The sequence below is a fragment of the Pontibacter sp. T17 genome, from assembly GCF_057219875.1.
In genome coordinates, this window is record NZ_JBXVVW010000001.1 from 1 (window position 1) to 457,000 (window position 457,000).

Sequence of the window (457,000 nt, forward strand, 5' to 3'; positions counted from 1 at the left end):
ACGCGTTACGCACCCGTCCGCCACTAGGGTATTGCTACCCCCGTTCGACTTGCATGTGTTAGGCCTGCCGCTAGCGTTCATCCTGAGCCAGGATCAAACTCTCCATTGTATAGAAAGTGTTGATCTTGACAATTTCTTTTTGTGCGAATTGACAGAGGACTTGGAACCTTACCCCAAGTGCTCTCTTCAACCTAAAAAACTCACAAATTCAAAGAACGTGTATCACGAGGCTTTGCAGCTCTCAGAGTTCATCATTCTCGACCTTTCGACTTGCGCCGTCCGACCTTCGTTTCAAAAGCGGATGCAAAGTTACAACCGCATTTCGCTTTGTCAAGCGCTACTCGAAAAATTTTTCATTTTTTTCTTTCGCTGTCATCGCTGCACGGTTTTACCCGCTTTGCGTTCTGCCTGACAACTTTTATTTCAAACCCTCGCGTCTCCGGGATTTTACTCCCGTTTTCGCGCTTCGTTTCGGCGTGTGTTCCGTCCGAAGTGGGATGCAAAGATGTGCGGTTGCCCCTTTATCTTCCAAATCCTCTCGCGAAAAATCTGTGGAGGACGGCCTACAACTGCTGATAATCAGCCACAAAAAAATGGCGCTTTTCCTCTCGGTACTTGCCCATTTCACCCTCTCCTGGCTACTTGACACCCATCTGCACCCTGCCGATTTGCGATTCGACATGCTTACCGGACCTTTCACCTGTCTGTCTGCCGCACACATACAGTGTCAATAGAAACGCTGTACATGCAATGCCGAAACAGCTGGTGCCGCCAGATGAAGCCCAACCCACGCACCCATCCGTGTGCGGTTGTGCTAAGGGCCATAGCCGCTCGATCTAACTTCGGCCAGCCCGTCAGGCGAAAACTCCTGACGCTGCTGTCCCCATATCTGCCTTCTTTCTTGTTTGACGTACACAAGATACCACTGGCCCTGCACCTCTGTCCAGCTTTTTCTACCTGATTTTCAGACATGTTCTCCACCCTCTTTCCACTTTTTTCAAAAAACCTTTGCCTTGAAATCTCCCCCCGCTATATTTGCACTCCCGTTACGCGAAAGCGCAGCGGCAATTGGTCCGGTAGTTCAGTTGGTTAGAATGCCAGCCTGTCACGTTGGAGGTCGCGGGTTCGAGCCCCGTCCGGACCGCAAATAGTAAAGCCCCTCACTGAGGGGCTTTTTCATTTTCAGGGGGACCTCCAACGCCTCACATCCCCATCAGCCGCAAGGCGTCTTCATTGCCCTGCATCCGGGCGTGGTCGGCAGGAGTAAGGCCCCGGCTGTCGGGCAGCTTGGCATTCGCACCATACTTCAGCAGCAGTGCCGCAATATCGTTCGAGCCAAAACTTACAGCGAAGGTCAGCGCCGTGGCGCCATTCCGGTTCTGCTGGTCTACGGCAGCGCCCCGCGCCAACAGCAGCTTGGCCACAGCTGTCAGCCGACGGAAGCTAGCGCCCATCAAGGCGGTATTTCCCGCCGGATCTGCCGCGTTGGCGTTGGCGCCATGCCGCAGCAGCCAGTCGGTTGCTTCCATATTGCCATTGTAACTGGCTACAATCAGCGGCGTACTGCCTCGGCCATCCACGGCGTCGATGGCCACCCCCTGCTGCACCAGCTGCGCCAGCGCCAGCGTGTCGTTGCTGCGGGCCGCTTGGTGAATATCGGTCTGGGCCCAGGCCCCTACCCCCCACATCCACAGCACCAGCATCATTGCCAACTGCTTTGTATACATAATGATGTCAGGAAAAAAGCGGAGACGCCAGCGGGGATAGCCCCGCCAGCGTTTCCTCGTATTGTTTGTCTGTCTTGTTGAAGAAGGGCATCAGGGGCGCGAGGGCGTCAGGGCACGCTCCACTTCCTCCCGGCTCAGTTTCAGGGCAGCAGACAGGCGCATGCCGTAGTCGCGGTCGGCCATGTAGAAGTAGCCCACCATGCGGGCCAGCGCCGCACGATTGGTCACCGTCGACAGGTCGCCCACCAGGTTGTTGATGAGGTGCTGCTTCTCGGCTTCGGGCAGCGAGCGGTAAAACTCACCTGCCTGTTTAAAGTCATTGGTCTTGGCAATCTTCTGCTGGGCGGTGGTCACGTTGCCGGTGTAGCTCGTGACCGAGTAGCGGTACTCGGGCGAGTCGCTCCAGCCGTTGGTGCTGGCACTGGGCTGGTAGTTGACTTCACCGTTCGGGATGCGGCCCGTAAACACGCCATCCTGATTCGTGGTGCGCACTGGCACCTTGGGGGCATTCACCGAGATTTGCTGGAAGTTGCTGCCCAGACGGTAGCGCTGGGTGTCGAAGTACGAGAACAGACGGCCCTGCAGCAGCTTGTCTTCCGAGGCCTCGATGCCGGGCACCAGCGTACCGGGCGAAAACGCAGCCTGCTCCACATCCTGAAAGAAGTTGTCGGGCACGCGGTTCAGCGTCATGGTGCCTACCAGCACATAAGGGGCAACGCTCTCGGGCCAGAACTTGGTGGCGTCCAGCGGGTAGAAGTCCAGCTTGTCGAAGTCGGCTGCGCGGATGATCTGCACGTAGAGGTCCCACTGCGGAAACTTGCCCGCGCGGATCGCCTCGTACAGGTCAACGGTAGCGTGCTGGAAGTCCTTGGCCTGCTGGGCTGCTGCCTCGGCGGCAGTGAAGTTGCGCTCGCCCTGACGGCTCTTCCACGTGTACTTCACGTATACCACTTCGCCCTTGGCGTTCACCCATTTGAAAGCATGCACGCTCGAGCCGTTCATCTCGCGGTAGTTGGCCGGTGTACCGAAGTTGGAGTACAGCCGGGTGAACATATGCGTGGCTTCAGGAATGTTGCTGAAGAAGTCTACAACGCGGTTGGCGTCCTGCTTGTTCGTGATGGGCGAAGGCTTCAGGGCATGTACCATATCGGGGAACTTCATCGCATCGCGGATGAAGAACACCGGCAGGTTGTTGCCCACGATGTCGTAGTTGCCTTGGTCGGTGTAGAATTTTGTCGCAAAGCCACGGGGGTCGCGCACCGTCTCAGGCGAGCCGTTGCCATGAATTACCGTAGAGAAGCGTACAAACACAGGCGTCTTCTTGCCTTTGGCCGAGAATAGGCTGGCGCGGGTGTAGGCGCTCATGTCGGCGGCGGCTACGAACTCGCCGAAGGCACCGGCCCCACGGGCGTGCACCACGCGCTCGGGAATGCGCTCGCGGTCAAAGGCCGCCAGTTTCTCTATCAGGTGAATGTCTTCCAGCAACACCTGCCCCGTGCTGCCCACGGTCTTGGAGTTCTGGTTGTCGCCCACCGGAGCCCCGGTGTTCGTCGTCATCGGTGCCTGGGCCAGCGCCAGCGTGGCGGTAGCACTCAGGGCCAGCGTTAAAAAAATCTGTCGCATAGGTCCTTTGGAGTTGGTGGATACCTGTCACAAAAGAACAGATCGCAAATGATAGATGAAAACGAATAAAATCGATGCCACAATCGTATCTGTCTATATGAACTTCCAGCAGCTCGAATACATCCTCGCCCTCGACAAGCACCGGCACTTCCAGCGGGCGTCCGAAGCCTGTTTCGTTACGCAGGCCACCCTCAGCGCCATGATCAAGCGACTGGAAGACGAGCTCGGCGTGGTGCTCTTCGACCGCAGCCGCCACCCCGTAACCCCCACGCCCGTCGGCGAAACCATTCTCCGGCAGGCACGCATCATTCTCCGCGAGCGCGACCTGCTCCAGGAAATCGTGTCTGAAAACCAGGGGCAGGTCTGCGGCGAAATCACCCTCGGCATCATCCCCACGCTGGCCCCCTTTCTCCTGCCCTGCTTCCTGCCCGCTTTCCTCGGCACCTACCCGGACGTCCGCCTCATCATCGCCGAGAAAACCACCGCCGACATCATACAGGGCCTGCGCGACAACACCCTGCAGGCCGGCATCCTTGCCACGCCCCTCGCCCAGGACGACCTCGCCGAAACACCCCTCTTTTACGAGGAATTCTATCACTTTGGCGCCATTCAGGGCCAGCCCGACGCCGAGGGCCGCATCTCGCCCAACCAGATAGACCCTACCCAGCTGCTGCTGGTGGAAGACGGCCATTGTCTGCGCAACCAGATTCTCAGCCTCTGCGACCTCCGCAATGCCGCCAGCCAGCAGCCCGTCCACCTCGACTTCCAGTCGGGCAGCGTGGAGGCGCTCGTCCGGCTCTCCGAACTGGGCCTGGGCTCCACCATTCTGCCCCAGTTGGCGCTCTCGCGGCTCTCGGACGACCAGCGCCAGCGCTTGCACCGCTTTCAGGCGCCTGTGCCGGTGCGCGAAATCAGTCTGGTAGCCTACCGCCACCACGGCCGCCGCCGCCTGTTGCAGGCCCTGGCCGACACCATCCGCACCCACCTGCCCCCCGCCATGACCCAGCCCGCCGAACCGCAACGCGTGCTGGAGGTGTGAGAATTGTATCTAAACTGCCGTCGCATACCACAGTACTATATGAATTACAAAAGCCACATTCTTACATTCTTTCTCCTCTTGAGTTTATCAGCCCACGCCCAGGAAAAGGCAAAAGACCACATAGATTGGCGGAAAATCCCTTTTGAATTAAAATCAACAGCCATGAAAATATCAATTTTAATAGAAAAAAATGATACAATACAAGCGCGCGAATATTTTTTAGCAATATTACAAAACAAAAAATTCTCACTTCACGACCGCACTATATTTCAACAAAATGTAGAATGGTCTAGTGTTGGTGCTTCTCTAGACTCTACGACATTGGGATTCCACCAAAACTTAATTCGTCAGGCAGCTTACCAGCTTTTAGCAGAGTGGAATACAGATACACTCGCGCTTGAAAATGAATTCCTGCTGTATACTAAAAGTGATAAACGCTTTTTATATTCAAAACTATTAGGTTCCATGTATTTCTTGCAAGAAACAGATAACTCCGAGCGACTGTTGGAACTGGCAGCATCAATAGACGCCTATCATCACCTGCGCAAAAAATTCGCTACGTCACATGAGAAAAAAGTACATTACCTTGCCGACTTCATCAGCCGATACAACATGGTCAATCTTAACTATATTGTCATATATCATGGCAAAGAAGTGATGCTCAACATTCTCAACAAAATACTAACGATAGAGTTACCAAAGAATCGCATGATAATACTGACATTCGCCGCCATTATAAAACAATCAGTTTTGTTTAATCATAATCATGCTGAACTCACTTCATTTCTCGAAAACAGTGACACTCTTTTCACTGGCTTACCATCTGCTAAAATGAAGGCAGCTTATTCGGTAACACCTATTGCCTATTCCATTGTGCTTAAAAATCCCCATCTAGTGCTGAAATACCTCACTAGCATAAAAGAGGAAGTACACAGAAGCAATGATACCACCAAATACCCTATAATTGACCAGACAGAAATTGAACTGCTGATAATGCAGGAGGCGTATGAGGCCGCTCTTGCCCGTATGGATCAATATCAGGAGACGTACCCAGTCAATACCGGCCAGCGTCCGAATATGTATCCGCTAATCCGGAAGGTCGAAGTATACCTGACTTTAGGCGATTACTCCCAAGCGGCAATGGCCATCCAGTATGCCGCGGATGTAATCCGTAAGGGGAAACACAAACAGCAGCTTTCCAGCCATAGCCTTAACCGCAGACTGATGGCGGCCGAGCTGGCACTTGCGCAGAAAACTGGCAATACGGAAGAAGCCGCTAGAATACAGCAGCTTATTTCCACTTCGGAATTACCCCCTTGCACCGATACCCTGCTGGATTTTTCCTACTGATTCCGCAGAGTATACAGGCGCAGCCCCCTTCCCCCCTCCACGTCATTTCGAAGGCCCGCCTGCGGGACTGAGAAATCTACCTGTAGGATGCGCAGCATCCTTCTAACCTGTGCCCATACAGTAGGGCTGCCAAGCAGCCCAAAAGTAGATTTCTCAGGAAGGCTCCGCCAACCTTCGAAATGACGCCCCCCATCGGCTGTCACTTCGCAGCAAGCTGAGAAATCGCCTCTTAGCGTCCACGCCCCCCTACTCGCCGCGCATCACTTCCGTGGGGGCGATGCGCAGCACCCGCACGGCCTGCCAGCCCACTACCGCCAGCAGCAGCGTGCCCAGTGCGCCAAAGGCCGTAAAGGCCACGCCCGCACCCAGTTCGGTGCGCAGGGCAAACTGCTCCAGCCAGCGGCCCATGCCCAGCCACGCCACCGGCAGCGCCAGCAGAAACGCGCCAACCGCCAGCCAGCCCAGCTGCGAAAACACCGCCCGTATCAGCTGCACCGGACTCGCGCCCAGCACTTTGCGTATGCCAATCTCGCGCTGGCGGCGCGTCACCTGGTAGCTGCACAGCGCCACCACCCCCACCAGCGACAGCACCAGCGCCACCCCGGTGAAGAGCGTCAGCAGGCGTTCGAGTACCCGCTCGTCCTTGTACACGTTCGTCATGCGGTCTTCCAGTGCGGCGGCGGTGTAGGGATACATGCCCGTGGTGGCCTTGATGGCCTGTTCCATCAACTGGGCGGCACGGCCTTCCTGGCCCGGCTGCATCCGCACCAGCAGGTGCCGGGTATAGTCGACCGGGGAATAGGCCAGCACCAGCGGCACGATGGCCTCCTGCATGGGGGCGAAATGGTAGTCTTTCACCACACCCAGTATCGGGGCATCGCCCATGAAGCTGATGACCTTGCCCACGGGCTGGTCAAAGCCCAGACGCTTGGCGGCCGCCTCATTAATGATGTAGCCTTGGGTGGGGAACATCTGGCGGCGCTCGAAGTTGCGGCCCTGCACCAGCGGCACGCCCACCGTAGCCAGATAATGCTCGTCTACCATAATGGTGCGCATGCCCAGCAGCTCATTCTTGCCGTTCTGGCCTATCTGAACGGCATTTTCGTCGGCACCCATGCCCGGCAGATACGAGGCCACGCTCACCGCGGCCACCTCCGAACGACCCTTGAGCCAGGCGGCCAGTTGCGGAATGGCCTTGCGGGCAGTGGTGTCGTTGGGCAGGTCCAGCGTGTAGAGGCCCTCGGTGCTGAAACCGCGATCGGCTTCGAGCATAAGCGTCATCTGGCGATTGGCCACAAGGGTAGCCACCAGCAGGCCGCTGGAAATGGCAATCTGCGTTACGACGGTGGTGTTGCGCAGCACGGCCGCCGCACTGTAGCGCCGCCACATGCCTGTGCCCTGTCCGCCGCCCTTTAGGGCCGCAGCCGGTTGCAGGCGGCTGAGCGCCCACGCCGGATAGCCTGTGCCCACCACCACCAGCAGCAGCACCAGACCCGCCAGCGCCAGTTGATACGGCAGCGAGGCCACAAACACCTGCACAGGGTCTACGCCTGCCAGTTCGGCGTAGGCGGTGCGCACCACTGGCAGTGCCCCCGCTACCAGCAGCAGGGCGGCCAGCATCTGCACCCCGTTCTGGGCCAGCAGTTGCAGCACCAGTTGGCCGCGGTCGGCCCCCAGCACCTTGCGCACGCCCACCTCGCGGTAGCGCCCCGTCAGCGACACCACCGACAGCAGCACATAGTTGGCCATGGCGGCCAGCAGCAGAATCAGCCCCACTGCCAGCAGAATCTGCACATAGAGGATGGAGCTGTCGGTAGGCATGTCGCGCGTCTGGCCCACGCCCAGGTGAATGGCGGTGAGGGGTTGCAGATACGCTTCGCACTTGAGGCCGTCGTCCTTGGGCAGGTGTTGGGCCAGCATTCGGCTGAGGGCGGCCTGGGCCTCGGCGGGGTCGGTGCCGGGGGCCAGGGTTACATAGCTTTCCGTGAGCAGGGTATATACCTGTGCATCCAGGTCTTTCAGCTCTTCGCCGCGGGCGGCAATGGGCATCAGCGTACGAAAGCGCAGGTGTGTGGGCGGCAGGTGCTCGTCCAGCACGCCGGTCACCTTGAACATGCCATAGTCGGTATCGATGGTCTGGCCCAGGGCGGCGGTGGGGCTTCCATACAGGCGGCTGGCGTCTTCGGCGCTCAGCACCATGCCGCTGCGGTCGGCCAGGGCCGTGGCGGGGTTACCCACCTGTAGGGGCAGGTCAAAGTACTGGAGGAAGTTGGGGTCTACGAAAGCGGCCTGTTTCAGGGCCTCGCGCTGCCCATTGATGCGGGCGGGGAACGCCTTGCCACCCCCCAGTGCCCGGGTAAAGTTGGTAAAGGGGTGTCCTCCTGCGGCCAGATACGGTGCCAGCGCCGTGCCCGTCGCCTTGAAGGGTTGTAGCTTGCCTTCATACTGCACCTCATAGATGAGGCGGTACTTGCTGTCGGCGTCGGCGTGGCTGCGGTCGTAACTCATCTGGTGCCAGAGATACACCGAGAGGAGCACAAAGCTGAGCAGACCCACGGCCAGACTGCCAGTCTGGAGCAGGGCTTCGCGGTCGCGGCGGAGCAGGCGGCGTAGGGCCTGCAGAAGGTAAACGGCCAGCATAAGGTAATAGGTGAGTGTGGTGAGTCTTTCCTTCTACCTCAAAGGATATGCCAGCAGGAAAAAAGCGCCTCTACGTGGGCATAAGGGGCGCTCCAGTGTCCGCCACCGCACACCCGGTGCCCGCCAGCGGACGGGGGCCAGTGGGCCTGCGGCGGGAACAGCGGCTGCCAGTAACCACCTGCAGGCCGCCACCACCTCAGAGACCCTGTACAACGCGCAGCAGCTCGGCGGGGCTGGGGCGCTGGCGGTAATCGGGATCGAAATGCACGTAGCGCACTACGCCTGCACGGTCTATTACGTAGGTGGCCGGTACGGGCAGGGTCTCGCCGTTTTCGGCATTGGCCGCAGCGAGGTCCACACCATAGTTTTTCAGCTTGGCTACGGCCGCGGCATCTAATTGCAGGCGCACACCATAGGCCTCCATGATGCGGCCGGCGTCGTCGTGCAGAACGGGAAAGCTGGCCCGCGCAAGGCGTACCGACTTGGCGACGTTCTCCACCGACTCCGGCGACACCGCCAGCACCTGCGCTCCTGCCGCCTGCAATGCCCCCAACTGACCTTCCAGCGCCTTCAGCTGGCGGTTGCAGAAGGGGCACCATTCGCCGCGGTAAAACACCAGAACCACCGGGCCGCGCGCCAGTTCGGCCGTAAGGGTAACGGAATTGCCCTCATGGGTGCGGGCGGTGAAGTCGGGGGCTTTGTCGCCCACCCGCAGGCCTGTGGGAGCCTGGGCAAACGCAGAAACTGCGGCTACGGAGAGCACGGCCAGTGCAGAAAACAGTCTGTGCATGGTTCAGTTGTTGAAGTGAATGCACAAACGTAGCGCCACTGGCAACCGGCGTTGGTCGGCCAGCGGACACTGCACTGCAATTGTTACAGCCCCAGCAGGGCCACAAGACGGGGAAGCTGCCTTTCAGTTTCTTCATCCTCCCACATCTCGACATAAGGCTCTAACTCGCCGGTTCCTTCATAGAAAGTGTTCACGTCATAATTCCGCTCTTCGGCGAGTCCATGAAAAGTTGCCTTCAGTCCTTCAAACTGAGGGTAGGGCATGTCGTGGGCTACATCCGCCACATACTCGGCCAGACTGTCCGGATTGGCAACTGCCTGTTCGTACACCGCCTGGCCCTGCAGTATCAGCCATTCGCGGAAATACTCGAAGCCATCGTCGGTCAGCGATCGGTTGAGTATGGCAGCCGCAGCAATGAGCCCCGCTGTATTGGCCTCCAGCATCCGGGCATGGGTGAAGCGATACGCCTGGCCGGCGGTGTCTTCAGATAGTTTGCCCAATACGTTGTTAAGTGCCTCCATCATGACCCCTGTATGGGAGCCAATCTGTCGGCGGTCTGTGATGCCTGCCGAACGAAACACTTCGTCCAGCAGTGACCAATACTGTTCAGCGGTCATCTAATTGCTTTTAAATCAGTTATTTATTTTGGCGCTCAGCAGGGGCAGCAGTGTGGCCAGTTGGTCCTCATCTTCCTCCCAGTCCAGGTCTATGGCAGGATAGGGCGGCATCAGGCCGTCGAAGCAGGTATTCATGTCCATTCCCTTCTGGTCGGCCGCTTCGAAAAAGGCACTCATCAGGCCCTCGAACTCAATGTCCATCGCCTGCCCACTGGCCAGAAAGTCGGCCAGAGAATCGGGGTCGGCCAAGGCTTTTTCATAAACCTCAGGCCCCTGCAAAATGAGCCACTCGCGGAAGTAATCGAAGCCGTCGTCGGAGCAGCCACCGTTGATGATGTAGGCCGCAGCCCACAGTTTCGAGGTGTATGACTGCCCAAGGAGCTGACAGTAATCGGCAAAAACCGCCTTAAGGTCGGTTTCCGACAACTGCGCAAGGGCTGGCACCAGCGCCTCAACAATTGCTTCGTATTGCTGGGCTGCCGCCAGACGGTCGGTAATGCCAGCCTTGGTCAAGGCCGTCTCCTGCAGGGGCCAGTACCGGTTATTGCTCATAAGGGCAAAACTACGGCACGCCCTTCCAGCATAGTCTGAATAGATGCAAAAGGCAAATTTTTCCTGCTTACCGTCAAGCGAACTGCCGTGTAAGGTTGGGCAGCAGCGACTCCAGCATATCGGGGTTGTCGAGCCAGAGGGGATAGATAACCGGGGGCTGGGGGCCCAGCAGCGCCTCCAGGGCAGGCCCATCCAGATGGTGCATCCGCAGCCCCTCGCGGGCGGCCGACAGCAGCACGTCGTTCTCGATGGTTCCACCTTCAATGTCTTCCAGATAGGCCGCCAGAGTATCAGGGTCGTGCGTCACCCGGCGAAACACCGCTTCGCCCTGCAATATCAGCCACTCGCGGAAATAGGTGAAGCCCACCGGATTGCAGCCAAAATTGATGACACAGGCCGCAGCCCAGAGTGGCAGTTTATACGCCTCGCGCAGAAGCAGCTGCGTATGCAGGTAGAAGTCCTTCATGTCTTCCGCTGTAAGTAGCCGCAGCCGTGCGACCAGCAGCTGGCCCAGCAGGCGCTCCTGCTCAAACACCTGACGACGATCAGCCAGGCCAGCCTGTGACGTCACCTCATCCAGCATGCGCCAGTAGTCTGCTCTGTCCATACCCTAAAATGCAGGACAAAACAGACATAAGGCAATCCAGCGCCTACAAGAAATGACCATTTGGTGAGCATGGCCCACAGAAACTGCCTAGCTAAACTTGACAAAAATCAGGCAATCCTAGAGGAAACCCGCAGCTACAACGCTTGCGAATGATTGTTACCAATGTGGAAGAGGCCCCCCTCCTCCCCCATTTGTGCCGCACCCGATGGCCGCACGATCAGTCGCGCTGGAAAGTGTACCAGGTACGGTAGACGGCTTCGCGGTCATCGAACATCGCGTAGAGCAGCAGGCCATTGAAGAAGAGTTCGCGGGGGCGCTCGCCATTGGCGCGGCGCACCTTGAAGTGGTCGCCCGTACTGTTCGTTTCCGGTTGGGGCTCTACGACCAGCCACTCCCAAGGGCCATTTTCGTCGCTGCGGCTGGCAATACGCACCAGCCCTTTCTCCAGCACGCAGAGGTACTGCACTTCATGCTCGGCGACGTTCATGCCCACCGGCGACCGCTCGAACTGGTACACCAGGCTGTCCTTCAACTCGGTGAGCAGCGGGCGCAGGGGGTCGTGGCGCCACATGGCGGTCTGGTAATCTTTGTCGCCAGCCCAGCGCAGCACAGCAGACTGGCCTTCGTGTTCGCTCACAATTGCCAGCAGATAGCGGCCATTCGGGGCGACCAGCAGGTGAGTGGTGCTGCTGCCCCAGTTGGGATCGGCTTCGGCGCTCTTGCCCAGCACCTTGAACTGTTGGGTTGTGCCCGCATCAGCATCCAGCCAGGCAATGGTGCCTCCTATGGCGGGGTTCCAGGGCATGCGCAGTTCCTTGCGATCAACGCCCCAGCCGTCGCGGTAGGTGAGTGTGTCGAAGGCTTCTTCGAAGGTCATTTCGAAACGTCCCAGCGTCAGCCCCAGTTCGGCAATGGTAACAGACTTGCCGTCGGCTGCGCGTGTCAGGTGCAGCTTTCGCCATTCCTGCGAGTCTTCGTCCACCGTCACGTTCACCTCTCGCATGGCCATTTCGGTGGCATTGGCATTGGCGTTGCCCATCTGCTGAAGAGACCAATAGATGTTTCCCGTACGCCTGAGGGTGCCTTTCACTTCTCCTTCAGGTGTTACTTCCAGCACGAGGTTCCAGTCGCCCGACACGTAGTTGCCCATCCAGGGAGCCAGCTGCGCGGGGTTGCCGGGGATGGGCGCAGGAACAGGAGCCGGGAAATGTGGCAGCGAGTCGATGGCACCGGACCCTGACAATGCGATGGCCGTGGTGGCAACGCTGTCGGTGGGCGCCTCGGCCGCTGTGCCGCCCTCGGGCGACTGACACGCCGTGAGGAGGAGTACACACCCTACAGCCAACAGCCCCAATCGGCTGGCAAACACCTTATTCTGCAACTTACTCATGAGACATCGGAAAGGTAGGCATACACTTGGGTGCCCAGCACCACATAATACTGCTGCCCGAAATGATGAACGACTGCAAACGTGTTGGTTCCTGGCCAGCGTAGCTTGAAGGTCATGCCGGGCTTCTGGGCCTCTGGCACATCTGCCAGCTCCACTCGGTGCCAGGGGTTATGTGTATTACGCGTATCGCGATAGGACACTGTCATGCGCCCATTTACCAGCTCCCACCGGAAAACGAACGGAGGCACCTGACCGGTAGACCATGCCTGCACGCGCTGGTAGTCGGCTATGCCACCATTCATCTTCAGCCATTCGACAGGTGTCTGGCACTCGGCAAACAACGGAGGCGACCGCTGGGGCTTCTGCATGGGCATCACTTGCAAGCCATTCTCTTTCAGATTTTTATTTATCAGAAACACGGTCAGGCGGCCGGGTTTCGCCTCGGCATACAGGAGGTGTGCCTTTCCGTTGATATCGTCGTTTGTGCTTACGGCAATCAGCGGAATCGTTTGTGGGGCAGCAGCACCCGGCGCGTAATGCAGCACATCTGCCGTCCAGGCATCGCGTATGCGCAATACGTAGCGTTCGGCATTGGCGGCGAAACCTCGCTGATACACCTTTTCGGTGCCCGCCGGAATGCCCGCAAAAGGGGGCTGCCCTACCAGCGGCGTACTCCTGATGGGCAACTCCAGCGTGCCGGTGCTGGGGTTGCGGCGCAGCATCATGCGTTCGGGCAGCGGCGGCTTAGTGGCTTCAAAACCCGGCCGCAAGGTCAACAGTATCGCCACCTCGTTTCCGCCTATCGGGCCTGCCTGCCGCAGCTCATAGCTGCTTTCCTCCTGGGCCAGAAAACCATACAGGTCGCCATGCGGGCCCATCATCAGCAGCAATTCGGTTGCGTCAGAGCCTTTGTAGTGGCCAACCCACTGCAAGGCCGGCGACTGACGCGCCCGCACCCGCAGCGAGTCATCGTCCTGCAACAACCTGTGCACGCCCGCCGGCTGGGCCAGTGCCGTACCGGACCAGCCGACTGCCAGCAGCAGCCCCAGCCAAAAGATGCATCTCATGGCACAAGTTTACACCTGAAGGCGATGCCCGACAGCAACCGACAACAAACTTTGTCCAGTTAACTGGCGCCTGTGGCCCAATTCCCGTCTGGCGACGGGCTATTGGTCTGTGGCAAAGGCAAACATGCGGCCATTGTCCTTCAGGTAGCAGTGCTGGCCCAGATGCCAGATCTCCACCTCCTTGGCACCGCCGGGCCACAGCAGGCGCAGGTACAGCTCATCATCAGCAAAGGCACGCTGCGCCAACACCTCCAGCGGCTTCCAGTCGGTATCTGTGAGGTAGCGCATGCTCACCCGCAGGTTCCCCTCCACCCACTCCATTCGCAGCAGGGCTTGGTGTCGTGTATCCATCCCCCTTATTGCAAGAGGTTTGTAGTCGGCCGCGCCAGCATTCCGCGTCAGCCACTGGCCTGGTGGCAGTGTTTCAAAAAAACGCTTCGCCCGCTCCCAGCCGACAGCCTCCATCGGCGGCAGGGTAAGGCCCACTTCGCTAAGCCGATTGCTGATGAGAAGCGGCCGGGCCAAGCCGGGCTTGGCTTCTACCAGCAGGTACAGGCCAGCTTTCGCCTTGTGGGTATCGACCACTGCAGCAAGCACTGGCAGCAACCGGCCCGTGTGGCCCCCAAGAGCGTAATAATGCACCTCGGCCCGCCGGGCATCCAGTATATGCAGTACATACCGTGCGGCGGTATCTCCCAGTCCCTGCTGAAAGGTCCGCTTGACGCCCGCGGCCACACCCTCAAAAGGAAGCAGGCGCGTAAACAGCTTTGCCTGCCCCAGCACCTCTACCTGCGAAGACGCCGCATGAAGGCGTACCCGCACTTTACCCGCCTCATTGGACTGGTATTCATATTCATACCGTTTCATCTCCAGTTCCGGCCCCTGCGGCTTGCCTGTCTGAACGAGCGAATAGCTTTTGCGGGAGGCAGCCTCGTAAAGGGTACCGCTCAGCTTGCCATTGCCGTCCAGCCGTAACAGCACCTCGTTGCTGCCATCGCTGTAGCGGCCAACCCAGTGTATCAGCGGCGACTGATGAAGCGCTGCCATGAGGCGCCGTTCTGCTTTGATGGCGTAAGCCGGAACAGTAGGCTCCTGTATACTGTAATGTTGAGAACTATTGATACAGCCGCAGCTGGAACCCAACAGCAGCAGCCAAAGCAGACGTCGCATGGCACAAGTTTACATTTCGAGCAAACACTGTTGGCGGCGATTGGCAACTTAGCCGGCATTCCGTACCCAACCAGTCGGCCTGCCGCCCCCCTTTGCCACGCCGATTTGTCCACCTGCGGCCTGTCGGGCAGTTTTGCCCCATGCCGCATACCCCCACCCTGCCCCAAGGCCGCATCGCAACGCTGGAAGACGTAAAGGCCGACTGCTACTGGAAGCTGACCCAACTGGCCGAGCTGCTGGATGAACAGCTGCGCAGCCTCGACGACGACCTGACCGGGAACGCCACCCAGCCCGCCAAACGCTTTGTGGGCGTCAACCGACTGACCAGCCTCTATGGCAGACTGGTGGGCACAGTGGCCTCGCTGGAAAAGAAAATGGCCCCGCCTGTGCGCAAAACCCCAGCCGCCACGACTGAAAAAACTGACAGGACCGATACGGCAGGACCCGCAACAGATGCCCTCACCCCAGCTGGGAAAGCTCCCCCCCAGCCCCTGGCGCAGGCGCCAGTCGTAGCAGCGGAGGCGGTTCGTCCGGTGCAGGAGCCACAGCCCCCTGCGCCTGCTGACGCTCACTCACACCAACTGCCGCCGCCGCTTTCCACTTACCAGAAAGCCTGGGATGAGCCCGAGCCGTTCTATCCCATTCATTACCCGACCTTTCTGCGGCTGAGCCATCCCCAGCCGGCGGTCTATCCCCATTATCTCGACTGCAAGCCGCCCTACAGCCTGCTGCTGTGCAAGGTCTGAGGGCTATTTACCGGGCCAGAAGTTGGGCGGGGCCGAGTTGATGGCGCTGACAATGTGAATGACATTGATGAGGATGAAGGCGGCCATCAGGATGGCTGCCGACCAGCGGTCGAGCTGCTTGTAACGCCGGGTATGGTTACGCTCGGCATAGTACAGGCTGGTGACAGAAATAGCGATGCACGAGATGACCGCCAGGAAGGTGTAGCTGTGCAGCGTGTCCACCATGTTGTCCTTGGTCATCTCGGGCAGGATGCTGTCGACGATGTATTTGTTACCGACGGTAGCAAAGAGGCCCCCCACCGACAGGCCAAAGCGGGGGTCTACCGCCCGGGGATTGATGAACAGGCTGAGCCAGGCAATGAGAAACGCCGCATACATGCCCGAGAACAGCTTGAAGAAAAGCGACCACCCATGCCGTTCTATCTTGAGTGTGGCCATGAACATGGAAATGGTGGTTTCGTTGCCATTGGCGACGGGCGTGCCGAAGTCGGTTTTGTAAGAGCGGGGCTCCACCTGCGTCCGGAAGTCGATGAGGTTCCAGCCCTCAGGGTGGTTGAACTCGTCGTAGACGCTATGACTCAGGGTATCGGGCAGCAACACAATGTTGCGGCTGTCGGCCCCCTCATACGCCATGCGGAAGCGCAACACCTGCTTGTCGAAGGGGAAGTTGGTGAGCTCCCATTTCTGGCGGATGGTAGCGGTGCAGTTCATCTGCATCCAGTAAACTCCGTTCTTCTCGTTGTGCACCACATGACTGTAAGAGAAGTCTTTGGCGTTGAACACGGCCATGAACTGGTCGGGCTTGAGGGCGGGGTTTTTGTAACGGAACCACACCCAGCACTTCACGCTGTAGCTGCCCTCGGGCAGGTTGAAGTCGTAGACCCAGACGAAGTATGTGCCTACGTAAATGGTATCAGGGTGGGCAGTGCCGTAGTCTGACGAACGGGCGTGGGCGGTGGTGGCCAGGGCCCCGGCCAGCAGGAAGATCAGGAAGGAGAGTCGCAGGAGGAGGCGCTTCATACCCTGAAAGTTACGGCGCCGGACTTCTAAACCGCTCACTGGAAATGGGGACGCCGCATGATGTCGGTTCTGTATAAATGCTGGGGAGCGGAGGCGTGGTAACTAGGGTTGCCAATGCGCCAGCAATGAGAATAGAGGTTACGGAAGACGCCCAGGAAGACCTGAAAGAGATAACAGTTTGGCTGCGAGCGCAGAAAGTGGAACTTGCGCAACGCTTTCTTCTCGCAATAGAGCACACACAAGATCTGCTTACCGCGAACCCTGTCCTTGGCTCGATCTACAGGCCAACAGGAGCCTTCCGTCAGTTAACTTTAACGCAAAAAGCCTTTAGAGGAAAGTTTAGTATTGTTTATCAATACTATGATAATGGCAAACTGATTGTCATTGTAGCTGTAAGAAGCCTGAAGAGAGACGAAAACGCCTTCTTGAAGAAACTCTACGAACGCAGAGATTCCAGAAAAGCCTGAATGTCACGGCGTGATTCCTCCAGCGTGTACAGTTTGACCGTGCCCTCCTTTACTGCCTTCAAGCGCCGCAGCAGCTCTTTCTCTTCGGCAGGGGTCAGGGGTGGCAGTTCGTCGGCGGCGTCCACGGCATACCCTTGCTCGGCTGCTTCAGGGGCCGTTTGTGTCAGTGGGCGGTGCTTCAGGGGCGGCATGGCAGGTGCAGACGGTAAAGGGACAGTGTGCAAAAGGTGCTTGCCCGTCTGCTCAAATAACGGGAAAGCCGCCGGCAAATCATATGGACAGTCTGCACTCGTCCACATTTGTCCGAAATACACATGGCGCCATCAGCCGTTCGCCTAACGAACCGTTGGTAGGCCGGGCGGTGTTTTCTTTCTTTGCACCCCTATTCAGTTTTCGGCTAAGCCCCTGACGCCTATGGCGCTGCAACTCATCGAAGTGACCACCCCTTCCCATCGCCGCGCGTTCCTCGAGTTCCCCGTGCGCCTCTTCCGCAACGACCCCAACTACATACGCCCCCTGGACAAGGACATCGAAGGCACCTTCGACCCGCGCGTCAACAAACTGATGGCCGAGGGCAAGGCCATCCGATGGCTGCTGCTGAACGAGCATGGCGAAACCATTGGAAAGGTGGCGGCTTTCGTCAACCCCAAAACCGCATACGCTGGCGATTATCCCGTTGGCGGCATGGGCTTTTTCGACTGCATAGACGACCAGGCAGCAGCCAATACCCTCTTCGACGCCTGTGTACAGTGGCTCAAGGCCCAGGGCATGGAAGCTATGGAAGGGCCCGTCAACTTCGGTGACCGCGACAAGTTCTGGGGCCTGCTCGTCGACAACTTCGGCCCGCCCACCTACGCAATCAACTACAATCCGCCCTACTACCAGCGCCTGTTCGAGGCCTATGGTTTCCGCGACTTCTTCCAGCAGTACACCTTCTATCGTCGCGTGGCCGACCCCCTCACGCCGGAGTACCAGGCCAAGGCCGATGCCATCCTCGCCGACCCCCGCTATTCCTTTCGCCACCTCGACCGCAAGGATCTCTACCGCTACGCCGACGACTTCCGCACTGTCTACAACGCGGCCTGGGCCCGCCACGAGGGCGTGAAGGAAATGACCCAGGAGACAGCCCGCAAAATCATGGACACCCTGAAGCCCGTGCTCGACGAGCAGCTGATCTGGTTTGCCTATTACGACGGCCTGCCCGTGGGCTTCTACATCAGCCTGCCCGAGCTGAACCAGCTGTTCCGCTATGTCAACGGCAAGCTGGACCTGCTGGGCAAACTCAAGTTTGTGTTCCACCGCTGGCGGGGCGCCGTCACCACCATGACGGGCATCGCCTTTGGCATTGCGCCCGAACACCAGCGCAAGGGCGTGGAGGCAGCAATGGTGGTGGAAGCAGCGAAAATCATACAGGACGCCCGCCGCGTGAAGTATCAGGACACGGTGATGAACTGGATTGGCGACTTCAACCCGAAGATGATTTCGGTGGTGGAGCAGATTGGCGCCCGCCACTGGAAGACGCACATCACCTACCGCTACCTCTTCGACCCTGCCCGCCCCTTTGAGCGGTGCAAGGTGCTGTAGCCCACACACGAACGGCCAAAAAGCAGACGGGCGGCCAACTTCAGGGCCGCCCGCGCTGTAGATCGAACCGGGGACATCAGCGTTTGTCGATGGCAAACACCACCAGCACGCCCTGGGCGTCGGAGTTCTCGGGCACCTCAAAGCCCACTTCGTTGCCGGCGGTCAGCTGCACGTTGGCCAGCTTCATGCCCGCCAGTGCATTGCGCAGCTTGGCCTCGTAGGTAGCGCCCGGCGCCTGCGACACGCGCTCGTTCACGGCTTTGAAGTCGATCTCCTCGCGGGTGAGCAGCACGGCCATGTAGTCGGTCGTGCCGATTTCGTCGGGCAGCAGCGAGTAGTCTTTCGGGAAGCGGCGCTTGCCCACGATACCACAATAGGCCGAATGCTTGGCCGTGTAGGGGAACAGCACATAACTGGTGCCATCGCTCTCCTGCCCAAACACATAGGTATAGCACTCTACGGTGTTGGTTACGTCGATCTTGAACTTGGTGCGCTTGGCCAGCGGCCGGATGGTGTGCACCACTGCGCCGCCCTGTACCTCAAGGGGAACGTAGCTGCCACTCTGGTTTTCCACCAGCCCCACGCTGGCTTTGAAGGCCGCTTTGGTGTCACCGCGGGTGGCGGCCTTCACCGGATAGAGGCCGTAGACCTCCGCGCCGAGGGTGTTGGTGAACTTCTCGAAGTCGCGGTAGCGCATCCAGAACGCGCCTTTGTCGCCCCAGCTTTCGCCCCAGGAGTTCATGATCTGGAAGGCACCGCCCTCCCTGCTGTCGTCATAGCCCACCACGCACAGGGCATGGCCGCCGAACTGGCCTTCCTCGCCATCGTTGACGATGCGGCCATTTCGGCTCTGCTCCATCAGCTCGTAGTCGCGGGGGGTGGGCACCCACAGGGCACGGCCCTGCAGCCGATAGAAACTGCCGCCCACCAGCATGCCCAGCACCACGGGGCTGCCCTGCGCCAGGTTCTGCTTCACGGCGTTGACGTCAACGGCGTAGTCGTCGTCGTCGCGGGTGAGGCGGTTGTAGCCCTTGATGCGGAACTGGCTGGCTTCCTGCACGAGGGTGCGGCTGGGCTGTGTGGCGCAGTCGCGGTCGTTGTAGGGGAACTCCGTGAAAGGGGCCGAGCCCTGCTGGCGCATGAGCTCCAGCGCCTGCCGGATGCTGGTGCCATCGCACTGGCCACGCACCATCTGGTTGTAAAGAAAGGCCGGGGAGAAGGTGAGGCGCGTGGGGTCCTGCCCAGTGGCGACAGCCTCTTGAATAGTGCGGGCGGCATAGGCGCAGGCCCAGGCCGTGCACGACCCCTGCTGGCCCTGGTCGCCGGCGGGTGCGGCAAATCGCACCAGACTGACGCTGGCGGGCAATGCGCCATTGGTGCTGGGGGCCAGTGGCTCGAATACCTGCGCCTGGTCAAACTCCTCGCGGGTGAGGTTGGCACCCAGTCCGCGGGTTTCGCCCGAGGTCTGGCCGTCGGGGGCGTAGTTGGGGTCGGTGCCACCGTCGCCGCCGCCCGAGCAGTAGTACAGCAGACCCAGAATCACCAGCAGGATGATGGCGAGCTTGGGGTTGCGGAAGAAGAGCATCAGCAGGCCGATGAGGGCTGCACCACCCAGGCCGCTGCCACCCCCACTGCCGCCGCCGTTGTTATCACCGCCCCCACCCTGGGGCTCGTCGTCCTTTTCAATCCGGATTGGCATGGTTAGAGGAAGTTGGAAGGTTCTGAACGGGAAGCTACTACGCACAGCGGCGCAGGGCAAGAGGGAGGGTGGACAAAAACAGAATCAGACAGCTTGAACTTCTTTCATGTTTACTTTATTATACTAACCTTGCATAACTACAGAAACGAAAACTAAGATGGCAAAGAAAAAGTCTAATGACCTGCACTTCACGCTTGAAGAAATCTCGCTAGCCTATCGTAAAGCTAAGGTTGATTTATTCTACTCAACAACCCCCTCGTTATTGAAAATAATGGCTTATGAGGAAAAGCTTAGAGAGAATTTAGAATCACTTCTTGCGAGATTAAATTCCAATGATGATCTAAGCCAAGATGAAAGTTTCATAGGCTCATGGACCACTATACTTAAAGAGCCTTCAATAAAAGCATCCGATAAGGAAATACTGATTCGTGGCATAAATTCAACTGAGCAGGTAGATGCAAAATTTAGGATTATGTCAGATGTAAGTATTAATCTACATATAGTTTCGACACTATGGATAATACATATTGGGCACAAATATGACAAAAAGCTAAGCGATGACTCATATGGAAATCGAGTTAGAAGAACTAAAGATAATAACATAAATTTATTTTCACTAGGTTCATTAAAGAGTTATATGAAACCATATAGAGAATGGAGAGATAAAGGGCTTAAGGTTATGATTGAAGCCCTAAAAGAAGAAAAAAGCATCATATCTATTAACGGTGATATTAATTCATTTTACCACGAAATAGATGTAAAATTCATGCTAAATGAAGAAAATTTAATCATGCTAACAGAAAAAGAAAAAAATTTACACAAAAAGTTTATAAAATATTTACAGAAATGGGGGGAATTGACCCCTAACGGCAAAGGGCTTCCTGTTGGATTACCAGCATCTGCCATAATAGCAAATTATTTATTATCAGAATTTGACAGTCGTATTCGAAAAGAGATTTCACCTTTATATTATGGCCGATACGTTGATGATATATACTTAATAATTGAAAATACAAATAATTTTGATACAGAATCAGATATATGGAATTGGATAATAAAAAGAATGCCAACTGGCAGCATGCTTCACGATGCCGAAGGCACAAAAATATTAGTACATAAATTCAATAATAGCACAACCAATAACACTCTATTATTAAAGAAAGAGAAAACAAAAATATTCTGCTTAAGGGGCGCAAATGGCCTAATGCTTATAGAGACAATTGCAATACAAGCGCAAGAGCAAGCAAGTGAATGGAGGCTATTACCGAATTTACCTGATTTAACACAAAACATCCAAGCAAATATTGTTAAAGTGGCAAAACGAAATGGAGATGTTACACAAAGTTTAAGAGAATCAGACAATCTAACACTACGAAAAGCTTCATTTGCAATAATGCTACGCGATGTAGAATCATACATGAGAGATTTAGAACCAAACCAATGGGAAGAGCAAAGGCATTCTTTCTTAAATACCATCACAGAAAGCATGAAAGATATTAATTCATTTTTTGAATTCAATAACTATTTACCACGAATTATTAAAATATCAACCAGGTGCAGTGACTGGGGGATATTACAAAAAATGGTAACGCAAATTTTAAAAAATATTGAATTGATTAAAAGCCAGGAAACGGATCAACTAAATAGATGGAGACAGAATATAAAAAACTCAATCTATGAGAGCGTTATTTCCTCTAACCCGCTTACTAATAACTCTAATATAGAAATAAATAAAATACTGGTACTATTGGGATACGAAAGAATTAACCCAGCCAATTTATCTAGGCTATATGCTTCTCTCTTCATTATGGATCTAGCAAGCACCCCATTCAGATATTATTTCCTCCCAAGAGAAATGGTGTCTAAGACCGGAATACCAGAACTAACACAAGAAATAGTAAAAGAACATGGCTCAAACTCACATGCTTATTTTTCAATATATAATGAATGTATAGAATTTTTATGCAACATTGATATATCTAAACTGCCAAAAAATGAAAATAGCAATGGCACTGATATACAAAATTTTTATAAGAACCGATTATATTACTCTACTCGGCCATACTCGCTATCCGAAATATTTATTATTAACAGAGGCCCCAATACAGAATCAAGTCTCATTAAGACTATGTTAGTTCTAAGAGGCTACGTATTACCAGAAGAAAGTATCCAATCAGATGACAGGAATATCAAAATTCAAGTGAAAAAGCCAACAAAAAAGCAAGCAATAGCAGTAACAAGTTGGTATACAGAAGAGAATAGTTGGACGGCCTCCGTCTCGCGTGAGCAGGATCCTGATAATAGGAGATACCATAGGCTTAATAAGCTATTAAACTCTCTGATAATCGATTCAAATAATGAAAAGTATTTAATATTTCCAGAATTATCGATACCTGCTCGTTGGTTTACACATATTGCACAAAGGCTCGCACTAAATAATATATCATTAATAACTGGAATTGAGTACTTACATTCAATAAATATTCATAATGTAATACACAATCAAGTATGGGCATCTCTAGTATGCAAATTTAATAACTTCAATTATGCTGTAATATACAGGCAAGACAAGAAAAACCCAGCACTCCATGAAGAAGAAAATATTCAACAAATTTCCAATGTAAGGTTAGCGCCTGAGGTGAATTGGGTACTCCCTCCAATTATATGCCATGCTGGATTCAGATTTGCAATTCTAATATGCAGCGAACTTACAAATATTGAATATCGTGCCCATTTGAGAGGAAAAGTAGACGCAGTATTTGTGCCCGAATGGAATCCAGACATTGAAACATTCAAGCCATTAGTTGAGTCAGCGGCACTCGATATACACGCCTATATAATACAATGTAATCATAGAAAATATGGGGATAGCCGAATTCGGGCTCCGTATAAAAAATCTTGGCAGCGTGATATAATTCAAGTAAAAGGCGGTGACGCGGATTACTTCGTTATTGGAACAATCGATATCGAAACATTAAGAAGATTTCAATCTGGTTACCGTTCCCCCGTTGGGCCCTTCAAGCCTGTCCCTGACGGATTTGAAATTGACGATAGCCGCAGAATGCTACCTCTATTGTAGAGTAAACCGTACTTACCGTCTCGCCAACGTCCTCTCCCCTAGCGCAGGTCGATGGTTTGGCTGACGGCGATGCGCAGCACGTGGTTGTTCTCCAGTGGGTTCTGCGGACGGGCGTCTACCAGCTGCCAGTTGTAGCCCACCTGAATGTTACCCGCCGGGTGGTACTGATAGCCGAGCATGGCCATGAAGCGGTTGCGGGTGAAGCCGTTGTTGGCGGGGCCTTCGTCGCTGAGGGTCAGCTTCACCTCGTTGGCAATCATGCCGAAGAAGGTGCCCTTCTCCATGCGTGGGCGGTTGAGGGGAATCATGGCGGTGAGGCGCAGGCGCAATCGGTTGAGATAGACCCACGTTGCCTGGTCGGCACCAGGCTCGTTGATGGGACGACCCACCCAGCGCTGCTCCAGCAGGAATTTCTGCTGCAACACCACGCGCCCCCAGTTGAAGGTAACGGTGGCGTCCTGCCAGGTTTCACGAATGGGTGTCCAACCGTAAATGCCGCCCTTCCAGGGATAATCCTGTATGTAGGAAGCGCCGAGAATGAAGGTCCAGCGGGGGTTGAGGTAGTAGATGACGGCGGGGCGCAGAATCAGCTGCTGCCAGTGCTGCGCCATACCCTCACGGCGTACATGGGCTTCGGCACGAACACCCCAACGGTCAGAAAAGCGGAAGTCGAGGTTTCCATTGACCCACAGGTGTTTGGACACCACCTGCGCCGACACACCCTGCGCGGCCAGCAATCCGACAAGGAGTGGCAATGCGCTCCGGACAAACGCTTTACCAACTGGTTGAAACATGCGGCAAAAATGCAGGAAATGCGTTAACCCAGAAAGAACTCTGGCACAACTTTACAGACGAGTGGGGCAAATCGCTCCAAGGGGGCCTCAAACTGGGCGCGGATGATGACCGGTATGGCTGCCAAAGGTGTGGTTGAGAATGATGCGGAGGGCATGATCGTGGTCGAGCGGCGATAGGGGGCGGGTGTCGTGCAGCTGCCACATGTACCCTACCTGAATGCTGCCCCTGGGGTGGTACTGGTAGCCCAGCAGCAGCATGAGGCGGTTGCGGGTAAAACCGCGCTCGGCAGGCTGGTGGCGGTCGGCCGAGAACTTGACCTCCTCGGAGAACTGCCCGAAGACGACACCCTCGTGGAGGTCGCGGGCGGTTAGCGGTAGCGTAAGGTTGAGCCGGAGGCGTAGATGCGTCTGGAAGTGGTATTGCAGCTGGTCGCTGCCTATGGCAACCGGACTGGCGACCCAGCGTTCTTCCAGCAGGATGCGCTGTTGCAGCCGCAGGCGGCCCAGGCGCTCGTGCAGCACGGCATCCTGCCAGGTTTCATACACTGGCATCCAGCGGAAGCCTTCGTCCAGGCACTCGCGCATCTGAGAGAGATACGACACACCGGCTGCCAGCGACAGGCGATGCGAGGGCATGAAGACGACCGCCGGACGGATGAGCAGCGCTTCCCAGCGATGAAGCCCGCCAGTGCGGCGCAGGTGCACCTCGGTGCGCAGAGCCCAGCGGGCATTAAGCTCGGCCTCCAGGTTGGCGTTGAACCAGAAGTGATTGGAGGAAGTAGCGGCCGCAGGAGCCTTCTGGGCAAACAGGGCTGTTGACAGCAGCAGCCACCCCAACAGAGACAAATGGAACGGAAAGCGGAACATAGGTAAAGGCAGCAGGGGGCTACCCTGCGGCAACAAAAATGCCCGGCGGAAGGCCGGGCATTCAGTAACCTGTGTTACGCAGCGGCAGATTACCGCTTCTTTTTCTTGCTTTTGGCGGGGGCGGGGGCACCACCTTTGGTTACAGGACGGCCCCGCGATACGTCTTCGGCCATGCGGACGGCATTGTAGAGGTTGACGATGGCGCCGGTGCGGCAGAGGTCGGTAAGGCGTACTTCGTCGCCTTCGTCATCGCCCTCGGCGGGGCGCTTCACGGGGGCGTCGGGGTACAGCTCGCCGCTGTCGAGGAGGATGTCGCGCACTTGCTGGGCGGTGAGGTTGGGGAAGTAGGACCACAGGGCCGCTGCTACGCCCGAGAACGCCGGAGCCGCCATGCTGGTACCGTCGTTGTTCTCATACTTGTTGTTCCACACGGTGGAGTAAATGCGCACACCAGGCGAGAAAATGTCGACGCCGGTGGGGCCATAGTTTGAGAACGTGCCGACGAAGTCAGCGTCTTTCCAGGAGGAAGCGCCGATCTCGATCCAGAGTGGTGAGCGGGCATTGTCGTCGGCGTAGTAGCCTGTGGGGTACGAAGGTTTCACGTCGATGTTCTGGGCATCGTTACCTGCGGCGTGCACCATAAGAACGCCCTTGCTGGCGGCATAGCGGACGGCTTCGTCCACGATGGGCTTGTGGGGCGAATAGGCTTTGCCAAACGACATATTGATGATCTGAGCACCGTTGTCTACCGCATAGCGGATGGCGTTGGCAATGTCCTTGTCGCGCTCATCGCCATCGGGCACCACACGCAGGGCCATGATACGCACGCTGTCGGCGATGCCACGCATGCCGAGGTTATTGTCGCGGATGGCAGCGATGATACCAGCGACGTGGGTGCCGTGATCAGCGCGGCGGCCACCGATGACATCGGCGTTGCCATAGAAGCGTTCGGCTGTGTCCTCGTAGTTGTCGCCTACGATGTTGCGGGGGTCAAAGTCGAGGTTCAGGCCATAGTCAAGGCGAATGGCGATGTCGCGCATGCCGTCGCGCAGCTTGGTGAGGGTGAGGTCCTGCTCGTAGGCATAGGCGAGAATACGCTGGTAGCGCTGCTCCATCTCGGTGCGGGGCGTGAAGTTTGCCACCTGCTCGGCGGTGAGGGTGTCAACGCCCATGCTGGCCTTCACGGCGTTGTAAGCCTGCGTCAGCGTAGAGAGGAACATGCGGTATTGGCCCAGCAGTTCGGTGTACTTCTTGCGCTCGGCTGAAAATTCATCCTTGATCTGCTGGAAGCGCTTGTACTCAGGGTCGCGCTTGGTGGCGTTGGAGATGGCCGGGTTGAACTTGTCGCGGAGGCGGCGGTACTCGCGGGTCACTTCGAAGTTGTCTTCCATGACACTGCCATTGGGACCACCGATGAAGCTCCAGCCATGGATGTCGTCGATGTAGCCATTGCCGTCATCGTCTTTGCCGTTGCCGGGGATCTCGCGGGGGTTTACCCAGATACGGCCTGCAAGGTCTGGGTGATTGACATCCACCCCGCCGTCAATGACCGCCACGACAATGGTGCGTGCGGGCTTGCGGCCCTTGAGGAGTTCCTGGTAGGCGCGCTCGGCGCTGACACCGCGGTAGCCGTCTTTCTGGGCGTCGAGCAGGTGCCAGTCCTGCGGGGGCTGTGCCTCGGCGCTCGACTGAGCCATCAGCGCCGACGTAGGCAGGGTCAGGAGGGCCAGAGCGCCCCCCAGTACAAGGTTACGTGCTTTCATCACTTACAAATGTATGATTCCTGTCCAAAGCGTCATCAGAATCTCCTGTTTTCACAACTGCGGGGCAGAATCGGTGCGTTATCTTTCGGGAATCTTGCCATGAAGCGTCGTCTGTTGTCTTTGGTTCTGCTGTTGCTGCCGCTGCTGTCGGTGGCCCAGGAGGGCCTGCGCCGTATCACGGCGTATGACGTGCGCGAACTGAAAGCCGGCACGCCCCTACAATTGGACAGCCGCTGGCGTTATCATGCAGGCGATGGTAATCGCTATGGACACCCATTGGTAGACGCCAGTACTTGGTCGCGGCTGCACCCGGCCCTAGATCTCGACACCCTGCAGGGCGACAACTGGAAGGGCGAGGGCTGGTTTGTGCTGACGCTGGAGTTTGTGCAGCCGACCGACTCGCTGCCCCCGCTGGGGCTGACTCTGAACCACCCTGGCGCTTCGGAAGTGTACTGGAACGGTGAGAAGGTAGCCCAGTTTGGTGTCGTGGGCGACAGCCTGCCCGCCGAGCAGACGCTGATGCCCCGCAACCAGCCGGTGCTGCTGCCACTGAGTGGCGGCCAGCGGTATGTGTTAGCGGTGCACTACAGCCACCACAAAGCAGCAACCTACTACGACACCTATGGCCGCTATGCGCGGTTTGCCGGCTTCCGGGCAGCGCTGGTACCTTATGTGACCGCCCAGACAACGTATGCTACCGAGGCGCCACAGACCGAGCTCCAGATGATTATGGGGGCATTTCTTACTCTCTGTGTGCTGCACCTGCTGCTGTTTCTCTTCAGCACACGCGAGGCGCTGCACCTGTGGTATTCGGTAGTAACGGGGGCAACATTCTACTACGCCTTCACGCGGTTCCAGCTGGTGGCGGCTACGCAGTTCGGGCCAGTGTACATCCTGCACCAGATTCTGAGTTCGGTGGCGCTGGCCACCTTCATGATGGCATTCATGGGTTTTCTGTACACGGCGTTTTACAACCGGGTGCTGCGGCAGTTCTACTACTTTGTGCCGCTGACACTGGTGCTGGCGCTGACGATGATCTACGACCAGCAGGGCGTGTCTATCGTACTGGCCATTGTGCTGTCCATCTTCATGCTGGCCGAGAGCTATCAGGCTATAGTGGTGCAGGGCAACCCCATGCAGAGGGGCAGTTTCTGGGCCATTGGCATCGGCATTCTGTTTCCCATTATCAGTGGGGTGGTGGTTCCGCTGGGGCTAGCAATGGTGTCGATGGTAATCACCATCTACAAAGGCGTATTTGGCGGGGGCATGGACTTCAACCTGAGCCTTGCCATCAATGACTTTTTCACGAAATGGCCGTATCTGTCGCTGCTGGCGCTGCCACTGAGCATGTCGGTGTTTCTGGCGCGCACCAACGCCGAGAAGAACCGCGAGCTGGAAACGCAGGTACAGGAGATCAAGGGGCTGAGCGACAAGGCACTGTCGGCAGAGAAAGAGAAGCAGCGGCTGGTGCGGCAGCAGAACCTGCTGCTGGAACAGCAGGTAGCGGAGCGGACGGCTGAAATCAGCCACCAGAAAGCCGAAATCGAGCGGATCAACGATATTCTGAGCGTGGCGGCAGAAGAGGTGCGGCAGAAAAACCGGCACCTGGAAGACACTATGCAGCAGTTGCGCATTACGCAGGAGCAGCAGCTGATACAACAGGAGAAAATGGCTGCGCTGGGGGCGCTGGTGGCGGGTGTGGCACACGAGATCAACACACCGCTGGGGGTAATCAATGGGGCGAACAAAGACCTGATGCATACGCTGCCGGAAGTGATGCGTCGGCTGCCGCAGTTTCTGAACTCGCTGTCGCCCGAGCTGCACGAGTGTTTCTTCCAGCTGATCTCGCGCGCCGAGACCCGCCGTCTGAACCTGAGCAGCCGCGAGGAACGCACCATCCGTACCACGCTGGTGAAAGAACTGCAGACATACAAGCTGGCGGCAGACGTGCAGCTGATCGCACGGGAGTTTGTGCGGATGAACATCGAGCGCGACGTGCGCGAGTTTCTGCCGCTGCTGCGCCTGCCCAACGTAGTGGAGGTGTTGCAGGTGGCCGCCGACTTTGTGTGGGCGCGCATTCACACCGACAACATAGACCTGGCGGTGTCGCGCACGCAGAAGATTGTGTACGCCCTGAAGAGCTATGCCCACCGCCCCATGACCGAAGAGGCCGTGGAAACCAGCGTGGTGGACAACCTGGAGGTGGTTCTGACCATTTACCACAACCAGCTGAAGCACGGCGTAGAAGTGGAGCGGCACTACAGCCCCAACCTGCCTCCTATTCTGGCTTATCCCGACGAACTGAACCAGGTGTGGACCAACCTGATACACAACGCGCTACAGGCCATGCAGTACAAGGGCAAGCTTGTGTTGGAAGCCGAACGCCAGAACGGGCACATCATCGTGAAGATTACTGACAACGGGCCCGGCATACCGGCCAAGGTGCTGCCCCGCATTTTCGAGCCGTTCTTCACCACCAAAGCACAAGGCGAGGGCACTGGCCTGGGACTTGGCATCTGCCAGAAGATCGTACAGAAACACAACGGCGATATTGCGGTGGATACCGAACCGGGACGTACGACGTTTATTGTAAAACTGCCCGTGCATGTCAACCAACCCGTCGCAGCCCATGCGTAAAGCCATCCTGTGCGTAGACGACGAGAAGAGCGTGCTGGATACGCTGATCCGCGAGCTCACGACCTCGCTGGGTGAGAAATACCACTACGAAACCGCCGAGAGCGTAGAGGAAGCCTGGGAGGTGATAGACCTGCTGGTGAACCAGGGCTATGACGTGGTGTTGGTCATCAGCGACTGGCTGATGCCTGGCACCAAAGGCGACGTGTTTCTGGTGGAGCTGCACCGGAATTTTCCCGAAACCGTAAAGATTCTGTTGACGGGCCAGGCCGACACCCTGGCCATAGAGAATGCCATGCGCAACGCCGAGCTGTATGCCTTTATCCAGAAACCGTGGAAGAAAGAGCAGCTGGTGTCGCTGATACACAATGCATTTGACGAAGCGGAACCGCCCGAAACCGGGAGTTGACGCTGGCGTCATCTGGAACACATACAAACAACCGAGCTTCGGGGGCGCAAGCCGCCGCGACAAACAAACATGCAAGGAACGACCGCAGACAGACCCGCTATTCTATGTGTTGACGACGAGAAATCGATACTGCTGACCCTGGAGCGACAGTTACAACGCCCCTTTGGAGAGCAGTTCGACCTGGAATTCGCGGAAAGTGGAGAAGAAGCCCTGGAAATACTGGAGCAGCTACAAGCTGAAGGGCGCGAGTTGGCGATGGTGATTTCAGACCAGATAATGCCCGGCCTGAAAGGCGACGAACTGCTGATAGAGGTACACCGCCGCCAGCCCGAAACGCTGAAGATCCTGATGACCGGTCAGGCCGGACTGGATGCCGTGCGCAACGCCATCAACCGGGCCGGGCTATACCGCTACATCCCAAAGCCGTGGGAGCCGGAAGACTTTGTGCTGACGGTGTCGGAGGCTGTGCGGAGCTACCAGCAGCAGCGCGACCTGCGCAGCCAGGCGGCGCATAACCACCTGCTGAAGCAGCTGACCAGCCACACCCAGCGCATCGCCAGCCAAACCGAGCCCGAGCAGATTTTTGACCTGCTGGTAGAATATGCCTGGCACTATACACGGGCGGAAGAGATTCTGGTGCTGTACGACCCCGAGGATGCTGCGCCACGCCTACAGCGTATCCGGTATCAGGACGAAGAGAAGGGCCGTGAGCTGAAGCTGTATGCCGTCGAAGAGCCCGAGGCCATTGCCCAGGCGCTGGTGCGGCGGGTGAGCCAGGCGCTGGAAGCGGGCGGCGACTGTGAAATCGCCATCGCCATCCAGAGCCAGGCTAAGCCCTACGGCTACCTGTTTCTGCGAAATCCCAGCGAAGAGGCCCCCTTTGAGGACAGCCAGCGCGAGATACTGACCATTCTGACACAGCAGGCCGGCATTGCGCTGGAAAACGCACGGCTGATTGGCCGGCTGGGCAAGGCGCATCAGTCGATCACCGACAGTCTGTTCTATGCCAAGAACATACAGCAGGCGCTGCTGCCCCAGACGGAAGACCTGCTGAAGGCCTTTCCGGAAGTTGTGGTGTATTACAAGCCGCGCGACATCGTATCGGGCGACTTCTACTGGCACATCCGGCGGGCGCAGTTTACCTATCTGGTGGTGGCCGACTGTACGGGCCACGGGGTGCCGGGGGCGCTGATGTCGGTGCTGGGGGCGTCGCTGCTGAACGAGATTTTCAGCCACCACACCGCGCCCGAGCCTGCCGAGGTGCTGGAGCGGCTGAACAGCCGCCTGCAACGCATGCTGCGCCACCAGCAGAGTGCCAACGTACAGGTGCTGGACGGCATGGACCTGGTGCTGGTAAAAGTAGACCCCCTGAAAAATGAAATTACGTTTGCCGATGCCAACCGGCCGCTGGCACTGGTGCAGAATGGACAACTGGAGTTTCATCTACTGAACCGCCGGGCCATCGGCTACAGCCTACAGGCACACGAGGTGGGCTTTCAGCAGAAGACAGTGCCCTATGAGCCTGGCGCGATGCTGTACCTGTTCACCGACGGGATGACAGACCAGACGGGACTGGGCGCGCGGTCGAAGCTGACGCGGCGGCGGCTGGCCGAGGTGCTGCTGGAGCTGTCGCCACTGCCCTGCGAGGTACAGGAGGCCAAACTGGGGGCTTTCATCACGCAATGGCGTGAGGGCCAGAAGCAACTGGACGACATGCTGCTGGTGGGCGTGCGACTGAGGTAACTTTTTTTGGCCGAAGTATTGCGTCGTACTGCCTGACCTCCTAATTTTGCCACTCCAATTCGGAATCAACCCCGAAGCGGAAAAGGCCCAAGCCTGAATAGCTCAGCTGGTTAGAGCATCTGACTGTTAATCAGAGGGTCCTTGGTTCGAGTCCAAGTTCAGGCGCACGAGAAGCCCCGACGAGAGTCGGGGTTTTTTCGTTTGTGGGGTGAGGGGAAGAAGTGAGCTGACGGGGTCTCCCATCCAATACAAAAACAAAACAGGGGCCAATGGCCCCTGTTTGCATATCGGGTATGTGCCCCGGTTACTTCTTCTTGGGGGCGGCTTTGGTGGTTTTGGCAGCGGGCTTGGCCGTTTTGCTGGCCGCAGCCTTCACGCCTGTGGCCGACCGCTTGCGCGTGGCTGATGCCGGGGTAGCCTTGGCCGTCTTCTTGGCAGCAGGGGCTTTGGCTGGCGACTTGGCTGTGGTCTTGGCGGCTGTCTTGCCGAAGCGGCCCTTCTTGGCCGACTTCACCGTGCCGGCCTCGGTCTGCTGGCGCACCAGTTCCTGAGCTTCGTCGAGGGTGAGGGCGGCAGGATCGGTGCCCTTGGGCAGCTTGTAGTTGTTGTCGCCGTCGGAGAGGTAGGCGCCCCAGCGGCCATTGAGCACCTGAAGTGGTGAGCCGGGGAACGCCTTGATGAGACGCTCGCGCTCGGCCTTACGCTTGGCCTCAATTGCCTCGATGGCCTGCTCCTCGGTGACGGTGAAGGGGTCCATGCCCTTGGGGAGGCTGTAGAACTTCTTCTCGTGGAGGACGTAGGGCCCAAAGCGGCCGATGTTGGCCTGAATATCGGCGCCTTCGTACTGGCCCACGCGGCGGGGCAGCTTGAAGAGCTCGAGCGCCTGCTCAAGGGTGACGCTTTCGAGGCGCTGGTCGGCACGGAGGGAGGCAAACTGCTTCTGCTCGTCGTCCTGGGCACCGAGCTGCACCAGCGGGCCAAAGCGGCCAAGACGGGCCGAGACGGGCTTGCCGGTAACGGGGTCGTGGCCAAGGAGCCGCTCGCCCTGCACACGGCCTGCACTCTGCTCGGTTTCGGCTACCTGCTTGTGGAAGGGCGGGTAGAAGGTTTCGAGCATGCGGGTCCAGCCGAGCTGGCCGCGGGCAATTTCGTCGAACTCCTCTTCCACGCGGGCGGTGAACTTGTAGTCCACGATGTTGGCGAAGTAGGAGACGAGGAAGTCGGTAACGAGCGAGCCGAGGTCGGTGGGGAAGAGCTTGGCCTTCTCGGCACCGGTATTCTCGGTAGCGGTTTTCTCGGAGAGCTTACCGGCCTTGAGGGTGAGGACGCGGTATTTACGCTCGATGCCGGGGCGGTCTTCGCGCACGACGTAGCCGCGCTTCTGGATGGTGGAGATGGTGGGGGCGTAGGTAGACGGGCGGCCAATGCCTTCCTCTTCCATCGCCTTAACGAGGCTGGCCTCGGTGTAGCGGGCGGCAGGGCGGGTGAAACGCTCAGTTGCGACGAGGGCGTCGAGGGTGAGGGCATCGCCGACGCTGAGGCTGGGCAGCAGGGCCGAGCCGGGCATGGCAGACTCCTCGTTCTCGTCGTCGTCGCGGCTTTCGAGGTAGAGCTTCAGGAAGCCGTCGAACCGGATGATTTCGCCGGTGGCCTCGAGGTTGGCGAGGGGCTTGGCGGCCTTAACCGCTATGCCTACTACGGTTTTCTCCAACTGGGCGTCGGCCATCTGCGAGGCGACGGCGCGCTTCCAGATGAGCTCGTAGAGGCGCTGCTCGGAGCGGTCCTGTGACACGACACGTGCACGGAAGTCGGTGGGGCGGATGGCCTCGTGCGCTTCCTGGGCGTTGGCAGTCTTGTTGGCGTAGGTACGGATCTGGTGGTACTGGTCGCCGTAGTCTGAGTGGATGACGTCGCGTGCAGCGCCGAGTGCCTCTTTGGAGAGGTTGACGCTGTCGGTACGCATGTAGGTGATGTGGCCCGACTCGTACAGGCCCTGGGCAATGCGCATGGTCTGCGCGACGCCGAAGCCCAGTTTGCGGCTGGCTTCCTGTTGCAGGGTACTGGTGGTGAAGGGGGGCGCGGGGCTGCGCTTGCCGGGCTTTTTCTCGAGCGAGGCGACGGAGAAGGCGGCGCCATTGGCGGCTTCGAGGTAGGCACGGGCGGCGGGCTCGCTGTCCAGACGCTTGGGCAGGGCTGCCTTGAAGGGCTCCCCCTTGGCGGTGCGCATTTCGGCAGCGATGTTGAAGAACGCGGTGGGGGTGAAGCCCTGTACCTCGCGTTCGCGCTCGACGATCATGCGGACGGCGACACTCTGCACGCGGCCGGCAGAGAGGCCGAACTTTACTTTCTTCCAGAGAATGGGGGACAACTCGAAGCCGACGAGACGGTCGAGCACGCGGCGGGCCTGCTGGGCATCGACGAGGTTCATGTCGATGGTGCGGGGCTGCTCGATGGCGCGGAGAATGGCGTTTTTGGTAATCTCGTGGAAGACGATGCGCTTGGTCTTCTGGAGGTCGAGGCCGAGGACCTCGGCGAGGTGCCAGGAGATGGCTTCCCCTTCACGGTCTTCGTCGGTCGCAAGCCAGACTGTTTCGGCTTCCTTGGCCAGCTTGCGAAGGGTTGCGACAACTTCGAGCTTGTCGGGCGACACTTCATAGACCGGCTTGAAGTTGTTCTCAACGATGACGGAGCGGTCGTCCTTGGGCAAATCGCGGATATGGCCAAAGGAGGCATGAACCTTGAAGTCCTTGCCCAGGTACTTTTCTATCGTCTTGGCTTTAGCCGGCGATTCGACAATCAGGAGATTTTTCGCCATGTGGGGAGGAGCGCGCCCTGAGGGGCTGGAAGTAGTTTCAGTTGGGAATCAGGGGGCAAAGTTGTGATTTTTCGCAGAACCCCGGTATGGAAAGCGCAATGCCCGGCTGAAAGTGCCGGGCATTGGTAAGAAATTGCCATTTATACCTGTGCTGGCGCCTGTACACCTTCGCCTGCGACGGCCTTGGTGCCGACCAGCAGCGGCTTGTAGCGGATGGACGGGCTCTCGATGAAGTCGCCGAGGGCGAGGGTGCCCCATTTGCGGTCAACGGCCTCGATGGTGGCATCGTCCATGACGAGGATGTTGGGCCAATCGCGGGTGAAGCCGTCGTGCTCAAGCGTTTTGCGGGTGCCGTCGAAGACCACGTGAGCAGTAGCCTCGGGGCTGTCGGCTTCGATGATGACGGCGTCGCGCTTGACGTCGGTGTTGTTGCAGAAGCGCCAGAAGGCATCGCCGACGTACTCGAGCGACATACCGGCGTCGAGAATCATGACCATTTTGACATGGGCGAATTCGGGGCGCTGGCAGAGGGCGCGGCCCAGAGCTTTCACCTGTCCCTTCTGCGTCTTGTGGATGCTGACGAGGACGAGGGAAATGCCTTCCTCGAGGAGCTGGGCGTTGATGGCGCTGACCTCTGGGTGGGCGGCGCGGATGGCCTCCAGCGAAAACTCGCTGCTGGAGGGAATCGGTACATGGGCGCTGGCCCCTGGGCGCAGTTCCTCGTCGAGTTTGCGGGTGCCGTCAATGCCGAGCTTGCCACCGAAGGCCATTTTGGAGCAGGAGTGGTCGAGCACGTCGATGGGGCCCTGCCCCATGACAAGATCCTGCTGGGGATCGAAGTTTTCGGTGACGTACCGGGCGAGGTCGCGGTAGTTCTTGAGGGTGGTACCCTTGTCTACTACGACCATCATTTTGGTGAACATCATCTGGCCGGCACCCCAGAGCGAGTTCATGACCTTGAGGCCCTGGCCGGGGAAGGTCTTGTCGATCTGGACGATGGCCATGTTGTGGAACACGCCCTCGATGGGAAGGTCCATGTCGAGGATTTCCGGCACCATGGTCATCTTGATGGGCGCGAGGAAGATGCGCTCGGTAGCTTTGCCAATCCAGGCATCTTCCTGCGGCGGGATTCCGACGATGGTAGAAGGATATACGGCGTCTTTGCGGTGGGTGATGGCCGTGACGTGGAAACGGGGATAGAGGTCCTGGAGGGAGTAATAGCCGGTGTGGTCGCCGAAGGGGCCTTCGACGATGAAATCCTCGGAGGTATCTACATATCCCTCGATGACGAAATCGGCATCGGCGGGCACTTCCATGTCGATGGTGAGGCACTTGACGAGATCTACGCGCTTCTTGCGGAGGAAACCAGCGAGGATGTATTCGTCGATGCCGTCGGGCAGGGGCGCGGTGGCAGCATAGGTGTAGACGGGGTCGCCACCGAGGGTGATGGCAACGGGCATGCGCTGGCCCAGCTTTTTATACTCTTCGAAGTGGCGGCGCGACACCTTGTGCAGCTGCCAGTGGATGGCGGTGTGCTGGTCGTCCATGACCTGAACGCGGTACATTCCGACATTGCGGGCGCCGGTGTGGGGGTCGCGGGTGTGGATGACGGGCAGGGTGATGTATCGGCCGCCATCCTCGGGCCAGCATTTCATGACAGGAATGCGGCTGAGGTCGGGCTTGGGCATGACCACCTGCTGGCACTCTCCCCTACCCGACACCTTCTTGGGCATCCAGGAGGCGACCTGACCTAGCTTGGGGAGCATCTTCAGTTTGTCGAGGATGGTATCCTTGGGCGAGGTCATGGTTTTGAAGAGGGCCTCGATTTCGTGTGAAACGTCGTCGAGGTCGTTGACGCCGAGGGCCATGCACATACGGCGGTACGAACCCATGGAGTTGATGAGAACGGGGAAATCGGTGCCAGTATTCTCGAAGAGAATAGCCTTGTTGCGGGTTTCGCCCGCCTTGGAGATGCGGTCGACGACCTCGGTCATTTCAAGGACGGGGTCGACAAACTGCTTGACACGCACAAGTTCGCCCGCCTGTTCGAGGGCGTCGATAAAATGCCGGAGGTTACGGAAAGCCATGCGCAAAGATATTTTCAATTCTCATTGAAAATAACCGCGGGGGTTGCGGAAAGGTTTTCCTGGGGGGAAGAAATATCAGGAATTGGCCGCGACAGTGCTACCAGCGAGGGGCAGCTCGACGAAGAATGTAGCGCCCTGGCCGGGGATACTCTCGAACCAGACGCGACCGCCCATGCGCTCGGTAAGGGTGCGGACGATGGAGAGGCCCAGCCCCGTGGAGCTTTCGCCCGCGGTGGGGCGGGTGGAGAGGCGGGCAAACTTCTTGAAGAGCATGTGCTCTTCCTGCTTGGGGATGCCAGGGCCAGAGTCCTCGATGACGAAACGGATGTGACCATCGCGGGCGGCAGCCCGAAGAGAGACCTCGCCGCCACGGGGCGAGAACTTGATGGCGTTGGAGACCAGATTGTCGAGCACCTGCATGAGGCGGCGGCCATCGGCGACGACGGCTGGCAGGGTTTGGCTGGCCTCGGCGTCAAGTGTAATCTGTTTGGTGGCCGCGCGGGGACGGTACTGCATGGCCAACTGCTCGATGAGGAGGGCGGGCTGGATGGGTTCGAGGCGGAGGTCGAGGGCGCCCTGTTCGATGCGGTTGATGTCGAGCAGATTGGAGACGATGTCCATCATCTGGTCGGCGGTGAGAGCGATTTTGGCGGCGAACTCTGAGATTTCGGCATCGGTGAAGCGACCGGGGTCGTCCTTGAGCATGCCGGAGAAGATGCGGATGGCGGCGATGGGGTTCTTGAGGTCGTGTGCGGCAATGCCGAGGAACTCGTCTTTCTCGCGGATGGCGGTTTCGATCTGTGCGCGCTGCTCTTCGACGGTTTCGACGTGGTGCTGGATCTCGATGTTGGCCTGTTCGAGGGCACGGTTGCGCTCAAAGAGCATGGCCTGGGTCTTCTCCTGCTGGCGGTAGCGCCATAAAAGAGCGAATGCCAGAAAGAGCACCAATGCAATGAGTGCAAGGAGGAGGTTTCGCCAGAGGGCATCGACCTTCTGGCGTTCTTCGAGGAGCTGGATGCGTGCCTGTTGCTTGGAGGCTTCATAGTCGGCCTGGAGGGCGGCAATCTGCCGGCTCTGGTCGGCGGAGAAGAGACTGTCAGAGACGCGGTCGTATTCGCGGTAGAAAGCGAGGGCCTGGGAATGATCGCCGAGGGTATCGGAGATCGCGGAGAGGGTAAGGAGTGTCTGAAGGCGAAGGGGTGCGGCGTTGATGCGCAGGCTGATGCGATTGGCCTCGCGGGTGAGGTCCAGGGCGCTTTCGAAGTTGCCGATGCGAAGACGTGTGCGGGCAAGTTCGATCATGGCGCGGGCCTGGGACAGGGGCACCTGCTGCTTGCGGGCCATTTCGAGGGCTGAAGCCAGGGCCCGCTCGGATACCGCCAGCTTGCCGATGTTGCGATAGGCGGTGCCGAGATTGATCATGGACCCGGTAATCATGAACGGGGAACCGAACTTCTCGAGGAGAGCAAGTTCGTTCTGGAGATAGGTAATGGCGCGGGTGTGCTGGCCCAGGGCATCGTATACCTGACCGAGATAGCCATACGCCCGGGCTACCCCAAGGCTGTCCTTCATCTGGCGCTTGGTTTCCTCGGCCTGATGGAGATAGTTAAGGGCTTTGTCGTAGTTCCGCTGGTCGGCGTAAAGGGAGCCCACGCTGAGCAAAATGCTGGCGGTGGCGTTGCTGTCGCCCTGCTGTTCCTTGATACGAAGCGCCTGGAGGTAGTTGGCCATGGCGTTATCGTAGTTTCCCAGACGCTGATGGGAGGAAGCGAGGCTGGAATAGCCTTCGGCCATGAGGCTGTAATCGGCCTGCCGCTCGGCGAGAGTAAGGCCCTGTTCGTATTCACTGATGGACTCGCCATACTGGCCATCGGCCCAGAACCAGATGCCGAGGAGATAGTGCGCCCGGATGCGGCCTGCCGTGTAGTTGAGCTGAGTGGCGAGCTCCAGCGCCTGGCGGGAGAGCTGTATGCCCTCGGCCATTTCCAGCGAAGTGGAGCGTGCGCGAGTGAGGAGCCGCTTGACGGCGTTGCTGTCGCGGCCAGTTTCGGGCTCGGCCGTAGTTCCCTTCTGGAGAGAAGTATTGCCCGAGGAGCTGGAAGGAGGTGGGGCCGGAACAGCCTGCGAGTCGCCCGCCTTTTTCGTGCCACTGGAGGTGCCGCCTTTGCCACCGGAATTGGCCCAAGCCACGCCCGCCAGGCCTAAAGAAAAGGCCAGCAAGCCTGTAAGGAGCCACAAAGGCAAACGCAGCAGGCGAATCACGGTATAAGATAGGAAAGGGGGCTGGAAACAGAAACGGAATGTGGAAAAAGGGGGGCCTGTTTCCGGTATTTACAGGTCATCTACGCAGGGCCTGACGGGAATTTCGTGAGGCAAGCCAGTCTTCGAGGCGCTCGTTGAGAGGCACTGCGAGGAAGGCCAGGACAATGCGGATGGTGAAACCCACAAGCGGCATCGCCAGCAGACCCAGATTCCATCGGTTTCCCATGCCATAGGCAATCATTGCCAGGGAAATGAACAGCAGCACAAGCAGCAGGGCGCGGGCAGGGCGGGAGACCGAGCGTCCAGAGACACGGGCACTGATAACCGTGACGGTGGTGACGAGCAGAAGCACCAGCAGCAGCTCTGCGAAGAGGTGAAGGAATGCCCTGCCAAGGCCATTGGAGATGGCAAACTCGACCTTATCGGCTTCGCTGATGCGGCCCATGGAATCGCGCGCGCGAACGAAGAGGATATAGCTGCCACTGGAGAGCTGGTGGAAAGTGAGGGTACTGCCCTGAAGGGTTTGCCAGCCCTGGTCGTTGAGGTTGTATTCAAAGACGACCTGCTGCTCGGAGACTGGCGCGGCGAGGTCGAACCGGACCTCATAGCCCTGGTGGTGTGGGAGCTCGAAAGCGGCAAGATTCTGGAGAGAGTCGGCGTAGGGTTCGGGACTGCCCGTAGGCTGCACAACAATACGGGTGACAACCGCTCTGAAAGGACGGGTGCGCACGGGAGGCCGGGGCATTGCCGTGGTGAGGTAGAGGCTTCGGCGGAACGAGAGCCACAGTTGCCGACCTGAAGTAAGGGCGCCGGGAGCTACCTGCTGCATCCCTGGGAGGATGCCCAGCATTCGGGAAGAATCGACTGGGAGGCCCTTTTCCAAGCGGTACATGGTGGTGCGCACCATGAGGTAGTCTTTGCCAGCCAGCTGCCAGAGCTCCACATCCTGGTTGGCGGCGCCCGCGAGAACAGCAGAAGTGCGGGGGTTGGTATTGAAACGATGGGCCAGTGAGTCCCAGACGAAAAAGCGGCCCGCGGCTACGGCGTAGAGTTGCTGCCCGAGAGCGTAGAGGCGCGTTTCGTGACGCAGGGAATCGGGGTAGTGTTTCTGCTGAAGTCTGACACCACGGCCGTCGGCGGCGGGCATGACCTCAAGAATGCCTGGACCACGAATACCTGCCCAGAGCGCTCCGCGGTTGTCCTGCACGAGACTGGTGACCGACTCTGACACGCCAACGAGGGGGCCGAGGTATTCCCACTTGCCATTCTGAAAGCGTACTGTACCGATACCCCGCTCGTGAGCCACATAAAGGGTACCGGCCTGCCTATCGGAGATGACGATATCGCGGGCCTGAATGGAAAGCACACGACTGGCAGTGCGTTCCTTCACATAATAAAGGCCATTGGCGCCCCCTACCAGAAGCCCTTCGCCCCATGGGCGCATACAGAAGAGTTTATCGATCGGCAGGCCGGGCACACGCAGAAACACATCGCTGGGGCTTTGGCCGCCAAGGAGGGTTTTCTCTACCAGTTGGACCCGCTCGCGGACAGTGAAGACTGGGTTGAGGGCGGGGGAAGCCGCAGCAGAGGGTGTTGCCGGGGCACCCGCTGGGGTTTGGGTGGGCCCAGACTCGGCGGTCTTTTTCCTACGGAGGAAGTCGAAAAGGCCCCATCCGGAGCGGCCACTGGCTTCAGACTCGGCTTTTTTTCGCTCGCGCTCGGCACGACGCTCGGCCTGGCGGCGCTCTTTGTCGGAAAGAGGCTGGGCAGGTGGTTGGGCCTCCTCGGGCTGTGGATCAGCGGTTGTGGCGGTGGCAGGTGCGGGAGCCGAGCGGGTAGGCTCCTGAACGGTGCGCACGTATTCGCGACGGCTGTTCTCTACGATGTACTCAGCAGGGTTCTCGATGGGGAGATAATAGAGGCCATCGTCGGTAGCGATGTAAAGACGACCGAGGGCATACTGAAGACCGTTGATGTGCGAACGCAGCTGCGGGAAGGTGGCCAACGGCATATCCAGCAGCGTGGACGAAAAGCTGTAGCTGTGGGCCAGCCAAACCCGACCACCGTCGGCGACGAGCAAGCCGTTGACATCGTTTTCGGGCAGGCCATTGAGGACATTGAGGGCTCCTGAGGCTACACCGGTAGCGGGGTCGAGAATGAGACAACCACTGAAGGGGGTGGCAAGAAGGACCTGTCCGGAAGCCAGAAGTGCAGCATCCTGGAGGTCGATGAGGGGGAGCGAGGAGGCAAACCGCTGCCACTGGCCGGGGTGGCCAATGAAGAGTTCGCCGCGCTGTGTGCCAATGAGTTGACGACCATCTTTGAGGCGAAGCCCGAAGACGACTATCTGACTGCGAAGGGTGTTCTGGTCTGCCTGCACGGTAAGCATTCCGGCCCCTTCCATAATGGCATGAATGCCGCCATTCTCGATGTTGAGGAAGAGGGTGTCGGCGGCACGCCAGATGCCGCGGAAGAAGTCGCTGCCCTGTGCCTGTAGAGCGAGTTCGAGGCGATCGGCGGCGGGGAGATACCGCAGGACGAACTCGTTACAGTAGAAGTAGACGCGGCCACCAATGACCTGAATGCTGGTGATTTCGTCGTAGGCTCTGGTGCGTGGAGGGAGCTTTGGGGTAAGGTCGCGGAAGCGGTAGGCGCCACGGGCATCGGCCTCGAGATAGCCAAAAGTGCGGCCCGCAGCGATATAGATGCGAAGGGAGTCGGTGGCGAGGGCCGTAATGGGGCCGGGGCTGGGCAGCAGGAGCGAGCGACTGCCGTCGAAACGGACGAGGCCACCGCTGAAGCCAATAAAGAGAAAGCCATTGGCATCCTGGGCCAGGAGAGCACGGCCCTCGGTTTCCTGCAGGTCGTCGGGATAGGGCTGGCTGCGGACAATAAAGGAACTCTGTTGGGCAGCCAGCGGCAGGAACAGGCAACAGCAGCAGAGGCAGAGCGCCAGAAGGCGGCTGCACAGGGTTGCTGAATCGGTGTTTCTTGTGTTCGTTTGCAACAGGCAGGCAGATGATGCCTTAAAATTGCACACAAACTTGGCCTGAATTGCGAATGCCCTCCCATAACGCTGAATTGCGCCCCTCTCTGCTGGTTATTGGCCGTCTGCTGATGGTATTTCTACTGCTGATGGGTGGGACCACAACGGCGGCACAACCCGCCGTGAAGAGCCAACCGGGCACCGCCAGCAGCCGTTTGATGCGCAGCCGGATGCTGACCCCCCGTGCAAGCCTGGAGCTCTTCAAAGACGTGCTGTACACCGAGCCTGTAGACCGCGACCGGGCTGCAGTGCTGATGTATCACCCTGAGCTGGACGCCAGTGTACGAGCCGAGCGGGCGGTAATGCTGCGCCAGCTACTGGACGGCATGGGACTGGCCCTGAAGCCCGAGCAGGCGCCGGATGAGGTGAATGGCAAGGACTCGACAGACGTCTACACGCCTTTCAATTCGCTGCCGCAGGTGCGCCTGGACCACGTGAACGGCCGCTGGGTGTTCAGCAAGGCCACTGTAGAGGCCATTCCAACGCTGCACAGCCGGGTATATCCGTTTGGCTACAACAACTGGACCCGCGACATGCCGCAGTTTCTGCGGGGCGAAACGCTGGGGCTGCTACGGTGGCAATACCTGGGGATCGGGCTGTTGGTGGCCGCACTGTGGATAATCTATGGCCTGTTGCGGCTGATACTGCGGCTGTTATCGAACCGGCTGACACGGCGCTTTGGGCTGGAGCCGACGGATGAAGAGGCCGTTGCAGCACGGCGGCGACTGGCGCTGTTTGTGTGCTGTGTTGTACTGGGCGTGCTGCTGCCAATGCTGCAACTGCCGGTGGGCCTGGCGCGCTACCTGATGCTGGGTGTGCGGATTGCCATGCCGCTGTATCTGATTCTGGCACTGTTCAAGGTGGTGAACCTGATAGCGAAAGTGACCATTCTGCGTGGAGCAGAGCAGGGCCACACGCTGAACGAGGCCCTGGCCCCTCTGCTATCCGGGTCGCTGAAGGTATTGCTGGGCATTACAGGCGGCATACTGGTGCTGCGCAACCTGGAGTTTGACGTGACGACACTGGTGGCGGGGCTGTCGGTGGGTGGTCTGGCGCTGGCCCTTGCCGCGCAGGATACAGTGAAGAACTTCCTGGGGTCGATTCTGATACTGCTGGACAAACCGTTCCAGATTGGTGACTACATCATTTTCGAAGGCAAGAGCGGCATCGTGCTGAATGTGGGGCTGCGCGCCACACGGGTGCGGACGTTCGACAACTCGATACTGTACGTGCCGAATGCCAAGCTGACCGACGCCGTCATCGAGAACATGGGGCTGCGGCAGTTTCAGCGCTACCTGTGTATTGTAGGGCTGACGTATGACACTCCTCCAGCTAAGATTGAGGAATTCTGCCAGCGGGTGCGCGACTACGTAATAACACACCCCCGCCTGCGAACCGACTTCCAGCAGGCGTTCTTCCACGAATACGCAGCCTCCTCACTGAACATCCGCATCAACGTGCACATGCAGGCACCGGAAGACGAGTTTGCCGTGCGGCACGAAGTGAACATGTTCCTGCTGAATCTGGCTAAGGAATTAGGTGTGCAGTACGCCTTCCCGACGCAAATGGTATATCTGGCGCCAGGGAGCAAAGAGGGCGCGGCCAGCTAGGAGGTTTTGCCGGGCTGGGTGTAGGCCATGCGGTTGAGCAGAGAGCGGCCGAGGGTGAGTTCGTCGGCAAACTCGAGCTCGGTTCCTACGGGAATACCGCGGGCGATATTGCTCATTCTCACGCCGGTGTGGCCCAAACGGCGGGCCAGGTAAAAGGCCGTGGTTTCGCCTTCCATGCTGCTGGGCAGGGCCAGGATTAGCTCTTCGAACTTACCGGCCTCGACGCGCTGGACGAGACGGTCGATGTTGAGGCGGTCGGGGCCAATGCCTTCGACAGGGGAGATGATGCCTCCGAGCACGTGGTAGCGGCCCTGGTACTGGCCGGTTTTCTCGATGGCGAGTAGATCGCGGGTTTCCTCAACAATGCAGAGCAGGCGGTCGTCGCGGCGGGGCGAGAGGCAGTAGTTGCAGGTGACGTCGTCGGAGAGGTTGCCGCAGGTGTCGCAGCGGCGGGTGTTTTTGCGGAGGTCAATGATGGCCTGCCCCAGCAGCTCGGCCTCGTGCTCGGGTGCCTTGAGGATGTGCAGTGCCAGGCGCAGGGCAGTTTTCTTGCCGATGCCCGGCAGGCGCGAGAAGCCCTCGACGGCGGCCTGTATGTACTTGCTGGGATATTCCATTTATGACGGGGCGCAGGCCTCAAAGGTACGTTACGGACGGCGGAAGTATGAGCCTAACGGTTGTACGGGGGAGCGGTATACGCTAGATTTGGCGGAACCAACCGCACAGCACATGCCTCCCTTTCATCAACTGGGCCAGGTGCCCCAGAAGCGCCACACCGTGTATCGCCGCCCCGACGGGCAACTGTACCATGAGGAACTGGTGAGCACGGAGGGTTTCTCGGAAGTGTACTCGCTTGTTTACCATCACTTTCCGCCGACGCGGGTGAAGCATGTGGGCGAGCCGAAAGACGTGACGCCGAAGATTGCGGTGGAGCGCAACCTGAAAATGCGCAGCCTTCGGGGCTTTCGGGTGGAGCCGAAAGACGACTATCTGGAAAGCCGTGTGGTGGTGCTGACCAACAGCGACGTGCAGGTGATACTGGCCGCGCCGCGCAAGAGCATGTCGTACTTCTTCAAGAACGCCGATGCCGACGAACTGCTGTTCATCCATGAAGGGATGGGCACGCTGCACACGGGCTTCGGCAAGCTGGCCTTCAAATACGGCGACTATGTGCACATACCGCGCGGGGTGATTTACCAGCTGACGTTTGACACGCCCGACAACCGGCTGTTCATCGTAGAGAGCGCCAGCGCCATCCGTTTCCCGAAGCGCTACATGAGCAAGAGCGGGCAGCTGCTGGAACACAGCCCCTTCACCGAGCGCGACCTGCGCCGCCCCGTAGACCTTGTGACCCACACCGACGAGGGCGACTTTGACGTGCGCATACAGAAGCAGCGCCTGCTGTGGCCCTACACCTATGCCAACCACCCGTTCGACTTCATCGGCTGGGATGGCTGCTTCTACCCGTACATTTTCTCGATACACGACTTTGAGCCCATCACGGGACGGGTGCACCAGCCACCGCCAGTGCACCAGACCTTTGAGGCGCACAACTTTGTGGTGTGCAGCTTTGTGCCGCGCATGTTCGACTACCACCCGCTGGCTGTTCCAGCGCCGTATCACCACAGCAACGTGGACAGCGACGAAGTGCTGTACTATGTAGACGGCGACTTCATGTCGCGGAAAAGCGTTGAGCGCGGGCAGATTACGCTGCACCCGGCGGGCATACCGCACGGGCCACACCCCGGCACCATCGAAAAGAGCATCGGGGCCAAGGAGACGAAGGAACTGGCCGTGATGGTAGACACCTTCCGCCCGCTGATGGTGACGGAAGCAGCAATGGGCATCGAAATGCCGGACTACCACCAGAGCTGGCTGTAATAACGGGCCAAGTACAGAAGTCAAAACGGGCGCCGATGGCGCCCGTTTTGACTTCGATGATTTTGAGACCTCAGCGGACTTCGGTGTTGCCGGCGGCTTCGGGCACCTCGGAGGTGAAACGGCCGTCGGGACCGATGGCGGTGGTGAGCTGCGACTGCGTGCGGCTGCTCTTCTGGGCCGAGCCCATGGCGTCGAGCTCAGAGCGGTTGCGGGCTACCTGTGTCTCGATGCGGATTTCTTCCATGCGCACCTGCAGGCTGGCATCGATGGAGGCCGTACGACGGTGGTCGAGGCCGATGGCGATGAGCTCAAATGCCACCTGGCGCTTGTCGATGAGCTTGCCCTCGGGGGTGACGGTGCAGAGCCAGTAATGCACACCGGTACCGTTCTCCTGCGTCACGACAACAAGACGGAAGGGCTTATCGCCAGTGGAGATGAACGTGTAGGGGATGTAGGAGTTATTGGGCACGTCGTCCATGAGGAGGCCCTTGCCCACGAGGAAATTCTTGGTGTAATCGATGGGAGCGGGGCTGAGGGAAGTAGCCTTGATGGCGGGATCGGGCAGGGTGACGGGCAGACGCTGGAGACGGAAGAGCTTGAAGAAGCCCTGTGCAGTGGGCTTGGGCAGGCTGTCGACAGCGGCAGCCTGTGCCTGCTGGGCGGTGTCGTCCTTGCAGGCGGAAGACAGAACAAGGAGCGCGCCGCACGTCAGGACGGCAAATGCACGGTAGAAGTTCATGGCGGGTGTAGAGAGGAGAGGGACCGTAGGCGTATGTGCCTGAGCGCAAATTAAAAAAACCCCGGCGCAGACGATTGGATGTATTGGCCCATCTCTACTTTTGCGGCATGATCGTCGCCGTAGTAGGAGCCACCGGCCTGGTGGGCCGCGAGATGCTCCGCGTACTGGAAGAATTCCAGTTCCCCGTCACCACCCTGCTGCCGGTAGCCAGTGCCGCCAGCGTAGGCCAGACCGTACCCTTCAAAGGACAGGACTGGACCATTGTGAGCATGGAAGACGCTGTAGCCCGAAAACCGACGATCGCGCTGTTTTCAGCGGGCGGGAGTGTAAGTCTGGAATGGGCACCCAAGTTTGCGGCCGTAGGCACACTGGTAATTGACAACAGCAGCGCGTGGCGCATGGACCCGACCGTGCCACTGGTGGTGCCGGAAGTGAACGCCGAAGCCCTGCGCAGTCACAAAGGCATTATCGCCAACCCCAACTGCTCGACCATCCAGATGGTGGTGGCGATGAAGCCACTGCATGAGGCATTTGGCCTGAAGCGCCTGGTGATCACGACCTTTCAGAGCGTGACGGGCACGGGCAAGAAAGCCTATGACCAGCTGATGGGCGAACGGTCAGGCACTGCCACGCTGGCTACCAGCCCTTACGCCCACCCCATCGACCTGAACTGTCTGCCGCACTGCGACGTGTTTCTGGACAACGACTACACCAAGGAGGAGATGAAGCTGGTGAACGAGACGCGGAAAATCATGGGGCTGCCGGGGCTGGCCGTGACGGCCACCTGCGTGCGGGTGCCTGTGGTAGGCGGCCACTCGGAAGCCGTGAACGCGGAGTTTGCCCGGCCAGTGAGTGCCGCTGAAGCGCGTGCCGTGCTGGAGAAAGCCGAGGGCGTGGTGGTGCAGGACAATCCGGCGGCGAAAGAATACCCGATGCCACGGCTGTCGCACGGGCGCAACGAGGTGTTTGTAGGGCGCATCCGGGTAGATGAGAGTCAGCCGAACAGCCTGAACCTGTTTGTCGTCGCCGACAACCTGCGCAAGGGCGCTGCCACCAACGCCGTGCAGATAGCACAAGCCCTGCTGAAGGCCCAGTTGGTGACAGCCTGAGTGTCCCAAATTAGCCCACAGGGAAGGGATGGCCCTTCCCTACCCCATTTTCTACCCCATGGATTTCATCACCCCCACCCCTGAAGAACTGGCCGCTCTGCCTGTATACAGCCGGAGCGAACTGGCCCTGCGCAACGGCCAGGACAAACCTGAAACGTGGGTGGCGTTCAAGGGGGTAGTGTATGATGTAACGGCCAGCCGACTGTGGCGGAACGGCAAGCACTACGAACATTTTGCCGGACAGGACCTGACACCGGAGATGCAGGACGCGCCACACACCGAGCGTGTGTTTGCAAAATTCAAGGCTGTGGGAAGATTAGGCTGAAGTGTCCAAGATTTGATACGGCATCTGTTCATAATTTTGAACGATGACCGAACAGACAGCCGAACACAAACTGAGCGCCGAAGAGGTGAGCCGTGCGCGGACGGAGCTGTTGCGCCGTTTGCAGGCTATGGAGCAGGCGAAGAAAGCCCTGGCGACCCCCAGTGAGGAAAGCGAACCCAGCCGCTCGGCGTCTTCTGATGAAGACACCGAGAAGCGTATGGGCAAAGCCTTCCGCAACATGGGTTGCTAGTACAGACACACGACAAAAGCACATTACGGCAGACAGGCTGTTTCCAAAGGGAGCAGCCTGTCTGCTTTTTAGAGCGCGCGTATCAGCGGGCAAGCCAGCCGGAGGCCAGCATGATGTCGAGAATGGCGAGACCCCCGAAGATGGCCGAGCCCAGGCCGTTGGCGGTGAAGAAGGCGGCGTTGATGCGGCTGAGGTCGCCGGGCTTAACGAGGAGGTGTTGGTAGACGAGGAACCCGCCGAAGAACACGGCGCCCACCCAGAATACCCAGCCCAGACTAAAGAGGACGCCCGCCACTACCATAGCGGCGAAGCTAACGACGTGCAGCGCCACCGAAGTGCGAATGGCCCCGACGGTGCCCAGCATCACGGGGATGGAGTTGAGGCCCTGCGAGCGGTCGAAGGCTTCGTCCTGCAGGGCATAGACGATATCAAAGCCAGCGACCCAGGCGAAGACGCCCACGCCCAGCACCACGATGCCAGTGACAAACTGCTCGGTGACGGCGATGTAGGCCCCGATGGGTGCCAGCGCCAGCCCCACACCCAGCACCAGATGACACAGGGGGGTGAAACGCTTGGTATAGCTGTAGCCCAGGACCACCGCCAGCGCCACCGGCGACAGATAGAAGCACAGACGATTGATGAACCAGGTGGAAACGACGAAGGCCACGCAGTTGAAGATGACGAAGGCGAGGGCCTGAGTGGGCGAGATGAGGCCAGCGGGGACCTCGCGGGTGGCGGTGCGGGCGTTGGCGGCGTCGAAACGGCGGTCGGCCCAGCGGTTGAAGCCCATAGCGGCGCTGCGGGCAAAGACCATGCAGAGCAGCACGTAAATGAGCTTCCAGCCATCGAAGCCGGCGGTGTCGCGGAAGCCGAGGGTGAGGCCCACCAGCGCGAACGGCAGCGCAAAAACCGTATGGCTGAATTTGATGAAGGACAGATAGCGGCTGAGCATGGCAGAAAATGGCCTCAAAGATAGGCGTAGTGGGAGGTTTCTCAATGAACAGACGGCCAAGGCATTGAGTTTACAGCGGGCATTTCGTACCTATGGGTGCACTTAGTGCACACTCATTTCTACACACATCCATCCACTTCACACATGCGCAACTTCAACGCCAGTTGGCTGGGCGCTGGGCTTCTGCTGCTGTCGGCCTGTACGGCTGTCGAAAACAGAGGCATCGGCTCGAAAGCCATTGATGTAGCCAACATTGACACAAGCATTGTTCCGTGCGACGACTTTGACGCCTATGCAAACGGCGGCTGGCAGAAAGGCCACCCGCTGCCTGCTACGGAAGCCAGCTATGGGGCGTTCAACGAACTGAACGACCGGAACGAGAAGATCCTGAAGGAAATGCTGGAGGCCGCTGCTGCCGCCAACGCAGCCAAAGGCACCAATACCCAACGTGTAGGCGACTTCTTCGCGACTGGCATGGACTCGGCCGCGATTGAAAAAGCGGGCCTGACGCCGATTCAGCCCCTGCTGACGAAAATTGACGGCGCCAAGAGCCCGGCAGAGTTTCTGGGCGTAGTGACCGAACTGGAGCGCCAGGGCATTGCCAACATGATTGGCGTGTACGTGGGCCAGGACGACAAGGACGTGAGCAAGTATGCCCTGAACCTGGGCCAGAGCGGCCTGGGCCTCGGCAACCCCGAATACTACACCGGCACCGGCGCCTATGAGCAGGACATCCGGAGTAAGTATCAGGCGTATGTGGAGCAGGTGCTGGGCCTGATGGGCTTGGACGCCGCCGCTGCCAAGAAAGGTGCTGCCGATATTCTGGCTCTGGAAGTGGCGCTGGCGAAGGTGTCGCGCAAGTATGTAGACCTGCGCAACCCGCAGCTGAACTACAACAAGATGACGATGGCCGAACTGGCCAAGCTGACGCCCGACATGGACTGGGCCGCCTATCTGAATGGCATTGGTGCCACCAAGGTTGACTACGTGATTGTAGGCCAGCCCGACTACTTCAAGGGCCTGAACGGCCTGCTGAAGAGCACACCGCTGGACACATGGAAGCTGTATCAGAAGTTCCACACGGTGCGGTCGCTGTCAAACTACCTGAGCATGCCGTTCGTGACGGCGTCGTTCGACTTCTTTGGCAAGACCCTGCGCGGGGCCAAGGAAATGCAGCCCCGCTGGAAGCGCGTGCTGCGCCAGACGAACAACTCGCTGGGCGAGGCCCTGGGTCAGGAGTACGTACAGCGGGCCTTTACACCTGAAGCGAAGGAGCGTTGCCTGGAAATGGTACGCAACATCCAGCAGGTGTTCAGCGAGCGGATTGCCGGGCTGGAGTGGATGAGCGACAGCACCAAGCTGAAAGCCCAGGAGAAGCTGCGCGCCATCGTGAACAAGATTGGCTACCCGGACAAGTGGAAAGACTATAGCAGCCTGAGCATCGGCCGCGAGAGCTATGTGCAGAACGTACTGGCCGCCAACGCCTTTGGCCACAACGAAAACATTGGCAAGCTGGGCAAGCCGATCGACCGCGGCGAGTGGCTGATGTCGCCCCCAACGGTGAATGCCTACTACAACCCGCCGATGAACGAGATCGTGTTCCCGGCTGGCATTCTGCAACCGCCGTTCTATGACCCCAACGCCGACGACGCCGTGAACTATGGTGGCATGGGCGCGGTAATAGGCCACGAACTGACCCACGGCTTTGATGACCAGGGTCGCCAGTTTGACGCCAGCGGCAACCTGCGCGAGTGGTGGACGCCCGAGGACGACAAGAAATTCCGCGAGCGTGCCGGCGTAGTGGTAGAGCAGTTCAACGCCTACACCGTGGTGAACGACTCTACGCACGTGAACGGACAGCTGACGCTGGGCGAGAACATCGCCGACCTTGGTGGCCTGACGATTGCCTACTACGCCTTCATGAAGACCGAGCAGGCCAAGAAAGGCGAGAAGATTGACGGCTTTACGCCCCAGCAGCGCTTCTTTCTGGGGTGGGCCCAGGTGTGGCGCAACAACGCCAGCAACGCCTACCTGCAGAACCAGGTGAAGAACGACCCGCACAGCCCGGCGAAATACCGGATCAACGGGCCACTGTCGAACATGCCAGAGTTCAAAGAAGCCTTCCAGTGCCAGGACGGCAGTAGGATGGTACGGCCTGCTGAAAAACAAGCCAGAATTTGGTAACTTAGGATATCCATTATCCCCTTACCGCGGCGCGCACCCCTCAAAAGGTGCGCGTCTGCGTTTGGGGGGGCGGGCAAAAGTGTTAGGTTTGAAAGCATTACCCAACCGAAAACCCAACTAAACCGAACCCCAACCATGGCAACACCCCGTACCGTATTGATTACCGGCAGCACCAGCGGCATAGGCCTTGGCATGGCCAAAGGCTTTGCGAAAGCAGGCTACAATGTAGTGCTGAATGGCCTGGAAGCCAACGGCGCCGATATCGCTGCCGAAGTGGGCAAGACCTATGGCGTGAAAACGCTGTTCTCGAATGCCAACATGATGAAGCCCGAGGAGATAGAGGCGATGATACGGCAGGCAGAACAGACGCTGGGCGGCGTAGACGTGCTGGTAAACAACGCGGGCATTCAGTTTGTATCGCCGGTGCATGAGTTTCCAGTGGCGAAGTGGGACGCCATCATCGCAATCAACCTGAGCTCGGCATTTCATACATCCCGGCTGGTGTGGCCACGGATGATGCAGCAGCAGTGGGGCCGCATCATCAACGTGGCAAGTGTGCACGGGCTGCGGGCCAGCGAGTTCAAGAGTGCGTACATCGCGGCAAAACATGGCGTGGTAGGCCTGACGAAAACACTGGCACTGGAAGGCGCCCCCCATGGCATCACGGCCAACGCCATCTGCCCCGGCTATGTGAAGACGCCGCTGGTGGAAGGGCAGATTGCCGATCAGGCCAAGGCCCACAACATGACGCCAGAAGAAGTGGTGGCCAAGGTGATGCTGAAGAAGCAGGCCATCAAGGACTTTGTGTCCATTGACACACTGACAGATCTGGCGCTGCTGCTGGCCTCAGACAACGGAGCGACGTTCACCGGAACGGCAATACCGGTAGACGGCGGCTGGTCGGCACAGTAATCGGCCCGGCTGTACAAAATGCAAACCCCCACCTGGAATCCAGGCGGGGGTTTATGCTTACAGGGCCCCTACGGGTTTACTCCACGTTCGTTTCGCTCGGAATGCCTTACCAGAGTATGGGGAGCGGAGTTGATCAGCGGCCACCGGCAGCTCCCTGACGGGCACGCAGCTGCTGAAGCAGGTAACGCTTGAAGCCACGTTCGGCCTTATAGACCATTGCAACCTTGCGGATAGGGAGAATCTGCTTGAAGCGGGCGAGATACTTGCGCTGGAGCTCCATTTCCTCCTGCTTGTAGGCAATCATCTGGTCGAGGGCGCGCTCGACTTCGGCGTCGGTCATGACGGCGAAATTTCGCTTTGCATCCATGGCGTCGAGGGCAGCCTCGCGGCGGCTCTCATCGGTTTCACGGAGGTATTCGTTGTAGACAGGCCAGAAGACCTGGCTTTCTTCGGGGGTGAGGTTAGCCTCGCGGGTGATATAGGCGACCCGCATGGCTTCGATCTGCTCGAGACGGTCTTGCAGAAAACCACCGCCCTGGGCGTAGAGGTCCATCGAAGAGATGGAGAGCAGGAGGAAAGCCACCATCGAGAGAAGTGCGCGGAAACGAAACATGGCGTGGCGATAAGAAGTGTAAGGATGGAAGAGGGTCAGTTCTGGTGGGTGTAGGCGTCGATGAGCTCCTGAGTGTCGAGGCTGTTGAGGATGTACTCATCCACCTGGCTGGCGGAGGCAGCTGCCTGCGCTGGGCCCTGTGGGAGGGTTTCTGCGGCAACCTCCATGAGGAGACGGGTATCGTAGGCGTCGATGTTGGCGTGGAGCGCCTGATAGAGGGTATCCTCGGGGTCGGATGTGGCAGGAAGCCCAATGCCGCCAGCCACCACCATGCCCATTACCAGCACCATGGGGAGCGCCAGCCGCAGCACACTCACGGCCCACTGGAAACGAAAGCCCTGACGCTGTTGCCGGGGGGCAATGCGCATCTGCATCCGATAGGGCAGATTATCGAAATACCCCTCGGGCGCGCGGAAGATGTCTTCCTTAAGGTGGGGGTTGTGTTCGAGGTCTAACATGGCTGCTGATGTAGAGAGTGGTCAATAAGCGGCGGGTGCACAGATGGTGAAGGTGAAACGCATGACGCGAGCAAAGGTTTAAGGCTCGGTCATGAATTTTTCAATTTTCTGCACGGCGTGGTGGTAGCTGGCCTTGAGGGCCCCTACGGTAACGCCGAGCACCTCGGCCATGTCTTCGTACTTCATTTCCTCGAAGTACTTGAGCTGGAAGACGACGCGCTGGCGCTCGGGCAGGCGGAGCATGGCCTTCTGGAGTTTCTTCTGGATGGCGTCGCCGTCGACGTAGGGCGTGGAGTCGAGTTTGGCGGCCAGTTCGCGCTCGACATCGCCCAGGGGCAGGAGGAAGCGGCGCTTCTTTTTGCGGAGCGCAGAGAGGGCCTCGTTGGTAGCGATTTTATACAGCCAGGTAGAGAGCTTGGCGTCGGCGCGGAAAGAGCCGAGGTTGTGCCAGACCTTTACCAGCACCTCCTGCAGGATGTCGTCGGCCTCGTCATGGTCAATGACGATACGGCGAATGACACGATACAACTGCTGCTGGTACTTTCGTACCAGCAGGTTGAACGCCCAGGAGGCCGTATCAGGGTTCCGGAATCGCTCGAGGAGTATCTCGTCGGTGATTTCGATGGTTCAGCAGAGGTTTGCCACAAGTATAACACCGGGGGCGTTATCTGGTGCGGCCATTGGCGAAGCGCCAGCTGAGGTTTGTCCAGACGTTGATGGGCGGGCCGGGCTCGAAGTAGCGGCCAGCAGCTGCATTGGGCACGACGCCACTGTACCAGCGCTGGTTGAGGAGATTGTTGACACCGCCTGTAAGGTCGACGCGGTGGCGGCCCCACTGCCAGGTCCAGCCAGCCTGCACGTCGAGCATGACGAGGCCAGGGTTTCGGGTGTCTGCATTGGACAGAGACGAGCCGGGCGGGGTGCCGTTGAAGTCGTTGAGGGGGAACCCGCTGGTGTAGCGGGCGTTGGCCATAACCGAGAGCGCGCGCCAGGGCCGCCACAGGGCCTGTACGGCCAGGTTGACGGGGGGTATGGCGGGCTGGCGCTTGCCCTTGAGGTCTACGCCCTGTAGTTCGTACTCAGTGAAGCGGGCCTCCTGCACGGTGAGGGCGCCGATGAACGTCCACTGGGGCGAGAACTGCCAGGTGAGGGCCGACTCGAGGCCGATGAGGTAGCTGCGCCCGGCGTTGCGGTAGTAGGTGATTTCCGAGCTGCCGGGATTCTGGAAGGGGAGAATCTGGTTGGTGATGAAGTTGGCGTACAGGGAAGATTGCCAGGCGAAGGCGCCTTCGGTGCCATTCCAGCCTACTTCCACGGCCCAGGTAGATTCGGTCTTGAGGTCGTAGTTGAGCCAACGGGAGGTGTCGGCGGCGGGCAGGTTGGTGAGTTCGACAAGGGTGGGCGCCTGAAAGCCGCGCGACACGTTGAAATACACCTGCTGAGTGGGCTTAACCTTCCACTTAAGGCCAACAAAGGGGGCGTTATTCGAATACAGGACAATCTGATTATCCTTTTTAAAGATGGGGAAGATGTTGAAGAACCAATTGCGTTCTTTAGGATCACGGCTGACCCAGGCCGAACGCGTCTCGGCGACGAAGCCCCCGGTGAGTGTCATTCTGGGGGTGAGGTCATATTGGAGCAGGAGATTCCATTGGTCAGCAAAGGCACTTTCCTCCTGATTTACCGTGATTGGCCCGCGCATGTCCGGGCTGTCCCAGGCGTCAGGGACGGACGAACCAGAGGGTACGCCGAGGTTCTGGTATTCCCGCCGCTGGTCGACGGTGGCACTCGTCTGGTAGCCGAGCTCCCAGCGGAGCTTGTTGTATCTGGTGGAGGTGAGATTGCCGTAGGAGGTTCGGATGCGCCAAGAGCGGCGCTCGGTGGTGATGAAAGCCCCTGGGATGGGATTGGTGAGGCCGCGGTCAAGCGTTACCATGCTGAAATGAAAGACGTTGTGGTAACGCTTCTGCCCCTCCTTTTCCCAGAGAAAGCTGGCAAAACCCTGCTTCACCGACTTGCCAGCGCCCTGCTGGATGACGAAGTCGCGTGTCTGGCGGGGGTCGGCTTGGGCATCGGCGAGGGTGAGGCTGGAGGGGTTGAGCCACCGCGGAACATTGAGGTTACCGACGGTGAACTGAATATAGCCCCCGCGCTTGCCGGTGTGTGCGATGCGGGTGTAGAGATACCGACTGTAAGCCTGGCTGTTGGGGCGGTAGCCACCGAACTGCTGGATGGAACCCTGCACCGAGAACTCCCAGCCCTTGACGCGGGAGCCGAGCGCGAGGAAGTGCCGCTGCTGGCCGAAGGAGCCGAAGAGCGTCTGTGCCTGGGCCTCGAAGGTGTTGGTGTGGCGCAGACTGGTGAACTGAAGTGCGCCCATTGCACCGTAGGCCAGCTGTGCGGCGGCAGGCCCTTTGATGACGGTAAGGTCCTGCATGCCTACCATTTCAATGCCCTGCAACTGCGCCTGACCGTCTGGGAAGGTGAGGGGAATGCCGTCGAGGGAGATGTAGGTGCCCCGGATGCCGAAGCTGGCGCGCGCGCCAGCTCCCCGCATGACCAGCCGCTCGCCCAGGCCACTGTTGTAGCGGGGGGTGAGCTGCAGGCCGGGGACGGTGCGGAGCATATCGGCAGTGGTGAGGTTGGGCATCTGCCGGACGCGGTCGTCGACGGAGATGACCGAGACAGCAGCTGGACCGTCGAGCAGCCAATGCTGTGGCCGGGCTGTCTGTACAATGATGGTGTCGATTACGGCTTTGGTGGAGTCCTGTGCGGAGGCTGCCAAGGGCACGCCGAAGATGGCCAGAACCACGCTCCTCTTAACCAGGCCTGATGCCTTGAGAGATGCAATCATGTTTCAATAATACGCGCAACTTTCAAATAAAAAAGGCAACCACGCAAGTGTGGTTGCCTTTTACCCGAAAGTGGGAATGCTTAACTGGCAATGCGGACGCCACGGAGGCGCTGCCAGTAGTCGGAATGGTGGTTCCAGCCGCGACGGCGGAGAAAGCGCTCAAAGCTTTCGCCCTCTTTGCGGGGGCTCATCTCGCACCAGAGCCTGATGTCGCGGACACAATCTTCCGCCGAAGCATAGCGAGCGTAGAAATGGTAGCGTCCCACCGCGGTGCTCTTGCGCTTACCGGCTTTGTGGAGCCCGAAGAAGTTGTTGGCGCGCTTGGCAACCCGGCTATCGAGTTGGGCACCTGCTTCGAGCTTGGCAACGCGAATCCATTCTTCGTCGATCATGTGCTTGCGCATGTAGTGGCGCAGCTCAGCTTCGCGGTTCAGGAATAGAATCGAGTCATTCCTGTTGCTCCCTGCACTACCAGCGAGGAACGGCCAGAAGGCCAGAAACAGCGCTGCGGACAGGGTGATCTTCAGAAAGCGATCCATGAAAAGGTTTTAGGTACAACAATCGCTGAGGCCACCGGTTGATCGGTATACAGCAGGAGGCCACAGCCCACGAACAAACCCTGCCAAGACCAAAGCGGTTTCCCTCTTTGGCTGGGCAGTGGGAATTGAACGGCAAGTATCGGGGGAATATTGGTGTGGGTGTCCAAAACCTTTTCCACTAGAGTGGACAGAATGTCCTTGCGAGGAGACACCCGTGTGCAAAAGCAGTTGGTGACCAATCGGTTACTGCTTATCCCCGGAGGTCACGCGGACGTTTGCGGCGCCATCTTTCAACCGAACGGTCAACAGCTGGTCATTAGCCAAAAGCTGGGAGGAAGTAACGCGGTTTCCTGCGGAATCCTCGACGAGGGCATACCCTCTTTGCAGGACTTCACGGACGTCGAGGCCAGCGAGGGTGGCCTGTGCCGTGGCGAGTTGAACCCGGGCGTGCGACAACTGCTGGCGCATGGCGGTGGCGAGTTGATAGTGCAGATGTTGATAATCCTGCCGGGCCTGAAAAAGGGGGCGCTGAAGTGCCTGCCCCAATTGGGTATGGAGGAGGTGGAGGTCGCGGCGGTGGTGTCGCAGGCCGGTGAGGAGGTAGTGACCGAGCTGCTGCTGGAGCTCGTCGAGGTACTGAAGCCAGGCGAGCTTTTCGGGCGCGAGGAGCTCGGCGGCGGCCGTGGGCGTGGAGGCGCGGAGGTCGGCGACGAAATCGAGGATGGTGAAGTCGGTTTCGTGGCCAATGGCCGAGACGACAGGGACATGAGAGGCCGCCACAGCGCGGGCCAGGGCTTCCTCATTGAAGCACCAGAGGTCTTCGATGGAGCCGCCGCCACGGGCAAAGACAACGGCCTCGACGCCAGGAATAGCCTGGGCCTGCTTCAGGGCACGCAGCAGCGTAGGCAGGGCCTCGACGCCCTGCACAGTGGCGGGCACCACTACGAGGTGGAGGGGCCACCCACGGCGCTGTAGCGTGCGGTGGATATCGTGCAGGACGGCACCAGACGCCGAGGTGATGAGCGCCACCTTACGAGGGAAAGAAGGCAGCGGACGTTTGCGGGCAGGGTCGAAGAGCCCCTCTTCGGCCAGCTGAGCCTTCAGGCGCTCGAAGCGGCGGTAGAGCTCGCCGAGCCCAGCGGGGGTCATCTTCTCGACGAGCAGCTGGTACTGTCCGCGGGCCTCGTACACCATGACACTGCCGTGCGCGACGACGAGGTCGCCTTCGCGAAAGTCCTGATAGGGATTGCGGGCTACCTGGGCGCGGAACATGACCGCCGAAATCTGGCTGACATCGTCCTTGAGGTTGAAGTACCAGTGGCCTGAGGTATGCTTCTTGAGGCTGCCGATTTCGCCTTTGACGCGGACACGCTGAAGATCGGGGGTTTCTTCGAGGAGGGCCTTGATTCGGCGGTTGAGACCGGTGACAGTGAGCGCCCCTTCACTTGCTGGCGGCTTGGGATCGAAGAGCATGGTCAGCGGCTGATTACCAAGCGCTTGGTACCAATGATTTTGCCGTCTACTTCGAGAGAGTAAAAGTAGATGCCGGGCTGCATGTTGTTGACATCGAGCAGGATGCTGGTGCCGTTCTTACGGAGGCTGAGCGACTTGACGGGCTTTCCGAGGAAGTCGTAGATGTGCAAAACGACCGTAGAACCCGTGCCTGCACTGTACTCGATTTTGACTTCGGCCGAGGCAGGATTGGGGAAGGGCGTGCCCAGGCGTGGCGAGCCCTTGCCGACGGAGTCGGGCAGCTGTTGAGTATAGCGGATCTCGGGGCCAGTGGATCCTTTGCTGCCAGTGCCTGTCTTTGGCCGAGCCTTACCGCCATCCTGCTGGGGTGCCTCGGGGCGAGTAGAAAAGGGGTTGGGCAAAAGGCCAAAGAAAAGACGACTTTGCCCCTCATTTGGATTAGGCTTACCGATTTCGACGGGCATGGGCCCGTTAACAACGGTACCTGTACGGCGCTTGGAGAGGAGCGAATCGTCTTCGGTGGGAGTGTTCCGGCGCTGGGCAGTCTGTTGCGAGAGGGCAGACAACGGCCCTGCCTGCAGCATGAGCGCTGCGAGCATCAGAAGCCAGATATGTCTTGCGCCTCGGGTAAACATCAGTGCATAGCGTACGCGAAATCGTGTGCGGCACAACCGTGAAGCAGATTTCGGTAGATAGACCTGCCATTTGGATGTACAAACCGGAAAAAGGTTTGCTCTCAGCCATAGGTAAGTGTGCCCCCAGAAATGCGCGCCAGCAGCGGTTGAACGGACTATTTCCAGCTAGCAAATTTCGCGCAAAAGCGGCCAACTTTTTATGGAAGGCCCAAACAAAATGGCGATTTCCTTTCGAACCAAATTCTGTCAGGCCAGCTTGAGGGCGACGAGGTCGACAGGAAGGACGCGCGAGACGCCCGTTTCTTCCATGGTGACGCCATAAATAACACTGGTGCGGGCCATGGTGCGCTTGTTGTGGGTGACGATGATGAACTGGCTGTCGCGCGAGAATTCGCGGATGATGTTGGTGAATTTATCGACGTTGGCGTCGTCGAGGGGCGCGTCCACTTCGTCGAAAATGCAGAAGGGGGCGGGCTTGATGAGATAGATAGCGAAGAGGAGCGAGGTGGCGGTGAGTGTTTTTTCGCCACCGGAGAGCTGGGTGATGGTGAGAGGCCGCTTGCCCTTGGGGCGGGCCATGATTTCGATGGGGCTCTCGAGGGGATCTTCGGGACGGACGAGGGTGAGGTCGCAGGTGTCCTCTTCTGTGAACAGTGTACGGAAGACGCGCTGGAAATTCTCGCGGATGGCAGCGAAGGTCTCGTTGAACTTGGCGAGAGCGGTTTCGTCCATCTCGCGCATGGTTTCGAGGAGGTTTTCGCGGGCCTTGAGGAGGTCGTCGCGCTGGGTGTTGATGAAGTCGAAGCGCTCCTTGATTTCCTGATAGGCCTCGATGGCGGTAGGGTTGACCTCGCCGAAGCGGTTGAGCTGCTCGCGGAAGCGCAGCATGGCGGCTTCGATGTCGGGTAGGCTGTAGCTCTCGAGGGGCTGGTCGAAGAGCTCGTCGGGCTTGAGGGCTGCGACTTCGATCTGGAACTCGACCTGCATGCGCTCCACCATCGCGTTTTCCTGGATGCGGATTTCGGTGAGGCGGTCTTTGAGCGCGGTATACCGCTCCTGCACGGTTTCGCGGCGGCGGCGCTCCTCGCGCAGGGTGTTTTCCTGCTGGAAGACAGCGTTTTTGATGAAGGCGACCTTCTCCTCGGCTTCCTGCACTTTGGTTGTCAGGGTGGCTTTGGTCTCGTAGAGTTCGAGGATGGTCTGGGTGTAGGAGCCGTCGGTTTGAGCGAGGGCGGAGAGGTCGGTGCGGATGCGGTCGAGCTCCTCGCGCTGCTTCTCGGCAGAGACGTCGAGGCCGGCGAGCTGGTCGCGCTGGAAGATGAAGTCTTTCTTGAGGGCTGCGACACGGTTTTTCAGTTCCACAAAGCGGATGTTCTCCTGGTTGTGGCGCTGGGTAAGCTCAGAAAGGCGGGCGCTGCGGGAGTCGAGCTCGCGGCGATGGGTGTCGAGCTGCTGGGTCAGCTGGTGGAGTTCGTCCTGGAGCTGTTCGCGGCGGGGCTGCTCGGCCTCGTTCTCGCGGGCGAGGCGCTGGATTTCGCCGTCTACATCGCCACTGCGGGCACGCATGCGCTCGAGGTAGGCCTGATACTCGTCGTCCTTGGCCTGAAGCACCGACAGCTGGCGCTGGGTCAGCTGCATTTCGCGGAGGTGGGCTTCGAGGCGCTGGGCGGGGTTTTCTGCGACCAACTGTTGCAGGGCTTCGGTTTCGGCTGCCAGCTGCTGCTGACGGTCTTCCACCTGCTCCTGCATGGACTTGATCTGCGGGCCCAGCTTCTCCAGTGTTTTGGCACGGCCGATGCGCTGGCCCTCAAAGAGGCCAATGCTTCCGCCGGAGAGCCCTACCCCACGGGTAAGAATGGCACCGGAGGTATCGACGACGGTGACGAAGGGGTCGAAGGCGGTGTCGGGGTTGAGGCCTTCGAGGAGCCAGGCGTTGCCGAGGAGGTACTGGACGAGGGGCTGGAGCTCGGGGCTGGCCTCGACGATGTCGGCCAGGCGGCGGGCACCGGCGGGCAGTTCGGGGGCGGGCTGGGTGTTGCGGGCCTGCCACAGGCGGATTTCCTCAAGGATGAAGAAATGGGCGCGGCCCTTGGAGCCATCGCGGAGGAGGCGGAGCCCGGCGGCAGCTTCGGCTCGGGTTTCCACCACGTAGTAGCTGAGCCAGGGTTCCAGCACGGCTTCGACGGCCAGCTTGTGGGCGTCGGGAGTGTAGAAGACCTCGGAAACCAGTGTGGCCTGACGGCTCCAGGAGGTGTTTTTCTTGAGGAACTTGACCGACTCGGAGAAGCCCTCGAGACTCTCGACAAGCCCCTTGGTGAGGGTGTACTCCTGCTGGCGCATGTCGAGGAGGCGCTGCTGCTGGTACAGCTCTTCGCGGAGCTGGTTGAGGCGGGCGGTGCGTTCGGCCACCTGCTGCTCGTGTGTGGCGCGGGCGGCGATGAGGCGCTGCTGCTCGGCTTCCATGCCCTGCATGTCGGCCTTGAGGCGGCGCAGGCGGGCGGCATAGTCCTCCATCTCCTCGACACGGGCGGCGGACTCTGACTGTGTGCGCTGAAGTTCGCGCTGGAGGCCCTGTATCTGAATGGTGCGGCGCTCGAACTCGCGCTGAAGGCCCTGCAACTGGCCCTCGCGGCTGCGCACCTGGCCCTGCGTTTCCTCGAACTGGCGCTGACGGTGGGTAATGGCCGTGCGCAGTTCTTCCAGCTCCTTTTCCAGCTCCACGAGCAGAAATTCCTGCTTATCGTAGGTTTCGTTGGCGTCGTCTATCTCGCCTTCGAGGCGGAGCATTGCGGCCTCGTACTCGGTGCGACGGTCTTTCTCGCCGGAAAGCTGGTCGGCCAATTGGGCTTCGCGCTGCACAAGGTACTTGCCGCGTTCCTGGCGCAGGGCCTGGTCGTTCTCGGCTTTCTGGATAGCCTGCTGGTGATCGGCGAGGATGCGGCGCTGGTCGGCGGCCTGCTCCTCTCGGCGGATGAGCTCAGCCTGGAGTTCCTGGATTTTGGCGTCGGCTTCGGCGATTCGGGCCTGCAACTGGGTGAGGCTGTCTACCAACTCCTGTTCTTCGGCCTCGACGGTCTGCTGGGTTTCGCGGAAGGCGCGGAGGCGGAGCAGGGCAAACTGGGAACTGAGCTGGCGATACGACTTCTTGACCTCGAGGTACTGCTCGGCGCGCTTGGCCTGCCGCTCGGTGGCGCGGAGGTTCTTCTCGATTTCGGTGAGGAGATCCTCGGCGCGGGTGAGGTGCGCCTGCGTCTCGTCCATTCGGGCGAGGGTTTCCTTCTTGCGAAGCTTGTATTTGCTGATACCTGCGGCCTCTTCGAAGAGCTGTCGGCGGGCGTTGTTCTTGTCGGTGAGGAGGTCTTCGACAGCGGAGAGCTCAATGATGGCATAGCTGTCGGCGCCGATGCCGGTATCCATCAGCAGGTTGCTGATGTCCTTGAGGCGGCAGGCCACGCCGTTGAGCAGGTACTCGCTGTCGCCGTCGCGGTAGAGGCGGCGGGTGATGGTGACGGTAGCGTACTCGGTAGGCAGGATGTTGCGGTTGTTCTCGAGGGTCATGGACACCTCAGCCATCGCGGCCCGCTTGCGCTTGTCGGTACCGTTGAAGATGACGTTCTCCATCTTGTCGGAGCGCAGGTTTCGGGTTTTCTGCTCGCCAAGCACCCATCGGATGGCATCGATGACGTTGGACTTACCGCACCCGTTAGGGCCCACAATGCCTGTAATACCGGCATCGAAGCGAAGCTTGACACGGTCGGCAAAGGATTTGAAGCCCTGGATTTCGAGTTCGGTAAGTTTCACGGTGAGGGGTAAGCGCGCCGCCTGCGCGGGATGGAAATACGGGAAAGCAAAGCTAGTGCGCGAAATGTGTAAGTTGGGGGTAGGAACAGGGCTTACCCACAGCTGTGGAAAATCCGCACCGCCATGGAATTATTCGACACACTCTTCATCCTATTCTTTATAGGAGTATTCATCTTCTCGTTGGTGCAGGCCATCAAGAAGGCCATTACCCAGGCGGGGGTAAACACGAACAGGGCTGAGGAGCTGAAGAAACTGATGAAGCAACAGCAGAATCAGCTGTCGCGGAGCAGTGGCCCTACCGAACGGGAGATGATTGCCCGGCAAAAGCAGTTGAAAAAACAACTACAGGAACGCCACTCGCTGAGTGCGCCATCGCTGGCGGACCAGAAGTCGCCGACAAGCAACCGGGAGCGCTGGCAGAGCCAAGTGGAAGCTGATGCCAGCGCGGTGATAGAGGGCGGAGTGACCGGCAGTCTAGAGCGACAGCTGCGTGGCTATGAGTCGATAGAGGAGTACCAAGAGGTGCGGTCGCTGGCAGAAGGACAGTCGTTACTGGTGGATGTAGAGGCTGCGGCAGCCGAAGACTTCCAGAATTTTGAGAAGAAAACCGACCCCAGCCCCGACAACAATACGCTGGCCGCCGAACTGCGGGCTGCAATGAAAGACCCGCGGAGCATCCGACAGGCCTTCATCCTTGGGGAAGTATTGCGCCGACCGGAATGATGAAACGCCTGATGCCGCTGGCCGTTACATCGGCCCTTTGCCTAACGCTGTTCGCAGGCCTGACACCGGCTCCCAAGCCCAAACTGGGCCTGATGCGGCTGGCGCCAGGGCTGTTCATGCACCAGAGTTACAAACTATTGAACGGCAAGTTTTTCCCGAGCAACGGACTGGTGGTGGTTACTGCCGACAGCGTGCTGCTGGTAGATACCCCGTGGGATGAACGCCAGACCGAGCAGCTGCTGCGGGAAGTACGCGAGCGGTTTGGCAAACCCATCAGGCAATGTATTGTGACCCACGCCCACGACGACCGCGTGGCGGGAGCCGAAGTGCTGCGCAAAGCCGGTGTGCGGGTAGTGAGCACGGCCCACACAGCCCGCCGATGTGCCCAGCAGGGTTTGCCTGTGCCCGATAGCAGTCTACAGGCAGGCGTGTACACCTTTGGGGCCTTCAGCTATGAGATATTGAGCCCTGGCCCCGCACATGCTCCTGATAACATCGCCATATGGCTGCCGATGCACAGCACGCTATTTGGCGGCTGCATGATACGTGCGGCGCATTTTGGGGACATGGGCAACACCGCAGACGGCGACCTGACCCACTGGAGCAAAGCCGTGGACTATGTGGAAGCGCATACACCGGGCGTGAAGATTGTGGTGCCGGGTCATGGCGCACCAGGCAGTGCTTTTCTCTACAACCACACGCGAGCCCTCCACAAGGCACACATGGATGGACTGAAAGCAGTGGGCCGTTAAGAAACCGTTGCATTTTCAGGGCCTATCTTTAACTTTTATTGGGGAATGGAGTGCGTGTAAGCCTCTAGTTTTGAGGCACTCACTACCACTCACCTATGTACACGCGATTATTGGCTTTTGTAACTGCCGCTGCACTGGCAAGCGCCTGCACAGAAGACAACCCGACCCCCACCACACTGCCGCCGCCAACACAGAACGGAAGCAAGACCCTGGCTGCCCTTGTGAACAGCCAGCCCTGGATAGCCAAAAGCGACAACTGGGCGGGTGTTCAAGCTGATCTGTCGAGCACCGGCACACTGGATATTTACGCCAAGCGGCACCATCTGAACGATTATAACGAAGACATTCAGATTACTGTGCTGGGAGTCAATGGCCCAGGGCGCTATGAACTACGGGCGGTAAACTATGGTGGCGACAGCCTGGTGCCATCAGTGGTGTTTGCCAACCGCCTAACCCGCTGTTTCAGTACGTCGGGCCAAAAGAGTGCTGGTTTTCTGGAGGTGACTTATCATGACCCTTCGCGGCAGATACTTGCCGGGCGCTTTGAACTGGAAATGGCCGGCAGCTGCGGCAACATTCGAGTAACCAAAGGCCAGTTTGACCTGCTGTACACCGCATACTGAGCAGGCGCAGATTGCTTACTTTTGAGGAGTGAAACAGGCACTCCTGATAGTTCTGGCATTGATTGTCCCGATACTGACGCGTGGGCAGATCAATGTATCGTCGCAGATGATGGATGCGGTGGGTAAGGGGCAGGACGTGGTGAACCGAGTGGACGGTGCTGTAGATACGATGGCGAAAGAGGCCCGCCGTGTGGGGGCCTTTCTCAGTCGGGACCTGAACCAGACCTTCCACAAGCTGACGCGGAACAAGTTCTCTGAATGGAAGATCACGCTGAACACCGCGCTGACGACCAACTCGTTTATAGGACCGGATGCAGGCGATCTGGTAACCGTGGCCGACTACAATGACCTGCGCACGCTGAACCCTTTCTGGCTGGTGTATACGCCGCAGGGCATGGGCTCTATTTCGGGTCTGCTGCTGATTGACAACTTCATGATTACCGGGCGGAAACTGCTGCATCCTGACCGCCGTAACTTCTATTCCTTTTCGCTGGGAGTGGGCTCCATCACAAAGAAATTCCGCTTCAGCGATCCCCTGATTTTCGACACCCAAGGCGGAAACCTGTCCATCTACCCTGATGAAGACCCTGCGCACGGGTATGCGACGTCGACAAAGCCGATTGTGCTCCCGTACTTCACGAACGACTTCTGGTCGAACCGGAAGTCGAAACTGACGCTGACATATCTGCGGGTATCGGCGGCGGCGGGGGCGCACCTGTGGAACGAGAAACTATCGGTGGAGCTTGGGACGCTGGTTGATATCTACCTGTTTGGCAAGCACAAGCGGATATTTGAGGAAAACGGGGAGCGGCAATATATCTACACACCTGGGAGTGACATGCCGATAGAGCCCGTTCAGTTGGGCTTTTTCCTGCGACTGGGCTACAAGCGGTGGTACATAGACTACCACCAGATGGTGACGCCGATGTTTGACGCCAACCGCGGCCCTGAAGTGTATGCGAGGGGTGTGACGCTTGGGCGGCGCATTTCGCTACAGAAGCGCAACCAGCGCACCACCAGTGAAGGCGTGAATGTGAACTGGAAGCGCCTGAAGTTCTGGCAGAAGCCCAACCCCGCTCCGAAGCCAGCCCAGCCCCAGCCGCGTCCTGCCGGAAAACGCTGATACCTGGTAACGGCAGCCAGCACATGCAACACACCCGTGCCTGTGCTGGTGTGGTACGCTGCCAGATGCCATCCTCCAGAAACAAGAACTGCCTGCCGGGAGAACCCAGCAGGCAGTGTGCAAGTTGAGAATCGAAGCAGCTGTCAGGCGTTGAGTGCCTCGGCGCCGCTGACGATTTCGATAAGCTCCTTGGTGATGGACGCCTGACGCGCCTTGTTGTACACCAGACGCAGCTGGATAAGCAGGTCGTTGGCGTTCTCTGTGGCGTTGTCCATGGCCATCATACGGGCAGCATGCTCGCCCAGATTGCTTTCCAGAATGGCGCGGTAGAAGCGGGTCTGGAGAATCATGGGGATGAGGCTGGTGAGGATTTCCTCGCGGCCGGGCTCGTAGATGTAGTCGGCAGGCTTGATGTCGGCCTCGGTGGGTACCTGCACGGGCAGGAACTGCTCGCTGACACGGTTCTGCGACATGACGTTCTTGAACTCGTTGAAAACGAGCTCAACGCGGTCCCACTCGCCCGCAAGGAAGCCGTTCATGACCATGTCAGTCACCTCGAGCACGGTGGCAGGGGTGAGGTTGGCATAGACATCGAAGTTGCGGTCTTCGACCATTTTGAAGCCGCGCTTCTTGAAGAAGTCGAAGGCGCGCTTACCAATGGCGAGAACCTCCAGCTTGCCCTGGGCATGATGGTCGGCAAACTTTTCCTGAATGGTGACGAGGCCCTGCTTGCAGATAGCGTTGTTGAACGCACCTGCCAAGCCGCGGTTAGAAGCCACCACTACCACCAGCACCTTGTTGACCACGGGGCGCTCCTCGGCGTAGGGGCTGCTGAACGCTGCACCCTCGAGGCTGGCAATCACGCGGAACATGAGCTCATTGAGCTTGGCTGCGTAGGGACGGAGGCGCATCAGGTTGTCCTGGGCCTTACGCATCTTGGCCGCCGAAACCATCTTCATGGCCTTGGTGGTCTTCTGCGTGGTCTGGATCGACTTGATCCGCGATTTAATATCCTTCAGGCTGGGCATACCTTATGGAAAAAAGGAGCCCCGGGTGGGGCTCCGGTTTTCAGAAGATTAGTTGGCGAAACGTGAAGCAGCTTCAGCAGCGGCAGCTTTCAGCACACCTTCGATGGCACCGTCGAACTTGCCCGCTTTGATGGCGTCGAGGGTGTCGCGGTGGCTGTTCTGCAGGATGGCGGTGTACTCCCTCTCCCAAGCCTTGACCTGGTTCAGGGGTACGCGGTCGAGCAGACCGTTAACGCCGGCATATACGACCGCCGTCTGGAATTCGACGGGCATGGGATCGTACTGGGCCTGCTTCAGAAGCTCTACGTTGCGCTGGCCCCGGCTGAGCTGACGCATGGTAGCAGCGTCGAGGTCGGAACCGAACTTAGCAAACGCTTCGAGGTTGCGGTACTGAGCGAGTTCGAGCTTCAGCGAGCCGGATACCTTCTTCATGGACTTGATCTGTGCGCTACCACCTACGCGGGATACGGAGATACCTACGTTGATAGCGGGGAGCACGCCCGAGTTGAAGAGATCCTTCTCGAGGAAGATCTGACCGTCGGTGATGGAGATAACGTTGGTCGGGATGTAGGCCGACACGTCACCTGCCTGCGTTTCGATAACGGGGAGCGCGGTGAGCGAACCGCCGCCCTTCACGAAAGATTTGAAGGAAGCGGGGAGGTCGTTCATCTGCGATGCGATGGCATCGTTCTCGATGATCTTGGCCGCGCGCTCGAGGAGACGGCTGTGCAGGTAGAATACGTCGCCAGGGTAGGCTTCGCGTCCGGGGGGACGGCGGAGGAGCAGCGACACTTCGCGGTAAGCAACTGCCTGCTTGGAGAGGTCATCATAAATAACCAGTGCGTGGAGGCCGTTGTCGCGGAAATATTCGCCGATGGCAGCACCGGAGAACGGAGCAAAGAACTGGAGCGGAGCGGGCGCCGAAGCAGGAGCAGCCACGATAACAGTGTACTCCATGCCACCCTTCTCTGACAGGGCGCGCTCGATCTGCTTGATGGTAGAAGCCTTCTGACCGCAGGCTACATAGATGCAGAATACGGGAGCGGCCTTCTTCATACCCTCTACATCGCCCTTGGCCTTGGCGGCTTTCCAGGCTTCGAAAGCAGCCTTCTGGTTGAGGATGGTGTCGATCAGAATGGCGGTTTTACCGGTCTGACGGTCACCGATCACGAGTTCGCGCTGGCCACGGCCGATGGGAATCATGGCGTCGATAGCCTTGATACCGGTCTGGAGGGGCTCAGCCACGGGCTGACGGTAGATAACACCGGGGGCTTTACGCTCAAGAGGGCTTTCTACAAGCTCGCCAGCAATGGGGCCCTTGCCGTCGACGGGTTCGCCGAGGGGGCTGATGACGCGGCCGAGCATACCCATGCCTACCTTGATCGAAGCGATGGTGCCGGAGCGGCGCACGGTGTCGCCTTCCTTGATGCCTTCGGACGAGCCGAAGAGTACGGCACCTACGTTGTCTTCTTCCAGGTTGAGCACCATGGCCTTCATGCCGCTTTCGAACTCGATGAGCTCACCGGCAGAAACACTGCTGAGGCCGTAGATGCGAGCGATACCGTCGCCCACCTGGAGGACGGTGCCAACCTCTTCGAGCTGCTGGGCGTTCTTGAAGCCCGAGAGCTGCTCGCGAAGTATGCTGGATACTTCGTCAGGACGTACTTCGATCATATTTTCTCGATGTAGGGGTTGTCAGAGAATTGCTTTTGGATGCGACGGAGGGCGCTTGCTACGCTGCCGTCAAAGAGTTTGTCGCCAACGCGGACGACGATGCCACCGATGAGCGCGGGGTCTACGACTTCGGAGAGGACGACGGTGGTCTTCATCTCCTTTTCGACCTTCTCAATGAGGGCTTTGCGGTGGTCGGCAGAGAGTGGCGTTACAGAACGGACTTCTACCGGAGTGCGGTTGTGGGCGGTGTTGTAGAGCTCCACATACTCGCGGGCAATCTGCCAGAGCACGCCTTCGCGGCCGCGGCGCACGATGGCATCGATGTACTGGGCAGTGAGGCCGTCTACCTTTCCACCGAGGGTTTTGGCCAGAATGGCGGCCTTGCGCTCGGGCGAGAGGAGGGGCATATTCAGAAAGCTGCGCAGCTCGGCGCTTTCCTTCAGCAGCTGCTGGAGCCCCTGAAAGTCAGACAGCAGGGCTTCGGCCTTGCCTTGTTCTTTCGCCAGTCCGTAGATGGACGAGGCGTACCGTTTGGCAATACGATCCTGCAGCACGGCCTTAGTTGAGTTTGAGGTCGTTGATAGACTGCTGGATGAGCTTCTGGTGCTCGCCGTCCTTGCTCAGCTCCTTCTGCACGAGCTTCTGGGCGATTTCCAGTGCCAGGTTTCCGGCAATGTTCTTGATTTCGGTGACGGCCGCCATCTTGGCATTGTAAACTGCCTGTTCGGCTTCCTGCACCTTGCGGGCATACTCCTTGCCAGCCTGCTCCTTGGCTTCGGCGAGGATACGGTCCTTCATGCGGTTTGCCTCAGCGAGAATCTCGGCGCGCTCATTGCGGGCCTCGAGGAGGAGTTGCTCGTTCTGGCTGGTGAGCTGTGCCATTTCGGCACGGGCCTTTTCTGCCTGGCTGAGCGCATCTTCAATCCCCTTCTCACGCTCTTTGAGGGCGGTGAGGATGGGGCCCCATGCGAACTTCTTCACGAGGAAGAAGAACGTCAGGAAGATGAGGACTGTCCAGAAAAACAGGCCAAAGGAGGGGGTTACGAGTTCCATATCAGGTCGCTAACGCGGGATGATGCTTTTTCTAGTTCCTGTAACGCTTGGGAGATTGCTGTACGGGGCCAGACCAACCGTCTGGCCCGTGCAGCAGTTTCGTTTGCGCCAACGCGCACCGCCTTACTTAACGGCGATGAGCAGACAAACTACTTCACCGAACAGGGCAACGCCCTCGATGAATACAGCCGTCAGGATGGCAACGCCGCGGATGTCACCAGCAGCTTCGGGTTGGCGGGCGATCGACTCGGCAGAGTTGCCAGCGATACGACCGATACCCATACCAGCGCCGAGGGCAACGATGCCAGCGCCGATAGCGGCACCCAGGTGGCCGATGCTGGTGGTAGCTTCGGCAGCAGCTTGAAGGAGCGTCATAGGAATATGAAAAAAGGATTGAAAACTAGGTTGGGGATGGTCAGTGGGCGTGTTCGTGACCGTGGTCGTGGTGGTGCTCTTCCAGCGCCATCCCGATGAAGATGGAGGTGAGGAGCGTGAACACATAGGCCTGAATGACTGCAACGAGCAGTTCGATGCCCATGATCATCAGGGTGAAGGCAATGCTAAGGGGTGCGATGCCAGCGGCAGCGAACACACCAAAGCCTGCATTCATTATGAAGATGAGGCCAACGAGGGCGAGGATCATGAAGTGACCACCGACGATGTTGGCGAAAAGACGCACCATCAGCGAGAAGGGCTTGGTGAAAAGCCCCACGAATTCGATGGGCAGGATGATGAACTTCATTGGTACGCTGACACCGGGATACCAGAAGATGTGAGCCCAGTAATCTTTGGTGCCGCTGAACTGTACGATGATGAAGGTGAGGACGGCCAGCGCGCAGGTAAAGTTGATGTTACCAGCGATGTTGCTGTTGAACGGCGTGAGGCCGAAGAGGTTGGAGAACCAGATGAAGAAGAACAGCGTGAGCAGGTAGGGCACGTATTTCTCGTGCTTACCGTGCATGTTGGGCTTGGCGATGTCGTCGCGAACGAAGACGATGATAGGCTCGAAAAGGCTCTGGATGCCTTTGGGAGCCTTTCCGGAGTTGCGCTCATAGCCGCGGCGCACTGCCAGCAGCACGATGAAGAGCACAATTGCCACGATGATCATCTGGAGCACCGACTTGGTGATGGAGAAGTCGATGGCAGACTCGTTCTGGTTGAGCGGCTTGACGTTTCCGTATTTGTCAATAGCATAGCCGTGCTCAGCAGCACTGGCAGTCTTTTCTTCCAGAGAGTGGCCGTGGATGGAGAACACCTCGAGACCCCGTACGCTGTGGTACATAATGTAGGGGAGGTGGATGGCCACGGGCGCAGGATGATGCCCGCCGGTCCAGGCGGCAGGGATGTCAGTAATGTGCCACTCGTGGCTGTCGAGGATGTGACCGAAGAGAAGCTCCTTGACGTCGAGCTTGCCCTCGCCGTGGGCTTCGGCATGTTGCAGATGCTCGGGTGCGGGCATCTGAATGGCTGCGGAGTCGGCGGCGGTCGGCGTATGGGATGCGCTTTCCTGAGCCTTTGCAGGAGTTATCAACACCGACAGCAGAAAAGCGAGAACTGCTGCGAAACGTGCGGAAATCTGCGTCTTGGCGGGGTTCATGAAGCTGGAAAACGCGGTTTTTTTGAAACGGCCCGCAAGTTATGAAGCAGTGTCCACACTTCAAAAACCGTAAAAAGAAGATAAGCGGAAAAGTAGCAAACGACGAATGGAATGGCGTATTCAATGTTCGTAAGGGCTATAATGCCCACGAAAGCGATACTTAAAAATAGTTTCAACAAACTGGCGCTGAGAATGGCGGTGGTAAACTGCCGGGGGTTTTTGGTGAGGGCGCGGTTGTTGAGGACGAAGGCCAGCCAAGTGAGTGCGGCGGCGTAGACCACCCCGATGAGGGAGATGGTGCGTGCCTGAATGGGGGCTGCCTTAATATATAGGTATCCAAACCAGACAGCAGCCAGGGCCACCGCAAGGAACAGCAGAAGCCAGAGGAGAAACTGGCGGGCGGTAATCATGGCGCAAAGGTAGGGGAAAGGGTGCAAGTGGGAATTACCGCAGGCGATTGGCTACTGCGACCAGCGCCAGCATGACAGGCACCTCGACAAGCGGGCCGATGACCGCTGCAAATGCAACCTGCGACGCAATGCCAAAAACTGCGACGGCAGCAGCAATTGCCAACTCAAAATTGTTGCTGGCAGCAGTGAAGGCCAGCGCCACAACCTGAGGACGGCCAAAATGCAGGCGGCGGCTGAGCCACCAACTGGCAGCAAACATGAGGACGAAGTACAGAAGGAGGGGTATGGCCACCCGAAGCGCCAGAAGGGGGACCTCAACCAAGTACTGCGCTTTCAGGCTGAACATCCATACGATGGTAAAAAGCAGTGCCCACAAGGTGATGGGTGCCAAAGGTGCCGCAATACGGCGCACATAGGCGGCATCTCCCAGCGCTTTCCTGCCAATAGCGCCTATGAGCAGGCCGGCGGCGAAAGGAATACCCAGGAAAACAGCGGTGGCCACGGCAATGGTCTGGAAAGTGACCGAGACCTGCAGGGCCTGCATGCCGAGAGTGGCGGGCAGCCATGTGGCAAACAGCCATGTAAAGAGACCGTAAACGACCAGCTGAAACAGACTGTTGAGCGCAACCAGCGCCGCCGCCAGGTTGTTATCGCCATTGGCGAGTTGTGTCCAAACGATCACCATCGCGATGCATCGTGCCATACCGATGAAAATGAGCCCTGTGTAAAGTTCTGGACTGTCGCCAACAAAGAGCATTGCGAGCGAGACCATCAGCAGTGGGCCCACCAGCCAGTTGAGAAAGAGACTGGTCAGGAGTATACGGCCGGAATGGAAAACAGAAGACAGTTCGGCAAAGCGAACCCTGAGGAAGGGCGGGAGCAGCATGAGCATGAGGCCCAGCGCCAGTGGGGCCTGTATGCCTGCAATGGTCCCAAATGGCAGATTGTGCAGTAACTTTGGGGCCATTAAGCCCAATACCAGACCAAGCGCCATTGCCAGGACAATCCAGAGCGACAGATAGCGGTCGGTAAAGGAAAGTCGATGCTGCATACCAGATGTCCTTTTTAAAAAAGCCCGGCACCACGAATGGCACCGGGCGGTGGAAATGGAAAGAAGAGACAGGTTACATGCCCGCGGCCACTTGCTCAATGACGTACATGAGTTCACCGGCAATCTGGCGCGTGCGGAGGTCGTAGGTCTGGGCCTCGTCGGGGGTACCGTCGGCGACCTTGGGGTCTACGAAGGGCAGGGCAATGCGTGCAAAGGCACCGGGCACCGCCGGGCAGGCGGCATCGGCCTCGGAGCAGACCATAACTGCGACAAAGGGCTTTCCGTCGGCTACGGCATCAGCGATGACCTTGCTGTACATCTGCTGTGGCGGCAGGCTTGGCAGTTGCAGCTGATAGACCGGGCCTCCGTTCTCGCGCTTGGTGTCAGTGGGCGCAACCGAGAAGCCCGCGCGGTTGAGTGCAGCCACCGCCCGCTCGTTGAAGGCTGTGGCTTCGGTTCCTGCACTGGCCGTAGAGATGCCGGATACCCTGTGATACTTCGCGGCCGCCAACATAAGCACCTCGGACAGCTGGCTTCGGCGCGAGTTGTGCGTACAGACAAACAGTACGCGGGCCTCCCCCCTCTCCTTGCTCAGGCGCAGGATATGACTGGCCAACAGGTCGAGGGACTGCTGCCGCTCGGGCGAGAGCGTAACAGACTTTCGGGCCTGTAGAAGCCACTGTGCCTGAGGCAGAGAATCGGCAGGGGGGGTAGCCAACATCAGTAGAGGGAAGAGAAGCGTCACCATATATATAAAGGTATGGGGGGGGTCAGCAGCAGCCAGAACCGGGAGCACACGCTTCGCCCTTCTTCCAACCCTTGACGGTAATACTGAGAATGGGCTCGGGTGTGGCAAAGTAGGCGTCAACCTGTGGCTTGGGCAGATACTGCTCGAGGATGTCGCGGGGCACTTCGATAACACGGCGCTTGACAACCTCGATGCGATCGAAGCCAACTTCGTGGAGCAGTGACAGGTAGTCCTTTTCCAGAATGGCACCCGAGACGCAGCCAGCGTAGAGCTCGGCTACCTGCTTCATTTCTTCGGGAAGCGGCGCGCCCAAGACGATATCGGAGACACAGAAGTGCGCGCCGGGCTTGAGGACCCGAAGCATCTCGGCGAAGGCCTGCCGCTTGTTAGGGACGAGGTTGAGGACGCAGTTGGACAAGATGACGTCGATGCGATTGGGGCCGATGGGCAGGGCCTCGATGTCGCCCTGGCGAAACTCGACGTTGTTGTAGCCCAGCTTCTCGGCATTGTCGCGGGCCTTGTCGATCATGGCAGGGGTGAAGTCCACGCCGATAACCTTGCCGGACTCACCGACGGTGCGGCGGGCCACGAAGGCGTCGTTGCCGGCACCGCTGCCGAGGTCAAGAACTGTCTGGCCGGGTTGCAGGCCCGCAAACTGGGTGGGTATGCCGCAGCCGAGCCCAAGGTCGGCGTCCTGCACATAGCCTTCCTGAGTGGTGTAGTCTTCGGCCATGATGTTGTAGACCTCGGTGGAGCAGCCAGTAGCGCCGCAGCAACTGGCCGCGTTGGCGTCTTTATCCTGCAGGGCAATCTGGCTGTACTTCTCGCGTACGATGTCTTTGAGGGCCTGGTCGGTGTTCATGGTGAGTGGAAATTGAGGTGAGTGAAAATGAGTGTGAGTGAGTGAGTGAGTGAGTGCGGTTGAATCAGCAGCAGGAGGCGTCTTTAGCGCTTTCTGCAGGAGTGCAGCAGGTCTGCATGAAGGGTGCGAGGGCCGACTGAAACGCAGCGAAAACCTCAGGATTGATGCAGTAGCAGGTGTTTTTGCCTTCTACGGTGCCTTGTACGAGGCCAGCATCCTTGAGGGCTTTGAGGTGCTGCGACACAGTGGCCTGTGCCAGCGGCAGCACTTCGACAATTTCGCCACAGACGCAGGCATTGCGCTTGGCCAGTTCCAGCAGGATGGCGATGCGTGCGGGATGGCCAAGGGCCTTGCACCAATCGGCCAGTTGCTGAGCTTCTGGGGTGAATGCTTCTTTCTTCGTGACTGCCATGCCACAAACATATATCGTTTATCGTAATTATACGATATGAAAGCGTAAAAAAGTAATAAAAAGCTGTATATCAACGATTTAAAAATCGAATTGGGCAATCTGGGTGCTGGCAAGGATATTGCGGCATGATGCGCATGCGCCTACTGACTGTCATTGCCCTGCTGGGGGCGGCCTCCCTGCTGAACATACCTTCTACCAGCGCCCAGCGTGGTGGGCCCATCCCCGTACGGTGGCAGACGGCGGCAGGCGGATCGGCGACAGACGTGGCCTACCACCTGCAAAACCTGCCGGGCAATCTGGTGATAACCGCTGGGGCTACACGCAGCAACGACGGTATGCTGCAGCACCGCGAGGGGCTGGACTTTGACGCCTGGCTGGTGAAGCTGAACCTGGACGGCGACGTGCTGTGGCACCGCACCTATGGCGGCAGCGACCATGATGTGGCAAAAGTAGTGCGTGTGCTGCCCGATGGCGGTTTTCTTTTCGCAGGCTATACCCAGAGCCCTGGCCTGACGCACGGGGGCCGCGACATATATGTGGTTCGCACAGATGCATTAGGCGAAATAAAGTGGGAGAAGGCCTTTGGCGGGCCTGGTAACGACGAAGCCAAAGTGCTGCTACTGCTGCCGGATGGCAACTTTCTGGTGGCGGGCGAAACAGGGTCGCTGGGGGGCGATGTGAAACGCAACAAAGGCGGAATAGACGCCTGGGTGCTGAAACTGGATCCGAATGGCAACCTGCTGTGGGACCGGACCTATGGCAGCCCCGGCAACGAAGCCATACAGGCCGCGGTGGCCCTGCCCGATGGCAAACTGGTGTTTGTGGCTACGGCGGATCAGTCGGGCGTGGAAGTGCCGAACCTGCACGGCAAAGTGGATGTATGGGCGTTTCAAACACAGCCAGACGGCAGCATCATATGGTCAGCGGCCTATGGCGGCAGTGGCAATGACGAGGCGCACAGCATAGCCCAGGGCCTGAATGGAAAGCTCTACATAGCAGGAACGACCTTCTCCATTGACGGCGATGTGAAAGGCGCACTGGGAGAAGGCGACCTTTGGGTGATACAGATAGAAACCACCGGGAAACTGACCTGGAGCCGGAACTATGGCGGCCGCGGCGACGAAGGCGCCAACGCCATCAGCGCAACCAAAGACGGGCACCTGCTAGTGACGGGCATGGCGCGCTCGCGCGACGGGCTACGCACGGAGTTCAAAGGCGTATTTGACGGCTGGCTGCTGAAGCTGGACCAGCAGGGCGGCGTAGTGTGGCAGAAGTCGATGGGAACGTTCCAGAACGACGAGTTTTTCAGTGTGCTGGAAGCGCCAGAAGGCCAGTACATTGTGGCAGGACAGGCCGGCGGCAACGACGTGGACCTGCTGGAAGTGACCACCTACGGCGGCAACGACCTGTGGGTAGCCTGCGCCACCGACCCCATAGACCCCAGCAAACCCAAGCCCGTGGTAACGCCCCCACCCACCGTGCTGCTGGGCTATGTGTCAGACAAGGCGACTGGCAAAACACTGGATGCCGAGATTACGCTGATGGACCAGGCGACGCACAACCCCATCCGGAGCGTGAAGATGAAAGCCGGGGGCGACCCGTACCAGTTTCTGCTGACGCGGTACAACGACCTGTCGGTGGCGGCTGTGGCGCGGGGCTTTATGCTGTATTCGCAGCCGTTGCGGTTTGCGCCCGACCAGCTGGGCACGCAGATACGGCTGGATATAGAACTGAGCCCGATCGCGAAGGACAGTTCGATAAACCTGTATGACCTGTACTTCGACGAGGGAAAGTCGGCGCTGAAGGCCGCCAGCACGCAATCGCTGAACCTGCTGCTGCTGTTTCTACAGGAAAACCCAAGCCTGCGGGTGGGCATCTACGGCCACACGGATGGCGTGGGCCAAGGCGACGCCGAGCTACAGCTGTCGCGGTACCGGGCGGAGGCAGTGAAGTCGTGGCTGCAACTGCACGGCATCAACCCCACCCGACTGGAGGCGAAGGGCTTTGGCGGGAGCAACCCCATTGCCGACCCCAGCACGGAAGAAGGGCGCCTGCTGAACCGCCGAGTGGAGATACGGATTCTGTAGGGCGCACAAGACACGCCCACAAATGAAAACGGGCTGCCAGTGGCAGCCCGTTTGGGTATGGCTATCCTGAAGGGGACTAGACTTCGTGTTCGAGGGCAAAGCCTTCGAGGTAGTCGGCGACGCGGCGAACGAAAGCGCCACCCAGCGAGCCGTCGATGACACGGTGGTCGTAGCTGTGGGAGAGGAACATCATGTGGCGCACGGCGATGACATCGCCCGAGGGGGTTTCGAGCACGGCAGGCTTCTTGCGGATGGCACCCACAGCGAGGATGGCGCACTGCGGCTGCAGAATGATGGGGGTACCCATCACGTTGCCGAAGGTGCCCACGTTGCTGAGGGTATAGGTACCGCCCTCGAGGTCGTCAGGGGTGAGCTTGTTGTTGCGGGCGCGGTTTGACAGGTCGTTGACGGCCTTGGCCAGCCCGGCGAGGTTCATGGAGTCGGCGCGCTTGATGACGGGCACGATGAGGTTGCCAGAAGGCAGGGCCACGGCCATGCCTACGTTGATGTCCTTGCGCACGAGAATGCGATCGCCATCAACAGCCACGTTCACCATGGGGTAGTCGCGGAGGGCACGGGCCACAGCCTCCATGAAGATGGGGGTGAAGGTGAGCTTCTCGCCGTACTTCTTTTCGAAAGCCGCTTTGTTGCGCTCGCGCCACAGGACGATATTGGTGACGTCGGCCTCGACGAAGGAGGTAACGTGGGGCGACACATGCTTGGAGTACACCATGTTCTCGGCGATCATCTTGCGCATGCGGTCCATTTCCACGACGTCGTATTCGCCGGAGATGCTGAAGGACTTGGGCTTGATGCCGGGAACAGAACCCGAAACACTGGTGGAAGCCGAAGCAGCAGCCTTGGGGGTTTCGACAGGGGCGCTGACGCTGGGCATGGGACGCTCCATGACGGGGGCCGAAACCGTAGCGGCAGGAGCAGACTGTGCCGCAGGGGCAGCTACCTTGCCCGACTTGACCTGGGCAACGTAGTCGAGGATGTCTTTCTTGGTAACACGGCCCTCGGAGCCAGTGCCGGGAATGCGGGAGAGGACATCCATGGAGATGCCTTCCTGCTGGGCGATGTTCAGGACAAGGGGACTGTAGAAACGGCCGCCCTGGGGCTCGCCCAGAATGGTAGCAGCCATGTTGCTCTGGTGAGAAGCCGAGAGGGCTTCGGCACGGCCGGTTTCGGCGGGTGCTGTAGCGGCAGGAGCCGAAACAGGGGCAGCAGCTGGGGCCGGTGTGCTGGCAGCAGGAGCAGCGCCAGTGGCAGCCTCGGTATCAATGACGGCAATGACCTCACCCACAGGCACCACGTCGCCTTCCTTGAAGCGGACTTCGGCCAGGACGCCGCTGGCAGGGGAGGGCACTTCGGAGTCAACCTTGTCAGTCGCGATCTCGAGCACGGTTTCGTCAGCCTGGATCCGGTCGCCCGGCTTCTTCACCCAGCGGATAATGGTCGCCTCCATGATGCTCTCGCCCATCTTGGGCATGATCAGGTCGATACGGGCCATTGCGTATGGTTGTTGAGGTTGAGGGGATTAAACAGGAAGTTGACCTGCGTGAGGCGCAAAAGTACGAAAGAATCCCTGCGGCTCGGAGGGGATTGGAGGGGTTGCCGTGGTTAGCGACTCCCAAGAGGGTGCTTCACGGCTATGAAACCGGTTTCCAGAAACAATCAGGGTGGCCATCAGGGTGAAAGGCAGGCGTGGTCAGGCCAATTTGCGGTACAGAAGGGCCAGGGCCGCCATGATGGAGCGTTGGAGATTGCGCTCGCGGCTGGTGGGGCCACTTTCAAAACGGAAGCTGCGGGCCAGAGTACCCTCTGGTGTATGTATTCCCACCCAGACCAGTCCCACAGGCTTTTCAGGAGTACCACCGTCGGGCCCGGCAATACCTGTGGTGGAGATACCAACATCGGTGGAAATCAATCGTGCAACACCCACGGCCATCTGCTCTGCGGTGGGCTGAGACACTGCCCCATGAGAAGCCAGCGTTTCGGCGGTGACACCCAACTGGGCCTGCTTCACTTCATTGGCATAGGCCACCACACCGCCTCTGTAATACGCAGAAGACCCGGGCACCGAGACAATGGCTGCCCCTACCCCGCCGCCTGTGCAGCTTTCGGCGGTAGCGATGGTCCACCCTTTCTGTTTCAGAAGCCTGCCCACTGCAAAGGCCAGGGTTTCGTCCTGTTCTCCATAGATGCCGTGTCCGAGGAGGTCGCGCATCTGCTGGAGAGTGCTGTGAAAGCGGGGCTCGAGCCTGGGCTGATCGGCGCGGGTGCAGCGGAGTGTCAGCCGAAGGTCAACATTGAGCAGCCCCGGGTTATATGCCAGGAACAGTTCGGGCGGGAGGCTGCGCTCAATGGCTTCGAGTTGAGTAGCGAGTTCGCTCTCGGGTATGGCGGCAGTGCGCAGGGTATGCTGGAGGATGCAGCCCATGTCGTACTGCTGTGCCAGAAACGGCAGTACGTGTACTTTCAGGAGATGCTGCTGCTCATACGGCACACCTGGGAAGGCAAAGACATGGCGCTCTATACCCTTCCAGCTGGTGGTGAAATGAAGGCCGGGAGCAGTGCCGACGTCATTGGAGAGGATGTTGGCGTTGTTGGGCTGAATGGCCTGACCGCGGTTTCGCTCGTTGAGGGTGCGGCCGCGTGCGGCGAGCAGAGCCTCAAGATGTGCGAGAGTGGGTTGGTGCAGCACGAGCGTGCCTCCGAAAAAGTCGGTGAGCACCGGCTTGGTGAAATCGTCGTCGGTGGGGCCCAGGCCGCCGCTGAACATAACGACTTCTGAACGATTGAGGGCGTCCTCAAGGGCCTGGCGCATAACAGAACGGTCGTCTGGCACAACGGAGACGCGTGCCAGGGGTATGCCCAGAGCTGTAAGCTGGCGACCCAGCCACTGGGCGTTGGTGTCGGCGATCCGGCCATTGAGGAGTTCGTTGCCTACGGAAATGAGTTCGGCCTGGGGCATAGTGCAGTTTAGCGAGGAACGCCAAAAAGGGCAAAAGGGTGCGGCAGCAGCAAGCAGAAAAGAGTCAAGATTTTATAAGTTCGCCTTATGAATATCAAGTTCGCCGTTCTAACTCTTCTCTCCTGTCTGCTACTCGTGGCCTGCGGCGATAGTGTATCGCCAGAAGCTACCCCAAAAGGGTTCGTGTATTGGACCGACATCCGTGGATATGTGTATCGTGTGTCGGAGAATGGAGGAAAGGTTGATACACTGCACAGCGGCTTGGATGGGCCAGAGCGGCTGGCGCTCGCAAGAGATAACCAACAGCTGTTGATTATGCATTCGCATGGGGCACCCCACTTTATTACACAAGCTTCACTGACGACAACTGACGACCACCGGCAGTTGATAGATGAATACAGCAGTCCCGCAGTAATAGGATTTCATTCCGGGATAACTGCGGGAAAAGAAGGCGACTTTTGGGTAACTTCCTACGCATCCAACGAAATGGAGCTTGGCGTTTATATCACAAAATATAACATAAAAAATACCAATCCTGTGAGAATATTAAATCCTGAGTATTTACCAGATGACAATATTCACGATGGAACATTAGTATCCAATTATGCAGGAACAAAACTATATTTTGCAAGTCGGCATAGATATAGTTCCATTCGGCAAAGAATTCATGAAATCAACAGTGATGGCAGTGGAACCTCGCGACTTGTCTGCGATATAATATATGATACAGACATAGTCTCCATGACAATAGATGAAGTAAACCAGCGATTGATATTTTTATCAAGAGACGAGATTATTTCCAGCATAAATATGGATGGCACTAATTTGCAGGAGATATTCAATACAGCAGGTATGGATATAAGGGATATTGCCTATGGGTCTGCCAAAAAAAGAATTTACATGACTTCAGGTTCAAGTGCAAAAGCGATACATTATATCGAAGCACTGCCGGGTGCTCAACTGGAAAGTTTAACACTGCCGGTTTACGGACGTTCATTAGGTATTGCCGTGTACTAAGCAGGGCGGAAACTTGCGCTCCAGAGCGTGAAGAAATCATAAGGGCAGTTTTCTACCAGACAAAAAAGCGCCGGTTTCAACATGTTCGTGGCATGAAACTGAAACTGACTTTACTGATGCTGGGCATGGGTCTGCTGATGGCTGGCTGTGAAAAAGATGAAGTAAAAGCCGACCCCACACCTGAGGGATATGTATACTGGACAGATGACTTCGGCCATGTATTCCGGGTATCGGAAAATGGCGGACGAGTAGACACCCTACAGTCTGGGATAGTCGACCCTGAAGGAATTGCCATGGATGCTGCCAGCAAAAAGCTGCTGGTGATAGAGAACCGAAACGACAGCCTATTTACGCTTCAGAGAACACCTGGCAATCGGCGGACACTCCTGTTAGCTAAAAGCACAAATCCAGAAATTGGCGCCATTGGTGGGGGCATTGTCTGCAATGGCAAAGGCAACTTCTGGATGTTATCCAACAGCAGTTGGATAACAAAAGGCACAGTTGGTAGCACGATAGTGGATACCATGCATCACATAGGGCTGAATCATGCCGGCTATGCGTTGGCCATTAACAGAGATGGCACAACCCTCTATTGGGCGACCTCAGATGGGAAAATCTGGAAAGGAAATGCCGATGGTACCGGGACACCTACTGTTATATTTTCCGATGCCAGTCTGGGCGAAATTTCAGCCATTGCCCTGGATGAAAAGAGAAAGCGAATTTATTTTGCAAATAATGGTACCGGAGTGCATAGTATGAATATGGATGGCACAGGGATGAATCTCTTGTCTGGTGAATTGCCTGCCAAGCACCTGTACTCACTTTTCTTGGACTCTGACAAAGAACGCCTTTATCTTGGCAGTCATAGAAGTAACGTTGCCATTTACTATTTAAAACCAGCACAAGGAACCGTTATTGACAGTATTACTACTAATCGATACAATCAGGTTTACGGTATTACTGTGTACTGAGTAGTATACTAGTGATTGAGCACAACAGCCATCTGAAAAGGGTGGCTGTTGTGCTTTTCTGATGTCAACAAATCTTAAGGACGGATTCGTACCAGACGAAAGCGATGCGGTTTCAACATGTTCGTGGCATGAAACTGAAACTGACTTTACTGATGCTGGGCATGGGCCTGCTGATGGCTGGCTGTGAAAAAGATGAAGTAAAAGCCGACCCCACGCCTGAGGGCTACGTCTACTGGACGGATGATGGTGGCAGGGTTTTCCGCATTTCAGAAAATGGCGGCAAAGTAGATACGCTGCAGACAGGCATGCAAGATCCGGAGGGGATTGCCCTCGATGCACTTAGCAAAAAACTGTTAGTCATTGGCAATACACGGGACAGTCTATTTACACTGGAAAGAACACCAGGCCACCATCGCACATTTATAATGAGCAAGAGCACTACTCCTCAAATAGGCAGCATAGCGGGTGGAATTGCTACTAATGGTAAAGGTGATTACTGGTTTCTGTCTTTTACTGAGACACAAGGATGGATTACAAAAGGAACTGTTGGCTCTACTACGGTAGACACCATGTTTACCATGTCACCATCGCATCCAGGATATGCCCTGGCAATTAACAGCGCGGGCAATACACTATACTGGGCAACCCCCGATGGCAAAATCTGGAAAGGAAATGCGGATGGATCGGGCACACCCCTTATGATCTCTACCGACACGAATCTGGATGAGATTTCCGCAATCGCACTGGATGAAGAAAACAAGGTTATCTACTTTGCCAATGACGGTAGTGGACTCTACCAAATAAACATGGACGGGACGTCCATGCGTCAGATAACAAATGCTCTGCCAGCCAAATATCTGTACTCGCTTGCTTTCGACCCCGACAAAAAACGGCTCTATCTGGGTAATTATAAAAGCAGCGTGGCCATTTACTACTTGAAAATACGTGAGGGCTCGACAATAGACAGCATTACCTCCAACAATTACAATCAGGTTTACGGTATTACCATTTATTAAGGGCAATATATCGCATACAAAACAGCCGCCTCATAAGGGCGGCTGTTTTGTATGACAGCGCGCTGTATCTTTGCGTCGCCTCCCCGGCTTCGTACAGTGGAAACCTTAACTGCTGCCTCACCGGCCCTCCTCTTCCCGGCCATCAGTCTGATTCTGCTGGCCTACACCAACCGCTATCTGGCCATTGCGCAGCTCATGCGCCATCTGCTGAGCCAGTATCGAGAGCACCATCGGAAGTTTCTGATGGTGCAGATCCATAACCTGCACCGGCGCCTGCTCATCATCCGCAGCATGCAACTGTTAGGCATATTGAGCTTCCTGCTGGCGGTAGCCGCCATGCTGATGCTGTATCAGGACCTGCAATGGCTGGGTGGCGTCACGTTTTTCGTGAGCACGCTGCTGCTGCTGGTATCGCTGGGGCTGTCGCTCTACGAAACGCAGATCTCGATTGTGGCACTGAAAGCGCAGATGGACGAGATTCTGTCGGAAGACGACCCGTCCATCCATATATGAGAAGCCAGATTATTCCAGCCCCATCGTCTTGAGGTCGAGCCCGAGCGACGACAGCCGCACCCGGTAGATATTCTCGTGAATAGGTTTGCGGGGGCCTTCGGTAGGCCACAATACTTCGGAAAAATAAAGCCAGCCGCGACGTTCGTCTACCATTGGGCAGAAGAGGCTTCCGCCTGTGGGGGCTTCAATCTTCACCTGTTCTGGGACTGACCATTGGCCATTTCGGCGATAGGAAATAAACAGCCGAGAAGGAGTGACACGATCGGTGATATCGGCGCGCCAGAAGAGAAGGTAGCGGCCATTGCTGCCGATGTAGGGATTTCCCTCGAAATGTCTGGAATTGACAACCGAGCCAAGGTTTTCGGGTTCGGCAAAGCCATTGGCCGTTTTCCGGGCGAAGTAAAGGTCGCTCTGGCCGAAGCTGCCGGGGCGGCTGGACTGGAAGTAGAGGTTGCCTTGGGCGTCAATAGACGGATAAACTTCAGAGGAATCTGTATTGATGGGGCCTGGAACAGGCTGAGGGTTCACCCAAGTATTGGAGGCCGCATCCCAGGAAGCCGCCCATATATCCACCTGCCTGCGACCATCTGCGAGAAGACGGCGGCGGTTGAAGAGCAGCGTCCTGCCATCAGGGGAAACGGAGGGATCGATGTCGCCATCGAGGGTCCAAGGCAGGCGAGTCGGCGCTGCCCATTGCTTGCCGTCCCAATTGGCGGTCCAGAGTTCCAGCGTACTGCGCTGGTTGGCCGCTTTGACGAAGATAAGTTGACTGCCGTCGGGGGTAAGGGCATTGCCAAAGACGTCGTTGGTGGAAACGATGCCCTGGCCAACCATTTCTGGTCTCTGAGCGGAAATATTTAGCGCAGCTACTACAAATGTGAGTGTGAGAGTGAGGCTCCGAAACATGGAAAACAGAAGTGAGTGAGTGCCCAAAAGTGCAGGAGAAAGGCAGATACGCTTGTTAACAAGGGGTCAATTCACAAACTGTTGATAGGTGTTCGGCCATGTTATTTCTCGGTAAAGGCGGTGAGACATAGGGGTTAATCCGCAGGAACCCATTAACTTTGCGCCCTGATTTTCAACTGCTGGGCCTGAGCCCAATTCATTGACCATGACGCCCATCCGTAACATTGCGATCATCGCACACGTAGACCACGGCAAAACCACGCTGGTGGACAAGATGCTGCACGCCGGCAACCTGTTCCGCGACAACCAAAGCGTAGGCGAGCTGATCATGGACAGTGGCGACCTGGAACGCGAGCGCGGGATTACCATCACCGCCAAGAACGCCGCTATTCTGTACAAGGGCGTCAAAATCAACATTCTGGATACGCCCGGCCACGCCGACTTCGGTGGCGAGGTAGAGCGCGTACTCCGTATGGCCGACGGCGTGGTACTGCTGGTGGATGCCTTCGAAGGCCCCATGCCACAGACCCGCTTCGTGACACAGAAAGCCATTCAGCTGGGCCTGCGCCCGATTGTGCTGATCAACAAGGTAGACAAGCCAAACTGCCGCCCCGATGAAACGCTGGACAAGGTACTGGACCTGCTGATTGCACTGGATGCCAACGAAGAACAGCTGGACTTCCCGGTGGTCTACGGTTCGGGCAAGCACGGCTGGATGTCGGACGACTACAACAAGAAGACGGAAGACATCACCTATCTGCTGGACGTGATTCTGCAGCACGTGCCGGAGTCGCCCTACGTGGACGGTGGCGTGCAAATGCAGGTGGCCTCGCTGGACTACTCGACCTACGTTGGCCGCATCGCTATCGGTCGGGTATATCGTGGCACCATCAAGGAAAACATGCCCGTTACGCTGATGAAGCGCGACGGCGTAACTGAAAAGCACCGCATCAAGGAGATTTACCTCTTTGACGGCATGGGCAAATACAAGGCAACCGAAGCCCGTGCCGGCGACATCTGCGCCGTAGTAGGCATTGACAGCTTTGAGATTGGCGACACCATTGCCGACGCCGAGAACCCCGAGGCTCTGCCCGCCATTTCGGTGGACGAGCCGACGATCTCGATGATGTTCACCATCAACAACTCGCCTTTCTTCGGTAAGGAAGGTAAGTATGTGACTTCGCGCCACCTGCGCGATCGTCTGTTCAAGGAGACGGAAAAGAACCTGGCCCTGCGCGTTCACGAAACCGACAGCGCCGACAGCTTTCTGGTATATGGCCGTGGCGTACTGCATATCGCCGTACTGATTGAGACCATGCGCCGCGAAGGCTACGAGTTTGCCGTAGGCCAGCCGCAGGTACTGTATAAAGAGATTGACGGGGTACTGTGCGAGCCGATTGAACACCTGGTGGTAGACGTGCCGGAAGAATCGGCAGGTTCGGTCATCCAGATGGTGTCAATCCGCAAAGGCGAACTGACGGTGATGGAGCCCAAGGGCGACCTTCAGCACCTGGAGTTCTTCGTGCCCTCGCGTGGCCTGATTGGTCTGCGTTCGGATGTACTGACCGCTACCAGCGGCGAGGCCATCATGGCTCACCGCTTCCACGAATACCAGCCGAAGAAAGGCGATATCCCCGGCCGTACACACGGTGTGCTCATCTCTAAGGGCACAGGCCCCTCAAGCGCCTACGCCATGTGGCAGTTGTCGGAGCGTGCCGAGTTCTTCATCGAAGCTGGCCCGGATGTATACGCTGGCCAGGTGATTGGCAAGACCAACCGCAGCGAGGACATGGTAGTAAACGTGCAGAAGACAAAGCAGCTGACGAACGTCCGCGCCTCGGGCTCTGACGAAGCCGTTACGCTGCCCCCGCCCATCCGCATGAGCCTGGAGCAGAATCTGGAATACATCGAGGGCGACGAGCTGGTAGAAGTAACACCGCTGTCGATCCGCCTGCGCAAGACGATTCTGGACGAGTCGGAGCGCAAGAAGTACAGCCGCAAGGGTTAATACTCTCTGCGTGTAGAAGAAGAAAGCGGCTCCCGGTGTGGAGCCGCTTCTGTTTTCAGCGGAGTTTGTCGATGCCCGGCACCAGTTTGCGGAGCTTGGCCTCGAAGTCGTCTGCGGGGAAATAGAGGTCCTGTTTGCCCTTTCGCTTGACCTGTAACAGCCCAGCCTCGGCCAGCGCCATGAGGTCAGTGCGGGCGGTTTGATAGACTACAGCCTGCATAGTGGCATACTCGCGGTAGCCGAGCCCGCCACGGTGCTTGTGGTCCAGGAGGTCGGCCAGGAGGGCCGTCTGGCGCAGGTTGAACTGCGTCTGGCGAATGAGCTGCCCATACTGCTCGCGCTCCTCGCGCTTGCGGTCGAGATAGGCCAGGAGCTCGCGGTAGGCCTGCTCTACAACATCGAGCTTGAAGAGACAGAAGTAAGTGAGGTCGTTCTGGTCAAATTCGGTATGAAGGTAGGCATCGCGGTACTGGCCCTTCTTGTTGAGAATGAGCCGGGAAATTGGCATGTACTCGATAAGCGGATAGCCATTGTGCAGCAGGCACCAATAGAACAGTGCCCGCGCCGTGCGGCCATTGCCATCCTGGAACGGGTGAATGTATCCAATGAAGAAATGGAGTACTGCAGCCCGCAGGAACGGGTGTAGAAAGCTTTCGGGGTTGTCGTAGCCTTCGTTGGCGAAAGCGATGAGCTGCTCCATCAGCTGTGGAAGCGCCTGAAAGTCTGGGGGCCGATGCACAACATCGCCTGTAACGGCATCCATTACGACGACCTCGTTTGAGGTGCGCAACCGTCCTGCCTGCACCGGCGGCAGGGTTTCGCGGGTAAGGATGCGGTGCAGCTCCATGATAGCCTTCAGCGTGAGTGGCTCATGACAGATGCTGACGATATAGTTCATCCCCAGATAGTTGTTCAGCACCATTCGTTCGCTCTCGTTTCGTGGCTTCCGGTTTGCCCGCAACAGTTCCTTGGCCTGCAGGCGGGTGGTAGTGGCACCTTCTATCTGGCTGGAGGCAATGGCCTCTTCCATAACGGCGTTGAGCTCCAGCTTGCGTGCATCGTGGTGCTGCCCCAGTGCATCAAGGCGGCCCAGGTTTCGGTCGAGCAAGTGAAGCCGCTGGGCCAGCTGTGGCAGACTGACCGATAGTCGAAAGTGCGTGGTATGGTTGCCTTCGTGCAGGGCATACTGCCACTGAGGCGACATCTCGCGCACCGCCTTCAGGCCCTGCCAGAGCTGTGCCGGCGTGAGCCCCCATTTCCGTGCATCGGCTTTGTACTTCTGCTTGAACTTGCTCCAGTATGGATAATCGTTGTTCAGAAAGGGGGCCGACTGCCGCAGTTCAGGCGTTTCCGACAGAATCTCCATACCCTGCTCCAGGCTGTAAAAAGGGGGGCGCTCGAAAGCCATCGTTATAAAATCTACTAATTGATATAAAATTAGTAGATAAGAACCGCGACTCCAAGGCCCTGCTTTATAAAAACTACTAATTGATATATAATTAGTAGTTTTGTGAGGCCTTAAAAGCCATTACAGGACGGTGGTGGCAAGAACCGATTGGAAGAAAAACTAAAACCTACTAATTCATATAAAATTAGTAGATACGCCAGACAAAAGAGGGAAGTGCCCAAAGCGTGGAAAAGGCGTTATCTTGTGGCTGAAACTCACACTAACTCTCCCGTTCATGCCCCCGATTTCGACAGAAGAGCTAGCCGCAGAAGCCATGGCACACTTCTTCCTGGGCCTGATGAAAGCAGACGGGGTGATTACAGCGGCAGAAGAAGAGAAGATGCTGTATCTGTCGCAGGAATACAAGGACGAGCTTCCTTGCAGTTTCACGCTGATTATCAGCCATCTGGAAGAGCTGCGCCGCGATGCCTCACTGCAAGACTGGCACCCCGACCAGCACATGGGGGAAGGCCTGCATCTGTTCGACCGTTTTCTGCAACGGGTACGTGTACGCCGCAGTCAGGTAACAAGCCTGATGGAGATGCTGGAAACCGTAATGGAAGAAGACGGCATTGATGCGTCAGAGAAGAAATATCTGGACGCAATGGACCGAGAGCTGACGAAACGATTTCTGGCGCTGATAGACTGATTTTCAGCACAAAGCGAAAAATCTCAGCGGCAGGCTTAAACCTGCGTGGCGGTGGGGCATCCTACTGGAAACAAACCAGAAGGAACCATGAAAACCTACCGAGCTCTCTTCGCCAGCCTTGCCCTGATACTGCTGGCCGCCGCTGCCCTCCCAGTTCAGGCACAACACTATGATCGCTATCCGGCAGGCCGTCGCGCACCGGTGGTAGTGGTGCACCATCCTCGCCCGGTCTACCATGGCCATCCCCGCCCGCATCGCAGGCCAGTAGTGGTAGTGGCGCCCCCCCGCCGCCATGTAGTGGTAGTGGCTCCGCCCCGCCGGGCAGTAGTAGTGGCTCCACGCCCTTACTGCGCCCCGCGCCGCTACGGCTACTACCGATAAGAAATGGATGTTAGGACGTGTGTGTGTGAACGCCCCGCCTGAGTGGGGCGTTTTTGTTTTACCCCGCGCGTAACTTAGCACCATGGCCACCGAAGCCCCGCTGATTCTATTGCTGGAAGACGAGACCGAAGCAGCCGAATTATTGGCTGAATACCTGCGACTGAATGGCTACCGGGTGACACATGCAGCCAATGGCCTACAGGCCGTGCAGCTGCTGCCACAGCTGGCAGGTCAGCTGGACCTGGCCATACTGGACATCATGGTGCCTGGGCTGGATGGCCGCCAAGTGCTGGGGCATATTCGCAGCAACCCTCATTCGGCAGACATCCCGGTGCTGTTCCTTACAGCGAAAGACCAGGAGCAGGACGAAATACAAGGACTCTCGGCAGGGGCCGACGACTACATAGCCAAGCCCGCGGGCCTGTCGCTGGTGCTGGCTCGGGTACGCAATCTGCTACGGCGCCGCACACCCCGCACCCCTGATGTGCTGACAGCCGGGAGTCTGCGGCTATATCCAGACAGCCACGAAGCCTGGGTCGGCGAACGACGCCTGGACCTCACGGCATCGGAATATCAACTGCTGCTGTGGCTGGCGCGACACCCAACACGCGTGTTCTCGCGAGCCGAACTGCTGGAAACCGCCCTACAGGACGACATCGGTGTACTGGAGCGAACTGTGGACGTGCATATCAAAAATCTGCGCCTGAAACTGGGCGAAGCGGCCGACCTCATCAGGACGGTGCGCGGCGTAGGGTATGGCCTTGACCCCAATCCGCAGTCATGAGTATCCGCGTACGCCTGAGCTGGACGTTCATCCTGCTGATTGTGGTGGGGGTGACGGCCATCAGCAGCTACAACATCCTCATCATCCGCAACTTTCTGATACGGGAAGGAAAGCGTGAAATGAAACGGGATGGGCAATTGCTGGCCCAGAGCTTTGTGGCACTGCCCAAGCTGGACAGCACTGCGATGCAGATGGAATTTCAGCGGCTGTACAGCGCCACGGAACGCTATCAGCTGGCGGTGCTGCGGAACGAAAAGCCTGTACTGGCAACCGACAACCAACCGCTGCCTGCCACCCTGCCCGACTCACTCCGCCGCCTGGCACCGTTTGACCCTGTGGAGATGGAGGCCAATGGATCGGTGTATGTGGCGCTGCAACTGCCCGCCAACGCCAACCACTTTGACACACTGGTAATACACCGGCCGGTGGAAGAGCTGTATGCCGTGATACGCACCATCCGGTGGATTATCTACTCGGGTATGTTTCTGAGTATTGCCATCGTAGTGGTAGTGAGCACCCAGGTGGCGCGGCGCCTGACCAAACCTATTATTGAACTTAGCACCACGGCCAAAGCCATTGCCGGCGGCGACCTGAAGCGGGAAATACACCTGAATCGGAAAGACGAGTTTGGCGAACTGGCGCAGAGCCTGAGCCAGATGGCGCGCACTCTACTGGCCGACAACGAGCGTCTGAGCCGGCTGAACGACGAACTGCGCCGGACCAACGACCGGCAGCGGCAGTTCTATGCAGACATTGCGCACGAGATACGCAACCCGCTGCACACCGTTCTGGCCAGTCTGGAGATGGTGCAGCTACCCGGTCTGGACGAAGAAAAGCGGGCGAGGCACCATGCCACGGCACAGGCCCAGCTTCAACGCATCAGCAGACTGTTCAACGACCTGATGACCCTGCAACGGGCCGATGCCGACCCGCTGTTTGTGCTGCGCAGGCTGGTAGACGCCAGGCAGGTGGCAGACCGTATAGTGCCCGTATATGCCGAGCTGGCGGCACGCAAAGGTCTGGTGCTGGAAGATACCGTAGCATCACACACCATTTTTGCCGACCCCCACAAACTGGAGCAGGTGCTGGACAACCTGCTGTCCAACGCGGTGAAGTACACCGAACGGGGGCGGATAACCCTGAAAGGATTTGCTGTAGAAGGGGGCTACCGGTTTGAAGTAGAAGACACCGGACTGGGCATTGCCGCAGACCACCTGCCCCGCATTACCGACCGCTTTTACCGGGCCGATACCGCCCGCGTGCGCGACCGCGATGGCATTGGAGGCACGGGGCTGGGGCTGGCCGTAGTAGACAGCATCCTGACGGCGCATGAGAGCCGGCTGGAAGTATGGAGCGAAGAAGGCACCGGCAGCGGCTTTGCCTTCACGCTGCCGGAGTCGAAGGTGGAGCAGAGTGAAGGGACTCAGTCGGCCTCTGGGAGCCGGTAAACAAGCACCGGGAGCCGGGCGCGTTCTACAACGTCTTCGGTTACTGAGCCGCCAAACAGCAGACTGAGGCCGGTACGACCATGCGTTGCCAGAACAATGAGGTCGGCCAGGTGGTCTTCGGCACAATGGACGATACCTTTGGCCAGTTCGTCGTCGTAGTAATTGATGCACTCGCCGAGGAGGGGCGAGAGTTCGGGGTCGGCGAGCATAACGGCCTCGCGGAACTCGCGTACGTCGGAGCGGAACTCGCGGGTAGTCTGGAAGCCGCGGCGGGTGCTTACGCGCGCCAAGGTGATGTCAGCGCCGAGACGACGGGCAATAGGAGCGAGGTCTACTACTACTGAAGCCGCTTCCTCGCCCAAATCGGTGGCGAAGAGGATGCGCTGGATACGCGGCACCTTGCCGGGGCTGACACAGAGGATGGGCACATTGACCTTGCGGATGATGCGCATGAGCTCGGTGCTTTCGAGAAAACGCTCGACGCCTGCACGGTGCTTGCTCAGTGCCAGCACGAGGTTAAAGCCTTCCTGGGCGGCGTAGATGGAGATCTGCTCGGCGAGGGAAGCACGAGTTTCGGGCAGGAGCCGCGTGGAACACTCCATCCCCTCAAGCAAGGGATGTGCAGCGCGATCGGCCATGGCGGCTTCGGCATTGTTCCGCAGGACGGAGACGGTGGCAGGGTCGAGCCCTGGCTCCATCGCCAGATTACCTGCGGCAAGACCCTCGGGCTGTACTACGTGGAGAAGCTGGACGGCAGTGGCGTCGGACTCGGAGAGAAAGAGGCGTGCGGCCCGGAAGAGCACTTCGTCGTGCTCGGAAAAATCGACGGGGATGAGGATGCGGAATGGCATGACTGATAACAGGTTATTGACCACCCTTGTATACGACACCGTCTTTCATGACGAAGGTGATACGACGCAGCACGGAGATATCGGCGAGGGGGTCGGAGGGGACGGCAACCAGATCGGCGAAGCGGCCAGGCTGCACTGTGCCCAGCAAGTCTTCTTTGCCCAGCAACTGAGCAGCATTGCGGGTGGCGCAGCGGATGGCATCAGCGGCAGGCATGCCTGCCTGCACCATGTAGATGAACTCCCAGGCATTTTCGCCGTGGCGAAACACCCCGGCATCTGTACCGAAAGCGATTTTCACCCCAGCTTTGTAGGCGCGGGCAAAGGACTCCATGCCACGGGGAGATATCTGGGCGATTTTGGCGGCGACGGCGGGATAGTAGTAGCCGGGAATGCGGGCGCTGTCGGCGGTGGAGCGGCCCGCGGTGAGGGTAGGTACCAGCCAGGTGCCATACTGCTTCATGAGGGCAATGGCTTCGTCGTCGAGCAGGGTGCCGTGTTCAATGCTGGCAACACCCGCCCGGATGGCGCGCTTCATGCCCTCGGCACCGTGGGCGTGAGCGGCTACACGCAGGCCGAAATCGCGGGCAGTGGCTACAATGACCTTGATTTCCTCTTCTGTAAACTGGGCGCCCGCCCCGTATTGGGTCTTGGAGAGAACGCCCGCTGTTGCGGTGATTTTGATTACGTCGGCGCCGCGTTTGATGGCAAGCAGGGCCGCCCGGCGGGCGGATTCCACGCCGTTGGTGACGCCTTCGGTTTCGGTAGGCACGTGGAGGATGTCTTCGCGGAAGGAGTTGGTGGGGTCGGCATGGCCACCGAGCACGGCCAGGCTTTTGCCTGCGACGAACATGCGAGGGCCGATGATATCACCGCGGTTGACAGCCTCGCGCAGGGAGAGGTCTACGCCCTCGCCAGCGCCAAGGTCGCGCACGGTGGTGAAGCCTGCCATTAGGGTAGTACGAAGGTATTTGAGCGACTTCAGGGCCTTGTCGGCGGGATAGTCGCGGAAGGCCGAGAGGTTCTCGCCGCGCTCGGTCTGGCTGGTGAGGTGGGTATGGCAGTCGATGAAGCCAGGCATGACCCAGCTGCCCTTTAGGTCAATGATGCGGTCGGACGGCTGGGCGGCAATGTAGCCACGCTCGATGGCGCTGAAACGGCCATTCTCGATGACGATGGTGACTTCGCGGCGAGGCGGGGCATCGGTACCATCAATGAGGGTGCCGGCATAGACAAGGGTACGCTGCGCCTGCGCGGAAAGCGCCAGCAGACAGCATGCCAGCAGGGCCAGCAGAGGGAAGCGGAAAGGATGGGGCATTCCTCAAGCTAGGAAGTGGCGGGCAGGGCTGCAAGTGCCGCTGTTACCACAGCTTCCAGTCGGCATGGCCGGACTCCCAGAGGGCTTCCAGCTCCTGACGGTCGCGGACGGTGTCCATGCATTTCCAGAAGCCGTTGTGCTTGTAGGCTGAGAGCTGACCTGCCTTGGCCAAAGCCTCGAGGGGGCGGCGCTCCCAGGGCTCGTCGTCGGCTTCGGTGGGGATGTAGTCGAAGATGGAGGGCTCCAGCACAAAGAAGCCGCCGTTGATCCAGGCACCGTCGTCGGCGGGCTTTTCACGGAAGGCGCTGATGCTGCCATTGGCCTGGACGTCCAGCACGCCGAATCGCGAGCCCGGCTGAATGGCCGTAAGGGTGGCAGCCTTGCCATGTGCCTTGTGATGGGCCAGCAGGGCCTTGAGGTCTACGTTGGCTACGCCATCGCCGTAGGTGAGGAAGAAGGGCTCGTTGCCGAGGTATTCGCGCACGCGCTTGAGGCGGCCAGCGGTCTGGGTTTCCAGGCCCGTATCGACGAGCGTTACCTTGAAGTTTTCGCTGCGGTTGCCGTGCACCTGCACCTGATTGGTGGCGAGGTCGACGGTGAGGTCGGCGGCGTGCAGGAAGTAGTTGATGAAGAACTCCTTGATCTGATAGCCTTTGTAGCCGAGGCAGACCACGAACTCGTTGAAGCCCTGTGCGGCGTAAATCTTCATGATATGCCAGAGAATAGGGTGCCCCCCAATCTCGATCATGGGCTTGGGGCGCAGGTGGCTTTCCTCGCTGATGCGGGTGCCTTTTCCTCCGGCGAACAGGACAACTTTCATGCGGGCGATTTTCCTGAAAAACAGCCCGAAACTACAGGAAAAAGGTGGAACGCGGTAGCGCGGCAGGCTGGGCTGCTAAATTGGGGCAATGGCACTCCCCTATCATCTCGAAACTGTAACGGCCCGTGGCCTGACGTTTGGCGTAGGGCACTGGCCGGGCGCCGGTCCCAAGGTATTTTGCCTGCACGGGCTGACGGCCAGCCACATCAGCTGGCTGAGCATCGCGGAAATGCTACAGGCCGAGGGGTACGACGTGTGGGGCATGGACCTGCGTGGCCGTGGCCGCAGCGACAAGCCCGAGGGTCCCTATGGCACCGAAGTACATGCCGACGATGCCGCTGCGGTAATAGACGCGCTGGAGCTGGGTCGGGTCCTGCTGTTGGGGCATTCGCTAGGGGCAGTGATAGCGATACGGCTGGCGGCGAAATACCCTGAAAAGGTGCAGAAAGTGGTGCTAGCCGATGGCGGCGGGGTGATTCGGTTCAGCCAGAGCGCAAAAGCCATACAGGCGATACGGCCTGCACTGGCCCGGCTGGATGTGGTGTTTCCGTCGGCTGAAGCGTACCTGAACCAGATGAAGCAGAACGTGGGTGGCCCGCAGAACTGGAACGAGGTGCTGGACCGGTATTACCGCTACGAAATGGAAGAACTGCCCGGCGGGCGTGTGCGCTGCTGTGTACCCAAGCGGGTGATAGAAGCAGAGTTTCAGGCGCAGGGCGGGTCCATCAATCCGTGGCGGGCGCTGTGGCGGCTGGCAGCAAAAAGCCGCTATGTGAAAGCGCGGCTGGCGTTTACCCGCCGCATGCCGTATGCCGATGTACAGGCGCCAGTGCTGATACTACAGGCCGGGCGGCACAATGTGCAACCGGGCGACGACATACTGCCCAACGAACTGGTGCGAGAGATGCAAGCAATGTTGCCGCAGTCGGAGGCCTTCAGGGTAGAGGGGGTGAACCACTACGGCGTGATACTGGCCCCCCACCCAGCGCGCGACACGCGCATCAAGGTGTTTCTGGCGGAGTGACCGTCAGGCGGCCCTCGAGCTGGGCTAGGCGGAAATTGAGGTCGAACTTGCCGCAGCGGTCGCAGCCGTGCACATAGTGGCCGTCGTGGAGCTGTTGGCGCAAGTGCTGCCAGGCGTCGTCGAACCACCAGTCGCTGAAGGGCTTTTCGCGGAGCGAACCTACCACGAGTTCGGGCGCGCTGTTACAGCAAAAGGCGACAGAGGCATCGGCCCGTACGCGGGCATAGAAATAGCCTGCATAGCAGCCTACGGCATCAATGGGGAAGGAAAAGCGGTCGGCGCCCTGGAGTTGCAGGGCAAAAGCGGCGAGGTTGGTGGGGACGCCCAGACTGGCGGCCTGCTGCTGAAGGGCTGGCAACTGCTGTTGCAAGGCAAGATGCTGGGCCGGGGTGACAGAAACCTGCTCGGTGCCCGGCGCGATGCTCATGAGTTTGAACTGAATGGAGGCCTTCCAGGCGCTGGCCTTCTGGATGAGCTGCGGGAGGAGATGGGCGTTGGTCTGGCAGACGACGCAGACGAGTTTGAGCTCGCTGGGTGTTTGGCTGAGGCGGGTAAGCAGCTGCTCGAGCTGATGGAAGTCGGCAGGTTTGCGGTTGGGATGAAACGCGAGGTAGCTGGCTTCGTCGGCGGCGGAGTAGTTGACCTGCAGTGTCTCGATGCCGAGGTCGAGGAAGGCTCCGGGGTCGCGGACGAGGGTGAGGTTGCTGATGAGCGTGACCTTGATGCCGCGCAGGTGCATGGCCCGCACCATCATGTCGAAATGGGGATAGACGAGGGGGTCGCCGCCGCCAGTGAGGATGAAGCGCCGCACGCGAAGGTCGGCGGCATCTTCGATGAGGCGCAGGACGATGTCGGGGTCTATCTGCTGGCGCTTCCACTGGATACCCGGCTGTGCCGCCAACAGGGGCGAGTAGCTCCAGCAGGTGATGCAGTTGAGGTTGCAGGCGTTTGTGAGCACGAGGCCGATACTCTCGGGGCCGACGGCAGGCTGCGACTGGTTGCGGTGGGCCTCGAGCCGTGAATTGCGGTCAGCGGTGGCGTTAGTCTTCTTCATCGGCGGGAACATCTACCGGGAAGAGACGTGTGTGCAGCTGCGAAAGCAGCACGCGGGCAGCCTCGCGGGCATGGTTTACAGGCACATAGTTGCGGGCACCCAGCGCCAGACTGTCGCGCAGGGAGGCATCGGAGAGGAGGCGCGCTACTTCCTGAGCCAGCTGCTGTGGGGCAGGTTGGCCGTCGGGTGCAGGTGGCACACACAGGGCAGCCCCGACAGCGGCTGCGCGGGCCGCACGGGCCAGCTGGTCGTCGTAGCCACGGGGCTGGGGCAGAAACAGTGTGGGTACGCCGTAGTGCAGCAGTTCGTGGAAGGAGTTGTAGCCCGCTGCGGAAATAGCCATGTCTACAGCAGGCAGCAGGCTGCTGGCCGGGAAGTCCTGAATGGCCTGACACCAGGCTGGGGGCGCCGTGCGGGCCAGTGGCCCCTGGGCAAACAGCACTTTGAGGCCAGGACGCTGGGCCAGCAGCGGTTGCAGGCTTTGCAACAGCGTAGCAATGGCGGGATCGCCACCGCCACCGAGGGTGAGCAGCAGGAGGTGGTCTGTGGGGGCGATGCCGAGACGAGCGCGGATGGCCTCGCGAGAGTCGGCGGGGGTATCATCCTGAAAAAAGAGCGGGCCGCTCCAGTACAGGGGCACGTCGAAGCCAACGGGCATGGGAATGAGCTCGCTGTCGCGGTAGTGGGGAGTGACTACTAGGTCGTAGAAACGCTGGGCCTGCACGGTACCCTGATCGTAGGCATCGGGCTTTCGGGCGCGGTGCACATACACCTTGAAGGCGTTGCCGAAGCGCAGGATATTGAGCAGATCGTGGAGCGAGCCGGTGACGAGGGTGTCTACCACCAGCATGTGGGGCTGCCACTGGTCATAGAGCGGGTTGACCAAGGCACTGTATAGCCGGCCCAATCGTCGATATGTAAGCAGTGTTCCGCCGGCAGCAGTCTTGCTGGGTAGGTGCACGTACGGTATTCCGTAGCGTGTGAGGAGGTTGTCGGCATCAGAGGTGGTGAGAAACAGGGGCTCCAGCTGTGGGCATTCGGCCCTGAGGGCCTGACACAGCGCCAACAGGCGCGTGAGATGGCCCAGCCCTACCCCATTCACTGCATAAAAGAGCACCCGCGGCCGCACCTGTCCCCAGCTGAAAGACGAAGGATCAGCTGCGTTCGGGAGCATACTCACTGTCGCGGTAAGAGCGGTCGCCCGTCATGCTGTCGACGATGATGAGGGTATCGCCCCCATCGTCATAGTCGCCAGTGCGGGCAGTGTCTTTGGGCTCGGTAGCAGGTTCAAAGCCAGTTTCCTGGGCCACAGGCCCCAGCACTTCTACCACAGCCTGGGGGATGGCGTCAGCTGGCGGGGGTATGTAGAACTCTGAAGAACCGACGAAAACTTCAGCGCATTTCTGCAGGTCTACGAAACGGGGTTCGCCATAGTACTGCAACTGCAGGGCGCGGTTGCGTTCGGCACTGCCGATGGGATCGAAGTAGTCGGGGTCGTTGCTCCAGTGGGTCCAGCGCTCTGCCACCTGATGCATGCGAACCTTGAGTTTAGCGCCCTGCTGGGCTTTTCGCAGCATCTGGGGAGTGGCCCACACGAGGCGCTCGTAGCCCCCGGGATGGCGCAGTTGTATCACGGCTGGGGGTTTGGCGTCGACATCGGCAGCAATGCCCTCGAAGAAGCAGAGCGGGCTGTGACGCTGAAAGCCCCAAAGCAGACTGCGATCTGAACCATAATGGCTATCGTCGAAAAAGCCCGACGCATCGGCCTTGAGCTTGAGGCCCAAGCCATAGAGATGCTCAGGCCGCTGGTTGGTATCCCCAGCAGACACCGCACTGACGGCACGTACCCAGAGTTCACGAAGCTGATCGGCAGACTGTGGGCCATGCGTTTTCCTCAGCTGATCCCAGAGGCTGTTGTCGGAACTGATGTCGCGGCAATGGCGCAGGTACTGCTCTTTGGTCTTGACCGTAAAAAACTGAATGCCGAAGGTATACAGCAGAAACCCCGCGATCAGACCAACCGGAATGGCCCCAAGGGTCGTCCAGATGAGATCGAAGGTAGAAGGCGCTTCAGGCAGTGCCTCGGCGTAGGTTTCGGCAGCATCCGGCACGCCCTCTGCCGCCTGATCAGCCGCCATGTTTACGTCCCGCACATCGGCCCAGGAGAGACCGCACTCTGAGAGCTTTTCCTCAAACTTGGAGAGCGACGAGGCCCCCCCTGTGGCGGGGTCAGCAGCGAAAGCCTGGCGGTAAAACCCGGCAGCACGGGTACAGTCTTTCAGCTTGGCAGCGGTGAGGCCCGCCTTGTAGGCCACAACCGCCGTTTTGTAGCCCCGGTAGCGGGCAAGCAGTTCCTCGTACTGGGTAAGCGCCGACGCATAGCTTTTGGCTGAATACTGGCTGTTGGCTGCGGAGAGCAGCTTCTCGGCGGCGGCTTTTTCGGCTTCAGTGAGCGGGGGCGCATCAACGGCACTGACCGCTGCTTCAGGCTTTACCGATGTGTTGTCGCCAGCAGCGCGCAGATCGGAGAGGGCGAGGCCGCTCTCGCGGATTTTGCCTGTGAATTTGGCCAGCGACGAAGCGCCGCCGGTAGCAGGGTCGGCCTGATAGGCTATGGTGTAGAACTCACGTGCCTTGGAGTGGTTCTTCTGTTTGGCGGCAGCCAGGCCAGCCTTGTAGGCTACCACTGCACGCTTGTAGTTGGGATACTGTGCAAGCAGGGCCTGATACTTCTCCTGCGCGGTGGAATAGGCTTTGGCCTCGTAGGCAGTGTTACCCGCTGTGAGGAGCTGTTCAGCTGCGGTTCTGTCGGCAGTAGAGAGGTCCTGGGCCTGAACAGTAAGCGCCATTAGCGGGAGGGCCAACCAAACGACTGCTCGCAGGAACTTCCCGGGGTTCTGTCGGATGCGGTCGAGGCGTTTGAGGAAATTGGTGATTTCCAGAAGTGGGGCAGCCGAGGTGAGTTGCCTGGCCTTCAGGTGGTTGAACTCGGCAATGAGCCTGGCGCGACGCTTGACGGCAACTTCTGCGTTGCCCTTTTTGGCGGCCTTCTTCCAGAAATCTTCGTTGGTGAGAAAGCGCCGCTGACCTTCGAGCGCAGCATGCTGGCGATGGGCCTCGGTGTTGACAAACGGGCGTGGCCTCGCCGACCACCATAACATGGCAGACAACCCCACGGCAATGACAGCGGCAACAATCCAGAAGAGCATGAGGGCAGGTCAGTTATCGGTGAATACGGCAGTGGGGCTGAGCTCCAGCTTGCGGATTTTCTCTTTAAGGTCGCGAATAGCGATGGCATCAGGGCTTTTGGTGAGGCCTGAGTACTCGAGTTGCCAGGAGAGTCTCACGCGCTCAACAGCGGCAGCATCATGCTTGGCGCTGTAGGTGGCCCAGAGTTCGTCATTGAAGAGAACGTCGTGAATGGTTCGCAGCTCACTCTCGAGATACTGTCGTCGGCTGGCTTCGTCGAGTAAAGCCTGTGCTTTCCGCTTTCGATTTCGCACGACCAGGGCGATCAGCAAAACAGCCAGCAGCCCCAGCCCAGGGCCGCTCCAGACCCAGGGTGACAGTGGGGCTTCGGGTGGTTGCACGGTATCGAGTGCGGCGGTAAGGGCGCGGTAGTTGACGGTACCGGAGGCATCGCGCTTAAGGCGGGCTGCACTGGCAGCCGACAGCGCCTGCGACAGGCCCTCTACCTGTTCGGACAGTGCGAGTACGCCTTCGCGCTCTACCAGCACTATGGGTTTGGGGTTGCCTGTGAGAGGGGCTGCGAGTTTCTGCGCCAGCTGCTGAAGGTCTTCAGCCGAAGATGCGGGCACGATGGCGAGGAGCAGAACCCGGTCGAGATACGTGCCCGCCTTCTGCAGGTGTGCCTGCAACTGCTCGCGCTCGCCGGGAGCCAACTGGCCCGACAGATCTACCACGGTGACGCCATTGGCCAGCTGCACCACATATTCCTGCAGAAAGACGTCGCCTGCCACCGCGGGCACCACCTGCGCATCGGCCGGGGTGGCGGCAATGCCCGCGTCGGCTACCTGCGCCAGCCCAGCGCGGGTCAGCTTACACTCGGCCAGCTTCTCATCGAACTTGGCAGCCGAACTGGCGCCGCCAGCATTGGGGTCGGCAGTCAGGGCTCTCTTAAAGTAAACCGCCGCTTTATCACAGCCGCCCTGCTTACGGTAGCAGAGCGCCAGCATGTAGTTACCCTTGGCGGCGTAGGCAGGGTCCTGCACCGCCTGCTGAAACAGGGGCATTGCCTGGCTGTACTGGCCGGCGTCATAGGCGGCCTTGCCCTGCGTGTAAGCGGCTTTGCCCTGCCGGGCATAACCCGAAACAGCGACTACTAACCATACCAGCGCGAGCAGCAGCAGGCGAGCAGTACGGAGATACTGGACGGAAGAGGCATGTAACACCCCACAAGATAGGAAGTTAGCCTCAGGTGGTACGCAAGGGTATATCCTAACAAAGTGAAAAAACCAGGGCTGGTTAATCCCGGCTACCCGCGATGATAAGAGGAGGGCGCACTCAAAGGACAGCGTCCCAGTTGAGCGGAGTGCCCGCCTTTAGGGCGCGAGGCGCCTTGCGGCCCAGGAGACGGTCGTAATACTTGGGGGGCATGCCGTCGCCGGGGCGAATGACGCGGATGTTCTCAGCAGTGAACAGCTCGCCTTCCGCAATGTCCTTCGTAACGTATACTGAGCGCTTGAAAATGAGGCTTTTCTCCTCGGCTTTCTGAACGCCAAACTGCACGCGGCCCAGCGCCAGAAAGGCACGCTCGGTTTCAGTAACGAGAGCTGCCATTTCCTCAGGTTCAAGAGAGAACGCACTATCAACGCCACCGTCGGCACGACGGAGGGTGAAGTGCTTCTCGATAACACGGGCGCCCAGCGCTACAGCAGCTACTGCCGCGCCAATCCCCATCGTGTGATCAGAGAGGCCAACGGTAGTGCCGAACGCCTGTGCCAGCACCGGGATGGTGCGCAGGTTGGTGTTTTCGGGTGTAGCCGGATAGGTGCTGGTAGTTTTGAGAAGCACCAGATTCTGGCAGCCAGCTTCGCGCAGCACGCGGACAGCTTCGTCGATATCAGAAAGTGAAGAGACGCCGGTAGAAAGGATGACAGGCTTCCCCGTGGCGGCAATCCGTCGCAGCATGGGATGGTGCGTGTTCTCGAAAGAAGCCACCTTGTATGCTGGCACATCCAGACTCTCCAGGAAATCGACCGAGGTTTCATCGAAGGGGGAGCTGAACGCTACCATGCCGAGTTCCTTGGCGCGGTCGAAAATAGGCTTATGCCATTCCCAAGGGGTGTAGGCTTCCTGATACAGCTGATACAGATTTTTGCCTGCCCACAGGGAATTGGGGTCACTGATTTCGAACCACCCGCCACGGGCATTCATGGTAATGGTGTCGGCGGTGTAGGTTTGCAGCTTGAGGGCATGCACACCTGCCTTGGCGGCAGCCTCCACAATGGCCAGGGCGCGGTCCAGGCTCTGGTTATGGTTACCCGACATTTCGGCGATGATGAAGGGCCGGTGGTCTGGGCTGATGGTATGGTGACCTATGTTGAACATGGGCGAAGGCAGTTAGAGATTCAAAGTAGCGATGCGATTCCGGAATTCGGCCAGCGTGATGTCATAGCCATACTGGTCTAAAATAGGCCGATATGGCTCCAAATGTGCCCGCCGATGATAGGTAGGTGTGCCAACCTGAGGCTGAGGCACAATTTCGCCAGACTTGATTGCACGCCAGTTTTCCATGAAGAGCGCCTGAATTTCTTCCTGGAGCGCCTTATAGGAACTGGCCAGCGTCTCACGCTCCAAGTCGAATGCAACCTTGCGTTGCAGCAGAATCATGCCAGTGTCCAAGCCCTTGTCAACCAGATGAATGGAAACACCAGCTGGTGTACCCTCGATGACACTCCAGAGATTGGGGTCGGCACCACGGTTGTATGGCAGAAAAGAGGTGTGAAGGTTGATGACCCGTTGGGGATAGGCATTCAACACCCATTCGCGGATCATGTGCTTGTAGTTGTATGAGATGATCCAGTCTGGCTGAAGGCCTGCCAGAAACTCTTCAGACAAAGGCTCTCCCCATACGGTAACTACGGGTCCTTCGGTCTGCACGAGCCATTCGGCCAGCCGGAGGGAAGCATTGTTGTTTGTCAGGAACAGGATTCTCATACCACGCCAGACAGGGTTTTAGCGACTCTCAGAGCTCCCAAGCCGTCAAAAACAGCCTCGGCCTTACGGCTGAGTGCCGCACGCGCCGCCTGCGATTCCAGGCTATCGAGCGCCTGGGAGAGATGCTCGAACAATGCGGGGTCCTGCCACCAGCCCCCGTAAACAACTGCACCTTCAGCGGCCAAGCCGTTAGCTATGTGCAGTTGATTGTCAACGATACCGACTGCGATAGTGGGAACGCCCATTTTTGAAAGCTCCTGAAGTGTCTGCCCGGCGGCGGAAATTGCCACATCACTGGCTTCCATCAGCTGGCGGACTTCCTGGGCTGAAACACCCAGCCGCAGTTGGGTATGGGCATCCGCGACTTCGCGTACCGAGGCAGATTTACTGAAGCCCGGCCCGGCGATAACAATCTTCCGGGCGTTGGGGTATTTCCTGTTGAGCAACTGGAGCGTGCCCGGAATCAGGCCACGGGGATCGTCGCCACCGAAAGTAACGAGAATCTGCTCGATCTGGCCAGACGTTGGATGCTGGTAGGCTGGCTGAAACTCGGGTCTGAAGAGCGTGTAGTCCTTGCCCAGCAGATAGTTCAGCTTGTCGTTCTGGGGATACGGAAGTTTATCAGCTCCGGGGGCGCCATTGATGACTGCACCACGCCCATAGTCCATCCGGATGGTGTCGTCCAGAAAAGCAATAGTCTCTACCTGCTGTGCCAGCTTCCGGAGGCTGTCATCGCTGACGAGGTAGCTATCCACTACCACGACAGGCGTATCCACGACTTCGGAAAGGCCATTATCCGACAGCCAGTTGCGGTGCACGATAAAGGCTTCGCCATTCTGCTCTTTGACAGCGTCATCGCTGTTGAGCCAAATCTGACAGCTGACGCCAATTGATTCAAAGGCAGCCTGCAGCGAACGGCAGCGGGCCAAATGGCCCAATCCGGTTTTTGAGGTAGCCTCAGTAAGGATAACGGCCTTTTTCATTTGCATAACCAGCTACACACTGGATGAGGGGTATTTGGAAAGACTACACCGACAACCGCCAGGGAGTCTTGCCCGATTGCTTTCTGAAAGAATGATTCCCAAGAAAAACGGCAGCCCTAGCGGCCTTGACTTACGAAAGCCAGCACCGTATCGATTACGTACTGCTGCTGCTCGTCGGTAAGGGCTGGATACATGGGCAGAGACAGACAGCGGGCGTAGTATGCCTCCGCATGGGGCATGTCGCCAGGCTTCCAGCCAAACTGCCGATAATAGGGTTGCAGATGCACGGGGATGTAATGGACCTGAGCGAAAATGCCATGCGCCTTCAGGTGGTCGTACAGCCCTTTACGGTCTGCTACCTGAATGACATACAGGTGGTATGCGTGCTGCACCCCCTTTACAACCCTGGGGGCCGCGATGGCTGCGTTCCCGGCAAAAGCCGCCGTATAGCGATCGGCTATCTGCTGACGTCGGGCAAGCCCTTCGTCAGCGCGGTTCAGTTGAGACAGACCCAGCGCACACTGCAGATCGGTGATACGGTAGTTGTAGCCCAGCGTCTGCATCTCATAGTACCAGCCTCCGTGGTTTTCCTCCAGAAGGTTGGGGTCCTTGGTGATGCCATGGGTACGCAGCAGTTGCAGCTTATCGTAGAGGTCTTTCCGCGCGGTGGTGATCATTCCACCCTCGCCCGTAGCAATGTGCTTGACCGGGTGAAAGGAGAAAATGGCCAGGTCGGCGTACTTACCATCGCCAGCTCGGTGCGACTGACTGACAGCTCCAGGGGCGTGGCAGGCATCCTCAATAATCCAGAGGCCAAACTCATCGGCCAGCTCGCGCCACTGCTTAAGGTCCACGGGGTAGCCCGCGAAGTCAACCGGGATGAGGCCGTGGTAGTGCCCCTTGGGAGCGGCTTCCAGTTTCTTGCGCACTGCCTTGATGTCCAGGCAGAACGTTTCCGGGTCGATATCGGCGAAATCCACCTCGCCCCCGCAATACCGAACACAGTTGGCACTGGCCACAAAGGTATTGGGCGTAGTGATGACGCGTGTACCCGGCTTGATATCCAGCGCCAGGGCACAGAGGTGGAGTGCCGCTGTTCCATTGGCCAAAGCCACCGCATAGGGCGCACCTACATACTCGGCAAATGCCTTCTCAAAAGCAGCAACACGTGGCCCCTGCGTCATGAAGTCTGACTGAAGGGCTTCCGTAACTGCTTCGATATCGGCCTGGGTGATGGTTTGCCGTCCGTAGGGGATGGGAGTGGCAATACTGGATACCGTAGTCATGTTCTGGTTCGGAAAGAGACGGTAGTATGCTTAGACGAGGGGCTGGAAGCTGGGATCGACGTGGAGGCGAATCTGCTCGCGGAGCTGCTCTACGGACAGCCAGTCGGTGTTGGTGCCGCTATTGTACTTGAACCCAAACGGTACTTCTTTGCCTTTGAACTCGCGCATGAGTTCTTCCTTGGACCAGAGCGAGGTGGTGGGGCAAATGACGTAATGCTTGTCGAACTCGACAGTATTGAGAGAGTCAGTTTCGGTAATCATCTCCTCGTGGAGTTTTTCGCCGGGACGGATACCGACAACCCGCTGCTCAACATTGGGCGCAATGGCAGTGGCCATGTCGGTTACCTTGTAACTGGGCAGTTTGGGTACATAGAGCTCGCCACCCCAGGCGTTATGCAGGGCATGCATCACGAGGTCGACCCCTTCATCGAGTGAGATGTTGAAGCGGGTCATATCAGCATGGGTAATAGGAAGCACACCCTCTTTGCGCTGCTTCAGGAAGAAGGGCACTACAGAACCGCGTGAGCCGATAACGTTGCCATAGCGCACAACGGAAAAGCTCATTTCGCGGTGGCCCTTGATGTTGTTGGCCGCAGTAAACAGCTTATCGGAACAGAGTTTGGTGGCACCGTAGAGGTTGATAGGCGCAGCAGCCTTGTCGGTGGAGAGTGCTACCACACGTTTCACATTCTGTTCGATTGCCGCCTCGATGATGTTCTGGGCACCCAGCACGTTGGTCTTGATGCACTCGAAAGGGTTGTATTCGGCAGCAGGGACCTGCTTCAGGGCTGCCGCATGGACAACATAATCGACACCCTCGAGCGCCCGGTACACCCGCTGAGCATCGCGGACGTCGCCAATGAAATACCGAATCTGGGGGTATTGAGAGGGCGAGAACACCTGCTGCATCTCGAACTGCTTGAGTTCGTCGCGGCTGAAGACGATGATCCGACGTACTTCGGGATGCTTCTGAAGGATGGTACCGATGAATTTCTTGCCGAAGGAGCCAGTGCCACCGGTAACGAGAATCGACTTGTTATCGAACATGTTAGTTAGGTTATACGCGAAGACGGCGTAAAGGTAGAGAGATTTTTTGGGAGGGGGCCTGCGCGACGGCGAAGTTTACCCTGCGCCTGCACAGACAAGGTACTGAAACGGCCCTGCCCCCTACCCTGGTGGAAGCAACACGAGAGACTGAAGGCGGATAAACGCTGACAGTACGATCGTTTTGAGCACTTTGCAGCAACACCATCATTGGAACTGGTGCGAAAGCCGTCGGGGCTGGCATACTGTTTCTTGGGGTCGATGGTCATCCAGCGGGCGATACGGCCATCGTACATGCGCAGCTCAAAGCTGTTCCACCCCATTTCGGGGTCTTTCTCCTGCCCCGCAGGCCCCCGAGGGTGCAGTGGGAGAATATAAATCGGAACCCAATTTCAACTTATCAAAAGATGAACAAGGAAAGTTAAGAACCCCGCCTTCACTCTACTTGCGTGGGTAAACAGAAATAGTACAGGAGTCCCCATCCGAGGTACTCACTGTCAGATATGCCGAAAGAATCTCAATCGTAGAAGTTGTAGATCGCAGTTTCTTGAAATAAATATAATATATAATTCCTTTATTACTTAATAGTGTGCTTTGCATAAAGCTATCCGTAAGTATTATTGTTTCTGACTTAGTTTCAATTATATTATTCTCTTTATATTGTAGCTGAAGATTGCTAATCAATAACGAATCACGGGCACCCGAAAAAAGTAAACGATAGTTTATAAGCGAGAGAGAACACTGAATTGAATCAAACTTTGATTCAATTTTTGATAAAGAATCAATCATTACATTCTGATTGCTTACCCATCCGACGCATTGAGGTTCTATCACTACTTGCTCACACAAACGGTTGTTATTACTCGTATCAAACGAAGTGATACCAACAAGAAGGAGCAAAAATATTGGTGAAACAAGTCTTTTCATTTACCGAGTACTTTGAAGGTGAATATACTGGGATTAACAAACTGCAAGTGGAAATGGCTTCTATGCTCCATAAATCTTACATTCGTTTCTGTGTTTAGGCCTGGAACCCAATTAGTACCAGAAAAAGCCGGGCCATTGAAGTCAACATTTTCTGTTAAAATTTTGTAAGCACCAAACCAGCCATATTCCGAAAATATATCAATAACTGCTTGCGAATTTTCCATATCGATAGTAGCTGAGCCTACACGACCTCCAATGTACTGAATATCAATACAACCATACAAAAATTGGTTTTCATCTTTACCAATAGCTTTAAGCGCTACATTAGAATGCTTCCCATCATTAGTATTAAACTGATTGATAAAAACAGTAAGTCCAAGGCGCCGATTTATTTCCCTAGTTGCGCCAAAGAACGCTGCGGCACTTCTAGGATCTAAGTAGTTCTTAGATAGTGCTTGGACTTGTTGATAGCCGGGCATTGATCTTGGCATCTCAATGAACCCATTAGGTTGTTTACAGAAGAAATCACCAATCCTCTCTAAAAACCCATCAGAATTTCTAAATAGGAAGATATCGTAGTCATGATCAGTCTTAAGTACTTCAACGCCTCCCTTTTCGTCAATAATGTAGATATCAGTGTCGCTACCCCCATCGGGATCTATCCTCAAGATAGGATTATTTCCCATGGCCAGATACGGGCTGGCGTACTGTTTCTTGGGGTCAATGGTCATCCAGCGGGCGGTGCGGCCATCGTACATGCGCAGCTCAAAGTTGTTCCAGCCTGTTTCGGGGTGCTCATTTAGTCTAGGCTACTCAGCAAATCCCTGTGAATCTATCATGCCCGCATCAAAACAGCAAGTTGAGCCCTATCATTTATTACGAGATATTCTGTTTTGATATATGTTACAGAAACTATCAGCTGAAAAAAAAGCAGTATCACCATTTTGTTTATAAATCATAAATAAAAATGATGAGTCCTTTTTCTCTACAGAATCAAGAGGATTAAAATGCAAATATCCATTTTCGCCTTCACGAAATGTTATTAAAAATGTCGACCTGTCATCGCCCATTGTAATATAAACGTTATGGCACATTATGCCATTTTTCCAGTTTTCGTATTTAACTGAATGTACTTTTCCATTTATTACAGGATAATAGTATTTGTTCCAGGTGTAATACTCACAGTTGATACATCCGTGGGATAAAAAAATTACAACAAGTGTAAATATAAATTTATAATAGTTCATTTTATTTGTGATGAGTTAGTTTTGGAAAATGAAAAGCTACCAATGAAGGGCGAAACACTAAATCCTATCCCTAAACCAATACCGTGAGAGTTTGGGATACCATTATCATCTATTCCCATAGAGTATTCTAAAGAGGCAAAACTATAACCTGCGCTCCAGTTATAGCCTGATCCCCCCATTATTTGGGCCCATACAGGTTTCGCAGCATCATTCACTGCTGCAAAGTTAGTAAATGATGTTGTCAAACCAATTGAATACATATCAAGTCCATAGCGTTCTTCTGTATTAACGAAAGTGGCCCATTCGCTACGTCTTGTGTTGAATGAAAATGAGATGCCGCCCGCTGTACTTATGCCAGATGGTATATATGGAGTGATATTGCTTAGCATGAAAGAGCCGCTTATGCCTACTGTGAATACGTCCGGAACATGTGCCGGAGGAAGATAGGGGATACGATTGTGTAGAGACCTCCGCCTTGGTATGCCATAATTGTCCTTGTAAAGTATTTACTACGCGCATCTGTTTGAGGATTATGTGAAGCTTTTCCAAACATTGCAGCATTTATATCATTGTTAGCATCGTGCCACTCTACAGAGAATTGTCCATTTCTATGAGCCATGACGGCTGTTGCCGGGTCTAGACCTTTACTTTCTGCAAATTTCCATGCTTCTCTTTGGGCTTTAGAGGCAAATAGTCTTGAAAAAATCCTGGCTTACCATCTTTGCCTCCGTCGGGGTCTATTATTGAAACAGGATTATTTCCCATGGCGAGGTAGGGGCTGGCGTATTGCTTCTTGGGGTCGAAGGTCATCCAGCGGGCGATGCGGCCATCGTACATGCGCAGCTCAAAGTTGTTCCAGCCCGTTTCGGGGTCTTTCTCCTGGCCCTGGTAGCCGTAGCGGTACAGCAGGCTGGCGTAGTCGCGGCCGGGCATGCCCCAGCCTAGTGGCAGCAACGTGAGAGGCCGGAGGCTGAAAGAAGTGTTCACGCGGGTAAAGGCTAACTTGGCAGGCCCTGCGGGTTATTAATTGTCCCACGGTGTGAACACCTTACCAGACATCATTGCAAATTTCGTAAATAAGGTTTCCAAGGGCTAGTCAAGCCCCAAAAATAGAGAATATAAACCACCATATTACGGATAGCCAATAAATGTTTTTACAAGATTATTACTCCGATCAATATATATAATTACATAAAATCTCTTTCGCTCATAGACCGTGAAATCGCAAAGATCTAGACGATCTAAGCTTTCCATTTTTAAATTATCAATCGAGTCCAACAACCATTTCTGAATGACAGCTTGCATATCATAGCTATTCAATCTCAAAAAATATCCATTTTCCCTATAATAGTAGAATGAATCTGATTTGATAATCAAGTTAAAATAAGTTGACTTAATTATTGGTCGATGAATTTCAATAATGAAAAAAGGCTTATTAAACATACTATCAGGAATCACCTGATAGTACTCTGCTCTCTTTTTCTTAATATGGGAGATAAATTTTATCAACCTTCGGCTTTCTTCACCGCATTCTATTAGCTCAAAACGCCTGGCATGTGCTATGGAATCAATGGATTCTTTTATTTTTGAAATGAAAAGAGGACTCGTTGCCAGTTGAGCGAAGCAACTATTAACAGAAATTATAAAAAGAAGGATGATTTTAAACATTTAATTCCCAACCTTTCTCAAAACCTTGTTGAAATAGTAAGACCAGCCTTCAAACAGCGAACGAGATCCGTCGGGGCCCTTCTTGTTTATGAGCATTTTTGGCCCTGCTCCATATCCATCGGCAGAAGCCGCATAATGACTTCGCAAAGGGTAACCTAATTCGGCCCTTACTCTATTCTCATAAGCTGTTGCATACCATTCGCGCCAACTGACACCACCACGGCTTTTATGTCTTTGTTTTCCATAAGAGATTCCATATTCATATTCAAAAGCATGAAAGAATTCATGAATAAGAGCCGCTAGACCTCTTTGCCACTTAAAGCTTTCGCTATTAAAGTCTCCTGGATTTAGTACTGGTATTGTCACTTCCACAGGTCCATTTTCACCCTCTGCAATTGATCGATCAGGATTCCACCATATTGTTCCTCCAAGCCTCCTAATTCCACCAATTTCGAGTGGCTGGAAACGGCTTCCTTCGCTCATTCTTAGTATTTCTGGTAACATCTTGAATTCATAAATAAATCTGGAAGATGCAACTAACTCAATTGCAATACTTGCTGTTGGGCTTTTCATGAGATCGTTCAACGCTGCAACTCCCATAATAATATCTGGATCATCGCCTTGATAAGACAGACTACCTCTACCAGTGTAAATAAGCGGTGGTCCAAAATTTCTGCCTGGCAGAATAAGGGTGCATGGGGTTGCGTATCCTCCATCTATGTATATCTTAAAGATAGGATTATTTCCCATGGCGAGGTAGGGGCTGGCGTACTGCTTCTTGGGGTCGATGGTCATCCACCGGGCGGTGCGGCCATCGTACATGCGCAGCTCAAAGTTGTTCCAGCCCGTTTCGGGGTCTTTCTCCTGCCCCTGGTAGCCGTAGCGGTAGAGCAGGCTGGCGAAGTCGCGGCCCGGCATACCCCAGCCGAAGGGGAAGTAGTCGGGGTGGTTCAGCGGTGCCAGAGGCGAATTATGGAACCATGCACCCTGAAGGACGCATATTTATGGCATTAGAGAAGTGCTCATCCTATTTTACATTGATTAATTAAAATTATAGTTTATTCAGCTCCTTATTTATTTGATCTAACAAAATTCGTAAAGTAAGCGGTGGTTCTGGGTATTTCTGGTCTTCAGGTATTTCTTTTGACTTTATTTCTACCTGTGTAAATAGAATATCAATGCTGAATTCATCAAGCAGATACAGGCGAAACGAAGTCGGTTCCAATTTGATTTTGTAAATCTTATTTAAGTGCAAAATCAAATTATATCCATCATCCGCCCATAAATCAAGATCATGATTTATCGCAATCTCTTCATGTAAGCAGGAAGTGTCAATACCAAGGTATCTTGCTATAACAGTTGCCAAATCTTTAATATCAACGTGTTTCATACTTTCTTATTACTTCCTCGTAATCGTATTGTGCCTTAAACAACGCTGTTCCAATTTGGTATGATATTTAAAGAGCTGAGGCAACTGGAATCGCGTGCAAAGAACCGCCCAACACTAGGGGTCCACCTTAGGCTTAGCTTTGATCCGGTAAAAATATCTCCAACTATGGAAGGAAAGCGAACTCCTTAATTGTAGTAGGACCAACATTTTCTTCCATTTTCTGAACAGCCCATGAGAGAATTGATGTGTAAGCGGCTGTTCCACCAAGTATTTTTGATTTATTTACCAGTTGCCCGCCATCAGCAAAAATACCCAATAGCTGCTATCAAGTCATTTATTCTAAGCTCTTCAGAAAGATGATGGACAAAAATCCCGGTAAATAATGAAAATTTGTCATCACAATAGAAACCTCGATAGGAATAAACTATAGGATCATCTGGGAACATGTAGTCATTTCCCAGTCTTATTCTAAACGAACTTAAATTTGCGTTAATTGCAACCTCGTCAAAAGTGGGTCCGTCGAATCCTCAGTCATCAAAAAAACCCTGCCTGCCTCCTTTCGATAGGTCTTCAACCTCTCCATCAAATCCCCCATCCGGATCTATCCTCAAGATAGGATTATTTCCCATAGCGAGGTAGGGGCTGGCGTACTGTTTCTTTGGGTCGATGGTCATCCAGCGGGCGGTGCGGCCATCGTACATGCGCAGTTCAAAGTTGTTCCAGCCGGTTTCGGGGGGCTCCTGATGGTGGTAGCCGTAGCGGTACAGCAGGCTGGCGTGGTCGCGGCCGGGCATGCCCCAGCCAAAGGGGTAGCAACGCGAGAGGCCTGAGGCTGAAAGGAGTGTTCACGAGGTAAAGGCTAGTTTGGCAGGCCCTGCGGGCTATCAATTGTCCCACAGGGTGAACACCTTACCAGACATCATTGAAAATTTCGTAAATAAGGCCTCCTTAGTGCTAGTCAAGCCCCAAAATAGAACATAAACCGCAACATTATGGATATCCAATAAATGTTTTTAAAATATTATTTTTCCGATCAAAATACATAATTACATAAAATCTCTTTCGTACAGAAAGGCTGAAGTCGCAGAGATTCAAATTATTCATTTTATTAAAAATTTGACTATCAACCAGTTTTATTACATATTCATTAATGATCAACTGGATTTCGTAACTACTAAACTTCACAATTTTATCATGGTATATAGAATAATAGAATGGATCTGGTTTAATAATTAAATCAAAGTATGGTGGTTTAATTTCCGTATAATGAACTTCAATAATGAAGACTGGCTTTTCAAACACACTATCCGGTATTAGCTGATAGTATGTTGCTCTTTGTTTTTTTAGACGTGCTATAGATTTTATCAGTCGACGACTTTTTGCACCGCATTCTTTTAGCTCCAAACGCCTGGCATGTGCTATGGAATCAATGGATTCTTTTATTTGTGAAATGAGAATAGGTTGTCTTACCAGTTGAGCAAAGCAACTATTGACAGGAATTAAAAAAAAGAAAAGAATTTTAAACATTTAATTCCCAACCTTTCTCAAAACTTTGTTGAAATAGTAAGACCAGCCTTCAAACAGCGAGCGAGATCCGTCGGGGCCCTTCTTGCTTTTGAGCATATTTGGCCCTGTTCCATATCCATCGACAGAAACCGCATAATGACTTCGCAAAGGATAACCCAATTCGGCCCTTACTCTATTCTCATAAGCTGTTGCATACCACTCCTGCCAACTGACACCACCCCGGCTTTTCCTTCTCTGTTTTCCAAAAGAGATTCCATACTTGTATTCAAATGCATGAACAAACTCATGAATAAGAGACGCTAGACCTCTTTGCCATTTAAAGCTTTCACTATTAAAGTCTCCGGGGTTAAGCAATGGTACTGTCACAGGCACAGCACGACCTTCAAATTTTCCAATTGAACGGTCTGGGTTCCACCATATTGTTCCGCCAAGTCTCTTAACTCCGTCAACATAAAGCTCATTGAAAGCGCTTCCTTCTTTCATTCTAGCGCCTTCTTGAATTATTGCAAATTGATAAGTGAATCTGGAAGAAGCAACTGCCTCAATTACCATACTTGCTGTTGGGCTTTTATGATATTGTTCAACGCTGCAACTCTCATAATAATATCTGGATCATCGCCTCGATAAGATAGGCTACCTCTACCAGCGTAAATAAGCGGTGATCTAAAATTTCTGCCAGGCAGAATAAAGGTTCATGGGGTTGCATATCCCCCTCTATGTCTTTCCTCAAGATAGGACTATTTCCCATGGCGAGGTAGGGGCTGGCGTACTGTTTCTTGGGGTCGATGGTCATCCAGCGGGCGGTGCGGCCTAAGCCCGATACAATGGAGCGGACGTTGCCGAGGTGGTCGGTCAGGGCATAGGCATACTGGTTGGTCTGGCGGTAGAACACGCCTTCGGGTATGTGCAGCTCGGTCTGCTGCACCACCCCGCTGATATTGGGCTGCAAAGACTTGCAACGCCCGGAAACGCAAAACCGCCGCTACGTTGCCGTAGGGGCGGTTTTGATGCGAGCGGGAAACGGGGCTCGAACCCGCGGCCTTCAGTTTGGGAAACTGATGCTCTACCAGCTGAGCTATTCCCGCAGTATCACAAAGATATGAGGCAGATGCCCCCGCACAACCACTGGCATAGTGTCAATAATTGACTTTCACGATTTGGCAGCTTTTGACGAACTTATAGCCACTCTTCCCGCTACCTCCGTATGGCTACTACCGCCCGCAAGACTGCCCCAAAAGCTGCCAAAGCAGCACAGGCTGCTGAAAATCAGCCAACTCACGAGCAGAATCCTGTTTCCAATGCCGCCGCTGAATATTACCGCAAAGCAGTAGACACCCTGCTGCCCCCCAAAGTGGAAGAAGCCGTAGACCATCAGTTGGCCCTACTAATGGATCTGCACGAAGCAGCCCAAAAGCTCTTGCCACAACCCATGCGGACCAAAGCCTACCAGCAGTCGTTGGCGGAAGCCTGGCGCCAGTTTGGCCGTACACTTACCCATCGCGGGCTCGAATGGATGCAATTTCAAACGCGCTGGCTCTTTGAATGGCAGAAGCTGGCACTGTACAGTGCTCAGCGTATGGCAGGGCAGGAACTCCCCCCGTTGGTAACCATGGGGCCTGGTGACCGCCGTTTTGCCCACGCGGCCTGGCGGCAGCGCCCTTGGGACGACCTGAACCACCAGGCCTACCTGCTCTCGTCGCGGATGTTGCAGGAAGCTGTCGAACAGTTTCCGCCGGAAGATCCGCATCTGGCACGGCTGCTGAAGTTCCACGTAGGCCAGGTAGTAGACGCCGTGAGCCCTGCCAACAGCATCCTCTCGAACCCCGAAGCACAGCAGAAAGCAGTGGAAACCAAAGGCGAATCGGTGCGGAAAGGCATCGCAAACCTGCTACGGGATGCGCAACTAGGCAGGCTGACCATGACCGACACCAAGGCTTTTGAGGTGGGGCGCAACATTGCTGTGACACCGGGTGCGGTGGTATACGAAAACCCGCTGTGCCAGCTGATCCAGTATAGCCCGACCACCGAGAAAGTGGCTGAAATGCCCCTGCTGGTTATTCCGCCGTGGATCAACAAATACTACATCCTGGACCTGACGCCGGAAACGTCGCTGATCCGGTACTTGGTAGACCAAGGCATTACGGTGTTTGTGGTATCGTGGAAAAATGTGCCTGCTGAAATGGGCGAAACCACCTGGGATGACTATGTGCAGCAGGGCGCGCTAAATCCGATGCAGACCGTGCTGGACATCTGTGGCACACCTAAGCTGAATGTCATAGGCTATTGTATAGGCGGCACGCTGCTGGCCAGCACGCTGGGCTACCTGAAGCAACAGAAGCGCGATATTGTGAACGCGGCCTCGTTCTTCACTGCGATGGTGGATTTTACCGATACGGGCGACATTTCGGTGTACGTTGATCCCCAACAGGTACGCGAGCGCGAGGAAGAATACCAGAAAGGGGGGGTTTTCAGCGGCAACGCCATGTCCAATGCCTTTGCATTCCTGCGCGCCAATGACCTTGTGTACAATTACGTCATCAACAACTATCTGCTGGGCCGCGACTACACGCCGTTTGACCTGCTATTCTGGAACAGCGACCCTACCAACCTGCCAGGCTGCATGTATGCCTATTACCTGCGAAACATGTACCTCGAGAACAACCTGCGCAAACCAGGTAAACTGCCAATACTGGGCAAACCCATTGACGTAACCAAAGTGGATGTGCCAGTGCTGGCTGTAGCCTGCCGCGAAGACCACATTGCCCCTTGGCCTACTGCTTACACCAGCGCGCAGTTGTTTTCAGGCGAAACCGAGTTTGTACTGGGTGCCAGTGGCCACATTGCCGGGGTAGTGAATCCCCCAGCCAAAATGAAGCGTGAATTTTGGTATGGCGGCAACCTGCAACAGGACAATGAAGGCTGGCTGGCCAGCGCCCAGAATGAGAAGGGTTCCTGGTGGACTTACTGGGTCAAGTGGTTCCAGAAGTACAACAGGAAACAGGTATCGGCACGCACTGCACTGGGCAGCAAAAAGCACCCTGTCATAGAACCTGCGCCTGGGCGCTATGTAAAAGAGCCGATTCCGCTGGGCTGATATCTGTGCGCTAGAAATCGAGATGGCAGTTAATCCAGCCCTTATCGAAGCGGGTCTGCATTTTTTCGTAAAAACGGATTGCAGGCTCGTTCCAGTCGAGTACCTGCCACATCATGCCTGTGGCGCCAGCCTCGCGGGCGGTTTCGATGGTTTTTTCAAACAGGACAGCCCCGATACCCAGGCCACGCTTGGGCAGTGTTACCACAATGTCCTCAAGGTACAGCCTCATGCCCTTCCAGGTACTGTAGCGCCAGTAATAGAGGGCCATTCCTACGATTGCCCCGTCCATTTCGGCCACCCAGGCCCCGTAACGAGGCGGCTGAACCACAAAGCCATCGTGGCGCAGCTGGTCTACCGTAAGCACCATCTGGTCTAGCGCGCGCTCGTACTCGGCCAGTTCGGCGATGAGGGCATGCATACCAGGCACATCGGCTTCAGTGGCTTTGCGAACAAGGAATGGAGCGGAAGTCATGCCCCGAAAATACAAGCGGCAGCAGGAAGTCGCTACTGCCGCATATCAAAGCCCTACAGTGAAAGCCTCAAGCGGACTTACGTGCTACAGCATGCCAGAAAGGAGGCCGTGGGGAAATGACCACGTTCTCCAGTCCGGCTTTATGCATCATATCGGTTATCTGCTGGCGGGTAAAACGCTGCTCCAACGGGGTTCCGAAACGGTCGAGTGCATCGTTGCGGATAACCTTCCAACTCTTGCCAACGTAGTAACTCAGGGGCACAGAATGATAGAGCCGACTGCCAGGAAGCAGCACTTTCAACAGCCAAGCCAGCAGCACAAATGGCATGTATAGGAACAAGGCAAGAACATCGCATGTGAAGTGTTTAATCGCTCGGGGCATTTTTGACACCAGCCAGCGAATGCTGTTGGATAAATGGAAAATGCCGCGAAACCAGGCGGGGCGGTTGTCTAGCGTGTAATAAAGATAAACGTACAGATAGCCTCCGGGTTTCACGTACCGGGCCAGTGTTGCCATTGCCTTGGCCGTATCCGGGATGTGGTGCAGCACTCCCACGCTCATGGCAAAATCAAAACTGGCAGGCGCAAAAGGGAGGTTATCTATGGCAGCCTGCGTCACACGCACATTCAGCTGGTCTTTCAGCAACTGCGCTGCGCTGATAACCGCCTGGCTGGGATCAACTGCTTCAACAAACCTAACCTTCGGCGCCAGATAGCGGCTCCATCTGCCTGTGCCACAACCGGCATCCAGCGCTACTGAATCGGCATTGACTATTTCAGGGCCGAGGATGTCGAAGTACTCGTCGCCAATCTGCTTGATCTCTGCTTCCGAAAAGTCATTGAATTTCAGCCATTCATCGCCAAAGGCCGCCACCGTTTCATGGTCAATGTTTTCTATCTGCTCCAGAGAAAAAGAAGCAATTCTGGCATTGCCGACGCTGAGTACCTCCCTTGCCTGCTGATTGTATGGAACCGGTGCTTCTGAATTGACCATTATTCAATATAAGCAAACAGCCAGAACCCGCAGGTTCTGGCTGTCTATCGGAAAACGCGTCCGGCCCTAACCCATGAAAGGATAGCGGTAGTCGCGGGGTGCGACGAACGTCTCCTTGATAGTACGTGGGCTTACCCACCGGATGAGGTTGAGTATGGAGCCAGCCTTGTCGTTGGTGCCACTGGCGCGGGCACCCCCAAACGGCTGCTGATTCACTACAGCACCTGTCGGTTTATCGTTGATGTAGAAATTACCAGCGGCATTTCTCAGCACCTTGGCGGCGTGCTCTACAGCATAGCGGTCATTGGCAAAAACTGCACCTGTAAGCGCATAGGGGCTGGTGCTGTCTACCAGCTTCAGGGCAGCATCCCACTCGGCATCTGGGTAGACGTATACAGTCACAACGGGGCCAAAGATTTCCTCGCACATGGTACGGGTATCCGGGGTCTTGCTGAGGATGACTGTAGGTTCGATAAAGTAGCCCTTGGTCTTGTCATAGCCGCCACCTCCGATGATTTCGGCATTGGGATCCTTGCGGGCGCCATCGATATAACCAGCGATCTTGTCAAAGGCCCGCTCATCGATAACGGCAGTGAAGAAGTTGGAGAAATCTTCTGGCTGGCCGGGCTTAATGGTGGCGAGGTCGGCTTTGACGCGGTCGAGTACCTGGTTTGCAAGACTCTGGGGCAGGTATACGCGGCTGGCAGCCGAGCATTTCTGGCCCTGAAACTCGAAAGCACCGCGAGTAATAGCCGTGGCTACGGCCATTGGCTCGGCCGACGGATGGGCGATGATGAAGTCCTTGCCGCCAGTCTCGCCTACAATACGGGGATAACTGCGATAGGTACCGAGGTTCTGGGCAATTTCCTGCCAGAGTTTGTTGAACACGGCGCTGCTGCCCGTAAAGTGCAGACCTGCAAACTGGGGGTGCTTGAAGATGACACTGCCCGCGGTGGGGCCATCGACATACACGAGGTTGATGACGCCGGGGGGCAGGCCCGCCTCCAGCAGCAGCTCCATCAGGAAGTGGGCACTGTAAATCTGGCTATCGGCTGGCTTCCAAACGACCGTGTTACCCATCAGCGCGGGGGCGCAGGGCAGGTTACCCGCAATAGAAGTGAAGTTGAAGGGCGTCAGTGCGAAGACAAAACCTTCGAGCGGGCGATACTCCAGCCGATTCCACATGCCAGGAGCGCTGTCAGGCTGAATGGCATAAAGCTGTGCCATGTACTGAACGTTGAAGCGCAGGAAGTCGGCAAACTCGCATACAGCGTCAATCTCACTCTGGTGGGCTGTTTTGCTTTGCGCCAACATGGTAGCGGCATTAAAGCGTGCGCGCCATGGTCCGGCGAGAAGATCGGCTGCACGGAGGAAAATGCTGGCGCGCTGCTCCCATGAGAGCGCTTCCCAGGCTGGCCGAGCGGCCAAAGCGGCATCTACCGCCTGTGAAACATGCGCAGCAGTGCCACGGCTGTAGTGGCCCAGAGTATGCTGATGATCGTGTGGGGGCGCCATGCGGCCTTTATCGGCGGTGGTGACCCGCTGAGCTCCAATGTACATAGGCACCTCCAGTTGGGTAGCTCGCAGGCGGGCAAGCTCGGCCTCAAGGGCCTTACGCTCGGCTGAACCAGGGGTGTATCCGTATACCGGCTCGTTGTGAGCAGGAGGGAGTTTGAAAAAACCTTGCATGAGGGTGGGATATTTGCACCGCCAATCTACGGAGAAGCAGCTCTTTGAGCCGCATCCTGCAAAAAGCCGCATGTTGACTTCCCGATTCTGTGTAGTTTAAAAGTGTGGAAAGCCCCAAGAACAACACGCTAACCGCGATTGACTTTGGCCTGCTGGCCGAGCTGGGCCGTGTGTCGTGCACGGAGCCCACGTTTGAGGCCGTCTGCCAGGTATTCTTTGAAAAGCTGCCCCAGCTGATGCCTTTCGACTTTTTCGGCGTGGACCTCTACCATTCCGAAGAGCGGCTGCTGGAATACATCTACAACATGGAGAACGGGGCCCGCCTGCCCAACCTTCGGATACCGATTACCCAGACATTCAACTACGGGGCGTGGTGCGTGACCCATGGCAAGTCGGTGTTTGTGAACGACTCGGAGAATGAGTATCTGAGATACCTGACACAGAAGGTATTCATCATCGGCGACCGGATGGAAAGCATTCTGTATGTACCGCTGTTTTTTGAAGACCGCGTATTGGGGACCTGCTCGGTGCAGACAAAGGCCAAGCACAGCTACACCGAACAGCACCTGCACCTGCTGGAAATGCTGGCACCCTATCTGGCGGCGGCGCTCATCCGCGACCAACTACATCAGTCTTCGAGTACGTTGAGCAGTGCCAATCAGGAATTGGAAGAGCGGATGGCCACGACCGAACAGCGCCTGCGCGAAACCCAGGCACAACTGGTGCAATCTGAAAAAATGGCTGGGCTTGGGCACATGCTGTCGGGGCTGGCCCATGAACTGTCGACGCCCCTGGCAGCCATCGCCAGTTTCACCCGCGTGAATGAGCAACTGGCCGAAACACTTTCCGAGCGGCTTGCCTCGCACCTGCGCAACCTGACAGAAGCCGAGTATGAGGTTTTTGGCATGCTGGTGCGAAAAGCTTCGTCAGCCGACCCCCAGGCCCGTACACGCTACGAGCGCTCTTTACGCAAGGGGCTGGAAACCACGCTGGTGAAGTATGGACTGGAAAATGTAGAGTTGATGGCCGACCGCCTTGCGGGCATGCAGATTTTCGAGATAGAAGAAGCCTGGCTGCCGCTGTTCCAACAGAAAGACTGGGCGCGCAGCCTGGCACTGGCCGATGCCTTTGCCCAGCTGGTGCTGAACAACAAACGGACTTCTCTGGCGGCAGAGCGCACCACGCGCATCCTGCAGGCGCTGCGGGTATATGCCCGGCCTGAAGACTCGGCGACGGTAGAGCCCATAGACGGCAGTTTGGTTCTGGACGACTCCTTGCTGCTGTTGAAGCCACTGCTGAGTGCTGATATCAAAGTTGAACGCCGGGGCACCTGGTCTCGTAAACCGATTGGGTCTCGCTCGGCGGTAACGCAGGCGCTGTCGGCGGTGCTGCACAATTCGGTGCAGGCGCTGCCACCCACCGGGGGCACCATCATACTGGAACTGGAGGCGCAGGCTGAAGCAGCAGTCATCCGGGTAATAGACAACGGCCTCGGCATTCCACTGGAGTTGCAGCCACGCCTGTTTGAGCCGTTTTTTACCACCAGACCAGGAGAAGGGCTTGGCCTTGGTCTGTACAATGCCCGGCGGACTCTGGGGCTTCGTGGCGCCAGTATTGAGCTGCGCAGCACTGCCGGACGAACGGTCTGCGAGCTACGGCTACCTTGGCAATAACCAGTTGATAGTGAACAAAATAAAAAGCCCCAGACCTCGTGATCTGGGACTTCCTCTGTGAACTACTACCAACTAAGTCCTAGCTACTGCGGTTGTCCGCTACTGGCTTGCACCAATGTGTAGCTCGTACTCAGAATGATAACGCATTACTTGTAGAAAATTGTTCCAGTAAAGAGAAAAATGTTTGCCCATCGGATTGCGAAGCTGCGCAGCGAAACCGGCATGGGGCGCTAGACTTGAAGCCAATATACCAACTTGACTATCAGACCTCTGGAGCGCACATTGAGCATGTTGTCGTAGCTGTCGTTATAGACGATGAAGAGGTCGGACATGGGGCGGAAGCGCCACTGAAAGCGGGTATTGAGGCCCAGGTTCTGTATGGAAGTGTTGTACTGCAGAAAGCTGTTGAGATACAGGTTGCGTGTGAGTGTGAGCTCCACTTCCTGACTGACAAGTGTAATCTGTCCACGCCCCTCGGGAATCTGGATATCGATGTGCTCCGCTTCGGTTGTGAGACGGAGATAGGGCTGAAAGCGATAGGAGACGGCCCCGCCTACGCGGTGGCGCTGTCCACCAAAATAGGAGCGCACGCCCCCGAACACCTCGAAGTTGAAAGGCTTGCGCTTATTGGACTCGAAGCGGGCGCCAAAGCCATGCGTGCGGAAGTTGCCAGGCATCACCAGCGTATCAGTCTCGAGCGACAGCTGAAAGGGTACTACCACGCGGTATTGGTCCTGATAGTACTCGAAGTAGAACATGGCCCCACTCTGGAAGGACACTTCCCAGAAAGGTGCGAAAGTCGATTCCAGCGTTTTGCCTTCGCGGTTGATGTAGGTGTTGCCATAGAGGCCAATAACGTGGTTGTTGATTTTGCCCTTGGCGGGGTAGAAACGCAACCCGGCCACTGGCTCGAAACGGGTGAAGCCCTGGCGAAGAATTTGGCCGGTGCGGGGATCGCGGAGGCGAGTGCGGGGCACAAAGCCCACTTCGGGATTGTAGTTTTCGCCTACAAGCTCATGGTTCCACTCGGCAAAAAAGCGCTGCACCTCATAGCGGAGGAATGTAGCGTGGGCATGCTGCTGCTTCTCTGCCCCTGGCGTAATGCTTTGGTGATAAAAGGTTTTGCCTTTCCACCGTCCATCCGGACTCTGTAGGTTGAAGTCGAGGCCCAGGACCCGATTGAAATTGCTTTGGAGAAAGCCGCTGTCGTAGGCCTGACGGTTGACCATGATGGCCCCAATGGAGGACGAGCCAAAGACCACACGCTGCACTGCTGCAACAGTGTAGTTCTGTGCCAGACGCTCGATTTCAGCTTTCCCTTCAGTCTGAACGGTCATAGCGCCTACGCGCCACAGATTCCCAATCTTGCCTGACACACGTGCCCCTGCGACAATGGGAATTCCAAGTCCAATACGGCGTGAGAAGAAAGGCCGAATGGTGGAGAAGCCGAAGGAGCCAAAGAGGTCGCTGTTCTCCAGAAAGAACTGGCGCCTCTCGGGAAAAAAGAGGTCATACTGGCTGAGGTTGATCTGCTGACGGTCTACCTCGGCCTGTGCAAAATCAGGATTGACGGTGAGGTCCAGGTTGAGGGCCGAGGTAAGCGCAACCTTTGCATCGCCCCCAAACTGCCGGGCATATTCCACGGGCGTACCCGCCTGATAGTCTTTTGCCAATGCGCCCAGTGCATAGGGAATGATGGCAATATTGGATTTTGGGGGCGTTGGCGGCTCGGGCCACTCCAGTGCACCCGCAAAAACCAATCCGCGGGGACTGTACATGCGGGGTACGGGCGCCCACACGGCCAGCTCGTTCAGCTTCAGCTCCTGCCTAGTAAACTGCACGCGCCAGAACTTGGCATTTTCAGTAAAGCGCAGGGTCTTGAAAGGGATAGCAACTTCGGCCACCCAGTATCCCTCATGACGAGTGACCTCGGCATACCATCGGTTATCCCAATCAACGGCGAGGCCAAACCCATTGGAGATGAGGCCCTCGCGCTGCACGCCGTAGGGTGTGACCGAGAACATGTAGCCGTTGGTCTGGTCGTTGTAGGGGTCAATCAGGATGGCAATGTTGTCGTTGAGTGGCCCCTCAAAGTCGCGGCGGAGGCTGGCAGCTACAAACGGCTTGCGAATGGTGTCGTACATGACGGCTCCGAAATAGACATACTGGTCGTCGTACAGTACAGACACTTCCATGGGGCTGATGGCCTTGCTGGTGTCGTAGGGAAAAAACTGAAGGAAATCGCGTGCAGGCACTGCTTGCCGCCATTCGGGTTCGTCAAGCACCCCATCCACCTTTATCGGCTGCTGTGCACGAATGGCGGTGATGTTATATCGGGCCATCCGCTGCTCCTGGGTAAGGGCGCTGTCAGGGGATTGCGCAAAAAGTGGCGCCATGCAGGCCCAGGACAGGATTGCCCACAGGAGGGATATCGATTTCATACAGATTGGAGCGGGAGTGCACGAAAATAGGCGTGGAGGCCCGCCACGAATCCAAATAACTGTTAAGATTTGCCGCATTTGCAGGACGTTAAGAAATGAACCTCACCACATTAAGCTTTAATAAGCCAAGGGCATAAGTACATTTGCCTAGCTTTATGGCCCGAAAACACTCGGTGTTTCGCTGGGTCAGCCTATCTCTTCTGCCTTGAAGCCTCTGTTTCGTATTGCCAGTGTCCGGCCACAGCCTGTTCTGTGGCTATTGCTGCTGCTGTCTGCCTGCACTGCAGACCTTAGCGCACAACAGCGTCCGAAGGCCCCTTTATACAACGTGACGGGGGTTGTGCAGGATGAAGAATCGGAGCAGCCGATGCCACTGATTCCTGTTTCGGTCATCGGCACGAATATCGGGGTGAACACCGGCCTGGATGGGGGTTTCAAGCTGCAGCTGGCAAATGGCACCTACAAGCTGCGATTCTCCTTTGTAGGCTACATAGACGATACGCTGACGGTAGTTGTGGCGGGAGGTGACGTAACCGGCCTTCAGGTAAAGCTGAAAAGCCGAGACTATCAGGTGGAGGGCGTTACCATCACCGAAAAGGACAATCCGGCCATACGAATCATGAAGGCTGTCATCCGAAACAAGAAGTTCAATCGGATGGACCGCTTCGATGCGTACGAGTATGAGTCGTACAGCAAGGTAACGGTGTCGCTGGACAACATCTCGAGCGAAGACCTGAACAACCCCTTTATACGAAACGCACGCGAGTTGATTCTGGAGAACGGCCTGGATTCGCTTGCCAGCAGCGACTCAGCGGGCAAGCGATATGTTCTGCCTCTGTTCTTCTCTGAAGCGGTGACGAAAGTATATTTCCGTCACCCTGACAAGAAGAAGGAAGTGATACAGGCGACCCGCCAGCGTGGTGCTGTAGACCGTGATATCTCGGTATTGAACAGCCTGCTGGGCGCGGTCAATATCTACAAAAACACCATCATGATTCTGGGCAAAGCCTTTGTGAGCCCAATTGCCGATGGTGCATTCATGAACTACGAGTTCTTTGTAGAGAAAATGGAGCGTACCAACCGCGACACTGTGTACACGATCGGCCTGTATCCGCTGAACAAGTATGACCGGGCCTTCCGAGGTTCACTGGTGGTGTCGAGCCGCGACTGGGCAGTGCAGGCCTGCGACCTGACGATGAATGTTGACCCGAACATCAACTTCGTGGAGGGTATCCGCATCCGGCAGCAGTTTGAGAATATCGAGGGGCAGTGGGTGTTTACTGTGTCGGACATTGAGGTGGACTTTGACAACCTGCTGGGCAATGGCAAGGGCGCCAAAGGGCGAAGCCAGGTGTACATGTATGAATACATCCTGAACCAGCCGCGGTCTGACCAGTTTTTTGCCAACGAGAGCATTGAAGTGCTGGATGGCGCAAACCTGAAAAACAACCAGTACTGGCTGGACCACCAGCGAACACCCCTTAGCAGTACCGAGCAGCTGACATTCCAGGTGATGGACACCCTGCGCAAACAAACCATCTGGAAGGTCTATAACACGGCCATTGACTTTCTGCTGGGCGGGGTCAAAACCTGGGGCCCAGTGGATATAGGCCCCTACAGCAAGATTGTATCGTTCAACCCGATAGAGGGTCTTCGGACACAATTGGGCGTATACACCAATGCGCGGTTCAGCAAGCGTCTCTTCCTTGGATTTCATGGTGCATATGGCTTCCGTGACAAGCGCTTCAAATACTCGGCCGACATCGCCTATCGCCTGTCGGTGAGGCCACGGGTAGAAGTTGGGTTCAACCGCACACAGGAAATAGAGCAGACTGGGTTCAAGAACTTTTCAACTGAAGGAACGGGCATTCTGAACTCGAGCCTGATGCGGGTGCCCCTGCGCCAGCTCAATTACTTTACACGCAACCAACTGCGCCTCTACTGGGATGTAACCAATGGTGTCGCACTGACCACTACCTTTGGGAACAAGTCGTTCACGCCTGCCTTTGACATCAGTTTTCAAGAACTGGGCAAGCCTGTTACCAATGTGTACACGACCACCGAACTGGGCGCGGTGCTGCGCCTGTCCATCAAGGAGAAGTACATCATGAAAAACGGGGAGAAGGTGTATCTGTACACACACTTCCCGCAGCTGTATCTGGAAGGCACCTGGGGGTTGAGTGGGGTGCTGAACGGCCAGTTTTACTACCAGCACTATTCTGCCACACTTACCAACTGGTACAAGCTGGGCCGTTTTGGCAAACTGCGCTTTATCCTGACAGCAGGTGAAATATTGGGGTCGGCCCCTTACCCGAGTCTGTACGTCTTCAAAGGTTCACAGAGTTTCGGGGTCGACCCAATTGGACGGCCTTCAGACGTAACTGCATCCATTGTGGGCCGGAACAACCGCACGGCGATGTACGACCCATTGGGCTTCAACCTGATGTACTTCTACGAGTTCGTAGCCGACCGCTATGCCGTGTTTGGCGTAGATCACCACCTGGAAGGCTGGTTCCTGAAGAAGATTCCGCTGATACGCCGGCTTGAACTGAAAGAGATTCTGACCTTCCGGGCGGGCATAGGCACGCTGTCAGCAGAAAACCGACGCCTGAACCGTGAAGGCCAGCAGGAGCTGCAGATTCAGGCACCCGATGGCATTCCGTATATGGAAGCCGGCTTCGGCATTGAGAATATTTTCAAGGTGGTGCGGGTGGACTTCATCTGGCGTCTGAGCTACCGCGACACCAAGCCCCCGCCATACCTGCAGGGCTACAACTACAACTTCGGCATCCGTTTCAACGCACGCATAAGCCTGTAAAACAGCCACTAACCTCAGTAGAAACAGCCAGCCCCACCACAGGCTGGCTGTTTCTTTGCCTAACTTGGGGACAAGAACCCTGGAACCATGAACTTCTACTTACGAACCATACTGTTGTTGGCCCTTCTGGTGCCACAACTGGCTTTCGCCCAGCTGGGTGGTATTCTGCAGCGGGCCAAGCAAGAGGGCAAGAAGGCCCTGCAGTCTTCGCTTGAGGACAAAGCAAAGGAAGAGCGGGAAAAGGCCGAGCAGGCCGAGCGCCAGTCGCTGCTGTATGCCCTAACCCTTGCCGATGATGCCGGCAGTTTCGAGACGCGGGAGAAAAACAACAAGCTGGCCAGCACCTTCTATTCGGTACTGGGCGCTGGCATTGGCAGTGGCTTCAACACCCGACAGATGGGGGAAAGCGCAGGCACGGCTGCCATAGGTGCTGCCGCAGAACCCGATTCAGCCCAGGGGAAACGCTTTAACAGCACGGGAGAATGGCTTTATCGTACTGGGCGCTACAAAATGGCGCGCAGTTCTTTCCAAACGGCTATTGACTACCTGCGTAAAGACAGTGTAGAAATGGTCGGGTACCTGTCGAGGGCCATCGGGAACCTCGGGCTGGCCAATCAGGCTCTGGGCCGTTATCCTGAGGCCGATTCTTGCCTGAAACTGGCGTTGAACCTGCGGGAAAAGACGGAAGGTGCCAGCACCCCCGGCTACTTCGCAGCTCTGAACAACTATGGTGTGCTGAACCAGCGCATGGGGCGATATGCCGAAGCCGAGCAAATGCTGGCTGGAGCGGCCAAAGGACTGTCGCAGACAGAACGTAAAGAACCCCACGCCATTGCCCTGAACAACGAGGCAATGCTGCTGTCTACGCTGGGGCGTTATGACGAGGCCGAAAACCTACTGCGCCGGGCACTCCAAGTGGCCGAAGAACTGGATGCCAAGGGCGTACTGCCCGTGCAGATACTGGGCAATCTGGCACTTACCTATCAGGGCAGTGGGCAACTGGCCCGCGCCGATTCGGTGTTCAAGACAGCAATTGCGCGGCAGGAAAAGCGCCTGGGTGGCAGAACACACCCCGATATTGCACGACTGCTGAATGGTCAGGCGGCCCTGTACATGCAGATGGGGCAGTTGGACAAGGTAGAGGGCTTATTGACACAGTCGCTGGGCATCTATCGCCGGAAATTTGGTGAGCAGCACCCTACAGTAGCCACCACGCTGCATAACCTGGGCTCGTATTACCGCATGGCGGGCAAACTGCCCGAGGCACAAAGCAACCTGGAGAAGGCACTGGCAATTCGCGAGGCTCAACTGGGCCGCAACCACCCCGACTGGCTGGAAACGCGCGAGGCTCTGGCTCTGACGGCGTGGCAGGCCAATAACTGGGGCAGTGCCACAGAGGGTCTGCGGCTGGTGAAAACGGCGAGTCTGGATGCGGTACGCCGTTTCTTTCCGGCCATGAGCGAAACCGAGAAAAGCCGCTACTGGGCACGCATTCGCCCACGGCTCGAGCGGTTTGGCAACTACGCCATAGCCGCCGCTGCACAGGACTCGTCCCTTCTCGACGAGTTCTATGACCTGCAGCTGGCTACCAAAGCCATTCTGTTGAACTCGGCCAGTCAGATGCGCGAGCGCATACTGGGTGGCAAAGACGAGAAACTGAAACAGCTGTATCGACGCTATCAGCAGGCTACAGAACAACTGGCGCTGGTATACAGCCAGACGAAAGAAGACCTGCAAGCCGCCGCCGTGAATGTAGACTCACTGGAGAGAGCGCAGAATGACCTGGAAAAGCAGTTGTCGCTGGCGTCGGCTGAGTTCGGGGCGGCACTTGGCGACCAAAGCCCCAAGTGGCAGGCCATCCAAAAAGCCCTGCCCGCCGACGGAGCTGCGGTAGAAATGGTGCGTCTGCGCACCTGGACCAAGCAGTTTGGCACTGACGTTACCTACGCAGCACTGGTGCTGGTGCCGGGAGCACAACACCCGCTGCTGGCCTACAGCACAAAGGGTGCAGAGCTGGAAGGCAAGGCACTGACCCGTTACCGCCGGCACATTCGCTCCAAGACTGATGACAACGACAGCTACGCTGCCTACTGGGAATGGGTACAGCCAGCATTGAAAGGCCGCAAAAACCTGTATGTGTCACTGGACGGCGTATACAATCAGGTGAACCTGCAATCGCTTCGGCTGAGCGACGGGAAGTACCTGCTGGAACAGCAGATTCAGCATTTGCTGGTGAGCACCCGTGAACTGCCCGCGCTGATGGCGGCCAAGCCTGCTGCCAGCAAAACTGCCATATTGCTGGGCAACCCAGCCTACGGCGCTGCGCCTGCTGGTACGCAAGCCAGTATTGCCGCACTGCCTGGCACTGCTACCGAGGTAAGCAAAATCAAGGCGTTGCTGGTGGCCAAAGGCTGGGCACCCAGCACCCTGCTGGTGGGCGATGCCAACGAGGCCAAGCTGAAAGCCGTGAACAGCCCACGCATTCTGCACATAGCCACGCACGGCTACTTCCTGCCTGATGTAAGTGACAGCGACGGAACGCTGGTGTTTGGGGTGCAGCCGGAGAAAGCCGCTGAAAACCCTCTTTTACGATCGGGTCTTCTGCTGGCCGGGGCAGAATCGACGGTACAGAACCTGCACTCGCAAGGCAATCGCACCACGGAAAACGGTATTCTCACCGCTTACGAAGCCCTGAACCTTAAGCTCCGTGGTACCGAACTGGTAGTTCTGAGCGCCTGTGAAACTGGCCTGGGCGATGTACAGGCAGGTGAAGGTGTGTTTGGTTTGCAGCGTGCCTTCCAGCTGGCGGGCGCCCGTGCGCTTATCCTGTCGCTGTGGCGGGTAGACGATGCTGCAAGTCAGGAATTGATGAGCAAATTCTACACCTATTGGCTGGCGGGCAAAAGCCTGAAAGCAGCTTTCCAGCAGGCCCAACTGGACCTGAAGGTCAAGTATCCGCAGCCCTATTACTGGAGCGCCTTTGTGCTGGTAGGCGCCTGATGCACTTCACAACTCACCAGAAAGCAGAAAGCCCAGGTTGTCCTGGGCTTTTCTCTTTATCTGTGCAGATCAGTGCGAAGTTGCCAGCGTGCGGCCGAAATCGGGAAAAAGGCCATTCCTGGCCAGCTTCAGGTGATCGAGGTGGTGTGAGGAAAAGACCAGATGACAGGCGGGTTGTCCTCCTATCACGAGGGAGAAGGGCTCGGATACGTGACGGAAAACCGCCCGCAGACGGTCGGCGTACAATGCCGCCACCACACCTTCAGCACTGATGTCCGCACGGTTTTCCTGTGCCTGCCACATTCTGATGTCCTGGATATCGGCAGCAAAAAGCTGACTGAGGGTCTGTGGGCGTGGGGACACTTCACGGGCCGGAATAACCAGTAGAAGATCCATCGCCAAGCCACGGAACTCCTCAATCACCTTCCAGTTAAGCTGTGTAGAAAGCGGATCTATGAATGCCAGTGAACGATAGAGCGGACTCAGGCGCATGAACTGCGCGATTTCCTGGAGCTTGTGGTTGGTATCAAAAGGTGCGCAGGAGACGCCACGAGTGGTGGTATGCTGCTGTGACAGCGTGGCTTGAAGGCGTTTGGCCACTGTATCGTCGGCAGTACGGATGTAGTGCATGTCAAAGCGGCGCAGCATCGGCAGACTCACTACCGCTTCCATTATATCGTCGGTCAGTGTTTCATCTTTGCTGAAGGCCGAGAATGACTCGAAATGAACCAGCCGGAGCCACGGGCTTCGGTTCATATGGTCGAGATATGCCTTGATGAAACGCGTAAGACAGTCGAGTCGTTTGACGGTCCAAAGCGGCTCCAGCGTAGAGAATGCCTGCATAGAGTTGGTAGTTTGAGCGTCCTACCAAATTGCTACGCGCGGATGACTTTTGTCTGGTAGTTATCCGTCTTTCCGCTTGGCGAGCTGCGCCTGCAGGTGGCCGATGATTTTCAGAAGATCTTCTGTAGGATACAGTGGTGGGTGCAGCGCCTGGGAGAAATGGCCTGCATAGCGCCATATCTCGCGCACTTGGTTAACGCCTACCGAATAGGTGTCATAGAGCGGATTGGCACTGCGCAGCAGCAGTTCGGGCCCCTGCAAGGTATTGTGCTGCACGGTCACATGCTTGAAGACAATGCCGTCGTCAATGGTTACGACAATGGCAGGCTCATCGGCCTTGAGGCTGGAGAAATCCTGGAGGTATGCGCCGATGACCCAGTCGCCCTCTGCCACCGGTGGCATGGAATCGCCGGTGATGGGGAACATTCTGTACTTCTTCTGGGCACTGAGAAAAGGCAACCGCAAGCGGGGCAAAGTGCGAATGAAATCGACATCGCCATAGCCACTGGCATAGCCAGCCGCTGCCTTGATGGGCACCATCTCGACATTTTCACGGCCTTCGTCATCCACCGTAGTGGCCAGCACCCGCAGCCCGGCTCCATGTAGGTGTGCCTCGGCTCCGGCACTGCGCAGCCGATTGAGACCTTCTGGATCGAGCGAAGTGAGGTCATGCCGGAGCAGCTGGTCGGTAGACACGCGGTAATGAGTCGCCAGCTTGAGCAACACTTCGAAGGAAGGCTCCGCCGCGCCACGCTCGTAGTCGTTGAGCGTACTGCGTTTGATGCCGAGAGCATCGGCGACAGCCTGTTGCGCCAGCTTTCGCCCGTCAGGCCCGGGGGTCTGTTCCCTGAGGTGCTTCAGGTTGAGGGCAAAGCGTGTCATGACAGTTGTCAGTGCGGTTCAGACGGCAAGTTAATCAACTGCCAGACGGAAAACAGCACGTATCTCAGGCCCGCGCGCCGCTAACCACCTGCACCCATTCGTCGACACGGAAATACTGCTGAGCCAACGCCTGCACATCTGCTGGGGTCATGGCTTTAACCTGTTCGAAGCCTGTCAGATGATCGGCGGCAGACAAGCCATTTGCAAGCTGGTTACGAACAATATCGGAAATCTGGAAGGGTGTTTCCTGCTCTGACAGCAGGTGGCCCAGCAGGTAATTACGGGCGGTCTCCAACTCGTCAGCCCCGACAGGTTCCTGTTGCAGACGCGCCATCTCCTTTCGGATTTCTTCCAGCGTAGGTTCTACATAAGCATTGCCCACGTCGGTGGCAATGACCAGGTGCCCCCCATGCTTCAGGGCAACCAGCGAACTGCCGATACCATAGGTATAGCCTTTGTCTTCGCGGATGTTCTTCATGAGACGGGAGCCAAAGAAGCCACCGAAGAGCGTAACGACCATGCGGAGGCGATGATAGTCGGGGTGCGTGCGGCCAATAAGTGGGAAGCCAACGCGGATGGAGCTTTGCGCCCCCCCTGGCACCTCGATATGCTGGGTAGCGAAACTGGTGATGGGCTTGCGGGTCACCGAATGGGACTCGCCTGCCCAGGGGCGGGGGGTAAGAATGCCGAACTGTCGCTCCAGCAGGTCCAGCATCTCCTGTTCGTCGTACTGGCCGCTAACCAGAATCTCACAGTTGGTGGGCACAAAAGTGCTGTGGTAATACTGCCGCATGTCTTCTACAGTAACGGCCAGCAATTCTTCCCGTCCACCGGCGTAGCCGTATGGATGGCCCTCGCCATACATCATCCTGCCAAAGGCGCGGCGAGCATGAAAGACGGTCTTCTTCTCTTCCACCGCCAGTTGTTGCAGGGTGCGGTCTTTCATGCTCTGCCACTCGGTGTCAGGGAAGGTGGCATGAATGGTAAGCTCCTGAAGGAGTGGCACAACCCTGGGCATGCGCTTGGCCAGTGCACTCACCGACAGACTGGTGACCTCGTAGCCGGGCTGGGCATTGAAGTACGCCCCTTCTGCGTCCAAGCGCTGAGCCAATTCCAGGGCATTGTAGTTCCAGGTGCCTTCGGTAAGCATTCGGCACATGAGGCCGTCGAGTCCGGGCTTGGGTTCGTAGGCATGACCTGCCCTGAACACCAGCTGTACTGAAGCTACCGGCTGTGTCCCGAAGCGGATGAGGTGCACCGGAATGCCATTTCCCAGCAGCGCTTTATGGTAAAAGGGCAGCGGCTTGGGGCGAAGAGATGCGAGTGCGGGTGGAATGGAACGGTCAAGCATGGGTGGGAGAAACAGAAAAACGCGGGAGCAGTTCGCGGCCCAGTGCCAGCGTATCGGCAATGAGGGCGTCGAAGTCGCTGCGGGATGATCGATGATTGGTGTTGGCAACACGGATGGCAAAGCGGCCCTTCAGCACCGTACTGGAAGGGGCGGCCAGCCCGCGCTCATGGAGTGTCATTAGGATTTCGCGGTTCAGCTGGTCGAGCAGAGACGCATCCGAAAGGTCTGCTGGCCGGTAGCGATAGCAGACAATGTTGAGTTCGGTGGGCGCGAGCAGTTCCAGGTCGGGTTGGGCAACAACCAATTCAGTAAGGTACTGGCATTGGCGTATGTTCTCCCGGATTGCGACGCGGAAGCGGTCGATACCAAACTCCTGAAAGGCAAACCAGGCCTTCAGGGCCTTGAAGCTGCGCGAGAGCTGTACGCTGAGGTTGGAGAAAGGCTCGGGCCCGGCAGCGAGGCCACGCTCGAAGTTGAGCAGGTAGCTGGGCTGGTAAGCAAATGCCTGACGGTGGGCATCGGCATTGCGGACAAGCACACAACCGATTTCATAGTTGAGATACAGCCACTTGTGCAGATCAAAGGCCAGACTGTCGGCCTTTGCCATTGCCTGTTGCAGGGGGGCGTATTCGGGCAGCATGGCGGCCAGCGCGCCGAAGGCACCATCGACATGCAGCCAGAGGTTGTATTTACGGGCTATGTCGGCGATAGCGTCTACCGGATCGATGGCACCGGTATTGACCGAACCCACCGTTGCCACCACACAGAGCGGCTGCAGGCCAGCGGCCAGATCTTCCTGTATCATTCGCTCGAGGTCGGTCGGCTGCATGCGATAGTCGTTGTCTACAGGCACCAGACGCAGGGCTTTGCTGCCCAGACCCATCAGTTCCAGCGACTTGCGGATACAGCTGTGGGCCTCGGCGGAGGCATAGTAGCGAATGGGCCGTGGAGCAGCAGCGACACCCTCGGCACGTACATCGAAGCCACACCGGGCCGTTAGAGCCACTTCCAACGCGGTGAGGTTGGCCGCAGTGGCCCCGGTTACCAGCACCCCAGACGCCTCAGGAGCATAGCCGAGCATCTGCTTGCACCAGTCCAATACCTGACGCTCCACGTATACAGGCGCATGATTGCCGATACCCATGTTGGGGTTCATGGCACTTGCCAGCATATCGGCGAGCATACCTGTTGGCAGCCCCGTGCCCTGCACCCAACTCCAGAAGCGCGGGTGGATGTTGCCCTTGTTGTATGGAAGAATGTGCGTGACAAAGCGCTGATAAACCGCCTCAAGGTCTGCAGGAGTTTCTGGGAGAGCGCGGTTGAGTTCAAGGCGCGTATTGTCCGGCGGGGCGGTCCAGACAGGCTGTTGACGTATGTCGCGGAGCCAGTTGACCATATCGTCCAGCATCTGGTGCCCAACCTTACGGAAAGCATCCCAGTCCTGGGGGTCGAGCAGGCCGTGAACGTGCTCTGACGGAGAGTACTGCATGAAAATGACTAGTTCTGGGGGAGGATGTCGGCAGACAGTCGGAGCGTGGTGTACTTAAGGTGGTCGTACACGGCGGGGAGTCGTCCGGCGAGATAAGACCGTCCCTCGGCATCGCGCCAACGGCCTGCCATTCGCCAATCACGCGAGATCTTCAGCCAAGCCCTGCGATTCTGAATGAGGCCTTTGGCTTCAGCTTTTGCCAGCAACTCGCGGTTATCGTTTACTTCTGGGAAATAGCCCAACAACAACATGATGGTGGAGCCATATGCCGCCTTGAAGAACCTGAGCAGCAGTTCGCCCTGAGGTTCTTTAGCAGCCAGATGCCCAGCAAACTCCAGCATCAACTCTTCATGACGGGCAAAAAGCCCGCGGAGGCTGTCTTCCATTACTCGGGCAGATAATAAAGTGTGGAGCAGTTGTCGGGGCGGAGGACCATCTTGGCCGTGGCATGCAGACGCTCAATGGTAACAGCCCGATAAGCCTCGACGTCGGTATTAATCAGACTGGGGTTGCCAATGCTGTCGCTGATAGCCAGTGCCATCGCACGGTTTGCGACAGCGGTTTTGTCGAAGGCGTCGCCACTTTCCATCTTGGTCTGATAGCGTGCCAGCTCCTGGGCGTCCACCTGATAGATCTCCTGCAAAGCCGCATCAAGAGCGGCTTCGTAGGCCTCTACTGAATGGCCTTCGGCCACCTGTCCATTTACGGAAATCATGGAGTCGTCGTACAGGCCCCAGCTGAAAGCCGAGACTGAGGTAGCCACTTTCTGCTCTTTCACCAGACGGTTGTAGAGCCGTGCGCCCTTGCCCCCGCCGAGCACATCGGTTAGCAGATCGGTGGCATAGAAGTCGGGGTGGTTACGGGGCGGCACACGATAAGCGCGGTAAACAGCCGTGTGTGGCACTTTGCCATGAACGGTGGCCTTGCGGGCTTCCTGCTGTGCGGGCTCCTGTGGCAGAGACTTTTTGGCCAGTGGCTGGGCTGGAATGTCGCCAAACCACTTCTTCACCAGTCGCTCTACCTCGGCGGCCTTTACATCGCCTGCTACAACGAGTGTTGCGTTGTTGGGGGCGTAATAGGAGGTGTAGAAAGCAAGTGCTTCCTCGCGCGTGACCGCCTCGATCTGCTCCAGGTTCTGGCCAATGGTCATCCACTGGTAGGGGTGTACTTTGTACACCAGAGGGCGGAGATGAAGATAAGCGTCGCCGAAAGGCTGGTTGAGGTAACGCTGCTTGAACTCTTCGCAGACGACGGACTTCTGTACATCTACGGCCTTCTGAGACAGGTCCAGGTAGGCCATGCGGTCGCTCTCAAGCCACAGCGCGAGCTCCAGCTGGCCACTGGGGAGCGTGATGTAATAGTTGGTGATATCGTTGTTTGTAAAGGCGTTGTTTTCGCCACCGGCACGTTGCACCCAGGTATCAAAATCAGGTGCATTGCGGCTGCCACCAAACATCAGGTGCTCGAAAAGGTGTGCCAGTCCTGTACGGCCAGGCTCTTCGTTGCGTGCGCCGACATGGTACACGACATCAACGGCCACCTTGGGCACATCGCGGTCTTCATGAACGTGTACCTTCAGGCCGTTGGCCAGCTCAAACGTTTCGAATCGAATCATGGTAGGGTAAAGCTACAACCCAAAGGCTGTGCCTGCATAACGCAATTCCTACCGTTGTTGTGCTACGAGGCCTTTGCGAAAAGCGTACACAACGAGGCCCACAGCATTTCGGCTATGGGTTTTCTGCAGGAGTTTAAGCCGGCAGCTGTGAATAGTGGCAACGCTGAGGTTCATGGCCTCGGCGATTTCCTTATCGGTCATCTGTTCGCAGATGTGCTGCAGAACGCGGCGCTCGCGGGGGTTGAAATCAACAGTCTCCGGGTCAGGCTGCTCGGCCGGGATATTGGTGAGCATGGTCCGAAGGCGGTCGGCCGTAAGGTGCTCATTAAAGAAATAGCCAACGTCCACCACTCTTCTGATTACCGACTCCAATTCGTTGTCGGTGGCGTTTTTCAACATGTAACTGGCGCAGCCAGCGGCAATCATCTTGCTGATAAGATGATCGTCATCGTACATGGTGAGGGCTATGACACGGGTCGCTGGGGCCAGTTCGTAGATTTTACGGGCGGCTTCAATGCCATTCAGCTTGGGCATCTCGATGTCTACCAGCGCGACATCGGGTTTATGATTCAATACCTGATCGATGAGCTGCTGACCATCAGCCGCTTCAAAAACAACATCCATGTCGAAGTCGCGAACAAGACCTGCGAGTCCTGTACGGAACAGGGCGTGATCGTCGGCGATGCCTACTCTGATGGGGTTTCTCTCAGACATTGGCCGGAAGATACACTTCTGCCGTCATTCCTGCACCCTTCATGCCTTCAATTCGCATTTCTCCCCCCAGCAGTTCGACACGCTGGTGCATACTGGTCATCCCCAGACCCCGATTGCCAGAGGCCACAGCGGAACCGTTGTCTGAATACAAGAGGTGCAGGTTGTTGCCTTGATAGTCGAGCCGGATAACAATGCTGGAGGCCTGCGCATGCTTCAGGGTGTTGTTGATCAGCTCTTTCAGAATGCGGTAGATAGTGACCGACACCTCCTCGCGGGGGTTACTCTGCACCTGACAGTCGAGCGACATGGTACCCTCAAACGACGGTTGGAGCTTGTGTACAAGTTCGGCGAGTGCGCCTGCCAGCCCCAAGTGCTTGAGTGTGATTGGATACAGATCGTGGCTGATGGAGCGGGCGTTCTCTACGGCACTGTTGATGAGGTCTCGGGAGTGTTGTGTCAATTCGGCCTGCTGCTCTGGGGTTTTGGCGCGGCTTACCCTCTCAAGCGACATTTTTGCAGCTGAGAGCAGCGGGCCCATCTCATCGTGCAGGTCCCGGGCGATGCGAAGTCGTTCGGCTTCCTGGGTTTCCACTGAAGCCTTGAGCAGGGCAACCTGGTGCTCGCGGCGCATATCGGCCTGTCGGCGATAGTAATACATGGTAAAGCCAATGATGGCCACTACCAGCAGAAACATCCCCAGCGTAGCTAGGAAGAAAATGAGGAGGGAGGGGTCTTGTGACTGCACTTAACTGCGTAGGCAAGGATCAACTGATACAGTATATAGAACACCGAGTGGATATGCCATGCAAGATTGAAAACTTCCAGCCCTTTTTTAGGAAGCAAGGCCTGAAAGAGATAGAGAATTGCGGTACTACCGAAGAAGATAATGCAGGCACTGCTGTAGAGAAAGCCGGGGTCTTTAAACAGGTTATCGACCTTCATTTCCCGCATGAGCTTGATGAAGTAGAACATTGCCAGGAGCACAATGGTGATGCCGGCAAAAAAAGCAGTGTAGTTGGTGTAGACGAGCCAGCCTTTGACATAGACTTCCAGCCCAACGCCTGCGGCAACCGAACCTATCAATGCCCAGCGGATATAACCTCCATGCCTAAGTTCAAGCAATTGAACCAGAATGGAGCAGCAGATGAAAAACTCTGCGACGCTATACACATTGATTAACGGCAGGTTGTAGTATCCCATGTGAATCATGAAAATGCCAACCGCGTCTACCAACGTAGATATCAGCGCACCAATGACGATGAAATGGAAAGGAGCTTTGGGAGCTCCCTTCCATAAAAACACAATAACCGGCAACAGGGCTGTTGCACCGGAGATATAACGAAGAAACGTAGAGAAGTCCAGGGTAACTCCGAGCGTTAAAGCAACACAGTACTAATTCAGGAATTCAAGTAGTTGGTGTCTGGGCAGTCTGGTGGGCAGACTCTGCTTCTGTCAGCAATCTCGGCATCTTCAGCGCCGAGTGCCTCAAAGCTTTGTGCTCCGGCCACCTTCTCCATGTACTTTCCGTTGCTGAAGTCAGCGGGGGTATGCTCCTGATTGGGCAGAATATCATTCCCTTGGGCATCGACTGCAACTGCAATAAGCGTTTTGGCACCGGAGGCCTGGTCAATGGCATTGTAGAACCGCACACCCGCAGCACCTTTGGTATTCAGCAGGCGCATCAGCACCCCCTTGCCAACCATGGTCGATTGCGGAAACTCAGGCGTGTACTTTTCGCGGAAGGCCTTGGTCATTGCGGCGGCTTCCTTGGGAGGAATCATCCCCCCGATTTCCAAAGTAGATTTTTCCATAGCAGGACACAGATGTAGATTGTGCCGACAAACTTGAACAGCCACAAATGCCCGCCCAAATGTCGCAAGTACAATTGTAACCATTTTGCTAATCCATTTTTAGCATTTCGGTAGCGGGTTCCTAAAAAAGCGACACCGATGTTTGTATAGTCATGAACACGTGGGTTCGCTTCTGTCTCGACCGCTTCCATGAACTGGAAGAAGCCAGTAACTACCTGTTACCGTCCAGCATGGTGGCCGATTTGCTGGCCATCAGCGAAACAGAGCTGGAGCGCCACCGCACCGAATTGATGTTGCCCTATCGGGAGTATCGATACAAAGACGGCCGAACCGTCGTTTGCTACCGCCGTTCCGAGATAGAAGAGTTGCGCAACCATTTGGTGGCGGAAGTCATAGATCATGAACCACAGGCGCCTGATGCCTCGCGCATCGCCTCCTGAAACATCATAGCAGGTCCCTGCCTGCGAAAGACGTCAAACCAGGGAAGTTTGATTCAGGCTGCAGAAAGCCCTCGGCAACGGGGGCTTCTGCCATTTCTGGGGCGTTGGTCGGCGGTTGAGCAGATTGGTCTACCCTTTTAGCCGGTTTATCTACTTTGCCCAGCCGCAGTTGGTTTGCGCACTTGTTTTGTAGCATGCCCTTTCAGGCAACGCAAACAGACATGCTTCTCTCTCGCTCTCTTCGTTTTGGTGCAGGATTTCTGCTCGTGATATGCCTTGCGGCCCTGCTGGGCAACATGGCATTTGCCCAGGCTCCGGCTGGTAGGCCAACGGGAGCCCCTGTGGGTGGGCAACAGCCACCCGCCAATTTCTCCGGCGAAATCAAGGGGATCGTACTGGATGAAACTACCAATGAAGGCATTGGTTTCTCGACCATTGAACTTCTGCGCGCCCGCGACAGCTCGGTGGTGGGTGGTGCCCTCACCGACAGTAGTGGCAGTTTCAGCATCAAGAAGGTGACAATGGGCGCCTATCGGCTGCGTATCCGCCTTGTAACGCGCACGCTGGTGTCCAAGGCGATGTATTTCGTCAGCCCCCGGCAGCCAGTAGCTGATGCGGGCACCATTCGCATTAACCCTTCTGCCACACAGCTGGCTGATGTAGTGATCGAAGCCCGCCGCGACGAAGTGCAGGTCACTGCCGACCGCAAGGTGTATTCACTGGAAGGCAACCTGGTGACTGTGGGCGGCAGTGCCACCGATGCATTGCAGAATATCCCCTCGGTAACAGTTGACGTGGATGGCAATGTGGCCCTGCGTGGCAGCGAGAACGTAACCATCTGGATAGACGGCAAACCCTCGGGGCTGTCGGGCGCCAACCGTGCGGCGATTCTTCAGCAGTTGCCCGCCAACCTGATTGATCGCATTGAGGTAATAACGAACCCTTCGGCCCGCTTTGATGCCGAAGGCGAGGCAGGCATCATCAATATCATTACCAAGAAAGGTGCACTGGTAGGTACCAGTGGAACCGTAACGGCTGGTGTTGGCACCAATAACAAGTACAATGGCTCGGTACTGCTGAACAAGCGTGGTGTGAAGTACAACTTCACGGCCAACTACAGCTTCCGGCGCGACGACCGCTGGTCTGACTCCAAAACCGATCAGCGCACCATACGGCCCGACACTTCTTTCTACTACAACACCGCCGGCAACGGCTTCAACCAGTCGCTCTTTCACAATATCCGACTGAGCCTGGACTACATGCCCACGAAGTATCAGACGTTTGGCATCTCGGGCTCTTATGGCGACCGCCGGGGCTTCCGCGGCGAAGACCTCAACTACGTGTACCGTGATGAGTTCTTCCAGCCGGTATCCAGTTTCTTCCGCCGTACAGGTTCCAGCGACCAGAACAACAACTGGGATTTTGCACTGGACTACAAGCGTACCTGGCCCGACTCGAAGCGAGAACTCAGTGCCAATGGCAATCTGTCCCGTAACCTTTCGGACGACAACAACCGATTTGATACCGGATTGAGCGACATATTGGTGAATCCCTTCCAGCGGAACACCAACCGAACCAATTTCACGACTGGCACCGCCCAGATAGACTATGTGCATCCGCTGGGTAAAAACAACATGAAGGTGGAAACCGGCTTGAAGTATACCCTTCGAATGAACGATCGGGCACAGAATGCGCAGGTATTCGCCGCCACTGATTATATACTTGACCCACGCAACACGGATCAATTCCGCTACACCGAACACGTAAGCGCTGCGTATGGCATCCTCTCTGGACAGTTCAACCCCAAGCTGGCGTACAACGTAGGCTTGCGGGCCGAGCAGACGAACACTGAGGCAGTGTCGCGCTCGATGAACAGCACCACCTATCGCAGCTACTTCAATGTATTTCCCAGTTTCTTCCTGCAGTACGTACCTACGGAGGGAACGTCCTGGAACATTTCATTCAGCCGTCGTATCAGCCGCCCGCGCATTCAGGCCCTCAACCCGTTCGTTGATTACTCTGACTCGCTGAACCTGCGTGTGGGCAACCCCTTCATCCAGCCCGAATTTACCAATGCGATGGAGCTGGGCTACAACAAGACTTTCTCCAAGTTCACGCTGAACTTCGGCACCTACTTCCGGATGACAGAAGACGTCACCAGCATGTTCCGCACGGTGGATCCGGCAACGGGCATCAGCGTGATGACGTTCCAGAACTTTGCCAAAAACCAGAGCCTGGGGCTGGAAAGCATGGTGCGGTATCGCCTGGGGCGCCTGTCAAACCTCATCTGGAGCTTCAATGGCTTCTGGACCAAAGTGGACGCCAGCAACGTTCAGGGTGGGCTGACAAACGAGACCTTCAGCTGGAACACGCGCCTTTCGGCCCAGCTGAACCTGGCGGCCAACACCAACCTGCAGCTCACTGGCATGTACATGGGTCCAATAGTGCTGGCCCAGGGCATCCTGCAGGGTTTCTCAGGGCTTGATGTTGCCCTTCGCCAGGACTTCATGAACAAGCGGCTGAACGTGACCTTCAACGTCAGCGACGTGTTCTTTACGCGCTTCTTCCGCAACAGCAGCGAAGGTGCCTTCTTCTCGCAGAGCAGCCAACGCCGCCGCGAGTCGCGCGTAGCCACCTTGACTCTCAGCTACCGTTTCGGCAGCTTCGAAAACAACCAGCAGCAGCGTCGTCGCCGGCCCGACATGGGCATGGAACAGGGCGGTGGCGATGGCGGCTTTGTTGACCAGTTCTGATATACCGCTCCCTGAAAATGGAAACGGCGCAACCTTTAGCCAAACCCACTTCCTGGCTCCGCGATACGCTTTCCCACCTTATTGGGTGGGGAGCGTATCTTCTTTTGCCTGTGTTGGTGGGCAGTACTTCGCTCGACAACCATCTGGAGTTTCTGGCGCGGCCGTTCCCTATTTATCACAACATCAGCAACATCATCCTTTTTTACCTCAACTACTACCTGCTGATATCTACGCTGCTGTATAAGCGGGGATGGTTGCCGTATGTAGGGGTGCTAATGGCTGTGGTGACGCTGTACACTCTGGTGGGCATGGAAATGCGTACTGCCCTGATACCCGCCAACGTAATGAAAACCAGCCCTGGCGGGTGGGCTCGGGTGGGCGTCATTACCTATCTGTTCACGCTGGCGGTGAGCACAAGCATCCGGCTGATCTCGGACCGGACGCGCGAGATGACCAAGACCCGCGATCGGGAAAACGAGACGCTGAAATCCGAACTGATGTTCCTGCGGTCGCAGATCAGCCCCCACTTCATGTTCAACATCCTGAACAGTGTGGTGGCGCTGGCCCGGAAGAAGTCGGACCTGTTGGAGCCCGTACTGCTGAAGCTCTCAAGCCTGCTGCGCTACATGCTCTACGACTCTGACCAGAACCTGATACCTGTTGACCGCGAAATCGAATATCTGAAAGCCTACGTGGAGCTTCAGCAGATGCGCCTGGGCGACACCGTACCCGTGACCCTGGAGCTGCCCGCTGTAACCGACCCCACCCTACAGATAGCTCCCATGCTGCTGATTCCGTTCGTAGAAAACGCTTTCAAACATGGCACAGGCTACTCGGTGAAAGACCCCGTATTGAACATCCGGCTGGAAACCCGCCAGAAGGAAATACGGTTTTCGGTGCGCAACCATAAGTCGGATAACCCGACTGAAGTGAAGGACGGACAGTCAGGCATAGGTCTGGCCAACGTAAAACGCCGCCTGGAGCTGCTTTACGGCGACCGCCACACACTCACCATACTGGATGGGCCAGACACCTACGACCTGAGCCTGACCCTGCGCCTGAACTGATTCGCCCCACTCTGCCTTAACTTCCCTGTATGAAGCTGCGCTGCATAGCCGTAGACGATGAGCCGCTTGCGCTGGAACTGCTGGAAGACAACATCCGGCAGATACCCAGCCTGCAGCTGGTAGCCTCGTGCCGGAATCCGCTGGAAGCGATGGAGGTATTGCAGCGCGAGCAGGTTGATCTTGTATTCCTCGACATCCAGATGCCAGCCCTGACGGGCTTTCAGTTTCTGGGTGCGCTGGCACACAGGCCCATGGTTATTATGGTAACGGCCTACGACCAGTATGCCAAGCAGGCCTATGACTTTGACGTCATTGACTACCTGACCAAGCCTGTTGCCTTTGACCGCTTTCTGCGGGCCGTGAACAAGGCGCTGGAGCTGCACCGTGCCAAGCATGCCAACGCTGCTGCCACCAGCACCCCATCCCAGCCAGACGAGCCCGCCGCCATCTTTCTGCAGGCCGACTATCAGCTGATGAAGGTGAACCTCGACGACATTCAGTATGTGCAGGGGCTCAAAGATTACGTGAAGGTCCACCTGGCCAGCAGCACCCGCCCCATTGTGACCAAAACGAGCATGAAGGCGCTGGAAGAAAAACTGCCTGCCCATCGCTTTGCCCGTATTCACAAGTCCTACATCGTAGGCTTACAGCACATAACCTCGCTGCAGAAAGCCTGTGTCTACATCGGCGACAACGAGCTGCCCATTGGCGACAGCTACCGCGCCGATTTTCTGCGGAAAGCCCGTATTGAGGAGTAGTTACTCCCCAGAATTGGCACTGGTTGTCTAATGAATTCAGTAACTTCCTGATAACTAAACTATCAGGAGCCATGCTGAAGGAAGTGCTGAAAAACCTCAACGACCACGAGATTCAGGTAATCGACAAGGTGTTGAACCTGATGAAAGAGGCCACCCGCGAGTACCAGACCGACGAAGCCCGCACGCTGGCCAAGAAGTATCAGGACCTGTGCGACTGGGTGATAACCCTGACGCTGCACCGGCACCTGGAAGACTGGGACAACCAGGAGTTTATCGACGAGTTCCGCGCCGAGTTTTTCCAGCGGATCCACGACGGCAAATTCTCGCAACGCTACGAGCACGAGATCTGAGCCCAGCTGCGACTTGTACAGACCGGAATTGTTGCCGTCCTTACAGGCAACAATTCCTACCCACATGCGCAGCATCCAGTTCGACAGCATCGGCGCGCCCGCCGACGTGCTGACCCTTCGTGAAGTGCCCGTCCCTGCCCCGGCACCGGGCGAAGTGCGGGTGCGCGTAACAGCCAGCGTCATCAATCCGTCGGACATTGCCTTCATACAGGGGCGCTATGGGTACCAGCCGCGCTTCCCGCAGGCGGCAGGCACCGAGGCCACAGGCGTGATAGATGCGCTGGGCGAAGGCGTAACCGGCTGGCAGACCGGACAGGCTGTGAGTTTCTATGGTTTCGGCGCCTGGGCCGACTACGCGTGCGTGCCCGTAACTCAGGTGATGCCCGCGCCCCCTGCTCTGCCTGCCGAACTGGCCTGTCAGATGTTCGTGAACCCACTGACGGCCTGGGCCCTGCTGCACGACAGCGGCCTGAAGGCTGGCGAATGGCTGCTGGTCACCGCGGGCGCCTCTACCCTGGGGCAGATGCTGCTGAAGCTGGCTCACAAACGGGGCATCAAGGTGCTGGCCACCGTGCGGCAGGCAGCCCAAGCCGACCACCTGCGCACCCTGGGGGTAGACGCCGTGGTAGACCTTAGCAGCGAAAGCCTACCCAAACGTGCCGCCGAACTGACCGGCAAGGCGGGCATCCGCTGGGCGATAGACTCGGTAGGTGGCGAAACGGGCGCACAGGCACTGGCGAGTCTGGGCCAGTATGGTACGCTCATCACCCTGGGGGCGCTGAGCGGTGAGGCCGTGCCGCTGAATCCGGGTCTGCTGATATTCAAGCACCTGACGATACGCGGCTTCTGGCTGGTGACATGGTTGCAGACCGTAGCACCTGAAGTGCGCGCCCAGCTGTACAGCGAACTGCCGGGGCTCTTCGCCGATGGTACCCTCCAAGGCACCGTGGAAGCCGTGTATCCGCTGGCCGACATCGCCAAGGCTGTAACCCACGCTACCACCCCCGGCAGACTGGGGAAAGTGGTGCTGAAAGGGTGAGGAGCACAACAAAAAACGGCAGACGCTGGGGAGCATCTGCCGTTGTAGTGGCGCGGGGGAGAGTCGAACCCCCGACCTTAGGGTTATGAATCCTACGCTCTAACCATCTGAGCTACCGCGCCGTAGGCTGCACTCACTGCACAGGAAGCAGCAAGACAGGCCGCAAAAATACGGATTTTTCATTCCGCGCAACCCCTGTCCCCAAGATTCTGGCGCGCCGAACTTTGTAGCTTTGCCTTGACGCCTGAACTTCTACCCATGCACGACGACGCACAGAACCCCAACGGCGCCCTCAACATCGAACTGAACGAAGACGTAGCCGAGGGTATCTACTCCAATCTGGTTATCATCGCCAACTCCAACGAGGAGTTCGTGATCGACTTCATCCGCATGCTGCCTGGCATCCCCAAGGCCCGCGTGAAGTCACGCATCTTGATGACGCCCCAGCACGCCAAACGCCTGATGTACGCCCTTCAGGACAACATTGGCAAGTACGAAGCAATGTTTGGCGAAATCCGCCTGACTGACCCAGAGCAGGGCCTGCCGCCCATTTCTTTCGGTGGTCCCACCGGCATGGCCTGATCCTTGCAAGCAGACGAACAAACATGCGCTTCCGCTTTTCCCTGTTCCTCTTTGTGGCGTTGAGTCTGCCCGTGTGGGTGCTGGCGCAGGCTGACACCAGCCGTTTCAGCAACAGCCGCGGCGTGGTAGACACAGCCATGTCGGCCTTTGCCGAAAAGCAGAAACAGATGATGGACCTGCTGGACCGGCAGATACCGCGCCTTATAGGCCTGCAACAGAAAGTAGCCGCCACCGAGGCTTCGGTGTACGGTATCGACTCGCTGTTCAAGCTGCCGAAGAACATACCCGCCGCCCGCGACTCGGCCATGAACGTGCTGGTGCGGGTGCGCAAAGCCAACGACAACAGCCGCAACCAGCTGCGCGAAATGCACTTCGCGTGGTTTGCCTACACGCTGGACGTAATGGCGGTATACACTCGATACGGCGAGTTGATGACCCTGCGCAAGGACGATGCCACACTCAAGCGTTTCTACGAACGCTTCCGGGAGCACTACCGCCTGATGGCCGACCTGCTGAAACGCACCGACGATGTGTACCAGACGTCGGAATATCTGCTAAATTCAAAACTGAACTGAACCTGACTGCTTTGCCCATGGGTGCGCCTCGTTTTCTTTTATTGGTACTGCTGGGCCTTATGCCCTCGCTGCTGGCTGCCCAGGCAAAGCCTGCTGCCAAGCCGGCAGCAAAACCAGCCGCCAAAACGGGCTTCAATCCGCGGACGGCACTTCCCCCAGCCCGCACTCCCGCCCAGAAAGCGGCCGAAGCCGCCCGCAACGCACCTCCAGCCGACACCAGTGCCGACAATGTAGTGTCGCGCAAAATCGAAGAGAAGCCGCTGGTACTGAAGGGGTCAGCGATGGAAGACGCGTTTGTGGTGATTACCTACGAGCTGCCCTACACCGGCATGGTGGAGCTGGAACTGTACGACGCCAAGAAGAAGCTGCTGTACTCTGACCGCTACATCTCGAACATCGGCGAGAACAAGATTCGGCTGAAAGCAGGCGCCTTTAAACCGGGCAATTATGAGTACGTACTGACGTTCAAGGGCAAGCCCACCAAGGGCTCGCTGACGTTCTGAGGCCTGGGCGCCTTAACCATTTAGGGGCTGGTGCGTCTGCCCAAGCCCAACTTGGGCTAACTTGCAGTATGATTCTCTCCATGACGGGGTTTGGGCAGGTGACGCTGCGCAACGATGGCTACGCCGTTACCGTAGAACTGAAGTCGGTGAACAGCAAGTACATCGAGATTGCCCTGAAATTGCCTCGCGGTTACTTTGAGCAGGAACTGGCGCTGAAAAACCTGCTGACCGCCAAGCTGCAGCGCGGCAAGGTGAGTGCATCCGTCACCGTGACCCAACTGCACGCCGGAGCAGAAGCCCCCCTCTCAGTAGGGCTGGACACCCAGCTGCTGAAAGCCTATCACGCCCAGCTGGCCGCTGTAAGCAGCGAGCTGGGCCTGACCACTGGTGTTTCGATGGATGCCCTACTGGCACTTCCCGGCGTGGTGCAGGAAGCCGAACGTACTGTGAGCGAAGAAGAATGGGACGCCGTACAGAAAGCTGTGGAGCAGGCCGCCGATGCCCTGACCCGCAGCCGGGCAACCGAGGGACAGACCCTTGCCAAAGACCTGCTGCTGCGATGCGATGCTCTCGACAGCCTGCTGACACAGGTGAAGCCGTTGGAAGCCGAGCGCATAGGCCAGGTGCGGCAGCGCCTGCAGAACGCCCTGAACGAACTGCAGCAAACAACAGGTGCCCAAGCCAACGCCGACCGCTTTGAGCAGGAGATCATCTTCTACCTCGAGAAGAACGACATAACCGAAGAGCAGGTGCGCCTGGCGGCCCACATTGCCCTGTTCCGCACCACGCTGAACGAGAAGGAAAGCCAGGGCCGCAAGCTGGGCTTCATCGCGCAGGAAATGGGCCGGGAAATCAACACCCTGGGTGCCAAAGCCTATCACGCGGGCATGCAGCAGGTGGTGGTACAGATGAAAGACGAGCTGGAGAAGATCAAGGAGCAGCTGAACAACATCCTGTGAGTCCACCTCCTCAGCCCGGTACGCTCTATCTGCTGCCCAACCATCTGGGCGAGGGCGGAGAGGATGTACTACCGGCCTACCTGGCAACCTACGCGCTGGAAATACAGTATTACCTGGCCGAAGAAGAGCGGGCCGCACGTGGGCTGCTGGCCAAGCTGTGGCGCTCAACCGGGCTTCATGGCAAGCCACTATCCGACAAGCAGAAAAGCATCCATCTGGAACTGCTGAATGAGCACACCACGCCCAACGAACTGACCGACCTGCTGCAACCCCTGTGGCGAGGCAACAGCATGGCCATTGTGTCGGAAGCAGGCATGCCAGCCATTGCCGACCCTGGCGCCGACGCCGTTCGGGCAGCCCACCGAATGGGCGCACGGGTGGTGCCGCTCGTGGGGCCCAACTCGCTGCTGCTGGCACTGGCAGGCAGTGGGCTGGGCGGCCAACGTTTTGCCTTCTGGGGCTATCTGCCCAAGAGCGGGCCAGAGGTGGTGAAAGAACTGAAGAAACTGGAGCTACGGGCGCTGGCCGAAAAAGCCCCCCAACTGTTTATAGAAGCCCCCTACCGCAACAAGCAGTTGCTGGAACTGCTGTTGAAGCACCTGCGCCCCGATACCCTGCTGACAGTGGCCACTGATCTGACGCTGCCCGGCGAGTTCCTCAAAACCCGTGCAGTGCGTGAGTGGCAGAAGAACCCGCCACCCGATATCCAACGCCGACCAACGGTGTTTATCGTAGGGAGTTGAGTGCACTACCGCACAGCATCTGCCGAAATGTTCTGTTTTTTACTTAGTTTCGGCCATTCCCGGCAATCTTGCTGGGAATTCAGCTCTTTTCCTCTTCCATGTCGTCGCGCCGAATCGTCTCACTGCTGCCTGCTGCTACCGAACTCGTTTGCGCCCTGGGGCTGGAGAAACAACTGGTAGGCCGGTCGCACGAGTGCGACTATCCATCTTCTGTAAAACGGCTACCCGTTCTTACACAAGCCCGTATCGACAGCATCGCCGACAGCGCCAGCATAGACCGCCAGTCGCAATCCCTGCTGACTCAGGCCCTGAGCCTCTATGAGGTGAACGCCTCGCTGCTACAGGAACTGAAACCCGATTATGTGCTGACACAGACACTCTGCAATGTGTGTGCTGTAAGCCCTGAAGATGTAAAAAAAGCTTTGGGCAGCTATATCGACAGTAAGCCCTCCCTGCTGTCGCTGGAGGCGGTGACACTGCCTGCCATTTTCAACGATATGCAGAAGGTGGCTGATGCCTTTGGCGTTGGCGACCGGGGCAAGAAACTGGTAGAAGGCATCAAGAACCGAATCACGCAGATTTCAGACCGCGCACGAAATGCCAATCATCGCCCACGCGTGCTGTGCATAGAGTGGTTGGATCCCCTGATGGCCTCCGGCAACTGGGTGCCGACACTGGTGGAACAGGCTGGCGCTATACCGCTGCTGGCCAAAGCCGGCAAAGAAAGCCCCACCATTACCTGGAATCAGGTGATAGAACAGCAGCCCGACAAGATCATTGTAATGGCCTGTGGTCTGGACATCGAACGCACAGCCCGTGAACTTGCACTTTTGACTGAGATGCCTGAAATGCGAACGCTGAAAGCCTATAAGAGCAAACAGGTGTACATCGCCGATGGCAACCAGTATTTCAACCGTCCGGGGCCGCGACTGCTGGACAGCCTGGAAATTCTGGCCGAGATCGTGCACCCCAGCCTGTTTGGCAGCAAACGCCTGGGTACAGGCTGGGTACCCTACACTTGATGCAATAATGCCTTAGGCGAGCACTTCACGAATGGCGTCAAGGAGTTCGCTGTCGTCGAAAGGCTTGGTGAGGTAGAGCTTGGCGCCGCCATGGATACCCTGCCGCACGGTGTCGGGCGAACGCACGGCGGTGAGGAAAATCAGGGGAGTTTCGGCTAGCTTGGTTCCGTTCTGCAACGCCTTGTGAATGTCCAGGCCCAGGGTATCGGGCAGCTGCATGTCGCATAGCACCACATCGGCTTTGTTGGTCTGCGCCCAGTCGATGGCACTGGTGCCATTGTCGAAATGGGTCACCTCAAAGCCTTCGCGCTGAAGGGTGACAGTAATGGCCCGGGCAGTGAGGGCATCGTCTTCAATAACAAGTATATGACGCGGCATGGCGGGAGGATTCGGTAGGAGTGAGTTACTTGGTTTTAACGTAGAGTTCTACGTCTACCGGAAAACGACCGCCCTCGGCGGCATGCCCCACCGTCACCTTGGCCAAGTGCCCCGGGAAGAGTGTTTGCTCCACGATAAAAGCATTCTCTGCGCCGCCTTCAAAGTGAATGCCCGCCTGGAACTTGCCATCAATGTAGAACTCGTTCAGCGAAGCCTCATAGGTCTTCCCGTCGGGTACACGTACTATCAGTTTCTGTCCACCGACCTTGCTGGCATAGTCGGTCTTTTTATCGTCACGGAGCAGGATGCAGTGGTTGTCCACTTCAAACTTGACAATGCGGTGCTCGAAGGTGGTGGTGCTCATACACGAAAGGATGGAAAGCGTATAAGGTACAATATCGTGAAAGGTGGCCGATAGGCCACTGCCCAAAAGGGGAAATCAGTCTTCAGCGCGGATGATTTTCTCCTCAATCTGGAAAGCCGTGTGTAAGGCATCATACGCCTGTTCTACGGTGACCGGCGGCTCGGTGTCGTTGATGATGGCCTGGGCGAAGAGCTTCAACTCCATCTCTATGGAGTTAACGGGTTCCAGTGGAGTGTTGATGAGCGTGAGGCGCTTCTTCTTGCCGTTGAGCTCAAACTCCAGACCACCCGACTCAGGCGTTGCAGGTCCCTCTTCCAGATGGAACACTTCGGCTTTCTTCTCAAAAAAGTCGAGGGCAATGTATTCGCCTGGCTGGAAAATGCGCATGCGACGCATGGTTTTGAAGCTGATGCGGCTGGCCGTCAGGTTGGCTACACAGCCGTTATGAAACTCAATGCGGGCATTGACGATGTCGGCAGAATCAGCAACGACAGGCGTGCCACTGGCTGAAATGCGCTTGATGGAGCTGCCGACGAGATACTGCACCAGTTCGATGTCGTGAATCATCACGTCCACCACTACCGACACATCCTTCGCACGCGGCGTCCAGGGCGCCAGGCGGTGCACTTCTATGAAAGCTGGCTGCAGCTTGCGTTCAGCGATTGCCAGAAATGCCGGGTTGAAGCGCTCAACGTGGCCGACCATCGCTTTGACGCCAGCCTCGCGAACGAGGCTCACCAGCTGTCGGGCCTCTTCCAGATTGGCAGTGATGGGCTTCTCGATAAACACGTGCTTCAGGCGTTTAACCGCGCGCGAAGCCATGTCGAAGTGCGTAATAGTAGGGGTTACAATATCAACGGCCTCTACCTCGGCCAGGAGGCTGTCGACACTGTCAAAAGCCCTGACATCGTACTCGGCGGCAGCCTTGGCCAGCGCTTCCGGATTGTGGTCGTAAATCCCGACAAGTTCCAGTTCGGGGATCTGCTTCAGAAGCTTCAGGTGGATTTTGCCGAGGTGTCCGACACCCAAAAGGCCAATTTTGATTGCCATTCGCTTTGTTTTAGACAATGCAAGATACAAAAGCAGGCCCACTCGCCACGCCTTGAACAAGAAAGGCAGCCCTGAGGGCTGCCTTTCGAAACTTACAGAGGCAGTACCTACTAGAGGAAGCTGCTGAGTACCATGAAGAAGCTTTCGAACTTCAGGGCGTTGTTGTCCTTCACGTCGTAAAGCTTTACGATGTGCTTGCCCTTGTTCAGGTCAATCTTCTTGCCTTTGACGTCGATAGTGATGCTCTTTACGTTGCCATCCATGGTGAATTCTTCAGCGTAAAGCTCCTGGCCCTTAGAGTCGATTACAACCACGCGCATGGGAATGGCACCGAGGTCAGGACCCACTTCAGGACGCTGAATAGCGATGTCGATGCGGAGGGTAGCAGCGTTGCTCTTGATGCGCTCGCGGCTGAACTCTTCGCCCGAGCTGCGGAAGCCTTTCACGTCGATGGCTTTTACGTAGTAGCTCTTGGCCTGGGCAGCTTCGTAGGCACGCAGCTTGGTTTCGGCGTCGATGGCACGTTGTTCGGCAGCAAAGGCCCGGGCTTCAGCGGCTTCAATCTTCTGGTTGAGGGTAGCAATCTGGGCTTTCAGCTGCTCATTTTCCTTGGCCAGCTTCTCGGCGCGGTCTTTCCACTGGGCCAGCTGGGCCATCAGCTCCTGGGTCTTGCGCTGGGCAGCTACGATGCCAGCATTGGCAGCCTTCAGTTTGTCAGCGTACTCGGTAGCCGAAGCCTTGGCAGCTTCCATCTGGGCCACAACGTTTTCCTTGTCACGGGCAGCGCTGTCCATCTGGGCTTCCAGTTGGTTCTTCTGCTGCTCGATCTGAGCGATTTCGGCGGTGAGTGCCTGAATCTGCTTCTCTTCTTCGCTGGGGCCGCAGGCCACTACGGCCAGGGCTACTGCAGCTACAGCCATACGGCTGATAACGGATTTGAACTGCATGGGTATGTTCACTTTAATGTTGGGCAAAAATAGAAAAAGCTGTCAAGGGGCCTAGCAAACGTGAGGCCAAAGCGTTAGGGTTTACGGTCGGGGCGGCCTTGACCACCACCGGCAGGAGCACCTCCCTGCTGGGCAGCACGCAGGCGGTCCTGGAGTTCGTCCAGCTGGCGCTGAAGCTGTGCATTCCGGGCCTGCAACTGCCCCATCTGCTGGTTCATGGCGCTCATGCTGCGATTCAGTTCGGCGTTCTGTCCATTTACCTGCTGCACCTGGCGGCTGAGATCGTTGGCGCGGCCGGTGGCCTCGTTGGCGCTGCGGGCCAGTTGGCCGTTGGCGTCAGAAAGCTCCTGCAACTTGCGGCCCAAGCCTTCCACCTGAGCGGCTATCTGGGCATTCTTATTGGCCAGTTCGGTAGCCTGGGCTACATTCTTCTGATTTTCGGCAGCCAGGCCATCAAAGCGCTGCTGCAGCTGACCATACTCGGCAGTGCGGGCCTTGTAGTCTTCCTGCAGACGGTTATCAGAGACCGTGAGGTTGTTGAACTTATTGGTCAGGTCGTTGAACTTGGCTGTAAGGGCAGCGTGGGCATTGTACAGCTCATCGTACTGCTTTTTCAGGCTGTTGGCATAGTTGGTAAGGTCGCCCTGGGTCATGCGCTCCACGGCAATCTCGTCCAGACGCTGCTTCTCCTTCTCCATCGACTCTGTCAGAGTACCGGCAAGGTTCTTCGCCTTCTGCACTTCACGCTGCCACAGATAGGCAAATGTGCCGGAGGTAGCCAGCAGCAGAACCATGACAATATCTTTCCAATGCGCTTTGAGCCAGTTCATGAGGCAAATCAGTTTGATGTTTTGCGAAAGTACGGAATGCGGCTGTACAAATTGAGGGCCAAGGTAGCGAAGCGGGGGAGAACGGACGGAATGATTCCAGATTCGGACATGGCCGCTGGAGGAATGGCCTTGCGGCTGGGAATGTGTAACTTTACCGTCCATCAACCCGCATTACCCATGCACACTGCCGTCAACCCGGCCGATCTGTTGGCCAATCCTGAAGCAGCGGCGGCGCCTAAGGCCCCCGTGCTGCCCTATACCCAGCCTGACTACTATCAGATGGACGAACTGCTGACGCCAGAGCAGCGTCTCATCCGCGACTCGGTGCGCTCCTTCATGGATGACAAGATCATGCCGCACATCGAGTATTGGGCCCAGAACAATCTTTGCCCTACCCACCTGACGCGCGACATGGGCGCCCAAGGCCTCTTCGGCCCCCACATTGGTGCGGAATATGGCGGCGGCGGGCTCGACCAGATCTCCTACGGCCTCATCATGCAGGAAATCGAGCGGGCCGACTCCGGCATCCGTTCGCTCTGCTCGGTGCAGTCGTCGCTGGTGATGTACCCTATCTACAAGTACGGCAGCGAAGAGCAGAAGCGTAAGTATCTGCCCAAGCTGGCCACTGGCGAGTGGATTGGCTGCTTTGGCCTCACCGAGCCCGACCACGGCTCGAACCCCGGCGGCATGGTGACCAACTTCCGCGACATGGGCGACCACTACCTGTTGAATGGCAGCAAGATGTGGATCAGCAACTCGCCGTTCTCACAGATTGCCGTTGTATGGGCCAAGAACGAAGAGGGCCGCATTCATGGTCTCATCGTAGAACGTGGCATGGAAGGCTTCTCCACCCCGGCCATTCACAACAAGTGGAGCCTGCGCGCCAGCACCACTGGCGAACTGGTGTTCCACAACGTGAAAGTGCCCAAAGAAAACCTGCTGCCTGGTATCAGTGGTCTGCGTGGCCCGCTCTCGTGCCTCGACAGCGCCCGCTACGGCATTGCCTGGGGTGCCATCGGTGCGGCCATGGCCTGCTACGATGTAGCCCTGCAATACTCCAAGCAGCGCGTGCAGTTCGACCGTCCTATTGGGGGCTTCCAGCTGCAACAGAAGAAATTGGCCGAAATGATCACCGAGATCACCAAAGCCCAGCTGCTGACCCTGCGCCTGGGTCAGTTGAAGAACGAAGACCGCGCAACTACTGCCCAGATTTCCATGGCCAAGCGCAACAACGTAGCCATGGCCCTGGACGTAGCCCGCGAAGCACGCCAGATGCTGGGCGGCATGGGCATCGTAGGCGACTACCCCATCATGCGCCACATGGCCAACCTGGAGTCGGTAGTGACCTACGAAGGCACCCACGACATTCACCTGCTCATTACAGGTATGGACGTAACGGGCCTGCAGGCTTTCCGCGGCTGATACCTTCGCTACCGAGTATACAGGCCCCCAACTTCGGGGGCTTTTTTGTTGCCCACTTGGAAACAAAAAGCCCGCATCCAGTAAAGGACACGGGCCTACGCTAACTACACTGAAAACTTATGCGTGGCTTGGAGACCGGGCGGCTCAGGAACAGCCCATGCTGGTGCCACAGTTGAGGCACTTGTAGCAGGTGCCATTGCGTACCGTAATATGGCCGCAGGTGGAGCAGGCCGGGGCATCGCCCATCAGGTTGGCCAGCACCTGGGTGGTAGCCGCCGGGTTGGCATCGGCCAGGGAATAGCCATTGCCGTTCGCATGCCCATTGCCGTTGCCGTGGTGGCTGTTCAGGTGGCCTGTGCCGTTAGTGGGCATGTCTTCCGGGTGCACCGGCTTGGGTTTGGCAGGCGCCGCGCCCTGCAACAGCGAAAGCTGGCTGCCAGCATCAGGCATTTCCACTTTGGCCTTTGTGCGGGGCACCTGCACCAGGTCTTCGCGGCCCAGATACTCCAGCGCCAGCAGGCGGAAGATGTAATCAATGATGGAGGTAGACGACTTGATGTTGGGGTGGTCTACCATGCCGGAGGGCTCGAAGCGGGTAAAGGTGAACTTGTCCACGAACTCCTCCAGCGGCACGCCGTGCTGAAGCCCCAGCGATACCGAAATGGCAAAGCAGTTCATGATGCTGCGCAGGGTAGCACCTTCCTTGGCCAGGTCTACGAAGATTTCGCCGATGCGCCCGTCTTCGTACTCGCCTGTGCGCACATACACCGTCTGACCGCCTACTTTGTTCTTCTGTGTCCAGCCGCGGCGCTTGTCGGGCATGTCCATGCGGTTGGCCTTGAACACGCGGAGCTGGTCTTTCAGCTGTACGGTCTGGGGGCTTTCCTCCTGCAGCACGCGCTTCACCTGATCCAGCAGCTGGTCCATCGACAGGTTGAGGGCCTGCTGGGCTTCGGCGGGCACTTCGGCTTCCTTCTTCTCCTCTTTCTTGGCGCTGAGCGGCTGCGACAGCTTGCTGCCATCCCGGTAGATGGAGATGGCCTTCAGGCCCATCGCGTGACTCATGTCGTGGCACTCGCGGATCTCTTCCCAGCTGGCTTCGTTGGGCAGGTTGATGGTCTTGGAGATAGCGCCGGAGATAAAGGGCTGGGCTGCTGCCATCATGCGGATGTGGCCGTGGGCATGGATGTAGCGGGTGCCTTTGTTGCCGCACTTGTTGGCGCAGTCAAACACCGGCAGGTGCTCGGGCCGCAGATAAGGCGCACCTTCCACCGTCATGGTTCCGCAGACGTATTCGTTGGCCGTCTCGATCTCGACGGGCGTGAAGCCGAGCGAGAAAAGCAGGTTGAAAGCAGGGTCGGTGTACTGCTCGGCCTTGAAGCCCAGGCGCTTCAGCGTGTCCTCGCCCAGCGTGTAGCTGTTGAATACATACTGGATGTCGAAGGTACCGGGCAGCTGCGCCTCTACCTTCTGAAGGTCGGCATCCGAGAAGCCTTTGGCCTTGAGACTGGCCTCGTTGATATGGGGCGCGCCCTTGAGGCTGCCGTGGCCTTTGGCGTAGGCAACGATGGCCTCGCTCTCGCGCTGGCTGTAGCCCAGGTTGCGCAGAGCGGCCGGAATAGCGTTGTTGATGATCTTGAAGTAACCGCCGCCGCTCAGCTTCTTGAACTTCACAAGCGCAAAGTCGGGCTCCACGCCAGTGGTGTCGCAGTCCATTACCAGACCGATGGTGCCCGTAGGGGCCAGAACGGTGGTCTGGGCGTTGCGGTAGCCGTGCTTCTCGCCCAGCTTCAGGGCGTCGTCCCACGACTGGTGGGCAGCTTTCAGCAGATACTGCGGGCAGGTCTTCTGGTCAATGGCCACGACATCGGTGTGCAGGCCCTCGTACGGCAGGCCATAGGCTGCGGCACGGTGGTTGCGCATGACGCGCAGCATGTCTTCGCGGTTGCGCTCATAGCCTTCGAAGGCACCCAGTACGCCCGCCATCTCGGCGCTGGCTGCATAGGCACTACCGGTCATGATGGCGGTGACACCACCGGCAATGGCACGGGCTTTGTCGCTGTCGTAGGGAATGCCCGATACCATGAGCATGGAGCCGAGGTTGGCATACCCAAGCCCCAGCGTGCGGTACTTATAGGACAGCTCGGCGATTTCCTTGCTGGGATAGTGGGCCATCAGCACCGAGATTTCCAGCACTACCGTCCAAAGGCGGCAGGCATGGCGGAAGCCCTCGACGTCGAGCGTGCAGGTATCTTCGTCGAAGAACTTACGCAGGTTGAGGCTGGCGAGGTTGCAGGCCGTGTTGTCGAGGAACATGTACTCGGAGCACGGGTTGCTGGCGCGGATGGGACCATCGGTGGGGCAGGTATGCCAGTCGTTGATGGTGGTGTGAAACTGCAAACCGGGGTCGGCGCAGGCCCACGACGCCTGTGCAATCTCGTCCCAGATTTCGCGGGCCTTGTAGGTCTTCATCACCTTGCCGTTGGTGCGGGCAGTGGTGCTCCAGTCGGCGTTGCTGGCAACGGCCTTCATGAAGGCGTCGTTCACGCGGACGGAGTTGTTGCTGTTCTGGCCCGAAACGGTGCGGTAGGCCTCGCCTTCGTAGTCAGAAGAATAGCCCGCCGCGATGAGCGCCGCTACCTTCTTCTCCTCTTCCACCTTCCAGCGGATGAACTCCATGATTTCGGGGTGGTCTACGTCCAGCACCACCATCTTGGCGGCACGGCGTGTGGTGCCACCGCTCTTGATGGCGCCCGCGGCACGGTCGCCCACCTTCAGGAAAGACATCAGCCCCGAGCTGGTGCCACCGCCACTCAGCTTTTCGCCTTCGCCACGCACGTTGGAGAAGTTGGTGCCGACACCTGAGCCATATTTGAAGATGCGGGCTTCGCGCACCCAGAGGTCCATGATGCCGTTCTCGCCTACGAGGTCGTCGTCAACGCCCAGAATGAAGCAGGCATGCGGCTGGGGGCGCTCGTAGGCGCTGGTGCTCTGCTTGGATTCGCCCGTACGCTCATCCACATACCAGTGGCCCTGAGCAGGGCCGGTCAGGCCGTAGCTTTCATAAAGGCCGGTATTGAACCACTGGGGCGAGTTGGGGGCGGCCATCTGGTCCAGCATCATGTGGGCCAGCTCATCGTAGAAGGCCTGTGCATCGGCCTTGGAGGCGAAGTAGCCGTAGCGTTCTCCCCACACACGCCAGCAGTTGACCAGGCGATGCACCACCTGCTTCACCGAGGTCTCTGACCCCGAGGTACCATCTTCACGGGGCACACCAGCCTTACGGAAGTATTTCTGCGCCAGAATATCGGTGGCCACCTGGCTCCAGCTGCTGGGCACTTCCACATTGTGCATTTCGAACACGGCATCGCCCGCAGGGTTGCGGATGACACTGCTGCGGAGGTCATAGTGAAAGCCGCCATATACGTCCTGCCCTGCCTTGGTGAAGTAACGGCCAATTTTCAGGCCCTTCTTGGCAGCAGCACGCGATACGCTTCCAGCGGCAGTTCCGGCGTGGGAAGAAGAGGTAGGAGTAGACTTTTTCATGACGGCAAAACGAAGTTCTGGGGCAGGGTCGGCCTCTGTACCAATAACGCTTTCTAGGCAGAAAACATTAGCAGCGAGAGGATTGTAGGATGGTTTGGAGGCAACGATGCCCTGCCACAGAAAAGCCTGAGCGGGGCGAAGTCGTTAATGCAATAATAGTTTGGCCCTAGGCGGAATGTCTTACCAAGTAACTCACAGCCCTGCCGGGTATGTGAATAGTTTAGGCTTGGATAATCCTCCGCCGACGGAAACTGACATTCGGACAATCCGGCAGGTCGTCGTAAGTTGCCACCTGAAATCAGACCCGCCTCTTCATGTCGGAAAAACAACCTGAAACGATGCTCGAACGGCTTGTCCGGGTGGTTGAGCTGCGCGTCGCTTTGGCAGTTGCCGAAACGAAGTACGGGTTTGCCGGGCTGCTATCCACACTTGCACCCCTGCTGCCCATTCTGCTGTGCCTATCCCTGTTTATAGTTTTCATCGGGGTAGCACTAAGCTTGGTCATCGGACAGTGGCTGGACAGCATCGCACTGGGCTTTCTGATAGGCGCGCTGTTGCAGGCACTCTTCGCGCTGCTCATCTGGAGCCAGCGCAGAAAGATAGAAACTACTGTACGCCAGCGCATTGAAGAGCGACTGCAACAGCTTTCTTCCGAACTTGAGCCCAAACTGCCCACGGGCCTGCAAGCGCGGATCGAGCACCTGAAAGCCCAGAGCCAGGCCGCAGACGCCAGCACCATCAAACCCTGACTGCCATGTCCACCCCTGATTCAAACGCCTCTTCCGGGTTGGCCCGCCAGATACAAACCCTTCGCACCGAGATGAACCAATACCAACAAAGCCTGAAAAACGACTTCGACCGCCTGAACGAGTACACCAGTGTAGAAGGTGTCTGGGGCAAGGTGAAGGACTTTGCCAAAAACCAGCTGACCAAGCCTCGCACGCTGCTCATCATCGGTGGCGTCGTAGTGGGCTACTTCGTGCTGAGCTCGCTGTTCAGTTCGGCCAGCGACGACCAGGAAGTGGAAAGCAGCGAAGGCGGCCGCCGGGTGATTGTTCGTAACGAACGTTCGTCATTTCTGGCTACGCTGGTGCGCACAGCCATGGAGACTTTCCTGCTGCACTACGCCCGCAAGCTGCTGGTAGAATATATCGACAAGCAGAAGGAAGCCCAGAGCAACTGAGCCGCCGTTCTTCCTCACTCACTTCTGCCCCTCCGCTGTGGCCAAACTGATAGACCAACTCTATGCCGCCAAAGCCAGTGGCAAAAAAGGCTTTGCGCTGCTGATAGACCCTGACCGGACCGAGCCAGCCCAGGCTGCACGCCTTGCCGAAGCAGCGGCGGTAGCCGGTGCACGGTATCTGCTGGTGGGTGGTAGCCTGGTGCGCCACAACGAACTGTCGCCGCTGGTGCGCGAACTCAAAGCCCGCACAGGACTGCCTGTATTGCTGTTCCCCGGCAACGTAGTACAGGTGGTGCCCGAGGCTGATGCCATTCTATTTCTCTCGCTCATCTCAGGCCGCAACCCCGAACTGTTGATAGGCCAGCAGGTGGTGGCCGCACCCCTGCTCCAGCGCATGGAGCTGGAAGTGATGCCCACCGGCTACATGCTGGTAGATGGTGGCAAACCCACCAGCGCCAGCTACATGAGCGCCACGCTGCCCTTACCCTATGACAAACCCGAGCTGGCTGCCTACACTGCGCTGGCCGGGCAGTATCTGGGTATGCGCCTGATGTATGCCGACGCGGGCAGCGGAGCTGAGCGGCCTATCTCACCGGAGATGATCCGTGCCATTTCGCAGACAGTGGAAACTCCGCTGATTATCGGTGGAGGTATACGCACGCCTGAGCAGGCCGCCCGCACCCTTAGTGCTGGCGCCGACATATTTGTTGTGGGCACTGTGCTGGAAGATACCGGCGCACCAGATGCCACCCTGCTGAACGAACTGGGCGCTGCCGCCCTTTCCAGCAGCCAGATAGCAGCCCGCTAAGGTCGGGTGCAGTCACTGTGCGCTAGTAGCTCTCCTTGTCGCTCGGGAAAGAGGCATTGCGCACATCGGTGCAGTAGTTCTCAAAGGCCTGCTTCATCTCGTCGTAGAGGTTGGCGTAGCGGCGCAGGAAGCGTGGCGAGAACTCGTTGTTGATGCCCAGCATATCGTGCGTCACCAGCACCTGCCCGTCGCAGTGCGGGCCCGCGCCAATGCCTATCACCGGAATCTGAAGCAGTGCGGATACCTCTTTGGCCAGCGTAGACGGGATTTTCTCCAGCACCAGTGCAAAGCAGCCAGCTTCCTGTAGCAGCAGGGCATCGCGCTTCAGCTGTTCGGCTTCTTCGTCGGCCGTAGCACGCACGGCATAGCCGCCGTACTTATAGATGCTCTGGGGCATGAGGCCGAGGTGACCCATCACGGGGATGCCTGCCGAAATGATGCGCTTGACGGAATCAAGCACAAACTCGCCGCCCTCGATTTTCACGCCGTGTGCACCCGACTCCTTCATGATGCGGATGGCGCTCTGAAGGGCGTTCTTGGAGTCGCCCTGGTAGGTACCGAATGGCATGTCGCACACCACGAGCGCACGGTCTACCCCACGCACCACGGCCGAAGCCAGAAAAATCATCTGGTCCAGCGTAATGGGCAGCGTGGTTTCATGGCCCGCGATGACGTTGCTGGCCGAGTCGCCCACCAGCAGCACATCCAGCCCGGCAGCATCGAGGATGCGCGCCATAGAGAAATCGTAGGCGGTGAGCATGGTGATACGCTCGCCACGCTCTTTCATCTCGCGCAGACTGCGGGTGGTGATTTTCTTGTTGGAGCTACTTTTATGTACTGACATGGGATGTGCAATGAGAGGAGGTGCTGCCAGCAAAGATGCAGGAATCCCTTTCACCACAACCAACCTATAGCAGAAAGAACAGAAGGAGGTTTAGCGCCATATCCGTAAATTCCTGAGGCACTAACGACACAAGAGAACAATCAATGACTGACGTATTCGTCCACCCGACAGCTGTGGTGGAGCAAGGGGCCCTTATGGGCGATGGCACCCGCGTATGGCACTATGCACATGTGATGGGCGGCGCCAGTGTTGGCGAGCGGTGCAGCATTGGCCATTATACGTTCATTGACGACGGCGTGACGCTAGGTCACAACGTGGTGGTGCAGAACAACGTAAGCATCTATGAAGGGGTAGTGTGTGAAGACGATGTGTTCCTGGGGCCCAGCATGGTGTTCACCAACATCTGGAACCCACGCTCGGCCAACATGCGGAAACATCAGCACAAGCCTACCTATGTGGGCCGTGGTGCCACCATTGGGGCCAATGCCACCATTCTCTGTGGGCTGACACTGGGTGAATACTGCTTTGTGGGCGCCGGCGCGGTGATTAACCGTGATGTACCACCCTATGCGCTAATGTTGGGGGTGCCTGCCCGACAGGCAGGTTGGATGAGCCGAGCTGGCCACCAGCTGACCTTCGACGAACACGGCCAGGCCCGCTGCCCGGAAAGCGGCGAACGCTACCGCCTGCACGACGACCAGGGCATCAAATGGCTTGAGTTTCTGGGTGACGGCGATCTGCTCTGAGTCCAGTATCTTTCCAGCGTAAAGCGAAAGCGCCCGCAGTCATTGCGGGCGCTTTCTGTATTGGGCGGCTCTCGATCAGTTCTGATCCTGAACAATCGAGTGCTCGGTCTTGATCTTTTCCTGAATGGTCATCAGGGCGTGAAGCACGGTTTCGGGGCGGGGCGGGCAGCCAGGGATGTAGACATCCACAGGCAGGAAATTGTCAATGCCCTGTACGACACCATATACACGGTGCATACCACCTGAACTGGCACAGGCACCCATGGCGATGCACCACTTGGGGTCGGACATCTGGTCCCACACACGCTTGATGGCATGCGACATTTTGTAGGTGCACCAACCGGCAACGATCATGACGTCGGCCTGACGGGGCGAGAAGCTGAAGCGCTCGGACCCGAAGCGGGCTACGTCGAACTTGGGACCGGCAAAGCTCATCATTTCGATGGCGCAGCAGGCCAGACCCATCGGTTGCGGCCAAAGCGAGTTGGCGCGGGCCCAGTTCGTAAGGGCGTCAACGGTGGTCAGAAGGTAGCCGTTTTGGGCAAGTGCTTTCTCAAGACCCATACTTCAAGCGAATTATAGACAAGGTGGAATCCCTGTTATCAAGACCCAAAATTAAGACAAAAGGGTTCCCAATTGCAGGCCCCCGGAAAAATCGAAGCATTCTCAATTAGCCTTCTGTTGGGCCAGATAGTAATAGAGCAGGCCGGTGGCAGGCGGAGTCAGCCCCAGCATACGCAGCACCACAATGACCTGCCCACCGTGAAACGACCCGTGGTCTACCAGATGCGGGATCATATCCGCAGGGGGTACGGTCAGTTCGCGGCCGTCGGTAGTTTCGAAGGTGATAGGCGTCAGCAGGGCCTCGGCGGGGGTTTTGTCCAGCCACTGCTGCATCTGCTCCACCGATGCCAGCCAAGCCGAAGTAATATCCTGAAATGAGGTGAAGGGTTCCAGGTTAACCGTAGCCCGGCGCACCCCCTGCACGCGTTGCATCCACAGGTGCTCTACGTACACCAGATGCTCCAACAGCTTGCGAAAGGTGGGAAAGCTGCCGGGAACGTCTTTCTCCAAGAGGGTATCGTCAAGCTGATTGAGTACCGAAGCGAACTGTTGCACACGCCAATGATTGTATGCCAGGCTTGTTTGCAGCTGATGTTTAAGGGTTGCGGCGTCCATACTGGAAAGAAAAATCAGATTGTTATGATACGGAAACAGCCCCATTGTAGCTAAATGGGGCTGTTAAATGATGCTAACCGCTTGCGTCAGGCGTTAATGGCCAATGCCCGACGATAGAAGATGTAGTTGGTACTGGGAGGGGTAATCCCCAATGCCCGCAGCGCGGTTGCCAGCTGACCTACGTGGTAGGTAGCGTGGTCAAATACGTGTGTCAGTATCTCTTCGACAGTGTTGGTGTAAGGCGTCCCGGCAGAGTTGCGGTATGCCACTGCGCGCTGATAGTCGGCGTCTTTCAGCTTACTGATATACGTTTGCCAGTGACGTGCGCGCGAGCGCCAGTTCTCGGCCAGATCGGGCAGGGTAAGTCCTTCAGGGGCTGAGGTAATGAGCGCACCCACGCCCTCAAGGCGCTCCTGCCACACGCCTTCTGCGTTGGCCAGGTGCCACAACAATGACCGCAGGGTGCCGAAACTACCCTCGATCGCCTGATCCAGCATGGAGACTGGCAGGTCTTCGATGACGTTTGCCAGCTGTTCCACCCGCCACACGTGAAACGCCACGGTTTGTTTGAAATGATCGGATGTGGTCATACACTTCGCAGGGTTAGGTAAGCGAATAAAGTTGTTGGAGGCACTGAGGCCACACCCAGTGCCCGGAAGGCAACCGTGAGCTGGCCACAGTGATAGGAAGCATGGTCTACGGCCTGAAGGGCTACTTCGGCACATTTAATGGTGAGCTGGGCACCGGTCATGCGTCGAAAGGAAATGACTTTCTCTCCAGCGCCTGTTTGTTGCCATTCCTGTGCCAACACCGGCCACTTCTGGGCCCACTGCAGCCAGGAGTCCAACACCGCCGATATGCTGCTGTCGGTGGTGGGCCCGGCTATCGTTGCGGGGTCGGTTTCAGTGGCGCGACAGAACAGGAAACGGTCTGCCGACTCGAGGTGCCGCACCAGTGCTTCCAGCGTGGCAAAACTGCCCGGTATGGGCTGCTGCCAATAGTTGGCGGGCAGGGCTTTCAGCGCCGTGCGCCACTCGGCCACGCGCCAGGCATGAAACTGTGTATTGAGTAGAAGCGCGTCCTTCATACTAAAAGGTAGTGACGCGGGGCGCAAAAAAACAACAGGCGCGGCCCTGATTAGAGCCGCGCCTGTGGTAAGATATTTAGGGTCAGTTTATTCGTCCCACTTCAGGGCACCCTTTTTGATCAGATAGATATACCCAACAAAGAGGATGGCGATAAACACCAACATTTCAACGAATGCAAAAAGGCCCAGTTGCTTGTAGTTGACTGCCCAGGGGTACATGAAGATCACCTCCACGTCGAAGATGATGAAGAGCATGGCCACGAGGTAGAACTTCACCGAAAAACGGTCGCGGGCGCTGCCGACAGGGTCCATACCCGATTCATAGGGCATGTCCTTCAGGGCCTTGGGGCGGTGCGGGCCCATATAGCGGGCAAGCGTGGGAAGTGCCAAGCCCAGAACCAGCCCAACTGCCAGAATCAGCAGAAACGGGATGTAATCGGTAACAGGTGTCTGCATAGCGTTTCGTTCGACTCAAGAACGGTTAGGAGCGTAAAAGTAGGGGATTCACTTGGCCTGTGCAACCGGCGGACAGTCGGTAAGGTGCAACAGCAGCTTGGTTTCGAAATACTCTCCAGCCAGAAAATCCTTCAGATGATGCACTACTGCTCTCACTTTCAGCTGCTTCAGCTCATCGTCAACCTCGCCACCCTTCAGGTACAGCACACCATTGGGCAGCGCATTTGCCGAGCGGCAATGGATGAAAGGCTTAGCAAGCGCCCAGAAAGCAGGCAGCGCCGTGACGGCTCGGCCCAGCACAAAGTCGAACTGACGGGCATGCTCCTTGGCCAGGTCCTCGGCGCGGCCCCAGCGGGCGCTCACGTTGGTAAGCCCCAGTTGGTCTATCATGTCCTGAATGACGCGCACTTTCTTGCCAGTGGCATCCAGCAGCATGAATTCGCTTTCGGGAAAGAGAATAGCCATGGGCAGGCCCGGCAGGCCGCCACCCGTACCCAGGTCCAGTACGCGGGTGCCGGGGGCAAACTGAATGAAGCGTGAAAGCGACAGACAGTGCACCAGGTGGTGGTCCCACAGGTGGTCTATATCCTTGCGGGATACGAGATTCACCCTGCCATTCCAATCGGCAAAAACTTCAGCCAGCCGGTTCAGCTGTTGGTAGCGGGGGGCGTCTACTACCGGGTATAGCGCATTGACAGAGGTGAAATCCACGGTGCAAAGCTAGGATTTTGCGCCTCAACCACCGAAACGAACGATGAGTGCGGCGGCAAGGGAGTGCAACAGCAGGTCCTGGCCATAGTCTGCTGCTTTGGTTTTGGAGTGCACCATCCGATAGCCCACACGTAACGCGCCGTACCCGCCCAACTGATAGCGTACACCCGCGAAAACGTCGTTCAGCTGGTTGTCGCCAAACGGAAGCGTCTCGGCATCCACCATCAGGCGCCATCTGGGTACCATTTCCCAACTGGCATAGAGTACCAGCTGCGGCATGAGGCGCAGATCGGTCACCTTACGTGAGCCCATCGGCGTATTCAGCGTGACCGACGCATCGCGCAGCGCAACGGAAAGCCCTGTGCCCAGGCGCAGTCGCTGGGTTTTGTGCCAGTCGTAGCGATAGGCGGCACGCACACCCGACAGCGACATGCGGCTGGAGACCTCATCGCCTGAGCTGAAGGTCACATCCTGAAAACTGCCGCTGGTCTTGGCGCTACCACTGTAGCGCTGAATGGTGGGGGTAAGCGTCAAGTACACGTTGTGCCGGTCGGCGAAGGTGTAACCACCCCGAAACCGGAAGTAGAGCGACGCACGCCCATCTGAAACAGCTGGCAGGTCAATGGCCGCAGCACCCGCCGTGCTTACCCGGTTGTAGGCCGCAGGAAGCGCCACACCAACCTCGGCATCCAACAACACCTGTGCCTGTGCCGTAGCAGTCCACAGCAGCAGCCCAGCGGCGAGCATCCATTTACGCATGGCACAAAGATGCAAAAAGCTCAGCGGCCTTTCGACCATATGGCCCACGCAGCCTCGGCCTGTCCGTGCAGCATGCCCAGCCCATTCCTGACGGCAGCCCCTCTTTCAGCGGCCTGTTTCATCAGCAGCGTCTCAGCCGGATTGTAAATCAGGTCGTACACCCAGTGCCCCGCATCCAGCCATTGGAAAGGCAGTGGAGGTGCTGTATCCGTATCGGGGTACATGCCCAAAGGCGTTGTGTTGATGATAAGCGGGTGCCGGTGCAGCAGGTTCTCGGTCAGGTGATGGTAGCCCAGAATTCCGGGGCCAGCGGGGTCGCGCGAAACGAGGTGAAAGGCCGGCTGATGTGGCAGGTTACGCAGTACCCACACCACGGCCGCAGCGGCACCCCCTGTTCCCAGCACCAGCGCAGGGGGGCAAGGCTCCCCGGCCAGCCAGTCAAGCAGGTCGGCCTGAAAGCCCAATACATCCGTGTTGTAGCCAATCCAGGCGCCGTTGCGGATATCAATGGTGTTGACCGCGCCCGTCTCGCGGGCCGTGGCGTCAAGATCATCCAGCCAGGGGATGACGGCCTTCTTATAGGGGATGGTTACGTTGAGGCCCTCCAGATTTTCATACTGGCGGGGCAGCTCGTCGCGGAGGCCCTCCAGATTGGGCACTTCAATGGCGGCGTAGTGGGCCGCAATGCCCAGCCGCTGAAACTTCTCGTTGAAATAGCCCGGCGAAAACGTGTGCGACAGCTTTTTGCCCAGCAGGCCGTATTGCCTCATACCGCAGCCTCCATTTCTTTAGGGCCAATGCCCAGGCGACCATCGGCACAGGCAGTAAGGGCCAGCAGCACCCCAAAGAAGGTGGCTGGGTATTGCTGAGTGATATTGGGCTCGGTGAGGCCGGTGATCCCCACCGTGAGCAGCACCAGCACCAGCACCCACTGCCGGGTGCGCAGCCCATACACCAGCGGCCAGCCAAAGAGCAGCACCAGAATGGCCAAACCCAGGAGACCAAAGGTCAGCAGCTGCTGGATGAAGATGTTGTGCGGATTCAGCAGCTCTACCAGGCCTGCGTTCAGGCCAGCCTTGCGGCCATAGTCCTGAATGTCGCTTACGTCGCCAGTGCCCGTACCCAGCAGCACCCGCCCATCGACCCACGCCTCAAAGGCATATTTCCAGGAGATGAGGCGAATGGTGAGCTCGGTAGGCTGGTACTCTGGACCTACATAGTCTTTGGAGAGTACCGAGAGGTCGGAGGCGAAGATGTGGTCAAACCGCTTGCGCACGGGAGGCAGCGCATACAGCGAAACGGCCAGCACAGCCAGCAGCCCCGCACTGGCCGCCACAGCCTTCCACAGGCCAACCCGCTGCGACAGCACCGCCCCCGCCATCAGCGACAGCAGCAGCACCAGCGCGCCAATGGCCATACGCGAATTCAGCAACAGGAGAAACACCAGCAGCAGCGGCAGCACCAACCCCAGCCACAGGCCACGCGAGCGTGGCGAAAGCTGGCGCCATTCCGACCAGACCAGATACACCGTCAGCAGAATGGCAAAAGCCACCGCCATCGACATCTGGATGCTGTGCAGGTGCGTGACGTCGGTGAGGGCGTGGTAGAAGAATACCGAGGCGGGTTCGCCCTGCGACATCCGATAGGCCGCGTAGCCCATGAAGAACACCTGACACACCAGTACACTGACAATCCAAGCGACAGCCCAGCCGCGCAGCCAGCGCCGGGGTGGCAGTGGCGTGGTAGCTACTACCAATGGCAGCAGCCCTATCGGAAGTGCGGTCTTGATGTCCTGCGCGGTGCCGGGGACGTTCTCGGGCCGGGTGTACAACACGCCCAGCAGCATCATGGCCAGATAGGCAAAGGCCAGCAGCACAGCCGGGCGGTTGCGCAGCTGACGGAACCGGAGGAAGCCCCCGTGCGCCACCCAGTTTACCGCAACCAGCACAATGGCAATGGCCGACACACTGCGCGAGAGCGGCGTGGCGGCAATGCCCAGCAGCAGGAAAATCAGCATCAGCTGGGACTCCTGCACCCAGAAAGGCCGGCGTGTGCCGGTGGCCTGTGTCTGCATACGACTGCAATTTGCAGCCATTCGGGCAATCCGTTGCACAACCCCTGTATATTGAATCCCGAATGGCAACAACTCCTCCTGCTGCGATGGATAAGAACAATCCTCGCGAGATGCGCGCCTGGACCATGTACGACTGGGCCAACAGTGTGTATTCGCTGGTCATCTCCACCGCACTTTTCCCCATCTACTACTCCGAAACTGCACCGGAAGTCATCCGACTCTTCGGCACAGACTTTCCCCGGGCCTCGGTGTTCTCCTACGCCGTGTCGCTGGCCTTTCTGGTGCAGGTGCTATTCAGCCCCCTGCTCAGTGGTATTGCCGATGCAAAGGGCCTGAAGCGCACCTTTCTCCTCAGTTGCTGCCTGTTGGGCTCCACTTGCTGTGTAGGGCTGTTTTTTTTCACCAACAGCACAGTGCTGCTCGGCCTGGCCATGTTCATCGGCGCCTCCATTGGCTATGCACTGGGAGACGTATTCTACAATTCCTTTCTGCCCGAAGTAGCCAGTGAAGAGCATTATGACTCACTCTCAGCCCGCGGCTACACCCTTGGCTACATTGGCAGTGTCATTCTTATGGTTGCAGCCCTTGCATTGGCCATGCTTGGGCCCGACTATCTCGACATACCCGCAGGCACGGCCGTGCGTATTGGGTTCGTACTGACAGGCGTGTGGTGGGCCTTCTTTGGCATCCGCTCTATTCTGCGTTTGCGCCAACGCCCCAGCAAACCCCACTTCAGTGGCGATTACGGCTTTCTGCTGGCCGGCTTCCGCGAACTCGGCAAGGCCTTTGCCGCCCTTAAGACCATGCCAGCAGGCTGGCGCTTTCTCCTTACGTTCCTGTTCTACAACACCACCATCCAGACGGTGATGTATGTGGCCAGTATTTACGGCAAAGACGAAATGCACCTGGACAGCGGCAACCTCATACTGGTACTGCTGATCATTCAGCTTATTGCCATACCCGGTGCCCTTATCATGGCACGTGTTTCGGAGAAATATGGCAACACGGTGGCCCTGCGCATCTGCGTAGCTGTCTGGATCCTTATCTGTATCGCCGCATGGCTCATCACCAAACCTATTGAGTTCTACCTGCTGGCGGCTGTGGTAGGCTTCGTGATGGGCGGTATCCAAAGTACCTCGCGGGCCATGTATACCAAATTGTTGCCCGAGGCCTACAAGACCGAAGCCGCTCTGTTCAGTTTCTACTCCGTTACCGACAAGGTCTGCATCATCATTGGCACGCTGATTTTCGGCCTGATGCGTGAATGGACAGGCTCCATGCGGACGTCTATTCTCGTCATGATTGTGTGGCTGGCGGTGGGCTTCGTGTTGTTGAGTGTGCTGCCCTGGCGCAAACTCGCGGGCGATCACAAAACGCTCATTTAACGGGCCCATGCAGTTCTTCAACAGCCTGAGGGCGCTCTGGCGCATCCTGCAACTGCTGTGGGTCACTGCCTTGCTGGTAGGTAAACTTACCCGTCGCCAGAACCTGAGCCCCTCTCTGAGCCGCGTGCTGGCAGATGAGTTCAGACAACGCTGGGGCCGCCGCGCCCTCAAGATTATGGGCGTGGAACTGCGAGTGCACGGAACCCCACCCGACTTCCCGGCCCTGTACGCTGCCAACCACCGCAGCTATTCCGATGCCCCTGCTGTGCTGGCAGCACTGCCCTGCACATTTCTAAGCAAAGCCGAAGTAGCCAAACTCCCCTTCATCGGCCCAGGTGCCCAGCGTGTTGGCATTCTTTTCGTACAGCGCGATACGCAACACAGCCGCAGCAGCGCGCTGCGGGCCCTGGCCAAAGGCATTCAGGATGGCCGCTCGGTGGGCCTTTTTCCCGAAGGCACCACTTCTGACGGCCACGAGATGCTGCCCTTTCACATGGGCAGTTTCCACGTAGCCGCCACCATCGAGGCCCCTATTGTGCCAGTTGCCCTGAGATGGGAGCGTCAGGAGGATGGCTGGGGCAGCTCGGAATCGATGTTCCGGCACTTTCTGCGGGTGCACGGCCGCAAGCGTACCAGCCTGGACCTGTACATCGGGCCACCGATGCGATCCAAGCACGCACACGAACTGGAGCAGATGGTCCGCAACTGGATTCATCAACAACTTGGCGTAAATCCACATCCCTCAACCCCACGCCCTTCCGCCGAGGCAGGCAACTAAAGGGTTAACTTGCCCAACAATGGACCGTTTCATGGGATTAATCGGCGTGGTGCTGATTCTGGGCATTGCCTTTGCGCTGTCCAACAACCGCCGCGCCATCAACTACCGTCTGGTGGGCATTGGCCTGCTCATCCAGTTCCTGCTGGCGCTCTTCATCCTGAAGACCGACGTCGGCAGTAACGTTTTCGGCTGGCTGGGTGAACGCGTAACGCAGTTGCTCGGCTATGCCGATGCTGGCGCCAGCTTTGTGTTTGGCGCACTGGTAGAGAAATCGGTGATGGAGTCGGCCTTTGGTCCGGGCAAGTCCTTCATCTTCTTCTTCAAGATCATCCCTACCATCATCTTCGTAGCGGTGCTGGTGGCCATCGCCTATCACATTGGTCTGATGCAGCGCATTGTGGCCCTGTCTGCGCGGGTAGTGCACTGGCTTATGGGCGCCAGTGGCTCTGAAGCCCTCAGCAACGTAGCCAGTACGTTTGTGGGCCAGGTGGAGGCCCAGATCATGATCAAACCCTATCTGAAGGGCATGACCCGCTCCGAGCTGCTGGCCAGTATGGCAGGCAGCATGGCCTGTATTGCCGGCGGGGTGATGGCGGTGTACATCCAGCTGGGTGTCCCGGCCCCGTATCTGCTGGCGGCCAGCATCATGGCAGCCCCCGGTGCACTTGTTATAAGCAAAATCGTATATCCCGAAACCGAGGAGAGCGAGACCAAGGGGTATGTAAAGCTCAACGTAGAGAAGAAGGATGCCAATCTGGTGGACGCCATAAGCCACGGCGCATCAGACGGCCTTCGGGTGTCGCTCAATGTCATTGCCATGCTCATCGGCTTCATTGCGCTGATCGCGTTGGTAGATGCCATTCTTGGCTTTCTGGGAGGTGCACTGGCCAGCAATATTGCTTTCATGAGCCCACAGGCACTGGGTGTTGACCTGTCGCAACTGTCGCTGAAAATGATCCTGGGTTCGCTCTTCTCGCTCTTTGCCTGGGCAATGGGTGTACCGTGGACCGAAGCTCCCACCGCGGGAGCTCTAATGGGTACCAAGATGGTAGTCAACGAATTCGTTGCCTATCTGGATATGGCTAACCTTATGCAGACGCCCGGCGCCTTAAGTCCCAAAACCATCATCATTGTGAGCTTTGCGCTCTGCGGGTTTGCCAACTTCTCGTCCATCGCTATTCAGGTGGGTGGCATTGGGCAGCTGGCACCCGAACGCCGTGCCGACCTCGCCGCACTGGGCTGGCGTGCCCTCATCTGCGGCACACTCGCCAGCTACATGAGCGCCACGCTGGCGGGCATTCTCAGCTGACACACAATCGCACAAAACAGAAGCGGCACACCCAGACAGGTGTGCTGCTTCTGTTTTCAGGCTCCTCCGGCATCAGAACTGAAGATAAACGAACGGCTGCGCGTCAGCGATGCGGGCCTGATAGATGAGGATAACCGCAAGCGCACACAGCAATGCCTGCACCACCCACGGGCTGTCGACAAACCAGCGCTTCAGGCCGTGTTTCCAGGCAGTTGGCGTAAAGTGCAGTGCAAACCCAAAAGCCAGCATGGCTGCGGGGCCTGCGTAGGCCACGACCCACTGCCCGGCTACTTCCGGCTGAAACCTGTCAAGAATCTGGCTGTACATGATTCCCGCCTGCGTGAGGTTGGCCGAGCGGAACAGCACGTAGGTGACGCACAGAAAAACGAACGTCAGCAGGGTGCTGAAGCCCATGTACAGCCCTTTGGGCAACTGTTGTGCCCACTTGCTGCGCAGCGGTTGCAGGCCTACTTCCACCGCAATAGCCAGGCCGTGCAGCAGCCCCCACAGCACAAACGTCCAGGCGGGGCCATGCCACAGACCAGATAGAATGAAGGTGAGCACCACCGCCGACAGGATACCGACCTTACCCACTGTGCGCCAAGAGAAAGTGAGCGGCATGTATACGTACTCGTTGAACCAGGTGGAAAGCGAAATGTGCCACCGCCGCCAGAAATCCGACACCGAAGTGGCCTTGAAGGGTTCGCGGAAGTTGCCCACCAGCCGGATGCCCAGCAGCAGCGCTACACCCAGCGCCATGTCGGTATAGCCCGAGAAGTCGGCAAAGAGCTGCATCGAATAGCCGATGACGGCCATCAGGTTCTCGAATCCGGCATAGGCCCCCGGATTTTCGAATACGCGGTCTACCAGATTGGCCGCCAGATAGTCGGCAATAACCAGCTTCTTGAACAGCCCCGTGAAGAACAGCCAGAAGGCCTCGCCGCTGTCGGCAGCAGAAAGCTGGAAGGGTTTCCTGACCTGCTCCAGAAAAGGCTCGGCCCGGGTGATGGGGCCTGCCAGCAGGTTGGCAAAGAAGCCCACATACAGCCAATACCGCAGGAAGTTGGTCTCGGGGTCCATCATCTCGCGGTGCACATCCAGCACATAGCTCAGCGACCGGAAAGTGTAGAACGAGATGCCCAGCGGCAGCAGAATCTGGAGCGGCACGAATGTGGCCTCGGGCTGCGTGAGCCCCAGCCAGGTGCTGAGGAAAAAGTTGGCGTATTTGAAATAGGCCAACAGGCCTAGGTTCATCAGCAGCGAAAGCCCCAACGCGCTGTTCCGCAGCCAGGCGGCTTTTGCACTGCTGGCTATTTTGCCGCTGTGGCTGTAGCCGATAAGACGGCCCACGGTGTAATCCAGCAGGGCCGTAGCCGACATCAGCAGCACAAAGGCCCCGCCGCCTTTCCAGTAGAAGAACAGACTGAAGGCCAGCAGCAGGCCTGTACGCACGTTGGGCCAGCGCCCTGCCAGTACCAACAGCAGCAGCAGTGCCGTAAACAGTACGGCAAACAGCACCGTGGTGAACGTCAGCGGAAAAACAGAGCCGGGTTGCAGGGCGGCCCAGAAGTCGGAGAACCAGTCCAAAGGAGGCAAACGATATGAGACAGCGAAGGTACGCTGGGAGCTGGGCAGAAATTGCTATCGCAGGGTGTCTAAATATTCCTGATAGCAAAACACTCGATTTCGCTTTTGCCCAGTGAGTTCGCGCAGAATGCCCATTTGCTCAAACTGGTTCAACAACCGGTTGGCCGTCTGCCAGGCGATATTCAACCGTGTGGCTACGATTTCTGCGTTCAGAAAAATCAGCTGGGGCAATAACTCCAGCAGAACGATAGCCTGTTTTGTCACTTTGGCATCATAAAGCTGCGCTCGGTGGCGCTGGGTCAGCTGCTCCAGCTTATTCGCAACTCTGACAGCATCTTTTGCCGCGCTGTCTATCGCACTCAAAAAAAAGAGAAGCCACTGTTCCCATTCACCGTGCGTTCTTACGCGCTGCAAAGCGGTGTAATACTCAGATCGGTTCTCCTTCAGATAAAGGCTTATGTACAGCATTGGACTTCTCAAAGCCTTTTCAGCGTAAAGCAGCAGGGTAACCAATAGTCGCCCCAAGCGGCCATTGCCGTCATAGAAAGGGTGAATGGTTTCGAACTGGTAGTGAACAAGTCCTGCTTTGATCAAGGCCGAGCCTTTTCCAGACTCCTCTCTGATATAGGCCTCCAACTGCTCCATACACTGAAGCATATCTTCTGGAGGAGGAGGTACATACTTTGCGCTTTCAGGGCCATCTTCCTTCCGGCCAATCCAGTTCTGTGTAGTACGAAAAGCGCCGGAAGTTTTATCACCGCCCCTGACCCCTTCCATCAGAATCTTATGCAAGTACAGAATCAGCTCTCTATCAATACTTCCACCATCCTGTATCCACTTGAGGCCCGCATTCATCGCCTTCACATAATTCACAACTTCTCCAATGTCTCCCTCTGGCAAACCCGGAGCCTCTTCCCGCTCCAATCGTAGCAAGTCGTCCAGCGTTGATTGTGTCCCCTCTATCTGCGAAGACAATACTGCCTCTTTACGGATGTACATGTATTGCAGATGACTAGCCAAATCTGCACGCTCAATAACATCCAGACGACCTAATGAGATGGTTGCCGCCTCCTGTTGAGCATCAAGCTCTGAAGTACGATGAATATGAGGCGGTAAAGGATTCGGAACCAAAGACAGCGGTGGGCCAACGGGTTCCAGCCGTTTGGCAACCCCTGCCCTGTCGTGATAGCGAGACATTCAGTTTGAATCTTTTGATTCACAAAGCTACACAAACCCGCTCTTGTGAATCAAAATACCCAAAAACGATTCATATGACTTCTGTGGCCGTCTCTAATGAACCAGATTGTCCATTATCCTCCTTTTCTCCGCCCTCGCCTTCAAAGAGCGTGTGCAGTGGAAGGGCCACAACCGCACGGCCGCCGATGCCCGTCTCGTTAAGGTACCGTACAACGGTGTCTACATAGCCGTGCGTCACGCGCACCTCACTGGCACCGGTGGCCTCAATGGCCGCCAACATGCTGGGCCAGTCCACGTGATCAGACAGCACAAAGCCGCGGTCTAGATTCTGGCGGCGGCGTGTACCGCGCAGCAGCATCCAGCCCGACGCAAATGCCGTTGACACCTCCCCAAAGCGTTTCATCCACGGGGTGCCCTCGGCCGATGGTGGAGCCAATACCAGTGGCAGCCGTTTTGCATGCTTCGCAGCCACATACGACTGCCAGGCAATTGTCCGGGGCAAATCAATTCCCGCAGCCCGATAGGCTTCGGTGGGGCCTTCCATTGCCCCGTGCATCACAATGGGGCCTATGGAAGCATCCAGACCTGCCAGTATGCGTTGTGCCTTGCCCAGCGAATAGGCATAAAGCATGGCAGTACGCCCCTCCTGCTGGCACTGTCGCCACCAGGCATTGATCTCGGCAAATATTTCGCGCTGGTTCTGCCACTGATAAATGGGCAGGCCAAAGGTGCTTTCTGTCACAAACAGGTCGCAGGGCACCGGCTCATAGGCTGTGCAGGTGCCATCAGCTTCGGTTTTGTAGTCGCCCGACACGACACAGACACCCTCTGCACCTTCGATGCGCACCTGCGCAGAGCCCAGAATATGCCCTGCCGGGTGCAGCGACACCCACACATCCTTGATGCGCAGCTTCTGCCCATAAGGCAGGGTCTGCAACGAAACATTGCCCAAACGGCTGTGCAACACACCCTCGCCCTCCTGACTGCACAGATAGCGTTGGTGGCCCCAGCGGGCATGGTCGGCATGCGCATGTGTAATAATGGCCCGCGACACCGGTTTCCAGGGATCGATATAGAAATCACCCGCCGGGCAGTAAAGCCCCAAATCGGTGGATATCAGCATATCGGTGGCGACAGATTTCATCGGGGATGCAACGAATGGTAAAACACTGTCTCTTTGTTTTAGTAACGCTAATTACGGGCTTATGAAATCGCTCCTGAAAATACTCCTGATTGTCGCACTCATTTTTGTTGCCTGGCGAATCATTGCCTGGCTCATCGGCATGCTGGTGGCAGGCACCATCCTCTTCTTTGTTTGGGCCATGATTATCGCTGTGCCAGTGCTGTTTATCCTGTTGGTGGTCTACATTCTGCGCAAGCTGTAAAGTTTCTGACGGGGAACGGGAACAAATTTTGCGGTCCGACTGTGAAGCCTCTTTGGCTCTGCTGAAGGGGCCAAGTCCTTTATGTCCACACACGACTCTGGTTCCCGGGTCGGACTCACGGCTGGTTTTATCGCCAATCTGAGGTACGACGCGCCAGCTGCGCTGGTTGTTTTTCTAGTGGCACTGCCCCTGTGTCTGGGCATTGCGCTTGCCTCCAACGCTCCTTTAATGGCAGGCATTACCGCAGGAATAGTAGGGGGCATTTTCATTGGCTACTTCTCAGGATCTCCCTTGAGTGTAAGCGGCCCAGCGGCCGGTCTTGCCGTCATCGTCGCTACCTCTATCCAAAAGCTCGGCAGCTATGAGGTTTTCCTGGTAGCAGTCGTGCTCTCTGGAGCCATCCAGATCCTGTTAGGCTTTTTACGGGCAGGAGCGTTGGCCTCATTCATACCCGGAAGCGTCATAAAAGGCATGCTGGCGGCAATCGGCATTGTCATCTTCCTGAAGCAGATTCCACATGCCCTGGGGCGCGACCGCGATTTTGTCGGTGACTTCGAGTTCATCCAGCCCGCCGACGGCCTCAACACTTTCGAGGAAATCTTCATTGCGGTAATGAGTTTCAGCCCTGGGGCTGTGAGTATCGCAGCGCTGTCACTCGCCGTGCTTATTCTCTGGGAAAGTCCCGCCATCAAGCGAAACGCGTGGCTGCGGGTGTTACCAGGCCCATTGCTTGTCGTGTTTCTCGGAGTAGGAGTCAACGCACTGTTCCATGCGGCTCTACCAGCGTGGGAACTCCTTGCCAAAGACAAACACCTGGTACAGTTGCCCCAAATAGCGGAGGCAGGTGGCGTGCTGGGCCTTCTTCATTTTCCAAACTGGCAGGCGCTGGCCAACACCCAGATTTACTCCATCGCGTTTACCATTGCTATTGTTGGCAGCCTTGAGACCCTTCTTTGCCTGGAGGCCACCGACAAAATCGATCCCTTCCGTCGCATCTCCGATGTTTCGAAAGAGTTGAAAGCACAGGGTACGGGCAACATTATCTCCGGCCTGCTGGGAGGGCTCCCCATCACCTCTGTCATTGTCCGCACTTCGGCCAATGTTTATGCGGGTGGGCGCACCCGGTGGAGTTCAGTGGGGCATGGCGTGTTGCTCCTGGGCTGTGTGCTGCTTATTCCTGGTTTGCTGAATCAGATTCCCCTCGCCTCATTGGCAGCCATTCTCTTGGTGGTTGGCTATAAACTGGCGCGCGTACAGCTGTTTGTTTCCGTTTTCAAGTCGGGGTGGCGACAGTTTCTGCCATTCCTTATTACAATACTGGCTATTGTCTTTACCGACCTGCTAATCGGCATCGGCATCGGCTTGGCTATTGCCTTCATTTTTGTCATTCTCACCGCACACCAGAATGCTTTTACTCTGGTGAAAGATGACTCTTCTGTCTACTATCTGCTGCGCTTCAACAAAGACGTTACCTTCCTGAACAAAGCCGAACTGAAAGCCTACCTGCAACAGATACCTGATGGGGCCAGTCTGCGGATTGACGGAGGAAAGGCCCGCATCATTGATGGAGACATACAGGAAACCGTGCTGGATTTTATGCACGCAGCCCAGTTCCGTAACATTAACATTGAGTTGTATCATTTGGAGCTTGACGCTCGTTTTGCCGGCAGCAGCCACTAGAACCCAACTCCTCCCACTCCTTCTTCATGGAATCGTATCGCAAACTGCTGCTGGCCAACAAGGCCTGGGTGCAGGAGAAGCTTCAGGCTCGGCCCGATTTTTTCTCCCGCAACGCCAATTCCCAAACGCCTGAATTTCTGTGGATTGGCTGTGCCGACAGTCGCGTCCCGGCAGAGGAAGTTACTGGCACCGAGCCCGGCGAACTGTTTGTTCACCGAAACATTGCCAACCTTGTCATCCACACCGACTTCAACATGCTCAGTGTGTTGCAGTACGCAGTGGACGTACTGAAGGTGAAACATATCATCGTCTGCGGACACTACGGCTGCGGCGGCATCCGCACTGCCATGACCAACAAAAACTACGGTCTCATTAACAAGTGGCTGCGGCACATCAAGGATATCTACCGCCTGCACAAAGACGAGCTGGAGCTCATTACCGACATGGATGCACGCTGGGATCGGCTGGTCGAAATCAACGTGCTGGAACAGGTGAAGCACATTGCCGAAACTTCTATCGTACAAACCGCCTGGCATAACGAACAGCGCCCGGTTATTCATGGCTGGGTCTACGACCTTGAGACTGGCCTGCTGAAAGACCTCACACTGATGACCCACGAATCGAAGCTGGAGCAGATCTATCTCTTCGAGTTTGAAGACGAGAATCCTGCCTTACGCTAGCCTATGGTGCCGGGTTCTTCAGCCGGATTCGCGTCAGAATCCCATGGTGATCACTGAATGGCAGCGGCACCAGCTCGTGTGATCGCACCTCAAAGTGCGGCGAAACCATCACGTAATCGATCCGAAAAGCTGAGAGCAGACTACCAAACGTGAGGCCCAGCCCCTGCCCACTTTCATAGAAACTGTCGTGAAAGCCCTCTGCCATCTGGTGATACAGGTATCCATAGGGCGGATTGTTCAGGTCAGCGCAGACGATAACCGGCTGAGAGGTATCCGGCAGACTGGCGCGAAAGGCTTCCAGTTGTTGCATATGTCTGGGCCAGGTAGTCTTGAGTTTACGAAGCGTGCCTTTCACAGCCGCTACCTTCAGCTTGCGCGAACCTGCCAGGCTGTCCAGCGCCGAGCGCTGCTGGGTTCCCAGCGAATAACTGCGCAGGTGTATATCGTACACTCGGATTTTCTGTCCATACGCCACTACCTCCACGTAGTAAATGGCATTGTCGTCATAATCCTTGGCGATGGTCACATACTCGTGGTCAGTAATGGGAAAGCGACTGAACACCGCCAAACCAAAACCCCAGAACGCCAGCTTGTACTGCCGATATTCCCTGAAGCCCCCGGCGGTCATCCATGCTGGCAGTACCTTGTTCTCATTCCGGGTATGCAGCCAACTCTCCTGTACCACCAGTATATCCGGCTGCGCGCGTTGCAGAACCGCCGCGACGCCATCCAGATTCTTCAGGTCATAGCGCAGGGCTGCTGCATTCATGGTCATTACACGCAGCTCGTTCTCAGCTGGGGCGGCAGGGCCATGCAGCTGTACAATGCCTAATGCCTGTGGCGAGCCCAGTACACACACCACAAGGTTGGCTATCATCCATCGCCGGCTGAAAAAGGCCCATCCCCCTACCCAACACAGCAACCCAAGCACCAGCCAAGGAAAACCCATGGCACAGAATTCTGCTGGCCAAAAGAGATCGGGCGGTATCCAGGGCGCCAACAACGCCAGCAACAGAGGCAACCAAAACAGCACATTCAACAGCCGGAGTAGCCGGCCACCAAGGTGCAGGAGTCGGCTACTTCTGGTTGCTCGCGTTGAAGAGGGTTTGCTTCTCTTCGGTCGTGAGCTTGTCATAGCCAACAGCGCGAATCTTGTCGAGTATCCGATTGATTTCGTCTTCCGAGGGCGAACCCGGAACAGCTTTGGGAGTGCCGCGGCTGGCAACACGCAGATTCCGCGCCGAACGGTCAGAACGCTTCTGAATGAAGTCGCGAACCGCATTGAACGGCGCTCCCAGGTCGATACCCTGTTTCAGCAGCACGATATATATGTAGCCAAACAGCGCCCCCCCCAGATGTGCAATCATGCCTCCTGCATTCCCCTGCGAAATGCCAATGAAATTGAGCAGTACCAGAATCACTGCTACCCACTTCAGCCGCACGGGCCCAAAGAAAAGTAGCAGAATGGTGAAGTCGGGCAACAGTGTGGCTGTTCCCACCACAATTGCCATCACAGCGCCAGAGGCTCCCAGCAGGTAGGCCCCACGGCTCATTGCCAGGCCTGGGAAAATGTTGAAAGCCAGCACAAACAAAAACGCCGCAACAAGCCCCCCCAGTAGATAGAGGTTCCACACCCGACGATCGCCCTGATACTCGCGCAACAGCCGTCCCATCCAGTAAAGGGTCAGCATGTTGAAGAGCAGATGCAGCGTATCCTGCAGGCTGTGGATGAACTGATAGGTAATGGGGGTCCACGGCCGTACCAGAAGCGTACCCGCATCGGAGGGCAGCGTCAGGTATTCCAACGCGATATGGTCGTAGCGGGTTGCGCCTGCCAGAAACAGAAACACGCCCGGAATAACGAACAGCAGGTAAATGCCTACGTTGACCAGTATCAGCTGGCCAATGGCACCGTTGCGAGCCAGAAATCCGCTACGGAGGTCGTCGACCAAAGAGGCCATAGGTCTAATCAGGTAAGGTTCGGTCAGCGAATGTACTAACTAACTGTCGCTCCTATGGCATGCAACCTGCCGGAACAAAGACAGGTTCCGGCCCTGAATACTGGTAGTAGCTTTCTGCTTACTTTTGTCCAGCTAATCTCGTTGCCACATGCTCTTCACCGCCTATATCGACATTCTACCCCATGAGGAAATCCTGGATCCTGCTGGCAAAGCCACTCTGCTGGGCCTGCACAACCTGGGCTTTCAGGGGATGAAGGATGTGCGCATTGGCCGGCGGGTGCGCCTGCAACTGGAGGCAGCCAGCGAAGCCGAAGCCCGCACACTCGCCGATGACGCCGCCAAAAAACTGCTGGCCAACGCCATTATGGAAGGCTATACGGTGACGGTCAGCCAGAACTGATCCGGCCTTTACCGCTAGGTCAGTCTTTCTTGGTGCTGTCCAGTACTACCACATAGACGTCCTCGTTGGGCCGCTTCATCAAGTACTGCTCACGCGCTACGCGCTCCACCTCGCGGATGTTGTTCTGCAGAAGGTCGCGCTCCAGTTTCAGCTTGGCTATTTCCTTCTGATAGAAGGCTTTGTCCTGCTCAAGTTTGTCTATCCGCGCCTGTACCTTCAGTCGGGTACGCAAATCGTAGCGGTCGAAGAACAGCATCCACACTACGGCAATAAATGCCACCGCGATGTAGCGGTTGCGGGCATAGGGCTTCACCCACTCTACCCAGGCCTTTACCCGTTCGTAGGTTGTCATGCTGCTAGTTAACAGACTTTGTTGCAGCCGCATCTCGAATAAGGGTAAGAGTTGTCCGCCTGCCTGTGCCAACAGGCCACTTACCCCGTGGATGAAACAGAAAGGGGGCCGAAGCCCCCTGATATCAGCAAATCCCTGATGTTCTAGACAAACCGCAGCAAGTGCGAGCCATACGTGGCAGTAGCTCCCAGTTCCTCTTCGATACGAAGAAGCTGGTTGTACTTGGCAATACGGTCGGTACGGCTGGCCGAGCCCGTTTTGATCTGGCCACAATTCAGCGCCACTGCCAGGTCGGCGATAGTGGTGTCTTCGGTTTCGCCGCTCCGGTGCGACATAATGCTGGTATAGCCACTGCGGGTTGCCAGGCTTACCGTTTCGATGGTCTCTGTGAGTGAACCAATCTGGTTCACCTTTACCAGCACCGAATTGCCAGCCTTCTCCCGAATGCCCTTCTGCAGGCGCACTACGTTTGTTACAAACAGGTCGTCGCCTACCAACTGCACGCGGTTGCCCAGCTGCTCGGTCAGCTTGCTCCAACCGGCCCAGTCGTCTTCGTGCAGGCCATCTTCAATGCTGAGGATGGGGTACTTGCGGCACCAGTCGGCCCAGAAGGAAACGAGTTCGTCGCTCGTGATCTCTTCCTGGCTGCTCTTATAGAATTTGTACTTGTGAGTCTCCTCATTGTACATCTCGCTGGCGGCTGCGTCCATCGCCAGGAAGATGTCTTCGCCGGGGCGATAGCCAGCTTTCTCAATGGCCATCAGCACTGTGGTGATACCCTCTTCGTTCGAGGTCAGGTTGGGAGCAAAACCGCCTTCATCGCCCACGTTGGTCGAGAGGCCTTTGTCGTGCAGTACGGTGCGCAGGGCATGAAACACCTCGGTACCCATGCGGAGCGCCTCGCGGAAGCTCTCGGCCTTCACCGGCATAATCATGAATTCCTGAAAGTCGATGGAGTTGTCGGCGTGCTTACCGCCGTTCAGAATGTTCATCAGCGGCACGGGCAATACGCGGGCATTTACCCCACCGATATAACGCCACAGGGGCATGTCGGCGCTGCCAGCCGCCGCCTTCGACACCGCCATCGATACACCTAGAATGGCATTTGCGCCCAGCTTGGCCTTGTTGCTGGTGCCATCCAGCGCCAGCAGGGTCTGGTCTATCTGCACCTGCTCAAACACCGACATGTCAATGATTTCCGGTGCGATTACGTCATTGACGTGCTTCACTGCCTTCTGCACCCCCTTGCCCAGAAAACGGCTCTTGTCGCCATCGCGCAGCTCCACGGCTTCGTATTTGCCAGTGCTGGCGCCGCTGGGTACCGCAGCACGGCCAATTACGCCGCTGTCGGTCGTGATTTCTACTTCTACGGTCGGGTTGCCGCGTGAATCCAGGATCTCACGGGCATGCACATCCACAATATAAGCCATGCGTCTAGGGGTGATGAGGTTCGAGTTCGATGTGGGCGCGAAACTACGAATTCCCCTTGGGCCAAAGAGTTGCGCGGGCATGCTTTCCGGCCAAATCTCGGCACAGTACTTGCAAATACTTACGTGATACTGGTTGAACCCCAGTCTGCCACTCCTATAAACCGGCCCTGCTACCGGTACTGGCGACGAAAAACTAAACTAACACTAAGACAAAAGGCCCTCTCAGGGCCTTTTGTCGTTTTTTACCTACGTCTTTTAAGTTGTACAGTAGCTTTTGCCCTGTATGGTTTAGTGTACACCGTGCATCATGCGCCCCAGTACCTTCGACAGTAGTATGGCCAGCACACCCAGGCCAATGGCAGCCCAGGCAATACCCTGAAACACTGCATAAGCCCCCGCATCACTAACGGCCGCGGCGACATAGCCCCCGATTACGTTGGCTGCCCCAACAGCCGCAAACCACAGGCCCATCATCAGTGAACCAAACTGTGCAGGCGCCAGCTTCGTAAACACCGAAAGCCCCACCGGCGACAGACATAGCTCACCCATTGTATGAAAGAAGTAGGCGCCTATCAGCCAGATCAGGCTTGCCTTGATGCTGGTGTCGGCTATATCGCCACCCCGCTCTTTCACGGCGCCAACCAGACACAGAAACCCTACACCCATCAGAATGAGGCCCAGCGCCATCTTGATAGGCGTACGGGGCTCTTTCCCCTTCTTGCTCAGGGTTATCCAAATCCAGGCGAAGATGGGGCCAAACAATACGATGAAAATAGAATTCACGCTCTGGAAAATGCCCGTCGGGATTTCGTAACCCAATACCGTGCGGTCTATGTAATCGCGTGTGTATAGGTTCATCGAACTGCCAGCCTGCTCGAAACCGAGCCAGAACATCACAGCGTAGAAGAAGATGACAAACAGCACAATAATACGCTGCCATTCTACTCGAGTCAGGTCGGTAAGGCTACGCTTCTCGCCCGAGGCATTCATTTCAGCTTTCAACCGCTTGGCCTCTGGTTCCTTGCCCAGGTCGCCCAGATACTTGTCGCCAAACATCAGCATGACTATCAAGCCAATGAGCATCGCAACACCGCAGGCTCCAAAACCCCAGCGGGCACCATACATCTCTTGACCTTCCAGCCACCCTGTAATGGACGACAGAATGACACCGGAGTTGATGCCCATGTAGAAAATGGTAAAGGCGCTGTCACGTCGGGCATCCTCCTTCGTGTAGAGGTCACCTACCATGGTCGAGATATTCGGCTTGAAAAGACCGTTGCCGATACAGATAAGGCCCAGGCCCACAAAAAACAGCGTTGCGCCCGAACCAAAAGCGAGGGTAAACTGGCCAAACATCATCAGCGCACCGCCAAGCAGAATGCTAGGGCGCCGCCCCAGAAGGTTGTCGGCCACGGCACCACCGAAGATGGTGGCCAGGTACACAAGGCCCGTAAACCAGCCATAAATCACATTCGATTCTGCCTGATCCCAGCCCATGCCCCCTTCTGCTACCGCTTTGGTCATGAACAGAATCAGAATGGCGCGCATCCCGTAGTAATTGAAACGCTCCCACATTTCCGTGGTGAAGAGCGGGAAGAACAACCCTATCGGGTGCCCCAACAAAGTTTGTGTAGACGGTTTCTTCATGCAGTGTGTGCCTGTTTTAAGCTTAAGCCGTTCCCAAAAATAGCAGAAAGCCGATGCAGCAGCCCATAACAGGTGTTAGCCCTGCTGCAAAAAGCAGATTCTGTTATTTTAGCGCTGGACAAATGCCCAGATACGCGCGCAGCTTCTGCGCGTTTTCTTTACTCCTCCGTCCTAACAAACAATCGTATGCCCAATGCGGTCATCTCTGCTACTGCGTTCAATGTTCCTGCCCGCGTAGTCACCAACGACGACATCACCCGTATCTATGACACCACGGATGAGTGGATTTTTGAGCGCTCGGGCATTCGCGAACGCCATTGGATAGACCTCAACAATCCGCAGGGACCAGCCGACCTGGCGCTACCTGCGGTACAGGAAGCCTGCCAACGTGCGGGCATACAGGTGCAGGACATCGACTTCATCATCTTTGCCACCCTCAGCCCCGAAGCCTGGTTTCCCGGCTCCGGTTGTTTTCTGCAGGAAAAGCTCGGTCTGCCGGGCATACCTGCGCTCGACATCCGTCAGCAGTGCTCCGGCTTTGTGTATGGCCTCAGCATTGCCCAGCAGTTTATCAAAGGGGGCATGTATAAAAACATCGCGCTGATTGGCGCCGAGGTACAGAGTACCAGCCTGGATTTTACCAACGAAGGCCGTACGGTAGGTGTCCTCTTTGGCGACGGAGCAGGAGTTGTCATTGTTTCGGCAAGCGAAGAAAACGAGCGAGGCATCCTGAATACTCACCTCCACGCCGATGGCCGCTACACCCGCGAGCTATGGGTGGCCGAGCCCAACTCCAAGCAATACCCAAAGGTAAACCCCGACCTGAAGGGCCTTTTCCCCTACATGAATGGCCGTGAGGTATTCAAGCATGCGGTCACGAATATGATAGCTGTGGGCCAAGAGGCACTGAACAAGGCTGGCTGGACCAAAGATGACGTGGACCTCTTCATTCTGCACCAGGCCAACATCCGGATTGTGCAGGCCGTGGCAGAGTTCTGGGGTATGCCCATGGACAAGTTCTTCTCCAATATCGAGCGCTATGGCAACACCACTGCTGCCAGCATCCCGATCTGTCTGGCAGAAGCCGAGCGCATGGGCCGTCTGAAAAAAGGCGACCGCGTGTTGATTGCCGCCTTTGGCGCCGGTTTCACCTGGGGCTCAGCTGCTGTTGTCTGGTGATCTTAGGCAATCAACGCCCTCACAGTATCGTTATCTGCCTGATTGTGTGTGGGCTTGGTGTCTGGGGCTTAAGCCTTGTAAATCAGGAGCGAAAAGGTCCTAGTTTTGCGCCCCGACTGCGCCCTCAGCATGCAATTCCCTGCGTTAGCGGCCACACTTACCGCACCCCTGACTGGACAACGGATGCAAGACGAATGGTTCAAATCGTGGTTTGACTCTCCCTATTACGCGCTGCTGTATCGGCACCGCGACTATAAGGACGCCCAGCTCTTCATCGACAACCTCGTTGCCTACCTGAAGCCCGAGCCACTTGCACGCGTGCTGGATGTGGCCTGTGGGTCAGGTCGCCACGCCATCTACTTGCATAAGCTGGGTTTTGATGTCACGGGCGTGGACCTCTCGCGTGCCAAAGTGGAAATAGCCCGGGCCCATGAAAGCGAGCATCTGCACTTCGAAGTGGGCGACATGCGCGAACTGGCCTTTGACGAGCCATTCGACCTCGCGCTGAACCTCTTCACCAGCATGGGCTACTTCTCTGACCTCTCAGAGAATCAGCAGGTGTTCAACTGTCTTCGTCGTTGCCTAAAGCCCAATGGCCACCTGGTAATCGACTTCCTCAACCCGCGCCACGTACAGCGCCATCTGGTACCCTTCGAGAAACACGAAATCGAAGGAATCCAGTTTGAGATCAAGCGCTCTATTCACGATGGGCTGGTAGAAAAACGTATCCGCGTAACTGACGGCAACAAGATCCTCGCCTTTAAAGAGGCCGTTCAGCTGTTGGGGCTCCGCGACTTTGAGCGCATGCTCAAACGCGAAAACTTCCGCATCACACAGCTGTGGGGCAACTACCTTGGGGCACCCTACGACGAGGAAGACTCCCCACGTCTCATATTGTTTGCACAGCCTGCCTGATGTAACAACGACTACGCACCGTAGCATGACAACAGCCCCGACGAGATTCGCCGGGGCTGTTGCTTTGAGTGCGGGTGAGAGCCCGTAGAGTCGTTACTCGAAAGTGACGCGTTCGATCTTGCTCCAGAGTACAAAGCGGGGGCGACTGTTGGAACCTGATTCGAAAACCATTACACCAGTGTTACGCTCATTGACGTCCTGCGAGTCGGTCAGACGAAGTTCCATGCCGCTGCGCAGCTTGACACGCGAGCCGGAGAAACCATCGGGCATGATTTCGCGAATGTAGCGGAAGGGAATCGAGTATTCCGATTTGCCATCCTTGCCATCCAGCATCTCATAGTCCCAAGCTTCATCGAGGTCGTAAGCCAGTTCGCCACTCAGGGTCTGGCCGTCGGTAGTCCGTACAGTGCCGCGGATTTTACGAGGCTGGGCAAAGGCGTTGTAGCCGATACCAGGGCCCGAAGGCTGCTCGAAAGTAAGGCCGCGGAAATCGTCCCAGCTGACCAGCACCCGGCCAAACGCTGGATTATGGATGCCAATACCCCGGTTCTCTTCGTTCACATCATTGCTGCCTGTGATATACAGCTCGCGGCCACTTTTCAGCTTCACCAGCGAACCGCTGCGATAGGGCTCGATGCTGGCAATGCTGCCCATTTCGATGGATACCTTGCCGTCTTCGGTGCTGCCATCCAGTTTGTCGCCGCTGAGGCTTTCCTCATTGTCCCACTGAATGTACCCTGCATATTCACCAAAGCGGGTTTTGACACGGGCAAACAGCGGACTGCCAAGGGTGCGGGTGGGCTTGGAGGCAGGGGCTTTGAATTCGACACTGCGAATGCGCTCCCACTCAAGTGAGATCTGACCAATCTCAGGGTCTGCTACCTGAATGGTAGCGCCGATATCGTTGGAGCCATCGCCTACCTCCAGTTTGGAGCCGTCTTTAAACACCACTTCCGTAGTGCGGCTCGAAAGCAGGTTCAGCCGTGAAATGTCGCCAAAGCGCACCACAAACTGGTGAGTGGAAGTGCCCCACGACCAGCGTGAGATCGAACTGCCCCAGCCGTTCCAGCTCCAGCCACGGCTCCATGACGAGCCTCGAGACTCTTCCATCTCGTCGCGCTCTTTGGCGCTCAGCTGGCCATAGTAGGGATTGTCCTTTTTGTCTGCGTTGAACAGATCATCCCACGTGGATTCCTCTTTGCCCCAGCGAAGTACGCCGGTGTACGACTGCCCATTGAGCGTCGTGACAGTGCCATATAACAAGCCTTCTTCCTGGGCCCAGGCAGGGGCTGCAAGGCCGAAGCCAAGCGTCAGGAGCAGTAGATAGCGTCGCATAACCTTCTTTTGTTTCAAGTCCTTACGCCAACAAAGACAGTAAGCCACCCAACGGGTTGCATCTGATATCGCTTTGTTACAACATTTAACACAATCACTTGTCCAATAGACGTTCAACCGCTGACCAGCCTGCGGACCCAGCCCCAAAAGCTCTTTCCGTGGGGCTTAATCCTGTAGGTATCGAAGCCTTTTTCCAACCGAAACCGCAGATTGTTGTGGCGCTCGTGGGCCTCGGTCAAAGTCGGCACCTGCCATTGGGCAGCCAGGCGCTGCAAATGGCCCGGCAGTGTTTCGTCTGTCAGCACCCGAAGCCGTAAAAGGTCTTCGGTACTCCATTTCGGCAGCCGTTTCTTGGGAAACATCCGCTCTGGGAAATCTTTGGCCGGCTGATGCAGACTGGCGGCCACCAGTTCCCAGCAGGCCAATTGAATGCGCGAGTGAGCTTCGTCCTCGCCAGGTTGCTTTAGCAGATCGATTAAGTCCATCGCGTCAAGATGGGCACTCAGACTCCCCAGCCAGTCCTGCGCATCGTCATTCGCAAATGGGCTGACACCCCACACTTCTCTTCGGGCCGAGAGTTTGCGCATTGGATTAGGCGACTATTCGGGATCGGCATGGGGCCGCACGTAGGCGCCCTTCTCTGCTTCGGCTTCTGAAGGGACTTCGGCAGTACTTTCGCTTTCCTCTTCGTCTATCAGCGGCCGGATACCCAGCTTGTGCAGCAGGCGGTGCATGCTGGGAGGGCCTTCCTGGTCAAAGCTCTTCAACAGCAACGGCAGCAGCAGCAGGTTGCTGAACAGCGCAATAAACATCGTGACACTGGTGAGAATGCCCAGTGCGCGTGTACTGCCGAAGGCCGAAGGCGTGAAGATCACAAAGCCCACAAACAGAACCACCGAAGTGTAAATCACACTCATCCCAGTCTCGCGCAGGCTCATACTGATGCTGCCCGAGACATTCTGCCCCGTCTTGCGGGCATGTCGATAGGCAGTGAGATAGTGGATCGAATTGTCGATGGCAATGCCGAAAGCAATGCCATATATCAACGCCGTGCTGGGCTTCAGTTCAATGTCCAGAAAACCCATGATGGCCGCTGTCATGGCTAGCGGAATGATGTTGGGCACCATGGAGATGAGCATGATGCGGAAGCTGCCAAAGAGCAGGAACATCTGCACTCCCACAATGATGAACGTAGCCACGAGGCTCCAGACCAGGTTGTCGATCAGGTAGTCGTTGGCCTTCAGGAAAATCTTGGTAGTACCTGTCACCACAAACTCCACCCGATTGGGGTCATCGGCGGCCACACCCTCCGGATAGAATACCTGGTCCAGATCGGCCCGCACCGAGTCCAGCAGCGCTGGCATCCGTACGGAGCCAACATCTTTCACAAAACCCGTAATACGCGCATACTGTCCAGTAGAGTCAACCAGTGCGCTGAGAATGGGGCGCTTGCTCATCTGCCCTTCCGAGCCCTTCAGGTAGCTGCGCAGCCCCAGAAACTCGTCCTGGTTGGGCATGGCATACTGGCTGCTGTCTCCATCCCAGAAGGCCTGGCGCGTCCACTTGATGGCATCTGCCAGGCTCAGCGTACGGGATATCTCATTGTACTTCTCCAGCCGGCGCTGGGCTTCGTCCAGTTTCTTCAATACCCCAGGACGGTAAACTCCATTCTTCTTCCGTGTATCTACCTGAATTTCGAAGGGCATCACTGCATCGAAATTGTTCTCCATGAACGCCAGGTCGGTATAGATGGCATCGCTGTCGGGCAGGTCATCTACCATATACGACACTGCCTGTATACGCGTAAGCCCCCATATACTGATAACCGTGAGGCCGAAGGTGATACCGTAAATCAGCTGCTTTCTCCGCTGCACGATTACGTCCATCTGCCGCACCACGCGTGTAATTAACGGACTGTCCAGATGCTTCAAACGCTTCTCATTAGGGGGAGGCAGCAGGCTGAAGACGCCGGGTATGAGTATGATGGTAAGCACATACGTGAGGCAGGTGGCCAGAAAGGCCAGCATGCCAAACTCACGCAGCGGCTGCACGTTGGTGAAGTAGAGGGTCAGGAAGCCAAACGCGGTGTTCGCGTTAATCATCAGCGTCACGAGGCCCAGCTTGTGCACCATCTGCCGGATGGCCTTGATTTTGTCGCCCGTCTTGACGAATTCGGCGTGGTAATCCGACAGCATGTAGATGCTGGGCGGAATACCCAGAATGACGATGATGGGCGGAATCAGCGCTGTTATGGCCGAAAGCTTATAGCCCAGCAGACCTACCAGGCCGAAAGTGCACACCGTTGAGAGCGCAAGCAGAATCAGTGGGAAAACCACCGCGTAACCCGAGCGATAGAATGCATACAGCGCAGCGGCTGTGACAATAACCGCCAGCAACATGAAAAGCTGCAGCTCTTTCGGCAGCTTCTGGCTTACATAATTGCGAATGAACGGAACGCCAGAATAGTGGGCCTTTATTCCCAAAGGCGCAACAGTGCTGTCTACCAGATATTCGATCCGGTCTATCAGCGCATGCTTTTCCTTGGTTACAAGAATGTGCGCATCCAGCGACACAATCATCATGGAAGCACGCTGGCCTTTGGTCAGCAATAGGCCGTTGTAGAACGGCAGGTTCAATATGACTCGCCGGATGCTGTCGGCTTCCACCTGGTTTTGTACCGGGCGGTTCATGACATCCACTATACGCAGGCGGCGGGCGGTGGTGTCCTTCTCCAGTGAAAAAACGGTAGTAAGGCCCAGCACACGCTCTACTCCTTCCTGCTTCTGTATCTCCCTGCTCACCCCATAAAGGGCGTTCAGCACCTCAGGCCGGAAGAAGTTGTCGCTCTCCAGGCCCACAATCACCGCGTTGCCATCTTCCCCAAACGTCTCCTTGAATTTCAGATACTGCTGAAAATCCGGGTCATCGGCCGGGATTACCTTGACAAACTCCTGCAGGATTTCAGCTTTGCGGCCCTGCCAACCCATGAACCCAGTGAGGACAACCAGACCCACCAGCAGGGCAATGCGGTAGCGCAGGATGAAATCGGCTATTCTATGCCACATGTAGTAAACAGGCGTCGGGGCGCCTCAGGGAAGTTTCGCGTTGCGACAAATGTACTGAAATGCCTAGGGCTGCAAGCCTCGTTTATGGGGAGGTATTTCTGCGTAGGAAGCACCCCAGGGGCTCTCGGGCTCGTCGTCCTGTGCCAGCTTTACCTGTTCCCACAGGGCATCCTTCAATTCCTCGATGCCTTTGCCGGTGGCCGATGAAATGAAGTGTACAGGCAAATCGAGCGTCAGCTTCTTTTTCAGCTTGCCCAACGCCTGGGGTGTTATCAGGTCGCACTGCGACACCGCCAGGATGCGGGGTTTGTCGATCAGTTCAGGATCATACTGCTCCAGCTCGCTCAGCAGCATCTCATACTGCGCCTTTACGTCGTCGGCCGTACAGGGAACCATGAACAGCAGCACCGCATTGCGCTCGATGTGGCGCAGGAAACGAGTGCCCAGCCCTTTGCCCTCATGCGCTCCCTCGATAATACCGGGGATATCGGCCATGGCAAACGACTGGTAATTGCGCGCCCGCACAATGCCAATGTTGGGCACCAGTGTGGTAAACGGGTAGTCGGCAATCTCGGGCTTGGCCGCCGACACCACGCTCAGCAACGTGCTTTTGCCTGCATTGGGCATACCGACAATGCCGACATCGGCCAGGATCTTAAGTTCCAGAATAGCTGTCAGCTGCTGGCCAGCTTCGCCAGGCTGGGCGTAATCGGGCGTCTGGTTGGTGCTGGTACGGAAATGCCAGTTGCCCAAACCGCCGCGGCCGCCCTTCAGCAACACCAGTTCCTGCCCGTCTTCTGATATCTCCCCAATGTGCTCATCGGTTTCTGCATTCCGGATGACCGTTCCCACGGGTACTTCCAGCACCACGTTGGGTGCGGTGGCCCCATGCCGATTGCGCTTCTGGCCAGGTTCGCCGTGTTCGGCCTTTACAAACTTGCGGTACTTCAGGTCCAGCAGGGTCCACAACTGGGCATTGCCTTTCAGGACAATACTGCCGCCGTGACCTCCATCGCCACCATCTGGCCCACCTTTGTCAACAAATTTCTCACGCCGCCAACTGACAGCTCCACGTCCACCATTTCCACTGGTGAAGTAGATTTTAACGTAGTCTACAAAATTACTCTGCGGCATAGCAAACAGTCCAAGCCCGCAAAGCTAACCATTCTGCGCTACAACGGTTCAACTTATCAGCCGCTGACGCAACGCCATCAATACGGGTATCTCGCCAGAGAGCGCCAGCAGCAGCGCCCACAGCAGTACACTGATACTCATCCAAACAACGACGCGCAGTCTTGGCGCTTGCAATGCCAGTGCCAGTGGCACTCCCACGGGTGGCCCCAGAACCGGCGGCGTAATCATCGCAAGACCCAGCAGCCCGCCTCGTTCCCATAACCTGCGCACCCATTCCTTGGGCGGCTTGGGGGCAATTTCTTCCTTTTGCCCGCGCCACCGTCTGTACAGTACCCCTATGCCCGTTGCCAGATAGGCATAAAAGAAGACTCCCAGCACACCGCCTATGCTGAAGCAGGCCCAACGTTCCCAGAACGATTGCAGTCGCAGGAGGCCCGCACCCACACCCAGCATGAATTTGAGGGCGCAAAGCCCTGTCACCACCAGAAGGTCCAGTACACTCAGTGGCATTTCTCTCCGTATGACAGGTCGCCAGCGTCTCCAAGGCCTGGCACGATATAGCCTCGGGCCGTCATTTCGCTGTCTACCGCCCCGATCAGCAGGCGGGCATCTGGCAGGTGCTTCCGCACGTAGTCTATCCCCTGCTCGCTGGCGATGACACTGCACACCACCACGGCAGCAGGTTTTCCCCCAACCCCTACCAGACCATCGTAACATGAAACCATGCTACGCCCGCTGGCAAGCATGGGGTCCAGCAGCACCAGTGTACGGCCTTCCAGCGAGGGGGTCGAAACATATTCCACTACAATCTCAAACAGATCGCCCCCGTTGGGGTGTTTGCGATAGGCCGAAATAAAGGCCGAATCTGCCTGGTCGAACATTTGCTGAAAACCCTGATGAAATGGCAGTGCCGCCCGCAGAATCACGGCCAATACGGGGTCCTGCTCGGGCACCATGTGGCTGGCACTACCCAACGGCGTGGTTACTTCCTGCTCAATGGCTGGCAGCCAGCGGCTCAGCTCATACGCCATAATGGCACCTACCCGCTGCATGTTGGCACGAAACCGCATAGGGTCGCGCTGTATGTCCACATCCCGCATCTCAGCGAGATATTGGTTGAAGATGCTCGGGTGCTCGGAAAGAATCAGCGGGTTCATAGGTCAGGGGTGGATCTGCCTACAAGGTACACAGCCCCCGCCCAGCCCCCAACTCTGCGCCTCGATTATGCCTTACAGGCCAATCGTCTTGAGGGCGGCCATAATCCGCTCCTGCACAGTTTCCAACGTCTCATTCTCGGGGCGTGGCTGGAATGTCAGGCCCGTTACCTTCTCATAGAGATGGATGTAGCGCTGGCTCACAGTCTGCACAAAATCGTCGGGCATGACTGGGGGCGCCACACCGTCCTGCCCCTGAAAGCCGTTGGCCATCAGCCACTCGCGCACAAACTCCTTGCTCAGTTGCTGTTGGGCTTCGCCCTTCCGCTGGCGTTCGTCGAAGCCATCGGCATAGAAGTAGCGCGAACTGTCGGGCGTGTGTATTTCGTCAATCAGGAAGATTTTCCCGTTGCGGCTGCCAAACTCATACTTCGTGTCAGCAAGAATCAGCTCACGCTCCTTTGCCATCTCCTGCCCTTTGTGGAACAGTTGCAGGGCATAGTATTTCATTTCGGCGTACTCGTCGTTGGCCACCAGCCCTGCCCGCAGAATCTCCACCTCAGAGATATCAATGTCGTGGCCAATCTGGCTCTTGGTCGTCGGGGTAACGATGGGTTCGGGGAACGGATCGTTCTCCTTTAGACCATCCGGCAGCTTCACACCGCAGAGCTCACGGCCACCAGCCTTGTAGGTGCGCCAGGCATGACCACACAGGTAGCCACGTACCACCATTTCAATGGGGTAGGCATCGCAGCGTACGCCAATGGTTACGTTGGGGTCTGGTGTCCCCAGCAGGTGGTTGGTGCACACGTCGTTGCTTGCCCGCAGGAAATGTGCAGCTGTTTGAGTCAGTACCTGCCCTTTGTGTGGAATGGGCCGCGGCAGAATCACATCAAACGCACTGATACGGTCCGATGCAACCATCACAAGCACCTCATTGTCGATGTTGTAAACGTCCCGGACTTTCCCGCGATAACGTGTGACCTTGTAACCGGGGAAATCGAAGTGGGTTTCGGAAATCAACATGACGGAAGGGAGAATGGAAGCTGCCGCGAAGTTAGCAGGCTTCCGGCTCCTTTTCTATCGTGACGGCGGAAAGAGATAGGGAATGGGTTTCCTTCCCAGCCAGCGCCGCAGCTTGTTCAAAGCCCGTATAGGCCAGTTCGGCACGGCATCGTACGTCAGGTAGGTATAGCGGTCGGCTTTCAGCTGTGGCGTGGTGTCGCTGGGTCTTCGCAGCCCCTTCAGGCTTCCGACAGGTCGGCAGGAAACCGGCAGATCTGTCAAAAAAGTATGCGTGGCATCCGGACCAAAGCCAATATTGTCGATCAGATTGGCATTGGGTATCACCGACACACGATTGGCCCGCAACTGGGAGTAAACAAACTGATAATCCCAGGTATCGATTTTCCCCGCGAACGTTTGGTCAAACTGCCCTTCAAGGTGTCGGCTGGCCGTCCGGGAGAGAAACAAATCTGAAATGCGCCCGCTGTCGCGCAGCTGTGGCCATTCCTTCATATCAACGTCGTAGTCGTTCCATACGCGCCGCCAGCTGCCCCAGCCCCACACGTGATACAGCCTGGAGAAATAATAATCTCCATCTCCAATCTGCTTTCCATCCTGAAAGTTGGAGCCACAGATCATACCGATCCGCTGGTCATCGCGATACCGTGCCAGCATTTCCTGCATGAAAGGCCAGAAATCAGGTGCTGGCAGACAATCATCTTCCAGTATGATACCTTCTTCCACTTCTCCGAAAAACCAGTCAAGTGCCCCACTGACGGCACGCTTACAGCCAAAGTTTTCGTCTCTGTAGAGCCGCTTCACCTCGCAGGGCCAGTCTACCTCCTCGGTAATGGCACGTGTTGCAGCGCACTTTTCTGCCTCGCCAGCCTTGTGTGCCCGCGGGCCGTCGGCGGCAACGTACAGGCGCGAAGGGCGCACCGCCCGAATAGCCTCCCACACGCGTGTGGTGGTATCCGCCCGGTTGAAGATGATGAAGAGGACTGGTACGGGATAAAGCGCAGCAGGTGCCATTGAAGGAGAAAGGTTAATCAGGATGCGAGGGCTTGGCGGGTAAGCCCAATGGTTTTCTGCCAGCTGAAATGCCCCAGCCGGAGCGCGCCCAGCGTCCGGAGGCGTTCCTGCTCAGTGGCACTCAGCAACAAGGCCTTTACCCGCTCGGCAAAAGCGCCCGCATCACCCGCAGGGCTGTAACAGACAGCCTCGCCACCAACCTCGGGTAGTGAACCGCCATCGCTGCACACCACAGGACAGCTATACTGGAAGGCCTCCAGCAACGGAAGACCGAAGCCTTCGTACAGCGATGGGTACACCAACATACGAGCCTGTGCATAGGCATCGGCCAGCTGCTTGTTGCTCAGGCTGCGCTGCTGCACCAGCTCCGAGAGGCCCAACACCTCAAGCTGGGCAGCTTCCGCCTCCGAGAAATTGCCACCGCCAACACAAAGTAGCTTAAGCCCCTGCGACTTCAGCAGGGGGCTCATAGCCGTTAGCATAGGCCAGAAAAACTTATAGCCTTTGCGGTGGCCTACGTATAGAATATAGGCCTGCCCTTCCAGAGGGTGCCAACCTGTCTCTGCCTGTTGTAACGAAGGCCCAAGTGGAGTAACCGTAATCTTGCGTTCGTCGACCCCAAACAGCCTGACCAGATCTCTACGCGTGTGCTCGCTCACGCAGAAAATGCGGGTGGCCTTCTCACAAAGCAGCCGTTTGTTGTGCGCCCATCTATCGCCTTTAACCTCGCTAGGAAACAGTTCATGTATCATGTCATGCACCGTCAGAGCAAACGGCTTGGCGCCAATCCAGTGCAGAAAATCTGCATTGTAGTAGGTCGGAAAAAACCAGTCGTAGGTACGGCGGCGGGCTGGAATGACCGTGTACAGTTGGTTCAAAGCGTACAGCAGACGGTCCCGCCCCTTGAACTTATGCTGCCGGAAAAAGGTGGCTGTTTCTGGTGCAGCCTCCAGCAGATAGCGGTTGTTGGAGGCAACCACCGGGCAGTGCACCGTATCGCCCAGTAGTTGCAGACCTGTCAGCAACTGGGCCGCGTACCGACTCACCCCACCTTCTGTTTGTATGGAAAAAGTCTGATGGTCCAACAGAATATTCATAACTCCCGCCTCCATTTCTGCCACTCCGCAGGCGAAAGTGCCAATAACAGGTCTTTGTATACCTCACGGCCTTTTTCATCCAGCCACAACACACCGAACGGGCTCAGCGAGAAGCTGATGACACTGGCCCAGGCAGCACCAGCCCCACCAAACCATGGAATCAGCACCAGATTCAGCACAAAATTGCTAGCGGCACCCATCACCGTACCGTAAAACAGCAGCTTCGTGCGGTCTTCCAGCACCATGTACTGCGTTGTAGCGATACCCAACGCCACAAACAGCAGGCTCCAACTGTGAATCTGCCAGATATCATTGGCTGCGGCAAACTCGTCGCCAAAAAGCAGCGTTACAAGCCACACGCCCAGGACCTTTACCACTACCGCATACACCAGCGTCAGGCCTATCATCAGCAGATAGGACTGGCGGAACAGCTCCCGGTAGCGTTCAGGCTTCTCCTTCCGCAGCTGTATCAGCCGTGGGGCAATGCTTCCAATGACCAGCCCCGGCACAGCAAAGCTCAGTTCGGTGAGCTTCACCGCCGCACTGTACAGGCCCACCGAAGTGTTGTCGAGCATTTCCTTCACCATCACGGTATCTATGCGCATGTACAGCAACACCATCACGTTGCCTAACAGAAGGGGCAGGCTTTGCCGCAGCCACAGTCGGGCGTTGCTCACACGCCATGTACCGCCAGCCGTATGGCGTCCGAAGCGTCGAAGCTGTATCAACAGAAAAAGCGCTCCCAGGGAATACTCCAACACATAACTGGCGATAAAAAACACCAGCGGCTGATGGGTCACCAGCAGCAGTACCCTCACCAGCGACGCCAGCAAAAAAGCTCCGCTTTTGGCAATGACCGAATTGCGCGACTGCGTCTGCGACTCGAAATACAGCTCGATGGCATCGAAGGCAATCGGCAGATACGATAGCGACATCAGCAGCACATAGCCAATCACATCGGGCTCATCCCAGTCTAGTATCAACGAAGCGCCCAGTGCAATCAGCCCTACTATCAATCCGCCGTAAATCCGCAGCCGCAATGCCGTGGCCATGAAATCGGCCTGACGCTGCGGAAACCGTACATAGTCGCGCACCACAAGCCTGTCTATTCCTAGCGAAGAAATAGAGCCCGCCATATAGACCAGTGCCAAGACGTACTGAAGTGTACCAAAGCCGTCGGGCTTCAGATACCGTGCCACCCAACCCACGATAAACAGGTTGACACCCATCCGCAACACACGATCCAGCAGCAGCCAGCCCATGTTCTCCAGATAGCGGCGGTATTTCAGCACGACCTTCATTCACTGCAAAGGTAGCTACTCCATGCCGCGCTTTTGCCCTTTGTGTAATTTGCCCCCGATATGCCCAGTACTCCTTTGAAGTTCGGCACCGATGGCTGGCGCGCCATCATTGCCAAAGACTACACTTACGATAACCTCGCACGTGTTACTGAAGCCACTGGCCTTTGGCTCAAAGCATCTTATGGAGCCGCGCCCAGCGTGCTGCTGGGCTACGATTGCCGCTTTGGTGGTGCCGACTTTGCGCAGGCCACTGCCAACCAGCTGGCCCAGATGGGCATTAAGGTATTCCTGACACCTGGTTTTGTCAGTACCCCCATGGTATCGCTGGCCACTATGCAGCGGCAAACCAGTTGTGGAATCATCCTTACCGCTAGCCATAACCCCCCCGCATACAACGGCTTCAAAATCAAAGGCCACTTCGGGGGCCCTGCGTTCCCGGCCATGATTGCCGATGTAGAAGCCCGCATCCCCGATGCCAGCCCCAGCTACGAAGACCGTTTTGACGCTCTGCTGGAACAGAAGCAGATTGAGTATTACGACGCCGAGGCCCTCTACATGAACCACCTGCGGATGATGTTCGACCTCGACGCCATTCGCAAGTCGGGCCTGCGCATTGGCTATGATGCCATGTATGGCGCTGGCCAAACCGTCATGCGTCGCCTCTTCCCCCATGCTACACTGCTGCATTGCGATTATAACCCCAGCTTCATGGGGCAGGCACCCGAGCCAATTGAGCGCAACCTGCAACCGTTCCAGCAGGCCATTCGCGAACAGAAACTCGACTTCGGCCTCGCAACTGACGGCGATGCCGACCGTATAGGTCTCTTTGACGAAACTGGTAACTTCGTCGACTCGCACCACATTCTCCTCCTGCTCATCCACTACCTGCACAAAATCAAGGGGATGAAGGGCAAAGTGGTGTATACCTTCTCCTGCACTGGCAAAATCGAGAAGATGTGCCAGCAATATGGTCTCCCCACCGAAATGACCAAAATCGGCTTCAAGTACATAGGGGAAATCATGGCTCGGGAGAACGTACTGGTAGGCGGTGAAGAAAGCGGCGGCATTGCCGTAGCGGGCCATGCCCCCGAACGCGACGGTATCTACATCGGCCTCACCATTCTGGAACTCATGGCCAAAACCGGCAAAAGCCTAACCCAATTGGTGCAGGAAATCTACAGTGTGGTAGGCAGCTTCTGGGTAGACCGCTATGATCTGCACCTGCCCGAAACGCAGAAACAGGCCGTTATGAAAGCTTGTGCCGCTGATACTTACAAGCAGTTTGGCACTTATCAGGTGGCGCGTGTAGAGAGCGTAGACGGCTTCAAGTTTCACTTCGGTGGTGCCCACGAAGGCCAGTGGGTCATGATTCGCCCCTCGGGCACCGAGCCGCTGCTGCGTGTCTATGCCGAGGGCCCCAATCGCGAAGCCGTTAGAAGCATTCTGGAAGTCACGAAAAACACGTTACTGGCCTAAGGCACTGCATGGCAACAGCCTAGCTGTGGTAATGCAGCAGGCTGTGGATATGCGGGTGGCCTGGTTGCTGGCTCAGCAGGCTGTGCCCTGGCAGAAAATGCAGGTCTATCAGAAAAGCAAATCCCAGCACGTTGGCCCCCCGATCGCGGGCCAGGGTGGCTGTGGCCGCGGCCGTCCCGCCAGTTGCCAGCAGATCGTCGTGTATCAGCACGCGGTCGCCGGCAGATAGCGCATCGTTATGGATTTCCAATGTTGCCGAGCCATATTCCAGTTCGTATGACACCGCCGTTGTAGCGGGGGGTAGCTTGCCCTTCTTCCGCACAATCACAAAGCCGCAATCCAGTTCCTGTGCAATCATAGGCCCGAAGAGAAAGCCACGGCTTTCGATGCCTACAACGCGCGAAATACCCATCGCGCGAAAGGGGTCGGCCAACGAGGCCGCAGCAGCTTTCATCAATGCAGGGTCCAGCAGCAGCGGGGTGATGTCTTTGAAGTTCACTCCCGGGATAGGGAAGTTGGGCACTTCTCTTACCCGTTCGCGTAGGGTTGCCTGCAAATGTTGTGTCATGGAATACGTAGATACCCCTGCAAGATAGCAACCTGGGCTTCGGTTACTCCTACAATGCGTTTCAGGTCTGCCAGTGCCCAAAAACGCCCGTGCTGCTCACGGTACCTTACGATCCGCCGCGCCAGTGCACTGCCGATATAGGGATGCCGCCCCAATTCAGCCTCTGTGGCGGCATTCAGGTCCAGACAAGCAGCCAGTTTACCTGTTGTGTCCACCACCAGGTGGGGCGCGCACACTTGCCACAGGCTGTCATTCAGCCCCTTTACCTCGCGCAATTGCTCCAGCGACTGAAAAAAGCCAAGCCGGTTGCGATAGGCAATCAGTCGACGCGCCAGCACCGGACCTATACCTGGCAAGGCCTCCAATGCAGCGCTGTCTGCCGCGTTGATTTCTACCTGCATGGGGCCAGCCATTATGGGTCTGGAGTAGGAAGTTTCTGCCACAGGCAAATAGAACCAAGCCTTCAGGGAATCCACCTGAGATGGTGTCAGGCCGTGGGTTCTGGCCACATGCCGCCAGTCACGAAAGCCCCCACAGGCATCCCGAAACCGGATCAACTGTCGGGCCTGTCGTTCCGGCAGCACACGGGTGGCTATCACTTCCCTCACAGTTGCCTCATTCAGCGGTAAACCGCGGGACGGGGGCAACTGCGCAGGAGCCTCTACTTCAGCAGGCTTACCAGCTTCAGTGGTGTCTACTTTCAGTACGAGATAGGGCCGCAGCCTGGGCAGCAGGGTGTCCATCCCATACACACGTGCCAGACCCTCCCACGACCGAAAGCGCCCTGCCTTGTTTCTGTAGCGAACAATTCGCCCCGCCATATGGGGGCCTATGCCCGGAAGTCGCACAAAATCTGCACTGTCCGCCTCATTTACATCCAACTTTTCCACCGCCCCGATAGACTCTGGCGGGGTCAGTTTTGCTGGCGTTCTGTTTTCTTCAAGTAAGAATCTGACAACTGCTACCGCCGTCAATAACCCAACAAAAACAACAGCGCCTGTGCGCTGCATGCGGGTCAAGCGAGACGAGTGGGCCATTTAAAGGGGCCGGAAATTGCAGGTTGTCAACACGCTGTCGACACTTTTTCTTTCGGCAGCGATACACAAGTTACTACTTCTGGCGTTGTGTCCTCGCAGTTTCCAACACCGAATTATCCTCAGGCCCACTCACTTGGGTAGGCAGGAGGCTTTCACCCACAAATTTCATCTGCCTGATATATCGGGCGCTTGAAAACTGCGTTGTAGTTTTAATAGCAACCGACACGGTTATACCAGCTACCGGGGATCGGTACATACCATGGAGAATCATTTCGGCTCACACGAGGAACACCCAGGCCTGGATGCACAGCAACAGGCCCGCCAGTTTGAGCAACGCCTGCATGCCCAGGAGACGTTCTACATGGACCTGACCACCATCGATGAGGTGTACGAGTACTACCGCATGATGGACCAGCCCGAAAAGGCCCAGGCGCTGCTGGACTTTGCGACTGCTCAATACCCCTACAACGCCGACCTCTATTACAAGAAGTCGTGTCTGGCATTTGAACATGGCGAGTTCGACACAGCACTCGACCATATTCGCCGCGCACTCAACATCAGCCCTTCCGACAGCCAGTGCCTCATGCATCTGGCCCGGGTACAGGCAGCCCGCGAGCAGTTTGAGGAGGCCATGGAGACCCTCACCGACCTCCTCGAAATCACCGACCACCGCGCCGAAGTCCTGTACCAGTTGGGTCAACTGTGCCAGGGCGAGGAGAAGTACTCCGATGCCATTCGCTACTACACCCAGGCACTGGAGGCTGACCTGCTCTTTGAAGATGCCCTCTTCGAAATCGTCTTCTGCTTTGAGGAAATGGCTCGGCTGCACGACGGCATCGAGTACTGCACCCGATACATCGACAACCACCCCTACAGCAGCACTGCCTGGTACAACCTTGGCATGTTGCAGCATAAGGTAGGCCAGTTCGAGAAAGCCATTCCCAGCTTCGACTACGCCATCCTCATTCAGGACGACTTCATCTCTGCCTACTACGGCAAGGCCTCCAGCCTGATGGAGCTGAAGAAGTATGACGAGGCCGTGCAGGTGCTGCTGCAAAGCCTGCACCACGACCGCAACGATATCGCAACCCTACTGTCGCTGGGCGAGTGCTACGAAAATCTGGGCGAGTTCGCCCGTGCTCGTTTTTACTACGTCAAGTGCTCCGAGCTCTTCCCACATCTGGCCGACGCCTGGTACGGAATCGGAAGCAGCTACGAAAGTGAAAGCCGCTACCTTGAAGCCATTCACTACTACCGCAAGGCCATCGACCTGAACAAGGATTATTTCGATGCCTGGCTGGGCCTGGCCGACAGCGAATACTATCTCGGCAATGAAGTATCGGCCTTCGAAGCTCTGCGCACTGCCATTCAGCTCTTTCCTGAAGATCTGGAAATGTGGCGCAGCTGGGGCGAACGGCTGGCAGAAGACCGAGATGCCGAAAGCGCCATGACCCTGCTGGAAGAAGGTATCAGACAGAATCCTACTGCCGCCGAACTCCTCTACCAGTATGCCGCCTATGCCCTGCGTGCCGGCAAGCAGCGTGAAGCCTTTGGTTATCTGGAAAACGCCCTGGTGATGGACTACACCCGCCACCCACTGCTTTTCACTTTCTGCCCCAAAGCCGCTGAATATGCCCCGGTGCAGGCAGTGATTGATCAGTATCGCCCTGCCCAGAGCTGATTTCATAAGATTCCTTAAGCTACAGGCGTCCATTGCAACCGCAGCGGATGCCTGTTTTCTTTTGTAATAAACAGAAGCCCATGAACCTGCTGACCCATCTACTCACCTTTGCCCACAACTGGCGCCCTGCCCGCATTTTCATCATAGGCCTGCGGGTGGTGCTGGGGCTGGCGTTTGTGTACCCCTCCATCCCCAAACTCAAGGGAGAAAACTTTACGGTACTGCAACCAGGCACACATCCCATGGCCGACTTCTTCTACATGATCTATCAGATGCCCATCTGGTGGCACTCCATCGGCGTGTTCCAGATTACAGCAGGCATCCTACTCATAACACAGCGCTATGCCCACATCGGCTGCATTCTGTATTTGGGCCTGCTGGTCAACATCTTCCCCATCGTGCTGGACCTCAACATGAATGGCACCCCCTATGTCGTGGCCCTTATGATCTGCGGCATCCTCACCCTCATGCTCTGGGACTGGCACAAGTATCGCCCGCTGCTCTTTCCTCAGCCGTCGCCTTACCGCAAAGCCTGAAACACAAAACGGCCACCCATTGGGTGGCCGTTTTGTTATGCGATTGCCCGCGACTAAAACTCGCAGTTGCCGGGGGTGCGGGGGAAGGGGATAACGTCGCGGATGTTCGTCATGCCCGTAACAAACAGCACCAGACGCTCGAAGCCCATACCAAAGCCACTGTGTGGCACCGAGCCATAACGGCGCGTGTCCAGATACCACCAGTAGTTTTCCATCGGCATACCAAGTTCCTTGATGCGGGCCTCCAGTACCTCCAGATTCTCCTCCCGCTGCGAGCCCCCAATGATTTCTCCGATACCCGGGAACAGCACGTCCATCGCCCGTACGGTTTTCCCGTCTGGGTTCTGCTTCATGTAGAATGCCTTGATCTCCTTGGGGTAGTTCGTTGCAATGACAGGCTGCTGGAAGTGCTTCTCCACCAGATAGCGCTCATGCTCGCTCTGAAGGTCTATGCCCCACTTGGGCTCAAACTCAAACTTGTGGCCGCTCTTCTGCAGAATGTCAATGGCCTCGGTGTAGTCCAGGCGAATGAACGGCTTGGCCACCACTGATTCCAGCCGGGCAATCAGTTCGGCGTCGTAGGCCCCTTGCAGAAACTCCAGGTCGTCGCGGTTATGGTCCAGTGCAAATTTCACCAGGTACTGGATGAACTCCTCGGCCAGCGCCATGTTATCAGTGATGTCATAGAAAGCCATCTCCGGCTCTATCATCCAGAACTCCGCCAGGTGGCGTGTGGTGTTGCTGTTCTCGGCGCGGAAGGTCGGGCCGAAGGTGTAGATCTCGCCCAGAGCCAACGCAGCCAGTTCACCTTCCAGTTGGCCCGATACCGTCAGGTGCGCCTTCTTCTCGAAGAAGTCGCGGCTGTAATCTACGGCACCATCCTTCATTGGCACCTTATCAAGGTCCAGCGTCGTCACCTGAAACATCTCGCCACCACCTTCCGCATCACTGGCGGTAATGATGGGCGTCTGTACATAGTAAAAGCCCTTCTCATGGAAGAACTGATGTACTGCGAAAGCCAGGCTGTGCCGAATGCGCAGCACTGAACTGAAAGTGTTGGTCCGCGGGCGCAGATGCGCTATTTCACGCAGGAACTCAATCGTGTGGGCCTTCTTCTGCAGCGGAAACTGCTCGGCATCGGCAGCACCGTACAGCTCCAGTTTCTGTACCTGCAGTTCTACGGCCTGGCCTGCACCCTGGCTCTGCACCAGCGTGCCCTCTACGCGCAGTGAGGCACCCGTGGCAATCTGCTTCAGCAGGTCTTCCGACACCACATTATTGTCTATCACCAACTGCAGATTCTTTACCGTGCTGCCGTCATTCAGCTCCACGAAGCTGAACTTCTTGCCACTACGGCGGGTACGAACCCACCCCATAGCCACCACTGTGTGGCCAAAGGTCTCGCTGGCGAGCAGCGCCTTGATCTTGCTGCGTTGCATGATAGGATTTTGTGTCTTGCGGGCGCAAAGCTACGGATTCCCAGCCGGATGTAACCTGTGCACATTCCGCCAGTCTGCCTTCTTTCTTTCTGTCCTATCTTGACACACCAGAACCCTCAACTACCTGCTCCCCATGTTCGGCTTCCGCTACATCAAGTTCGACTCCAATACCTACGTCTTCCGCTACGTCAAAGGCCAGCTCATTCAAGAAGGCCGGGGTCTGTCGTTCCTCTATTTCAGCCCTACCAACAGCATCGTGGCTGTGCCCGCCGGCTCCAACGACATTCCTATCATCTTTCAGGACTCTACCCTCGATTTCCAGACTGTCACCATCCAGGGGCAGATTACCTATCGCATAGACCGGCCCAAGCTCCTCGCCGACCAGCTCGACTTTACCGTCGACCCCTCGGGCCGCTACAAGAACGACGAGACCGACAAGCTGTACCAGCGCCTCACCAACGCCGCCCAGACGGCCACTTCAGCCTTCATCAAGGGGCTGTCGCTGAAACAGGCCATCCGCAGCGCCAAGGAAACCGAAGACCGCATTCTGGCGGGCCTCACCGAGTCGCAGGCCATTTCCAGCATGGGCATCGTTCCTACCAACGTCTCCATCGTTGCCATCCGCCCCACACCCGAAATGGAACGGGCGCTGGAAGCCCAGACCCGCGAAGCCCTGCAACAGGAGGCCGACCAGGCCATCTACACCCGCCGCAACTTTGCCGTAGAGCAGGAGCGCCAGATCCGCGAAAGCGAACTGAACACCGAAATCGCCGTAGAGGAAAAGAAGCGCCAGATTGCCGAAAAACAGATGGAGGCCGAAACTCAGGCTACTGAAAACGAGCGCAAACTGCGCGAGATGCGCATGCAGGCCGATATCGCCGTGGAAGAGCAGCGCCGCCGCCTCATCGAACTCCAGACCGAGAACGAGCGCAAGGCCGCCGAAACCCGTGGCTACGTGCTCGAAACCACGCTCAAGCCCTATCGCGACCTCGACTGGAAGACCATCATGGCCCTCAACAGCAAAGGCGATGCCCGCGAACACATTGCCATCGCCTTCCGCGAGCTGGCCGAGCAGGCACCCAAAATCAGCAACCTGCAGATTACGCCCGACCTGCTGAACAACCTTGTAGGCAACCGACTCGACTGACGCCCATGGCCACTGCCATCGATACGGTCGTAATCGTCCGCAACAAAACACGGCTCGAGCAGGTGTCCGAGCGCTTTGGCACTGCCCGGCAGGCCAAGTTCTACATGGAACAGCAGGAGACACTGGCTGCCGCCAAGGCTGCGCCTGAAAAGGCCGTCGAGTTCTTCAAAGCCAAGAAAGCCGCCAAAAGCGCCCCATCGGCCTCGGCGCCTCCCTCCAGCTTCGACCGCGTGGAGAAAGAGCACGCCCGCTTCTACGATTCGTTTGAGGAAATTCAGCAACAGCTTTCCGGCCAAATCAAGGTGAAGGTGCTGGAGCGGCCCTACCTCACCAGCTATCTCTTCGGCGAAAACGAACTGGTAGTGGTAATGGGGCAGGATGGCCTGGTGGCCAACACTGCCAAATACTGCCACACCGTGCCCATTGTGGGGGTCAACCCCGCACCAGACATGTACGACGGTGTGCTGCTGCCCTTTCGCCCACGCCAGATTGCCTCGGTGGTAGAAGCCGTGCTGAAGGGCCGCTATGAAGCCCGCCAGGCTACGTTGGCCGAAGCCCGCCTCACCGATGGGCAGCGCCTGCTGGCCTTCAACGACCTGTTCATTGGCCCCAGCAGCCATATCTCGGCGCGGTACTCCATCACCTATCGTGGCCAAACCGAACCGCACTCCTCCAGTGGCATCATCGTGTCAACAGGTGCGGGCTCCACGGGCTGGCTCAGCTCGCTCTTCGCGATGGCCCGCGGCATTCAGCGCTCCTTCACCGGTGCCGAACCCGACCTCGAAGCCCCCGCCCTGCCGTGGGATACCCGTTCGCTGGCCTTTGTGGTGCGTGAGCCCTTCATCAGCCGCTCGTCCAGCGCCAATGTCGTTGCTGGTCTGATTGACGACGGCGAACAGTTGGTATTGGAGTCCAGCATGGCCAATAGCGGCGTCATCTTCTCCGATGGCATTGAAAGCGACTTCCTTCGGTTCAACACTGGCTCCATTGCCCATATCGGTATAGCGCCCGAAACGGCGCAGTTGGTCACGGCCATTCGCTGACCGGCAAGGCCAGCACATCCAGCCCGTGGCGCTCCAGCCGATAGCCCCGCATCTCCAGCCATTTGCTCAGTTCCGCCTCTGAGGTGCCCTGCCGCCGCAGCAGCGCATCGTCCATTTCAAGCCACAACCATGGCCTGTAGCGGCGCAGCGTTTCTTCCGCCCCTTTCAGCAGGGCCAGCTCGGCACCCTCAATGTCTATTTTCAGGGCATCCAGCCGCGGCAACTGCTGATACTGAAACCAGGCATCCAACGTCTGCACTTCCACCGTGTGTTGGGTACCGGGGCCTTCGCCCAGCCAACTGCTGCCGCTGTCGCGTACAGGGGGCTCGGTCAGGGTCATTTTCCCCGCTACAGCGCCCAAGGCCATCGGCAGCAGACGTACTACATATCGGGGATTCTGCAGCAGGTTCCGCTGCGCAACCCTTACCGTTTCAGGGTTGGGCTCAAAAGCCACTACCTGCCCCTCGGTTTCTACCTGCTGTGCGGCGCGCAAAGCCGTATACCCCCAGTTGGCGCCGATGTCCAGCACCACCATTCCTGGCTTCAGTAGTTTCAGGTATCCCTCATACGCCGCATATTCCGACCGCATGCCGAAGTAGGCCACCCATGGCAGGAAGCTGCTGATGTCGCCCGTCAGTGTAAGACCCTGTCTGTGAAAAGTTGTCTCCGTTGGTTGGGGCAGCCAAGCATAGCTGGGCACCATACGGCAGTACAGCCTATATGGCAGCACATGGCGCCCCACCGCCGCCAGAGGCACATACCACCCGCTGCGGCAGCGCAGCCACCGCCACAAACGCACAACAGCCGTGGGTTTCACGGCTGTTAATGTAGTGCTTTTCGCATCCTTCACAGGGTTATGCCTGCGCAGTGGGCGGCGCGCTCTGCTTCAGACTGGCTGTCAGCACGGGGCCCAGCAGGTCCAGTGGGTCTTTCACGGGCTTGGGTTCCAGCGCCAGTTTCAGCACCTCGTCCATCCGCTCCACATACACCAGCTTCACGCCGTGCAGCAGTTCGGGCTTGATCTCATCGGCGTCCTTGCGGTTGTCTTCCGACAGGATGATGGTGTGCATGCCTGCACGAATAGCCGCCAGCACTTTCTCCTGAATGCCACCCACCGGCAGCACTTTGCCGCGCAGCGTGATTTCCCCTGTCATGGCAATTCCCTGCTTCACCTTGCGCTGGCTGAAGGCACTGGCCATGGCCGTCAGCAGGGTGATGCCCGCCGAGGGGCCGTCTTTCGGCACCGCTCCTGCCGGTATGTGTATATGCACGTCCCAGTGGCCAAACACGCGTGGGTCTATGCCGTACTGCGCAGCATGGGCCTTCAGATAGATGTATGCCAGGTGCGCCGACTCCTTCATTACGTCACCCAGCTGACCTGTAAGGCCCAGCTTGCCACCACCGGTAGCCGCCTGTAACAGCGCCGTTTCGATGTACAGGATTTCGCCGCCGACGGCAGTCCACGCCAGGCCCACTGCTACGCCCGGCGTCAGCAGTTTCTGCTGCTTTTCGTTGTCAAACCGCTCGGCGCCCAGCACCTTCCGCAGAAACTCTGTGTCAAGTGCCGTGCCGCTGCGCTTTATCGTGCCCTCCACAATTCGGCGCGCCACCGCACGGCCCACCTTCGACAGCACCTGTGTCAGTCGGCGCACGCCGCTCTCACGTGTGTAGTTCTGGATGATGTACTGAATTTGCTCTACCGCCAGCTTCAACTGGGGCTTGCTCAGGCCGTGCTCTTCGCGCACTTTGGGCAGCAGATGGCGCTGCACAATCTCCGCCTTCTCTTCCAGCGAGTAGCCGTTGATCTCGATGATCTCCATCCGGTCGCGCAAGGCAGGGTGTATGGTATCGAGGCTGTTGGCCGTAGCGATGAACATCACTGTTGAGAGGTCATAGTCCAGCTCCAGGTAATGGTCGTTGAAGGCAAAGTTCTGCTCGGGGTCCAGCACCTCCAGCAGGGCCGACGAGGGGTCGCCCCGGAAGTCGTTGCCTACTTTGTCTATCTCGTCCAGCATTACCACAGGGTTGCCGCTCTTGGCCTTCTTCAAACCCTGCAGAATGCGGCCCGGCATCGAACCGATATATGTGCGGCGGTGGCCCCGGATCTCCGCTTCGTCGCGCACTCCGCCCAGCGAAATACGCACGAAGTTGCGGCCCAGTGCCCGCGCAATGCTGCGCCCCAGCGACGTCTTGCCAACACCAGGAGGCCCGTAAAAGCAAAGAATGGGCGCTTTGCCATTCTTGCGCAGCTGAAGCACCGCCAGGTATTCCAGTATGCGGTCTTTCACCTTCTCCAGGCCATAGTGGTCCTGGTCCAGTATCTTCTGTGCGTTCTTCAGCGAGAACTTGTCTTTCGTAAAGTCCTGCCAGGGTAGTTCCAGCAGCCAATCCAGGTAGTTGAGGGCAACCCCATACTCAGGGCTGGCGGGTTGGGTACGTTGCAACTTGGCCAGTTCGCGGTCAAAGGCATCCTGTGCCATCTGCGGCCACTTCTTACCAGCGGCTTTGGTGCGCAGGCGTTCTACGTCTTCCACGGCACCATCGCCCAGCTCGTCCTGAATGGCTTTGATTTGCTGGCGCAGAATGTACTCGCGCTGCTGCTTGTCCAGGTCAGTCTTCACCTTGCTCTGGATTTCCTCGCTCAGCTCCAACACCTGTAGCTCACGCGCCATGTGGGTCAGCACCTCGTGGGCCTTCTCGGTGAGCGTCTCTATCTCCAGCAACTGCTGCTTGCGGGGCAGTTCTACATTCAGGTTGCTGGCGATAAAGTGCACCAACAGCGACAGCGAGTGAATGTTCTGGACCGTGGCATTGGCCTCGCTCGGGATCTTGGGGCTCAGCTCTATGATGCGTGCGGCCTCCGTCTTCAGGTTCAGCATCAGGGCCTTCACCTCATCGGGGCCGGGATATACCTCGGGCAACAGGCTTACTTCAGCCTTGAAATAAGGTTCGGTGCTGGTAAAGGCGTTGATCTGAAAACGGCTGCGCCCCTGTATCACGATGGTCACACTGCCATCGGGCATGCGAATCTGCCGCAGAATACGGGCCACAGTACCAATCCGATGCAGATCGTCGGTGGTTGGGACCTCCAGCTCAGGGTTTCGCTGTGCTACTACACCAATCAGCTTGGCATCTGACGCATTGGCCTCCTTCACCAGTTGGATGGAGCGATCGCGGGCCACAGTAATGGGTATCACCACGCCAGGGAACAGTACTGTATTCCGCAGCGCCAGTATGGGCACCTCCACGGGCAGTACGTCCTCGGCAAACTTACGGTCGTCGTTGTCCATCAGCTCGTGCAGACTGCTGTCCTCAGGGTCTCCCTGCAACAGCAGTGTATCGCGCTGAATGGGTAAAAGCGGGAAATCTTCCATGTGCGTGCGGGGCTGTCCAACTTCTGTGCCGCCGGTCTGAACTGTGGAAATCCTGTTGACAAGCGCCCCTTAGACAGTCAACTCGCCAGCACACCTGCCACTTTGCCAGTCTCTTGAACCCATATTGTCCAACTCCCTTATCTTCGGTTCCCGACCCGAATCAACCGCCATGTCACAACATAGAGCCTTACGCCTTCATCAGCCCACCGAGCCCGTCCGCCTCTCCATCGACCTCATTGAAACCCCCGCACTTCAGCCCGGCGAGGTACGCGTGCGCATGCTGGCGGCCGCGCTCAATCACCGCGACGTATGGCAGCGCGAAGGCCTCTACCCCGGCCTGCAATATCCCGGCATCCCCGGCTCCGATGGTGTCGGCGTGGTAGAAGCCATATCCGACGAAGACACTGCCGCCTGGGAAGGCACCGAGGTCATCGTCAACCCCAACATTGGCTGGGGGCCATCGCAGGGCGTACAGCTCGCCGACTACAACATCCGCGGCATTCCCAGTGCAGGCACCTTTCAGGAATACCTGAACCTGCCAATCGACCGCATTGCCCCCAAACCTGCCCATCTCACCGTAGAACAGGCTGCTGCGCTGCCGCTGGCGGGCCTCACGGCCTTTCGCGCAGCTACCCATCACGGCCAGATCAAAGCAGGCCAGAAAGTGCTGGTAACGGGTATTGGCGGCGGGGTTGCACAGTTTGCTGCCCAGTTTGCCAAGGCCCTGGGTGCCGAGGTCTATGCCACCAGCGGCGAAGACGACAAACTCAACCGCGCACTCCGCGAACACAACCTGGCAGGCGGTGCCAACTACCGTACTGAAGGATGGGCCCAGAAGCTCAAGCAGATGTCGGGGGGCTTCGACGTCATCCTCGACAGCGCCGGCGGCCCCATGATGAACAACCTCATCGAAATCTGCCGCCCGGCTGGCCGCATCGTCTTCTGGGGCGCTACAGTAGGCAACGTACCCGAGCTGAACCTCCGACGCATCTTCTGGAACCAGATTACCCTCCAAGGCAGCACCATGGGCAGCGATGAAGATTTCGCCGCAATGGTTCACTTCGTTGACCAACACCGAATTGTGCCCAGTGTCAGCTCGGTAAGGCCTTTCGCCGAAATCATCTCGGCCTACGATGAAATGAAGGCCGCCCACCAGTTCGGCAAGCTGGTAGTGAAGTTCTAGGCCTCCGAATCTTTCTGGCGTTGCAGCCCCTCAATATCAGCCAGATCTTTCGATCTGCCTGCCAGTAGCTTATTGGCCAGCAAATCCTCCAATGGCACTACATTGACAGGGATACCTGCCATCTTTTTGACAATCTTCCGTTGCCAGGCTTGCTCGAATGTGGCACCAGCGTATCGATTGAGTATCTGAATGACAAAAGGTGGATCACCTATATCTACAAACTTCTGGGTATTGAGGAAAATATTGCTGCTTAAGGCTTCGGCAGGAATTCCATAAGCCGTACAAGCAACCACCATTCGCGCCGCGTTTTCCTCCGTCGGGGCTATCCAAATGTCAAAATCATCCGTACCGCGCAGATACCCGTGTGCGCCTACCGCATAGCCCCCAATCACCAGATATTGCACATTGGCGTTGTTCAGCGCCTGCACAAACTCAGCGAACTCCTCCGCCAATTGGTCGTTAGAGTGCCTACCACTCATAGTCGCGAAGGTGAATGACCCGTTTGATGCGAATATCCTCTGGCTTCCAGCCGGCCAACAGGGCCAGCCGCACACTCAGGGCCACCTGCTGCCGAAAACGCTCTTCGCTGCTCAGCCCTGCTGCATAGCGCACCCATCGCGCCTCCGATTCCTCCGGAGTAGTGAGCCGCACGGGCAGTTTGGACCGGTCTATGCTGCCTGACATATCCCCAAGATACGCAACTCAGTGCATGCGGCTGCCCAGAGGGGCCTCGTCGCTGTCGGGCCGCAGCAGAATGATGTCACTGGCGCCGTCTCTGCCCTGTCCTCCGTCCACACCCAGCACCAGCACTTCGCTCATGAAGTCAGCTATCTGACGGGGCGGAAAGTTCACCACCGCCAGCACGCGTCTTCCTATCAGGCTTTCAGGTGTGTACCGGGTCGTAATCTGGGCACTGGTTTTCTTTTCCCCCAGCTCCGCTCCAAAGTCTATCCACAGCTTGTAGGCAGGCTTTCGGGCCTTGGCAAACACCTCTGCACGAACAATTTGCCCCACACGAATGTCTACCTTTGCAAAGTCGTCCCACCCGATGGCAGCCGGGCGCTCTTGGTCAAATGCGGCCATAGACAAATTTATTGTCGTTTTCGCTAATGGCTTATATCAGAATTATTTTCGTCTGCGTTTAACAACACAATGCCTGCTGCTGCCTCGAAAGACCTTCGTCTTCAATCACTCGCCGATCTTCAGAATTATCTCACCACTGTAGGCGAACCCGCCTTCCGGGCCAAACAGATCTACGATTGGCTCTGGCGCAAGCCGGTGGACGGCATAGACCAGATGAGCAACCTCTCGAAGTCGCTCCGGGAAAAACTGGCAGGCGACTTTGCCTACCACCGCGTACAGATAGACGATGCCCGCCAGAGCGCTGATGGCTCTGTCAAATACGGTATGCGCCTCTGGGATGGCAACCTGGTGGAGTCCGTTCTCATCCCCACCGAAAGCCGCGTTACCGCCTGTGTATCCAGCCAGGTGGGCTGCTCCCTCACCTGCAAGTTCTGCGCCACCGGCTACATGGACCTGCGCCGCAACCTCACCAGCTACGAGATCTACGACCAGATTGAAATTCTGCGCCGCGAGTCGGAGGCCCGCTATGGCCGCCCCCTTACCAATGTAGTGTACATGGGCATGGGCGAACCCCTGCTCAACTACCGCAATGTCATGGGCAGTATCGAGCGCGCTACCAGCGAGGACGGCCTCGGTATGTCGCCCCGCCGCATCACCGTCAGCACAGCTGGTATCGCCAAGATGATCGAACGCATGGCCGATGAAGGCTTCCGCTGCGAGTTCGCCCTCTCCCTTCATGCCGCCAACGACGCCAAGCGTTCCGAAATCATGCCCATCAATGAGAGCAACAGCCTCGTTGCACTCGAAGCCGCCCTTCGTCATTTCACACAGAAAACCGGCACGCGTGTCACCTTCGAGTACATCGTCTTTGCCGGCTTCAACGACGACCTCTCCGATGCCGAAGAGCTGGCAACATTTGCGCGCAAGGTGCCCAGCAAAATCAACATCATTGAGTACAACCCCATCGCAGAAGCCAATTTCCGTTTTACCTCACAGCAGAAGCTGGCCGCATTTCAGGCACACCTCGAGCGCCGGGGCCTCATCGTAAACGTACGCCGTTCGCGAGGCCGCGATGTAGACGGCGCCTGTGGCCAGTTGGCTATCAAGGAGCGCAAAGCACAGGGCGAACAGGTTCCTTCCTGAGGCCCCAGACTGTATATCTTGCGGCCCCGATACCCCGGACTTATGCCGCACCTCGCCCTCCTCACCTGCGACCGCTTCCCCCAGGGCCATCCCAGCGACGCTCCGCTTTTTGAAGCAATGACTCAACAGGGCATATATGCCCAGGCAGTCGTATGGACTGACGCCTCTATCGATTGGAAGACATTCGACGCCATCGTCATCCGCACGCCATGGGATTACTACACCCGTCCGCTGGAATTTGCAGCTTGGCTGGCCAATATCGAGGCCATTGGCATTCCACTTTGGAACCCTATCAACCTCGTCCGCTGGAATCTGGACAAGAACTATCTGCGCCAACTGGCAGCTCAAGGTGTACCTACCGTGCCTACTTTCTGGTTCAACAAAGGCGATGATGCGGCCTCGCTGCCCACTATCCTGGCACAGAATGGCTGGAACGAAGTCGTACTGAAACCGGCAGTATCCGCTGGCGCCTGGCGCACCTATCGCTTCTCTGCCAGCAATGCCCAGGAACACATCCCCGCCCTGGCCCAAATCCTTGAGGAATGCGATGCATTGTTGCAACCCTTTATCCCGGCAGTGGTAGAAGAAGGAGAGTGGTCCATGTTCTTCTTCGGCAGCGCCGATGCCTACAGCCACAGTGTGCTCAAGACCCCGAAGGCGGGCGACTTCCGTGTACAGCCACAATACGACAGTACCGTCGCAGGCCTTGAGCCCCCAGCCGAACTTATCGCAACAGGCCGTCAGATTGTTGCTGCCATCCCCTATCAGTGGCTCTATGCCCGCGTCGACGGCGTGCGCACCCCGTCAGGCTTTCAGCTCATGGAGCTCGAAGTCATCGAACCGCACCTGTTCCTCGAGTTCAGCGAAGGCGCTGCGCAGCGCTATGTCCAGGCCCTGAAAGCCAGGTTGTAAGCGGGCTCACTTCTCGCGCTCCAGCGTATAGCGTACCAGGTCGGCCAGGCTCTGGCGACTGGGAGTATCCGGGAAGGTCATCAGCAGTTCCAGCGCCTCTGTAGCATACTGCTGCATGGTCTTCTGACTGTACGACAGGCCACCCTGCTTTTGCACATACTCCACCAGTTCCTTCACATCCTTGGGGCGCTGCTTCTTGCTGCCTACAATATCAATGGCCCAACGACGCTCGGCCCAGTTGCTCTTGTTCAGGGCATGTATCAGCGGCAGCGTAATCTTCTTCTCCTTCAGGTCTATGCCCACCGGCTTGCCTATGCCTTCGCCGTGGCCCCCCGTCACACCATAGTCAAACAGATCGTCCTTGATCTGGAAGGCCATGCCCACCAGCTCGCCAAACAGGCGCATTTTCTCCTGAGTCTCCTTATCGGCGCCAGCACTTGAGGCCCCGCTTTCACAGCAGGCTGCTATCAGGCTGGCCGTCTTCTGGCGGATGATGTCGAAGTAGACCGGCTCGTCAATGTTCAGGCTGCGCGACTTCTCCATCTGCAACAGCTCGCCCTCACTCATCAGTTTTACCGCTTTACTGGTAATCTTCAACAACTCAAAGTCATCGTTCTCCAGCGACATCAGCAGACCGCGCGACAGGAGAAAGTCCCCCACCAGCACTGCTATCTTATTCTTCCACAGCGCGTTCAGGCTGAAGAAGCCGCGCCGCTCATCCGCATCGTCCACCACGTCATCGTGTATCAGCGTAGCCGTGTGCAGCAGTTCTATGAGTGCCGCAGCCCGGTAGCTGCTGGGCTTGATACCTCCGCAGAGATCGGCGGCCAGCAGTACAAACATGGGCCGCATCTGCTTGCCCTTGCGTCGCACAATGTAGCGCAACACGTGGTCCAGCAGGCTCACGCGGGTAGTCAGTGCCCCACGAAAGTGCTCTTCAAAATAAGCAAGTTCCTGTTCTACAGGGGCTTGTATATCGCGGAGCGACAGTTTTCGCGGCGGTGCCGAGGCAGTAAGGGGCGCAGTCATGACGGTGAGCTGCAAATATAACCCACAATACCAGCCACTTCGTGCCCTTACTATCCGATCAGTAACTTTGACAGGGGCGTCATCTGCTTTAGAAAATGGGTGGGTGTTTCGCCAGCCACCAGGTCAAAGTCTCTGTGCAGGTGCGAATAATCATAATACCCCGCTGCTGAAAGCCACTGATTGATTGGCCCCTGACAATACGCCGCGCGGGTAAGCACGCTGCTGATCCTCACCAACCTGCTGTACAGCTTTGGGGTTAATCCCACTTCATCCGCAAAGAGACGCAGAAACTGTCTCGAACTCACGCAGGCTTTATCTGCCAGTTCATTGCTGCTGACCTGGCCAGCGGTACGCAACATCAAGTCTACCGTATCCGATATCCGGTCCGATGGCTGTCGTTGGGTTTGGCCCAGCCGCTCCAGAAAAAACTGATCCAATCGGCTGAACACCGATTGCCACGAAGTAGAAGCCCGTAAAGTCGCCAACAACTTGCCAAACGATTCTTCGTATGCATCCACTACATGCAGCGTATTGATTAGCCCCGGCTCGTGCATACCCAGTAGGCGAGATAACCCCTGTGGCCGCATCCGAACAACAATCATCTGCAAAGCATTCATGGGGCGCAGGTGGTAGAAGCGCGTGTGCAACCCCACAGCGCACCCATGTTGCAGTAAATAGGCATTTCCCTCACCTGGCCCTAAGTATTGCAATCCGCCATCCAACAGCAGAATCACATCCTGATAGGCCGTGGGTATCACCTTCTGCCAATAATCTCGGCTTCCCGCAGGCAGCGAGAAGAATTTATACGACTGGATCAACGGTCGTAAAAACGGATGCGGCAGAAATCTGTTCTCGCCTAAAACCAGAGGCACGCCAGCCCCTGCCTGCATCAGGCCTTCTCCAGACATTTTCCGATAGGGGGTAGAGGTGACTGCCTTCAACTGCGCTACATTCAATTGCAGCACCAACATAGTCACGTGTTAAAAACCGCCGATTTATATTTGCAATTTCTGACATTTATTGACAGATAATTACAAATTAAATAGGAGAGTGTTAAAATACGTCAAGAAAGCATGAAGCGCGAGTAATCCTTCGCTTTGGCAAAATAATCCGTAGGTGAAACGCCAGTCACCAATTTAAAATCATGGTTAAAGTGCGAATGGTCGTAGTAGCCATTGTCATGCAGCAAATCGCCAATCGAAAGGTCTTTGTACACCGCATGCGTAATCAGACGATTGATTCGCAGCAGACGCAGATACGTCTTGGGGCCAATACCCATTTCTGCCTTGAAAATGCGCAGAAACTGACGCTCGCTCAGGCAGGTCAATTCTGCCAGATCGCCTACGCTGCATTTACCATCTGTGCGCACAATCTCCTGCACTGCCTGCTCCAGGCGCAGCACTGAGGTTGATGGCATCGAAGCTGCCAGCTGCTCCAGAAAGTACGCGTCCAGTTGCATGATGCGCTCATGCCAAGTGATGGTACTTTTCAGCTTCTCCTGCAGCTTGGCCAGACGGCCTCCTTGTAGGGGCTCTAGCACCATTGGTTCTGTACCCAGCTCTACTGAAGGTTTACCAATCAATCGTCGTGGACCAGTCGCTTTGAAACGCACCCCAATGACTGCCATGTAGCCTTCGGGTTTCATCCAGCAGGCCGTTTCACTGGCCCCGGAAACAAAACCAGCATCAAATACCGCTGTCTTATTTTCCTGTAACGATTTCCAATGCACTTGCCCATCCATTTGGAACAGCAACTCTGCATTGCCGTTAGGTAGTATCATCTGCCACTCACTGGTCCCCGAACGGGGGATGTGCTCCAGCACTCGATAACAGGTGATATAATTGCGTAACGCCGGATGCGGAAGCAGCCGCACCGAAGAACCAGCCATGCCATACACCCAATTCGGCTGTATACCATTTCCCTCGGCCAGTGAATTCGGAAAACTTGATTGTGAGAAATTCATGCCCTGTTTGTTTGATAATCCAGAGCCCAAATTTCCCTGTTACTTAGCGACAATGTCAATTTGTTAATGACTGCGCCAAACCGCTTCCCACGCTAAATAATTGCCCTGTTAATTTGAAGAACCGAAATGCCTAATAATCATTTATACTTTTTGTCGGTTTCATACCTATATTTTAAGCTTTCGCGTGGCTTTCCGTTAACACTTAGTGCCTCGCAGACGCTCCTCACCCCGACGAACCAGCAAGAGTCAATAAAAATCAAATAGAGTAAAAAAATAGGTGCGCAATATTCATATAAATCAATTCCATCTTGTCTTTTGTCTCTTTAAAACAAAGAGAAAATGTAATAACTGTTAACCACCAACCGCTGCTCACCCTTCATCCTGCTCCAGCGTTACCCGCACACCCGGCGCTCGGTAGCCTTCTGGACGGTGATCCCTCGGGACCGTCGTTTCAAGACTCACGCGGCTTACCTGATACCCTGGTGACAGAATCTCTACCCCAGCCCTATTGAAGGCATCCTGAATATTCGCATGCAGCGCCCCGTAGAGAAACACCATCTGGTCGGGGATTTTCGAATACGCATTCAACTCGTAGGTGGGGTAATAGTCGGTCAGCTGCCGCTGTAATACAAAGGGCGCCGGCGATACTTCCAGTCCAGGGGTTGCCGCTGCGGCCTCCAACAACAGCGCGTGCACCTGCCGCCAGGGCACATCATACCCAATCGTCACGCTCGTATACAGTACCACGGATTCCCCCCGTCGTTGGGCCTCGCTGTAGTTGATTACGGTTCCATTGAGTATCGAACTGTTCGGCACCGATATCTCCTCGTTCTTAACCGTCCTCACCCGCGTCATCAGCAGTGTCTTCTCCACTACGGTCCCTTCCGCTGTGCCAATCCGCACGTAGTCGCCCAGCCTGAACGCCCGTGCGTATGTCAGCAGAAGGCCCGACGTCATATTGCCAATGGCGGCTGTGCTGCTCAGCGACAATACCACTGCCAGAAACAGGCTGATACCCTGTGCCGCCTTCGATTCGCTCAATGGGCTGTAGGGATACATCAGAACCACCGCAAACACTATCAGCAACAAGCGCACCAACTGGCGAGTTGGATATGCCCACTCCGGGAAAAACCCACCAATCACCAGTTTACCCTGCTCTACCTGCCGAAACAGGAAGTTGGAAAAACGAATGATGTGGTAAAAGATGAACCCAATAACAGCCATTGCCAGCAGATTGGGCAGGGCCTCCACCAGAGCAGTACCCATCTGCACCGCCGGATCCAGCAGAAAGTGCAGCAGCCGATCACTCCAGACACGTGTGGCTTCAAACTGTTGCAGGCCCACCGTAAGACACACGTAGACGCCCAGCATCTTGGCTGTCTGAAACACAAGTCCCAAGCCAGATGCCAGCAGCCCGCGCACACTCCGCGCCCCCACCAGTTCAGCCTTTCGAAACCGGATGCCCGGCACCCACTGTGCTTCCAGCAGCTTCAGGCGGCCCCATCGCTGCCCCCAGCTCAGCAGCGTCCATCCTAACACCAACGCTGCCGCCAGACCACCCACTACCAGTACTTTCTCGCCAAGCGGGCTGCCCATCGCTGAGGGCTCAGCCCGTAACAACTCCAGCGTAGTCGTGCCCAGGCTGTCAGCATTAGTAGCCATGTATCAATGGGTTTGCTTCCAGTATACCACTGCGGCAACTATCACCAATACTGCCAACACCGCAAGCGAAATCTTGACCCAGCTCCAGGGCTTTTCCCCAGCAATCTTGCCTGTCTCGCCATTCACTACTACCTGATAGGTCTTGTCGTTGTACTGATAGGCCGCTATCCAGATAGGCAACAGCAGGTGTTTGAACGTCTCGTTCCAGCTGTTGGTGTCGATCTGCAGATTTCGATGCGTGTCGCCGGGCACCTGCCTTGACACCTCCGCGTGAATGTAGCGCGCCATAATCTGGTCTGCGACCTTCTTGCCCTCGCGGACATCCAGTGCATACACCTCGCTCTTCCAGCCCAGCAGGAATTTGGCATCAAAGTTCACGGTATCCTTCAGCGTGTAGGGATACACCTGTTCGGCCATACCCTGCTGCAGCCCCTTGGAGGCGACTACGGTTACATCATCAAAGTCGTGGTCAAATCGGCCCGAGCTCCATTCCCAGCGGATGCGCTGTACCTGTCGACTCTGTCGGTTGCCATTCTGGTCTGTGTAGTACTCTGTCTCGTAATAGTAGTAGCCCGACTCCGCCGTCCAGTCACTGGAGGTCTGTGCATCATACGTCCAGAAAGGCACGTACACGCCATCCATTTTCTGCAGTTCGGCGAACTTCTTCAGGTCATTGGGCCGAAACCAGCCGCTGCCAATCCACTCCTGAAACTTGGCTGTGGCATCCTTCTGGTTCACCTTGAATGGAAGCACCCCATACGGACGAATCAGTCGCTGGTCAAACGCCTGCTCGTTCACATTGGAACTCGAGCAGAAGCTGCATCGCACTTCTACCTGAGTCAGGTCCACGGCCGTCACAGCCCCACAGTTGCCACAGGCATAGTTGTGAACAGGAAGGTCTACCACTGCCTGTTGGTCGCCGCGCAATGCACTGTCAGTCAGCGCGGTTTCTCGCACTTGATCATTGGATCTGTCCAACTCTTCCGTTCCGCCGCAGTTATAACATTTCAGTGTCTGTACTGTCGCGTCGTACCGCATTTCGGCTCCACATTGCCGGCACGGATGGTTAATCACCTTCTTCAACCGTTCGGGCTCCAGCGCTGGGTCAGTCTGCATGGGTCGTCAGAAATGGTTCAGGAAATACCAAAAGGTGTACGCGGGCCTGTGCCTTTCACTTCCGGATAACCAGAAACACGCCCGCAGCAATACCGGCTATCGCTATGATTACTGGATAGGCAGAGAAATGCGCACCCAGCATCGCAATGGCCAGCAGCACCAGCCAAACGGCCGTCAGTCGAGTGCCCCACTGCTTCCGTATCCAGTTGGGGCCAGACACCACCAACAGCACTGCCGCAACAAACGTCAGTGCAAGTTTCACCATGTTGGCCCCCGGGAAAAGAAGCGCCGGAACCAGTGCAAACAGGCTGTGAAACAGCAACCATACCCCCAGTGCAACCCATCCGGCACTGCGCATACGGGTGTTTGTGGTAGTCAGCAGCACCAATACCCCACTCAGCAACCCCAATACATTGTACAGGGTTGTGTCCTGCGGAAAGTGTATGCCTATCAGCGGAAGAAGATTAGACAGAATTAGCCAGATGCCGGCTAGAAGTATGCCAAATGCCATGTTCAGTTAGGGATAAGGTCTGTAACGTAAATACAGGTTGGTTCCAACCAAATATAGTACCCCACCGTCTGCTACTTCGCCTGCTACCGACACTTTCCCATCTTTTTGCCCATACACTTCTGATTTACCCAACCTTAGGCGGGAATATTATCTTTGCCTACCTCAATATTTCAGATTCAACCTCCTGCCATGTTCCAACGTACTACCCGTATTCTCCTGGCTGCTGCCCTGAGCCTCGTCAGCGTCGCGGGCTATGCCCAGCGCCGCCGCGAAGAAGCCCAGCCAGCTCCACAACAGACCACCGTAGCGCCCAGCACTGCCCAGACACAGCAACCCACTGCTACCGACAACAGCAAGAAAATCTACGACCTCGCCATCCGCTACCGCGACCCCCTCGTAGCTATACAGGCCGTCTACATGCAGCTGGCCGCCAACCCCGACGATGCCGCCCTGAAAGACTCGCTTGCTACGCTCTATTTCGTTTCTCGCAGTTATCCTCAAGCACTTTCGGTAGCCAACGAACTGCTGGCCAAAGACCCCAACAACCGTAAAATGCTGGAGCTGGCCGCCATCAGCGAACAAAGCCTGGGCCGTGCGAAAGAAGCCCTCGAGGCTTATGAGCGCCTCTATGCCAACAGCCGCTCTGTCTATCACCTCTATCAGGTAGCCGTACTGCAATACAGTCTCCAGCGCGTCGGCGAATGCCTCAATTCACTCGGGCTTGTTATCGTATCGCCCGAAAGCGAGAAGGAGAAAGTGGTTGTCACGATGCAGCAGGGCCAGCAGGAAGTACCCCTTCGTGCCGCTGCCTACAACGTACGCGGTGTCATCATGCGCGATCAGAAAAACCTCACCGAGGCCCGTACCGCCTTCTCTGAAGCCCTCCGCCTGTTTCCAGAATTCGTTCTGGCAAAAAACAACCTGGCCGAGCTGAACAAGGCCGCTACCCCACAGCAACCCACAACCCCAGCAGGGCGCGGGCGCTGATAATACACGCCTAACGATCAAAGCCCCTGAACTTTCAGGGGCTTTTGCTTTCCCGCTGTCTGGTCCATTTGTGTAACTTCCTGTTCTTCCTCTCTACCCCGACATTACCCCCAAGCGCATGAGCCTCGGCACTTCCTCCGAAAGCAAAGACCAAATTGTTCTGCAGCGCCTTATCGAGCTGTTTGACCTTTCCCGGGCTGGTAACTACCAAGCGGCGGCACGGTTCATTGCCTACAAAGGCAATGACAAACTCCGCGAGTACCGCGACACCTGCAACTTCACCGACGAGTATGAGCGACGCCTGGTAGAGAGCATTTGCAACCGCATCAAAGGTTGGCTGGAAGAATGCGAAGACCACGAGTTTGGTGAATTCCTCACGCAGCAGCAGGCCGAAGGCGAGTGGTGTGCCTGGGAAGTGTTCTTCCACCGTGGCGCCGACCGCCGTGTCCGCTACTTCGGCTTCCTCCTTGTCAAAGGCCAGTATGTCCTCGGCGATATCGACCGCTAATCCATCTGACATGAACGCATCGCCCTCCGTATTGGAGAATTACCTGGATCTGCTGGAAACCCTCCCGCAGAATGCAACCCCGGAATGGGGTGCCATGACAGCCCAACGCATGGTCGAACACCTCTTCGAGACCCTCGCTATTTCCAATGGCCGCGCGCAGGTACCCTGCATGATTCCCGACGAGCAGATACCTGCCGCCAAACAGCGCCTCTACGATCAGGTGCCCCTGCCCCGTAACTTCCAAAACCCAATGGTGCCCCCGGACAAACCCCTGCGCCAGCCAGACATACAGACGGCTGTGCAGAAACTCCGGGCCGAGGTCCTCAAGTTCTATCAGTATTACATCGACAATCCAAAAGCCACCCCTACGCATCCGCTCTTCGGTCCACTCAACCTGATGGAATGGGAGATGTTCCACAACCTACATTTCCGTCATCATCTGCAGCAGTTTGGCCTGCTGAAATGAAGCGCAATTTCCTGCGTGGAACGGCTCTAAGCTGGAACTCCCCGTTTTCAATTGGTATTGAAAATGGCTAACTTGCCATGCCCGGAAAACTTCCGGTTTTATTGTTTACTCCCATGATGGCTGCACACGATACCGCGCTCGCTGGCATGAGCTTCGAGCTCACCGAAGAGCACAAGATGATTCGCCAAATGGCGCGCGACTTCGCCCAGACCGAGCTTCTGCCCGGCGTAATCGACCGCGACCGCGAAGAGCATTTTCCCGAAGAGCTCGTACGCCGCATGGGCGAACTGGGCCTCCTGGGTATGATGGTAAGCCCCGAGTACGGCGGCGGTGGAATGGACACCATCTCCTACGTCATCGCCATGGAGGAAATCTCCAAGGTCGATGCCTCTGCTTCGGTTATCATGTCGGTCAACAACTCCCTCGTTTGCTGGGGCATCGAGAGCTTTGGCTCTGAAGAGCAGAAGCGCAAGTATCTGCCCAAGCTCACCAGTGGCGAGTATGTAGGTGCCTTTTGCCTCTCCGAGCCCGAGGCTGGCTCTGACGCCACCATGCAGCGCACCACCGCCATCGATAAAGGCGACCACTACCTCCTCAACGGCACCAAGAACTGGATTACCAACGGCGGCCGTGCAGGCATCTACCTCGTCATCGCACAAACCTATCCCGAGAAAGGTCACCGTGGCATCAACTGCATCATCGTTGAGCGTGGCACCCCCGGTTTCCAGATCGGCAAGAAGGAAGAGAAACTCGGTATCCGTGGTTCTGACACCCACATGCTGATGTTCTCCGACGTAAAAGTGCCTAAGGAGAACCGCGTCGGCGAAGACGGCTTTGGCTTTAAGTTTGCCATGAAGACCCTCGACGGCGGCCGCATTGGCATCGCTTCGCAGGCACTCGGCATCGCCAGCGGCGCCTATGAACTCGCAGTCAAGTACAGCAAGGAGCGCAAGGCTTTTGGCAAAGAGATTTCCCAGCACCAGGCCATCCAGTTCAAGTTGGCCAACATGGCTGTCGAAATCGAAGCATCTCGCCTCCTGTGCTACCGCGCAGCCGTAGACAAAGACACCCACAGCGCCAACCTTGGCATGTCTGCTGCCATGGCCAAGCTGTACGCCAGCAAAACCGCGATGATGGTCACCGCAGAAGCCGTGCAGGTGCACGGTGGCTATGGCTACGTGAAGGAATACCACGTAGAGCGCCTTTACCGCGATGCCAAGATTACCGAGATCTACGAAGGCACCAGCGAAATCCAGCGTCTGGTCATTGCCCGTGGTATCCTGGGTGCATAACCCCATCACCCTATCAAAGCAGAACGGCGGGTAGTACCCGCCGTTTTTCGTTTCGTCGAAGAGTCCCCGCTGGTCAGTTGCGCAAGCGTGCTTCCACTGCGCTCAGACGCTGGTCCAACTGTTGCAGCTGGGCAGCCTGGGTAGTCAGCATTTCCTGCTGAGCCTTGATGGCTTCCACCAGCAACGCCGTCAGCTTCGGATAATCCAATCCCAGAATGCCATCCTCGCCGCGGGTCACCAGTTCGGGCAGCACCCGGTCTACCTCCTGTGCAATGAAGCCGATGGAAGGCGCTCCACTGCGCTTCCAGTTGAAGCGCACACCCCGCAACTGTGCTACCAGCTCCAGCGCATCCTGAATCGTTGCTACGTTTGTCTTCAGGGTCGAGTCTGAAAAGTTCAGCCAGGCGTTTGCCCGGGCTACCGATCCATCCCCCGAAACTCCTACTTCCAGCCGCGTCCCAGCGCCCGCAAACCCTTTACCCAACTGCGTATTGGCTCCGTTCATTTGCAGGTCAGGGGCACTCCCGTTGTAGGAAACCCCAAAAGTGGTGGTCCCATCCACCAGCAGGTCATACGAAATACCGCCGGGGCTCTTCAGCCGAATACGGTCACCGTTGCCCATCGTCAAAGCCTGTGAGGGGGTCTCTTCATTGATGCCAACCCAGCCACCGAATACCGCCGCAGCATTGCTGCCCGACAGCCGAACCCAGTTCACGGTCGAGCCCATCGAACTACCACCAAAACCCGATACGATAGCCCAGCCCCCGGCACCATTCCCCGGAACCCAGCCCCATACACCAACGTTTGCATCTACTGGGGCACCGGGAAGATCTGGATATACCCCAGCTAGCGAAGCCTGCGAATAGATAATGCCGCCACCATCTTCGCCCGAGTTGTTAGACTCGGCAAAGAGTGCCAAGCCATTGTTGCTGTTATGCATGAAACGTGCAGCAGCCTCCCCGAAATTTGAAGCCCCGGCCCCACGACGCACCGACAGCTGCGTATTGGATGCAGACGCCGTGCTGCCGCCTATCGACAGCTGACCTGTTTCGCTCAGCCGCATCACGGGCGTGGTGCCGGCTTCGCCGTCCACGTACCAGTGGAAAGGACCCCCATTCGTCACAAAGCGCATCCAGAAGGCCGGGTCTCGTGAGTACAGCCCCAGATCGGTGGTTGTTGACAAAGGACCGGCGCCGCCACGCTGAATCACACCGCCACGCACCGACAGCCCCCCGTTGATATCCAGCAGTTGCGTTGCATTGCCAGCAGGCATGCCGATAGCCACACGCTGGTCATCAGTGGCTACCAGCACTGGCTGCCCGGTGCCATTCACTACCGCCAATGGTGCCGTAGCAGAGGTTGTCCCGCTACCTACCACTGAAAGCCGGGTATCTGGAAGTGCTGCTCCGCCAATCCCTACCTGCGTACCTGTGTAAATAAAAGATGCGTTGCCTCCAATACCCGAACCGGTATTGTACAGCACCGCATTGGTGGGGGTTCCGACATCCAACAAACTCGTCAAAGTAACCCAGGCAGGCATACCCAGCGCATTTACCTGAAGCAGTTGCCCCGTAGTGCCTACACCAATCCGGCCTGGCGTACCTGCATTGTCAATTGCCACTAGCAGATCGCCCATCGTCGTCAGCGGATTGGTCATTACGCTGCGCCAGGCTCCCGCATGGTATTGCAACTGGCCGCTGGTGCTGTTATAGATGAGCAGGCCGTCTGTAGGAGCTGCTACCGATGCCCCGCTGACAAGACGCGGCAGCAGAAGGCCGCGATTGGTGCTGGTCAGGTCCAGAATTGCCGCAGCGTCAGGCGCTACAGTCCCAATGCCTACCTGGGCATGGGCGCTGCCCAGGAACCCCAGAAGCAGTAGCACCCCTGAGGCTAATCGTTTGATTGGCATAGTGTTTAGAGAGGAAGGTTCGCCAAATGTAGGGAGTCTGCTTGCCTGTTTGTAGTTAAAAGACGTGAAAAAGGCTCAAGTACGCCGCGCTATGTCAAATACCCGCCAGAAGGCTTTCATCTCGGCCTCGGTCCCAATGCTCACTCGGATGTAATTGGGCTGCTTCCACAGAGCGCCCCCCGCCCGGATATACACACCCTGCTGCGCCATCTTGCTCACTACACCCGAAAGGTCGGCGCCCGCATTAACCCACAGAAAGTTGGTGTAGCTCTTCCAGGCCTGCATTCCGCGCTCTGCAAAGCCTGCCCGCAGCACTTCCTTCTGTTGGTTTACCAAATCGATCGACGCCTGAATGTGCGCCGTATCAGACAGCGCCGCTGTTGCCGCTTCCATCGACAGTATGTTATAAGCCAGGCGACCCAGCATCAGCGGCCGAATCCGCTGAATCAATGCTTTACTCGCTACCAGATAGCCAATCCGCATCCCGGCCAACCCGTAAACCTTGCTGAAGGTCCGGGCCACAGCCACATTGGGCCTGCTAAGGGCCAGGTCCAGCACGCTTTCCGTGCTGCCATCCTGCACAAAATCTATGTAGGCCTCGTCTACCAGCAGAAGGGTATCGGGGCCAATCGCATCTGCCAGCTTCCGAATTGCAGCCCCCGACACTACAGTCCCCCGCGGGTTTTCGGGGTTCACCAGATACACCAGTCGGGTATCTGGTCTCAGTGCCTTGATCATACCCTCCATGTCCGTATTTCCATCCGGCAGGGTGGGCACCGCCAGGCGCTGCATCGTCCTCGGGTAATACGCCTGCATGGTAAACTGCACCTCCGTGTAGGTGGGGTCCGCTTCCACCCAGTTGCCGCCCTGCTGGCCAGTCAGCCGCGCAACCGCCTGCACCAGTTCGGTACTGCCCACTCCTATCAGAAGGTTCGTATCCTCCCATACCTTGTTCCGGGTCAGCGGTGTCAGGTTGGCCAGGTCATAGGGAAACTGCAGCTGGTGCTTTTGATGCAACGCCTCCAACAACCGCAGTGCCGGAGCCTCTGCGTACAGACGCGCCTGCTGAAGGCTGGTTGTGATGGCACGCATGGCCTTGGGCGAAGGCCCAAGCGCGTTCGTGTTCTGGTTCAGCCAAACAGGCTCCATGCCTGCTGGCACCTCCAGCACCTCTTGCCACTCGGCCGGCAGAAATCCACTCAGCAAGGGTAATGCAAGTACACCAGCACCTGCAAGTAAGCCCGTACGCAGAGCCTCACGTCTGTTGGGAGTAAAACCTTCCATGCTATTCCTAACGTTTTCAGTAAGTTAGGAATATCCCCTCAAATCATCAGCCATCAATTGGGGCCACCCGCCCCTCGTCAGCATCGTGTTCTGTCCTATTAGCCACAACCGTAATCCTCCGGCAGGAACATCGCCGGCTCATCCCGTACTCACCGTACAGACTCTCTGCTGGCTATCTGCTCTCATGACTCCTTAACTCATGCGCCGCATTATAATCACAAACAGCAACAAACCCGCCCATAAGTCAAAGTCCGCCTAAAAAGTCTATTTAATATATGCGTCAGCGCCAGCCAAAGCCAAAAAAACAGGCAAACACTATATATTTTATTACTGTATTATATTTATAACTTGTTTGCAGCAAACCAATCTGCCAAACATCTAGCATTATGACCGTTGTTGACTTCTCCGACTCCATTAAGGCCCTTGGCGAACGAATCGCCAAACTGCTCGATACCGTGAAAACCGAGGAAGCGACCAAAACCGCAATGGTCCTGCCATTCATACAGATGTTGGGCTACGATGTCTTCAACCCACAAGAGGTTACTCCTGAGCTGATTGCAGATGTGGGAATGAAAAAAGGTGAAAAAGTAGATTATGCTATATACAAAGACGGTAAACCCATCATCATAATAGAATGCAAGCATCACAGCGAAGCACTCAAAATTGAAAACGCAGCCCAGCTTGCACGATATTTTCATGTAACCACCTCACGCTTCGGCATACTCACCAACGGCTTGGTATATAAATTCTATACGGATCTGGTTGAACCCAATAAGATGGACGAAAAGCCTTTCTTTGAGTTTGACCTAACCCAGATTTCTGATATCCAGATTGAGGAACTCAAAAAATTCCACAAGAATATTTTCGACCTGAATCAGATTCTCACTACAGCCAGTGAACTCAAGTACACTAAAGCCATAAAGGATATCTTTCAGCGAGAAATATCAAATCCTTCAGAGGAGTTCATCAAATACTTCGCTACCGAGGTTTCTGAAAAACGCATGACAGCCAAGACACTGGAAGTTTTCACGCCACTGGTCAAGAGGTCTATCCATCAGGCCATCAGCGAGATGATTACGGCACGTTTACGTTCAGCCCTTGACAAAGAAACCGCGCTTCAGGCTACTGAGCAGAATGCTTTACCGTCTGCCACGGAAGAGCCCAGTAAAATTGTAACTACTGTCGAAGAAATGGAGGCATTTTTTGTTGTTAAAGCAATTGTGCGCTCAGCCATTGAGGCTTCTCGGGTGGGATATCGCGATGGACAAACCTACTTCAGCATTACACTTGATGACAGCCCCAGGAAAACCATCTGCCGACTCTTCCTCAATGGTTCCAAAAAATATCTCGTCACTTTTGATGAAGCAAAAAAGGAGATTAGGAATGATATTGCATCCATTGACGATATCTACACGCACGCTGCGGCCATTCTAACCTCTGTTGCCCTCTACAAATAAGCCTGCCCCCCCAGCCTGGATTCTCATTCTGGCCCTGGTGGCCTGCACCAGCAGTTGGTTTGCTGGAAACGCCGCCTTGCGTGTGGTGCCTCCCATCTGGCAGCTATCTCCTGCCGATACTGGTCTTATCACACTACTGGTTCAGGCGGGCTTTGTTTTGGGCGCGGTTTTGCTGGCACTCACCAATGCAAGTGGAAGGGTTGGCACCCGCAGGGTCTTCCTGCTGGCTTCGCTGGTGGCCGCAGCCAGCTGCGGGCTCCTCCTCCTGTTGCCTCCCTCGCCCACTCTTGCCTTCAGTCTGCGCTTTGTCAATGGAATGGCACTGGCGGGCATTTATCCATTGGGGCTGGCCCTCGCCATCCAGACTTATGGCCCCCAGCAGGCCGCAAGGCTCTTTGCTTGGCTTGTTGGTGCACTGGTACTCGGCACTGCTTCTCCCTTCATACTTACCGGACTGGGCGCAACCCTGCCCTTCGAAGGGATTCTGCTTACCGTCATTGCCGCTACCCTGCTGGCGGCAGGCATGGTCGCCTATGCCTTCCCCAATACCAGAACCCAACCTACTGCCAGAACTCTCCGCCCGGCACCCTGGAAACCCCAGACCTGGCGATCGGCAATCGGCTACTGGGGGCATATGTGGGAGCTCTACACGTTCTGGGCATTCCTCCCTCAGCTGATACTCCGCTGGCGCAATCTACCCAGCAGCACTTCCTATCTCGCAGCAGGGCTCACTATTGCGCTGGGCGCGGTTGCCTGTGTTGCCGTGCTGCGTCTTGCCAATAGATATGGCACACATCGTACAGCTTTGGCATGTCTGGGCATATCGGCGGCCTGCGCCCTTCTTTCCCCTCTTATGCTGCTGGCCCCACCCGTTGTTTTCTTCACTTGGCTTGCGATTTGGGCCGCAGCCATCATACCCGATTCTCCGCTCTTCACCTCGGATGCCGCCCGCTCCGAGGGCAACAATGCCCCCGCAACGCTGCTTTGGATAAACTCCACTGGCTTTGCCATCACCATCCTCAGTCTGGCCTGCTTCCCGCGTTTTCTCCAATGGAGTGGGCTGGCTGCATGGAGTATGTTGGCGATTGGCCCAGCGGTAGGCCTGCTTGCCCAACTCCCTCTCAAGGCACCAGATGCCACCTCCTAGCGGAAACTCTTATAAGCTGGCTGACACACGCCTTCGGTACATCAGCACCAGTAGAATCGCTAATAAGCAGCTTACGACCAAAAGCAGGGGGATGGAATGTATCTCCAACATGTGCTTCAGCCACGGAAGACGGTGTGAGGCTACTGCCATGGAAAGCCATTCCACCAGAAACATACCAGCATAGCTGGCTACAGTTACCCATAAGCTGCCGCTGTACAGGTGCACCAGCGTCAGAACCCCAAAGACAAACGTCAATGCGATGACTCCACTGAGCTGCAACTGGCCCACCATAAACACAACTCCTACCAGGCCACTGGCCAGTAGCGGATGGCCTGTCATCCGACTGGCCACTTTACTCATCCAGCCCTGATAAAAGAAAGCTGTGCTTACCGGCATTACGACACCTAGATAAAGCAAGCCCAGCAAGGGATGAGCCCCTATGCTGGATACTACCAACTCGTTGGCTGTTCTATCCGCAGCAAGCAACCCAGATGTAAAGCCCGACAACCAGTCTGTCAGTCCCAGCTCACCTTGCAGCAACTCTAGCTGGTATCCGAAGGGAGTCAGCAGAACGCCAGTAACAAAGGCCAGTAGGTAATGTATGCTATGTGCTGGCCGCCTCAGATTCAGCTCCGCACCTATCTCTCCTGTGAGGCTCGCCATCAGCACCGCTCCACCCAGATAGCTGATAAGCATATTGGCGGTAAGCACCAGTATGAATATCAACGGATTGTGTGCTCCGCCACTGGCCCAACCCAAACCCAGCAATGCTGACAGTCGCTCTATTACCAGATTAAAGGTGCCACTGCCCAGCGTATAGCTAATCATGCTTACCGCCAGAAGCAAAAACAGCCGCACCAACAAGCCAGCGACAAGTACTTGCCACGGCCTGACGTTCAGGAGACCGAATACGCTACTGTCTTTTGAATACATCTGCCAGCGAATGTCCCTAGTAACGGATTCTTCCTGTCAATTCGTCCAAAAGCCAAAAAAGTGTACTAAAAAGCCTGGCTGCCTGTATCCAACAGATAGTCCTGAAGCTCTTGCAACTCCTGCTCAAAGCCGCCATTGAGGATTGGAAACCGACACCAGGTCCTCGGATCCAGATTTGCATCATCGAGATGGAAGGAAGGCGCATACCGCTCACGCTTCCACTGATTGCGCGCCCACAACCGGAAGAACCGCCCTATCCACGCCCCAAGCTGTTGCGATGAAACGTCCTTGACCTCAGGCCGAAGCTTCTGAAACGTCTCCAGCGGCGACCTGTACTCATGTATTGCGCAGCGTTCTATCCGATCCAGTATCGCATAGGGCATCAGATCGGCCTCGTCGGTCTGGTGCTGATCGGATGGGCGCAACTCGGCCGTCGGCTGCAACTGGTTCACATAGCGAAGGCTTGGCAAAGCCAGTGCTGCTTCAGCCCACCGCAGCCATTTCAGCAGTGTCGCTTTGTCAATGCCGCCCAGTGGTGCCAATCCGCCCGCGGTATCCCCATCCATGGTGCAGTAGCCTACCGCGGCTTCACTGCGGTTGCTGGTTGTTATCAGCAGCGCCCCATAAACGTTGGCCACCATCCACACACCGGGGGCACGCACACGCGCCTGCACGTTCTGCAGCGCCAGGTCGTCCGTCTGCCAACTCAGCTGCCGGCCCAGCGCCTGCTCGGTCATCCGGTGATACCCTTCCAGTTGTTCCTGTATCTGCCACAGGTGAAACGGCGCTCCCAGTCCCTCGGCCAGCTCACGGGCACTGGTTTCAGTAACCATTCCACTGTTGGCTGTCGCCTGATACACCAGGGTAAGGCCCTGAGCCACTACTGGCTTTTCCTTGTCTAAAGCCCAATAGCCCAGTTTCTGGTAATAGAGTTCTGCACCCAGCGCCCGCAGCGGTTCCGTGAGAGCACGTGCACACAGTACCGCACAAGCCGAGCTGTCGGCCCCACCTGAAAGACTGATCACAAACCCCCGGCTTCGAGACTTTCGCATATAGTCCCACAGGCCCAGTGACACCGCTCGGCTGAATTCTTCTTCCTTGGGGAGGTCCTGGTCTGGCACGTCCAGCAACTGGGCAGGCGCTTCGCTGCATGCGCCGAGTGCCGGCCCATCCGACACCACTAGTTCCGTGCTCGGGTGCGGCAGCGGTTCAAAGCTGAACAGCTTCTTTTTCGCACGGCGGGGACTCTCAGGGTCAACTACCGCTGTCACCAGCTGGAAGTCGGTAAACTGGAAGCGCTCGTTCTGTGCCAGCAGTTTGCCCGACTGTGCTATCAGTATCTCGCCGTCATAGACTATCCTTCCAGCCTCGTTCCCTACCAGATTTGTGTACACGTAAGTGCAAGCATACGCGCGCGAGGCCTCTGTCACCAGATTGTGCCGAATGCGTGTCTTGCCGAACGCAAAGTGCGAGGCGCTCGGGTTCAGGATCAAGTCTACGTTGTTGTAGTAATGCCGCTCGGCGGGGCGTCGGCCAGCCCACGCGTCTTCGCAGATTTCCAGCCCAATCCGAACGCCATCCACCTCAAATATCATGTCCCCGAAAGGCACTGGCTGCCCCTCGAACAGGTAGTCTGTCAGTGCCCCCTGTGGCCATTCCTTGAACCAGCGCGGCTCATAGTGTACACCATCGCCTGGCAGGGTCTGCTTGGCCACAAAGCCCAGCACCTGTGCATCGTGTAGCAGGGCCACCACGTTGTACACACTGTTTTCGTGCGTCATGGGCAGGCCCACGGCTACCACCAGTCCTGCGGTCTCAGGCAACAGTTGCTTCAGGCTGTACAACGCTCGCCGGGTAGTCTCGTCGGCATAGAAAGCATCGTCGCACCCATAGCCACTGATGGCCAGCTCTGGCAGCACCAGCACCGCCACGCCCTGCTTATGGGCCTCACGGCAGGCCGCCTTCAGCACGGTCAGGTTCCCAGTCCAGTCCAGCGGCGTTGTATTTACCGCTGCCCCTGCCACTTTATAGCACTTCATACCTTAAAGGTACAGCCTGCGCTGTTTTATAATTCAAACAAAAAGCCCCGGACGCTTTCGCCCGGGGCACATCCATACGCACTAACTCAGTCTTCAGGCATGCTGCTGCACAAACTGCGCAGCTTCGGTGCTGTCTTTGATGGCTACGGTGTTGCTCTGGCCGCCCGTGATGGCCATCTGTACTTCGTCGAAATAACCTGTACCCACGAAGCTCTGGTGCTTGATGGCCCGGAAGCCCTGCTTCTCCAGCTCAAACTCGTGCTCCTGCATTTTGGTGAAAGCCGCCATACCGGTCTTGGCGTAACCCGACGCCAGTTCGAACATGTGGCTGTGCAGGCTGTGGAAACCCGCCAGCGTGATAAACTGGTAGCGGTAGCCCATGGCACCCAACTGCTCTTGAAAGCTCGCGATGGTATCCACGTCCAGGTGGCGACGCCAGTTAAATGACGGTGAACAGTTGTAGGCCAGCATCTTGCCGGGGAACTTCTCATGCACTGCCTGGGCAAACTCGCGCGCCTCTCCAATGTCAGGCGTCGAGGTCTCACACCAGATCAGGTCGGCATAGGGTGCATAGGCCCACGCACGCTCTATGGCGTATTCCAGCCCACCTTTGATACGGTAGAAGCCTTCAAACGTCCGCGCACCCTCGATAAACGCATGGTCGCGCACATCTACATCGCTCGTCAGCAGGGTAGCGCTGTGGGCGTCTGTACGGGCCACCACCAGGGTGGGCACGCCCGCTACGTCTGCCGCCAGCCGCGCTGCATTCAGCTTGCCGATAAACTCCTGCATCGGCACCAGCACCTTGCCGCCCAGGTGGCCGCACTTCTTCTCGCTGGCCAGTTGGTCTTCAAAGTGCACGGCCGCCGCGCCAGCCTCTATCATAGCCTTCATCAGCTCGTAGCTGTTCAGTACGCCCCCAAAGCCCGCCTCGGCATCGGCCAGAATCGGCACCAACCAGTTGCGGTCTTTCTTGCCGTTCATGTGGTCTATCTGGTCGGCACGCAGCAGCGCCGCGTTGATCTTCTTCACCACATTGGGCACGCTGTCCACCGGATACAGACTCTGATCAGGGTATACCTGGCCTGCTGTGTTCGCCTCCGCGGCCACCTGCCAGCCAGAAAGGTAGATGGACTTCAGCCCGGCTGTCACCATTTCTACTGCCTGGCCACCCGTCAGGGCGCCCAGCGCACGTACAAACGGTTCGTCCTGCAGCATCTGCCACAGCCGCTCAGCGCCCATGCGCGCCAGCGTGTGTTCTACCTGCACACTGCCACGCAGCCTGAAGACTTCCTCAGCCGTATAGGGCCGGGTAATGCCTTTCCAGCGGGGGGCCGTGTTCCAAAGCTGGGTCAGCTCCTGGGGGGTTGTAGGTTTCATCTGTCGGGGAAGAGGTATTAATGTGTGTTCGGGAAAGCAACTGTGTGTTCGGTTCAGGGAGGTTGATCGGTTCCCTGGTTGTTTTCGTCGGTGTTTTCGTCAGGCAATCTCCTCGTAGGCGGGCACGGTCAGGAATTCCGTAAAGCGGGGTGTGCGCACCAGTCGGTCAAACAGCAGTACGGCGCGGCCCATCGTGCTGGCTTCAAAATCGCCGGTCACTTCAGTTTGCAGCCGGGTTTTCAGTTCGCCCAGCAGCTGTTCATACAGCCCTTCGGTAAAGGCACGGCCATCGGCCAGCCGCACCTGCCCATTGTGCAGCCACTGCCAGATCTGCGCCCGCGAAATCTCCGCCGTCGCCGCATCCTCCATCAGGTTGAACAGCGGCACACAGCCCTGCCCACGCAGCCAGGCTTCCATGTACCGGATGGCCACTTCCAGGTTGTTGCGCACACCCGCCTCGGTCACCGTTCCTTCTGGCACACGCAGCAGGTCTTCGGCTGTCACTTTCAGGTCCGGTATACGCTTGCTCAGCTGGTTGGGGCCTTTCAGTATGCCGTCAAACACTTCCATGGCTACCGGCACCAGACCGGGGTGGGCCACCCAAGTGCCGTCGTGGCCATAGCTGGCCTCACGCAGCTTGTCGGCGTGCACTGCCGCCAGCGCCTTGGCATTGGCATCTTCGTCGCCCTTCACCGGAATGTAGGCCGACATGCCGCCCATCGCAAACGCCCCGCGCTTGTGACACGTCTCTATAACCAGTTGGGCATAGCTGCGCAGAAAGTGCGTGGTCATCGTCACCTGGCCACGCTCGGGCAGCACACGGTCCTTGTGCGCCGACAGCTTCTTTATGTAAGAGAAGATGTAGTCCCAGCGGCCGCAGTTCAGGCCCGAAGCATGGTGCCGCAGTTCGTAAAGTATCTCTTCCATTTCGAAGGCTGCGGGCAGCGTCTCGATCAGCACCGTGGCGCGCACCGTTCCTTCGGGTATGCCCAGATAGCGTTGCGAGAACACAAACACTTCGTTCCACAGCCGCGCTTCATGGTGGCTTTCCAGCTTCGGCAGGTAGAAGTACGGCCCACTGCCACGCCGTATCAGCTCCTTGGCATTGTGGAAGAAATACAGCCCGAAGTCGAACAGCGAGCCCGACATCGGCTTACCCAGAAACTTCACGTGCTTCTCATCCAGGTGCCAGCCCCGTGGCCGCACCACCAGCGTTGCCGTCTTCTCTTTCAGCTCATATCGTTTGCCCTCGGCCGTCTCCAGCGAGATGGTCCGCCGCACGGCATCGTAAAGGTTCTTCTGCCCTTCCAGCTGGTTGCTCCAGGTGGGGGTGTTGCTGTCTTCAAAGTCGGCCATGAACACCCGTGCACCCGAATTCAGCGCATTGATCACCATCTTCCGGTCTACCGGGCCCGTAATCTCCACCCGGCGGTCGGTCAGGTCTGAAGGGGCAGGAGCTACATGCCAGTCACCTTCACGTATGTGTGCCGTCTCGGGCAGAAAGTCGTACAGCTCGCCTGCATCCAGGCGCTTCTGCCGTTCGGCCCGCGCAGCCAGCAACTGCTGGCGCCGTTTGCCAAACTCTGCCTCCAGCGCCTGCAGAAAAGCCAGGGCCTCAGGAGTCAACAACTGAGCCTGTGCCTCCGTTGTAAAAGAAGCCTTTTCCGAAAGGCTTAGCGTAGAATGTGCGTTCATGTAACGTGCGGGATGTTTTGCTAAAGATAGCGCAACAGAATCGCCGCTTGTCAATCATTTTCGCAATTAAGATTACCCTAAAACCGCATCCTCTAAATCAGATTATCCTAAAGTTTTGCCATTCTCGCAATCTGCTGATGTCCGTTTTAGCAAAATGGAAAAACCAGACAGTTTGATGCGCACAATTCAACCAACCCCTACAAAACGGTCGTTAGGTTACACTTTTTTCATTGTACTAACACTTTAGTCGCAAATCCCTCAAACTGCGAGTACCCGTTCGACTCACCTAACACTCCTCATTGGAATCATCAAATACCTGCCGTTGCTAGACCGCAGGCGCATCCCGACGCTGCCAGAAGGAGCATTCTGCTATTATTTAGCCCTTGGGCGGTGCGCCGTCCTCCCTTTTCCCGATATTTGCACACCGGCACGGTGCCGGACGCTTCCCGCCGCATGGCCGAGCCCTCGCCTCAGCACCTCTTCTCTTCCGCGGCCGACACCCCTACCCAACGTGTCGTAATCTTCAGCGCGCCCAGTGGGGCTGGTAAAACCACCATTCTCCACGCTGCCCTTGAACGGCTCGCTTACCTTACCTTTTCTGTCTCGGCCACTACGCGCCCACGGCGTCCCCACGAGCTCCATGCCCGCGATTACTACTTCCTCGACCAGGAGCAGTTCCGCGCCCACATCGCCGCCGGAGACTTCCTCGAGTGGGAAGAAGTATACCCCGGCCGCTTCTATGGCACCCTCCGCACCGAAATGCGCCGTATTGCCGAAGCAGGCCAGTGCGCCGTCTATGAAGTTGATGTGCAGGGCGGCCTTAACCTGAAACGCATCTTCGGCGACGATGCCCTGGCCCTCTTCATCGAGCCTCCGTCGGTAGACGTCCTCCGCACCCGCCTCCGTGCCCGCAACACCGAGTCTCCCGAAGAAATCGAGAAGCGTGTCAACAAAGCCGAGTACGAGCTGTCCTTCGCCGACGAGTTCGACCTCTGTATCCGCAACGAAAGCCTCGACGATGCCATCGACGCAGTTGTGCAGTGCATAGACCATTTCGTCCGCCACGACAGCCTGCCGCAGCCGCTTCCCACCTTCGCCCGCATCCCCCTCAAGTCATGAAGGTTGGGCTCTTCTTCGGCTCCTTCAATCCCATCCATGCTGGCCACCTGATTCTGGCCCAGGCACTCCTCAACAGTGGGCGGGTAGACCGCGTCTGGTTTGTCGTCTCTCCCCACAATCCCCTCAAAGACAAGAAAACCCTCGCCCCCGAAACCGACCGCCTGCAAATGGTGGAAATGGCCTGCCAGGGCAACGACCGCCTGGTCGCCTCCAATGTTGAGTTTCTGCTGCCCCAGCCCAGCTACACCATCGACACCCTCACACACCTCGCCGCACGCTACCCCAGCTACACCTTCTCCCTCCTCATGGGAGAAGACAACCTGCGCACCCTTCACCGCTGGAAAAATTACGAGGCCCTGCTCCGCCACTACACCATCCATGTGTATCCACGGGTAATGCTGGCAGGCGAACAGCCCGAAGCCACCCCGACCCTCGCGGGCGACATCCAGTTCCTCTCCGACGTCTCGGTACTCGACATCTCCGCTACCCGCATACGCAACATGGTCGCGGCGCAGCACAGCATCCGCTATCTTGTCCCCGATTCCGTCATTCAATTCATCGAACAGCGCGGCCTCTATGTCCGTTAAGCAGCAACTGCCCAACTTCGTCACCCTGCTCAACCTCGCCTGCGGGGTCGCTGCCTGTGTCGTAGCTTTCCATCAGCAGCCCTATTGGGCCGAAACGGCTGCACTGCTGCTGCTGGGTGCTGCCATCGCCGATCTGTTCGATGGCCTGCTGGCCCGCGCCCTCAAGGTCGAAAGCCCCATGGGCGCCCAGCTCGACTCCCTCGCCGACCTCGTTTCTTTCGGCCTCGCCCCGGCCGTCATGCTGCACGTACACCTCCGCTGGGACGGCCAGCCCCTCTGGGCTTGGCTCCCGCTGGTGCTGCCCCTCTTTGCCGCCTGGCGCCTCGCCCGCTTCAACGTCCGCCACGACATCGCCCCCTCTGACACCTTTGAGGGCCTGCCTACACCCGCCAACGGACTGTATGTAGCCGCACTCGTACTGGCCGTCAAAGGCCCCCTGTATATGTTTCTCCCCATGCCGCTCCTGGGCGCATTGGTGTTGTTGCAGGGTATGCTCATGGTCTCTACCGTCCCCTTCATGGCCCTCAAGGGCAAGGGCTGGGGTATCCAGCGGCGCTGGCCGCTTTATGCCCTCCTCGGGCTTTCTGCCGGGGCCATCTTCTGGCTCGGTATGGGCGCCGCTCCCATCATTTTGGTGCTCTATCTGCTGTTCTCCATCCTCTCCGCGCGGTATACCCGCCCCTGAACAATGGTTACCCGGGGCATTCTCGCTGCGCTGACACTCAAGCAACTGGGCAGCATCTTCCGCAATAGCACCCTGCGCAATATCCTCTGGCTGGCCGTCCGGTACGCCCGCAGGAGCCGCAACACCCCTACCACTTTTCGGTTTGCTGGACTCGCTTTTCACGTGCCCGACTTCCTCAGTGTATTGTGGCAGCTGCAGGAAATCTTCGCCGACGACTTCTACCGCTTCCGCCCCACCTCCCCCCAGCCTGTTATCATAGACTGTGGTGCCAATGTCGGCACCAGCGCCCTCTGGTTCGCCAACACTTATCCGCAGGCACGCATTCTTGCCTATGAAGCCGACCCGCATGTCTTCGTATACCTCGCAGGCAATCTCGCCCGCAATGGCATCACCAACGTTGAGGCCCGTCAGGCTGCCGTCTGGACACACTCCAATGGTGTATCCTTCGCCAGCACCGGCGCCGACAGTGGTGGCATTCATTCTGCTGGCAAACTGTCGGTTCCCAGTATCCGCCTGGCAGATGTCCTTTCACAACACTCGGTCATCGACTTCCTTAAAATCGATATCGAAGGCGCAGAAACCGCCGTGCTTATCGACTCCGCCCCCCAGCTGTCGCGCGTCCAGCAGCTGTTTGTGGAATACCATTCGCCCAACGATGCCCCCAGTACTTTGCCCGAGATCCTCAGCATCCTGCGGCAGGCTGGCTTTGAGGTCGACATACGCAATGCACAGGCAAGTCGGTTTTCCACACCCTACTTGTATCCTCCCGACCAGATACTCCTGAACCTCTTTGCCTGGCGAACGGCCAACCCCAATTGATGTACCCGGCAAACCGTATGCAGTTCAGCACGTTAGGCGCAAAAAATAGTTTCCAGAACATTCACATGCTTGCGCCGCTGGATTTTCTTCGTAGCTTGGCTTGGCATTTTAGAACCAACTCTTCTGCCAATTTGGTCGGGAAAGCGCCCCAGCAGTCTGTCTAATCCGGTTTTCGGAGTTATTCACACCGTACGCGTTTATTTCCGGCTTTTGTTTGCATTGGAAGTTTGGCATATATTTGCGCAACCTCAAACCGCATTACTACCTGATTATGAGACTACGCTACAAAGCGTTGATGGCCATTGCAGCAGTTTCCCTCCTTCAAGGCTGCTTCTTTGGCGGTAACAGCGACATCAACCGCGTGCCGAAAGTAAGCTCCAAGACTGGGGCTGAATACAACGAAGAAGGCGGATTCCAGGTGAAGGACTACGCTGGTCCCGAAACCGCTCCCGGCCTCGTCTTCGTTGAAGGCGGAACGTTCATCATGGGTAGTGGCGAAGAGGACATTGCGGGCGCAATGGACAACCGCGAGCGTCAGGTTACGGTTGCCTCCTTCTACATGGACCAGACCGAAGTTGCAAACGTGGACTGGAAGGAATTCCTCTACCATGTTCTGCAGGACTCCGGCCAAACCAAATACGAGCGCATGCTCCCCGACACCATGGTATGGTATCGCGAGCTTGCTTACAACGACCCCTACGTACAGTACTATTTCCAGCACGAGGGTTTCAACATGTACCCCGTCGTTGGCATCAACTGGTACCAGGCTAATGAGTATTGCGCTTGGCGTACTACCCGCGCCAATGCCATCAAGAAGGAAGATGACGGCGAAGAGGATTTCGTAGCCTACCCTGCCTACCGCCTGCCCTCTGAAGCAGAGTGGGAATATGCCTCGCGCGGTGGTCTCGAGCAGGAACTGTATCCCTGGCAGGGCAAGTCCCTCCGCTGGACATATGGTAATCTTCAGGGCCGCTTCCAGTCGAACATCAAGCGCGGTCGTGGTGACTATGCCGGTCGTTCCAACCAGGGCAAGTCGAACATGTTCGAAGGCCTGAATGACGGTTACATGATTACTGCCCCTGTAGGTGCCTTCTGGCCCAACGATTTCGGCCTCTACAATATGGCTGGTAACGTAGCTGAGTGGACCTTTGATACCTATCGTGTTCTTTCTTACGAAGACGTTGAGGATCTGAACCCCGCCCGCCGCCGTGGCCAGACTGAAGACCAGCAGACTGCTGACGACAACTACGACGGTTCTACCTCGCTCCTCTACCACCCCGAAAATCCCAACTGGCAGTCGCAACCCGACATCAAAGGCCGTCGCGGTGGTGTTAACGACAACGTAAAGGTATACCGTGGTGGTTCTTGGGCCGATATCGCCTACTACAGCACCACTGGCGCCCGTCGCTTCTACAATGCCGACTCCAGCGCCGCCACCATTGGCTTCCGCTGCGCCATGATCCGCGTCGGCAGCCCGATGCGCACCAAGAACGACCGTTAATAGAACGCAAGGTTTGAGATATGAAACGTGCAGCCAATGGCTGCACGTTTTGCTTTTGTACCCAGCTTCCAATTGCAGCACATGACTGCCTCTGTACTCTTCGTTTGTCTAGGCAATATCTGCCGCTCGCCCATGGCACATGCCGTCTTCCGCCATCTGGTGAAAGAAGAAGGGCTCACAGACCAAATCCGAATCGATTCCTGTGGCACAGGAGCCTCCCATGTGGGTCATCCTGCGGACCATCGGACCCGACAACTGCTTCAGCTACACGAAATTCCCGATTACCATACGGCACGCCAGCTCACTCCACAGGATCTACACACCTTCCAGTACATCCTCTGTATGGACCGCTACAACCTGCAGGATGTACAGGAACTTGCACAACTCCGTGGCCATGACACCCATCACATTCGCCTTTTCCGCCATTTTGACCCGGAAGGCCCGGGCAATGTCCCCGACCCCTATTACGGCGGCATACAGGGCTTTCACGAGGTCTATGCAATGGTAGACCGCACCTGCCGCACACTGCTCCAGCATATAAAAAGCCCCAGATAACTCTGGGGCTTGCCGTTTATCTCATAATACTGCCCAGGCTAGCGAAACCCAGGCAAAAGGCCTTCCAGTGTGGCTGCCGCATCAGCCCCCTCGTGCAGCACCCGATATACCGCATGGGCAATTGGCAACTGCTCAGGACGCGTACGGCCTGCCATCAGACGCGAGGCAAAGTAGCCCTCCGCCACCATATTCATGTGGTCCAATGCCTGCTGTGGCGTCATCCCTTCGCCCACAAACCGACCAAGGGTACGGTTTCGGCTGTGCTGACTGTAAGCTGTTACCAGCAGGTCTCCCAGATAAGCGCTGTCTGCAATGTGTCGCTCGGCGGCAGCTACTGGCGCCAGTTCGCGCAGAAACAGGTCCATTTCGCGCAGACAGTTCGCCGTATACATCGCCAGATAGTTATCGCCATATCCCAGCCCCAATGCCAGCCCTATCCCCACAGCATAGATGTTCTTTGTAATCCCGGCAAACTCCAGGCCCGCCACGTCATTGGAGGTCACTACATGCATGTGGTTCCAGCGAAGGCTGTCAGCTACCAACTCGGCTGTGGCCTTATCGGCTGAGCCTACGGTCAGCAGTGTAGTGCGCCCCCGCGAAACCTCTTCGGCATGGCTTGGGCCAGCTACCACTGCATAATCCTCTGGCTTTATATGCAGCGTTTGGGCAAAAAACTCGGCCATGCGAAGCCCACTGTTGACCTCCAACCCCTTGATGGCCGAAGCAATTTTCTTGCCTGCCAGGTCGGCGGCCGTCAGTTGCGAGGTAGCACTGCCAATGTAGGCTGCCGGTATAACAAAGAGCACCAGATCAGCTGGCGCCACACATTCCCGAATATCCGTGCCTACCCACAGCTGGCTGCGGTCAACCTTTGCCTCTGGCAGATAGCTGGGGTTGCGGCCGGTTTTTCGTATATGGGCTACATCCTGCGGGTCGCGCAGCCACCATCGCAGGCGATGACCTGCTTCTGCCAGCAGCTCTGCTAAAGCAGTCGCCCAACTGCCTCCGCCAATGACGGCAACAGTTGGGCGCTGCAACAATTCAGTCGGTTCTATATCAGCCATGTACCTTATTTAGGTTGACCGGCCGGGCCGCCTGGGCCGCCTGGACCTTTCTTCTGGTCAGCAGCCTTCACGCGTACCAGGGCGCCATCGTTCAGGAGCTTGGTAATCGTCACGTACGGACCCACAACCAGGCGCTCATTCTCCTTCAGGCCTTCCTTCACCTCGATGAAGTCGCCATCGCTGATGCCAGTGGAAACGGGTACCATCTTAACCTTTACGGCAGTTGCGCTGGAATCCAGCACATAAACCACTTCCTTCGGCTTGGCACCACCTGCGCTGCCACCCATGGCCGCACTGCGGTCAATGGTAACCGCGGCAATCGGTACCGAAACTACGCCCTCAACACGGTCTGTGAAGATGTTTACCATCGCCGACATACCTGGGCGGAAAGGACCTTTCGTCTTCGGCAGGCCCGCCATTACCACCGGATCGTTTATGTACGACGCCGGGTCAATGGCAACCTTTACAGGATAGGCCGTAATCTGGTCCTGCGAGTTGGTGGCGGCTGCACTGGTACCGCTCGCGGTGTTGGGCGAGTAGGCAATTTCAGACACCCGGCCACGGAACAGTTTGCCCGGGAAAGCATCTACCTCAATGGTAGCAGTGTCGCCCAGTGAGATGTTCACGATGTCGTTCTCGTTTACCTGAATCTGAACTTCCATGTCCGTCAGGTCGGCAATACGCATGGCTTCTGTACCTGCCATTTGGCCCGTACCTACCAGACGACGGCCTACTTCTGCGTCTACTCGGGTAATCGTTCCGTCCATGGAAGCATATACGCTGGTACGCAGCAGGTTCTCGCGCGCCTGCTTCAGGCTGGCCTCCGCACTCCGAACACGATAGTAGGCAGCGTTCATCGACTGACGGGTCTGCTCTACAGTCGCCTTGCGAACTTCGTAGTTCAGGCGGGCGGTTTCAAAATCCTGAACAGAAATTACCTTTTGCTCAAACAGCGTTTTCTGGCGCTGGAAGTTGATCGAATCCTGCTTCAGGTTGGCAATACCACTCTGAAGGGCAGCACGCTGGTTCTCCAGATCGGCCTTGGCGCTGTTCAGCGAAGCCGTAGACTGCTCCAGAGCGGCCTGGAAATTGTCGGGGCGTATCACGAACATCAGCTGGCCTTTGCGCACAAACTCGCCTTCTTTTACGTGCACCGAAATCACTTCACCCGACACGTCGGAAGTAATCGGAACTTCAACGTCGGCCTGAATCGTACCCGATTCAGATACCTTCGAAATCAGCGTGCGCTTGGCGGCCTTGTCAGCCTCCACTTCGATGCCTTGCTTGCCACCGATTACACCGGTGAATTTCAGAACCACCAGGAGGGCAATGACTGCCCCGACGATGATCCCGATTAGTTTCCATCCTTTCATAGCTGCTGTTGGAGAATAGGGGGTGAGGAAGAGTGAGTCGGAAATTGAAGTACGACTAGCCGGTTAGAACGTGATCGGCTTGCCCTGGAAGAAGTCCAGAATCTTCCGGCGGAAATAATAGTTGTAGATCGACTGTAAACGCTGCTGCTCGATACGCGAGCGGTTGTTCAGCGCTTCCAGATATTGCACAAAGTTGATGGTGCCCGCGTTGTACTGCGCCTCGGCAATCGTAAACGCCTCGTTCAGGGCTGCCGACTGACGCAGCAGACTGCGTTGCTGCTCCTGTGCTGCCAGCACATCGAAATATGACTGACGCACTCGCAGCTGAAGGTCGTTCTGGGCCTGCGCGTAATCCAGTTGCGCGTTCTTGTACTGAATCTTGGCAATCTGGAAACCTCGACCTACCTGCCAGCCGTTGAAAATCGGAATATTGAGTGACAGGCCGAGGAAATAGCTCTTGTTGTCGCTAAGCTGAGTAAAGTAGGGAATCTCTCCGCCGGTTACACCTGTGAGTGGGTCGCGGAACACCTGGTTTGACGAATAGCTCGAGCTGAAACCAGCGTTGAAAGTCAGCGTCGGGAAGTAACGCGAGAAGGCTACTTTCTGGCTGTAGCGGGAAGCCTTGAGGCGGAAACTCGATTCCTTGATTTCCGGCATGTTCTCCAGCGCATAGGCTTCTACTGCCGTGATGGGCGGCAGGCTCTCATTCGTCAGGCGCGATGCAACCACCGAAGTATCCACCGCCTGAAAATCGTAGCCGCCATCCAGGCTGTCGCCGGGTGCTTCCTGTATCAGTTGCAGCAGACGAATCTTGTCCGTGCGAAGGGTGTTCTGCTGGTTAATCAGGTTCAGCTCTTCTACTGCCAGTTGGCTCTGCACATTCAGTACATCAAACTTAGTGCCCGAGCCTGCGCGATACAGTTTGTCGGTGCGCTCATACTGGCTTTGCAGCAGCTTGATGCGCGTCTGGGTAATATCAATGTTCGACTGGTCGAACACCACATTCAGATACGCCAGAATCACGTTCTGGGTCACGGTATTTCGAGTACGGGCCAGCCCTTCAATCGCTGCATCATGGTTTGCCATGTTCTGCCGCAGTGTGTAATAGCGGCTAAGACCCGCAAACAGCGGCGTCGACAACCCAAGCTGTGGGCTGCTGGTATTGGTATTACGTTCTACCCGCGCAAAAGTGATCTGGTCAAAGGCCGTACCGAAAGATCGGTTGAAGTTCGCCGAACCGTTCACCGATGGGATGTACGCCAGCTTCGATTGAAGCTGATCCACCTGGGCCTGCTGAAGGCTGTTCTCAGCCCGCATCACCGTGAGGTTGCGTTCCAGTGCCAGATCTACGCACTGTTGCAGGGTAAGCTGCTTCTTGTTGGTGCCAGTGGTTTGGGTCTGCTGCTCCCGGAAACGGTCGGTCTGCTGGGCCTGCACTGCCGTGCTCAGGCCGGCCACCGCACAAACCGAGGTCAGTAACGCGCGTTTCAGGCGCGTGGTCAATTGGACGCGTGTCATATACATTGTGTTGAGCGTGAGTCCAGCCTTCAGTGGCAGCAGTTCCTTGTGGGTTTCTCTGGTCACCTCGCCGGTCAGCGATATGCACAAAGAAGACATCGGTACCCTAAGGGTTGCATTCTCCGCAGACTGGGAGTGAAAAAAGATGGATGGATGGGAGAAAAAACAGGAAAAACGCGTCTAGGTTGTCAGATTTTCAGCTCAGTGGCGGCAGCTTGGTTACCGATTTCACCCACCACAGCGAGCGCATATAGTCCAGCGACAGTTGTGAGAGCGGACTGTCGACCTCCAGTATCAGACAGGCCAGGTTGTTCTTGGCCTTTCGCCCAACGGTCATGGTGGCGATGTTCGAGTTGTCGTGCGAGCAGATGCTTGCGATGAACGCGATAGAGCCCTTTGTGTCATCTGCCTTCACAACCAGTGTGTCCAACTGCGTCGTGAAATTGGCATGGAATCCGTCAACCTCCACGATGGACACCAAACCACCACCCCGAGACACCCCCAACACTTCGGCCGTCGTTCCGTCTGCCGCTGTACACTGAATCCGAAGTGAGTTCGGGTGCAGTTTGCTCGCACTCATCACCGACCGGTAGCTGTAAGTCAGCCCTACTTCCTTCGCAATCTCAGGGGCATTCCGCAGACGCTCGTCATCCGTCGGAAAGTCCATCAGACCCGCCAGTACCGCGCGGTCGCTGCCGTGGCCCTCATAAGTTGCCGCAAACGAATTGTAGAACGTAATCACCGCCGACACCACCGGCTGACCCAACGCATGCCGTGCCGCACGCCCGATGCGTACTACACCAGCCGTGTGCGAACTCGAGGGTCCAATCATTATCGGCCCAATCATGTCGAAGATGGAACTGCGTTCTGTCATACTTGCAGGCCAATATTAACAAAAACAACCTGTTTGGCCGTGTCTGAAAGCAATATGACAGCCCAAACAACAATCCAATAAAGGCCGATTTTTACACTTTGTGGCGTCGCGCCTCTTGCTATTGCCGCCTATTAACACTCTTCTTTCAGCAACAAAGCCCCACAGACGCGCGGGGCTTTGTTTTGTTAAAAAGCTATAATGGCCACAATCTACTCAGGGCCGAAGCACCCGCACCAGTTGCTGCTTATCTCCTGCCGATAGCCGAAGTAGATACACACCGCTCTTCTGTTGCTGCAACTGGCTCGACAAAACTGCCGTCACAACCCCCAGATTACCCGACACCCGACACACTACCCCGCCGCTGACATCCAGCATCTCGGCTCGGTGCTGTGTCTGCGCACTCAGCTCCGGGGTCATCAGAACAATCTCCAGCGGGCCAGTCACCGGGTTCGGCCGCACCGACCAAAATGCTGCATCCTTCCCTGGGCCATCAAGTTCCAGTACAGGGCTGTAGGTGTACGCTCCATCAAAATCTACCTGCTTCAGCCGATAATACAATGTGCCGCTCGGCGCCATGGTATGCACGTAGCTGTAGTCACGCACCGTCTGTGTGGTTCCACTCCCCGCTATTCGCCCCAGCTGGCTAAAGACTGAACCGTCACTTCCATACTCAACCTCGAAGTGCGAGTTGTTCAACTCGCTTGCGGTTGTCCAGCGCAGATACACATTTCCACCTTGCTGCTCCCCGGTAAAGGCCACCAGCTGCACAGGCAGTGGGGTCACGGTTGGGCATGGCGCCGTAGGGCAATCACATGGAGGCGTACAGTTCCCATTGATTGTGCCACCGCCAGAAATAGGAAGCCCGGCAAAACCCCCAAAGCCAATCAGATCACCCGTCACGTTGATGGTGCCGTTCACCGTCAGATCCGACCCCACGCCCAGCAATCCATTCACGTCTCCATTGACGTTCAGCGTCGTTCCTGTAGCAACAATCAGGTCGCCACCCAGACCCGTCATGTCAATATCACCCGTGTTGAGTGTGCCCGTACCTGATATGGTAAGGTCTACGCCAAACACACCCAAAAAGATGTTCCCAACTGTCGCCGTCACGCCCGGGTCAACTATGATACCTGCATATTCGGTCAGGTTCAATCCGGCATTCGTAAAGTTCGCCTGAAAGGTCACCGTATGTGGCCGGCCACCAGCAGGAGAGGTGGCAGGTGGCGCACTAGGCGTCCAGGTTGCCCCATCCCAGATGTAGTTGATTGCTGAAACCTGAATGGGTAGTAGCAAACAGACCAGCGCTGTTGCTATCAGTGTGCGTAGTAGTAGCTTCATGGTAGGTTCACTGGAAATAGAGGGGTAATACTTACAAATTAGCACTCCTCCTCCTAAATCACCCTACCATCTGGTTAAAAAATCAGAGGTTCTGGCCGAAAGCAGAATAACCACCAGTTATAGAAAAGACCTGCAACACACACCATAAAAAGAAAAGGGGCGCTGGCGCGCCCCATTTCTGTATCACGTTATCTCAACTCACGGCTTCACGATTCGGAAAGTCTGCATTTTATCGGCAGCCTGAAGACGAATCAGATACAGACCGCTGTTCTGCTGTTGCAGAAGCGTGCTGGCCATGCGCGTAATCGAAAGCAAATCGCCATTGAGGCTCGTAAGCAGATTCCCATTCCCCGACAGGATGTCCAGACGATGCCGCACCGACGAGTTCAGCTCTGGTGTAAGGATGACAATCTCCAGCGGCGCCGTTACAGGGTTGGGACGCACCGACCAGAAGTTGTCCGATGCACCTCCAACTTCAATCACAGGGCTGTATTCAAATTCACCCGAGTAATCTACCTGCTTCAAGCGGTAGTACAGTTGGGCAGCACCAGGGGCGCCTACATCCGAGTAACCGTAGCTGTAATAGCCCGAACGGGTGCCTTGGCCTTCTACACGGCCAATGTTCACGAAGTTGGTGCCATCGACCGAACGCTCTACCTCGAAATGCGAGTTGTTCAGCTCCGTAATGGTAGCCCACTGAAGACCCACATTGCTGCCTTGGCGCTCGCCCCGGAATTCAATGAGCTTGACAGGAAGTACGGCACCGCCCGATGGACACGGACTCGTGGGGCACGCACAGGGGTTGGGCGTACAGGTACCCGTAAGCGAGCCAGAGCCCCCAAAGAATGTGTTGCCACCGTTGCCGGGTGTAATATTTCCTCCTACCGCTACATTCACACCACTACCGATGAAAATGTTCTGCGAGTTACCCAGATCCAGTTCGCCAGTAACGTTCACGTTCAGCGTACCGCCATTCGTGTCAAACGTCAGGTTACGGTTGTTGTTGATCGTTAGGCTTGCCATTGTTAGTGACGCCGAACCCGAACCTGCTGTTAGAATGATATCCATCGAACCCGCGGGTCCGTAGGTTATCGCGCCCAACGAAACAGTGTAGTTGCCGTCAATAACAATGTCATAACCCGTGCGGTTAAAACCAGTGTTGTTGAAATTTGCCTGAAACACAAGTCGATCGCCGTTCGCAGGTGCAGAAGGGGGCGGAGTGCTGGGCGACCATGCGGACCCATTCCATATGTAATCTACCGCCATGGCGCTCTGCGCCATCAGCAGGAATGCCGCAAGGCCTGCGAACACGCGCAGACGCTGCGAAAAGTTGGTAAAACGTGACATAATCTCTCTAGCCTGGTAAGCAGTGGTTGCAAACATACTAGCAATCACCGTGCCGAGATCTGTTTATTACATGTAAATAGGTCTAACACTTACCAGATTACCGCTTTCCAGCCAATCCTACTTCCCTTCTTTTAAGCATTTACCACAGATTAGGTATGGCTATTGCTATAAGTAAATAAACGTAATGACCCAAACTTGGAACGATCTTCCCACTACCGTAACAATATTATTATAAACAACTTAAATCCCTTCTGACCTTTACTAGTAGAAAGGAGCCACTTTTACTTATCCACCGCCGGGAACCACCAACGTCGAATTAGTAAAAAAAGACTCCTTTCTAGGTCTATTTCACTCAGCCATCAAGGCTTAAGGAGCCGGAACTGCCTTCGTTGCCCTTCCGCGCCAACTTCCAATACATACATGCCCGCTGGCTGGTCGGCCAGAATCCCCGGCAGTCGGCTGTTTACCTGTGACAGTGTGCCTTCTGTGCGGTATACAACGGCGCCGGCCTGGTTAAGCAGCACAATCCGATGTGGAGCATCAGCCGTGATTTCCGCTGTAAGCAGTACAACCTGAACGGGGCCACTCACAGGGTTGGGCAGCACCTGCCACAACTGGCCAGCACGCCCATCTACTTCCACAGTAGGACCTGCATTCCGCTGCCCATCATAGTCAATCTGCTCAAGACGATACCATACCCGCCCCGCAGGAGCCGCTATATCTAACCAGCTGTACCGCTGGGCCTGCTGCGTTGTGCCATGACCCGCTACCGCAGTTACTGCTTCAAACTGCCGGCCATCCTGGCTGCGCAGCACAACAAATTCCCGATTGTTCTGTTCACTGGCAGTCTCCCACTCCAGCAATACACCCTGCGCACTCCGCTCTGCCACAAACCGCACCAACCGCACCGGCAGCACACCCGAGCCAGCCACCACTGCACATGGGCAGCTTGCTGCATCCGTACACACTGCCGCTGGGCTGTTTACATTTCCATTGAGCGTGGCCGTACCACCTACAGCGAAGCCGCCACAATTGCCTCCCGTGCCCGTGTAGCCGATCGTCGCACCAAAGTTGTTCGTCAGGTTACCGGAAACCTCCACCACCGAACCCGTCCCAAAATTGGTAGTCCCGGTGTTTGAAAAGTCACCTGTTACATTGAAATCAGTACCCGTAACACTGATGGTCGCTCCACCATTGTTCGACACGTTGCCGCCGACATTGATACTGCCCCCGGTGCTGGTGGTAGTCCCCAGATTGGCCAGGTTCCCCGACGTCGACAGGGCGCCAGAGTTTGTCAGGCTTGCACCACCGTTCACGGTAATGTTGCCCGTACCAGTGTAATTGCCCGTGTTGCTGAAAGTGCCCGCAATACTGGTAGTGCCACCCGTGTTGGTAGTCCCGGTATTGCTGAAGCTGGATCCGCCATTTACCGTCAGGTTGGTGCCAATCGTCAGCGTACCACTGTTGCTGTTGGGCACAGAGTTCGAAATTGTCAGAGCGCCATCTATGGTTGTCGTGCCCGTCAGGGTAAGACGAGGGTCGCCGCCGCCGTTCACTGTCGCCGATCCATCCACCTCCAGCGTGCCTTCGCTCCGGAAGTTGCCAAAAATCGACAGGTTACCCGTCATGCTCACACTGGAGCCCGAATTCGAAAGAAATGCAGGGGTAGTGTTGTCTGGTTGGTTGCTTACCGTCAGTGTGCCCTGTATGATCAATGTGCCACAAACCTCATAGCGTGCATTGAATCCAACCGTCAGGTCGCCAGTTATGGTGACGGTCTGACCAGCCGGAATACAGATTTTTTCGCCCCCAGCGGGCGTTACGGCTGCACTTCCAGAGGCATAAGTCCCAGTTGTTGCACTCCGGGTACAGCCCGAACTGCATTGCGCGTAGCTTTGTTCAACTGCTGCGGTACTGCATAACAGAAACAGTACCCACAGGCGTAGACATTTATTCATGACAGGGTCTTGGTTTTATAAAGGGTTGTGAAAAATAGTCATGCACAACCATTGTGCCACCATCTAAAGCGCCCTTTTAACCTTTGCCCTCCCTCATCTGATACCGGAAGCACTCCCAATATGGAAACAACTGTCGCACCGCTGGACATCCAGAAGCCCGTCCGCAAGCTACTCCCAGCCGACTTCTCCCCCTCCGACGTCGCTACCCTGGAGCCTTGGTATCAACAGCTGGAAAACGCATCCATCCAGTCTGTCGACGACCTCCGCACATGGATGCACCAGGTAGATGAACTGCAATCCGTCTTGCAGGAAGACCTCGGCCGCCGCTACATCCGCATGACCTGCAACACCCAGGACGAAGCCGCCGTGCAGGCCTACCAGTATTTCGTTGAGCACATCAGTCCCTACACCACCCGCCGCGACCAGACCCTCACACGAAAGTTCTACGACTCGCCCTTCCGCCAGCAGCTTGTCGGCCCCGAATACGACATCGTCAGCCGCCTCGCTGCCAAAGACATCGAGCTCTTCCGCGAGGAAAACGTAGACCTCCAAAGCCAGATCGACCTCAAGGCCCAGCAGTATGGCGCCATCTCCGGGGCCATGACCATCGAGCACGAAGGTCAGACCCTCACCCTGCAACAGGCCGGAAAGCTCCTCGAAAGCACCGACCGCAGCCTACGCGAAACCATCTGGCGCAAGATCGCTGAGCGCCGTGCCCAGGACCGTGACCGCCTCGACGATCTCTTCGACGAGCTGCTGGCCCTGCGCCACAAAGTGGCTCTCAATGCCGGCTTTACCTCCTTCACAGACTACATGTTCCAGGCGCTCGGCCGTTTCGACTACAACCGCGCCGACTGCCTCGCCTTCCACGATGCCATCGAAAAAGCCGTCGTCCCGCTCTGCGATGAAATCAACGAGAACCGCCGTCAGCGCCTCGGCCTCGGCACTCTAATGCCCTGGGACACCGCCGTAGACCCCTTCGGAACCGAGCCTCTGCACCCCTTTGCCACCGACAAAGAACTGCTCGACCGCTCCATTACCCTCTTCCAGCACCTCCGCCCCGAACTCGGCAGCATGGTCCGCACACTCGACATCATGGGCCATCTGGATCTTGGTTCGCGCATCGGTAAAGCACCCGGTGGCTACAACTACCCGCTCAACGAAACCGGCGTGCCCTTCATCTTCATGAACGCCGTAGGCACGCAGAGCGACCTCACCACCATGGTGCACGAATGTGGCCACGCCTTCCACTCCTTCGTCACACGCGACCTCGCCCTTTCCGCCTGGAAAAATGTGCCCAGCGAGGTAGCCGAGCTCGCTTCCATGAGCATGGAGCTCGTATCCATGCAGCATTGGAACCTCTTCTACACCAGCCCCGCCGAGCTGCGCCGCGCCCAAATCCAGCAGATTCTCCGCTCCATTACCATCCTGCCCTGGATTGCCGTCGTCGATGCTTTCCAGACCTGGCTTTACGACAACCCTACCCACACCCGGCAGCAGCGCCGCGACAAGTGGACCGAACTCCACACCCGATTCTTCGGCAACTCTGTCTCATGGGCTGGCCTCGAAGATGACCGCAGCTGGCTCTGGCACCGCCAGCTCCACATCTTCGAGGTGCCCTTTTACTACATCGAGTACGGCATGGCCCAGTTGGGGGCCCTGCAGGTGTGGCGACGCAGCACCGAGAACCCCCAGCAGGCATTGGAAGATTATCTGAAGGCGCTCCGTCTCGGCTACACCCGCCCCATTGGCGAGGTCTATGCCGCGGCAGGCGTTCGCTTCGACTTCTCCGCCGATATGCTCCGCAACCTCACCAGCTTTGTGCGACAGCAGCTCAACACCCTTGGTTTCTTTGCCGTCAGCTGACAACCTTCCGGGAACGTACCAGCGGGCGCAACTGTAAAATCAGCTGCGCCCGCTGCTTTTCTTCGCTTTCCTCCCCACAATTCCGGAAGTTTGCAGCCGCCGACAAACCGAACAGACAAATCATGACCAAACTCCTCGTTATCGACCACTTTGAGGCCGACTTTGTAGCCCAGCTGCAAACGCTCTCTCATGTCGACGTCGAGTATGCCCCCGACATCGGCCCCGAAAGCGTCCGCCGCCGACTTCCCGATGTCACCCTCCTGGTCATGAAGAGCAAACTCGCCATCCGCGAGCCCGAGCTCAAGCTCTGCCAGCAGATGAAACTCATTGTGCGCGCTGGCGCTGGCCTCGAACACATCGACGTTGCCGCTGCCAAAAAACGGGGCATCAGCGTCAAGGCTACACCCGGCGGCAATGCCAATTCCGTGGGCGAACAGGCAGTCGGCATGCTCCTCTCCCTCATGCACAATGTCTCCCGCGCCGACCGCCAGATGCGCCTCGGCCAGTGGAACCGCGAAGGCAACCGGGGTTTCGAACTCGGCGACAAAACCGTCGGCATCATCGGCTATGGCAACACTGGCCGCGCCTTTGCCAAACGCCTCTCCGGCTTCGGCTGCAAAGTCCTTGCATACGATAAGTATCGCAAAGACTATTCCGATGCTTACGCCCGCGAGGCCAGCATGGAACAGATTTTCGAAGAAGCCGACGTCCTGTCCCTGCACGTACCGCTCACCGAAGAAACCCGCTACCTCGTCAATCAGCAGTTTCTCGACCGTTTCCGAAAAGCCATCTGGCTCTTGAACCTCGCGCGGGGCCCTGTCGTCCTCTCCGAAGCCATCCTCGAAGGCTTGCGCAGTCATCGACTGCTTGGTGTAGGGCTCGATGTCTTCGAAAACGAGGACTTCACCACTCTCACCGCCCGCGACGAAGGCATCATGCTCGCCTTTTCCGAGGCCGACAACCTCATCATGACGCCACACATCGGTGGCTGGAGCCACGAGAGCGCCCGAAACATCAACCAGATGGTGCTTACCGAACTCCGCGAGTGGCTCCGAATCCACGGCAACGCCCACTGATACCACTGTCTGCTTTTTCCAAACCCTGAGAATCCTTGCGCCTTGGCAGTACTTTTGCTCAAAGCACTGCCATGAAACGTCTGATTCTTCTGATCCTGGGTCTGGCCGCTAGCCTGTCTTCAGTCCTGGCCCAGCAGGCCACTGCCAACGGAAAGACCCGTATCATCGACTTCACCCTCGTCCTGGAGGGGCCCGAACAGATTATCAATGGCGTAAACACTGGTCTCTACGGGCCGCGCACTTCCGTCTGCGTGCGCGACAGCAACCGCGGCGAACTCCCCACCGCCGACACCCTTACCCTGCTGCTGGAAAAGGAACTGAGCCTCGTCCTGCAAACCACCCTTCAGCGCACGCAGTACAACAACAGCCCCTCGGCCTTCCGTCCCGGCCGCGCCCTCATGAGCCTCCCCGGCATGACAGGCGGTAATCCCCGCAGCTACCGAATCATCGCCCTCCCCGACGAAGTAACCCCTGCCAACGCCTTCCGCGCCGACCCCACCCTCGACTGGGGCATCGTCATCCACGCCCGGGCATACCGCGAACTCGGCCCCGGCGCCAAAGACATCACCAACCTCCAGCAGACCGAGTTCTACGAACTCAACCTCCGCATCGACGTCTACGACCGCAATGGCAAGCTTCGTGGCTCTTCCGAGGCAAAAGCCGTCCGCGGACCCGGCGTCAAGGTTTCCCGCCGTGTCATGGGCGTCCGCAAGTCCGACTCCTCCATCTCTGGCTTCGAGCTCGCACAGCTTTTCCATGCGACCCTGCCCAAAGCGCTGAAGTCGCTCCGTGTCCGCTGATTCCCTGCCCTTCCGAACCCAACCTGTCGGTTCCGTGTTTAGATTGCAGTTCCGGGAAACACTGCCGGACTGACCACCAACCGACATACTACAATTCAGCAATATGGCTTTCACTCTCCCCGCGCTCCCCTACGCACCCACTGCGCTGGAGCCTCACATCGATGCCATGACCATGGAAATCCACCACGGTCGGCACCATAACGCATACGTCACCAACCTCAACGCGGCCGTAGACAAGCATGCCGAGCTCGCTGGCAAGTCGCTCGAAGACCTCATCCGCAACATCAACGGCCTCCCCGCCGATGTGAAAATGGCTATCCGCAACAACGGTGGCGGCCACTGGAACCACGCGTTCTTCTGGGAAATCATGGCCCCCAATGCAGGTGGCACTCCCACTGGCACCCTTGGCAAAGCCATCGAAGCCAAATGGGGCTCTTTCGACAAGTTCAAGGAAACCTTTGCCGCTGCCGCTGCTACCCGCTTCGGCTCGGGCTGGGCTTGGCTCATTCTCGGCGCCAATGGCCTCGAGGTTGTCAGCACCCCCAACCAGGACAACCCCCTCATGGACATCGCCGAGGTAAAAGGCACCCCCATCATCGGCTGCGACGTATGGGAACACGCCTACTACCTCAAGTACCAGAACAAGCGCCCCGACTACGTAGGCGCATGGTGGAACGTCGTCAACTGGGCCAAGGCAGAGGAACACTACGCGAAGGCTGGCGGCAAGTAAGCGCTACCCTCCAAAACAGAAAGGCCAGCGCATTGCTGGCCTTTTTTATTTCTATTGTAACGCCCGTGCTCAGGAAACAATGCTCAGCGCACCGCTGGGGCATTGCTTCACCTGAGCCACAATCTCCTCGTCTGTCGCCTGGTGCATCTTGATCCAAGGCTTCTCGCGCGGCTTGAACACCGCTGGCAACCCTTTGGCACAGTTTCCACAATGGATACACAGTTCCGCCTGCCAGCGCACAGTGATGCGCCCGTTGCTGTAATCTTTCGCTGCTTCTGTTCCGCTTTCCATTGGCTGTTTCTTTAGGCTGAATTTAACGAGGATTCAGCTCAAGTCGACGGATTTCCACCGCCTGCCACTCCCCATCTGCCGCCGCAGTTCCATCCGCCTGTACTCGGTTCCACTGGCTGTTGCCGCAGTAGTAAAACGCATCGCCCACCACACAGCCAAGCGTGGGTTCGCCCCAGCCCGCCGTGTTCTGTTCCAGCACTTCCAGCCGCTCCACACGCATGCGGTCAGGTGCCAGTGTCAGCCGTACAATCCGTTGTGGGTCCGTGCCATTCTGTACCGCTATCAGCTGCCCCTTCCATGCATACAGCCCGTCTATCCCCGTCAGACAGATGCCCTTCGCCACTTCCAGGCGCCCTTGCGTGCCCATCCTCAGGTCAATCCAGTGCAGGCCCGTCGAATAATCGGCCACTATCAGATGGTTGCCTACCTGTGTCAGCCCCTGCAATGATCGCCCACCCTGTACACGCAGCCACGGCGACAGCTCCAGTTCTTCCGCGCCATCGCGCTTTATCCTGTACACTTCATTGCCCGTGCTGTTGGTGGCATACACCCAGCCATCCGTTGCCACACACACGTCACCCAGCACCACGTCGCGGCCTTCCAACGGTGCCACCATGTGCCTCCGCAGGCGCTTTCCGGTCTTCACCTGAAATACCTCCAGTGCAGCATTACCCCGCAGTGCACTGTCTATACCACTCGCGGGTAGGGCAGCGGTTGCGGCCCACAGCTCCCTGTGGTTGGCATCCAGAAAAAGCCCCATCACGCCATACAAGTCCGGCAACTGGGCCGCAACTTCCACTTTGGTGACTTTCCGTTTGGGTATCCGCAGCAGCATGCGCGGCCGTACACCTCCCACATACCAGTCCTGCCGCTGGGCGTCATAGGCCAGCCCCTCTGCCAGCAGCGGCAAGGGCTGCGGCAACCGCACTACCACTGACGAGCGCCCTGCGCCCGTCTGCTCGCGGTTGCGCTTCATCTGTGCCACCAGCGTCTGATAGGCTGTCTCCGTCGCAAAACGGCCAAAAGCGGTGTCCTGCTCCACTGGCAGATACAGGCCGCTGGCCGCTATTTCCTTCAGCGCAGCATACATACCCCCACGCTCGCCGATCAGGGCATATGCGCGCGCCAGCCTGTACCGAAAGCCCATGTGCGTAGGCAGCGCCTCGGCGGCCTGGGCACTCAGCTGCACATACGCGCCTGTATCTCCTCGCTGTAGTGCTGCTCTGGCTTCCTGACTCAGTTGCCATGCATCCTGCCGCGACCACGCCGGCAGCGCCAGCCACATCAACAGCCCCACTGTTCCGGCCATGCACACTTGTTTCATATACCAAAATAAAAAAGGGGCCGAAGCCCCTCGTTCTTACTTGACAATCAGGTCATACGTCAGTTCCCGCACCGAGTAAACCTCGGGTATGGTGCTGCTGCCTAGTCGGTTCACCTTGTCGGCCTGCACGTAGAAACGGTCGCCGGCCTTCAGCTTCTTCTTGAAGTCGGCCGACAGCACAATCGTCATCGTCTCACGTGTCTGCCCGGTTACGGCAGGGGCCACGGGCCGCGGCACCTGAATGCCGTTCTGGCCCTTCACCACTGCGTTGGTAATCTGATACCGCGCCTCGTCGGGCGCCACCAGCCGGAAGTCCGGGTCAGCGATTACACGCAGCTCCATTTCGTCCGTCAGCGACACTTCCGCCCCGCGGTCTATCGTCTGGCCATTCACTGCCAGCACCAGTTCGGGGCGCGGGGCGTCCACCACGCGGTAGGTTTCTTCAAACAGCTTCTGGCCATCCTGCGACACCGTCACCGTGCACGTCTCGCCCGAAGGAATCACCGAGTACGTGTAGCCGCCTTTCGGCACCACACCCGCCTGTGTCGCCGCTACCGACAGTCCACCTGTAAGACCGGTGCCATTCACGGCTATCAGGTTGTTGCAGCCGCGGTACATCACCTTCAGCTTGCTGTCCTTGCCGCCTTGTGCTGGGTGTATGCCCCGCACACTGGCGTCGGTGCCGGTTGCAGTGCTGCCAGTGCTTTTGCCATCGCGCTTGCCGGTTCCGCCTGTTGCAGGCTTGGCGTCAGTAGCGGGGGCCGCAGCCTCCGTCGTTCCGGTGGTGTCAGCTGCTGCATCCCCTTCCGTTTGACTGCCCTTGCTGCAGCCGCCTTCGCACTTGAACAGCAACAGGAGCAGCGCAATCACCACCCCTGCCAGTATCAGCTTGCCAGAATGTTGTTTCATGGTCAAAAATAGCCTGATCAGCCTTTCTTGCCTTTTGCCTTAACCTTCTTTGGGCCTTTGCCTGCGGGGAAGTTCGGGTCAGCCAGCACTTCCTTGATCTGGGCCAGGTGACGCTGCACGTGTCCATCCATAAACAGCAGCCACTGATAGCCGTCCATCGTGCCCACGGGCGACTTCATCACGCGCTCGCGCACCGGCACGGTCGACGTCTGAATCACACCTATCGTGCTGTCGCGGCGGGCCGTGAATGCCGCCATCGTCGCTTTCAGGTCAGGAAAGTTATTCCGTGGCTGGGCTGCCGCTGGCGATTCGGCTTTCCGGCTGCGGTCCATCACACCCGCCATTATCGCATCATCCTTGCCTCTAGTCTGGGCCAGCAGGCTGTCGGGGGCTTTGCCGCTCACGGCCATTGCCGTGTTGAAGTAACCCATCAGGCCACGCTCGGCCAGTACCATGTGCTCTATTACGTCTGCCACCGACCAGCGCTTGCCACCTTCGGGGCGCCAGTGAAGTTGTTCTTCGCTCAGCTTGGCCACTGTCTTCGCCAGTTCCTGGTTCGTCTTGCGGTATTGGTTTAGCAGCTTGGCACGCTCATCAGCGCTCATTTGGGCCTGCGCCTGCACAGTCACTGCAAGCAACAGGAAGAGAATCAGCTTCTTCATTATTAGGGGAGTAAGTGTCGAGAATGACCGAAAATTGGCACGAATCCGCTCCCCGTCCAAGCCTCCGCAAGCCTTTCTCCTTCCTTTCCTCACCTGCTTCCTATCTTCACCACGTGGCCAGCATCCTACATTCACATCGGCAGCCTTGGCTGCTGCGCTCGCGCTGGCTGTTGACACTGGCCCGCTGGCTGCGCCTATCACTCCTGCTCCGTAACCACTACATACGGGTAGGCATCAGCTACCTTGCGAAAACATTGCCGCCACAGGCGCATGTTCTCGACCTCGGAACGGGTCCCGGCGACCACGCAGTTTCCCTCGCAACCCTAAGACCGGACCTCCAGCTCACCTGTCTCGACCGCGAGTCTCACAACCTCCATTCCCTTCAGCAACTCCAGCACGGCACCAACCTTACAACGCTTCTCGCCGATGCCGCTCAACCTCTTCCTTTCCCCGACAACACCTTTCAGGCAGTTATATGCCTGTCCGTCCTGCAATACCTGCCCAACCCGGCCAACACCCTCCGCGAGCTGGCACGAACCGCCCAACCCGGCGCATATCTTCTGCTATACCTCCCATTACCACCTAAACGCCTCATGCCTCTGGCCATAAACTGGGCCGATCGCCACTCACGCACTACTTACGACAGCCTGAACCACCGCCAACACGACCCTCCCCTTGAAACCTGGCTGCAATGGCTCGAAACCACTGGCTGGCAACTACGCAAAGCTACTGCCACTTATGGTTTCTGGGGAAAACTCCACTGGGAACTCAACCACATTGGGCTGCAACTGGCCTTCACAGGCCCGTGGCTCCTGCGCCCCCTGGCACTCGCCTTCTGGGCGTTGTCCCTCCCCTTGCAGGGCATCTGCATCGCTCTCGATCTGCACTTTGCGGCCCAGCGGTTACCTGAACAAGGCAATGGCTGGCTGGCCTTCTTCGAAAATGTGAAGGAACGTTAACACTTCCTGACAGCATTAGCCATTGCAACACCTATGGTGTAAACTTGAGACAGGAGCAGTGCGCCTTGGCGTCCCGCCGTCCTTTTCAAGCATTCTAACCCAACTTCATTTCTTTTACAAACCCTATGATGCGACTTCGACCCCGTGCCTGGCTCGGGCTGCTCTTCGCTGCGCTCCTGCCGCTGGCAGGCTTGGCACAGCAGACAGCGCCTCCGTCTGGCCTCCGTACCAAGCCCCTCCGCATGCAGGCCCTCACCAACGCAACTGTGGTGCCTGCCCCCGGCCAGAAAATCGAAAAAGCGACCATTCTTATTCAGGATGGCGTAATTACTGCTATTGGTACAGGCATTGCCATCCCCGCTGGCACCCCCACAACCGACCTTAAGGGCCAATGGGTATACCCAGGCCTCGTAGATGCCTACAGCCATTATGGCCTGCCTGAAATCATGGCTACCCGTGGTTTTGGCGGTCAGGAAAAAAGCTCACGTCAGGGGCCTTACTATTGGAACATGGCCGTACAGCCCGAAGCCAACGCCGCCGACCTCCTGAAGGTCGATGCTGACCTCGCAGCCAAATACCGTTCCGCTGGCTTTACCTCTGTCCACGTTGCCCACAACGACGGTGTCATCCGCGGCGCAGGGGCCATCATGCTCCTCGGCGACGGCAATTCCAACGACCAGCTGCTCCGTACAGGTGTATCAGCTGGTGTGTCGCTCAGCAAAGGCAGCTCGCCCATGTCCTACCCCAGCTCGCTGATGGGTGGCATCGCCCTCATCCGCCAGGCTTTCTCAGACGCCCAGTGGTACGCCAACCAGACCCGCTATGCTGCCAGCAACCCTGGCACACCCAAGGTCGAGTACAACCGCTCGCTCGAGGCCCTCAGCCAGCACATGGCTAACAAAACCCGCTTCTTCTTCCCTGCTGGCAACGTCCTCGACATGTACCGCATGCAGGCCATCAGCAAGGAGTTCGGCGTGCCCTATGTGCTCATCGGCACTGGCTTTGAATACGAGCGCATGGACGACGTTCTGGCCTCCAAGCCCGAGCTGCTCCTGCCACTTACCTTCCCCACTGCTACCGATGTGGAAGATCCCGCCGACGCCCTCGCAGTGTCGCTCCAGAACATGCGCCGCTGGGAAGCCGCGCCAGCCAACGCCGTGTGGCTCCACCAGAAGGGCCTTACCTTCGGCTTCACCATGTTCGGCCAGAAGGACGTTGACGCCTTCCTGTCAAACCTCCGCAAGGTCGTAGCCCTGGGTCTGCCCGAAGCCAAAGCTCTTGAGGCACTCACCACCTACCCCGCTCGCCTCATCGGCGCCGACCGTCAGGTAGGCACCCTTGAGCGTGGCAAACTCGCCAACCTCGTTATCGTCTCCGGCAACCTCTTCACCGATGGCTCTGTCATCCGCGAAACCTGGGTAGCTGGCAGCCGCTATACCGTCAACCCAGCCCCTGCTGAAGACGTCCGCGGCAGCTATGTCATCCGTTACGACGGCCGTACCGACTCCGCCACCGTCGCTGGCGACCCCGGCAAGCTCTCCCTCAAGGTCAAGCGCGGCCCCAAATATGAGCTCGCAGGTGCGGTTGTTGCCAACGCTGGCAGCTACCTCCTCACCTTCGCCTCTGACACCACCAAGGGTGCCCCCGCCTACCGCCTCCGCGGCAGCCTCGTTGGCGAAACCCTCTCCGGCTCCGGCGAACTCAACGGCAAGCCCGTAACCTTCTCCGCCGACCGCTGGAAGACCCATACCACCGACGCACCCAAGCCCGGTGAAGCACCCAAGCTGGCCGACATCCCCACCAACGTACCTAACTGGGCATACGACTTTGTGGGCGCTGGCATGGCACCGACCCTCAACACCGTCCTCATCCGCAACGCCACCGTCTGGACCAACACCGCCCAGGGTATCCTCCAGAACACGGACGTACTGCTCGAAGGCGGCAAAATCAAGGCCGTAGGCAAGAGCCTCCAGGCACCTGCGGGCACTGTCATCGTTGACGGCACCGGCAAGCACCTTACCGCCGGCATCATCGACGAACACACCCACATCGCTACCGACCGTGGCGTCAACGAAGGCACCCAGGCCGTCAGTGCCGAAGTGCGAATGGGCGACAACCTCGACCCCACGTCCATCCAGATCTATCGTCAGCTGGCCGGTGGCGTCACCGCCGCACAGGTGCTGCACGGTTCGGCCAACCCCGTCGGCGGCCAAAGCCAGATCATCAAGCTCCGCTGGGGCACCAACCCCGAAGGACTCCGCTTCGAGAACGCCCCCAAGTTCATCAAGTTCGCCCTCGGCGAAAACGTGAAGCAGACCCACTGGGGCGACGCCTCCAGCCGCTACCCCAAGTCGCGTATGGGTGTCGAGCAGCTCTTCAAGGATGCCTTCCAGGCCGCCAAGGAGTACCAGGCCGAATGGGATGCCTGGCGCAAGGCTGGCGCTGAAAAGAGCGGCAAGCCCGCCCCCCGCCGCGACCTCGAACTCGAAGCCCTCGCCGAGATTCTCCGTGGCGAGCGTTTCATCACCTGCCACTCCTACCTCCAGAGCGAAATCACCATGCTGATCCGCCTGGCCGAGGAAATGGGCTTCAAGGTCAACACCTTCACCCACATCCTCGAAGGCTACAAAGTGGCCGACAAAATGGCCACTCACGGTGCCGCTGCGTCTACCTTCGCCGACTGGTGGGCCTACAAGAACGAGGTATACGAGGCCATCCCGCATAACCCCGCCCTCATGGCTGCCAACGGTGTCAACGTCGCCATCAACTCCGACGACGCCGAAATGGCCCGCCGCCTCAACCAGGAAGCTGCCAAGAGCGTCAAGTATGCCGGCATGAGCGAGGAAGAAGCTTTCCGCATGGTATCGCTCAACCCCGCACGTATGCTCCACATCGACAACCGCGTCGGCAGCATCGAAGCCGGTAAGGACGCCGACGTTGTGCTCTGGGACAACAACCCCCTCAGCATCTACGCCCGCCCTACCCAGACCTATGTGGACGGCCGCCTCATGTTTGACCTCAAGAACGACCAGCGCATGCGCGAAATCCTCGCCGCCGAGCGCACTCGTCTCGTGGCCAAGCTTCTCGCCGCCAAGAAGTCCGGCGCCAAGGCTACCAAGCCCGCCGTCACCTTCTCCTGGGGCGAAATCTCCGCCACCGGCCACATGTGCGACTACACCTTCGACTTCATGTCCGGTGCCGAACTCTCCGCGCAACACGCTGATCACCAGCACGGCAAGTAATCCATCCTTACCGTTTTTGTACCGACTATCATGATTCGCAATACATTCCTCGGTCTGGCCCTGGCAGCCGTGCTTCCGCTCACAGCAGTGGCACAGGTTACGCCCACGCCAGCTCCCGCCCAGGATAAGCCCATACTCATCACCGGCGCCACCCTCAACATTGGCAACGGACAGGTGATCGAGAAGGGCCAGATCCTCTTTCACAAGGGCAAAATCGTCGCTGTAGGCGCCACTGTCTCGGTTCCTGCCGAGCTTCAGGGTGCACTCCAGACCATCGACGCCACCGGCAAGCAGATTTACCCAGGCCTCATCGGCACCAACAGCCAGGTGGGCCTCGTCGAAATCGAGCTCGGCCTCAACGCAATGGTAGACCACACCGAGTTCTCCAACCCGGACAACCCCAACGTGCGCGCCATCGTCGCCTACAACACCGACAGCCATGTGCAGCCGACCCTTCGCAGTAATGGTGTGCTCATCGCCGAGATAGCCCCCCAGGGTGGTGACATCTCCGGCATCAGCTCCGTCGTCAACCTCGACGCCTGGAACTACGAAGACGCCAGCATTGCAACCGACTTTGGCCTGCACATCAACTGGCCCGACATGCGCCTCTTCGGTGCCGATCCTGTGGCCCAGGGCAAGTCGCGCGAGAACCTCCAGAAGAAGCTCGACGCCATGCAGGCCCGTCTCGACGAAGTCCGTGCCTACGCCGAAGCCCGCAAGGCCGGCCGCGTAGCCACCATCGACCTCCGTCTCGAGGCCCTCATTCCCTTCGTCCTCGGCCAGAAGCCTGTCTTCATCCACGCCGAACTCGTGCCCGCCATTGAAGCGGCTGTGGCCTTCGCCACCCGCAACAAGCTCAAGGCCGTGCTCGTCGGTGGCTACGACGCCTGGCGCATCCCCGAGACGCTCAAGCGTGCTGGCATCCCCCTCATCTACAGCACCCCCCACGCCCTGCCCTACCGCAACGACGAAGACTACGATCTCCCCTACAAGATCCCCAAGCTCCTCGCCGATGCCGGTGTTACTTTCTGTATCTCCAGCCCCGAAGATGGTGCCGGTGTCTACTGGAAGTTCCGCAACCTGCCCTTCTGGGCTGGTACCGCAGCAGGCTGGGGCCTCGGTAAAGAGCGCGCCCTGCAGTCCATCACCCTCGACGCAGCCCGCATCCTCGGCATCGCCGATCGCGTAGGCTCGCTCGAGGCCGGCAAGGACGCCACGCTCTTCATCTCAGAAGGCGATGCCCTCGACATGCGCTCTTCCCGCATCACCCGGGCCTTCATCCAGGGCCGCGACGTCAACCTCGACAACAAGCACGAGCAGCTCTACCGTCGCTTCCAGGAGAAGTACCGCCAGCAGAAGGCTGCCGCAGGCCGCTGATCTGCACCTGTCCACTTCAACGCACAGCGCCGCTCCCCACCAAGAGCGGCGCTGTCATTTTGTAGCCCTCTGTACGCTTCCGTCACCTTTGGCACAAACCTTGCCGCTCCTCCCGTTACCCTATCCATGCTTGACAGCCACATGAAAACCCACCTCATATTGGCGTTGGCCGCCGTACTGGCCCTCGGCACTGCCGCCATGCGCCCAGCCCCGCTCCCTTCCACCACCGCCCGCCAGACCTCCGATGCCGAATGGAAGCAGCGCCTCGTCGGCAAGTGGAAGTACACCGGCACCGTCCCCTACACCGTCGAGTACAAGTCCGACGGCACCTTCAAAACCCCCACCGCTTCCGGATATTGGGACGTCAAGGAGGGCAAGCTCATCACGGGCCGCGAAACCCAGCTGCTCATCAAGTCGCGCAAGACCGAGCAGGCCGACATTGTCTCGCTTCAGGGCAACGTCCTGGTGCTCCGCCGCAACGGCGACGTCACCTCCTACGAGCGCACCACCGACTGACTCCGCACTACCCAACTGGCACCCATCCAGTTACCCATCTCGGTACCCACCCAGATGCACTCCCCAGCCCGACCCCGGGCTGGTTTTTTATTGCCATCCGCCACGACACCCTCAGCGTCTTCAACCAACCACCCCAGCCCCGTCATTTCGAAGGTTGGCGGAGCCTTCCTGAGAAATTGGAACATCCCGGTTTATCGGGACTACTTTTGGGCGGCTTGCCGCCCTCATAGCCCGCGCCTCACTGGCCTTCTCTGAAGGCCAAAGGTAGATTTCTCGCTCACGCTCGAAATGACGTGCCTTGGCTTGGGTATACCCCCTCGTCATTTCGAGGCCCGCAGGGCCGAAGAAATCTTCCCTCGGCTCACCGCCCGCACCAAACACCTCACCACTTCCCCTTTGCACGTCATTTGGAAGGTGCCCAAGCAAGGCCTTCCTGAGAAATTGGAACATCCCGGTTTATCGGGACTACTTTTGGGTTGCCCGCGGCAACCCCGCTTTACTGATGAAGAAGGCGGCAAGCCGCCTACAGGTAGATTTCTCGCTTACGCTCGAAATGACGCCGGATTATTGCTTGATTGACTTGATCAACTCCACCAGCGCATTATTCTCTGTAACATCATTCTTTTGCCGATAAAAGGACGGTGGTGCGTAAATCTTCCGTATCGCCTCTGAAAGCATTTTCTGTCGTGGGGTTTGGGTTTCCCCTTCATCTGCCATCTTGGATGAATACAGCAACATGGTCTCAGCAATCGCTTTTTTATAAATATACTCCTCCAACATACGCTGATTGATAAAATAATTTCTTATAGACAAGATTAGTAAAAGAACAATTGGCGAAAATTTGAGATAATGAATTATTAGACTATTTATACTTCCATTGACAACAGAGGAACTACTATAGTTAAAACATAGACCTAAGAATAAGACTGCACATGAAACAGCAAGCCAAGTATCAACTGATTTCCGTCGGTCCTTAATTAATCCATCAAAATATTCAGACATACTACTTGAACCCTTTTTCACTAATTCGCCAGTGATGTCTTCTTTTACTTTTTGAGCATCTGCAAGAATTTTATTTAACTCCTCTTCCTTCAATGCTAATGAATTTCTAATCTCTATAATCTCATTATGAATATTCTGATTTTCAACTGCAACTCTAGAATAAAAGGCCCAAGGATACGAATCAATGAAATTAATTATATCGTGGCAAATTATATCAATATGATTACTATTTTTTGTATCGATAAAAGTTTGATGCTTTGAAACTAGTTCATCAACAATTCTACCAAATTCTTTAAAAAAAGCATTGTATCTACTATTAAAAGCATTTAATGTTTGGGTCAAATTAGCCGAACCTTCAATTGAACTTAAAACTATATCTGCATGCTCCAACTTTAGAAGTTCTACACGCCCAGAGTAGTACTTAAGTATATCTTCGAGTTTATTACCTTTTACGGCATTAAAAGCAGGCTTGTACTTCTCTTCATATATCGAGAAGAACAGTGCCTTTTGCTCTTCAAGCTTCTCAATCCTTTTCGATTCCATACCCCCAAACTACGCAAAAACGCCCGGCGGTTAGCCAGGCGTCAGCACAAGTTGTACAGCAAACTGGCCTCTCAGTCCAGTTTCACAGGAGCCGGAATGGCAGTGCCGCTCTGCCACGCTTCCTGTTGCAGAATACCGGCAATGGCGGCGGCCACACGGTTCTCGTCGTCGGTCAGCGGACGGGCCAGCTTGTCCGGCGTAAAGTAGCGGCCCACAAAACTGGTGTCGAAGTCGCCACTGCGGAAGGCCTCATGCGCCATCACAAACCGGCAGAAGGCCAGTGTCGTCTCGCACCCCGAAATCCGGTAGGCATCTATCGCGGCCATCATCCGCTCAATGGCGTCGGCGCGGTCTTTGCCATGCACAATCAGCTTGGCCAGCATGGGGTCGTAGTAAATCGGCACCTGCATGCCCTGGCGATAACCGCCGTCCACGCGAATGCCGGGGCCGGTCGGCTCGTCGTACACCTCCAGCCGGCCAATATCGGGCAGGAAGTTGTTGGCAGGGTCTTCGGCATACACCCGCACCTCTATGGCGTGGCCGTTGATGCGCAGGTCGTCCTGTGCAAAAGGCAACTGCTCGCCGCGGGCCACCCGCAGTTGCAGTTCCACCAGGTCCAGCCCCGTAATCATTTCCGTCACAGGGTGTTCCACCTGTAGGCGGGTGTTCATTTCCAGGAAGTAGAAGTTCCGGCTCTCGTCCACCAGAAACTCCACCGTACCGGCGTTGGTGTAGCCGCAGGCATGGCACACGCGCACGGCGGCTTCGCCCATGGCCTTGCGCAGTTCGGGCGTCAGCACGGCGCTGGGCGCTTCTTCCACCACTTTCTGGTGGCGCCGCTGCACCGAACACTCCCGCTCAAACAGATACACGCAGTTGCCCTGCGTATCTGCCAGCACCTGCACCTCCACGTGCCGCGGGCCCTTCACATACCGTTCGATGAACACGGCATCGTCGCCAAAGGCGCTGCGGGCCTCGCTCTGGGCCAGCTGCATCTGCTCCTCAAAGTCTTCGGCACGCTCTACTATGCGCATGCCCTTGCCCCCACCGCCTGCGCTGGCTTTGATCAGCACCGGAAAGCCCACTTCAATGGCCGTCTGGCGTGCGGCCGCTACGTCGGTAATGGCGGTGTCCAGGCCCGGCACCAGCGGCACGTTGAACTGCTTGGCGGCTGCTTTGGCGGCCAGCTTGCTGCCCATCTGGTCCATGGCTTCGGGCGTCGGCCCCACGAAAATCAGCCCTGCCTCTCGCACCTTCCGTGCAAAGTCCGCATTCTCGCTCAGGAAGCCGTAGCCCGGGTGAATGGCGTCGGCTCCCGTCTGGCGGCAGGCTTCCAGTATCCTGTCGCCGCGCAGGTAGCTCTGGGCGCTGGGCGCAGGACCCAGCAGCACGGCTTCGTCGGCAAACCGCACGTGCGGCGCATCGGCGTCGGCCTCGGAGTACACGGCCACGGTGGCTATGCCCATCCGTTTGGCGGTCCGCATTACACGCAGGGCTATCTCGCCCCGGTTGGCTACCAGCAGCTTTTTCATCGCCAGCAAAGATAGCACAACCCACGGCCCACCCCGCGCCACCGCCCCAAAACCAAAAGAGGTCCCAACAGGGCCTCCTTTGATATGCCATTCCTCCTTACGCTCAATGAATCGGGTAGGCACCCATGTCGGCGGGCAGTGCCACCCTCAGCCACTGTATGGCCACATCTTTGCCTGTCAGTGTGTAGCTGTGCTGGTCGTTGGCCAGTTTCACTACGTTTTTGCTGGGGTCGCTGGCGAAGAAGTTGCCCTCGGCGCTCATTTCATAGCCAGCCACGGCGGCCCCGGCCGTGCCTTGCTTCAGGGCCACAGCGTCTTCTGCCTTCTTTGAACAGCCTGCCAGCAGCAGGGTAGCCATGATTGCCATCCCGGCCATCCGATAGCGATAGTTGGTTGTAAGGTTCATGCCGCCGCTGCTGGCACAAGCCACGCCAAAGCACCCAAATGGCCCAATCCGCCTGAAAGGGGCTGCTTCACGGTCATCTACACTACCTTCGCTCAGTTGCACCATCCGCTGGAACGTGCGGCCGTCTCAGGTCAGTGTGGTGCCCTTACGACTTCCTTGCAAATCGCTCCATCCACTTCGCCGTCTCCTGGTCCTCGTGCCGGCTGCTGCCAGCCAGCTGTGCAATGATTCGCTCCATATCCCCCGCGCTCCGGTTCTGGCTCAGTTTGAAGGCGCCCTGCACTTCGGCCATCTCCAGCTCAAAGGCCACGATTCCTTTCATCAGCCCTGCCATTGCTTTGTCGGTTACGCGCTCTGCCATTACCCACTGCCCACCTGCGGGCTCATAGGTGTCTACAAGCCGCTGCAATACCCCCAGCACTGCCGCGGGCTCGCGCAACACGCGCACCGGCCCTTGCACATGCACCGCCACATAATTCCACGTCGGCACGGTCTCGGTGTCTTTATACCACCCCGACGACACATAGGCGTGTGGCCCCTGAAACACCGCCATCCCTACACCCTCCTGCTCCAGTGCCTTCCCCGCCGGATTCCCCCGGCTCACATGCCCTTCCAGATAACCCTTCCCCTCCCGCTCTACATACTGCAGCGGCAGGTGCGTTACCAGTGGCTGGGAAGTGTCCTGCGTTAGAATCAGTTGAGCAAACGGATAGGCGCGAATCACTTCCAGGTGCCGCTCCGCATCCTGTTCCTTGAAATAGGCCGGAATATACATACCCCAAACTAGCAATACCGCTGCCTACTGCGCTCACTTTCCAGCCACGTTCACTAATATTGACACATCAAGGCCACTTGATTCATGCGCCACATCTCCAAACCCATTCACAAAGCCAGCGAACTCATTTATACGCTGCTCTTCTTCGCCCTGACATGGCTGGTGATACGAGTTCTGATTGCATGGGGTGTCCCCTGGCTGTATGTACTCGCCCTGCCTCTGCTCGTCGTTGCAGCAATACTGCTGATCGCCGAAGCCTGGAGCCTCACAGGAAGCGAAGAAATTGAAGTAAATGCCACGGGCATCACTGCCCATACCCACTGTCTGGGCTGGAGTCAGGAAATCACAGTCCACTGGGCCGACATAACCCAGTTGGAACTCACCCCCAAGTGGACCTACTCCTCCGACAACCCTGCCCCACGGCGCATCGACAGGCTTTCCAGAGTTCCTTTCTTCACCAGCTACGGCCAGCTGCGCTTTAAAGCCGCTGGTGAACCCATGCACCTGGGGGTATGTCTCAACCGGGCGCGGGCACTCGATATCATCCGCCATGCATTGGCACAGGGCTGGTTAGCACCGTGGCAGCTTTCGCGGGCCACCGAAGCCTACATTCACCCCGTCACTGAAACTGCCCAGAAACCCGTCGCAGCCGCACCCGTGGCACAACAGCCCGAATCTGCTCCCGACGCCGCAACACAGGCTCCACTGGCACCGCAAACCTCCGACATGGGCACTGGCGATTCCCTTTCTACTGTAGCAGAAACGCCCGCAGAACCCGCTCGCCCGGCAGACACGGATCAGCTGCCACCCACCAGCATCAGCTGAATAGCATCGGCGCGCTTCACCTGCTGCACAAACGTCCGGAAAGCCTTGTAGCCACTGGCTGGTAGCCGGTGTTTCGCTTGTCGCAGCCGGCGTATATAGGTAAACTGCTGAGGCGTAGGCCCTGCCACAAAACGCGCCTCATAGCTGCCGACTTCGCTCTCCAGTTTTACAGCTTCCGGCAGTTGCTCATAGCGAAGGCTTGACGGCAACTGCACTTCCACGCTGTCCACCCACTCTTGCGGAAAATCAAGCCAGATGGGAAGGGTGCGCTCCTGTTCAGGCAGTTTAACATCGGGCAGGTGCGTCAGGAAATTCACTTTCAGCAGCCTTCGGTTGCCGGCCGAAGTCAAAAGGCCACTTGCCTCCAGGTGGTAACGTACTGTCGGCGCTTCGGCTCGGGCGTCCACCTCACGGCAGTCTATTGCCGACAGCATGGCTGTTTCCCGCCCCCAACAGCGGCGCAGAAAAGTCTCCCGCACCGTGCCCGACTGCTGATACAGATAGCCCCGTGCTGCGCTGGCGCTCAGGCCACTGTAACGTACCGCTACATCCATCGTCACAAGACCGTCCGTGTGCACCCGCAATATATTGCGCTTCACTTCCCGGTTCATTTCCATGGCTAACAGCGGCGTGCGGCAAACCCGGCCCCCGGTCTCGTCCAACACCACCACCTGCCTGTCCATGGTAAACGTCCCATTCTCTCCCAGCGGTGCTGCCTGGCTCGTAGCATCCACCCACAGCGTGTCTTTTCCATTCGGCACCATCGCGATCACATGGTCAAACATCTGCCGCGGCAACCGGAAGTCACCCGTTGCACCATGCAGTCCACTCTCCACCAGCACCAGATGACCCGTAATCCCCACTTCCTTCAGCATCGCCAGATAAAAGTTTGACAGCGCCTTGCAGTCGCCATACTTTTTCTCCGCCACCAACTGGGCCGGCATCGCCTGAAACCCTCCTATCCCCAATTGTATACTTACATACCGCGTATTGTCCTGTAGGTAGCTCAGGATCGCCCGCATCAGCGCCAGCCGGTCCGGATACTGTGCCTTCATGGCGGCCAACTGTGTCTTCACGCTTTCCGGGAGCACGTCCCGCCCTTCCTGAAGTGCTTTGGAATAACTCCCAAACTCCGCCCACGTCCGCTGCTTTCCTACCCGGCCAGCATAGCTGAATTCCTCCAGTGCGAAATCCACGCGAAACCAGCGGAGCGCTCTGGGTGGCAGGTAAGGTCCTTCCACATTCGCAGTCTTTGCATTTCGCAGTTCCAGCTGATACACTTCTCCATCGGCAGTTGTCGTAACAGAAGGCGAAGGCGCTCCATTCTGCGCCAGATAATTCAGTTTAAGCCCTGGCGCAACGGTCAGCTTCATGCTGCTTACCTCCACCGCGTGGCCGCCCCAATTCGGCAGCCAGGGCGGCAGGAACATTGTCTCTTTACTCTCTTCAAAATACTCCCACTCTACCGTGTAGGGAAATGGAGCAAAGGGAATGTCAGCCGCCTTTATTCTTTGATCCGAGGCCAGCGTCCCCGCCCAGTCTGGACTGAAATCCAAGATATCGCTGCCTTGCAGCTTTTTCACTACCTGGCCCGTCGAATCATACACCACGATCCGGATGCCACTCAGTTTCGATGAGCCCGTCAGGTAAACTGCCGTAAAATGCTGTATCTGCTCACGCCCTGCTTCATCAAAAGCAGTCAGCACAAAATGACGACGGATCTCGCAGCGGTCTACTGCTTTCACTTTTATCTCCATATCGTCCCGTCGTACCACCGCATGGGCACCTGCACGCAACACTGCCGGTATGCTCGCCACCGGATACTGTGGCTCAGGCTTCATAGCCGCTGCATTTCCTGTCATTACGACTGCCCACAACAGCAGACACGTCATCCACACTTGTTTCATTTCTTCTTGAATACAATCGGTTCCTGCCCCATTCGCACTGCCACATCAAAAAAGCCCATAATAGCCGAATACTCCGCCTGATCGAAGAATGGCTCAGTCACCCGCACCCGCAGTAGCATCGACAGACGACCATTGGCATAACTCACCACCCTGCGCATTTCACCACCGTCGTTGGGCAGTTTGCAAATCACTGAGCGAGGCAACTCCAGTGGCTCATAACCAGCGGGCAACTCCAGGTCCAGCACGTAATTATACTCCTCAGGGCCATCCAGCTGAATAGGCAGTAATCGGGTCATTCGTACAAAGGGATTGCGCCCAAGGCCTGTGACAAGCACTGGATCCATTACCAGTTCGTCCCCTGCTGCCGTTGCGTAGCCTTCCACCCGAATATCGCCTTCCAGCGAAACCCCACCACGAAGCGTATCGCTGTCCTTTTTGGCAATTGTATCTGCCACCAACTCCAGGCCGCTCAGCTGCAAAACATGCTCCTGAAGATACTCCGCCACTTTCGTTTGCTTACTCCCCCGATACTGGTGCGCAAATACACCTTTCATTGTATGCGAAATCCGCCCTTGCAGTTCTCCTGTAGGCGTCAACTTGCCTCGGAAACTGGTAAATGACAGACTCTGATAATTCTCCCGAAGGTTTGTAAATCCGTACGTCTTCTCCTCCAGATTCACAAGCATTGCAATGCCGTTACGATAATCCTCTCTGGGCAGCTCTCCAAACGGAACTCCCTTCTCGTGTGCATCCGCGTACACATACTGCCCATCGCCAAAGAAGTCAAATGCCGCAATCGTGTGGTTGAACTGCTCGGTGGCCACGTAGTTCTCCACGGCATACGAGTGGTCACGCGTACTCAACACCACCGGGTGCACCTTCAGCCCGGCTTCTTTCGCAAGCGCTATCACCAGGAAATTCATCCCGGCGCTGCTCGCCTTTCGCTTCTCCAACAGCTCGTCCAGCGCTTCCGAGAACATGCTCTTCTCTCCGTCCCACGCTATGTTCTGCTGCACATACCGGTAAATGGCAATGGCTTTCTCTTTGTCTGAGGTGGCCCCAGCCAGAATACCCGGCAGCAAATCCCGCATCTGCCCACGGATACCCACGCCAAATCGGTTCCCGAAGTTGCTGTTCGTCACCAGATAACCCACCATTTCCTTCCATCCAAACTTCGCAAAGAATGGAATCATTGGTGCCGATACCTCCGTGAGTGTAAACCGTATCCGTGTGCGATAGTTGTTCCAGTTGCCACACAGCGGCTCATCCAGCAGGGCCGGCACATTACGGGCCGTAAACCGTTGCACTTCGTTGCGGTAATGCACTGTTCCCGCTACCGATTCGTAATTCTTCTCCTGTATCAGAAAATCCGTCTCGCCATTCACCAACATCCCAAACTGATAGAACTCGGGGTACTTGAACTCAAACATCTTGTAAACCACCGGTATCTGCTCCTGAAAGTACATCTCCGGCGACAGGTCCATGCCATACCCTCTGATAGCATATCGGGCCTCCACAACGCATCCCGCCACCACACCCGGTATTGGTATTCGCACACGCTTCACGGTCGAATAGGCCTTTTCGCGAAATATGTCATCGCGCTCCAGCTCCTTCACTTGCAGTTTGCCGCTGGCATCTGTTGTATAAATCCGGACGTCCAGCTTCGTGAGTTGGGTATTCTGTCCCAACAGCAGATATAGATCAGCCTGATGCAAGCCATTGGCATCCAGTATTTTGGTCCGCTTGGTTTCCTCGCGGGTCGTAACCATCCGCCCCGACGTCAGGTCCGTCTCCATCCGCACGATCTCCTGCAACACCACCGCGTGGCTGTTGGAATCAGCAATGGCAGGCCGTTCTCGCACCTCCTCCACACTTACCTGCCCAAACTTTTTCGGGTAAATTATCTGACCTTCTAGGCCACTGAACCCACCAAAAACAAACAGACTCAGCAGAATAGATATCCTGCCGATAGCCAGACCAGAATGCCAGTTCATTGGACCGCGGACAGATTAGAGCTTAATGAAAGCCCAAATCTAATAGCACATCCACGCAAAACAACTTTAATAAACAGTCAATATGGCCTAATCAGCCAGCCATCTTGACTTCTCGCCCCTACCGCTTCTTGCCCGGCCAGGTGTAGCGCATCTCGTTGGTGGCTACATAGCCCAGTTGCTCATACATCGGGCGGGCCGAATCGCTGGCGTGCAATACCACACTGAAAACATCGTGGCTGTCGGCCCACGCATGCAGCGTCTCCATCAGCTGGCGCGCTACGCCTTTGCGGCGCCAAGCAGGTTCTGTCCATACATTGATTACCAGCCCTTCGCGGCAATAAGGCTGTATGCCACCCGTCACTGACGGCCGCGGCAATATCCACCGCACCTGCATACCTGCCCCACCCACTATCTCCATAGGCTTGCCGGGCACGTGTGCCAGCCACCCCCGATAATCGGCGCCTGGAATGGCAAAGCGAAGGTACTCCGCCGTCTGTCGATGAAGTTCCGGTGCGTAATGTGCATCCAACCGCCCCATCTCTTCAAACATCGCACACCGATGACGGGCGATCGTCTCAATATCCTGAACGGTCGCTTCCCGAATGATGACGGTATCTGTCTTGCTCGGTGCCATGGGCATGCGGCCAATCTACAGCACCACACCCCACTCCCACGGCCCCCAATCCAAAATATTCGTTAACAATCTTTCGATTTTGAAAACACCTGTTCTCTTTGGGCTGTTTTGCCCATTTTGCCTAGTAGTGTCCAAAAAAGAGACTCCCGCATTTGCGGCAACTACTTTCAGCGTCACTACCGCATGCTCACGCCCCTACGCCCAGCAGCATCACATCGTCAATCTGCGCTCGGCTACCCCGCCATGCCTCAAACCGCTCATGTAACAGCGCCTGTTGCTCGCTCATTGTTAACCCAGCCGCATCTGTCAGAATCTGTCGCAGCTGTGCCGGTGAGAACTTCCGCCCATTCGGCCCACCAAACTGGTCGGTAATGCCATCACTGAACAGGTACATCCTGTCGCCGGGCAGCAGCTCAAACCTGTGTGTCTCAAATTCTTTGGCGCTGTCAGCATGCCCGCCTATGGGATACTTGCTCCCTTTGTACTCCACAAACTCCCCATTCCTGAATACATAGAGTGGCCGAAACGCCCCTGCATATGCCACTTTGTAGCCTTTGCCTGTCTGTGGCGTCAGTACGGTGAGGCAAACGTCCATACCGTCCTTTATCTCCTTCTGGTCTTCGTCCTGCCCCAGAAACTGTCGTATCCGCGCATCCAGTGCACCCAAAACCTGTGCGGGGTCAATACCCGCCACCGGGTCATGGTCCAGTTCACGCAACACTTCATTCAGGCCGGTATATCCCACCACAGACATAAACGCCCCAGGCACACCGTGGCCTGTACAGTCTACCGCAGCCAGCACAGCCTGGCCATTCAACGCATTGAAGTAGTAGAAATCGCCAGATACGATGTCCTTCGGCTGATAATACACAAAGCTCTGGGGCAGCATTTGGCGCATGCTCTCCAGTGGTGGCAGCAACGCCGTCTGTATGCGCCGCGCATGCGTAATGCTGTCGATGATGTCCTGGTTCTTCTCTTCAATCTCTTCTTTCTGGGCCAAAATCTCGGCTTGCAGCCGCAGACGCTCCCGGATATCCCGCGCGTTGATCAGAATGGTCGGCCGGCCCAGGTATGAAATCACCTTGCCCGAACACTCCACGGGCAGCAACTCACCATCGGCCCGCCGAAACGGAAGGTCTTCGTAAATCAGCCCTCCCTGCTCCCATACAATGCTGATCTTCTCCGCCGACAGTTGCAGCAGACTCTCCGGGTGCAACTGAAAAATCGTTTGCCGCTTCATCTGCAACGGCGTGTAGCCCAACAGTTCTGCCGCCGCCGGGTTCGCATAATGGATTCGCCCGTCCGCAATGTCAACAATCAGAATGGCGTCGTTGGTCTTCTCGCTGATGTCTACGAACGCATCACGGTACAGCTCCACTTCGGCCTCTCGCAGTTTCCGCTTCCGGCTAGCTATAATCACCAGTACCAGCGCAACCAGCAGCAGCAGGCACACGCCCAGAAGTAAAGGCACCATCATTGTTGTCATCGCAGTTCAGCAGAAGAGGAGGAAGTGAAACTCAGCTATTCAAGTTACGCCAAGTCGTCTGGCATGGTTCACCCCCAGTGAAATTATACGGCTTGCTGGCGGCCTTCCCGCCACACAATTACCTTGTCGCCGTGCGGCTGCAACAGATACCCACGCAGAATTGCCTGCACATGCTTGTTGTCTGCATAGGGCGTAATCAGGTCGCGCACTTCGTCCAGCGAAGTCGGCGCAAAGTCAAGGTCGGTGTAGGCAAAACCTCGGTACCGGTGCCCTTCCACCAGCACCACACTCCGCTCTCCTGCTGTGCGTCCGCGGCCCAGCACCACGAAGTGCTCATGCGGATACGTAAAGCTGTCCAGTGCCTGTTGCAGCTTGGCGTTGTGCACCTCCGCGCTCTCGGCCCCACAGCAGGCCCCCGCGCACTTCTTGATCTGGTGGTTGAAGCAGGCTTTACCATCCGGCCGCCGGTCAAGCCCCATCAGCTTCGGGCAGATGCCAAACTGGTCTGCACGGCTGCTCAGGAATGTCCGCGCCCGCCGCATGTTCTCCACCACCATCAGCGGTGTGCGGCGCTGGTGAGCACCCGAATACTCCTTGGCATATAGATACCGATAGCCCCGCTCGTCTGTGTCCTGGAAAATCCCCGTCCGAAAACCTCGCTGACGCTGCGCCCGGTTGAAGGGCGGCGCCAGTCGCTTGATCTCATCGCTTTCCAGCAGTAGGGCCAGCAGCTCGCTGCCCGTCTCCTGCCACGTCACATCGGCAAGGCTCTGCTTCAGTTGCAGGTGATTCTTCCGTTTGAAGTCTACCTGGAAGTGGCTCAGTACCCGCCGCCGGATGTTCACGCTCTTGCCCACATACAGCACTCGGCCCTCTTCGTCATGGAAGTAATAAACACCGGTGGCCTCGGGCAGATTGTCCACTACGGTCTTCTCCAGCTTTGGCGGCAGCAGGCCACTCGATATCTCATCTGCCACCACTTCGCTTCCCACCCCCTCGGCGTCTATGTGCAGCAGCCGCTCCAACAGTTCGGTGGTCGCCGCAGCGTCCCCCATCGCACGGTGGCGGTTCTCTATAGGTATCCCTACCGCCCGGCACAGCTTGCCCAGCGAATAGCTCTCCAGCCCCGGCATCAGCTTGCGGCTCAGTCGCACGGTACACAGCGTCCGGCGACGGTACACAAACCCCAGCTCGGCAAATGCCGCCTTCAGAAACGAGTAATCGAAGTGCGAGTTGTGCGACACGAACACACAGCCCTCCGTCAGCTCCACCACCTGCTTCGCCACTTCGTAAAACTTCGGCGCATCTGCCACGTCGCTGTCCCGAATCCCTGTCAGCTGCTGCACAGCACGTGGAATAGGCCGCTCAGGGTTCACCAGGGTCTGCCACCGGTCCACTACGCGCGCACCATCGTACCGCACAATCGCGATTTCGGTTATCCGATCTGCGGGCGGCTGACCACCAGTGGTTTCCAGGTCGATGACGGCGTACATGCAGGCTCTCTGTCCAAACGCAAAATCGGGTTTTTCCGTATCCGTCCGACGGCCTTCCCGTCAATCTGCCGTAACTTTCAGCATGCATTCTACTGCGATCTGGTCCGGCGTTTTTCTCCTCAGCCTTGCCACACTCATTCTCGCATCACGCCGCTTCACTGTTTCGGCCGAACGCATGGGCCTTGCCCTTGGTATGTCACCCTTTGCCACAGGCGTGGTCATCGTTGCAATAGGCACTTCACTGCCAGAGCTCATCGCCTCACTCCTCGCTACCCTTCAGGGCAGCAGCGAAATCGTCGCCGGCAACGTCCTCGGCAGCAGCCTCTCCAATCTCCTCCTCGTGCTTGCAGGCATCACACTGGCCACACGCTCCGTCGTCCGCCTCGGCGACCAGTACATCCTCATCGACCAGAATTTCCTGCTCGGCTCCTCAGCCCTGCTGGCCTTCTGCCTCTACGACGGCACCTTCACTCCCCTTGAGGGTATCTTTGGCCTCGTTGCCTTTACGCTTTACAACTTCTATCTCTTCCGCGAGGGCAACACAGGCGCCAACCTCATCATCTCCGATACCCTCCGCCAAGACCACCTCGCTGGAAAACTCCGCCTTCTCCTCAGCCGCGATACACTTATCCTCATCGGCACGGCTGCTCTCATTTTTGTCGGCGCCAAATACACCATCGAGTCGCTCGAAGTACTCGCTACGGGGTTTGGCATCAGCAAGGCCATCATCTCCGCCACGGTGCTCTCAATAGGCACCACCCTGCCCGAAGCCGTTGTCAGCATCCAGGCATCCCGCCAGGGCAAAGCAGACATAGCCGTGGGCAATATCCTCGGTTCCTGCATCTTCAATGCCCTTTGCATTCCGGCAGTCGTCAGCCTGGTCAGCTTCTCTAACCTCACCGTCTCGCCCGAAACCCTGGCCCTGCCCCTGCCCTTCTTTCTGGTAGCAACACTGCTGTTCTACCTCCTCACGCTCGATAAACGCATCTCGCGCTATGAAGGGCTGCTCTTCCTCCTCATCTACCTGCTCTTCGCAGGTAAGGTAAGCGGGCTCGTTTAGTCCCCCTTTACCCTTACATCCGCACGCCCAGCAGCAGCCAGTCGTCCAGCTGCTCCTGTTCACCCTGCCAGGTTTTGAAGAAGCGTTCCAGCTCAGCCTGTTGCTGTTTCAGCGGCAGGGTGCCCGTCAGGCTCAGGGCCTCCAGCAGACGGCGCTTGCCCATCTTGCGGCTGTTCGGCCCGCCAAACTGGTCTTGCAGACCATCGGTAAATACATACAGTTGGTCGCCAGCCTCCAGTGCCAGCGAATGGCTCTCGAACGGCAGCGCTGGCTTACCCAACACATTGAAACCCAGTGGCTGGCGCACACCTGTCAGTTCGTTCATCTTTCCACCCCGCAGCAGATACAGATGCCGGTTGGCACCAGCCCACTTCAGCTCGCGGGTAGCGGGGTTGTAACGGCCCAACAGCAGTTCCATCCCGTCATACACCTGCGCCTCACCTGTTTTTTTCTTCAGCCCGCTGACAAGTGCGTCACTCAGCCAGGCAAGCTGCTCGGCAGGCGTGTGGTCGGGCATTTCCTGCACCAGCTGATTCAACAGCGATATCCCCAGTACTGACATAAGCGCCCCAGGCACACCGTGGCCTGTCGCATCGCCAATCGCCAGGTACAGCTCGCCCTGCCGCTCGGCCAGCCAGTAAAAGTCGCCACTCAATACCGCCTTCGGCTGATACAGAAGGAAGTGTTCTGGAACAAACCGCGCCAGTAATCCCAGATCTGGCAGCAGGGCATGCTGTATACGGGCCGCGTAATCCAGGCTCTGCTGCGTCTCGCGCGTCTGGCGCTCCAGCATCAGGCGGCGCATCTTCTCTTCCGTAATGTCCAGCTCTATGGCAATAAACCGCTCCAACACGCCTTCTGGCCCAAACACAGGCGTGATACTCAGCGACAGCCAGTAGGGTGTCCCGTCTTTGTGATAGTTCAGAATCTCCTCCTTGAACGGCTCCCGCAGTGCCAGCTTCTCCCGTATGCGGGCCACGGTGCGCTTGTCGGTCTCGGGCCCCTGAAGCAGGTGCCCCGGCTTGCGGCCCCGTACTTCGTCCAGTGTATAGCCCGAAATACGCGTGAAGCCTTCGTTCACCCACTCTATCAGCCCTTCCGCGCTGGAAATGATCACCGCATTGTCGGTCTTCTGGGCCACTGTGGCCAGTTCGCGCAACTGGGCGTCACGGGCCTTCAGGTCCTCGTTCTGCTGGGCAATCAACCGGGCCTTGCGGGCCAGTTCTTCGTTGGTGGCCTCAATTTCCTCCTGCGCCTGCCGTATTTCCTCGGTTTGGGCTGCCAGTTCTTCGTTCAACTCACGCAGGCTCTGCTCGGTCTCCTTCTGCTTGGTGATATCCGCCTCTATGGCGATGAACCGCACCAGCTCGCCCTGCCGGCTGAACACTGGCGTGATGCTCAACAGCAGCCAGTAGGGCCGCCCGTCTTTGTGGTAGTTCAGGATTTCCTGTTGGAAAGCCCGCTGAAACCGCAGGTTTTCCCTGATTTTCTGTACCGCATCGGGGTTCGTCTCTGGCCCCTGCAGAAAGCTGCCCGGCTTGCGGCCTTTCACTTCCTCCAGTGTATAGCCCGATATCCGCGTGAACCCATCGTTCACCCATTCGATTGCCCCTTCCGGTGTTGTGATGATCACCGCGTTGTCCGTCTTCTGCGCCACTACCGAGAGCTCCTGCAACTGCAGGTCCAGCTTCTTCCGCTCCGTTACGTCGGCTTCTATCGCGATGAACCGCACCACTTCACCCACGTCGTTCCGCACAGGCGTGATGCGAAGGTCCAGCCAGTAGGGCGTGCCGTCTTTGTGGTAGTTCAGGATTTCCTCCTGCACCGACTCGCCGGCTCGCACCTTGTTCCCAATGCGCTTCACCGTCTCGGCATCCGTATCAGGCCCCTGCAACAGGCGGCCGGGTGTCCGCCCTATCGCCTCGTCAAATGCGTAGCCCGAGATGCGTGTAAAAGCCTCGTTCACCCAGTCGATCCGGCCATCCTTGTCCGTGATGATAACGGCATTGTCGGTTTTCTGCGCCACTATCGCCAACAGCTCCAAGGTGGAGTCTTTGCTGGCGTCAGTGCCGAAAAGGTTTCTTAGCAGGGGAAGAACAGGCATGGTTTGTTTGTTTCAACGTCAATCCATCCCATAACCCCCTACCCCGTTTGCGGGTTCCGCCGTGTGGACAATAATGGCTATCAGCCCAGCCGCAGCCCCACCATCAGGATGTCATCCACCTGGGGTAGCAGGCCCTGCCAGTCGTCCATTTCCTTCTCCAGTCGGGCCAGTTGGGCGGGCAATGGCTCGGGCGCCACGTTCAGCAGCAGTTCGCGCATCCGCGTCGCCATGAACTTCCGCCGGTTGGGCCCACCAAACTGGTCTGCATACCCGTCAGAGGTCAGGTATAGCGCATCGCCCGCCTGGTACTTCAGCACAATCGTAGTGAACGGCTCTTCGCTGGTGTGCTGGCCGCCCACGCCGTTTTTGTTGCCCGAAAACTCCTTCAGGTCTTTCTGGTGATAGAAATACAGTGGTCGCCGCGCCCCTGCAAACCGCACCACGCCTTCCGCTGGCTCTATCACAACCAGCGCCACATCCATGCCGTCCTGGCTTTGGGCGCTACCACCGGTTTTAACCTGCCGCAGCAGGGTTCGCACCCGCAGGTCCAGCTCGTTCAGAATGGCTCCGGGGTCGTGTATGCCGTTCTCATTCACAATCTGGTTCAGCAGGGTGTTGCCCATCACGCTCATGAAGGCGCCCGGCACACCATGGCCCGTGCAGTCCACCACTGCCAGTACGTGCAGCTGGTCGCCATCGGCATTCCGTCGCCGCGAATACCAATAGAAGTCGCCCGATACGATGTCCCGCGGCCGGTTCAGCACAAACACCTCGCCCAGATACTTCGCCAGTTCGCTCGACACCGGCAGCAACGCCTCCTGTATCCTGCGCGCATAGGCTATGCTGTCCGTGATGTCCTTGTTCTTCTCTTCAATCTCGTGGTAGGCTTCTTCCAGGCTCTCGTGCTGCCGCTTGATCTCTTCGTTCGCCTGTTCCACCGCCACTTTTTGCAGTTGCAGTTCCTGTGTCCGCTCGTCCACCTTCATCTCCAGTATCCGCTTCTCCCGCTGGATGGACTTCAGCCGCATCTGAGAGAACAGATACACAAACAGTGCCGCCAGCCCTATGTAGCCCAGTAGCGCCCACCACGTACGGTAAAACGGTGGCTGCACCACAAATGCATAGCTGGCTTCTTCGCTGATGTGGCCGTACAGGTTGCGTGCCCGCACATGGAACACGTAGTTGCCTTCCGGCAGGTTGGTGTAGTCTTTCCGGTTTTCCTTGGTCCAGTTGCCCCAGTCGTCGTCGCGACCCTCCAGCCATATCTGATACTCGGTGGCTTCGGGCAGTTCAAAGCTGTTCGCAGCATAGGTAATACGCAGCGCCCCAAAGTTGTAGGGCAGTTCGCGCAGCTCACTTTTGTGCTGGTTCACTTCAATCCGCGCCGAGTCCGGATTATAATATGTCCCGCCAAACAGCAGCGTGTCCGTACGGCCCAGCTGTTGCCGCACCGACCGTATGTAAGACGCAAAAGGTGCCGTGTAGGGCCGCTTCAGTTGCGTGTCGTAACGGATCAGCCCATCAAAGCCGCCCTCCCACACAATGCCAGCCATTTCGCCCTCGTGGTCTATATACTCCACGGTGTTCACGTTCTGGGTCACGCGCTTCAGCGCCTGTTCGGCCACCACCTGATAGCGCCCACCCGGCTGCCGCAGTGCCAGCCAGAAGCCACGGTCGCCCGCTACCCACAGGTTGCCCCGCGTCCCGTAGTCCGAAACCGCGTCCAGCTGCCTTACCTCGCCCCCCAGCAGACTGTAGAGTATCGTGTCAGGCAGAAACGTGTTCCGGTCATTGTCATAGGCATAAAGCCCCTGCACCGTCTGCATCAGCACACGGTCAGCCGCCCGGAACACCCGCAGGTTGCCCTGGGGCAACTCATTGCCCGCATTCAGCAGCGAAATCACGGGCTGCGCACCCGCAGGATTCTGCACCCGGAACAGCCCTTGCCCAAATGTCGCCAGCAGCAGCGCCCCGTTTTCCAGCTCTACCATCGACCGCACTTCGGCTTCCAGCCCTTCCGCCCGACCACCGTCTTTCCAAGCCTTGCCATCCCATTTCAGCCGGGCCAATCCATCGCGCAGGCCTACATACACAGTCTGGCCATCACGGCTCCGCAGAAAACTGCGCCCACTGTACCCGGCTATCCGTCGCGGCTTGCCCAGACCTGTCAGCAGACACAGGCTGTCCGGCCCTTCCGTCGCCACCAGCAGCCCTGCTTCCGTGCCCAGCAGCGCCCACGCCGGTGAAGCAATAGGCGTCGGCGCAAACGCTGCCAGCGGCTGCCCACCTTTCAGCTGGAACACCCCCAGATTGGTGGCCGCATACAGCTGGCCTAAATACCGCGCCAACGCAGACACGCTCCCGGCCAGTCCCGTGGTCTCGTCGTACTGCGACAGCGGCCCCTGCACCTCCACCCGCGCCAGGCCGTTGTTCAGCGCCAGCCATAGCCCTTGCTGGTGGTCGGTATGCAGGTAATACACCTGTTGGTCTGGCAGGCCCGTCTGCTTGTTCAGGCTTTGCAGCACGTTGCCATCCAGGTCCGTCACTATGGCCCCACCCGTTAAAGTGGCAAAAGCCATCCGCCGGTTCTTCAGCGCAATGGCGTGGTAGATCTTGTGTTCGATGAGAAACGGTGCGCTGGCAAACGGCATCTCCAGCAGACGTGTCCCTTCATCCAGCCGCATCAGCCCTGCCCCACGCGTCACAATGCAGATGGGCTTGCGGATGGTGTCGGCTGGCAGCGGAAACATCGCAAACACCCGCTCCTGCGCAAAACGCGCCCCAAAGGGTGGCAGGTGCAGCGAGTCGCCTGCGATCTCCATCAGCCCTATCTCAACCTGGCGCACAAAAAAACGGTCGTACGCAGCAAAGGCGATGTCGAAGCGTGTCTCGGCACGCCATACCCGAATCGGCTCATTGGCCCTGAAACGGAAGACCCGGTCCGCCGTCTGGAAAAACACGCCGTCTTTCGTCGCGTAGCACTTCCACACGTCGGCAAACTGGCGGTCTTCTTCCGGCACCAGCCCCAGCAGCGATACAAATCCCAGCCGCCCCACCGAATCCGGCGCCAGATAGCCGAAGTCGCCCACCGCGCCCACAAACACCGTCCCGTTGCCATCCACTGCCAACGACCGCGCACCCGTCTGGTTGCCCGTCACAATCAGCCGCCACGACGTCGCATCATACTCCAGCACCCCGGCGCTGTTTGCCACATACAGCAGCCCACGCTTGTCCTGAACCACAGCCCAGTTCTGCGCCTCGCCCACGTAGTCCTTTACCCCAAACGTCTGCAGAAACGGCAGCCCCGCTTCCAGCCTGCGTCCGTCCTGCTGGCCCCAGCCACACAGTGGTAACACCCCCATCAGCACATACAGAAACAGCCGCCACAGCACTTGCTTTGCCATACCCACAAACTACGGCATTTCCACTGCTCGCCCCGCAACTGGCACTTTCCCTTTCTTCACTTTCCTCCCTTTGGGTTATACCACCTAGTCTGCCCATTTTCAGTATCTTGACGTCATGGCCAAAACAAAAACTGAACCCACCGGACCCCGCGCTATCGACCTGGCCCTACAGGGTGGCGGCGCACACGGCGCTTTCACCTGGGGCGTCCTCGACTTTTTCCTCGAGAACCCCCAACACTACAAGCTCGAAGGCATCTGCGGCACCTCTGCCGGTGCTGTCAATGGTACTCTGCTTGCCTATGGCCTCATGACTGGCGGAAACGAAGGCGCACGCGCGCTCCTGCATAAATTCTGGGAAACCGTCTCCCGAAAAGGCTTCGGCGGCCCTTTCTACCCCGCCCCCTGGGATTTGCTCACCGGTAACGGCAACATGGACAACAGCCCTGGCTACCTGTTCCTACAGTTCATGACGCAGTTCTCCAGCCCCCAGCAGTTCAACCCCACCAACCGCAACGACCTTCGCGAAACCCTCCTCGAGCTTATCGACTTCGACCGCCTCCGCTCCTGCCAGTCCACCAAACTCTACGTCTGCGCCACCAATGTCCGCCGTGGTCGCCTCCGTGTCTTCAACCTCCCCGAAATCTCTGTAGAGGCCGTTCTCGCCTCTGCCTGCCTCCCCTTCCTCTTCCCTGCTGTCACCATCGATGGCGAAGACTACTGGGACGGCGGCTACATGGGCAACCCGCCCCTCTTCCCCCTCATCGATGGCACCGACCACCGCGACATCCTCATCGTTCAGGTCAACCCCATCAACATCGCCTCCACGCCCCGCACCTCACACGAGATCCAGGACCGCATCAACGAGCTCTCCTTCAACTCCTCCCTCATGCTCGAAATGCGCCGCATCGAGTTCGTCCAGCGCCTGCTGGCCCGCGGCATCGACCTCGACGGCAAGCTCAAGGAGGTCCGCATCCACTGCGTCAACCCCGAGGAGGAAATCGCACCCCTCAACGTCTCCTCCAAGCTCAACACCGAGTGGTCCTACCTCCGCCGTCTCTTCGAAATGGGCCGCCGCTACGCCACCGACTGGCACCACTACCACTACCACCAGATTGGCGTCGAAAACTCCGTCAACATTCGCGAAACGTTTATGTAGACTACTCAGCTTTTCGTTTGCATCTGCATCTTTACAACATCAGATGCATTAAGCCATAGCCATGTCCGGTATTAAATATATTTGTATAGATAATACTCTGTATTACCCTCGTTGGCTGTATAAACTGCGAATACCTCGTCTGGGAAAAATTCTACTATGGTAGAAAATCCGGCAGGGTTATCGCTGTTAAATATGAACCATATAAAAGCACTGTTATATGCTACAATGTGTACATTACGACAGAAAACGAAAGACCCTTCGTGATAACATTTCGCGAGTTTGAAAAAGGCCATGAGCAATTCAGCGCCTCTGACTCAATAGAAAAAGCAGATTCATCTTTTCTTTTTCACATCTACAAGTCAAATGGAAATACTGCCTTTTTCTCTGCTGACAGCTTCTGCAATATCTATCAGAAAAGACATAGCAGAGAACCCAGGAAGTATGAATTGTAGCAGTGATTGTATTATCATATTAATGGAGAAACCCACTGAAAGGTTGAATCAGCTATGAAAAATCGCATATTCTACATTCTTTTTCCATTAATATATATTCTACTATTGCTACTTGGTATTTTCTATATTCAACCAAGCGATAAAGAAAGAAAATGCAAATTCTTCAGCTCCAGCCTGAACACCGGGGTAATCAGGATAACTAAACTGAAAGACTATTATTTGGTAATAACGAACGACAGCACGAAATACTCAGTGTACCTGAACGAAGATAATTCTGCAAGAATGTCAATTCTTCAGGACAAGAAGAATCTAAAAATCAGGAAGCAAGGAAATTCTTTATATTTCTCAATTAGTGAGGATACTGCTACTGCTGTTTTTATCTCGGTAGATAAATGTAATAACTATAATTACAAGGATCCATAGCTACGGTTTATATAAGGCAGCGCCGGCTTTAGCTGAGCTGCCTGTCTTAAAATACACAGACTTTCACACCCGTTCCATCACCAGCTTCTCCTCTTCCTGCTTCCACCCCAGAAACCAGATGTACTGCATCAGGAAGTGGCCCGCCAGCAGCCCGAATACGTGCCACAGCCAGTGCGTGCCCATCGGCAGCAGCGGCGGGTGCAGGCCGTCGGCCCATCGGAAGAACACCGCCACCGCAAAGCTGCCCAGCGCCAGCCCCACCCAGCGGCTCTGCTCCCACTGATACCGCCGCACCACAAACGCCAGCGGCACCACCACCATCAGCCCCATCAGGCTGTAGTTCAGGTTCACCCCCAGCGCCCGGCGGGCAGGCCCCAGGGCAGCCATCAGCGCCACGTTCAGCAGCAGAAACAGCGGAACTGCCACGTAGGCCATCCACTTGCGGGGCAGCGTCAGCGTCCAGAAGTAAATCGCCGCTGCGATCAGCAGAATGGCTATCGGCAGAAAGTCCATCACCAGCCACACCCGCCCTGCCCGGAAGCCGTGATACACCGAGCCGCCGATGCAGCCGATCAGCAGCAGCGGCACACTCCACGTAAGAAAGCGCTGCTGACGCCAGTGACCCCGCAGCCGCCACGCCCACCACAGGGCCAGCAGCCCAAAGCAGCACGAACTCGCGAAATTGAACGGCTCTACAATGAATCGGCTCAGGTCTGTCTCGGCATAGCGCATGCCACCATCAGGCAGGCGTTGCAGTTGCAGCAGTAACGTCAGCAGCATGTAGCGTCTCTCCGGCTGTAAACGTTACTTTGCTGATGCCCGCAGCATCCAGGCGGCTTTCTCGTGGGTTTCCATCATCCCGATCAGCATGTCGGCTGTGCCGGCATCACCCAGTTTGTCGTCAAACGTCGCGCTGGCTTCCCGCAGCGAACGGATAACCGCCTCGTGGTCGTCCAGCAGGGCGGCTATCATTTTCTCAGGTGAAAGCTCTTTGCCCGGCTCCTCTTTCAGTGAGGCCAGCTTCAGCATCTCGCCCATACTGCCAGGCGCCGTCTCTCCCAGTGCGCGAATGCGCTCGGCCAGTGTATCTATCGCCTCCTGGCTCTGCTCATACAGGTCGCCAAAGAACGCATGCAGGCTGTGAAAATGAAGCCCATTCACGTGCCAGTGAAAATTCAGCGTCTTCACATACAACACCATCTCGTCGGCCAGTAGGCCCGCCAGAAGTTCAGCGCCCTTCTTTCGGTTGCTGTCAGAAATACCAATCTTCATCTTGTTGTAGTTTAAACGTTAGTCCACGGCAGGCGTCAGTCCACAATCTACCAACTCCCGCCTCTCTATCAACCCCGATTTGGCCATGAAAATTCACCTGTCCACACTCCTGCTGTGGCTCTCTGCCATGCCTTGCGCTCTTCTTGCCCAGGAGAATAACTGGTGGACCGTCCAGCCCGGCACCCGCTCGGCCCTGCTTGGCGGTGCGGTCGTCGGCGGCGTGCGCGACAACTCCGCCACCTATTACAATCCCGGTGCCCTCGCCTTCATCCACAACCCCACGCTCTCCATCAGCGCCAACGCCTATCAGTATGTGGGGCTCACCATTGCCAACGGCGCAGGCACCAATGAAGACCTTTCCTCTGGCCAGATACAGGTCATGCCCCTTCTCCTCTCCGGCGTCAAGCTCCTGCCCAAACTTCCTCGTCTGGTACTCGGCTACGCCCTACTCACCCGCCATCAGAGCACCGTCAGCACCACCGCCCGCCGCGATGCCTCCCTCTTAGTCTTCAATGGTGCCACCACCCCACAGGACTATATCGGCCAACTCACTTATCGCAACAGCATCCGTGAACTCTGGGCTGGTGGCACTGCGTCCTACCGCCTCTCTTCCAATCTCTCCCACCAGTTCTCCGTCGGCTTCAGCACCTTCGTTGCCTTCCGTCAGCAGAACTATCTCTTCTCTACTGGCGCACAAGCCCTCAACCCCACCTCCTCCACTGGCGGCACCATCGATTACGTCGCCTCCACCAGCGCCTCTGAGCAGGCCGACCTCCTTGCCTTTCGTCTCATCACCAAGCTGGGCCTTGCATACGAGTCGCACAGCCTCAAACTGGGCCTCACCCTCACCGCCCCCAGCATAACCCTCGGCGGCAGCGCTGTCGTCGCCCGCGACAACCAGATCACCAACCTCTACCGAACCATTCCCCAGACCCGCTACCTCGACATCCTCGCCTCCGACCGTCAGGAAAACCTGCCTGTCACCTGGCGAACCCCTTTCTCCATTGCCTTCGGTGCCGAATTCGCCCTCGGCAAAACAACCCTCTCCCTCTCCGGCGAATGGTTCAACGCCGTCAAAGGCTACGATGTCGTCTCCCCACAGCCTAAGCCCTTCATCCGGCCCTCCACCACCGACTATCCCGTCTCCGCCGCCGACTTCCTCCGCATCAGCCAAAGCCACCGTGCCGTCATTAACGGCGCCGTGGGCATCGAACAGCGGGTCACCGACCGGCTGTCCATTCTCGCTGGCTTCCGCACCGATTTCTCCTCCGACAACACCCGTGGCATCAACACCCCCTCACGCAACCTCTCCTCCGACAACTCCATCGCAACCACTGCCACTCGCCTCGACCTCTACCACGCATCCCTCGGCATGACCCTGCGCCGCGCCAAATCCGACCTCTCCGCTGGCGTGCAGTATTCGTTCGGCAACCAAAGCGGCCGCCCACAGCTCACCAACATGTCCAATCCCCGCGACATCACCTACCTCTTCTCCCGCCGCGAAGAAACCTCCATCTCCTACACGGCAGTCGGCCTCATTTTAGGCTTCACGCATTACCTCCGGTAAGCCGCCTGCTGCCTTACAGTTCCCGCCGGTCGGCCGTCAGCGCCGAGGGTTCCGCGCTGCCCGTGTTTACCACCTCCGCCTGCTCAAACAGCAGGATACTCACTTCCTCATCGGCTTTGGGGCAGTGCTCCACCCCGCGCGGCACTATCACAAACTCCCCAGCCTGCACCCGCACCGTCCGGTCGCGGTACTGCATGTCAAAGGCCCCAGCCACCACCAGAAACAGCTCGTCGGTGTCATCGTGGTGGTGCCACACAAACTCACCTTTGAATTTTACCAGCTTTACCTCCTGGCCATTCAGCTGACCCACCACATAGGGCCGCCAGTGTTCCGTTATCTGCGCCAGTTTCTCGGTAAGCACAACTTTTTCCATAGCCTTATACGAATGAAAGCGGAATAAAAAAGCAAGGGCGCCCATGAAGGCGCCCTGCAGGGAAATTCGTTATCAGGCTGCGGGCTTACTGTGCAGCGCTGTCAGCCATCTGCTTGGCACGGGCAGCAAGGCCCAGCTTCATCAGAAACTCGGCATACATCAGGCGATACTCCTTCACTTCCGGAGCCAGTGCAATGGCGCGCTCGTAGGCATCCATGGCTTTGTCGTTCACCTGCTGATCCTGGTAGTAGCTCGCAAGCACCATCCAGTTTACAGCCGTTTCTTCGGTGCCAACTTCTTCCTTGATTTCGCGTACGGCGTTGGCTACCGAGGTGCGCTGGTCAGCGCCCATCAGACGGAAGCACAGGTCATCGCTGGCCATGCCGGGCATGCGCTTGTTGGCCACCTTCCAGTAGTAGCACTCGTTGGGCTTCAGGTTGTACTGAGAGAGGTTCACTACCACAAAGGTGTCTTCTACCGTGGTGCGGAACAGCTCTTCACCATCAATATCGGTCATCACGAAAATGTAACCGGGGGCACCCGCCTGCTTGGCCCACACGAAACGGGCAGTTTCATCAGCCAGGCTCGCGTTGCGCGGCGACAGTTGCAGCGGCGCCATCGAGCGCTCTACCGCACCCAGGTTCGACATGTTGTTGCCCAGCTTGTTGCTCGTGCTGCGGTTCACCACGTAGTCTACGTAGCGGCTAGTCACACTGCCGCCAGCTTTTGCGCCAGTATTCAGTTCGCTCAGGCTGTAGGTGCCTGTCTTCTTCAGCTCAAAGGTGCGGGTGTTGTTGATCACCACTGCTGCATAGGCGCGGTCGCCAAGCTTCAGCTTGTCGGTACCAGCCAGGCGGGCACCTGTCGTGGCCTTCTTCCACGAGCCTTCAGAGCCATACTGTACATCGCCGCTTACGGCCATCAGCATGTAACTCTGGGCAAACGCCGTGCTACCCAGCAGCATCAGCGCCGCCGACAGCACCCAACGTTTAAGCACATCCGTCTTCATTGTCTTGAGTGAGGTTAGCATTTCGAGAGGTGTAGTTTGGTTAGTAAGGTACGTATTAGCCCTTAAGCAAATAACGTTCCCGAATCTGTTTTATGCGCTCACGGGCCTTCGGGCCCAGTCGCTCCCAGAACGGTAGAATGATTTCGAGAATGTTCGGTCCCAAAAGGAGCACCAGAACAATCACATTCACCTGTATCTCGTATCGGTATTTGGCAAACACGATTATCACCAGATACAGAACAATCAGGTTCAGCGCTATCTGGGCCACAATCACCGAGATATCGAACCACGCCTTCCGCTCATAATAGATCCACGTAAAAAAGCCCAGGTTCAGCCAACACAGGAAAACCGCCCACAAAACCCCAACCCACTGAGGCATAATGTCTACATAACTGTCCGAAAGAATGGTCGACAGCAGATTGGCATGTATGTAGATCCCATACATGTCTGGCAGGGCCTTGCCAGCATACTGCGCGTTCATCGGCGTAAAGTAAAGGTCCTCCAACGACCGTGTCCGCTCGTCGCCTGTGTCCACAAACGCCATCAGCACTATTTTCCCCTGCACAATCGACAGATCGGCCGTGGTGTCCACCGCTGTCGGCGTATCAATAAAGAAGAATTTACTGATGTGCCCCCGCCAGTTGATCCGCTCCTGCTCGTTGTTCCGCGCCAGGCACTCCTGTGCCCGCTTCAGGTCATAGTGCTTCAGCAGCGCTATCACAAAGGAAAAGGCCGTGTCGCCATTCACAATCTGGCGCGGGCTCACTTCCCGTATTGTCCGCATGGCCTCCGCGTTTGTGATGTTCGCATAGCCGTCGTGTGCAAAGTCGCTGAACAGCTCGTTCGAGCGCAGCACCTTTTGAAACTTTCCTGTCTCGGGGTCGCGGTCGGCCAGTTCGGTCACCATTACCACCGGAACTGGGCTATACCGCAGCGCGTTGCTCAGAGGCGTATCGATTGCAAGTCCCTGAGGGTTTCGGTACAGAACGTCAATACCCACTACTTTGGGTCGGTATTTCGAAATGTTGCGCAACACCTGCGCAACACCATTGCGCGGCAGGCGCCCTATGTTCACCACCACGATGTTCGTGTCGATGGGCGTCTCATTTGGGTCCTGAAACTTCGAGAACACCACATCCGTCAGCTCAAAGTCGGCCAGCGCATCGCTGATCGGGTTCAGCTCCGTGATCTTCTGGAACGGAACCAGACTGATCAGCCAGAACAGCACAAATATCAGCAGTGTGGTGAGCAGCACCACCGGTTTCATCAGGTAACGGAACATGCAGAGGCGACGTGCAGAGCACGTTTATCCCGAAAAATACGCCAAACTGCCCAAAGCGCCAACCTGCTGGCAGTCAGCCGCAGCAACCATTCTCCTATTGCCCCTGAAGGGTTACGCGCTGTAGCGAAATCTCCCCGCCGAAGAAAATACGCGCCGTCGCACCAAAGCTCTCCGTCAAATCCGATACGCAGAACCTGTCCCCCACTTTCGGGAACGTCTCGGTGTTCAGCAGGCCCCGCCGGCCCAGTTCCTCTGCCACCCGCTCGGCCAATGCATCCGCACTGTTGATCACCTGCACTTTGTGCCGCAGGTTCACGTCAAAATACTGCTGTATCTGGTCCTGCACCAGTGGGTAGTGTGTGCAGCCCAGTATCAGCGTATCGATGTGCGCAAAACCCGTGTCCGACATATACGCCTCTATCACCTCCTCGGCAATTTTGCCCCCGGCCCAGCCTTCTTCAATCATGGGCACCAGCAGAGGCGTGGCCTTCTCCACCACCAGCGCATCCGGCTGCCGATGCAGTATGTTCCGCAGGTAAATGTGGCTCTGAATCGTCGTCTTGGTACCAATCACGCCAATCCGCCCGGTGGCGCTCCGCTTCAGTGCCGTTTCCACCGCTGGCGATATCACCTCAAACACGGGCAGGTCGCCACACAAGGCCACAACTTCGTCATAAGCCACGGCACTGGCTGTGTTACAGGCTATCACCACTGCCTTCACCTGCTGCCCAAGCAGATAACCTACTATCTCACGAATGTATCCCCGTAGTGTTTCAGGGCTCTTGTCGCCATAAGGAAGGTGTGCCGTGTCACCAAAATACAGCAGTGCCTCGGCGGGCAGCAGCTTCCGCAGGGCGCGGGCGTTCGTCAGGCCGCCAATGCCGCTGTCAAACACGGCGATGGGTAAATGCTGCGGGTTCATACTGGGTGTCTGGAAGTATCAGCGTGTGTACTTGCGGGCCCAGAAGAAAACCCTCTGGAAGCGGCTGGCACATTGCACGGCGAAACTAACATCCACCGCTTTTCCACCAACCAACCCATTACATTTCCGCCCGCTTCATCCGCCCAAGAATGACAAAACCCCGCTAAGGCGGGGTCTGTCGTGTACTGTGCAGTGGCTTAGCGGCCGCCAGCAGGGGTAGTGCCCGCGGCAGGCGCGCTGCCTTGAGGAGCCGGCATCTGCAGGCCCATCTTCTTGGCTACCTTCTCCGTGATGTTGTCCGACGGCTGGGCGTACAGCAGGATGCTGGCACCGTCACCGGCGGTCGAGTTCAGCACGTGGGTATAGCCTTCGGCCTTGGCCACTTCTTCAATTGCCTTCTGGATACGGTCCAGGATGGGACCCAGCAGTTCTTCCTGCTTCTTCTGCAGCTGCACCTGGCCATTCTGGATAAACTCCTGGATTTCGCGCTCCAGCTGCTGAATTTCCTTGATCTTCGCCTCTTCTGCTTCGGGCGTCATGCCTTTCTGCTTCGCGGCTTGGTATTCCTGGATCTTGCTGCTGTAATAGTTGCGCTTTACGTTCGCCTGCTCTTCCAGCTTCTGTTGCATAATCCGCATTTCCTGCTCGGCAGCTTTCGCTTCCGAAGTCAGCGATACCAGAAGTTCGGGGTTGCAATAGGCAATCTTGCTCTGCGCTTGCGCAGCAGTGGCAGCACCGAGCAGCATCAGGGCGCTCGCCGCGAGGGCACGAAACACTTTCATCAGTCGAAAAAGAAAATAAGGGAGAGGTACAGTTCGGTTCACTAAAGGGGGTTATCGCTGAACGCCCAGCTTGGTCAGCACGAGGTCAGAATAATCAAAGGTAGGGTTGGCGTACAGCATCACCATCGCACCTGCCTTGTCAAAGATAAAACTCAGTCGGCGCTCCTTGGCCACCTGCTCTACCGCTGCAAACACTTTGTCCTGAATCGGCTTCACACGCTCTTCGCGCATCCTGAACAGGTCGCCGTCATAGCCAAAGCGCTTCTTCTGCAGCTCTTTTGCTTCCCGCTCCAGATTGAAGATTTCGTCCTGCCGCTGCTTCTTCGCCTCGGCCGACAGCAACACTTCCTCTGCACGGTAGCGCTCATACAGCTTTTCAATCGCTGCATACTTGTCGTCTATCTCTTTCTGCCAGCGCTCCGTCGCTGCATCCAGCTCTTTCTGCGCCGCTACATACTCCGGAATCTTGTCCAGGATGTACTTCGTGTCTACATACGCAAAGCTCTGCGCCTGTGCGCTGCTACCCAGCGCCAGCAACACTGCCGCCACTGACAGTACCCGAAGAAGAATGCCTTTCATAGTGGTCGTTGGTTTTACGATTCTACTGTACGACGCAACAAGGTACACAAGGTTTAATCACCAGACCGTACCCTTTTGCGGTTAGAACTGCTGGCCTATCACAAAGTGGAAGCGGCCACCTCCGATGTTCGAGCCCTGGAACTGGACATTGTCGAAGCCATAGCCGTAGTCAATACCCAGCAGACCAAACATCGGCAGGAACGCCCGCAGACCAAAGCCCGCCGACCGCCGCACCGTAAACGGATTGAACTGGTCAAGTGAGCCCCACGCGTTACCAGCCTCCACAAATGCATGAACCCACACTGTGGCACTTTGCTCCAGCGTAATCGGCTGGCGCAGTTCCATTGTGTATTTCGCATACGCCACAGCACCACTCGCAGGGCCGATGTTTGGCGTCTGATAGCCACGCATACCAAAGATCTCGCGCCCGTCTATCTGGAAGCCCACCAGGCCGTCGCCACCCAGATAGAAGCGTTCAAATGGCGAAACGCCTATCTGTGGGTTGTATGCGCCCAGGAAACCATAGCGCGCACGCAAGTACAGCACCGTCGGCAGCTTGTTCCCGGCAAGTGTCAGGAAGAACTGCGAGTCCCACTTGATTTTCCAGAATTCCAGCAGCCGGAATTTATCCTGCGCACGCTCAGCCCCATAGTTGCGGCCGCGCTGGAACAAAGAGTACGGGGGCGTCGCTTCCAGGTTCAGCGTAAACACCGAGCCGCTCCTCGAATAGATTGGCGCGTCTATACTCGTCCGGTCAAACGTCTGGCGGAACGACAGAATGTTCACGTCGCCCGTCCCGTTGCCGAAGTTCGAGAACACGTTGAACGCATTCTTCAGGTTGTAGTTCGCATAGCGAATCGACGAGAATGACCGGAAGAAATCATCCGGCCACTTCAGACGCCGGCCCAGGTCTACCTGTAGGTTGTAAATACCAATACGATAGTCGTACAGCGGTATGCTCTGGATCGAGTAGTTGGTGCTCACGCCAAACGAGTTCGGCTTGCGGCCCCCAAACCACGGATCCAGGAACGATACACCGTAGTTCTGGAAGTTCACACCGTTGGTCTGTACCGTCAGTGTCACTTTCTGGCCGTCGCCCGCAGGATACGGTTTCCAGGCCCCACGGGTGAAGATCTTCCGCGAAGAAAAGTTGTTCAACTGCAACGATACCGTCGCCAGCAAGCCGCCATAGAGAACGTTGCCCTGCTGGTCGCGCGTCTGGCCTGTCCAGCCACCCTGTAACGTAATCTGGTCGCTGCTCTTCTCTTCCAGCGAATACTTGATATCTACGGTTCCACGCTGCGGGTCGGGTATGGGCGTAATCCCCATCTTCTGCTGGTCAAAGTAGCCCAGTGCCAGAATCTCGCGCTGCGTACGGATCAGGTCGGCCCGGCTGAACTTCTCGCCCGGCAGTGTACGCACTTCCCGCCGTACCACGTGGTCCGACGTCTTTTCCGTACCCGTAATGATCACTTTCCGTATCGTGGCCTGCGATCCTTCCTGAATACGGATCTCAATGTCAATCGAGTCGCCGTCAACTGCTACCTCCACTGGCGTTGCCCGGAAGAACAGGTAGCCATCGTCCAGATACAGCGACGACACGTCGCCTTGGAGGGGGTTGCCCGACAGGTTCTTGTCCAGCGTAGACTGGCTGAACACATCTCCGCGCTTGATGTTCAGAATACGTGCCAGTACGTCGTCCTTGTACTTGAAGTTGCCACTCCAGGTAATGTTCCGGAAATAGTACGGCTTGCCTTCATTGATCTTCATCCGAAGCTCCACCCGCCGCGGCGACAGCTGAATCATCGTGTCCGACAGTATCTCGAAATCGCGGTAGCCTTTGTCGCGATACGCTTCCAGTACCAGGTCCTTATCCTCGTTGAACGCCCCGCGCAGATACTTCGAGCGCTTCCAGAAGCGGTAGAACTTCGCCTCCTTCGTGTCCTTCAGCTTCTTCTTGATCTTCTTGTCACTGATGGCCGTGTTGCCCTCAATCACAATCCGCTTGATCTTCACTTTCGGGCCCTTCTTCACATTCAGCGTTACCATCACGCCGTTGCGCCGGAACATCGTGTCGGCCTTCAGCTCCACCTGCACATCGGTGTTCAGGTAGCCCTTCTCCTGGAAGAAGTTTTTGATGATGCGCACCGCCGAACGGCTCTTCGCCTCCGTGAAAATGGTACCTGTCACCAGCTTGATCTTCTCCCGCAGGTCTTTCTCCTGACCGCTGCGTACACCGCGCAATACATAGCGCGTCACACGTGGCCGCTCCTGCACGGTTATCACCACAAACAGTCGCTTGCCCTCTATCCGGTCAAGGTCTATCCGAACATCGCTGAACAGTTCCTGCTTCCACAGTTTCCCCAGCGCATTCGACAGCGCCTCGCCGGGTATCTCAATTTTTCGGCCCACCGCCAGGCCACTCAGCAGCAACACCGACTGCTCGTCCGTCTGGGCCGCGCCCTTCACAGTTACCCCACCCAGCGTATACTCTCCGGGCGGTATAGTCGAGCCCGTCGTGGCGGGGGTAGGGTCTTGGGCCAGCACTGTGCCAGCCACCAGCATCCACAGCAGGGCAGTATAAAGAATCCTCATCGCGAAGTCTGGGCCTGTATCTGGTCGCTCGTCTTGCCGAATCGGCGCTCGCGCTTCTGATAATCGCGCACCGCCTCCTGCAGGTCCGTCCGACGAAAGTCCGGCCATAGTTTGTTCGTAATGTACAGTTCAGCGTACGCAATCTCCCACAGCAGAAAATTCGATACCCGAAACTCCCCGCTCGTGCGGATCAGCAACTCCGGGTCCGGCATCGAGGCTGTGCTCAAGTGCGCCGCAAACAACTTTTGGTCAATGTTTTCCGTATGCAGTTCCCCCATCTGTACCGCTGCCGCGATCCGTCGCACTGCGTTCAGTATGTCGGCGCGCGCGCCATAGCTCAGCGCCAGCGTCAGCGTCATATGGGTGTTATGCTTCGTCGCATCCATCGCCTCCTGCAGCTCCTTCTGGCAGCCGCCCGGCAGGTCTTCCAGGTTCCCAATCGCGTTCAGCCGAATCCGGTTCTTCTGCAACGTCTCCGTCTCGCTCCGGATCGTCGACACCAGCAACTGCATCAGCGCAGTGACCTCTGGCTTCGGCCGCGACCAGTTTTCCGTGCTGAAGGCATACAGCGTCAGGTACTTCACGCCCATTTCCGCTGCGCCCTCCACCGTCTCTCGCACCGCCTTGATTGCCGACTTGTGACCGAAAATCCGCAGGCTCCCCTGCTTCGTCGCCCACCGCCCGTTGCCATCCATGATGATGGCAATGTGCTGCGGGATACGCTGGGGGTCTATGCCCTCGGGCATAACAGGCTGGCGGTCCGGCATTCCGTTGCTACAGGCGAGGTAATTGGGAGAGCCCCTCTGCCGATCCGACAGAATGGGGGTAGGGTGCAAAGATACTCCTTTGAAGTTCCCAGCAAAGCAAACAGGGGGAGATGCCCGCTTTAGGCACCTCCCCCTGCACTTTTTAACAATCTACGGCCTTCGCTATCCTCAGAACAGAAGGAACTTCTTCGCCTTCCGCGTCTTGGGCTTCGGGCAGAACAGCGCATTCTGGCGGAACAACTGGTATGTCACACCCACCTGCGCCGTCAGGAACCAGTCGTTCTGACGGTTAACGTAGTCTTCAACACCATCAAGCCAGTCGGTAGGAGTAAATCGGGCCATAAACTCCACGTGAAGATCCACCCCACGCGTCAGCTCGTAGCGGGCACCCAGACCAAAAGGCACCGATATCGTCACAGTCGAGCCTTCCTGCACTTTGTTGTAAATGTCAAACGTGTTCTTCCACACCGCCAGGCTAGCTGCATCCGTCACGCCATCAATCGTAACGTTCGACTGCGCGTATACTACACCCACACCCGCCATCAGATAGGGCGACCACTTAGACCAGTTACGGCCACCCGTGCGCATGCCTATCAGGTCATACACCAGGTGCACGTTCGCTTCGGTCATAAAACCCTTCGAATTCAGCCCGCGGTTGCGGTTGCGTGCAAACAGTTTGTCGCTCTCGGCATACATCATCCAGCTCACACCCCCACGTATCGTCATCTTCGGATGGAATCGATAGCCCAGCCACACACCTGCGCTCGGACGCGTCTGCTGAATGGCGTTCGGCAGCTCGGTCATGATTGCCCGCGCACTGCTGTTGCCCCCATAGGGTATCATATCGCCCAACAGATACGAAGCGCCCAGAAACGGCATGACTGTAAACCGTTCTCTCTTCTTCATCATCTGGGCATTTGCTGTCATACCCAGCAGCCCCAGGAACAGTAGTAGTGTAGTTGTTTTGCGCATCTCGCCCGTCCAGTTTGTATGGAGAAGGCGAAAAATAGAGGGGCGCTTACCCTTGTCTGTCGAAACTGTAAACCTATGCCGTAGAAAGTCAGAAAACGACAAATGCCCGCAGTGCGGGCATTTGTCCTGTATCGTCTATCCTCAGATTAGAACAGCCAAGGGAAGCCCTTTTTGTTCTTCGTCTTTGGCTTCGGGCACTTGTTCGGGTTCAGGTTCAGAATGAAGTTTGCACCAATCTGCACCGAGTAATACCAGTCGGTGTTGCCGCCCACGAAGTCTACTACACCGTCAACCTTGTCTGACGTCGTGTAACGCACAGGCACTTCAAGGTGAAGGTCGACATTCTGGTTCAGCTTATAGCGTACACCTGCGCCGAAAGGAATTACAATCGCAATGTTAGATGCCTGCTCCACACGGTTGAAAATGTTGGTGGGGTCGGAAGGAATGACGTCCACATTGACCGTCGGGGTTATGTAAGCAGCACCCACACCGGCAAACACATAGGGTGAGAACTTCTTGCGCCACAGATAGCCGCGCTGCGAGCCGAAGAAATCGTACTGGAGCATCACGCTGCCTTCGAAAATGTTCGAAGAGAAGTTCAGGCCGCGGTTGACGTTGCGCTTGCCCTCCAGATCGTCAGCGAACAGGTTGACGAAGGCCAGGTTGCCGCGCACCGACATCTTGGGGTGGAAGTGGTAGTTGGCTGCAACACCCACCGTGTAGCGCAAAAACTTGAACGACTCTACCTGATCAGAAGGGAAACCTTTTGTCTCAGGGCCAGTCAGATCGCCAACGTAGCTGGCTGTGCCGACGAACGGCATTACCGACCAGTACTGACGCTTCGGCCGTACCTGGCCTTGAGCCGAGACGCTGGCGAGCGCAAAACCAACGATCGCGAGGAGTCGAAACAATTTCATAGAGGTAGCAGGGTATCAATTTCGCCGCCAGGCGGCTGACTTGTCGGTAGCGGTAGGACTCAACTGTAGCATGCGGAGAGAAACACAGAAGCGTCTCTTTCCTATTGCTACTTCGCAAATCTACAATATTTTCAATACACCCAACACAAAAAAATTTGAATCCTAAGATGTGGATTAAAGTCTAAGTGCTTAATTTCTAGAAGAATAGAAATTTGCCCTTGTTCCGCCGGTTCGGCTTCGGGCACTTGTTTGGGTCATACAGTACATAAGATACTGCTACCCCACTGAACACATACCAGTCGTTTGTCTGTGGGTTGCCGCGCCGGCCATCTCCTATCAGTGTTGTCAGCCGTCGGTCGCCAAATGTCGCCGACAGTACACTGCTGTATTCACCCGGCCTCGCATAGCCACCAGCCCCGTTCCCGTTTCCACTCACATCGTCCAGATAGTCGGTAAACGTATATCGGAACCCTACCTCCACGCGCACATCCCAGCGGTCGTTCCAGCGCTTCCGAACCCCAAAGCCGAAAGGAATCGCCAGCGATACCGGCTTATATGCCACCTCCTGGCCTTCGGTACGCAACGGACGAAGGTCCGTCAGGCCGTTAAGGTTGGCTTTGTCCAGATACGCCTGTGGCTTATAGTAAAAGGCGGCAAGCCCGGCAAATACGTAAGGCGTCAGCCAAGCCCTGTACATATAGTTACGGTCGTTCCCTTTCCACTCATACAGCACTGTGCCGCTCAATTCCACGACATGCGTAATAAAATGCAAGTTCCGCACCTCCCGCTCTGGCACATCCGAAAAGCCATCATCCCCTGCCACCAACCCATAGTTAAGTGCCAGCCGAACACCCATGTGCGGGTGGAAACGGTAAATGATGAAGCCGCCACCCGAAAATGCCGTCGGTTTCAGGCTCCCCAATTGGCTCGCAGGAAAACCCTGCCCTTTCGAGTACGTCAGGTCGCCGTTGTAGTTGGCAATTCCAACAAACCCACCTACTTCCCAGTAGTTCCTGTAACGGCTTTCCTGCCCATACGCCGTCGGAAGGCCCAGCAGGCTCAACAACAGCAGGGCCACGAAGCCCCATATTCCGTTCTGTTTCACAATGCTCAAATATAGACCAAAAGACAGGCGGCCACCCCTGTCCGTCCAGTAGTGGCCGCCCGGCTGGCGCAATTCCTGTGCCGCTCAAAGAATCTTCGTCACGTGCGTCGCAAGCGAAATGTTCCCTTCAATCTTGATCTTGCCCATCATGAAGGCCATCATCGAGTTCGTCTGCCCAGAGATGATGCTCATGATTGTATCCGTGCTGGCTTTAATCGTGCAGTCGGCTGGCTTGTCTTCCGTCGACACCACATTCGGCACTACCGTGGCATCCACATGCACAAACTTGTCGTTGTCCACTACAAACTTGATCGATCCGTTCAGGCCACTGTCCGTGCCCACTTTCTGCTTGATCGTCTCGAGAATGCTTTCGAAGCTCATGATGGAGGGGGGTGTAGGTGTGTTAAGGTCTGTGCCCGGCTTTCCCTGTGCACATGCACCGGGAAAACCAGCTTCTACAAAGCTAGAAGTTTCGGCTTTTCATCCCGTGTATATTTGCACCTCAACCCTTTTACTTTAGTACTTGCCCGTGACTCTTCGTTCTACCCTGGGCCTGGCTGCCGTTGCCGCCTGGTTGTTCACCGCCTGCCAGCAGGCTCCGGCTCCCGCAGCCAATGCCGATGCCACCGCCGGTGGTGCTGAAATCGTGTACATCGACACCGATTCCCTCTTCGCCAAGTTCGAGAAAGCAAAAGACCTGCAGACCGAGCTCCGCGCCAAAGCCACCGCCGCCGACAACGACATGCGCGCCCGCGGCCAGCGCTTCCAGGCCGAAGTCCAGTCGTACCAGCAGCGCGGCGGCTCCATGACCCTCGACCAGCGTCAGGCTACCGAAGCCCGCCTCTCTACTCAGCAGCAGCAGCTCCAGGCTTACCAGCAGCAGCGCGCCGCCGAGCTTCAGGAAGAGCAAGCCAAGCAGCAGGACAGCCTTCGTGCCGACGTAGACGCCGTTCTCAAGGAAATCGCCGCTACCGGCAAATACCGCTTCGTCCTCGCCTATTCAAAGCAGGGCGGACAGGTACTCTATGCGCCCGCCGACCGCGACATCACTGCCGAAGTCCTCGAAAAGCTTAACGCCAAATACAAGGAACAGAAAGAAAAAGCTGGCAAGTAAGCCCACACGCTTTTCTGAAGCTCCACAAGCCCCGGCCAAAACCGGGGCTTGTTGCTTTCATCAACACTTCTTCCTTGTTTAACACCTGCTTTCTGCGCCTAATCATGCTCGAACTCTTTGCTTTCATTCTTGTAATTATGGTGCTGGCCATCCTGCTTGCACTGTACATCTTGCCAGCCTTGATAGCCCGTGACAAAAAGGAGTTCAACAATATTGTCCTCCTCAATGTCCTGGCTGGTTGGACGGTCATCGGCTGGATTCTCGCTCTCTTCTGGGCCCTTGCCGCAGACAGCCGCAAGCCTGTCCGCGACGTGCTGGCCGCAGCACCTTCCCTTCAACATGGCACCAGTGGCCATAAAGCTATTGGCCAGAAGTTCCGTCAGCTGAAACAGGCACACGACACAGGACATCTCACCCAGCGCGAGTTCAATCTCGTCACCCGCCGTCTTGCACCCTGGCGCTGAATGCCCCAACAATGGAAAAAGCCCTGATTTCTCAGGGCTTCTCACTTTATATAACTCGGGTTGATCGGCTCCCGGCGTCAGAAAGTGGCAATCGTAGCTTCCCACGCAGGCAGACTGATGCGGCCCTGACGGTCTACCCACTGGTCTTCCAGTAACTCGGCCCATGCGCGCAGATACGCAACTACATGCATGCGGTTGTTCTTTTCGGCAGGCCGGAATTCCTGTGGCATTCGAACCAGCACCTCTGGGTCGGCCAGGCGCTCCAGCGCCACCACATCTTCCTGATACAGGCCAAGGTCAAACAGCTGGCCAAGTATGTGGTCAATCGGGAAACGGCTGGTAGCGCAGTAACTCAAGGCTTTATCCGCCCACTCGCCTTCGCGCTCCAAGGCCAGTGCATGAATGGTCGCGCGGTCCAGTTTCGTTACCGTCTGCACCAAATGCCCGCAGTTGCAAGCCCCCTGATGCGTCCATTGGTAATCAACGCCCTGGGCCAGACGGTCGGCAGTCTCCCGCAGGGCTGTTATCAGTTCGGGTGTAGGCTTTGCCATAGCGGTTTCGGGTAAGGTATTCCCGTATGTAACGCGCTTTGGCCCGCTTGGGTTTACTCCAACCCCAACTTTGGAAACATTCTTTACAGCAGCCGCCTCAGGAACCCAGGCGCTGTTCGCTCCGCAGCAGCAACGTCCGCGAAATCAGTGCCTCCGCATCCTTTATGTCTGCTTTTTCTATCCGCACTTTCATCAGGCCAGCCACTGCACCAGGCATTCCCTGCAACAATCCCAGTTTCGATACCTGCAATACCACTGCGGTAGGTTTCCACCACTTCCGCTCCAGTTCAAACCTTTCAATGGCTGCCAGTGGTATGCGCGTCTGGTTGGGCCCCTGCTCCACCAGTCGTTCGTCAAATAGTGCCACCAGCTTCTGCAGCCCGTTCGGCTTCCGCTCCACTTCTATCACCAGGGCATCGTGCTCCAGCCGGATCAGCCCAGCGCTCTTGCGCTCCCCAGTCCACTGGTCCCGCTCCGCCGAATGAAATCGGATGGCGCGAAGGTCTGATATGCCCAGGCCCAGGCTGGGGTCGTTCGTCTCGGGATACATGGATGGCTAAAGGTGTCTGTACGTCACAAATGTACTGCGCAATCGCATTCGCCCTCCGGTGTCGCTAGTCGCGCTTCTGTTTACGCAGCGCCGACAGCATCGCATCTACATGCGCCTTCCCCTGGAAGTTGGCCTCAAACACCGCGGCAATCTCGTGCCCTCGGGTCGTGGGCTTCAGCAGATAGGTCACCCTGCGGGTCGCGTTCACCAGCGGCACCAGCGTCCCGTAAGCCCGCATCACGTCGTGCCGGCGGTCCGACAGCAGGTGAAAAGGCAACCCCAGCGAGTCGCGGTACTTCATCTGCTGGTCTGGGCTCCCCTCCGATATCCCGAACACCAGGCAGTCCAGCGCCGCCAGATGTGCAAACTCATCTCGGAAACTGCACGATTGCGCCGTGCACAACGGAGAAAAATCGCGCGGGTAAAAGTAAATCACTACCCATTCATGGGCAGCATCACGGCTCAATCGGAATGGTTTCCCGTGCGTCCCCACCAACTCAAAGTCGGGGGCTGCACTTCCTGGACTCAAAGGCATCGCGGTAGGTTGTCGTTGTCTGTCTCTTACTAAAACTGTTTGCACATGCTTTTCGTGCATTACAGCAGCTGCAAACGACAGCCTTTCGGCAGCTTTTGCTGAAACGCCCGTGCCTGATCCGCCGTCATCAGCCCTCGCGAAAGGCTCAGGTACTTCAGTTTCCGCAGAAAAACCAGCTTTTCATAGTGCATCACCGGGTTGTTGAACGCATACAGTACCTGCAGCTCCGGGCAGCCGGCCAGCGGGTTCAGGTCGCTGATCTGGTTGTAATGCAGCACCACCTTCCGCAGCTGATTCAGCTGCGCCAGCTCCCGTATGTTCGTCAGGCCACAGCCGTGCACATCCAGATATTGCAGCCGCACCATCCCCAGCAGGGGCTCAAGACTTATGATCCCCGGGTTCTGGCCTATCGTCAGGTGCTTCAGGCCCCGCAGGTTCCGCAGATACTCCAGCTCCTGCTGGCTCTCAACTATGGCCTGCACGCGCAGGTTCTCCAGCAGCGTCAGGTGCGCCACATCTGCCAGCGACACCTTCGCCGTGTTCACGAACGACAGGTTCAGGTGGGTCAGCAGCGTCAGCTTCTTAAGTGGCGAAAAATCCGCTACCGAGTCGCACCGGAACAGCGACAGCACCCGCAGTGCGGGCAGCCCCGCCACCAGTTGTATACTATGGATGGGGTTCTCGCTCACGTCCAGCACTGTCAGCTTCTTCAGCCCTGCCAGCGCCGACAGATCCCGAATACGATTCCGCGTCAGTTTCAGCGTCGTCAGTTCGGTCAGGGCTGCCAGCGGCCGCAGATCCGTCACCTGGTTGAACTCCACTATCAGCACCCGCAGGCTCTTCAGTTGGCTCAGCGGCTGTAGGTCCGTCAGGCCACACGCCGACAGTTCCAGCACCTCCAATCCCGGATTGTTCTTCACCACCTGCGCCAGATCCAGCTCGCGCACACTGCTGAGGCGCAAGCCCTTCAGCCCCCGCAGCCGTATCAGATCCTGCACACTTTCAGGTCCCAGCATCGTGGGCGCCAGAAACCGCGTACTATCGCTCCGAAGCGCCTCCTGCAGATTCCGCTTCCAGTCAGCCCGCAAATAGCGGCCCAGCTCCTCGCCCTCATCAGCGCCTTCGGCAATGTCGGGTTGTTGTGCCTGCACAACCCCCGGTTCGCACAGCGCCACTCCCAGCAGGAGCCCCAGTGCCAGCAGGTATTTCATCCTAAAAGTTAACACTTTTATCGTTGACAGGGCCGGCACAATACACCAGCGCTGCATCACCCTCCGTGCCTTTCAAATCCCATACCAGCCCCTGAAAAAGGATACGTCATTTCGAGCGCAGCGAAAAATCTACCTGTGGGTGGCACTCAGCCACCCTCTTATATCCCGCTCTGTCATTTCGAGCGCGCAGAGAAATTGGCACATCCCGAGCATCGGGGCCCTCTCCTGCTGACTACAAAGCCACATCCTGCCTTCGCTTAACAGTCATTGGCTTGCATGGCTGCCACCTGCCTTTGCAACTTCACTCCATGCCACAGGCAGCCCGAAAACCCCACCCGCAGCCCGGCGTCCGCGACCCCGACGTCGAGCACTACATCAACTCCCGGTCCGACTTCCACCGGCCCCTCCTCCAGCACACCCGCGCCTTCCTCTGGCAAACCCTTCCCATGCTCGGCGAGGCCATCCGATTCGGTGGCCCCTTTTATTACCACCACGGCATGCTGCTCTACCTGGGCCTCCAGAAAGACCACATCTACATCGGCTTCTGCTCTGGCGCCGACCTCTCCAACGACCACGGCCTCCTCGTCGCCACCGACCGCAAGCTCATCCGCCACTACCGTATCTATTCTCCCGCCGACCTCCAGACCGAAGATCTCCCCTGGATACTCCACGAAGCCACCCTCGTCAACGAGGAGAAAGCCCGAACAGGCCAGCCCATCTTCAAGCTCCTCCGCAAACCCAAAACCTGAAGCAACTACCTCTTCAACTCAATCAAAAGGGTACGTCATTTCGAGCGAAGCGAGAAATCTACCTGTGGTTTGGCGCAGACAACCCAACAGCCCCTCACTCCTCCATTTCTATCCGGTAGAACGTCTTCCGCTCTGTATCCGGCCGGTAGCCTTCTATCAGTACCACATCCACGGCTGCGTGCAGCACGGCTTTCAGTTCGTCTACACTCCCCACCGGGCGCCCGTTCACTTTTGTCACCACAAAACCCACCTGCACACCCTCAAAGGTCAGCAGGCCGTATTCTTTCAGTTCTACCACTTTCAGCCCCCGAGGCACCTGTAGGCGCCGCTGCTCGCTGCGGGTCAGCGGAGTAAACGTACCGCCAAGCTTTTCCAGCGAAAACAGCCCCACCACGTCCTCCGTGGCTTCTTTCGTCACTGACTGCTTTGCCACAATACGCTCTGTTGTGCCCTGTCGGTTCAGCAGTTGCACGTCTACGTCCAGCGTCTGGCCTTCGCGCAGCACGGTCAGCTGCACCTGATCCCCCGGCCGATAGCGGCCCACCTGCTCCTGTAGTTCGCTGGTACTGCCCACTGGCCGCCCAGCTACCGCCCGGATGATGTCCCAGCGTTGCAGGCCCGCCTTCCGCGCCGCGCCATTACCCGACGTCGCCAGTACCAGCACGCCGTTACGTGTCGGCAGTTCATACCGTTGTTGCAGCGCATAGTCGATGTCGCGGATGTTCACGCCAATAAACGCCCGCTGCACCGCCCCAAACTCGATCAGATCGGCTGTCACCTTCCGCACCAGGTTTGCCGGTATCGCAAAACTGAAGCCCTCACTGATGCCGCTCACCGTGGCAATTGCCGTGTTGATGCCTACCAGTGCGCCATCCAGCGTCACCAGCGCCCCACCCGAATTGCCGGGGTTCACCGCCGCATCGGTCTGCAGAAACGACTCTATGCTAAGATCAACACCTGTGGCCGCCGTCAGGCGGTTGCGCAGCGCGCCAATCTCCCGCGCCTTTCCGCTGATGATACCTGCCGTTACTGTGCTCGTCAGCTCAAACGGATTACCAATGGCCAGCACCCACTGTCCCACCCGCACGTTGTCGCTGTCGCCAAAACGTGCCGTCGGCAGGCCCTGGGCTTCTACTTTCAGCACCGCCAGATCGGTGTTGGGGTCGCTACCAACCAGCCGTGCTACCAGCTGGGTTTTATCACTCAGCGTCACTTCTATGTCGCTGGCGTTCTCCACCACATGGTGGTTCGTCACGATGTAACCATCCGCGCTCATCAGTACCCCCGAGCCTGTACTGACACTCGCCTGCCCCATCAGTGCTTCCAGCCCACTGCCTATGCGGGCTTCTATATACACCACCGTGCGCACAGCCTGGGTGGCCGCTGCCTCAAAGGCTGCAGCGTCTTCTACGGGCAATGGCGCCAACCGGGCCGCCGGGCGTGCGATGGCGTTCATCTCCACGGGTGCACGCAGTTTTGCCAGTTTTTCGTCCACCACCCGGCTGAAATACCAGCCGCCCAGGCCCAGACCGGCCGCCAGCATCACGCCGTGGGTCAGCAGGGGGTGGGCATACCACCGTCTTGGCCTCGTCATAGTTATGTCAGATTGGGAGTGAAAACCTAAAGTACGGCCCAGCGGCACTCGTGTCTACTCCCTTAACGTTCACCGCCGCAGCCGCAGCACAATCTCGCGGCCTTCCAGCTCGCCCGTGCGCTCAAAACCCAGCTGATGAAACAGATACTCACCCGCAGCATTGCGCAGCGCCACCGTAGTCCGGATCTCGTCTATCCCCGGCTTGCTCATCAGCTTCTCTATCAACTGCTCCAACGCAGCGCGGCCGTGGCCTTGCCCCTGAAAGCGGTGATCGATCATGAAGCGCGTTACCCACGGCACGTGGCTGTAGTACGCCACCTTCGCGAAGCCTATCATCTGCGCGTCCAGGTACACCCCATACAGGTCCGACTGCTCAAAACGGCTCTGGGCTATGCTCAGCAGCACCGCCGGGATAAACTCCTTCTGGTTTTCGGCAGGCTCCAGTTCAATGGCGCGCTCCCAGTTCGCGCGGGTCAGGGGTACCAGCTTGATCATGGCTTCGGTGTCTCGGGGGCCAATACTGGCCGTTGCGGCAAGTTAGCCCCCAAACCCGTCGCTTCGCCACTTTTGTACACCTTTTACACGCGCACACCCAGCACCAGCACGTCGTCTATCTGCTCCTGCTGGCCGCGCCAGCTTTCGAAGGCTGCTTCCAGCCGCTGCTGTTGGGCAGGCATGGGCAGGCTGCGCGTTTCCACAAGCAGTTCGCGCAGGCGGCGGTAGGTAAACTTCCGGCCCTGTGGCCCGCCAAACTGGTCGGCCAGCCCGTCCGAGAAGAGGTACAGCGCATCGCCCGCCTCAAGCGTCAGCCGTTGGGTTGTAAAGGTGTGGTTTGCATAGCGCGCACCGCCAATGGGCGCTTTCTCGCCCTTCACCTCTTCCAGCGGCCCTGCTTTGCGCAGCACATACAGGGGGTTGTTCGCCCCGGCAAACAGCAGCTCACGCCGGTCGTGGCGCAGCGCACACAGCGTCAGGTCCATGCCGTCCTGTGCGGCCGTGCGGCCCTGCTGCTGCTTCAGGCTGGCGATGACACCCTGGTGCAGACGGTTCAGGATTTCGCCCGGCGCAAGGCCCGGCTCGCTTGCCACAATCTGGTTCAGCAGACTCATGCCCAGCACGCTCATAAAGGCCCCCGGCACGCCGTGCCCCGTACAGTCCACTGCTGCAAACAGTGTGTGTGTCGGCGTCTGGTGAAACCAGAAGAAGTCGCCCGAAACGATGTCCTTCGGCCGGTACAGCACAAAGCTCTGCGGCAGCACCTGGGCTATCTGCTGCTGCGCCGGCAGTATCGCCTCCTGTATCCGCCGCGCGTATTCTATGCTCGACACAATGTCGCGGTGCTGGCGGCTCAGCACCTCCTGCTGCGTCAGTATCTCCTCGTTCGCTTCCTGCAACGACACGTTGATCTGCCCCAGCAGCACGTTGGCCTTCCGCTTCTCCCGGAACAGCCACAGCAACACACCCGCAAAGCCCAGCACCAGCACCAGGCCACCCGTCACACTCCAGGTTACGGTCTTCTGCCGCTCGGTCTCGGCTACGGCGCGTTCATAGTCCAGTTGCACTTCCAGCAGGCTGTCGCGGGTGCTCTCGTACAGAGTCAGGTAATGCAGTGCCCGCTGGTAGTCTTTCCGTTGCAGCGAGGTCTCATATTCCCGCTCGTAGGTGTTCAGCTGCTGTTGTTCTTTATCCGAGGGCTGGCTTTCCTTTTTGGTAAACAGGCGCTTCAGGCGCGCACCCAGTCCCTTCTTTTTGGCCTCTGTTCTATTGCCGGCTTTTTGTTCGGTAGGTGTAAACACCCGCCCTAGAAAACTCTTCTTCTTTTTTGTGCTGTCAGGGCCAGCGGCGTGCAGGCTGGCAGCCAGCAGCAGCAACGCCAGCAAGCTGGCGGCCCAGGTCATCCATCGGTTCATGCAGGCTGTTGTTTGGTTGTTCGGTCTGCAAAAATGGCAAAAGCCGGCCAATGGCCGGCTTTACCTGTATACGGGGGAGGAACCGTAAAGGTTCGCCTGTTCAGAGATTCAGTGTTGCCTGATAGGCAGCGGCGTCCAGCAGACCTTGGCGGTTGCTCGGGTCGGCCAGTTTTACTTTTACCATCCAGCCTGCGCCGTAGGGGTCCTGGTTCACCGCTTCGGGCTTGTCGTTCAGCGCTGTGTTGAACTCCAGAATGGTGCCGCTTACGGGCAGGAACAGGTCCGATACCGTCTTCACTGCTTCTACGGTGCCGAATACCGCATGGGCGTCCAGCGACTTGCCCACGCTGTTGATGTCGATGAACACGATGTCGCCAAGTTCCGACTGGGCGAAGTCCGTGATGCCTACCGTGGCTACGTCGCCTTCAATACGTACCCATTCGTGGTCGGTGGTGTAGAGCAGTTCTGCGGGGAAATTCATGTCGTTGCTGTTGGGTGGTAGCAAAACTAACAAATCCGCGGCTTGGGTTCCCGCCCCACGCAAATACTGTTGCATTATCTTCACCCTATGTCCTTCACGCCCGTCACCTTCGAAGAACTGGCTAAGATTCTCCTCTGGGACCTCGTCTGGCTGCGCGATATACAGCAAACGGAGACACTGTCCGATTTGCTGCGCAACACGATGGAGGAGGAAGGAAACCTCATCGAAGCCGTTTACAAACGCCTCGGCATGGAAGACCGCCTTACCCTTGCCTTCTGGAAAAACGCCCCCAATACTGTAGCCGAGCTGCTAGCCGCCATCAATAACCCATCTCCGCCACTTGAAGAAACTGCTCCCACCGCACAGCTCAACGCCAAGGCCCCACCCGACTTCGACTTCCGGCGTTGGCACCGCGGGGCCAGCATCCTGCTCGTGGCTTCCATCTTCAGCTGGCCGTGGACAGGCGCATCGGCCATTCTTCTTACGGGTACTCCGCTCTTCACGCTCATTATCCTCCACCTCATGAAGTCAGGCACCGGCTACATACCCACCCGGGTGTGCCAGCAAGAAGACTGGTTCGTCAAATCGCTCGCTTCCTCGCCCGACCACCTGACCCTCACCTGCTGGCACCCAGACAAGCCAGCCGTGCATACGCTGGCGCTACCCTGGGCACAAGTGCACCTTCAGTGGCGCGACGAGACCTACCGTTTCCAGCTCCCCAATGACGAACACGTAGCCTTCTACCGCGATGTCTTTCACTACGAGCAGGAAGCGCGCTTCTTCCAGCGCAAAATCCTCTCGCTGGTGCGCATCACCTACGCCTAGCCTGCTCTCCCCTCCCCAAAACATACACGCGCCACCGGATGCTCTCCAGTGGCGCGTGTCCTGTAAATGTTGGGCAGCCCCCTACACCCGGATCGCCATGATCAGAATGTCGTCGGTCTGCTCATAGCGTCCTTTCCAGGTCTCAATTTCACGGTCCAGCAGATGCTTCTGCTCGGTCAGCGGCTTGTCCTGCACGCTTTCCAGAAACTCCCGCAGGCGGCGTGGCGTAAACTTCCGGTGGTCGTCGCCACCAAACTGGTCTACTACCCCGTCCGTGAAAATGTAAATCGCATCGCCCGGCTGGGTCTCTATCACGCTGCCGGTATAGGGCTCGGTGTTGTCGTTCGCTCGGCCACCAATCGATTGCTTGTCGCCACGGAACTCCATCATCTCCTGCCCTTTGCGGAACAGCCACAGCGGGCGGCGGGCCCCACCAAACTTGAACACACCCGTCGAGCGTTCCATCGTCACCAGCGCCAGGTCCATACCGTCGGCGGTGTCGGTGGTTTCCAGGTCCTGCTTCAGGGCCCGGCGCACACGTATGTTCAGTTGTTCCAATATCTTCTCGGGCTCGGTGATGTGGTTCTCGTTGATGATCTGGTTCAGGAAGCCCGATGCCATCACTGACATGAACGCCCCCGGAACACCGTGTCCCGTACAGTCTACAGCCGCACCGCAGAAGAAACCGTCGCGCTCGGCAAACCAGTAGAAGTCGCCCGACACGATATCCTTCGGTTTGTACAGGATAAACGAGTCAGAGAATATCTCCTGTAGCGACAGCTGCTCCGGCATAATGGCCTCCTGAATGCGCCGCGCATAACGGATACTGTCCGTGATGTCTTCGTTCTTCTGCGCAATAATCAGGTTGGCATTTTCCAGCTTGTCCTTCTCGGCCTGCAGTTCCGTCTGGCGTTCTTCCAGCCGGGCATACAGGTTGGCGTTCTCAATAGAGATGGCCGCCTGACTGGCCAGCATCTGTAGAATCTCGCGCTGGTTGAAGTTGAAGGCGTCGCGGCTCTTCGGGTTTTCCAGATACAGATAACCCAGGTTCTTGCCCTTCTTCGATATCGGCGTTACAATACGGAAGTCGGGGAACTGGTCCGACTGCAACGTTACCGCCACGTTCTGCAACACCTCGTTGGTCAGCAGCGGGTTCTCGTTGGTCAGCTTCAGCTGCAGGGTGCGGGCCTCGTCCTGTATGGCGCTGGCCACGGCCTCTACGTTCAGCCGTCCTTCTTTCTCTACTATCAGGAAGCCCTTCTCCGCGCCGGTGTTGTCAATCACGTTCTGCATGAACTTGTTCACCAGACGCTTCATGTCAATCTCGCCGGATATCTCCTGCGTGGCCTTGTTCAGGCTGCGCAGCAGGCGGTTGTGCTCCAGCAGCTGCAGGTACTGGAGGTAGCTGCGAGCAGCCTCCTCCACCGTCAGCATCAGGTCATTCTCTTCCCAGGGCTTAACGACGTAACGATACAGGCGCGCGTTGTTGATCGCGTTGCGCACAGCATCGATACTCGCCTGCCCCGTCAGCAGAATCTTCAGGGTCTCGGGGTGTGTCTGGTGTACGCGGATCAGAAACTCATCGCCCTTCATTTTGGGCATGAGCTGGTCCGAAATCACCACCGCCAGGTCACGGCCTTCCTCGGCCAGTTCGGCTATAATCTCCAGCGCTTCCTCGCCGCCTTCGGCCAGTTCACAGTCAAACTCGCGCCCAAGGCGCGAACTGATCTGCTCCTCGAGGCTGTCAAGGATGATCTTCTCGTCATCTACGCAGAGTATGACGGGTTTTTTCATTCCTGGATGCCGAGTTGCGCAAGGGCCTTGTTCACATAGGCGATGAGGTCTTCCTCACGCCAGGGCTTACGGATGTAGGCATACAGGTTTGCGTTGTCCATCGCGTTCTGCACAGCTTCCGGGTCGGCCTGGCCAGTCAGCATGATGGTTACCGTCTCAGGGTATTTCTGGTGAACGTCGATCAGGAACGTGTCGCCCTTGATACGTGGCATCAGCCAGTCGCTGATCACCAGTACCATGTCGTATCCGTCGGATACCAGGTCCTCGATCACTTCCCAGGCTTCCTCCACACTCTCCGCAATTTCGTATTCGAATTTCTCGCCGAACGTGCTCCGCAGTTGCTCCTGCAAGCTGTCCAACACGATTTTCTCATCGTCCACGCATAGGATGGCGCGCTTCATTGACATAGTGCTTCCGATTTAGGCTGATTGTTCCTGAATGCGATAAAGATAGTTGTTTCCGCCACAGTCTTTCTTCTACAAGCCAAAACTGTGGACACTTTCCCGTATCGGGACGACCTTCGCCGCCGTCCCGATACGGGTAGCGATTTCTTTAGGCCGTGGCCGTTACGGGCGCCGTCTCCGGGTCCACGGGCAGGTACACCAGGAAGGTCGTCCGCCCGGGCTCCGTGTCCACCGTAATGGTGCCGCGGTGCTTCTCCACAATCCGGCGGCAGATGTCCAGACCCAGGCCAGAACCTTCGCCCTGCGGCTTCGTCGTGTAGAACGGCTCGAAGATGCGCGACACTACGTGGGGTGGAATGCCAGGGCCGCTGTCGGTAATCTTCACCTGGAGCCCTGGTACGCCCAGCGGGTTGTGGCGGTGCAGGTCGATATGAATCGTGCCTTTGCCCTCCATCGCCTGTATCGCGTTCACCAGAATGTTCGTCCACACCTGGTTCAGTTCGTCCGGGAAACACATGATTTCCGGCAGACCGGCCTCGAAGTCCTTCGTCACCTCCACACCATACTTCAGCTGGTTGTGGTAGATGGTCAGTACCGTGTCGATGTTGTCGCCAATGTTCGCGGGCACCAGCACGTCTTCCGCCTGGCGGTGCGAGTAGCTCTTCAGCGCAAACACAATCTTCTGTGTCTTCGCTACGGCCAGTTCGATGTTGTCGATGTTCACGCGCAGTTTGCCCACCGCGTTCACCATCTCGATAATCTGCTCGCCCTGCGCGTGCTGGAACAGCGGAATGAAGTCGTCGTAGTTCTCAAACACGCCAATCTTCACCAGGCCACCGGCAAGGCCCTGTGCATTTGGCAGGCCCTTCTCTTCCAGGTCCTGGCCTACCTGCTTGCGGTAGTTACGCTCGTCGCGGCTGGTCAGGGTCCCGTTGAAGTTCAGCGACCGGTCTACCAGTCGGAAGAACAGTGCCTCTGTGGCAGGGTCCAGCGTCTTCATCAGATCGGGCAGGTTCTTCAGCGTCGGGCTCAGGTTCTTGCTCAGGTTGCCCGCCGCCGCGTTGATGGCACCCAGTGGCGTGTTGATTTCGTGCGCCACACCCGCTACCAGCTGACCCAGTGCAGCCATTTTCTCACTCTGCACCAGCTGTGTCTGCGACTGCGTCAGTGCGGTCAGCGTCTTGTCCAGTTCATCGTTGCTCTTCTGCAGCTCTTCCTTCTGCTTGTTCAGTTCCTTCGTCCGCTCCAGTACCATCGACTCCAGTTCGCGGTTCTTTGCCTCCAGACGGCTGCTATTGATACGAATCACCAGGAAGATGATCAGCAGGGCGGCAATACCATAGGCCGCAAAGGCATACGGCGTCAGGTAAATCGGCGTGGCGATCGAAAACTTGAACTGTGCCGCTTCGCTCACCTGACCATAGGCGTCCATCGCCTGTGCTTCAAACACAAACTCGCCACTCGGCAGGCCGGGAAACTGATACTCCGTCTGCTCGCTCCACTCGCTCCAGTTCTCCAGGAAGCCTACAATACGATAACGGTACTTCAGCGCACGTGTGTTTTGGTAATTCGGCACCGAGATACCGAAGGACAGGTCATTGAAGTTGGCCGGGAATGCTGGGGTCAGCTCCTTGGTCTGTTCGGCCATCAGCTTTTCGTTCGCATCCAGAAAGTCGCCCCGGAAGTATACCGAGTCAGCCGACACTCTCACCTGTCGAATCAGCGGTTTCGCCAGCTTTGGCAGTGCGTACTGCTGGGCGGTGTTGTAGCTGGAAATACGCTCCTGAAACGCCATCCACAATACATTGTCGTGGAAATACAGCTTCGTCGGACGTTCGTTCAGCAGGTTCGCAGCCGAAACGTCGTCCAGTTTATAGCTGCCATCGGCCTGCTTCACAGCCTTCACTGCGCCACGATCAGTCGATATCCAGAGGTTGCCGTCGCCGGCATCGGCAAACTGTACCGTCCGCGCACCTATCAGATTGGTAAGCGCACTGTCGCGCACAAAGCGGCGGGCGTTCTCCGTCTCGCGGAAAATTCCGTCTTGCGTGCGTACGATTACATCCTTGCCCAGCTTGTATACTTCTGCATAGCCCTGGGGCAGGCCGCGCGAGTTGCCGATTTTCAGCAGCGACGCCCGGTCTTCACCGAAGGTCACCATGAACAGGCCCTCAATCGGCGTACCCATCAGCACCGTGCCTTCTTTCAGTTCTACAATCGAGTTCGTCTCCTGGTTATAGCCTTCCAGCGGCCCTTTCGAGCTCCAGCGGCCACCGCTGTTTTCCAGCAGGGCAACGCCATTGGTCAGGCCGGCGTAGGCACGCGTGCCCGAGGCTGACGCCGCAATGCTCAGTGCCTCCAGCGGCGCAGGCGTGGTGACACCCACGGCCTTGCCACTCGACACATCGAACACGCCCTGTATGCTCGCTACCAGCAGGCTGTTGCCAGCCTGTGCCATTGCCCAGCTGTCGCGGTTGATGCCTGCCACTGGTACATAGCTGTTACCAACACGTTCGTCTACTGCCACCACACCCTGGTTGGCAGTCACATACAGGCGTCCTCCATAGCTGTACATGTTCGAGACCTTCGTATCAAGGCCACTCAGCGAGGCCAGCGAGCGCACCGGTTGGCCCAGCTGCATGCGGCTCACACCCTTGTTATGGCCGGCCCACACACCGCCGTCGCGGTCGCAGTACACACTGTACATTACGTTGTCCAGCATGCCCGAAGTGCGGTTCATGCGGGCTACCTCCTGCCCGTCGTCAGCCTTGATAACCACTACACCCCCGTTCTGGGTAGCTACGGCCACTTCGCCACTCGGCAGGGCCGAAAGGTCCCAGATACCGTTGGTGCTCAGGTAATCCTGGCTGTAAGGCCGGAAATCGGCAAAGCTGCCCTGAGCAGCTTTTACAAGACCTTTATTGGTTGCGATCAACGCCTTGCCCTGCGCATACGAAGCACCACCGATGATACCCCGGTCGGCAAAGAAGTCGCCACCCTGCGCTGGTTGCAGCTGGCGGCCATTCACTTTCCGCAAACCCTTGCCGCTTACGTTTACATATACGGTGTTGTCCAGCATAAACGAGCCGTTGAATGGCCCGTCGCCACGGATCAGGTCCACCTCAAAGAACACGCCATTGCGCGTCACGTGGTAGATCTCAGAACTGCCGATGAAGTACACGCCCGAGTTGGTAGCATACGCACGGTCAATCGCCTGCACCGCCTGGCGGCCCTGCAGGTTCGCCTTCAGAGAAATGAAACGCACAGCTGCGTTCTTGGTACGGGCCAGATAGCCAAAGTCGCCGCGCGCACCCACAAATACGCCGTCCTGGTCATCAATTGCCAGGCTGCGCACATTGCTCGTCGCAGGAATCAGCACCCAGTTGCGCCCGTCAAACTGCAGTATACCGTCGTTCACGGCCAGGTACATCAGGCCACGGCTGTCCTGTACCATCGACCAGACAGGTGGGTTGACTCCCATATCCCGCTGGTTGTAGTTCTGCAATACCGGGCTGCCAACCTGACGGGCGTGCACGCCAATTCCTGCTGTCAGCAGCAGCAGAAGTAGCAGGACCCGTTGTAAGCGTAACAAGTGCATCATATTGTATTAAGGAGAGGACTCTGGATACTTTACATTCTCAATTTATTAACAAAGCCCGTTATATACCAGAAAGCGGTATATAACCGCCGCTTTTCACTGGTTCTACCTATCTCTTCTCCGTATTTCCCGCTAACCCATGACTACCGCATCTGCTTCTCCCCTGTTGGCCGGGCAGCCCTTATCCACACCCGACCAGCTAACGGTATACAACCCCTGGAACAGTGAAACTGTTGGCACTGTGGGCCTTGCTGTCTGGCCGCACATAGACACCGCCCTCAGCACCGCACAGCAGGCACTGCCCCACACCAGCCGCATGCCTGCCTGGCAGCGCCACGAAATACTGCAGAAAGCAGTGGCCCTGCTTGCCGCCAACACCGACAGTCTTGCCTCCCTCATTTGCGCCGAGGCAGGTAAACCTCTCACCCTGGCCCAAGCCGAGGTGCGCCGCGCGCAGGCCGTTTTCTCCTTCGCCGCAGCCTATGCCCGCACCGCCGAAGACCAGCTCCTCGCCCTCGACCATGCACCCGGTCTCGAAGGCCGCCGGGGCCTTGTCCGCCGCGTGCCCGTCGGTGTGCTCCTCGCCATCTCGCCTTTCAACTTTCCTCTTAACCTCGTAGCCCACAAGCTGGCACCCGCCATCCTAGCAGGCATGCCTTTTGTCCTGAAGCCCGCCAGCAAAACACCCCTTACTGCCCTGCGCCTCGGTCACATCCTCCTCGAAGCTGGCTGGCCCCCCGAAGCCCTTCACATTCTGCCCTTCTCCGCGTCTCTTGGAAATCAGGCCGTTACAGACCCCCGCGTGGCAATGGTGTCCTTCACCGGCAGCCCTGAAGTAGGCTGGAACCTCAAGCGCCAGGCCGCCGACAAGCGCGTGGCCCTGGAGCTCGGCGGCGATGCCGCTGCCATCGTCTGCCCCGACGCCGACCTCCCCGCTGCCGCACGCAAGCTCGCCGCGGCTTCGTTCGCTTACGCCGGACAGGTTTGTATCTCCGTGCAGCGCATTCTGGTGCACGCCTCCATCGCTGAGGTTTTCTCCGGCCTCTTCGAGCAGGAAGTTGCGCGCCTCGTGATCGGTAACCCAGCCAACTCCGACACCCTCGTCGGCCCCCTTATCGACCGCCCCAACTACCTCCGCACCCTTCAGTGGATTGCCGAAGCACAGGACGGCGGCGCACGGCTCGTCGGCGGCCAGGCCCTCGACGCCCACAATACCGTGGCCCCCGCTATCCTCTACAACCTGCCCGAGGGCTGCCACATCGCCCGCGAAGAAGCCTTCGCCCCCGTGGTAGCCATCTCCACTTTCCAGCAGTTCGACGATGCCCTGGCCCGTGTCAACGCCAGCCGCTATGGTCTTCAGACGGGCCTCTTCACCCACGACGAACGCCACATCCGGGCCGCCTGGGACACCCTCCACGTCGGTGGTATCATCGTCAACGACGCCCCCACCCTCCGCATCGACAATATGCCCTATGGCGGCGTCAAGCACTCGGGCTTCGGCCGCGAGGGTGTGCACTACGCCTACGAGGAAATGACAGAGCCGCGACTGCTCGTGTGGTAGCAGCCGCGGCTCGTGGTCAAAGAGAGTGTGTAGTGAGTGTATTGTCGATGGGGCACCTTCCGGATTTCAACTCGGCCCGGCAGACCCTGTCAGCTTACAGTACGTGCTCGCACAGTACCTGGATGTACTGCTCAAATGCTTCGTCGGTAGCGATGTCCAGATAACCTTCCTCGCCGTTCTCCAGACGCAGCGTTACGCGCAGCACTTCCTGTCCGCCGGGGCCTTCGGCCACGCGCTCCATGTTTACGATGGTAGCCTGGGTGTTGGCGTCAAATACAGGCACCAGTTGCACGCGGCCGTTTTCGTCGTGCGTCGTCAGTTCGGTGGCACGCAGGCTCACCGTTGCGCCAATCAGGTCGGCGTTCGGGTACAGGTCGTAGCGGGCGGCCGCAGCCTGGCTGGCTCCGGCTAACGTCAGCAGAACTGCCAGTGCGGCAGCGTACAGCCTTGGCATCGCTTTCGTTTTCATAATAGTAAGTGTGAGAGAGGTGAGAAGTGAGTGAGGTGTCGACCTGTCAGTCAGAAGGTTTCCAGCGGGCTGGCGTTCAGTTCCTTCAAGTCAACACGACAAAGGTAGAGCGGCTGTAATTTCCGGCCTAGTTAAAGACTGTTACTTAACCTAACCACCTCGAAAACCCCCATTTCACCACATCAAGCCCTAAAAGTGTTAACAAACTGCCCCCTCATTTCCTAACAGACCCTTAACGCCACAACCGTTTCACATCAGACTGGCCCATCGTCGTTCGGTGGCGCTCCGTTACCTTTGCGTCAATGTCTACGCTGTCGCTTCTCCAGGCCGCCTTCCGCGGTCGTCGGGTATTCGTCACAGGCCACACCGGCTTCAAGGGCAGTTGGCTGCTGGCGCTGCTGCACCAGCTGGGCGCCAACGTCACGGGCTATGCCCTCCCTCCCGACGACACCCAGCCGCTGTTCGGCCTTATCGGCGGCCCAAGCCTCTGTCAGCACCACGAGTCAGACCTGCTCGACTACGACGCCCTCCGCGAAGCCCTGCACCACGCCCGCCCCGAAGTCGTCATCCACCTGGCCGCCCAGAGCCTTGTCCGCCGCAGCTATGCCAGCCCTGTCGACACCTTCAGCGTCAACAGCCAGGGTACCCTCCATCTCCTGGAGGCCCTCCGCCACTATGGCGAGCCCTGTGCCGTCGTCGTCGCCACTACCGACAAGGTCTACGAAAACCCCGAGACCGGCCAGCCCCTTCTCGAAACCGACCCCCTCGGTGGCCACGACCCCTACTCCGCCTCCAAGGCCATGGCCGAAATTGTCTGCGCCAGCTACCGCCGCAGCTTCTTCGCCCCCAACGGCCACCGCATTGCCCTGGCCACTGCCCGTGCTGGCAACGTCATCGGCGGCGGCGACTTCTCCACCGACCGCATCCTGCCCGACATCGCCCGCGCCCTTGCCGCAGGTCAGCAGCCCCTCCTCCGCAATCCAGCGGCCGTACGCCCCTGGCAGCATGTCCTCGAACCCCTCACCGGCTACCTCCAGCTGGCTGCCGCCCTCATGGCCCAGCCCCAGCAGTTTGCCCAGGCCTGGAACTTCGGCCCCGAGCCCGCCGACTGTCTGCCCGTGCAGCAGCTCGCCGACCACGCCCTCGCCGCATGGGGCACTGGCAGCTACCACATCTCCCCTCCAAATCCCAACGCCCCGCACGAGGCCGGACTCCTCGTCCTCGACGCCACCAAGGCGAAAAAATACCTCCAGTGGCACCCCCGCTGGAACGCCCCACTGGCCATTCGTCACGCTGTGGAGTGGTACCGTCAACACAGTGTCAGTCCACTGACAGTCCGAGAGTTGACTTTCTCTCAGATGCAAAGTTATTTCGCGGGCTAGTTTACCTACTTGCTTTCTGACACAGGGAACCTGAACAGCAGCAAGTGGGTGTTTCCGACTTACTCACTGTTTTCCGCACACTCCCCATGTCGTTTGACCTTCGTCCGGTCGATACGGTAGATACTATCTCTCCCGCCGACTTCCAGAAGCAATACCTCAAACCACTCAAACCGTTGGTCATTCGTAACCTGGCTCGTCAGTGGCCGGCCTACGAAAAATGGACCTTCGACTACCTCAAGCAGGTAGTTGGCGACCAGGTGGTTCCCCTCTACGACGACTCCAAGGCCGACTACACCAAGTCCGTCAACGAGCCCGCCATGAAGATGCCCTTCGGCGAGTATCTCGAACTCCTCCGCCGCGAGCCTACCATGCTCCGCATCTTCCTCTTCAACATCTTCAAGCACGTCCCGGCCCTGTGCAACGACTTCAAGGCCCCCGACCTCATGCCGGGCTTTCTGGACAGCTTCCCCATGATGTTCTTCGGCGGCAAGGGCAGTTCGGTCTTCATCCACTACGACCTCGACCTCTCGCACGTCTTCCACACCCACTTCCACGGCCGCAAGAAGGTCATCCTCTTTGGCCCCGAAGCCAGCGAGCGGCTCTACCGTCTGCCATTCTCCGTGCACAACATCGAAGATATCAAGATCGAAAACCCCGATTTTGACCGCTGGCCTGCGCTCAAGGGCCTCAAAGGACTTGAGTGCACCCTCGAGCACGGCGACACCCTCTTCATGCCCTCGGGCTGGTGGCACCATATGACCTACCTGGACGGCAGCTACTCGCTCAGCCTCCGTGCACTCGATCCCCGTCTGGGCATCAAGCTCAATGGCGTCTACAACGTCTTCGTCATGCGCCAGCTCGACAACCTCGGCCGCAAGGTCTTCGGCGCCAAGTGGTTCGAGTACAAGGAACGCAAGGCCGTAGAACGCGCCACCGCCGCCATTGGCCGCTGAGCCCCCTGTACCACCTCAGCAGAAAGGCCACACAATGGGTGGCCTTTCGCTTTGCTGTAACGGCAACCCCGTCAGTGTGTGTCTGCCACTGGCAAATCGTAAAAATGCTTCATCCGCAGACCTTCCAGCGGATAGGTAGCCAGCACCTGTACAATTTCGGCAGAGGCATCGCCCTTGCTGTAGGGGTTCACCACGGTCTTCAGTTTTTCGCGGAACGCTGGCGACAGCGCTTCGCGAATGGTATCTGCTATGGCATCACGATTGGGCGGGCAGTTGAGGGTCGATGCCGCCTGAACACGCCCAGCCTGTCGTTCGCCGATGTTGACCGTGGCTGTACGGAACGACGGCGCCTCGATAATCCCGCTGGAGCTGTTGCCAATCACGGCGTCCACCTGCGCCATCAGCGATAGATAGCGCAACTGACCCAACGAGGTGTACGCCTGCGCGCGGTGTGTATGGCCGCGTACAAACGCGTTGATAAGGTCAATGATTACAAGACCGTCAGGGTCCGAGTTCGGGTAGGTAAAGAAGAGATGGGCGTCGGGGAAAGCCTCCAGCGCATACAGCAACTCCTCAAACTGCGCGCGCGACGACTGTTCCGCCAGTGTCGCTGGATGAAACGTCACCAGAAAGTTCTGCCGCCCCAGCGGAAACTCCAGCGACTGCTCCAGCGCGGGGCGGTCCAGCAGTGTCAGATGGCGGATGTTGTCCAGGCCGGGGGCACCCACATGCCACACATGGTCGGGCTGCTCGCCCAGCTGTATCACCCGCTGGCGGTACACTTCTGTAGAGGTAAAATGCAGGTGCGCCATTTTGGTAATGGCATGGCGAATGGCCTCGTCCATGGCGCCTTCTGTCTTTTCACCGCCGTGTATATGGGCAATCGGCAGGCGGGCCACCATGGCTGCCGAAGCCGCAGAGAGTATCTCGTAGCGGTCGCCCAGCACCACCACCAGGTCAGGCTTCAGTTCGTCGTAGGCCTGGGCAAAGCCGATGAGGGCCAGCCCCATGCTGTTGGCAGTCGCCACGGCCGTGTCCGAACTCAGCAGTATCTCCACCTTCCGGTCAATCCGGAAGCCATCTTTCTCGATCTGCTGCCAGGTGTTGCCAAACTGCGGCGACAGGTGCATGCCCGTGGCGATAATCTGCACCTGTACATCCGTCCGCGCCGACAGCCCTTTCAACGTCCAATACAGCAGGCCGTAATCGGCCCGTGTGCCTGTAACAACGCAGATTTTCCGTTTGGCGGCTCCACTCATGCCGGTAAAGATAAGCGCCCTGCCCTGCCCTATACGACAACAGCCCGGCATTTCTGCTGGGCTGCTTCGTTTACGGGGTTGCCGGATACTAGTCGTACTGGCGGGGCAGCGAGGCCACGATGTACTCCCGGTTCAGGCGGGCAATGTTGGCAATCGAAATGCCTTTGGGGCACTCGGCCTCGCAGGCACCCGTGTTGGTGCAGGCACCGAAGCCTTCGGCGTCGTGCTGGGCCACCATGGCCAGTACACGCTTGTGGCGCTCGGGCGCACCCTGGGGCAGCATGGCCAGGTGGCTCACTTTGGCACTCAGGAACAGCATGGCGCTGGCGTTCTGGCAGGCCGCCACACACGCACCACAGCCAATGCACTCGGCACTTTCGAACGCCTTGTCCGAAATGGCCTTGTCAATGGGAATGGCGTTGGCGTCAGGGGCACTGCCGGTGTCTACCGAGATGAAGCCACCCGCCTGGATGATGCGGTCCAGCGCCGAGCGGTCGGTCGCCAGGTCCTTCATCACCGGGAAGGCCGAGGCACGCCAGGGCTCTATCACGATGGTTTCGCCGTCGGTGAACTCGCGCATGTGCAGCTGGCAGGTAGCCACCCGCTGCTTCGGGCCGTGGGCACGGCCGTTGATGTACATGCTGCAGCTGCCACAGATGCCTTCGCGGCAGTCGTGGTCAAACACGATGGGCTCCTTGCCCTCGCGCTCCAGCTCGTCGTTCACCACGTCCATCATTTCCAGGAACGAGGCGTCGGAGCTGATGTTCTTCGCCTGGTAGGTCTCAAAGCGGCCAGACGCCTTGTCTGATTTCTGCCGCCAGACTTTCAGCGTGAAGTTCATATGTTGTGATGTTAGAGGCTAAGGATAAGGAGATTACTTGTAGCTGCGCTGGGTCAGTTTCACGTTTTCGAAAGCCAGCGCTTCTTTGTTGAGCTCGGCAGCAACGTTGTCGCCCTTGTATTCCCAGGCGGCCACATAGCAGAAGTCCTCGTCGTTACGGCGGGCTTCGCCTTCCTCGGTCTGGAACTCCTCGCGCAGGTGGCAGCCGCAGCTTTCGTTGCGGTCAAGTGCATCCTGGCACATCAGCTCGCCCAGCTCCAGGAAGTCAGCCACACGCAGGGCTTTCTCCAGGCTCTGGTTGAACTCTTCGTTCGTGCCCGTCACCTTTACGTCTTTCCAGAACTCCTCGCGCAGCTGGCGGATGTCGGCGATGGACTTCTTCAGGCCCTCGGCGGTACGCGCCATGCCGCAGTTGTCCCACAGAATCTTGCCCAGTTTGCGGTGGAAGTCGTCTACTACCGTTTTACCGTTTACGCTCAGCAGCTTGGCAATGCGGTCGCGCACTTCCTTCTCGGCTGTTTCGAAGGCGGCATGGTTCGTGTCGATTTTCTCGCCCGGCTTCTCGCCTGCCAGATAGTCGCCCAGGGTATAGGGAATCACGAAGTAGCCATCGGCCAGACCCTGCATCAGCGCCGACGCACCCAGGCGGTTGGCACCGTGGTCAGAGAAGTTGGCCTCGCCCAGCGCATACAGGCCGGGGATGGTCGTCATCAGGTTGTAGTCTACCCACAGGCCACCCATCGTGTAGTGTACCGCGGGGTAAATCATCATCGGCTCCTCATAGGGGTTGCGGGCCGTGATTTCGTGGTACATGTCGAAGAGGTTGCCGTAGCGCGCCTCAATGGTGTGCTTGCCCAGGCGGTTGATGGCGTGGCTGAAGTCCAGGTACACGGCCTTGCCGGTTGCACCTACACCCAAACCCTTGTCGCACACGTCCTTGGCGTTGCGGCTGGCCACGTCACGGGGCACCAGGTTACCGAAAGCGGGGTAACGCTCTTCCAGATAGTAGTAGCGTTCGTTCTCGGGAATCTGGCTGGCAGGACGGGTATCGCCGGCCTTGCGGGGCACCCACACACGGCCATCGTTGCGCAGCGATTCCGACATCAGCGTCAGCTTGCTCTGGTACTCGCCCGTCTGCGGAATGCAGGTCGGGTGCACCTGTACGAAGCTGGGGTTGGCAAACAGCGCACCGCGCTTGTAGGCACGCCAGGCGGCACTGCCGTTGCTGTTGCGGGCGTTGGTAGACAGATAGTAGGCGTTGCCGTAGCCACCCGTGCACAGCAGCACGGCATGGGCCGAATGGCGCTCGATCTTGCCTGTGCGCAGGTCGCGGGTGATGATACCCTTGCACTTGCCATCCATTACCACCACATCCAGCAGTTCGGTGTTGGTGATCATCTGGATGTTGCCCAGGCCAATCTGGCGGCTCATGGCGCTGTAGGCACCCAGCAACAGCTGCTGGCCGGTCTGGCCACGGGCATAGAACGTACGGCTTACCTGTGCACCACCGAACGAACGGGTGTCCAGGAGTCCGCCATATTCGCGGGCAAAGGGTACACCCTGGGCCACGCACTGGTCAATAATGCTGACCGAGCACTCGGCCAGACGGTGTACGTTGGCTTCGCGGGCGCGGAAGTCGCCACCCTTGATGGTGTCGTAGAACAGACGGCCTACGCTGTCGCCGTCGTTGCGGTAATTCTTGGCAGCGTTGATACCGCCCTGGGCCGCAATGCTGTGCGCACGGCGGGGCGAGTTGTGGTAGCAGAACGCTTTTACGCGGTAGCCGAGCTCGGCCAGCGACGCCGCAGCCGATGCACCAGCCAGGCCGGTACCCACCACGATGACGTCGAACTTACGCTTGTTCGCAGGGCTCACCAGGCGGATGTTCGCCTTGTGCTTGCGCCATTTCTCCTCGAGTTTCCCCTCGGGCACTTTGCCATCCAGCTTGATCATATGATGTGGGGTTTGGGGTCGTTGGGTTCAGTATCCGGCCTCAGCCGCGGAAATACAGAAAATACAGCGGTATGATGGTGTAGCCCAGGCACAGGATGATGGACAACACGGTACCTGCCAGGTTGACACGCTTGGCAAAACCGGGGTTCATCTTCAGGCCCAGCGTCTGCAGGCCACTGCCAAAGCCGTGAATCATGTGGCCACACAGCACCACGAACGTCACGATGTAGAACCAGGCAAACAGTGGGTCGCTGAACTTGGCCACAACAAGGTCAAAGGGCGTGTCGCCCGTCTTCAATATGCGGTAGGGCCAGAGGAAAGAGTACAGGTGGATAACCAGGAAGGCCAGGATGAGCAGGCCACTCCAGATCATGGTGCGTGAGAGAAAGGATACCTGCTTGGCAGGCTTGCTCACGTGATACTTCACCGGGCGGGCGGCGTTGTTCAGGCGGTTCAGGTAAATCGTCAGGCCGATGTGCCCAAAGAGGCTCACGAACAGGACAACCTCGATGATCCGGATCAGCGGGCTGTTTACCATGTTGTGCGAGTACTCATTGAAGGCCACACCTGTAGGGTCTACCAGCAACAGCATGTTGCCCAGCAGGTGCTCGATCATGAAGATGTACAGGAACAGGCCGAAGAGCGCCACCATGACCTTGCGGCCTACGGTAGCCCTGAGAAAAGATGCAGAATGCGGTGCGGCTTGCATGTCGTTCGGGCAGTTGGTTGGGGATTGCGGGATACAAGATATCCCGGGCTGCCAAAAATAGGATTCTAACGGGTGTTTGTACAGATAGAGAAACAGAAAATGCCCCTTTCGGTTTCCCCAATGCAGCTATTTGGAACCCGTCTAAAGGAAATGTCTACCCGAAAGACATCTGTCTGCCCAAAATGCAGACAGGCACCCGTTGGGGTGCCTGTCGCTGTATCATGCCTCAGCAAGGTTACTCGCTGTGACGGGGATTGTAGGTTTTCTGCTCACGCTCAATCACCTCGGCTTCCACGGCGGTGTGGCTGGGCTCAGCGGCTGCATAAGCTTCAATCTGCTCGCGGGTCACCTTGCGGCGGCCACGCAGCTTGATGATACCCACGGCGTGCAGAATGCGCAGCATCACGTAACCGGGGTCAAACTCCCACCAGCGGGTAGCGAAGTTGGGCTTCAGCGGAAACTTGTGGTGGTTGTTCTGGAACAGCTCGCCCAGCATCAGGAAGTCGAACACCAGCGTGTTGCGGCTGTTGTCGTTGTTGTTGTAGTTGCGGTAGCCCACTTTGTGGCCAGCCCAGTTCACGATGGCACCGTGGATGGGGCCCATCAGGAAGTGTACGGGCAGCAGCAGGAACCAGGCCCAGTGGTTGGCGAAATACATGTAGAACACCACGTAGGCAGCTCCCCAGCCCACACGGCTTCCCCAGCTTTCGGCAAACTGCTCAAACTTGTTCCACATCGGGTAGCCATGCAGAAACTCTTTGGCTACAACGATGCGCTCGGTCAGCAGGCCGAAGTAGTATTCCTTCGTGTGCCACATCATCTTGAAGATGTTGGGATGCTGCACAGGGCTGTGCGGATCATCCGGCGTGTCGCTGTATACGTGGTGCAGGCGGTGCATGATGGCGTAGGCCCGCGGATTCAGGAACGAACTGCCCTGCGCTATGTACGTCAGGAAGAAAAACACCCGCTCCCAGAACTTGCTGAGCGAGTACATACGGTGTGCCGCATAACGGTGATGGAACAGCGTCTGGGCGAACAGCGAGGCGAACCAGTGGCCTACGAAGAAGAAAGGGATAACCATTGAAAGTCGGACCGTCTCCGGGTTGAGGATGGGAAAGAGGAGGAGTTCCGTTGGCTAAATACGTAAAAACAGCCTGAAAAAGTCTACGCCAAAACCTAAACGTGGGAAAATGAGGCAGAAAAATAAACGAACGTTCGGTAGCCTCGTTAAAAGGGGCCTGGGCCGAGTGTCCAGCGCTAGTCGTCCAGCTCGCCGGGCAGCTCGTGCAGACGGTCCAGCACGGTCTTACGGGCTTGCTCCAGCAGCCGCAGCAGAATCGAGAACGACTCATTGGCCGGCAGGCGCTCGGCCAGCAGCTGTTCGCTGGCCCGTGCCCGTATGTCCTGTAGTTTGTGCAGTTCCTGCTGGCACTCGCTGCGGCTGTCTAGCAGATAGGCCTTGGCTTCGATACTCACTACTTCGGCATAGTACACTTCCAGGCGGTTGAGGTAGCGCTTCTCGCGGATGCGTGCCAGCGTCAGCAGCCCTGCGTACACAATGCTCGCCAGCGTAATGCCAAGCCCCAGCACCTCGGCATAGCGCTCCAGCAGGGTGGGTTTGTCGCGGTCCAGGAACTGTACTGCCGCCGGGTGCAGCGGATAGCGAAACGCCTGTGCCGCATAGTCTACGGCAACGTCGCGCAGCAGCAGGTTGGTGTCATCGAGGTGCGCGCGCTGGTCGTGCAGCGCCGCTATCAGGGCATAAGCCGTCTGGTCGTCGAGATCGCGGCGGGCCAGCAGTACGTTATCTACGGCCAGGGTGAGGGTAGGCTCCGAGGGCAACCCTGCCCAGGTGTTGCGGGGCAGCAGCACGGTCTGCGCCAGCGGATAGTTCATCACAAAGCCGTCCACCGCACTGCCATTGCCGGCCCAGGCGGCATCGTCCAGACTGAAGAGGCTCACCGTCTGGCTGCGCAGCATCTTCAAAACGCGGGGGTCGCTCAGGCTGGTCATCGAGCACGAAACGTCTATCCGGTCATCCACCACGTTTTCGTTGTAGTGGGTGTAAACCAGGGTGTAACTGGTGCTGTCTACTCCAAAGGCAGTGAGCAAGGCCTTCACCAGTTGGGCTGTGCCCCCGTCTTTGGGCCCTACGCCAATGCGGCGGCCATTTACCAGTTCGGCCAGATTGCCATCGGGCAGACTGGCGCGGTACAGAATCAGCAGATACTGGCGGTACACCGGCATAAGGGTGCGCAGTTGGCTGACGTCGGCGTGCGCCAACCGCACATCGTTCTGCACCAGCGCCAGATCAGCAGTGCCGTTCAGCAGGGCCTCGGCATTCTGACGACTGCCCTCGGTGGCAGGCCCCAGGTTTTCCACGCGGGCAGCCCCACTGGCCCGCCAAACTGGCATCATCCGCTCGGCCATTTGGTAGTGCAGAGTGCCTTCGGGGCCACTGGCCAGCTTCAGGCCCGGTCCACCACAACTAGCCAGAACCACAAAGACCAGCAGGAGAATCACAGTACGCATTGTGTGAAGATACAGCAGGGGCAGTGAATACGGGTCTCCCTATCGCCTACCGAAACACCTCGAAGAGGGGTTTCCACTTCTGCTGCAATGCTACCCAGGGCATCCCCGGCCCGCCACGCCACTCGATCCGGCGCTCAGGGTTACGGGCATACAAAATGCGATAACCAGTGGCATGCGTTCCTTTGCCTTTAGCAGGCAACTCGGCCGTTCTGTCGGTGGCCTCTACGGCCAAAAACAGTCCGCCTGGGCCTACATCCAGTGGCGTGTCAAACTGGAACACCAGCCGCTGGCCGTAGAAAGTCAACGTATAGGGCGGTAGAGCAATCTCCTTTCCGGGCCGCTGGGTCAGGGTGTCCTGCCAGTCTGTATACATGTGGTAGTTGCTGGTCCTATGCGCTGGGGGCACCTGTATCTGTATGGCAAAAGCCCGTAAACGCAGCGGTGGTGTATGCTGGTGAGCGGTATCACCCAGTACCAGACCCAGCATCACCGCGCTTACTTTTCCGGCTGCCACTCGCTCGGCATGCACCAGACCTTTGCCCCACACAACAGGCATCACTCGCTGCGCTTTCACTCTGTGGGTGGCAATCGTTACCTCTGGCAGGGTATAGGTACGCTCCTGCGCGTGGGCCACCGCAGGCAGCAACAGCAGCGCCAGAACGAAGCGTACAAAAACCCGCATGTCGGAAAGATAAGAGCCCATAGCCCTTCACCTGTTATCTTCCAGCATGTTGCGCCCCACCCTGACACTGCTCCTGGCCATATGGACGGTAGCTCATGCCCAGCCGCTCGATTCGGCCGCCCTTCAGCAGCGCCTCAATACCCTGCTGCCCAAAATGGCCGCAGCAGGTATACCCGGCTATGGCATCGCCATTGTGCAGAAGGGCCAACTGGTGTGGGCGGGCGGCATCGGCCTGTGCGAGCAGGGCAAGCCCCAGCTTGTTACGGCTGCCACCCGCTTCCAGACGGCGTCCATCAGCAAGAGTCTGGCTGCCACCGTGGTGGTGCGCCTGGCCCGTGCCGGGCGCGTGCAGCTCAATACCGACATCACCCCGCAGTTGCGCAGCTGGCAGCTTCCGCGTCCTGCGAAATGGGCCAATCTGCCCGTAACGCCCACCCTGTTGCTCCAGCACATGGCAGGCATCAACCTCGGCGGCAGCTGGGGCTATTCCACTGCCCACACCCCGCTGCCTACCCTGCTCGATTTCCTAAACGGACGGAATGGCCGCAGCGACGACCCCGCCGTGCGGGTGGTGAACCCCCCCGGTAAACGATACGACTATTCCACCGGCGGCTATGCCGTGCTGGAGCAGTGGCTGGTAGACACTCAGAACAAGCCTTACAGCCAATTGGCTGCCGACGAAGTATTCGCCCCGCTGGGCATGGGGCAGTCAGACTTCCGGCTGTTTCCGCAGGATAGCGCCGGAGCAACCTACGCCAGCGGCCACAACAAGGACGGGCCATTGCCTGGGCGCATGCGGGCGTATCCCTTTGCGGCGGGGGCAGGCTGGAATGCCAGTGCCGGCGATGTAGCCCGCCTGCTGAAAGGCCTGCTGGATGCCTGGCACAGCCGCGACACCACCTGGCTGCGCCGCGCAGACGTAGAAACCCTGATGACCACCCCCACGGACATCCCCTACGGTCTGGGCTGGCATGTGGAGGCTGCAGGAACGCCCGATGTGGCGCTCTTCCATCGGGGGCTCAACGCTGGGTTTTTCAACATCGCCAAGGTGTATCTGGACGCCGACTATGCCGTGGTGATTCTGAGCAACAGCGAGCGGGGCGCCACGCTCTGGCCCGAACTGGGCACGCTCCTGGCCGAACTCTGGCCCGTGCGGTAGCCGCGCCTACATTGCCTAGCTTTGCCAGCCCATGCCCAACTGGACGCGCGACGAACTGCTACAGGCGCTGCATCTTTACTGTCGCACGCCCTTTGGGCGCATCCACAACCGCAACCCGGAAGTGGTAGCCTTGGCCCAGCACCTGGGCCGCACACCTAGCGCCGTTAGCTACAAGCTGGCCAACTTTGCCAGCCTTGACCCCACCCTTGACCGCAAAGGCGCTGGCAATGTTAGTAGGCTCGACCGCGAAGTATGGGAGGCATTCTTCGCCGTTGACGGAATCGCGTTGCACGAAGCGCAGCACCTACTGGCCTCTGCAAATACCGATGAAAAAACACTAGCTGAAACCGAATTTCCGGCAGGCACCACCCGCGAGCAGGTAGTTCAGACGCGCGTACAACAGGGATTTTACCGGCAGATGGTGCTCGCCAGCTACAATTACCGCTGCTGCCTCACCGGCATAGACGTGCCCGAGGTGCTGGTAGCCAGCCACATAGTGCCGTGGGCCGCCGAGCCCGCCCATAGACTGAACCCGCACAACGGTTTGTGCCTGAACGCCCTGCACGACCGTGCCTTCGACCGAGGCCTCTTTACACTCACCGACCACATGGAGGTGCGGCTATCCGCCACCGTGCTGCGCAAACCGTACAAGGAAACGGCCTTTTTGCAGGAACTGGACGGCAAGACTGTAACACCACCCGACAAGTTTGTGCCTCTGCCAAGCTTCTTGGCCTGGCACAGGGCACATGTGTTCGTGCCCTGACCCCACGCCACTACGTTAATTTCCCCTAACCGGCTGGCAACTGTGGGTTTCCGTCAGTAGATTCGTGTTGCTGGGTCGCTGGTCATGTAACGTTTGGCCCGATTCTGGCGTTAGACTGACAAGGTGGCGCGGCCTCCGCCCCACGCAACGCACTGAAGAAATCCATGAATCGACAGTTTCTGATTACCCTGGGGGCCATCTGCCTGCTGTTTGTAGGCATTCTGGCTGGCTTCCAGCTCCGCAGCCGCACAGGCACCGACGCCGGCAGCTCGGCCAGCGGCAGCTACTTCGCCAACCTCGAGAAATTCGAGCGGGTGGTGCAGTTCGTCAACGAAAACTACTTCGAGAAGGTCAACAACGAGAAGCTGGTGGAAGACGCCATCCGCGGCATGCTCGACGGGCTGGATCCCCACACCTACTACATCTCGGCTGCGGCCATGAAGGAGATGTCGGAAGAGATGCAGGGCAGCTTCGACGGCATTGGCGTGGAGTTCGGCATCATGGAAGACACCATCCGGGTGGTGGCGCCCCTGCGTGGTGGCCCCAGCGAACGCCTCGGCATCCTGGCCGGTGACCGCATCGTGAAAATCGACGACAAAGTGGTGGCTGGCATCGGCATCACCAGCAACGACGTGTTCAAGTACCTCAAGGGCCCGCGCGGCTCCAAGGTGCGCGTCACCATCAAGCGCATCGGCGTGAAAGACCCGATGGAGTTCGAGATCATCCGCGACAAAATCCCTGTACGGAGCGTAGACTACGCCTACATGGTGAACAGCGAAACCGGCTACATCCGCGTAGCCCGCTTCGCCCAGCAGACCTTCAAGGAGTTCCGCGAGAACCTGAAGATTCTGAAAGCGAAAGGCATGAAGAACCTGATTCTGGACCTCCGCAACAACCCAGGTGGTTTGATGTCGGCTTCCATCCAGATCTCAGACGACTTCCTGGGCAACGGCAAACTGGTGGTCTACACCGAAGGCCGCATCCCGCAGTCGAACGAACGCTTCGAGGCCAGCGACTTCTACAAAGAATGGGAGCAGGGCGGCCTGGTGGTGCTGATGGACGAAGGCTCGGCCTCGGCCAGTGAAATCGTAGCGGGTGCCGTGCAGGACTGGGACCGTGGCCTCATCGTGGGCACACGTTCCTTCGGCAAGGGTCTGGTACAGAACCAGGTGGAGCTGGGCGACGGTTCGGCGGTACGCATCGTGGTGTCGCGTTACTTCACACCTTCGGGCCGCTGCATCCAGAAGCCCTTCACCAAGGGTAAAGGCAACGAGTATGAGCGCGAGGTATACGCTCGCTTCGAAAGCGGCGAAGCCTATGACCCCACCAAGGTGAAGTTCCCCGACAGCCTGCGCTACAAGACCAACAGTGGCCGCACTGTCTACGGTGGTGGCGCCATTCTGCCAGATGTGTTTGTAGCCGACGACACTACGAGCAATTCGCAGTATCTCTACAACCTGCTGGTGCGCGGCGTGTTCGACCGTTTTGCCTACAAGTACGTAGACAGCCACCCCGAACTGAAGACCCAGTACAAGGACGGCTTTGACTTCACGGCGCGCTATCAGGTATCGGATGCCCTGCTGAAAGAGCTGACGGCTTTCGCTGCTGAGAACAAAGTAGCCTACGTAGAAAAAGACTTCCAGCGGAGCCGCCGTCTCATCCAGACCTGGCTGAAGGCACGCATTGGTCATGGCTTCTTTGGCGACGACGCTACTACACCGGTGTTCCTGTCGGTAGACCGGCAATTCCAGGCGGCATTGAAGTTGATACCTGCTGCACGCCAACTGGAGAGCACTGGCAGTTTTGACACCAAGCTGGTAGAGACTGTAGAAGGCGCCCGCAGCACGGGTTCGCTGGTAAACAAATGACAGTTTCAACCTCTTCATAGACAACACGCCCGGGCCAAATGCCTGGGCGTTTGTTTTTGGTTCGGCGCGTTGGTGCGGTGTGTATATTTGCCGCTCACCCGAACCAACCTGAATGGCCCGATATCTCGTAACCGGTGGTGGTGGCTTCATCGGCAGCAACCTGGTAGAAGCCCTGCTCCAGCAAGGTGAATTTGTACGCGTACTGGACAACTTCTCCACCGGCCGCCGTAGCAACCTGCAACCCTTCATCAATGACATTGAGCTGATCGAGGGCGACATCCGCAGCTACCACACGGTAGCCAAGGCGGTGCAGGGAATTGACTTTGTACTGCACCATGCGGCGCTGGGCTCTGTTCCCCGCTCCATCGCCGACCCCATTACCACCAACGACGTGAACGTAGGTGGCACCCTGAACCTGCTGCACGCCTCGATGGAGGCCCGCGTGAAGCGCTTCGTTAACGCGAGCTCATCATCCGTGTACGGCGACAATCCCATTTCGCCGAAAGACGAGACGCTGACGCTGGCTCCGAAGTCGCCCTACGCTGTCAGCAAAATGACGGGCGAGTACTACTGCCGCGTGTTCAACCAACTGCATGGGCTGGAGACGGTAATCCTGCGCTATTTCAATGTGTTTGGCCCACGGCAGGACCCCAACTCGCAGTATGCAGCAGTGATCCCGAAATTCCTGCGCTCGATGAAAGGCGGACAGGCACCCACCATCTTCGGTGATGGCACTGTCAGCCGCGACTTCACTTTTGTGCGCAACAACGTATCGGCCAATCTGCTGGCCTGCGAAGCCCCCAATGTGGGTGGCAAGGTGTTCAACATTGCCTGCGGCAGCACCTATTCGCTGAACCAACTGGTAGACGCCCTGAATGGAGCATTGGGCACAAGCATTGCCCCCAAGTATGCCGACCCCCGCGCAGGTGACATCCGCCACTCGCTGGCCGACATCCGCCGCGCCCAGGAAGAACTGCAATACAAAGTGCTGGTACCCTTTGAAGAAGGCATCAAAGTAACGGTAGACAAGTTCGAGGGCTGAGCCCGCCCCATCAGCTACAGATACAGCGGCACCCCAACAGGTGCCGCTTTCTTTTTAGCGACCTGTCGAATCTGGCGGGCAGATTGCCCACCACCACAGGCAGGCTGCCGCACGGGGCTTGTCCCTCCCGACGTGGGCGGCAACCTTGCTGGCATGACGAACACCCTCGCCGCCCACCTGGCTCACTGCCAGCGCCTGAACGACCGCCTGCGCCAGCTGTCAGAACAGGAGATGGCCAAACTGGAAGCCCTGTCGCGCAAACACGACCCACTCTGCCGCGAACAGCTGCATAGCGCCCGCACTACTCTGGCCCTCTACACCCAGAACCTCCAGGCGGCCGCTCGGTTGGAACAGCAATTGCTCCGCACAGACCTGCTGCGCCACAAAGTGCATCAGCCGCGCACCTCCCCTGCCAAAGCTGTGGCAAACGCCCCATCGAATCATGCCTCGGCCCACAGCTCCCAACCCCAACCCATGACTGCCCGCACTCCCGAAATGGAAAGCCCCCATCAGGTTGAAGAACCGGACAATGAACTGGACGACCTCAGCGACGAGCCCGCCCTGCTGGACGACGACGCCATGCTGCCGCCCTATATCTACGCCACTGCCGATGAGATCCGCCGGTGGCTGGACCATCCGTCCTACATACCGCCCCATGAACGGGCCGAGCTGCGCAACCACATGGCGCTGGGCATTTACACAGAAATGGAAGACCTGGTACGGCGCGGGCTGCCGCTGCCGGGCACACCGGAATCCACCCAAAGTGTACCTTTGTGACAATGCACCCCCGCTACCTGGTTACAACCCTGCTGGTATTTCTGCTGACTGGCAGCCTTGCGCGTGTACAGGGCCAGGGGCTGGACAAAGGCTACGAGGCCCTGCGCATCTTCAACTACTTTGAGGCCAAGCGGATTTTCGAAAAGCGGCTGGGCAAGGAGAAAGCCGGGGCACTCTATGGGCTGGGCACCATTTACCTGCGCACCGACAACCCTTTCCACAACCTGGACTCGGCCCGGAGCAAAGCCCAACAGCTGACAGCCGCCTGGGCCGCGCTGGATGCCAAAGGCCGCAGCACGCTGGCCCCCTTCGGTGTAACCGACAGCAGCGTGCAGGCCCTGTATGGCCAGGTGGCCCAAATGGCCTGGGAGCGTACCCGCACCGATGGCACCCTGCCTGCCTGGGAAACTTTCCTGCGCGACTACGCCGGTGCACCACAAGCCACAGAAGCCCGCACCATTCGCGACAGTCTGGCCTATGCCGATGCCCAGCGCACCGGTACACCCGAAGCCTATCGCCAGTTTGCCGACCGATACCCCACCGCACGGCAGGCAGCCACCGCGGAGCAGGCCTATCATCTGGCCCTTTTTCGCCGCGAAACCGCCGATCTGGAACCTGCCAGCTACGTGGCCTTTCTTCAGAAATATCCGGAGAGCCCGCTGGCCAGTGCCGCCCACGACAGCCTCTACACCCGCAGCACCCGCGACCACAGTGTGCAGGCCTATCGCCGCTTCCTCCAACTCTACCCCGACAATCCGCACGTAGCCGAAGCCTGGGAGCAGCTGTATCTGCGTTATACCGCCAGCCAGCAGCCGCAGCGCTATATGCTCTTCCTCAGCGAATATGCCAACAGCCCACTGGCCGCTCGCGCCCGCGAGGACCTGCGACTGGTGTACCAGCTGCTGCTGCCCGCCCGCATCGACTCGCTGATGGGCTACATTGACACCACAGGGCGCGTAGTCATTCCGCCACGTTTTGCCTGGGCCGACGACTTTTCGGGTGGCCTGGCACTGGTGGAACAGGACGCCCAGCTGGGCTATCTGGACAAACGAGGTGTGCTGCGCATTCCGCCCCAGTTTGAAGAAGCCCAGCGGTTTGCCGACGGCCTGGCGCAGGTGCAGCAGAACGAGCGCCTTGGCCTCATCAATGGGCAGGGCAAATGGGTACTGGCACCCGACTACAGCAACATAGGCGCATTTTCCGAGGGGCTGGCCGAAGTGCGTCGCAACGGCACCTATCGTTACATCAACCGCGGGGGCGAACAGGCCTTTGCAGGTGAGTTTGTGGCCGCTGGCCGCTTTGTCGACGGCCTGGCGCCCGTGGCCATTCAGGTATACGACTCTACGCTGGAAGACCAGGCCGTGCGCTACGGCTATGTCACCACCACTGGCGACACCACCATCGGCTTTCAGTACGACTGGGCTGAGGAGTTTCAGCAGGGCCGTGCGCGGGTGCAGCTGGCTGGCAGCTATGGAGTCATTGACACGGCCGCCAACCCAGTGCTGGCGATAGAATACGCGTTCATCGGCCCCTACAGCTACGACCGCTGTGTGGTGGCCAAAGGTGGCAAATATGGTTTTGCCGACCACACCGGCCGCATTGTAGTGCCGCTGGAATACGACCTTACCGAGCGTATCAAGGCCGAACCAGCGGCAGTGCGGGGCCAGCTGCGGCTGGTAAAGCGCCTGGGCACCGCTTTTCAGGTGGGCCTGGCCGATACCAGTGGCAAAGTGCTGGTGCCTGTACGCTATGAGGCGCTGTCGTACTATGCCGAAGACCGCGTAGCCATACGCATCAAAGGCCGCTGGGGATATCTGGACCGCGCCCTGCGCACAGTCGTTCCGCCCCGCTATGAAGAAGCTACCGATTACAGCGATGGTTTGGCGCGGGTGCGGCTCAATGGGCGTTGGGGCTGGATAGACACCACTGGCAAGGAGGTCATTCGTCCGGAGTATGAAGAGACACGGCCCTTCCGGTTTGGGCTGGCCCAGGTGCGCAAAGCAGGCCAGTGGGGGTTGATCGACGCACAGGGCACGGTAGTGGTGCCACCGTCGCTCGACGGCATAGAGGTGCTGGCCGATGGCATTCTGCGCCTGACCCGCGGCGAAGCCCGCGCCTATTTCGATGCCCTGAACTACCGCTGGATTTTCCGCGAGGCAGGGTTCGAACCCGAGCCTCCGGCCCCCAAGGCCGAGCCTGCGCCTACTTCAAGTGGCGGCACCCAGTAATCCCTGCTACGATACTTTGTCCAGCACCGGGAAAATGGTGTTGGGATCCAGAAACTCGCCAGGCTGTTCGGGCCGTGAAGTGTAGCGAACAATGCCTTTGCTGTCGATCAGGAAGCTGGCAGGGAGTGGAATGCCATGCTTGGGTACATCACCGATGGGTGGCAACAGCGGGTTTTCGGCCTGCACGCCATAACGACTGGTTACTGAGAGCGAGGGGTCTGACAGGACGTGGAAGTCCAGTTCCATACGCTGGGCCATGGCCAGGTTCACGCCAATGGGGTCGGGGCCAATGGCCACGAGCAGGATATTTTTCTCGGCAAACCGCTGCTGCTGCCGTTTATAGCTCACGAGCATCATATGGCAGAAGGGGCACCAGTCGCCTCGTACAAACATGAGCAGCACGGGCCGCTGACCCTGGTAATCGGAGAGCCGGAAGGGCAGGCCATGCTGGTCGGGCAGTTCGATTTCAGGTGCCGGGTCCCCGACGCTGACGCCATAGCCGTGGCGGGCCTGTTGCTGGAAAGCCCAGGCATTGCGGAAAATGCTGAACTGCCACGAGCCTGCAAAGCCCACTACCAGCGCAAACGGCACCAGCACCTGCCAATGGAAGAAGGGCAGCTGATACCAGCCCCAGAAGTAGCAGCCAAAGGCCGCCACTGTGAACGGAACCTCCAGCCACAAATGCTTCATATGGCCCAGCTGCTGAAAGAACGCCAGCCGCAGCGTAGGTACCACCGCCGCCAGAATGCCGGCCAATAGAAAGGGGTAGGCATCGCCTGCCAGCGTGGTGGCCAGCTTGCCGGTAAAGTATCCCATAAAGAGAAACAGGAAAAAACCGCCAGCCTGGTGCGTATGGCGGTTCATAAACTGGAAGGCGACGAAGTAGCCACCAACTGCCAGCCACAACGCGGCCTCAGGCTGCAATGGAAAAAGGAAACGAGCCCCCACCCACACAACGAGGATGGAAAAAGCCCAAAGTGCGGCGTTACGCTGCTTCATAAACTGGACTGACGGAGGAATGTGGTTGAAAGATAAGCAACTGGCCCTGAACGAAGCTGAGTAAAGCACACAGATTAAGTATTCATCCTGTATCAATACGACATGACTATTTCATACAACCTTTAAGGTCAATGCTTTGTAACCTTTAGACTTTGTGAAACAGACTGATAAAATTAAGTTTTGACCGCTAGGATATGTAAACGTCTGTTAAGAATTTTAGTGGTCGAACAACAACTAACAAGCAACGGCGATGAACACTCAGAACCATTCTGAGAGCGAGGGTAAGCGCGCGGTCTTGCCCCTGGCACTGCCGAACATGGCGAACGTGAGCATCGTGTCGCGGTGCAGCAAGGAAGCCCTGTTTCAGTCCATACTGGACACCCTCTCGGGCAAGGTGTCGTATTTCCAGCACTCGGCCCTGAGCCGGCTGGAGGTGTTGCAGGGCAAAGGCGATCGGCTGGGCGCGCTCTATCGCCTCGAGACACCTTTTGCACCCATCAGCTTTCGGCTTGTGAAGCTGGAACCTGCCAGCCGCATCGTCCTGAAAGGAGAAGACCAGCAACTCATTGGCTGGCAGGAATTTCTGATACAGGAACAGGACCTCTCGCACACCATACTCAGCAGCCACACGCAATTCGACTTTCTGGGCTACAACCTCGGCAATGCTTCGCGGGTGCTCAACCCCAGTGCCGTTGCAGGCACACTGCTGCTGGAGTTCCTGACTCAAATTGACAATGTAGCCAGCCAGATAGACTTCCTGCGCCGCCGCGAGGAAATGATCCGCGCCTGAGCGCCCCGCTCAATTATCCACACAGCACAGGCTTAACACGCCCTTCGCCGCCAGACAACCCACCAGCCCCACATTTGTGCCAACAAACATACACCATGCAGGCCGCTCCTACCTTACGCTCAGCTGTCCCGCCAGTCAAAACATCGGTCAGCCTCATGCTGATGGCAGCACCCGAGCGCGTATTTGAGGTTCTCTGTCAGGGCTTTACACACCCCGAACTGCGTCCTGCCGATCAGCCCGCCATGCTGCTTACTGGCACCGCACTCCGGGTTGGCGAGCAGGTAGGCGTAGCCATGCCCTGGGGCAACAGCGTGGCCGTGGTGCGCGAGCTCGATACCCCCCACACCCTGGCAATGGAACTTGTGGAGGGTCCGTTAATCGGGCGACTCATCATCAGCATAGAGCCCTACAGCGTGCACAGTCTCGTGACGGTGGTCAGCCGCTTTCGCCCAGCCACGCCTGAAGCACAGAAGGCAGCCGAACAGCACAATCTGTCCATGCTGCACACACAGCGCATGATGAACCTGCTGGCCCATGTAGAGCGTATGGCCCAGCAGCCCGAAGTGCTGGCCATCAGCGCCGCCTAACCCTGCTGAACAGGAACGATGAAAGGCGTATGGGGATCGCCACCCACAACGCTATAGTGCCCTTCGCCCAAACTGTAGTGATACACCGCCACCAATGCCAGCAGGGCGTCGACCTCATGGTCGGTGGTGGGCACATGCGACAGCGTCCAGCGATACCGCTTGCACACGACGGCTACAATCTCGCGCCACTTGCCGGGGTCGCTTTTGTAGCCGCGACGGGGAAGCCCCAGAAAATCGAGCACCGCGGCGGGATATACTTCAGCCATAGGCACCGCAGCTGTCAGGTGGTGCCGCAGGTGCAAGGCCCGGGCCGTTACTTCGCCCATGCTCATGGGCGAGAGCGCCTTAAGGGCACGGTCGCCGGGACGGCGCAGGTAGTCGGGTTGTGAGAAATCGGGGAGAGAGAGTGGTGCGTCAATCCCCAGGACGGCAGGGTCCAGTTGCCGCAACAGGCCCACCAGTGGGTCAGTGCCCGACTGCTCATAAGCCTCCTGTTCCTTTGCCACGCGCTCCGGGCTCCAGATGTCTACCACGCTGTCATGCAACACGGCCAGCGCCGTGCGTGCGGTAGTCCGGCCCCCCAGGTCTACTGCCACCAGTTGGTTCATGCCCACTGGCGCAGCAGTTGCAGAAACTCGGCTTGTAAACTGGCGGTCTTGTCGGCGGTGTACCATTGCTGCACTCGCGCCGAAAGCTCGGTCTTGGGCAGTTCGGGTTCGGCGGCCTTGGTGTCCAGCACCTTCTGCTGAATGCTGGCCGGGCGCGGCCCCCAGGTGCCCAATTCGGCGTGGGTGTCGCGGTGCAGGGCAATGAGCTTGGGAATGCTGCGGCTGCCGTTGGTGAGATAGGCATCCATCACTGCCGGGTGCTCGTCTCGATAGATCAGGCGCAGGTCAATGAGCGGATTCTGCTGGGCAATGAGGGCAATGACTGGCAGGTTCTGTGCGGCATCGCCACACCAGGCCTCTGTCAGCACCAGCCACACCTGAGGTGTCTGCACGGCTTTGGCTGCGGCAACGACATCTGCCTGAAGCTCGGTGTGGGCGTAGAGGCGCTTCATGCGCACCCAGTTCAGGCGGGTGTACTCGGCCAGATAGTCGTTCTGGACGGGGCCGCTGGTGCGGCCTTCGGCGGCCATCTGCTCCACCTGGGTATGGTAGGTGGGGTAATCGAGGGCCTGGGCCAGGAGGGCAGGAGTGAGGGTCGCGTGAATGGCTTCCATGCTCCTTATAACGTCAGCCGAACGCAAAGGGTGCACCACCGGTGGCAACTAACTGGAATGATCGGCGGTAATGACCCACTGGCCCTGACGGCGTTCGAGCAGCAGGGTGAAATGACCCGAGACATCGCCCAGTGTGCGCTTCAGGTGCCATTTACCTATCACGAAGGCATGGTGCAGGCCCAGCCGCTGCACCTGTAGAATGGTGAAGGTGAGCTGGCCCATGGCGTCGCGGTTGGGGTAGCTGCGGCGGTAGTTGTCGAGGGTACGCTGCCAGCCGGTGGTGAGGCCGCTCTTGCCGATGAAGCGCAACGAGTCCGACTGCCAGTAGGGCTGCATGAAGGCCTCCAGGTCGCCACGGTTCCAGGCCTGGCGCTGGGCATCCAGCATCTGCACAATGACGACGCTGTCCTGCGCGGGGGTGGGCACAGCCTGTGCGCCGCGCTTCTGGCGCTGGGCGTGCAGAGAGGTGGCCGCTGCTGCCAGCAGCAGGAAGAGGAGAAGGGTACGCATGGGGAGGGGGAAGAGTGTGCTAAAGTTGAATTTATTCTATCTTAGAGTTATGTAAGCAGCGAAACTGCATCTGCTATTGCAACTTTCTTCTTGGCATTCGCATGCTTCATACTATGCAAAAAGAATGTAAAACAGCATCGGACACCTCGTATTATTAACTTCATTCGATAGCTATGTCAACACAACGGTTTTTCCTTCGCCAGTCCAGAAAAACATGGAATCAGCTCTCAAGCATGTTTTCATATGGTATTCGAATGTCCGAAATTGGCATGACGGATATGTTGGTGTATGCAATAGTAAAAAGATACAAAGAAACTATCGGGTTTCGTGCTGATGCTTTAAAATCAAAAAAGGAAAGTGAGAGAGGTGCTGACATTGAATTACGAATTAAAAAAAACAATCGATGGTATAATTTTTTAATTCAAGCAAAAATATCAGAGACAGATGGGTCAATAAATATTAGAAAAGTTTACAAAAAAGAGAAAACTACACAACTAAATAAACTAATAAATACAAGTGAAAATGAACGAAAATTAGCCTTTTACTTGATATATGCAGGGAAACCTAAAAACAAAAGCCTCGCCACCTGCAATACAACATGTCTTTGTAGCAAAATAGAAATCGAAAATGATGAGAAATGGCGAAGCTTTGGTTTGATGCTTAATCCAATATTATTGATAAGATTAATGAGTTCAAAAATCAATATTAATGATGTCAATGGATTTATGGGCTTGCAATGTTTATTCTGCCCTGACTTTATAGAGAAAAATTCATGGTTACTTCCTCGCTTTCCTGATGGCGGCTCAAGAGGACCAAATGGTGAGCCAAAACAACCAAGCGAAGAATTTTATCAGAAGTTGACGGATACAGAGTCTTTACTGGTAAATACCCAGGCTGCAAATCCTCCGCCTGACTATTTGCCAAGGTACATTTTGAGTTTCGATCTCGATAAAATGGACGGCTCGAAATCCTAAAACTTACAGCACTATCTGGCCACTGCGGACCTTCAGTTCGTGCTGGATGAGCTGCTCGAAGAGAAGGATATCGGTGGCGGTGAGGTCGCCGACAGGCAGCGGGTACACGCGGGTAGATTGCTCGGTTGGCAGCGACGGCTGGTCGGCCAGTATTTCCAGTTCGTGGGTGTTGGGGGCATAGCGCACGGCGATGATGGCCTGTTCGGCTATCTCAAAGCCACGCGAGTTGAGCAGGCTGCTCTGCGGCTCGAACACCAGCCGCTGGGGAGTAATGCGTACAATGTATCCCTTTCCCAGGCGCGCAAACAACTGAAAGCCCATCACAAGGCCGATGAGGGCGGGCACGGCCATGAAGATCCAGGCGAAGATGGCCGCATCTTCCTGGTTAAGGAGGCTCCAGCCGATGACGAAAAAGCCAGCCAACACCGGCAACATGAACAGATACTGGCTCCAACGGAGCGGGGGCACCCAGGCAATGACGGTGCTGCCCTCCATCTTCTGCACCTGAAAGTGGCTGCTGAGGCTGATGTCTTCCGTACGGGGGACGCTCTCGCTGCGCTGCATGGCTTCCAGTGCCACCTGCAGCTGGTCGCGCCGCGAGGGGTTGTCGCCATCGTAGAGAATCCAGCGGGCACCGTCCTTCATGTGCATGTCCAGCGCATAGTAGAAGGCCCCGTTGTCGGTGGAGAAGGGCGGCGCACTGCCCCCCCGCTTCCAGCGCGACTCAGCCCGCGGTTCAAATCGCTCGATCTCGACCAGGGGTATGCGGGCTTCCGAATGCCCACTGCCCTGAAAGCGTACGTACCCCTCCTGGGCATCGAACACAATGCGGGTAGGGTTGGGCCGGTAGCTGAGCACCCCGAAAGAGAAACCGAGGAATGCCAGACCCATGCCCAGCAGAATCTGCGCGAACAGCGGTTCATCCTCACTCATTGGAGAGAAACTGATAGCGAGCATGGAGAGGCCAGCCATCATGAAAATTATCCCGAACAGATTGGAGGATGGGCTTTCCAGCACCACACGCTGAGCGCTGGCTTCCTTCAGGCGATACGACATGAGTAGCAGAGGTTGGGTCCGCAATAAAATAGCAAAAAGGCGCGGAAACAAACGTGCGAGTGTGACGGAAAGCGGGCAATTTGGCATATCCAATTCCTCTGTATGAAACAGCCTTTACTACATGCGGCCCTGCTGGGCCTGCTGCTACTGACGGGCTTAGGCACTGCTGCACGCCAAGCCGAGCTACGCAATGCCCCACTGGGTGTCACGGCCATCGAGAGCCAGGCACTGGAAACCGAAGAAATGCCCTCGATTCTGGCATTCCGCCTGCTGCACGAGAACGATTTTCTGGCACCCTTCAACGCCGACGACAACTACACCGGGGGCCTGAAGGTGGAGTTGCTGACGCGGCGGCTGAAAACAAAAGCACTGCCCTTCTTCCGGTTCAGAAAAGGCCGGAGCCTGCGTACGGTAGTAGCTGGCGCCACGGCCTTTACCCCACAGGACCTTGCCAATCCAAACATCGTAACCAACGACCGTCCCTACGGATCGTATCAGTTCATCGGCATAGGGGAGCACTCGATGAGCCGGAATGGGCGGCACAGTTTCTACTCTGAGCTGACCATCGGTGAGATTGGCCGCAACGGCGTGCGCGACGTACAGACGTACATTCACCAGCGCATTACCCGAAACCGACCGGCACCCGAAGGCTGGCAGAACCAGATTGGCAACGGCGGGCGCTTCGCCTTCAACTACTATGCCCGCTACGAGCACCAGTTTGCCATCGTAAACCGCAACAAGGGTGATAAACTGAGCGTATTCCAACCCTTCTGGCTGTCGTATTTCCTCGAGGCCAATGGTGGCCTGTACATGAACTGGGTGGGCGGCGGCCTTACACTGAGCCTGTTGAACTGGAACCACCGCTGGGAGAACACCAACCCGACAACTCCCCAGGTGATTATAAAGAAAGTGCAGTTCAAGGACGGCACAGAGAGCACCCTTGACAGCGAAGGCCACCAGCAGACCGCCAGCCGGAAAAACCGACTGAAAGCCTGGACAACCCGCTACTTTCATGGCAGTCTGTACCTGCGGCCCCGTGTACGCTACGTAATCCAGAACACCATGTTACAGGGCTACCCGATCAACGACAACTCGGTGTATACCCTGCCGCCGAGCGACATGAGCCGCGTGCTGATGGAAGGAGAGGCGGGCATCCGCCTGCGCTTCCACTGGTTCCAGATGGACTATTACGTGGCGGTACGGAGCCGGGAGTTCCGGATGGGGAAAGACCTGCACTACTGGGGCGGACTGGGCCTGACCTTCTGGTTTGGCGGTGGCCATTGAGGCCCTGTCTCGACCGAAAAGAATAAGTGTAGGGGCACTTTAGCCCATAATTGTCAATAGAAGAGGGGTTCATGATGTAAATTTGTGGCATCAGAATTTCCCTCCTTGACGCACTACGCCGAGCCCTATCCACGCGAAACCCTGCTTGGGTCCGTGCAAACATCGCCCTGGCTGGTGCTGCTGGTGGGTATACTGGTATCTCAGACCCTTGAGCTTCTGGGCTCGCTGGTGTTCTTCCTGCTCACGGGCCTTGCAGGCGACACATATGTGCACTATCTGCTGCTGATGATGGGCTTGCAGGTAGAAAGCCCGACGATGGAGACTATCCATACGGTTTATGTGTACACCATCCTGCTGGCACTAATGCGGACGATGGTGCCGACTGTAATACTGGGCAACCTTGGGAGTGGCTGGAAAAAAGAGGCAGGTCTGGTGCCTGTGCACCATCGCAGCGACTGGTTGCTGGTGCCTCTGCTGCTAGGCCCACTGCTGCTGCTGATGTATGCAAGCGAAGAACTCTCGCAACGTAGTGGCCTGTCAGGCTATCTGCACAGCTTGTTTGGACTTCTGGAGCCCCGGCGGTCCAAAATCATGCAACTTGCAGCCCAAACGCAAAGCGAATGGGCTGTGCTGACAGCCATCGCCAGTGTAACGGTTGGGCTGGGGGTGGCAGTGTTTTACCTGGGGTGGCTGATGGAGACGCTGCGCAGGGCCCTTGGCACTGGCTGGCGGACTGTACTGCTGGGCGCCGTGCTGATCGCAGCCCTGCGGCTGTATCCCAGCAAGTATGTGAGCATACTGGCCGGGATGGGGGTACTGTGCTGGCTGCGGCTGGAAACAGGATCGCTATGGCCTGCGCTTGTGCTGTTTCTGCTGACAAACTACCTGAGTCTTGTACTGTTCATACAGAACCGAGTGACGCCCATTACGCCCACCGGAGTGGCCGCAAAGGATGTAGCGCTGCTGTTGGCAGGGTTCGCACTGCTGGCTGGTGTAATCTACTGGTACCGGGTGTGGCTGCGGCCGTGGCAGGAGGTCAGTAGCGAATGACGGCCTCTGACAGCGACTTGCGGGGAAGCTGGGGCACCGCCGCCTCGGCCGCAGGGTAACCTACCGGAATGAGGAGATAGGGCCGCTCGTTGCCGGGGCGTGCCAGAAGTTCAGAGAGGAAATTCATGGGACTGGGGGTATGCAACAGGGTCGCCAAGCCGACATTCTGCAGGGCGGCCAGGAGCATGCCAACCGCTATGCCGACGCTTTCCTGAACATAATAATGCCGAAGCGTCTGTCCCTGTGGACCCAAAGCATAACTCTGGGCAAAGACCACGATGAGTACCGGAGCGATTGCGAGGTATTCCTTCTGCCAGGAGGTACCGAGGGGCTCCAGGTCGGCGCGCCAATCGGGTGGCATGCGGCCACCGATGTAGTTGGTATGTTCTTCTTTCTCGGCAGCGAGGCGGATACGCTCGCGGAGGTGAGGGTCCTGCACCACGCAGAAGGTCCAGGGCTGCTTGTTGGCGCCACTGGGAGCCGAAAGGGCCACCTCCAACGCCAGGTCAATAAGCTCGGTTGGGACTGCCTCCGGAGAAAAGTGACGACAGGACCGCCGCGTCTTCAGGATGTCGAGAAAAGCCTGCCCGCGGGCCAGCTGTTCTTCGGGCGCCAGACGCGGCAGGGTATAGGGCAGTTGGGGTTCGGGCATGACAAGGCAACTCTACTTGTCAATATCGGAAAAAATGGGCCGCGCAGTGAGTGAATTGTCGGATTTCAGGTTTCAGGACTGATGAAACGGAGCTTTGACTGAAAGATGTGGGCGATGGAGTCGGCACGGTGGTGCGCCCGGTCGGCAATGGGGCCAGCGAAATGGGCATCGACGGTAGCGTGAAAGTGCAGGAGCCAACGTTCGAAATGCTGGGCGGTGAGGGCCAAAGGAATGTGTTTGCCAAAGGCATTTCCGTGGTACTCGCCAGTATCGAGCAGGAGCGTGCGCCAGAAGCCGTACATGATGGGGAGGTGGTGCGACCAGTCCTGCCCGATGGCGGCGTCGAAGATGGGGCCGAGGTCGTCATCGGCACGGGCGCGGGCGTAGAAGTCGTCTACGAGCAGCTGGACGTGCGCAGGGGTGGAGATGTCGGGGCGGGAATCCATGCTGCAAGGTAGGGTGACGGGTTCACGCCCGAGGCTGGAAAAGAGACGCTTGGGAGTGAGTCGCCTACCAACCTTGACAGCCTACCACGTTCGCTGCGAAATGACAACGAGGGGGAGAGGAGGGCTACTCTTCGCCGCCCAAGAGTAGTCGCGATAACCGGGATGTGCCAATTTCTCAGGAAGGCTGCGCCGCCAACCATCGAAATGACGGGGCGGGTGGTGGCAGCAAAAAGGAAGGGAGGTATCTGCTACACTGCGAAATGACAACGGAAGGAAACTTCGATCGGTGCCTTATGCGGGGGCGTTGAAGACGGAGGGCAGGAGTTCGTGGGCGCGGAACCAGGCGTCGCGGTTGAGTTCGGGCGCGGTGCCTTTCTCGGCGAAGTAGGAGAGCAGGTTCTCGGTAGAGACGTTGCCAGTGAGGTGGTCGTCGGCGAAGGGGCATCCCCCGAACCCCCCGAGGGCACCATCGAAGCGGCGGCAGCCTGCCTGGTAGGCAGCGTCTATCTTCTCGCGCCAGTTGGTGGGGGTGGCATGGAAGTGCGCGCCAAACTGAACGGCTGGAAACGCGGGGATGAGGGTGCGGAAAGCCGCGTCGACATCGTCGGGGTGGGCGGCACCGATGGTATCGGCCAGGGAAACGATGCGGATGCCCTGCTCTGCCATACGGCCGGCCCAGTCGAGCAGGAGCTGGGGGTTCCACTCCTCGCCATAGGGGTTGCCGAAGCCCATGCTGAGGTACACGACAAGTGTACGGCTGTGGGCCTCGCAGCTCTCATGGATAGCGCGGAGCTCGTCGAAGGCCTGCTGGCGGGTCTTGTTGGTGTTGCGCTGCTGGAACTGCTCGGAGAGCGAGAAGGGAAAGCCGAGGAAGGCAATCTGGGGATTGGCAAGGGCCTGCTGTGCGCCACGCTCGTTGGCGATGATGGCGAGCAGCTGACTGGCCGAGCCTTCGAGGTCAAGCCGGTCGAGTACCTGCTGGGTATCGGCCAACTGTGGAATGGCCTTGGGGGAGACGAAGGAACCGAAGTCGAGGGTTTGAAAGCCCACCCGAAGAAGAGCATTGAGGTAGGCCACCTTGACATCGGTGGGGATAATATGGTGGAGGCCCTGCATGGCATCGCGGGGACACTCGACCAGGTGGACAGGTTGTAGGGCCATAGTGTTATGGATTAACGCGGGTTGGACGGGCCGCATTGCAAAAGGCGGGAATCAGGCCTTGGGCTGTGAGGGGGGCAGCCAGGCGAAGTCGTCGGTTTTGGGGAGGTGGGCGACGGCGTTGAGGAGGTCCTGGGGCGGGATGGTGAGCTTGCGGGCGGCGAGGTCCAGCCAGGCACCTTCGATGTTGACGATGCAGGCTACCTCGCCATTCTGGCGAGAGATGGTGGTGCGCATGGCCCAGCGGGAGAAATCTTCGCGGGCGGCAGCGAGCTTGACGTCGACGGTGATGTGCTCAGACATGTGGACCTCGCGGCGATAGATGAGCTCTTCGCGGAAGAGGATGGGACCAATCTGGAGCTGGCCGAAGCGTATGGCATCGAAGCCGAGCGACTCGAAATAAGCGTAACGGGCGTGGGCGGCGTAATCGGCGTAGGCGCTGTGTCGCATGTGGCGGTTGGCGTCGACATCGGCCCAGCGGACCTCGAAAGAACGGGAGAACACAGGAGCACTCATGGGTGCGAAAGTAGGACAGGGCTGGCCAAAAAAGGAAAGTTTGTCCCTCATTTAGCTAGTTAAAAAAAGACAATGCCGTCGATGGGCGTACCCACCAGACGGCATTGTTAAGTCTTTGTGTGCCTGTGTGTAAGAGGAGCAGCGGTGCTGCGGCCAGCTTAGTTCAGGTGGATCTTCATCTTGGATTCGACGGAGGTAAGAATCCGGCGGATCTTGATGAAATCCATGTCATTGAGGTTACGGATCCCACGGCGTTCTACTTCGTGGATGGAGTCCTGCAGATAGCCCACTTCCTGGAGGGTCATCTGAGCCTGGCCGTCATGGGCCTTGAGGTGAGTCATCTCGGAGCGGAGAAAACTCTTGGCAGATTTGAGTCGGAACTCGATTTCTTTAACGTCCATATTGTCAAGCCTGTAAGTTTGAACGGGGTGCCAAAGTAACGAGGGGAACGGCTCGACCGTATGCGCGAAGGCAAAAAAAACCTAATACGTGGATAATTCAGATTTAATGCCTATCAACTTGGGATGGCGCCTACGACTTTTCCATTAATGCGCATCGGGTAGTTGATCTCGACCTGGCCCTTCTGCATGCGGACGAGCTTGTTACGGATGAGCTGGCGGCGGAGGGGCGACACGCGCTCGGTGAAGAGGATGCCCTCGATGTGGTCGTACTCGTGCTGGACGACACGGGCGGCCATACCGGAGAGGGTTGCCTCGTGCTGCTGGAAGTTTTCGTCGAACCAGCGGACGCGAATGGTGCCCTTGCGGGTGACATCTTCGCGGAGGTTGGGGATAGAGAGACAGCCTTCCTCATAGGCCCAGGGCTGGTCGGTTTCCTCGAGAATCTGGGCGTTGATGAAGGTATGCTTGAAGGTCTTGAGGAACTCGGCTTCATCGGCGTTCTTCTTGCTGGCGGCCATGGCAGAGGCGTCAATGACGAAGAGGCGGATGCTGAGCCCAACCTGTGGAGCGGCGAGGCCTACACCATCGGCGTTGTACATGGTCTCCCACATGTCGGCGATGAGCTGCTGGAGGTTGGGGTAGTCGGGGGAGATGTCAGCGGCTTTCTGCTTCAGGACGGGATCGCCGTAGGATACGATGGGCAGTATCATAAAAGGGAATGCGGAAAGAAGGCTCAACGCTGTGCGTTGAGGGGGCTTTCGAGGAAGTTCTGGAGGAGTATAACGGCGCTGACGGAGTTAATAAGGTGTTTGTCGGCACGTTTTTTACGGGAAAGGCCTGCCTGCTGCATGGCCTGCATGGCCAGGGCAGAGGTGAAGCGTTCGTCGAAGAGATGAATGGCGATGTCGGGCCAACGCTGCTGCAGGGCGAGGTGATAGGCGCGAACGGCGGCGGTGGCGTGGGTATCGGAACCGTCGAGGCGCGAGGGGAAGCCGAGGACAATGGTGTCTACGGGCCCCGTGCGCACCAGTTCGGCGACGGTGATGTCCAGTTCGGGACGCATGCAGGGCGCCAGACCGGTGGCGAACATGCGTAGGGGGTCGGTCCAGGCGAGGCCACAGCGGGCGTCTCCGTAGTCAATGGCCAGAATGCGGGGCATGCAGGAGGGTTTCTGCAAAGATAGCGGGGGTTAGGGGGAAGTTTGGCACGGAGTTTGGTTTGAAGGGAGTAATGGCAGCGACAGGTTAAGAGTCCTGAAGCTGACAAGAGTTGTTGTATAGAGAGGAGCGCCCGGTTTCTACAGAGGAACCGGGCCTTTTTTATGCTGAAGCGGGAGTAAAAAGCCCGAACTTGCCGACAGAATCGTTGCCTTATCCCAAGTACGATGCTGGAAAACCGACGGCTGCGTCTTCTTTACAAAACCCTGGCTCTGCTGCTGCTGCTGTACGCATTGACGATGGGTCTGCTACGGCCTGTGCCCGACATAGGTGGAAATCTGGCCCAGACGAGTCGAAACCTGTTCTACCATGTGCCGATGTGGTTCACGATGCTGCTGTTGATGGTGGTGTCGCTGGTGCACAGCGTGAAATACCTGCGGTATGGGCGCGCACACGACGACCTGCTGGGGAGCGAAGCCGCCCGGATGGGGCTGTTCTTTGGGTGTCTGGGGCTGGTGACGGGCATGCTGTGGGCGCGGGTAACCTGGGGTGAACTGCTGGAGGACACTGACCCATACGCCTATTGGAGTTGGGACCCCAAGCAGACGGCGGCGCTGCTGGCCATGCTGATTTACGCGGCGTACTTTGTGCTGCGGGGCTCGGTAGAAGACGAGCGGCAGCGTGCACGGCTCAGTGCAGTATACAATGTGTTTGCGGCAGCCGTTCAGGTGCCCCTGCTGTTCATCATACCGCGCATGCTGGACAGCCTGCATCCAGGCGCAGAAGGCGGCCCGGTGTTCAACTCGAAGGACATTTCGAACGACTACCGTCTGGTGTTCTATCCGGCGGTAGCGGGTTTTATGCTGTTGGGCCTGTGGCTGCTGGAGCTGCGGGTGCGGGTACGGCGGCTGGAACTGACGGAAGAAAACCCAGACAACCGATAACAAGCTATGACAGGAATGCTGCTACAGATGGCGGAAAGCGCGCGGCAAGGACACATGCTGTTCGCGTCGGAAAAAATCGGGACGGTGCTGACCGTGATCCTGATAGTGTTTGGTGGAGTGAGCACGACATTGCTGCTGCTGAACCGCAGAATCAGCCGTCTGGAGGACCGCCAGCGGGGGAAATCTTAACAAAAAACGGTCGCAGCGTGGGGCTGAAATCTTAATTAGCCCTAAGAAACGCCAGTTAGTGTAAAGGCGCTAGGAGAATGAAAGCAGTGCTGAATAGGTTTGTGCTGTACTGACACAGGTCAGGAGCAACGCAGCAATGCTTTCCGTCCATCCACACCAAACATACGCACTCGACGGGCTGGCCCAGCACCTGATGGGGGGTGGTTTCCTGCGGTTGCTGGCGATGCCGCGACACCTGGGCCAGGTGCAACGGATGGAAGTACTGTTCGAGCAGTCGCACTGCATACTGCCGCATGCAGTGCGGTTGGTGAATGGACCCTGGGGGCAGGAAAGCAGCACCGACATACCACTTTCTGTAGAAGCTGGCTTTTTTCTGGGGCACCCGCTATGGGAACCCGTACCGGCTACCGAGCGGCAATGGCTGCGGCTGGAACCCCAGCTGAAAGCATTCCGCGAACGCCATGCTGTGCGGGAGGAAACCCTGAGCTGGATGGACGGCTATGAGCTGCCACTGGCAATTCTGCGCATGGAAATGATACTGGCCGCACGGCAATGGGCAGCCCTTCTGCGGCGGCAACAGGGCTTTGAGGTGTCGCCGAGGCTGGAGGTCAAACTGATGATTGGGGGCCAGGTGATGTCGGCCAATGCAGAGGGCTATCTGGCGCTGATACACCGGCTGATGAGTCAGGAGCTGTGGCGGGAAGAACTGCGACAGGAGCTGAGTGCACTCTGCTACGAACAGCCCGTGCGGCAGGAATGGCTGTATCACCTGGCGGTGCAACCAGAGATGAGCTCACTACACATGATGACGGAAAAGCTGGGGCAATTGTATGCGCAAAGCCTGCAGCAGATGCTGCGAGAAGCGAACCTGCCAGCTACTTTGGGAAACAGTAGCCTCGTGGGCCGTACCAGGGGTGGAGTTCGAAGACAAGACGGCCCGCTTTGATGGCGGGATCGGTATTGGCAAGGGCCTCGGCCTCCTCGCGGGTCTCCACCATGAAGATGTACAAGCCCTGCCAGTCGGACTCAGGGTCTGTGAAGGGGCCAGCGAGGACGAGTTTACCTGCTTCCACCATCCGGTCCATGTTTTCCATGTGGCCTTTCATGATAGCCGCACGCTCGGCCTCTGGCTGGTCGCGGTTAGGGCCCTTCCTGAGCAGGGCAAACCAGTATGGACGCATGGTTTCGGCCGGGGGCGGCGTGCTCTGTGCCGTTTGAGCAGCGAGGCCAGCAGGCGTCAGCACCAGCAAGATGAGGAGAAAGAGGCAGCGGTTCATAGCAGGAAGTTACAGAAACCTCCGATGCCCCTATGCACCCAACGCAGCCAGTATATAGGGGGCAAACACCAGTATGATGACCAGGCCGCCAGTAAGGGCAGCCAAGAGCACAGCACCCGCGGCGACATCCTTGGCAATACCTGCAAGTTTATTGTACTCTGGACTGACGAGGTCCACTACGACTTCTACGGCAGTGTTGAGCGCCTCGGTAACGAGAAGGAGGCCCGCAGCCAGAACAACCATCATCCACTCGACACGGGAAATACCTACCCAGAAGCTGACGGCAACGACCAGCAGCACGATGGGCACCTGTATCCAGGTGCTGTGCTGAGTGCGGAACATGTAGCGGGCCCCTTTGATGGTGTAGAACACCGAGCGCAGGCGGTTGCGGAAGGAAAAGGGCTCCTGAGTAGGGGTAACAAAACGCTTGCCTGGAGCAGCGTTGGGATCGGCGGGCATTGGGGGAACCATGGGCCACAAAATACGAGGCGGGGTATAACCCTGCTGAAACCAGACGGTTAAGTTATTGGGTGAGGGCTTGGGTGCACATCCCCCGCTGGGCTGGAGCGGATGTGTGGCGCTATGCTGGCCTTCTGCGAAGGCCAAAAGTAGATTTCCCGCTGCGCTCGAAATGACGTGCGCTGAGCAGGGCTACTCAGGCATGAGTGCCAGTTCTTTGCCGCGGAAGATTGCAGGGCTGAGGCCGGGCCGCAACTGAAGATTGGTGTAATACTCGCTCTTGATGAGCTGGCCGTCGACGTAAAAGTGCACTTCGGTTTCGGACCAACCGTTTCCCAGGGGCTGGTGGGCGTTCATGTGGGTATCGAAGCGATGGCCATTGCCATCAGGCTCGATGAGACGGACGAGATAGAGGTGCTCGGCATCGATCCAGGCCTGAGGGGCAAGGGAGTCGCTGGGGGAGTCAGCACCACAAACGAAGACAGGGCGTCCCTTCCAGGTGGTCGTGTGAAAACTGCGGGTATTCCAGCCCTGACGGCTGAGCCAGGCGAGGGTGGAATCGGGGTGGAGGAAGTATACATCGCCAGCCCAACGCATGAGCAGATTGGGGCGTGGCCCCATGCGCATAAGCTGTCGGTCGGCGTACTGGAAGATGGAGTCGTTGGCGAAGACGATGGCTCGACCCTTGTTGGGGGCGTTCATGTCTATCCGGAGGAGGCCAGGATAGGAAATGGCCTCGTACCACCAGGACTCGGCGGGGGGCTGGTTTGGCCCCTTCTGGTCGAGGTTCTTCTGGGTGAAAGTGAATGCCTGAGGCCATTTGCCGTAGTAGCGCGCATACATTGCACGGACGGTTTCGGCAAAAGAAGCGGGCTGAACAGGACGGAGGGCTGAAACAGCGCAGGCTCCTGCGACTGTAAAAGCCAGAAACAGGAGCCTGAGACGCATAGCGAAAGGAGGGTGATTATTCGTAGCGGAGGGCCTCAATGGGGTCGAGCGCGGCGGCACGGTTTGCGGGGTAGTAGCCGCTGACGATACCTACGACAAAGCACACAGCGACCGAACCGAGAATCCAGGCCCAAGGCACGATGAAGGCGGAGCCGATGAGGATGCCGATTACGTTGCCCAGCAGCATACCGAAGAGAATGCCCGCCAGGCCCCCGAGCTGACAGATGGTAATGGCCTCGGTGAGGAACTGCAGGCGAATGGCCTTTTTACTGGCACCAAGTGCTTTCCGCACCCCGATTTCGCGGGTGCGTTCGGTGACCGATACCAGCATGATGTTCATAAGGCCGATGGATGCACCGAAAAGGGTGATGCAGGAAATGAGGGTAGCGCTGAGGGTAAGGATAGAGAGGCTGCTCATCAGCTGCTCGACAAATGCATCAGACTTGAGGAAGGAGAAGTTATTCTCCTGGGCCGGCTTGAGTTCGCGGATCAGGCGGAGGTTGACCTCGGCTTCGGCCTCGATTGCTGGCATCTCGATGGGATTGGAAACGTAGACGCCGATGGAGAAGGAGCGACCACCGTTGGGATAGTCGGATAGAAGGGTAGAGACGGGGATGTAGACCGACTTATCCAGACTTGGGCCAAAGCCGCTGCCTTTTTCCTTGAGCAGCCCGATAATGCGGTATCGGCTTTTGCCTACGACGATATCCTTGCCGATGGGCGTGCTGGACGGGAAGAGCTTGACCTTGATTTCGTTACCAACAACTGCTACTGGCCTGCGATTGGCGACGTCATCGGCGGAGATAGAGCGGCCCTCGCTGATTTCGGCGCTATTGACGATGGCAAAATCCTCGTCGGCCCCGCGCACGGTGATGTTGGGGTTGGTAGTGAGGTTCTGGTAGCGTGCAGCGGTAGAGGCACCCCATCCTGTCACGGAAACGATTGCTTTGTCGGAGAGACGGCGCTTGAGCTCGGCGGCCTGGGCGAGGGTGATGGGTGGGTAACGCTTGCGCTGCTGATTGCCGCCGCCGCCAATCTGGATGTTGGCCTCACGGTTCTCAATACGGAAGGAGTTGGACCCGAGGGTGGCGAAGCTGGTAGAGAAATAGTATTTAATGCCGTCGATAGCGGTGAGCACCGCAACAATGGCACCAATACCGAGGGCAATGATGACGATGGTGAGCGCCGAGCGGAGTGCATTGGCACGCACGGCGGCAAGGGCCTGAAGGATGTTTTCCCAGAACAGCATGGCGGGAGCGAGGGAGAAGGAGGGAGGGTGTAGACGTAAACCTACAACCTGTTAACCAACAGGGTGCGGGGTCATGTCTTAAAAAAGCTTATCGAGCAGAAAGACTCGCTGCTGCCGGGAAGGTTGCACCGAGCGTCCGGCTCAGGAAGTTTTCTTCTTGCTGACCTTCACGAGGCGGAGGTCATAGATGAGATTGGCATAGCCCGGGATGGTGCTGTTGCCACGAGTACCGTAGCCCTTTTGCCAGGGAATGAGCGACTCGCGACGGCCACCAACACGCATACCGGTAATGGCATCGTAAAAGCCCGTGATGAGAGCGCCGGTTGTAGCCTGAGGATCGTTGACGCAGAAGAAAACGATACCGTCCTCGTAGGTGCTCTGGATGAAGGTTCCGTTCTCGAGGGAGAGGGTATAGTGCAGCCAGGCGGTGTCGCCGACAGCGAGGGTGTCGCCAGTTCCGATGATGATGTCTTTGTTGACTACATCGGGGCCGGGATCGGGTGTGCTATTGTTTTCGGAGCACGCGGCCAGAAGGGCGGTGAATGCAGCCGCCAGCACCAGCATGCGGAAACGGAGATAGGAAGTCATAACCAAACGCACAGGTGGGTGCACCATAAAAGGGGGCACGTCTATGCAAACATACACAAAAGGGCCTGGGTTTCAATTGTGGGGCAGGTATCAGAAAAAGACACGCCAGAGTGCGGTGAGGGTGATGAGCGAGAGCACAAGGCGGTTGGTGGCTGCCCCCTTCATGGGGCTGAGGCGGTATTTCATGAGGGTGGCACCGATAGGGGCCAGTCCAAGTGCCACGAGGAAGAACTGGGTTACGGTCTGATCGAGCCAGAACTCGAGGACGCCCTGGGGGCCATCGGCGGCGAAAGCCTTGAAGTAGTCGCCCTGGAGGATGTCGATGGCGGTGAAAAAGACGGTGAAGACAAAACCGAGCTCCATGAAGAGGCGAGCCTCCCCGCCCTCCCGGCGCTTGAACATGCGAATGATACCTGAGAACGGCTTGAGGATGACGCGTAAAGGGGTTGGGACGCCATAAGCCTGGTAGAAGAGGCGGAGTTTGTAATCCCACTGCAGGATTTCGCGGACGAGGCGATAATCCTCAAAGTAGAGCAGGACGTTGGAGAGGTTCAGGAGGACAACGAGGGCAAAGAGAGCCCCGATGGGCTCGTAGGTATCGCGGCTGTGACAGATGCCGGCGAGGACGGTGGTGAAGAGGAACACCACAACGGCATCCGGGAGGATGGATTTAGGCGCGAAGGAGGCGATGCGCTCAGTAGCGGCCCAGCCGAGGGGCTTGCGCAGGGCGGCGGGGTCGAGGGTCGGGAGGAAATCGAGCTCGATGGGAGGCTGACCGTGGGTGCGGCGGAACATCTGCTCGGAGTTGTAGGCATTGAGCAGCTTTCGGAGGCGGATACCGTCGATAATCCAGCCGACACCGAGGAAGCCCTGGGTGAGGGTCATAAGGACACCCGTACCGATCTGGTTAAGATAGTAGCGGTGTCCCCCGAAGAGGCCGGTGAAGAGCCAAATGGTAAACAGATGGCGGAAGGAGCGGAGAGGATATTTCCGCATGTCCTGGACCATGTCCCAGCGCTGGGCGGCGATGAAATCGGCAGGCCTGACCTCGGGCACCTGCAATTCGGCGGGCGGGATGAGATCAGGTGCTGGGAGGATAGGTTGCTGCTGGACCGTCTGCATGGGAAGGATGGGCTACACGACAAAAGAAAAGCCTGCTCCGGAAAAGGTTGCAGGCTTGGGATATTCTTTTCCCACCCAGATGGGGTATGGGGATGAAATCAGGGTTTCTTGATATCTGCGACGGGAAACTGGCCGAGTTTGCGCTTACCATCCTTGTTCCAGCTACAGACGATGACATCGCCCTTCACTTCAACAACGGTCATTTCCTGACTTGGGTCGCTTACCAGCACCACTTTGTCGCCTTCGGCGTAGCTCATAGGCAGGTGAATCCAGTCTTGGCGTTAAGGTTGAAAGTAGGGGTAAGTTAGAAAAACTTCGGGTAAGTCAAGGGGGTTCTGCGGGAAGGCCGGAGGTTACAACTGATAGCGGAGATAGTGGATTGGTTTGCCCTCGGCACGGAACCTGCGTTCATAATAGGTAGGCAGGCCCGTTTCGTCGTTGAGGCAGGCGGGGTCGTTATAGAGGTCGCGGGTGAGTGCGAGGATGGGGATGGCGGCCTCGTTAAGGGTCTGTACGGAGAAGTCGAAGAGGGCAGGGTCGTCGGTCTTGAACTGGACGAGGCCACCGGGCTTGAGGATCTGGCGGTAGCGCTGGAGGAAGACAGGGCCGGTCATGCGGCGGCGAGCGTGGCGCTTCTTGGGATAGGGATCGGGGAAGGTGATCCAGATTTCGTCGATTTCGCCTTTGCCGAAGAAGGCATCGACGTTCTCGATGTCTTCGCGGAGGAAACGGATGTTGTGCACGCCCATTGCCTCGGCTTCGAGCGCACCGGCCCAGAGGCGTTCGGGCTTGGCGTCGATACCGATGACAAGCACATGGGGCTTGAGGGCTGCGAGGCGCACACCGAATTCGGCGCGGCCGCAGCCGAGCTCCAGCACGAGGGGATGGGTGGGCGCGAGACCGAAGTGCTGGCGCCAGGAGCCTGCGAGGTTGGGGTTACCGTTGATGCAGGTGGGGAGAGTTGCGAATTCGAGTTTGCGCTCGGTTTTGCTGCGGCGGCTGGGCATGTGTGGCAGAACAGGAGCGCAAAGATGGGGAAAAGGGGGAGGATTCAGCGGAAACAGGCCATCTCAACGCAGGGGCAACGGAACGGTATCAGTGTTCTGCGGCGGGCACTACCAAGTGCGATACTTTACATCGAAACGGCCTTCGGTGACGTGGGCTGTCCGGTTGCATTCGCCACGGGCGCGGAATTCGAAGCGGCCCGATACGATTTTCCGGACGGTGTCGAGGTACGTAATGGTTATGGTGCCACCACCGGCCAGGGTATCGAGCATCATATAGCATCCGCCGCCAGCGCCTTTCGACATGAAGACAGGCGCGAAGTCGGACCTCGGGTCCAGGGTTGTATCCCCGACAGCGTACTTCATCGGGAAGACTCCAGGAGCCATGATGGGACTATCTGCCAACAGCATCATGTTAATGAATGGCTCCGATTTCTTATCGGTCTTGGCGAGGATGGCCATTATCCTGTTTCCTGAGGAGAAGACTGCCGGCATATCGCTTGATGTCCAAGAGCCGCCATAGGCGACGAAGAGCTTGCCGTCGATGTAGCAGCCGAAGGTGTTTTTGCCTTCGTGGGTTTCGGGCGGCAGGGCAGTAGGCATCTCCTGTTCCTTGCAGGCACCAAAGATCAGGAGTCCCAGCAAACAGCCAAGAGAAACACCAAAAGCAAGTTTTACGCCTGGCTTCATGACTTTGAAGATGATTTTTCGAAAGTTAATCTGATTTCTGATACTCCGCTTACTGTGGGCTGCAATAGTCTAATTTGAACAGATGGCGCAGAAGCGGGGATAGCCCTTTGGTTATTTCGTTGCGGGACTCAGGTGGTGTGCGCCCGCCGAGAGCCTATTTTGGGGAAAGCCCCATCCCGCATGCCGATCCCCTACCCTGCTGCTGCGCGCGGCGAAACGCTGCTGACGGCAATCCGATATGTGCTGCGTGCATGGCCGGTGCTGGTACTGAACTTTCTGCTCTACCTGGTGCTGTTTGTGCTGCCACAGGGAGCCGACCTGACCTGTGCCTTTCTGGACACGGCCGAAACCACCGGACGGTGGAACCTGCTGGGGCTGGTGCTACCGCTGATGTGGCTGACCTACTGCACATGGGCGTATCCGCAGTTCAAATACTATCTGGAGCCGTTTTCGGATGACCGCTGGGTGCGGAAGGTGCTGGTATGGCTGCCACAGGTAACGGGGGGATTGCCGTCGGTGCTGGTGCTGGTGCGGATTGTGTGGCTGGACCTTGAAGCGGACAATACCCTGTGGCTGAAGCTGGAATATGGCGGCGGCGTGCTGCTGCAAGCCCTGCTGATGCGGGCCATGGTGTATGGCAGGCTGCTGCCCCAGCAGGTGGAGGCAGCCATGACACAACCGCAGGCGCAGCATTCGGGGGCACAGGTACCGGGTGTGCTGGTGCAGATGCGCGCCGACACCGACCGCAACCTGCTGGATACTCCCCTTAAGTGGGCCTTTCATGGAACGTGGGGGATAGTGGTGGGTTGGGTGATTTTTCTGAGTGTCGCAACGCTGTGGCTGCCCGCTTCGCTGTGTGTGGCGCTGGCTGCCTTTGGGTGCTGGATGGCGGTGCCGGTGCTGCTGCTAGCCATTCCGCGCAAGGTGCGACCGGGATGGATGCTGGCCGGCGCTGTGGTGGTAGCACTCAATGTGTGGCTGTCGCCGGAAGCGCACAATCTGCGGCAGCTGCCCGAAGAAAGACCCGCGCAGCAGCCTGCCGACTTTGACGCCTATGTAGCAGGCTGGGCGGCAGAACGTGGTGCCACCGCACCGGGAACTGCGCCAGTGCCACTGGTGATTGTGATGGCCGAGAGATCGAGCGGGGCCAGGGCACGTTGCATGACGGTGTCGTAGGGAGTGACAGCGGTATCGCGGGAAGTGAGCACGATGTCACCGAGGGAGTCTTGAGCGTTAGCTGCAGAAATGAAGAGCAGCAGCCAAATGGTTGTTGTGATAAAATAGCGTATCATAAAATAATGGGATTTGAAGAATGGAATGAGGAATCAATACTGAAAGTCGAAGCGGCCTTCGGTGACGCGGGAATGGCGATTGCAGGAACTGACGGCATCGAACTCGAATTTGCCGGCGACTATTTTTCTCCCTGTGTCGATGTAAAATATGTCTACCCACCCACTGCGGCCCAGTGTGTCGAGATGGAATTCGCACTGGCTCCCATCGCCCACCTTGTACATCCGGATGGCTGTCACCCTTTCTGTGGCATTTCCAAGCGAGTCATACACCCAGAAATTCTGTAGCCTGATGCGCCCGCCTTTTAGAACAGAGTCGGAGGGAAGGGCAATCGAAATGAAGCCGTTGGCATCTTCCGACTCCTGTATGGCTGAAATGGAAAAGATACGCCGCTGTGGCTCAAAGCCGAAGCTAAGCGGCGGTTGAGACATCCAGCGAAAAGCGCAGGGAACAAAATCAATTTCGTCAACCTTACAGCCGAAGGTGTTTTTGCCCAAGGTAGTGACGGGTGGCATGGATGTGGAGACACACTCGCAGGCGGTGAATACAAATGCTACCATTAAAACCGCAAGTGCCAACTGCACAAGAGATGATTTACTTTCAGACATGGTGCGAAAATTTTCCTGCAAGCAAGCAGATTTGCAGTGCACAATCCCCCCACCTTCTTAAAAAAGTCTGTATTTGACAAGTATTTTTATATTTAAACTATATTCATTTTGATATATAATTTGCGAATAAAAGTTATTGGGCTTGTGTAATTCACTAAAAACAAGTGTGTCAAAGAGGAATGGTGTGGAGGGGAGGGAGCGACACAGATAGGGGGGAGAGAAAGAGCGCAGACAGTGAAAGAATAACATCCGGCGGCTTGACGAAAGCGTTTCGGTTGCATCTTTGCGCACGACCTATAAAGTAATCAACCGTTTATGGCTTATCTCTTCACCTCCGAGTCGGTATCGGAGGGGCACCCGGACAAGGTAGCCGACCAGATTTCGGACTCGGTACTGGACGCCATGCTGACGCAGGACCCGGATTCGCGGGTGGCGTGTGAAACGCTGGTAACCACCGGGCTCGCCGTTGTAGCCGGGGAAGTCACCACCAAAGCCTACGTAGACATACAGGACGTGGTGCGCGCCACAATCAACCGGATAGGCTACAACCGTTCGGAATACATGTTCGACGCGAACAGCTGTGGCATCATCGTGACGCTGCACAGCCAGAGCCCCGATATCGCGATGGGCGTGGACGAAACGGAGAACAAAGAGCAGGGGGCAGGTGACCAGGGCATGATGTTTGGCTATGCCACCAAGGAAACGCCCGAGCTGATGCCGATGGCCCTGGCGTTCTCGCACCGCATTGTGAAGACGCTGGCCGACATCCGCAAGGAAGGCAAGCTGATGAAGTACCTGCGCCCCGACGCCAAAAGCCAGGTGACCATCCAGTATGACGACAACGGCCGCCCCGAGCGCGTACATACCATTGTAGTATCTACCCAGCACGACGACTTCGACAAGAGCGAGAAGAAGATGCTGGAGCAGATCAAGAAAGACATCCAGTCGATTGTGCTGCCGCGCTGCATTCCGGCCTCGATGATGGACGCCAAGACCATCATCCACGTGAACCCGACGGGCAAGTTCGTGATTGGTGGGCCCCACGGCGACTCGGGCCTGACGGGCCGCAAAATCATCGTGGACACCTACGGTGGCAAAGGCGCCCACGGCGGTGGTGCGTTCTCGGGCAAAGACCCCAGCAAGGTAGACCGCAGCGCCGCCTACGCCGCGCGCCACGCTGCCAAGAACATGGTAGCCGCCGGTGTGGCCGACGAAATGCTGGTGCAGCTGAGCTACGCCATCGGTATTGCCAAGCCGGTGTCCATCTACGTGAACACCTACGGCACCGCCAAAGTGAAGCTGACCGACGCGCAGATAGCCGAGAAGGTAGCCGAGCTGTTCGACTTCCGCCCGAAAGCCCTGATTGAGCGCCTGGAGCTGAAAAACCCGATTTACAGCCGTACGGCAGCCTACGGCCACTTCGGCCACGAACCGGTGACGGAGGAAGTCGTAGTGAACTACGTGGAGGTGAAGGAGAAGAAAGGCGTGAAGGAAGAAGTGCGCAAGCAGGCCAAGAAGAAGGTGACCTTCTTCACCTGGGAGGCACTGGACCACGTGGAGAAAATCAAGAAGGCCTTCAAGCTGAAGTAAGCTGGTGGCTGGTGGAAACAGCGAACCCGCCCTCTAAGGGGGCGGGTTTTTGCTTTTTAGGGCTGGACCTCACGTCATTTCGAGCGGAGCGAAGAAATCTATGGGGCTGGGTGCTGAATTCGTTGCACAGATTTCTTCGGCCTGCGGCCTCGAAATGACGTGCGGGGAGGGGTGGCGACTGTATGACACGGGGGGGATTTCTCCGCTGCGCCCGCTGCGAAGTGGCAGAGGGTTGGGGGGCAGACGGGTTGTCTCCGACAACCCAAAGGTAGATTTCTCGCTGACGCTCGAAATGACGTGACTGGAGGGCCTCGAAATGACGTGCAGAGGGGTGGCGACTGTATGACACGGGGGGGGATTTCTCCGCTGCGCCCGCTGCGAAGTGGCAGAGGGTTGGGGGGCAGACGGGTTGTCTCCGACAACCCAAAAGTAGATTTCTCGCTGACGCTCGAAATGACGTGTGGGGGTAGGTGCTCGAAATGACGTGTGGGGAGGGGACTTCACCGGTCAGCGCTGGAGGCGGGGGTCGAAGGCATCGCGAAGGCCCTGGCCCACCAGATGCAGCGAGAAGATGGTAACCACAATGGCCAGGCCGGGGAAGATGGCCATCCATTTGCCGGCGTCGGCCACGAGGTACTGATAGCCCTCGTAGATCATACCGCCCCAGGAGGGGGTGGGACTGTTGACGCCGAGGCCGAGAAAGGACAGACCGGCTTCGAGCAGGATGGCGGTAGCGAAGTTGGCGGCGGCGAGGATGACGATGGGCCCGACGAGGTTGGGCAGGAGTTCGCGGAGGAGGATGTGGCGGCTGCCAAAGCCGAGGGTGCGGGCGGCGTCGACCCAGGTGCGGGTGCGCAGGCTGAGGACCTCGCCGCGGAGGATACGCGCGGGCTCGACCCAGAGGGAGAGGCCCACCGCAATGAACAGCGTGAGGAAGCCCTTTCCCAGCGCAAACGCCAACGCGATGGCCAGCAGCAGAGAGGGCAGCGACCAGATGACGGCCATGACCCACTGGGCGAGAGAATCGGTCCAACCGCCGAAATAGCCCGAGGCAGCCCCTACCCCAATGCCCAGCACAATGCTGAGGAGCACGGCCAGAAAGCCGACAGCCAGACTGACGCGCCCGCCGAGCACCAGGCGGCTGAGGAGGTCGCGGCCAAAGGTGTCGGTGCCGAGGGGGAAGGCGAGGATGGACAGGTGGTGCTGATGGAGCTGCTGGCGAAGGGCGGTGAGGGAGGTTTCTGTCAATGCGCTATCGGCGGTGCTGGCCCAGATGAGCGTGTCGCCGGAGAGGCGATAAGGCTTGCCGTAATCCTGGAGAAAAGCACGGGTAGCAGGGTGTTCGCGGCGGATGGGCAGGAGGAGTTCGGGGAGGAGCCGGGGGGCGGACCAGCGGCCCTGTGGGGTGCGATGCCAGAGGGTATCGCCGGAGAGGCGAATGAGGGAGTCGGTCGGGAGGGCTTCGTCGCGGGAAAGGACGAGGGGCGTGTAGGCGTCTTCGGAGCCAAAAAGCCAATGCTGGATTAAACTGGTTTCGGGGGCAGGGCGGCCGCGGTAAACGGACAGCACCTGCACGGACGCTCCGGGGCCGAGGCGGGCGGCTTCGAGGAGCTGGCGGTTGGCGTTGGGGGTAGCGTCGGGAATGAGGAGGTAGCCGAGCGTGCAGACCAGCGTGAGCAGCCCCAGCAGGCACAGACCGGTCAGGGCCAGTCGGTTACGGATGAAGCGGCGCCACGAAGAAGGTGGCTGCGGGGCAGCAGGAGCCGGGGTGACAGAAGGTGGCGGCTGTGCCATAGGGTGGCATCAGGCGAGGGCGCGGAGGCGCTCCCAGTTGGGGTCGTCGCCGGCGAACTTGGCGCGGTACTGCCAGACGAGGTGGCCCTTGTTGAAGAGGAAAGTGCCAGAAAGGACATCGGGATCGCCGAGGGTCTCGACCTGGGTGTGGCCAGCCATCAGCGCCTGAAAGCCCTTCAGAATCATCTTTGGACTGAAGAAGGATGTGGGCTTCATGCGGTTGATCTCGAAGAGCTGATAGAGCGAGAGGCCGGGGTCGGAGATATGGGGCGCGGCGGGGAAGTACTCGTTGAAGAACAGCTCGCCGCGGTCGACGGGGCTCTGGTGTACGAAGTAGATGGTTGGGAAACCGGGATTGGCCGTGGCAAGACGGTGCAGCTGGTCGACGGAATGCTTGCAGAACAGGCAACCGAGGTGTCGGAGAAAATGGAGGATGACCATTTTCTCGGAGGCGACGAGTGCGGGAAGCGTAGTGGCCGGGAGGCGTGCACCCTGTAAGGGATTGCTGTAGGCGGCAATCCGTTCGTCGGAGAGAGGCATAAAAGGGGACAGGCCGAGGTAAAAGGGCTGCCGGGGGTGAAAATTGCGAAAAGGGTGGCAAATTGCAAGTCTGCCGACGCACTATGAAGAAAGCCCTGTACTGGACCGCCGCGCTGCTGCTGGCAAGCGCCTGTAGCAACCGCCATGCCGACCTGGTAGCCAACGCCCCCAGTCTGACGGTGCAGTTGACCGATGACCTGGGGCAGACGTTTGAATTTCGGCAGCCGCCGCAACGGATTATCGTACTGACACCGGGGCAGGCCGAAACCCTGCTGATGGTGGGGGCCAAGGAACAGATAGTGGGTGTAACAGAGGCTGGGAACTACCTGGGCGACCTGGGGCAGACACCCAAGCTGACGGTGTATCCGGCGCTGGACTTCCAGACGCTGGTGAGCCTGAAGCCCGACATGGTGGTGCTGAGCGACGAAGTATTCAACGAGAACTTCCGGGATGCGCTGAAACGCGCCAACATTCCTTTCTTTTACCAGCGGGTGCGGAAGCTGAGCGACGTGTACGCGGGGATACGTCAGTTGGGAGTGTTGACTGGACGTGAAGAACGCGGCAACCAGCTGGCCGACAGTCTGATTATGCTGGAGACCAAGCTGCGGGCGCTGACCGAGAAGCAGGCCAAGTATGGCGTAGCGGTGATTTTTGGGGGCGACCAGCTACAGAGTGTGGGCCGAGGCCACTACCTGACGGAGATGATTGCGATAGCTGGCGGACGCAACGTGCTGGAAGCGGATACTGCAAAGTATGTGGCTGTGCCGGCGGAACGGCTGGTGCAGCTGCAAACGGAGTTTGTGCTGATACCGACGCTGGACGACAAATACGGCCAGCAGCTGCTGGGGCGCCATGAGGTGCTGCTGGACATGCCTGCGGTGGAGCAGGAGCACCTGTTTCAGGTGGAGCCGGCGCTGTATATGCAGCCAGGCCCGCGGGTAGGCAAGGCGATGCTGGAACTGACAAGAATGCTGCACAGCCAGGTGTCGCTGGAGGGGCTTGAAGCGCCAGCGGAAGGCGGTAAGTAACTGAGGAAGAATAATTTTCAGTAGAAACTGAAAGAAAGCGTCAGGCGGGTGGAATTATTTTCCGGAACGCGGGCGTTATGAAACTGTCAGACAGTCATGGTATACGTAACACGCAGGCTACACTTCAACGCGGCACACCGGATGTACAATCCGAACTGGAGTGACGAACGGAACCGCGAGGTATTCGGCCTGTGCGCGAACGAAAACTGGCATGGCCACAATTATGAACTGGAAGTGACGCTGGCAGGTGAGCCGAACCCCGACACGGGGTATGTGTTTGACCTGGGCAGGCTGAGAGACATCGTAGAGGAGCGGGTGGTGAAAAAAGTAGACCACCGAAACCTGAACCTCGATGTGGACTTCATGCGCGGCGTTATTCCTTCCAGCGAAAATTTTGTGGTAGCCATCTGGAACCAGCTGAAGGACCACGTGGCGCCGGCAACGCTGTACAGCATCCGACTGTACGAAACGCCGCGCAACTATGTGGAATATCGTGGCTGATGCCGTGCCAAGCACTTCTCCTGACGGGACGTTATTTCCCTTCCACACTCTCAACAAGCTTTCCTGACCGATGAGCAAGCAACACGCCCAGCGTTACCTGGACATGGGTGATGCCCACGTGGGTACTGCAGCGGTAACCCCGATACGCCCCGACGCCTTTGCGCTGACGGAAGAAGAGAAGATTGCGCGGATAGAACGCAACTTCCGCGAAATCATGCTGACACTTGGCCTGGACCTGGACGATGATTCGCTGCAAGGAACGCCCCTGCGGGTAGCGAAAATGTATGTGCAGGAGCTGTTCTCAGGGCTTGACCCGAAGAACATGCCCAAGGCCACGCTGTTTGAAAACCGCTACCAGTATGGCGAAATGCTGGTAGAGAAGAACATCACGGTGCATTCGGTGTGCGAGCACCACTTCGTGCCCATTATTGGCCGTGCACATGTGGCCTACATTTCAAATGGCAAGGTGATTGGCCTAAGCAAGTTGAACCGCATAGTGCGGCACTTCAGCAAGCGGCCGCAGGTGCAGGAGCGCCTGACAGTGGAGATTGCCAACTACCTGGCCGAGGTGCTGGAAACCGACGACGTAGCCGTGCTGATAGACGCAAAACACTACTGCGTGGCCATGCGCGGCGTAGAAGACGACGCCAGCAGCACTGTAACGGCCGAATACCGTGGGGCCTTCAAAGATGAAGCCAAGCGTCGGGAGCTGTTGCAATACATAGCTATGGAGCGCCTGTGAGCGCCAAGGTGGATATCGGTTAATGTTTAGCATTCCGATTTTTACCACCGATAATTGGCGTTTAGTCACCAGCAGAACGCAAGCTGGCTTTGCAATGGCTAGTTTGGCAATATGACTGAGAGGCGCTGCCCTGTGTACCGACTTTCAGCGATGGTAGGAAACCTTTATATTGCTAAGAGCTATGCAGCGGTCAGAAACAGTCAAAACCGTACCTGTACAGGAGTTATTGGCCCTATGGGCCAATATTGACGCACCGAGCGAGGTGCCGTCGCTGGAACAGTTGCTGGACCACCCGCTGCTGCGGAGGCCGCTACTGCTGGCAGACCCTTACATGTACTTCATCTACGACCATCGGGTCAGCCACTACGCGTTCATCTCGAGCAACAGCCAGCAGATCATAGGCTACACGCCTGATGAGATGTATGCTGGTAGTGGAACGCTGATCTTTGACCGGGCGAGTGAAGCCGACCGTCTGCTGCTGCTGGACATGTTCAAGTGCTCGCGGGTGAAGTTTGACGAACTGCCGCTGGAGCGGAAGCTTGGCATGAAGCTGGTGATGCACCACGACATCGTGGACCGAAATGGAACACGCCGCAACGTGCTGTTGCAGTACTTTCCATTGTTCATAGACCAGAAGAACATGCTGGTGTACTCGTTCTGCCTGGTGGTGCATCAACCGTGGGCACTGCCACAGACATCGGCAACGGGTGCACTATCGTACACCTCGACGGAGGGCGAGCGAAAGGTGGTATATCTGCCAACGGAGAAGATGGAGGCCGATGTGATTTTCACGGCTGAAGAGATGGAAATCGTGCGGATGCTGGCACAGGGCTTTACGTCAGACGCCATTTCCATCTCGATTAAAAGAAACGCTACTGAAACCAGTGATCTTCAGCGGTCTGTATTGAAGAAGACCGGCAGCCAGAACTTACAGCAGCTGATTCGCTACTGTGTGGAGCGAGGGATGATCTGAACTGAAGCTTGGCAGACGAAGCAGTTGTGTACCTTAAGGGTATGCATTCGTACTGGGAACTACAGGGTGGCCTGACCCGGCCGATAGACCTTCTGGTAGTGGGTGCAGGTCTTGTGGGCCTGTCTACTGCGTTGCATTACAAACAGATACGCCCGCAGGCACGCGTCGTAATACTTGAGCAGAATGAGCAGCTGGCCAATGCCAGCACCCGGAACGCAGGTTTTGCGTGTTTTGGCAGCGCTGGCGAACTGCTTGCCGACCTGCAAGAAATGGAAGAAGCCGAGCTTGCAGCCCGCGTGCAATTAAGGTTTGAAGGCCTAAAGCTGCTGCGCAAAACCCTTGGTATTGAGGCGATAGGATGGGAGCCAGTAGGCGGCTGGGAGCTGTTTAGCGATGGCGACTATTACCAGCAGGTGCTGGGTGTGCTGAAGCGATTGAACAGCTTGTTGGAGCCTGTAACAGGCGTGCCGGACACCTATCAGCCGGCAGAACCCAACGGGCGTATGGCCATTGTGAACCGGCTGGAGGGGGCGCTGCACAGCGGCAAGCTGATGGCAACCCTGCTGGCGCGGGTGCAGGCGGCAGGGGTGGAAGTGCGCTTTGGCCAACAGGTGAAAGCCCTGCATGCCGGTAGTGTGGAACTGACACACGGCGGCGAACTGATAGCAGGCGCCGTAGTGGCCGCCACTGGGGCCTGGACCCAGCAACTGCTACCCGAAGAAGGCATCGTGCCGGGGCGAGGCTATGTGTTAGTGACCAATGAACTGCCACAACTGGACTGGGAAGGGACGTGGCACTATGATCGGGGATATGTGTATTTCAGGCCAGTGGGACGGCGTCTGCTGCTGGGTGGCGGCCGCAATCTGGACTTTGCCGGAGAAGAGACACTGGAGGAAGGTATAAACCCGACCATCAAAGCGTGGCTGGTGCGTTTCGCCAGCGAAACGCTGGGGCTGGGAACGGATTGGCAGATTGACTACGAGTGGGCTGGCATCATGGGCTTTGGGCGCGAGCCCCTACCCTACGTGCGCGAAGTGAAAGCTGGACTGTGGGCGGCTGTAGGACTGGGCGGCATTGGCGTGGCAACGGGCCTGGCACTGGGGCGGCAGGCAGCAGAAACAGTTGCAGCGCAGAGCTGAACTGACATCGTAGGGTTCTCTTCACGGGGGACGCCTGCTGGCTGTGGTGGGATGCGAATAACTAGGCAGGGACCACGGGAACCGAGGGCTGAGCGACGGCTTAACTTGTGGGAATGGAATACTTCGTGGTGGAAGGCGGCCACAGGCTGTCGGGTGAGATAGTGCCGCAGGGTGCCAAAAACGAGGCGCTACAGATACTGTGTGCGGTGCTGCTGACAGATGAAGCGGTGCGGATCGACAATCTGCCGGATATACTGGACATCCGGCGGCTGATAGAGCTGCTGGAAGAAATAGGCGTGGACGTGGAGCACCACAGCCGACAGAGCGCGACCTTCCGGGCGAAGAATCTGAAGCTGGATTATCTGGACACTGAAGCCTACCGCAAGAAGGCCGCAGCCCTGCGTGGCAGCGTTATGCTGGTGGGGCCGCTGCTGGCCCGCCGTGGCAAGGCAAGCATTCCACGGCCGGGGGGCGACAAGATTGGCCGCCGCAGGCTGGACACCCACATTGTGGGCCTACAGGCACTCGGAGCCACCTTCCGCTACGATTCCACCGACGACCGCTACTACCTGGACGCGCCAGCCGATGGCCTCAAGGGCGCCTACATGCTGCTGGACGAAGCCTCGGTAACGGGCACGGCCAACATTGTGATGGCAGCCGTGCTGGCCAAAGGCACCACCACCATCTATAACGCGGCCTGCGAACCCTACCTGCAACAGTTGTGCAGCATGCTGGTGCGGATGGGTGCGAAGATTGAAGGCATTGGCAGCAACCTGCTGGTAATAGAAGGCGTAGCGCGCCTGGGTGGCACCACCCACACACTGCTGGCCGACATGATAGAAGTAGGCAGCTTCATTGGCATGGCGGCCATGACACAGAGCGCCCTGACGATACGCAACGCTGCGGTGCACCAGCTTGGGCTGATACCGGAGGTGTTCCGGCGGATGGGTATCCAGCTGAAGTTTGAGGGCGACGACATCCATGTGCAGCAGCAGGACCTGTATCAGGTGGAGAGCTTCATTGATGGGTCTATTCTAACAGTGCAGGACCACACGTGGCCGGGCCTGACGCCCGACCTGCTGAGCGTGTTTCTGGTGCTGGCCACCCAAGCCAAGGGCAATGTGCTGATTCATCAGAAGATGTTCGAAAGCCGGCTGTTCTTCGTGGACAAGCTGATCGACATGGGCGCGAAAATCATCCTGTGCGACCCGCACCGGGCCACGGTGATTGGTCTGGCACGGCAGCACAAGCTGAAAGGCATCAAGATGAGCAGTCCGGACATCCGTGCCGGTGTGGCGCTGCTGATAGCGGCCATGAGCGCCGAGGGCAAGAGCCGCATCGATAACATCGAACAGATTGACCGTGGCTACCAGTACATAGACCAACGCCTCCAGGCGCTGGGGGCGAAGGTTCAGCGCCTGGAAGAGTAAGGGGGCTGGTGCTTACAGATTGCTTCGTCCCGCTGGCACGGCACTCGAAATGACGTGAGGGGTAATTGCGGGCTGGAAGGATGCTGCGCATCCTACAGGTAGATTTCTCGCTGCGCTCGAAATGACGTGCGGGGGGTGTGGCGCTGGGGGCGAAGGTTCAGCGCATGGAAGAGTAAGGGGGCTGGTGCCTACAGATTGCTTCGTCCCACTGGCACAGGACTAGAAATGACGTGAGGGGGGTGTGGCGCTGGGGGCGAAGGTACAGCGGCTGGAGGAGTAAGGGGGCTGGTGCCGTACTGAACGACCTCTATAGATTTCTTCGTCCTGCTGGCACGGGACTCGAAATGACGTGCGGGGGGCTTTGTGTCAGTCGGCCCAGTTGATGCAGCGGGCGCGGCAGGTGTTAGTTACCTAGAATGAAAATGGCAAATGCTTGAGGCCATTGAACATCTGCCTGAACAAAGGGGTGGATGACAACTGCCAGCCAAAAAACTGTAGCGGACCCGAAAACGAAAAAGCTTACCTGAGCTGATAGCACCAGACCTCGACATCGTAGGCGGTAAGGACCTTGACGCGGCGATAACGAAGGTTGAGGAGGTAATGATCGAAGGCGGTAAGCTCGCCGTAGCGGCCGTGGCCGCAGCCCACGAAAACCAACGGCGGCAATTGGCGGTAAAAGGCGGGGTTACGCGGAGGAGCCATTACCGGAATGTGGGTAACGCCCAGCTTACGCAACGTATAGGTATAGTATTGTGGCAGATGCGAGAGCACCACAGCAGGCTGTGTACCGGCCTCGGCCACGAGCGCGGCTGTTACCTCGGTAAACTGGGTTTTGCGGGGCTCGGTATAGAGCTGTCGCTGAAGGGTGAGTTTGACCAGTCCGGCACCTGTAACGACGAGTACCAAGAGAGACAGTCTACTGTATGTAAGGCGGTCTTTCCAGCCAATAACTGCCAGGAGCAACAGGGGAATGAGCACCGAAAACACATATCGCTCGTGAAAGACGGGTCTTGCCAGAAAGGAGACGCAGACAGGTGTGCAGAATGCCACGCCTGCAATGAGCAGAAGCGGAATGGTGAGCGGGTGTCGTTGATGACGGGGACGGACAGCCAATACCACACCCGCTGCAACAATCAGGATGGCAATGGGCTCACGGCCAAAGAAGTTGGGTATGGCGAGGGCGACGTCCAGAAAAGAGGGCGTGGAGAGCCATGCAGCCCGGTTGGCGTCGAGAGCAAGTGTCAGGTAGGGCAGCCAAGACAGAAAAACCAGCACCACCAGCAAGACGGCGCCTGCAGAGAGAGAAAGCGCCGCCGTCGTTCGAAATCGGGTGTCAGTTGCGAAGGCCCAGAGCCCTGCTACCGCAAATCCAAGAGCGAAGAAGGCACCATGATAGTGGGTCATGATGAGGGCACTGGTGGAAAGACCGAGCCATAGGGCCGCCCAAGCGGAGCGGGGATTCTGGTACCAGGTGGCAAATGCCCAGAGGGCACAGAGCGCGACAAGGAAGAGCAGCATATAATTGCGGGCTTCCTGAGCGTAATAGACGTGATACCAGTTGGCACAGAGCAGGGCCAACAGCAGAATCGCAGCCGTGTGGCCGAAAGCGCGCCGAACCCAGAAGCCAGCCAGCAGCAGCGACAGGATGGAGAGCAGCGCAGAGAAGAGCCTGGCCTGGTATTCGCCGTAACCAGTGAGGAGAAACCAGCCTCGGAGGAGAATGTAGTAAAGTGGGGGAGCGGTATCGGAGGCGACGGTTTGTATGACGTCAGAGAGAGGCCGCTCGGGGTAGAGGGTGAACATGGTCCAGATTTCGTCGAGCCAGAAGCTCTGGAAATCAAGCCGAAAGAAGCGCAGAAAAAATGCCAGCAGAAGCAAGCCGACAACCCACCAGACAAATCGGACAGTACTCATGGAGGCGTCAAAAGTAGGTATAGAGTGAAACCATACCGACGCCTTTGTCCGCTAAAAGCAAAAAAGTGTAGCCCTACCCTTTCCGCGCAATGGGCAGGGTAAAGTCGAAGGTGGTGCCAGCGCCAGCAACGCTTCGTACCGTGATGGTCTGGCCATGGGCCTCGATCAGGTTTTTGACGATAGAAAGACCAAGGCCTGTGCCGCCACCTTCGCGGCTGCGGGACTTGTCGACGCGGTAAAAACGGCTGAAGAGGTGGGGCAGGTGCTCCTCGGAAATGCCGTTTCCGTCGTCGTGGACGAGAACGTGCAGCAACTGGGGATTGCCGTTGGTACGGAGCTCGACAGTGACGGTGCCGTTGGGGCGCCCGTAAATGATGGCATTGTCAACGAGGTTGACGAGCACCTGGCGGATGCGGTCCTTATCGGCGCGGACGGTGAGGGCCTCGAGACCGGGAGCTTTGATGGCGAGGTTGACACTGCGCTCGTTGTGGGTGCGCTTGTAGTCGAGGAGGTCAAAGACGTCGAGGGTGAGGTCGTAGATGCGGAACTCCTCGAGGTTCATGGCCATCTCGCCGCTTTCGAGCTGGGAGATGACAAGGAGGTCGCGGACGAGGTCTGTGAGGCGCTCGGTGTTGCGGAGTGCCTGCCGTAGGAACTTTCGGTTGACGTTTTTGTCCTCAAGGGCGCCGTCGAGGAGGGTTTCGAGGAAGCCCTCGATGGCGAAGAGGGGTGTCTTGAGCTCGTGGGAGACGTCGCCGAGGAACTCGCGGCGGTAGACTTCAAGCTGCTTGAGCTCGCCAAGTTCGCGCTGAGAAGAGCGAATGAGGTCTCGGATGCCGGTCTGGAGGTTCAGGACGGGATCGTTGCCCCAGTGAGCAGTAGAGTTGTCGCGGCTGGTGAGTGCCGCCCGAACTTCCTGCTCGAGGTCGCGCAGGCGGCGGTAAACGACGAAACGAATAAGGAGGCGGCCGATGACGTAGACGGCGACACCTGCGAGGAGGGCGCGGCCCCACCAGGGCAAGGGCAACCATTCGACGAGAACAACGGCCAACACAGCCGTGATGCCCGCCAGCAACGAGAGATGGTGTGGGGTGGCCAGCAGCTTCATTCAGGGAAAAGAAAGGCGGCGGTCCTCAGCCGGCAAACTTATAGCCTACACCCTTGATGGTCTGGATATAGGACTCGCCAAGCTTTTCGCGGAGCTTGCGGATGTGGACGTCGATGGTACGAGGAACGACGTAGACATCGGTGCCCCAGATTTTCTCAAGGAGAACCTCGCGGGAGAAGACCTTTCCGGGACGGGAAGCGAGGAAGTAGAGCAGTTCGAACTCCTTTTTGGGGAGGGTGATGGGCTTTCCGTTCTGGTAAACGAGGTGCTCGTCCTTGACGATTTCGAGGTCGGCGATGCGGAGCTGGTCGGTGGGGGTGGTTTCGTTGTCGATGCCTCGGCGGAGGACGGCCTTGATGCGGCTGACAAGGACCCGTGGCCGGATTGGCTTGGTGATGTAGTCGTCGGCACCGGCCTCGAAACCTGCGATTTCGGAGTATTCCTCTGCACGGGCGGTGAGGAAGACGATGGCGGTATCGCGGAGCTCGGGGAGTTCGCGCATGCGGCGGCAGGTCTCGACGCCATCGAGGCGGGGCATCATGATGTCGAGGACGATGAGGTCGGGCTGGATGTCCTTCGCGAGGCGGATGGCGGCTTCGCCGTCGGGGGCGGTGGTTACCTCATAGCCTTCGTTGCGGAGGTTGTATTCGATGATTTCGAGGATATCGGGCTCATCGTCCACCACAAGCACTTTGTACTGCTGCATGGGATCGAAGGTGCGGTTGGAGGGTGCCGTTTGCTGAGTGCGAGGCTGCATAAGATACGAAGGAAGCCGGGCGCGGGATGCAGCCGGTTCTGGTTTTCCAAACGGTCAAAGGTATGGGCAGCGTATGAAGGGAGTGTAGGGCGTAGGTTAAGAGCGTGTTAGGCGGCAGCCAAAACAAAAACCGCCACGGGTGAGGGTGGCGGTTTGGAGAGCTGTATTCTTCGCTCTGAAATTTACCTGCGGATGTGAAAGACCATTTGTGCCAAAAAATCCTCGAGAAGGACACCCGGAATGGAATCTCTAGCTCCACCATCTGCTTGAACATGGTAGATTCTATTGCCGACATTTCTGGTTTCGCTACTGTAATAAATACGCTTGGTGTGGGGATCTATTGCCACTGCTCCTACGGTCTGAGCACGTGCTACTTCGCGCAGGTTGGTGCCATCATTCTTTACTCTGAAGATTTTATATTTACGGGAATCCCCAAAAACCAATTCATTGGTTTCATAGTCAAAGGCTATCTGGGACACCCATTCAATTTCAGGCGTCTGAACAAAAACAGTTGGCATACTAGATTTATCGAGTGGAGCCTTATATATTTTTGTTTTATCAGCCCAGTAAGCGACCTGACGGACGGTATCAACAGTAAGTCCCCAATGGTTAGGATAATGGGAAAATAAAGTATCCTTCGCACCAGTTATAAAATTTATCATCAGCAAATGGTGGCCCAGAAGGCTTACGTCTTGGAGAAACAGCATTCGCCCTTTTCCAGCTGGGGCATAGGATTTAGCAACAAGACCTTCCGATTGAAATCCTTTTATCTCGACTGGTATGGCAGAACTACCATCCAGTGCAAGCCGATAAGCCTGTCCACCCCATTCGCCGAAAATCAACTGCTGGGTTGTTGGCTCAATTGATATCTGATCTCCATTCATCCCTGAATAGAGTACTTTATGCTCACCTGTGGCAGGTGTATACCAGAATATTTTATTGGAGGCTTTATCAGCATAATAAAGAGAAATCTTCTTGGGATCTATTGAAGGGGATGCACCTTCATTTCTGGAGCAGGATGCCAGCAGCAGGCCAGCCAGAAGAGAGAGCATTAGAAGTCTGTTCATGGTGTAGGATATGAATAACAAAGTTGCAGGCTACCTATCCTAAAACCCGTTATAAGAAATGGACCTTAAGATTTTTTGATAGTTTGGTGAAACAAAAACCGCCACCGAGAAGGGTGGCGGTTGGAGGAAGATGTGGAGTACGCTTACTGTTTCAGATGGAAGGTCATCTGTGTTGCGTAATCACTCATCGTAAGGCCGGGAATGGAATCAACCGCACCTCCGGTTTCAGCAACGTGATAGATACGATAATGACCACTGGCGATGGAACTACAGAAGTAGACGCGGTTGTCAACAGGGTTGATGGCAACGCCTCCTACATTTTCAGCATTTGCGAGTTTACGACGGTTTGTACCATCTGTTTTCAAACGATAGATGGCATGTGCATCGTTGTCGCCGAAAATGATCTCATTGTTTTTGTAGTCAAAAGCGATCTGTGAAATCCAATCTCCTGTGTAGATGACGGATGGAGGAGCAGATTTGTCGAGCGGAGCCTTGTAGAGTTTGTTCTTATTACCCCAGTAAGCAATGTTGCGAACGGTATCGACAGCAAGCCCCCAGTGGTTGGGATAACCCGAGAAGAGGGTATCCTTGGTGCCCGTAACAAAATTTACGAGGAGGATGTGGCTCAGGAGTGGAGCGTTTTCAGCCTGAAGGAAAGCCATTCTACCCCTGCCGACTGGGGCATATGATTTTGCATGGAGCTGCCGTGAAAGGAAATCTGTAACAGCAGTACCCGTAGCCGTAGGTGTGGAAATTGACTTCCGATGTGCCTCATCACTCCACTGACCGTAAACAATCTGTTGGGTCAGCGGCTCAACTGAAACCAGGATTTCCCCGCCAACGGCATCGAAAAGCGCTTTGATCTCTTTTTGTTCGGGTGCATAACGGAAGACCTTGTTGGAATCTATGTTTCCGTAGTAGAGGTAGCTCTCCTTCTTAACAGGTGCTGGGGCGTCGTCTTTGGAGCAGGCTGCCAGCAGCAGGCCAGCCAGAAGAGAGAGTATTAGAAGTCTGTTCATGGTGTAGGGTATGAATAACAAAGCTGCAGGCTACCTATCCTAAAACCTGTTATAAGAAATGGACCTTAAGATTTTTTGATAGTTTGGTGAAACAAAAACCGCCACAGGGTGAGTATGGCGGTAGATTCCTGTCCGTACAGAATGGATCACTTGTTCGAGAGGTGGAAGGCCATCTGTATTGCGTTTGAGTTCATCAAAGGACCAGGGATGGAATCAATTGTCCCGCCTGTTTCTGCCACGTGGTAGATACGGTATCTATTGGTTGTTGCCTCGCTGCTGAAATAGATTCGGTTGTCGGCCGGATTGATTACAACGCCTCCTACATTTCTAGCAGTAGCGAGTTTGCGCAGATTTGTACCATCAGTCGCCATTCGGTAAATGGCATGGTCGTCATTGTCTCCGAAGACGACTTCATTGTTTTTGTAGTCAAAAGCAATCTGCGAAATCAGAATGCCTGTATAAATGATAACTGGGCGAGCAGATTTATCGAGAGGAGCTTTGTATATCTTATTACTGGCACCCCAGTAAGCCATGTTGCGTACGGTATCAATGGCAAGGCCCCAGTGGTTGGGATATCCAGTGAAAAGTGTGTCTTTAGTGCCAGTAGCAAAGTTGACGAGCAACATGTGTTGCAAAATCGGGCTATTTTCGCCCTGGAGAAATGCCATTCGGCTACGGCCTGCCGGGGCATAGGACTTAGCCTGCATACTCCTCGCCAGAACATCTGTAATGAGTGTGCCAGCGGCAGTAGGTGATGCCAATTGTTTTGCATAAACACTACTACTCCATCTCCCATAAATTATCTGCTGGGTTCCAGGCTCAATTGAGACGAGGATTTCTCCACTAATGGCATTGAAAAGTGCCTTGCTTAGTTTCAGCGAGGGCGAATAACGGAAGACCTTGTTGGAATCCATGTTTCCATAATACAGGAACCACTCCTGCTGCGTGGGGGCAGGGGTTTTGTCTGGTGCAGGGGTTTCGTCCTTGGAGCAGGCTGTAATGAGCAGGACGGCGGCCAGAAGAGATATAGAAAGTAGTCTGTTCATAATACCGAGGGCTGTCGTGCAAAGCTGAGCAGGACCTGCCGTACAAGCTGTTATAAGAAACGGACCTTAAGATTTCTTCACAGAAGAAAAAGAAAAACCGCCACTGGTTGAGAGTGGCGGTCAGGGGGGAGATGGAAGCAAACCATCGCTAATACTTTTCAGCGGCCTTCATAAAAGAATGCTCCTTGAGAATTAGCGGGATGATGAGGAAAAGCAGGAATGGAATCCAAGCCGGTACCATCCAAGTTAAAATGATAGATTGGAGCTGGGGAATCATCTATGGTCAGATAGAGTCGCTGACTCTTATAGTCAAGTGCCAAGCCTCCAATTTCCGCCATTTTAAAAATTCGCTGAGGTGAGCTACCGTCTTTAGCCACAGACCAAATTTCTCTCAACATTGAAGAATTGAAATAGATGCGCCCATTGGCATAGTTAATTACCGGGCTCAAGAAAGAATGTCCAGTCAGAATAACATGTGGCTTTACACTTCTGTCGAGCTTGGCGTGATAGATGTTTGTACGATCACCAAAAAAAACATCCCCAGATAGTGTATCAACCAAAACTCCTAGATTTTGATCGTATCCTGTAAACAATGTGTCTTTAGCACCGGTTCGCAGGTTTAAGAGAACCAGTCGTCCATTACTATGTTCATCCGCAATTACAAGCTGGCCTTTTCCTGCCAATGCAATTCCAACAGGGTAAAGTTGATTGCCGTCCGGACTTGTTACAATTTCAAGTGGGGAAGAGCCATTGGCAGAACCAATCTGCACCTGATCGCCGAAATCGTTAATGATGATCTTATTGGTGGTGGGGTCTACCAGCACGTCTACTACATTGGTAAGGCCATGTTCAGGGCCATAAATCCGTGAAGGCAATTTGGTATCGAGGTTCAATCGATACACAACATTTGAATCAAGACTTGTCCAGAGAAGGTACCTGATCTTAGGGGCAACTGGCGCAGGGGCATCGTCTTTGGAACAGCCTGCCAGCAGAAGGCCAGCCAAGAGGAAGAGAGAAAGTAATCGGTACATGACGTAGGAATGAGCAGCAAAGCTGCGGACTACCCGTCGCACCTGCTGTTATAAGAAACAGACCTTAAGGTTTCTTGACAGAGAGCCAAACAAAAACCGCCACCGGGAAGGGTGGCGGTTTTTGTTTGTGCTGTCATTCCACGGCACAGACCACTAGGTCTGGCTGGTGGAGGTGAGGTAGGCGGTGCGCTGCTGGGCCTCGTGGGTGGCCATGGAATCGAGCAGGCGGGGCAGGTTGTTGTCGACAATGAGGAGGTTGCGCGACTCCTGGGTAAGGAAGCCCTCGGCGACGCAGTGGTCAAGGAAAGCGAGGAGGAGGTCGTAGTAGCCTTCTACGTTATAGATGCCGATGGGCTTGGCATGCAGACCGAGCTGTACCCAGGTGAAGACCTCGAAGAGTTCGTCGAGGGTGCCGATGCCGCCGGGGATGATGAGGAAGCCGTCGGACTTCTCGTACATGGTGCGCTTGCGTACGTGCATGTTTGGCACGACGATGAGCTCGGTGAGGCCTTTGTAAGACAGCTCGCGGTCTTCGAGAAACTGCGGCTGAATGCCGAGGACGTTGCGGCCATTCTCAAGGCCTGCCTTGGCTACGGCCCCCATGAGGCCGAGACCACCGCCACCGAAAACGACATCGATGTTGCGCTGGGCGAATTCGCGGCCGATTTCTGCTGCCGCTTCGAGGTACTGCGGGCGCTTGCCGGGACGGCTGCCGCAGAAGACACATACACTCTTCATAGTACGTATTGGAGAGGGATAACCGAAACGGCGGGTGTTTTATTGTAAGTGAGTGGTTTAAAGTAGTGTGCACCCCCACACCTGTATTGTGTGGGTAACGGGTGAACAGTAAGTAGCCCGGCAGGGTAGCCTTGCGGGCGGGAAGTGGCGAACTTTACGGTTCACACAGGAAAGCAGCCATGCAGTACATCCACCTGCACAACCATACGGAATTCTCGCTGCTGGACGGCGCAGCCAAGATTGGGGACATGATCGACAAGGCGTGTTCATGCGGCATGCATGCCATCGGCATCAGCGACCACGGGAACATGTACGGGGTACCCAAGTTTGTGCTGACGGCACGGAAGAAGGGCATCAAGCCAATCATCGGGTCGGAGTTCTACCTGTGCGAGAACCACCTGGACCGGACGCCACGGTCGGGAAGGGACTCGAACGGGGAGAAGGGGACGTTTCACCAGATTCTGTTCGCGAAGAATGAGACGGGCTACCGCAACCTCTGCAAGCTTTCGAGCATCAGCTACACGGACGGCTACTACTACAAGCCGCGGATAGACAAGAAGCTGCTGGAGCAGTATCATGAGGGACTGGTGGCGACTACCTGCTGCCTGGCCAGCGAGGTGAACCAGAAGATTATGGCGGGGAAGCTGGAAGAGGCCGAGACGCTGTTCCGGTGGTACCTGAACCTCTTTGGCGAAGACTATTACGTAGAGATACAGCGGCACGGCCTGAAAGACCAGGACCGCTGCAACGCCGTGCTGCTGGAATGGGCGAAGCAGTACAATGTGCCAGTAATCGCCACCAACGACGTGCACTATGTGAACCAGGAGGACAGCGAGGCGCACGACCTGCTGCTAGCCCTGCAGACAGGTGCCGACTACAACGACCCCAGCCGCTTCCGGTTTACGGGCGACAACGGCCAGTTGAACAATTCGTTCTACTTCAAGACAGTAGACGAGATGGCGGCCCTGTTTCACGACCAGCTGCCGGCGCTGGAGAACACGGTGGCGCTGGCTGACAAATGCAGCTTTGACCTGAACCTGAAGGGCGAACTGATCCTGCCGATTTACCAGGTGCCGGCGGAGTTCAACAACGACATGGACGCCTACCTGGCAGCGATAACCTGGGAACGGGCCCGCAGCCGGTATGGCGAACTGACTACCGACATCAGCGACCGGATAGACACCGAATTGAGGATCATCAAGCAGATGGGCTTCGCGGGTTACTTCCTGATCGTCCAGGAGTTTACGACGGAAGCGCGGAAGCGGGGTGTAATGGTGGGGCCGGGCCGGGGTTCGGCGGCGGGGAGTGTCGTAGCCTATGTAATTGGCATCACGGACATAGATCCGCTGAAGTACTCGCTGCTGTTTGAGCGCTTCCTGAACCCGGAGCGGGTGTCGCCGCCTGATATTGACATTGACTTTGACGACGAAGGGCGTGAAGCGGTGATCAACTTCGTGGTGGAGAAGTACGGACGGCAGAGCGTGAGCCAGATCATTACCTACGGTACGATGGGTGCGAAGACGGCGATACGTGACGTAGGCCGGGTTCTGAACATACCGCTGGCGGAGGTGAACCGGATAGCGAAATACATACCGGATGGTGCGGGCTGGGACTTTGAGCGGGCCATGAAGGCGGATGAGAATCCGGATGGGGCAGGTGGGCTGAAGGAGGCACTGGAAAGCCCCGACCCCAAAGTGCGGCAGATGATGCGCTATGCGCGTACACTGGAAGGCACAGCCCGGCACACAGGTATCCACGCGGCTGGGGTGATCATCGCGCCGGGAGATATCTCGGACTATGTGCCGGTGGCAATCAACAACAGCCGCGACCGGATAGTAACCACGCAGTTTGACGGGCCGAACGCCGAACTGGCCGGGATGCTGAAGATGGACTTCCTGGGCCTCAGGACGCTGTCGATTATCAAGACGGCGATGAAGCTGGTGAAGAAGACCAAGGGGGTGGAGATAGACATCGACACCCTGCCGCTGGACGACCCCAAGACCTACGAACTGTACCAGAACGGCGACACGGTGGCGACGTTCCAGTTTGAATCTGACGGGATGCGGAAGTATCTGCGGCAGCTGAAGCCGACGACCATCGAAGACCTGATTGCGATGAACGCCCTGTACCGCCCGGGGCCGATGGACAACATTCCGCTGTTCATTGACCGCAAGCAGGGCCGCGCCGACATTCACTACGCGCACCCACTGATGGAGCCCATCCTGGCGAACACCTATGGCATCATGGTGTACCAGGAGCAGATTATGGAGGTGGCGAAGGTAATCGGCGGTTACACGCTGGGTGGCGCCGACCTGCTGCGCCGTGCGATGGGTAAAAAGAAGAAGGAGGTGATGGAGGCCGAGCGGGCCAAGTTTGTGGAAGGGGCAGGTACAACAAATGGCGTGACACCGGAAGTAGCGGGCGAGATCTTCGACACGATGGAGAAGTTCGCGAGCTACGGCTTCAACAAGAGCCACTCGGCGGCATACTCGCTGGTGGCCTACCGGACAGCGTATCTGAAGGCGAACTATCCGGCGCAATACATGGCCGCCGTGCTGAGCCACAACACGGACAGCATAGAGAAAATCAGCTTCTTCATAGAGGAGTGCAAGCGGATGGGGCTACAGGTGCTGCAACCGTGCGTGAACGAGTCGGAACTGCTGTTCTCGGTAGGGACCGACGCGGAGGGCAAGGAGTTCATCCGGTTTGGGATGGGTGCCATCAAAGGGATTGGGGCAGCTGTTGCCGAGGCCATCATTCAGGAGCGTATAGAGCATGGGCGCTACAAGAGCGTATTTGACCTGACGACTCGAGTGCCGAAGGATGTATTGGGCGGCAAAAGGACGCTGGAATCGCTGGTATATGCTGGGGCGCTGGATGTCTTCGGGGCGAAACGCTGGCAATACTTTGGCGACGACCAGCGGCCAGACGACAGCTCGACACTGGACCTGGCCGTGCAGTACGGGGCGCGGGTGCAGGCAGAGAAGAACAGCCAGCAGACCTCGCTGTTCGGTGGTGGTGCTGGCCCGTCGAGCACGGCAGCGCAGCTGGAGCCGGAGATACCGATGCGGGAAGGTTGGCCTCTGATTACCACTCTGAACAAAGAGCGGGATGTGATTGGCTTTTACCTGTCGGGCCATCCGTTGGATACATACCGGCACCTGTTCAACAGCTCACTGACGCCGCTGAATCAATTACCGGAATTGAAGCAGTCGCCGCGCAAAGACCGTGTCCGCGTGGGGGGCATCATTACTGGTGCGCGTGAGCGGCTGACGAAGAGTGGAACGAAATTCGGGATCTTCACGGTGGAGGATTACTCGGGTACAACGGAATTCACGCTGTTCAAGGAAGATTATGCAAAATGGAAGGGGCATCTTGAGGTAAACAATTGTGTATTCATCGCAGGGAAATACCAGCCCAGATTTGGCCAAGATGAGGAAAACTACGAACTTAAAGTACAGGAAATCAAGCTATTGGACACACTTTTGGCGGAGTGTAAAGAGATAACACTGAACCTTACGCTTGACCAGATCAATACGCCGGGATTTACCGACAGCCTGTATGGAATCCTGACGAAGGAAAAAGGGAGCATGCACCTGAAATTCACATTGGATTATCCAGAGGAAAATGGCCGAGTGAGAAGAATCCCCCTAATCAGCAAGGATGTACTGGTAGCGCCAAGAAATGAAGTATTGGAAGCACTTCGGGGGTTGGGTTTGGAGCCAACGATTCGCTAATTGAAGTCGAAGAAGATTTTGATTTGGGAATAAATAATTATTCTTGCAGTAGAATTTCACTTAACCCTGAATAGACCAGATGGATACCATTTCGCTGAAAAAACTGCGTCCGGAAGATTTTGACAAGGTATCTGGCGCGCTGAAACGCTATCAGGAGGCGAAGGAACACCTGGAAGCCGCCGAGCAGCATCTGCGCGAATTGGGTGTTGTAATTGAAGGCAAGAAGCGTGGTCGCAAACCAGGCGCTGCTTCAGGCCAGCCCTACACAGGCAAGAAACGTGGCCGCAAGCCGAAGAATGCGGTAACCGAATAAGCAACCGCACACCGCAAAAGCACCAAGCCCCGCTCGTCGGGGCTTTTTTTGGTCATTCTGCCATTGGTTGTCCTTTTGTCAGGAAGTGACAAAAAGAAAAGAGGTTGAGAATATTGGAGTTAGGCAGGGCTACTGAAAAAGGTCTGGAGTTGGTCTGGATTTTGCCTGGGGTGCAGGCGGCAGTTGAATCCTGCCGTTAGACAACTCAACTAAAAGCTAAATGAAAAAGCAAGTAATTGCAGTGGTAGCACTGCTTCTGGCCGCTACTGGCGCCTACGCTCAAAAAGCAACCGCAGGCTCGATTGTGGTAGAAGGCCAAGTGGGCAGCGTATTCGGCGACAACTTCAACATCAACACTGGCCAGCAGGGCAACCTGATTGGTGGTCTGCGTGGGCGCTACTTCATCAATGAAACGCTTGCAGGCCGCGTAACCCTGGGTGTTGGCTTCTCTTCCGAGCCGCTGACCATTGGTGGCAATGTGGGCAAAGTCAGCCGCAACGACTTTGGCCTGGCACTGGGTATTGAAAAGCACTTCGAAGGCACCAAGCGCCTGTCGCCCTATGTTGGTGGCGACCTGCTGGTTTCAATTCAGGGCAACAGCTGGGAAGTAGATGACCGCGCCGGCCTGGGTGCAGGTGAAATCGTAGAGCAGAAGAACCTGAACGGTGTTGCCCGCACCGCTTTTGGTGTGCAGGGCGTTGTCGGTGGCGACTACTACTTCACCGATAACGTATTTGTAGGCGTAGAATTTGGCCTGCAACTGCTGTTCGCTTCTCCCCGCGAAACCAGTGTGACCACTGCTGGCGGCACCACTACGACCAACGATGCAGCAAAAGGCAGCACCGACTTCAACACCAGCTACGTAACCGGTCTGCGCTTCGGCTTCATCCTGAAGTAAGCTGAACCTGACGGTAACTGAACAGAAAGGCCCCGCAATGCGGGGCCTTTCTGTTGGGTGAAGTAGCTATTGTCACAGCCTGACCTTGACACCAAAAGTCAAGTCGGTGTAGCCGAAGCTGGTGTCGTTGCCATCGAGGGTGCCATTGCCGCCCATGACATAGATGCCAAGACGAAGATCGAGGCCGATGCGTTCATTGACCCAGTAGCGCATACCCATGATGGGTGCAGCTGCAAACTCGGTGGAGGAGGCGGAATAGGTGCGGCGCTGGTTATCGTAGTATTTAAAGGACACAAAGGCGGGACCCAGTCCAAGGCCAAGGTATGGCTCGATGGGAAGGTCGTGAAAAGCATACTCGGCAGTGAAGAGAAGGGGCACGATGCTCAGCCGGCTTTCATCGAGCGCCCCCCTGAAGTTGCCTTTCCGGGTGCCTAGTGCCCCTACGCCCAGCTGGCCGCCCAGACTGAGGCCTTTGACCGATGCCAGCTGGTATTGTGCCTGGAGGGTGAAGGCTACGCCGCTTGTTGTGATGTTGCCCGTGTTGCCATTTGGGAAAGCCCCTCCAAGCCCAGCGCCAAGCGACCATTGGGCGCGAGCGGGCAATGCCACCACAAACATCAGCGTAACAAAACAGAGAGAACGTAGATACATTGTTAGTGAGTTAGGTTGAACCATACCGGCTTGTGGCCAGCAAAATGTGCGCCGGAGGCAGCACTTGCTACCCAAAAGGGATTAATGGCTATTTCAGCGTGTAACGGCAGCCAAATGCCAGATTGAAACTGGACACATAAGCCTCACGACTGCGTGCGGCCTCCTGCCAATTGAAGGTGCCGTTCTGCTGAAAATTCATCAGGAGGTCGAAGGCAAAGTGCTCGCCGGGCTGCATACGCAGACCGATGGCTGGTGTAAAACCAAAGGCCCAATCGGAATAGGTGGTGCTGCCGGCAGCCGTAGTGACCTTGTTGCGGAAATACTGGGGTCCCAATGCCATTGCGACATACGGCCGGATCTTGCCTTTGGGGACGGCCGCTTCGGCCACGCCCATGAGATTGTACACTGAAAAGGAGGACGATCGGTCGCCGATACCAATGAGGAAGAGAATCGGCTGGGTGGAACCGAAGAAGAGCATGTTGGACTGAAGGCCCAAAGAAATGGGCGAGGAAGGCTTGAGCCGGCTCATGGCCTCCAGATGTAGGGCGATGCCAGACGAACCATGCTCTTTGAGCTGATCGCCTGGAAACACCAGCCCCAAGCCACCCCCGATAGTCCACTGAGCAGAAAGACGGGTACAAATCATCAGCAGCATGACTGCCAAGAAAATACGCTTACGCATACAGTAGTGAACGGAGGCCAGAAAGCGGAAGACATTCCGTCTAGCGGTTGTTGCTGTTTCTGAAAGTTACACGAAAAGCAACGCCCAACTCCGGGATGAGTTCGGCATCGCTCTCCTCCTCCATGGTTCTGGCCGTTCGGCCAAAGACATGGAAACCCGCTCGAAGATCGAGTGCGCAGCGCTGGTTGAAGGGAACCCGAAGCAGGGTGTAGAGATTGAGGCCTCCTGTGAGAGTTCGGCCAGTAGTGGTAAAACTGGCAGGGGAAGATGCCGAGACTGTGCTGCTGGAGAAGCTGGTGGCATATAAGCCGATGGCACCGCCAATAATGGGCTTGACCTTCCAGTCGGCGAGGATATAGTCGATGGAAGTGGCGATGCTGAAAGCCGACAGCCGCTCATCCTGCTGGTAAACAATGCCGTTGCTTCTGAAGGTGGCTATTCTGGTGTAGGTAGGCAACACGACCACCTGAAAGCCTGCGTAGAGCCGTTTGTTGCGCAAAGGAGAATCGGCTTTAAGGGAAAACTGTGGGCGCGAACTGGACCAGTTGCCACTGCCGAATGCCACCATCGGACTGACAGACCACTGGGCAGCGACACTGCCTGCCTGAAAGAAAAGGAGACCAGCGAGGAGAAGCGAGCGAAAAGACATTTGGAAGTAAGAAAACAGCCTGATGGACTTGCACCCAGAAACGGTAGATGCATGCGAAAGCACAAAACAGCAGGGGGCAGGCAAGCAGCCCCCTTGCTAGAAGAAAAGCGACTTATAGGCCTGGTGACGCCTAGAGACGGCAGCGGATGCCCAGGCCTACTTCTGTGCCACTGGCAGAAGCCTCCATGCTGGCTCCACCTTCGTTCACCTTGAAGGTGCCATGGCGATGGAAGGCGAGGCGCAGCTCGATGGCCAGGCTCTCGGTGGCCTTGAAACGAAAGCCCAACAGCGGCGCAATGCCAAAGGCAACATCGCTGTAGGACTGCGTGCTGGTAAGAACCTTTACACTATACGACATGAACTGAGGCCCCATGGAGAAACCAATGAAAGGCTGCACCGGCCCCTTGTGTACACCAGCCTCCAGCGCCATCATGATGCTGGTGACGGTGAAACTGGTGCTGATGTCCCGTGGGCCAAAGATAGACGCGCCCACTCCGCGTAGGCCATATCCCATGTAGTGCATTCTGACACCCAAACTAAGGGCGGGTGTCTGTTTGAACTGATGCATCAGGCTAAGGTTGAGGGACAAGCCAGTAGTTGACACATCTGTGATATCGCCGCCGGGAGCGGCAATGCCAATGTTTGTACCGAAATGCCACTGGGCCGACAATCGGGAGGAAAAGAGACAGAGCGTCAGGAAAGCCAATGCACGAATGGCAGTTTTCATATCAGGTGTTGTAGGGTTAGCGTTTCGGAAAAGCGACTCAGAGCAGATCGAACGCCACAGGCTTTGTGGTGTACGGGCATGGATGAACTGAAACGCAGCGGGACACTGCGGGTGAGGTCAAGCGAGTTGCTGGCCTTGGCCCAGCTTCTGCTGAGAGGGATGGAATACGTACATAGTGGGGAAATCGGCGATGCTTTTGGCCCTGCTACAAAGCAAATGCCCACCCTTGGCGAAGACCAGAGCGACAAACCATAGTTCAGGATTGGGAATGCAGGAATGGACAAAGAAGGCTGGGCTGGTAAGCAATGGGAGTATGAGTATACTACAACTTTCGGCCAAAAGAATCCTTACAAGATGTACACTATTGCCATTTAGATAAAAGAATCGTTAAAAGCAATGCTCAGGTTGGCAAGTATGATATGCCTGCGGTGGCAGCATGGCCTACTTAGGTGGGGTTGTGGGATTTAACAGCCTAATATGCCAAACTGGCGCCGAAGCCAGTCGCTGGGCCCTTTGACCGAGAAGCGCCCACGGAATGCGAGAATAAATGGCGGCAGGAATGGAAATGCTTTAGCTTCGCAGCGACTTCGCTGCGCTTCTGAAAAGTGGGGCACCGGGGTGCAACCGAGATTGTTACAGACTGAAACAACCTATAGACATGGCTGACACAGCACAATATGATGTAGTGGTGGTGGGCAGTGGCCCCGGAGGCTACGTGGCCGCCATCCGTTGTGCCCAACTGGGCATGAAGACAGCGATTGTGGAACGCTATAACGCCCTGGGCGGTACCTGCCTGAACGTGGGCTGCATACCGAGCAAGGCGCTGCTGGACAGCTCGGAGCACTTCCACAACACGACGCACACCTTCAAGGAGCACGGGATTCTGGTAGACAACCCGCGCGTAGACCTGGCGCAGATGATCAAGCGCAAGGAAGGCGTGGTGAACCAGACGGTGGCCGGCGTGCAGTTCCTGATGAAGAAGAACAAGATTGACGTGCTGTATGGCCACGGCACCTTCAAGAGCAACACCGAAGTGACGGTGGCCCTGAACGAAGGTGGCGAGAAGACCATCGGCTTCAAGAAGGCCATCATTGCCACGGGCAGCAAGCCGAGCAACCTGCCGGGCATCGAAGTAGACAAAGAGCGGATCATCACCAGCACAGAAGCACTGAAAATGACCGAGATACCCAAGCATCTGGTGCTGATTGGTGGTGGCGTCATTGGCCTGGAACTGGGCAGCGTGTATGGCCGCCTGGGCAGCAAGGTGACGGTGGTGGAATACATGGACGGCATCATCCCGACGATGGACCGCGCGCTGGGCAAGGAGATGGAGCGCATCCTGAAGAAGCAACTGGGCTTCGAATTCCACTTCAACCACAAGGTGACCTCGGTGAAGCGCACCGGCAAGAAGAAGGAGAGCGTGGAAGTGACGGCGCTGGACAAAGACGGCAAGGAAGTGAAGTTTGAAGCCGACTACTGTCTGGTATCCGTAGGCCGCCGCCCCTACACCGATAATCTGGGGCTGGAAGCTGCCGGCGTAACGAAGACCGAGCGCGGCTTTATTCCGGTAGACGGCCACTTCCAGACCAACGTACCGAACATCTACGCCATCGGCGATGTGATTGGCGGCATGATGCTGGCCCACAAAGCCAGCGATGAAGGCATCTATGTAGCGGAATACCTGGCTGGCCAGCACCCGCACATCAACTACAACACCATTCCGAGCGTGGTGTACACCTGGCCGGAAGTATCGGCGGTGGGCCAGACGGAAGAGCAGCTGAAAGCAGCGGGTGTACCGTACAAGAGCGGCACCTTCCAGTTCCGCAACCTGGGCCGCAGCCGCGCCAGCATGGACATCGACGGCTTTGTGAAGATTCTGGCGCACAAGGACACCGACGAGATTCTGGGCGTGCACATGATTGGTCCGCGCACGGCCGACCTGATCGACTCGGCGAAGGTGGCGATGGAGTTCCGGGCGAGTGCCGAAGACCTGGCGATTTTCTCAGCGGCACACCCGACGTATGCCGAAGCCATCAAGGAAGCAGCGCTGGACGCAACAGCGAAGCGCGCCCTGCACATGTAAACCGCTGGGGCTCTACCCCATCATTCACATAAGCACAGCAGCCCCGGCTCGGGGCTGTTTGCGTTTTGGGGGGTGGCAGTAAAGAAACAGCCCCACCTGATTAGGTGGGGCTGTGTGCTGTTGCGTCGGTGGGACGGCTTAGTGGTGGTGATGGCCGTCGGGACCGTGGGCGTGTCCGTGTGCCATTTCCTCAGCGTTTGCCTCGCGGATGGCAACGATTTCGCCGGAGAAGTGGAGCTCCTGGCCAGCGAGGGGGTGGTTGAAGTCGATTTTCACGGACTCAAGGCCGATGTCGCGGATGACACCCTGGAGCATGTTGCCGTGGCTATCCTGCATGGGCACTACGTTGCCGATGACGAGGAGGCCTTCGATTTCCTTGCCGTCGCGGGTGAAGATGTTGCGGGGCAGGTCCACGATCATCTCGGGTACTACCTCGCCGTAGCCGTCGAGGGCGGTGAGGTTGAAGGAGAAGCGATCGCCCACTTTCATGCCTGCAATGTTGTCTTCAAACTTGGGGAGCAGGTTGCCAGCGCCGTAAAGGAACACCAGGGGCTCGGCGGTGGAAGCTGCATCAATAACCTCGGCCGACGCGCTACCAGCGCGGAGCTCGTAGCTCAGGGAAACGACCGTTTCGTTCTGGACGATCATGAAAAAGAGAAAAGAAATTGGAATTGAGAAGATAACGCAGACAGCCAGCGGCGTGTTGCACACCAGCAGTTTACGAAAAAAGGCGTCAGAGTCGGGCCACGAAGTCGTCGAAGAGGTAGGCGGAGTCGTGGGGACCGGGGTTGGCCTCGGGGTGGTACTGCACCGAGAAGGCGTTGTAGTTGGTGAGGTGCAGGCCCTCAACCGTGTTGTCGTTCAGGTTGAGGTGGGTGATGCGGATGGTGCCAGTGGCCTCGGCCGAGGCGCGGTCTACGGCAAAGCCGTGGTTCTGGCTGGTGATTTCGGAGCGGCCTGTCTGGAGGTTGAGAACGGGGTGGTTCAGCCCGCGGTGGCCGTAGGGCATCTTGAAGGTGGTGGCACCGGCGCTGCGGGCCAGCAGCTGGTGGCCCAGGCAGATACCGAAGACGGGCTTACCGGAAGCGAGGAGCTGGCGTACGGTGTCGACGGCGTAATCCATAGCGCCGGGGTCGCCGGGGCCATTGGAGAGCATGATGCCATCGGGATTCCAGGCCAGCACTTCGGTGGCGGAGGTGCGGGCAGGGAACACCTGGAGCTGGCAGCCACGGGCGGCCAGGCAGTCGAGGATGTGGCGCTTGACGCCGAAGTCCATGACGGCGACCTTTTTGCCCTTGCCCTCGCCGTAGAAATAGGCCTGTGGGGTGCTGATGGCGCTGGACATCTCGAGGCCGGCCATGTCGGGGCACTCGGCCAGCTTGGTGGCGAGGAGGGTGGGCTCGAGGATCTCGCTGGAGATGATGCAGTTCATGGCACCCTTGGCGCGGATGTGGCGCACGAGGGCACGGGTGTCGATGTCGGCAATGCCGACGATGCCCTGCTGCTGGAACCAGTCGTTGAGCGAGCCGGAGGCATCGGGGCGCGAGTAGATATCGGAGAAAGAGCGGCAGATGAGGCCGGCAATCTGAATACGGCTACTCTCTACTTCCCGAGCATGGACGCCGTAGTTGCCGATGTGCACGTGCGTGGTGACGATTACCTGGCCGGCATAGGAGGGATCGGAGAACACCTCCTGATAGCCGGACATGCCGGTGTTGAAGCAGATTTCGCCGAAAGTGGTGCCACGGGCGCCGATGGCGGTGCCGTGCCAGAGGGTACCATCGGCGAGCATGAGGACAGCAGCAGGAGCCTGGATCATCGTTTGTTGGACTGGCGGGAGGGGAAGTGGAACAGATTACGGGTTGCGGGCGGGCATAGAAAAACGGCACCCGGTGCTAAAAGAAAGCCGCGGGTGCCGTTGAGCGATCATTTGTGGTGAGTCAGCTGTTGAGTGCCTTGGAAGGGACAGCGTTGACAGACTCGAATTCCAGTTGCTTGCCCTCGCGGAGGGAAGAGACGATGCGGTCGAACTTGGAGACATCTACATTGAAGCAGATGCGGCGGTTGTCGATCTGTACGGCAGCGGGTGTGTCGCAGGCACCGAGGCATTCGGCTTCGCGGAGCCAGAACTTATGGTCGGCGCTCATGCCCTCAGCATCGGTTGAGAGTGCCTTCTGGGCGTGCTCGTATACCTCACGGCCACCGCACTCGCCACAGGTAAAGCAGGTACAGACCTCGATGAGGTGAAAGCGCGTGGCGGGTACGCCGCGCTTGAGATACATGGTGTAGAAGGTGGCAACACCGTACACATGGGCGAAGGAAAGACCCAATGTGTTGGCAACCAGCTGAATGGCGCCAGTGGAGAGGACACCGAACTTCTCCTGTGCAATCCAGAGGGCGGGCATTACCGCCGACTGCTTCTCAGGGTACTTGGCCACATGCTTCTGGATTTCAGTGATTTCACTGGGGGAGAAGCTGTAGTCCACTGCGGTTTCGTCAGTGGTAGGTTTGGGATACTCTGCCTTGTCGTGTGCCATATACGTTCAGGCGCTGCATGGTTACAGCCGTGCAAAGATAGCAGTGACGGTTAATAAACGCTACAGTGCCGCAAGAAAGGGACGGAGATTGCGCTAAAGAGAACGATTCTGGCGAAGCGCACCAGAAGAGCTGGGCCCCAATGGTCCTGCCGGGAGGGTTGAAGGTGGCTGAAACCTATTGCGCAGGTTGGCTGTGCATACCGAAGTACGCCCCAGAGTGCACAACCGCACAGGTGCCTGAGCCTCATGAGTTGGTGAAAAGCGCACATATACTTGCCGTTGCATGCAACGAGGGGCTAATTTGTCCGTCCTTTTGGACCGAACCCTACCCAGAACTGCCTGAACCATGCCGCACAAACACGGCGACGACGCACACGGCCATGCCCCTCATGGGAAGCACAAAGGCCGAAAACACTATTTCAACCGTGAGTTGAGTTGGCTGCAGTTTAATGCGCGCGTGCTGGAGGAGGCACACGACAAAAGCCATCCGATACTGGAGCGGCTGAAGTTCCTGGCAATTTTTTCCTCGAACCTGGACGAGTTCTTCATGATTCGGGTGTCGGGGCTGAAGGAACAGATCAGCGCAGGGATACACGAGCCAACGCCAGACGGAATGTCGCCCTCGGAACAGCTGCGGGAGATATCGGAGCGGTTGCGCCCATTGATCCAGCGGCAGTCGAGCATACTTCAGGAAGAAATATTGCCCAAGCTGCGGAGCAAAGGCGTGTCAGTGGCCGATCTGGACAGGCTGTCAGAAGCACGGCAGGAGGCCATTGCGGAATACTTCCGTGAGAAGGTGTTCCCGATACTGACGCCACTGGCGATAGACCCTGCCCACCCCATCCCGAAGCTGCGGGGCCTGGGCCTGAACCTGCTGGTAGAATTGAAATTGAACGGCAATGGCCGCCAGCCCAAGAAGATAGCCGTAGTGCCTGTGCCTACCCTGCTGCCGCGCTTCTACAGCTACGTGCACGAAGGCCGCTGCGTTTTTGTGCCGATAGAAGACATCATCGCGGCACACATCGAACTGCTGTTCCCGAACATGAAAATTGTGGGTATCAGTCAGTTTCGGGTGACGCGCAACGCCGACCTTGACATATCGGAAGCGGAAGCCGACGACCTGCTGAAGCTGATCGAACGGGAGCTGCGCAAGCGGCGCCTGGGCTCGATCATCCGGCTGGAAGTTTCTGACCGGATGTCAGACCACTCGGTGGTGTTCCTGCGTGAAGCGTTCGATTTGGAGCCGGAGGACGTGTACACCATCGAGGGGCCCCTGGGGCTGAACGACTTCATGATGCTGCTGGGAGCAGTAGACAAGAAGGACCTGAAGGACGAGCCCTTTACCCCTGCCCTGCACCCACGCCTGGCGGCTGTTGACAGCCTGTTTGATGCTATCCGGCAACAGGACATTCTGCTGCACCATCCTTACGACAGTTTCCACCCGATTGTGCAGCTGATAGAGGAGGCCGCACGCGACCCCCATGTGTTGGCCATCAAGCAGACGCTGTACCGCCCCTCGGGCCGCAGCGCCATAGCGGCGGCATTGCGTGAAGCTGCGCTGAACGGCAAGCAGGTGACGGCGCTGATAGAACTGAAGGCACGCTTTGACGAAGAGACCAACATCACCTGGGCCCGCGAGCTGGAACGTGTGGGCGTAAACGTGGTATACGGCATGCTGGGCCTGAAGATTCATGGCAAAATGCTGATGATACTGCGGCAGGAAGCAGACGGCATCCGGCGGTATGTGCACCTGTCAACGGGCAACTACAACGAGAAGACGGCCACCCTGTACACCGACTTTGGGCTGTTGACGTGCAACAAAGCCATTGGCGAGGATGTGTCGGAGCTGTTCAACATGCTGACAGGCTACTCGCAGCAGGAGGAATGGCGCGAGATATTCGTGGCCCCGATAAACATGCGGCAAAACCTGCTGCACCTGCTGCACCGGGCCAAACAAGCGAAAGCCGCAGGCCAACATGCCCGTGTACGGCTGATCATGAACTCATTGGTAGATGAGGACATGATAGAGCACCTGTACAAGGCCAGCCAGCATGGAGTGCAGATCGAGTGCATGGTGCGGGGTATCTGCTGCCTGCAGCCGGGTGTGCCAGGGTTGAGCGAGAACATTCTGGTGAAAAGCATAGTGGGGCGCTTTCTGGAGCACTCGCGGGTGTATTGTTTTGAGATTGGCAGTGAAACAGAAGTTTACTGTGGCTCGGCCGACTGGATGCCCCGGAACTTAAACAGGCGCATCGAAGTTGTGTTTCCAGTCAGTGATCAGGCACTCAAGACCCAACTGCTGGACATATTGGAGGTAATGTTCTCCGACAATGTGAAAGCACGGGTGCTGGACGCCGAAGGCAACTACCATCTGCCCGAGCACGTGAACGTTTTGCGTGTGAATGCGCAGGAAGTTTTCCTGAAGCGAGCCCGCGAGCGCCAGCGTCATATAGACACGATCTATATGGATCGGTAACCGACTGTCGTAATCTTCCAACCCCCTATCTTCATGGCAACCCCCAGTGCACCTCCTACGCCTGCGGCTATACCCACAGCCATGAAAGAAACCGATACACCGCTGCCGGAGGACAACACTCTGCTGGATTCTGCTGCCGAAAGCAGTGAGACCCAGACTGAGTTGGACCCGGCGATAAAAGCTGCTTACGACGAGTTGTTTGAAGCAGAACTGATGCCGCACGTTAAGTCGCTGTATCACTTTGCTTTTCGCCTGGCCAACGATGAAGACGATGCCAACGACCTTGTACAGGATACTTACCTGAAGGCCTATCGTTTCATTGCCAGTTATGAAAAGGGCAGCAATGCCAAGGCCTGGCTGTTCCGCATTCTGAAGAACAGCTTCATCAACAACTACCGGAAAGCCAGCAAAGAGCCCAACAAGATTGACTACGAAGAAGCTGAAACCTACCTGCAGACAGGTAAGGCTGCGTATTCGGACTCGATTGACGGGCGCGAGAAGCTGTTTCGGGACATGATAGGAGACGAGGTGTCGAAGGCAATCAACGCACTTCCGGTTGACTTCCGGGCGGTGATCATTCTCTGCGACATCGAAGAGTTTACCTACGAAGAGATTGCGAAGATTGTCGACATACCGATCGGGACGGTACGGTCTCGCCTGCACCGAGCGCGCAAAATGCTGCGCGACATGCTGGTAGACTATGCCGTATCGATGGGCTATGACGCCGACTGAACCATACAGATTGACAGACCAACCAAACCGTTGCGCACATGGACGTACAGACGCAACCTGACGACAAGCAGGAACACAAGGGTGCCCCCAGCAAAAAAGTAGGGGTGCACAAAGAGGGGAGTCCGTATTCGGACGCGGAATGCGAACAGATCATCGCGAAGCTTGAGCAAATGCTTGATGGCGAGCTGGATCTGGACAAAGAAAAAGACTTTGTGGACATGGTAAACAACTGCGAGTACTGCCTGGAGCAATACCAGATAGAGAAGTCGCTGCGCAGTATGTTGAAGGAGGGGTTCCGTAACCTGATGGTGAACAACACCCTGGTACAGAACATCAAAAACAGCCTTCGAGCTGTTCGCGGCCGCTGAGCCAACTGCGTAAAACACGGCCCTGAAGCGTGGGTTAAGAATTATGAACCACGCTTTGGGGCTGCGGGTAAGGGGTATATTGCAGCAGCAGCATACGCTGCATATCCCTCACTCCACTCTCCCCCCGCCCCACTGACTCATGGAATGGCTGAACGATGCCTGGGAACTGATAACCCAGTTGATACACCCTGCAACCATTATTCGCGTGGGGGGCCCGGCGCTGCTGTTTGCTGTGGTGTTTGCCGAGACTGGGCTGATGTTCGGTTTCTTCCTGCCGGGTGACTCGTTACTGTTTACAGCAGGGCTTTTGACCGCCACCGGTGTATTCCCTTACCCGCTGTATGTAACCCTTCTGGTGATTTTTCTGGCCGCCTGGTTGGGCGATCAGCTGGGGTATTACATTGGCTACAAGGGTGGGCCCAAAGTGTTCAACCGGAAAGAGTCGCTGCTGTTCAAGCCTGAGTATGTAAACACCACCCGCGAGTTCTACGAGCGCTATGGCGCCAAGGCGCTGATGTTGGGACACTGGCTGCCCATCATACGCACGTTTGCTCCGATTTTTGCAGGTGTGGCCGTACTGCCCTATCGCAAGTTTGTTTTCTACACGGGCGTGGGTTCGGCTCTGTGGGCCAGTGTGCTGGTGTCGGCGGGGTATTTTCTGGGAAATGTGCCTGGTGTGGAAGAGAACCTGCACTGGATTATTCTGGGCATGATTGTCTTTACGACCATTCCAGTGCTGCGCACCGTGCTGAAAGAGCAGAAGAACCGAAAGGCCCGGGAAGCACAGGAGCGGGCAGCCGAAGCTGCTGCTGCCAGCGCTCAACCCGAGCCTACGCAGGCAGAAGGCCAGTAAAAGGGCTTGGTCAAGCGGTGGTAATGGCTGTTGCTACAGTTGGAGTTGCAGCACCCTTCATGCCAAACACCAGTCGTGTGAAGGCAAAGCGTTTGATGATTCCTTCATACAATGCCCAGCAAATGCCGAAAGTGAGTGCGACGATCAGTACCATCTGAAATGGCCAGGGCAGTGACGTCTGGACAAACCAGTAGCCCAGCACAACGATAACCGTCTGGTGCAGGATGTAGAAGGGGTAGACAGCGGCTTTGGCCCAGCTGAGGAAGCCGTTGCTGAAGTTGAGGTAGCGGGCCGCAAAACCGAGCATGGCCGAGAGCAGACTCACGAGCGCCGTATTCTTGAGCAGGCGGTAAATGGCGTGGTCCAGGCCGTAGCGGTCGTGCCATTCGGGGTACCAATAGATGGCGTACAGGACAACCAGTGCAGCCAGACCGATGGTCAGCAGGGGCTTGCGAAGCTGCTGTATACGCTGCTGGGCTTTGGTGCTGAAGACGAAGGCCATGCCCCAGAGGAAAAGCAGCAGGCTATGTACGAAGTTGGCCCAGTCGGCCACGAGGTTGTGGGTGGTTTCCCAGTGAGGCCGCAGCAGGGCATCGCAGCAGGCCAAAACCAAAACAAAAGCGGCCAGCCCCAGCGGGTGCGACACTCCGCGATTGAAGCGAAGACGGAAGGCTTCGGCGCCAGGTTTGCGCACCCACAGAATGAGGGGCAGGGCCAGCAGCGAGTACGTGAGGATATAGGGCAGGTACCAGAGGTGGTTCCACGTCCAGGCGCTGGGCGTATTGAGGTAGAGCCACCAGCCGTCGAGGAAGCCGATGCTGGAGCCTGTTTTCTGGACATACTCATAGTATACCTGCGGCACTACAACCACCGCCATGCCGAATGCCAGCGGAATGAAAAGCCGCAGGAAACGGTCGCCGAGGAAATCGGCACCCGAACGGCGCTGCATGGAGAGCCAAACGGCGGCACCCGACACCAGAAAGAGCAACGGCATGCGCCACAGGCTGCTGGCCATCATGAAGTACTCAAGCGTAGTGGAGGTAACAGGGCTTTTGACATGCCACGACCAAGTGACGAAAAGCATGCCCGTGTGATAGGGGATGAGCAGGCCAAAGGCCAGTACACGAAGCCAGTCGAGAAAATGCTGGCGGGATTTAGGCGAGTGAGTGGAGAGCCCGGCAGGAGTGGTTAGGGAGTTCATGTGCATGCCCGTTTCGGAGGGCATGACAAAAGTGGGCTGGTGATAGCCAAACGGTGTATTGTCCGAACGGGAGGACGTACGAACCGAACGGACAGGACGGGGTCAGGGGTTTGATTCCGACAGCTGCTGGGCACGCCAGGCGCTGGGCGAGAGGCCAGTGACCTTGCGGAAGGCGGTGTTGAAGGCTGAACGGGCGTTGTACCCTACACGCTCGGCGATCTCCTCCATCTTGTAGGGGAGGTCGGGCTGGGCAAGGAGGAGGCAGGCGGCGGCAATGCGGCGCTCGGCGAGGAAGTCGGGGAGGGTGCGGCCCAACTCCTCGTTGAGCACCTGGGAGAGGTGATGGGGCGAGGTGCGCAGGTGAGAGGCCAGTTGGGCGAGGGTGAGGCCAGATTGCAGCAGGAGGTCGTTGAGCTGGGCATCGCGGAGGGCGGCTGCGAGGCGGGTGCGCTCTTCCGGCGAAAGCGAAGAACGGGCATACTTGGGGCCGGAAGGAGGTGGTTCTGCGTCGATGGTGGGGGCTGCCACCGCTGGCGCTGGCTGTTGCAGCGCCACGTACGCCATGAGCAGAATGAGTACGGATGCCTGAATGGCAGTGGGGAGGTCTCCCTCGTCATTAGGCAGGAGGCTGCGGAACACAACGTACGAGGCGACCAGTCCGATGTTGAGCAGTACCAGACGGCCTGCTTTGCCCAGCGCCTCGGCGGAAGCCAGCTTGTGGCGGCGTACCCACAGATACAGAGTCGACATGGCCAGCGCATAGAGCAGAAAATGAACTACCGTAACCTCAATGACGGCACGCTTGAGGAAAAGGGGGTCGAAGGGCTGTGTGCGAACGGCGTCGAGGAAGGGGCCCCGATGGGGAAACGCACCTATGTAGGCGTTCCACTTGACGGCGGCGGGCTGGTAGTACCAGGTGATGTGATTGAGCAGGGCAATGGCTGCGATGGCAAAGTGCCACTGCCAGCGGCTGGCCGCCGGAGGGTATATCTGGCAGGCGATGTAAAGGAACAGCAGGGGCCCGATGGTGTAGTTGACGGGTTCGGAAAAGTCGTTGAGCCAGATGACGCGCTCCATGAGGCGGGAGAGGACCAGAAACTGGTCGAGCATGAGGAGGCTGGTGCTGAGGAGGAGAAAACCCAGCAGACGATCGGCGAACGGGCGGCGCTGCCAGGGCAGCAGGCGGGTAAGCCCCAACAGGAACGCCTGTAACGCCCCAAACGCAATGAGCAGGGTGAGGAAGTCTATCTCGGGCGGTGCGGGCGGGGGCATCATCCGAAAGTTAGGGAACACTTTGCCTTGTTAACGAAGTCTGGGAGGCCCCGGATAGATTGTCATCTTAGTTAGAGCAGCACTTAAACGCTCTTTGGAAGCGCCAGCAGCACAAAGCAGCAACGCTCTTGCCAAATGGCAAATCTTCTGACCCGCTTCTTCATAGTTATAAGAGTCATCAAATCGCTCGCCCTTCTGCGGTCCACCATGCAGATATTCATTTCTGTATTTATATGCATCAATTTTCCATTCTTCATTTACAAATACATTTAGATAATCAGTTGCAATCGGCACAATCCCATCATCTTTAATTTTTTTCTTACTAAATTTAAATGAAAATTTTATAATGGATTCTAAAAGTATAAAACTTTCTCGAAAGAAGAATTGAGCAGACAGTTTCTGTAGATCTATCATGTCATAGAATACTTTATAAGTCCATGATTCAATTTCTTTATTCATCCAGTTCATGATAATAATTTCAAATTCGCTACTAAGTTCACTATACTTGAAATACAAACCTCTTGTGAGCAGAACATTTGACTCTACGTAAGCAGGCAAAAATTCGGCACTGTAGTAATCGTATTCATTCATGCCATCAAGCAACTGAATCCTATTTATGTTTGGTCTTTTGTACATAATAATAGAGAACAGCCATATAAGTCTCTTTAAATCGCTGTCAATCTTTGAAAAAGATACTGGCGTAGAGTAAACAAGTGACAGACAGGCAAACGAGTTAAATGATAAAGATGATCTATTCCACGATGTGATACTTGAAAGTTTAATAACAACGGTTAAATAGCTATCAATTTCTATTTCGTGTAGTATTCTATTTTTGACTTCAATGTGGTGTATATTATTCTCAAAATCTGCTATTTTCCTATCAATCAAGTTATGCCCAAGCCATTTGAATAAATCATCTGAAAAAATATTCACTATATTAAATGATCTGATTTCGTCACCAATAGGTACTGTTGTATAGACTGCTGACCTGAACTTAAATTTATATAACTTATATGAATAGTTACTGATTGAGTTTTGTCCATCATACATAACGCCATCATATAGGAAATACTTAATACCCTCTGCAACTCCTAGGAAATGATGGAAATCTAACTGCTTAGGATGTGGTAAGTCAAAATCCAATAACTCCAGGGTTACTTCCTGCTGTTCCGTTACAGTAAGTATTCCAAAATACCATTTTGCATCCGCTTGGCCGGATTCCTTCCATTGGCCTTTAACAACTCTTGGTTCAAGCATAGAACGTCAGCAATAAATGGTATCAACCCTCCGACCTGGGTGCGGGCGGGGCCATCATCCGAAAGTTAGGGATTTCGGTTCACCGGGGCTGTAGGCGGGTTGACCCCGTATTGGTGCTGTTCCACCCCGATTCTCCGGCGGGGCGCGGAGCATGTATGCAGGTTTGCAGCACACTTTCTACACATGACACGCTCACTCACACTCACTTTCCTCCTGTCGCTGGCGACGGGTACTGCGGCCTGGTCGCAGACGCCCGTTGCCCCTGCGGCAGTGGCACAGACACAGACACTGCGCGGCCGCGTGGTGGATGTCGCCACACAGCAGCCGTTGCCGGGTGCCTCCGTCCGGGTAGTTGGCACGGCGCTGGGTGTGCTGACCGACGAGACCGGCAGCTTCCGGCTGGCTGGGGTGCCTGTCGGGCGCCAGACCATCGCCATCGCCTACGTTGGCTATGAGACACAAAACATCCCGAACGTACTGATAACCACCGGCAAAGAGGCCGTACTGCCCATCGAGATGCAGGAGCAGGCCGTGCTGTCGGAGGCGGTAGTCATCAGCGCGAACGAGCGGCCCGACCTGCCGCAGAACGAGTTTGCCGCCACCAGCATCCGGGCCTTCAACGCCGAAGAGACCGGACGCTACGCGGGGTCGCGCAACGACGTAGCCCGTATGGCCACCAACTTCGCAGGCGTCAGCGGCGCCAACGACGCACGCAACGACATTATCGTGCGGGGCAACAGTCCGCTGGGGCTGCTGTGGCGGCTGGAAGGCGTGGACATTCCAAACCCCAACCACTTCTCTGGCATCGGCAACACAGGCGGGCCGGTGGGCATGCTCAACAACAACCTATTGGAGAAGAGCGACTTTCTGACGGGGGCGTTTCCGGCACAGTACGGCAATGCCCTGTCGGGAGTCTTTGACCTGCGGATGCGCGCCGGCAACAGCGAGAAGCGCGAGTTTCTGGGTCAGGTGGGCTTCAACGGCTTTGAGGTGGGTGCCGAGGGCCCGATCAACCGCGAAAAGCAGTCGAGCTACCTGGTAAACTACCGTTACAGTACCATCGCTGTGTTTCAGTCGCTGGGGCTACAGGTGGGCACTGGCACAGCAGTACCCTACTATCAGGATGGGGCGTTCAAGCTGAACTTCCCGCTTACCAAACTGGGGTCGTTCAGCATCTGGGGTATGGGAGGCGTGAGCAGCATAGACCTGCTGGACAGCGAGAACGACCCCAACGACCCGGATTCGGAGAACCTGTATGGCAACGGCGGCTTCGACAACCGTATAAAGAACGGCACCGCAGTGGGTGGGCTTACACACCGCTATTTCTTTGGCAGCCGCACGACGGGTACACTGAGCCTGACCTACAGCGCAACCTGGAACCGCTTCAGTCAGGACAGCCTGGACACCGACCGCAAGTTGTATCCCTATGCCGCCAATCGGCAGGTGAGTTCGCGGCTGGGTATCTACTACCGCCTGCTGCACAAGGTGAACGCCCGGAATACGCTCCAGTTCGGCCTGAGCGCCGACCGGCTGGGGCTGGACTATCAGGACAGCCTGTACCGTCGGAGTCTGGGCCGCTTTCAGCAGCTGCGCGACGTAAACAGCGGCGACTGGCTGAACCGGGGCTTCGTACAGTGGCAACACCGGTTTGGCGAGAAGGTAACACTGACCACTGGCCTCAGCGCCCTGCATTTTGCCCTTACACAGGACTTTGCGCTGGAACCCCGGGCTGGCATCCGCTGGCAGGCAACGCAACGGCTGGGGCTGACGGGTGCTTACGGCCTGCACCATCAGATACAGCCCCTGTGGGCCTACTACTTTGAGAGCGAAACCCCTGAAGGCCGTGTGCGCACCAACGCCGCACTCGACTTCACCCGCAGTCATCACTGGGTATTGGGCGCCGACTATCTGTTAGGTGAGAACACACGCCTGAAGCTGGAAGCCTATTACCAGCAGTTGGACCAGGTGCCAGTGCGCAGTGTTTCGGGGAGTTTCTCCATGCTGAACGTGGGCGCAGGCTTTGGCCCAGAAAACGAGGGCGGCCTGGTGAACAACGGCACTGGCTATAACTACGGCCTGGAGCTGACGCTGGAACGGACATTCAGCAGGGGGCTGTATTACCTGGTGAACGGCTCGTGGTACAACAGCCGCTACAAGGGCAGCGATGAGGTGGAACGCAGCACGGCTTTCGACAACACCTACATCGCCAATGTACTGGCGGGGAAAGAATGGAAGCTGACCCAACGCGCTGTTTTGACACTGGACACCAAGGTTACGGCGAGTGGTGGCCGCCGCTTTACGCCGGTAGACTTTGCCGCCAGTGCCGCCGCTGGCTACCAGATTCTGCGCGAAGACCTGGCTTTCAGCGAGCGCCTGCCCGACTACTTCCGCTGGGACGTGAAAATCGGCTGGCGCTTCAACGGCCGCAAAGCCACGCATGAATTCTCTGTGGACCTTCAGAATGTGACTGGCCGCCAGAACGCCTTTGTGCAGCAGTATGACCGTCTGCGCAACGAACTGGTAACGACCAACCAGATAGGCTTTCTGCCGATTCCGCAGTACCGGATTACCTTCTGAGGCCTGTAAACCAGTACCTTGCCATGATAACCAGCCGAAACATAGCCGTGGAAGTACTGGACCCTGCCACTCCGCTGACCCGACCCCTCCGCCGTGTGGGGCTGGGTCGGCTGCTGGGGCTGAACGAGCCGACGATGCGCCTGATTGGCATTCCGGTCATCGCCATCATCATCAGTGTGTTCGTGTGGCTGGACAAGAGTTGCCGTGATGCCTACCCGGTGGTACTGGCCTTTTCGATGCTGGCTACGCTGGGGCACTGGGAAGGCAACCGCCAGATTTTCTTCTACCTGAAACGACGCTACCCCAACTATGGCGATACCCGTCTGCGGCTGTTACTCCAGGGGGCGTACTCGCTGGTGTTTCTGTTCAGCTACAATCTGTTGGGTACCTGGCTGGAGTTTCAGCTGGCCGACCGCAGCTACATTGGGTTCTGGGAGTTGTATGTGCGCATGGTAGGCAAGAGCTTCATTCCAACACTGGTAGTCATGACCATGTACGAGGCAGCCTATACCTATATAGAGTGGAAAGAAAACCACCAGCGGGCCGAACGGCTGGAACGAACCTCGGCACTGAGCCAGCTGGAAGCCCTGAAACAGCAGGTAGATCCGCATTTTCTGTTCAACAGCCTGAACACGCTGGCGGCGCTGATTGGTGAGAACCCACAGGCACAGCAGTTTCTGGACCAGCTGAGCGATGTGTATCGTTATGTGCTGCTGTCAAAAGACCGGGCCTTGGTGCCACTGGCCGAGGAAATGGCCTTCGTGGAGTCGTACATCTACCTGAACAAGATTCGCCACCGTGACAATGTCCAATTCCGGGTGCAACTGCCGCCCCATGCTGGGGGCTGGGTGCCGCCGCTGGCCGTGCAGGTGTTGGTGGAAAATGCGCTGAAACACAACGCCATCAGTGCCGATGCGCCGCTGGAAGTGGAAATCTGGCAGCCGACACCCAACAGTGTAGCTGTTCGGAACCGCCGCCAGAAGCGACTTCACCTGATGCCCAGCACAGGACAGGGGCTGTCGAACCTGGTAAACCGTTATGCCCTGGTGACTCCACGACCCGTGGAGATACACGCACGTGAAGAAAGCTTTGAAGTGGTGCTGCCACTGCTGGAGCAGGACACGCTAACAGCAGTAAGGGCATGAAAGCCGTCATTGTGGAAGACGAGTTTCCTGCGGCGGAACGGCTGCAACAGCTGCTGAAACCGTATACAGAGGTTTCGGTGGCGGCCGTGTTGGGCAGTGTGGCCCAGGCTGTCCGCTGGTTTGAGCAGGAAGGGGAGCCAGACCTGGTATTTTCTGACATTCAGCTGGGCGATGGCCTAAGCTTTGAGATTTACGAGCGGGTGGCGCTGAAGAGCCCCATCGTCTTCACCACCAGCTACGACGAGTATGCGCTGCGGGCCTTTCGGCTGCACAGCCTCGACTACCTGCTGAAGCCCATCAAACCAGCCGAGCTGGAGCGGGCGCTGGACAAATATGGCCAATGGCGCGGACAGAGTGCCGCCGCACAACGGCAGCAGCAGCAGGTGCAGTTTGAGCAGATGCAGGCGCTGATGGCCGACATGACGCGCCAGGGCAGCCGCTACCGCCAGCGGTTTCTGGTAGAAACGGCGGAACAGTTGGTGCCTGTGCATGTATCGGAGATTGCGTATTTCCTCACGGCGCACGAACTGGTGTATCTGGTGCGGCAGGATGGGCGGCGCTTTATCGTAGCCCACACACTGGAACAACTGGAAAACCTGCTGAACCCGGATGAGTTCTTCCGGCTGAACCGTCAGGTGATTGCCCGCGCCACGGCACTGGGCAAGCTGAGCGCCGCCTTGGGCGGCCGCCTGAAAGTGCAGCTGGAGCCTGCCAGCACAGAAGAGGTGATGGTATCGCGCGAGCGGGCCGGCCTGCTGAAGCAGTGGCTTGAGCGGTAAGGGGGGACATACAAAACGTCAAGTCCTTTCGAAGGCTGGCGCACTTCTTCCTGCGCTGCCTTTGAGGCGGCTTTGCGGCACGGCTGCGGTTGGGCAATCGCCTGGCACGACAAGAAAAAACGACTGGGTGCAGTTTGGAGAGTCGCTGAAAAACAGGTTGACCGCAGCCTCGGACCTTAGAACCACGAGGGGGCATGGGACCCAAAGTGTTTAAAACTGGCAATGTTTTTGCTGTTCAACTGACGGAACCTACATCTCGACCCTGTATTTTGTATAAATAAGACATTTTAAGGCTTATCGGAACTGCTTTACGCTTTCTTTGCGGCAGCCTGTTTTTCCTGCCGCATCTTCCCAGCGTATGACTCCCCTGACCCCTGCGCCCCTTTCGGTGACCGAATGGGTGGAGCGTCTGCAATTGCAGCCCCATCCCGAAGGCGGCTACTATCGTGAAACCTACCGGAGCGAGGAAACCCTGTCAGAAGACGGGCTGCCATTGCGGTACAAGGGTGCCCGCACTTTTGGCACGTGCATCTACTTTCTGCTGACCGGCGACAGCTTCAGTGCCTTCCACAAGCTGGAGAGCGACGAAATGTGGCACTGGTATGCCGGGCAACCCCTGAAGGTGCATGTGCTGCACCCCAACGGCCAGTATGAACTGCTGAACCTTGGACCTAATGGCCGGCAGGGCCAACAGTTTCAGGGGCTGGTACACCACGGCTGCTGGTTTGCGGCTGAGGTGGAAGGCAGCAATGGCGATGCAGCGGCATATTCGCTGTGCGGCAACACGGTGTGTCCTGGCTTTGAATTTGAGGACTTTCTGATGGCCGACCCCCAGATGCTGGTGGCCAGCTATCCGCAGCACGAAGCCCTGATTCGTCGCCTTACCCGCTAGTGGCCAAACGTCCTATCTTTAGGGTATGGACTACCAACTGAACGAGTGGAGCCGTCTGTCGCTGCCTGGCGAGGTGGAATGGGTGGCTACCGGAATGGGTGGGCGCACACTGTTGTTACAGCAACAGGGCAGCACCTATGCCGCGCTGAACAAACCGAAATGGTTTTCACGCAACTGGCAGCTGACAAGCCTCGCAGGCGAGCTGGAGTACAAATACAGTGGCTGGTTTCGGCCGGACGTAGAGGTGTACGACCGCCGGACAGGTACGCTGATGGCCTGGACGAAGACGCCGTTCTTCGGCAAAATGAAGCTGTATCTGGCCAGTGGCACCGAAATGCGCTTTCTGACAAAATCGGGTTTCCTGACCGATGGGCTGACCCTGTGGAAAGGGCAGTCGGACAAGGTTGCAGTGGTGAAGAGCAAATTCAGTTGGCTGAAACTGAAGGTAGGCATCATCCTTACCGGAGCCGGACTGACCGAAGAAGAGCGCACTACTTACGGTCCGGCCTTGCTTGGGCTGATGGTGATGGCTGTGCTGATACGGATGCAGCAGCGTAGGCAGTAACCCTGCTGGGCTGTATTTGTGAGCAACGGTCCTTTTAGGGCAGAACACCTGCGTATGCACATGGACCGGCTATGTTTGAGGCCATTATGGATGCCGAGACCCTTTCGATTCTGGATGAGCTGCCCCGAAAACACTATGAGTGGCGGGCTGCCAACTTTGGTGGCACGACGATAGAGCTCTACAGTCTGCTGCACGAGGAGTCTATCGCAACCATGCAGAAACAGAAGGGCTGGCCCAAACGCAGACAAGGTTCTGGATGAAAACGCACCTGACACTGGCTGATGGCCGGGCAATGCGGTGTCTGAGGAACCACCCGGATGAAGCGCTGCAATTGGGTCTGTGGCAAGGGCAGCATGAACAGCTGGACGGCATTTCCAACGCCTGGACACTGACACGCTTTGGCGCAGTAAGCTCTATCCTGTCAGCCGACCCCATCCTGAGCCCCAGCCGCGACACCCTGCTGCTGCTGGGTATGCTGTTGCACGTGATGCTGATCAAAACTTATCAACGGGCGCTCTAGGCACTGACGGCGGCAGCTTCAAAAAGGCGTAGCTTGAGAGAAGCAACCTTCGACCGCAACGCAATGTCTTTCAGCTGATGTTACAGGCCAACGTTACTTTTCCGAATATCTCGCCGCGGGCGTGGGAACACCCCGCCGACCGTGCGGCGCTGAGGAGTCTGCGCAGTGTGCCAGGCTTTGACACCACGCTCCGGTGGTTTGTCGGCAACACCACAGAGCGCTCGTTGCGCCTGCTGTTTCTGGCCAGCTCGGTGCGGGTAAACGAACGGCAGTTTCCGCGTGTGTATGAACTGACCCAACAGGTATGCCGCATTCTGGACGTGAAAGAAATGCCAGAGGTGTATATCGTCAACAATCCGACGCTGAACGCAGCTGCCTGGGGCGTAGACAAACCTTTCATCACGCTGAACTCGGCGCTGGTGTCCAGTCTCAGCGACGAGGAACTGGCGGGGGTTATTGGCCACGAGGTGGGCCATATCCTGTCGGGCCACGTGCTGTACAAGACGCTGCTGCGCGTGCTCATCATGGCCACGCAGATGATTGCCGCCATTCCGCTAACGGGCCTGGCGCTCTATGCCGTGATAGCTGCCCTCAAGGAGTGGGACCGCAAGAGCGAGCTCTCGGCCGACCGCGCAGAACTGCTCGTGACGCAGAACCTGCAACAGAGCATCCACACTCACATGAAGCTGGCCGGCGGCCCGCAGCTGGACCAGATGTCGATGGAAGAGTTTCTGAAGCAGGCCGAGGAATACGAGGCTATCAACTCTACTGCCGACAACTTCTACAAGACGCTGAACCTGCTGTGGCAATCGCACCCGTTTGTGGTGCACCGGGTGGGTGAACTGAAACGCTGGGTAGAGAGCGGTGCGTATCAGGAGATCCTGAACGGCAACTATCCCACAGGCGGTAGCGACGGCTTTGATGAGATGAAGCGCGACTTCAGTGAGGCCTCTGAGGGCTACCGCGATGACCTGCGCAACACCACCAAGCCAATAGAAGACCTGCTGAAAGACGCAGGCAAGGTGGCCGAGGAAGCCGCCGACAAAGCCAAGGATTTCCTCCGGGGCATCTTCAAGAACTGAGGCGATGCTCTGTCACGCATACGCAGCCTCCTTCGGGAGGCTGTTGTGTTTTTACGTCAGTTGGGGTATGGTATTTGCTGCGACAGGTGTGTAGCATTGTATATGGTGAACCGTAACTTACTGATCCGGCTGTGCCTGCTGTTGGCACTGGCTGCATCGCCCGCCCTGCTGATGGCCCAAACTGCCACAGATTATATCAACCAAGGCATTGCCCTGCACGACAAGGGCCAGTATGATGCTGCCATAGAGCAGTATCGCCTGGCACTTCAACTGGAACCCAACAACACCTGGGCACAATACGAAATCTGCCTGTCTTACTTCGAACAGGAGGAATACGCCATCGTCATCAGCAAAGCTGAGAAACTGCTGAAGGTTAAGGGTGACATCGGCACGAAAGCCGTATGGCTCTATGCGGCATCACTTGACTACACGGAAGAGCCTCAGCGGGCACTGGACGCATTGGAAGTTCGCCTGAAAGAAGAGGGCTCTAAGGGGCAGGGCCTGCTCTTCCGCACCAAAGCCATCGTACTGCAACGACTCCAGCGTTATATCGAAGCGCAGCGCGCCGCGTTGGAAGGGGTAGCGCTGGAGCCGCAGAATGGCGCCATGATTCAGCTGGCAGGCGGCAGCGCCTTTCTCGACGAACGGCTGATAGAGGGCGTGCTTTGCTATCCCCTCTATCTGGCCTACAGCGAACGCACCACGCGCACCGAGGGTCACAGCAAACACCTGTCAGGCTGGATATTGCAGGTAGCAGCCTACAGCCAGGCAACTGACGACCGCAGCTTTACCCTCAGTGAGAAAAAAGCCTTTGAAGGCCAAGCCGAGCCAGCCAACCCGCAGGTAGCAGATGCCGCCAAGGCCTTCGAGCAGTTGATGCTCCGCATACAGAAACAGCAGCAGCAGCGCGGCACCTTTGGGCCAATGGATGCCATCATCGACCGACTGGTGGTGATCCAGAACGCTGGCCTCAGCCAGACACTAGTCTACTACGCCTCGCGCTTTCGCGAAGATCCTGCTGTTACTGCGTGGCTGACGGCTAATGACGCCAAGGTAAAAGCCCTGGAGAAACTGCTGGGCAAAGGCCAGCAGTGAGATCTGACAATGAAAAGACCCTGTAAGAGCTGCCTATGGGCGGCTCTTTCTTTTTGGTATGGGTGAAACAACACACGAAACCGCAGGGGAATGCGTTACTTGTACCCTATGAGCGCAAACGAGCAACCTTTACCCGCAGTAATCATTGGTACGGGTGCCAGTGCCCGGCTGGCCGCAGAAGCCCTGGCTGCCCAGGGGCGCACTGTCTATGGCTTTCTCCAGACGGAGAAAGGTGCCAAGACTACTGAAGAACTGAACGACTTTCCGGTACTGGGGGCTGTCACCGATGCCGCCTACCAGAAAATGCTGAAGAACGAAAAGCTGGACTATGTGCTGGGCGAAAGCGAAGGCAGCGCCCGCAAAGCCCTTCAGGCCAAGCTCTTTGACCTGACCAAGCGCCTGCCGCTGACCGTGGTACACCCTCAGGCCTGGGTATCACCCCATGCCGACGTAGCAGCTGGTGTATTCATAGGTGCTGGCTGTGTGGTGTCGCCCAACAGCCAGGTAGACCAGGGTGCGTGGCTGGCCGCTGGCACACTGGTAGACACCGACGCCCACATTGGCGAGTTTGCCACGCTGGGCATTGGCTGCAAAGTGGGGGCGAGTGCCCGCCTTGAGGCCGACGTCATGCTGGGTGTGGGCGTAAGCGTTATGGGCAAAGTAGTGATTGGCAAGGGCGCACAGGTGGGAGCGGGCAGTGCCGTACTCCGTGCCATCCCTGCCGGCAAAACAGCCTTTGGGGTGCCTGCCGAACTTATCGCCGCAGGCAAATGAACCGCCAGGCGCTGCTCATGGAGACTGGCCTACCGGAAGAGTGGTATGCCCGCAACGAGCACGCAATCCTCTACGGACTGGAAGATGCCAGCCTGGATGTGCTGGCCGACACCTATCCTGAATCTCAGTACCTCGGCTGGGACGATGTGCAGTGGTACTGCTCGGCGCGGGAGCTGGGCGAAGCCATGGCCGTACTGGCGCATTTTCCAGGGCCATCAGGCAGCTATTGGCACCTGTTGGCACATGCCGCCGTGGCTGCCGCAGATACCGGTGCCGGAAAAGAAGGACAGATAACCGCTCTGGACGGCTTTGCACGCGCTGAAAAGCTGGCAGCCGAGATGGTAACCTGGCACCTCTTCTATTTCAGGGCCTATACCTACGCTGCGATGGGACAGTTTGAAGAAGCCTGGCGCGATGCCCAGCGTGCCCTTCTGTTCGACTCCGAGGCCCCCCTGCTGCGCATGGCGGCAGGTGAGTTCGCCATCCACACCGACCGTTTTGAAGAAGCCGAGAGTGCACTTGCGTTTGAAGCCCCTGCGGGCCTGGCCGGCCTGCACCTGTACCTGCGGGCCCAACTGGCCTGGCGACAGCTGAACGACGCGCAGGCACTGGAACTGTGCCGGGATGGCCTGGCCCTGAACCCCAAAGACATGGAAGCCCGTACGCTTCTGCTGAAAGTGCTGCTGGACAGCGAACAGTACGCCCAGCTGGAAGCCGAACTGGAAGCTATACCGGAAGGTGGGCTCGACGCCGAATCGTTACAGATGTTCCGAGCACTGGCCGCCAGCCGACAGGGACGGTGGCTTGAGGCCGAACAACTGATGAGTGCGCTGGAGCGCATTCACCAGGAAAAGGAATCGGCGGCGGAGTACGCTTTGGTGCTGCTGGAGCTGGACCAGCATGGTGCTGCCGTGGAGCACCTGATGCGGGTGCGTCATACTGGCAGTGGCGACAGCCTGCTGCTGGACTGTCTGCTCATCTGCGCATTGCACCTCTCGGGCAACTCGCAGCTGGCCTACGATCTCACCAACGAATACCGCAAGACCACAGGAGAGGAAGGTATGCGGCTGTTATGGGAGTGGTTCACGTATTTTGACCTTACCGGGCTATCGCCCAACTGAGGTAGACAACGCCGCTAAAACAGCCACGGAATGAACCAAATGCCAGCCAATTGTGTCTGGCTGAAGTCGGGGACACAGAAGCCATGCACATACTTATTACCGGTGGAACAGGTTTGGTAGGGTCGCACCTGGTGCCAGCATTGCTGGCCGACGGCCATCGCGTGACCGTAATGGTGCGCAAAGCGGGCCCAGCCAGCACCTTGCCAAATCTCAGCTATGTTGTCTACGAGACCAACAGCAACATTCCTGACTCTGTAGGTGTGGTGGATGGTGTTATCAATCTGGCGGGGGTAGGCATTGCCGACCAGCGCTGGACACCTGAGTACAAACAGCAGATACTGAAGAGCCGTGTAGACGTAACCATGGCGTGTGTACGATATATACGCCAGCAGAGTGAACGTGGATCATCGCCCTCGGTTTTTGTATCAGCCAGCGCAGTAGGCATTTATGGCACGGCTTACACAAGGCCTGTAACCGAACAGGATGCACCGGGCAATGATTTTCTGGCGCTGGTAGGCAAACGATGGGAGGCCGCAGCAGCTGATGCAGGTATCCGTACGGTCATAACACGCTTCGGCGTGATACTGGCCAACAACGGCGGGGCATTTCCCAAACTGCTGGCACCCTTCAAATTCTATGCAGGCGGTTACATCGGCGATGGCAAGCAGGGCTTTCCCTGGGTGCACATAGATGACGTGGTGGGCCTGATTCGCCATGCCCTCACACACTCTGAAGTGAAGGGAGTGATGAATGTAACGGCACCCGAACTGCACACCAACGCCAGTTTTGGCCGTGTGGTGGGCAAGGTACTGGACAAACCATCGGGCCTTCCAGTGCCTGGTTTTGTAGTGAAAACCATGATGGGTGAAAGCGCAATGTTGGTGTTGGAAGGCCAACAGGTACTGCCCACCGTTGCGCAGACAACGGGCTATTCTTTTGTGTACCCTACCGCTGAGGCTGCGGTGCGGAATCTGGTAGCTGAGCAGGTGTGACGGAGGGGAGTATGGAGCAACGCATAACCGAAGGCCTTTCGCGTGACCAGCTGTATCGCCGGGCGCTTGCGCTGGCTACCTTCACGATACTCTACAATCTGGTGGAAGGCATCGCCAGCACCTGGCTGGGGATGAAGGATGAAGAATATGCACTGTTTGGCTTCGGGCTGGACAGTTTCATCGAGCTGATTTCCGGACTGGGCGTAGCGGTGATGGTGGTGCGCATACAGCAGCACCCCCGCAGCGAACACACGCAGTTCGAAAAGCAGGCCCTTCAGATTACCGGATTCAGCTTCTACATGCTGGTGATTGGCCTGTTGCTGTCGGCCGGTTGGGCTTTCTACACAGGGCATAAGCCCCAAACCACGCAAGCGGGTGTTATCATCTCTCTCGTATCGCTGGCCATTATGGGCTGGATGATCTGGTACAAAATACGCATCGCAAAAGCTCTGGATTCGGCCCCACTCCTGGCCGATGCCCACTGTACCCGCGTATGCATGTATATGTCGGGCGTACTGCTGCTCTCGGCTGGCATTCATGAACTTACACAGTTTGCCTACGCCGATGCGCTGGGGGCATTAGGGCTGGCCTGGTTCAGCTGGAGCGAGGGCCGCGAATGTTTTGCCAAAGCCAAAGGCATGGGCTGCAACTGCGCAAACGGCCGTTGCAAAAGCTGATACGTTCAGTTTGCTGCTGACCTCTTTCTATCTTGGGAGATGCAATCGTTGCCTCTCCGCCTGCATGCGTACCGTGTAAGCTATACCGGCGCCACGCAGCCTGTAATAGATCTTCCGAGGCTGGTGCTGGAGCCAGGAGCTGTGCAGCTGGTAGGGCCAAACGGTGCCGGCAAAAGCACGCTGTTAAAGTCACTTTGTGGCATCGAACCGCATACAGGCAGCATTTTCCATGGCGAAACGGAACTGAAGGGAACGGCTCTGCGGCGCACGTTTGCGCTGGCCGAAGCCGATCCGGTGTTTCCGTGGTTCAGCCGTGGCCATGAGGTACTGAGGTATGTGGCCGCTATTCGGGGGGCTGCTGAAGCGCAGTGCCACCAACTTACCGAGGCACTGGGCATGGAGCACTGGATAGAGAATCCGGTAGACACCTACAGCACAGGTATGCGCAAACGCCTTGCATTGGCCACAGCCTTTCTGGGGCCACAGCCCTGGCTGCTGCTGGACGAGCCCTTTAACGGACTTGACACCGATGGCCAGGCACGACTGCTTCGGCTCGTTGTTCAAGGCATGGAACAGGGCAGAGCCTTTGTGGTATCGCTGCACCCGGATGGACGCACTGAGTTGCCGTTCACGCAAACAGTGGCGCTGGAACGAACCTTGGTAAGCTGCGCATGAGGGGCCTGTTCCATGCTTCGCTGATTCTGGTCCGCACCATTGGGCGCTATTACTACCACCGTGCCGCCCAGCTTCTGCTCTGGGCTGTCATGCTTCTGGTACTTATAGTTCGGCCGCCCTCTTATGTGCTTTCAGCAGGCTTCGCACAGCAACTTGCTTTTAAGCCTGTCTATTATGCCTTTATGCTGTGCGCTATCAACCTCTGGACACTTAATTTTATTCTGTTTCTGCGTGTACAGGGTAGCCAACAAGCGTGTTGGCAGTGGCGCTGCGTCGATTTACTGCCCACGGCAAAGCGCTTTCTGCTGGTAATGCCACTGGTGCTGGTGGCACTTGCGCCCGCTCTTCTATATCAGTTTGTCTTACTCTACCATTTTGTGAGTATGGGTGCCGGGGTGGGGGTGGGCCTTACGCTAACATCTTTTGTGCTGAGTACAGTCTTGACCACGGTAACAGCTCAATGGACCTTCTCTGGACACAGGAGTGTGCTGTCAAACTGGCCGACCCTGACAAAACTGACAAATGCTCTACGAAAATCTGCACAAAAAGCCTTGGTAAACAAACATTACCAGTACTACTGGGGAGTTTGGATACTGAACAAAATGCCCTTGCATTTTGCCATCATGAAGTCGCTCAGCCTCGTTGTACTGGGCCTCTGCCTGGAGGCACTGGCCAGCGGACGCTATCAGGCAAATCTGCTGATGGTGGGCATGTGCCTGGGGGTGGCACTGCAACTGCTGGTAGTGAAAGCACTCTTCCAGTGGACCGAGCGCGACCAGACACTTTACCGCCAGTTGCCCTTCACCTGGGTTCAGCTGGCCCTGCGCCGATGGGCAGGCATGGCAGCCCTGCTGCTGCCCGAAGCCTTGCTGGTGCTGACTGGGGGTGAGCTATGGCTGGGGATCAGTGCCTGGGCCCTTGGGACAGGGATTCTGTACGCAATCTACCTTTCGCCCTTTGCACGGATACCTGCCAACAACCTGATGGGGCGCCTGTATGTAGGTTACATCCTGATGATACTGAGCCTTACGGCTGGGCTTCCAGGCTGGGTAATTGCAGTGGGAGCCACTGCAACCGGGACCTTACTGCTCTGGCGTGGTTACGATCGGTTTTCCCCAGTTGGGCAGTCTGAAAATTATTCGGCGTGACGCACGGTTTCAGCGTCGCCCCACAGTTCTTCCAGACCATAGAACTCACGCACGCGAGGCAGGAAGATGTGTACCACTACGTTGATGTAGTCCATCAGCACCCATTCGCCGCGCTGGGCACCTTCAATATGCCAGGGCTTCTCATTAAGGGTCTTGCGAACGTGATCTTCAATCTCATCTGCAATGGCCTGGCTCTGGCGGTCAGAGCCCGAGGAGCAGATGACGAAGTAGTCGGTAGCGGAGTTGCCAATGGCACCAACGTGCATAATGGCTATGTCCACGCCCTTTTTCTCACGGATGGCATGTACAATCTGGTCTACGAGGACGAGAGCCTCGGTAGTGGGTTTCGGCTTACGGGCGGCGGTCTTGGACATTCGGTCGAGGGTGCTTGGGCAAAAAGAAGATGCGTTCTGTTGCCGAAGCAGCCTGCAAATATACCAACTTGCTGTGAGAGACACACACAGCTGGCATGCACATTCCCCTTGGAAGTCAACGTATTGAATTGGAACAGGTTGGGAGTACCAACGCCTGGCTGTCGGAATACGTCCAGCAAGCGCATGCGGCAGGTGACACGGTACCCGAGGGACTGACGGTAACAGCCAACGACCAGACCGCAGGCCGGGGGCAGCGCGGAAACCAGTGGCTTACCGAACCCGGTGCCAACCTCACGTTTTCCCTGCTGCTGCATCCCAGCGGCCTTCCCGCCAGCAAAGCCTTTGTGCTGAACAAACTGGTGGCGCTGTCGGTGCTGGAAGCTTTGGACGGCCTGATGCCACCCGATATCACACTGTGCCTCAAGTGGCCCAACGACCTGGTGGCGATGGGCCGAAAATTCTGCGGCATGCTTATCGAGAACCAGATCAGCGCTGGAATGGTGGAAACCAGCATTGTAGGTATTGGCCTCAATGTAAACCAGCAGCACTTTGGAAAAGAATACACCGGCAAGGTGACCTCGCTGGCCCGGCTCACAGGGCGGCAGTGGCCGTTGGAGCCCGTGCTGAAAGCAGTATTAGATCAAATGGACCTCCGTTACCGCCGTCTGAGCCATAGCCATGCCCAGGCATTGCCCGAACTGGACCGTGCCTATCTGCAGCGCATGTGGCGCTACCAGGAATGGGCCAGCTATGAAACCGATGACGGTCGACTGGAAGCGATGATCGTGGGCGTAAACCCTGAAGGCAAACTGGCCCTGCAACAGAATGACCGCGTGCTGTATTATGATCTGAAGGAGGTGCGGTTTGTCTGACACCCCTCTCCACAACCTGCTGATACTTGACATTGGCAACACACGCGCCAAAGCTGCCTTCAGCACTGCCGGCGGAATAACGCAGACACTGGCACTGACCGAACCCGAAACGGCCATTCTGACACTGGAAACGTGGTTGCTGAGCCAGCCGGTGGCTGGCATTGGCTATGTAGCCAGTGGTGCCGAGCAGCACCCGCTGATGCAGTGGGTACAGCGGCAGGCTCTACCCACCCAGCGCATACTGGGCACCACCCCGGGGGTCATTGCCAACCGGTATGCCACGCCACAAACCCTGGGGGCCGACCGCTGGGCAGCAGCCAATGCCGCCTGGCACCGCTGTCGTACCGATGTGCTGGTAATAGATGCAGGCACTGCTGTCACATTTGAGTATGTCACGGCCATCAATGGGTACATGGGTGGGGCCATATCGCCGGGTATCCGCATGCGGTACGAGGCCCTGCACCGCTACACGGCGCGGCTGCCACTACTGCCCATGGAAGAAAAGACCGACTGGGACTGGATAGGCGACCGCACCGAAACAGCCCTTCGCAGTGGGGTGGAAAATGGCCTTGTCGCTGAAATCGTGGGCAGAATTGGCTACTATGCCGCCTCGGCTGCGACAGACACTTTAACAGTTTTCCTGACGGGTGGGGATGCCCGCCGCTTTGAAAATCACCTCCGAAGCACGACATTTGCCCACAGCGTACACCTGCATTCCGTCCCGACTCTGGTATTGGAAGGCATAGACCTGCTTACGCGTCACCATCTGCATGTCCAACCGAATTAAGCGCCTGATTGGCCTTACGCTGGGAGCCGTTGCTTTCGCTCCTGTTTTTCAGGCACAGGCCCAGAATACCACCAACCCCTATTCTGCCTACGGAATCGGCGAACTGTCTGACCAGGCATTCTCGCGCAACGCTGGTATGGCGGGCATCGGTATCGCTACTACCGACCTTACCAGTTTCAACCGCCTGAACCCGGCCAACCTGTCCGACATCGTACTGACTACGATCGACTTCACCGGTTTCTACAGCGTGGGCTCCATCCAGCAGGACAACATCAAGCAGGCCCGTCGGTTTGGTGGCATTCAGGGTTTGTCGTTCGCCTTCCCAACACGCAAGAAACTGCGGCTGGGTTTTGGTATCGCGCCACTCAGCTCAGTGGGCTATGACTTCGGCGTGGTTCGCGACGTTGCCACAGGGTCCACCACCACCTCGTTCGTTTCCACCGTCCGCAGTGAAGGGGGCATCAGCGAAGTGTTTGGCACCGCCGCACAGAAGTTCATGAACGGACATCTGGCCGTTGGCGTTTCCGCGGGTGTGCTCTTCGGTACACAGAATGCACAATTCACTACGGGCTTTCAAGACGGCAGTAGCGTCGTTACCATTCGGGATGAGCGCAGCCTTACAGGCTTCCGCGGCTCCATTGGCGTAACATGGCAGGATACCCTCCGCAAAGTTGGCCCACGCAATATTTGGCTATGGAAAGCCGGTATGGTATACCGTACCACAGCCAATCTCAATGGCCAACAGCGTATTCTCACCAATCCCTCTTCCAAAGCGGGCGCTACCGCCGACCAGTTCGACACCCTGGCCACCAACCGCCTGGAACGCATTGTGGTGCCCGGGACCTTGGGCATTGGTTTTGGTGTGGAGCAACTGAACAAGCTGAGCATGGGGGTAGATTTTACCTATGCCGACTGGAGCGGCCTCAGCTACAACCGCCTCAACAGCACACCCAAGTCGCAGTTTCAGGTAAAGCTGGGGGTTGAGTACACCCCAGACATTTACTCGGCCAAATATCTGAAGCGTGTCGCCTACCGCGCCGGTGTAAAATACGACAGCGGCTATCTTCGCTTGAACGATACCAATGGCGGCCTGCAGAACATCCCTGGCTATTCCGTGACGGCTGGCCTGGGTCTGCCGCTCAACCGTAATTACTCGAAAGTGAACCTTGGCGTTGCCTATGGTCTGCGGGGCAGCAATGCACCCGGCCTTATTCAGGAAACCACCTTTCAGGTGTTTCTGGGTATCAACTTCAACGAACTTTGGTTCATCAAGCGGGTATACGAATAGGCCTTTCTTATTCCTGACGGCAGCGATGCTGTCTTCCTGCTGACGTGTCTCCAGTACCGCCTGCTGCTGACGGTAAACCCGCACCAGCCACCCACACAGGTGGTATATGGCTGGTTCTCCGCAGAGTATGGTCACTTTGGATAGCCCTGTTTTTCTGGGGCTTCTACCTGGCGCTGTTTCCGTTCTATTGGCTCTGCCTGCGCAAACCCACGAGATGGGGCCACCGTATGGCCCATATACTCAATATCGTGTGGGGAGCCGTACTGTTGGGAGTGGGCCTGATGCCTGTGCGCAGGCAGTTTGCTCAGCCCTTGCGGGAAGAAGATGGGCCATATGTCTTTGTTGCCAACCATCGCAGCTATCTCGATATCCCGGTGTGCCACGTGGCGCTGCTGAGGCAGTTTCGGTTTCTGGCAAAAGCGGAGCTGGCGCGGTTGCCCCTCTTTGGGTACATGTACAGCCGGCTCCATGTGCTGGTCAACCGACAGGACCGGCTGTCGAGTGCCAGGGCTGTACTGAAAGCCGAAGCCCTGTTGGAGCAGGGCGTCTCGCTGTTCATCTTCCCGGAAGGCACAACCCAACGCAATGACGGCGAACTGCTGGGCAGCTTCAAGGATGGGGCCTTTCTGCTGGCCATCAACACCCAGCGCCCGATTGTCCCGATCACACTGTTGCAAACCGATGTGGCACTGCCAGCCGATAACCGCTTTCTGCCACGTCCGACGCGCATTCTGGTGAAAGTGGGCAAACCCGTGCACACCACAGGACTCACTACAGCCGACGTACCCCTGCTGCGCGAGCAGGTTCGCGCTGAAATCCTGCGTACTTTTACTTCCTGACATTCTCTTTCTCCTGCCATGAACGTATCGGACGAACTGATCGACAAGCTGTGCAACCTGGCCAAACTGGACTTTGAGGGCCCTGAGCGCGATACGATTCGGAAGGATCTGGATCGAATGCTGGCGTTTGTTGAGAAAATCGGTTCCTTGAACACCGATGCGGTGGAGCCACTCATCCACATGACAGAGGAGGTGAACCACCTCCGCGCCGACGAACCGCGGGTTGATATCAGCCACGCTGACGCGCTGAAAAACGCACCCAAGCACGACTCGGACTACATCCGCGTACCCAAAGTGCTGGACAAAGCCTGATGAAACGGCATTTGCTGCTCTTCTTTGCCCTGGGTGCCGGGCTTTTGGGTGCAAGCAGCTGCTCTGTACTTCCAGCTGAAGAAGCAACCGCCGCCGCCCCCAGCTTTTTCAACGGCATACTGATACCCGTTGCCGGAACTGCGGGTGGCAATGCCAGCGATGTCGCCTTTCTCAGCCGCGGCACAGCCCGCCTCACACTGGGTGCCTACCGCACTGTAAACAACGCTGCCACTGGAGATGACGGACGTTTTGGTGCATTGTACAATGGCAGGCTGTACATCGCAGTAGAGAACAGCAACCTGCTGAAGACTGCCAACGCCCAAAACCTGCAGAACCAGGGCGACATTGCGCTGACACTGCCTCACAGCATAGCCGTATTTAGCGATACCCTGGGCCTGATAGCCCAAGGCAGCGCAACATTGGATACCAATGGCAAACTGTTTGAACTGAACCCGAGCCTGAACGCCGTTGGCACCACACCCAGAGACCTGGATCTGCTGGCCGACCAGTTCTTGGCCTTGCGCGACACCGTATACCTGCTGCCCGACATCCGAGCCAACAACCGCCGCATTGGCCGTTATGTCCTGCGCGGCAGGGTGCTGCTGCCCAGCTGGAAACTGGCCAGCACCCCAACAGGCGCAGCTACAGACGCTTTTGGCCAACTGTGGGTGGTGTGCAGCAACACTGCACGCCTGCTACGGCTGAGCACCACCGACGGCAGCATACTGCAAAACATTGCCTTACCCGATGCCGCAGCTCTGACTGGTGAGATGGTGAGCAACAGCAGCCGCACCCAGCTTTTTTTCCTGGCAGGGCGTGTGCTGTATCGGTTTACGCCGGGCAGTGCGCCAGTGGCCCTTATCACTTTGGCTGGACGCCAGCCGCTGCACCTGGGATACGACCCCGTGAGCAATCTGGTGTATGTCAGCGTGGTAAACGTGAATACAGACCCAGAAACTACCGCAGCGCGCATGCTGCGTATCAACCCTGGCACTGGTGCCCTGCAAGATTCCTTCGCACTGGGCATACGACCGGGTCGCTTCCTGTTCCAATGACGAACAGGCGTGCTGTCAGTCGAACTGAAAACTGATGCGTGCACCGAAGATGGTAACATCGTCTATCTGACGATTGGTGCGGCGCCAGCGCTCAAAATGCCGCCACAACAGTTCGCCTTGGGCCTGTAAAGGTGCTTCCTTGCCTACCTGCTCCATCAGATCGTAAAAACGCTGTGCGCCCAACCTGCGGTTTGCCTGGCCACCCAACTGGTCACGGTAACCATCGGTATACATGTAGAGTGTGGTCGGGGCGGTAATGGAAACCGTGTGGTTCGTGTATTCCCGGCGGTGAAGGTCGGCCATCGGCCCGCCTACGGAAAACCGGTCGCCTTTGAGCACATTGAGATTGCCCTCTTCGCTCAAGAGCGCGACCTGTGCATTGGCACCAGCGAAACAGAAAGATTGGTTATCGTGATCTATTGCCACCACTGCGATATCGATTCCGTCGCGGTTGGGCGTGTAGTCCTGGTTCAACACCTTGCGCACCCCCTGATGCAGGTGCTTCAGTAGCTGAGCCGGATCTGTAATGTGGTTGTCTACCACCACCTGATTCAGCAGTGAATAGGCAATCATTGTCATAAGTGCACCCGAAACGCCATGGCCCGTGCAGTCGCCCAGAACAATGAGTTGCAGGTGTGTGGACCGGTGTACCCAGAAGAAGTCGCCAGAGATTGACTCACACGGTTTCTCAAGCAGGAAATGGGGAGGCAGATACAGCATCAGGCGTTCCGGCGTGGGCTTGATAACCTGCTGTATCAGACTGGCATAGGTAAAGCTCTCCTGGATGCGTCGCGCCTGTCGCTCAATCTGCTCATAGGCGCGCTGCAAATCATCGTTCTGTGTTTTGATTTCCTGCACGGCCGCCTCCAGTTCCTGGTTGTAGGCGACTACCTCGTTACGCTTTTTTCTAAGGAGTTCATTGGTGCGGGTGCGCTCGCGCAGATAACGATAGAGTGTCCAGGCCATTCCGGATACGAGCACAAGAACCGCAGCGAGTGAAACTACCAGAATGCGGTCACGGCTGCTTTCTGCATCCTGTCGCTGGCGATCAAGTGTCAGACGTTCTATTTCCTGCTGCTTCTCCTGGAGCTGATACTGCGACTGCGTGACTTGGAGTTTGCGGATGATTTCAGACTGGTTAAGCGAATCTGAAAGCCGAATGTGCTGCTGGCTGTAATAGTAGGCTTTGGGGAAGTCTTTCTGCTGGGCATACAGACGCGACAGAATCAGAGATGTTTCTGCCTTCTGTCCCAAACCCACTTCTTCCAGTGGCAGCGCATAAGACTCCTGGGCATAGTTGAGCGCGGCCAGCACCTTACCACTCCTGAACTCAAAGTTGGCAGCTTCATTCAGCGCCATGGCCATCCGAGAACTGCCTACTGTTGCCCGATAGATTATCAACGACTGCTGCATGAGGCTACGGGCCAACGGTATGTTTTTACGTTCCTCTTCCAGACGAGCCCGGTTAATCATCACGAACGCCTCGCCCACGCGGTCGCCAGCTGCTCGAAAGTGCCCCTGCGCCTGTGTCAGGTGGTTTTCTGCTTCTTCGTTCAAGCCTAAGATAAACTGGCAATAACCGATGTTGTTCAGCTCAGTCCCCATATCTGACCGGCTGTTCAGATCTTTGAACAAAGCATACGAACGACGATAATACTCGATAGCACCGGCAAGGTCCTGTTGGCTTCCCTGTATGTGGCCCAGATAATTGTACAGTGAGGCTAACCCATAGGGATCAGTGTTGCGCTGGAAAAACGAGAGTGCCTTGAGGTATTCATTGAGGGCTTTCAGCAGGTCGCCCTCTTCCTTCCAGATGGTGCCACGTTCTGTAATTGCCCGACCCACCATGAGAGAATCTTTGGCAGCGCCCAACACCAGGAACGCAGTGTCCACCATCTGGTGCGCCTGCTGGTATTTGCTGCTGAGGCGATAGGCACGGGCACTCTGGAGGAGCGCTGCCAGTTCAGAGGGCTCGTCGCGCAGCTCGCGGGCCAGTTTCAGGGCCGATTGTGCCTGTTGCTGGCAGGCTGCAAGTTTGCCCCGCAGTTCATAGGTGTAGGCCAACTCCAGCTCGGCTTTCAGCAGCTGGCGTTTGTTGCGCTGCAAAGGAGTAGGATCCACTGGGCCGCGTGCCTCCGTTATTGGAGTATTTGCCTGCGGATAAGCAGCATAGGGCTGCACGGCAAACACCGCAGCCACACCATAACCCACCCACTTGCGCACGGAGAGGAACATTGCTCCTGTTAAGCTAATGAATTATCAGGAGCCTGACCGTCAGACGCTGCTTTTTTCAGCTTAGAGCAAACATTTACCTCATGCAGGAAACCGCCACCAGGCAAATGGCAGGCGAGTGAGCAGATAGGCCTCGTTATGCTGGTGCGCATAGGCCTCGCGCTCGAACCACAGTGCATGATAGGCCGCTTTGTGTCGCAGCCCTGAAAGCCTTAACAGCAGGTAACCGCCGAAGTACAGGAGGTAGAACCCCACAATGAGTGTTTCGAGCTGCTGGCGATGGTGTATTCGCTCGTGCCGGATGAGTTCCACGTGGGCAGGTGTGGCCAGATGTCTCACAGCTGTATCAGCCACCAGCACGACGCCCGGGAACACTGCTACCGCCTGTGCTGAAACCAGACGGCAGAACCAGCGTGCGGAAAGAATGAGCGGTTTCACCCAGCCAAGATAAGAGCGGGCTGGGTCAGTCGAACAGATTCAGTTCGAGGAGACGGGCTTTGCCCAGCATCTGTGCCTCGTGGTTCAGCAGCCAGCGCTTGCGGGGCAAACCCCCACCATAGCCTGTGAGTTTGCCGTCGGCACCAATGACCCGATGACAGGGAATGAAAATCGGAATGGGGTTGATGCCGTTTGCCTGACCCACTGCACGGGTAGCGTTTGCATTCCCCAGTTGGTTGGCAATGTCCAGATAGGAGACCGTCGAACCGAGTGGTATGGCCGAGACATACTCCCATACCTGCTTCTGAAACTCAGTGCCCGCAGGATTCAGGGGCAGAGCAAAGGCTTTGCGGGTGCCTGCAAAATACTCCCGCAACTGCTGAAGGGCTTCACGAATCAATGGCGACTGCTGTTCAGCGATGCTGATTGCACCGGGCCTGTCATCGAACCGGAGGGCCGTAATCGCCCCGTTCGCTGCTTCCAGCGTAAGAAGGCCGATGGGTGACTGCCACTGAACACGCTCCATATCAGCGAATTTACCTACGGACAATCGGAAAGTCTATAACCATTTAGGAGGATAACCCCCAGAAAAACATGGCCTTTCGTAGTTTTGCATTTCCACATGAAATTTCTCCGGCTGAAGAAACTGCACCTGCTGATGATCCGCACATTTGCGGGGCCCTTTCTGGCTGGGTTTTCGGTAGCGCTCTTTATTCTGGTGCTGCAGTTCATTGCGCGGGAAAAGGACAACATTTTCGGCAAGGGCTTCTCGATGGATGTACTTGCCCAGCTGGTGGGGTATGTAGCACTGGCCCTGATGGTACCCGCTCTGGCCCTTGGCATTCTGCTGTCTTCGCTAATGGCAATGGGGAAGCTGGGCGAGAACTACGAACTGGCTGCCCTCAAAAGTTCAGGTATCAGTCTGCTGCGTGTCATGCGGCCCATGCTGTTCATTGGGGCCATCATCTGCGGCGGCGCCTTTCTCATTTCGTTCTACGCCACACCCTGGGCCAACCTCAAACTCTACAGTCTGTTCTACGACCTGAAGCAGGCCAAGCCCACCTTTGCCATGCAGCCGGGTATGTTCAATTCGCTCATCGACGGCTATACCCTGCGCATGGGGTCGCGCAACCCGACAACTGGCCGTATGTACGATGTGCTGATTCTGGACCACCAGAACCAGCTGGGCCTTCAGAAAACCATTGTCGCCGACAGCGCCGACATGGATATCGACAACACCACTTTCTACCTGCGTATGCACCTGTACAAGGGCCGACAGATAGAAAAGGCACAGCCGACCAGTAACCAAGCCAGCCAGCTGACTGTCTCGGTTGTGAAATTCGATACTCTGAACTATAAACTGGATCTCTCGGGTTGGGGTTTGCGTCGTACCGATGAACAGCTGTTTACCTCACACCATTACATGCTGTCGGTACATGAGCTGGACCATGTCATCGACTCGCTGCGACAGGCGAATCGCCGGCAGTATCTGGACGTCGAAAACATGATGGAGCCCATTCTGCACACCAACAGACTGCTGGCCGACAGCGTACAGACACAGATTGTTCCACGTGTAGGTGCCATTCCCGACACATTGCGCCGTTTGTTGGCCAAACCAACCGCTCCCATGCTGGAGGCAGTTGCGAACAACATGCGGGGCATCAAAAGCCAACTGGGCTTTTCCAAAGAACTGCGCCGCCAGAACCTGGAGCGCATGTGGTCTGTAAACACAGAATACCATCTGCGCTACACCATGCCGCTGGCCAGTCTGCTGTTTCTGGTCATTGGCACCTCTCTGGGTGCCATCATCCGCAAAGGCGGCCTGGGCATGCCCGTGCTGATGTCGTTGGTGTTCTTTATCTTCTTCTACCTGCTGATGACTTACGGCAAAAAGCTGTCGCAGGAGGGAGTATGGCCATCGTGGATGGCCGTGTGGCTGCCCATTTATGTGATGCTGCCTATGGCCATCTACCTGGCCTACCAGAGCGCTACAGATTCGGCGCTGTTTGACCTCAGCGCCTGGAAGCTGCTGTGGGAACGTACCAAAGCACGCTTTGGCAGCCGCGGCGCCACTGCCTGAGCCACGTGAAACCTGCACACTGCGTGCAACCCTGTGTGCGGGGCTGTATTCTTTTGCCTAGCTTCGTTCACAGCGAAACACCCTCCCTTTCCTTCCTCATGAACCAGTTACCCGCCTGGGTACAGCAGTTTGCTCGGCTGTACTTCACCAAGACCATTTCGCAGTTCATTCTCCATGGCAACATTGTAGACTTTGTGCGTCATGCCGGAGCCGATGGAAAAGCCGATTACCTGCGCCTGAAAGACTACCTCCAGAACGAGCTGTTCAAGAAGCGCGACATTGTGGTGTCGTATGACCGCGCGGCGGGCATTACCTTCAAGAATGCCGATATGCGCAAGGATTTCCTCCTCAGCGTATCGGCCTACGACACCCTGCACGGCACCACGTTCGCCAAAGGCCTGCCCCGCGATCCTGCCAGAGCCTTTGCCATTCTGGAAAACTATTTTCGTGTGCGACTGATGGACGGCAAAAAGATTGCCTTCCTCATCGACTACGCCGAAACGCTGGTGCCGATGGGTCAGGCCAGCTACACCAGTGCCGAAGACCGCGCCATTCTGGTGTACCTGCTCAAGTGGGCCAAGGAAAGCCTGTTCATCAACTCGGATATGACCACCGTGCTGGTGGCCGAGAGCATGAACGAGCTGAACCAGAGCTTGGTGCGCAACCCCTACACGGCCGAAATCGAGATTTCCTACCCCAGCGAAGAAGAGCGCTTCCTGTTCATTCAGCACATGACCCAGCTGCATCCCAAACTGGCCAACGGCATGCTGGAGATGAGCCTTGAGGTGTTGGCCAAGAATACCGCTGGCCTCACCCTGGTGCAACTGAAGACACTACTCGCCGACGTAATTGAGAACAACCGCCCCTACACCTTCAAGGAACTGATGGAGCGGAAGAAGGACATCATCGAGAGCGAAGCCGGGGGATTGCTGGGCTTCGTGGAAACGAAGTTCTCGCTGGACAACGTAGCTGGGCACAAGTACGCAAAGCAGGCCCTGCGTGCTGCTGCCGCCGCCCTCAAAGCTGGCCGGCAGGATGTACTGCCGATGGGCTATCTGGTGAATGGCCCGGTAGGCACTGGCAAAACCTTCCTCGTCAGCTGCTTCGCCTCTGAGATTGGCGTACCGATGGTGGAACTGAAGAACTTCCGAAGCCAGTGGCAGGGTGTCACCGAAGCCAACCTGGAGAAAGTACTGAAGATCCTCAAGGCCATGAATCCGGTGTCCGTGATGATCGACGAAGCCGACGCCTACCTGGGCAACCGCAACAGCAGCGGCGATAGCGGTGTCAGCTCACGTGTGTTTTCGATGATTGCCAGCTTCATGTCGAACACCGAGCACCGCGGAAAAATCATCTGGTTCCTGCTGACAGCACGCCCTGACCTGATGCCTGTGGATTTGAAGCGCCAGGGCCGCGCCGAAGAGCACATTGCCCTCTTCTACCCCGAAACTGTGGAAGAGAAAAAAGAACTACTGGAAGTGATGCTGCGCAAGACGAAGATCGACAGTCTCAAGCCAGATGACTTCGACAGTTCGTTCTACGAAAATCTGAAGATCAACAGCGGTGCTGACATGGAGGCCGCACTTACCCGCGCCAAATTCCGTGCTGCCTCGCTGGGGGTAGATGTTGTAACGGTAGAAATTGTAAAACAGACGTTCGACGACTTCATCCCGCCCACCTATCCTGAAGAAGTGGAGCTAATGAACTACGTGGCTGTACTGGAATGCACCAGCAAAGAGCTGCTGCCCGAACGTTTCAAGCACATGAGCCGTCAGGAAGTAGTGGAAAAAGTAGCCCAACTGAAAACGCGGGTAAAAACGTCCATTGCAGAAGCCTGACCTGCCTGCCTGCAAAAACAGAAGAGCAGCCCTTACGGCTGCTCTTTTCCTTTTCGGCTACCCTGGCCCCTTCCGGTGGGGCTCTGGCCATCTTTATTGCGGACAGGTGCCTCGCGCGTTTCACCAGCCGGATTGGTGGGCCTTGAAGCAGCGGGCGCCCTGCCTTTGGCGAGGTCTGCTGGAGTAGGAGGGAAGTTGAGTTCAAAACCCTCCTGATCCCATCCAGCTCGCACCTTCACTGCCTCGGGGTAGATGTAAACTGCCTCGGGCATACGGCGCGGATTCAGCCATCCAGTGGTCCACTCACCATTGCCGTCTGCATCCACCACCACTCGAATGGTATACGTGCCCGGCAGCATGGGTGCAATGCTGAAAGTATTCCCACGGCGCAGGTAGCGAGTCTTGCGGTCTTCGTGCACGAACTCCAGCAACAACGGTTCGGCGCGCTGGGTGACTACTCGGCCCGAGAGCGTGCCATAGTCAATAGGGCGAGGTTGGGTAATGGGCTTGAATATGAACTTGGCCACTCGGAAGCTGTCGGCACTGAGCTGCAGGGTATCAATCCAGAGCGATGCCTGTGCTCTGATTGGCAGCTCCTGGGGCACGTAGAGATGCAGGCGGTAGCCGTCTGGACGAATCCTCAGCCCAGCCAATGGTTTGCCGGAGGTATCACGGAAAACCGAATCTGGCACCATCTGCGATGGAAATGGCGACTCAGCAGTTACTATGAACTCGAAAGGGTTGTATGGGTTCTGAACTGGGTCACTTACAACCCAGGTTTTCTTGAGTCGGCCCGAACGGATCTTGAAGGTCAACAGGGTGTCCTTACCTGCATTTCCGAGCGTATCGACCATCCCGGTAACACGCAGGGCAATGGAGTCGCCCAGCGTCTGGCCCGAATGCACCAGAACTTCGTCGCGCTTGCCTTTGTAATGGAAACCTGAGGTATCAGAGGTCCAGCGGCTGCTGTCACCATACAGAACAGCTGTACCTCGCCTTACTGCCTCAGAAAAACGGATTACCAGGTTCCGGGGGTTCAACACTTCCACTTCCTTCACCCTGGGACCAATGGTATCAGGGCGGAAAGCATAGAGCACGGGCTCGGTGGGTGCTACACCTGGCTGTACGCTAATATCTTGATTTTCAGCGAATGCAACCGACTCTGTAGGCTGGCTGTAGCTGAAACTTCTGTCGGTATCAGTGAAAGCCAGCAGGCGATAGGTACCCGGTTTTAGATAAGCAAACTGAAACTGCCCTGCACTGTCGGTTACGGCGGCAAACTGAGGTCGCAGACGTGTGTACCCTTTCCGTGCAGCTACACTGTCAGGGTTGAAGAGCCCAACCATCATACGGGGCAGACCCAGGCCTGTGAGGGGCGACACCACCCTACCGGCCAACTGTAGGGTATCTATTCTGTTACCCGGGGAAAACGCATACAGCACAGGCGCAGCCAGTGGATTGCTTTCATTCAGGTCGCTCAGCTCTGTACTAAGGGTCACTACATAGGTAGCACTGGTATCCAGCGTGGTGGGATCCAACTCGATGATGAGCCGCTTATTGGCTACATAGATCTCTGGTTGGGTAGGGGGCACTGGCGAGATGAATACCTGCTGCTGCAGGCCATCTCCTTTGATAAACTCATCGAAGGTGAAGACGATGCGATTGCCCTTGAAATTGCGGGTCTCAAGTGGAGGGTCTACAGCCACCACAATCGGGCCCTTGGTATCCTGTGGCCCACCGGTTGGAACTCCGGTTGTAGCACAGGAACTCAACAGGCTGAGAACAGAAACGCCTGCCAGACCAAAGGCCAGCAGGCGGTATGCTTTGAGTACGGACATCCTTGACGGAGGTAGTGCAGGTATCACTGCAATTCTGCAATTAACGCAAATGTTCTGACAATGCAAGCCAACTGAAGGCCCTGAGAATCGATTCTAGCGGCCTATGTGCACCAGGAGTACGGAAATATCGGCGGGATTAACGCCGGAAATCCGGGCGGCTTGGCCTATGCTTCGAGGCTTGATCTGGGTCAGTTTCTGCTTGGCCTCGTTGCTCAGTGCGGTAATCCGGCTGTAGTCGAAGTTCTCGGGCAACAACTGGTCTTCGAGGCGCGCCATCTTGGCTACCATCTCAGACTCTTTCTCAATGTAGCCGGCGTACTTCAGCTGTATCTCGGCCTGCTCCACACACTCAGCATCCAATTGTGCCAACGCCTGATTCAGTGGCTCCGATACCTTGCGCAGGCCTTCCAGCGTCACGTTGGTGCGGGTGATGAGACTGCGCAGCTTCGCTTTCTCGCGCAGCGGAGCCTCTCCAATACCGTCAAAGTATTGGCTCACTTCGTCGGGGGCCACCTTCAGTTCGTCCAGCAGCGCCGATATCTGGGCAACAGCTTGCTGCTTCTGTTGTACGCGCGCCAACCGCTCGTCAGATGCCAGGCCTATTTGGTGTGCCTTCTCAGTCAGACGCAGGTCGGCATTGTCCTGCCGCAGCAGAATACGGAACTCCGCGCGGCTGGTGAACATGCGATAGGGCTCCTCGGTGCCTTTGGTAATCAGGTCGTCGATGAGCACACCGATATATGCCTTGTCGCGGCCCAGAATAAACGGTTCGGCTTCGCGTACCTTCAGGGCCGCATTGATGCCCGCCATGATACCCTGTGCGGCGGCTTCCTCGTACCCGGTGGTTCCGTTGATTTGCCCGGCGAAATACAGGTTCTCGATATGGCGCGTTTCCAGCGTGTGGCGCAGTTGATGCGGCGGGAAGTAGTCGTACTCAATGGCATAACCCGGACGGAACATCCGAACATTCTCGAAGCCCTCGATATGACGAAGGGCCTCGTATTGCACTTCTTCGGGCAGCGAAGACGAAAAACCGTTGAGGTAAATCTCTACTGTATTCCAGCCCTCAGGTTCTACAAACAGCTGGTGCCGGTCTTTCTCGGCAAAGCGGGTAATCTTGTCCTCGATACTGGGGCAGTACCGCGGGCCCACCCCTTGTATGCGGCCAGCAAACATGGGGCTGCGGTCAAACCCTGTCTCCAGAATCTCATGCACCCGGCTGTTGGTGTAGCCGATGTAGCAGGGCAGCTGACGGGTAAGACGCGGCGTCTCGGTGTAGGAGAACTTCTCGGGCTGCTCGTCACCGTCCTGTACTTGCAGCTTTTCGTAATTGATGGTGCGGCCATCCAGGCGGGGTGGGGTGCCCGTTTTCATTCGCCCGGTCTCAAAGCCAGCCTGCGCCAGTTGCTCGGTCAGCCCGGTAGCGGCGCGCTCACCACTGCGGCCGCCTCTTGCCTGACGCTCACCCATGTGGATGACACCGTTCAGGAAAGTGCCGTTGGTCAGTACTACCGTTTCCGAGTGGAAGGTCTTGCCCATTGCCGTCACCACACCGCGGCACACATTGTCGTCCAGCACCAGTGCAGCCACCATGTCTTGCCAGAAATGGAGATTGGGGAGGGCTTCCAGTTGCTGGCGCCACACTTCGGTAAACCGCATACGGTCGCTCTGGGCGCGGGGGCTCCACATGGCTGGCCCTTTGGAGCGGTTGAGCATCCGAAACTGCACGGCCGTCTGGTCTGTGACAATGCCGCTGTATCCCCCAAGGGCGTCAACTTCGCGCACGATCTGTCCTTTGGCCACACCTCCCATGGCAGGATTGCACGACATCTGGGCAATCTTGGTCATGTCCATGGTGATGAGCAAGGTGCGGCAACCCAAATTGGCAGCGGCAGCGGCAGCTTCACACCCAGCATGACCAGCCCCCACGACAATCACGTCGTAATGGTCGGGGCTTTTGTACTGCTTGTTGAGAGGGGAAAGAGAGGAGTTCATGAATGATGACCGAACCGGCGCTTAATCAACGCAAATGCGGGGGAAATCGTGTGTGATGGGGTGGGGTGTTCCACGTGGAACGGTATACAACTGAGCCATGAAATCGCAGCAGGTGTTCCACGTGGAACTAGAACATGCGCAGATTGAGCGAGAAATCTTCCTGTCGGCGCATTTCTTCTTCCTTCTCGTCGGTTACATCGTCAAAGCCTATCAGGTGCAGAACACCATGTACCATCACGCGGTGCAGTTCGTCAATGAACGGAACACCAAACTCCTTCGCGTTCTCCCGCACACGGTCTACCGAGATATAGATGTCCGAAACCAGCTTGCGTTCAAACTGCGAGTAGTTGAACGTAAGAATATCGGTGTAATAATCGTGGTCCAGATACTTCTTGTTCAGGTACAGGATGTAGTCATCGGTACCGAATATGTAGTTGATCTCGACAATCTCGTAGCTGTGGTGCCGCACCACTGTATCCAGCCAATCGGTCGTCTCCTGCACAAGGTCCAGACGCCAGGGAGTGTCTTCGTAGATATAGGAAATCATAAAGCTTACTGCACAGGCTTCTGCTGCCTGTATTGGTCTATCATCAGCTGGTAAATAGGGGCGTACTGCAGCCTTGCCCTGTAGAACTGGTCGCGCAACTGCCGTTGAGGTAATGTATCCTCACGACTTTCAGGTGGTGTCTGCTGCTCGATATCACGTGCGGTTTGCGATGCCCGCTTGTTGTCACGCTCACGCTCACGCATCGATTTGTCATAGTCCAACAGTCGATCCAGCAAACGTCGCTGCCGTTCCAGTGTACTTTGACGAAGCGCATTAGCCTTCAGCTCCTCTTCTGTCTGCTGCATATCGCCCATAATCCTGTCCAGACTGCCCAGACCCTTTTCACCTTCTTGCTGCATCCGCTCAAACTGTTCTTTCAACTGCTGACGAATCTGCTCCTGCTGCCGTGCCATCTCATTCAGCTTCTCCTGCCGCCCTTCCTGGTCCATCATCTGCTCCATGGCATCGTTCAGCTCTTTCTGCTGCTGAATCATTTGCTGCATATTTCCTTTGCTGCGCTGCTGCTGTTGCTGCTTGCCCTGCTGCTGACTCCGCATCTGATTCTGCATGTTGTTAAGGCTTTCAGCCAGCATATTTGCCAACGTATTCAACCCGGTCATCGTCATGTGCTGGGCTGTAATGGCCACACCAAGCCGCCGCTCACGCAGTGAATACGCAGCACGGTCCATATTGTCCGTTATCTCCCGCGTCTGCTTCAATACCTCCTGCTGAATCTGGATAGCCCGCGACGCGAGTGCTTCCAAACTGTCCTCCAACATTGCCATGTCCTCACGGAGGCGTGTCTGCTGCAACTGACGTCGCGCAACCTCACCTTCCTGGTCCGTGAGTTTGCCGACCTCGTCGCGCAACGCCTCCTGATCAAACGACAGCTTCAAAAGATTCTCTAGCAGCTTCCGCAGGTCATCGTAGTTCTCTGACGTCTGTTCCTGTTCCTTCTGCTGCCTGGCCTTTTTCAATTGCTGATTCAACTTGTTGAGCTGATCCAGCGCACGCTGCTGTTGCTGCAGCGACTGCTGACGCTTCTGTTGTTGCAACTGTTCGGCTGCATTCTCCATCTGCTCCTGTGCCTGCTCAGCACCCTGCTCTAACTCTTCCATCTGCTGGCTACTCTCCGAAGCAGGCTCCTGCTTCTGCCGTAATGAATCCAATCGCTGCTCGAGCTTGCGTGCCTGTTCTGCAAGCTCCTGCTGCTTGGGTGCAAGTCGCTCCAGTTCATTCTCACGGGCCTGCTCAGTCACACGCTGCAACTCTTCCTGCTGACGCGTAAGCGCTTCTGTCTGCTGCACGGCACGGTCCAGCTCCATCTGCTGCTTCCACTGCTCAAACAGCTTCTGCACACGCTCAAGGTCCGTAACCGTTTGCTCATTCTTCCGCTTCAGCCACTGCATCTGCATCTGCAAACTCTGACGCTGTTGCCGCTCCTGCTGCGGATTGTTCATCAACTCACGCAGAAATTGCGAGAACTCAGGGTCCTGACTCTGCTGCAGCATCTCGTTCATTTCGCTCAGCTCTTTCTGCCGCTCTTCGCTCAGCATTTCCGTTTGCTCGCCGGTCTGCTGTGTGTTCTCCAGCTTCTGCCGTGCATCCTCAATTTTCTCATCCAGCTGCTGGCGCCGCTGCAACAACTGCTTCAATTGCCGTCGCTCTTCAAAACTCAGCGTTTGCTTTTGAACAAGCTTTCGCAGCAATTCATCGATCTGCTTCTGGACGTCCTGTGCTTCTGCAAGCGATTGGGCCAATGCATCCTGGAAACTTCCAGTCGCCTCTTCTACTTCCTGCAGGGCACGCTGCTCATCAGCAAAAACAATCCGGTAGACACCAGTACGACCCTCCTTGCTGCCCTGTATGCCATCATTGTCATATACGGCCAGATAGTACTCTACTTCGTCTCCCTTTGCGACACCCAGATCGAACAAATCGAGCACGTAATCGCCCTTGAGTACTTTCGCACCAGAAGCCTGTCGCAGTGCTTTCTCTGTAAACTTATCTGAAACGCGTCTCGGATCGACCGATTTGGTGTAGCGATACCACAACGAAAGACGGGTAAGACCATAGTCATCCTGTGCCTCATACTGAAGTGGCAAAAAGCCGTCTGTTGGCACATAATACTCCGCGCTAACATTATCCAACCGAACTTCAGGATAACGATCTGGTATGAGATTGATCGAATAGAGGAGCGAGTCCTCGTTTGAGAGACCTGCCTTGCTGGACAACAACAGTTGGAAAGGCTCTTCCTTCAAAGCCAAGACAGAAAGACGATATGCAGGACCGCCCTCAAAAGGTAGCCTCCGACCAGCAGAGAAGAAAATAACAGAATCGGTAACGGCATTTACCTGAGGAACCAGGAACAACCGCGTACCTGTCGGCACCGTGAAACTGGAAAGCCCATCGGGTAATTCTTCGGCACGCTGGCCTGTATATGCGGGATAGACAGCGCGAACCTTCAGGCCCTGCAACGAGGGGCGTTGCAAAACAGCTGTACGGTATACCTGACCACTGTACTGTTCATCAGCCAAATAATACTCAAAGTCTTGCTGAACAGCCTCGAACTGATAGCTCCATTTGCCACGCTGCCCGACAAGAGAGTACGGGAAAAATTCTCCCTCTCCCGACCGTCGGACAAAGATTCGGAGCCGGTCAGGCAACAGACCTTCCTCAAACTGAACCGACAGCCTTACAGTATCGCCTACAGCAACTTTCTGCTTGTGCCCCTCTATACGCAACTGATACGGAGCAGGGCGCTGGTAATGCTGCGAGTAACTGACCACACGACCCACAGGCTCCCAAAAAGAAGAGGGCCAAATACTTGCAGCTCCTATCAATACAACCAGACTGGAGACCAGCCACAAAGCTATTGTTTTGAATCGCTGTAACGGCAACAAACCTGAAACATCGAAACGAAGGCCCTCCGATCGCAAACGCTCCAAAGCCGCTACCAACAGGCTGCTATCGCCACTCTCTTTAGACGCCCCAGACAGCTGTAGATAGTTCAACAACCTGTCTGCAACCTCCGGATAATGGCTACCTACAAGCCTTGCAAGAGACAAATCGCTGGGTCTACTGAGCAAACCCAGCCATTCCAATAAAGGCCGATGAAACAGGAAAACTCCAACAACAGACAACAGCAAAACAGCAGACCAGAAAAGCACTGACCTTGCGGAAGTACCAAGCCAAAGCGTGCCCTCAACCAGAACAAGACCAACGTAAAGCACCACAAGAAGCAGCAAAACATACAGTGCAGCACGCACCAATTGGTACAGTCGAATTCTACTGCGTACTTCCTGTAGCTTTTGTCTTACTGCGTCCTGCATAGGATTAGTCGAGTTTCAGGCTGACGGGACAGTGATCAGAAAAAAACAGATCATCGTGTATCGTATGGCCTATAATGTGCTCTTTCAGATTCGAGGAAACCAGCGCATAGTCAAGACGCCAACCCAGATTTTTGGCACGTGCATTGGCACGAAAAGTCCACCAGGAATATCGCCGCTCCTCAGGGTACAGATGCCGAAACGAGTCAGTGTATCCGCTGGCCAGAAAGTCCGTAAACCAGGCACGCTCCTGCGGCAATACACCCGACACATTGTTCAGCTTCGGATTATGGATGTCGATCGGGGTGTGCGCGATATTGAAATCACCTACAACAACAAGCGGCTTACCACCAGCCGACTGTTCCGCTGCAAACGCCGTGAACCGATTCAGATACGCTTCCTTGATCGTCTGGCGAACATCTCCCGTGGTACCTGAAGGAAAATAGGAGTTGATAACCCGCACACCCTTATAGTCGACAACGGCTACACGCCCTTCAGAGTCATATTCCTGAACACCAATGCCAAGAGAGACCTTCTCAGGTTCCTGAAGAGTTAAAACTGCAACACCGGAGTAACCCTTCTTCTCCGCTGGATTCAGCACCTGATGGTACATACCCGACAGCTCTGCCAGCGCAGCTGATGCAGCAGCCTTGTCTGCTTTGATTTCCTGAAGACACAGCACATCTGGCTTCGTCTGTTTCACCCAGTCAAGGAACCCCTTGCTGGCAGCCGAGCGTATACCGTTAACGTTAGCAGTAACTATATGCATCTATCAGGAACTGAAATGGTTATAGCCCAACGGCTGTACCTCGGATACTGAACCATCTGCCAAAACAAGCGATACAGCAGCAGCCTGTCCCTGCACGTGGCCTATTACCGAAATACCACTCATACCCTTCAGCTTACTGAAGTCGGCCTGCTTGATGGTAAACAGCAACTCGTAGTCTTCGCCTCCGTACAGTGCGAACGTAGTACCGGACAGGTTCAGCTCCTCCGCCACCAGCAGTGTCTGCGGATCTATCGGCACCTTGTCCTGGTACACCACCATTCCCTTGTGCGAGGCCTTGGCAAGATGGTGAAGCTCACTGGCCAACCCATCTGAAACATCAATCATGCTGGTAGGCACAATCTCCAGGCCCTTCAGCGCAGAGATAACATTGCGCCGCGCCTCTGGCTTCAGTTGCCGCTCCAGCACATACTCATATCCCTGCAAGTCGGGCTGCACGTCGGGGTTCTCCTTCCATACGCGTTTCTCACGCTCCAGCAACTGGAAACCAGCATAGGCACTGCCCAGATCTCCACTCACGCAGATCAGCTCTGTCTCGCTGGCACCAGACCGGTACACGATACTGGACTTACCTACACGGCCCAGCACCGTAACACCAATCACCAGACCCGACCTGCACCCTGTCGTGTCGCCACCAATCAACTGTATGCCATATTCCTCACAGCAGATACGCATACCGGCATAGAGTTCTTCCAACTGCTCAACCGAATAATGACTGCTCACCGAGAGACTCACCAGCACCGCCAAAGGCTCACCATTCATCGCATAGACGTCCGATGTATTTACTGCAATGGCTTTATACCCAAGGTGACGAAGTGGTGTATAGCTGCGGTCAAAATGAATGCCCTCAGCCAACGTATCAGTGCTCAGAAGGCCATAGGTATCAGCGTCCCACTCAAACACGGCACAGTCATCGCCTACACCTTTCACTACAGGTGATTTCAACTCAGGAAAGCCAGCTGCAATCCGATCGATGAGACCGAACTCACCTACCTTGTCCAACGGAGTGAACAGTACATCAGAATCCTGCAGCATCATTTCCCTATGTGTTTACTCAGTTCCAGCATGCGTTCTACAGGCTTCAGGGCAGCCGCCATTACATCAGCTGGCATCTCTATCTGCGGCTCCAGATACAGCAGTGCGTTGTAGAGTTTCTCCAGTGTATTCAGTTTCATGTGCGGACAATTGTTGCAGGCACAGGCATGGTTGCTCGGTGCCATCCGCAGAATCTTGCCCGGTGCGCTCTGCGCCATCTGATGCAGAATGCCAGGTTCAGTAGCTACGATGAATTCCGTGGCACTGTCTGTCTGCACGTACTTCAGCAGGGCGGTCGTACTGCCAATGAAATCTGCCTGATCCAGCACCAGCGCATCGCACTCGGGGTGGGCTATCAGCTTGGCCTTGGGATACTCAGCCCGCATGACCTTGATCTTCTCCGAGCTGAAAATCTCGTGCACCATACACGAGCCATTCCACAGCACCATGTCTGTGCGGCCCGTCTTCTTGGCCACATACGCCCCCAGGTGCTTATCCGGTGCAAAAATGAGGGGCTGATCCTTCGGGAACGAGTTGACGATATCTACTGCATTGCTCGACGTTACAATGACGTCTGACAACGCCTTGAGCGCAGCCGTGCAGTTGATATACGAAACAACCTTGTGCTCAGGATATTTCTTCTTGAACTCGGCAAACACCGGTGCCGGGCAGCTGTCAGACAGTGAACAGCCAGCCGAGAGGTCCGGAATCACCACTTTCTTGTCGGGGTTCAGAATCTTGGCCGTCTCTGCCATGAAATGCACACCGGCAAATACAATGACGTCCGCCTGCGTCTTGGCTGCCTGCTGTGCCAATCCAAGGCTATCGCCTACAAAATCAGCCAAGTCCTGTATCTCACTATCCTGATAGTAGTGAGCAAGCAGAATGGCATTTCGTTCTTTCTTCAGTCGCTGAATCGCAGCATGGAGATCAAGGGTGGGGTCTACAGGCAAATCTACGAAGCCTTTGACCCGAGCCTGCGCTATGGCTGCCTGTGTGTTTCCCACGCTATGATTCATAAATACCTTTCTTAAGTTTTTGTTTTCCGGTGTTTATTAGGCTGTGAATAGCGGCAAAACTACTGCGGCCACCGCTTGCAAATGACGGAATCCACAAACTATCCGCAAGCCTTGACAAACAAAAATCACAGAAGCGTAGGTGACAGCCAGTAAGTTGTATTACTGTCTTTCCACGCTGTGTTACTGGGTAACGCGCAATCCACCCCAGATTGTGCATTACTTAGACGAGTCGTCTCTGCGGACAGCCAGTGGATACTCGCGGACAACTGGTGCTTGACAAACCACTTGCTGGCACATCCCCGAACCAGCACAAAATGCGTCCCCAGCGGAGGCATCGGAATTATCGAAAACTTGTGGACAAACCCCGCGGTTATCCGCTCATCTATGGCGCAACTCTCCCTCGAGGACTTCCTCCGGCTTCGGCAGCAGATGCCAGTGCTGGACGTACGCACACCCAGTGAATATCGCGCAGGCCATGTACCCGGTGCGGGCTCACTGCCGCTCTTCGACGACGATGCCCGCGCACGTATCGGTACCCTCTACAAGCAACAGAGCCAACAGCTTGCCGTGCTCGAAGGCCTGCGCGATGTAGGTCCCCGCATGGCCGCCCTGGCAGAGCAGGGAATTGCACAGGCTGTGGACAATGAGTTGATACTGTACTGCTGGCGTGGCGGTATGCGCAGCGGCAGTATGGCCTGGCTCATGGGCACCGTCGGCCTGCAGGCCCACACACTCAAAGGCGGCTACAAAACCTGGCGCCGCTTTGCGCAGCAGCTGTTCGAAAAGCCCTGGCAGTTGCTGGTGCTGGGCGGCTATACCGGCGCAGGCAAAACCGACATGCTGCACCGCCTTCGCACTCTCGGCGCCCAGGTGCTGGACCTCGAGGATCTGGCACACCACCGGGGCAGTGCTTTCGGTTCCTTTGGCTTGCCCCCGCAGCCTACTACCGAGCACTTCGAGAACAAACTGGCCGACGCGCTCCTGCAACTCGATCCCCAACAGCCCATCTGGGTGGAAGACGAAAGCCGCACCATCGGCCGCGCCATCATCCCACCAGCCCTCTACCAGCAGATGTACGATGCTCCAGCCGCAATACTGACAGCCGACACCGCCTACCGTGTCGAGCGCCTGGTCGAAGACTACGGTAAAGTCCCCACCGAGCTGTTGGCTTCGGCAATCGAGGGCATCTCAAAAAAAATCGGAGGCCTGGCGGCCCGGCAGGCATTGGAAGCCTTACAGGCGGGCGATCTGCACACTACCGCCATTCTTACCCTGCACTACTATGACAAGACTTATCAGAAAGCCGTTGAGAAACGCCTGTACAGACAGGAGCTGACGTTGCAGGGAATAGACCGCACAACTGCAGCAGAACAGCTTATGGCAATGGAGACCGACCTGCTCAGTCTTTCTTCCGCAACATCTTAGGCGTCAAATAAAACGCCAGTTGCGCCGAGTGGGGCGTCAGCTCTTCCCAGCTGTTTATCGGAAGTTCCAGTGCCAGCAAGGCACCTGTCGGCAGCTCTTCGGGGGCATCGTTGCACAGCGCCACGGCCAGATCAGAAAGACCTGGGTTGTGGCCCACAAGCATTACGTTATCCAGCCGGTTGTCAATCTGCTGCACAAACGCAAAGAGGGCTTCTGCTTTGGCCAGATACAGCCCATCGAGCATACGCACCTGTTTGGCCGAAATACGCAGCGTGCGCAGAATACGCTGTAAGGTCTGCGTCGTACGCACCGAGGTAGATGAAAAGATGTATTGTGGCTTCAGGCCATGAAACAGCATCCAATTGGCAATCCGGCGTGCATCTTTCTCGCCTCGTGGCGCTAACGGGCGGTGCAGGTCGCTGGGCGCCTTTTCCTTCCAGCTCGATTTCGCATGGCGCAGCAAATACAGCGTTTTCACTCAGGCAAGATAGAACACACAGATGAAGGCGCCTTCACCCGAGGGTTAAACTACCAAAACGAAAACAGGGGCCGAAGCCCCTGTCTCTATCCTTCAGGCGGGCGGTATGCCCACTCAGGTTTCCTTCTTTAGACGGCTCAGTAGCCACCACGGTCGTAGCCACCGCGGCGATCAGAACCACCGCCACGACGGTCACCATAGCCACCGCGGTCACCACCACGGCGATCACCGTAGCCACCACGATCGCCACCGCCGAAGCTGCGACGCTCGCCGTAACCACCACCACTACGCGCACCGCCACTGAAGCCACTACCACCCTGCGGACGCTCTTCGCGCGGACGGGCTTCGTTGATTTTCAGGGGGCGGCCTTCGTACTCCTGGCCATTCAGCTCGTTGATAGCGGCATTGCCTTCGTTTTCGTCAGCCATTTCGACGAAGCCGAAGCCACGCGACATCCGCGTTTCGCGGTCCTTGATAATGACTGCCGATGCTACCGTACCGAAGCGCTCGAACAGTTGCCGCAGTTCGACGTCCGACGTCTTGTGCGGCAGGTTTCCGACATAGATGTTCATTGAAAACAGAAAAAACAGAAAGGGGGTACGTGAACGACAGCTGCGTGCAACAAGCAGGTAGAGCGTCGGTATTCCGGAATCTGGAAGAAAAAGGAAAAAAGGCCGTCTGACTGGTGATGCGGCGCTTGGCCGCAGTATCACGTACTACACGCAAGTACAGTAAAACTTTCTTGCATCCGACACAAACCCACAGAAATATTTTCTGAAGCCCCAACAACCGCACCCTCCTGTTAATCAGGGCACTTGTTGTGGTAGGGGACTCTCCTGTGTTGCGCTCAACAGGTCCAGCCGTACCACAGTACTCCCGTTCTCCGCCTCTTCCAGCATTGGCACAAATTTATGCCCCCATCTGATTTCATCGTATCGATACGAGCGCCGGGCATGAATCGTCTGATTGAAAGTATCGTCAAAGCCTTTTACCAGTACCAGAATTTCGGCCAATCCACTGTCCAGCACGTTCTTGTCCAGACCGTACAAAGGGCTCGATTCCGTAATTGGGTGTACGATAGTCCAGGAAGTAGGAAAGAAATTCACCTGCTCCCGCTCCAGTTCCAGCCCCAGAAACATCCGTTTCCGGCTGCCATCGGCCGTCTGCACCACATACGAGAATGTCATTTTTACCTGCATCTCTATTAATTGGTTGCGTCGCCGGTTGGCAATCCGAAACATCAGGGCGCTGTGGTCTTTGTAGGGTGTAAGCACCGCCGCCTCACTGAAGAGAATCCGCGCGACAGGCCGCGAAAAGCGACCATACACCAGGCCAGTAGCCAATGCCAATGAAAGAACTCCCATCAAACCCTCGAACGCGGCAATGTATCCGGCAAGCAGTCCTTTCGGACTGATGCCTCCATACCCGATAGTCGTAATGGTTTGTGCCGAAAAGAAAAAGGCCTCTGAGAAGAGCACAGCTGGCGTTTGTCCGGTCATTCCATTGAATTGCCCAGGTCCAATGCTGTAGTAGATGGTGGCAAATAGCAGATTCAACAGTACAAAGCCAGCCAGAATGACGGAGAGAAAGGTTCCGGTACTTACCGTGAGCAGCCAATGAAATGGACTGAAGCTTCGCCACCAGGGTAAGCCGCCCCGCATCACATTAAAGCTGCCGTCGGGGTTAATCATCCGGCCTTCCACAACCCGCTGTCCGAAGCCCAAATCGAGACTTGGGTTTTGAGCAGCGGCACGTGCACCGGAATCGGCCAGCTTTTCTACCGCTTCTCTTTCTTTCCTGTTCAGACGACCAAACAGGTTCCGCAACTTCCGGGACGACATTGGACACGTACTAGTTGTAAGTCTTGGCCAATATCGGCGAAAGACGCTGCCTTTGGTAAGAAGTTTGCTCACCTTACCGCAGACAACCGTAACTTTCAAACATTCCATCCTATGCCTTCTCTTTTCATTCTGGCGGGACCCAACGGTGCAGGCAAAAGCACGCTGGCATCCACACTCTTTCCAGAAGTTCTGGGGGTGCAGGAATTCGTAAATGCCGAAGCTATTGCACGCGGATTGTCTCCCTTCAACCCCGAGTCGGTTGCGGCAAAGGCATCCACTATGCTGCTTGATCGCGTGCGACAGTTGGCAGCCGCCGGGGCCGACTTCGGCTACGAAACCAATTTGGGTAGCAGGGAATACACCGCCCTCATTGCCTATTGCAAGACGAAGGGCTATTCCGTCCGACTGATATTTGTATCTCTGGCGCATCCCAAACTGGCAATGGCGCGCGTGGCACTCCGCCACCAGATGGGCGGCCTGGACCTGCACGAGGATTACGTGAAAAGCCGCTTCCGAAGCGGTCTGCACAATTTCTTCTACCTTTACATGCCATTGGTAGATGAATGGCTGGTGCTGGATAACAGCACTGAGCAGCCTTGTCTGGTGGCCAAGGGTGGACAGCCACCCTTCGAAAAGCACGTGTACGATCCCGTCAAATGGACCGAACTCCAAAAGCACATTCGCTAACGCCCTCTTCGGGCCGCGAGCCCGTTATACGGGCCGAGTCTGTGCTGGAGGCAATGGCAATTGCTGCACGGGTAGCCATAGAGCGGCATCGTGCGCTGCGCGTGCCCATTGCCATCTGGGAGAACAACCAGGTGACCTACCGCTAACTGGCCAGCAGACATGAAGGACTTCTTCACGCTCTATGACTTTCTGCTGTCTGTATTTTGGCTCTTCATAATATACCTGATTGCATATACCTATTCTCGATTCAAAAAAGAATATACAAAACATATAATCCCTGCATTGACGGTCAAACTTCTGGGTGGCATATCAGTAGGGATCATCTATAATTATTATTACGGCTTTGGCGATACGCTGCGCTATTTTTTTCTGGCAGACAAAATCGCTGCAGTAGTGTATGAAAGTCCGCTCGATTATTTGTTGATGCTCTTCTCGGCACCGACAGCCGCAGACTGGTCTTTCAGTGTATGGTCTAATTACATGGCAGGTCATCCGCTGCTGTATCTGGATACCTCCCTGCTTGTAATCAAGCTCACCTCTATTTTCCGGATCCTCTCGTTGGGTGGTTATATACCCACTACAATTCTGCTTGCAGCGTTCACTTTTATTTTTTATCAGCGGTTTTACAGATTCTTAACTGAGGATATCAACTTTAAACATCCTTTGTTGGCCATTTCGGTCTTTTATATCCCCTCTGTTTTCTTATGGGGTAGTGCTATTCTGAAAGACTCTTATTGCAACATCGGAATTCTTCAGTTGGTGATAAGTGTATACATGATCTTCTTCAAGGCTAAGAGAATAATCCTCAACACTATTCTGATTGTAATTTTTTCATATATAATCTTTACCATCAAGGCATACATCCTCCTCGCTCTGATACCAAGTCTTGTTTTCTTTGTTGTAAATGCATATTTGAAGACAATTCGAAATGGACTGCAACGGATGTTGCTGCTGCCACTCATTGTTCTTGTCTCCTTTACTAGTGGATTTTCAGTTTTCTATTATCTGGCACAGACTTCTGACCGCTTCTCTTTGGAAAAGGTAGAAGCATATTCCCAGAATGTGCGAGATGACCTCAAGAATAATGAAGCTTACTATACAGAAGGAAGTGATAGCAGATACTCACTGTTTGGCGAAGACCAGGGTTCTGCATTGCAACCCGCATTGTATGTTTCTGCTTTCTTCACTACCTATTTTCGTCCCTTTATCTGGGAGGCCAACAACATACTTTCATTGATCAGTGCCCTCGAAGTGTTGGTACTGATTGGTTTGTTCTTCTTTTATCGATCGCACCCTTACTCTACGAATATCGACAGACCGATGCTTTTTCAGCTTTTCAGGTCTTTTTGGATTTTTCTCCTGGTTTTCGGTATTGCAGTTGGCATCACCTCCAGCAACTTCGGTAACTTGGTTCGCTACCGAATACCGGCTCTGCCGTTTGTGATGCTGGTCCTGTTAGCGTATCGTACCAAGGCGGTTTCTTCTTCTAATTCACTCCCCTTAACCCGACTCACCCGAGCTTCATCATGAAAAGAATACTGTATATGCAGTATGTAAAAGGCTTTGCAGGTTCCGAAAAGTATCTGTTGAATGTGCTGCCTGCACTTCCACGCCTCACCAACGGCGAGTATGAAGCCGAATTTCTTTGTGTGCATAAGGCGATTAACACACAGGGCGCCCATGATTTCGGGAAAATGCTTGAAGACCTGGGTGTCAAAGTGCATTACCACGTAGACGACCGCGGCATCTCGCTTGGCACCCTTCTCACCATCCGGCGTCTGGTGAAGGATCGTGCCATTGATCTGGTGCAGTCCAACCTCATCCATGCCGATCTGTGGTGCGCCACACTCAAGGCATTGGGTATGCTCAGAATACCTGTCATCTCAACCAAGCATGGATACGATGAACAGTTTTCCAATGCGTATGGCTTCATTACAGTTCCTGCCAAGGGCCTGTATGCCAATCTCATCAAACTGACAGATCGGTTTCACAACCACAGCATATTCATTTCCAAGGGTCTAGCCAATTTCTTCGTGTGGTCGGGTCTCACACGCGCCGACAGGAAAACAATCGTTCAGTACGGCTTTGATTTGGAGGGCCCCAATCCTGAGAACAAAGGCAAGTATCGCTTCGCCACCAAACAGCTAATCATTGTTGGCAGATTGATTGAATACAAAGGCCACCGCTTTATTCTGGAGGTTTTGGGCAATCTGGTCAAAAAGCATCCAGATCTCAAATTGGTCATCCTTGGCTCTGGGCCAATGGAACAAACGCTGAAATCCCAGATTCAGGAAAAGGGTCTCTCTGATTACGTCCTTTTCCCAGGCTTTGCCAAAAATGTAATCGATTATCTCACCGACTCAGATGTGTTTCTGATGCTCTCAACCTCGGAGGGCTTTGGCCTGGTTACACTTGAGGCAATGCGTGCAGGTATCCCCGTGATAGGTTTCGATGTCCCCGCTACCAATGAAATCGTAGAGGACAACGTAACAGGTTATCTCGTCCCGCCATTTGATACAGCTGTGCTTCAGGAACGGGTAGATCGGCTTGTAAGTGACTTGCCACTTGCTCGTGAAATGGGTGCAAAAGGCTACGAACGACTCCTCAAGCTCTTCTCTCTCGACAGGATGCTGAAGGAGACAGTGGCTGTGTATGAGCGCATTCTGAAATCAGCCTGATCGTGTTTCATTTACTGGCCATCACATGCTGAACTGGCAACAACTGCGAATAAGTCCTGAAGCCACGCTCCGTGACGCCATCAGTGTTATTGACAAGGGCGCATTACAGATAACTATCGTCACCGACAGTGAAGACCGTCTGTTGGGTATACTCACAGATGGTGATGTCCGAAGGGCTATTCTTGCTGGGTATCCACTCACTGACCCAATACAGCGATTGGTGAACTGGAAGCCCAAGACCATGCTGTATACAACCAGCCGCTCCACTATACTGGATACACTGTATCGGAGTAGCCTTATACATATGCCCCTGGTAGATGAACAGGGGCGAATGAGAGGACTTGCACATATCTCCCATCCCGAATCGATGGGAGTGTTGTACCCCAACCCGGTTGTGCTCATGGCTGGAGGACTCGGTACCCGATTGTCGCCCCTCACCGACAGTTGTCCAAAACCTATGCTGAGAGTAGGCGAAAGACCTATACTCGAAACCATTCTCCTTCAATTTATCCGGCAAGGCTTCTATAAGTTTTACATCTCGGTAAATTATCTGGCAGAGACTATAACCGATTACTTCGGAGACGGCAGTAAGTGGGGGGTAGACATCCAGTACCTACGTGAAAGCGAACGACGCGGTACTGCGGGTGCGCTTTCCCTGATTCAGGATCCCATCAAGGAGCCCCTATTGGTTATGAACGGTGATATCCTCACCCGTGCTGATTTCACCCAGCTACTGGAATCTCATAAACAGAGCAATGCCTACGCTACTATGGCTGTGCGCGAACACGAATTCACCATACCCTATGGCGTCGTGGTGTCTGACAGCTCAAATGTTATAACAGAACTGACCGAAAAGCCCACCTATCGCTATGCTGTAAATGCAGGTATCTACTGTCTTTCGCCCCATTGTCTTTCTGAACTGCCTAAGACAGGCTTTTTTGATATGCCAGCACTTTTCGAGAAACTGATTTCACAAAACATAAAGTGCACCTCTCATCTCTTGCGCGAGTACTGGATTGATATCGGACTGAAATCCGATTTCCAAAGAGCCAACCAGGAGTATTCTCTTTACTTTCCCAGCTAAATGTCAGCATCAGGCCAGGCACTGGGTTCCGTTCTAAAATCAAGTGTCGTTTATGTGGTGATGGGTTTTCTCCCATTGGCCATCAACCTATTGCTGGCACCACTGTATGCAAACTACGTGCTGCCGCAGGAATATGCACTGGTGGGCCTTTCAACGCTTTACCAGGCTTTTCTGTTGATTTTCTGCTCGCTGGGCTTCGACTCAGGTTTTTCTCGCCTTTTTTTCGGTGTCAGAAGAAAGAAGAAGCTTGTAGATGCTTTGTTCAGTACCGCACTGATTTCCATTCTAACCATCTCTGCCCTTTTTACACTTGTCGCCCTTTTTGCTTTCGACAGATTGGTGTATGGTACAGTCTTTAGGACAAATGAATTTAAACTGTACCCGCATTTCATTTACACGTTGATTGGTACGGTTTCAAGTATCGTCATCAACTTGTTTCTTTCCAGACATCGAAACAGTGAGCGTCTGAAGGCTTATGTAATGCTTTCCATTACATTCACGGTTCTGAATATTTCAGGGACATTGTTTGGAATTCTGCTCGATGCAAAGGGCAGTTCCATTATTATGGGCAGGGCATTTACCATCTCTTTGCTCGCCTTGATTCTGATAATAGGATTCTTCGTGCAGAATGGTGCACCATTCTCCTATCGCTATTTCAAGTCGATGTGGATGTTTGGAATGCCCGTCTCCCTTTTCCTGTTTATCAATGCTGTTTATTCCAATGTCGACAGATTATTGGTTGAGCGCAGTTTTGATCTTGCAACCCTGGGGCATTACAACCTCGCCTTTACCGTAGCAAGTGTTATCGGGACACTCGCCATTGCCTTGCGTGGTGCCATGATGCCAACGCTGTTTGGCATTGTCACCGACGACCCAACTGACAAGAACAAAACTGCACAGTTCCTCGTCAAAGCCACCTTTCTCACCATCCTGTTCGGCATCTATGTCTTGTCAGCTATCGCATATCCGCTGATCCACCCACTGGTTGCTCCCGGGTATTACCCGATGTTCGACTATCTGGGTCTCCTATTGCTTGCGCAGTCGTTGCAGATACTTTTTGTCATGCGCTCCCTTCCTTTTCTCGCTATGAAAAAGACGCGCCTGATGCCTGTTGTCAGCGTTCTTTCGCTTCTCGTCGGGTATTGGGTTTCCCTCTGGGTAATAGAACAGTACGGTATTCTGGGTGTCTGCTATGCGATTGTATTCGTTCGGATGCTGCAATTGCTCCTGAATGAAGCGGCACTTACGCTAGAAAAGCTTCAGGGACTCAGCTGGAATGTCGGTATTCGCTATATGCTGCTGGCAGTTGTGCTCGTCCTGTTCCGTCTGTCGCTTCCGTTGTGGTGGGAAGCCGATACTCGTTTGCTTGATGCTGCGCCGTTGGTGATTTTTCTGCTGTATATACTGGCAGCAGAACACAAAATGCTCCGCGATGGCTACCTTTTGATTCAGAGGCAGCTACGGTCATTCTTATGAAAACCCTTGTCATTATACCCGCCAGGGGTGGAAGCAAAGGCATTCCCGGTAAGAACATAAAGCCACTGGCAGGCAGGCCCCTCCTGCATTGGGCCATCGATTGCGCACGGGCTGTTGCAACCGACGCCGACATCTGCCTGTCTACAGACGATAGCGCGATTATCGCCTGCGCTGAACAGGTTGGCCTTGAAGTGCCATTCATCAGGCCTGCCGAACTGGCTACCGACACCGCTTCAACTGTAGATGTCCTGCGTCACGCCCTTGCTTTCTACAGCCAGCTGGGCCGCATTTACGACCGTATCCTGCTGCTACAGCCAACCTCGCCCTTTCGCCGTCCACACCATGTCACCGAGGCCCTGAGCGCCGACAGCCCCGAGACAGACATGGTCGTCAGTGTCTGTGAAACCAAGTCCAACCCCTACTACGTGCTCTTCGAAGAGGATAGCGCCGGCTACCTGCACAAGAGCAAAATGCTTCCCGATGGCACCCCCGTCACCCGCAGGCAGGATGCCCCTCCCGTCTACGAGTTCAACGGCGCCATTTACGTGATAAAGGTTGCAAGCCTGCAGAAGTATGGCAACATTGGGCTGTTTCCACACATCCGCAAGTACGTCATGCCGGCTGAGGCCAGTCTGGACCTCGATACCCCCACCGACTGGATGATTGCCGAGGCACTGGCTCCTCAACTCCTGCTGTCATGACTCAACCCTTTCTCATTCTGGGCGCAGGTGGCCATGCGCGTGTTGTGATCGATACGCTGAGAAAAGCTGGCCACGACATACACGGCATACTCGATGCATCGGATGCCACGCAGGGCCAATGGGTGGATGGCGTAGAAATACTCGGCAGCGATTCACTGCTCGACACCCTGTCGCCTGCAGAAGTGCAGTTGACACTAGGCCTGGGTGCGATAGACGCCCGCGGGCTGTTTCTGCGCGAAAAACTCTTCAGAAAGGCGCTGGACCGCGGTTTCTCCTTCGGCCAGGTCATCCATCCTTCTGCCATCATCGCCGACTGGGTACAGCTGGCACCGGGCGTTCAGGTCATGGCAGGCGCTGTCATTCAGCCCGGCGTTACCCTGCATGAAAACGTCATCATCAACACACGGGCCTCCATTGACCACGATTGCTCTATTGGCGCACACACACATATAGCACCCGGCGTTATTCTCAGCGGCGGAGTACGGCTCGGCTCCCGAACCATGATCGGAACAGGCGCAGTGGCGCGGCAGGCTGTGCTTATAGGCGACGATGTGACCGTAGGTGCCGGTGCTGTCATCGTCTCTAACATCCCCAACGGGGTCACGGTGGTCGGCATCCCAGCCCGCCCCATCCGCTAGCTTGTTATTCAGCCTCGGAAAATATCGTCGGCCTGATAGTCGGCCTGGCTCTCTGTGCCGATGAACTCCCACAGCCGCATCGGATTGATGCCTGTTCCTGGGCGTTTGGCTACAAAATCTGCGGCAGTCAGTACATGCCCTTTGCGGATGTCTCTTGCTGCATGCAGGCTTTTGCGTGCTACAGCGCGGTTGCCAAGTTCAGACGCAGCAGGCAGTTTCCGTCCATCACCCAGCGCGGTCTCAATGGCCCTGATCCCGTTCACCATGGCTTTCAGCTCCGCGGGCTCCAGGCTCGCTTTGTGGTCGGGTCCCGGCAGGTTGCGGTCCAGTGTAAAGTGCTTTTCGATGATGGTCGCACCGCGGGCTACTGCCGCTATCGGCACCAGAATGCCTTCCGTATGGTCGCTGTAGCCTACCGACAGCCCAAATGCTTCAAACAGCGTGTCCATGGCTGTCAGGTTGATGTCGGCCATCGGCGCCGGGTATTCTGTTGTGCAGTGCAGCAGGCTTACGTTTGCTTTCAGTGCCCACTGTCCGGCCTCACTGAAGTAGGCAGCCTCCATGTCGCTCCATTTCGGCACACTCGTGGCATCCGGGTTCAGCAATCCATAAGCCAGCACCATCAGCGCCTGCTCCACCTCGCCCAACGTAGACATCCCGGTGCTCAGAACTATCGGCACCCCTTTTTTGCCAATCTCCAGCAGGAAGGGCCCGTTCGTGATTTCGCCCGACGGCACCTTCACTAGCGACATCCGATATCGGTCGATCAGCATGTGCATGCTGTCTACATCAAATGGCGTCGACAGAAACGCAATGCCTTTCTGCTGGCAGTAAGCCTGTAACGCGTCGTGCATGGCCTCGGTCAGTTCCAGCTGCTTCAGCATGTTCAGCTGGCTGTTGTCGTCCCCGCCCATGTTGGCTGTCTGGTAGCTGGCTTTGCGGGTAGCTGCCGTCACCAGCTTTTCAGCTTTGAACGTCTGAAACTTCACGACGTCTGCGCCCGCTTCTGCTGCCGCATCCACCAGCTGGCGCGCCAGTTCCAGACTGCCGTTGTGGTTTACGCCCGCTTCGGCTATGATCAGTGTTTGGGCCATGGTAACGGCGGTAATGTCAGAGAGTGGTTTGCAGCTTCGCGCTGCTTGGTAGGTTGATCAGCCGTGCTTCAATCTCCTCTGCTACCGCCACTTCCATCTTGGGGCAATGGCTGTACATCGGCAGTTTGTGCATCAGTGTCCAGGTAGGGCGTGTCATCATGCCAGCGGCATTGCTGGCTTCCAGCAGTGTGTCGCGCAGATGGGCTTTGTCGGCATCCAGCAGCACGGCGTTCAGCCAGTAGTTGCTGCGGCCATAGCTCGGCTCTTTCACAAAAGTCAGTCCCTCCATGCCTGCAAACAGCTGCGCATATCGCTCTGCAAGCATCCGCTTTCTTGCAAGAAAGCCATCCAGTTGCTCCAACTGAGCCACTCCCAGCGCGGCGTTCAGGTTGGGCATCCGGTAGTTGTAGCCCGTTTCGTCATGAAAGAACAGATACGGGTGCGGCCGTTTGGCAGTGGTCGTCAGGTATTTGGCGCGCTTGCCCAGCTCTTCATCATTCGTAAGGATTGCCCCGCCGCCACCCGTGGTGATGGTCTTGTTGCCGTTGAAACTCAGCGCCGACAGCTTGCCCCAGTGCCCGGTATGCTTCCCCTTATAGTAAGAGCCCAGGCTTTCTGCCGCGTCTTCTATCAGCACCAGTCCATAGCGGTCGCATACTTCCACTGTGGCTTCCAAATCCACCGGCAGGCCATAGGTGTGCATGGGCACAAACGCGCGGATGGCCCGGCTGGTGTACCGGTTGTAACACACACCGTTGCGCATTTCGGCAATGTCCTTCAGGTAGTCGGCCAACTTGCGGGCATCTGCGCCCAGGCTGATCGGTTCGCTGTCTACAAAGTGCGGCACGGCGCCACAATACGTAACCGCATTCGCCGTAGCAATGAACGTGAGTGCGGGCATCAACACCTCGTCGCCAGCCTGCACACCTGCCAGCACCAGACTTACATGCAGCGCGGCAGTGCCATTCACCACAGCAACCGCGCGCTTTACACCCGTGTACGCTGCCAGCTCTGCCTCAAAGCGGTCTACAAACTTGCCTACCGAGCTCACCCAGCCCGTTTCGATGCACTCGTTCGTGTAGGCCTTTTCGTTGCCGGCAAATGTCGGTTCGTGCAGGGCGTAGAACGCATTCGGGTCTGGGCACACTTCCCGCAGTACTCCCAGAAACTGTTCCTGTAAGCGCACGTCTGTGGCCGCATCTGTAGGGGCATTCATGGGCCTTCTGTGGTTGGGTCAGATGTTGTATACAGCTGGTTTGTATAGTCCCAACTGCGATTTCACAAAGCCTATGGTCTGCTCCAGTCCCTGTTCAAACGTAAGCTCGGGTTGCCAGCCTGTCAGTCGCAAAGACTTCTCCGCATTGCACTCCAGGTGAAAAACCTCGCTCTTGGCCGGGCGAATCCGTGTTGCATCCTGCGTCAGCGTTGCTTCCCGACCCATGAGCCGACAAATGGTCTCGTACGTCTCGCCAATGGTGATGCTGCGGCCCGTGCCCAGGTTCATCACCTCGCCCAGTGTTTTTTCATGGGTGCCTACGTGCAGAAACCCTGCGGCCGTGTCGCGCACAAACAGGAAGTCGCGCTTCGGTTCCAGGCTCCCCAGTTTCACTTCATTGCCACTGGCCAGCTGGCTGATGATGGTAGGGATAACTGCCCGTGCACTCTGGCGCGGCCCAAACGTGTTGAACGGGCGGATTACCGTGACAGGAAGATCGAACGACAGGAAATAAGACAGCGCAAAGTTGTCCGACCCAATCTTCGAGGCGCTGTAGGGGCTTTGTGGCTGTAGGGGGTGCACCTCGTCTATGGGCGTGTAACGCGCAGTGCCATACACTTCGCTGGTGCTGGTCTGCACAAAGCGCTTCAGCCCTTTCACGCGGCGCGCAGCGTTCAGCATGTTGGCCGTCCCCTCCACGTTCGTCTGGATGTAGTCCAGCGGGTTCACATAGGAGTAGGGAATGGCAATCAGCGCACCCAGGTGGAAGATATACTCGCAGTCGGCTACGGCGCGATTGCAGAACTCGGCATCCTTCAGGTCGCCCGGCATAATTTCCACTTTCTTCAGCAGATGCTCGGGCAGGAATTCCAGGTTGCCGATGGCCGAGCGCGAACTGTAGCGCACCATGGCACGCACATCAAAGCCCTGCTCGGCAAGGTATTCGGTAAGATGGCTACCGATAAAACCGGCGGCACCGGTTACAAGTACTTTCGACATAACAGACACTTTCTGGCGAGGGCAGTCCACAGTCGGAATACACAGGCTCGCGGCTGTAAAGCTACAAGTTGTTACTCACCTGCCGGTGTTTCTGTTTCTTCCAGCGGGCATCCGTTCCGCAGGCTCGGTGCGCCTCTGCCTGTTCAGGCGATGCGCATCAGCTCCAGATACTGGCTCACCATCCGCTCGCTCGACAGATGCTCCAGAGCGTAGGCCCGGGCCTGTTTGCCCATTCGCTTGCGTTTGTCAGGGTCGGCAAGCAGTTCTTCGATGGCAGCGGCCATGGCGTCGGCGTTTCCGTGTGCATAGAACGCCGCAAATGGCAGCCCAGCCAGTATCTGGTTCATCATCGGCACATCGTCGGTCAGCACCGGCAGCCCGCAGCTGATGGCTTCCGTCACCGAGAAACTGTTCCCTTCGCCCATCGTGGCCTGCACATAGATATCCAGGTTCACCATGAAGTCAACAATCTCCTTCGTGTTCAGCTGGCCGTGCATGGTCACCTGCTTTTCCAGTTGCAGCCGTGCTATCTCTGCTTTGATCATTTCTTCGGTTTCGCCCCAGCCTGCGATATGCAGTTCCAGTGGGTGCCCCCGGTCCAGCAGCAGGCGCACCGCCTTCAGCAGCGTCATATGGTCCTTGGTGCGCATCAGTCGGCTCTGCATGCCTATCTGTACAGGGCGGCTGGCATCTGCCGCCGTGCGTTCCCGCGGTTTGAAAACGTTTGCGTCCACGCCGTTGGGGATGACAGCGTTTTTGCGCCGCCAGAAAAAGGGCCACGTGGTTTGGGCCAGTACCTTCTGGTAGGGCACTGCCAGCGAAACCACCCAGTCGGCCATCAGCTGGCTCAGGTAGCTGCCCAGCTTGTGCGCTTTCGTTTTCAGCTCATTGGCCTGGGTTTCCATCACCACCAGCGTCGTGCGATGAAACAGGCTGTACCACCACGCCGCCGGTATGCTCAGTGTCCCGTGCAGAATAATGGAATGGGGCTTCAGCTGTTTCAGGCACCTCACTACCTCGCTCAGGTAGCTGAAATTGAACCCCTGCTTCTTGTGTACGTAGTAGTATTTGACGCCCAGCCGTGTGCACGTGTCAATCAGCTCCGGTGATACAGGATCCGTCGCAAGAAAAATTACCCCGTGCGATATCTTCTTGCCTGCTTCCGAGTACAGGAAGTTTAGCAGTTCCCGGCTGTGGCCTCCAATTCCGCCATACTGGATGTGCACTACCAGCGGCTTGTCTACTGTGTTCATGGTGCCGCAAAGATAGCCAAAGCCGAAGGCCCCGGATATCCGGGGCCTTCGCTGGTTGATCGGTTCCATTCAGGGCTTCTTAGAACCCATAACAAGTGATTTCCTTCTTGGCGCTCATGTGATAGACGAGCTGTTCGATTTCATCGATTTCTATCTCTGGGTCCCGTTCGTCAAGAATAATCCGCTTCAACTCTTTGCCATCCCGCTTGTCCACCTGCACAATGCCGAAGGCCTTTTCGCCTTTATCATCGCCGGCTTTCTTGGTGTTTACGTAGGCAAAGAAGTCGCTCTTCTCCCGCAGGCCAAAGCGCCGCGACATTACCGGGTTGTCCGTGATGATCTCATACTTGTAGGCCCGGCCGGGGTTGTTGTAGGCGTTGTTCCAGGCGCTCTGGTACGACATTTCGCTGGCCAGGGCATTGGCGGCCGTGCTGGCGATGAGTGCAGCAGCACTGCTGCCCGGCGCAGGCAGGTATGTTTCAAAACGAATCGTGCCATCCATGTTATAGGCGTAGATACACTGGGGCGATACCAGCAGCAGCCCGCCATCGCGGAACTCCAGGCTGATGGGTGTATCGCCGTGCAGAAACACCTTCTTTACCAGTTCGCGGTTCTCACCCGTTGCCAGGTTGATTTCGAACAGCTGACCCGCATCTTTCTCGCTGGCTGCGGCCTTGGCTGCCTGTCCGGCAATGCTGCCCACAAACCCGCCACCAAACCCAGTGCCCAGGCGGCTGGCTGCGAAACCGGCCACGCCAGCGCCACCGCCATCGTTGCTGTACAGGTACACCTTGTCGCCCTGCACAATGAACGGCGAGCATTGGCCCATGTCCTTGAAAGGCTTCTTCCACACGGGTTCACCCGTGGCATAGTCCAGCACCTGAATGTTGGCCTTTTCGCCAATGGTGCGTACAATCAAACCGGCTGAGGAGAGCTCCAGTTGGGTAGGTATACCCTTGATTTTCGGGGGCTTGGGCCACACCAGGCTGCCGTCAGCCACACGCACGGCCAGAAGGTTCTTGCCAAAGGGCGCATACAGGATGCTCTTGTCGGCCGAGAGGATGAACGGCGAGTAGCCCAGCTTGATGGCCGGGGCCATGTCTGCTTTAAGAATCTTGGGGTCTACCTCCCAGATCTTGTCGCCGGTGCGGGCATCATACAGGCCCAGTTGGTCAGGGCCCAGCGAAGCAATGAAGCGGTTTTCGTCCAGAAACAGCAGGGGTTGGTTACCGCGAAGTGTCCGCTTGGTGCCGTTCGGCTTGTCGTCCCGTGCCGGGAAGGTAGTGGGCCACTGCGCATTGGCGCCCTTGCCCAGCCACTGCTCCTTCATCCAGATCTCGTTGCCGGTGGCGAGCTCCACCATCATGTACACGGCCTTGCCTTTCAGGTTGCCACCGCAGATCAGCAGCGACAGGTTGTCTGGCACAATCATGATACCCATGACGCTGGCCAGATCCAGTTCTTTCGTCGTCCACAGCTTTTTGCCATCGGTAACATCCATCAGTACCACGTTCACACGCAGCTTCTTCAGGGTCACAGCGATGAACTGTGTATTGTCAATGACGTCCACAAAGTCCTGAGGCAGCTTCTTGAATTCTTCATGCTGCCACAGGATGGAGCCATTTTCAGGATTGACGCCGTAAAGGGCATCGTCGGTGTTCACCACCAGAATGCCTGCCGACGTCAGTTTCATCCAGTTCACTTCCTTGGGAAAAGCCATTTTCCAGCGGGGTGTCTGGTTGGTCTGAGCGCTTGTGACACTCGTCAGCAGAACCAGCCCCAGCAGCAGACGGTATAAGAGTCGCATGGTACAGAGTGGGTATAGGGTTACTAGGAATTCGACCGAAAAGTACCCTTGGACTACAGCCGTTAACCCCCACGTTCTTGGGCATGTCCCCTTATTGGCCATGCTGCAAGGACAATTTCCCGCAACTGGGGTGGAAGAAATAGCCATCACTTGCCCCATTTGGGGAAGCCCTACCCACACCCTCGTTAGACATCAAAAGAAGTGATGTAGAAAAGACTTGCGTATGAATTTCCTATGTGCGTACTTTGCACTCCCTTGCACGAGGAAGACGCTACGAAGATAACTACACGCAATGGCTAATACCGAATCCGCCAAAAAGCGCGTGCGCCAGATTGCCAAGCGCCGCCTGCGCAACCGCTACAAGCTGGTGGCATCGCGCAACATGATCAAGAAACTCATGTCTGCCGAGAACAAACAGGCTGCTGAAAAAATCTGGCCTGAGATCGAGTCAACTATCGACCGTCTCGCCAAGCACCGCATCATTCACCCCAACAAGGCTGCTAACCAGAAGAGCCGTCTGCGCCTCTACGTTAACCGCCTTAGCGCCTAACACGCTAACCGAATGCCATCACAGGCACCGCGTCAGTACAAACAGGCTGACCCGGTGCCTGTTTCTGTTTTGTCAGATTCCTACCTGTATCTGGGAATCGATGAAACCGCCCAGCAGAAGCTCGCCGCTCGCGGCCCTGCCGCCCTCACCGACACCGAGCTCCTACAGCTTCTCCTTCAGGACGCTACTCCCGCTGCCGCCCTCCGTCTCCGACAGTCCATCGCCTCTCTTCCGCGCCTCGCCGCCGCCGACTTCCGCCAGTTCATTCAGCACGATCTCCTCCCCGAACCCCAGGCGATGGCTGTGCAGGCCGCCTTCGAACTCGCACGCCGCAAGCAGCGCGAGGAAAACCGACAGCTCGTTTTTCCTGATGCCGCCGCTGTGGCCGCTTTCGTCAAGCCCCTCCTTCTCGACCTCGACCACGAAGTATGTATCCTCCTGCTGCTCAACCGCAGCAACGAACTCGTCGCCGAGAAAATCCTCTCCGTAGGCGGTGTCGCTGGCACCATCATCGACCCCAAGCGCGTCTTCCGCGAAGCCCTTCTTCACGGTGCCTCCGCCATCATTGTCTGTCATAACCATCCAAGTGGTAGCTTGCAGCCCAGCGAGGCCGACCGCCACATCACCGACAAGCTCCAGAAGGGCGCCCGACTCCTGGACCTCGAACTCCTCGACCATCTTATCATCTCTTTCAGGGGCTATTTCTCCTTCGCCGACGAAGGCCTGCTATGACCAAGAAAAACGAGAAACGCACTGGCACACCCACCATCCAGAACCGTCAGGCCAGTTTCGAATACAGCTTCATCGACAAATACGTGGCCGGTATTGTACTCACCGGCTCCGAAATCAAGTCTGTGCGGGCCGGTAAGGTAGAGCTCGCCGAGGCCTATTGTGCATTTGCCGGCAAAGACCGTATGGAGCTCCAGCTCCTCGGCTGCACCATCAGTCCCTATTCGCATGGCGGCTACGCCAACCACGAAGCCCGCCGCCCACGTACTCTGCTCCTCAAAGCCAAGGAAATTGCCAAGCTCAAGGCTGCCGTCAGCCAGGAAGGCCTCACCATCGTACCCGTCCGCCTCTTCTTCAACGAACGCGGGTTTGCCAAGCTGGAGATTGCCCTGGCAAAAGGCAAAAAGCTGCACGACAAGCGCGACACCATCAAGGAACGCGACTCACAGCGTGCTCTCCGCCGCGGCGACGACTGATCCACCACGCCTCGTATCACGGGGCGTTTTTCTTTTCAGCCGCCGCCCACTTCTGAAAACAAGTCGCACGAAAAAGCCCCGCTGAACTGGCGGGGCTTCTCCTTCGGTCCGTTCAAAGACTTACTTCTTCTTCCGGTCCATCGCCCGGCGCTCCCGGCGGCTCAGGCCACGGCCATCACCTTCTTCGTCATCAGCCATTACAGCAGCCTGCTGCTGCACTACGCGCTCCTGCACATTGGCCGCACGCTGGCTGGCATCGGCGCTATGGCTGGCTTTCAGCCGTGAGAAGTCATCGCGCTCTACCAGCGGTGCCCGCGAGGCCTCACCACGCTCCTGCATGTCGCCACGGAACAGCATGCTCAGAACCTCGCTGTTCAGTTCGCCCAGCAGGTACTGGAACAGGTTGTATGCCTCCAGTTTATAGATCAACAGCGGGTCTTTCTGCTCGTACACCGCCGTCTGAACACTCTGTTTCAGCTCGTCCATTTCGCGCAGGTGCTCCTTCCACTTGTCGTCAATGACACCCAGCATCACCGTCTTCTCAAATTCGGTGAATACCGATGCACCCCGGGTCTCCAGAATCCGGTCTATTTCGCTGAAGATCCGCACACCGCGTGCGCCGTCAACCAGCTGCACTTCCACCAGTGTCACACCCGGCACCTGTGCCTGAATGCCCGACACCTGGTTGTAGATGAACTCGGCCACCCGTTGCTGCTTCCGCTCATAGAAAGCCACGGCTTTGCCATACAGATACTCAGTCAGTTTCTCGCCTTTCAGGTCGCCCAGTTCGCTTTCGGTGATTTCTGGGTCAAAGCCCATCAGCCGCAGCATTTCGAAGCGCAGTGTCTCGGCATCGCCGCCTTCGCTTCGCTTGGCTACATCGGCACAGAAGTCGTAGATCATGTTGTCGATGTCTACCTTGATGCGCTCGCCAAACAGAGCATTGCGGCGGCGGCGGTAAATCGCCTCGCGCTGCTTGTTCATCACGTCGTCGTACTCCAGCAGGCGCTTCCGGATCGAGAAGTTGTTCTCCTCTACCTTCTTCTGCGCGTTTGTGATCGAGCGCGTTACCAGCGGGTCCTGAATGGTTTCTCCTTCCTTCATCTTCAGGAAGTCCATCACCTTCGCGATGCGCTCCGAGCCGAACATGCGCATCAGGTCGTCTTCCAGCGACACGAAAAACTGCGAACTGCCGGGGTCGCCCTGGCGGCCTGCCCGGCCACGCAGCTGGCGGTCGATACGGCGGCTCTCGTGGCGCTCCGAACCGATAATGGCCAGGCCACCTTTCTCGCGCACACCAGCACCCAGCTTGATGTCCGTACCACGGCCCGCCATGTTGGTGGCGATGGTAACCGTGCCGCTCTGGCCGGCTTCGGCCACAATCTCGGCTTCGCGCTGGTGGTGCTTGGCGTTCAGTACGTTGTGCTTGATGTTCCGCGTGCGCAGCATGCGGCTCAGCAGCTCCGACGTCTCTACCGACGTCGTGCCCACCAGCACAGGACGGCCAGCTTCCGTCAGCTTCTGCACTTCGTCTATGATGGCGTTGAACTTCTCGCGGCGCGTTTTGTACACCACGTCGTCCATGTCCTTGCGCGTAATCGGCAGGTTGGTCGGTATCACTACCACATCCAGCTTGTAGATGTCGTACAGTTCCTTGGCTTCCGTTTCGGCCGTACCGGTCATACCGGCCAGCTTGTGGTACATACGGAAGTAGTTCTGCAGCGTCACTGTGGCAAAGGTCTGCGTGGCGGCTTCCACCTTCACGTTTTCCTTGGCTTCGATGGCCTGGTGCAGACCGTCCGAGTAGCGGCGGCCCGACAGCACACGGCCTGTGTGCTCGTCCACAATCATCACCTTGCCTTCCTGCACGATGTACTGCACATCGCGCTCGAACAGCGTGTAGGCTTTCAACAGCTGATGGATGCTGTGCAGGCGCTCCGATTTCTCGGCGAAGTCGCGCGACAGTTGGTCCTTCAGGTTCAGCTTCTCTTCGCTGCTCAGGCCACCGTTGTTATCGATGTTGTACAGCTCGGAGGTAATGTCCGGCAGCACAAACAGATTCGGGTCTTCGCTGGTGGCGGTGATGGTCTCGCGGCCCTTCTCGCTCAGTTCTATCTGGTTGTTCCGCTCGTCGATGACGAAGTACAGTTCGTCGTCAATCTTGTGCATCTCCCGCGAGTTGTCCTGCATGAACTTCGCCTCTGTCTTCTGCAGCAGGGCTTTCATGCCGGTTTCGCTCAGGAACTTGATGAGCGGTGTGTGCTTCGGCAGGCCGCGGTGTGCACGCAGCAGGGCAATGCCTGCGGCTTCGGGGTCGCGTTCAGCGTTTGCCTTGGCAAGGCTGAGCATGTCGCCCACTAGTTTGCGCTGTAGGGTTACCAGGCGCTCAATGCGCGGCTTCAGCACGTCAAACTCGTGGCGGTCGCCCTGCGGCGTCGGGCCTGAGATGATCAGTGGCGTACGCGCTTCGTCTATCAGAACCGAGTCCACTTCGTCTATCATCGCGAAGTGGTGTTCCCTCTGCACCAGGTGCTCGGGGTGCGTCACCATGTTGTCGCGCAGGTAGTCGAAGCCGAATTCGTTGTTCGTCCCGTAGGTGATGTCGGCCAGATACGCCTGTCGCCGCTCTTCCGTGTTCGGTTGGTGCAGGTCTATACAGTCTACACTGATCTGGTGAAACTCGAACAGTGGAGCGTTCCACTGACTGTCGCGGCGGGCCAGGTAGTCGTTCACCGTTACCAGGTGCACACCAAAGCCGCTCAGGGCGTTCAGGAAGGCTGGCAGCGTCGATACCAGCGTCTTGCCCTCACCGGTGGCCATTTCAGCAATCTTGCCCTGGTGCAGCACCGTGCCGCCCATCAGCTGCACATCATAGTGCACCATGTTCCACACCACTTCGTTGCCTGCGGCTTCCCAGCGGTTCAGCCAGTGGGCTTTGTCGCCTTCAATCTGCACGTTGGGCTTGCGGCTGGCCATCTGGCGGTCCCAGTCGGTGGCCGTTACGGTCAGTTTGCCGTTCTGGCTCAGGCGCCGCGAGGTTTCTTTTACGATGGCGAAGGCTTCTGCACGTATTTGTGCCAGCACTTCCTCCAGCTCGGTGTTGCGTTTTTTCTTCAGTTCGTCCAGCTGCTGGAACAGTTTGTCCTGCCCAGCGATGTCGCCTTTCTGGCGCAGCGCTTCCACCTGTTGGCGCACGCTTTCCATTTCCTTTACGGTAGGCGCTATGTGCGCCTGTATGCGCTGACGCAGCTGCTGTGTACGCTCCCGCAACTGGTCATCGCTCAGCGATGACAGTGTATCGTAAACGGCGAGGGTTTCTTCTACCAGTGGCCGCAGGGCGGCAACGTCGCGGTCTTTTTTGCTCTTGAAGAGCTTGGTCAGAAAGCCAAACATGGCGGCAAACAGGGTTGGATAAGCGGTGCCGGATAGGCAACACAGGTGTCAGTCGGTGGCAACAAGAACGCCAGTCGACTGCTACCTGACAAAATTACCGGGCAAAAGTAGGCATTTTGCCGTGCGCTTATAGTGTCTTGCGCTACCTGCCAGCTTTCTCCTCTTCTGTCAGTAAAATCAGTCGAAAGGTCAGGCGCGCTCACACAGCCGCCCCACATAAAAAAACGCCAACGAAGGCTTTGCATCTTTCCACTGCTATTTTTGCCCCGACACACCCAACAGGATGAACTACGAAATCCCACATCTGCCCTTCCGTACCGCAAAGCCCCGTGCCCATGGAATAACCATGGCGATGGACAAAGGCATGTCGGTGCGCCAGGCCGAAGACTTCGTCTCTGTGGCAGGGGCGCATGTAGACCTCATCAAGCTGGGCTGGAGCACCAGCTATGCTACCGCCAATCTCCGTGACAAAATCGCGCTCTATCGAAATGCTGGCCTCGATGTCTATTTCGGTGGCACACTCCTAGAAGTCTTCCTCATTCGCAACGCCTTCGACCAGTATCGTCGACTGCTCGATGATTATGGTATGACCACCGTTGAGGTCTCCGATGGCTCCATGGACATCCGCCGCGACGACAAACTCAACCTCATCCGCCAGCTTGCCAAAGACCGCACTGTCCTAAGCGAAGTCGGTAGCAAAGACGCTACCAAAGTACTCACCGCCGCACAGTGGACGCAGTTTATCCGGCAGGAGCTCGAAGCTGGCTCGCGATGGGTCATCACCGAAGCCCGCGAAAGTGGCACGGCTGGCGTTTTCCGCTCTACTGGCGAGGTCCGCAGCGGCCTCATCGAAACCATCGTCGCCGATATCCCTGCCGAGAAAATCATGTTCGAGGCCCCCAAGAAAGAGCAGCAGGTCTGGTTCATCAAACTCCTCGGCACCAATGTCAACCTCGGAAATATCGCTCCCGAGGAAGTCATCGCGCTCGAAACCCTCCGGCTGGGTCTCCGTGGTGATACCTTCCATTCCTTCCTGAACCACTGACGAAGTTCCGTTTCGCCCACTACGGGTCGTCTGTGCAAACCCCCGTTGGTTTGTACAATTTCGACTTTTTGACCGAGAATAGGTTTTTTAGGGGTTAAGTGGGGGAATTAACGCATTTTCACATTTGTGAAACCATTCGGCCTTAACAAAGCAGCACTTCCAACGCTGGAGTTTATACTGGGTATTTTATACGGTGTTTTTACGGTTCTTCTGGCAGGCAAGCCCGATTACGAAGCTACTTTCAACACCAACTATTACTTCGTCCCCGGCCTCCTTTTTGGCTGCGTCATGATCCTCTGGGAGAAGCTCTACCTGAAGTCTTTCCGCCTGCTGCCGTTGTTGCCGTTGGCTGTGTTGCTCTACTTCATTTCTTCCCTGCTGGCGCTCCATTTCACCTTCGACAATGTGGGTTTGCGCATCGTCGTGAGCCTGGGCGTAGGCGCCCTCAATGCCGCCATCTATACCTATTTCGCCGTAGAACGCTTCCAGTGGTCGCTAACTCCAATCATCTGGTACGCTCTTGTGGCTGGCTTGGTGTCGGTCATACCCTACATCCTTGCTGTCCCCAATCTCGATTTCTGGGTCTACACCCTCTACGGCACAGGCATGCTGCTTGCCTTTCGCTATGCCGTTATTCGGTTCAGACTGGACTGATCGCCACCCACTTCTGCTGCTTCTCGCTTCTGCCGCTGTCCCGCCTGTTTACTTAGACACGGGCTGTGTATACCGGTGCTCATGCAGCTGGCAACGCTCAATGTCGTTATACAACAGTAGAGTACCCTGTAGCAGGTATTAGTCTTGTGGTTGTTTCCCTATTGTGAGGCTTCTTTTCCTGCCCACCATGCAAACACCCCATCTTCTGCGCAACTATGCACCCGAGGTGTTGCTGGGTGTTGCCTCTGCATTCGTCAGCCGTCTGCTCACAGGTCCCACACCCGATAGTATACTCTTCAGCGACTTCTCCTTTACCATTCTGCTCATTCCCGGCGTCTCTTTTGCCACTGCAATGGTGGTGCTGGAGTACTGGCGCACCCGCACCCTTCGGCTGCTGGTGCTGGTTCCTGTTTTCAGCATTGTCTATTGCCTTGCCGCCACCTGGACGCTCACCGTACCCGACAAAAACACTTCCTATTTCTGGTTTACCAGTCTCATCGGTACCTCTATCTCCGGCCCTGTCTACATGGCCCTCGCAGGCCTTCTTCTCGACTGTACCCGCTTTCGCTACATCCTCTACGCCGAAGCCATCAGCCTGCTCTGTATCATTCCTTACATCCTGCAGGTTCCCTATTTCGAAGTTTGGACACATGCACTCTTCGGAGTAGGTATGGCGGTCCTCCTTCGCTATGGTCAGCTGCACAACAATACTGCTGTCCGGTAGCTTCTTACCCCCTATTTCCTGAATTGCATCTTTTTGCAACCCTACCAGAACCTCGCGTTGTGTAGTTTTGTCTGCATAACATGCTCGCGACGCTCATTCCCGTCCTCATAGGTATTGCCACCCTTCTGGGTTTTCTGGCAGTATACGTTCTATGGTGCGTCTGGGCCGAACGTAAAGTCAGCGCCTGGATTCAGGACCGTCTCGGGCCTATGGAAATCGGCCCCCAGGGTATCGGCCAAACACTTGCCGACATCCTCAAGCTGCTGCAGAAGGAAGCCATTTTCCCCGCCACCATAGACAAGGTCCTCTATGTGCTGGCGCCTATCCTCACGTTTATGGCGGTGTTTGCAGGCTTTGCCGCACTGCCGTTCGCGCCCGGTTTGCAGGCCGCTTCGCTCAACGTCGGCGTGCTCTTCATTCTGGCCGTCGTCAGCATCGAGGTGGTAGGCATTCTAATGGCAGGTTGGGGCAGCAACAACAAATACGCACTGCTCGGTGCCGTCCGCTCCGTCGCCCAGATTGTCAGTTACGAAATACCCGCAGGTCTGGCCCTGCTCTCCGCTGTTGCTCTCTACGGCACTCTCGACCTCTCGGCCATTGCGGCTCAACAGGGCGTGTTCGCCGTCCAGCCCCAGCGCCTCTTCGGCCTCTGGGACGTCTCCGCCATTGGCGGCATGGCCAGCTGGGGCATTGTCCGATACCCCCACCTGCTCCTGGCGTTCATCGTCTTCTTCATCGCAGGCCTCGCCGAGTGCAATCGCACCCCCTTCGATATCCCTGAGGCCGAAAGCGAACTCGTCTCCGGCTTCCACGTCGAATACAGCGGCTTCCGTTTTGCCATCTTCTTCTTCGCCGAGTATGCCAACATGCTCCTTGTGAGCCTCATCGCTGCGGTACTGTTTCTGGGCGGCTGGCACACCCCCCTTCCCAACCTCTGGGCCCTGCCCGCCAGCATCAATCCTGCCAACC

General features: G+C 57.1%; 421 protein-coding genes, 4 tRNA genes, 1 rRNA gene and 2 pseudogenes (1 of these 428 cut by a window edge). 172 read left to right on the forward strand and 256 right to left on the reverse strand.

Annotated elements, in window-relative coordinates; translation table 11 throughout:
• Positions 1 to 109: ribosomal RNA gene (locus AC2D8O_RS00005) — 16S ribosomal RNA — on the reverse strand; the annotation flags it as partial.
• A 961-nt stretch (positions 110 to 1,070) separates the two neighbouring features.
• Between AC2D8O_RS00005 and AC2D8O_RS00010 the strand changes: the two genes are divergently transcribed.
• Positions 1,071 to 1,144 (forward strand) — tRNA-Asp (locus AC2D8O_RS00010).
• A gap of 58 nt (positions 1,145 to 1,202) precedes the next feature.
• Here AC2D8O_RS00010 and AC2D8O_RS00015 read toward each other — a convergent pair.
• Positions 1,203 to 1,727: an ankyrin repeat domain-containing protein gene (locus AC2D8O_RS00015; RefSeq protein ID WP_484676723.1), complete on the reverse strand. Its 525-nt coding sequence runs from the start codon at positions 1,725 to 1,727 to the stop codon at positions 1,203 to 1,205.
• 90 nt (positions 1,728 to 1,817) lie between these two features.
• A complete protein-coding gene (locus AC2D8O_RS00020) occupies positions 1,818 to 3,350 on the reverse strand; it encodes a catalase (protein WP_484676724.1) in 1,533 nt (510 codons plus the stop codon).
• Positions 3,351 to 3,447: 97 nt separating this feature from the next.
• On the opposite strand from AC2D8O_RS00020, the gene AC2D8O_RS00025 reads away from it, so the two are divergent.
• Positions 3,448 to 4,389 carry a LysR substrate-binding domain-containing protein gene (locus tag AC2D8O_RS00025; RefSeq protein ID WP_484676725.1) on the forward strand — a complete coding sequence of 314 codons (942 nt, stop codon included), beginning with the start codon at positions 3,448 to 3,450 and terminating at the stop codon, positions 4,387 to 4,389.
• Between the two features lie 39 nt (positions 4,390 to 4,428).
• Positions 4,429 to 5,739 (forward strand): hypothetical protein, encoded by a 1,311-nt coding sequence (locus tag AC2D8O_RS00030; protein WP_484676726.1) that lies wholly within the window; start codon positions 4,429 to 4,431, stop codon positions 5,737 to 5,739.
• Between the two features lie 246 nt (positions 5,740 to 5,985).
• Here AC2D8O_RS00030 and AC2D8O_RS00035 read toward each other — a convergent pair whose 3' ends face one another.
• The 8 genes from AC2D8O_RS00035 to AC2D8O_RS00070 all read right to left on the reverse strand — a co-directional run bounded on the left by AC2D8O_RS00035 (position 5,986) and on the right by AC2D8O_RS00070 (position 14,572).
• The gene (locus AC2D8O_RS00035) at positions 5,986 to 8,379 is read right to left on the reverse strand and encodes an ABC transporter permease (RefSeq protein WP_484676727.1); all 2,394 of its coding nucleotides are present in this window, start codon (positions 8,377 to 8,379) and stop codon (positions 5,986 to 5,988) included.
• Between the two features lie 196 nt (positions 8,380 to 8,575).
• Complete coding sequence (locus tag AC2D8O_RS00040; RefSeq protein WP_484676728.1) at positions 8,576 to 9,169, reverse strand: peroxiredoxin-like family protein; 594 nt, start codon at positions 9,167 to 9,169, stop codon at positions 8,576 to 8,578.
• An 83-nt stretch (positions 9,170 to 9,252) separates the two neighbouring features.
• Complete coding sequence (locus AC2D8O_RS00045) at positions 9,253 to 9,786, reverse strand: DUF4240 domain-containing protein (protein ID WP_484676729.1); 534 nt, start codon at positions 9,784 to 9,786, stop codon at positions 9,253 to 9,255.
• Positions 9,787 to 9,801: 15 nt separating this feature from the next.
• The gene (locus AC2D8O_RS00050; RefSeq protein WP_484676730.1) at positions 9,802 to 10,338 is read right to left on the reverse strand and encodes a DUF4240 domain-containing protein; all 537 of its coding nucleotides are present in this window, start codon (positions 10,336 to 10,338) and stop codon (positions 9,802 to 9,804) included.
• A 73-nt stretch (positions 10,339 to 10,411) separates the two neighbouring features.
• A complete protein-coding gene (locus AC2D8O_RS00055) occupies positions 10,412 to 10,945 on the reverse strand; it encodes a DUF4240 domain-containing protein (RefSeq protein ID WP_484676731.1) in 534 nt (177 codons plus the stop codon).
• 217 nt (positions 10,946 to 11,162) lie between these two features.
• Positions 11,163 to 12,335 (reverse strand): hypothetical protein, encoded by a 1,173-nt coding sequence (locus tag AC2D8O_RS00060; RefSeq protein ID WP_484676732.1) that lies wholly within the window; start codon positions 12,333 to 12,335, stop codon positions 11,163 to 11,165.
• Positions 12,332 to 13,402, reverse strand: a complete 1,071-nt coding sequence (locus tag AC2D8O_RS00065) for a hypothetical protein (RefSeq protein WP_484676733.1) — start codon at positions 13,400 to 13,402, stop codon at positions 12,332 to 12,334. Before AC2D8O_RS00065 ends, AC2D8O_RS00060 begins: the two co-directional genes overlap by 4 nt.
• 99 nt (positions 13,403 to 13,501) lie before the next feature.
• On the reverse strand, positions 13,502 to 14,572 hold the full coding sequence (locus AC2D8O_RS00070; RefSeq protein WP_484676734.1) for a hypothetical protein: 1,071 nt from the start codon (positions 14,570 to 14,572) through the stop codon (positions 13,502 to 13,504).
• Between the two features lie 140 nt (positions 14,573 to 14,712).
• Here AC2D8O_RS00070 and AC2D8O_RS00075 point away from each other — a divergent pair, with 140 nt between their 5' ends.
• Entirely contained in the window at positions 14,713 to 15,318 is a 606-nt protein-coding gene (locus AC2D8O_RS00075; protein ID WP_484676735.1) for a hypothetical protein, read from the forward strand.
• A gap of 3 nt (positions 15,319 to 15,321) precedes the next feature.
• Here the strand turns inward: AC2D8O_RS00075 and AC2D8O_RS00080 are convergent, their stop codons facing one another.
• A complete protein-coding gene (locus AC2D8O_RS00080; protein WP_484676736.1) occupies positions 15,322 to 16,338 on the reverse strand; it encodes a ligand-gated ion channel in 1,017 nt (338 codons plus the stop codon).
• 125 nt (positions 16,339 to 16,463) lie between these two features.
• On the opposite strand from AC2D8O_RS00080, the gene AC2D8O_RS00085 reads away from it, so the two are divergent.
• Positions 16,464 to 16,805, forward strand: a complete 342-nt coding sequence (locus AC2D8O_RS00085; protein ID WP_484676737.1) for a type II toxin-antitoxin system RelE/ParE family toxin — start codon at positions 16,464 to 16,466, stop codon at positions 16,803 to 16,805.
• Here the strand turns inward: AC2D8O_RS00085 and AC2D8O_RS00090 are convergent.
• Positions 16,775 to 16,996: an addiction module protein gene (locus AC2D8O_RS00090; RefSeq protein ID WP_484676738.1), complete on the reverse strand. Its 222-nt coding sequence runs from the start codon at positions 16,994 to 16,996 to the stop codon at positions 16,775 to 16,777. The two genes, AC2D8O_RS00085 and AC2D8O_RS00090, sit on opposite strands and share 31 nt — an antisense overlap.
• A 223-nt stretch (positions 16,997 to 17,219) precedes the next feature.
• On the opposite strand from AC2D8O_RS00090, the gene AC2D8O_RS00095 reads away from it, so the two are divergent.
• On the forward strand, positions 17,220 to 18,389 hold the full coding sequence (locus AC2D8O_RS00095) for a hypothetical protein (RefSeq protein WP_484676739.1): 1,170 nt from the start codon (positions 17,220 to 17,222) through the stop codon (positions 18,387 to 18,389).
• Positions 18,390 to 18,465: 76 nt separating this feature from the next.
• Here the strand turns inward: AC2D8O_RS00095 and AC2D8O_RS00100 are convergent, their stop codons facing one another.
• Positions 18,466 to 20,088 (reverse strand): C1 family peptidase, encoded by a 1,623-nt coding sequence (locus AC2D8O_RS00100; RefSeq protein ID WP_484676740.1) that lies wholly within the window; start codon positions 20,086 to 20,088, stop codon positions 18,466 to 18,468.
• 157 nt (positions 20,089 to 20,245) lie between these two features.
• Here AC2D8O_RS00100 and AC2D8O_RS00105 point away from each other — a divergent pair, with 157 nt between their 5' ends.
• Positions 20,246 to 23,167 (forward strand): reverse transcriptase domain-containing protein, encoded by a 2,922-nt coding sequence (locus AC2D8O_RS00105; RefSeq protein WP_484676741.1) that lies wholly within the window; start codon positions 20,246 to 20,248, stop codon positions 23,165 to 23,167.
• Between the two features lie 38 nt (positions 23,168 to 23,205).
• On the opposite strand, the gene AC2D8O_RS00110 is transcribed toward AC2D8O_RS00105, so the two are convergent.
• The 3 genes from AC2D8O_RS00110 to AC2D8O_RS00120 form a co-directional block, all read right to left on the reverse strand.
• A complete protein-coding gene (locus AC2D8O_RS00110; protein ID WP_484676742.1) occupies positions 23,206 to 23,961 on the reverse strand; it encodes a DUF2490 domain-containing protein in 756 nt (251 codons plus the stop codon).
• 87 nt (positions 23,962 to 24,048) lie between these two features.
• Positions 24,049 to 24,828, reverse strand: coding sequence for a DUF2490 domain-containing protein (locus AC2D8O_RS00115; RefSeq protein ID WP_484676743.1), 780 nt, complete (start codon positions 24,826 to 24,828; stop codon positions 24,049 to 24,051).
• A gap of 89 nt (positions 24,829 to 24,917) precedes the next feature.
• Entirely contained in the window at positions 24,918 to 26,591 is a 1,674-nt protein-coding gene (locus AC2D8O_RS00120) for a S8 family peptidase (RefSeq protein ID WP_484676744.1), read from the reverse strand.
• A gap of 99 nt (positions 26,592 to 26,690) precedes the next feature.
• Between AC2D8O_RS00120 and AC2D8O_RS00125 the strand changes: the two genes are divergently transcribed.
• From AC2D8O_RS00125 to AC2D8O_RS00140, 4 genes are all read left to right on the forward strand, one after another.
• A complete protein-coding gene (locus AC2D8O_RS00125; RefSeq protein WP_484676745.1) occupies positions 26,691 to 29,228 on the forward strand; it encodes a sensor histidine kinase in 2,538 nt (845 codons plus the stop codon).
• On the forward strand, positions 29,197 to 29,634 hold the full coding sequence (locus tag AC2D8O_RS00130; RefSeq protein WP_484676746.1) for a response regulator: 438 nt from the start codon (positions 29,197 to 29,199) through the stop codon (positions 29,632 to 29,634). Before AC2D8O_RS00125 ends, AC2D8O_RS00130 begins: the two co-directional genes overlap by 32 nt.
• A gap of 69 nt (positions 29,635 to 29,703) precedes the next feature.
• The gene (locus AC2D8O_RS00135; RefSeq protein ID WP_484676747.1) at positions 29,704 to 31,377 is read left to right on the forward strand and encodes a SpoIIE family protein phosphatase; all 1,674 of its coding nucleotides are present in this window, start codon (positions 29,704 to 29,706) and stop codon (positions 31,375 to 31,377) included.
• 91 nt (positions 31,378 to 31,468) lie between these two features.
• Positions 31,469 to 31,542, forward strand: a tRNA-Asn gene (locus AC2D8O_RS00140).
• A gap of 139 nt (positions 31,543 to 31,681) precedes the next feature.
• Here the strand turns inward: AC2D8O_RS00140 and topA are convergent.
• From topA to AC2D8O_RS00160, 4 genes are all read right to left on the reverse strand, one after another.
• Entirely contained in the window at positions 31,682 to 34,192 is a 2,511-nt protein-coding gene (gene topA, locus AC2D8O_RS00145) for a type I DNA topoisomerase (protein ID WP_484676748.1), read from the reverse strand.
• A 140-nt stretch (positions 34,193 to 34,332) separates the two neighbouring features.
• Positions 34,333 to 36,279: a menaquinone biosynthesis decarboxylase gene (locus AC2D8O_RS00150; RefSeq protein WP_484676749.1), complete on the reverse strand. Its 1,947-nt coding sequence runs from the start codon at positions 36,277 to 36,279 to the stop codon at positions 34,333 to 34,335.
• A gap of 75 nt (positions 36,280 to 36,354) precedes the next feature.
• A complete protein-coding gene (locus AC2D8O_RS00155) occupies positions 36,355 to 38,541 on the reverse strand; it encodes a tetratricopeptide repeat-containing sensor histidine kinase (protein WP_484676750.1) in 2,187 nt (728 codons plus the stop codon).
• A gap of 76 nt (positions 38,542 to 38,617) precedes the next feature.
• Entirely contained in the window at positions 38,618 to 41,548 is a 2,931-nt protein-coding gene (locus AC2D8O_RS00160) for a hypothetical protein (RefSeq protein ID WP_484676751.1), read from the reverse strand.
• 53 nt (positions 41,549 to 41,601) lie between these two features.
• On the opposite strand from AC2D8O_RS00160, the gene AC2D8O_RS00165 reads away from it, so the two are divergent.
• Entirely contained in the window at positions 41,602 to 43,197 is a 1,596-nt protein-coding gene (locus AC2D8O_RS00165) for a mechanosensitive ion channel family protein (RefSeq protein ID WP_484676752.1), read from the forward strand.
• On the opposite strand, the gene recR is transcribed toward AC2D8O_RS00165, so the two are convergent.
• Complete coding sequence (recR, locus tag AC2D8O_RS00170; protein WP_484676753.1) at positions 43,194 to 43,814, reverse strand: recombination mediator RecR; 621 nt, start codon at positions 43,812 to 43,814, stop codon at positions 43,194 to 43,196. The genes AC2D8O_RS00165 and recR overlap by 4 nt on opposite strands.
• A 112-nt stretch (positions 43,815 to 43,926) precedes the next feature.
• Here recR and AC2D8O_RS00175 point away from each other — a divergent pair, with 112 nt between their 5' ends.
• Positions 43,927 to 45,078, forward strand: a complete 1,152-nt coding sequence (locus AC2D8O_RS00175; RefSeq protein WP_484676754.1) for a homogentisate 1,2-dioxygenase — start codon at positions 43,927 to 43,929, stop codon at positions 45,076 to 45,078.
• A gap of 70 nt (positions 45,079 to 45,148) precedes the next feature.
• Here the strand turns inward: AC2D8O_RS00175 and AC2D8O_RS00180 are convergent, their stop codons facing one another.
• On the reverse strand, positions 45,149 to 45,817 hold the full coding sequence (locus AC2D8O_RS00180; protein WP_484676755.1) for a hypothetical protein: 669 nt from the start codon (positions 45,815 to 45,817) through the stop codon (positions 45,149 to 45,151).
• 107 nt (positions 45,818 to 45,924) lie between these two features.
• On the opposite strand from AC2D8O_RS00180, the gene AC2D8O_RS00185 reads away from it, so the two are divergent.
• Genes AC2D8O_RS00185 through AC2D8O_RS00195 form a run of 3 tightly spaced genes read left to right on the forward strand, consistent with a single transcriptional unit; the run spans position 45,925 to position 47,501 of the window.
• Positions 45,925 to 46,926 (forward strand): aspartate-semialdehyde dehydrogenase, encoded by a 1,002-nt coding sequence (locus tag AC2D8O_RS00185; protein ID WP_484676756.1) that lies wholly within the window; start codon positions 45,925 to 45,927, stop codon positions 46,924 to 46,926.
• 58 nt (positions 46,927 to 46,984) lie between these two features.
• On the forward strand, positions 46,985 to 47,251 hold the full coding sequence (locus AC2D8O_RS00190; protein WP_484676757.1) for a cytochrome b5 domain-containing protein: 267 nt from the start codon (positions 46,985 to 46,987) through the stop codon (positions 47,249 to 47,251).
• Positions 47,252 to 47,294: 43 nt separating this feature from the next.
• Positions 47,295 to 47,501 carry a hypothetical protein gene (locus AC2D8O_RS00195; protein WP_484676758.1) on the forward strand — a complete coding sequence of 69 codons (207 nt, stop codon included), beginning with the start codon at positions 47,295 to 47,297 and terminating at the stop codon, positions 47,499 to 47,501.
• A gap of 82 nt (positions 47,502 to 47,583) precedes the next feature.
• Here the strand turns inward: AC2D8O_RS00195 and AC2D8O_RS00200 are convergent, their stop codons facing one another.
• Positions 47,584 to 48,453 carry a UbiA-like polyprenyltransferase gene (locus tag AC2D8O_RS00200; RefSeq protein ID WP_484676759.1) on the reverse strand — a complete coding sequence of 290 codons (870 nt, stop codon included), beginning with the start codon at positions 48,451 to 48,453 and terminating at the stop codon, positions 47,584 to 47,586.
• A 144-nt stretch (positions 48,454 to 48,597) separates the two neighbouring features.
• Here AC2D8O_RS00200 and AC2D8O_RS00205 point away from each other — a divergent pair, with 144 nt between their 5' ends.
• Together AC2D8O_RS00205 and AC2D8O_RS00210 are read left to right on the forward strand one after the other, a co-directional pair.
• On the forward strand, positions 48,598 to 50,637 hold the full coding sequence (locus tag AC2D8O_RS00205; RefSeq protein WP_484676760.1) for a M13 family metallopeptidase: 2,040 nt from the start codon (positions 48,598 to 48,600) through the stop codon (positions 50,635 to 50,637).
• A gap of 135 nt (positions 50,638 to 50,772) precedes the next feature.
• Entirely contained in the window at positions 50,773 to 51,549 is a 777-nt protein-coding gene (locus tag AC2D8O_RS00210; protein WP_484676761.1) for a 3-hydroxybutyrate dehydrogenase, read from the forward strand.
• A 133-nt stretch (positions 51,550 to 51,682) separates the two neighbouring features.
• Here the strand turns inward: AC2D8O_RS00210 and AC2D8O_RS00215 are convergent, their stop codons facing one another.
• The 8 genes from AC2D8O_RS00215 to smc form a co-directional block, all read right to left on the reverse strand.
• Positions 51,683 to 52,162, reverse strand: a complete 480-nt coding sequence (locus AC2D8O_RS00215; protein WP_484676762.1) for a hypothetical protein — start codon at positions 52,160 to 52,162, stop codon at positions 51,683 to 51,685.
• A 35-nt stretch (positions 52,163 to 52,197) separates the two neighbouring features.
• Positions 52,198 to 52,620: a hypothetical protein gene (locus AC2D8O_RS00220; RefSeq protein WP_484676763.1), complete on the reverse strand. Its 423-nt coding sequence runs from the start codon at positions 52,618 to 52,620 to the stop codon at positions 52,198 to 52,200.
• 78 nt (positions 52,621 to 52,698) lie between these two features.
• Complete coding sequence (locus AC2D8O_RS00225) at positions 52,699 to 53,238, reverse strand: RNA polymerase sigma factor (RefSeq protein WP_484678255.1); 540 nt, start codon at positions 53,236 to 53,238, stop codon at positions 52,699 to 52,701.
• 46 nt (positions 53,239 to 53,284) lie between these two features.
• A complete protein-coding gene (locus AC2D8O_RS00230) occupies positions 53,285 to 55,474 on the reverse strand; it encodes a TonB-dependent receptor family protein (protein WP_484676764.1) in 2,190 nt (729 codons plus the stop codon).
• Positions 55,475 to 55,554: 80 nt separating this feature from the next.
• Positions 55,555 to 56,013 carry a hypothetical protein gene (locus AC2D8O_RS00235; protein ID WP_484676765.1) on the reverse strand — a complete coding sequence of 153 codons (459 nt, stop codon included), beginning with the start codon at positions 56,011 to 56,013 and terminating at the stop codon, positions 55,555 to 55,557.
• A 243-nt stretch (positions 56,014 to 56,256) separates the two neighbouring features.
• Positions 56,257 to 57,486, reverse strand: coding sequence for an exodeoxyribonuclease VII large subunit (xseA, locus tag AC2D8O_RS00240; protein WP_484676766.1), 1,230 nt, complete (start codon positions 57,484 to 57,486; stop codon positions 56,257 to 56,259).
• A 2-nt stretch (positions 57,487 to 57,488) separates the two neighbouring features.
• The gene (locus AC2D8O_RS00245) at positions 57,489 to 58,085 is read right to left on the reverse strand and encodes a T9SS type A sorting domain-containing protein (RefSeq protein ID WP_484676767.1); all 597 of its coding nucleotides are present in this window, start codon (positions 58,083 to 58,085) and stop codon (positions 57,489 to 57,491) included.
• Between the two features lie 282 nt (positions 58,086 to 58,367).
• Entirely contained in the window at positions 58,368 to 61,922 is a 3,555-nt protein-coding gene (gene smc, locus AC2D8O_RS00250; protein WP_484676768.1) for a chromosome segregation protein SMC, read from the reverse strand.
• Between the two features lie 123 nt (positions 61,923 to 62,045).
• Between smc and AC2D8O_RS00255 the strand changes: the two genes are divergently transcribed.
• From AC2D8O_RS00255 to AC2D8O_RS00270, 4 genes are all read left to right on the forward strand, one after another.
• Positions 62,046 to 62,645 (forward strand): hypothetical protein, encoded by a 600-nt coding sequence (locus AC2D8O_RS00255; protein WP_484676769.1) that lies wholly within the window; start codon positions 62,046 to 62,048, stop codon positions 62,643 to 62,645.
• The gene (gene bla, locus AC2D8O_RS00260) at positions 62,642 to 63,397 is read left to right on the forward strand and encodes a subclass B1 metallo-beta-lactamase (RefSeq protein ID WP_484676770.1); all 756 of its coding nucleotides are present in this window, start codon (positions 62,642 to 62,644) and stop codon (positions 63,395 to 63,397) included. The genes AC2D8O_RS00255 and bla overlap by 4 nt, the downstream gene beginning before the upstream one ends.
• Positions 63,398 to 63,492: 95 nt before the next feature.
• A complete protein-coding gene (locus tag AC2D8O_RS00265; protein ID WP_484676771.1) occupies positions 63,493 to 64,020 on the forward strand; it encodes a Riean_0653 family protein in 528 nt (175 codons plus the stop codon).
• A gap of 28 nt (positions 64,021 to 64,048) precedes the next feature.
• Entirely contained in the window at positions 64,049 to 65,143 is a 1,095-nt protein-coding gene (locus AC2D8O_RS00270) for a hypothetical protein (RefSeq protein WP_484676772.1), read from the forward strand.
• 143 nt (positions 65,144 to 65,286) lie between these two features.
• On the opposite strand, the gene atpG is transcribed toward AC2D8O_RS00270, so the two are convergent.
• The 11 genes from atpG to AC2D8O_RS00325 form a co-directional block, all read right to left on the reverse strand.
• A complete protein-coding gene (gene atpG / locus AC2D8O_RS00275) occupies positions 65,287 to 66,171 on the reverse strand; it encodes an ATP synthase F1 subunit gamma (protein WP_484676773.1) in 885 nt (294 codons plus the stop codon).
• A 48-nt stretch (positions 66,172 to 66,219) separates the two neighbouring features.
• Complete coding sequence (gene atpA / locus AC2D8O_RS00280; protein WP_484676774.1) at positions 66,220 to 67,845, reverse strand: F0F1 ATP synthase subunit alpha; 1,626 nt, start codon at positions 67,843 to 67,845, stop codon at positions 66,220 to 66,222.
• Positions 67,842 to 68,399: an ATP synthase F1 subunit delta gene (atpH, locus tag AC2D8O_RS00285; protein ID WP_484676775.1), complete on the reverse strand. Its 558-nt coding sequence runs from the start codon at positions 68,397 to 68,399 to the stop codon at positions 67,842 to 67,844. The genes atpA and atpH overlap by 4 nt, the downstream gene beginning before the upstream one ends.
• Positions 68,400 to 68,403: 4 nt before the next feature.
• Entirely contained in the window at positions 68,404 to 68,898 is a 495-nt protein-coding gene (gene atpF / locus AC2D8O_RS00290) for a F0F1 ATP synthase subunit B (protein ID WP_484676776.1), read from the reverse strand.
• A 123-nt stretch (positions 68,899 to 69,021) separates the two neighbouring features.
• Positions 69,022 to 69,273: an ATP synthase F0 subunit C gene (locus tag AC2D8O_RS00295; protein ID WP_484676777.1), complete on the reverse strand. Its 252-nt coding sequence runs from the start codon at positions 69,271 to 69,273 to the stop codon at positions 69,022 to 69,024.
• Positions 69,274 to 69,313: 40 nt separating this feature from the next.
• On the reverse strand, positions 69,314 to 70,495 hold the full coding sequence (atpB, locus tag AC2D8O_RS00300) for a F0F1 ATP synthase subunit A (protein WP_484676778.1): 1,182 nt from the start codon (positions 70,493 to 70,495) through the stop codon (positions 69,314 to 69,316).
• The gene (locus AC2D8O_RS00305) at positions 70,492 to 70,905 is read right to left on the reverse strand and encodes a hypothetical protein (RefSeq protein ID WP_484676779.1); all 414 of its coding nucleotides are present in this window, start codon (positions 70,903 to 70,905) and stop codon (positions 70,492 to 70,494) included. The genes atpB and AC2D8O_RS00305 overlap by 4 nt, the downstream gene beginning before the upstream one ends.
• A gap of 34 nt (positions 70,906 to 70,939) precedes the next feature.
• Positions 70,940 to 71,956: an ACR3 family arsenite efflux transporter gene (arsB, locus tag AC2D8O_RS00310; protein WP_484676780.1), complete on the reverse strand. Its 1,017-nt coding sequence runs from the start codon at positions 71,954 to 71,956 to the stop codon at positions 70,940 to 70,942.
• 73 nt (positions 71,957 to 72,029) lie between these two features.
• On the reverse strand, positions 72,030 to 72,704 hold the full coding sequence (locus AC2D8O_RS00315; protein ID WP_484676781.1) for an arsenate reductase/protein-tyrosine-phosphatase family protein: 675 nt from the start codon (positions 72,702 to 72,704) through the stop codon (positions 72,030 to 72,032).
• Positions 72,705 to 72,726: 22 nt separating this feature from the next.
• Positions 72,727 to 73,566, reverse strand: a complete 840-nt coding sequence (locus AC2D8O_RS00320; protein ID WP_484676782.1) for an arsenite methyltransferase — start codon at positions 73,564 to 73,566, stop codon at positions 72,727 to 72,729.
• Between the two features lie 64 nt (positions 73,567 to 73,630).
• The gene (locus AC2D8O_RS00325) at positions 73,631 to 73,978 is read right to left on the reverse strand and encodes an ArsR/SmtB family transcription factor (RefSeq protein ID WP_484676783.1); all 348 of its coding nucleotides are present in this window, start codon (positions 73,976 to 73,978) and stop codon (positions 73,631 to 73,633) included.
• 134 nt (positions 73,979 to 74,112) lie between these two features.
• On the opposite strand from AC2D8O_RS00325, the gene AC2D8O_RS00330 reads away from it, so the two are divergent.
• Entirely contained in the window at positions 74,113 to 76,065 is a 1,953-nt protein-coding gene (locus tag AC2D8O_RS00330) for an OmpA family protein (protein ID WP_484676784.1), read from the forward strand.
• A 76-nt stretch (positions 76,066 to 76,141) separates the two neighbouring features.
• Here the strand turns inward: AC2D8O_RS00330 and AC2D8O_RS00335 are convergent, their stop codons facing one another.
• Positions 76,142 to 77,578: a dihydrolipoamide acetyltransferase family protein gene (locus AC2D8O_RS00335; protein ID WP_484676785.1), complete on the reverse strand. Its 1,437-nt coding sequence runs from the start codon at positions 77,576 to 77,578 to the stop codon at positions 76,142 to 76,144.
• A gap of 198 nt (positions 77,579 to 77,776) precedes the next feature.
• The gene (locus tag AC2D8O_RS00340) at positions 77,777 to 79,042 is read right to left on the reverse strand and encodes a competence/damage-inducible protein A (protein WP_484676786.1); all 1,266 of its coding nucleotides are present in this window, start codon (positions 79,040 to 79,042) and stop codon (positions 77,777 to 77,779) included.
• Between the two features lie 87 nt (positions 79,043 to 79,129).
• Here AC2D8O_RS00340 and AC2D8O_RS00345 point away from each other — a divergent pair, with 87 nt between their 5' ends.
• The 4 genes from AC2D8O_RS00345 (at position 79,130) to AC2D8O_RS00360 (ending at position 82,559) form a co-directional block, all read left to right on the forward strand.
• Positions 79,130 to 80,059, forward strand: a complete 930-nt coding sequence (locus AC2D8O_RS00345; RefSeq protein ID WP_484676787.1) for an SMP-30/gluconolactonase/LRE family protein — start codon at positions 79,130 to 79,132, stop codon at positions 80,057 to 80,059.
• Between the two features lie 92 nt (positions 80,060 to 80,151).
• On the forward strand, positions 80,152 to 81,030 hold the full coding sequence (locus AC2D8O_RS00350) for an SMP-30/gluconolactonase/LRE family protein (protein ID WP_484676788.1): 879 nt from the start codon (positions 80,152 to 80,154) through the stop codon (positions 81,028 to 81,030).
• Between the two features lie 128 nt (positions 81,031 to 81,158).
• Positions 81,159 to 82,046 (forward strand): SMP-30/gluconolactonase/LRE family protein, encoded by an 888-nt coding sequence (locus tag AC2D8O_RS00355; protein ID WP_484676789.1) that lies wholly within the window; start codon positions 81,159 to 81,161, stop codon positions 82,044 to 82,046.
• Positions 82,047 to 82,142: 96 nt separating this feature from the next.
• On the forward strand, positions 82,143 to 82,559 hold the full coding sequence (locus AC2D8O_RS00360; protein ID WP_484676790.1) for a DUF2721 domain-containing protein: 417 nt from the start codon (positions 82,143 to 82,145) through the stop codon (positions 82,557 to 82,559).
• 9 nt (positions 82,560 to 82,568) lie between these two features.
• Here the strand turns inward: AC2D8O_RS00360 and AC2D8O_RS00365 are convergent, their stop codons facing one another.
• Positions 82,569 to 83,393, reverse strand: coding sequence for a TolB family protein (locus tag AC2D8O_RS00365; protein WP_484676791.1), 825 nt, complete (start codon positions 83,391 to 83,393; stop codon positions 82,569 to 82,571).
• A 277-nt stretch (positions 83,394 to 83,670) separates the two neighbouring features.
• Between AC2D8O_RS00365 and typA the strand changes: the two genes are divergently transcribed.
• Positions 83,671 to 85,473, forward strand: a complete 1,803-nt coding sequence (gene typA, locus AC2D8O_RS00370) for a translational GTPase TypA (protein ID WP_484676792.1) — start codon at positions 83,671 to 83,673, stop codon at positions 85,471 to 85,473.
• Between the two features lie 55 nt (positions 85,474 to 85,528).
• Here typA and AC2D8O_RS00375 read toward each other — a convergent pair whose 3' ends face one another.
• A complete protein-coding gene (locus AC2D8O_RS00375) occupies positions 85,529 to 86,881 on the reverse strand; it encodes a Fic family protein (protein ID WP_484676793.1) in 1,353 nt (450 codons plus the stop codon).
• Between the two features lie 274 nt (positions 86,882 to 87,155).
• Here AC2D8O_RS00375 and AC2D8O_RS00380 point away from each other — a divergent pair, with 274 nt between their 5' ends.
• The 4 genes from AC2D8O_RS00380 (at position 87,156) to AC2D8O_RS00395 (ending at position 90,182) form a co-directional block, all read left to right on the forward strand.
• Entirely contained in the window at positions 87,156 to 87,569 is a 414-nt protein-coding gene (locus AC2D8O_RS00380) for a hypothetical protein (protein ID WP_484676794.1), read from the forward strand.
• An 87-nt stretch (positions 87,570 to 87,656) separates the two neighbouring features.
• Positions 87,657 to 87,950 (forward strand): hypothetical protein, encoded by a 294-nt coding sequence (locus tag AC2D8O_RS00385; RefSeq protein ID WP_484676795.1) that lies wholly within the window; start codon positions 87,657 to 87,659, stop codon positions 87,948 to 87,950.
• A gap of 82 nt (positions 87,951 to 88,032) precedes the next feature.
• On the forward strand, positions 88,033 to 88,734 hold the full coding sequence (locus AC2D8O_RS00390; RefSeq protein ID WP_484676796.1) for a response regulator transcription factor: 702 nt from the start codon (positions 88,033 to 88,035) through the stop codon (positions 88,732 to 88,734).
• Positions 88,731 to 90,182, forward strand: coding sequence for a sensor histidine kinase (locus AC2D8O_RS00395; RefSeq protein ID WP_484676797.1), 1,452 nt, complete (start codon positions 88,731 to 88,733; stop codon positions 90,180 to 90,182). The genes AC2D8O_RS00390 and AC2D8O_RS00395 overlap by 4 nt, the downstream gene beginning before the upstream one ends.
• Here AC2D8O_RS00395 and AC2D8O_RS00400 read toward each other — a convergent pair.
• Genes AC2D8O_RS00400 through rfbF form a run of 3 tightly spaced genes read right to left on the reverse strand, consistent with a single transcriptional unit; the run spans position 90,158 to position 93,168 of the window.
• Positions 90,158 to 91,033 carry a universal stress protein gene (locus tag AC2D8O_RS00400; protein WP_484676798.1) on the reverse strand — a complete coding sequence of 292 codons (876 nt, stop codon included), beginning with the start codon at positions 91,031 to 91,033 and terminating at the stop codon, positions 90,158 to 90,160. The two genes, AC2D8O_RS00395 and AC2D8O_RS00400, sit on opposite strands and share 25 nt — an antisense overlap.
• Positions 91,034 to 91,046: 13 nt before the next feature.
• The gene (locus AC2D8O_RS00405) at positions 91,047 to 92,348 is read right to left on the reverse strand and encodes a metal-dependent hydrolase family protein (RefSeq protein ID WP_484676799.1); all 1,302 of its coding nucleotides are present in this window, start codon (positions 92,346 to 92,348) and stop codon (positions 91,047 to 91,049) included.
• 43 nt (positions 92,349 to 92,391) lie between these two features.
• Positions 92,392 to 93,168 (reverse strand): glucose-1-phosphate cytidylyltransferase, encoded by a 777-nt coding sequence (rfbF, locus tag AC2D8O_RS00410; RefSeq protein WP_484676800.1) that lies wholly within the window; start codon positions 93,166 to 93,168, stop codon positions 92,392 to 92,394.
• Positions 93,169 to 93,256: 88 nt separating this feature from the next.
• Here rfbF and AC2D8O_RS00415 point away from each other — a divergent pair, with 88 nt between their 5' ends.
• Positions 93,257 to 94,192, forward strand: coding sequence for an alpha/beta fold hydrolase (locus AC2D8O_RS00415; RefSeq protein WP_484676801.1), 936 nt, complete (start codon positions 93,257 to 93,259; stop codon positions 94,190 to 94,192).
• Here the strand turns inward: AC2D8O_RS00415 and AC2D8O_RS00420 are convergent.
• The 19 genes and pseudogenes from AC2D8O_RS00420 to AC2D8O_RS00510 form a co-directional block, all read right to left on the reverse strand.
• The gene (locus AC2D8O_RS00420) at positions 94,170 to 95,246 is read right to left on the reverse strand and encodes a radical SAM/SPASM domain-containing protein (RefSeq protein WP_484676802.1); all 1,077 of its coding nucleotides are present in this window, start codon (positions 95,244 to 95,246) and stop codon (positions 94,170 to 94,172) included. The two genes, AC2D8O_RS00415 and AC2D8O_RS00420, sit on opposite strands and share 23 nt — an antisense overlap.
• A complete protein-coding gene (locus AC2D8O_RS00425; RefSeq protein WP_484676803.1) occupies positions 95,233 to 96,420 on the reverse strand; it encodes a glycosyltransferase in 1,188 nt (395 codons plus the stop codon). The genes AC2D8O_RS00420 and AC2D8O_RS00425 overlap by 14 nt, the downstream gene beginning before the upstream one ends.
• Entirely contained in the window at positions 96,401 to 98,455 is a 2,055-nt protein-coding gene (locus AC2D8O_RS00430; protein ID WP_484676804.1) for a tetratricopeptide repeat protein, read from the reverse strand. Before AC2D8O_RS00430 ends, AC2D8O_RS00425 begins: the two co-directional genes overlap by 20 nt.
• A 9-nt stretch (positions 98,456 to 98,464) precedes the next feature.
• Positions 98,465 to 99,658, reverse strand: coding sequence for a hypothetical protein (locus AC2D8O_RS00435; RefSeq protein WP_484676805.1), 1,194 nt, complete (start codon positions 99,656 to 99,658; stop codon positions 98,465 to 98,467).
• A 112-nt stretch (positions 99,659 to 99,770) separates the two neighbouring features.
• Positions 99,771 to 100,817 (reverse strand): pseudaminic acid synthase, encoded by a 1,047-nt coding sequence (gene pseI / locus AC2D8O_RS00440; protein WP_484676806.1) that lies wholly within the window; start codon positions 100,815 to 100,817, stop codon positions 99,771 to 99,773.
• Between the two features lie 12 nt (positions 100,818 to 100,829).
• Complete coding sequence (locus tag AC2D8O_RS00445; protein ID WP_484676807.1) at positions 100,830 to 101,426, reverse strand: formyltransferase family protein; 597 nt, start codon at positions 101,424 to 101,426, stop codon at positions 100,830 to 100,832.
• Entirely contained in the window at positions 101,423 to 102,409 is a 987-nt protein-coding gene (locus AC2D8O_RS00450; protein ID WP_484676808.1) for a PseG/SpsG family protein, read from the reverse strand. The genes AC2D8O_RS00445 and AC2D8O_RS00450 overlap by 4 nt, the downstream gene beginning before the upstream one ends.
• Positions 102,410 to 102,525: 116 nt before the next feature.
• The gene (gene pseC / locus AC2D8O_RS00455) at positions 102,526 to 103,695 is read right to left on the reverse strand and encodes a UDP-4-amino-4,6-dideoxy-N-acetyl-beta-L-altrosamine transaminase (protein ID WP_484676809.1); all 1,170 of its coding nucleotides are present in this window, start codon (positions 103,693 to 103,695) and stop codon (positions 102,526 to 102,528) included.
• A 30-nt stretch (positions 103,696 to 103,725) separates the two neighbouring features.
• Positions 103,726 to 104,742: a UDP-N-acetylglucosamine 4,6-dehydratase (inverting) gene (gene pseB / locus AC2D8O_RS00460; RefSeq protein ID WP_484676810.1), complete on the reverse strand. Its 1,017-nt coding sequence runs from the start codon at positions 104,740 to 104,742 to the stop codon at positions 103,726 to 103,728.
• A 920-nt stretch (positions 104,743 to 105,662) separates the two neighbouring features.
• Positions 105,663 to 106,448: pseudogene (locus AC2D8O_RS00465) on the reverse strand (hypothetical protein); the annotation flags it as partial.
• Positions 106,449 to 106,909: 461 nt separating this feature from the next.
• Positions 106,910 to 107,302 (reverse strand): hypothetical protein, encoded by a 393-nt coding sequence (locus tag AC2D8O_RS00470; RefSeq protein ID WP_484676811.1) that lies wholly within the window; start codon positions 107,300 to 107,302, stop codon positions 106,910 to 106,912.
• A 247-nt stretch (positions 107,303 to 107,549) separates the two neighbouring features.
• Positions 107,550 to 107,900, reverse strand: a complete 351-nt coding sequence (locus AC2D8O_RS00475) for an RHS repeat domain-containing protein (protein WP_484676812.1) — start codon at positions 107,898 to 107,900, stop codon at positions 107,550 to 107,552.
• Between the two features lie 681 nt (positions 107,901 to 108,581).
• Positions 108,582 to 109,583, reverse strand: coding sequence for an RHS repeat domain-containing protein (locus AC2D8O_RS00480; protein WP_484678256.1), 1,002 nt, complete (start codon positions 109,581 to 109,583; stop codon positions 108,582 to 108,584).
• A 49-nt stretch (positions 109,584 to 109,632) separates the two neighbouring features.
• The gene (locus AC2D8O_RS00485) at positions 109,633 to 109,971 is read right to left on the reverse strand and encodes a hypothetical protein (protein ID WP_484676813.1); all 339 of its coding nucleotides are present in this window, start codon (positions 109,969 to 109,971) and stop codon (positions 109,633 to 109,635) included.
• Positions 109,972 to 110,498: 527 nt separating this feature from the next.
• The gene (locus AC2D8O_RS00490) at positions 110,499 to 110,765 is read right to left on the reverse strand and encodes an RHS repeat-associated core domain-containing protein (protein WP_484676814.1); all 267 of its coding nucleotides are present in this window, start codon (positions 110,763 to 110,765) and stop codon (positions 110,499 to 110,501) included.
• A gap of 196 nt (positions 110,766 to 110,961) precedes the next feature.
• Positions 110,962 to 111,498, reverse strand: coding sequence for a hypothetical protein (locus AC2D8O_RS00495; protein WP_484676815.1), 537 nt, complete (start codon positions 111,496 to 111,498; stop codon positions 110,962 to 110,964).
• Complete coding sequence (locus tag AC2D8O_RS00500) at positions 111,499 to 112,050, reverse strand: hypothetical protein (protein WP_484676816.1); 552 nt, start codon at positions 112,048 to 112,050, stop codon at positions 111,499 to 111,501.
• 43 nt (positions 112,051 to 112,093) lie between these two features.
• Positions 112,094 to 112,447 carry a hypothetical protein gene (locus AC2D8O_RS00505; RefSeq protein WP_484676817.1) on the reverse strand — a complete coding sequence of 118 codons (354 nt, stop codon included), beginning with the start codon at positions 112,445 to 112,447 and terminating at the stop codon, positions 112,094 to 112,096.
• A 63-nt stretch (positions 112,448 to 112,510) separates the two neighbouring features.
• Positions 112,511 to 112,583 (reverse strand) — tRNA-Gly (locus AC2D8O_RS00510).
• 119 nt (positions 112,584 to 112,702) lie between these two features.
• On the opposite strand from AC2D8O_RS00510, the gene AC2D8O_RS00515 reads away from it, so the two are divergent.
• On the forward strand, positions 112,703 to 114,592 hold the full coding sequence (locus AC2D8O_RS00515) for a PHA/PHB synthase family protein (protein WP_484676818.1): 1,890 nt from the start codon (positions 112,703 to 112,705) through the stop codon (positions 114,590 to 114,592).
• 10 nt (positions 114,593 to 114,602) lie between these two features.
• Here AC2D8O_RS00515 and AC2D8O_RS00520 read toward each other — a convergent pair whose 3' ends face one another.
• The 3 genes from AC2D8O_RS00520 to pruA all read right to left on the reverse strand — a co-directional run bounded on the left by AC2D8O_RS00520 (position 114,603) and on the right by pruA (position 117,747).
• Entirely contained in the window at positions 114,603 to 115,064 is a 462-nt protein-coding gene (locus tag AC2D8O_RS00520; protein WP_484676819.1) for a GNAT family N-acetyltransferase, read from the reverse strand.
• 67 nt (positions 115,065 to 115,131) lie between these two features.
• Positions 115,132 to 116,058: a class I SAM-dependent methyltransferase gene (locus tag AC2D8O_RS00525; protein ID WP_484676820.1), complete on the reverse strand. Its 927-nt coding sequence runs from the start codon at positions 116,056 to 116,058 to the stop codon at positions 115,132 to 115,134.
• Between the two features lie 66 nt (positions 116,059 to 116,124).
• Entirely contained in the window at positions 116,125 to 117,747 is a 1,623-nt protein-coding gene (pruA, locus tag AC2D8O_RS00530) for an L-glutamate gamma-semialdehyde dehydrogenase (RefSeq protein WP_484676821.1), read from the reverse strand.
• 104 nt (positions 117,748 to 117,851) lie between these two features.
• On the opposite strand from pruA, the gene AC2D8O_RS00535 reads away from it, so the two are divergent.
• The gene (locus AC2D8O_RS00535; RefSeq protein WP_484676822.1) at positions 117,852 to 119,420 is read left to right on the forward strand and encodes an ATP-binding protein; all 1,569 of its coding nucleotides are present in this window, start codon (positions 117,852 to 117,854) and stop codon (positions 119,418 to 119,420) included.
• Between the two features lie 230 nt (positions 119,421 to 119,650).
• Here AC2D8O_RS00535 and AC2D8O_RS00540 read toward each other — a convergent pair whose 3' ends face one another.
• Positions 119,651 to 121,861 (reverse strand): DUF5916 domain-containing protein, encoded by a 2,211-nt coding sequence (locus tag AC2D8O_RS00540; RefSeq protein WP_484676823.1) that lies wholly within the window; start codon positions 121,859 to 121,861, stop codon positions 119,651 to 119,653.
• A gap of 205 nt (positions 121,862 to 122,066) precedes the next feature.
• Here AC2D8O_RS00540 and AC2D8O_RS00545 point away from each other — a divergent pair, with 205 nt between their 5' ends.
• Positions 122,067 to 124,679: a DUF5686 and carboxypeptidase-like regulatory domain-containing protein gene (locus tag AC2D8O_RS00545; RefSeq protein WP_484676824.1), complete on the forward strand. Its 2,613-nt coding sequence runs from the start codon at positions 122,067 to 122,069 to the stop codon at positions 124,677 to 124,679.
• Positions 124,680 to 124,766: 87 nt separating this feature from the next.
• Positions 124,767 to 127,679, forward strand: coding sequence for a CHAT domain-containing tetratricopeptide repeat protein (locus AC2D8O_RS00550; RefSeq protein WP_484676825.1), 2,913 nt, complete (start codon positions 124,767 to 124,769; stop codon positions 127,677 to 127,679).
• A 69-nt stretch (positions 127,680 to 127,748) separates the two neighbouring features.
• Here the strand turns inward: AC2D8O_RS00550 and AC2D8O_RS00555 are convergent, their stop codons facing one another.
• The 10 genes from AC2D8O_RS00555 to AC2D8O_RS00600 form a co-directional block, all read right to left on the reverse strand.
• Positions 127,749 to 128,522: a class I SAM-dependent methyltransferase gene (locus tag AC2D8O_RS00555; RefSeq protein ID WP_484676826.1), complete on the reverse strand. Its 774-nt coding sequence runs from the start codon at positions 128,520 to 128,522 to the stop codon at positions 127,749 to 127,751.
• Positions 128,523 to 128,582: 60 nt separating this feature from the next.
• Positions 128,583 to 129,404, reverse strand: a complete 822-nt coding sequence (locus AC2D8O_RS00560) for an XRE family transcriptional regulator (protein ID WP_484676827.1) — start codon at positions 129,402 to 129,404, stop codon at positions 128,583 to 128,585.
• A 64-nt stretch (positions 129,405 to 129,468) separates the two neighbouring features.
• Positions 129,469 to 130,755 carry a M16 family metallopeptidase gene (locus AC2D8O_RS00565; RefSeq protein WP_484676828.1) on the reverse strand — a complete coding sequence of 429 codons (1,287 nt, stop codon included), beginning with the start codon at positions 130,753 to 130,755 and terminating at the stop codon, positions 129,469 to 129,471.
• The gene (locus AC2D8O_RS00570) at positions 130,748 to 132,244 is read right to left on the reverse strand and encodes a pyridoxal phosphate-dependent decarboxylase family protein (RefSeq protein WP_484676829.1); all 1,497 of its coding nucleotides are present in this window, start codon (positions 132,242 to 132,244) and stop codon (positions 130,748 to 130,750) included. The genes AC2D8O_RS00565 and AC2D8O_RS00570 overlap by 8 nt, the downstream gene beginning before the upstream one ends.
• An 8-nt stretch (positions 132,245 to 132,252) precedes the next feature.
• On the reverse strand, positions 132,253 to 132,630 hold the full coding sequence (locus AC2D8O_RS00575) for a hypothetical protein (protein WP_484676830.1): 378 nt from the start codon (positions 132,628 to 132,630) through the stop codon (positions 132,253 to 132,255).
• Positions 132,630 to 133,859, reverse strand: a complete 1,230-nt coding sequence (locus AC2D8O_RS00580; protein WP_484676831.1) for a M16 family metallopeptidase — start codon at positions 133,857 to 133,859, stop codon at positions 132,630 to 132,632. Before AC2D8O_RS00580 ends, AC2D8O_RS00575 begins: the two co-directional genes overlap by 1 nt.
• 48 nt (positions 133,860 to 133,907) lie before the next feature.
• Positions 133,908 to 134,573 (reverse strand): response regulator, encoded by a 666-nt coding sequence (locus AC2D8O_RS00585; RefSeq protein ID WP_484676832.1) that lies wholly within the window; start codon positions 134,571 to 134,573, stop codon positions 133,908 to 133,910.
• Positions 134,566 to 135,318 carry a sensor histidine kinase gene (locus tag AC2D8O_RS00590; protein WP_484676833.1) on the reverse strand — a complete coding sequence of 251 codons (753 nt, stop codon included), beginning with the start codon at positions 135,316 to 135,318 and terminating at the stop codon, positions 134,566 to 134,568. The genes AC2D8O_RS00585 and AC2D8O_RS00590 overlap by 8 nt, the downstream gene beginning before the upstream one ends.
• On the reverse strand, positions 135,279 to 135,887 hold the full coding sequence (locus AC2D8O_RS00595; protein ID WP_484676834.1) for a hypothetical protein: 609 nt from the start codon (positions 135,885 to 135,887) through the stop codon (positions 135,279 to 135,281). Before AC2D8O_RS00595 ends, AC2D8O_RS00590 begins: the two co-directional genes overlap by 40 nt.
• Positions 135,888 to 135,970: 83 nt before the next feature.
• Positions 135,971 to 136,384, reverse strand: a complete 414-nt coding sequence (locus AC2D8O_RS00600) for a hypothetical protein (RefSeq protein WP_484676835.1) — start codon at positions 136,382 to 136,384, stop codon at positions 135,971 to 135,973.
• A gap of 152 nt (positions 136,385 to 136,536) precedes the next feature.
• Between AC2D8O_RS00600 and AC2D8O_RS00605 the strand changes: the two genes are divergently transcribed.
• The 6 genes from AC2D8O_RS00605 (at position 136,537) to AC2D8O_RS00630 (ending at position 142,791) form a co-directional block, all read left to right on the forward strand.
• Positions 136,537 to 136,824 (forward strand): hypothetical protein, encoded by a 288-nt coding sequence (locus AC2D8O_RS00605; protein ID WP_484676836.1) that lies wholly within the window; start codon positions 136,537 to 136,539, stop codon positions 136,822 to 136,824.
• 221 nt (positions 136,825 to 137,045) lie between these two features.
• Positions 137,046 to 139,577: a TonB-dependent receptor gene (locus AC2D8O_RS00610; RefSeq protein WP_484676837.1), complete on the forward strand. Its 2,532-nt coding sequence runs from the start codon at positions 137,046 to 137,048 to the stop codon at positions 139,575 to 139,577.
• A gap of 110 nt (positions 139,578 to 139,687) precedes the next feature.
• Positions 139,688 to 140,644 (forward strand): sensor histidine kinase, encoded by a 957-nt coding sequence (locus tag AC2D8O_RS00615; protein WP_484676838.1) that lies wholly within the window; start codon positions 139,688 to 139,690, stop codon positions 140,642 to 140,644.
• A gap of 29 nt (positions 140,645 to 140,673) precedes the next feature.
• A complete protein-coding gene (locus tag AC2D8O_RS00620; RefSeq protein ID WP_484676839.1) occupies positions 140,674 to 141,402 on the forward strand; it encodes a LytR/AlgR family response regulator transcription factor in 729 nt (242 codons plus the stop codon).
• Between the two features lie 71 nt (positions 141,403 to 141,473).
• Positions 141,474 to 141,752 (forward strand): hypothetical protein, encoded by a 279-nt coding sequence (locus AC2D8O_RS00625; RefSeq protein WP_484676840.1) that lies wholly within the window; start codon positions 141,474 to 141,476, stop codon positions 141,750 to 141,752.
• Between the two features lie 64 nt (positions 141,753 to 141,816).
• Complete coding sequence (locus AC2D8O_RS00630; protein WP_484676841.1) at positions 141,817 to 142,791, forward strand: zinc-dependent alcohol dehydrogenase family protein; 975 nt, start codon at positions 141,817 to 141,819, stop codon at positions 142,789 to 142,791.
• A gap of 48 nt (positions 142,792 to 142,839) precedes the next feature.
• Here the strand turns inward: AC2D8O_RS00630 and AC2D8O_RS00635 are convergent.
• Positions 142,840 to 142,913: transfer RNA gene (locus AC2D8O_RS00635), tRNA-Met, on the reverse strand.
• A gap of 136 nt (positions 142,914 to 143,049) precedes the next feature.
• Between AC2D8O_RS00635 and AC2D8O_RS00640 the strand changes: the two genes are divergently transcribed.
• The 6 genes from AC2D8O_RS00640 (at position 143,050) to AC2D8O_RS00665 (ending at position 147,175) form a co-directional block, all read left to right on the forward strand.
• A complete protein-coding gene (locus AC2D8O_RS00640) occupies positions 143,050 to 143,373 on the forward strand; it encodes a DUF3467 domain-containing protein (protein WP_484676842.1) in 324 nt (107 codons plus the stop codon).
• Positions 143,374 to 143,396: 23 nt separating this feature from the next.
• Positions 143,397 to 143,948 (forward strand): hypothetical protein, encoded by a 552-nt coding sequence (locus tag AC2D8O_RS00645; protein WP_484676843.1) that lies wholly within the window; start codon positions 143,397 to 143,399, stop codon positions 143,946 to 143,948.
• Between the two features lie 17 nt (positions 143,949 to 143,965).
• Positions 143,966 to 144,451, forward strand: a complete 486-nt coding sequence (locus tag AC2D8O_RS00650) for a hypothetical protein (protein WP_484676844.1) — start codon at positions 143,966 to 143,968, stop codon at positions 144,449 to 144,451.
• A 68-nt stretch (positions 144,452 to 144,519) separates the two neighbouring features.
• Positions 144,520 to 145,410: a YicC/YloC family endoribonuclease gene (locus tag AC2D8O_RS00655; RefSeq protein WP_484676845.1), complete on the forward strand. Its 891-nt coding sequence runs from the start codon at positions 144,520 to 144,522 to the stop codon at positions 145,408 to 145,410.
• Positions 145,407 to 146,153 (forward strand): SAM-dependent methyltransferase, encoded by a 747-nt coding sequence (locus tag AC2D8O_RS00660; RefSeq protein WP_484676846.1) that lies wholly within the window; start codon positions 145,407 to 145,409, stop codon positions 146,151 to 146,153. The genes AC2D8O_RS00655 and AC2D8O_RS00660 overlap by 4 nt, the downstream gene beginning before the upstream one ends.
• Before the next feature lie 98 nt (positions 146,154 to 146,251).
• On the forward strand, positions 146,252 to 147,175 hold the full coding sequence (locus AC2D8O_RS00665) for a cobalamin-binding protein (RefSeq protein ID WP_484676847.1): 924 nt from the start codon (positions 146,252 to 146,254) through the stop codon (positions 147,173 to 147,175).
• A 12-nt stretch (positions 147,176 to 147,187) separates the two neighbouring features.
• Here the strand turns inward: AC2D8O_RS00665 and AC2D8O_RS00670 are convergent, their stop codons facing one another.
• The 5 genes from AC2D8O_RS00670 to AC2D8O_RS00690 all read right to left on the reverse strand — a co-directional run bounded on the left by AC2D8O_RS00670 (position 147,188) and on the right by AC2D8O_RS00690 (position 150,744).
• Positions 147,188 to 147,553, reverse strand: a complete 366-nt coding sequence (locus AC2D8O_RS00670) for a response regulator (protein WP_484676848.1) — start codon at positions 147,551 to 147,553, stop codon at positions 147,188 to 147,190.
• A 25-nt stretch (positions 147,554 to 147,578) separates the two neighbouring features.
• Positions 147,579 to 147,917: a hypothetical protein gene (locus AC2D8O_RS00675; protein WP_484676849.1), complete on the reverse strand. Its 339-nt coding sequence runs from the start codon at positions 147,915 to 147,917 to the stop codon at positions 147,579 to 147,581.
• Between the two features lie 75 nt (positions 147,918 to 147,992).
• A complete protein-coding gene (locus AC2D8O_RS00680; RefSeq protein WP_484676850.1) occupies positions 147,993 to 148,967 on the reverse strand; it encodes a Gfo/Idh/MocA family protein in 975 nt (324 codons plus the stop codon).
• 110 nt (positions 148,968 to 149,077) lie between these two features.
• Positions 149,078 to 149,914 (reverse strand): hypothetical protein, encoded by an 837-nt coding sequence (locus tag AC2D8O_RS00685; protein ID WP_484676851.1) that lies wholly within the window; start codon positions 149,912 to 149,914, stop codon positions 149,078 to 149,080.
• A 74-nt stretch (positions 149,915 to 149,988) separates the two neighbouring features.
• Positions 149,989 to 150,744, reverse strand: a complete 756-nt coding sequence (locus AC2D8O_RS00690) for a hypothetical protein (protein ID WP_484676852.1) — start codon at positions 150,742 to 150,744, stop codon at positions 149,989 to 149,991.
• A gap of 279 nt (positions 150,745 to 151,023) precedes the next feature.
• On the opposite strand from AC2D8O_RS00690, the gene AC2D8O_RS00695 reads away from it, so the two are divergent.
• On the forward strand, positions 151,024 to 152,166 hold the full coding sequence (locus AC2D8O_RS00695) for an acyl-CoA dehydrogenase family protein (protein ID WP_484678257.1): 1,143 nt from the start codon (positions 151,024 to 151,026) through the stop codon (positions 152,164 to 152,166).
• Positions 152,167 to 152,310: 144 nt separating this feature from the next.
• Here AC2D8O_RS00695 and AC2D8O_RS00700 read toward each other — a convergent pair whose 3' ends face one another.
• Positions 152,311 to 155,712: a vitamin B12-dependent ribonucleotide reductase gene (locus AC2D8O_RS00700; protein ID WP_484676853.1), complete on the reverse strand. Its 3,402-nt coding sequence runs from the start codon at positions 155,710 to 155,712 to the stop codon at positions 152,311 to 152,313.
• 338 nt (positions 155,713 to 156,050) lie between these two features.
• On the opposite strand from AC2D8O_RS00700, the gene AC2D8O_RS00705 reads away from it, so the two are divergent.
• The 3 genes from AC2D8O_RS00705 to AC2D8O_RS00715 are packed head-to-tail and all read left to right on the forward strand — an operon-like array spanning position 156,051 to position 157,703.
• Complete coding sequence (locus tag AC2D8O_RS00705) at positions 156,051 to 156,461, forward strand: hypothetical protein (protein ID WP_484676854.1); 411 nt, start codon at positions 156,051 to 156,053, stop codon at positions 156,459 to 156,461.
• A 5-nt stretch (positions 156,462 to 156,466) separates the two neighbouring features.
• Positions 156,467 to 156,895 (forward strand): hypothetical protein, encoded by a 429-nt coding sequence (locus tag AC2D8O_RS00710; RefSeq protein ID WP_484676855.1) that lies wholly within the window; start codon positions 156,467 to 156,469, stop codon positions 156,893 to 156,895.
• Positions 156,896 to 156,932: 37 nt separating this feature from the next.
• Positions 156,933 to 157,703: a phosphoglycerol geranylgeranyltransferase gene (locus AC2D8O_RS00715; protein ID WP_484676856.1), complete on the forward strand. Its 771-nt coding sequence runs from the start codon at positions 156,933 to 156,935 to the stop codon at positions 157,701 to 157,703.
• A gap of 22 nt (positions 157,704 to 157,725) precedes the next feature.
• On the opposite strand, the gene panB is transcribed toward AC2D8O_RS00715, so the two are convergent.
• A complete protein-coding gene (panB, locus tag AC2D8O_RS00720; RefSeq protein WP_484676857.1) occupies positions 157,726 to 158,547 on the reverse strand; it encodes a 3-methyl-2-oxobutanoate hydroxymethyltransferase in 822 nt (273 codons plus the stop codon).
• Between the two features lie 143 nt (positions 158,548 to 158,690).
• Between panB and AC2D8O_RS00725 the strand changes: the two genes are divergently transcribed.
• Positions 158,691 to 159,293, forward strand: coding sequence for an acyltransferase (locus AC2D8O_RS00725; RefSeq protein ID WP_484676858.1), 603 nt, complete (start codon positions 158,691 to 158,693; stop codon positions 159,291 to 159,293).
• Between the two features lie 75 nt (positions 159,294 to 159,368).
• Here the strand turns inward: AC2D8O_RS00725 and AC2D8O_RS00730 are convergent, their stop codons facing one another.
• The 9 genes from AC2D8O_RS00730 to AC2D8O_RS00770 all read right to left on the reverse strand — a co-directional run bounded on the left by AC2D8O_RS00730 (position 159,369) and on the right by AC2D8O_RS00770 (position 165,559).
• Entirely contained in the window at positions 159,369 to 159,857 is a 489-nt protein-coding gene (locus AC2D8O_RS00730) for an NADH-quinone oxidoreductase subunit B (RefSeq protein WP_484676859.1), read from the reverse strand.
• 102 nt (positions 159,858 to 159,959) lie between these two features.
• A complete protein-coding gene (locus AC2D8O_RS00735) occupies positions 159,960 to 160,472 on the reverse strand; it encodes a DinB family protein (protein WP_484676860.1) in 513 nt (170 codons plus the stop codon).
• An 86-nt stretch (positions 160,473 to 160,558) separates the two neighbouring features.
• Entirely contained in the window at positions 160,559 to 161,062 is a 504-nt protein-coding gene (locus AC2D8O_RS00740) for a DinB family protein (RefSeq protein WP_484676861.1), read from the reverse strand.
• Positions 161,059 to 161,559 (reverse strand): DinB family protein, encoded by a 501-nt coding sequence (locus AC2D8O_RS00745; RefSeq protein ID WP_484676862.1) that lies wholly within the window; start codon positions 161,557 to 161,559, stop codon positions 161,059 to 161,061. Before AC2D8O_RS00745 ends, AC2D8O_RS00740 begins: the two co-directional genes overlap by 4 nt.
• An 87-nt stretch (positions 161,560 to 161,646) precedes the next feature.
• Positions 161,647 to 162,015: an NADH-quinone oxidoreductase subunit A gene (locus tag AC2D8O_RS00750; RefSeq protein ID WP_484676863.1), complete on the reverse strand. Its 369-nt coding sequence runs from the start codon at positions 162,013 to 162,015 to the stop codon at positions 161,647 to 161,649.
• A 48-nt stretch (positions 162,016 to 162,063) separates the two neighbouring features.
• Positions 162,064 to 162,726, reverse strand: a complete 663-nt coding sequence (gene rsmG, locus AC2D8O_RS00755; protein ID WP_484676864.1) for a 16S rRNA (guanine(527)-N(7))-methyltransferase RsmG — start codon at positions 162,724 to 162,726, stop codon at positions 162,064 to 162,066.
• A 24-nt stretch (positions 162,727 to 162,750) separates the two neighbouring features.
• On the reverse strand, positions 162,751 to 163,485 hold the full coding sequence (locus tag AC2D8O_RS00760; RefSeq protein WP_484676865.1) for a hypothetical protein: 735 nt from the start codon (positions 163,483 to 163,485) through the stop codon (positions 162,751 to 162,753).
• A 20-nt stretch (positions 163,486 to 163,505) separates the two neighbouring features.
• On the reverse strand, positions 163,506 to 164,255 hold the full coding sequence (locus AC2D8O_RS00765) for a shikimate dehydrogenase family protein (RefSeq protein WP_484676866.1): 750 nt from the start codon (positions 164,253 to 164,255) through the stop codon (positions 163,506 to 163,508).
• Positions 164,252 to 165,559 (reverse strand): O-antigen ligase family protein, encoded by a 1,308-nt coding sequence (locus tag AC2D8O_RS00770; protein WP_484676867.1) that lies wholly within the window; start codon positions 165,557 to 165,559, stop codon positions 164,252 to 164,254. The genes AC2D8O_RS00765 and AC2D8O_RS00770 overlap by 4 nt, the downstream gene beginning before the upstream one ends.
• A gap of 62 nt (positions 165,560 to 165,621) precedes the next feature.
• Between AC2D8O_RS00770 and AC2D8O_RS00775 the strand changes: the two genes are divergently transcribed.
• The 3 genes from AC2D8O_RS00775 to AC2D8O_RS00785 are packed head-to-tail and all read left to right on the forward strand — an operon-like array spanning position 165,622 to position 169,031.
• Positions 165,622 to 166,944 (forward strand): MFS transporter, encoded by a 1,323-nt coding sequence (locus tag AC2D8O_RS00775; RefSeq protein WP_484676868.1) that lies wholly within the window; start codon positions 165,622 to 165,624, stop codon positions 166,942 to 166,944.
• A gap of 7 nt (positions 166,945 to 166,951) precedes the next feature.
• The gene (locus AC2D8O_RS00780; protein ID WP_484676869.1) at positions 166,952 to 167,722 is read left to right on the forward strand and encodes a lysophospholipid acyltransferase family protein; all 771 of its coding nucleotides are present in this window, start codon (positions 166,952 to 166,954) and stop codon (positions 167,720 to 167,722) included.
• A 19-nt stretch (positions 167,723 to 167,741) separates the two neighbouring features.
• Complete coding sequence (locus tag AC2D8O_RS00785) at positions 167,742 to 169,031, forward strand: NupC/NupG family nucleoside CNT transporter (RefSeq protein WP_484676870.1); 1,290 nt, start codon at positions 167,742 to 167,744, stop codon at positions 169,029 to 169,031.
• 72 nt (positions 169,032 to 169,103) lie between these two features.
• Here the strand turns inward: AC2D8O_RS00785 and AC2D8O_RS00790 are convergent, their stop codons facing one another.
• The 3 genes from AC2D8O_RS00790 to AC2D8O_RS00800 form a co-directional block, all read right to left on the reverse strand.
• A complete protein-coding gene (locus AC2D8O_RS00790) occupies positions 169,104 to 170,618 on the reverse strand; it encodes an MBOAT family O-acyltransferase (protein ID WP_484676871.1) in 1,515 nt (504 codons plus the stop codon).
• A gap of 54 nt (positions 170,619 to 170,672) precedes the next feature.
• On the reverse strand, positions 170,673 to 171,815 hold the full coding sequence (locus AC2D8O_RS00795) for a Fic family protein (RefSeq protein WP_484676872.1): 1,143 nt from the start codon (positions 171,813 to 171,815) through the stop codon (positions 170,673 to 170,675).
• Between the two features lie 70 nt (positions 171,816 to 171,885).
• Positions 171,886 to 172,959 carry a ligase-associated DNA damage response exonuclease gene (locus AC2D8O_RS00800; protein ID WP_484676873.1) on the reverse strand — a complete coding sequence of 358 codons (1,074 nt, stop codon included), beginning with the start codon at positions 172,957 to 172,959 and terminating at the stop codon, positions 171,886 to 171,888.
• A gap of 61 nt (positions 172,960 to 173,020) precedes the next feature.
• Between AC2D8O_RS00800 and AC2D8O_RS00805 the strand changes: the two genes are divergently transcribed.
• The 3 genes from AC2D8O_RS00805 (at position 173,021) to can (ending at position 175,560) form a co-directional block, all read left to right on the forward strand.
• Positions 173,021 to 173,200 carry a hypothetical protein gene (locus AC2D8O_RS00805; protein ID WP_484676874.1) on the forward strand — a complete coding sequence of 60 codons (180 nt, stop codon included), beginning with the start codon at positions 173,021 to 173,023 and terminating at the stop codon, positions 173,198 to 173,200.
• Positions 173,201 to 173,281: 81 nt separating this feature from the next.
• Complete coding sequence (locus AC2D8O_RS00810; protein ID WP_484676875.1) at positions 173,282 to 174,880, forward strand: SulP family inorganic anion transporter; 1,599 nt, start codon at positions 173,282 to 173,284, stop codon at positions 174,878 to 174,880.
• Positions 174,881 to 174,906: 26 nt separating this feature from the next.
• The gene (gene can, locus AC2D8O_RS00815) at positions 174,907 to 175,560 is read left to right on the forward strand and encodes a carbonate dehydratase (RefSeq protein ID WP_484676876.1); all 654 of its coding nucleotides are present in this window, start codon (positions 174,907 to 174,909) and stop codon (positions 175,558 to 175,560) included.
• Position 175,561: 1 nt separating this feature from the next.
• Here can and AC2D8O_RS00820 read toward each other — a convergent pair whose 3' ends face one another.
• Positions 175,562 to 176,437 carry an endonuclease/exonuclease/phosphatase family protein gene (locus AC2D8O_RS00820; protein ID WP_484676877.1) on the reverse strand — a complete coding sequence of 292 codons (876 nt, stop codon included), beginning with the start codon at positions 176,435 to 176,437 and terminating at the stop codon, positions 175,562 to 175,564.
• A gap of 199 nt (positions 176,438 to 176,636) precedes the next feature.
• Positions 176,637 to 177,521, reverse strand: a complete 885-nt coding sequence (locus AC2D8O_RS00825; protein WP_484676878.1) for a rhomboid family intramembrane serine protease — start codon at positions 177,519 to 177,521, stop codon at positions 176,637 to 176,639.
• Positions 177,522 to 177,669: 148 nt separating this feature from the next.
• On the opposite strand from AC2D8O_RS00825, the gene purS reads away from it, so the two are divergent.
• Positions 177,670 to 177,921 carry a phosphoribosylformylglycinamidine synthase subunit PurS gene (purS, locus tag AC2D8O_RS00830; RefSeq protein WP_484676879.1) on the forward strand — a complete coding sequence of 84 codons (252 nt, stop codon included), beginning with the start codon at positions 177,670 to 177,672 and terminating at the stop codon, positions 177,919 to 177,921.
• Between the two features lie 19 nt (positions 177,922 to 177,940).
• On the opposite strand, the gene AC2D8O_RS00835 is transcribed toward purS, so the two are convergent.
• The 3 genes from AC2D8O_RS00835 to AC2D8O_RS00845 form a co-directional block, all read right to left on the reverse strand.
• Positions 177,941 to 178,273 (reverse strand): FtsB family cell division protein, encoded by a 333-nt coding sequence (locus AC2D8O_RS00835; RefSeq protein ID WP_484676880.1) that lies wholly within the window; start codon positions 178,271 to 178,273, stop codon positions 177,941 to 177,943.
• Positions 178,274 to 178,416: 143 nt separating this feature from the next.
• Positions 178,417 to 179,703, reverse strand: coding sequence for a phosphopyruvate hydratase (eno, locus tag AC2D8O_RS00840; protein WP_484676881.1), 1,287 nt, complete (start codon positions 179,701 to 179,703; stop codon positions 178,417 to 178,419).
• Positions 179,704 to 179,991: 288 nt separating this feature from the next.
• Positions 179,992 to 181,350 carry a peptide MFS transporter gene (locus tag AC2D8O_RS00845; RefSeq protein WP_484676882.1) on the reverse strand — a complete coding sequence of 453 codons (1,359 nt, stop codon included), beginning with the start codon at positions 181,348 to 181,350 and terminating at the stop codon, positions 179,992 to 179,994.
• A gap of 186 nt (positions 181,351 to 181,536) precedes the next feature.
• On the opposite strand from AC2D8O_RS00845, the gene AC2D8O_RS00850 reads away from it, so the two are divergent.
• Both AC2D8O_RS00850 and AC2D8O_RS00855 read left to right on the forward strand, forming a co-directional pair.
• Positions 181,537 to 182,529: a beta-ketoacyl-ACP synthase III gene (locus AC2D8O_RS00850; RefSeq protein ID WP_484676883.1), complete on the forward strand. Its 993-nt coding sequence runs from the start codon at positions 181,537 to 181,539 to the stop codon at positions 182,527 to 182,529.
• 183 nt (positions 182,530 to 182,712) lie between these two features.
• Positions 182,713 to 183,444, forward strand: coding sequence for a class I SAM-dependent methyltransferase (locus AC2D8O_RS00855; protein WP_484676884.1), 732 nt, complete (start codon positions 182,713 to 182,715; stop codon positions 183,442 to 183,444).
• A gap of 93 nt (positions 183,445 to 183,537) precedes the next feature.
• Here AC2D8O_RS00855 and AC2D8O_RS00860 read toward each other — a convergent pair whose 3' ends face one another.
• The 10 genes from AC2D8O_RS00860 to AC2D8O_RS00905 form a co-directional block, all read right to left on the reverse strand.
• Positions 183,538 to 184,779, reverse strand: a complete 1,242-nt coding sequence (locus AC2D8O_RS00860) for a hypothetical protein (RefSeq protein ID WP_484676885.1) — start codon at positions 184,777 to 184,779, stop codon at positions 183,538 to 183,540.
• Between the two features lie 113 nt (positions 184,780 to 184,892).
• Complete coding sequence (locus AC2D8O_RS00865; protein ID WP_484676886.1) at positions 184,893 to 185,366, reverse strand: DUF4259 domain-containing protein; 474 nt, start codon at positions 185,364 to 185,366, stop codon at positions 184,893 to 184,895.
• A gap of 12 nt (positions 185,367 to 185,378) precedes the next feature.
• Positions 185,379 to 187,844 (reverse strand): efflux RND transporter permease subunit, encoded by a 2,466-nt coding sequence (locus AC2D8O_RS00870; protein ID WP_484676887.1) that lies wholly within the window; start codon positions 187,842 to 187,844, stop codon positions 185,379 to 185,381.
• 63 nt (positions 187,845 to 187,907) lie between these two features.
• Positions 187,908 to 188,978: a GTPase ObgE gene (obgE, locus tag AC2D8O_RS00875; protein ID WP_484676888.1), complete on the reverse strand. Its 1,071-nt coding sequence runs from the start codon at positions 188,976 to 188,978 to the stop codon at positions 187,908 to 187,910.
• Positions 188,979 to 189,026: 48 nt separating this feature from the next.
• Positions 189,027 to 189,488 carry a hypothetical protein gene (locus AC2D8O_RS00880; RefSeq protein ID WP_484676889.1) on the reverse strand — a complete coding sequence of 154 codons (462 nt, stop codon included), beginning with the start codon at positions 189,486 to 189,488 and terminating at the stop codon, positions 189,027 to 189,029.
• Complete coding sequence (gene upp / locus AC2D8O_RS00885; RefSeq protein ID WP_484676890.1) at positions 189,479 to 190,135, reverse strand: uracil phosphoribosyltransferase; 657 nt, start codon at positions 190,133 to 190,135, stop codon at positions 189,479 to 189,481. Before upp ends, AC2D8O_RS00880 begins: the two co-directional genes overlap by 10 nt.
• A 72-nt stretch (positions 190,136 to 190,207) precedes the next feature.
• Positions 190,208 to 191,158, reverse strand: a complete 951-nt coding sequence (locus AC2D8O_RS00890) for a phosphoribosylaminoimidazolesuccinocarboxamide synthase (RefSeq protein ID WP_484676891.1) — start codon at positions 191,156 to 191,158, stop codon at positions 190,208 to 190,210.
• Positions 191,159 to 191,212: 54 nt separating this feature from the next.
• Positions 191,213 to 192,169, reverse strand: a complete 957-nt coding sequence (locus tag AC2D8O_RS00895; RefSeq protein WP_484676892.1) for a nucleotide-diphospho-sugar transferase — start codon at positions 192,167 to 192,169, stop codon at positions 191,213 to 191,215.
• A 17-nt stretch (positions 192,170 to 192,186) separates the two neighbouring features.
• Positions 192,187 to 193,266, reverse strand: coding sequence for a glycosyltransferase family 4 protein (locus AC2D8O_RS00900; protein WP_484676893.1), 1,080 nt, complete (start codon positions 193,264 to 193,266; stop codon positions 192,187 to 192,189).
• Positions 193,263 to 194,567, reverse strand: coding sequence for a flippase (locus AC2D8O_RS00905; RefSeq protein WP_484676894.1), 1,305 nt, complete (start codon positions 194,565 to 194,567; stop codon positions 193,263 to 193,265). The genes AC2D8O_RS00900 and AC2D8O_RS00905 overlap by 4 nt, the downstream gene beginning before the upstream one ends.
• A 60-nt stretch (positions 194,568 to 194,627) precedes the next feature.
• Between AC2D8O_RS00905 and AC2D8O_RS00910 the strand changes: the two genes are divergently transcribed.
• The gene (locus AC2D8O_RS00910; protein ID WP_484676895.1) at positions 194,628 to 196,043 is read left to right on the forward strand and encodes a phosphohexomutase domain-containing protein; all 1,416 of its coding nucleotides are present in this window, start codon (positions 194,628 to 194,630) and stop codon (positions 196,041 to 196,043) included.
• Between the two features lie 19 nt (positions 196,044 to 196,062).
• Here AC2D8O_RS00910 and AC2D8O_RS00915 read toward each other — a convergent pair whose 3' ends face one another.
• The 3 genes and pseudogenes from AC2D8O_RS00915 to AC2D8O_RS00925 form a co-directional block, all read right to left on the reverse strand.
• Entirely contained in the window at positions 196,063 to 196,611 is a 549-nt protein-coding gene (locus AC2D8O_RS00915) for an adenine phosphoribosyltransferase (RefSeq protein WP_484676896.1), read from the reverse strand.
• The gene (locus tag AC2D8O_RS00920) at positions 196,608 to 197,354 is read right to left on the reverse strand and encodes a ComEA family DNA-binding protein (protein WP_484678258.1); all 747 of its coding nucleotides are present in this window, start codon (positions 197,352 to 197,354) and stop codon (positions 196,608 to 196,610) included. The genes AC2D8O_RS00915 and AC2D8O_RS00920 overlap by 4 nt, the downstream gene beginning before the upstream one ends.
• A gap of 6 nt (positions 197,355 to 197,360) precedes the next feature.
• A pseudogene (locus AC2D8O_RS00925) lies at positions 197,361 to 197,648 on the reverse strand (ComEA family DNA-binding protein); the annotation flags it as partial.
• 259 nt (positions 197,649 to 197,907) lie between these two features.
• On the opposite strand from AC2D8O_RS00925, the gene AC2D8O_RS00930 reads away from it, so the two are divergent.
• Together AC2D8O_RS00930 and AC2D8O_RS00935 are read left to right on the forward strand one after the other, a co-directional pair.
• Positions 197,908 to 199,329 carry a tetratricopeptide repeat protein gene (locus tag AC2D8O_RS00930; RefSeq protein WP_484676897.1) on the forward strand — a complete coding sequence of 474 codons (1,422 nt, stop codon included), beginning with the start codon at positions 197,908 to 197,910 and terminating at the stop codon, positions 199,327 to 199,329.
• A gap of 80 nt (positions 199,330 to 199,409) precedes the next feature.
• Positions 199,410 to 199,865: a hypothetical protein gene (locus AC2D8O_RS00935; RefSeq protein ID WP_484676898.1), complete on the forward strand. Its 456-nt coding sequence runs from the start codon at positions 199,410 to 199,412 to the stop codon at positions 199,863 to 199,865.
• Between the two features lie 53 nt (positions 199,866 to 199,918).
• Here AC2D8O_RS00935 and asnS read toward each other — a convergent pair whose 3' ends face one another.
• Positions 199,919 to 201,304, reverse strand: coding sequence for an asparagine--tRNA ligase (gene asnS / locus AC2D8O_RS00940; RefSeq protein ID WP_484676899.1), 1,386 nt, complete (start codon positions 201,302 to 201,304; stop codon positions 199,919 to 199,921).
• 133 nt (positions 201,305 to 201,437) lie between these two features.
• On the opposite strand from asnS, the gene AC2D8O_RS00945 reads away from it, so the two are divergent.
• Together AC2D8O_RS00945 and AC2D8O_RS00950 are read left to right on the forward strand one after the other, a co-directional pair.
• Positions 201,438 to 202,451, forward strand: coding sequence for an SPFH domain-containing protein (locus AC2D8O_RS00945; protein WP_484676900.1), 1,014 nt, complete (start codon positions 201,438 to 201,440; stop codon positions 202,449 to 202,451).
• A 5-nt stretch (positions 202,452 to 202,456) separates the two neighbouring features.
• A complete protein-coding gene (locus tag AC2D8O_RS00950; protein WP_484676901.1) occupies positions 202,457 to 203,494 on the forward strand; it encodes a diacylglycerol kinase catalytic domain-containing protein in 1,038 nt (345 codons plus the stop codon).
• On the opposite strand, the gene AC2D8O_RS00955 is transcribed toward AC2D8O_RS00950, so the two are convergent.
• Together AC2D8O_RS00955 and lon are read right to left on the reverse strand one after the other, a co-directional pair.
• A complete protein-coding gene (locus AC2D8O_RS00955) occupies positions 203,478 to 204,311 on the reverse strand; it encodes an FkbM family methyltransferase (protein WP_484676902.1) in 834 nt (277 codons plus the stop codon). The genes AC2D8O_RS00950 and AC2D8O_RS00955 overlap by 17 nt on opposite strands.
• A gap of 37 nt (positions 204,312 to 204,348) precedes the next feature.
• Entirely contained in the window at positions 204,349 to 206,868 is a 2,520-nt protein-coding gene (lon, locus tag AC2D8O_RS00960; RefSeq protein WP_484676903.1) for an endopeptidase La, read from the reverse strand.
• Between the two features lie 169 nt (positions 206,869 to 207,037).
• On the opposite strand from lon, the gene AC2D8O_RS00965 reads away from it, so the two are divergent.
• Positions 207,038 to 208,051, forward strand: a complete 1,014-nt coding sequence (locus AC2D8O_RS00965) for a quinone oxidoreductase family protein (protein ID WP_484676904.1) — start codon at positions 207,038 to 207,040, stop codon at positions 208,049 to 208,051.
• Here the strand turns inward: AC2D8O_RS00965 and AC2D8O_RS00970 are convergent.
• Genes AC2D8O_RS00970 through AC2D8O_RS00980 form a run of 3 tightly spaced genes read right to left on the reverse strand, consistent with a single transcriptional unit; the run spans position 208,048 to position 209,134 of the window.
• On the reverse strand, positions 208,048 to 208,479 hold the full coding sequence (locus AC2D8O_RS00970) for a hypothetical protein (RefSeq protein ID WP_484676905.1): 432 nt from the start codon (positions 208,477 to 208,479) through the stop codon (positions 208,048 to 208,050). The genes AC2D8O_RS00965 and AC2D8O_RS00970 overlap by 4 nt on opposite strands.
• A 40-nt stretch (positions 208,480 to 208,519) precedes the next feature.
• Positions 208,520 to 208,735, reverse strand: coding sequence for a hypothetical protein (locus AC2D8O_RS00975; protein ID WP_484676906.1), 216 nt, complete (start codon positions 208,733 to 208,735; stop codon positions 208,520 to 208,522).
• Positions 208,736 to 208,753: 18 nt separating this feature from the next.
• Positions 208,754 to 209,134: a tRNA-binding protein gene (locus AC2D8O_RS00980; RefSeq protein WP_484676907.1), complete on the reverse strand. Its 381-nt coding sequence runs from the start codon at positions 209,132 to 209,134 to the stop codon at positions 208,754 to 208,756.
• A gap of 69 nt (positions 209,135 to 209,203) precedes the next feature.
• Here AC2D8O_RS00980 and rlmN point away from each other — a divergent pair, with 69 nt between their 5' ends.
• Both rlmN and AC2D8O_RS00990 read left to right on the forward strand, forming a co-directional pair.
• The gene (gene rlmN / locus AC2D8O_RS00985; protein ID WP_484676908.1) at positions 209,204 to 210,277 is read left to right on the forward strand and encodes a dual-specificity RNA methyltransferase RlmN; all 1,074 of its coding nucleotides are present in this window, start codon (positions 209,204 to 209,206) and stop codon (positions 210,275 to 210,277) included.
• Positions 210,278 to 210,319: 42 nt separating this feature from the next.
• Positions 210,320 to 211,189, forward strand: coding sequence for an ATP-grasp domain-containing protein (locus AC2D8O_RS00990; RefSeq protein ID WP_484676909.1), 870 nt, complete (start codon positions 210,320 to 210,322; stop codon positions 211,187 to 211,189).
• A gap of 6 nt (positions 211,190 to 211,195) precedes the next feature.
• On the opposite strand, the gene AC2D8O_RS00995 is transcribed toward AC2D8O_RS00990, so the two are convergent.
• The 6 genes from AC2D8O_RS00995 to AC2D8O_RS01020 form a co-directional block, all read right to left on the reverse strand.
• On the reverse strand, positions 211,196 to 212,218 hold the full coding sequence (locus tag AC2D8O_RS00995) for a polyprenyl synthetase family protein (RefSeq protein ID WP_484676910.1): 1,023 nt from the start codon (positions 212,216 to 212,218) through the stop codon (positions 211,196 to 211,198).
• A gap of 50 nt (positions 212,219 to 212,268) precedes the next feature.
• Positions 212,269 to 213,189 (reverse strand): helix-turn-helix domain-containing protein, encoded by a 921-nt coding sequence (locus AC2D8O_RS01000; RefSeq protein ID WP_484676911.1) that lies wholly within the window; start codon positions 213,187 to 213,189, stop codon positions 212,269 to 212,271.
• A 92-nt stretch (positions 213,190 to 213,281) separates the two neighbouring features.
• Complete coding sequence (locus tag AC2D8O_RS01005) at positions 213,282 to 214,181, reverse strand: helix-turn-helix domain-containing protein (protein ID WP_484676912.1); 900 nt, start codon at positions 214,179 to 214,181, stop codon at positions 213,282 to 213,284.
• 369 nt (positions 214,182 to 214,550) lie between these two features.
• Positions 214,551 to 215,843, reverse strand: coding sequence for a mechanosensitive ion channel family protein (locus AC2D8O_RS01010; protein WP_484676913.1), 1,293 nt, complete (start codon positions 215,841 to 215,843; stop codon positions 214,551 to 214,553).
• Positions 215,844 to 215,846: 3 nt separating this feature from the next.
• Positions 215,847 to 216,800: a TFIIB-type zinc ribbon-containing protein gene (locus AC2D8O_RS01015; protein WP_484676914.1), complete on the reverse strand. Its 954-nt coding sequence runs from the start codon at positions 216,798 to 216,800 to the stop codon at positions 215,847 to 215,849.
• Positions 216,801 to 217,014: 214 nt separating this feature from the next.
• Positions 217,015 to 217,470: a hypothetical protein gene (locus AC2D8O_RS01020; RefSeq protein WP_484676915.1), complete on the reverse strand. Its 456-nt coding sequence runs from the start codon at positions 217,468 to 217,470 to the stop codon at positions 217,015 to 217,017.
• Positions 217,471 to 217,659: 189 nt separating this feature from the next.
• On the opposite strand from AC2D8O_RS01020, the gene AC2D8O_RS01025 reads away from it, so the two are divergent.
• From AC2D8O_RS01025 to AC2D8O_RS01040, 4 genes are all read left to right on the forward strand, one after another.
• Complete coding sequence (locus AC2D8O_RS01025) at positions 217,660 to 218,457, forward strand: tetratricopeptide repeat protein (protein WP_484676916.1); 798 nt, start codon at positions 217,660 to 217,662, stop codon at positions 218,455 to 218,457.
• Positions 218,458 to 218,575: 118 nt separating this feature from the next.
• Positions 218,576 to 218,965, forward strand: a complete 390-nt coding sequence (locus AC2D8O_RS01030) for a hypothetical protein (RefSeq protein ID WP_484676917.1) — start codon at positions 218,576 to 218,578, stop codon at positions 218,963 to 218,965.
• A gap of 10 nt (positions 218,966 to 218,975) precedes the next feature.
• Positions 218,976 to 219,431, forward strand: coding sequence for a DUF1569 domain-containing protein (locus AC2D8O_RS01035; RefSeq protein WP_484676918.1), 456 nt, complete (start codon positions 218,976 to 218,978; stop codon positions 219,429 to 219,431).
• A gap of 146 nt (positions 219,432 to 219,577) precedes the next feature.
• Positions 219,578 to 220,723 carry an acyl-CoA dehydrogenase gene (locus AC2D8O_RS01040; protein WP_484678259.1) on the forward strand — a complete coding sequence of 382 codons (1,146 nt, stop codon included), beginning with the start codon at positions 219,578 to 219,580 and terminating at the stop codon, positions 220,721 to 220,723.
• 73 nt (positions 220,724 to 220,796) lie between these two features.
• On the opposite strand, the gene AC2D8O_RS01045 is transcribed toward AC2D8O_RS01040, so the two are convergent.
• Complete coding sequence (locus AC2D8O_RS01045; RefSeq protein ID WP_484676919.1) at positions 220,797 to 222,605, reverse strand: tail fiber domain-containing protein; 1,809 nt, start codon at positions 222,603 to 222,605, stop codon at positions 220,797 to 220,799.
• A 102-nt stretch (positions 222,606 to 222,707) separates the two neighbouring features.
• On the reverse strand, positions 222,708 to 223,916 hold the full coding sequence (locus tag AC2D8O_RS01050) for a pyridoxal phosphate-dependent aminotransferase (RefSeq protein WP_484676920.1): 1,209 nt from the start codon (positions 223,914 to 223,916) through the stop codon (positions 222,708 to 222,710).
• A 386-nt stretch (positions 223,917 to 224,302) separates the two neighbouring features.
• On the opposite strand from AC2D8O_RS01050, the gene AC2D8O_RS01055 reads away from it, so the two are divergent.
• Both AC2D8O_RS01055 and AC2D8O_RS01060 read left to right on the forward strand, forming a co-directional pair.
• Entirely contained in the window at positions 224,303 to 225,373 is a 1,071-nt protein-coding gene (locus AC2D8O_RS01055) for a type I restriction endonuclease (RefSeq protein WP_484676921.1), read from the forward strand.
• Positions 225,357 to 226,520, forward strand: a complete 1,164-nt coding sequence (locus tag AC2D8O_RS01060) for an MFS transporter (protein ID WP_484676922.1) — start codon at positions 225,357 to 225,359, stop codon at positions 226,518 to 226,520. The genes AC2D8O_RS01055 and AC2D8O_RS01060 overlap by 17 nt, the downstream gene beginning before the upstream one ends.
• A 9-nt stretch (positions 226,521 to 226,529) precedes the next feature.
• On the opposite strand, the gene AC2D8O_RS01065 is transcribed toward AC2D8O_RS01060, so the two are convergent.
• The 4 genes from AC2D8O_RS01065 to aceB all read right to left on the reverse strand — a co-directional run bounded on the left by AC2D8O_RS01065 (position 226,530) and on the right by aceB (position 232,567).
• Positions 226,530 to 227,348: a hypothetical protein gene (locus AC2D8O_RS01065; protein ID WP_484676923.1), complete on the reverse strand. Its 819-nt coding sequence runs from the start codon at positions 227,346 to 227,348 to the stop codon at positions 226,530 to 226,532.
• Positions 227,349 to 227,518: 170 nt separating this feature from the next.
• Complete coding sequence (gene nadE / locus AC2D8O_RS01070; RefSeq protein WP_484676924.1) at positions 227,519 to 229,492, reverse strand: NAD(+) synthase; 1,974 nt, start codon at positions 229,490 to 229,492, stop codon at positions 227,519 to 227,521.
• A 93-nt stretch (positions 229,493 to 229,585) separates the two neighbouring features.
• The gene (gene aceA / locus AC2D8O_RS01075; RefSeq protein ID WP_484676925.1) at positions 229,586 to 230,872 is read right to left on the reverse strand and encodes an isocitrate lyase; all 1,287 of its coding nucleotides are present in this window, start codon (positions 230,870 to 230,872) and stop codon (positions 229,586 to 229,588) included.
• 99 nt (positions 230,873 to 230,971) lie between these two features.
• A complete protein-coding gene (gene aceB, locus AC2D8O_RS01080; protein ID WP_484676926.1) occupies positions 230,972 to 232,567 on the reverse strand; it encodes a malate synthase A in 1,596 nt (531 codons plus the stop codon).
• A gap of 432 nt (positions 232,568 to 232,999) precedes the next feature.
• Between aceB and gmk the strand changes: the two genes are divergently transcribed.
• The 6 genes from gmk to AC2D8O_RS01110 all read left to right on the forward strand — a co-directional run bounded on the left by gmk (position 233,000) and on the right by AC2D8O_RS01110 (position 237,833).
• Positions 233,000 to 233,686, forward strand: coding sequence for a guanylate kinase (gene gmk / locus AC2D8O_RS01085; RefSeq protein ID WP_484676927.1), 687 nt, complete (start codon positions 233,000 to 233,002; stop codon positions 233,684 to 233,686).
• Positions 233,683 to 234,273, forward strand: a complete 591-nt coding sequence (gene nadD / locus AC2D8O_RS01090) for a nicotinate (nicotinamide) nucleotide adenylyltransferase (protein WP_484676928.1) — start codon at positions 233,683 to 233,685, stop codon at positions 234,271 to 234,273. The genes gmk and nadD overlap by 4 nt, the downstream gene beginning before the upstream one ends.
• Positions 234,263 to 234,958, forward strand: a complete 696-nt coding sequence (locus AC2D8O_RS01095; protein WP_484676929.1) for a CDP-alcohol phosphatidyltransferase family protein — start codon at positions 234,263 to 234,265, stop codon at positions 234,956 to 234,958. The genes nadD and AC2D8O_RS01095 overlap by 11 nt, the downstream gene beginning before the upstream one ends.
• Before the next feature lie 3 nt (positions 234,959 to 234,961).
• The gene (locus AC2D8O_RS01100; protein WP_484676930.1) at positions 234,962 to 235,777 is read left to right on the forward strand and encodes an FkbM family methyltransferase; all 816 of its coding nucleotides are present in this window, start codon (positions 234,962 to 234,964) and stop codon (positions 235,775 to 235,777) included.
• Between the two features lie 271 nt (positions 235,778 to 236,048).
• The gene (locus tag AC2D8O_RS01105) at positions 236,049 to 237,278 is read left to right on the forward strand and encodes an SUMF1/EgtB/PvdO family nonheme iron enzyme (RefSeq protein WP_484676931.1); all 1,230 of its coding nucleotides are present in this window, start codon (positions 236,049 to 236,051) and stop codon (positions 237,276 to 237,278) included.
• Positions 237,279 to 237,359: 81 nt separating this feature from the next.
• A complete protein-coding gene (locus AC2D8O_RS01110; protein ID WP_484676932.1) occupies positions 237,360 to 237,833 on the forward strand; it encodes a low molecular weight protein-tyrosine-phosphatase in 474 nt (157 codons plus the stop codon).
• Positions 237,834 to 237,871: 38 nt separating this feature from the next.
• Here the strand turns inward: AC2D8O_RS01110 and AC2D8O_RS01115 are convergent, their stop codons facing one another.
• The 7 genes from AC2D8O_RS01115 to AC2D8O_RS01145 form a co-directional block, all read right to left on the reverse strand.
• Complete coding sequence (locus AC2D8O_RS01115) at positions 237,872 to 238,897, reverse strand: NAD(P)H-dependent glycerol-3-phosphate dehydrogenase (RefSeq protein WP_484676933.1); 1,026 nt, start codon at positions 238,895 to 238,897, stop codon at positions 237,872 to 237,874.
• A gap of 5 nt (positions 238,898 to 238,902) precedes the next feature.
• A complete protein-coding gene (locus tag AC2D8O_RS01120; protein WP_484676934.1) occupies positions 238,903 to 240,270 on the reverse strand; it encodes an efflux RND transporter periplasmic adaptor subunit in 1,368 nt (455 codons plus the stop codon).
• 63 nt (positions 240,271 to 240,333) lie between these two features.
• Entirely contained in the window at positions 240,334 to 241,887 is a 1,554-nt protein-coding gene (locus AC2D8O_RS01125; RefSeq protein WP_484676935.1) for a TolC family protein, read from the reverse strand.
• Positions 241,888 to 241,984: 97 nt separating this feature from the next.
• Positions 241,985 to 242,662, reverse strand: a complete 678-nt coding sequence (gene sdaAB, locus AC2D8O_RS01130; RefSeq protein ID WP_484676936.1) for an L-serine ammonia-lyase, iron-sulfur-dependent subunit beta — start codon at positions 242,660 to 242,662, stop codon at positions 241,985 to 241,987.
• A gap of 213 nt (positions 242,663 to 242,875) precedes the next feature.
• Positions 242,876 to 244,000 carry a hypothetical protein gene (locus tag AC2D8O_RS01135; RefSeq protein WP_484676937.1) on the reverse strand — a complete coding sequence of 375 codons (1,125 nt, stop codon included), beginning with the start codon at positions 243,998 to 244,000 and terminating at the stop codon, positions 242,876 to 242,878.
• Between the two features lie 198 nt (positions 244,001 to 244,198).
• Positions 244,199 to 245,347, reverse strand: coding sequence for a T9SS type A sorting domain-containing protein (locus tag AC2D8O_RS01140; protein WP_484676938.1), 1,149 nt, complete (start codon positions 245,345 to 245,347; stop codon positions 244,199 to 244,201).
• A 359-nt stretch (positions 245,348 to 245,706) separates the two neighbouring features.
• On the reverse strand, positions 245,707 to 246,975 hold the full coding sequence (locus AC2D8O_RS01145) for a T9SS type A sorting domain-containing protein (RefSeq protein ID WP_484676939.1): 1,269 nt from the start codon (positions 246,973 to 246,975) through the stop codon (positions 245,707 to 245,709).
• A gap of 450 nt (positions 246,976 to 247,425) precedes the next feature.
• On the opposite strand from AC2D8O_RS01145, the gene AC2D8O_RS01150 reads away from it, so the two are divergent.
• From AC2D8O_RS01150 to AC2D8O_RS01165, 4 genes are all read left to right on the forward strand, one after another.
• Positions 247,426 to 249,171, forward strand: a complete 1,746-nt coding sequence (locus tag AC2D8O_RS01150; RefSeq protein ID WP_484676940.1) for a M3 family oligoendopeptidase — start codon at positions 247,426 to 247,428, stop codon at positions 249,169 to 249,171.
• A 122-nt stretch (positions 249,172 to 249,293) separates the two neighbouring features.
• Positions 249,294 to 250,247 carry an NAD(P)-dependent oxidoreductase gene (locus AC2D8O_RS01155; protein WP_484676941.1) on the forward strand — a complete coding sequence of 318 codons (954 nt, stop codon included), beginning with the start codon at positions 249,294 to 249,296 and terminating at the stop codon, positions 250,245 to 250,247.
• Positions 250,248 to 250,318: 71 nt separating this feature from the next.
• Complete coding sequence (locus tag AC2D8O_RS01160; RefSeq protein WP_484676942.1) at positions 250,319 to 251,047, forward strand: hypothetical protein; 729 nt, start codon at positions 250,319 to 250,321, stop codon at positions 251,045 to 251,047.
• A gap of 103 nt (positions 251,048 to 251,150) precedes the next feature.
• Complete coding sequence (locus AC2D8O_RS01165) at positions 251,151 to 251,777, forward strand: superoxide dismutase (RefSeq protein WP_484676943.1); 627 nt, start codon at positions 251,151 to 251,153, stop codon at positions 251,775 to 251,777.
• A gap of 69 nt (positions 251,778 to 251,846) precedes the next feature.
• Here the strand turns inward: AC2D8O_RS01165 and AC2D8O_RS01170 are convergent, their stop codons facing one another.
• Genes AC2D8O_RS01170 through AC2D8O_RS01185 form a run of 4 tightly spaced genes read right to left on the reverse strand, consistent with a single transcriptional unit; the run spans position 251,847 to position 254,963 of the window.
• Positions 251,847 to 252,068: a (4Fe-4S)-binding protein gene (locus tag AC2D8O_RS01170; RefSeq protein ID WP_484676944.1), complete on the reverse strand. Its 222-nt coding sequence runs from the start codon at positions 252,066 to 252,068 to the stop codon at positions 251,847 to 251,849.
• A 22-nt stretch (positions 252,069 to 252,090) separates the two neighbouring features.
• Positions 252,091 to 253,392: a hypothetical protein gene (locus AC2D8O_RS01175; protein ID WP_484676945.1), complete on the reverse strand. Its 1,302-nt coding sequence runs from the start codon at positions 253,390 to 253,392 to the stop codon at positions 252,091 to 252,093.
• A 36-nt stretch (positions 253,393 to 253,428) separates the two neighbouring features.
• On the reverse strand, positions 253,429 to 254,301 hold the full coding sequence (locus AC2D8O_RS01180; protein WP_484676946.1) for a GldM family protein: 873 nt from the start codon (positions 254,299 to 254,301) through the stop codon (positions 253,429 to 253,431).
• Positions 254,302 to 254,318: 17 nt separating this feature from the next.
• Positions 254,319 to 254,963, reverse strand: a complete 645-nt coding sequence (locus AC2D8O_RS01185) for a DinB family protein (protein WP_484676947.1) — start codon at positions 254,961 to 254,963, stop codon at positions 254,319 to 254,321.
• 113 nt (positions 254,964 to 255,076) lie between these two features.
• On the opposite strand from AC2D8O_RS01185, the gene AC2D8O_RS01190 reads away from it, so the two are divergent.
• The 4 genes from AC2D8O_RS01190 to AC2D8O_RS01205 all read left to right on the forward strand — a co-directional run bounded on the left by AC2D8O_RS01190 (position 255,077) and on the right by AC2D8O_RS01205 (position 261,057).
• Positions 255,077 to 255,922 (forward strand): class I SAM-dependent methyltransferase, encoded by an 846-nt coding sequence (locus AC2D8O_RS01190; RefSeq protein ID WP_484676948.1) that lies wholly within the window; start codon positions 255,077 to 255,079, stop codon positions 255,920 to 255,922.
• Positions 255,923 to 256,047: 125 nt separating this feature from the next.
• Complete coding sequence (locus AC2D8O_RS01195; RefSeq protein WP_484676949.1) at positions 256,048 to 259,164, forward strand: amidohydrolase family protein; 3,117 nt, start codon at positions 256,048 to 256,050, stop codon at positions 259,162 to 259,164.
• Positions 259,165 to 259,194: 30 nt separating this feature from the next.
• On the forward strand, positions 259,195 to 260,541 hold the full coding sequence (locus AC2D8O_RS01200; protein ID WP_484676950.1) for an amidohydrolase family protein: 1,347 nt from the start codon (positions 259,195 to 259,197) through the stop codon (positions 260,539 to 260,541).
• A gap of 141 nt (positions 260,542 to 260,682) precedes the next feature.
• A complete protein-coding gene (locus AC2D8O_RS01205) occupies positions 260,683 to 261,057 on the forward strand; it encodes a hypothetical protein (RefSeq protein WP_484676951.1) in 375 nt (124 codons plus the stop codon).
• 564 nt (positions 261,058 to 261,621) lie between these two features.
• Here the strand turns inward: AC2D8O_RS01205 and AC2D8O_RS01210 are convergent.
• The 4 genes from AC2D8O_RS01210 to AC2D8O_RS01225 form a co-directional block, all read right to left on the reverse strand.
• The gene (locus AC2D8O_RS01210) at positions 261,622 to 262,602 is read right to left on the reverse strand and encodes a hypothetical protein (RefSeq protein WP_484676952.1); all 981 of its coding nucleotides are present in this window, start codon (positions 262,600 to 262,602) and stop codon (positions 261,622 to 261,624) included.
• A gap of 71 nt (positions 262,603 to 262,673) precedes the next feature.
• The gene (gene accC / locus AC2D8O_RS01215) at positions 262,674 to 264,143 is read right to left on the reverse strand and encodes an acetyl-CoA carboxylase biotin carboxylase subunit (RefSeq protein ID WP_484678260.1); all 1,470 of its coding nucleotides are present in this window, start codon (positions 264,141 to 264,143) and stop codon (positions 262,674 to 262,676) included.
• Between the two features lie 94 nt (positions 264,144 to 264,237).
• A complete protein-coding gene (locus AC2D8O_RS01220; RefSeq protein ID WP_484676953.1) occupies positions 264,238 to 264,540 on the reverse strand; it encodes a hypothetical protein in 303 nt (100 codons plus the stop codon).
• 145 nt (positions 264,541 to 264,685) lie between these two features.
• Positions 264,686 to 265,315, reverse strand: a complete 630-nt coding sequence (locus AC2D8O_RS01225; RefSeq protein ID WP_484676954.1) for an FMN-binding negative transcriptional regulator — start codon at positions 265,313 to 265,315, stop codon at positions 264,686 to 264,688.
• An 84-nt stretch (positions 265,316 to 265,399) separates the two neighbouring features.
• Here AC2D8O_RS01225 and AC2D8O_RS01230 point away from each other — a divergent pair, with 84 nt between their 5' ends.
• Positions 265,400 to 266,140 carry a hypothetical protein gene (locus AC2D8O_RS01230; RefSeq protein WP_484676955.1) on the forward strand — a complete coding sequence of 247 codons (741 nt, stop codon included), beginning with the start codon at positions 265,400 to 265,402 and terminating at the stop codon, positions 266,138 to 266,140.
• Here AC2D8O_RS01230 and AC2D8O_RS01235 read toward each other — a convergent pair.
• The 5 genes from AC2D8O_RS01235 to AC2D8O_RS01255 form a co-directional block, all read right to left on the reverse strand.
• Positions 266,113 to 267,981 (reverse strand): DUF3857 domain-containing protein, encoded by a 1,869-nt coding sequence (locus tag AC2D8O_RS01235; RefSeq protein WP_484676956.1) that lies wholly within the window; start codon positions 267,979 to 267,981, stop codon positions 266,113 to 266,115. The genes AC2D8O_RS01230 and AC2D8O_RS01235 overlap by 28 nt on opposite strands.
• A 62-nt stretch (positions 267,982 to 268,043) precedes the next feature.
• Entirely contained in the window at positions 268,044 to 270,041 is a 1,998-nt protein-coding gene (locus AC2D8O_RS01240; RefSeq protein ID WP_484676957.1) for a transglutaminase family protein, read from the reverse strand.
• A 118-nt stretch (positions 270,042 to 270,159) separates the two neighbouring features.
• Complete coding sequence (locus tag AC2D8O_RS01245) at positions 270,160 to 270,675, reverse strand: GNAT family N-acetyltransferase (RefSeq protein WP_484676958.1); 516 nt, start codon at positions 270,673 to 270,675, stop codon at positions 270,160 to 270,162.
• Positions 270,676 to 270,862: 187 nt separating this feature from the next.
• On the reverse strand, positions 270,863 to 272,161 hold the full coding sequence (locus AC2D8O_RS01250) for a PP2C family protein-serine/threonine phosphatase (protein WP_484676959.1): 1,299 nt from the start codon (positions 272,159 to 272,161) through the stop codon (positions 270,863 to 270,865).
• A gap of 83 nt (positions 272,162 to 272,244) precedes the next feature.
• Positions 272,245 to 273,654, reverse strand: a complete 1,410-nt coding sequence (locus AC2D8O_RS01255) for an exonuclease domain-containing protein (protein ID WP_484676960.1) — start codon at positions 273,652 to 273,654, stop codon at positions 272,245 to 272,247.
• 82 nt (positions 273,655 to 273,736) lie between these two features.
• Here AC2D8O_RS01255 and AC2D8O_RS01260 point away from each other — a divergent pair, with 82 nt between their 5' ends.
• A complete protein-coding gene (locus AC2D8O_RS01260) occupies positions 273,737 to 274,714 on the forward strand; it encodes a sodium:calcium antiporter (RefSeq protein ID WP_484676961.1) in 978 nt (325 codons plus the stop codon).
• Positions 274,715 to 274,727: 13 nt separating this feature from the next.
• Here AC2D8O_RS01260 and AC2D8O_RS01265 read toward each other — a convergent pair whose 3' ends face one another.
• Together AC2D8O_RS01265 and AC2D8O_RS01270 are read right to left on the reverse strand one after the other, a co-directional pair.
• On the reverse strand, positions 274,728 to 276,818 hold the full coding sequence (locus AC2D8O_RS01265; RefSeq protein ID WP_484676962.1) for a SpoIIE family protein phosphatase: 2,091 nt from the start codon (positions 276,816 to 276,818) through the stop codon (positions 274,728 to 274,730).
• Between the two features lie 80 nt (positions 276,819 to 276,898).
• Positions 276,899 to 280,222 (reverse strand): SpoIIE family protein phosphatase, encoded by a 3,324-nt coding sequence (locus AC2D8O_RS01270; protein ID WP_484676963.1) that lies wholly within the window; start codon positions 280,220 to 280,222, stop codon positions 276,899 to 276,901.
• A 115-nt stretch (positions 280,223 to 280,337) separates the two neighbouring features.
• Between AC2D8O_RS01270 and AC2D8O_RS01275 the strand changes: the two genes are divergently transcribed.
• A complete protein-coding gene (locus AC2D8O_RS01275) occupies positions 280,338 to 281,378 on the forward strand; it encodes a patatin-like phospholipase family protein (protein ID WP_484676964.1) in 1,041 nt (346 codons plus the stop codon).
• A 938-nt stretch (positions 281,379 to 282,316) separates the two neighbouring features.
• Here the strand turns inward: AC2D8O_RS01275 and AC2D8O_RS01280 are convergent.
• Together AC2D8O_RS01280 and AC2D8O_RS01285 are read right to left on the reverse strand one after the other, a co-directional pair.
• The gene (locus AC2D8O_RS01280; protein ID WP_484676965.1) at positions 282,317 to 283,033 is read right to left on the reverse strand and encodes a hypothetical protein; all 717 of its coding nucleotides are present in this window, start codon (positions 283,031 to 283,033) and stop codon (positions 282,317 to 282,319) included.
• A 24-nt stretch (positions 283,034 to 283,057) separates the two neighbouring features.
• Positions 283,058 to 283,525, reverse strand: a complete 468-nt coding sequence (locus AC2D8O_RS01285; protein WP_484676966.1) for a Dps family protein — start codon at positions 283,523 to 283,525, stop codon at positions 283,058 to 283,060.
• An 85-nt stretch (positions 283,526 to 283,610) separates the two neighbouring features.
• Here AC2D8O_RS01285 and AC2D8O_RS01290 point away from each other — a divergent pair, with 85 nt between their 5' ends.
• Positions 283,611 to 285,092 (forward strand): hypothetical protein, encoded by a 1,482-nt coding sequence (locus AC2D8O_RS01290; RefSeq protein ID WP_484676967.1) that lies wholly within the window; start codon positions 283,611 to 283,613, stop codon positions 285,090 to 285,092.
• Between the two features lie 13 nt (positions 285,093 to 285,105).
• Here AC2D8O_RS01290 and AC2D8O_RS01295 read toward each other — a convergent pair whose 3' ends face one another.
• The 12 genes from AC2D8O_RS01295 to AC2D8O_RS01350 form a co-directional block, all read right to left on the reverse strand.
• Entirely contained in the window at positions 285,106 to 285,465 is a 360-nt protein-coding gene (locus AC2D8O_RS01295) for a cupin domain-containing protein (protein ID WP_484676968.1), read from the reverse strand.
• Between the two features lie 85 nt (positions 285,466 to 285,550).
• Positions 285,551 to 286,495, reverse strand: coding sequence for a tetratricopeptide repeat protein (locus AC2D8O_RS01300; RefSeq protein WP_484676969.1), 945 nt, complete (start codon positions 286,493 to 286,495; stop codon positions 285,551 to 285,553).
• Between the two features lie 34 nt (positions 286,496 to 286,529).
• Positions 286,530 to 287,756, reverse strand: coding sequence for a CHASE2 domain-containing protein (locus tag AC2D8O_RS01305; protein ID WP_484676970.1), 1,227 nt, complete (start codon positions 287,754 to 287,756; stop codon positions 286,530 to 286,532).
• A 94-nt stretch (positions 287,757 to 287,850) separates the two neighbouring features.
• Complete coding sequence (gene murI / locus AC2D8O_RS01310; protein WP_484676971.1) at positions 287,851 to 288,678, reverse strand: glutamate racemase; 828 nt, start codon at positions 288,676 to 288,678, stop codon at positions 287,851 to 287,853.
• Between the two features lie 197 nt (positions 288,679 to 288,875).
• Positions 288,876 to 289,460: an OmpH/Skp family outer membrane protein gene (locus AC2D8O_RS01315; protein ID WP_484676972.1), complete on the reverse strand. Its 585-nt coding sequence runs from the start codon at positions 289,458 to 289,460 to the stop codon at positions 288,876 to 288,878.
• A 51-nt stretch (positions 289,461 to 289,511) separates the two neighbouring features.
• Complete coding sequence (locus AC2D8O_RS01320) at positions 289,512 to 290,039, reverse strand: OmpH/Skp family outer membrane protein (protein ID WP_484676973.1); 528 nt, start codon at positions 290,037 to 290,039, stop codon at positions 289,512 to 289,514.
• A gap of 81 nt (positions 290,040 to 290,120) precedes the next feature.
• Positions 290,121 to 292,634 (reverse strand): outer membrane protein assembly factor BamA, encoded by a 2,514-nt coding sequence (bamA, locus tag AC2D8O_RS01325; protein ID WP_484676974.1) that lies wholly within the window; start codon positions 292,632 to 292,634, stop codon positions 290,121 to 290,123.
• A complete protein-coding gene (uppS, locus tag AC2D8O_RS01330) occupies positions 292,631 to 293,380 on the reverse strand; it encodes an undecaprenyl pyrophosphate synthase (RefSeq protein ID WP_484678261.1) in 750 nt (249 codons plus the stop codon). The genes bamA and uppS overlap by 4 nt, the downstream gene beginning before the upstream one ends.
• Before the next feature lie 189 nt (positions 293,381 to 293,569).
• A complete protein-coding gene (locus AC2D8O_RS01335) occupies positions 293,570 to 294,373 on the reverse strand; it encodes an outer membrane beta-barrel protein (protein ID WP_484676975.1) in 804 nt (267 codons plus the stop codon).
• A gap of 146 nt (positions 294,374 to 294,519) precedes the next feature.
• Positions 294,520 to 295,290 carry a DUF6089 family protein gene (locus tag AC2D8O_RS01340; RefSeq protein ID WP_484676976.1) on the reverse strand — a complete coding sequence of 257 codons (771 nt, stop codon included), beginning with the start codon at positions 295,288 to 295,290 and terminating at the stop codon, positions 294,520 to 294,522.
• A 196-nt stretch (positions 295,291 to 295,486) separates the two neighbouring features.
• Positions 295,487 to 296,395, reverse strand: coding sequence for a DUF6089 family protein (locus AC2D8O_RS01345; RefSeq protein ID WP_484676977.1), 909 nt, complete (start codon positions 296,393 to 296,395; stop codon positions 295,487 to 295,489).
• An 84-nt stretch (positions 296,396 to 296,479) separates the two neighbouring features.
• Complete coding sequence (locus AC2D8O_RS01350; RefSeq protein WP_484676978.1) at positions 296,480 to 296,776, reverse strand: SCP2 sterol-binding domain-containing protein; 297 nt, start codon at positions 296,774 to 296,776, stop codon at positions 296,480 to 296,482.
• A 148-nt stretch (positions 296,777 to 296,924) separates the two neighbouring features.
• On the opposite strand from AC2D8O_RS01350, the gene AC2D8O_RS01355 reads away from it, so the two are divergent.
• Positions 296,925 to 297,509, forward strand: coding sequence for an OmpH/Skp family outer membrane protein (locus AC2D8O_RS01355; protein WP_484676979.1), 585 nt, complete (start codon positions 296,925 to 296,927; stop codon positions 297,507 to 297,509).
• Positions 297,510 to 297,613: 104 nt separating this feature from the next.
• Positions 297,614 to 297,973 (forward strand): superinfection immunity protein, encoded by a 360-nt coding sequence (locus tag AC2D8O_RS01360; RefSeq protein WP_484676980.1) that lies wholly within the window; start codon positions 297,614 to 297,616, stop codon positions 297,971 to 297,973.
• Between the two features lie 77 nt (positions 297,974 to 298,050).
• Here AC2D8O_RS01360 and AC2D8O_RS01365 read toward each other — a convergent pair whose 3' ends face one another.
• The 4 genes from AC2D8O_RS01365 to AC2D8O_RS01380 all read right to left on the reverse strand — a co-directional run bounded on the left by AC2D8O_RS01365 (position 298,051) and on the right by AC2D8O_RS01380 (position 300,820).
• Entirely contained in the window at positions 298,051 to 298,524 is a 474-nt protein-coding gene (locus AC2D8O_RS01365; protein WP_484676981.1) for a hypothetical protein, read from the reverse strand.
• 97 nt (positions 298,525 to 298,621) lie between these two features.
• Positions 298,622 to 299,074, reverse strand: a complete 453-nt coding sequence (locus AC2D8O_RS01370) for a hypothetical protein (RefSeq protein ID WP_484676982.1) — start codon at positions 299,072 to 299,074, stop codon at positions 298,622 to 298,624.
• Between the two features lie 64 nt (positions 299,075 to 299,138).
• Positions 299,139 to 299,669, reverse strand: a complete 531-nt coding sequence (locus AC2D8O_RS01375) for a peroxiredoxin (protein ID WP_484676983.1) — start codon at positions 299,667 to 299,669, stop codon at positions 299,139 to 299,141.
• Positions 299,669 to 300,820 carry a leucine-rich repeat domain-containing protein gene (locus tag AC2D8O_RS01380; protein WP_484676984.1) on the reverse strand — a complete coding sequence of 384 codons (1,152 nt, stop codon included), beginning with the start codon at positions 300,818 to 300,820 and terminating at the stop codon, positions 299,669 to 299,671. The genes AC2D8O_RS01375 and AC2D8O_RS01380 overlap by 1 nt, the downstream gene beginning before the upstream one ends.
• A 308-nt stretch (positions 300,821 to 301,128) precedes the next feature.
• Between AC2D8O_RS01380 and AC2D8O_RS01385 the strand changes: the two genes are divergently transcribed.
• Positions 301,129 to 301,569 (forward strand): DUF1801 domain-containing protein, encoded by a 441-nt coding sequence (locus tag AC2D8O_RS01385; RefSeq protein ID WP_484676985.1) that lies wholly within the window; start codon positions 301,129 to 301,131, stop codon positions 301,567 to 301,569.
• A gap of 94 nt (positions 301,570 to 301,663) precedes the next feature.
• On the opposite strand, the gene AC2D8O_RS01390 is transcribed toward AC2D8O_RS01385, so the two are convergent.
• From AC2D8O_RS01390 to gcvH, 4 genes are all read right to left on the reverse strand, one after another.
• Positions 301,664 to 303,163: a trypsin-like peptidase domain-containing protein gene (locus AC2D8O_RS01390; protein WP_484676986.1), complete on the reverse strand. Its 1,500-nt coding sequence runs from the start codon at positions 303,161 to 303,163 to the stop codon at positions 301,664 to 301,666.
• 69 nt (positions 303,164 to 303,232) lie between these two features.
• Positions 303,233 to 303,682, reverse strand: a complete 450-nt coding sequence (locus AC2D8O_RS01395) for a GNAT family N-acetyltransferase (RefSeq protein WP_484678262.1) — start codon at positions 303,680 to 303,682, stop codon at positions 303,233 to 303,235.
• Positions 303,683 to 303,741: 59 nt separating this feature from the next.
• On the reverse strand, positions 303,742 to 305,073 hold the full coding sequence (locus AC2D8O_RS01400; RefSeq protein ID WP_484676987.1) for a PP2C family protein-serine/threonine phosphatase: 1,332 nt from the start codon (positions 305,071 to 305,073) through the stop codon (positions 303,742 to 303,744).
• A gap of 100 nt (positions 305,074 to 305,173) precedes the next feature.
• Positions 305,174 to 305,554 carry a glycine cleavage system protein GcvH gene (gene gcvH, locus AC2D8O_RS01405; protein WP_484676988.1) on the reverse strand — a complete coding sequence of 127 codons (381 nt, stop codon included), beginning with the start codon at positions 305,552 to 305,554 and terminating at the stop codon, positions 305,174 to 305,176.
• Between the two features lie 87 nt (positions 305,555 to 305,641).
• On the opposite strand from gcvH, the gene AC2D8O_RS01410 reads away from it, so the two are divergent.
• Positions 305,642 to 306,379 carry a hypothetical protein gene (locus AC2D8O_RS01410; RefSeq protein WP_484676989.1) on the forward strand — a complete coding sequence of 246 codons (738 nt, stop codon included), beginning with the start codon at positions 305,642 to 305,644 and terminating at the stop codon, positions 306,377 to 306,379.
• Positions 306,380 to 306,460: 81 nt separating this feature from the next.
• Here AC2D8O_RS01410 and AC2D8O_RS01415 read toward each other — a convergent pair whose 3' ends face one another.
• From AC2D8O_RS01415 to AC2D8O_RS01425, 3 genes are all read right to left on the reverse strand, one after another.
• A complete protein-coding gene (locus AC2D8O_RS01415; protein WP_484676990.1) occupies positions 306,461 to 308,173 on the reverse strand; it encodes a SpoIIE family protein phosphatase in 1,713 nt (570 codons plus the stop codon).
• Positions 308,170 to 308,574, reverse strand: a complete 405-nt coding sequence (locus AC2D8O_RS01420; RefSeq protein WP_484676991.1) for a response regulator — start codon at positions 308,572 to 308,574, stop codon at positions 308,170 to 308,172. The genes AC2D8O_RS01415 and AC2D8O_RS01420 overlap by 4 nt, the downstream gene beginning before the upstream one ends.
• 151 nt (positions 308,575 to 308,725) lie before the next feature.
• Entirely contained in the window at positions 308,726 to 312,178 is a 3,453-nt protein-coding gene (locus AC2D8O_RS01425; RefSeq protein ID WP_484676992.1) for an ATP-binding protein, read from the reverse strand.
• 136 nt (positions 312,179 to 312,314) lie between these two features.
• Here AC2D8O_RS01425 and AC2D8O_RS01430 point away from each other — a divergent pair, with 136 nt between their 5' ends.
• On the forward strand, positions 312,315 to 313,736 hold the full coding sequence (locus tag AC2D8O_RS01430) for an aldehyde dehydrogenase family protein (protein ID WP_484676993.1): 1,422 nt from the start codon (positions 312,315 to 312,317) through the stop codon (positions 313,734 to 313,736).
• A gap of 94 nt (positions 313,737 to 313,830) precedes the next feature.
• Here AC2D8O_RS01430 and AC2D8O_RS01435 read toward each other — a convergent pair whose 3' ends face one another.
• The gene (locus AC2D8O_RS01435; RefSeq protein ID WP_484676994.1) at positions 313,831 to 314,205 is read right to left on the reverse strand and encodes a hypothetical protein; all 375 of its coding nucleotides are present in this window, start codon (positions 314,203 to 314,205) and stop codon (positions 313,831 to 313,833) included.
• Between the two features lie 302 nt (positions 314,206 to 314,507).
• On the opposite strand from AC2D8O_RS01435, the gene rfbG reads away from it, so the two are divergent.
• Both rfbG and AC2D8O_RS01445 read left to right on the forward strand, forming a co-directional pair.
• On the forward strand, positions 314,508 to 315,587 hold the full coding sequence (gene rfbG / locus AC2D8O_RS01440) for a CDP-glucose 4,6-dehydratase (protein WP_484676995.1): 1,080 nt from the start codon (positions 314,508 to 314,510) through the stop codon (positions 315,585 to 315,587).
• Positions 315,588 to 315,673: 86 nt separating this feature from the next.
• Positions 315,674 to 316,540, forward strand: coding sequence for a cupin-like domain-containing protein (locus AC2D8O_RS01445; protein ID WP_484676996.1), 867 nt, complete (start codon positions 315,674 to 315,676; stop codon positions 316,538 to 316,540).
• A gap of 71 nt (positions 316,541 to 316,611) precedes the next feature.
• On the opposite strand, the gene neuC is transcribed toward AC2D8O_RS01445, so the two are convergent.
• The 7 genes from neuC to AC2D8O_RS01480 all read right to left on the reverse strand — a co-directional run bounded on the left by neuC (position 316,612) and on the right by AC2D8O_RS01480 (position 324,516).
• A complete protein-coding gene (gene neuC / locus AC2D8O_RS01450) occupies positions 316,612 to 317,799 on the reverse strand; it encodes a UDP-N-acetylglucosamine 2-epimerase (RefSeq protein WP_484676997.1) in 1,188 nt (395 codons plus the stop codon).
• An 88-nt stretch (positions 317,800 to 317,887) separates the two neighbouring features.
• Positions 317,888 to 318,640 carry a succinate dehydrogenase/fumarate reductase iron-sulfur subunit gene (locus AC2D8O_RS01455; protein WP_484676998.1) on the reverse strand — a complete coding sequence of 251 codons (753 nt, stop codon included), beginning with the start codon at positions 318,638 to 318,640 and terminating at the stop codon, positions 317,888 to 317,890.
• Positions 318,641 to 318,673: 33 nt separating this feature from the next.
• The gene (locus AC2D8O_RS01460; RefSeq protein ID WP_484678263.1) at positions 318,674 to 320,590 is read right to left on the reverse strand and encodes a fumarate reductase/succinate dehydrogenase flavoprotein subunit; all 1,917 of its coding nucleotides are present in this window, start codon (positions 320,588 to 320,590) and stop codon (positions 318,674 to 318,676) included.
• 43 nt (positions 320,591 to 320,633) lie between these two features.
• Complete coding sequence (locus AC2D8O_RS01465) at positions 320,634 to 321,302, reverse strand: succinate dehydrogenase cytochrome b subunit (RefSeq protein WP_484676999.1); 669 nt, start codon at positions 321,300 to 321,302, stop codon at positions 320,634 to 320,636.
• Positions 321,303 to 321,537: 235 nt separating this feature from the next.
• Complete coding sequence (locus AC2D8O_RS01470) at positions 321,538 to 322,383, reverse strand: acyl-CoA desaturase (RefSeq protein WP_484677000.1); 846 nt, start codon at positions 322,381 to 322,383, stop codon at positions 321,538 to 321,540.
• Between the two features lie 176 nt (positions 322,384 to 322,559).
• Entirely contained in the window at positions 322,560 to 323,834 is a 1,275-nt protein-coding gene (locus AC2D8O_RS01475; RefSeq protein ID WP_484677001.1) for a TAXI family TRAP transporter solute-binding subunit, read from the reverse strand.
• Between the two features lie 46 nt (positions 323,835 to 323,880).
• Positions 323,881 to 324,516, reverse strand: a complete 636-nt coding sequence (locus AC2D8O_RS01480; RefSeq protein ID WP_484677002.1) for a hypothetical protein — start codon at positions 324,514 to 324,516, stop codon at positions 323,881 to 323,883.
• A 46-nt stretch (positions 324,517 to 324,562) separates the two neighbouring features.
• On the opposite strand from AC2D8O_RS01480, the gene AC2D8O_RS01485 reads away from it, so the two are divergent.
• From AC2D8O_RS01485 to AC2D8O_RS01510, 6 genes are all read left to right on the forward strand, one after another.
• Positions 324,563 to 325,675, forward strand: a complete 1,113-nt coding sequence (locus AC2D8O_RS01485) for a serine hydrolase domain-containing protein (RefSeq protein ID WP_484677003.1) — start codon at positions 324,563 to 324,565, stop codon at positions 325,673 to 325,675.
• Positions 325,676 to 325,706: 31 nt separating this feature from the next.
• Entirely contained in the window at positions 325,707 to 326,438 is a 732-nt protein-coding gene (locus AC2D8O_RS01490) for an HNH endonuclease (protein ID WP_484677004.1), read from the forward strand.
• A 164-nt stretch (positions 326,439 to 326,602) separates the two neighbouring features.
• Positions 326,603 to 328,306, forward strand: coding sequence for a S41 family peptidase (locus tag AC2D8O_RS01495; protein WP_484677005.1), 1,704 nt, complete (start codon positions 326,603 to 326,605; stop codon positions 328,304 to 328,306).
• 112 nt (positions 328,307 to 328,418) lie between these two features.
• Positions 328,419 to 329,348, forward strand: coding sequence for an SDR family oxidoreductase (locus AC2D8O_RS01500; RefSeq protein WP_484677006.1), 930 nt, complete (start codon positions 328,419 to 328,421; stop codon positions 329,346 to 329,348).
• Positions 329,349 to 329,501: 153 nt separating this feature from the next.
• Positions 329,502 to 330,125 (forward strand): hypothetical protein, encoded by a 624-nt coding sequence (locus AC2D8O_RS01505; protein WP_484677007.1) that lies wholly within the window; start codon positions 329,502 to 329,504, stop codon positions 330,123 to 330,125.
• 2 nt (positions 330,126 to 330,127) lie between these two features.
• Positions 330,128 to 332,353, forward strand: a complete 2,226-nt coding sequence (locus AC2D8O_RS01510; protein WP_484677008.1) for a WG repeat-containing protein — start codon at positions 330,128 to 330,130, stop codon at positions 332,351 to 332,353.
• Between the two features lie 6 nt (positions 332,354 to 332,359).
• Here AC2D8O_RS01510 and AC2D8O_RS01515 read toward each other — a convergent pair whose 3' ends face one another.
• The gene (locus tag AC2D8O_RS01515; RefSeq protein WP_484677009.1) at positions 332,360 to 333,352 is read right to left on the reverse strand and encodes a peroxiredoxin family protein; all 993 of its coding nucleotides are present in this window, start codon (positions 333,350 to 333,352) and stop codon (positions 332,360 to 332,362) included.
• 250 nt (positions 333,353 to 333,602) lie between these two features.
• On the opposite strand from AC2D8O_RS01515, the gene AC2D8O_RS01520 reads away from it, so the two are divergent.
• Entirely contained in the window at positions 333,603 to 334,142 is a 540-nt protein-coding gene (locus tag AC2D8O_RS01520; RefSeq protein WP_484677010.1) for a hypothetical protein, read from the forward strand.
• Positions 334,143 to 334,303: 161 nt separating this feature from the next.
• Positions 334,304 to 334,729, forward strand: coding sequence for a hypothetical protein (locus AC2D8O_RS01525; protein ID WP_484677011.1), 426 nt, complete (start codon positions 334,304 to 334,306; stop codon positions 334,727 to 334,729).
• On the opposite strand, the gene AC2D8O_RS01530 is transcribed toward AC2D8O_RS01525, so the two are convergent.
• The 3 genes from AC2D8O_RS01530 to AC2D8O_RS01540 are packed head-to-tail and all read right to left on the reverse strand — an operon-like array spanning position 334,726 to position 336,461.
• Positions 334,726 to 335,337, reverse strand: a complete 612-nt coding sequence (locus tag AC2D8O_RS01530) for a hypothetical protein (RefSeq protein WP_484677012.1) — start codon at positions 335,335 to 335,337, stop codon at positions 334,726 to 334,728. The genes AC2D8O_RS01525 and AC2D8O_RS01530 overlap by 4 nt on opposite strands.
• Complete coding sequence (locus tag AC2D8O_RS01535; RefSeq protein ID WP_484677013.1) at positions 335,334 to 335,951, reverse strand: thioredoxin family protein; 618 nt, start codon at positions 335,949 to 335,951, stop codon at positions 335,334 to 335,336. The genes AC2D8O_RS01530 and AC2D8O_RS01535 overlap by 4 nt, the downstream gene beginning before the upstream one ends.
• Positions 335,952 to 335,999: 48 nt before the next feature.
• Complete coding sequence (locus AC2D8O_RS01540) at positions 336,000 to 336,461, reverse strand: YybH family protein (protein ID WP_484677014.1); 462 nt, start codon at positions 336,459 to 336,461, stop codon at positions 336,000 to 336,002.
• Between the two features lie 173 nt (positions 336,462 to 336,634).
• Here AC2D8O_RS01540 and AC2D8O_RS01545 point away from each other — a divergent pair, with 173 nt between their 5' ends.
• The gene (locus AC2D8O_RS01545; protein WP_484677015.1) at positions 336,635 to 337,435 is read left to right on the forward strand and encodes a hypothetical protein; all 801 of its coding nucleotides are present in this window, start codon (positions 336,635 to 336,637) and stop codon (positions 337,433 to 337,435) included.
• Positions 337,436 to 337,438: 3 nt separating this feature from the next.
• On the opposite strand, the gene AC2D8O_RS01550 is transcribed toward AC2D8O_RS01545, so the two are convergent.
• On the reverse strand, positions 337,439 to 338,491 hold the full coding sequence (locus AC2D8O_RS01550) for a hypothetical protein (protein ID WP_484677016.1): 1,053 nt from the start codon (positions 338,489 to 338,491) through the stop codon (positions 337,439 to 337,441).
• 102 nt (positions 338,492 to 338,593) lie between these two features.
• Here AC2D8O_RS01550 and AC2D8O_RS01555 point away from each other — a divergent pair, with 102 nt between their 5' ends.
• Both AC2D8O_RS01555 and AC2D8O_RS01560 read left to right on the forward strand, forming a co-directional pair.
• Complete coding sequence (locus tag AC2D8O_RS01555; RefSeq protein WP_484677017.1) at positions 338,594 to 339,775, forward strand: lipid A-modifier LpxR family protein; 1,182 nt, start codon at positions 338,594 to 338,596, stop codon at positions 339,773 to 339,775.
• Between the two features lie 153 nt (positions 339,776 to 339,928).
• Positions 339,929 to 340,825, forward strand: coding sequence for a CPBP family glutamic-type intramembrane protease (locus tag AC2D8O_RS01560; RefSeq protein WP_484677018.1), 897 nt, complete (start codon positions 339,929 to 339,931; stop codon positions 340,823 to 340,825).
• Here AC2D8O_RS01560 and AC2D8O_RS01565 read toward each other — a convergent pair.
• The 7 genes from AC2D8O_RS01565 to ruvX form a co-directional block, all read right to left on the reverse strand.
• On the reverse strand, positions 340,812 to 341,477 hold the full coding sequence (locus AC2D8O_RS01565) for a nitroreductase family protein (RefSeq protein ID WP_484677019.1): 666 nt from the start codon (positions 341,475 to 341,477) through the stop codon (positions 340,812 to 340,814). The genes AC2D8O_RS01560 and AC2D8O_RS01565 overlap by 14 nt on opposite strands.
• 65 nt (positions 341,478 to 341,542) lie before the next feature.
• On the reverse strand, positions 341,543 to 341,923 hold the full coding sequence (locus AC2D8O_RS01570; protein WP_484677020.1) for a group III truncated hemoglobin: 381 nt from the start codon (positions 341,921 to 341,923) through the stop codon (positions 341,543 to 341,545).
• Positions 341,924 to 342,214: 291 nt separating this feature from the next.
• The gene (locus AC2D8O_RS01575) at positions 342,215 to 343,084 is read right to left on the reverse strand and encodes a hydroxymethylglutaryl-CoA lyase (RefSeq protein WP_484677021.1); all 870 of its coding nucleotides are present in this window, start codon (positions 343,082 to 343,084) and stop codon (positions 342,215 to 342,217) included.
• 51 nt (positions 343,085 to 343,135) lie between these two features.
• The gene (locus AC2D8O_RS01580) at positions 343,136 to 343,597 is read right to left on the reverse strand and encodes an acyl-CoA thioesterase (protein ID WP_484677022.1); all 462 of its coding nucleotides are present in this window, start codon (positions 343,595 to 343,597) and stop codon (positions 343,136 to 343,138) included.
• A gap of 158 nt (positions 343,598 to 343,755) precedes the next feature.
• Complete coding sequence (locus tag AC2D8O_RS01585) at positions 343,756 to 343,998, reverse strand: hypothetical protein (protein WP_484677023.1); 243 nt, start codon at positions 343,996 to 343,998, stop codon at positions 343,756 to 343,758.
• 113 nt (positions 343,999 to 344,111) lie between these two features.
• Positions 344,112 to 344,708 (reverse strand): peptide deformylase, encoded by a 597-nt coding sequence (def, locus tag AC2D8O_RS01590; RefSeq protein WP_484677024.1) that lies wholly within the window; start codon positions 344,706 to 344,708, stop codon positions 344,112 to 344,114.
• Positions 344,709 to 344,731: 23 nt separating this feature from the next.
• The gene (gene ruvX / locus AC2D8O_RS01595; protein ID WP_484677025.1) at positions 344,732 to 345,157 is read right to left on the reverse strand and encodes a Holliday junction resolvase RuvX; all 426 of its coding nucleotides are present in this window, start codon (positions 345,155 to 345,157) and stop codon (positions 344,732 to 344,734) included.
• A gap of 225 nt (positions 345,158 to 345,382) precedes the next feature.
• Here ruvX and ccsA point away from each other — a divergent pair, with 225 nt between their 5' ends.
• The 3 genes from ccsA to AC2D8O_RS01610 all read left to right on the forward strand — a co-directional run bounded on the left by ccsA (position 345,383) and on the right by AC2D8O_RS01610 (position 347,234).
• Positions 345,383 to 346,099, forward strand: a complete 717-nt coding sequence (gene ccsA, locus AC2D8O_RS01600; protein ID WP_484677026.1) for a cytochrome c biogenesis protein CcsA — start codon at positions 345,383 to 345,385, stop codon at positions 346,097 to 346,099.
• Between the two features lie 6 nt (positions 346,100 to 346,105).
• Positions 346,106 to 346,288: a hypothetical protein gene (locus AC2D8O_RS01605; RefSeq protein ID WP_484677027.1), complete on the forward strand. Its 183-nt coding sequence runs from the start codon at positions 346,106 to 346,108 to the stop codon at positions 346,286 to 346,288.
• Positions 346,289 to 346,424: 136 nt separating this feature from the next.
• Positions 346,425 to 347,234: a hypothetical protein gene (locus tag AC2D8O_RS01610; RefSeq protein ID WP_484677028.1), complete on the forward strand. Its 810-nt coding sequence runs from the start codon at positions 346,425 to 346,427 to the stop codon at positions 347,232 to 347,234.
• Here AC2D8O_RS01610 and AC2D8O_RS01615 read toward each other — a convergent pair.
• The 9 genes from AC2D8O_RS01615 to AC2D8O_RS01655 form a co-directional block, all read right to left on the reverse strand.
• On the reverse strand, positions 347,164 to 347,565 hold the full coding sequence (locus AC2D8O_RS01615) for a YciI family protein (protein WP_484677029.1): 402 nt from the start codon (positions 347,563 to 347,565) through the stop codon (positions 347,164 to 347,166). The genes AC2D8O_RS01610 and AC2D8O_RS01615 overlap by 71 nt on opposite strands.
• Positions 347,566 to 347,595: 30 nt before the next feature.
• Positions 347,596 to 348,036 carry a diacylglycerol kinase gene (locus AC2D8O_RS01620; RefSeq protein WP_484677030.1) on the reverse strand — a complete coding sequence of 147 codons (441 nt, stop codon included), beginning with the start codon at positions 348,034 to 348,036 and terminating at the stop codon, positions 347,596 to 347,598.
• 180 nt (positions 348,037 to 348,216) lie between these two features.
• The gene (locus AC2D8O_RS01625; RefSeq protein ID WP_484677031.1) at positions 348,217 to 348,972 is read right to left on the reverse strand and encodes a hypothetical protein; all 756 of its coding nucleotides are present in this window, start codon (positions 348,970 to 348,972) and stop codon (positions 348,217 to 348,219) included.
• 16 nt (positions 348,973 to 348,988) lie between these two features.
• The gene (locus AC2D8O_RS01630) at positions 348,989 to 350,221 is read right to left on the reverse strand and encodes an ABC transporter permease (RefSeq protein ID WP_484677032.1); all 1,233 of its coding nucleotides are present in this window, start codon (positions 350,219 to 350,221) and stop codon (positions 348,989 to 348,991) included.
• Positions 350,222 to 350,362: 141 nt separating this feature from the next.
• Entirely contained in the window at positions 350,363 to 350,809 is a 447-nt protein-coding gene (locus tag AC2D8O_RS01635) for an FKBP-type peptidyl-prolyl cis-trans isomerase (protein WP_484677033.1), read from the reverse strand.
• A gap of 90 nt (positions 350,810 to 350,899) precedes the next feature.
• Positions 350,900 to 351,931 carry a TM2 domain-containing protein gene (locus tag AC2D8O_RS01640; RefSeq protein ID WP_484677034.1) on the reverse strand — a complete coding sequence of 344 codons (1,032 nt, stop codon included), beginning with the start codon at positions 351,929 to 351,931 and terminating at the stop codon, positions 350,900 to 350,902.
• Positions 351,932 to 352,029: 98 nt separating this feature from the next.
• The gene (locus AC2D8O_RS01645; RefSeq protein ID WP_484677035.1) at positions 352,030 to 352,188 is read right to left on the reverse strand and encodes a hypothetical protein; all 159 of its coding nucleotides are present in this window, start codon (positions 352,186 to 352,188) and stop codon (positions 352,030 to 352,032) included.
• Between the two features lie 96 nt (positions 352,189 to 352,284).
• Positions 352,285 to 352,938, reverse strand: coding sequence for a tRNA (guanosine(46)-N7)-methyltransferase TrmB (trmB, locus tag AC2D8O_RS01650; protein ID WP_484677036.1), 654 nt, complete (start codon positions 352,936 to 352,938; stop codon positions 352,285 to 352,287).
• Positions 352,939 to 353,046: 108 nt separating this feature from the next.
• A complete protein-coding gene (locus AC2D8O_RS01655; protein WP_484677037.1) occupies positions 353,047 to 353,580 on the reverse strand; it encodes a Riean_0653 family protein in 534 nt (177 codons plus the stop codon).
• 225 nt (positions 353,581 to 353,805) lie between these two features.
• Here AC2D8O_RS01655 and AC2D8O_RS01660 point away from each other — a divergent pair, with 225 nt between their 5' ends.
• Positions 353,806 to 354,801, forward strand: a complete 996-nt coding sequence (locus tag AC2D8O_RS01660; RefSeq protein WP_484677038.1) for a hypothetical protein — start codon at positions 353,806 to 353,808, stop codon at positions 354,799 to 354,801.
• A gap of 149 nt (positions 354,802 to 354,950) precedes the next feature.
• Here AC2D8O_RS01660 and AC2D8O_RS01665 read toward each other — a convergent pair whose 3' ends face one another.
• Complete coding sequence (locus AC2D8O_RS01665) at positions 354,951 to 355,475, reverse strand: Riean_0653 family protein (RefSeq protein ID WP_484677039.1); 525 nt, start codon at positions 355,473 to 355,475, stop codon at positions 354,951 to 354,953.
• A 363-nt stretch (positions 355,476 to 355,838) separates the two neighbouring features.
• Here AC2D8O_RS01665 and metK point away from each other — a divergent pair, with 363 nt between their 5' ends.
• Positions 355,839 to 357,113, forward strand: a complete 1,275-nt coding sequence (gene metK, locus AC2D8O_RS01670; protein WP_484677040.1) for a methionine adenosyltransferase — start codon at positions 355,839 to 355,841, stop codon at positions 357,111 to 357,113.
• A 507-nt stretch (positions 357,114 to 357,620) separates the two neighbouring features.
• Here the strand turns inward: metK and AC2D8O_RS01675 are convergent.
• Positions 357,621 to 358,907 (reverse strand): ABC transporter permease, encoded by a 1,287-nt coding sequence (locus tag AC2D8O_RS01675; protein WP_484677041.1) that lies wholly within the window; start codon positions 358,905 to 358,907, stop codon positions 357,621 to 357,623.
• A 9-nt stretch (positions 358,908 to 358,916) separates the two neighbouring features.
• Positions 358,917 to 359,447: an AhpC/TSA family protein gene (locus AC2D8O_RS01680; protein ID WP_484677042.1), complete on the reverse strand. Its 531-nt coding sequence runs from the start codon at positions 359,445 to 359,447 to the stop codon at positions 358,917 to 358,919.
• A gap of 83 nt (positions 359,448 to 359,530) precedes the next feature.
• Here AC2D8O_RS01680 and AC2D8O_RS01685 point away from each other — a divergent pair, with 83 nt between their 5' ends.
• The 6 genes from AC2D8O_RS01685 to murA all read left to right on the forward strand — a co-directional run bounded on the left by AC2D8O_RS01685 (position 359,531) and on the right by murA (position 365,260).
• Positions 359,531 to 360,475, forward strand: coding sequence for an ABC transporter substrate-binding protein (locus AC2D8O_RS01685; protein WP_484677043.1), 945 nt, complete (start codon positions 359,531 to 359,533; stop codon positions 360,473 to 360,475).
• 96 nt (positions 360,476 to 360,571) lie between these two features.
• Positions 360,572 to 360,976 (forward strand): 6-pyruvoyl trahydropterin synthase family protein, encoded by a 405-nt coding sequence (locus AC2D8O_RS01690; protein WP_484677044.1) that lies wholly within the window; start codon positions 360,572 to 360,574, stop codon positions 360,974 to 360,976.
• Positions 360,977 to 361,046: 70 nt separating this feature from the next.
• Positions 361,047 to 361,718, forward strand: coding sequence for a GTP cyclohydrolase I FolE (folE, locus tag AC2D8O_RS01695; protein ID WP_484677045.1), 672 nt, complete (start codon positions 361,047 to 361,049; stop codon positions 361,716 to 361,718).
• A gap of 181 nt (positions 361,719 to 361,899) precedes the next feature.
• Positions 361,900 to 362,691, forward strand: coding sequence for a hypothetical protein (locus tag AC2D8O_RS01700; RefSeq protein ID WP_484677046.1), 792 nt, complete (start codon positions 361,900 to 361,902; stop codon positions 362,689 to 362,691).
• 41 nt (positions 362,692 to 362,732) lie between these two features.
• A complete protein-coding gene (locus AC2D8O_RS01705) occupies positions 362,733 to 363,830 on the forward strand; it encodes an NAD(P)/FAD-dependent oxidoreductase (protein ID WP_484677047.1) in 1,098 nt (365 codons plus the stop codon).
• A gap of 113 nt (positions 363,831 to 363,943) precedes the next feature.
• Positions 363,944 to 365,260, forward strand: coding sequence for a UDP-N-acetylglucosamine 1-carboxyvinyltransferase (gene murA / locus AC2D8O_RS01710; protein WP_484677048.1), 1,317 nt, complete (start codon positions 363,944 to 363,946; stop codon positions 365,258 to 365,260).
• Positions 365,261 to 365,779: 519 nt separating this feature from the next.
• Here the strand turns inward: murA and AC2D8O_RS01715 are convergent.
• From AC2D8O_RS01715 to AC2D8O_RS01750, 8 genes are all read right to left on the reverse strand, one after another.
• A complete protein-coding gene (locus tag AC2D8O_RS01715; protein ID WP_484677049.1) occupies positions 365,780 to 367,174 on the reverse strand; it encodes a glycosyltransferase family 39 protein in 1,395 nt (464 codons plus the stop codon).
• 73 nt (positions 367,175 to 367,247) lie between these two features.
• A complete protein-coding gene (locus tag AC2D8O_RS01720) occupies positions 367,248 to 368,282 on the reverse strand; it encodes a sensor histidine kinase (RefSeq protein ID WP_484677050.1) in 1,035 nt (344 codons plus the stop codon).
• Between the two features lie 25 nt (positions 368,283 to 368,307).
• Positions 368,308 to 368,988, reverse strand: a complete 681-nt coding sequence (locus AC2D8O_RS01725; RefSeq protein ID WP_484678264.1) for a response regulator transcription factor — start codon at positions 368,986 to 368,988, stop codon at positions 368,308 to 368,310.
• Positions 368,989 to 369,221: 233 nt separating this feature from the next.
• Positions 369,222 to 370,106 carry a hypothetical protein gene (locus AC2D8O_RS01730; RefSeq protein WP_484677051.1) on the reverse strand — a complete coding sequence of 295 codons (885 nt, stop codon included), beginning with the start codon at positions 370,104 to 370,106 and terminating at the stop codon, positions 369,222 to 369,224.
• A gap of 143 nt (positions 370,107 to 370,249) precedes the next feature.
• Positions 370,250 to 371,125: a TolB-like translocation protein gene (locus tag AC2D8O_RS01735; RefSeq protein WP_484677052.1), complete on the reverse strand. Its 876-nt coding sequence runs from the start codon at positions 371,123 to 371,125 to the stop codon at positions 370,250 to 370,252.
• Between the two features lie 146 nt (positions 371,126 to 371,271).
• A complete protein-coding gene (locus AC2D8O_RS01740; protein ID WP_484677053.1) occupies positions 371,272 to 372,171 on the reverse strand; it encodes a YncE family protein in 900 nt (299 codons plus the stop codon).
• A gap of 158 nt (positions 372,172 to 372,329) precedes the next feature.
• Entirely contained in the window at positions 372,330 to 373,202 is an 873-nt protein-coding gene (locus tag AC2D8O_RS01745) for an SMP-30/gluconolactonase/LRE family protein (protein ID WP_484677054.1), read from the reverse strand.
• A gap of 153 nt (positions 373,203 to 373,355) precedes the next feature.
• Positions 373,356 to 373,940: an LOG family protein gene (locus AC2D8O_RS01750; protein ID WP_484677055.1), complete on the reverse strand. Its 585-nt coding sequence runs from the start codon at positions 373,938 to 373,940 to the stop codon at positions 373,356 to 373,358.
• 179 nt (positions 373,941 to 374,119) lie between these two features.
• On the opposite strand from AC2D8O_RS01750, the gene dnaE reads away from it, so the two are divergent.
• The 3 genes from dnaE to AC2D8O_RS01765 all read left to right on the forward strand — a co-directional run bounded on the left by dnaE (position 374,120) and on the right by AC2D8O_RS01765 (position 378,888).
• A complete protein-coding gene (gene dnaE, locus AC2D8O_RS01755) occupies positions 374,120 to 377,677 on the forward strand; it encodes a DNA polymerase III subunit alpha (protein ID WP_484677056.1) in 3,558 nt (1,185 codons plus the stop codon).
• Positions 377,678 to 377,756: 79 nt separating this feature from the next.
• Positions 377,757 to 377,990 (forward strand): hypothetical protein, encoded by a 234-nt coding sequence (locus tag AC2D8O_RS01760; RefSeq protein WP_484677057.1) that lies wholly within the window; start codon positions 377,757 to 377,759, stop codon positions 377,988 to 377,990.
• Positions 377,991 to 378,210: 220 nt separating this feature from the next.
• Entirely contained in the window at positions 378,211 to 378,888 is a 678-nt protein-coding gene (locus AC2D8O_RS01765) for a hypothetical protein (protein WP_484677058.1), read from the forward strand.
• A 72-nt stretch (positions 378,889 to 378,960) separates the two neighbouring features.
• Here the strand turns inward: AC2D8O_RS01765 and AC2D8O_RS01770 are convergent, their stop codons facing one another.
• The 4 genes from AC2D8O_RS01770 to AC2D8O_RS01785 all read right to left on the reverse strand — a co-directional run bounded on the left by AC2D8O_RS01770 (position 378,961) and on the right by AC2D8O_RS01785 (position 381,597).
• Positions 378,961 to 379,539, reverse strand: coding sequence for an outer membrane protein (locus AC2D8O_RS01770; protein ID WP_484677059.1), 579 nt, complete (start codon positions 379,537 to 379,539; stop codon positions 378,961 to 378,963).
• An 88-nt stretch (positions 379,540 to 379,627) separates the two neighbouring features.
• Entirely contained in the window at positions 379,628 to 380,194 is a 567-nt protein-coding gene (locus AC2D8O_RS01775) for a hypothetical protein (protein WP_484677060.1), read from the reverse strand.
• 67 nt (positions 380,195 to 380,261) lie between these two features.
• Positions 380,262 to 380,870 (reverse strand): hypothetical protein, encoded by a 609-nt coding sequence (locus tag AC2D8O_RS01780; protein ID WP_484677061.1) that lies wholly within the window; start codon positions 380,868 to 380,870, stop codon positions 380,262 to 380,264.
• 130 nt (positions 380,871 to 381,000) lie between these two features.
• Positions 381,001 to 381,597, reverse strand: a complete 597-nt coding sequence (locus AC2D8O_RS01785) for a hypothetical protein (RefSeq protein WP_484677062.1) — start codon at positions 381,595 to 381,597, stop codon at positions 381,001 to 381,003.
• 78 nt (positions 381,598 to 381,675) lie between these two features.
• On the opposite strand from AC2D8O_RS01785, the gene AC2D8O_RS01790 reads away from it, so the two are divergent.
• Positions 381,676 to 381,852, forward strand: coding sequence for a hypothetical protein (locus AC2D8O_RS01790; RefSeq protein ID WP_484677063.1), 177 nt, complete (start codon positions 381,676 to 381,678; stop codon positions 381,850 to 381,852).
• Between the two features lie 403 nt (positions 381,853 to 382,255).
• Positions 382,256 to 383,680: a dihydrolipoyl dehydrogenase gene (gene lpdA / locus AC2D8O_RS01795; protein WP_484677064.1), complete on the forward strand. Its 1,425-nt coding sequence runs from the start codon at positions 382,256 to 382,258 to the stop codon at positions 383,678 to 383,680.
• Positions 383,681 to 383,818: 138 nt separating this feature from the next.
• Here the strand turns inward: lpdA and AC2D8O_RS01800 are convergent, their stop codons facing one another.
• From AC2D8O_RS01800 to AC2D8O_RS01810, 3 genes are all read right to left on the reverse strand, one after another.
• Positions 383,819 to 384,328: an FKBP-type peptidyl-prolyl cis-trans isomerase gene (locus AC2D8O_RS01800; protein WP_484677065.1), complete on the reverse strand. Its 510-nt coding sequence runs from the start codon at positions 384,326 to 384,328 to the stop codon at positions 383,819 to 383,821.
• Positions 384,329 to 384,413: 85 nt separating this feature from the next.
• Positions 384,414 to 385,499 carry a glutamine-hydrolyzing carbamoyl-phosphate synthase small subunit gene (gene carA, locus AC2D8O_RS01805; RefSeq protein WP_484677066.1) on the reverse strand — a complete coding sequence of 362 codons (1,086 nt, stop codon included), beginning with the start codon at positions 385,497 to 385,499 and terminating at the stop codon, positions 384,414 to 384,416.
• Between the two features lie 121 nt (positions 385,500 to 385,620).
• A complete protein-coding gene (locus AC2D8O_RS01810) occupies positions 385,621 to 386,217 on the reverse strand; it encodes an NADH-quinone oxidoreductase subunit NuoE family protein (RefSeq protein WP_484677067.1) in 597 nt (198 codons plus the stop codon).
• A gap of 346 nt (positions 386,218 to 386,563) precedes the next feature.
• On the opposite strand from AC2D8O_RS01810, the gene ppk1 reads away from it, so the two are divergent.
• From ppk1 to AC2D8O_RS01830, 4 genes are all read left to right on the forward strand, one after another.
• Positions 386,564 to 388,693, forward strand: a complete 2,130-nt coding sequence (gene ppk1, locus AC2D8O_RS01815; protein ID WP_484677068.1) for a polyphosphate kinase 1 — start codon at positions 386,564 to 386,566, stop codon at positions 388,691 to 388,693.
• A gap of 33 nt (positions 388,694 to 388,726) precedes the next feature.
• Positions 388,727 to 389,425: a sigma-70 family RNA polymerase sigma factor gene (locus tag AC2D8O_RS01820; RefSeq protein WP_484677069.1), complete on the forward strand. Its 699-nt coding sequence runs from the start codon at positions 388,727 to 388,729 to the stop codon at positions 389,423 to 389,425.
• A 38-nt stretch (positions 389,426 to 389,463) separates the two neighbouring features.
• Positions 389,464 to 389,793: a hypothetical protein gene (locus tag AC2D8O_RS01825; RefSeq protein ID WP_484677070.1), complete on the forward strand. Its 330-nt coding sequence runs from the start codon at positions 389,464 to 389,466 to the stop codon at positions 389,791 to 389,793.
• Positions 389,794 to 389,932: 139 nt separating this feature from the next.
• A complete protein-coding gene (locus AC2D8O_RS01830) occupies positions 389,933 to 390,646 on the forward strand; it encodes a DedA family protein (RefSeq protein ID WP_484677071.1) in 714 nt (237 codons plus the stop codon).
• 10 nt (positions 390,647 to 390,656) lie between these two features.
• Here AC2D8O_RS01830 and AC2D8O_RS01835 read toward each other — a convergent pair whose 3' ends face one another.
• The 3 genes from AC2D8O_RS01835 to AC2D8O_RS01845 all read right to left on the reverse strand — a co-directional run bounded on the left by AC2D8O_RS01835 (position 390,657) and on the right by AC2D8O_RS01845 (position 394,376).
• Positions 390,657 to 391,871, reverse strand: coding sequence for an acyltransferase family protein (locus tag AC2D8O_RS01835; protein WP_484677072.1), 1,215 nt, complete (start codon positions 391,869 to 391,871; stop codon positions 390,657 to 390,659).
• A 78-nt stretch (positions 391,872 to 391,949) separates the two neighbouring features.
• On the reverse strand, positions 391,950 to 393,122 hold the full coding sequence (locus tag AC2D8O_RS01840; RefSeq protein ID WP_484677073.1) for a helix-turn-helix domain-containing protein: 1,173 nt from the start codon (positions 393,120 to 393,122) through the stop codon (positions 391,950 to 391,952).
• 27 nt (positions 393,123 to 393,149) lie between these two features.
• Complete coding sequence (locus tag AC2D8O_RS01845; protein WP_484677074.1) at positions 393,150 to 394,376, reverse strand: ApeA N-terminal domain 1-containing protein; 1,227 nt, start codon at positions 394,374 to 394,376, stop codon at positions 393,150 to 393,152.
• A gap of 183 nt (positions 394,377 to 394,559) precedes the next feature.
• Here AC2D8O_RS01845 and AC2D8O_RS01850 point away from each other — a divergent pair, with 183 nt between their 5' ends.
• The 15 genes from AC2D8O_RS01850 to AC2D8O_RS01920 all read left to right on the forward strand — a co-directional run bounded on the left by AC2D8O_RS01850 (position 394,560) and on the right by AC2D8O_RS01920 (position 408,418).
• The gene (locus AC2D8O_RS01850) at positions 394,560 to 396,953 is read left to right on the forward strand and encodes a TonB-dependent receptor (protein ID WP_484677075.1); all 2,394 of its coding nucleotides are present in this window, start codon (positions 394,560 to 394,562) and stop codon (positions 396,951 to 396,953) included.
• 23 nt (positions 396,954 to 396,976) lie between these two features.
• Positions 396,977 to 398,098 carry a sensor histidine kinase gene (locus tag AC2D8O_RS01855; RefSeq protein WP_484677076.1) on the forward strand — a complete coding sequence of 374 codons (1,122 nt, stop codon included), beginning with the start codon at positions 396,977 to 396,979 and terminating at the stop codon, positions 398,096 to 398,098.
• On the forward strand, positions 398,095 to 398,877 hold the full coding sequence (locus tag AC2D8O_RS01860) for a LytR/AlgR family response regulator transcription factor (protein WP_484677077.1): 783 nt from the start codon (positions 398,095 to 398,097) through the stop codon (positions 398,875 to 398,877). Before AC2D8O_RS01855 ends, AC2D8O_RS01860 begins: the two co-directional genes overlap by 4 nt.
• A gap of 358 nt (positions 398,878 to 399,235) precedes the next feature.
• Positions 399,236 to 399,769 (forward strand): cupin domain-containing protein, encoded by a 534-nt coding sequence (locus AC2D8O_RS01865; RefSeq protein ID WP_484677078.1) that lies wholly within the window; start codon positions 399,236 to 399,238, stop codon positions 399,767 to 399,769.
• 25 nt (positions 399,770 to 399,794) lie between these two features.
• The gene (locus AC2D8O_RS01870) at positions 399,795 to 400,334 is read left to right on the forward strand and encodes a hypothetical protein (protein WP_484677079.1); all 540 of its coding nucleotides are present in this window, start codon (positions 399,795 to 399,797) and stop codon (positions 400,332 to 400,334) included.
• 71 nt (positions 400,335 to 400,405) lie between these two features.
• Positions 400,406 to 400,594 (forward strand): hypothetical protein, encoded by a 189-nt coding sequence (locus tag AC2D8O_RS01875; RefSeq protein WP_484677080.1) that lies wholly within the window; start codon positions 400,406 to 400,408, stop codon positions 400,592 to 400,594.
• Positions 400,591 to 400,854, forward strand: a complete 264-nt coding sequence (locus AC2D8O_RS01880) for a hypothetical protein (RefSeq protein WP_484677081.1) — start codon at positions 400,591 to 400,593, stop codon at positions 400,852 to 400,854. Before AC2D8O_RS01875 ends, AC2D8O_RS01880 begins: the two co-directional genes overlap by 4 nt.
• A gap of 77 nt (positions 400,855 to 400,931) precedes the next feature.
• Entirely contained in the window at positions 400,932 to 401,936 is a 1,005-nt protein-coding gene (locus AC2D8O_RS01885) for a M48 family metallopeptidase (protein ID WP_484677082.1), read from the forward strand.
• A 102-nt stretch (positions 401,937 to 402,038) separates the two neighbouring features.
• Complete coding sequence (locus AC2D8O_RS01890) at positions 402,039 to 403,031, forward strand: tetratricopeptide repeat protein (protein WP_484677083.1); 993 nt, start codon at positions 402,039 to 402,041, stop codon at positions 403,029 to 403,031.
• Positions 403,032 to 403,139: 108 nt separating this feature from the next.
• Positions 403,140 to 403,805, forward strand: a complete 666-nt coding sequence (locus AC2D8O_RS01895) for an LbetaH domain-containing protein (RefSeq protein ID WP_484677084.1) — start codon at positions 403,140 to 403,142, stop codon at positions 403,803 to 403,805.
• The gene (locus AC2D8O_RS01900) at positions 403,802 to 404,926 is read left to right on the forward strand and encodes a tetratricopeptide repeat protein (protein WP_484677085.1); all 1,125 of its coding nucleotides are present in this window, start codon (positions 403,802 to 403,804) and stop codon (positions 404,924 to 404,926) included. The genes AC2D8O_RS01895 and AC2D8O_RS01900 overlap by 4 nt, the downstream gene beginning before the upstream one ends.
• An 83-nt stretch (positions 404,927 to 405,009) precedes the next feature.
• Entirely contained in the window at positions 405,010 to 405,918 is a 909-nt protein-coding gene (locus AC2D8O_RS01905) for a TIGR01777 family oxidoreductase (protein ID WP_484677086.1), read from the forward strand.
• 11 nt (positions 405,919 to 405,929) lie between these two features.
• Positions 405,930 to 406,595, forward strand: coding sequence for a cation efflux transmembrane domain-containing protein (locus tag AC2D8O_RS01910; protein WP_484677087.1), 666 nt, complete (start codon positions 405,930 to 405,932; stop codon positions 406,593 to 406,595).
• Between the two features lie 39 nt (positions 406,596 to 406,634).
• A complete protein-coding gene (locus tag AC2D8O_RS01915; RefSeq protein WP_484677088.1) occupies positions 406,635 to 407,270 on the forward strand; it encodes an ABC transporter ATP-binding protein in 636 nt (211 codons plus the stop codon).
• Positions 407,267 to 408,418 (forward strand): hypothetical protein, encoded by a 1,152-nt coding sequence (locus AC2D8O_RS01920; RefSeq protein ID WP_484677089.1) that lies wholly within the window; start codon positions 407,267 to 407,269, stop codon positions 408,416 to 408,418. The genes AC2D8O_RS01915 and AC2D8O_RS01920 overlap by 4 nt, the downstream gene beginning before the upstream one ends.
• On the opposite strand, the gene rsfS is transcribed toward AC2D8O_RS01920, so the two are convergent.
• Positions 408,406 to 408,792: a ribosome silencing factor gene (rsfS, locus tag AC2D8O_RS01925; protein WP_484677090.1), complete on the reverse strand. Its 387-nt coding sequence runs from the start codon at positions 408,790 to 408,792 to the stop codon at positions 408,406 to 408,408. The genes AC2D8O_RS01920 and rsfS overlap by 13 nt on opposite strands.
• A gap of 95 nt (positions 408,793 to 408,887) precedes the next feature.
• Here rsfS and AC2D8O_RS01930 point away from each other — a divergent pair, with 95 nt between their 5' ends.
• The 6 genes from AC2D8O_RS01930 to AC2D8O_RS01955 are packed head-to-tail and all read left to right on the forward strand — an operon-like array spanning position 408,888 to position 413,945.
• Positions 408,888 to 409,664, forward strand: coding sequence for a biotin--[acetyl-CoA-carboxylase] ligase (locus AC2D8O_RS01930; protein ID WP_484677091.1), 777 nt, complete (start codon positions 408,888 to 408,890; stop codon positions 409,662 to 409,664).
• On the forward strand, positions 409,657 to 410,451 hold the full coding sequence (locus AC2D8O_RS01935) for a type III pantothenate kinase (protein WP_484677092.1): 795 nt from the start codon (positions 409,657 to 409,659) through the stop codon (positions 410,449 to 410,451). Before AC2D8O_RS01930 ends, AC2D8O_RS01935 begins: the two co-directional genes overlap by 8 nt.
• Complete coding sequence (gene bamG / locus AC2D8O_RS01940) at positions 410,435 to 411,739, forward strand: BamG family beta-barrel-assembly machinery protein (protein WP_484677093.1); 1,305 nt, start codon at positions 410,435 to 410,437, stop codon at positions 411,737 to 411,739. The genes AC2D8O_RS01935 and bamG overlap by 17 nt, the downstream gene beginning before the upstream one ends.
• 44 nt (positions 411,740 to 411,783) lie before the next feature.
• Positions 411,784 to 412,578 (forward strand): lysophospholipid acyltransferase family protein, encoded by a 795-nt coding sequence (locus AC2D8O_RS01945; RefSeq protein WP_484677094.1) that lies wholly within the window; start codon positions 411,784 to 411,786, stop codon positions 412,576 to 412,578.
• A gap of 18 nt (positions 412,579 to 412,596) precedes the next feature.
• The gene (gene gatC, locus AC2D8O_RS01950; protein ID WP_484677095.1) at positions 412,597 to 412,890 is read left to right on the forward strand and encodes an Asp-tRNA(Asn)/Glu-tRNA(Gln) amidotransferase subunit GatC; all 294 of its coding nucleotides are present in this window, start codon (positions 412,597 to 412,599) and stop codon (positions 412,888 to 412,890) included.
• Positions 412,890 to 413,945 (forward strand): NHL repeat-containing protein, encoded by a 1,056-nt coding sequence (locus tag AC2D8O_RS01955; RefSeq protein ID WP_484677096.1) that lies wholly within the window; start codon positions 412,890 to 412,892, stop codon positions 413,943 to 413,945. The genes gatC and AC2D8O_RS01955 overlap by 1 nt, the downstream gene beginning before the upstream one ends.
• A gap of 15 nt (positions 413,946 to 413,960) precedes the next feature.
• Here AC2D8O_RS01955 and AC2D8O_RS01960 read toward each other — a convergent pair whose 3' ends face one another.
• From AC2D8O_RS01960 to AC2D8O_RS01970, 3 genes are all read right to left on the reverse strand, one after another.
• Positions 413,961 to 416,180, reverse strand: a complete 2,220-nt coding sequence (locus AC2D8O_RS01960) for a SpoIIE family protein phosphatase (protein WP_484677097.1) — start codon at positions 416,178 to 416,180, stop codon at positions 413,961 to 413,963.
• Between the two features lie 78 nt (positions 416,181 to 416,258).
• On the reverse strand, positions 416,259 to 416,615 hold the full coding sequence (locus AC2D8O_RS01965; RefSeq protein ID WP_484677098.1) for a hypothetical protein: 357 nt from the start codon (positions 416,613 to 416,615) through the stop codon (positions 416,259 to 416,261).
• A gap of 25 nt (positions 416,616 to 416,640) precedes the next feature.
• Entirely contained in the window at positions 416,641 to 417,141 is a 501-nt protein-coding gene (locus tag AC2D8O_RS01970) for a methylated-DNA--[protein]-cysteine S-methyltransferase (protein ID WP_484677099.1), read from the reverse strand.
• Positions 417,142 to 417,237: 96 nt separating this feature from the next.
• On the opposite strand from AC2D8O_RS01970, the gene AC2D8O_RS01975 reads away from it, so the two are divergent.
• A complete protein-coding gene (locus AC2D8O_RS01975) occupies positions 417,238 to 418,695 on the forward strand; it encodes an LptF/LptG family permease (RefSeq protein ID WP_484677100.1) in 1,458 nt (485 codons plus the stop codon).
• Between the two features lie 98 nt (positions 418,696 to 418,793).
• A complete protein-coding gene (locus tag AC2D8O_RS01980; RefSeq protein ID WP_484677101.1) occupies positions 418,794 to 420,533 on the forward strand; it encodes an ATP-binding protein in 1,740 nt (579 codons plus the stop codon).
• Positions 420,534 to 420,565: 32 nt separating this feature from the next.
• On the opposite strand, the gene AC2D8O_RS01985 is transcribed toward AC2D8O_RS01980, so the two are convergent.
• The 7 genes from AC2D8O_RS01985 to nadA form a co-directional block, all read right to left on the reverse strand.
• On the reverse strand, positions 420,566 to 422,371 hold the full coding sequence (locus AC2D8O_RS01985) for an Ig-like domain-containing domain (RefSeq protein WP_484677102.1): 1,806 nt from the start codon (positions 422,369 to 422,371) through the stop codon (positions 420,566 to 420,568).
• 93 nt (positions 422,372 to 422,464) lie between these two features.
• Positions 422,465 to 424,366, reverse strand: a complete 1,902-nt coding sequence (gene mnmG, locus AC2D8O_RS01990; protein ID WP_484677103.1) for a tRNA uridine-5-carboxymethylaminomethyl(34) synthesis enzyme MnmG — start codon at positions 424,364 to 424,366, stop codon at positions 422,465 to 422,467.
• A 127-nt stretch (positions 424,367 to 424,493) separates the two neighbouring features.
• On the reverse strand, positions 424,494 to 424,913 hold the full coding sequence (gene ybeY, locus AC2D8O_RS01995; protein ID WP_484677104.1) for an rRNA maturation RNase YbeY: 420 nt from the start codon (positions 424,911 to 424,913) through the stop codon (positions 424,494 to 424,496).
• A gap of 5 nt (positions 424,914 to 424,918) precedes the next feature.
• Complete coding sequence (locus AC2D8O_RS02000; protein WP_484677105.1) at positions 424,919 to 427,711, reverse strand: coiled-coil domain-containing protein; 2,793 nt, start codon at positions 427,709 to 427,711, stop codon at positions 424,919 to 424,921.
• A gap of 538 nt (positions 427,712 to 428,249) precedes the next feature.
• Positions 428,250 to 429,011 carry an exodeoxyribonuclease III gene (locus tag AC2D8O_RS02005; protein WP_484677106.1) on the reverse strand — a complete coding sequence of 254 codons (762 nt, stop codon included), beginning with the start codon at positions 429,009 to 429,011 and terminating at the stop codon, positions 428,250 to 428,252.
• A gap of 3 nt (positions 429,012 to 429,014) precedes the next feature.
• Positions 429,015 to 430,067, reverse strand: a complete 1,053-nt coding sequence (thiL, locus tag AC2D8O_RS02010) for a thiamine-phosphate kinase (protein WP_484677107.1) — start codon at positions 430,065 to 430,067, stop codon at positions 429,015 to 429,017.
• Entirely contained in the window at positions 430,064 to 431,083 is a 1,020-nt protein-coding gene (nadA, locus tag AC2D8O_RS02015; protein WP_484677108.1) for a quinolinate synthase NadA, read from the reverse strand. The genes thiL and nadA overlap by 4 nt, the downstream gene beginning before the upstream one ends.
• A gap of 384 nt (positions 431,084 to 431,467) precedes the next feature.
• Between nadA and mnmH the strand changes: the two genes are divergently transcribed.
• A complete protein-coding gene (gene mnmH / locus AC2D8O_RS02020) occupies positions 431,468 to 432,508 on the forward strand; it encodes a tRNA 2-selenouridine(34) synthase MnmH (protein WP_484677109.1) in 1,041 nt (346 codons plus the stop codon).
• Here the strand turns inward: mnmH and AC2D8O_RS02025 are convergent.
• The 3 genes from AC2D8O_RS02025 to AC2D8O_RS02035 all read right to left on the reverse strand — a co-directional run bounded on the left by AC2D8O_RS02025 (position 432,483) and on the right by AC2D8O_RS02035 (position 434,827).
• Complete coding sequence (locus AC2D8O_RS02025; RefSeq protein ID WP_484677110.1) at positions 432,483 to 432,986, reverse strand: SixA phosphatase family protein; 504 nt, start codon at positions 432,984 to 432,986, stop codon at positions 432,483 to 432,485. The two genes, mnmH and AC2D8O_RS02025, sit on opposite strands and share 26 nt — an antisense overlap.
• A gap of 137 nt (positions 432,987 to 433,123) precedes the next feature.
• The gene (locus tag AC2D8O_RS02030; protein ID WP_484677111.1) at positions 433,124 to 433,558 is read right to left on the reverse strand and encodes an RNA recognition motif domain-containing protein; all 435 of its coding nucleotides are present in this window, start codon (positions 433,556 to 433,558) and stop codon (positions 433,124 to 433,126) included.
• A 234-nt stretch (positions 433,559 to 433,792) separates the two neighbouring features.
• On the reverse strand, positions 433,793 to 434,827 hold the full coding sequence (locus tag AC2D8O_RS02035) for an ion channel (RefSeq protein WP_484677112.1): 1,035 nt from the start codon (positions 434,825 to 434,827) through the stop codon (positions 433,793 to 433,795).
• On the opposite strand from AC2D8O_RS02035, the gene AC2D8O_RS02040 reads away from it, so the two are divergent.
• Genes AC2D8O_RS02040 through AC2D8O_RS02075 form a run of 8 tightly spaced genes read left to right on the forward strand, consistent with a single transcriptional unit; the run spans position 434,726 to position 442,091 of the window.
• The gene (locus tag AC2D8O_RS02040; RefSeq protein ID WP_484677113.1) at positions 434,726 to 435,514 is read left to right on the forward strand and encodes an ATPase; all 789 of its coding nucleotides are present in this window, start codon (positions 434,726 to 434,728) and stop codon (positions 435,512 to 435,514) included. The genes AC2D8O_RS02035 and AC2D8O_RS02040 overlap by 102 nt on opposite strands.
• A complete protein-coding gene (locus AC2D8O_RS02045) occupies positions 435,484 to 435,660 on the forward strand; it encodes a hypothetical protein (RefSeq protein ID WP_484677114.1) in 177 nt (58 codons plus the stop codon). The genes AC2D8O_RS02040 and AC2D8O_RS02045 overlap by 31 nt, the downstream gene beginning before the upstream one ends.
• Before the next feature lie 13 nt (positions 435,661 to 435,673).
• Positions 435,674 to 437,044: a hypothetical protein gene (locus AC2D8O_RS02050; protein ID WP_484677115.1), complete on the forward strand. Its 1,371-nt coding sequence runs from the start codon at positions 435,674 to 435,676 to the stop codon at positions 437,042 to 437,044.
• Positions 437,041 to 438,192 (forward strand): glycosyltransferase, encoded by a 1,152-nt coding sequence (locus tag AC2D8O_RS02055; protein ID WP_484677116.1) that lies wholly within the window; start codon positions 437,041 to 437,043, stop codon positions 438,190 to 438,192. The genes AC2D8O_RS02050 and AC2D8O_RS02055 overlap by 4 nt, the downstream gene beginning before the upstream one ends.
• A 25-nt stretch (positions 438,193 to 438,217) precedes the next feature.
• Positions 438,218 to 439,276: a nucleotidyltransferase family protein gene (locus AC2D8O_RS02060; RefSeq protein ID WP_484677117.1), complete on the forward strand. Its 1,059-nt coding sequence runs from the start codon at positions 438,218 to 438,220 to the stop codon at positions 439,274 to 439,276.
• Positions 439,277 to 440,752, forward strand: a complete 1,476-nt coding sequence (locus AC2D8O_RS02065; RefSeq protein WP_484677118.1) for a lipopolysaccharide biosynthesis protein — start codon at positions 439,277 to 439,279, stop codon at positions 440,750 to 440,752.
• Positions 440,749 to 441,453, forward strand: a complete 705-nt coding sequence (locus AC2D8O_RS02070) for an acylneuraminate cytidylyltransferase family protein (RefSeq protein ID WP_484677119.1) — start codon at positions 440,749 to 440,751, stop codon at positions 441,451 to 441,453. The genes AC2D8O_RS02065 and AC2D8O_RS02070 overlap by 4 nt, the downstream gene beginning before the upstream one ends.
• The gene (locus AC2D8O_RS02075) at positions 441,450 to 442,091 is read left to right on the forward strand and encodes an acetyltransferase (protein ID WP_484677120.1); all 642 of its coding nucleotides are present in this window, start codon (positions 441,450 to 441,452) and stop codon (positions 442,089 to 442,091) included. The genes AC2D8O_RS02070 and AC2D8O_RS02075 overlap by 4 nt, the downstream gene beginning before the upstream one ends.
• An 8-nt stretch (positions 442,092 to 442,099) precedes the next feature.
• On the opposite strand, the gene neuB is transcribed toward AC2D8O_RS02075, so the two are convergent.
• The 5 genes from neuB to AC2D8O_RS02100 all read right to left on the reverse strand — a co-directional run bounded on the left by neuB (position 442,100) and on the right by AC2D8O_RS02100 (position 448,460).
• Positions 442,100 to 443,185, reverse strand: a complete 1,086-nt coding sequence (gene neuB / locus AC2D8O_RS02080) for an N-acetylneuraminate synthase (RefSeq protein WP_484677121.1) — start codon at positions 443,183 to 443,185, stop codon at positions 442,100 to 442,102.
• 16 nt (positions 443,186 to 443,201) lie between these two features.
• Entirely contained in the window at positions 443,202 to 444,401 is a 1,200-nt protein-coding gene (locus AC2D8O_RS02085; protein ID WP_484677122.1) for a LegC family aminotransferase, read from the reverse strand.
• Positions 444,402 to 444,419: 18 nt separating this feature from the next.
• On the reverse strand, positions 444,420 to 445,400 hold the full coding sequence (locus AC2D8O_RS02090; RefSeq protein WP_484677123.1) for a GDP-mannose 4,6-dehydratase: 981 nt from the start codon (positions 445,398 to 445,400) through the stop codon (positions 444,420 to 444,422).
• A gap of 143 nt (positions 445,401 to 445,543) precedes the next feature.
• A complete protein-coding gene (locus AC2D8O_RS02095) occupies positions 445,544 to 446,653 on the reverse strand; it encodes a glycosyltransferase family 4 protein (protein ID WP_484677124.1) in 1,110 nt (369 codons plus the stop codon).
• Positions 446,654 to 446,732: 79 nt separating this feature from the next.
• Positions 446,733 to 448,460, reverse strand: a complete 1,728-nt coding sequence (locus AC2D8O_RS02100) for an outer membrane protein assembly factor BamB family protein (protein ID WP_484677125.1) — start codon at positions 448,458 to 448,460, stop codon at positions 446,733 to 446,735.
• Between the two features lie 292 nt (positions 448,461 to 448,752).
• On the opposite strand from AC2D8O_RS02100, the gene rpsT reads away from it, so the two are divergent.
• The 3 genes from rpsT to smpB all read left to right on the forward strand — a co-directional run bounded on the left by rpsT (position 448,753) and on the right by smpB (position 450,215).
• Positions 448,753 to 449,010 (forward strand): 30S ribosomal protein S20, encoded by a 258-nt coding sequence (gene rpsT, locus AC2D8O_RS02105; RefSeq protein ID WP_484677126.1) that lies wholly within the window; start codon positions 448,753 to 448,755, stop codon positions 449,008 to 449,010.
• A gap of 69 nt (positions 449,011 to 449,079) precedes the next feature.
• Positions 449,080 to 449,742, forward strand: coding sequence for a JAB domain-containing protein (locus AC2D8O_RS02110; RefSeq protein WP_484677127.1), 663 nt, complete (start codon positions 449,080 to 449,082; stop codon positions 449,740 to 449,742).
• Positions 449,739 to 450,215, forward strand: coding sequence for an SsrA-binding protein SmpB (smpB, locus tag AC2D8O_RS02115; protein ID WP_484677128.1), 477 nt, complete (start codon positions 449,739 to 449,741; stop codon positions 450,213 to 450,215). Before AC2D8O_RS02110 ends, smpB begins: the two co-directional genes overlap by 4 nt.
• 120 nt (positions 450,216 to 450,335) lie before the next feature.
• Here smpB and secA read toward each other — a convergent pair whose 3' ends face one another.
• Positions 450,336 to 453,608 (reverse strand): preprotein translocase subunit SecA, encoded by a 3,273-nt coding sequence (gene secA / locus AC2D8O_RS02120; protein ID WP_484677129.1) that lies wholly within the window; start codon positions 453,606 to 453,608, stop codon positions 450,336 to 450,338.
• Between the two features lie 283 nt (positions 453,609 to 453,891).
• On the opposite strand from secA, the gene AC2D8O_RS02125 reads away from it, so the two are divergent.
• From AC2D8O_RS02125 to nuoH, 4 genes are all read left to right on the forward strand, one after another.
• Positions 453,892 to 454,653: a phosphosulfolactate synthase gene (locus AC2D8O_RS02125; RefSeq protein WP_484677130.1), complete on the forward strand. Its 762-nt coding sequence runs from the start codon at positions 453,892 to 453,894 to the stop codon at positions 454,651 to 454,653.
• Positions 454,654 to 454,779: 126 nt separating this feature from the next.
• Positions 454,780 to 455,307, forward strand: a complete 528-nt coding sequence (locus tag AC2D8O_RS02130) for a hypothetical protein (RefSeq protein ID WP_484677131.1) — start codon at positions 454,780 to 454,782, stop codon at positions 455,305 to 455,307.
• Positions 455,308 to 455,494: 187 nt separating this feature from the next.
• Positions 455,495 to 456,031: a hypothetical protein gene (locus AC2D8O_RS02135; RefSeq protein WP_484677132.1), complete on the forward strand. Its 537-nt coding sequence runs from the start codon at positions 455,495 to 455,497 to the stop codon at positions 456,029 to 456,031.
• Positions 456,032 to 456,111: 80 nt separating this feature from the next.
• Positions 456,112 to 457,000, forward strand: the 5' portion of a protein-coding gene (gene nuoH / locus AC2D8O_RS02140) for an NADH-quinone oxidoreductase subunit NuoH (RefSeq protein ID WP_484677133.1). 266 nt of this gene lie beyond the right edge of the window; only the first 889 of its 1,155 coding nucleotides appear in the window; it begins with the start codon at positions 456,112 to 456,114; the stop codon falls past the right edge of the window.

Bases quoted from the DNA above. Each gene is read 5' to 3' on its own strand.
- AC2D8O_RS00725 (WP_484676858.1), top strand. From the start codon at position 158,691: ATGACTGACGTATTCGTCCACCCGACAGCTGTGGTGGAGCAAGGGGCC.
- AC2D8O_RS01540 (WP_484677014.1), bottom strand. From the start codon at position 336,461: ATGCGTACCCTTCTCCTCTTCCTGCTGCTGGCAGCAGCGGCCACCTCT.
- AC2D8O_RS02055 (WP_484677116.1), top strand. From the start codon at position 437,041: ATGAAAAGAATACTGTATATGCAGTATGTAAAAGGCTTTGCAGGTTCC.
- AC2D8O_RS00195 (WP_484676758.1), top strand. From the start codon at position 47,295: ATGACCGAACAGACAGCCGAACACAAACTGAGCGCCGAAGAGGTGAGC.
- thiL (WP_484677107.1), bottom strand. From the start codon at position 430,067: ATGATGCTGCAGGATTCTGATGTACTGTTCACTCCGTTGGACAAGGTA.
- upp (WP_484676890.1), bottom strand. From the start codon at position 190,135: ATGAACCCGCTGATTCTTTCCGAGCACCCGAGCATCTTCAACCAATAT.
- AC2D8O_RS01975 (WP_484677100.1), top strand. From the start codon at position 417,238: ATGAAATTTCTCCGGCTGAAGAAACTGCACCTGCTGATGATCCGCACA.
- AC2D8O_RS00770 (WP_484676867.1), bottom strand. From the start codon at position 165,559: ATGCAGACACAGGCCACCGGCACACGCCGGCCTTTCTGGGTGCAGGAG.
- AC2D8O_RS01035 (WP_484676918.1), top strand. From the start codon at position 218,976: ATGAACGCATCGCCCTCCGTATTGGAGAATTACCTGGATCTGCTGGAA.
- AC2D8O_RS00775 (WP_484676868.1), top strand. From the start codon at position 165,622: ATGGCAACAACTCCTCCTGCTGCGATGGATAAGAACAATCCTCGCGAG.
- AC2D8O_RS00355 (WP_484676789.1), top strand. From the start codon at position 81,159: ATGAAACTGAAACTGACTTTACTGATGCTGGGCATGGGCCTGCTGATG.
- AC2D8O_RS01875 (WP_484677080.1), top strand. From the start codon at position 400,406: ATGTTTGAGGCCATTATGGATGCCGAGACCCTTTCGATTCTGGATGAG.
- bamG (WP_484677093.1), top strand. From the start codon at position 410,435: ATGTCCAACCGAATTAAGCGCCTGATTGGCCTTACGCTGGGAGCCGTT.
- AC2D8O_RS01620 (WP_484677030.1), bottom strand. From the start codon at position 348,036: ATGGTTCCCCCAATGCCCGCCGATCCCAACGCTGCTCCAGGCAAGCGT.
- AC2D8O_RS01865 (WP_484677078.1), top strand. From the start codon at position 399,236: ATGACTCCCCTGACCCCTGCGCCCCTTTCGGTGACCGAATGGGTGGAG.
- AC2D8O_RS00380 (WP_484676794.1), top strand. From the start codon at position 87,156: ATGCCCCCGATTTCGACAGAAGAGCTAGCCGCAGAAGCCATGGCACAC.
- AC2D8O_RS00340 (WP_484676786.1), bottom strand. From the start codon at position 79,042: ATGCCCCAGGCCGAACTCATTTCCGTAGGCAACGAACTCCTCAATGGC.
- AC2D8O_RS01930 (WP_484677091.1), top strand. From the start codon at position 408,888: ATGCACATTCCCCTTGGAAGTCAACGTATTGAATTGGAACAGGTTGGG.
- AC2D8O_RS00935 (WP_484676898.1), top strand. From the start codon at position 199,410: ATGAACCTGCTGACCCATCTACTCACCTTTGCCCACAACTGGCGCCCT.
- AC2D8O_RS01630 (WP_484677032.1), bottom strand. From the start codon at position 350,221: ATGCTGTTCTGGGAAAACATCCTTCAGGCCCTTGCCGCCGTGCGTGCC.
- atpG (WP_484676773.1), bottom strand. From the start codon at position 66,171: ATGCCCAGCCTGAAGGATATTAAATCGCGGATCAAGTCGATCCAGACC.
- AC2D8O_RS01380 (WP_484676984.1), bottom strand. From the start codon at position 300,820: ATGAAATACCTGCTGGCACTGGGGCTCCTGCTGGGAGTGGCGCTGTGC.
- AC2D8O_RS01140 (WP_484676938.1), bottom strand. From the start codon at position 245,347: ATGTCACGTTTTACCAACTTTTCGCAGCGTCTGCGCGTGTTCGCAGGC.
- AC2D8O_RS01625 (WP_484677031.1), bottom strand. From the start codon at position 348,972: ATGCGTCTCAGGCTCCTGTTTCTGGCTTTTACAGTCGCAGGAGCCTGC.
- AC2D8O_RS00905 (WP_484676894.1), bottom strand. From the start codon at position 194,567: ATGAAGGTCGTGCTGAAATACCGCCGCTATCTGGAGAACATGGGCTGG.
- AC2D8O_RS00965 (WP_484676904.1), top strand. From the start codon at position 207,038: ATGTCACAACATAGAGCCTTACGCCTTCATCAGCCCACCGAGCCCGTC.
- AC2D8O_RS01840 (WP_484677073.1), bottom strand. From the start codon at position 393,122: ATGATGCCCCCGCCCGCACCGCCCGAGATAGACTTCCTCACCCTGCTC.
- AC2D8O_RS01315 (WP_484676972.1), bottom strand. From the start codon at position 289,460: ATGAAAGTGTTTCGTGCCCTCGCGGCGAGCGCCCTGATGCTGCTCGGT.
- AC2D8O_RS01575 (WP_484677021.1), bottom strand. From the start codon at position 343,084: ATGGCCCTACAACCTGTCCACCTGGTCGAGTGTCCCCGCGATGCCATG.
- AC2D8O_RS00515 (WP_484676818.1), top strand. From the start codon at position 112,703: ATGGCTACTACCGCCCGCAAGACTGCCCCAAAAGCTGCCAAAGCAGCA.
- AC2D8O_RS00625 (WP_484676840.1), top strand. From the start codon at position 141,474: ATGCTGAAGGAAGTGCTGAAAAACCTCAACGACCACGAGATTCAGGTA.
- AC2D8O_RS01660 (WP_484677038.1), top strand. From the start codon at position 353,806: ATGCCGATCCCCTACCCTGCTGCTGCGCGCGGCGAAACGCTGCTGACG.
- AC2D8O_RS00495 (WP_484676815.1), bottom strand. From the start codon at position 111,498: ATGTTTAAAATTCTTTTCTTTTTTTTAATTCCTGTCAATAGTTGCTTT.
- AC2D8O_RS01635 (WP_484677033.1), bottom strand. From the start codon at position 350,809: ATGACTTCCTATCTCCGTTTCCGCATGCTGGTGCTGGCGGCTGCATTC.
- AC2D8O_RS00390 (WP_484676796.1), top strand. From the start codon at position 88,033: ATGGCCACCGAAGCCCCGCTGATTCTATTGCTGGAAGACGAGACCGAA.
- atpA (WP_484676774.1), bottom strand. From the start codon at position 67,845: ATGATCGAAGTACGTCCTGACGAAGTATCCAGCATACTTCGCGAGCAG.
- AC2D8O_RS01115 (WP_484676933.1), bottom strand. From the start codon at position 238,897: ATGGCTGATATAGAACCGACTGAATTGTTGCAGCGCCCAACTGTTGCC.
- AC2D8O_RS00090 (WP_484676738.1), bottom strand. From the start codon at position 16,996: ATGCCGCCCCTGAAGCACCGCCCACTGACACAAACGGCCCCTGAAGCA.
- AC2D8O_RS00665 (WP_484676847.1), top strand. From the start codon at position 146,252: ATGTCGTCGCGCCGAATCGTCTCACTGCTGCCTGCTGCTACCGAACTC.
- AC2D8O_RS01180 (WP_484676946.1), bottom strand. From the start codon at position 254,301: ATGAAACAACATTCTGGCAAGCTGATACTGGCAGGGGTGGTGATTGCG.
- AC2D8O_RS01280 (WP_484676965.1), bottom strand. From the start codon at position 283,033: ATGCTGCTGACGTTACTGCTGCAACTGCAACGCCTGCCTGATGGTGGC.
- AC2D8O_RS00375 (WP_484676793.1), bottom strand. From the start codon at position 86,881: ATGGCTTTCGAGCGCCCCCCTTTTTACAGCCTGGAGCAGGGTATGGAG.
- pseB (WP_484676810.1), bottom strand. From the start codon at position 104,742: ATGTTCGATAACAAGTCGATTCTCGTTACCGGTGGCACTGGCTCCTTC.
- AC2D8O_RS00550 (WP_484676825.1), top strand. From the start codon at position 124,767: ATGAACTTCTACTTACGAACCATACTGTTGTTGGCCCTTCTGGTGCCA.
- AC2D8O_RS01555 (WP_484677017.1), top strand. From the start codon at position 338,594: ATGAAACAGCCTTTACTACATGCGGCCCTGCTGGGCCTGCTGCTACTG.
- AC2D8O_RS01300 (WP_484676969.1), bottom strand. From the start codon at position 286,495: ATGCTAACCTCACTCAAGACAATGAAGACGGATGTGCTTAAACGTTGG.
- AC2D8O_RS01570 (WP_484677020.1), bottom strand. From the start codon at position 341,923: ATGGATTCCCGCCCCGACATCTCCACCCCTGCGCACGTCCAGCTGCTC.
- AC2D8O_RS01485 (WP_484677003.1), top strand. From the start codon at position 324,563: ATGTTGCGCCCCACCCTGACACTGCTCCTGGCCATATGGACGGTAGCT.
- AC2D8O_RS01920 (WP_484677089.1), top strand. From the start codon at position 407,267: ATGAGGGGCCTGTTCCATGCTTCGCTGATTCTGGTCCGCACCATTGGG.
- AC2D8O_RS01835 (WP_484677072.1), bottom strand. From the start codon at position 391,871: ATGCCCTCCGAAACGGGCATGCACATGAACTCCCTAACCACTCCTGCC.
- AC2D8O_RS01030 (WP_484676917.1), top strand. From the start codon at position 218,576: ATGAGCCTCGGCACTTCCTCCGAAAGCAAAGACCAAATTGTTCTGCAG.
- topA (WP_484676748.1), bottom strand. From the start codon at position 34,192: ATGGCGAAAAATCTCCTGATTGTCGAATCGCCGGCTAAAGCCAAGACG.
- AC2D8O_RS01350 (WP_484676978.1), bottom strand. From the start codon at position 296,776: ATGAGCTTCGAAAGCATTCTCGAGACGATCAAGCAGAAAGTGGGCACG.
- AC2D8O_RS01520 (WP_484677010.1), top strand. From the start codon at position 333,603: ATGAACACTCAGAACCATTCTGAGAGCGAGGGTAAGCGCGCGGTCTTG.
- AC2D8O_RS01830 (WP_484677071.1), top strand. From the start codon at position 389,933: ATGGAATGGCTGAACGATGCCTGGGAACTGATAACCCAGTTGATACAC.
- AC2D8O_RS00070 (WP_484676734.1), bottom strand. From the start codon at position 14,572: ATGCGACGTCTGCTTTGGCTGCTGCTGTTGGGTTCCAGCTGCGGCTGT.
- AC2D8O_RS00325 (WP_484676783.1), bottom strand. From the start codon at position 73,978: ATGGCAGTCACGAAGAAAGAAGCATTCACCCCAGAAGCTCAGCAACTG.
- pseC (WP_484676809.1), bottom strand. From the start codon at position 103,695: ATGACTACGGTATCCAGTATTGCCACTCCCATCCCCTACGGACGGCAA.
- AC2D8O_RS01020 (WP_484676915.1), bottom strand. From the start codon at position 217,470: ATGGCATTTGGCATACTTCTAGCCGGCATCTGGCTAATTCTGTCTAAT.
- AC2D8O_RS01715 (WP_484677049.1), bottom strand. From the start codon at position 367,174: ATGAGTACTGTCCGATTTGTCTGGTGGGTTGTCGGCTTGCTTCTGCTG.
- AC2D8O_RS01810 (WP_484677067.1), bottom strand. From the start codon at position 386,217: ATGGCACACGACAAGGCAGAGTATCCCAAACCTACCACTGACGAAACC.
- AC2D8O_RS00330 (WP_484676784.1), top strand. From the start codon at position 74,113: ATGCGCCTACTGACTGTCATTGCCCTGCTGGGGGCGGCCTCCCTGCTG.
- AC2D8O_RS01890 (WP_484677083.1), top strand. From the start codon at position 402,039: ATGGTGAACCGTAACTTACTGATCCGGCTGTGCCTGCTGTTGGCACTG.
- AC2D8O_RS00230 (WP_484676764.1), bottom strand. From the start codon at position 55,474: ATGATTGCATCTCTCAAGGCATCAGGCCTGGTTAAGAGGAGCGTGGTT.
- AC2D8O_RS00105 (WP_484676741.1), top strand. From the start codon at position 20,246: ATGGCAAAGAAAAAGTCTAATGACCTGCACTTCACGCTTGAAGAAATC.
- AC2D8O_RS01245 (WP_484676958.1), bottom strand. From the start codon at position 270,675: ATGGCACCGAGCAAGACAGATACCGTCATCATTCGGGAAGCGACCGTT.
- eno (WP_484676881.1), bottom strand. From the start codon at position 179,703: ATGGCTTATATTGTGGATGTGCATGCCCGTGAGATCCTGGATTCACGC.
- ybeY (WP_484677104.1), bottom strand. From the start codon at position 424,913: ATGATTTCCTATATCTACGAAGACACTCCCTGGCGTCTGGACCTTGTG.
- AC2D8O_RS00430 (WP_484676804.1), bottom strand. From the start codon at position 98,455: ATGCTCTTCTGGATTGTTGCCGCTGTCATTGCCGTGGGGTTGTCTGCC.
- AC2D8O_RS00365 (WP_484676791.1), bottom strand. From the start codon at position 83,393: ATGGTTGGCCAGGGCATCGTTTCCACCAACGACGTCTTTGGCAATGCC.
- AC2D8O_RS01605 (WP_484677027.1), top strand. From the start codon at position 346,106: ATGACAGGAATGCTGCTACAGATGGCGGAAAGCGCGCGGCAAGGACAC.
- AC2D8O_RS00920 (WP_484678258.1), bottom strand. From the start codon at position 197,354: ATGGACACCCTGCTGCCCAGGCTGCGGCCCTATCTCGTACTGAAAGTA.
- nadD (WP_484676928.1), top strand. From the start codon at position 233,683: ATGAAGGTTGGGCTCTTCTTCGGCTCCTTCAATCCCATCCATGCTGGC.
- AC2D8O_RS00835 (WP_484676880.1), bottom strand. From the start codon at position 178,273: ATGACAACCTACGAACGGGTAAAGGCCTGGGTAGAGTGGGTGAAGCCC.
- AC2D8O_RS01195 (WP_484676949.1), top strand. From the start codon at position 256,048: ATGATGCGACTTCGACCCCGTGCCTGGCTCGGGCTGCTCTTCGCTGCG.
- AC2D8O_RS01580 (WP_484677022.1), bottom strand. From the start codon at position 343,597: ATGAGTGCTCCTGTGTTCTCCCGTTCTTTCGAGGTCCGCTGGGCCGAT.
- AC2D8O_RS01265 (WP_484676962.1), bottom strand. From the start codon at position 276,818: ATGCCTGTTCTTCCCCTGCTAAGAAACCTTTTCGGCACTGACGCCAGC.
- AC2D8O_RS01220 (WP_484676953.1), bottom strand. From the start codon at position 264,540: ATGAACCTTACAACCAACTATCGCTATCGGATGGCCGGGATGGCAATC.
- AC2D8O_RS00115 (WP_484676743.1), bottom strand. From the start codon at position 24,828: ATGTTCCGCTTTCCGTTCCATTTGTCTCTGTTGGGGTGGCTGCTGCTG.
- AC2D8O_RS01985 (WP_484677102.1), bottom strand. From the start codon at position 422,371: ATGTCCGTACTCAAAGCATACCGCCTGCTGGCCTTTGGTCTGGCAGGC.
- AC2D8O_RS00695 (WP_484678257.1), top strand. From the start codon at position 151,024: ATGGACGAACTGCTGACGCCAGAGCAGCGTCTCATCCGCGACTCGGTG.
- gatC (WP_484677095.1), top strand. From the start codon at position 412,597: ATGAACGTATCGGACGAACTGATCGACAAGCTGTGCAACCTGGCCAAA.
- ruvX (WP_484677025.1), bottom strand. From the start codon at position 345,157: ATGCCCCGCATTCTGGCCATTGACTACGGAGACGCCCGCTGTGGCCTC.
- AC2D8O_RS01545 (WP_484677015.1), top strand. From the start codon at position 336,635: ATGTCAACACAACGGTTTTTCCTTCGCCAGTCCAGAAAAACATGGAAT.
- ppk1 (WP_484677068.1), top strand. From the start codon at position 386,564: ATGCCGCACAAACACGGCGACGACGCACACGGCCATGCCCCTCATGGG.
- asnS (WP_484676899.1), bottom strand. From the start codon at position 201,304: ATGCAACGCAGCAAGATCAAGGCGCTGCTCGCCAGCGAGACCTTTGGC.
- AC2D8O_RS01455 (WP_484676998.1), bottom strand. From the start codon at position 318,640: ATGAACTTCACGCTGAAAGTCTGGCGGCAGAAATCAGACAAGGCGTCT.
- metK (WP_484677040.1), top strand. From the start codon at position 355,839: ATGGCTTATCTCTTCACCTCCGAGTCGGTATCGGAGGGGCACCCGGAC.
- AC2D8O_RS01610 (WP_484677028.1), top strand. From the start codon at position 346,425: ATGCTTTCCGTCCATCCACACCAAACATACGCACTCGACGGGCTGGCC.
- AC2D8O_RS01360 (WP_484676980.1), top strand. From the start codon at position 297,614: ATGCTCGAACTCTTTGCTTTCATTCTTGTAATTATGGTGCTGGCCATC.
- AC2D8O_RS01960 (WP_484677097.1), bottom strand. From the start codon at position 416,180: ATGTTCCTCTCCGTGCGCAAGTGGGTGGGTTATGGTGTGGCTGCGGTG.
- AC2D8O_RS00810 (WP_484676875.1), top strand. From the start codon at position 173,282: ATGTCCACACACGACTCTGGTTCCCGGGTCGGACTCACGGCTGGTTTT.
- AC2D8O_RS00075 (WP_484676735.1), top strand. From the start codon at position 14,713: ATGCCGCATACCCCCACCCTGCCCCAAGGCCGCATCGCAACGCTGGAA.
- AC2D8O_RS00860 (WP_484676885.1), bottom strand. From the start codon at position 184,779: ATGCGACGCTATCTACTGCTCCTGACGCTTGGCTTCGGCCTTGCAGCC.
- nadA (WP_484677108.1), bottom strand. From the start codon at position 431,083: ATGAATCATAGCGTGGGAAACACACAGGCAGCCATAGCGCAGGCTCGG.
- AC2D8O_RS01905 (WP_484677086.1), top strand. From the start codon at position 405,010: ATGCACATACTTATTACCGGTGGAACAGGTTTGGTAGGGTCGCACCTG.
- AC2D8O_RS00500 (WP_484676816.1), bottom strand. From the start codon at position 112,050: ATGGTAATTGAGGCAGTTGCTTCTTCCAGATTCACTTATCAATTTGCA.
- pruA (WP_484676821.1), bottom strand. From the start codon at position 117,747: ATGCAAGGTTTTTTCAAACTCCCTCCTGCTCACAACGAGCCGGTATAC.
- rfbF (WP_484676800.1), bottom strand. From the start codon at position 93,168: ATGAAAGTTGTCCTGTTCGCCGGAGGAAAAGGCACCCGCATCAGCGAG.
- AC2D8O_RS00705 (WP_484676854.1), top strand. From the start codon at position 156,051: ATGCTCGAACGGCTTGTCCGGGTGGTTGAGCTGCGCGTCGCTTTGGCA.
- AC2D8O_RS01955 (WP_484677096.1), top strand. From the start codon at position 412,890: ATGAAACGGCATTTGCTGCTCTTCTTTGCCCTGGGTGCCGGGCTTTTG.
- AC2D8O_RS00150 (WP_484676749.1), bottom strand. From the start codon at position 36,279: ATGGCTTTCCGTAACCTCCGGCATTTTATCGACGCCCTCGAACAGGCG.
- AC2D8O_RS00405 (WP_484676799.1), bottom strand. From the start codon at position 92,348: ATGCCCCATCCTTTCCGCTTCCCTCTGCTGGCCCTGCTGGCATGCTGT.
- AC2D8O_RS00900 (WP_484676893.1), bottom strand. From the start codon at position 193,266: ATGAATATTCTGTTGGACCATCAGACTTTTTCCATACAAACAGAAGGT.
- AC2D8O_RS00265 (WP_484676771.1), top strand. From the start codon at position 63,493: ATGTACACGCGATTATTGGCTTTTGTAACTGCCGCTGCACTGGCAAGC.
- AC2D8O_RS00175 (WP_484676754.1), top strand. From the start codon at position 43,927: ATGCCTCCCTTTCATCAACTGGGCCAGGTGCCCCAGAAGCGCCACACC.
- AC2D8O_RS01495 (WP_484677005.1), top strand. From the start codon at position 326,603: ATGAATCGACAGTTTCTGATTACCCTGGGGGCCATCTGCCTGCTGTTT.
- AC2D8O_RS00100 (WP_484676740.1), bottom strand. From the start codon at position 20,088: ATGCCAATCCGGATTGAAAAGGACGACGAGCCCCAGGGTGGGGGCGGT.
- AC2D8O_RS00095 (WP_484676739.1), top strand. From the start codon at position 17,220: ATGGCGCTGCAACTCATCGAAGTGACCACCCCTTCCCATCGCCGCGCG.
- recR (WP_484676753.1), bottom strand. From the start codon at position 43,814: ATGGAATATCCCAGCAAGTACATACAGGCCGCCGTCGAGGGCTTCTCG.
- aceA (WP_484676925.1), bottom strand. From the start codon at position 230,872: ATGAAACCTACAACCCCCCAGGAGCTGACCCAGCTTTGGAACACGGCC.
- AC2D8O_RS01680 (WP_484677042.1), bottom strand. From the start codon at position 359,447: ATGCCTCTCTCCGACGAACGGATTGCCGCCTACAGCAATCCCTTACAG.
- rfbG (WP_484676995.1), top strand. From the start codon at position 314,508: ATGTCTACGCTGTCGCTTCTCCAGGCCGCCTTCCGCGGTCGTCGGGTA.
- AC2D8O_RS00320 (WP_484676782.1), bottom strand. From the start codon at position 73,566: ATGAACACCGACCAGGCCCTCAAAGACATCGTACGCGAGAAGTACAGC.
- AC2D8O_RS01665 (WP_484677039.1), bottom strand. From the start codon at position 355,475: ATGGTAGCATTTGTATTCACCGCCTGCGAGTGTGTCTCCACATCCATG.
- AC2D8O_RS01480 (WP_484677002.1), bottom strand. From the start codon at position 324,516: ATGCGGGTTTTTGTACGCTTCGTTCTGGCGCTGCTGTTGCTGCCTGCG.
- AC2D8O_RS01690 (WP_484677044.1), top strand. From the start codon at position 360,572: ATGGTATACGTAACACGCAGGCTACACTTCAACGCGGCACACCGGATG.
- AC2D8O_RS00575 (WP_484676830.1), bottom strand. From the start codon at position 132,630: ATGGAAGACAGCCTCCGCGGGCTTTTTGCCCGTCATGAAGAGTTGATG.
- AC2D8O_RS00640 (WP_484676842.1), top strand. From the start codon at position 143,050: ATGCACGACGACGCACAGAACCCCAACGGCGCCCTCAACATCGAACTG.
- AC2D8O_RS00045 (WP_484676729.1), bottom strand. From the start codon at position 9,786: ATGACCGCTGAACAGTATTGGTCACTGCTGGACGAAGTGTTTCGTTCG.
- sdaAB (WP_484676936.1), bottom strand. From the start codon at position 242,662: ATGACAGAACGCAGTTCCATCTTCGACATGATTGGGCCGATAATGATT.
- typA (WP_484676792.1), top strand. From the start codon at position 83,671: ATGACGCCCATCCGTAACATTGCGATCATCGCACACGTAGACCACGGC.
- AC2D8O_RS00185 (WP_484676756.1), top strand. From the start codon at position 45,925: ATGATCGTCGCCGTAGTAGGAGCCACCGGCCTGGTGGGCCGCGAGATG.
- AC2D8O_RS01385 (WP_484676985.1), top strand. From the start codon at position 301,129: ATGCCACAGGCAGCCCGAAAACCCCACCCGCAGCCCGGCGTCCGCGAC.
- AC2D8O_RS01000 (WP_484676911.1), bottom strand. From the start codon at position 213,189: ATGTTGGTGCTGCAATTGAATGTAGCGCAGTTGAAGGCAGTCACCTCT.
- AC2D8O_RS01550 (WP_484677016.1), bottom strand. From the start codon at position 338,491: ATGTCGTATCGCCTGAAGGAAGCCAGCGCTCAGCGTGTGGTGCTGGAA.
- AC2D8O_RS00915 (WP_484676896.1), bottom strand. From the start codon at position 196,611: ATGACACAACATTTGCAGGCAACCCTACGCGAACGGGTAAGAGAAGTG.
- AC2D8O_RS01640 (WP_484677034.1), bottom strand. From the start codon at position 351,931: ATGCAGACGGTCCAGCAGCAACCTATCCTCCCAGCACCTGATCTCATC.
- AC2D8O_RS01100 (WP_484676930.1), top strand. From the start codon at position 234,962: ATGGTTACCCGGGGCATTCTCGCTGCGCTGACACTCAAGCAACTGGGC.
- AC2D8O_RS01465 (WP_484676999.1), bottom strand. From the start codon at position 321,302: ATGCAAGCCGCACCGCATTCTGCATCTTTTCTCAGGGCTACCGTAGGC.
- AC2D8O_RS00215 (WP_484676762.1), bottom strand. From the start codon at position 52,162: ATGTTTCGTTTCCGCGCACTTCTCTCGATGGTGGCTTTCCTCCTGCTC.
- AC2D8O_RS00950 (WP_484676901.1), top strand. From the start codon at position 202,457: ATGGCCACTGCCATCGATACGGTCGTAATCGTCCGCAACAAAACACGG.
- AC2D8O_RS02060 (WP_484677117.1), top strand. From the start codon at position 438,218: ATGCTGAACTGGCAACAACTGCGAATAAGTCCTGAAGCCACGCTCCGT.
- mnmG (WP_484677103.1), bottom strand. From the start codon at position 424,366: ATGAACTCCTCTCTTTCCCCTCTCAACAAGCAGTACAAAAGCCCCGAC.
- AC2D8O_RS01005 (WP_484676912.1), bottom strand. From the start codon at position 214,181: ATGAATTTCTCACAATCAAGTTTTCCGAATTCACTGGCCGAGGGAAAT.
- AC2D8O_RS01745 (WP_484677054.1), bottom strand. From the start codon at position 373,202: ATGTACCGATTACTTTCTCTCTTCCTCTTGGCTGGCCTTCTGCTGGCA.
- AC2D8O_RS02100 (WP_484677125.1), bottom strand. From the start codon at position 448,460: ATGCGACTCTTATACCGTCTGCTGCTGGGGCTGGTTCTGCTGACGAGT.
- AC2D8O_RS00620 (WP_484676839.1), top strand. From the start codon at position 140,674: ATGAAGCTGCGCTGCATAGCCGTAGACGATGAGCCGCTTGCGCTGGAA.
- AC2D8O_RS00200 (WP_484676759.1), bottom strand. From the start codon at position 48,453: ATGCTCAGCCGCTATCTGTCCTTCATCAAATTCAGCCATACGGTTTTT.
- AC2D8O_RS00750 (WP_484676863.1), bottom strand. From the start codon at position 162,015: ATGCAGACACCTGTTACCGATTACATCCCGTTTCTGCTGATTCTGGCA.
- AC2D8O_RS01725 (WP_484678264.1), bottom strand. From the start codon at position 368,988: ATGCAGCAGTACAAAGTGCTTGTGGTGGACGATGAGCCCGATATCCTC.
- AC2D8O_RS00245 (WP_484676767.1), bottom strand. From the start codon at position 58,085: ATGCTCGCAGCGCTCATGCTGCAGGCAGGGCCGTTGTCTGCCCTCTCG.
- AC2D8O_RS00050 (WP_484676730.1), bottom strand. From the start codon at position 10,338: ATGAGCAATAACCGGTACTGGCCCCTGCAGGAGACGGCCTTGACCAAG.
- neuB (WP_484677121.1), bottom strand. From the start codon at position 443,185: ATGGCCCAAACACTGATCATAGCCGAAGCGGGCGTAAACCACAACGGC.
- AC2D8O_RS00450 (WP_484676808.1), bottom strand. From the start codon at position 102,409: ATGAAAAAGGCCGTTATCCTTACTGAGGCTACCTCAAAAACCGGATTG.
- AC2D8O_RS00165 (WP_484676752.1), top strand. From the start codon at position 41,602: ATGCCCTCCCATAACGCTGAATTGCGCCCCTCTCTGCTGGTTATTGGC.
- AC2D8O_RS01150 (WP_484676940.1), top strand. From the start codon at position 247,426: ATGGAAACAACTGTCGCACCGCTGGACATCCAGAAGCCCGTCCGCAAG.
- AC2D8O_RS01320 (WP_484676973.1), bottom strand. From the start codon at position 290,039: ATGAAAGGCATTCTTCTTCGGGTACTGTCAGTGGCGGCAGTGTTGCTG.
- AC2D8O_RS01375 (WP_484676983.1), bottom strand. From the start codon at position 299,669: ATGCACGAAAAGCATGTGCAAACAGTTTTAGTAAGAGACAGACAACGA.
- AC2D8O_RS01125 (WP_484676935.1), bottom strand. From the start codon at position 241,887: ATGTCTTCTTTGTGCATATCGCTGACCGGCGAGGTGACCAGAGAAACC.
- AC2D8O_RS01010 (WP_484676913.1), bottom strand. From the start codon at position 215,843: ATGGCTACTAATGCTGACAGCCTGGGCACGACTACGCTGGAGTTGTTA.
- AC2D8O_RS01040 (WP_484678259.1), top strand. From the start codon at position 219,578: ATGAGCTTCGAGCTCACCGAAGAGCACAAGATGATTCGCCAAATGGCG.
- atpB (WP_484676778.1), bottom strand. From the start codon at position 70,495: ATGAACCCCGCCAAGACGCAGATTTCCGCACGTTTCGCAGCAGTTCTC.
- murI (WP_484676971.1), bottom strand. From the start codon at position 288,678: ATGAACCCGCAGCATTTACCCATCGCCGTGTTTGACAGCGGCATTGGC.
- AC2D8O_RS01515 (WP_484677009.1), bottom strand. From the start codon at position 333,352: ATGAAGCAGCGTAACGCCGCACTTTGGGCTTTTTCCATCCTCGTTGTG.
- AC2D8O_RS01845 (WP_484677074.1), bottom strand. From the start codon at position 394,376: ATGCTTGAACCAAGAGTTGTTAAAGGCCAATGGAAGGAATCCGGCCAA.
- AC2D8O_RS00980 (WP_484676907.1), bottom strand. From the start codon at position 209,134: ATGGCCGCATTTGACCAAGAGCGCCCGGCTGCCATCGGGTGGGACGAC.
- AC2D8O_RS01980 (WP_484677101.1), top strand. From the start codon at position 418,794: ATGAACCAGTTACCCGCCTGGGTACAGCAGTTTGCTCGGCTGTACTTC.
- AC2D8O_RS00345 (WP_484676787.1), top strand. From the start codon at position 79,130: ATGAATATCAAGTTCGCCGTTCTAACTCTTCTCTCCTGTCTGCTACTC.
- AC2D8O_RS00180 (WP_484676755.1), bottom strand. From the start codon at position 45,817: ATGAACTTCTACCGTGCATTTGCCGTCCTGACGTGCGGCGCGCTCCTT.
- AC2D8O_RS00190 (WP_484676757.1), top strand. From the start codon at position 46,985: ATGGATTTCATCACCCCCACCCCTGAAGAACTGGCCGCTCTGCCTGTA.
- AC2D8O_RS00135 (WP_484676747.1), top strand. From the start codon at position 29,704: ATGCAAGGAACGACCGCAGACAGACCCGCTATTCTATGTGTTGACGAC.
- AC2D8O_RS00880 (WP_484676889.1), bottom strand. From the start codon at position 189,488: ATGCCACTGAGTGTACTGGACCTTCTGGTGGTGACAGGGCTTTGCGCC.
- AC2D8O_RS00110 (WP_484676742.1), bottom strand. From the start codon at position 23,961: ATGTTTCAACCAGTTGGTAAAGCGTTTGTCCGGAGCGCATTGCCACTC.
- AC2D8O_RS02090 (WP_484677123.1), bottom strand. From the start codon at position 445,400: ATGTCGAAAGTACTTGTAACCGGTGCCGCCGGTTTTATCGGTAGCCAT.
- AC2D8O_RS01585 (WP_484677023.1), bottom strand. From the start codon at position 343,998: ATGGACGTTAAAGAAATCGAGTTCCGACTCAAATCTGCCAAGAGTTTT.
- AC2D8O_RS02065 (WP_484677118.1), top strand. From the start codon at position 439,277: ATGTCAGCATCAGGCCAGGCACTGGGTTCCGTTCTAAAATCAAGTGTC.
- AC2D8O_RS00305 (WP_484676779.1), bottom strand. From the start codon at position 70,905: ATGATTACCGCCCGCCAGTTTCTCCTCTGGCTTCTGCTGTTCCTTGCG.
- AC2D8O_RS01250 (WP_484676959.1), bottom strand. From the start codon at position 272,161: ATGACAACAATGATGGTGCCTTTACTTCTGGGCGTGTGCCTGCTGCTG.
- AC2D8O_RS00655 (WP_484676845.1), top strand. From the start codon at position 144,520: ATGATTCTCTCCATGACGGGGTTTGGGCAGGTGACGCTGCGCAACGAT.
- AC2D8O_RS00220 (WP_484676763.1), bottom strand. From the start codon at position 52,620: ATGTTAGACCTCGAACACAACCCCCACCTTAAGGAAGACATCTTCCGC.
- lpdA (WP_484677064.1), top strand. From the start codon at position 382,256: ATGGCTGACACAGCACAATATGATGTAGTGGTGGTGGGCAGTGGCCCC.
- AC2D8O_RS01785 (WP_484677062.1), bottom strand. From the start codon at position 381,597: ATGAAAACTGCCATTCGTGCATTGGCTTTCCTGACGCTCTGTCTCTTT.
- AC2D8O_RS02075 (WP_484677120.1), top strand. From the start codon at position 441,450: ATGACTCAACCCTTTCTCATTCTGGGCGCAGGTGGCCATGCGCGTGTT.
- AC2D8O_RS00800 (WP_484676873.1), bottom strand. From the start codon at position 172,959: ATGAAATCTGTCGCCACCGATATGCTGATATCCACCGATTTGGGGCTT.
- AC2D8O_RS01175 (WP_484676945.1), bottom strand. From the start codon at position 253,392: ATGAAACAAGTGTGCATGGCCGGAACAGTGGGGCTGTTGATGTGGCTG.
- AC2D8O_RS01400 (WP_484676987.1), bottom strand. From the start codon at position 305,073: ATGAACCGATGGATGACCTGGGCCGCCAGCTTGCTGGCGTTGCTGCTG.
- lon (WP_484676903.1), bottom strand. From the start codon at position 206,868: ATGGAAGATTTCCCGCTTTTACCCATTCAGCGCGATACACTGCTGTTG.
- AC2D8O_RS00400 (WP_484676798.1), bottom strand. From the start codon at position 91,033: ATGCCATTCCGCATCCTCATCCCCGTCGATTTTTCCGAGCACGACGAA.
- AC2D8O_RS00990 (WP_484676909.1), top strand. From the start codon at position 210,320: ATGCCGCACCTCGCCCTCCTCACCTGCGACCGCTTCCCCCAGGGCCAT.
- AC2D8O_RS00020 (WP_484676724.1), bottom strand. From the start codon at position 3,350: ATGCGACAGATTTTTTTAACGCTGGCCCTGAGTGCTACCGCCACGCTG.
- AC2D8O_RS01760 (WP_484677057.1), top strand. From the start codon at position 377,757: ATGGATACCATTTCGCTGAAAAAACTGCGTCCGGAAGATTTTGACAAG.
- AC2D8O_RS00420 (WP_484676802.1), bottom strand. From the start codon at position 95,246: ATGAAGAAGACTAACGCCACCGCTGACCGCAATTCACGGCTCGAGGCC.
- AC2D8O_RS00895 (WP_484676892.1), bottom strand. From the start codon at position 192,169: ATGGCACCTGCTGCGCTTTATCCCGTACCAGTCCTCTTCATCATCTTC.
- AC2D8O_RS00675 (WP_484676849.1), bottom strand. From the start codon at position 147,917: ATGAGCACCACCACCTTCGAGCACCGCATTGTCAAGTTTGAAGTGGAC.
- AC2D8O_RS01750 (WP_484677055.1), bottom strand. From the start codon at position 373,940: ATGAAGAGTGTATGTGTCTTCTGCGGCAGCCGTCCCGGCAAGCGCCCG.
- AC2D8O_RS00035 (WP_484676727.1), bottom strand. From the start codon at position 8,379: ATGCTGGCCGTTTACCTTCTGCAGGCCCTACGCCGCCTGCTCCGCCGC.
- AC2D8O_RS00125 (WP_484676745.1), top strand. From the start codon at position 26,691: ATGAAGCGTCGTCTGTTGTCTTTGGTTCTGCTGTTGCTGCCGCTGCTG.
- AC2D8O_RS00690 (WP_484676852.1), bottom strand. From the start codon at position 150,744: ATGAACTGGCTCAAAGCGCATTGGAAAGATATTGTCATGGTTCTGCTG.
- AC2D8O_RS01910 (WP_484677087.1), top strand. From the start codon at position 405,930: ATGGAGCAACGCATAACCGAAGGCCTTTCGCGTGACCAGCTGTATCGC.
- AC2D8O_RS01780 (WP_484677061.1), bottom strand. From the start codon at position 380,870: ATGTCTTTTCGCTCGCTTCTCCTCGCTGGTCTCCTTTTCTTTCAGGCA.
- AC2D8O_RS00520 (WP_484676819.1), bottom strand. From the start codon at position 115,064: ATGACTTCCGCTCCATTCCTTGTTCGCAAAGCCACTGAAGCCGATGTG.
- AC2D8O_RS00540 (WP_484676823.1), bottom strand. From the start codon at position 121,861: ATGAAATCGATATCCCTCCTGTGGGCAATCCTGTCCTGGGCCTGCATG.
- AC2D8O_RS01285 (WP_484676966.1), bottom strand. From the start codon at position 283,525: ATGAAGATTGGTATTTCTGACAGCAACCGAAAGAAGGGCGCTGAACTT.
- AC2D8O_RS01255 (WP_484676960.1), bottom strand. From the start codon at position 273,654: ATGTACGCCGTCATCGACCTGGAAACCACTGGTGGTCAGCCGCCCGCA.
- AC2D8O_RS01530 (WP_484677012.1), bottom strand. From the start codon at position 335,337: ATGAACCAACTGGTGGCAGTAGACCTGGGGGGCCGGACTACCGCACGC.
- AC2D8O_RS01230 (WP_484676955.1), top strand. From the start codon at position 265,400: ATGCGCCACATCTCCAAACCCATTCACAAAGCCAGCGAACTCATTTAT.
- purS (WP_484676879.1), top strand. From the start codon at position 177,670: ATGCTCTTCACCGCCTATATCGACATTCTACCCCATGAGGAAATCCTG.
- neuC (WP_484676997.1), bottom strand. From the start codon at position 317,799: ATGAGTGGAGCCGCCAAACGGAAAATCTGCGTTGTTACAGGCACACGG.
- rlmN (WP_484676908.1), top strand. From the start codon at position 209,204: ATGCCTGCTGCTGCCTCGAAAGACCTTCGTCTTCAATCACTCGCCGAT.
- folE (WP_484677045.1), top strand. From the start codon at position 361,047: ATGAGCAAGCAACACGCCCAGCGTTACCTGGACATGGGTGATGCCCAC.
- AC2D8O_RS00120 (WP_484676744.1), bottom strand. From the start codon at position 26,591: ATGAAAGCACGTAACCTTGTACTGGGGGGCGCTCTGGCCCTCCTGACC.
- AC2D8O_RS00630 (WP_484676841.1), top strand. From the start codon at position 141,817: ATGCGCAGCATCCAGTTCGACAGCATCGGCGCGCCCGCCGACGTGCTG.
- AC2D8O_RS01165 (WP_484676943.1), top strand. From the start codon at position 251,151: ATGGCTTTCACTCTCCCCGCGCTCCCCTACGCACCCACTGCGCTGGAG.
- rsfS (WP_484677090.1), bottom strand. From the start codon at position 408,792: ATGTCCAAGACCGCCGCCCGTAAGCCGAAACCCACTACCGAGGCTCTC.
- AC2D8O_RS00975 (WP_484676906.1), bottom strand. From the start codon at position 208,735: ATGTCAGGCAGCATAGACCGGTCCAAACTGCCCGTGCGGCTCACTACT.
- AC2D8O_RS00670 (WP_484676848.1), bottom strand. From the start codon at position 147,553: ATGCCGCGTCATATACTTGTTATTGAAGACGATGCCCTCACTGCCCGG.
- AC2D8O_RS00785 (WP_484676870.1), top strand. From the start codon at position 167,742: ATGGACCGTTTCATGGGATTAATCGGCGTGGTGCTGATTCTGGGCATT.
- AC2D8O_RS00080 (WP_484676736.1), bottom strand. From the start codon at position 16,338: ATGAAGCGCCTCCTCCTGCGACTCTCCTTCCTGATCTTCCTGCTGGCC.
- AC2D8O_RS00730 (WP_484676859.1), bottom strand. From the start codon at position 159,857: ATGGGTCTTGAGAAAGCACTTGCCCAAAACGGCTACCTTCTGACCACC.
- bamA (WP_484676974.1), bottom strand. From the start codon at position 292,634: ATGAGGATTCTTTATACTGCCCTGCTGTGGATGCTGGTGGCTGGCACA.
- AC2D8O_RS01445 (WP_484676996.1), top strand. From the start codon at position 315,674: ATGTCGTTTGACCTTCGTCCGGTCGATACGGTAGATACTATCTCTCCC.
- AC2D8O_RS01770 (WP_484677059.1), bottom strand. From the start codon at position 379,539: ATGTATCTACGTTCTCTCTGTTTTGTTACGCTGATGTTTGTGGTGGCA.
- AC2D8O_RS00130 (WP_484676746.1), top strand. From the start codon at position 29,197: ATGTCAACCAACCCGTCGCAGCCCATGCGTAAAGCCATCCTGTGCGTA.
- AC2D8O_RS01535 (WP_484677013.1), bottom strand. From the start codon at position 335,951: ATGGAAGCCATTCACGCGACCCTCACTCCTGCCCTCCTGGCCCAGGCC.
- AC2D8O_RS01275 (WP_484676964.1), top strand. From the start codon at position 280,338: ATGGCCAAAACAAAAACTGAACCCACCGGACCCCGCGCTATCGACCTG.
- AC2D8O_RS01200 (WP_484676950.1), top strand. From the start codon at position 259,195: ATGATTCGCAATACATTCCTCGGTCTGGCCCTGGCAGCCGTGCTTCCG.
- AC2D8O_RS00820 (WP_484676877.1), bottom strand. From the start codon at position 176,437: ATGATAGCCAACCTTGTGGTGTGTGTACTGGGCTCGCCACAGGCATTA.
- AC2D8O_RS02070 (WP_484677119.1), top strand. From the start codon at position 440,749: ATGAAAACCCTTGTCATTATACCCGCCAGGGGTGGAAGCAAAGGCATT.
- AC2D8O_RS00710 (WP_484676855.1), top strand. From the start codon at position 156,467: ATGTCCACCCCTGATTCAAACGCCTCTTCCGGGTTGGCCCGCCAGATA.
- AC2D8O_RS00205 (WP_484676760.1), top strand. From the start codon at position 48,598: ATGCGCAACTTCAACGCCAGTTGGCTGGGCGCTGGGCTTCTGCTGCTG.
- AC2D8O_RS00210 (WP_484676761.1), top strand. From the start codon at position 50,773: ATGGCAACACCCCGTACCGTATTGATTACCGGCAGCACCAGCGGCATA.
- AC2D8O_RS01270 (WP_484676963.1), bottom strand. From the start codon at position 280,222: ATGGCAAAGCAAGTGCTGTGGCGGCTGTTTCTGTATGTGCTGATGGGG.
- pseI (WP_484676806.1), bottom strand. From the start codon at position 100,817: ATGTTCAACATAGGTCACCATACCATCAGCCCAGACCACCGGCCCTTC.
- secA (WP_484677129.1), bottom strand. From the start codon at position 453,608: ATGTTTGGCTTTCTGACCAAGCTCTTCAAGAGCAAAAAAGACCGCGAC.
- AC2D8O_RS01915 (WP_484677088.1), top strand. From the start codon at position 406,635: ATGCAATCGTTGCCTCTCCGCCTGCATGCGTACCGTGTAAGCTATACC.
- AC2D8O_RS00445 (WP_484676807.1), bottom strand. From the start codon at position 101,426: ATGAGAATCCTGTTCCTGACAAACAACAATGCTTCCCTCCGGCTGGCC.
- AC2D8O_RS00845 (WP_484676882.1), bottom strand. From the start codon at position 181,350: ATGAAGAAACCGTCTACACAAACTTTGTTGGGGCACCCGATAGGGTTG.
- AC2D8O_RS01775 (WP_484677060.1), bottom strand. From the start codon at position 380,194: ATGCTGCTGATGATTTGTACCCGTCTTTCTGCTCAGTGGACTATCGGG.
- AC2D8O_RS01295 (WP_484676968.1), bottom strand. From the start codon at position 285,465: ATGGAAAAAGTTGTGCTTACCGAGAAACTGGCGCAGATAACGGAACAC.
- AC2D8O_RS00945 (WP_484676900.1), top strand. From the start codon at position 201,438: ATGTTCGGCTTCCGCTACATCAAGTTCGACTCCAATACCTACGTCTTC.
- AC2D8O_RS01340 (WP_484676976.1), bottom strand. From the start codon at position 295,290: ATGAAATTGTTTCGACTCCTCGCGATCGTTGGTTTTGCGCTCGCCAGC.
- smpB (WP_484677128.1), top strand. From the start codon at position 449,739: ATGACCAAGAAAAACGAGAAACGCACTGGCACACCCACCATCCAGAAC.
- AC2D8O_RS01415 (WP_484676990.1), bottom strand. From the start codon at position 308,173: ATGAAAAAACCCGTCATACTCTGCGTAGATGACGAGAAGATCATCCTT.
- AC2D8O_RS00235 (WP_484676765.1), bottom strand. From the start codon at position 56,013: ATGGATCGCTTTCTGAAGATCACCCTGTCCGCAGCGCTGTTTCTGGCC.
- AC2D8O_RS01110 (WP_484676932.1), top strand. From the start codon at position 237,360: ATGACTGCCTCTGTACTCTTCGTTTGTCTAGGCAATATCTGCCGCTCG.
- nadE (WP_484676924.1), bottom strand. From the start codon at position 229,492: ATGAAGTGCTATAAAGTGGCAGGGGCAGCGGTAAATACAACGCCGCTG.
- AC2D8O_RS01615 (WP_484677029.1), bottom strand. From the start codon at position 347,565: ATGAACCGCTGCCTCTTTCTCCTCATCTTGCTGGTGCTGACGCCTGCT.
- uppS (WP_484678261.1), bottom strand. From the start codon at position 293,380: ATGCCCGAGGGCATAGACCCCCAGCGTATCCCGCAGCACATTGCCATC.
- gcvH (WP_484676988.1), bottom strand. From the start codon at position 305,554: ATGAATTTCCCCGCAGAACTGCTCTACACCACCGACCACGAATGGGTA.
- AC2D8O_RS01435 (WP_484676994.1), bottom strand. From the start codon at position 314,205: ATGAAAACGAAAGCGATGCCAAGGCTGTACGCTGCCGCACTGGCAGTT.
- AC2D8O_RS00555 (WP_484676826.1), bottom strand. From the start codon at position 128,522: ATGCAGGCATTCTCTACGCTGGAGCCGCTTTGGACCGTCAAACGACTC.
- mnmH (WP_484677109.1), top strand. From the start codon at position 431,468: ATGGCGCAACTCTCCCTCGAGGACTTCCTCCGGCTTCGGCAGCAGATG.
- AC2D8O_RS01685 (WP_484677043.1), top strand. From the start codon at position 359,531: ATGAAGAAAGCCCTGTACTGGACCGCCGCGCTGCTGCTGGCAAGCGCC.
- AC2D8O_RS00645 (WP_484676843.1), top strand. From the start codon at position 143,397: ATGCGCTTCCGCTTTTCCCTGTTCCTCTTTGTGGCGTTGAGTCTGCCC.
- AC2D8O_RS00295 (WP_484676777.1), bottom strand. From the start codon at position 69,273: ATGACGCTCCTTCAAGCTGCTGCCGAAGCTACCACCAGCATCGGCCAC.
- rpsT (WP_484677126.1), top strand. From the start codon at position 448,753: ATGGCTAATACCGAATCCGCCAAAAAGCGCGTGCGCCAGATTGCCAAG.
- bla (WP_484676770.1), top strand. From the start codon at position 62,642: ATGATGAAACGCCTGATGCCGCTGGCCGTTACATCGGCCCTTTGCCTA.
- AC2D8O_RS01705 (WP_484677047.1), top strand. From the start codon at position 362,733: ATGCATTCGTACTGGGAACTACAGGGTGGCCTGACCCGGCCGATAGAC.
- AC2D8O_RS00085 (WP_484676737.1), top strand. From the start codon at position 16,464: ATGAGAATAGAGGTTACGGAAGACGCCCAGGAAGACCTGAAAGAGATA.
- AC2D8O_RS00025 (WP_484676725.1), top strand. From the start codon at position 3,448: ATGAACTTCCAGCAGCTCGAATACATCCTCGCCCTCGACAAGCACCGG.
- AC2D8O_RS01820 (WP_484677069.1), top strand. From the start codon at position 388,727: ATGGCAACCCCCAGTGCACCTCCTACGCCTGCGGCTATACCCACAGCC.
- AC2D8O_RS01720 (WP_484677050.1), bottom strand. From the start codon at position 368,282: ATGAAGCTGCTGGCCACCCCACACCATCTCTCGTTGCTGGCGGGCATC.
- AC2D8O_RS00040 (WP_484676728.1), bottom strand. From the start codon at position 9,169: ATGCACAGACTGTTTTCTGCACTGGCCGTGCTCTCCGTAGCCGCAGTT.
- AC2D8O_RS02030 (WP_484677111.1), bottom strand. From the start codon at position 433,558: ATGAACATCTATGTCGGAAACCTGCCGCACAAGACGTCGGACGTCGAA.
- carA (WP_484677066.1), bottom strand. From the start codon at position 385,499: ATGATCCAGGCTCCTGCTGCTGTCCTCATGCTCGCCGATGGTACCCTC.
- AC2D8O_RS01790 (WP_484677063.1), top strand. From the start codon at position 381,676: ATGGATGAACTGAAACGCAGCGGGACACTGCGGGTGAGGTCAAGCGAG.
- AC2D8O_RS00525 (WP_484676820.1), bottom strand. From the start codon at position 116,058: ATGGTCAATTCAGAAGCACCGGTTCCATACAATCAGCAGGCAAGGGAG.
- AC2D8O_RS01240 (WP_484676957.1), bottom strand. From the start codon at position 270,041: ATGAACTGGCATTCTGGTCTGGCTATCGGCAGGATATCTATTCTGCTG.
- AC2D8O_RS01260 (WP_484676961.1), top strand. From the start codon at position 273,737: ATGCATTCTACTGCGATCTGGTCCGGCGTTTTTCTCCTCAGCCTTGCC.
- AC2D8O_RS01735 (WP_484677052.1), bottom strand. From the start codon at position 371,125: ATGAACAGACTTCTAATACTCTCTCTTCTGGCTGGCCTGCTGCTGGCA.
- AC2D8O_RS00995 (WP_484676910.1), bottom strand. From the start codon at position 212,218: ATGACTGCGCCCCTTACTGCCTCGGCACCGCCGCGAAAACTGTCGCTC.
- AC2D8O_RS00865 (WP_484676886.1), bottom strand. From the start codon at position 185,366: ATGCGCAAACTCTCGGCCCGAAGAGAAGTGTGGGGTGTCAGCCCATTT.
- murA (WP_484677048.1), top strand. From the start codon at position 363,944: ATGGAATACTTCGTGGTGGAAGGCGGCCACAGGCTGTCGGGTGAGATA.
- AC2D8O_RS00335 (WP_484676785.1), bottom strand. From the start codon at position 77,578: ATGGCCCGTATCGACCTGATCATGCCCAAGATGGGCGAGAGCATCATG.
- AC2D8O_RS01525 (WP_484677011.1), top strand. From the start codon at position 334,304: ATGGCAGCACCCGAGCGCGTATTTGAGGTTCTCTGTCAGGGCTTTACA.
- AC2D8O_RS00425 (WP_484676803.1), bottom strand. From the start codon at position 96,420: ATGCTCCCGAACGCAGCTGATCCTTCGTCTTTCAGCTGGGGACAGGTG.
- AC2D8O_RS00395 (WP_484676797.1), top strand. From the start codon at position 88,731: ATGAGTATCCGCGTACGCCTGAGCTGGACGTTCATCCTGCTGATTGTG.
- AC2D8O_RS01290 (WP_484676967.1), top strand. From the start codon at position 283,611: ATGAAAATTCACCTGTCCACACTCCTGCTGTGGCTCTCTGCCATGCCT.
- dnaE (WP_484677056.1), top strand. From the start codon at position 374,120: ATGCAGTACATCCACCTGCACAACCATACGGAATTCTCGCTGCTGGAC.
- AC2D8O_RS00740 (WP_484676861.1), bottom strand. From the start codon at position 161,062: ATGACCACATCCGATCATTTCAAACAAACCGTGGCGTTTCACGTGTGG.
- atpF (WP_484676776.1), bottom strand. From the start codon at position 68,898: ATGGAACTCGTAACCCCCTCCTTTGGCCTGTTTTTCTGGACAGTCCTC.
- AC2D8O_RS01105 (WP_484676931.1), top strand. From the start codon at position 236,049: ATGAGACTACGCTACAAAGCGTTGATGGCCATTGCAGCAGTTTCCCTC.
- AC2D8O_RS01365 (WP_484676981.1), bottom strand. From the start codon at position 298,524: ATGGCAAAGCCTACACCCGAACTGATAACAGCCCTGCGGGAGACTGCC.
- AC2D8O_RS02095 (WP_484677124.1), bottom strand. From the start codon at position 446,653: ATGAACACAGTAGACAAGCCGCTGGTAGTGCACATCCAGTATGGCGGA.
- AC2D8O_RS00735 (WP_484676860.1), bottom strand. From the start codon at position 160,472: ATGGACGCCGCAACCCTTAAACATCAGCTGCAAACAAGCCTGGCATAC.
- AC2D8O_RS01900 (WP_484677085.1), top strand. From the start codon at position 403,802: ATGAACCGCCAGGCGCTGCTCATGGAGACTGGCCTACCGGAAGAGTGG.
- AC2D8O_RS00485 (WP_484676813.1), bottom strand. From the start codon at position 109,971: ATGAAACACGTTGATATTAAAGATTTGGCAACTGTTATAGCAAGATAC.
- AC2D8O_RS00065 (WP_484676733.1), bottom strand. From the start codon at position 13,402: ATGAGATGCATCTTTTGGCTGGGGCTGCTGCTGGCAGTCGGCTGGTCC.
- AC2D8O_RS01765 (WP_484677058.1), top strand. From the start codon at position 378,211: ATGAAAAAGCAAGTAATTGCAGTGGTAGCACTGCTTCTGGCCGCTACT.
- AC2D8O_RS01675 (WP_484677041.1), bottom strand. From the start codon at position 358,907: ATGGCACAGCCGCCACCTTCTGTCACCCCGGCTCCTGCTGCCCCGCAG.
- AC2D8O_RS01050 (WP_484676920.1), bottom strand. From the start codon at position 223,916: ATGGAAGGTTTTACTCCCAACAGACGTGAGGCTCTGCGTACGGGCTTA.
- AC2D8O_RS01335 (WP_484676975.1), bottom strand. From the start codon at position 294,373: ATGCGCAAAACAACTACACTACTACTGTTCCTGGGGCTGCTGGGTATG.
- AC2D8O_RS01730 (WP_484677051.1), bottom strand. From the start codon at position 370,106: ATGAACAGACTTCTAATGCTCTCTCTTCTGGCTGGCCTGCTGCTGGCA.
- AC2D8O_RS01885 (WP_484677082.1), top strand. From the start codon at position 400,932: ATGTTACAGGCCAACGTTACTTTTCCGAATATCTCGCCGCGGGCGTGG.
- AC2D8O_RS00060 (WP_484676732.1), bottom strand. From the start codon at position 12,335: ATGAGTAAGTTGCAGAATAAGGTGTTTGCCAGCCGATTGGGGCTGTTG.
- AC2D8O_RS01225 (WP_484676954.1), bottom strand. From the start codon at position 265,315: ATGTATATTCCGGCCTATTTCAAGGAACAGGATGCGGAGCGGCACCTG.
- AC2D8O_RS01565 (WP_484677019.1), bottom strand. From the start codon at position 341,477: ATGCCCGAACCCCAACTGCCCTATACCCTGCCGCGTCTGGCGCCCGAA.
- AC2D8O_RS01505 (WP_484677007.1), top strand. From the start codon at position 329,502: ATGACGAACACCCTCGCCGCCCACCTGGCTCACTGCCAGCGCCTGAAC.
- AC2D8O_RS01205 (WP_484676951.1), top strand. From the start codon at position 260,683: ATGAAAACCCACCTCATATTGGCGTTGGCCGCCGTACTGGCCCTCGGC.
- AC2D8O_RS01700 (WP_484677046.1), top strand. From the start codon at position 361,900: ATGCAGCGGTCAGAAACAGTCAAAACCGTACCTGTACAGGAGTTATTG.
- AC2D8O_RS01170 (WP_484676944.1), bottom strand. From the start codon at position 252,068: ATGGAAAGCGGAACAGAAGCAGCGAAAGATTACAGCAACGGGCGCATC.
- AC2D8O_RS01860 (WP_484677077.1), top strand. From the start codon at position 398,095: ATGAAAGCCGTCATTGTGGAAGACGAGTTTCCTGCGGCGGAACGGCTG.
- AC2D8O_RS01880 (WP_484677081.1), top strand. From the start codon at position 400,591: ATGAAAACGCACCTGACACTGGCTGATGGCCGGGCAATGCGGTGTCTG.
- AC2D8O_RS00825 (WP_484676878.1), bottom strand. From the start codon at position 177,521: ATGGCCTCTTTGGTCGACGACCTCCGTAGCGGATTTCTGGCTCGCAAC.
- AC2D8O_RS01095 (WP_484676929.1), top strand. From the start codon at position 234,263: ATGTCCGTTAAGCAGCAACTGCCCAACTTCGTCACCCTGCTCAACCTC.
- AC2D8O_RS00030 (WP_484676726.1), top strand. From the start codon at position 4,429: ATGAATTACAAAAGCCACATTCTTACATTCTTTCTCCTCTTGAGTTTA.
- AC2D8O_RS00650 (WP_484676844.1), top strand. From the start codon at position 143,966: ATGGGTGCGCCTCGTTTTCTTTTATTGGTACTGCTGGGCCTTATGCCC.
- AC2D8O_RS02045 (WP_484677114.1), top strand. From the start codon at position 435,484: ATGGACCGAACTCCAAAAGCACATTCGCTAACGCCCTCTTCGGGCCGC.
- AC2D8O_RS00680 (WP_484676850.1), bottom strand. From the start codon at position 148,967: ATGGCAATCAAAATTGGCCTTTTGGGTGTCGGACACCTCGGCAAAATC.
- AC2D8O_RS02125 (WP_484677130.1), top strand. From the start codon at position 453,892: ATGAACTACGAAATCCCACATCTGCCCTTCCGTACCGCAAAGCCCCGT.
- AC2D8O_RS00315 (WP_484676781.1), bottom strand. From the start codon at position 72,704: ATGGTGACGCTTCTCTTCCCTCTACTGATGTTGGCTACCCCCCCTGCC.
- ccsA (WP_484677026.1), top strand. From the start codon at position 345,383: ATGCTGGAAAACCGACGGCTGCGTCTTCTTTACAAAACCCTGGCTCTG.
- AC2D8O_RS00470 (WP_484676811.1), bottom strand. From the start codon at position 107,302: ATGCTAAGCAATATCACTCCATATATACCATCTGGCATAAGTACAGCG.
- AC2D8O_RS01970 (WP_484677099.1), bottom strand. From the start codon at position 417,141: ATGGAGCGTGTTCAGTGGCAGTCACCCATCGGCCTTCTTACGCTGGAA.
- AC2D8O_RS01185 (WP_484676947.1), bottom strand. From the start codon at position 254,963: ATGAAGAAGCTGATTCTCTTCCTGTTGCTTGCAGTGACTGTGCAGGCG.
- AC2D8O_RS00805 (WP_484676874.1), top strand. From the start codon at position 173,021: ATGAAATCGCTCCTGAAAATACTCCTGATTGTCGCACTCATTTTTGTT.
- can (WP_484676876.1), top strand. From the start codon at position 174,907: ATGGAATCGTATCGCAAACTGCTGCTGGCCAACAAGGCCTGGGTGCAG.
- AC2D8O_RS00385 (WP_484676795.1), top strand. From the start codon at position 87,657: ATGAAAACCTACCGAGCTCTCTTCGCCAGCCTTGCCCTGATACTGCTG.
- AC2D8O_RS01855 (WP_484677076.1), top strand. From the start codon at position 396,977: ATGATAACCAGCCGAAACATAGCCGTGGAAGTACTGGACCCTGCCACT.
- AC2D8O_RS00890 (WP_484676891.1), bottom strand. From the start codon at position 191,158: ATGTTGATTTCCGAAACCCACTTCGATTTCCCCGGTTACAAGGTCACA.
- AC2D8O_RS00570 (WP_484676829.1), bottom strand. From the start codon at position 132,244: ATGCAGTACTCTCCGTCAGAGCACGTTCACGGCCTGCTCGACCCCCAG.
- AC2D8O_RS00350 (WP_484676788.1), top strand. From the start codon at position 80,152: ATGAAACTGAAACTGACTTTACTGATGCTGGGCATGGGTCTGCTGATG.
- obgE (WP_484676888.1), bottom strand. From the start codon at position 188,978: ATGCCGCAGAGTAATTTTGTAGACTACGTTAAAATCTACTTCACCAGT.
- AC2D8O_RS00910 (WP_484676895.1), top strand. From the start codon at position 194,628: ATGCCCAGTACTCCTTTGAAGTTCGGCACCGATGGCTGGCGCGCCATC.
- AC2D8O_RS01825 (WP_484677070.1), top strand. From the start codon at position 389,464: ATGGACGTACAGACGCAACCTGACGACAAGCAGGAACACAAGGGTGCC.
- AC2D8O_RS01510 (WP_484677008.1), top strand. From the start codon at position 330,128: ATGCACCCCCGCTACCTGGTTACAACCCTGCTGGTATTTCTGCTGACT.
- AC2D8O_RS00560 (WP_484676827.1), bottom strand. From the start codon at position 129,404: ATGACACGCTTTGCCCTCAACCTGAAGCACCTCAGGGAACAGACCCCC.
- AC2D8O_RS01135 (WP_484676937.1), bottom strand. From the start codon at position 244,000: ATGAAGCTACTACTACGCACACTGATAGCAACAGCGCTGGTCTGTTTG.
- AC2D8O_RS00610 (WP_484676837.1), top strand. From the start codon at position 137,046: ATGCTTCTCTCTCGCTCTCTTCGTTTTGGTGCAGGATTTCTGCTCGTG.
- AC2D8O_RS00745 (WP_484676862.1), bottom strand. From the start codon at position 161,559: ATGAAGGACGCGCTTCTACTCAATACACAGTTTCATGCCTGGCGCGTG.
- AC2D8O_RS01210 (WP_484676952.1), bottom strand. From the start codon at position 262,602: ATGGAATCGAAAAGGATTGAGAAGCTTGAAGAGCAAAAGGCACTGTTC.
- AC2D8O_RS01055 (WP_484676921.1), top strand. From the start codon at position 224,303: ATGACCGTTGTTGACTTCTCCGACTCCATTAAGGCCCTTGGCGAACGA.
- def (WP_484677024.1), bottom strand. From the start codon at position 344,708: ATGATACTGCCCATCGTATCCTACGGCGATCCCGTCCTGAAGCAGAAA.
- AC2D8O_RS01470 (WP_484677000.1), bottom strand. From the start codon at position 322,383: ATGGTTATCCCTTTCTTCTTCGTAGGCCACTGGTTCGCCTCGCTGTTC.
- AC2D8O_RS01425 (WP_484676992.1), bottom strand. From the start codon at position 312,178: ATGATGCACTTGTTACGCTTACAACGGGTCCTGCTACTTCTGCTGCTG.
- AC2D8O_RS00015 (WP_484676723.1), bottom strand. From the start codon at position 1,727: ATGTATACAAAGCAGTTGGCAATGATGCTGGTGCTGTGGATGTGGGGG.
- AC2D8O_RS02035 (WP_484677112.1), bottom strand. From the start codon at position 434,827: ATGTCGTCCCGGAAGTTGCGGAACCTGTTTGGTCGTCTGAACAGGAAA.
- AC2D8O_RS00780 (WP_484676869.1), top strand. From the start codon at position 166,952: ATGCAGTTCTTCAACAGCCTGAGGGCGCTCTGGCGCATCCTGCAACTG.
- xseA (WP_484676766.1), bottom strand. From the start codon at position 57,486: ATGCTCTTCGATCCCAAGCCGCCAGCAAGTGAAGGGGCGCTCACTGTC.
- AC2D8O_RS01145 (WP_484676939.1), bottom strand. From the start codon at position 246,975: ATGACGGGTAACCTGTCGATTTTTGGCAACTTCCGGAGCGAAGGCACG.
- AC2D8O_RS00055 (WP_484676731.1), bottom strand. From the start codon at position 10,945: ATGGACAGAGCAGACTACTGGCGCATGCTGGATGAGGTGACGTCACAG.
- AC2D8O_RS00685 (WP_484676851.1), bottom strand. From the start codon at position 149,914: ATGCAGTTCAAATCCGTTATCAGCCGTATGGCTGTAGCTGCAGTAGCC.
- AC2D8O_RS00850 (WP_484676883.1), top strand. From the start codon at position 181,537: ATGCCCAATGCGGTCATCTCTGCTACTGCGTTCAATGTTCCTGCCCGC.
- AC2D8O_RS01370 (WP_484676982.1), bottom strand. From the start codon at position 299,074: ATGTATCCCGAGACGAACGACCCCAGCCTGGGCCTGGGCATATCAGAC.
- AC2D8O_RS01305 (WP_484676970.1), bottom strand. From the start codon at position 287,756: ATGTTCCGTTACCTGATGAAACCGGTGGTGCTGCTCACCACACTGCTG.
- AC2D8O_RS00930 (WP_484676897.1), top strand. From the start codon at position 197,908: ATGGAGAATCATTTCGGCTCACACGAGGAACACCCAGGCCTGGATGCA.
- AC2D8O_RS01065 (WP_484676923.1), bottom strand. From the start codon at position 227,348: ATGATTAGCTATACGCTGGGCAGTGGCACCTTTAATCTGGTAATAGAG.
- AC2D8O_RS01410 (WP_484676989.1), top strand. From the start codon at position 305,642: ATGTCCTTCACGCCCGTCACCTTCGAAGAACTGGCTAAGATTCTCCTC.
- AC2D8O_RS00870 (WP_484676887.1), bottom strand. From the start codon at position 187,844: ATGTGGCATAGAATAGCCGATTTCATCCTGCGCTACCGCATTGCCCTG.
- AC2D8O_RS01420 (WP_484676991.1), bottom strand. From the start codon at position 308,574: ATGAAGCGCGCCATCCTATGCGTGGACGATGAGAAAATCGTGTTGGAC.
- AC2D8O_RS00580 (WP_484676831.1), bottom strand. From the start codon at position 133,859: ATGATTCGATTCGAAACGTTTGAGCTGGCCAACGGCCTGAAGGTACAC.
- AC2D8O_RS01390 (WP_484676986.1), bottom strand. From the start codon at position 303,163: ATGACGAGGCCAAGACGGTGGTATGCCCACCCCCTGCTGACCCACGGC.
- AC2D8O_RS02005 (WP_484677106.1), bottom strand. From the start codon at position 429,011: ATGCATATAGTTACTGCTAACGTTAACGGTATACGCTCGGCTGCCAGC.
- trmB (WP_484677036.1), bottom strand. From the start codon at position 352,938: ATGCCCAGCCGCCGCAGCAAAACCGAGCGCAAACTCGAATTCGCAACT.
- AC2D8O_RS01475 (WP_484677001.1), bottom strand. From the start codon at position 323,834: ATGCGTACTGTGATTCTCCTGCTGGTCTTTGTGGTTCTGGCTAGTTGT.
- AC2D8O_RS01025 (WP_484676916.1), top strand. From the start codon at position 217,660: ATGTTCCAACGTACTACCCGTATTCTCCTGGCTGCTGCCCTGAGCCTC.
- AC2D8O_RS00700 (WP_484676853.1), bottom strand. From the start codon at position 155,712: ATGAAAAAGTCTACTCCTACCTCTTCTTCCCACGCCGGAACTGCCGCT.
- AC2D8O_RS00565 (WP_484676828.1), bottom strand. From the start codon at position 130,755: ATGCTTGACCGTTCCATTCCACCCGCACTCGCATCTCTTCGCCCCAAG.
- AC2D8O_RS00605 (WP_484676836.1), top strand. From the start codon at position 136,537: ATGAACACGTGGGTTCGCTTCTGTCTCGACCGCTTCCATGAACTGGAA.
- AC2D8O_RS00795 (WP_484676872.1), bottom strand. From the start codon at position 171,815: ATGTCTCGCTATCACGACAGGGCAGGGGTTGCCAAACGGCTGGAACCC.
- AC2D8O_RS01120 (WP_484676934.1), bottom strand. From the start codon at position 240,270: ATGAAAGGATGGAAACTAATCGGGATCATCGTCGGGGCAGTCATTGCC.
- aceB (WP_484676926.1), bottom strand. From the start codon at position 232,567: ATGAACGCACATTCTACGCTAAGCCTTTCGGAAAAGGCTTCTTTTACA.
- AC2D8O_RS01500 (WP_484677006.1), top strand. From the start codon at position 328,419: ATGGCCCGATATCTCGTAACCGGTGGTGGTGGCTTCATCGGCAGCAAC.
- AC2D8O_RS01160 (WP_484676942.1), top strand. From the start codon at position 250,319: ATGAAACGTCTGATTCTTCTGATCCTGGGTCTGGCCGCTAGCCTGTCT.
- AC2D8O_RS01895 (WP_484677084.1), top strand. From the start codon at position 403,140: ATGAGCGCAAACGAGCAACCTTTACCCGCAGTAATCATTGGTACGGGT.
- AC2D8O_RS01490 (WP_484677004.1), top strand. From the start codon at position 325,707: ATGCCCAACTGGACGCGCGACGAACTGCTACAGGCGCTGCATCTTTAC.
- AC2D8O_RS01645 (WP_484677035.1), bottom strand. From the start codon at position 352,188: ATGAGCTACGCCGAAGGCGACAAAGTGGTGCTGGTAAGCGACCCAAGT.
- AC2D8O_RS00760 (WP_484676865.1), bottom strand. From the start codon at position 163,485: ATGCGTAAATGGATGCTCGCCGCTGGGCTGCTGCTGTGGACTGCTACG.
- AC2D8O_RS01155 (WP_484676941.1), top strand. From the start codon at position 249,294: ATGACCAAACTCCTCGTTATCGACCACTTTGAGGCCGACTTTGTAGCC.
- AC2D8O_RS02135 (WP_484677132.1), top strand. From the start codon at position 455,495: ATGCAAACACCCCATCTTCTGCGCAACTATGCACCCGAGGTGTTGCTG.
- AC2D8O_RS00855 (WP_484676884.1), top strand. From the start codon at position 182,713: ATGCAAGACGAATGGTTCAAATCGTGGTTTGACTCTCCCTATTACGCG.
- arsB (WP_484676780.1), bottom strand. From the start codon at position 71,956: ATGCAGCATCGACTTTCCTTTACCGACCGCTATCTGTCGCTCTGGATT.
- AC2D8O_RS01850 (WP_484677075.1), top strand. From the start codon at position 394,560: ATGACACGCTCACTCACACTCACTTTCCTCCTGTCGCTGGCGACGGGT.
- panB (WP_484676857.1), bottom strand. From the start codon at position 158,547: ATGTCAGTACATAAAAGTAGCTCCAACAAGAAAATCACCACCCGCAGT.
- AC2D8O_RS00490 (WP_484676814.1), bottom strand. From the start codon at position 110,765: ATGCCCGGCCGCGACCACGCCAGCCTGCTGTACCGCTACGGCTACCAC.
- AC2D8O_RS01800 (WP_484677065.1), bottom strand. From the start codon at position 384,328: ATGATCGTCCAGAACGAAACGGTCGTTTCCCTGAGCTACGAGCTCCGC.
- AC2D8O_RS02050 (WP_484677115.1), top strand. From the start codon at position 435,674: ATGAAGGACTTCTTCACGCTCTATGACTTTCTGCTGTCTGTATTTTGG.
- AC2D8O_RS00765 (WP_484676866.1), bottom strand. From the start codon at position 164,255: ATGAGGCAATACGGCCTGCTGGGCAAAAAGCTGTCGCACACGTTTTCG.
- AC2D8O_RS01430 (WP_484676993.1), top strand. From the start codon at position 312,315: ATGACTACCGCATCTGCTTCTCCCCTGTTGGCCGGGCAGCCCTTATCC.
- AC2D8O_RS00600 (WP_484676835.1), bottom strand. From the start codon at position 136,384: ATGGAAAAATCTACTTTGGAAATCGGGGGGATGATTCCTCCCAAGGAA.
- AC2D8O_RS01235 (WP_484676956.1), bottom strand. From the start codon at position 267,981: ATGAAGCCTGAGCCACAGTATCCGGTGGCGAGCATACCGGCAGTGTTG.
- AC2D8O_RS00255 (WP_484676769.1), top strand. From the start codon at position 62,046: ATGGAATTATTCGACACACTCTTCATCCTATTCTTTATAGGAGTATTC.
- AC2D8O_RS01870 (WP_484677079.1), top strand. From the start codon at position 399,795: ATGGACTACCAACTGAACGAGTGGAGCCGTCTGTCGCTGCCTGGCGAG.
- AC2D8O_RS02085 (WP_484677122.1), bottom strand. From the start codon at position 444,401: ATGAATGCCCCTACAGATGCGGCCACAGACGTGCGCTTACAGGAACAG.
- AC2D8O_RS01740 (WP_484677053.1), bottom strand. From the start codon at position 372,171: ATGAACAGACTACTTTCTATATCTCTTCTGGCCGCCGTCCTGCTCATT.
- AC2D8O_RS00585 (WP_484676832.1), bottom strand. From the start codon at position 134,573: ATGTCTGAGAGAAACCCCATCAGAGTAGGCATCGCCGACGATCACGCC.
- AC2D8O_RS00415 (WP_484676801.1), top strand. From the start codon at position 93,257: ATGGCACTCCCCTATCATCTCGAAACTGTAACGGCCCGTGGCCTGACG.